This window comes from Arthrobacter tecti (assembly GCF_054511355.1).
Map to the genome: position 1 here is coordinate 1 of NZ_JBTNCT010000002.1, position 458,140 is coordinate 458,140.

The 458,140-nt window shown below is 63.1% G+C and carries 435 protein-coding genes, 8 tRNA genes, 2 other RNA genes, 4 pseudogenes and 2 riboswitches; of the genes and pseudogenes, 196 read left to right on the forward strand and 253 right to left on the reverse strand.

Translation table 11 applies throughout. The features are described from left to right. Positions 1-247: 247 nt before the first annotated feature. A complete protein-coding gene (locus ACX80C_RS02365; RefSeq protein WP_459324631.1) occupies positions 248-1,204 on the forward strand; it encodes an acyl-CoA thioesterase in 957 nt (318 codons plus the stop codon). A 113-nt stretch (positions 1,205-1,317) separates the two neighbouring features. On the opposite strand, the gene ettA is transcribed toward ACX80C_RS02365, so the two are convergent. The 3 genes from ettA to ACX80C_RS02380 all read right to left on the reverse strand — a co-directional run bounded on the left by ettA (position 1,318) and on the right by ACX80C_RS02380 (position 4,169). After that, a complete protein-coding gene (gene ettA, locus ACX80C_RS02370; protein WP_459324632.1) occupies positions 1,318-3,000 on the reverse strand; it encodes an energy-dependent translational throttle protein EttA in 1,683 nt (560 codons plus the stop codon). A gap of 65 nt (positions 3,001-3,065) precedes the next feature. Continuing rightward, positions 3,066-3,587 carry a DUF6993 domain-containing protein gene (locus tag ACX80C_RS02375; protein ID WP_459324633.1) on the reverse strand — a complete coding sequence of 174 codons (522 nt, stop codon included), beginning with the start codon at positions 3,585-3,587 and terminating at the stop codon, positions 3,066-3,068. Positions 3,588-3,611: 24 nt separating this feature from the next. After that, positions 3,612-4,169 carry a single-stranded DNA-binding protein gene (locus tag ACX80C_RS02380; protein ID WP_459324634.1) on the reverse strand — a complete coding sequence of 186 codons (558 nt, stop codon included), beginning with the start codon at positions 4,167-4,169 and terminating at the stop codon, positions 3,612-3,614. Between the two features lie 183 nt (positions 4,170-4,352). On the opposite strand from ACX80C_RS02380, the gene ACX80C_RS02385 reads away from it, so the two are divergent. Beyond that, positions 4,353-4,425, forward strand: a tRNA-Arg gene (locus tag ACX80C_RS02385). Positions 4,426-4,435: 10 nt separating this feature from the next. Here the strand turns inward: ACX80C_RS02385 and ACX80C_RS02390 are convergent. Further along, positions 4,436-4,843, reverse strand: coding sequence for a DUF3224 domain-containing protein (locus ACX80C_RS02390; protein WP_459324635.1), 408 nt, complete (start codon positions 4,841-4,843; stop codon positions 4,436-4,438). 52 nt (positions 4,844-4,895) lie between these two features. Next, positions 4,896-6,440 (reverse strand): polyprenol phosphomannose-dependent alpha 1,6 mannosyltransferase MptB, encoded by a 1,545-nt coding sequence (mptB, locus tag ACX80C_RS02395; protein ID WP_459324636.1) that lies wholly within the window; start codon positions 6,438-6,440, stop codon positions 4,896-4,898. A 310-nt stretch (positions 6,441-6,750) separates the two neighbouring features. Here mptB and ACX80C_RS02400 point away from each other — a divergent pair, with 310 nt between their 5' ends. From ACX80C_RS02400 to def, 5 genes are all read left to right on the forward strand, one after another. Then, a complete protein-coding gene (locus ACX80C_RS02400) occupies positions 6,751-7,155 on the forward strand; it encodes a hypothetical protein (RefSeq protein WP_459324637.1) in 405 nt (134 codons plus the stop codon). 36 nt (positions 7,156-7,191) lie between these two features. Further along, positions 7,192-7,794, forward strand: coding sequence for an oligoribonuclease (orn, locus tag ACX80C_RS02405; RefSeq protein WP_459324638.1), 603 nt, complete (start codon positions 7,192-7,194; stop codon positions 7,792-7,794). Positions 7,795-7,943: 149 nt separating this feature from the next. Then, positions 7,944-8,016: transfer RNA gene (locus ACX80C_RS02410), tRNA-His, on the forward strand. 118 nt (positions 8,017-8,134) lie between these two features. After that, positions 8,135-9,289, forward strand: a complete 1,155-nt coding sequence (locus ACX80C_RS02415; RefSeq protein WP_459324639.1) for an acyl-CoA dehydrogenase family protein — start codon at positions 8,135-8,137, stop codon at positions 9,287-9,289. A gap of 27 nt (positions 9,290-9,316) precedes the next feature. Continuing rightward, entirely contained in the window at positions 9,317-9,886 is a 570-nt protein-coding gene (gene def, locus ACX80C_RS02420) for a peptide deformylase (RefSeq protein WP_459324640.1), read from the forward strand. Here def and ACX80C_RS02425 read toward each other — a convergent pair whose 3' ends face one another. Then, positions 9,887-11,158 carry an MFS transporter gene (locus ACX80C_RS02425; protein WP_459324641.1) on the reverse strand — a complete coding sequence of 424 codons (1,272 nt, stop codon included), beginning with the start codon at positions 11,156-11,158 and terminating at the stop codon, positions 9,887-9,889. It abuts the gene before it with no gap. A gap of 130 nt (positions 11,159-11,288) precedes the next feature. Continuing rightward, an RNA gene (rnpB, locus tag ACX80C_RS02430) (RNase P RNA component class A) lies at positions 11,289-11,670 on the reverse strand. Between the two features lie 79 nt (positions 11,671-11,749). Here rnpB and ACX80C_RS02435 point away from each other — a divergent pair. Continuing rightward, positions 11,750-12,517: a YaaA family protein gene (locus tag ACX80C_RS02435; protein WP_459324642.1), complete on the forward strand. Its 768-nt coding sequence runs from the start codon at positions 11,750-11,752 to the stop codon at positions 12,515-12,517. Positions 12,518-12,551: 34 nt separating this feature from the next. On the opposite strand, the gene ACX80C_RS02440 is transcribed toward ACX80C_RS02435, so the two are convergent. From ACX80C_RS02440 to ACX80C_RS02450, 3 genes are all read right to left on the reverse strand, one after another. After that, entirely contained in the window at positions 12,552-13,505 is a 954-nt protein-coding gene (locus tag ACX80C_RS02440) for a reverse transcriptase-like protein (RefSeq protein ID WP_459324643.1), read from the reverse strand. A 6-nt stretch (positions 13,506-13,511) separates the two neighbouring features. Continuing rightward, positions 13,512-14,252 carry a zinc ribbon domain-containing protein gene (locus tag ACX80C_RS02445; protein ID WP_459324644.1) on the reverse strand — a complete coding sequence of 247 codons (741 nt, stop codon included), beginning with the start codon at positions 14,250-14,252 and terminating at the stop codon, positions 13,512-13,514. An 85-nt stretch (positions 14,253-14,337) separates the two neighbouring features. Beyond that, the gene (locus ACX80C_RS02450; RefSeq protein WP_459324645.1) at positions 14,338-15,255 is read right to left on the reverse strand and encodes a Nif3-like dinuclear metal center hexameric protein; all 918 of its coding nucleotides are present in this window, start codon (positions 15,253-15,255) and stop codon (positions 14,338-14,340) included. A 110-nt stretch (positions 15,256-15,365) separates the two neighbouring features. Between ACX80C_RS02450 and msrA the strand changes: the two genes are divergently transcribed. From msrA to epsC, 3 genes are all read left to right on the forward strand, one after another. Next, positions 15,366-15,890, forward strand: coding sequence for a peptide-methionine (S)-S-oxide reductase MsrA (gene msrA, locus ACX80C_RS02455; RefSeq protein WP_459324646.1), 525 nt, complete (start codon positions 15,366-15,368; stop codon positions 15,888-15,890). Positions 15,891-15,996: 106 nt separating this feature from the next. Further along, on the forward strand, positions 15,997-16,932 hold the full coding sequence (gene cysK, locus ACX80C_RS02460) for a cysteine synthase A (protein WP_459324647.1): 936 nt from the start codon (positions 15,997-15,999) through the stop codon (positions 16,930-16,932). A gap of 25 nt (positions 16,933-16,957) precedes the next feature. Continuing rightward, positions 16,958-17,545: a serine O-acetyltransferase EpsC gene (epsC, locus tag ACX80C_RS02465; protein WP_459324648.1), complete on the forward strand. Its 588-nt coding sequence runs from the start codon at positions 16,958-16,960 to the stop codon at positions 17,543-17,545. A 63-nt stretch (positions 17,546-17,608) separates the two neighbouring features. Here the strand turns inward: epsC and gndA are convergent, their stop codons facing one another. Beyond that, complete coding sequence (gndA, locus tag ACX80C_RS02470; protein WP_459324649.1) at positions 17,609-19,045, reverse strand: NADP-dependent phosphogluconate dehydrogenase; 1,437 nt, start codon at positions 19,043-19,045, stop codon at positions 17,609-17,611. A gap of 235 nt (positions 19,046-19,280) precedes the next feature. On the opposite strand from gndA, the gene ACX80C_RS02475 reads away from it, so the two are divergent. Beyond that, positions 19,281-21,293: an acyltransferase family protein gene (locus ACX80C_RS02475; protein WP_459324650.1), complete on the forward strand. Its 2,013-nt coding sequence runs from the start codon at positions 19,281-19,283 to the stop codon at positions 21,291-21,293. A gap of 54 nt (positions 21,294-21,347) precedes the next feature. On the opposite strand, the gene ACX80C_RS02480 is transcribed toward ACX80C_RS02475, so the two are convergent. The 4 genes from ACX80C_RS02480 to ACX80C_RS02495 form a co-directional block, all read right to left on the reverse strand. Then, positions 21,348-21,423: transfer RNA gene (locus tag ACX80C_RS02480), tRNA-Val, on the reverse strand. A gap of 75 nt (positions 21,424-21,498) precedes the next feature. Continuing rightward, complete coding sequence (locus ACX80C_RS02485; RefSeq protein ID WP_459324651.1) at positions 21,499-22,446, reverse strand: NAD-dependent protein deacetylase; 948 nt, start codon at positions 22,444-22,446, stop codon at positions 21,499-21,501. Further along, complete coding sequence (locus ACX80C_RS02490; protein ID WP_459324652.1) at positions 22,443-22,928, reverse strand: redoxin domain-containing protein; 486 nt, start codon at positions 22,926-22,928, stop codon at positions 22,443-22,445. Before ACX80C_RS02490 ends, ACX80C_RS02485 begins: the two co-directional genes overlap by 4 nt. Next, positions 22,929-23,348: a DUF3052 domain-containing protein gene (locus ACX80C_RS02495; protein ID WP_459324653.1), complete on the reverse strand. Its 420-nt coding sequence runs from the start codon at positions 23,346-23,348 to the stop codon at positions 22,929-22,931. A gap of 392 nt (positions 23,349-23,740) precedes the next feature. Here ACX80C_RS02495 and aceE point away from each other — a divergent pair, with 392 nt between their 5' ends. The 6 genes from aceE (at position 23,741) to fabF (ending at position 31,616) form a co-directional block, all read left to right on the forward strand. Then, the gene (gene aceE, locus ACX80C_RS02500) at positions 23,741-26,482 is read left to right on the forward strand and encodes a pyruvate dehydrogenase (acetyl-transferring), homodimeric type (RefSeq protein WP_459324654.1); all 2,742 of its coding nucleotides are present in this window, start codon (positions 23,741-23,743) and stop codon (positions 26,480-26,482) included. Positions 26,483-26,627: 145 nt separating this feature from the next. Further along, positions 26,628-27,866: a PucR family transcriptional regulator gene (locus ACX80C_RS02505; protein ID WP_459324655.1), complete on the forward strand. Its 1,239-nt coding sequence runs from the start codon at positions 26,628-26,630 to the stop codon at positions 27,864-27,866. A 78-nt stretch (positions 27,867-27,944) separates the two neighbouring features. After that, the gene (locus ACX80C_RS02510; RefSeq protein WP_459324656.1) at positions 27,945-28,910 is read left to right on the forward strand and encodes an ACP S-malonyltransferase; all 966 of its coding nucleotides are present in this window, start codon (positions 27,945-27,947) and stop codon (positions 28,908-28,910) included. Further along, positions 28,907-29,968: a beta-ketoacyl-ACP synthase III gene (locus ACX80C_RS02515; RefSeq protein WP_459324657.1), complete on the forward strand. Its 1,062-nt coding sequence runs from the start codon at positions 28,907-28,909 to the stop codon at positions 29,966-29,968. Before ACX80C_RS02510 ends, ACX80C_RS02515 begins: the two co-directional genes overlap by 4 nt. 79 nt (positions 29,969-30,047) lie before the next feature. After that, positions 30,048-30,293: an acyl carrier protein gene (locus tag ACX80C_RS02520; RefSeq protein WP_167993200.1), complete on the forward strand. Its 246-nt coding sequence runs from the start codon at positions 30,048-30,050 to the stop codon at positions 30,291-30,293. An 87-nt stretch (positions 30,294-30,380) separates the two neighbouring features. Beyond that, the gene (fabF, locus tag ACX80C_RS02525) at positions 30,381-31,616 is read left to right on the forward strand and encodes a beta-ketoacyl-ACP synthase II (RefSeq protein WP_459324658.1); all 1,236 of its coding nucleotides are present in this window, start codon (positions 30,381-30,383) and stop codon (positions 31,614-31,616) included. Positions 31,617-31,709: 93 nt separating this feature from the next. On the opposite strand, the gene ACX80C_RS02530 is transcribed toward fabF, so the two are convergent. The 18 genes from ACX80C_RS02530 to ffh form a co-directional block, all read right to left on the reverse strand. Next, on the reverse strand, positions 31,710-32,213 hold the full coding sequence (locus ACX80C_RS02530; RefSeq protein ID WP_459324659.1) for a DUF3145 domain-containing protein: 504 nt from the start codon (positions 32,211-32,213) through the stop codon (positions 31,710-31,712). A 249-nt stretch (positions 32,214-32,462) separates the two neighbouring features. Beyond that, positions 32,463-33,413 carry a tyrosine recombinase XerC gene (locus ACX80C_RS02535; protein ID WP_459324660.1) on the reverse strand — a complete coding sequence of 317 codons (951 nt, stop codon included), beginning with the start codon at positions 33,411-33,413 and terminating at the stop codon, positions 32,463-32,465. A gap of 148 nt (positions 33,414-33,561) precedes the next feature. Further along, positions 33,562-34,137 (reverse strand): methylated-DNA--[protein]-cysteine S-methyltransferase, encoded by a 576-nt coding sequence (locus ACX80C_RS02540; protein WP_459324661.1) that lies wholly within the window; start codon positions 34,135-34,137, stop codon positions 33,562-33,564. A gap of 57 nt (positions 34,138-34,194) precedes the next feature. After that, on the reverse strand, positions 34,195-35,400 hold the full coding sequence (gene dprA / locus ACX80C_RS02545; protein ID WP_459324662.1) for a DNA-processing protein DprA: 1,206 nt from the start codon (positions 35,398-35,400) through the stop codon (positions 34,195-34,197). Beyond that, a complete protein-coding gene (locus ACX80C_RS02550) occupies positions 35,397-36,938 on the reverse strand; it encodes a YifB family Mg chelatase-like AAA ATPase (protein WP_459324663.1) in 1,542 nt (513 codons plus the stop codon). Before ACX80C_RS02550 ends, dprA begins: the two co-directional genes overlap by 4 nt. Then, entirely contained in the window at positions 36,938-37,294 is a 357-nt protein-coding gene (locus tag ACX80C_RS02555) for a YraN family protein (RefSeq protein WP_459324664.1), read from the reverse strand. Before ACX80C_RS02555 ends, ACX80C_RS02550 begins: the two co-directional genes overlap by 1 nt. Before the next feature lie 128 nt (positions 37,295-37,422). Then, complete coding sequence (locus ACX80C_RS02560; protein WP_167993217.1) at positions 37,423-37,749, reverse strand: DUF2469 domain-containing protein; 327 nt, start codon at positions 37,747-37,749, stop codon at positions 37,423-37,425. Positions 37,750-37,756: 7 nt separating this feature from the next. Next, positions 37,757-38,467, reverse strand: coding sequence for a ribonuclease HII (locus ACX80C_RS02565; protein ID WP_459324665.1), 711 nt, complete (start codon positions 38,465-38,467; stop codon positions 37,757-37,759). After that, entirely contained in the window at positions 38,464-39,279 is an 816-nt protein-coding gene (gene lepB / locus ACX80C_RS02570; RefSeq protein ID WP_459324666.1) for a signal peptidase I, read from the reverse strand. Before lepB (ACX80C_RS02570) ends, ACX80C_RS02565 begins: the two co-directional genes overlap by 4 nt. A 44-nt stretch (positions 39,280-39,323) precedes the next feature. Beyond that, the gene (gene lepB / locus ACX80C_RS02575; protein ID WP_459324667.1) at positions 39,324-40,007 is read right to left on the reverse strand and encodes a signal peptidase I; all 684 of its coding nucleotides are present in this window, start codon (positions 40,005-40,007) and stop codon (positions 39,324-39,326) included. 23 nt (positions 40,008-40,030) lie between these two features. Then, positions 40,031-40,390 carry a 50S ribosomal protein L19 gene (gene rplS / locus ACX80C_RS02580; protein ID WP_459324668.1) on the reverse strand — a complete coding sequence of 120 codons (360 nt, stop codon included), beginning with the start codon at positions 40,388-40,390 and terminating at the stop codon, positions 40,031-40,033. A gap of 202 nt (positions 40,391-40,592) precedes the next feature. Further along, positions 40,593-41,387 carry a tRNA (guanosine(37)-N1)-methyltransferase TrmD gene (trmD, locus tag ACX80C_RS02585; protein ID WP_459324669.1) on the reverse strand — a complete coding sequence of 265 codons (795 nt, stop codon included), beginning with the start codon at positions 41,385-41,387 and terminating at the stop codon, positions 40,593-40,595. Next, positions 41,387-41,944, reverse strand: a complete 558-nt coding sequence (gene rimM, locus ACX80C_RS02590) for a ribosome maturation factor RimM (protein ID WP_459324670.1) — start codon at positions 41,942-41,944, stop codon at positions 41,387-41,389. Before rimM ends, trmD begins: the two co-directional genes overlap by 1 nt. A gap of 96 nt (positions 41,945-42,040) precedes the next feature. Continuing rightward, entirely contained in the window at positions 42,041-42,283 is a 243-nt protein-coding gene (locus ACX80C_RS02595) for an RNA-binding protein (protein ID WP_459324671.1), read from the reverse strand. A gap of 1 nt (position 42,284) precedes the next feature. Further along, positions 42,285-42,689, reverse strand: a complete 405-nt coding sequence (gene rpsP, locus ACX80C_RS02600) for a 30S ribosomal protein S16 (protein WP_167993226.1) — start codon at positions 42,687-42,689, stop codon at positions 42,285-42,287. A 176-nt stretch (positions 42,690-42,865) separates the two neighbouring features. Beyond that, positions 42,866-43,753: a VOC family protein gene (locus ACX80C_RS02605; RefSeq protein WP_459324672.1), complete on the reverse strand. Its 888-nt coding sequence runs from the start codon at positions 43,751-43,753 to the stop codon at positions 42,866-42,868. Between the two features lie 75 nt (positions 43,754-43,828). Further along, complete coding sequence (locus tag ACX80C_RS02610; RefSeq protein ID WP_459324673.1) at positions 43,829-44,533, reverse strand: alpha/beta fold hydrolase; 705 nt, start codon at positions 44,531-44,533, stop codon at positions 43,829-43,831. Between the two features lie 64 nt (positions 44,534-44,597). Further along, the gene (ffh, locus tag ACX80C_RS02615) at positions 44,598-46,181 is read right to left on the reverse strand and encodes a signal recognition particle protein (RefSeq protein ID WP_459325082.1); all 1,584 of its coding nucleotides are present in this window, start codon (positions 46,179-46,181) and stop codon (positions 44,598-44,600) included. A gap of 115 nt (positions 46,182-46,296) precedes the next feature. On the opposite strand from ffh, the gene ACX80C_RS02620 reads away from it, so the two are divergent. Continuing rightward, positions 46,297-47,739: a glucose-6-phosphate dehydrogenase gene (locus ACX80C_RS02620; protein WP_459324674.1), complete on the forward strand. Its 1,443-nt coding sequence runs from the start codon at positions 46,297-46,299 to the stop codon at positions 47,737-47,739. Positions 47,740-47,811: 72 nt separating this feature from the next. Here ACX80C_RS02620 and ACX80C_RS02625 read toward each other — a convergent pair whose 3' ends face one another. After that, on the reverse strand, positions 47,812-48,150 hold the full coding sequence (locus ACX80C_RS02625; protein ID WP_167993233.1) for a P-II family nitrogen regulator: 339 nt from the start codon (positions 48,148-48,150) through the stop codon (positions 47,812-47,814). Next, complete coding sequence (locus ACX80C_RS02630) at positions 48,147-49,454, reverse strand: ammonium transporter (protein WP_459324675.1); 1,308 nt, start codon at positions 49,452-49,454, stop codon at positions 48,147-48,149. The genes ACX80C_RS02625 and ACX80C_RS02630 overlap by 4 nt, the downstream gene beginning before the upstream one ends. A gap of 261 nt (positions 49,455-49,715) precedes the next feature. Between ACX80C_RS02630 and ACX80C_RS02635 the strand changes: the two genes are divergently transcribed. Beyond that, positions 49,716-51,434, forward strand: coding sequence for a hypothetical protein (locus ACX80C_RS02635; protein ID WP_459324676.1), 1,719 nt, complete (start codon positions 49,716-49,718; stop codon positions 51,432-51,434). Between the two features lie 78 nt (positions 51,435-51,512). Here the strand turns inward: ACX80C_RS02635 and ftsY are convergent, their stop codons facing one another. Then, positions 51,513-52,718 (reverse strand): signal recognition particle-docking protein FtsY, encoded by a 1,206-nt coding sequence (gene ftsY / locus ACX80C_RS02640; protein WP_459324677.1) that lies wholly within the window; start codon positions 52,716-52,718, stop codon positions 51,513-51,515. Between the two features lie 96 nt (positions 52,719-52,814). Here ftsY and ACX80C_RS02645 point away from each other — a divergent pair, with 96 nt between their 5' ends. Next, positions 52,815-54,017, forward strand: a complete 1,203-nt coding sequence (locus tag ACX80C_RS02645) for an MFS transporter (protein ID WP_459324679.1) — start codon at positions 52,815-52,817, stop codon at positions 54,015-54,017. On the opposite strand, the gene smc is transcribed toward ACX80C_RS02645, so the two are convergent. Beyond that, positions 54,014-57,580 (reverse strand): chromosome segregation protein SMC, encoded by a 3,567-nt coding sequence (gene smc, locus ACX80C_RS02650; protein ID WP_459324680.1) that lies wholly within the window; start codon positions 57,578-57,580, stop codon positions 54,014-54,016. The two genes, ACX80C_RS02645 and smc, sit on opposite strands and share 4 nt — an antisense overlap. 282 nt (positions 57,581-57,862) lie before the next feature. Here smc and ACX80C_RS02655 point away from each other — a divergent pair, with 282 nt between their 5' ends. From ACX80C_RS02655 to ACX80C_RS02665, 3 genes are read left to right on the forward strand one after another with little or no spacing between them, the layout of a single operon-like run. Beyond that, on the forward strand, positions 57,863-58,885 hold the full coding sequence (locus ACX80C_RS02655; RefSeq protein ID WP_459325083.1) for a 3-oxoacyl-ACP synthase III: 1,023 nt from the start codon (positions 57,863-57,865) through the stop codon (positions 58,883-58,885). Then, positions 58,879-61,461 (forward strand): alpha/beta fold hydrolase, encoded by a 2,583-nt coding sequence (locus ACX80C_RS02660; RefSeq protein ID WP_459324681.1) that lies wholly within the window; start codon positions 58,879-58,881, stop codon positions 61,459-61,461. Before ACX80C_RS02655 ends, ACX80C_RS02660 begins: the two co-directional genes overlap by 7 nt. Then, positions 61,458-62,432, forward strand: a complete 975-nt coding sequence (locus tag ACX80C_RS02665; RefSeq protein WP_459324682.1) for an NAD-dependent epimerase/dehydratase family protein — start codon at positions 61,458-61,460, stop codon at positions 62,430-62,432. Before ACX80C_RS02660 ends, ACX80C_RS02665 begins: the two co-directional genes overlap by 4 nt. A gap of 82 nt (positions 62,433-62,514) precedes the next feature. Here ACX80C_RS02665 and ACX80C_RS02670 read toward each other — a convergent pair whose 3' ends face one another. From ACX80C_RS02670 to ACX80C_RS02695, 6 genes are all read right to left on the reverse strand, one after another. Continuing rightward, positions 62,515-63,462 carry a LysM peptidoglycan-binding domain-containing protein gene (locus tag ACX80C_RS02670; protein WP_459324683.1) on the reverse strand — a complete coding sequence of 316 codons (948 nt, stop codon included), beginning with the start codon at positions 63,460-63,462 and terminating at the stop codon, positions 62,515-62,517. Between the two features lie 3 nt (positions 63,463-63,465). Further along, a riboswitch (cyclic di-AMP (ydaO/yuaA leader) is annotated at positions 63,466-63,626 on the reverse strand. 160 nt (positions 63,627-63,786) lie between these two features. Then, positions 63,787-64,080: a YtxH domain-containing protein gene (locus ACX80C_RS02675; RefSeq protein WP_459324684.1), complete on the reverse strand. Its 294-nt coding sequence runs from the start codon at positions 64,078-64,080 to the stop codon at positions 63,787-63,789. Positions 64,081-64,155: 75 nt separating this feature from the next. Continuing rightward, positions 64,156-65,181 (reverse strand): bifunctional DNA-formamidopyrimidine glycosylase/DNA-(apurinic or apyrimidinic site) lyase, encoded by a 1,026-nt coding sequence (gene mutM / locus ACX80C_RS02680; RefSeq protein ID WP_459324685.1) that lies wholly within the window; start codon positions 65,179-65,181, stop codon positions 64,156-64,158. Between the two features lie 29 nt (positions 65,182-65,210). Continuing rightward, a complete protein-coding gene (gene rnc / locus ACX80C_RS02685; RefSeq protein ID WP_459324686.1) occupies positions 65,211-65,948 on the reverse strand; it encodes a ribonuclease III in 738 nt (245 codons plus the stop codon). A gap of 60 nt (positions 65,949-66,008) precedes the next feature. Next, on the reverse strand, positions 66,009-66,212 hold the full coding sequence (gene rpmF / locus ACX80C_RS02690) for a 50S ribosomal protein L32 (RefSeq protein WP_167993247.1): 204 nt from the start codon (positions 66,210-66,212) through the stop codon (positions 66,009-66,011). 2 nt (positions 66,213-66,214) lie between these two features. Continuing rightward, positions 66,215-66,748, reverse strand: coding sequence for a YceD family protein (locus tag ACX80C_RS02695; RefSeq protein ID WP_459324687.1), 534 nt, complete (start codon positions 66,746-66,748; stop codon positions 66,215-66,217). Positions 66,749-66,981: 233 nt separating this feature from the next. Here ACX80C_RS02695 and ACX80C_RS02700 point away from each other — a divergent pair, with 233 nt between their 5' ends. Genes ACX80C_RS02700 through ACX80C_RS02720 form a run of 5 tightly spaced genes read left to right on the forward strand, consistent with a single transcriptional unit; the run spans position 66,982 to position 70,610 of the window. Continuing rightward, positions 66,982-67,539, forward strand: a complete 558-nt coding sequence (locus ACX80C_RS02700) for a YdcF family protein (RefSeq protein WP_459324688.1) — start codon at positions 66,982-66,984, stop codon at positions 67,537-67,539. A 57-nt stretch (positions 67,540-67,596) separates the two neighbouring features. After that, positions 67,597-67,998, forward strand: coding sequence for a TOBE domain-containing protein (locus ACX80C_RS02705; RefSeq protein WP_459324689.1), 402 nt, complete (start codon positions 67,597-67,599; stop codon positions 67,996-67,998). Position 67,999: 1 nt separating this feature from the next. Beyond that, entirely contained in the window at positions 68,000-68,782 is a 783-nt protein-coding gene (gene modA, locus ACX80C_RS02710; RefSeq protein ID WP_459324690.1) for a molybdate ABC transporter substrate-binding protein, read from the forward strand. Next, positions 68,779-69,576, forward strand: a complete 798-nt coding sequence (locus ACX80C_RS02715) for an ABC transporter permease (RefSeq protein WP_459324691.1) — start codon at positions 68,779-68,781, stop codon at positions 69,574-69,576. The genes modA and ACX80C_RS02715 overlap by 4 nt, the downstream gene beginning before the upstream one ends. Then, positions 69,573-70,610, forward strand: a complete 1,038-nt coding sequence (locus tag ACX80C_RS02720) for a sulfate/molybdate ABC transporter ATP-binding protein (RefSeq protein ID WP_459324692.1) — start codon at positions 69,573-69,575, stop codon at positions 70,608-70,610. The genes ACX80C_RS02715 and ACX80C_RS02720 overlap by 4 nt, the downstream gene beginning before the upstream one ends. A 21-nt stretch (positions 70,611-70,631) precedes the next feature. Here the strand turns inward: ACX80C_RS02720 and ACX80C_RS02725 are convergent, their stop codons facing one another. Continuing rightward, positions 70,632-70,886, reverse strand: a complete 255-nt coding sequence (locus ACX80C_RS02725; protein WP_459324694.1) for a hypothetical protein — start codon at positions 70,884-70,886, stop codon at positions 70,632-70,634. A 58-nt stretch (positions 70,887-70,944) separates the two neighbouring features. Beyond that, positions 70,945-71,421 (reverse strand): pantetheine-phosphate adenylyltransferase, encoded by a 477-nt coding sequence (gene coaD / locus ACX80C_RS02730; protein ID WP_459324695.1) that lies wholly within the window; start codon positions 71,419-71,421, stop codon positions 70,945-70,947. A gap of 108 nt (positions 71,422-71,529) precedes the next feature. Between coaD and ACX80C_RS02735 the strand changes: the two genes are divergently transcribed. The 12 genes from ACX80C_RS02735 to ACX80C_RS02790 all read left to right on the forward strand — a co-directional run bounded on the left by ACX80C_RS02735 (position 71,530) and on the right by ACX80C_RS02790 (position 83,126). Next, complete coding sequence (locus ACX80C_RS02735) at positions 71,530-72,735, forward strand: aminotransferase class I/II-fold pyridoxal phosphate-dependent enzyme (RefSeq protein ID WP_459325084.1); 1,206 nt, start codon at positions 71,530-71,532, stop codon at positions 72,733-72,735. Continuing rightward, entirely contained in the window at positions 72,732-73,508 is a 777-nt protein-coding gene (locus tag ACX80C_RS02740; protein ID WP_459324696.1) for a spermidine synthase, read from the forward strand. The genes ACX80C_RS02735 and ACX80C_RS02740 overlap by 4 nt, the downstream gene beginning before the upstream one ends. Before the next feature lie 118 nt (positions 73,509-73,626). Further along, on the forward strand, positions 73,627-73,932 hold the full coding sequence (locus ACX80C_RS02745) for a DUF1540 domain-containing protein (protein ID WP_459324697.1): 306 nt from the start codon (positions 73,627-73,629) through the stop codon (positions 73,930-73,932). Between the two features lie 113 nt (positions 73,933-74,045). Next, positions 74,046-75,257 (forward strand): glycosyltransferase family protein, encoded by a 1,212-nt coding sequence (locus ACX80C_RS02750; protein WP_459324698.1) that lies wholly within the window; start codon positions 74,046-74,048, stop codon positions 75,255-75,257. Beyond that, on the forward strand, positions 75,244-76,509 hold the full coding sequence (locus tag ACX80C_RS02755) for a glycosyltransferase family 4 protein (protein ID WP_459324699.1): 1,266 nt from the start codon (positions 75,244-75,246) through the stop codon (positions 76,507-76,509). The genes ACX80C_RS02750 and ACX80C_RS02755 overlap by 14 nt, the downstream gene beginning before the upstream one ends. Then, positions 76,506-77,636, forward strand: a complete 1,131-nt coding sequence (locus ACX80C_RS02760; RefSeq protein WP_459324700.1) for a glycosyltransferase family 4 protein — start codon at positions 76,506-76,508, stop codon at positions 77,634-77,636. The genes ACX80C_RS02755 and ACX80C_RS02760 overlap by 4 nt, the downstream gene beginning before the upstream one ends. Next, positions 77,633-79,456, forward strand: a complete 1,824-nt coding sequence (locus ACX80C_RS02765; RefSeq protein WP_459324701.1) for an ABC transporter ATP-binding protein — start codon at positions 77,633-77,635, stop codon at positions 79,454-79,456. Before ACX80C_RS02760 ends, ACX80C_RS02765 begins: the two co-directional genes overlap by 4 nt. 5 nt (positions 79,457-79,461) lie before the next feature. Next, positions 79,462-80,646 carry a phosphotransferase family protein gene (locus tag ACX80C_RS02770; protein WP_459324703.1) on the forward strand — a complete coding sequence of 395 codons (1,185 nt, stop codon included), beginning with the start codon at positions 79,462-79,464 and terminating at the stop codon, positions 80,644-80,646. Continuing rightward, positions 80,646-81,725: a phosphotransferase gene (locus ACX80C_RS02775; protein WP_459325085.1), complete on the forward strand. Its 1,080-nt coding sequence runs from the start codon at positions 80,646-80,648 to the stop codon at positions 81,723-81,725. Before ACX80C_RS02770 ends, ACX80C_RS02775 begins: the two co-directional genes overlap by 1 nt. Before the next feature lie 105 nt (positions 81,726-81,830). Further along, entirely contained in the window at positions 81,831-82,112 is a 282-nt protein-coding gene (locus ACX80C_RS02780) for a hypothetical protein (RefSeq protein ID WP_459324704.1), read from the forward strand. A gap of 274 nt (positions 82,113-82,386) precedes the next feature. Then, complete coding sequence (locus ACX80C_RS02785; RefSeq protein WP_459324705.1) at positions 82,387-82,710, forward strand: FitA-like ribbon-helix-helix domain-containing protein; 324 nt, start codon at positions 82,387-82,389, stop codon at positions 82,708-82,710. Continuing rightward, entirely contained in the window at positions 82,707-83,126 is a 420-nt protein-coding gene (locus ACX80C_RS02790) for a PIN domain-containing protein (protein ID WP_459324706.1), read from the forward strand. The genes ACX80C_RS02785 and ACX80C_RS02790 overlap by 4 nt, the downstream gene beginning before the upstream one ends. Before the next feature lie 98 nt (positions 83,127-83,224). On the opposite strand, the gene ACX80C_RS02795 is transcribed toward ACX80C_RS02790, so the two are convergent. Both ACX80C_RS02795 and rsmD read right to left on the reverse strand, forming a co-directional pair. Then, the gene (locus ACX80C_RS02795) at positions 83,225-84,619 is read right to left on the reverse strand and encodes a UDP-glucose dehydrogenase family protein (RefSeq protein ID WP_459324707.1); all 1,395 of its coding nucleotides are present in this window, start codon (positions 84,617-84,619) and stop codon (positions 83,225-83,227) included. Between the two features lie 148 nt (positions 84,620-84,767). Continuing rightward, a complete protein-coding gene (rsmD, locus tag ACX80C_RS02800; RefSeq protein WP_459324708.1) occupies positions 84,768-85,334 on the reverse strand; it encodes a 16S rRNA (guanine(966)-N(2))-methyltransferase RsmD in 567 nt (188 codons plus the stop codon). A 238-nt stretch (positions 85,335-85,572) separates the two neighbouring features. Here rsmD and ACX80C_RS02805 point away from each other — a divergent pair, with 238 nt between their 5' ends. Together ACX80C_RS02805 and ACX80C_RS02810 are read left to right on the forward strand one after the other, a co-directional pair. Further along, positions 85,573-86,532 (forward strand): hypothetical protein, encoded by a 960-nt coding sequence (locus ACX80C_RS02805; RefSeq protein ID WP_459324709.1) that lies wholly within the window; start codon positions 85,573-85,575, stop codon positions 86,530-86,532. Between the two features lie 9 nt (positions 86,533-86,541). Beyond that, positions 86,542-87,216: a class F sortase gene (locus tag ACX80C_RS02810; RefSeq protein WP_459324710.1), complete on the forward strand. Its 675-nt coding sequence runs from the start codon at positions 86,542-86,544 to the stop codon at positions 87,214-87,216. Between the two features lie 14 nt (positions 87,217-87,230). On the opposite strand, the gene ACX80C_RS02815 is transcribed toward ACX80C_RS02810, so the two are convergent. Beyond that, positions 87,231-87,584 carry a hypothetical protein gene (locus tag ACX80C_RS02815; RefSeq protein WP_459324711.1) on the reverse strand — a complete coding sequence of 118 codons (354 nt, stop codon included), beginning with the start codon at positions 87,582-87,584 and terminating at the stop codon, positions 87,231-87,233. Positions 87,585-87,602: 18 nt separating this feature from the next. Further along, positions 87,603-88,511 (reverse strand): YsnF/AvaK domain-containing protein, encoded by a 909-nt coding sequence (locus ACX80C_RS02820; protein ID WP_459324712.1) that lies wholly within the window; start codon positions 88,509-88,511, stop codon positions 87,603-87,605. A 229-nt stretch (positions 88,512-88,740) separates the two neighbouring features. On the opposite strand from ACX80C_RS02820, the gene ACX80C_RS02825 reads away from it, so the two are divergent. Then, positions 88,741-88,995, forward strand: a complete 255-nt coding sequence (locus ACX80C_RS02825) for a hypothetical protein (protein ID WP_459324713.1) — start codon at positions 88,741-88,743, stop codon at positions 88,993-88,995. 25 nt (positions 88,996-89,020) lie between these two features. Here the strand turns inward: ACX80C_RS02825 and ACX80C_RS02830 are convergent, their stop codons facing one another. Together ACX80C_RS02830 and ACX80C_RS02835 are read right to left on the reverse strand one after the other, a co-directional pair. After that, positions 89,021-89,380 (reverse strand): hypothetical protein, encoded by a 360-nt coding sequence (locus tag ACX80C_RS02830; RefSeq protein ID WP_459324714.1) that lies wholly within the window; start codon positions 89,378-89,380, stop codon positions 89,021-89,023. 10 nt (positions 89,381-89,390) lie between these two features. Then, a complete protein-coding gene (locus tag ACX80C_RS02835) occupies positions 89,391-90,110 on the reverse strand; it encodes a GAF and ANTAR domain-containing protein (RefSeq protein WP_459324715.1) in 720 nt (239 codons plus the stop codon). Between the two features lie 259 nt (positions 90,111-90,369). Here ACX80C_RS02835 and ACX80C_RS02840 point away from each other — a divergent pair, with 259 nt between their 5' ends. The 3 genes from ACX80C_RS02840 to ACX80C_RS02850 all read left to right on the forward strand — a co-directional run bounded on the left by ACX80C_RS02840 (position 90,370) and on the right by ACX80C_RS02850 (position 91,886). Continuing rightward, on the forward strand, positions 90,370-91,107 hold the full coding sequence (locus ACX80C_RS02840) for an ANTAR domain-containing protein (RefSeq protein WP_459324716.1): 738 nt from the start codon (positions 90,370-90,372) through the stop codon (positions 91,105-91,107). Between the two features lie 96 nt (positions 91,108-91,203). Then, positions 91,204-91,533, forward strand: a complete 330-nt coding sequence (locus tag ACX80C_RS02845; RefSeq protein ID WP_459324717.1) for a hypothetical protein — start codon at positions 91,204-91,206, stop codon at positions 91,531-91,533. Next, entirely contained in the window at positions 91,530-91,886 is a 357-nt protein-coding gene (locus tag ACX80C_RS02850) for a GNAT family N-acetyltransferase (protein ID WP_459324718.1), read from the forward strand. Before ACX80C_RS02845 ends, ACX80C_RS02850 begins: the two co-directional genes overlap by 4 nt. Positions 91,887-91,895: 9 nt before the next feature. On the opposite strand, the gene ACX80C_RS02855 is transcribed toward ACX80C_RS02850, so the two are convergent. After that, the gene (locus tag ACX80C_RS02855; RefSeq protein WP_459324719.1) at positions 91,896-94,109 is read right to left on the reverse strand and encodes an ATP-dependent DNA helicase RecG; all 2,214 of its coding nucleotides are present in this window, start codon (positions 94,107-94,109) and stop codon (positions 91,896-91,898) included. A gap of 175 nt (positions 94,110-94,284) precedes the next feature. Here ACX80C_RS02855 and ACX80C_RS02860 point away from each other — a divergent pair, with 175 nt between their 5' ends. Continuing rightward, the gene (locus tag ACX80C_RS02860; RefSeq protein ID WP_459324720.1) at positions 94,285-95,121 is read left to right on the forward strand and encodes an alpha/beta fold hydrolase; all 837 of its coding nucleotides are present in this window, start codon (positions 94,285-94,287) and stop codon (positions 95,119-95,121) included. Positions 95,122-95,149: 28 nt separating this feature from the next. Here the strand turns inward: ACX80C_RS02860 and ACX80C_RS02865 are convergent, their stop codons facing one another. The 4 genes from ACX80C_RS02865 to ACX80C_RS02880 form a co-directional block, all read right to left on the reverse strand. Further along, positions 95,150-95,776, reverse strand: a complete 627-nt coding sequence (locus tag ACX80C_RS02865; protein WP_459324721.1) for a vitamin K epoxide reductase family protein — start codon at positions 95,774-95,776, stop codon at positions 95,150-95,152. A 14-nt stretch (positions 95,777-95,790) separates the two neighbouring features. Continuing rightward, positions 95,791-96,462: a DsbA family protein gene (locus tag ACX80C_RS02870; protein ID WP_459324722.1), complete on the reverse strand. Its 672-nt coding sequence runs from the start codon at positions 96,460-96,462 to the stop codon at positions 95,791-95,793. A gap of 39 nt (positions 96,463-96,501) precedes the next feature. After that, the gene (locus tag ACX80C_RS02875; protein WP_459324723.1) at positions 96,502-97,197 is read right to left on the reverse strand and encodes a cation diffusion facilitator family transporter; all 696 of its coding nucleotides are present in this window, start codon (positions 97,195-97,197) and stop codon (positions 96,502-96,504) included. 67 nt (positions 97,198-97,264) lie between these two features. Further along, positions 97,265-98,056: an ANTAR domain-containing protein gene (locus tag ACX80C_RS02880; protein WP_459324724.1), complete on the reverse strand. Its 792-nt coding sequence runs from the start codon at positions 98,054-98,056 to the stop codon at positions 97,265-97,267. Between the two features lie 189 nt (positions 98,057-98,245). On the opposite strand from ACX80C_RS02880, the gene ACX80C_RS02885 reads away from it, so the two are divergent. Next, positions 98,246-98,710 (forward strand): MarR family winged helix-turn-helix transcriptional regulator, encoded by a 465-nt coding sequence (locus ACX80C_RS02885; protein WP_459324725.1) that lies wholly within the window; start codon positions 98,246-98,248, stop codon positions 98,708-98,710. 1 nt (position 98,711) lies between these two features. Here ACX80C_RS02885 and ACX80C_RS02890 read toward each other — a convergent pair whose 3' ends face one another. Next, positions 98,712-99,911, reverse strand: a complete 1,200-nt coding sequence (locus ACX80C_RS02890; protein ID WP_459324726.1) for an MFS transporter — start codon at positions 99,909-99,911, stop codon at positions 98,712-98,714. Between the two features lie 119 nt (positions 99,912-100,030). Between ACX80C_RS02890 and ACX80C_RS02895 the strand changes: the two genes are divergently transcribed. Together ACX80C_RS02895 and ACX80C_RS02900 are read left to right on the forward strand one after the other, a co-directional pair. After that, entirely contained in the window at positions 100,031-100,393 is a 363-nt protein-coding gene (locus ACX80C_RS02895) for a VOC family protein (protein ID WP_459324727.1), read from the forward strand. Between the two features lie 108 nt (positions 100,394-100,501). Then, positions 100,502-100,987, forward strand: coding sequence for a DUF2975 domain-containing protein (locus ACX80C_RS02900; RefSeq protein WP_459324729.1), 486 nt, complete (start codon positions 100,502-100,504; stop codon positions 100,985-100,987). Between the two features lie 21 nt (positions 100,988-101,008). Here the strand turns inward: ACX80C_RS02900 and ACX80C_RS02905 are convergent, their stop codons facing one another. From ACX80C_RS02905 to thiL, 6 genes are all read right to left on the reverse strand, one after another. Then, entirely contained in the window at positions 101,009-101,350 is a 342-nt protein-coding gene (locus ACX80C_RS02905; RefSeq protein WP_459324730.1) for a DUF7882 family protein, read from the reverse strand. A gap of 120 nt (positions 101,351-101,470) precedes the next feature. Beyond that, positions 101,471-101,893 carry a hypothetical protein gene (locus ACX80C_RS02910; RefSeq protein ID WP_459324731.1) on the reverse strand — a complete coding sequence of 141 codons (423 nt, stop codon included), beginning with the start codon at positions 101,891-101,893 and terminating at the stop codon, positions 101,471-101,473. A gap of 11 nt (positions 101,894-101,904) precedes the next feature. Continuing rightward, on the reverse strand, positions 101,905-102,474 hold the full coding sequence (locus ACX80C_RS02915; RefSeq protein ID WP_459324732.1) for an RNA polymerase sigma factor: 570 nt from the start codon (positions 102,472-102,474) through the stop codon (positions 101,905-101,907). 352 nt (positions 102,475-102,826) lie between these two features. Beyond that, the gene (locus ACX80C_RS02920; RefSeq protein WP_459324733.1) at positions 102,827-104,599 is read right to left on the reverse strand and encodes a hypothetical protein; all 1,773 of its coding nucleotides are present in this window, start codon (positions 104,597-104,599) and stop codon (positions 102,827-102,829) included. Between the two features lie 94 nt (positions 104,600-104,693). Further along, complete coding sequence (locus ACX80C_RS02925) at positions 104,694-105,641, reverse strand: DAK2 domain-containing protein (RefSeq protein ID WP_459324734.1); 948 nt, start codon at positions 105,639-105,641, stop codon at positions 104,694-104,696. A gap of 22 nt (positions 105,642-105,663) precedes the next feature. Beyond that, on the reverse strand, positions 105,664-106,668 hold the full coding sequence (gene thiL / locus ACX80C_RS02930; protein ID WP_459324735.1) for a thiamine-phosphate kinase: 1,005 nt from the start codon (positions 106,666-106,668) through the stop codon (positions 105,664-105,666). A gap of 454 nt (positions 106,669-107,122) precedes the next feature. Between thiL and wecB the strand changes: the two genes are divergently transcribed. Together wecB and ACX80C_RS02940 are read left to right on the forward strand one after the other, a co-directional pair. Further along, positions 107,123-108,232, forward strand: coding sequence for a non-hydrolyzing UDP-N-acetylglucosamine 2-epimerase (gene wecB / locus ACX80C_RS02935; RefSeq protein ID WP_459324736.1), 1,110 nt, complete (start codon positions 107,123-107,125; stop codon positions 108,230-108,232). A 276-nt stretch (positions 108,233-108,508) separates the two neighbouring features. Continuing rightward, on the forward strand, positions 108,509-109,699 hold the full coding sequence (locus tag ACX80C_RS02940) for a hypothetical protein (RefSeq protein WP_459324737.1): 1,191 nt from the start codon (positions 108,509-108,511) through the stop codon (positions 109,697-109,699). Between the two features lie 176 nt (positions 109,700-109,875). Here ACX80C_RS02940 and ACX80C_RS02945 read toward each other — a convergent pair whose 3' ends face one another. The 17 genes from ACX80C_RS02945 to ACX80C_RS03025 form a co-directional block, all read right to left on the reverse strand. Further along, a complete protein-coding gene (locus ACX80C_RS02945; RefSeq protein WP_459324738.1) occupies positions 109,876-112,116 on the reverse strand; it encodes a glycosyltransferase family A protein in 2,241 nt (746 codons plus the stop codon). Next, positions 112,113-112,871, reverse strand: coding sequence for a hypothetical protein (locus tag ACX80C_RS02950; RefSeq protein WP_459324739.1), 759 nt, complete (start codon positions 112,869-112,871; stop codon positions 112,113-112,115). The genes ACX80C_RS02945 and ACX80C_RS02950 overlap by 4 nt, the downstream gene beginning before the upstream one ends. Positions 112,872-112,891: 20 nt before the next feature. Continuing rightward, positions 112,892-114,145, reverse strand: coding sequence for a UDP-N-acetyl-D-mannosamine dehydrogenase (wecC, locus tag ACX80C_RS02955; RefSeq protein ID WP_459324740.1), 1,254 nt, complete (start codon positions 114,143-114,145; stop codon positions 112,892-112,894). A gap of 8 nt (positions 114,146-114,153) precedes the next feature. Further along, on the reverse strand, positions 114,154-116,073 hold the full coding sequence (locus tag ACX80C_RS02960) for a glycosyltransferase family protein (protein WP_459324741.1): 1,920 nt from the start codon (positions 116,071-116,073) through the stop codon (positions 114,154-114,156). Beyond that, the gene (locus tag ACX80C_RS02965; protein ID WP_459324742.1) at positions 116,070-116,957 is read right to left on the reverse strand and encodes an ABC transporter ATP-binding protein; all 888 of its coding nucleotides are present in this window, start codon (positions 116,955-116,957) and stop codon (positions 116,070-116,072) included. The genes ACX80C_RS02960 and ACX80C_RS02965 overlap by 4 nt, the downstream gene beginning before the upstream one ends. Further along, positions 116,944-117,837 (reverse strand): ABC transporter permease, encoded by an 894-nt coding sequence (locus tag ACX80C_RS02970; protein WP_459324743.1) that lies wholly within the window; start codon positions 117,835-117,837, stop codon positions 116,944-116,946. The genes ACX80C_RS02965 and ACX80C_RS02970 overlap by 14 nt, the downstream gene beginning before the upstream one ends. Then, positions 117,837-119,567, reverse strand: coding sequence for a glycosyltransferase family 4 protein (locus ACX80C_RS02975; RefSeq protein ID WP_459324744.1), 1,731 nt, complete (start codon positions 119,565-119,567; stop codon positions 117,837-117,839). The genes ACX80C_RS02970 and ACX80C_RS02975 overlap by 1 nt, the downstream gene beginning before the upstream one ends. Continuing rightward, on the reverse strand, positions 119,564-120,766 hold the full coding sequence (locus ACX80C_RS02980) for a glycosyltransferase family 4 protein (RefSeq protein WP_459324745.1): 1,203 nt from the start codon (positions 120,764-120,766) through the stop codon (positions 119,564-119,566). The genes ACX80C_RS02975 and ACX80C_RS02980 overlap by 4 nt, the downstream gene beginning before the upstream one ends. Positions 120,767-121,120: 354 nt before the next feature. Beyond that, positions 121,121-122,626 carry a glycerophosphodiester phosphodiesterase gene (locus ACX80C_RS02985; protein WP_459324746.1) on the reverse strand — a complete coding sequence of 502 codons (1,506 nt, stop codon included), beginning with the start codon at positions 122,624-122,626 and terminating at the stop codon, positions 121,121-121,123. A 4-nt stretch (positions 122,627-122,630) separates the two neighbouring features. After that, positions 122,631-123,872, reverse strand: coding sequence for a glycosyltransferase family 4 protein (locus ACX80C_RS02990; protein ID WP_459324747.1), 1,242 nt, complete (start codon positions 123,870-123,872; stop codon positions 122,631-122,633). A gap of 31 nt (positions 123,873-123,903) precedes the next feature. Continuing rightward, positions 123,904-127,503 (reverse strand): PKD domain-containing protein, encoded by a 3,600-nt coding sequence (locus tag ACX80C_RS02995; protein WP_459324748.1) that lies wholly within the window; start codon positions 127,501-127,503, stop codon positions 123,904-123,906. Beyond that, on the reverse strand, positions 127,487-128,758 hold the full coding sequence (locus ACX80C_RS03000) for an O-antigen ligase family protein (RefSeq protein ID WP_459325086.1): 1,272 nt from the start codon (positions 128,756-128,758) through the stop codon (positions 127,487-127,489). The genes ACX80C_RS02995 and ACX80C_RS03000 overlap by 17 nt, the downstream gene beginning before the upstream one ends. Then, positions 128,758-130,350 (reverse strand): hypothetical protein, encoded by a 1,593-nt coding sequence (locus ACX80C_RS03005; protein WP_459324750.1) that lies wholly within the window; start codon positions 130,348-130,350, stop codon positions 128,758-128,760. Before ACX80C_RS03005 ends, ACX80C_RS03000 begins: the two co-directional genes overlap by 1 nt. Positions 130,351-130,355: 5 nt before the next feature. Then, a complete protein-coding gene (locus tag ACX80C_RS03010) occupies positions 130,356-131,669 on the reverse strand; it encodes a hypothetical protein (protein ID WP_459324751.1) in 1,314 nt (437 codons plus the stop codon). After that, positions 131,666-132,439, reverse strand: coding sequence for a WecB/TagA/CpsF family glycosyltransferase (locus ACX80C_RS03015; RefSeq protein WP_459324752.1), 774 nt, complete (start codon positions 132,437-132,439; stop codon positions 131,666-131,668). Before ACX80C_RS03015 ends, ACX80C_RS03010 begins: the two co-directional genes overlap by 4 nt. Positions 132,440-132,442: 3 nt before the next feature. Continuing rightward, complete coding sequence (locus ACX80C_RS03020) at positions 132,443-132,904, reverse strand: adenylyltransferase/cytidyltransferase family protein (RefSeq protein WP_459324753.1); 462 nt, start codon at positions 132,902-132,904, stop codon at positions 132,443-132,445. Beyond that, the gene (locus ACX80C_RS03025) at positions 132,904-134,415 is read right to left on the reverse strand and encodes a sugar transferase (RefSeq protein ID WP_459324754.1); all 1,512 of its coding nucleotides are present in this window, start codon (positions 134,413-134,415) and stop codon (positions 132,904-132,906) included. The genes ACX80C_RS03020 and ACX80C_RS03025 overlap by 1 nt, the downstream gene beginning before the upstream one ends. A 606-nt stretch (positions 134,416-135,021) precedes the next feature. Here ACX80C_RS03025 and gmd point away from each other — a divergent pair. Together gmd and ACX80C_RS03035 are read left to right on the forward strand one after the other, a co-directional pair. After that, positions 135,022-136,068, forward strand: coding sequence for a GDP-mannose 4,6-dehydratase (gene gmd, locus ACX80C_RS03030; RefSeq protein WP_459324755.1), 1,047 nt, complete (start codon positions 135,022-135,024; stop codon positions 136,066-136,068). Next, the gene (locus ACX80C_RS03035) at positions 136,052-137,035 is read left to right on the forward strand and encodes a GDP-L-fucose synthase family protein (RefSeq protein WP_459324756.1); all 984 of its coding nucleotides are present in this window, start codon (positions 136,052-136,054) and stop codon (positions 137,033-137,035) included. The genes gmd and ACX80C_RS03035 overlap by 17 nt, the downstream gene beginning before the upstream one ends. A gap of 26 nt (positions 137,036-137,061) precedes the next feature. Here the strand turns inward: ACX80C_RS03035 and ACX80C_RS03040 are convergent, their stop codons facing one another. Continuing rightward, positions 137,062-137,658: a CDP-alcohol phosphatidyltransferase family protein gene (locus ACX80C_RS03040; protein WP_459324757.1), complete on the reverse strand. Its 597-nt coding sequence runs from the start codon at positions 137,656-137,658 to the stop codon at positions 137,062-137,064. 212 nt (positions 137,659-137,870) lie between these two features. Further along, entirely contained in the window at positions 137,871-140,012 is a 2,142-nt protein-coding gene (locus ACX80C_RS03045) for a right-handed parallel beta-helix repeat-containing protein (RefSeq protein ID WP_459324759.1), read from the reverse strand. A 189-nt stretch (positions 140,013-140,201) separates the two neighbouring features. Between ACX80C_RS03045 and ACX80C_RS03050 the strand changes: the two genes are divergently transcribed. The 11 genes and pseudogenes from ACX80C_RS03050 to ACX80C_RS03100 all read left to right on the forward strand — a co-directional run bounded on the left by ACX80C_RS03050 (position 140,202) and on the right by ACX80C_RS03100 (position 148,537). Beyond that, positions 140,202-141,386, forward strand: a complete 1,185-nt coding sequence (locus ACX80C_RS03050; RefSeq protein WP_459324760.1) for a glycosyltransferase family 4 protein — start codon at positions 140,202-140,204, stop codon at positions 141,384-141,386. 193 nt (positions 141,387-141,579) lie between these two features. After that, positions 141,580-144,060, forward strand: a complete 2,481-nt coding sequence (locus ACX80C_RS03055; protein WP_459324761.1) for a family 20 glycosylhydrolase — start codon at positions 141,580-141,582, stop codon at positions 144,058-144,060. A 28-nt stretch (positions 144,061-144,088) separates the two neighbouring features. Further along, on the forward strand, positions 144,089-144,427 hold the full coding sequence (locus tag ACX80C_RS03060) for a hypothetical protein (protein ID WP_459324762.1): 339 nt from the start codon (positions 144,089-144,091) through the stop codon (positions 144,425-144,427). A 58-nt stretch (positions 144,428-144,485) separates the two neighbouring features. After that, entirely contained in the window at positions 144,486-145,583 is a 1,098-nt protein-coding gene (locus tag ACX80C_RS03065) for an alpha/beta fold hydrolase (protein WP_459324763.1), read from the forward strand. Between the two features lie 144 nt (positions 145,584-145,727). After that, positions 145,728-146,090 (forward strand): DsrE family protein, encoded by a 363-nt coding sequence (locus tag ACX80C_RS03070; protein ID WP_459324764.1) that lies wholly within the window; start codon positions 145,728-145,730, stop codon positions 146,088-146,090. 133 nt (positions 146,091-146,223) lie between these two features. Then, the gene (locus ACX80C_RS03075; protein ID WP_459324765.1) at positions 146,224-146,388 is read left to right on the forward strand and encodes a hypothetical protein; all 165 of its coding nucleotides are present in this window, start codon (positions 146,224-146,226) and stop codon (positions 146,386-146,388) included. Positions 146,389-146,825: 437 nt separating this feature from the next. Beyond that, complete coding sequence (locus ACX80C_RS03080; RefSeq protein ID WP_459324766.1) at positions 146,826-147,113, forward strand: hypothetical protein; 288 nt, start codon at positions 146,826-146,828, stop codon at positions 147,111-147,113. Between the two features lie 18 nt (positions 147,114-147,131). After that, positions 147,132-147,371: pseudogene (locus tag ACX80C_RS03085) on the forward strand (hypothetical protein); the annotation flags it as partial. Next, the gene (locus ACX80C_RS03090) at positions 147,368-147,754 is read left to right on the forward strand and encodes a hypothetical protein (protein ID WP_459324767.1); all 387 of its coding nucleotides are present in this window, start codon (positions 147,368-147,370) and stop codon (positions 147,752-147,754) included. The pseudogene ACX80C_RS03085 and the gene ACX80C_RS03090, both read left to right, overlap by 4 nt. 63 nt (positions 147,755-147,817) lie before the next feature. Further along, positions 147,818-148,246 carry a nucleotidyltransferase domain-containing protein gene (locus ACX80C_RS03095; RefSeq protein WP_459324768.1) on the forward strand — a complete coding sequence of 143 codons (429 nt, stop codon included), beginning with the start codon at positions 147,818-147,820 and terminating at the stop codon, positions 148,244-148,246. A 48-nt stretch (positions 148,247-148,294) separates the two neighbouring features. Continuing rightward, positions 148,295-148,537, forward strand: a complete 243-nt coding sequence (locus ACX80C_RS03100; protein ID WP_459324769.1) for a pantoate--beta-alanine ligase — start codon at positions 148,295-148,297, stop codon at positions 148,535-148,537. 36 nt (positions 148,538-148,573) lie between these two features. Here the strand turns inward: ACX80C_RS03100 and ACX80C_RS03105 are convergent, their stop codons facing one another. Next, on the reverse strand, positions 148,574-149,308 hold the full coding sequence (locus ACX80C_RS03105; protein WP_459324770.1) for an alpha/beta hydrolase: 735 nt from the start codon (positions 149,306-149,308) through the stop codon (positions 148,574-148,576). 96 nt (positions 149,309-149,404) lie between these two features. Between ACX80C_RS03105 and ACX80C_RS03110 the strand changes: the two genes are divergently transcribed. Next, the gene (locus tag ACX80C_RS03110; RefSeq protein WP_459324771.1) at positions 149,405-149,884 is read left to right on the forward strand and encodes a GNAT family N-acetyltransferase; all 480 of its coding nucleotides are present in this window, start codon (positions 149,405-149,407) and stop codon (positions 149,882-149,884) included. 98 nt (positions 149,885-149,982) lie between these two features. Beyond that, entirely contained in the window at positions 149,983-150,333 is a 351-nt protein-coding gene (locus ACX80C_RS03115) for an HIT domain-containing protein (protein WP_459324772.1), read from the forward strand. Positions 150,334-150,364: 31 nt separating this feature from the next. On the opposite strand, the gene ACX80C_RS03120 is transcribed toward ACX80C_RS03115, so the two are convergent. The 4 genes from ACX80C_RS03120 to ACX80C_RS03135 all read right to left on the reverse strand — a co-directional run bounded on the left by ACX80C_RS03120 (position 150,365) and on the right by ACX80C_RS03135 (position 153,414). Then, positions 150,365-151,033: a DedA family protein gene (locus tag ACX80C_RS03120; protein WP_459324773.1), complete on the reverse strand. Its 669-nt coding sequence runs from the start codon at positions 151,031-151,033 to the stop codon at positions 150,365-150,367. Continuing rightward, a complete protein-coding gene (locus tag ACX80C_RS03125; RefSeq protein WP_459324774.1) occupies positions 151,030-151,770 on the reverse strand; it encodes a hypothetical protein in 741 nt (246 codons plus the stop codon). Before ACX80C_RS03125 ends, ACX80C_RS03120 begins: the two co-directional genes overlap by 4 nt. Position 151,771: 1 nt before the next feature. After that, positions 151,772-152,815, reverse strand: coding sequence for an LCP family protein (locus tag ACX80C_RS03130; protein ID WP_459324775.1), 1,044 nt, complete (start codon positions 152,813-152,815; stop codon positions 151,772-151,774). Between the two features lie 74 nt (positions 152,816-152,889). Further along, positions 152,890-153,414 carry an ArsR/SmtB family transcription factor gene (locus ACX80C_RS03135; RefSeq protein ID WP_459324776.1) on the reverse strand — a complete coding sequence of 175 codons (525 nt, stop codon included), beginning with the start codon at positions 153,412-153,414 and terminating at the stop codon, positions 152,890-152,892. 75 nt (positions 153,415-153,489) lie between these two features. Between ACX80C_RS03135 and ACX80C_RS03140 the strand changes: the two genes are divergently transcribed. The 5 genes from ACX80C_RS03140 to ACX80C_RS03160 all read left to right on the forward strand — a co-directional run bounded on the left by ACX80C_RS03140 (position 153,490) and on the right by ACX80C_RS03160 (position 158,751). After that, positions 153,490-154,740: an MFS transporter gene (locus ACX80C_RS03140; protein ID WP_459324777.1), complete on the forward strand. Its 1,251-nt coding sequence runs from the start codon at positions 153,490-153,492 to the stop codon at positions 154,738-154,740. A gap of 84 nt (positions 154,741-154,824) precedes the next feature. Then, positions 154,825-155,043, forward strand: a complete 219-nt coding sequence (locus ACX80C_RS03145; protein WP_459324778.1) for a hypothetical protein — start codon at positions 154,825-154,827, stop codon at positions 155,041-155,043. 3 nt (positions 155,044-155,046) lie between these two features. After that, positions 155,047-155,385: an MmcQ/YjbR family DNA-binding protein gene (locus tag ACX80C_RS03150; protein ID WP_459324779.1), complete on the forward strand. Its 339-nt coding sequence runs from the start codon at positions 155,047-155,049 to the stop codon at positions 155,383-155,385. Then, positions 155,382-156,329 carry a PfkB family carbohydrate kinase gene (locus ACX80C_RS03155; protein ID WP_459324780.1) on the forward strand — a complete coding sequence of 316 codons (948 nt, stop codon included), beginning with the start codon at positions 155,382-155,384 and terminating at the stop codon, positions 156,327-156,329. Before ACX80C_RS03150 ends, ACX80C_RS03155 begins: the two co-directional genes overlap by 4 nt. A 67-nt stretch (positions 156,330-156,396) precedes the next feature. Continuing rightward, positions 156,397-158,751, forward strand: a complete 2,355-nt coding sequence (locus ACX80C_RS03160; RefSeq protein ID WP_459324781.1) for a glycoside hydrolase family 65 protein — start codon at positions 156,397-156,399, stop codon at positions 158,749-158,751. Positions 158,752-158,770: 19 nt separating this feature from the next. Here the strand turns inward: ACX80C_RS03160 and ACX80C_RS03165 are convergent, their stop codons facing one another. Further along, positions 158,771-159,109, reverse strand: coding sequence for a type II toxin-antitoxin system PemK/MazF family toxin (locus tag ACX80C_RS03165; RefSeq protein WP_459324782.1), 339 nt, complete (start codon positions 159,107-159,109; stop codon positions 158,771-158,773). After that, positions 159,093-159,290 (reverse strand): hypothetical protein, encoded by a 198-nt coding sequence (locus tag ACX80C_RS03170; RefSeq protein WP_459324784.1) that lies wholly within the window; start codon positions 159,288-159,290, stop codon positions 159,093-159,095. The genes ACX80C_RS03165 and ACX80C_RS03170 overlap by 17 nt, the downstream gene beginning before the upstream one ends. 133 nt (positions 159,291-159,423) lie before the next feature. On the opposite strand from ACX80C_RS03170, the gene ACX80C_RS03175 reads away from it, so the two are divergent. The 4 genes from ACX80C_RS03175 to ACX80C_RS03190 all read left to right on the forward strand — a co-directional run bounded on the left by ACX80C_RS03175 (position 159,424) and on the right by ACX80C_RS03190 (position 162,488). After that, positions 159,424-159,921 (forward strand): DUF3515 domain-containing protein, encoded by a 498-nt coding sequence (locus tag ACX80C_RS03175; RefSeq protein WP_459324785.1) that lies wholly within the window; start codon positions 159,424-159,426, stop codon positions 159,919-159,921. Between the two features lie 121 nt (positions 159,922-160,042). Further along, positions 160,043-160,816 carry a hypothetical protein gene (locus ACX80C_RS03180; RefSeq protein ID WP_167993422.1) on the forward strand — a complete coding sequence of 258 codons (774 nt, stop codon included), beginning with the start codon at positions 160,043-160,045 and terminating at the stop codon, positions 160,814-160,816. 18 nt (positions 160,817-160,834) lie between these two features. Next, positions 160,835-161,512 (forward strand): class F sortase, encoded by a 678-nt coding sequence (locus tag ACX80C_RS03185; protein WP_459324786.1) that lies wholly within the window; start codon positions 160,835-160,837, stop codon positions 161,510-161,512. 46 nt (positions 161,513-161,558) lie between these two features. Further along, positions 161,559-162,488, forward strand: coding sequence for an aldose 1-epimerase family protein (locus tag ACX80C_RS03190; RefSeq protein WP_459324787.1), 930 nt, complete (start codon positions 161,559-161,561; stop codon positions 162,486-162,488). Positions 162,489-162,555: 67 nt separating this feature from the next. Here ACX80C_RS03190 and ACX80C_RS03195 read toward each other — a convergent pair whose 3' ends face one another. The 5 genes and pseudogenes from ACX80C_RS03195 to ACX80C_RS03215 all read right to left on the reverse strand — a co-directional run bounded on the left by ACX80C_RS03195 (position 162,556) and on the right by ACX80C_RS03215 (position 165,919). Further along, positions 162,556-163,359, reverse strand: a complete 804-nt coding sequence (locus ACX80C_RS03195) for an ABC transporter permease subunit (RefSeq protein WP_459324788.1) — start codon at positions 163,357-163,359, stop codon at positions 162,556-162,558. After that, positions 163,349-164,290 carry an ABC transporter ATP-binding protein gene (locus tag ACX80C_RS03200; RefSeq protein ID WP_459324790.1) on the reverse strand — a complete coding sequence of 314 codons (942 nt, stop codon included), beginning with the start codon at positions 164,288-164,290 and terminating at the stop codon, positions 163,349-163,351. The genes ACX80C_RS03195 and ACX80C_RS03200 overlap by 11 nt, the downstream gene beginning before the upstream one ends. Then, the gene (locus ACX80C_RS03205) at positions 164,287-164,739 is read right to left on the reverse strand and encodes a hypothetical protein (RefSeq protein WP_459325087.1); all 453 of its coding nucleotides are present in this window, start codon (positions 164,737-164,739) and stop codon (positions 164,287-164,289) included. The genes ACX80C_RS03200 and ACX80C_RS03205 overlap by 4 nt, the downstream gene beginning before the upstream one ends. 36 nt (positions 164,740-164,775) lie before the next feature. Continuing rightward, positions 164,776-164,943 (reverse strand): annotated as a pseudogene (locus tag ACX80C_RS03210) (helix-turn-helix domain-containing protein); the annotation flags it as partial. Between the two features lie 103 nt (positions 164,944-165,046). Next, positions 165,047-165,919: a class I SAM-dependent methyltransferase gene (locus ACX80C_RS03215; RefSeq protein ID WP_459324792.1), complete on the reverse strand. Its 873-nt coding sequence runs from the start codon at positions 165,917-165,919 to the stop codon at positions 165,047-165,049. A 178-nt stretch (positions 165,920-166,097) separates the two neighbouring features. Between ACX80C_RS03215 and ACX80C_RS03220 the strand changes: the two genes are divergently transcribed. From ACX80C_RS03220 to ACX80C_RS03265, 10 genes are read left to right on the forward strand one after another with little or no spacing between them, the layout of a single operon-like run. Beyond that, positions 166,098-167,165, forward strand: a complete 1,068-nt coding sequence (locus ACX80C_RS03220; protein ID WP_459324793.1) for a LacI family DNA-binding transcriptional regulator — start codon at positions 166,098-166,100, stop codon at positions 167,163-167,165. Beyond that, a complete protein-coding gene (locus tag ACX80C_RS03225) occupies positions 167,162-168,094 on the forward strand; it encodes a carbohydrate ABC transporter permease (protein ID WP_459324794.1) in 933 nt (310 codons plus the stop codon). Before ACX80C_RS03220 ends, ACX80C_RS03225 begins: the two co-directional genes overlap by 4 nt. Positions 168,095-168,098: 4 nt before the next feature. Further along, entirely contained in the window at positions 168,099-168,971 is an 873-nt protein-coding gene (locus ACX80C_RS03230) for a carbohydrate ABC transporter permease (protein ID WP_459324795.1), read from the forward strand. Positions 168,972-169,022: 51 nt separating this feature from the next. Beyond that, on the forward strand, positions 169,023-170,321 hold the full coding sequence (locus ACX80C_RS03235; protein ID WP_459324796.1) for an ABC transporter substrate-binding protein: 1,299 nt from the start codon (positions 169,023-169,025) through the stop codon (positions 170,319-170,321). A 55-nt stretch (positions 170,322-170,376) separates the two neighbouring features. Continuing rightward, positions 170,377-171,540 (forward strand): ADP-ribosylglycohydrolase family protein, encoded by a 1,164-nt coding sequence (locus ACX80C_RS03240; RefSeq protein ID WP_167995943.1) that lies wholly within the window; start codon positions 170,377-170,379, stop codon positions 171,538-171,540. After that, on the forward strand, positions 171,537-172,922 hold the full coding sequence (locus ACX80C_RS03245) for an ADP-ribosylglycohydrolase family protein (protein WP_459324797.1): 1,386 nt from the start codon (positions 171,537-171,539) through the stop codon (positions 172,920-172,922). Before ACX80C_RS03240 ends, ACX80C_RS03245 begins: the two co-directional genes overlap by 4 nt. Continuing rightward, positions 172,919-173,839, forward strand: a complete 921-nt coding sequence (locus ACX80C_RS03250) for a ribokinase (protein WP_459324798.1) — start codon at positions 172,919-172,921, stop codon at positions 173,837-173,839. Before ACX80C_RS03245 ends, ACX80C_RS03250 begins: the two co-directional genes overlap by 4 nt. Next, on the forward strand, positions 173,823-175,823 hold the full coding sequence (locus ACX80C_RS03255; protein ID WP_459324799.1) for a formylglycine-generating enzyme family protein: 2,001 nt from the start codon (positions 173,823-173,825) through the stop codon (positions 175,821-175,823). Before ACX80C_RS03250 ends, ACX80C_RS03255 begins: the two co-directional genes overlap by 17 nt. Further along, the gene (locus tag ACX80C_RS03260) at positions 175,820-177,019 is read left to right on the forward strand and encodes a CaiB/BaiF CoA transferase family protein (RefSeq protein WP_459324800.1); all 1,200 of its coding nucleotides are present in this window, start codon (positions 175,820-175,822) and stop codon (positions 177,017-177,019) included. Before ACX80C_RS03255 ends, ACX80C_RS03260 begins: the two co-directional genes overlap by 4 nt. After that, positions 177,016-177,822: an HpcH/HpaI aldolase/citrate lyase family protein gene (locus ACX80C_RS03265; RefSeq protein ID WP_459324801.1), complete on the forward strand. Its 807-nt coding sequence runs from the start codon at positions 177,016-177,018 to the stop codon at positions 177,820-177,822. Before ACX80C_RS03260 ends, ACX80C_RS03265 begins: the two co-directional genes overlap by 4 nt. 24 nt (positions 177,823-177,846) lie before the next feature. On the opposite strand, the gene ACX80C_RS03270 is transcribed toward ACX80C_RS03265, so the two are convergent. The 8 genes from ACX80C_RS03270 to leuC all read right to left on the reverse strand — a co-directional run bounded on the left by ACX80C_RS03270 (position 177,847) and on the right by leuC (position 186,057). Beyond that, the gene (locus ACX80C_RS03270; RefSeq protein WP_167993446.1) at positions 177,847-178,281 is read right to left on the reverse strand and encodes an SRPBCC family protein; all 435 of its coding nucleotides are present in this window, start codon (positions 178,279-178,281) and stop codon (positions 177,847-177,849) included. Positions 178,282-178,386: 105 nt separating this feature from the next. Beyond that, entirely contained in the window at positions 178,387-179,379 is a 993-nt protein-coding gene (locus tag ACX80C_RS03275; RefSeq protein ID WP_459324802.1) for a LacI family DNA-binding transcriptional regulator, read from the reverse strand. 20 nt (positions 179,380-179,399) lie between these two features. Next, positions 179,400-180,542, reverse strand: a complete 1,143-nt coding sequence (locus ACX80C_RS03280; protein ID WP_459325088.1) for a D-alanine--D-alanine ligase family protein — start codon at positions 180,540-180,542, stop codon at positions 179,400-179,402. Then, entirely contained in the window at positions 180,524-181,555 is a 1,032-nt protein-coding gene (locus tag ACX80C_RS03285; protein ID WP_459324803.1) for an NAD(P)H-dependent glycerol-3-phosphate dehydrogenase, read from the reverse strand. Before ACX80C_RS03285 ends, ACX80C_RS03280 begins: the two co-directional genes overlap by 19 nt. Then, positions 181,552-182,310: a lysophospholipid acyltransferase family protein gene (locus tag ACX80C_RS03290; RefSeq protein ID WP_459324804.1), complete on the reverse strand. Its 759-nt coding sequence runs from the start codon at positions 182,308-182,310 to the stop codon at positions 181,552-181,554. The genes ACX80C_RS03285 and ACX80C_RS03290 overlap by 4 nt, the downstream gene beginning before the upstream one ends. 22 nt (positions 182,311-182,332) lie before the next feature. Then, the gene (murA, locus tag ACX80C_RS03295; protein ID WP_167993451.1) at positions 182,333-183,694 is read right to left on the reverse strand and encodes a UDP-N-acetylglucosamine 1-carboxyvinyltransferase; all 1,362 of its coding nucleotides are present in this window, start codon (positions 183,692-183,694) and stop codon (positions 182,333-182,335) included. 208 nt (positions 183,695-183,902) lie between these two features. Further along, on the reverse strand, positions 183,903-184,502 hold the full coding sequence (leuD, locus tag ACX80C_RS03300) for a 3-isopropylmalate dehydratase small subunit (protein WP_167993452.1): 600 nt from the start codon (positions 184,500-184,502) through the stop codon (positions 183,903-183,905). A gap of 85 nt (positions 184,503-184,587) precedes the next feature. Further along, positions 184,588-186,057: a 3-isopropylmalate dehydratase large subunit gene (gene leuC, locus ACX80C_RS03305; RefSeq protein WP_459324805.1), complete on the reverse strand. Its 1,470-nt coding sequence runs from the start codon at positions 186,055-186,057 to the stop codon at positions 184,588-184,590. A 115-nt stretch (positions 186,058-186,172) separates the two neighbouring features. On the opposite strand from leuC, the gene ACX80C_RS03310 reads away from it, so the two are divergent. Further along, a complete protein-coding gene (locus ACX80C_RS03310; protein WP_459324806.1) occupies positions 186,173-186,892 on the forward strand; it encodes an IclR family transcriptional regulator in 720 nt (239 codons plus the stop codon). A gap of 88 nt (positions 186,893-186,980) precedes the next feature. Beyond that, entirely contained in the window at positions 186,981-187,511 is a 531-nt protein-coding gene (locus tag ACX80C_RS03315; protein ID WP_459324807.1) for a DUF1697 domain-containing protein, read from the forward strand. Here the strand turns inward: ACX80C_RS03315 and ACX80C_RS03320 are convergent, their stop codons facing one another. From ACX80C_RS03320 to ACX80C_RS03360, 9 genes are all read right to left on the reverse strand, one after another. Continuing rightward, positions 187,512-189,164 carry a GTPase gene (locus tag ACX80C_RS03320; protein WP_459324808.1) on the reverse strand — a complete coding sequence of 551 codons (1,653 nt, stop codon included), beginning with the start codon at positions 189,162-189,164 and terminating at the stop codon, positions 187,512-187,514. Further along, positions 189,161-190,993, reverse strand: coding sequence for a dynamin family protein (locus ACX80C_RS03325; protein WP_459324810.1), 1,833 nt, complete (start codon positions 190,991-190,993; stop codon positions 189,161-189,163). Before ACX80C_RS03325 ends, ACX80C_RS03320 begins: the two co-directional genes overlap by 4 nt. 179 nt (positions 190,994-191,172) lie before the next feature. Next, a tRNA-Glu gene (locus ACX80C_RS03330) sits at positions 191,173-191,245 on the reverse strand. Between the two features lie 140 nt (positions 191,246-191,385). Continuing rightward, positions 191,386-191,457: transfer RNA gene (locus tag ACX80C_RS03335), tRNA-Gln, on the reverse strand. Positions 191,458-191,524: 67 nt separating this feature from the next. Continuing rightward, positions 191,525-192,238 carry an HAD family hydrolase gene (locus ACX80C_RS03340; protein ID WP_459325089.1) on the reverse strand — a complete coding sequence of 238 codons (714 nt, stop codon included), beginning with the start codon at positions 192,236-192,238 and terminating at the stop codon, positions 191,525-191,527. A 1-nt stretch (position 192,239) separates the two neighbouring features. Then, complete coding sequence (gene gltX, locus ACX80C_RS03345; protein WP_459324811.1) at positions 192,240-193,754, reverse strand: glutamate--tRNA ligase; 1,515 nt, start codon at positions 193,752-193,754, stop codon at positions 192,240-192,242. A gap of 13 nt (positions 193,755-193,767) precedes the next feature. Next, entirely contained in the window at positions 193,768-194,055 is a 288-nt protein-coding gene (locus ACX80C_RS03350) for a hypothetical protein (RefSeq protein ID WP_459324813.1), read from the reverse strand. 9 nt (positions 194,056-194,064) lie between these two features. After that, positions 194,065-194,838, reverse strand: coding sequence for a fumarylacetoacetate hydrolase family protein (locus ACX80C_RS03355; RefSeq protein WP_459324814.1), 774 nt, complete (start codon positions 194,836-194,838; stop codon positions 194,065-194,067). Positions 194,839-194,945: 107 nt separating this feature from the next. Then, the gene (locus ACX80C_RS03360) at positions 194,946-195,101 is read right to left on the reverse strand and encodes a hypothetical protein (RefSeq protein ID WP_459324815.1); all 156 of its coding nucleotides are present in this window, start codon (positions 195,099-195,101) and stop codon (positions 194,946-194,948) included. Between the two features lie 208 nt (positions 195,102-195,309). Here ACX80C_RS03360 and ACX80C_RS03365 point away from each other — a divergent pair, with 208 nt between their 5' ends. Beyond that, the gene (locus ACX80C_RS03365) at positions 195,310-196,341 is read left to right on the forward strand and encodes a hypothetical protein (RefSeq protein WP_459324816.1); all 1,032 of its coding nucleotides are present in this window, start codon (positions 195,310-195,312) and stop codon (positions 196,339-196,341) included. Positions 196,342-196,432: 91 nt separating this feature from the next. Here the strand turns inward: ACX80C_RS03365 and ACX80C_RS03370 are convergent, their stop codons facing one another. Beyond that, positions 196,433-196,606, reverse strand: coding sequence for a hypothetical protein (locus ACX80C_RS03370; RefSeq protein ID WP_459324817.1), 174 nt, complete (start codon positions 196,604-196,606; stop codon positions 196,433-196,435). A 257-nt stretch (positions 196,607-196,863) separates the two neighbouring features. Here ACX80C_RS03370 and ACX80C_RS03375 point away from each other — a divergent pair, with 257 nt between their 5' ends. Continuing rightward, on the forward strand, positions 196,864-197,907 hold the full coding sequence (locus ACX80C_RS03375; RefSeq protein ID WP_459324819.1) for a hypothetical protein: 1,044 nt from the start codon (positions 196,864-196,866) through the stop codon (positions 197,905-197,907). Positions 197,908-197,918: 11 nt separating this feature from the next. On the opposite strand, the gene ACX80C_RS03380 is transcribed toward ACX80C_RS03375, so the two are convergent. Continuing rightward, the gene (locus ACX80C_RS03380; RefSeq protein ID WP_459324820.1) at positions 197,919-199,475 is read right to left on the reverse strand and encodes a chitinase; all 1,557 of its coding nucleotides are present in this window, start codon (positions 199,473-199,475) and stop codon (positions 197,919-197,921) included. 239 nt (positions 199,476-199,714) lie between these two features. On the opposite strand from ACX80C_RS03380, the gene ACX80C_RS03385 reads away from it, so the two are divergent. From ACX80C_RS03385 to ACX80C_RS03395, 3 genes are all read left to right on the forward strand, one after another. Next, positions 199,715-202,039, forward strand: a complete 2,325-nt coding sequence (locus ACX80C_RS03385) for a glycosyltransferase family 2 protein (RefSeq protein WP_459324821.1) — start codon at positions 199,715-199,717, stop codon at positions 202,037-202,039. Between the two features lie 62 nt (positions 202,040-202,101). Beyond that, entirely contained in the window at positions 202,102-202,503 is a 402-nt protein-coding gene (locus tag ACX80C_RS03390) for a DUF7793 family protein (RefSeq protein ID WP_459324822.1), read from the forward strand. Next, positions 202,493-204,037 carry a putative bifunctional diguanylate cyclase/phosphodiesterase gene (locus ACX80C_RS03395; RefSeq protein ID WP_459324823.1) on the forward strand — a complete coding sequence of 515 codons (1,545 nt, stop codon included), beginning with the start codon at positions 202,493-202,495 and terminating at the stop codon, positions 204,035-204,037. Before ACX80C_RS03390 ends, ACX80C_RS03395 begins: the two co-directional genes overlap by 11 nt. A 63-nt stretch (positions 204,038-204,100) precedes the next feature. On the opposite strand, the gene ACX80C_RS03400 is transcribed toward ACX80C_RS03395, so the two are convergent. Together ACX80C_RS03400 and ACX80C_RS03405 are read right to left on the reverse strand one after the other, a co-directional pair. Beyond that, on the reverse strand, positions 204,101-205,207 hold the full coding sequence (locus ACX80C_RS03400) for a branched-chain amino acid aminotransferase (protein ID WP_459324824.1): 1,107 nt from the start codon (positions 205,205-205,207) through the stop codon (positions 204,101-204,103). A 60-nt stretch (positions 205,208-205,267) separates the two neighbouring features. Continuing rightward, entirely contained in the window at positions 205,268-206,323 is a 1,056-nt protein-coding gene (locus ACX80C_RS03405) for a 3-isopropylmalate dehydrogenase (RefSeq protein ID WP_459324825.1), read from the reverse strand. A gap of 130 nt (positions 206,324-206,453) precedes the next feature. Between ACX80C_RS03405 and ACX80C_RS03410 the strand changes: the two genes are divergently transcribed. From ACX80C_RS03410 to ACX80C_RS03430, 5 genes are all read left to right on the forward strand, one after another. Continuing rightward, positions 206,454-207,638 carry a sensor histidine kinase gene (locus ACX80C_RS03410; RefSeq protein WP_459324826.1) on the forward strand — a complete coding sequence of 395 codons (1,185 nt, stop codon included), beginning with the start codon at positions 206,454-206,456 and terminating at the stop codon, positions 207,636-207,638. Further along, complete coding sequence (locus tag ACX80C_RS03415; RefSeq protein WP_459324827.1) at positions 207,639-208,331, forward strand: response regulator; 693 nt, start codon at positions 207,639-207,641, stop codon at positions 208,329-208,331. Between the two features lie 179 nt (positions 208,332-208,510). Beyond that, positions 208,511-209,287 carry an ABC transporter ATP-binding protein gene (locus ACX80C_RS03420; RefSeq protein ID WP_459324828.1) on the forward strand — a complete coding sequence of 259 codons (777 nt, stop codon included), beginning with the start codon at positions 208,511-208,513 and terminating at the stop codon, positions 209,285-209,287. Positions 209,288-209,289: 2 nt separating this feature from the next. Next, positions 209,290-211,773 carry an ABC transporter permease gene (locus ACX80C_RS03425; protein ID WP_459324829.1) on the forward strand — a complete coding sequence of 828 codons (2,484 nt, stop codon included), beginning with the start codon at positions 209,290-209,292 and terminating at the stop codon, positions 211,771-211,773. Positions 211,774-211,828: 55 nt separating this feature from the next. Then, complete coding sequence (locus ACX80C_RS03430; protein WP_459324830.1) at positions 211,829-212,338, forward strand: hypothetical protein; 510 nt, start codon at positions 211,829-211,831, stop codon at positions 212,336-212,338. Between the two features lie 67 nt (positions 212,339-212,405). Here the strand turns inward: ACX80C_RS03430 and metG are convergent, their stop codons facing one another. Continuing rightward, positions 212,406-213,974 (reverse strand): methionine--tRNA ligase, encoded by a 1,569-nt coding sequence (metG, locus tag ACX80C_RS03435; protein ID WP_459324831.1) that lies wholly within the window; start codon positions 213,972-213,974, stop codon positions 212,406-212,408. Between the two features lie 351 nt (positions 213,975-214,325). Between metG and ACX80C_RS03440 the strand changes: the two genes are divergently transcribed. Beyond that, complete coding sequence (locus ACX80C_RS03440; protein WP_459324832.1) at positions 214,326-215,318, forward strand: AfsR/SARP family transcriptional regulator; 993 nt, start codon at positions 214,326-214,328, stop codon at positions 215,316-215,318. A gap of 8 nt (positions 215,319-215,326) precedes the next feature. Here ACX80C_RS03440 and serA read toward each other — a convergent pair whose 3' ends face one another. The 5 genes from serA to ilvD form a co-directional block, all read right to left on the reverse strand. After that, on the reverse strand, positions 215,327-216,916 hold the full coding sequence (serA, locus tag ACX80C_RS03445; protein ID WP_459324833.1) for a phosphoglycerate dehydrogenase: 1,590 nt from the start codon (positions 216,914-216,916) through the stop codon (positions 215,327-215,329). 182 nt (positions 216,917-217,098) lie between these two features. Beyond that, positions 217,099-218,124, reverse strand: coding sequence for a ketol-acid reductoisomerase (gene ilvC, locus ACX80C_RS03450; RefSeq protein WP_167993518.1), 1,026 nt, complete (start codon positions 218,122-218,124; stop codon positions 217,099-217,101). 115 nt (positions 218,125-218,239) lie between these two features. After that, complete coding sequence (gene ilvN / locus ACX80C_RS03455) at positions 218,240-218,752, reverse strand: acetolactate synthase small subunit (protein WP_167993520.1); 513 nt, start codon at positions 218,750-218,752, stop codon at positions 218,240-218,242. Positions 218,753-218,754: 2 nt separating this feature from the next. Further along, on the reverse strand, positions 218,755-220,650 hold the full coding sequence (locus ACX80C_RS03460; RefSeq protein WP_459324834.1) for an acetolactate synthase large subunit: 1,896 nt from the start codon (positions 220,648-220,650) through the stop codon (positions 218,755-218,757). A gap of 371 nt (positions 220,651-221,021) precedes the next feature. Beyond that, a complete protein-coding gene (gene ilvD / locus ACX80C_RS03465) occupies positions 221,022-222,737 on the reverse strand; it encodes a dihydroxy-acid dehydratase (RefSeq protein ID WP_459324835.1) in 1,716 nt (571 codons plus the stop codon). Positions 222,738-222,977: 240 nt separating this feature from the next. Here ilvD and ACX80C_RS03470 point away from each other — a divergent pair, with 240 nt between their 5' ends. Further along, the gene (locus tag ACX80C_RS03470) at positions 222,978-223,454 is read left to right on the forward strand and encodes a hypothetical protein (protein WP_459324836.1); all 477 of its coding nucleotides are present in this window, start codon (positions 222,978-222,980) and stop codon (positions 223,452-223,454) included. Positions 223,455-223,461: 7 nt separating this feature from the next. Here ACX80C_RS03470 and ACX80C_RS03475 read toward each other — a convergent pair whose 3' ends face one another. Continuing rightward, positions 223,462-224,427 (reverse strand): 2-hydroxyacid dehydrogenase, encoded by a 966-nt coding sequence (locus ACX80C_RS03475; protein ID WP_459324837.1) that lies wholly within the window; start codon positions 224,425-224,427, stop codon positions 223,462-223,464. A gap of 201 nt (positions 224,428-224,628) precedes the next feature. Between ACX80C_RS03475 and ACX80C_RS03480 the strand changes: the two genes are divergently transcribed. The 3 genes from ACX80C_RS03480 to ACX80C_RS03490 all read left to right on the forward strand — a co-directional run bounded on the left by ACX80C_RS03480 (position 224,629) and on the right by ACX80C_RS03490 (position 226,340). Beyond that, complete coding sequence (locus tag ACX80C_RS03480; RefSeq protein ID WP_459324838.1) at positions 224,629-225,012, forward strand: hypothetical protein; 384 nt, start codon at positions 224,629-224,631, stop codon at positions 225,010-225,012. Between the two features lie 3 nt (positions 225,013-225,015). Then, a complete protein-coding gene (locus ACX80C_RS03485; RefSeq protein WP_459324839.1) occupies positions 225,016-226,176 on the forward strand; it encodes a PQQ-dependent sugar dehydrogenase in 1,161 nt (386 codons plus the stop codon). Between the two features lie 91 nt (positions 226,177-226,267). Next, positions 226,268-226,340 (forward strand) — tRNA-Lys (locus ACX80C_RS03490). Positions 226,341-226,434: 94 nt separating this feature from the next. On the opposite strand, the gene ACX80C_RS03495 is transcribed toward ACX80C_RS03490, so the two are convergent. Next, a complete protein-coding gene (locus ACX80C_RS03495; RefSeq protein ID WP_167993532.1) occupies positions 226,435-226,941 on the reverse strand; it encodes a MarR family winged helix-turn-helix transcriptional regulator in 507 nt (168 codons plus the stop codon). Between the two features lie 149 nt (positions 226,942-227,090). Between ACX80C_RS03495 and bcp the strand changes: the two genes are divergently transcribed. From bcp to ACX80C_RS03555, 12 genes are all read left to right on the forward strand, one after another. Then, a complete protein-coding gene (gene bcp, locus ACX80C_RS03500; RefSeq protein ID WP_459324841.1) occupies positions 227,091-227,561 on the forward strand; it encodes a thioredoxin-dependent thiol peroxidase in 471 nt (156 codons plus the stop codon). 103 nt (positions 227,562-227,664) lie between these two features. Next, positions 227,665-227,746: transfer RNA gene (locus ACX80C_RS03505), tRNA-Leu, on the forward strand. A 218-nt stretch (positions 227,747-227,964) separates the two neighbouring features. Beyond that, on the forward strand, positions 227,965-228,660 hold the full coding sequence (locus tag ACX80C_RS03510) for a fasciclin domain-containing protein (RefSeq protein ID WP_459325090.1): 696 nt from the start codon (positions 227,965-227,967) through the stop codon (positions 228,658-228,660). 228 nt (positions 228,661-228,888) lie between these two features. Beyond that, the gene (locus tag ACX80C_RS03515) at positions 228,889-230,628 is read left to right on the forward strand and encodes an ABC transporter substrate-binding protein (protein WP_459324842.1); all 1,740 of its coding nucleotides are present in this window, start codon (positions 228,889-228,891) and stop codon (positions 230,626-230,628) included. Positions 230,629-230,731: 103 nt separating this feature from the next. Continuing rightward, positions 230,732-232,228 (forward strand): malate:quinone oxidoreductase, encoded by a 1,497-nt coding sequence (locus ACX80C_RS03520; protein WP_459324843.1) that lies wholly within the window; start codon positions 230,732-230,734, stop codon positions 232,226-232,228. A 51-nt stretch (positions 232,229-232,279) separates the two neighbouring features. Further along, positions 232,280-235,414, forward strand: coding sequence for an efflux RND transporter permease subunit (locus ACX80C_RS03525; RefSeq protein ID WP_459324845.1), 3,135 nt, complete (start codon positions 232,280-232,282; stop codon positions 235,412-235,414). A 9-nt stretch (positions 235,415-235,423) separates the two neighbouring features. Further along, positions 235,424-236,377, forward strand: coding sequence for a DMT family transporter (locus ACX80C_RS03530; protein ID WP_459324846.1), 954 nt, complete (start codon positions 235,424-235,426; stop codon positions 236,375-236,377). Between the two features lie 36 nt (positions 236,378-236,413). Further along, positions 236,414-237,496: an LLM class flavin-dependent oxidoreductase gene (locus ACX80C_RS03535; RefSeq protein ID WP_459324847.1), complete on the forward strand. Its 1,083-nt coding sequence runs from the start codon at positions 236,414-236,416 to the stop codon at positions 237,494-237,496. After that, a complete protein-coding gene (locus ACX80C_RS03540; protein ID WP_459324848.1) occupies positions 237,489-237,947 on the forward strand; it encodes a MarR family winged helix-turn-helix transcriptional regulator in 459 nt (152 codons plus the stop codon). Before ACX80C_RS03535 ends, ACX80C_RS03540 begins: the two co-directional genes overlap by 8 nt. Continuing rightward, complete coding sequence (locus ACX80C_RS03545) at positions 237,944-238,864, forward strand: oxidoreductase (protein WP_459324849.1); 921 nt, start codon at positions 237,944-237,946, stop codon at positions 238,862-238,864. Before ACX80C_RS03540 ends, ACX80C_RS03545 begins: the two co-directional genes overlap by 4 nt. A 219-nt stretch (positions 238,865-239,083) precedes the next feature. Then, positions 239,084-240,727, forward strand: a complete 1,644-nt coding sequence (locus tag ACX80C_RS03550) for an HNH endonuclease signature motif containing protein (protein ID WP_459324850.1) — start codon at positions 239,084-239,086, stop codon at positions 240,725-240,727. Positions 240,728-240,934: 207 nt separating this feature from the next. After that, positions 240,935-241,126, forward strand: coding sequence for a DUF2795 domain-containing protein (locus tag ACX80C_RS03555; RefSeq protein ID WP_459324851.1), 192 nt, complete (start codon positions 240,935-240,937; stop codon positions 241,124-241,126). Between the two features lie 190 nt (positions 241,127-241,316). Here the strand turns inward: ACX80C_RS03555 and ACX80C_RS03560 are convergent, their stop codons facing one another. Continuing rightward, complete coding sequence (locus ACX80C_RS03560) at positions 241,317-242,099, reverse strand: hypothetical protein (protein WP_459324852.1); 783 nt, start codon at positions 242,097-242,099, stop codon at positions 241,317-241,319. Positions 242,100-242,195: 96 nt separating this feature from the next. Here ACX80C_RS03560 and ACX80C_RS03565 point away from each other — a divergent pair, with 96 nt between their 5' ends. Further along, positions 242,196-243,089: an alpha/beta fold hydrolase gene (locus ACX80C_RS03565; protein ID WP_459324853.1), complete on the forward strand. Its 894-nt coding sequence runs from the start codon at positions 242,196-242,198 to the stop codon at positions 243,087-243,089. Here ACX80C_RS03565 and ACX80C_RS03570 read toward each other — a convergent pair. From ACX80C_RS03570 to ACX80C_RS03595, 6 genes are all read right to left on the reverse strand, one after another. Beyond that, on the reverse strand, positions 243,043-244,191 hold the full coding sequence (locus ACX80C_RS03570) for a cysteine desulfurase family protein (RefSeq protein WP_459324854.1): 1,149 nt from the start codon (positions 244,189-244,191) through the stop codon (positions 243,043-243,045). The two genes, ACX80C_RS03565 and ACX80C_RS03570, sit on opposite strands and share 47 nt — an antisense overlap. Then, a complete protein-coding gene (gene nadC / locus ACX80C_RS03575; RefSeq protein ID WP_459324855.1) occupies positions 244,188-245,087 on the reverse strand; it encodes a carboxylating nicotinate-nucleotide diphosphorylase in 900 nt (299 codons plus the stop codon). Before nadC ends, ACX80C_RS03570 begins: the two co-directional genes overlap by 4 nt. Next, positions 245,084-246,601 (reverse strand): L-aspartate oxidase, encoded by a 1,518-nt coding sequence (gene nadB, locus ACX80C_RS03580; RefSeq protein WP_459324857.1) that lies wholly within the window; start codon positions 246,599-246,601, stop codon positions 245,084-245,086. Before nadB ends, nadC begins: the two co-directional genes overlap by 4 nt. Then, positions 246,598-247,899 carry a quinolinate synthase NadA gene (gene nadA / locus ACX80C_RS03585; protein WP_459324858.1) on the reverse strand — a complete coding sequence of 434 codons (1,302 nt, stop codon included), beginning with the start codon at positions 247,897-247,899 and terminating at the stop codon, positions 246,598-246,600. Before nadA ends, nadB begins: the two co-directional genes overlap by 4 nt. Continuing rightward, positions 247,896-248,654: an NUDIX hydrolase gene (locus ACX80C_RS03590; RefSeq protein ID WP_459324859.1), complete on the reverse strand. Its 759-nt coding sequence runs from the start codon at positions 248,652-248,654 to the stop codon at positions 247,896-247,898. Before ACX80C_RS03590 ends, nadA begins: the two co-directional genes overlap by 4 nt. Positions 248,655-248,755: 101 nt before the next feature. Further along, the gene (locus tag ACX80C_RS03595; protein WP_459324860.1) at positions 248,756-249,097 is read right to left on the reverse strand and encodes an Lrp/AsnC family transcriptional regulator; all 342 of its coding nucleotides are present in this window, start codon (positions 249,095-249,097) and stop codon (positions 248,756-248,758) included. A 410-nt stretch (positions 249,098-249,507) separates the two neighbouring features. Here ACX80C_RS03595 and ACX80C_RS03600 point away from each other — a divergent pair. The 3 genes and pseudogenes from ACX80C_RS03600 to ACX80C_RS03610 all read left to right on the forward strand — a co-directional run. Then, positions 249,508-249,768 (forward strand): annotated as a pseudogene (locus ACX80C_RS03600) (biotin/lipoyl-containing protein); the annotation flags it as partial. Between the two features lie 37 nt (positions 249,769-249,805). Next, positions 249,806-250,606, forward strand: coding sequence for an alpha/beta fold hydrolase (locus ACX80C_RS03605; RefSeq protein WP_459324861.1), 801 nt, complete (start codon positions 249,806-249,808; stop codon positions 250,604-250,606). 137 nt (positions 250,607-250,743) lie between these two features. Next, positions 250,744-251,706, forward strand: coding sequence for a serine/threonine-protein kinase (locus ACX80C_RS03610; protein ID WP_459324862.1), 963 nt, complete (start codon positions 250,744-250,746; stop codon positions 251,704-251,706). An 11-nt stretch (positions 251,707-251,717) separates the two neighbouring features. Here ACX80C_RS03610 and ACX80C_RS03615 read toward each other — a convergent pair whose 3' ends face one another. Both ACX80C_RS03615 and ACX80C_RS03620 read right to left on the reverse strand, forming a co-directional pair. Then, on the reverse strand, positions 251,718-251,885 hold the full coding sequence (locus ACX80C_RS03615) for a hypothetical protein (RefSeq protein WP_459324863.1): 168 nt from the start codon (positions 251,883-251,885) through the stop codon (positions 251,718-251,720). 91 nt (positions 251,886-251,976) lie between these two features. Continuing rightward, a complete protein-coding gene (locus ACX80C_RS03620; protein ID WP_459324864.1) occupies positions 251,977-252,852 on the reverse strand; it encodes a DNA-formamidopyrimidine glycosylase family protein in 876 nt (291 codons plus the stop codon). A gap of 171 nt (positions 252,853-253,023) precedes the next feature. Here ACX80C_RS03620 and ACX80C_RS03625 point away from each other — a divergent pair, with 171 nt between their 5' ends. Continuing rightward, a complete protein-coding gene (locus tag ACX80C_RS03625) occupies positions 253,024-253,692 on the forward strand; it encodes a TetR/AcrR family transcriptional regulator (protein WP_459324865.1) in 669 nt (222 codons plus the stop codon). A 333-nt stretch (positions 253,693-254,025) separates the two neighbouring features. Here the strand turns inward: ACX80C_RS03625 and ACX80C_RS03630 are convergent, their stop codons facing one another. Continuing rightward, entirely contained in the window at positions 254,026-255,369 is a 1,344-nt protein-coding gene (locus tag ACX80C_RS03630) for an MFS transporter (RefSeq protein ID WP_459324866.1), read from the reverse strand. A 177-nt stretch (positions 255,370-255,546) separates the two neighbouring features. Between ACX80C_RS03630 and ACX80C_RS03635 the strand changes: the two genes are divergently transcribed. After that, on the forward strand, positions 255,547-256,239 hold the full coding sequence (locus tag ACX80C_RS03635; RefSeq protein WP_459325091.1) for an IclR family transcriptional regulator: 693 nt from the start codon (positions 255,547-255,549) through the stop codon (positions 256,237-256,239). 106 nt (positions 256,240-256,345) lie between these two features. Here ACX80C_RS03635 and ACX80C_RS03640 read toward each other — a convergent pair whose 3' ends face one another. From ACX80C_RS03640 to ACX80C_RS03655, 4 genes are all read right to left on the reverse strand, one after another. Beyond that, entirely contained in the window at positions 256,346-257,641 is a 1,296-nt protein-coding gene (locus tag ACX80C_RS03640) for an MFS transporter (RefSeq protein ID WP_459324867.1), read from the reverse strand. 70 nt (positions 257,642-257,711) lie between these two features. Beyond that, positions 257,712-260,780 carry an AAA family ATPase gene (locus tag ACX80C_RS03645; RefSeq protein WP_459324868.1) on the reverse strand — a complete coding sequence of 1,023 codons (3,069 nt, stop codon included), beginning with the start codon at positions 260,778-260,780 and terminating at the stop codon, positions 257,712-257,714. Further along, positions 260,777-261,940 (reverse strand): exonuclease SbcCD subunit D, encoded by a 1,164-nt coding sequence (locus tag ACX80C_RS03650; RefSeq protein ID WP_459324869.1) that lies wholly within the window; start codon positions 261,938-261,940, stop codon positions 260,777-260,779. The genes ACX80C_RS03645 and ACX80C_RS03650 overlap by 4 nt, the downstream gene beginning before the upstream one ends. A 136-nt stretch (positions 261,941-262,076) precedes the next feature. Continuing rightward, positions 262,077-263,087, reverse strand: coding sequence for an MIP/aquaporin family protein (locus ACX80C_RS03655; protein ID WP_459324871.1), 1,011 nt, complete (start codon positions 263,085-263,087; stop codon positions 262,077-262,079). A 154-nt stretch (positions 263,088-263,241) separates the two neighbouring features. Between ACX80C_RS03655 and ACX80C_RS03660 the strand changes: the two genes are divergently transcribed. Next, positions 263,242-264,192 (forward strand): ADP-ribosylglycohydrolase family protein, encoded by a 951-nt coding sequence (locus tag ACX80C_RS03660; RefSeq protein WP_459324872.1) that lies wholly within the window; start codon positions 263,242-263,244, stop codon positions 264,190-264,192. Positions 264,193-264,201: 9 nt separating this feature from the next. On the opposite strand, the gene ACX80C_RS03665 is transcribed toward ACX80C_RS03660, so the two are convergent. From ACX80C_RS03665 to ACX80C_RS03680, 4 genes are all read right to left on the reverse strand, one after another. Next, positions 264,202-265,191: a 3'-5' exonuclease gene (locus ACX80C_RS03665; RefSeq protein ID WP_459324873.1), complete on the reverse strand. Its 990-nt coding sequence runs from the start codon at positions 265,189-265,191 to the stop codon at positions 264,202-264,204. A gap of 133 nt (positions 265,192-265,324) precedes the next feature. Beyond that, positions 265,325-266,011 (reverse strand): hypothetical protein, encoded by a 687-nt coding sequence (locus ACX80C_RS03670; RefSeq protein ID WP_459324874.1) that lies wholly within the window; start codon positions 266,009-266,011, stop codon positions 265,325-265,327. After that, positions 266,008-266,928 carry an ABC transporter ATP-binding protein gene (locus ACX80C_RS03675; protein WP_459324875.1) on the reverse strand — a complete coding sequence of 307 codons (921 nt, stop codon included), beginning with the start codon at positions 266,926-266,928 and terminating at the stop codon, positions 266,008-266,010. Before ACX80C_RS03675 ends, ACX80C_RS03670 begins: the two co-directional genes overlap by 4 nt. Beyond that, the gene (locus ACX80C_RS03680) at positions 266,925-267,302 is read right to left on the reverse strand and encodes a GntR family transcriptional regulator (RefSeq protein WP_459325092.1); all 378 of its coding nucleotides are present in this window, start codon (positions 267,300-267,302) and stop codon (positions 266,925-266,927) included. The genes ACX80C_RS03675 and ACX80C_RS03680 overlap by 4 nt, the downstream gene beginning before the upstream one ends. Positions 267,303-267,491: 189 nt before the next feature. Between ACX80C_RS03680 and ACX80C_RS03685 the strand changes: the two are divergent. Continuing rightward, positions 267,492-267,658 (forward strand): annotated as a pseudogene (locus ACX80C_RS03685) (SUMF1/EgtB/PvdO family nonheme iron enzyme); the annotation flags it as partial. Between the two features lie 6 nt (positions 267,659-267,664). Here ACX80C_RS03685 and ACX80C_RS03690 read toward each other — a convergent pair. From ACX80C_RS03690 to clpS, 8 genes are all read right to left on the reverse strand, one after another. After that, the gene (locus ACX80C_RS03690) at positions 267,665-268,315 is read right to left on the reverse strand and encodes a GNAT family N-acetyltransferase (protein ID WP_459324876.1); all 651 of its coding nucleotides are present in this window, start codon (positions 268,313-268,315) and stop codon (positions 267,665-267,667) included. Then, positions 268,312-268,986 (reverse strand): DedA family protein, encoded by a 675-nt coding sequence (locus ACX80C_RS03695; protein WP_459324877.1) that lies wholly within the window; start codon positions 268,984-268,986, stop codon positions 268,312-268,314. Before ACX80C_RS03695 ends, ACX80C_RS03690 begins: the two co-directional genes overlap by 4 nt. 70 nt (positions 268,987-269,056) lie before the next feature. After that, positions 269,057-269,752, reverse strand: a complete 696-nt coding sequence (rdgB, locus tag ACX80C_RS03700; RefSeq protein ID WP_459324879.1) for an RdgB/HAM1 family non-canonical purine NTP pyrophosphatase — start codon at positions 269,750-269,752, stop codon at positions 269,057-269,059. Continuing rightward, complete coding sequence (gene rph, locus ACX80C_RS03705; protein ID WP_459324880.1) at positions 269,667-270,446, reverse strand: ribonuclease PH; 780 nt, start codon at positions 270,444-270,446, stop codon at positions 269,667-269,669. Before rph ends, rdgB begins: the two co-directional genes overlap by 86 nt. Before the next feature lie 66 nt (positions 270,447-270,512). Then, on the reverse strand, positions 270,513-271,304 hold the full coding sequence (locus ACX80C_RS03710) for an MBL fold metallo-hydrolase (protein ID WP_459324881.1): 792 nt from the start codon (positions 271,302-271,304) through the stop codon (positions 270,513-270,515). Continuing rightward, a complete protein-coding gene (gene murI / locus ACX80C_RS03715) occupies positions 271,301-272,239 on the reverse strand; it encodes a glutamate racemase (protein ID WP_459324882.1) in 939 nt (312 codons plus the stop codon). The genes ACX80C_RS03710 and murI overlap by 4 nt, the downstream gene beginning before the upstream one ends. A 68-nt stretch (positions 272,240-272,307) precedes the next feature. Continuing rightward, complete coding sequence (locus ACX80C_RS03720) at positions 272,308-272,868, reverse strand: DUF2017 domain-containing protein (protein WP_459324883.1); 561 nt, start codon at positions 272,866-272,868, stop codon at positions 272,308-272,310. Between the two features lie 11 nt (positions 272,869-272,879). Next, the gene (gene clpS, locus ACX80C_RS03725) at positions 272,880-273,185 is read right to left on the reverse strand and encodes an ATP-dependent Clp protease adapter ClpS (RefSeq protein ID WP_459324884.1); all 306 of its coding nucleotides are present in this window, start codon (positions 273,183-273,185) and stop codon (positions 272,880-272,882) included. An 85-nt stretch (positions 273,186-273,270) separates the two neighbouring features. Here clpS and ACX80C_RS03730 point away from each other — a divergent pair, with 85 nt between their 5' ends. Beyond that, positions 273,271-274,602 (forward strand): nicotinate phosphoribosyltransferase, encoded by a 1,332-nt coding sequence (locus ACX80C_RS03730; RefSeq protein WP_459324886.1) that lies wholly within the window; start codon positions 273,271-273,273, stop codon positions 274,600-274,602. Next, complete coding sequence (locus ACX80C_RS03735; RefSeq protein WP_459324887.1) at positions 274,599-275,222, forward strand: isochorismatase family protein; 624 nt, start codon at positions 274,599-274,601, stop codon at positions 275,220-275,222. The genes ACX80C_RS03730 and ACX80C_RS03735 overlap by 4 nt, the downstream gene beginning before the upstream one ends. Positions 275,223-275,264: 42 nt before the next feature. Here ACX80C_RS03735 and ACX80C_RS03740 read toward each other — a convergent pair whose 3' ends face one another. The 7 genes from ACX80C_RS03740 to ACX80C_RS03770 form a co-directional block, all read right to left on the reverse strand. Further along, positions 275,265-277,052, reverse strand: a complete 1,788-nt coding sequence (locus tag ACX80C_RS03740) for a DEAD/DEAH box helicase (protein WP_459324888.1) — start codon at positions 277,050-277,052, stop codon at positions 275,265-275,267. 10 nt (positions 277,053-277,062) lie between these two features. Further along, positions 277,063-278,505 carry an MFS transporter gene (locus ACX80C_RS03745; protein ID WP_459324889.1) on the reverse strand — a complete coding sequence of 481 codons (1,443 nt, stop codon included), beginning with the start codon at positions 278,503-278,505 and terminating at the stop codon, positions 277,063-277,065. Positions 278,506-278,574: 69 nt separating this feature from the next. Next, complete coding sequence (locus ACX80C_RS03750; protein ID WP_245192279.1) at positions 278,575-278,871, reverse strand: DUF3039 domain-containing protein; 297 nt, start codon at positions 278,869-278,871, stop codon at positions 278,575-278,577. A gap of 43 nt (positions 278,872-278,914) precedes the next feature. Beyond that, the gene (locus ACX80C_RS03755) at positions 278,915-280,486 is read right to left on the reverse strand and encodes a transporter (RefSeq protein ID WP_459324890.1); all 1,572 of its coding nucleotides are present in this window, start codon (positions 280,484-280,486) and stop codon (positions 278,915-278,917) included. Then, positions 280,468-281,274, reverse strand: a complete 807-nt coding sequence (locus ACX80C_RS03760; RefSeq protein ID WP_459324891.1) for an ABC transporter ATP-binding protein — start codon at positions 281,272-281,274, stop codon at positions 280,468-280,470. The genes ACX80C_RS03755 and ACX80C_RS03760 overlap by 19 nt, the downstream gene beginning before the upstream one ends. 69 nt (positions 281,275-281,343) lie before the next feature. After that, positions 281,344-282,330 (reverse strand): co-chaperone YbbN, encoded by a 987-nt coding sequence (locus ACX80C_RS03765; protein WP_459324892.1) that lies wholly within the window; start codon positions 282,328-282,330, stop codon positions 281,344-281,346. Between the two features lie 53 nt (positions 282,331-282,383). Next, the gene (locus tag ACX80C_RS03770) at positions 282,384-284,117 is read right to left on the reverse strand and encodes a hypothetical protein (RefSeq protein ID WP_459324893.1); all 1,734 of its coding nucleotides are present in this window, start codon (positions 284,115-284,117) and stop codon (positions 282,384-282,386) included. Between the two features lie 237 nt (positions 284,118-284,354). On the opposite strand from ACX80C_RS03770, the gene ACX80C_RS03775 reads away from it, so the two are divergent. Further along, positions 284,355-285,674 (forward strand): AI-2E family transporter, encoded by a 1,320-nt coding sequence (locus tag ACX80C_RS03775; protein WP_459324894.1) that lies wholly within the window; start codon positions 284,355-284,357, stop codon positions 285,672-285,674. Positions 285,675-285,737: 63 nt separating this feature from the next. On the opposite strand, the gene ACX80C_RS03780 is transcribed toward ACX80C_RS03775, so the two are convergent. Together ACX80C_RS03780 and ACX80C_RS03785 are read right to left on the reverse strand one after the other, a co-directional pair. Further along, positions 285,738-286,529 (reverse strand): alpha/beta hydrolase, encoded by a 792-nt coding sequence (locus tag ACX80C_RS03780; protein ID WP_459324895.1) that lies wholly within the window; start codon positions 286,527-286,529, stop codon positions 285,738-285,740. A gap of 45 nt (positions 286,530-286,574) precedes the next feature. After that, on the reverse strand, positions 286,575-286,895 hold the full coding sequence (locus tag ACX80C_RS03785) for a hypothetical protein (protein ID WP_459324896.1): 321 nt from the start codon (positions 286,893-286,895) through the stop codon (positions 286,575-286,577). 65 nt (positions 286,896-286,960) lie between these two features. Between ACX80C_RS03785 and nucS the strand changes: the two genes are divergently transcribed. The 3 genes from nucS (at position 286,961) to ACX80C_RS03800 (ending at position 289,391) form a co-directional block, all read left to right on the forward strand. Next, the gene (gene nucS / locus ACX80C_RS03790; RefSeq protein WP_459324897.1) at positions 286,961-287,656 is read left to right on the forward strand and encodes an endonuclease NucS; all 696 of its coding nucleotides are present in this window, start codon (positions 286,961-286,963) and stop codon (positions 287,654-287,656) included. A 57-nt stretch (positions 287,657-287,713) separates the two neighbouring features. Next, complete coding sequence (locus ACX80C_RS03795) at positions 287,714-288,943, forward strand: N-acetylglucosamine-6-phosphate deacetylase (protein ID WP_459324898.1); 1,230 nt, start codon at positions 287,714-287,716, stop codon at positions 288,941-288,943. Between the two features lie 244 nt (positions 288,944-289,187). After that, positions 289,188-289,391: a cold-shock protein gene (locus ACX80C_RS03800; RefSeq protein ID WP_026545871.1), complete on the forward strand. Its 204-nt coding sequence runs from the start codon at positions 289,188-289,190 to the stop codon at positions 289,389-289,391. 94 nt (positions 289,392-289,485) lie between these two features. On the opposite strand, the gene ACX80C_RS03805 is transcribed toward ACX80C_RS03800, so the two are convergent. From ACX80C_RS03805 to ACX80C_RS03865, 13 genes are all read right to left on the reverse strand, one after another. Further along, complete coding sequence (locus tag ACX80C_RS03805; protein ID WP_459324899.1) at positions 289,486-289,917, reverse strand: DUF2550 domain-containing protein; 432 nt, start codon at positions 289,915-289,917, stop codon at positions 289,486-289,488. A gap of 10 nt (positions 289,918-289,927) precedes the next feature. After that, the gene (locus ACX80C_RS03810; protein ID WP_167993620.1) at positions 289,928-290,212 is read right to left on the reverse strand and encodes a F0F1 ATP synthase subunit epsilon; all 285 of its coding nucleotides are present in this window, start codon (positions 290,210-290,212) and stop codon (positions 289,928-289,930) included. 6 nt (positions 290,213-290,218) lie between these two features. Then, a complete protein-coding gene (atpD, locus tag ACX80C_RS03815) occupies positions 290,219-291,682 on the reverse strand; it encodes a F0F1 ATP synthase subunit beta (protein ID WP_167993621.1) in 1,464 nt (487 codons plus the stop codon). Positions 291,683-291,786: 104 nt separating this feature from the next. Further along, the gene (locus ACX80C_RS03820) at positions 291,787-292,680 is read right to left on the reverse strand and encodes a F0F1 ATP synthase subunit gamma (protein WP_459324900.1); all 894 of its coding nucleotides are present in this window, start codon (positions 292,678-292,680) and stop codon (positions 291,787-291,789) included. Between the two features lie 83 nt (positions 292,681-292,763). Beyond that, the gene (atpA, locus tag ACX80C_RS03825) at positions 292,764-294,398 is read right to left on the reverse strand and encodes a F0F1 ATP synthase subunit alpha (RefSeq protein WP_459324901.1); all 1,635 of its coding nucleotides are present in this window, start codon (positions 294,396-294,398) and stop codon (positions 292,764-292,766) included. A gap of 109 nt (positions 294,399-294,507) precedes the next feature. Beyond that, the gene (locus tag ACX80C_RS03830) at positions 294,508-295,323 is read right to left on the reverse strand and encodes a F0F1 ATP synthase subunit delta (protein ID WP_459324902.1); all 816 of its coding nucleotides are present in this window, start codon (positions 295,321-295,323) and stop codon (positions 294,508-294,510) included. Beyond that, positions 295,323-295,874, reverse strand: a complete 552-nt coding sequence (locus ACX80C_RS03835; RefSeq protein WP_459324903.1) for a F0F1 ATP synthase subunit B — start codon at positions 295,872-295,874, stop codon at positions 295,323-295,325. Before ACX80C_RS03835 ends, ACX80C_RS03830 begins: the two co-directional genes overlap by 1 nt. A 48-nt stretch (positions 295,875-295,922) precedes the next feature. Continuing rightward, a complete protein-coding gene (locus ACX80C_RS03840; protein WP_019481292.1) occupies positions 295,923-296,138 on the reverse strand; it encodes an ATP synthase F0 subunit C in 216 nt (71 codons plus the stop codon). Positions 296,139-296,212: 74 nt separating this feature from the next. Further along, the gene (gene atpB, locus ACX80C_RS03845) at positions 296,213-297,037 is read right to left on the reverse strand and encodes a F0F1 ATP synthase subunit A (RefSeq protein WP_459324904.1); all 825 of its coding nucleotides are present in this window, start codon (positions 297,035-297,037) and stop codon (positions 296,213-296,215) included. A gap of 75 nt (positions 297,038-297,112) precedes the next feature. Continuing rightward, positions 297,113-297,448, reverse strand: a complete 336-nt coding sequence (locus ACX80C_RS03850) for a hypothetical protein (protein ID WP_459324906.1) — start codon at positions 297,446-297,448, stop codon at positions 297,113-297,115. Further along, positions 297,441-297,926, reverse strand: coding sequence for a hypothetical protein (locus ACX80C_RS03855; RefSeq protein ID WP_459324907.1), 486 nt, complete (start codon positions 297,924-297,926; stop codon positions 297,441-297,443). The genes ACX80C_RS03850 and ACX80C_RS03855 overlap by 8 nt, the downstream gene beginning before the upstream one ends. A 113-nt stretch (positions 297,927-298,039) precedes the next feature. Continuing rightward, positions 298,040-299,062: an MraY family glycosyltransferase gene (locus ACX80C_RS03860; RefSeq protein ID WP_459324908.1), complete on the reverse strand. Its 1,023-nt coding sequence runs from the start codon at positions 299,060-299,062 to the stop codon at positions 298,040-298,042. Next, the gene (locus ACX80C_RS03865; RefSeq protein ID WP_459324909.1) at positions 299,059-300,921 is read right to left on the reverse strand and encodes a polysaccharide biosynthesis protein; all 1,863 of its coding nucleotides are present in this window, start codon (positions 300,919-300,921) and stop codon (positions 299,059-299,061) included. Before ACX80C_RS03865 ends, ACX80C_RS03860 begins: the two co-directional genes overlap by 4 nt. Positions 300,922-301,111: 190 nt before the next feature. On the opposite strand from ACX80C_RS03865, the gene ACX80C_RS03870 reads away from it, so the two are divergent. From ACX80C_RS03870 to ACX80C_RS03880, 3 genes are read left to right on the forward strand one after another with little or no spacing between them, the layout of a single operon-like run. Further along, on the forward strand, positions 301,112-302,011 hold the full coding sequence (locus ACX80C_RS03870; protein WP_459324910.1) for a glycosyltransferase: 900 nt from the start codon (positions 301,112-301,114) through the stop codon (positions 302,009-302,011). Between the two features lie 5 nt (positions 302,012-302,016). Further along, entirely contained in the window at positions 302,017-302,979 is a 963-nt protein-coding gene (locus tag ACX80C_RS03875) for a glycosyltransferase (protein ID WP_459324911.1), read from the forward strand. Next, positions 302,976-303,911 carry an NAD-dependent epimerase/dehydratase family protein gene (locus tag ACX80C_RS03880; protein ID WP_459324912.1) on the forward strand — a complete coding sequence of 312 codons (936 nt, stop codon included), beginning with the start codon at positions 302,976-302,978 and terminating at the stop codon, positions 303,909-303,911. The genes ACX80C_RS03875 and ACX80C_RS03880 overlap by 4 nt, the downstream gene beginning before the upstream one ends. Here ACX80C_RS03880 and ACX80C_RS03885 read toward each other — a convergent pair. The 9 genes from ACX80C_RS03885 to argS all read right to left on the reverse strand — a co-directional run bounded on the left by ACX80C_RS03885 (position 303,871) and on the right by argS (position 315,979). Continuing rightward, complete coding sequence (locus ACX80C_RS03885) at positions 303,871-304,815, reverse strand: L-threonylcarbamoyladenylate synthase (RefSeq protein WP_459324914.1); 945 nt, start codon at positions 304,813-304,815, stop codon at positions 303,871-303,873. The two genes, ACX80C_RS03880 and ACX80C_RS03885, sit on opposite strands and share 41 nt — an antisense overlap. 7 nt (positions 304,816-304,822) lie before the next feature. Further along, positions 304,823-305,686 carry a peptide chain release factor N(5)-glutamine methyltransferase gene (prmC, locus tag ACX80C_RS03890; protein WP_459324915.1) on the reverse strand — a complete coding sequence of 288 codons (864 nt, stop codon included), beginning with the start codon at positions 305,684-305,686 and terminating at the stop codon, positions 304,823-304,825. A gap of 8 nt (positions 305,687-305,694) precedes the next feature. After that, positions 305,695-306,771 carry a peptide chain release factor 1 gene (gene prfA, locus ACX80C_RS03895; RefSeq protein ID WP_167995954.1) on the reverse strand — a complete coding sequence of 359 codons (1,077 nt, stop codon included), beginning with the start codon at positions 306,769-306,771 and terminating at the stop codon, positions 305,695-305,697. A gap of 176 nt (positions 306,772-306,947) precedes the next feature. Next, on the reverse strand, positions 306,948-309,092 hold the full coding sequence (gene rho, locus ACX80C_RS03900; protein ID WP_459324916.1) for a transcription termination factor Rho: 2,145 nt from the start codon (positions 309,090-309,092) through the stop codon (positions 306,948-306,950). A 323-nt stretch (positions 309,093-309,415) separates the two neighbouring features. Next, entirely contained in the window at positions 309,416-310,390 is a 975-nt protein-coding gene (gene thrB / locus ACX80C_RS03905; protein WP_459324917.1) for a homoserine kinase, read from the reverse strand. Continuing rightward, the gene (gene thrC / locus ACX80C_RS03910; protein WP_459324918.1) at positions 310,383-311,507 is read right to left on the reverse strand and encodes a threonine synthase; all 1,125 of its coding nucleotides are present in this window, start codon (positions 311,505-311,507) and stop codon (positions 310,383-310,385) included. The genes thrB and thrC overlap by 8 nt, the downstream gene beginning before the upstream one ends. Beyond that, a complete protein-coding gene (locus ACX80C_RS03915) occupies positions 311,507-312,859 on the reverse strand; it encodes a homoserine dehydrogenase (protein WP_459324919.1) in 1,353 nt (450 codons plus the stop codon). Before ACX80C_RS03915 ends, thrC begins: the two co-directional genes overlap by 1 nt. Before the next feature lie 5 nt (positions 312,860-312,864). Then, complete coding sequence (lysA, locus tag ACX80C_RS03920; RefSeq protein WP_459324920.1) at positions 312,865-314,328, reverse strand: diaminopimelate decarboxylase; 1,464 nt, start codon at positions 314,326-314,328, stop codon at positions 312,865-312,867. Position 314,329: 1 nt separating this feature from the next. Beyond that, a complete protein-coding gene (argS, locus tag ACX80C_RS03925; RefSeq protein WP_459324922.1) occupies positions 314,330-315,979 on the reverse strand; it encodes an arginine--tRNA ligase in 1,650 nt (549 codons plus the stop codon). A gap of 162 nt (positions 315,980-316,141) precedes the next feature. On the opposite strand from argS, the gene ACX80C_RS03930 reads away from it, so the two are divergent. After that, positions 316,142-316,606, forward strand: coding sequence for an FMN-binding protein (locus ACX80C_RS03930; RefSeq protein WP_459324923.1), 465 nt, complete (start codon positions 316,142-316,144; stop codon positions 316,604-316,606). Between the two features lie 65 nt (positions 316,607-316,671). Here the strand turns inward: ACX80C_RS03930 and ACX80C_RS03935 are convergent, their stop codons facing one another. After that, complete coding sequence (locus ACX80C_RS03935) at positions 316,672-316,854, reverse strand: hypothetical protein (RefSeq protein ID WP_459324924.1); 183 nt, start codon at positions 316,852-316,854, stop codon at positions 316,672-316,674. A 10-nt stretch (positions 316,855-316,864) separates the two neighbouring features. Here ACX80C_RS03935 and ACX80C_RS03940 point away from each other — a divergent pair, with 10 nt between their 5' ends. The 8 genes from ACX80C_RS03940 (at position 316,865) to ACX80C_RS03975 (ending at position 323,335) form a co-directional block, all read left to right on the forward strand. After that, positions 316,865-317,470 carry an FAD:protein FMN transferase gene (locus tag ACX80C_RS03940; protein WP_459324925.1) on the forward strand — a complete coding sequence of 202 codons (606 nt, stop codon included), beginning with the start codon at positions 316,865-316,867 and terminating at the stop codon, positions 317,468-317,470. After that, positions 317,471-318,967: a ferredoxin--NADP reductase gene (locus ACX80C_RS03945; RefSeq protein WP_459324926.1), complete on the forward strand. Its 1,497-nt coding sequence runs from the start codon at positions 317,471-317,473 to the stop codon at positions 318,965-318,967. A 100-nt stretch (positions 318,968-319,067) separates the two neighbouring features. After that, positions 319,068-319,140, forward strand: a tRNA-Arg gene (locus tag ACX80C_RS03950). A 96-nt stretch (positions 319,141-319,236) separates the two neighbouring features. Further along, complete coding sequence (locus ACX80C_RS03955) at positions 319,237-319,968, forward strand: DUF4129 domain-containing protein (protein ID WP_459324927.1); 732 nt, start codon at positions 319,237-319,239, stop codon at positions 319,966-319,968. Next, on the forward strand, positions 319,965-320,465 hold the full coding sequence (locus tag ACX80C_RS03960) for a hypothetical protein (RefSeq protein WP_459324928.1): 501 nt from the start codon (positions 319,965-319,967) through the stop codon (positions 320,463-320,465). Before ACX80C_RS03955 ends, ACX80C_RS03960 begins: the two co-directional genes overlap by 4 nt. Beyond that, complete coding sequence (locus tag ACX80C_RS03965; protein WP_459324929.1) at positions 320,465-321,442, forward strand: AAA family ATPase; 978 nt, start codon at positions 320,465-320,467, stop codon at positions 321,440-321,442. The genes ACX80C_RS03960 and ACX80C_RS03965 overlap by 1 nt, the downstream gene beginning before the upstream one ends. 76 nt (positions 321,443-321,518) lie before the next feature. After that, entirely contained in the window at positions 321,519-322,805 is a 1,287-nt protein-coding gene (locus ACX80C_RS03970; RefSeq protein WP_459324930.1) for a DUF58 domain-containing protein, read from the forward strand. Beyond that, positions 322,802-323,335 carry a hypothetical protein gene (locus tag ACX80C_RS03975; protein ID WP_459324931.1) on the forward strand — a complete coding sequence of 178 codons (534 nt, stop codon included), beginning with the start codon at positions 322,802-322,804 and terminating at the stop codon, positions 323,333-323,335. The genes ACX80C_RS03970 and ACX80C_RS03975 overlap by 4 nt, the downstream gene beginning before the upstream one ends. Here ACX80C_RS03975 and ACX80C_RS03980 read toward each other — a convergent pair. Next, complete coding sequence (locus tag ACX80C_RS03980) at positions 323,313-323,894, reverse strand: DinB family protein (protein ID WP_459324932.1); 582 nt, start codon at positions 323,892-323,894, stop codon at positions 323,313-323,315. The genes ACX80C_RS03975 and ACX80C_RS03980 overlap by 23 nt on opposite strands. 88 nt (positions 323,895-323,982) lie before the next feature. On the opposite strand from ACX80C_RS03980, the gene ACX80C_RS03985 reads away from it, so the two are divergent. Continuing rightward, complete coding sequence (locus ACX80C_RS03985) at positions 323,983-325,008, forward strand: helix-turn-helix transcriptional regulator (protein ID WP_459324933.1); 1,026 nt, start codon at positions 323,983-323,985, stop codon at positions 325,006-325,008. Positions 325,009-325,041: 33 nt separating this feature from the next. Beyond that, positions 325,042-325,725, forward strand: a complete 684-nt coding sequence (locus ACX80C_RS03990; protein ID WP_459324935.1) for a DNA alkylation repair protein — start codon at positions 325,042-325,044, stop codon at positions 325,723-325,725. A gap of 7 nt (positions 325,726-325,732) precedes the next feature. On the opposite strand, the gene ACX80C_RS03995 is transcribed toward ACX80C_RS03990, so the two are convergent. Next, a complete protein-coding gene (locus tag ACX80C_RS03995; protein WP_459324936.1) occupies positions 325,733-326,389 on the reverse strand; it encodes an alpha/beta hydrolase in 657 nt (218 codons plus the stop codon). Between the two features lie 52 nt (positions 326,390-326,441). Here ACX80C_RS03995 and hrpA point away from each other — a divergent pair, with 52 nt between their 5' ends. Next, positions 326,442-330,344 carry an ATP-dependent RNA helicase HrpA gene (gene hrpA, locus ACX80C_RS04000; RefSeq protein WP_459324937.1) on the forward strand — a complete coding sequence of 1,301 codons (3,903 nt, stop codon included), beginning with the start codon at positions 326,442-326,444 and terminating at the stop codon, positions 330,342-330,344. Positions 330,345-330,427: 83 nt separating this feature from the next. Here hrpA and ACX80C_RS04005 read toward each other — a convergent pair whose 3' ends face one another. The 3 genes from ACX80C_RS04005 to ACX80C_RS04015 form a co-directional block, all read right to left on the reverse strand. Beyond that, positions 330,428-330,853, reverse strand: coding sequence for an HIT family protein (locus ACX80C_RS04005; protein ID WP_459324938.1), 426 nt, complete (start codon positions 330,851-330,853; stop codon positions 330,428-330,430). Continuing rightward, the gene (locus tag ACX80C_RS04010) at positions 330,850-331,911 is read right to left on the reverse strand and encodes an NAD(P)-dependent alcohol dehydrogenase (protein WP_459324940.1); all 1,062 of its coding nucleotides are present in this window, start codon (positions 331,909-331,911) and stop codon (positions 330,850-330,852) included. The genes ACX80C_RS04005 and ACX80C_RS04010 overlap by 4 nt, the downstream gene beginning before the upstream one ends. Before the next feature lie 82 nt (positions 331,912-331,993). After that, positions 331,994-332,824 carry a sulfurtransferase gene (locus ACX80C_RS04015; RefSeq protein ID WP_459324941.1) on the reverse strand — a complete coding sequence of 277 codons (831 nt, stop codon included), beginning with the start codon at positions 332,822-332,824 and terminating at the stop codon, positions 331,994-331,996. Between the two features lie 148 nt (positions 332,825-332,972). On the opposite strand from ACX80C_RS04015, the gene ACX80C_RS04020 reads away from it, so the two are divergent. Next, positions 332,973-334,655, forward strand: coding sequence for an alkaline phosphatase D family protein (locus tag ACX80C_RS04020; RefSeq protein ID WP_459324942.1), 1,683 nt, complete (start codon positions 332,973-332,975; stop codon positions 334,653-334,655). A 24-nt stretch (positions 334,656-334,679) separates the two neighbouring features. Here ACX80C_RS04020 and ACX80C_RS04025 read toward each other — a convergent pair whose 3' ends face one another. Beyond that, the gene (locus ACX80C_RS04025; protein WP_459324943.1) at positions 334,680-335,342 is read right to left on the reverse strand and encodes an MBL fold metallo-hydrolase; all 663 of its coding nucleotides are present in this window, start codon (positions 335,340-335,342) and stop codon (positions 334,680-334,682) included. A gap of 97 nt (positions 335,343-335,439) precedes the next feature. Here ACX80C_RS04025 and ACX80C_RS04030 point away from each other — a divergent pair, with 97 nt between their 5' ends. Continuing rightward, positions 335,440-335,871 (forward strand): Fur family transcriptional regulator, encoded by a 432-nt coding sequence (locus tag ACX80C_RS04030; RefSeq protein WP_459324944.1) that lies wholly within the window; start codon positions 335,440-335,442, stop codon positions 335,869-335,871. A 21-nt stretch (positions 335,872-335,892) separates the two neighbouring features. On the opposite strand, the gene ACX80C_RS04035 is transcribed toward ACX80C_RS04030, so the two are convergent. Genes ACX80C_RS04035 through ACX80C_RS04045 form a run of 3 tightly spaced genes read right to left on the reverse strand, consistent with a single transcriptional unit; the run spans position 335,893 to position 338,650 of the window. Next, positions 335,893-336,771, reverse strand: a complete 879-nt coding sequence (locus ACX80C_RS04035; RefSeq protein WP_459324945.1) for a metal ABC transporter permease — start codon at positions 336,769-336,771, stop codon at positions 335,893-335,895. A 2-nt stretch (positions 336,772-336,773) separates the two neighbouring features. Continuing rightward, positions 336,774-337,592, reverse strand: coding sequence for a metal ABC transporter ATP-binding protein (locus ACX80C_RS04040; protein ID WP_459324946.1), 819 nt, complete (start codon positions 337,590-337,592; stop codon positions 336,774-336,776). Positions 337,593-337,636: 44 nt separating this feature from the next. Next, entirely contained in the window at positions 337,637-338,650 is a 1,014-nt protein-coding gene (locus tag ACX80C_RS04045) for a metal ABC transporter solute-binding protein, Zn/Mn family (RefSeq protein WP_459324947.1), read from the reverse strand. A gap of 138 nt (positions 338,651-338,788) precedes the next feature. On the opposite strand from ACX80C_RS04045, the gene ACX80C_RS04050 reads away from it, so the two are divergent. Together ACX80C_RS04050 and ACX80C_RS04055 are read left to right on the forward strand one after the other, a co-directional pair. Beyond that, positions 338,789-339,139: a hypothetical protein gene (locus ACX80C_RS04050; protein ID WP_459324948.1), complete on the forward strand. Its 351-nt coding sequence runs from the start codon at positions 338,789-338,791 to the stop codon at positions 339,137-339,139. Between the two features lie 48 nt (positions 339,140-339,187). Further along, positions 339,188-339,976 carry a nitroreductase family protein gene (locus tag ACX80C_RS04055; RefSeq protein WP_459324949.1) on the forward strand — a complete coding sequence of 263 codons (789 nt, stop codon included), beginning with the start codon at positions 339,188-339,190 and terminating at the stop codon, positions 339,974-339,976. A gap of 61 nt (positions 339,977-340,037) precedes the next feature. On the opposite strand, the gene ACX80C_RS04060 is transcribed toward ACX80C_RS04055, so the two are convergent. The 3 genes from ACX80C_RS04060 to guaB1 form a co-directional block, all read right to left on the reverse strand. Beyond that, positions 340,038-341,129 (reverse strand): hemolysin family protein, encoded by a 1,092-nt coding sequence (locus ACX80C_RS04060; RefSeq protein WP_459324950.1) that lies wholly within the window; start codon positions 341,127-341,129, stop codon positions 340,038-340,040. Further along, entirely contained in the window at positions 341,126-342,475 is a 1,350-nt protein-coding gene (locus ACX80C_RS04065; RefSeq protein ID WP_459324951.1) for a hemolysin family protein, read from the reverse strand. Before ACX80C_RS04065 ends, ACX80C_RS04060 begins: the two co-directional genes overlap by 4 nt. A 415-nt stretch (positions 342,476-342,890) precedes the next feature. Further along, positions 342,891-344,342 (reverse strand): GMP reductase, encoded by a 1,452-nt coding sequence (gene guaB1 / locus ACX80C_RS04070; protein ID WP_459324952.1) that lies wholly within the window; start codon positions 344,340-344,342, stop codon positions 342,891-342,893. Positions 344,343-344,611: 269 nt separating this feature from the next. On the opposite strand from guaB1, the gene ACX80C_RS04075 reads away from it, so the two are divergent. From ACX80C_RS04075 to ACX80C_RS04090, 4 genes are all read left to right on the forward strand, one after another. Beyond that, positions 344,612-348,448, forward strand: a complete 3,837-nt coding sequence (locus ACX80C_RS04075) for a multifunctional oxoglutarate decarboxylase/oxoglutarate dehydrogenase thiamine pyrophosphate-binding subunit/dihydrolipoyllysine-residue succinyltransferase subunit (RefSeq protein ID WP_459324953.1) — start codon at positions 344,612-344,614, stop codon at positions 348,446-348,448. A gap of 98 nt (positions 348,449-348,546) precedes the next feature. Beyond that, complete coding sequence (locus tag ACX80C_RS04080; protein WP_459324954.1) at positions 348,547-349,191, forward strand: GDSL-type esterase/lipase family protein; 645 nt, start codon at positions 348,547-348,549, stop codon at positions 349,189-349,191. Positions 349,192-349,292: 101 nt separating this feature from the next. After that, the gene (locus tag ACX80C_RS04085) at positions 349,293-350,144 is read left to right on the forward strand and encodes a DUF4097 family beta strand repeat-containing protein (RefSeq protein WP_459324955.1); all 852 of its coding nucleotides are present in this window, start codon (positions 349,293-349,295) and stop codon (positions 350,142-350,144) included. Next, positions 350,144-350,764, forward strand: coding sequence for a PadR family transcriptional regulator (locus tag ACX80C_RS04090; RefSeq protein WP_459324956.1), 621 nt, complete (start codon positions 350,144-350,146; stop codon positions 350,762-350,764). Before ACX80C_RS04085 ends, ACX80C_RS04090 begins: the two co-directional genes overlap by 1 nt. A gap of 5 nt (positions 350,765-350,769) precedes the next feature. Here the strand turns inward: ACX80C_RS04090 and ACX80C_RS04095 are convergent, their stop codons facing one another. Further along, entirely contained in the window at positions 350,770-351,741 is a 972-nt protein-coding gene (locus ACX80C_RS04095) for a zinc-binding dehydrogenase (protein ID WP_459324957.1), read from the reverse strand. A gap of 146 nt (positions 351,742-351,887) precedes the next feature. Here ACX80C_RS04095 and ACX80C_RS04100 point away from each other — a divergent pair, with 146 nt between their 5' ends. Further along, positions 351,888-351,962: a 50S ribosomal protein bL37 gene (locus ACX80C_RS04100; protein WP_369299106.1), complete on the forward strand. Its 75-nt coding sequence runs from the start codon at positions 351,888-351,890 to the stop codon at positions 351,960-351,962. Between the two features lie 70 nt (positions 351,963-352,032). Here ACX80C_RS04100 and rsrA read toward each other — a convergent pair whose 3' ends face one another. Next, entirely contained in the window at positions 352,033-352,293 is a 261-nt protein-coding gene (gene rsrA, locus ACX80C_RS04105; RefSeq protein WP_459324958.1) for a mycothiol system anti-sigma-R factor, read from the reverse strand. Continuing rightward, entirely contained in the window at positions 352,290-353,030 is a 741-nt protein-coding gene (locus ACX80C_RS04110; RefSeq protein ID WP_459325094.1) for a sigma-70 family RNA polymerase sigma factor, read from the reverse strand. Before ACX80C_RS04110 ends, rsrA begins: the two co-directional genes overlap by 4 nt. A gap of 298 nt (positions 353,031-353,328) precedes the next feature. Between ACX80C_RS04110 and ACX80C_RS04115 the strand changes: the two genes are divergently transcribed. The 14 genes from ACX80C_RS04115 (at position 353,329) to ACX80C_RS04180 (ending at position 365,481) form a co-directional block, all read left to right on the forward strand. Beyond that, positions 353,329-353,910 carry a DoxX family protein gene (locus tag ACX80C_RS04115; protein WP_459324959.1) on the forward strand — a complete coding sequence of 194 codons (582 nt, stop codon included), beginning with the start codon at positions 353,329-353,331 and terminating at the stop codon, positions 353,908-353,910. 5 nt (positions 353,911-353,915) lie between these two features. After that, entirely contained in the window at positions 353,916-355,247 is a 1,332-nt protein-coding gene (aroA, locus tag ACX80C_RS04120) for a 3-phosphoshikimate 1-carboxyvinyltransferase (protein ID WP_459324960.1), read from the forward strand. Continuing rightward, a complete protein-coding gene (gene rsgA / locus ACX80C_RS04125; RefSeq protein ID WP_459324961.1) occupies positions 355,244-356,365 on the forward strand; it encodes a ribosome small subunit-dependent GTPase A in 1,122 nt (373 codons plus the stop codon). Before aroA ends, rsgA begins: the two co-directional genes overlap by 4 nt. 165 nt (positions 356,366-356,530) lie before the next feature. Next, positions 356,531-356,734 carry a cold-shock protein gene (locus ACX80C_RS04130; protein WP_026545912.1) on the forward strand — a complete coding sequence of 68 codons (204 nt, stop codon included), beginning with the start codon at positions 356,531-356,533 and terminating at the stop codon, positions 356,732-356,734. 181 nt (positions 356,735-356,915) lie between these two features. Further along, positions 356,916-357,722, forward strand: coding sequence for a histidinol-phosphatase (gene hisN, locus ACX80C_RS04135; RefSeq protein WP_459324962.1), 807 nt, complete (start codon positions 356,916-356,918; stop codon positions 357,720-357,722). A 106-nt stretch (positions 357,723-357,828) separates the two neighbouring features. Continuing rightward, positions 357,829-357,944, forward strand: a riboswitch (SAM riboswitch). Between the two features lie 41 nt (positions 357,945-357,985). Further along, positions 357,986-359,344: an aminotransferase class V-fold PLP-dependent enzyme gene (locus ACX80C_RS04140; RefSeq protein WP_459324964.1), complete on the forward strand. Its 1,359-nt coding sequence runs from the start codon at positions 357,986-357,988 to the stop codon at positions 359,342-359,344. A 77-nt stretch (positions 359,345-359,421) separates the two neighbouring features. Next, entirely contained in the window at positions 359,422-360,186 is a 765-nt protein-coding gene (locus ACX80C_RS04145; RefSeq protein ID WP_459324965.1) for a class I SAM-dependent methyltransferase, read from the forward strand. A gap of 46 nt (positions 360,187-360,232) precedes the next feature. Then, the gene (locus ACX80C_RS04150; protein WP_459324966.1) at positions 360,233-361,135 is read left to right on the forward strand and encodes a metal ABC transporter substrate-binding protein; all 903 of its coding nucleotides are present in this window, start codon (positions 360,233-360,235) and stop codon (positions 361,133-361,135) included. Further along, a complete protein-coding gene (locus ACX80C_RS04155) occupies positions 361,132-361,914 on the forward strand; it encodes a metal ABC transporter ATP-binding protein (RefSeq protein WP_459324967.1) in 783 nt (260 codons plus the stop codon). Before ACX80C_RS04150 ends, ACX80C_RS04155 begins: the two co-directional genes overlap by 4 nt. After that, positions 361,915-362,784: a metal ABC transporter permease gene (locus ACX80C_RS04160; RefSeq protein ID WP_459324968.1), complete on the forward strand. Its 870-nt coding sequence runs from the start codon at positions 361,915-361,917 to the stop codon at positions 362,782-362,784. Between the two features lie 5 nt (positions 362,785-362,789). Next, positions 362,790-363,515, forward strand: a complete 726-nt coding sequence (locus tag ACX80C_RS04165; RefSeq protein WP_459324969.1) for a metal-dependent transcriptional regulator — start codon at positions 362,790-362,792, stop codon at positions 363,513-363,515. Continuing rightward, positions 363,512-363,913 (forward strand): fluoride efflux transporter FluC, encoded by a 402-nt coding sequence (locus tag ACX80C_RS04170; protein WP_459324971.1) that lies wholly within the window; start codon positions 363,512-363,514, stop codon positions 363,911-363,913. Before ACX80C_RS04165 ends, ACX80C_RS04170 begins: the two co-directional genes overlap by 4 nt. Continuing rightward, a complete protein-coding gene (locus ACX80C_RS04175) occupies positions 363,910-364,308 on the forward strand; it encodes a fluoride efflux transporter FluC (RefSeq protein ID WP_459324972.1) in 399 nt (132 codons plus the stop codon). Before ACX80C_RS04170 ends, ACX80C_RS04175 begins: the two co-directional genes overlap by 4 nt. Positions 364,309-364,380: 72 nt before the next feature. Beyond that, complete coding sequence (locus ACX80C_RS04180) at positions 364,381-365,481, forward strand: carboxylate-amine ligase (protein WP_459324973.1); 1,101 nt, start codon at positions 364,381-364,383, stop codon at positions 365,479-365,481. 79 nt (positions 365,482-365,560) lie between these two features. Here ACX80C_RS04180 and ACX80C_RS04185 read toward each other — a convergent pair whose 3' ends face one another. The 16 genes from ACX80C_RS04185 to ACX80C_RS04260 all read right to left on the reverse strand — a co-directional run bounded on the left by ACX80C_RS04185 (position 365,561) and on the right by ACX80C_RS04260 (position 378,148). Beyond that, positions 365,561-367,267, reverse strand: coding sequence for a glycoside hydrolase family 13 protein (locus ACX80C_RS04185; RefSeq protein ID WP_459324974.1), 1,707 nt, complete (start codon positions 367,265-367,267; stop codon positions 365,561-365,563). 77 nt (positions 367,268-367,344) lie between these two features. Further along, positions 367,345-367,569, reverse strand: coding sequence for a hypothetical protein (locus tag ACX80C_RS04190; protein WP_459324975.1), 225 nt, complete (start codon positions 367,567-367,569; stop codon positions 367,345-367,347). Positions 367,570-367,761: 192 nt separating this feature from the next. After that, positions 367,762-368,131: a transfer-messenger RNA gene (gene ssrA / locus ACX80C_RS04195) on the reverse strand. 83 nt (positions 368,132-368,214) lie between these two features. After that, positions 368,215-368,586, reverse strand: coding sequence for a hypothetical protein (locus ACX80C_RS04200; protein ID WP_459324976.1), 372 nt, complete (start codon positions 368,584-368,586; stop codon positions 368,215-368,217). Beyond that, on the reverse strand, positions 368,583-369,056 hold the full coding sequence (gene smpB / locus ACX80C_RS04205; protein ID WP_459324977.1) for an SsrA-binding protein SmpB: 474 nt from the start codon (positions 369,054-369,056) through the stop codon (positions 368,583-368,585). The genes ACX80C_RS04200 and smpB overlap by 4 nt, the downstream gene beginning before the upstream one ends. A gap of 92 nt (positions 369,057-369,148) precedes the next feature. Further along, positions 369,149-370,645 carry a peptidoglycan DD-metalloendopeptidase family protein gene (locus ACX80C_RS04210; protein ID WP_459324979.1) on the reverse strand — a complete coding sequence of 499 codons (1,497 nt, stop codon included), beginning with the start codon at positions 370,643-370,645 and terminating at the stop codon, positions 369,149-369,151. A 10-nt stretch (positions 370,646-370,655) separates the two neighbouring features. After that, complete coding sequence (ftsX, locus tag ACX80C_RS04215; RefSeq protein WP_459324980.1) at positions 370,656-371,567, reverse strand: permease-like cell division protein FtsX; 912 nt, start codon at positions 371,565-371,567, stop codon at positions 370,656-370,658. Then, positions 371,564-372,268, reverse strand: coding sequence for a cell division ATP-binding protein FtsE (gene ftsE / locus ACX80C_RS04220; protein WP_459324981.1), 705 nt, complete (start codon positions 372,266-372,268; stop codon positions 371,564-371,566). The genes ftsX and ftsE overlap by 4 nt, the downstream gene beginning before the upstream one ends. 154 nt (positions 372,269-372,422) lie before the next feature. After that, positions 372,423-373,538, reverse strand: a complete 1,116-nt coding sequence (gene prfB / locus ACX80C_RS04225; protein WP_459324982.1) for a peptide chain release factor 2 — start codon at positions 373,536-373,538, stop codon at positions 372,423-372,425. 37 nt (positions 373,539-373,575) lie between these two features. Beyond that, entirely contained in the window at positions 373,576-374,034 is a 459-nt protein-coding gene (locus ACX80C_RS04230) for a pilus assembly protein TadG-related protein (RefSeq protein ID WP_459324984.1), read from the reverse strand. Beyond that, complete coding sequence (locus ACX80C_RS04235) at positions 374,031-374,483, reverse strand: hypothetical protein (protein ID WP_459324985.1); 453 nt, start codon at positions 374,481-374,483, stop codon at positions 374,031-374,033. Before ACX80C_RS04235 ends, ACX80C_RS04230 begins: the two co-directional genes overlap by 4 nt. After that, on the reverse strand, positions 374,464-374,874 hold the full coding sequence (locus tag ACX80C_RS04240) for a TadE/TadG family type IV pilus assembly protein (RefSeq protein WP_459324986.1): 411 nt from the start codon (positions 374,872-374,874) through the stop codon (positions 374,464-374,466). The genes ACX80C_RS04235 and ACX80C_RS04240 overlap by 20 nt, the downstream gene beginning before the upstream one ends. A 3-nt stretch (positions 374,875-374,877) precedes the next feature. Continuing rightward, on the reverse strand, positions 374,878-375,057 hold the full coding sequence (locus ACX80C_RS04245) for a hypothetical protein (RefSeq protein WP_459325095.1): 180 nt from the start codon (positions 375,055-375,057) through the stop codon (positions 374,878-374,880). Positions 375,058-375,138: 81 nt separating this feature from the next. Beyond that, on the reverse strand, positions 375,139-376,071 hold the full coding sequence (locus ACX80C_RS04250) for a type II secretion system F family protein (protein ID WP_459324987.1): 933 nt from the start codon (positions 376,069-376,071) through the stop codon (positions 375,139-375,141). Next, on the reverse strand, positions 376,071-376,928 hold the full coding sequence (locus tag ACX80C_RS04255; protein WP_459324988.1) for a type II secretion system F family protein: 858 nt from the start codon (positions 376,926-376,928) through the stop codon (positions 376,071-376,073). Before ACX80C_RS04255 ends, ACX80C_RS04250 begins: the two co-directional genes overlap by 1 nt. After that, positions 376,925-378,148 (reverse strand): CpaF family protein, encoded by a 1,224-nt coding sequence (locus ACX80C_RS04260; protein WP_459324990.1) that lies wholly within the window; start codon positions 378,146-378,148, stop codon positions 376,925-376,927. Before ACX80C_RS04260 ends, ACX80C_RS04255 begins: the two co-directional genes overlap by 4 nt. Before the next feature lie 250 nt (positions 378,149-378,398). On the opposite strand from ACX80C_RS04260, the gene ACX80C_RS04265 reads away from it, so the two are divergent. Continuing rightward, a complete protein-coding gene (locus ACX80C_RS04265; protein ID WP_459324992.1) occupies positions 378,399-380,255 on the forward strand; it encodes a GH25 family lysozyme in 1,857 nt (618 codons plus the stop codon). 6 nt (positions 380,256-380,261) lie between these two features. Here ACX80C_RS04265 and ACX80C_RS04270 read toward each other — a convergent pair whose 3' ends face one another. The 7 genes from ACX80C_RS04270 to ACX80C_RS04300 are packed head-to-tail and all read right to left on the reverse strand — an operon-like array spanning position 380,262 to position 387,833. Further along, the gene (locus ACX80C_RS04270) at positions 380,262-381,668 is read right to left on the reverse strand and encodes a lipopolysaccharide biosynthesis protein (RefSeq protein WP_459324993.1); all 1,407 of its coding nucleotides are present in this window, start codon (positions 381,666-381,668) and stop codon (positions 380,262-380,264) included. Further along, the gene (locus ACX80C_RS04275; RefSeq protein ID WP_459324994.1) at positions 381,665-382,816 is read right to left on the reverse strand and encodes an aminotransferase class I/II-fold pyridoxal phosphate-dependent enzyme; all 1,152 of its coding nucleotides are present in this window, start codon (positions 382,814-382,816) and stop codon (positions 381,665-381,667) included. The genes ACX80C_RS04270 and ACX80C_RS04275 overlap by 4 nt, the downstream gene beginning before the upstream one ends. 24 nt (positions 382,817-382,840) lie before the next feature. Next, positions 382,841-383,860 carry an SDR family NAD(P)-dependent oxidoreductase gene (locus ACX80C_RS04280; RefSeq protein ID WP_459324995.1) on the reverse strand — a complete coding sequence of 340 codons (1,020 nt, stop codon included), beginning with the start codon at positions 383,858-383,860 and terminating at the stop codon, positions 382,841-382,843. Between the two features lie 2 nt (positions 383,861-383,862). Continuing rightward, positions 383,863-384,921, reverse strand: a complete 1,059-nt coding sequence (locus ACX80C_RS04285) for a sugar phosphate nucleotidyltransferase (RefSeq protein ID WP_459324996.1) — start codon at positions 384,919-384,921, stop codon at positions 383,863-383,865. Further along, complete coding sequence (gene neuC, locus ACX80C_RS04290; RefSeq protein ID WP_459324997.1) at positions 384,911-386,086, reverse strand: UDP-N-acetylglucosamine 2-epimerase; 1,176 nt, start codon at positions 386,084-386,086, stop codon at positions 384,911-384,913. Before neuC ends, ACX80C_RS04285 begins: the two co-directional genes overlap by 11 nt. After that, positions 386,083-387,147, reverse strand: a complete 1,065-nt coding sequence (locus tag ACX80C_RS04295) for an N-acetylneuraminate synthase family protein (protein WP_459324998.1) — start codon at positions 387,145-387,147, stop codon at positions 386,083-386,085. The genes neuC and ACX80C_RS04295 overlap by 4 nt, the downstream gene beginning before the upstream one ends. Further along, positions 387,144-387,833 carry a PglD-related sugar-binding protein gene (locus ACX80C_RS04300; RefSeq protein WP_459324999.1) on the reverse strand — a complete coding sequence of 230 codons (690 nt, stop codon included), beginning with the start codon at positions 387,831-387,833 and terminating at the stop codon, positions 387,144-387,146. Before ACX80C_RS04300 ends, ACX80C_RS04295 begins: the two co-directional genes overlap by 4 nt. 117 nt (positions 387,834-387,950) lie before the next feature. On the opposite strand from ACX80C_RS04300, the gene ACX80C_RS04305 reads away from it, so the two are divergent. From ACX80C_RS04305 to ACX80C_RS04315, 3 genes are read left to right on the forward strand one after another with little or no spacing between them, the layout of a single operon-like run. Then, on the forward strand, positions 387,951-388,952 hold the full coding sequence (locus ACX80C_RS04305; protein ID WP_459325000.1) for a Gfo/Idh/MocA family protein: 1,002 nt from the start codon (positions 387,951-387,953) through the stop codon (positions 388,950-388,952). Positions 388,953-388,983: 31 nt separating this feature from the next. Further along, complete coding sequence (locus ACX80C_RS04310) at positions 388,984-389,754, forward strand: acylneuraminate cytidylyltransferase family protein (protein ID WP_459325001.1); 771 nt, start codon at positions 388,984-388,986, stop codon at positions 389,752-389,754. Then, positions 389,747-390,532 carry an SDR family oxidoreductase gene (locus ACX80C_RS04315; RefSeq protein WP_459325003.1) on the forward strand — a complete coding sequence of 262 codons (786 nt, stop codon included), beginning with the start codon at positions 389,747-389,749 and terminating at the stop codon, positions 390,530-390,532. The genes ACX80C_RS04310 and ACX80C_RS04315 overlap by 8 nt, the downstream gene beginning before the upstream one ends. A 54-nt stretch (positions 390,533-390,586) precedes the next feature. On the opposite strand, the gene ACX80C_RS04320 is transcribed toward ACX80C_RS04315, so the two are convergent. The 5 genes from ACX80C_RS04320 to ACX80C_RS04340 are packed head-to-tail and all read right to left on the reverse strand — an operon-like array spanning position 390,587 to position 394,681. After that, positions 390,587-391,621: an acyltransferase family protein gene (locus ACX80C_RS04320; RefSeq protein WP_459325004.1), complete on the reverse strand. Its 1,035-nt coding sequence runs from the start codon at positions 391,619-391,621 to the stop codon at positions 390,587-390,589. Between the two features lie 13 nt (positions 391,622-391,634). Beyond that, positions 391,635-392,681 carry a hypothetical protein gene (locus ACX80C_RS04325; RefSeq protein WP_459325005.1) on the reverse strand — a complete coding sequence of 349 codons (1,047 nt, stop codon included), beginning with the start codon at positions 392,679-392,681 and terminating at the stop codon, positions 391,635-391,637. Positions 392,682-392,715: 34 nt separating this feature from the next. After that, positions 392,716-393,615: a glycosyltransferase family 2 protein gene (locus tag ACX80C_RS04330; RefSeq protein WP_459325006.1), complete on the reverse strand. Its 900-nt coding sequence runs from the start codon at positions 393,613-393,615 to the stop codon at positions 392,716-392,718. Further along, on the reverse strand, positions 393,615-394,013 hold the full coding sequence (locus tag ACX80C_RS04335) for a DUF2304 family protein (RefSeq protein WP_459325007.1): 399 nt from the start codon (positions 394,011-394,013) through the stop codon (positions 393,615-393,617). The genes ACX80C_RS04330 and ACX80C_RS04335 overlap by 1 nt, the downstream gene beginning before the upstream one ends. 2 nt (positions 394,014-394,015) lie before the next feature. After that, complete coding sequence (locus tag ACX80C_RS04340) at positions 394,016-394,681, reverse strand: glycosyltransferase family 2 protein (protein WP_459325008.1); 666 nt, start codon at positions 394,679-394,681, stop codon at positions 394,016-394,018. A 165-nt stretch (positions 394,682-394,846) separates the two neighbouring features. Between ACX80C_RS04340 and ACX80C_RS04345 the strand changes: the two genes are divergently transcribed. Next, entirely contained in the window at positions 394,847-396,892 is a 2,046-nt protein-coding gene (locus ACX80C_RS04345) for a DUF6541 family protein (protein WP_459325009.1), read from the forward strand. A 130-nt stretch (positions 396,893-397,022) separates the two neighbouring features. Further along, the gene (locus tag ACX80C_RS04350) at positions 397,023-398,225 is read left to right on the forward strand and encodes a hypothetical protein (protein ID WP_459325010.1); all 1,203 of its coding nucleotides are present in this window, start codon (positions 397,023-397,025) and stop codon (positions 398,223-398,225) included. 16 nt (positions 398,226-398,241) lie between these two features. Here the strand turns inward: ACX80C_RS04350 and ACX80C_RS04355 are convergent, their stop codons facing one another. From ACX80C_RS04355 to glf, 5 genes are read right to left on the reverse strand one after another with little or no spacing between them, the layout of a single operon-like run. Beyond that, positions 398,242-400,176, reverse strand: coding sequence for a DUF6541 family protein (locus ACX80C_RS04355; RefSeq protein WP_459325012.1), 1,935 nt, complete (start codon positions 400,174-400,176; stop codon positions 398,242-398,244). Between the two features lie 45 nt (positions 400,177-400,221). Beyond that, entirely contained in the window at positions 400,222-400,971 is a 750-nt protein-coding gene (locus ACX80C_RS04360) for an ABC transporter ATP-binding protein (RefSeq protein WP_459325013.1), read from the reverse strand. Further along, the gene (locus ACX80C_RS04365) at positions 400,972-401,835 is read right to left on the reverse strand and encodes an ABC transporter permease (RefSeq protein WP_459325014.1); all 864 of its coding nucleotides are present in this window, start codon (positions 401,833-401,835) and stop codon (positions 400,972-400,974) included. Beyond that, the gene (locus ACX80C_RS04370; protein WP_459325015.1) at positions 401,832-403,829 is read right to left on the reverse strand and encodes a glycosyltransferase; all 1,998 of its coding nucleotides are present in this window, start codon (positions 403,827-403,829) and stop codon (positions 401,832-401,834) included. The genes ACX80C_RS04365 and ACX80C_RS04370 overlap by 4 nt, the downstream gene beginning before the upstream one ends. Next, the gene (glf, locus tag ACX80C_RS04375; RefSeq protein WP_459325016.1) at positions 403,826-405,013 is read right to left on the reverse strand and encodes a UDP-galactopyranose mutase; all 1,188 of its coding nucleotides are present in this window, start codon (positions 405,011-405,013) and stop codon (positions 403,826-403,828) included. Before glf ends, ACX80C_RS04370 begins: the two co-directional genes overlap by 4 nt. Before the next feature lie 174 nt (positions 405,014-405,187). Here glf and ACX80C_RS04380 point away from each other — a divergent pair, with 174 nt between their 5' ends. After that, positions 405,188-409,105, forward strand: a complete 3,918-nt coding sequence (locus tag ACX80C_RS04380) for an FtsK/SpoIIIE domain-containing protein (RefSeq protein ID WP_459325017.1) — start codon at positions 405,188-405,190, stop codon at positions 409,103-409,105. A gap of 11 nt (positions 409,106-409,116) precedes the next feature. On the opposite strand, the gene ACX80C_RS04385 is transcribed toward ACX80C_RS04380, so the two are convergent. After that, positions 409,117-409,494: a hypothetical protein gene (locus ACX80C_RS04385; protein ID WP_459325018.1), complete on the reverse strand. Its 378-nt coding sequence runs from the start codon at positions 409,492-409,494 to the stop codon at positions 409,117-409,119. A 291-nt stretch (positions 409,495-409,785) separates the two neighbouring features. Between ACX80C_RS04385 and ACX80C_RS04390 the strand changes: the two genes are divergently transcribed. Then, positions 409,786-410,034 (forward strand): WhiB family transcriptional regulator, encoded by a 249-nt coding sequence (locus ACX80C_RS04390; protein ID WP_019483052.1) that lies wholly within the window; start codon positions 409,786-409,788, stop codon positions 410,032-410,034. A gap of 76 nt (positions 410,035-410,110) precedes the next feature. On the opposite strand, the gene ACX80C_RS04395 is transcribed toward ACX80C_RS04390, so the two are convergent. The 4 genes from ACX80C_RS04395 to ACX80C_RS04410 are packed head-to-tail and all read right to left on the reverse strand — an operon-like array spanning position 410,111 to position 418,462. Further along, entirely contained in the window at positions 410,111-411,583 is a 1,473-nt protein-coding gene (locus ACX80C_RS04395) for a sensor histidine kinase (RefSeq protein WP_459325020.1), read from the reverse strand. A 15-nt stretch (positions 411,584-411,598) separates the two neighbouring features. Further along, complete coding sequence (locus ACX80C_RS04400; RefSeq protein ID WP_459325021.1) at positions 411,599-416,440, reverse strand: NAD-glutamate dehydrogenase; 4,842 nt, start codon at positions 416,438-416,440, stop codon at positions 411,599-411,601. A gap of 46 nt (positions 416,441-416,486) precedes the next feature. After that, positions 416,487-417,812 (reverse strand): AAA family ATPase, encoded by a 1,326-nt coding sequence (locus ACX80C_RS04405; protein ID WP_459325022.1) that lies wholly within the window; start codon positions 417,810-417,812, stop codon positions 416,487-416,489. Then, positions 417,809-418,462, reverse strand: a complete 654-nt coding sequence (locus ACX80C_RS04410; protein WP_459325023.1) for a CpaB family protein — start codon at positions 418,460-418,462, stop codon at positions 417,809-417,811. Before ACX80C_RS04410 ends, ACX80C_RS04405 begins: the two co-directional genes overlap by 4 nt. Before the next feature lie 212 nt (positions 418,463-418,674). Here ACX80C_RS04410 and ACX80C_RS04415 point away from each other — a divergent pair, with 212 nt between their 5' ends. Next, positions 418,675-418,902 carry a helix-turn-helix domain-containing protein gene (locus tag ACX80C_RS04415; RefSeq protein ID WP_459325024.1) on the forward strand — a complete coding sequence of 76 codons (228 nt, stop codon included), beginning with the start codon at positions 418,675-418,677 and terminating at the stop codon, positions 418,900-418,902. A 71-nt stretch (positions 418,903-418,973) separates the two neighbouring features. Here ACX80C_RS04415 and ACX80C_RS04420 read toward each other — a convergent pair whose 3' ends face one another. After that, positions 418,974-419,525: a hypothetical protein gene (locus tag ACX80C_RS04420; RefSeq protein WP_459325025.1), complete on the reverse strand. Its 552-nt coding sequence runs from the start codon at positions 419,523-419,525 to the stop codon at positions 418,974-418,976. Between the two features lie 118 nt (positions 419,526-419,643). Between ACX80C_RS04420 and ACX80C_RS04425 the strand changes: the two genes are divergently transcribed. After that, on the forward strand, positions 419,644-420,366 hold the full coding sequence (locus tag ACX80C_RS04425; protein ID WP_459325027.1) for a LysM peptidoglycan-binding domain-containing protein: 723 nt from the start codon (positions 419,644-419,646) through the stop codon (positions 420,364-420,366). 18 nt (positions 420,367-420,384) lie between these two features. Then, positions 420,385-420,930, forward strand: coding sequence for an Rv3235 family protein (locus ACX80C_RS04430; protein WP_459325028.1), 546 nt, complete (start codon positions 420,385-420,387; stop codon positions 420,928-420,930). 35 nt (positions 420,931-420,965) lie between these two features. On the opposite strand, the gene secA is transcribed toward ACX80C_RS04430, so the two are convergent. The 7 genes from secA to mtrA form a co-directional block, all read right to left on the reverse strand. Next, complete coding sequence (gene secA, locus ACX80C_RS04435; RefSeq protein ID WP_459325029.1) at positions 420,966-423,704, reverse strand: preprotein translocase subunit SecA; 2,739 nt, start codon at positions 423,702-423,704, stop codon at positions 420,966-420,968. After that, positions 423,688-425,004 carry a winged helix-turn-helix domain-containing protein gene (locus ACX80C_RS04440; RefSeq protein WP_459325030.1) on the reverse strand — a complete coding sequence of 439 codons (1,317 nt, stop codon included), beginning with the start codon at positions 425,002-425,004 and terminating at the stop codon, positions 423,688-423,690. The genes secA and ACX80C_RS04440 overlap by 17 nt, the downstream gene beginning before the upstream one ends. A 28-nt stretch (positions 425,005-425,032) precedes the next feature. Further along, positions 425,033-425,758, reverse strand: coding sequence for a ribosome hibernation-promoting factor, HPF/YfiA family (gene hpf, locus ACX80C_RS04445; RefSeq protein ID WP_459325031.1), 726 nt, complete (start codon positions 425,756-425,758; stop codon positions 425,033-425,035). A 106-nt stretch (positions 425,759-425,864) separates the two neighbouring features. Then, on the reverse strand, positions 425,865-426,647 hold the full coding sequence (locus ACX80C_RS04450) for a ComF family protein (protein WP_459325033.1): 783 nt from the start codon (positions 426,645-426,647) through the stop codon (positions 425,865-425,867). Positions 426,648-426,901: 254 nt separating this feature from the next. Next, positions 426,902-428,611 carry an LpqB family beta-propeller domain-containing protein gene (locus ACX80C_RS04455; RefSeq protein WP_459325034.1) on the reverse strand — a complete coding sequence of 570 codons (1,710 nt, stop codon included), beginning with the start codon at positions 428,609-428,611 and terminating at the stop codon, positions 426,902-426,904. Next, positions 428,608-430,323 (reverse strand): MtrAB system histidine kinase MtrB, encoded by a 1,716-nt coding sequence (mtrB, locus tag ACX80C_RS04460; RefSeq protein ID WP_459325036.1) that lies wholly within the window; start codon positions 430,321-430,323, stop codon positions 428,608-428,610. The genes ACX80C_RS04455 and mtrB overlap by 4 nt, the downstream gene beginning before the upstream one ends. 13 nt (positions 430,324-430,336) lie before the next feature. Further along, a complete protein-coding gene (gene mtrA / locus ACX80C_RS04465) occupies positions 430,337-431,014 on the reverse strand; it encodes an MtrAB system response regulator MtrA (RefSeq protein ID WP_167993794.1) in 678 nt (225 codons plus the stop codon). Positions 431,015-431,260: 246 nt separating this feature from the next. On the opposite strand from mtrA, the gene ACX80C_RS04470 reads away from it, so the two are divergent. From ACX80C_RS04470 to ACX80C_RS04500, 7 genes are read left to right on the forward strand one after another with little or no spacing between them, the layout of a single operon-like run. After that, a complete protein-coding gene (locus tag ACX80C_RS04470) occupies positions 431,261-432,490 on the forward strand; it encodes a glycerophosphoryl diester phosphodiesterase membrane domain-containing protein (protein WP_459325037.1) in 1,230 nt (409 codons plus the stop codon). A 6-nt stretch (positions 432,491-432,496) separates the two neighbouring features. Further along, complete coding sequence (locus ACX80C_RS04475) at positions 432,497-433,177, forward strand: DUF4129 domain-containing protein (protein ID WP_459325096.1); 681 nt, start codon at positions 432,497-432,499, stop codon at positions 433,175-433,177. Then, the gene (locus ACX80C_RS04480; RefSeq protein WP_459325038.1) at positions 433,159-434,400 is read left to right on the forward strand and encodes a DUF4350 domain-containing protein; all 1,242 of its coding nucleotides are present in this window, start codon (positions 433,159-433,161) and stop codon (positions 434,398-434,400) included. The genes ACX80C_RS04475 and ACX80C_RS04480 overlap by 19 nt, the downstream gene beginning before the upstream one ends. After that, positions 434,397-435,488, forward strand: coding sequence for an AAA family ATPase (locus ACX80C_RS04485; protein WP_459325039.1), 1,092 nt, complete (start codon positions 434,397-434,399; stop codon positions 435,486-435,488). The genes ACX80C_RS04480 and ACX80C_RS04485 overlap by 4 nt, the downstream gene beginning before the upstream one ends. A 17-nt stretch (positions 435,489-435,505) precedes the next feature. After that, entirely contained in the window at positions 435,506-436,798 is a 1,293-nt protein-coding gene (locus ACX80C_RS04490; RefSeq protein WP_459325040.1) for a DUF58 domain-containing protein, read from the forward strand. A gap of 1 nt (position 436,799) precedes the next feature. Next, positions 436,800-437,786, forward strand: coding sequence for a phosphotransferase family protein (locus ACX80C_RS04495; protein WP_459325041.1), 987 nt, complete (start codon positions 436,800-436,802; stop codon positions 437,784-437,786). Then, complete coding sequence (locus tag ACX80C_RS04500; RefSeq protein ID WP_459325042.1) at positions 437,783-438,457, forward strand: DUF4166 domain-containing protein; 675 nt, start codon at positions 437,783-437,785, stop codon at positions 438,455-438,457. Before ACX80C_RS04495 ends, ACX80C_RS04500 begins: the two co-directional genes overlap by 4 nt. Positions 438,458-438,460: 3 nt before the next feature. Here ACX80C_RS04500 and ACX80C_RS04505 read toward each other — a convergent pair whose 3' ends face one another. From ACX80C_RS04505 to ACX80C_RS04520, 4 genes are read right to left on the reverse strand one after another with little or no spacing between them, the layout of a single operon-like run. Continuing rightward, complete coding sequence (locus tag ACX80C_RS04505) at positions 438,461-439,474, reverse strand: uroporphyrinogen decarboxylase/cobalamine-independent methonine synthase family protein (protein WP_459325043.1); 1,014 nt, start codon at positions 439,472-439,474, stop codon at positions 438,461-438,463. Then, positions 439,467-439,829: a chorismate mutase gene (locus ACX80C_RS04510; RefSeq protein WP_459325044.1), complete on the reverse strand. Its 363-nt coding sequence runs from the start codon at positions 439,827-439,829 to the stop codon at positions 439,467-439,469. The genes ACX80C_RS04505 and ACX80C_RS04510 overlap by 8 nt, the downstream gene beginning before the upstream one ends. 55 nt (positions 439,830-439,884) lie before the next feature. Next, positions 439,885-441,021 (reverse strand): tRNA 2-thiouridine(34) synthase MnmA, encoded by a 1,137-nt coding sequence (gene mnmA / locus ACX80C_RS04515; RefSeq protein ID WP_459325045.1) that lies wholly within the window; start codon positions 441,019-441,021, stop codon positions 439,885-439,887. Further along, the gene (locus tag ACX80C_RS04520; protein ID WP_459325046.1) at positions 441,018-442,229 is read right to left on the reverse strand and encodes a cysteine desulfurase family protein; all 1,212 of its coding nucleotides are present in this window, start codon (positions 442,227-442,229) and stop codon (positions 441,018-441,020) included. The genes mnmA and ACX80C_RS04520 overlap by 4 nt, the downstream gene beginning before the upstream one ends. 144 nt (positions 442,230-442,373) lie before the next feature. Here ACX80C_RS04520 and folP point away from each other — a divergent pair, with 144 nt between their 5' ends. Next, a complete protein-coding gene (gene folP / locus ACX80C_RS04525) occupies positions 442,374-443,306 on the forward strand; it encodes a dihydropteroate synthase (RefSeq protein WP_459325047.1) in 933 nt (310 codons plus the stop codon). Continuing rightward, a complete protein-coding gene (locus tag ACX80C_RS04530) occupies positions 443,303-444,061 on the forward strand; it encodes a pyrimidine reductase family protein (protein ID WP_459325048.1) in 759 nt (252 codons plus the stop codon). Before folP ends, ACX80C_RS04530 begins: the two co-directional genes overlap by 4 nt. On the opposite strand, the gene ACX80C_RS04535 is transcribed toward ACX80C_RS04530, so the two are convergent. Next, entirely contained in the window at positions 444,058-444,546 is a 489-nt protein-coding gene (locus ACX80C_RS04535) for a hypothetical protein (RefSeq protein WP_459325049.1), read from the reverse strand. The two genes, ACX80C_RS04530 and ACX80C_RS04535, sit on opposite strands and share 4 nt — an antisense overlap. Between ACX80C_RS04535 and ACX80C_RS04540 the strand changes: the two genes are divergently transcribed. Further along, on the forward strand, positions 444,521-444,841 hold the full coding sequence (locus ACX80C_RS04540) for a hypothetical protein (protein WP_459325050.1): 321 nt from the start codon (positions 444,521-444,523) through the stop codon (positions 444,839-444,841). The two genes, ACX80C_RS04535 and ACX80C_RS04540, sit on opposite strands and share 26 nt — an antisense overlap. A gap of 46 nt (positions 444,842-444,887) precedes the next feature. On the opposite strand, the gene ACX80C_RS04545 is transcribed toward ACX80C_RS04540, so the two are convergent. Further along, the gene (locus tag ACX80C_RS04545; protein ID WP_459325051.1) at positions 444,888-445,766 is read right to left on the reverse strand and encodes a diacylglycerol/lipid kinase family protein; all 879 of its coding nucleotides are present in this window, start codon (positions 445,764-445,766) and stop codon (positions 444,888-444,890) included. An 8-nt stretch (positions 445,767-445,774) separates the two neighbouring features. Then, positions 445,775-446,362, reverse strand: a complete 588-nt coding sequence (locus tag ACX80C_RS04550) for a pentapeptide repeat-containing protein (protein ID WP_459325052.1) — start codon at positions 446,360-446,362, stop codon at positions 445,775-445,777. Positions 446,363-446,584: 222 nt separating this feature from the next. Between ACX80C_RS04550 and ACX80C_RS04555 the strand changes: the two genes are divergently transcribed. From ACX80C_RS04555 to ACX80C_RS04575, 5 genes are all read left to right on the forward strand, one after another. Next, positions 446,585-447,508, forward strand: a complete 924-nt coding sequence (locus ACX80C_RS04555) for a J domain-containing protein (protein ID WP_459325054.1) — start codon at positions 446,585-446,587, stop codon at positions 447,506-447,508. Between the two features lie 9 nt (positions 447,509-447,517). After that, positions 447,518-448,012 carry a tRNA (cytidine(34)-2'-O)-methyltransferase gene (locus ACX80C_RS04560; RefSeq protein WP_459325055.1) on the forward strand — a complete coding sequence of 165 codons (495 nt, stop codon included), beginning with the start codon at positions 447,518-447,520 and terminating at the stop codon, positions 448,010-448,012. Further along, positions 448,009-448,803 carry a class I SAM-dependent methyltransferase gene (locus ACX80C_RS04565; protein ID WP_459325056.1) on the forward strand — a complete coding sequence of 265 codons (795 nt, stop codon included), beginning with the start codon at positions 448,009-448,011 and terminating at the stop codon, positions 448,801-448,803. Before ACX80C_RS04560 ends, ACX80C_RS04565 begins: the two co-directional genes overlap by 4 nt. A gap of 297 nt (positions 448,804-449,100) precedes the next feature. Then, positions 449,101-449,721: an ECF RNA polymerase sigma factor SigK gene (gene sigK / locus ACX80C_RS04570; protein WP_459325057.1), complete on the forward strand. Its 621-nt coding sequence runs from the start codon at positions 449,101-449,103 to the stop codon at positions 449,719-449,721. Between the two features lie 16 nt (positions 449,722-449,737). After that, positions 449,738-450,529, forward strand: a complete 792-nt coding sequence (locus tag ACX80C_RS04575) for an anti-sigma factor (protein ID WP_459325058.1) — start codon at positions 449,738-449,740, stop codon at positions 450,527-450,529. Between the two features lie 75 nt (positions 450,530-450,604). On the opposite strand, the gene ACX80C_RS04580 is transcribed toward ACX80C_RS04575, so the two are convergent. The 4 genes from ACX80C_RS04580 to ACX80C_RS04595 form a co-directional block, all read right to left on the reverse strand. Continuing rightward, positions 450,605-451,363, reverse strand: coding sequence for a PIG-L deacetylase family protein (locus tag ACX80C_RS04580; RefSeq protein WP_459325059.1), 759 nt, complete (start codon positions 451,361-451,363; stop codon positions 450,605-450,607). 2 nt (positions 451,364-451,365) lie between these two features. Next, a complete protein-coding gene (locus tag ACX80C_RS04585) occupies positions 451,366-452,310 on the reverse strand; it encodes an electron transfer flavoprotein subunit alpha/FixB family protein (RefSeq protein WP_459325060.1) in 945 nt (314 codons plus the stop codon). A 43-nt stretch (positions 452,311-452,353) separates the two neighbouring features. Then, the gene (locus ACX80C_RS04590; RefSeq protein ID WP_459325061.1) at positions 452,354-453,178 is read right to left on the reverse strand and encodes an electron transfer flavoprotein subunit beta/FixA family protein; all 825 of its coding nucleotides are present in this window, start codon (positions 453,176-453,178) and stop codon (positions 452,354-452,356) included. 126 nt (positions 453,179-453,304) lie between these two features. Then, entirely contained in the window at positions 453,305-454,855 is a 1,551-nt protein-coding gene (locus ACX80C_RS04595; protein ID WP_459325062.1) for a S1C family serine protease, read from the reverse strand. Between the two features lie 297 nt (positions 454,856-455,152). Between ACX80C_RS04595 and ACX80C_RS04600 the strand changes: the two genes are divergently transcribed. Both ACX80C_RS04600 and ACX80C_RS04605 read left to right on the forward strand, forming a co-directional pair. Next, the gene (locus tag ACX80C_RS04600; RefSeq protein ID WP_459325063.1) at positions 455,153-457,273 is read left to right on the forward strand and encodes a TPM domain-containing protein; all 2,121 of its coding nucleotides are present in this window, start codon (positions 455,153-455,155) and stop codon (positions 457,271-457,273) included. Positions 457,274-457,324: 51 nt separating this feature from the next. Beyond that, on the forward strand, positions 457,325-458,092 hold the full coding sequence (locus tag ACX80C_RS04605) for a PspA/IM30 family protein (RefSeq protein WP_459325064.1): 768 nt from the start codon (positions 457,325-457,327) through the stop codon (positions 458,090-458,092). Positions 458,093-458,140 lie beyond the last annotated feature (48 nt).

Consider the following 458,140-nt stretch of genomic DNA (forward strand, 5'->3'; position numbering starts at 1 on the left):
GTGAAAGCCTGGAACGAGGACCCGCAACCCTACGTGTGGACCAAGACCGCCGATGAGATCCTGGAATCCCTATCACGACTAATGCAACGAACTACCGGCGCAGGACACTAGCGTACGATCGCACACCGCGTCCCGGTTGAGGCGGCGGAGTGCGCAGTCTATTGTCGGTTGTGGCCCTTTACCTCATCGATCGGTGACCTGCGGCCAGTCAGAACAACTGCCCCCGTGCAAGGAGCTACCCACCACAATGTCAGCTGAGCCCGCGCAGGATCCCACTGCCGCCCTCGTGAGCCTGCTCAACCTCGACAGCGCAGCAGGTGCCCAGACGGACGAGGAGATCTTCGTGGCGCCCCCCGTGCGGCAGCCCGGCAAGAGGATCTTTGGCGGCCAGGTGTTGGCACAGGCACTCGTTGCGGCGATCCGAACGGTCGACACGGTGAGATCCGTACATTCCATGCACGGATACTTCCTCAGGGCAGGAGATGCGGCCCTCCCGATCACGTTCGGGGTTCAACGCCTCCGCGACGGGCGATCATTTTCGGCCCGCCGGGTTCACGCCTACCAGAACGGCGTACCAATACTGTCCATGATCGCCTCCTTCCAGCAACCCGACGACGGCGTCACTCATCAGGAGCCCATGCCGGGCAATCTCCCCGAACCGGAGTCCCTGCCCTCAACGGCTGACCTGCTCGGCAGGTTCGATCACCCGGTAGCGAAGGCGTGGGCGTATGACCGGCCATTCGACATCCGCCACATCGATTCACCGCTCTACGTTGAGAACACAGGGGCAAAGGAGCCGGTCAATGCCGTGTGGATGAAGACTTTCGGCCCGATGCCGGAGGATCCGAGCGTTCATCAGGCAGCACTGGCCTATGCAAGCGACTACACGCTGCTGGAATCCATCCTCCGTCCACACGACCTGACCTGGATCCACCCTGGGATGAGCGTGGCCAGCCTGGACCACGCAATGTGGTGGCATCGTCCGGTCAAGGTTGATGAGTGGCTACTGTATGTGCAGGCCTCGCCCAGCGCGTCCGGAGCCCGCGGCCTGGCGACAGGGAAAATCTACAATCGCGGTGGAGAACTCGTGGCCACCGTCGCCCAGGAGGGCATGGTGCGGGTTCCGTCCGACGTCGGAAACCGGGTAAAGGGCGCTGTCCAGAAGAAGCTGATGGATCAAAAGATGCGCCGCTGGAAAGCCTGAGCGAACGGCCTTGGGGTCCAACTGAACGGCCCGGGGGTTCAATCGCGAAGGAGCATGCGCAGGACAGCGCATGCTCCTTCGGTCGTATTGGGTGTGGTTCGCGTGGTGCCGGACTAGTCGCGCGTGAGACGGCGGTGCGTCACCCTGTGGGGTTTCGCGGCATCCGCTCCAAGCCGCTCAACCTTGTTCTCTTCATAGGCTTCGAAGTTGCCCTCGAACCAGTACCAGTTATCCGGGTCTTCATCCGTTCCCTCGTACGAGAGGATGTGGGTGGCCACCCGGTCCAGGAACCAACGATCGTGGGAGACAACAACGGCACAGCCCGGGAACTCGAGCAACGCGTTCTCGAGGCTGGACAACGTTTCGACGTCGAGGTCGTTGGTGGGCTCATCGAGGAGCAACAGATTGCCGCCCTGTTTCAGGGTCAACGCTAGGTTCAGCCGGTTACGCTCTCCGCCGGAGAGAACTCCTGCCTTCTTCTGCTGGTCTGGACCTTTGAACCCGAACGCGGACACATAGGCACGCGAAGGCATCTCGACCTGGCCGACCTGTATGTAGTCGAGGCCGTCGGAAACCACTTCCCACAGCGACTTGTTCGGATCAATCCCTCCGCGCGACTGGTCGACGTAGGAGATCTTGACGGACTCACCGACCTTGAGTTCCCCACCGTCAAGCGGTTCGAGTCCGACGATCGTCTTGAAGAGCGTGGTCTTTCCGACGCCGTTCGGGCCGATGACCCCAACTATGCCGTTACGGGGCAGCGAGAAGGACAGATCATCGATCAGGATGCGGTCGTCATAGCCCTTGCGGAGACCGTGCGCTTCGATCACCTGGCTGCCTAGGCGGGGGCCCGGCGGGATCTGAATCTCTTCGAAGTCAAGCTTCCTGGTGCGCTCAGCTTCGGAGGCCATCTCCTCATAACGCGCGAGGCGGGCCTTGGACTTGGTCTGGCGGCCCTTGGCGTTCGAGCGCACCCACTCGAGTTCCTCGGTGAGCCGCTTGGAAAGCTTCTGGTCCTTCTTGCCCTGAACCTCGAGACGCGCACGCTTCTTCTCAAGGTATGTTGAGTAGTTGCCCTCATACGGGTAGAGGTGTCCGCGATCTACCTCGGCGATCCATTCGGCAACGTGGTCGAGGAAGTAGCGGTCGTGGGTCACGGCAAGGACGGCACCGGGGTACTTCGAGAGGTGCTGCTCAAGCCAAAGCACGCTCTCGGCGTCCAGGTGGTTGGTGGGCTCGTCAAGCAGAAGGAGGTCCGGTTTCTGCAGGAGCAGCTTGCAAAGCGCAACCCTGCGCCGCTCTCCACCGGAGAGGATCGAAACATCGGCGTCCGGCGGCGGGCAGCGAAGGGCGTCCATCGCCTGCTCGAGCTGGGAATCAAGGTCCCATGCGTCAGCGTTGTCAATGGCCTCCTGCAGCTTGCCCATCTCATCCAGCAGCGAGTCATAGTCCGCATCCGGGTTCGCCATCTCCTCGGAGATCTCGTTGAAGCGCTGTATTTTGCCGTAGATCTCGCCGACACCCTCCTGCACGTTCCCGAGTACAGTTTTGTCCTCGTTGAGCGGCGGCTCCTGCAGGAGAATCCCGACCGTATAGCCGGGGCTGAGCCGGGCTTCCCCGTTGGATGGGTTGTCCAGGCCCGCCATGATCTTCAGGATGGTGGATTTACCGGCACCATTGGGACCGACCACACCGATCTTCGCGCCAGGATAGAAGGACATGCTTACGTCGTCGAGGATCACCTTGTCGCCAACGGCCTTTCGGGCCTTGGTCATTGTGTAGATAAATTCCGCCATAGGACAAGGCTAGTGCTTGCAATCCTCAGGGCATATTCGGCGAAGGACGCAGAACAGGACGAAACTTACCGTTGATCGCCGACGAAACAATCGCCGCCGGCCAGCACCGGAAGCTGGGTCACTGACACTTGACCATCACGGACGTGCCCAAACACGCAGACGCTCTCGACAGCCACCGCGCCGGTGATCGCGTCGACCTCAAGCCCGGTGGGCGTGGTGTCCAGGGAGACCTCTACCGACCCTTCCTCGGCACCGGCAGTGATGAATGCCTCACGCACCGCTTCCCTGCCCGGCTCCGGAAGCTCGGCCGCCAGTGCGGCGAGCGTTTCCCCGACCTCCGAAGCGAACGCAGCGGCTGCACCGGATGATTCTTCCTGCTCGGGCTGCGGAACCCCCTCGGCGGGCGAGGGGCTTTGACCAGTCTGAGCATCCTCCCCCGGCGTCAGCTCGTTGCCCACAGCCGGAGCCCCGCACCCACCGAGAGCAACTGCCATGCCAACACAGAAGATAACCAGCCGCACCCGTGCACCGGCCTCTGCACGCCGGCTCACCAGTTCCACAGTGCCCGATGTGTGAGATCCCCGCATACAGCCATTCTGTCATGCGCGGGTCTAGAACGGCACGGAAGCCTTCGCCAACTGGTTCTCGCCGGACGCCGGTTCCTTCTCTGCTTCTCCGTCCACTGCACTGCCTTCCTCAGGCGCACCGGAAGCTCCGTAGTCAGAACCGGATGGGAGTTCGCCAGTTGCATAGTTGAAGTCGGCCGGCAAGGATTCGTCGGCCGACTGGGCGCCGGCGTCAATCCTCTCGGCGCTGGAGCGCCGGAAGCTGGCTGTACCGAAAACGAGGTCGTGTCCGGCCGAATCCGCATCAATCTCAACGGTGGTGCCGCTCTTGCCTTCCTCATTGACCCACGGACGGATCCGCAGCCGTCCGGAGACGATGATGGGGTCTCCTTTCTGCAGGCTGACGCCGGCATTGGTCGCAAGCTGCCGGAACAGGGAGATGGAATACCAATTGGTCTCGCCGTCGGTCCAGGTGTTCGTCTTCTTGTCCAGGAACCGGTTGGTGCTGCCCAACCTGAACTTGGTGATCGGCAGCCCGCTGCTCGCTACGGAGCATTTGGGTTCGGTCCCCACGAATCCACGGATTGTCACATAATTGCTCATTCTTCATCCCTCCAGAGTTCGGTGACCGGCACTGCGGTGCCGACTCCTCAAGTCTCAGCGGGGCGGAGGGCCACGAAAGCGTGCAAGGGAGCTATGTGGGCAACTTCAGCGGAATTTGGCCTCTGTGGAGGAGATGAAGCAGACTAAAAGCCGATAAACTTGTGCGGGTTGATATCCGCGCCCGCCCCCGTAGCTCAATGGATAGAGCAACGGCCTTCTAATCCGTAGGTTGCGCGTTCGAGTCGCGCCGGGGGCACCGATTCTACTCAGGCGAAGGTCACACGCAGCTCAAGATGGTGTTGTCCTGACAGGTCCTGCGAGTACTCTGCCTTTCCCGCTATCTCTTCCAGCTCACCCGTTCCGGATCCCGGAATGATGTGGCCTGAGCTTGCTGCAGCGGTGCCCTCGGCCAGCCCCCAGTGCTGGATTATCACGCTCCCCTGCCTGCCAAGGATGGTGCCGGTGAACACCTCGGAGGCCACATACCCCGCGCCGCGGCTGTTGCCCGCCATCAGTAGCTCGGCGACCGAGACGCCTTCGATGTCTCCGACGAACTCCTTGATGGCACTGACCCGGCTCAGTTCGCTGTCTGCGCCATCAACGGTGTACGGCTGTGGTTCCCATCCCGAGATGTCGAATGATCCCCGGACGACCTGCTCCTGCGCTTCACTCATCCCCCCAGTATTGCTGCATCCGCCAGCGTTCGCATGTTGGCACTGACGCTGGTCAACGGCTCACGCTGAGCTCGGCAGCCTGCGGCGCACCCCGGAACAGCGTCTTTGTTCGCGGGTCCAGGAAAACCAGGTAGGACGCGAACGCCACTCCAACTGCCGCCGCGATTTGCCGCGCCGTATGGAGGCTGAGCTCGATATACGGGAAAATGTCCAACTGATCAGAGATTGCGTAGATCATGAAGAAAGACACCACGAAGTACAGCACCTTCACCTGCCAGTCATCACGAATTCCGGTCACCGCGAACAGCGGAATGAGCCAGACGACGTACCAGGCCTGGATCATCGGGGCCAGTAGTACGACGGCGGCCAGGGCCAGTGCGAGCCGCCGCACCAGTCTGGAGTGGTCACCCGTGAAGATGAACCACGCAACAAGAATCAGGGACGCGACGGTGCCCACCTTGTGGACGACGTCCGCCCAGGACCAGCCGTCGAATCCCAGGGCGTCTCCGGTCAGGGCGAAAACCATCCCGAGGAATCCGACGGGTGCGTACCAGATCCACACGCTTCCTGGCGTGCTGAGTGCTCCAATCCACCCGAAACCGAATCCGTTGATCCAGCCCAGCAGCCCTAAAATGCCCAGCGAAAGCCCCGCGGTCATTCCCCAGTAGAGGAACTTCCTGGGCCAACTGGCTCCGCGTCCGGCCCACATCAAGCCGATGAAAGGCAGGACGATCAGGGTGATCGGCTTGATGCCGATGGAGAGGGTGATGAGGAGGATGCCGGTGATGTGACGTCCCCGGGCAGCTGCGTACAGACCTGCGAGGGCGAGTCCGAGCATGAGCGAATCGTTGTGGACGCTCGCGATGAAGTTGGTCAGGAAGAGTGGGTTCGCGACGGTGAGCCACAGCGCGCGGTTGGGATTGATTCCGTGCAATTCGGCGAGCCGGGGTACGTAGTAGATGCAGAGCACCACGCCGATCAACGCCAGGAGACGGAACAACAGGATCGAAAAATCAGGCTGTCCGCCCGTTGCGCGCACCACCAGCTCTTCGAACCAGAGGAAAATCGGCCCGTATGGCGTTGGGCTTTGCGCCCAGAGATCGTCTGCGCCGATCTGTAAGTAGTTTGAGATCTGTGAGTAGCCGTCCTCATAGGGGTTCAGCCCCGCCACCATCACCTGGCCTTGGGCGATGTAGGCGAACACGTCCCTGCTGAAGAGCGGGAGGGCGAAGCACATCGGCGCACCCCAGGCCAGAGTCGCCTTGAGGATGACCGGCCTGCTCTCGGGTCCCCACCCGGCCAGCCGTTGCCCGAGGCGGAGCCACGAGCGGACCAGCAGCATTCCCCCCAAGGCCAGCAGGACGACGGATAGCACTGCTCCTGCCGGTTCGAATCGAAGCCAGATGATCGGCTCCAGCTGACGTAGTTCACGGGAGGCCAGCGAGAGCCAGCCGACGCCGAAGGACCCGAAGAGCATGAGCATTGAGCCGACGAATCCCTGGATGATCGCAATCCTGGGTCGGCCCACATGGGGTGTTGCCACTGGCGCGGGCACGGCGGCGGTCATGTGCAGTGGGTCCGATCGTCGGTGGAGCATGGGCAAGTAGCTGAATCCTGAGGGAGCAACGTGTTGAAAGGAACGTGGACAACGCACAGGCGAGGTGGGTTGATTTTACCACCGGCGTCCTCCTCGGCTGTCGACCTTTCCTGATAAGGCTGGCCGCCCCGTCTTCGGCGATCAGAACCATTTCAGGCCCTAAACTGGCTCCAGATCCTACGAACGCAGAAGGCGGTTGATGGCATTGGGGCGCCACCGGGCAGAGCCACGGGAACATTCGACAGGACACGCCGCACCTTCCGACTTTCCACTCTGGGGCGCTTTCGCGTGCGTGATCGCTGCGTGCAGCATGGCAGTCTTCGACGTGCCGGTGACCGCGAATGCAATGACCACTGTGGTGCTCGGTCTCGGGTTCCTGCTCGTCTGGTGGCTGGCGTCCACCTCGACGCATAGGTCGGCCGGATCAGGCAGTACACTCTCGAAGAACCCGGGACCTTCTGCGGCGCAGGCGACCAGCACTCCCGCACGCACGGTTCCAACGCCGCCGGCGAACCCCGACCGGCTCGATGGCTACACTCACGACGACGACGAACGCACAGCGGGTGCCGGCAGCCGCTGGATAGACATGTTCGGTCCCCCGGAAACCGGGCAGCTTCCTATCCAGCGTTATGTCGAGGCGAAGGTCCAGGGCGCTTTGGCTCCACCCGCCGATGAAGAAACGGCCCTGCCGCAATGGAGCCATTCGCGAAGCTGAGGAAGCGTGCTTTCACGGAACGGGTACATTTGACGGGTGCCCATATCAAACGAACACATTGTCTGGATTGACTGCGAGATGACGGGTTTGGATCCCGTTGCCGACGCGCTCATTGAAGTGGCGGTGATCGTGACCGACTCTGAGCTGAATGTGCTCGGTGAGGGAGTCGACGTCGTTATCGCACCGCCCGCGGAAGCTATCGAGTCCATGGGTGATTTCGTTCGGGCAATGCACACGTCCTCCGGCCTTATCGAGGAGCTTCCCCACGGCGTCAGCATGGAGGAGGCCCAGGAGCGTGTACTGGAGTACATCACCGCGTGGGTACCGGAGCCACGGCGCGCGCAGCTCGGGGGTAACTCGGTAGGCACCGACAGGGTCTTCCTTGCCCGCGACATGCCGGCCGTCGTCGAACACCTGCATTACCGGGTCATCGATGTTTCAACCATCAAGGAGCTTGCCCGCCGCTGGTACCCGCGCGCCTACTTCCAGGCGCCTGAGAAGAGTGGAAACCACCGGGCCCTCGGCGATATCAAGGATTCCATCCGCGAGTTGCAGTACTACCGCAGCACCGTGTTTGTTCCCAGCCCCGGCCCCGACTCCGAAACGAGCAAGGCTGCGGCGCAGGAGCTGCGGGCCTGAACCACAGCGCCGCACGTTGAGGACGGCCCGATTATTGGGTCGCCGAAATGTGTGTAGAATTGTCTGCGCTGCCTCGTTCAGGCCAGAAAGCATCAGTGCTGTACCAGCCAGGTATATGCGAACTGCTGCGGAGGGTCTAGAGGCGCATGGTGGGTATAGCTCAGTTGGCAGAGCGCCTGGTTGTGGTCCAGGAGGTCGCGGGTTCAAACCCCGTTACTCACCCCGAAATGGTCCGTAGGCTTCGGTGGCCGTCCTGAATGCTCGGGGCGGCCATTGGTCTTTCTTCAGCCAGGACATCGCCGTGGGTAACGGCGAGTCATCAGAAGGGAATCAAGACGGCATGAAACGCACCCTGTTCGAAGAGGACCACGAGCTCTTCCGGGAGGTAGCCCGGGAATTCAACTCCCGCGAAATCGCCCCCCACTATGCCGGGTGGGACCGCGACCACATGATGCCGCGCAGCATGTGGACCGCTGCAGGCGAGCAGGGTCTACTAGGGCTCGCAGTACCGGAGGAATACGGCGGTGCGGGAATGCCTGATTACCGGTTCCGCGCCGTGCTGGACGAAGAGTTCGCCCGCGCCGACCACCTCGCTGCGGGTTTGGCGTTCCATCTGCACGATGACATGGTTCTGCCCCACCTGCTGGCCTACGGATCCGAGGAACTCAAGCAGGAATGGCTTCCCGGCATGGTGACGGGTGAAAAGGTCACCTCGGTTGCCTGGACCGAGCCTGGAGCCGGAAGCGACCTCCGCGGAATCCGCACCAAGGCCGTCCGCGACGGCGACGACTGGCTGATCAGCGGACAGAAGACATTCATCGGGAACGGAATCAGCGCTGACGCCTCCTTCGTACTTGCACGTACTGATGGTTCCGCCGGCCGCGGCAACCACGATTCCTTCTCACTGTTCATGGTCGGAAAGGGGCCGGGATACGAGACCGGGAAACAGATCGACAAGATGGGTCTGAAAGCCTCGGACACCGCTGAACTGTTTTTTGACGGCGTCCGCGTTCCGGGTACCGGTCTGGTGGGCGAGCTGGGTCACGGTCTGCGCTACGTGACTGAACAACTCCCCCAAGGGCGGCTGGCGATCGCTGTTGCCTCCTCCGCAGTGGCCAGAACCATCTACGAAGCCACGGTCCGTTACACCAGTGAGCGCAACGCGTTCGGTGAACGGGTGATCGACTTCCAGAACACCCGCTTTGAGCTCGCGGACATCCTCACAGAAGTAGAAGTCATGGAGACGTACGTCGACCGGGCGATCCTCGCTTTCAACGAAGGTGGATTGGATCCGGCGGGTGCGGCGCGCGTCAAGCTGTGGGCGAGCGAACGGGTGAAGACAATCACCGACCGCTGCCTTCAGCTGCACGGTGGGTACGGCTACGTGCTGGAGTACCCCGTTGCACAGGCGTTCCTCGCCGTCCGGCTGCTATCCATTTTCGGCGGTACGAGCGAGATCATGCGCGAAACCATCGGCCGCTCGATCGCCGGCTGATCCAGCTCCGGAGTAAGGGAAACTTCAATGGCAGTCCATCCGATCACAATCGCCGGCGAACCCGTGTTGCACACCCGGGCCACCGCCGTCGAGCATTTCGATGATGCGCTCCGCACCCTCATCGCCGACATGTACGAAACCATGGACGAAGCACATGGTGTTGGGCTCGCGGCGCCGCAGATCGGCGTGGGGCTACGCATCTTCGTCTACGGCATGGCCAACGACGACGGCGTGCCCCCGCGGGGCGTGCTCGTGAACCCGACGCTGGTCACGTCGAAGATCTCCGGTGCGGAACCGGACGAGGATGAGTCCGAGGGCTGCCTCTCATTCCCCGGCGAGTCTTTCCCGCTTAAACGGGCGGAGTGGGTGAAGATCAATGGTTTCGACGGGGCCGGGGATCCCATCGAGTTCGAGGCCACGGGATGGTTTGCCCGGTGTATGCAACACGAGTTCGACCACCTGAACGGTACGCTCTACGTGGACCGCCTCAACCCGCGCTTCGCGCGGAAGGCAAAGAAGACATCAAAAACGAACGCTTGGGGCCAGCCGGGGCTGACCTGGATGCCGGGCGTCGATCCTGACCCGTTTGGTCACTGATCAGGGGGAACTCGGCACCGGTTCGCGGTGTAGATCCTCGAGCCGCTTGACGGACCGGAGGGAGCCGAACAGGGCTACCAACGGAGCAGCGGTCGCCAGAACCACCCCAACGAGGATTGCGTTTGTAATCCCCAGCAGCTCCGCCAGCACTCCGCCGACGATGCTCGCTACGCCCAGCATCCCCCAACTGACCATGCGGGTGGCGGCGCCAAGCCTGCCCATCATGGCGGGCGGACAGACCCGCTGCCGGAAACTGGTTCCGACGACGATGTTCAAAGCCACAGAAACCCCCATGACGAACATGCCCACCAGTCCGATGATCATGCCGGGGCCTGGAGTCATCACCAGCAGGGATGCGTACCCCAGCACGCCGGGCACCATCGACCATCGCCACACCGGCCCCGAGCCCAACCATTCCGTGAGCCTCTTCGCATTCAGACCGCCAACCGCCCCGCCGATGGACGTTGCCGCCATCAGCAGTCCCAGCCAAATCTCTGATTCGTTCAGCACGCGAATCACCAGCAGGACCATGAGGGAAGCCACCATGCTCCCACCGAGGTTCCACAGTGCCGCGTTGAAGAGGATTGCGCGCAGCGGTGCCGTGCTGAAGGTATAGCGGAGCCCATCCATCATTTCGGCGAAGATGTGGCGCTGTGTGGGCTCGGGGCGCACCTCCTTCAACCGGAGGGAGGAAATGGCGAACAGCGACGCAAACGACGCGGCCACCTGGACAAGGAGGGTGTTCGATGCGCCGAGGACCACGGTCAGCCAGCCAGCTATCCCCCGTCCGGCCGCATCGGCGGAGGCACCGGACGCCGTGATGATGCCGTTCCCTTCCACCAGCTCATCGCCCGTGAGCGCCTGCTGCACCAACGCCTGGTCCGCGAGGCTGAAGAATACCGAGGACAGCCCTGCCACGAAAGCAACCACGAAGAGCTGCACTACCGTGAGCATGCCGAACCAGTAAGCCACCGGCAACGTCGCGAGAGAAAGTATCCGTGCAATAAGGGACCACACAATGACCGGCTTCCGGGGCCAACGATCCACCCATACTCCGATAGGAAGGCCGAGAAGAAGCCACGGCAGGAAGGTCATCCCTGCCAGGGCAGCCACGGCGAAGTCGCTTGCCGCAAGCTCGACTGCCGCGATGATGGGTAACGCTATCGAGGCGACGGCTGTACCCAGCACGCCGACGGTCGCAGAAAGCCACAGGGCACGGAAGTTTGAGTTGCGACGCACCAGCGACTGGCTGGGTGCAGTCGTCTCGCTCATCCCCCTAGCGTAATGGAACGTAATGGTGATGAACGTCGCCTGTGGACGAACGCAAGGGATAGTTCCAAACACTCTTGACTATTCAAGTATCACCGGCCAGTATGCCGGTGCTGACTCTGGACGGCTTTGAGGGATGGGCTGGCCGATACGCCGGGTTCTGTCCTGCCGGCGTCGAACGCCTGCAGTGGCGGCCATCCATCTACGAGCGCCGTTGCCGACGCCCTCCAGCGGCCTACCCGGGCGCTCAGGCGGGCAGCCTTCGAGCGCGCCCTGTCTGGCCTTGCTCCGGGTGGGGTTTACCTAGCCGCGCCGGTCACCCGGCGCGCTGGTGGTCTCTTACACCACCTTTTCACCCTTACCCCGTGCAGCGGACTGCCGGGGCGGTCTGTTCTCTGTGGCACTGTCCTGCGGGTTACCCCGAGTGGGCGTTACCCACCACCCTGCCCTGTGGAGCCCGGACGTTCCTCGGGAGGAGTACCTGGTACTCCCCACGCGGCCGCCTGGCCAACCCATCCGTATCGATTCTACGTGTTCGATGCCGGGTCCCCACGCATTAGCGATACCGCTGCAGGCTCCCGGTAGAGTGATCCGGTGCTTATTCTGCTTCCGCCCTCTGAAGGAAAGTCGGCTGCGGCGAAGGGCCATCCGCTTGTCCTTGCCGGGCTGCCCTTTCCCGAGCTGGCGGAGGCGCGTGCCGAAGTCCTCGATGCTCTCGAGAAGACCAGCGCCCACGAAGATGCCCATGCAATTCTCGGTGTCGGAGCCTCGCTCGCCCATGAAGTACGCCGGAACCTCCTGCTACGGGTTTCACCGGCAGCGCCCGCCCACTCCGTCTACACCGGCGTACTGTATGACGCGCTTGGCTACCGCACCATGACCGCCGTACAGAAGCGCAAGGCAGAGGCCGCCGTCGTCGTTGTTTCAGGGCTGTGGGGGGCGATCGGCTTCGCGGATGCCATCCCGGCGTACCGGCTCTCGATGTCAGTGGACCTACCGGGGATTGGAAAGCTGACGGCATTCTGGCGCAGTCGCCTTGCATCCGTGCTGGATGCCCGTGCAGGGGAATCGCTTGTAGTGGACTGCCGTTCCAGCAGCTACGCCGCGGTCTGGTCGCCGAGCACTGAGCGAACGGTTGCAGTGAACGTCCTGCAGGAGCGCAACGGGAAGCGCACAGTGGTCTCCCACTTCGCAAAACATACCCGTGGGGAGCTCGCCCGCCATCTGCTCACCCGGCGCGGGAAACAGCCTGAGACTCCAGCGCAACTCCTGCGGGCGGCGAGTGAACTCTGGACCTGCGAACTGGAACCGGCAAGCACCCGCAGGGCCGCCCAGCTCAACATCGTTCTCACCGCGGGCTGAGAGCCGCACCTCCGCCAGAACCGGCGGTCAGCCCCTAAGGCTCAGCGACGAGCTCCACCTCGAACCCGTCCGCGTTCTCGAGGTAGGCAGCGTAGTGGTCCCGCCCGCCCGCGTGAGGGTGCTTGTCGGCGAACAGCAGGGACCAGCCGTGGCTGGTTGCCCGGCGCGCAAGGAGGTCAACCTCGGCCCGCGAGCCGGCGTTGAAGGCCAGGTGGTTGATCCCCGCACGACGGCGTTCATGCGGTTCCGGCAGAACGTCCGGGCCCGCTTCGAGCACGAGGTACGCTCCCCTGCCGGCCCAACTGGCGCCGTCGTTCCAGGAGTCCCGCGGGACGAATCCCAAACGCTCGAAAAGCCAACCGAAACTCTTCAGCGCCGAATCGAAGTTCCGGACCCAGATCTCGATGTGATGAAGCGATCCTGTCGGCTGCAGCCGGACATCGGGTTCCGGCTGCGGAACGACGACGGCGGCCTCCACAGTCTTCTGAACCGGCTTCCGCGGGGTCCATTCGACGCCGGAAATACCCGCGTCCATGGCCTCGTTCGAGAGCCGGTCGGCGTCTTTGTTCCGCTCACGCGGGATCCATTCATAGCGCACACGGCGCGGATCCACGGCACGCCGTGCCTTCGAGGCCAGGTTCTGCATGTCGGCGTGCTTGATCTTCCAGCGCCCGCTCATCTGCTCGACCACCAGCTTGGAATCCATCTTCACAAGAATGCGGCAGTTGGGATCCACCTCGTGTGCGAGTTCCAGTCCAGCGACGAGGCCGGAGTACTCCGCGACGTTGTTGGATGCGATGCCCACATACCCTGCCTTCTCGACAAGGATCTTCCCGGACTCCGGATCGCGAACCAATGCACCGTAGCCGGCGTGCCCGGGATTGCCGCGGGATCCGCCGTCGGCTTCCACGATCAGGAAACCGCTCCGCGTTTCCTGTTGCGGTTCTGCCGGGACGCCATCGAACAGCGGAATCTCGCTTTCCTGCACGTCGGTTCAGTTTCCCCACTCAGCGGAGCGCACGAGGATGCACCCTGAATCCGGGCAGAACACGATGTCGTCTTCCGCTGCACGGGAGATGTCCGCGAGGTCACCGGGACTGAGCTGCATGCCCGAACCTTCAGACCTGCCGTGGAACAGGCGTGCCGCGCCCACGCCGCGCTTGGCCAGGGTCTTCTCATAGAGGCCAAGGAGCGCGGTGTCGAAGCTTCCCGCGAGTTCGTCCCGGGTGTGTTGGACATCGGTTCGCTCAGCTTCGATCCGTGCGAGCTCCTCATCGCGCCCGCTTTCCAGTTCCTTCAACTGTGACCTGATGGATTCCGCGTGGGCGGCGGCCACTTCGCGCGCGGTACGGGCTGCCTCAACCCTTTCCATCACTTCGAGTTCGATGTCCTCAAGGTCCGACCGGCGCTTGGTGAGCGATGCCACCTCGCTCTGCAGGGCGGTGAGGTCCTTGGACGTCCCCGTGCCGCTGTTCAGCCGCTGCTCATCGCGCTCCAACCGGGTAACCACGGCCTGCACATCGTCCTCCGCGCGCGTCAGGTCCCGCTCAGCGTCGGCGAGGTTGGTTGCTGCACCAACGGTCTCGGAGTCTGCCGCTGCCACGCTAGAGGCGAGCCGGGCGAGTTCCGGGTTGCCCCGCGCCGTAGCCGCCTGCCGCTGCAGCTGGTTGAGTTTGGAGTCATTCGCCTGCAAGTCAAGAAGCCGCAGTTGTTCCGCCTGGGGTGCTTTTGCCACCGATTGTCCTCCGGGGATTCGAACGAAAATTCCTTCTTCGTCTACCTTATGGCAAGGCGGGGCCAGGCCCGACGGACGTGCTTGATCAGTCGCCGCCGGGGGTCAACACGAAGTCCCAGGGATCCGAGTTCACGGTACTCACCCGAACCTCAACCTCGAAATTCTGGTCGGAGAGCACATTCGCCAGGGCGGCGGCTGCCGGCGTCAACCAGAGCCATTCGCTGCCGAAGTGGGAAACGTCAATGAGGTAAGGACGCCCATTCACCGCTGCTTCCCGGGCCTCGAGGGCAGGATGATGCCGCAGATCGGCCGTGACATAGACATCGGCCTGACTGGCGCGAACCTGGTCGAAAAGGTTGTCCCCGGCGCCTCCGCAGACTGCGACACGCCTAACCAGTCCGTGCCGGTCCCCCGCCACCCGCATGCCTCCGGCAACCGCGGGAAGCAGCCCGAACACCAGTTCCGCGAAGTCCCCGAGCGAGGTCACGTCCGCAAGGTCACCGACCCTGCCTATCCCCTCTTCGGGAAGTCCGTCCGCTGCGCTGGCGAGCGGTTCCACGTTCCGCAGTCCGAAGGCATCGGCCAGTACATCCGACACGCCTCCAACAGCGCTGTCACCGTTGGTGTGTACCGTCACCAGCGCGCAGCCGGCTTCGATAAGACGATGGACTGCCGCACCTTTCGCGTGCGTGGCGGCGACAGTATTCACGGGCTTCAGCAGGAGCGGGTGGTGCGCGACGATCAGGTCCGCCCCAAGCTCAATCGCGTCCTCGATGACGGCTTCGGACGGATCCACGGCAAAGACCACAGTTGAAACCTCGCGGTCAGGAAGTCCGGTGACAAGCCCGACGGCGTCCCATCCTTCGGCCAGCGACTCCGGCCACAATTCCTCGATAGCCAGCAGGATGTCACCGACCGTCGGCTTCGACGTTGACGGCTCGTCCGCGTCCGCGTGGGGCAGCTCGCTTTCCCGGTCGCCGACCTGTTCCTCCTCAGGTTTCATAGCCCTAGTTCTACCAGCTTTCGTCCAACTGACCACCGGTTCCCCACCAACGCGGCCATGCGGCGGACGCCGCGGGGAATCATCCGCCGCCATCATGCATTGTTAACACCATGATGACTTTCGTGCTGGGCGGGGGCTGCTTCTGGTGCCTTGACGCCGTATACCAGAAGACCCGCGGAGTGACCGACGTGGTGTCCGGCTACACGGGCGGGCACCAGCCGGATCCCGACTATGACTCGGTCTGCGCGGGCATCACCGGGCACGCGGAGGTAGTTGCAGTGACGTTCGATGAGACGGTCATTCCGGCCGAGGTGATCCTCGGAATCTTCTTCGTCTCGCATGATCCAACCACGCTGAACCGACAGGGTTACGACGTCGGCACGCAGTACAGGTCTTCAATGTTCTACCAGGACGCACAACAGAAGGAAGTGTTCGAAAGGGCTATTGAACGGAACCAGGAAGACTGGTCAAACCCAATCGTTACCGAAGTGGTCCGCCTGCCGAAGTTCCATGTGGCGGAGGAGTATCACCAGAACTTCTATGCGAAGCACCCGGAGCAGGGCTATTGCCAGGTGATTATCAATCCGAAGCTTGCCAAGGCCCGGAAATATTACGCCGAATGGCTCACTGCATAGCCCGCCCCTGTTGGCGCTGGCTAGGCTGAATCCAGTTTCGCCTGGGTTCGGCGCTCTCGCTAACCAGAATCCTTACCTTCCTCCCGACGCTCCAGACAGGAAAACCATGGCACCGATTTACGACGACGTGACCCAACTGGTAGGCAACACACCGCTGGTACGCCTCAACCGCCTGACCGAAGGACTCGACGCGCAGGTTGCCGTGAAACTTGAGTTCTACAACCCGGCCAACAGCGTCAAGGATCGCATCGGTGTGGCCATCATCGATGCCGCCGAGCAGGCAGGCGCCCTGAAGCCGGGCGGGACGATCGTCGAGGGCACCTCCGGGAACACGGGCATTGCCCTGGCTATGGTCGGCGCGGCGCGCGGCTACAAGGTCATCCTCACGATGCCGGAAACCATGTCGACTGAACGTCGCGTCATGCTGCGGGCCTACGGCGCCGAGATTGTCCTGACTCCCGGATCCGAGGGCATGCGGGGAGCGGTTGACCGAGCCAAGGAGATTGTTGCCACCAACGAGAACTCCATCTGGGCCCGACAGTTCGCCAACGAGGCCAACCCCGCCATCCACCGCGCCACCACGGCCGAGGAAATCTGGAAAGACACTGACGGCGAGGTGGATATCTTCGTCTCGGGCATCGGCACAGGCGGCACCATCACCGGCGTCGGCCAGGTCCTCAAAGAACGCAAGCCCGGTGTGAAAATCATCGCCGTCGAACCGGCCGATTCCCCGATCCTCAACGGCGGCGCACCAGGACCGCACAAGATCCAGGGCCTGGGTGCAAACTTTGTTCCGGAAATCCTCGACACTTCCATCTACGACGAAGTGATTGACGCAAGCGTTGAGGACTCGGTTCGCGTTGCACGCGCCCTCGGTACCCAGGAGGGCATCCTCGGTGGGATCTCCTCCGGCGCCATCGTTTGGGGTGCCCTGGAACTGGCCAAGCGTCCGGAGAACGCCGGCAAGCTGATCGTCGCAGTGGTCTGTGACTTTGGTGAGCGTTACATTTCCACCGTGCTCTTCGACGACATTCGGGGCTAGCCAAACCTGCAACAGAAGGTGGTCTGTGAGCTTTTTAGCGAGACTGCGAGAAGACCTCGAGGCGGCCCGGGCACATGACCCGGCCGCCAGGGGTGATATTGAGAACGGCGTCGTTTACTCGGGGCTGCATGCCATCTGGGTGCACCGTCTGACCCACAGGATGTGGCAGGTTGCCGCACTCCGGTTTCCGGCGCGGGTTCTGTCCCAGGCTGCCCGCTTCCTGACGGGGATCGAAATCCATCCGGCTGCAACGATCGGTCGCCGATTCTTCATTGATCACGGCATGGGAGTGGTTATCGGCGGCACCGCAGAGATCGGTGATGACGTCATGATGTACCAGGGCGTGACGCTCGGCGGCCGCTCGCTTGAGAAGGTGAAGCGCCATCCGACTATCGGAGACCGCGTGACGATCGGCGCCGGAGCGAAGGTTCTCGGGCCCATCACCATCGGTGCGGGAAGTGCTGTGGGAGCGAACGCCGTCGTTGTCAAGGACACGCCACCCGACTCGATCGTGACCGGGATCCCTGCGACCTTCCGCCACCGGGACTCGGCCCGGGAGACCCTGCCTGCCGTTGATCCCGCAGAGTACATCGACCCGGCGCTCTATATCTGAACGTCTTAGACAAATGTGAATGCCCCGGCGAATCCGCCGGGGCATTCACATTTGTGCTGTGGCCTAGTGGGTATCGACCGCTTCGATCTCCGAGCGATCCTCCCCCCACAGAGTGTGGAAAGTCCCTTCAGCGTCGACCCGGTTGTACGTGTGGGCTCCGAAAAGGTCGCGCAGCCCCTGGGTGAGGGCAGCGGGCAGTCGTTTGCGGCGCAGTCCATCGTAGTAGGCCAGCGACGAGGAGAACACAGGAACGGGAATGCCGAGCTGCACGGCGGTCGCAACAACACGGCGCCATGCAGGCACCGCACCGGCAATCGATTCGGCGAACGCCGGCGCAAGGAGCAGGTTCGCCGGCTTCTCCTCGGCCGCGTAGGCCTTCATGATGTCATCCAGCAGTTCCGCGCGGATAATGCACCCGGCCCGCCACAGGGACGCGATCTCATCCAGCTTGAGCTCCCAGCCATACTCGCCCGCAGCAGCGGTGAGCATGTCGATACCCTGTGCATAGCTGACCAGCTTTGATGCATAGAGTGCTAGCCGCACATCCTCTACAAAGTCGTCAGGCAGGTCGACGCTGCTCTCATGACCCTGCAGGATCCCCTGCGCCAATTCCCGTTGCCCGCGCTGCGACGAGAGTCCCCGCGCGAAGACCGACTCGGCAATACCCGAAGTCGGGCTACCGAGTTCCAGCGCCGACACCACCGTCCACCGGCCGGTGCCCTTCTGGCCCGCGGAGTCAACAACGACGTCGACAAACGGCTTGCCGGTCCGCTCATCGGTGTGCGCGAGCACCTCGGCCGTGATCTCGATCAGGAACGATGACAGCGTTCCCGTGTTCCACTCCGTGAAGATCCTGGCCTGCTCGGCCGGTTCGATCCCGGCCGCCGTGCGAAGGACGTCGTACGCTTCACCGATAACCTGCATGTCGGCATACTCGATGCCGTTGTGCACCATCTTGACGAAGTGCCCTGCACCGTCCGTACCGACCCAGCGGCAGCAGGGCTCGCCGTTGTACTTCGCGGAGATCTTCTCAAGCATCGGGCCCAGCGAATCGTAGGACTCCCGCGATCCGCCCGGCATGATCGAAGGACCAAGAAGTGCACCCTCCTCACCACCGGAAACCCCCACGCCCACGAAATGCAGGTCCTTCTTAGCCAGCGCTGCTTCACGCCGGCGTGTGTCCTCATAGTGCGAGTTACCGGCGTCGATCACAATATCGCCGGGTTCCAGCAGCGGCTCAAGCTGATCGATGACGGAATCAACCGGTGCGCCGGCCTTGACCATGATCAGAACACGGCGGGGCTTCTCGAGGGAGTCGACGAGTTCCTGCAGGGTCTCGGTGCGCACGAAGTCACCCTCGCCTCCGTGCTTTTCCAGCAAAGCGTCTGTCTTCTCGACGGAACGGTTGTGCAGGGCGACGGTATAGCCGTTGCGGGCCAGGTTTCTGGCAAGGTTCGCTCCCATGACGGCCAGGCCGGTCACACCGATTTGTGCACTCATCAAGTCTCCATCTGCAGTTCGCCCCGTGGATAGGGGCGCGTGAACTTTATGACGCCCCTATGCGCCTTGGCAGGTTCCACCCTATTACCGGGCTCGCCGTCCATGCCAGACCGTGCCTGCCCAGGCAGGTAATCAGTCGACACAAAGCAAACCGCGAACGGTCCCGACGAATGTGCAACGTCCGTTATCAAATTGATATGTTCGAAAGAATCGAATCGAAGTGAGGAAGTTGTTGATGAACCGTCCGCCCCATGCCGACAATGGGTTCCGTCCGGACATTCAGGGCCTGCGAGCCGTGGCAGTCCTCGCTGTAGTGATCTATCACGCCGGTGTCTGGCTGGTGCCCGGAGGTTACTCCGGCGTCGACGTCTTCTTCGTCATCTCGGGGTTTCTGATCACGTCGCACCTGCTCTCAGTCCTCCGTGACCACGGCACTATCAGGTTCTCCGACTTCTACGCCCGAAGGATTCGCCGCATCTTGCCTGCGGCATTGACGGTCCTGGTGCTGACCGCGCTTGCCTCCGTCATGTTCGTACCGCGGGTAGAGACGCCGGGCACGCTCGAAGACGCCGCCGCAACCGCGCTTTACCTGCCGAACCTGCTCTTCGCAGTTCAGGGGACCGACTACCTCGCGGAAACCTCGCCTTCGCCGTTCCAGCATTACTGGTCACTCGGCATTGAGGAACAGTTCTACCTACTGTGGCCTGCGGTGTTGCTGGGTGCGTACCTCCTGGTCCGCCGGTCGAACAGACGGCTTGCTGCTGTTATCGCTGCGCTTGTTGCCACGTCCTTCGCCAGTGGGCTTATCCTGCTCGAGGTATCCCCGCCATGGGCCTTTTTCTCCCTGCCCAGCAGGGCGTGGGAACTCGGCGTCGGTGCCCTGGCAGCGCTGGTACTGCGCCATGCCGCGGGACGCCTCCCCACCGCCGTCGGGCGCGTACTGATGTGGAGCGGGCTTGCGGGGATGCTGGCGGGATTTGTGCTGCTGACCTCGTCCACCCCTTTTCCCGGCATAGCCGCCCTCCTGCCGACTCTCTCAACCGCTGCCGTGATCCTCGGCGGGTCCGCTGGGGCGCACCCGGGGCTGCTCACCAACCGTCCCATGCAAGCGATGGGCAAGTGGTCTTATTCGCTTTACCTGGTGCACTGGCCGTTGCTCACCATTCCGCAGTTGGCTGTTGGCGTCGAGCACCCACTGCCACTGGCTGGAACTCTTGCGCTCGGCGCCTTGAGTATCCCGCTGGCGGTCCTGCTGCACCACTACGTTGAGGAGCCCTTCCGACGCCGCAGCAGGCCGACCAGGGGACACACCGGCCGCACTTTGCCTGCACTCGCGATGGCGACTGCCGGAGCCCTCGTGATTGCCGGCTCTGCGTACGGCGCGGGCCTCTACATCGACCGGACTCCGGCCACGGCCGCACAACCGGCGGAACGGAAAGCCGGGCTCCCCTACCCGGAAGGCACGCCCTTCGTACCCTCAAACGTGACGCCGGTGCTCGAGCGGGCCGCGACCAGCGCTCCGCCGACCAACGGCGACGGATGCCATGCTCCGGTGAAGCAGACCGAACCGCAAACCCACTGCATCTACGGCGATCCTGACGCCACGCAGGATGTCGTGTTGTTCGGCGACTCCCACGCTGAACAGTGGTTCGCAGGGGTGGACCGCCTGGCACGGGAGAATTCGCTGCGGTTGCGCACGCTCACCAAGGCATCCTGTCCTGCGGTGTCCATCTCGATCGAGCGGCAGGGCTCGCCATACACAGAATGCGACCAGTGGCGGGAGCACACGCTTCAGACCATCCGCGACCTCAAACCCCGACTGGTGGTGCTGGGCAACTATGGGCGGGTAACACCGGTGAGCGATTCGGCGGATCTCCGCGAACAGTGGGAAGAGGGCCTTCGAGCAACCATCAACGCGCTACCGGAGGAGACAGAGGTGGTTGTCATGGCGGACACACCTTTTCACAACTCCGCTCCGGCGTCCTGTCTGTCCAGGAACATCGATGACGCGGCGGCGTGCGACGCGGAACCCGAGGAGGCGCTGAACGCCCCGCGCGCCGCCGTCGAGCGCAAGGTAGCCGAAGAAACGGGTGCGCGCTTCCTCGACATGAACAAGTACCTTTGCGGCGAGCAATGCCCTGCCATCATCGGTGACATCCTTGCCTACCGTGACGCGCATCATCTCTCGGAACCAATGGGCGAAGCGCTGGCGCCGCGGGTTGCCGCTGAACTCGACAAAGAACTTTAGTAAGCAAGAACCCCGCCAGTCCGGCTTTCATGCGCGGATTGGCGGGGTTCTTCGTGGTGGGTCCTACCGGGATCGAACCGATGACATCCACGGTGTAAACGTGGCGCTCTACCAGCTGAGCTAAAGACCCTTGGTGACTTCCGGGGCTGTAACGGCCCCTCATCACGAGGAATTACTCTACCGGAACCCAGCGGCGCAACGCCAATCAGCCCGCGGAGCCGTCAGTCAATGACGGGAGCGCCCGTGCGAGGTATGTCAGGGCTTCCGACACACCCACTTCGAGCTTCAGCGAAGCCAGGTCATCTCCGCGGGTTGTCCCGCGGTTGATGATCACCACGGGCTTACCGTCCTTCTTCGCTTGTCGGACGAAGCGCAAACCGCTCATCACAGCCAGTGACGATCCGGCCACAAGGAGGGCGCCGGCGTCGTTCACCAGCCCATACGAACGCTCCACGCGGTCCTTCGGCACGTTCTCCCCGAAATAGACAAAGTCGGGCTTGAGCATGCCACCGCACACCGGACACGGCGCGACGACGAACCCCGCCGTGTCGTCGACGTCGGCGTCGGCATCTGGCGCGACGTCTCCCGCGTCCCCAGCCAGATCGAGGTACCCCGGATTGAGTGCCTCCAGCAGTGAGGCAATCTCCCGGCGCGTGAACCGGCTGCGGCAATCCAGGCAGATAACCCTGTCGTAGGTCCCATGCAAGTCCACCACGATAGTGGTGCCGGCTACCGAGTGCAGCCGGTCAACGTTCTGGGTGATGAGGCCGGTGAGCAGACCACGCTGCTCCATCAGTGCGATTGCCCTGTGCCCGGCATTGGGGTCCGCACGCCGGAGGTGATGCCAGCCCACATGGTTGCGGGCCCAGTACCGGCGTCGGAGAACATCATCGCCCACGAACTGCTGGTAGGTCATCGGGCTTCGTGGCACGGAGTTCGGTCCCCGGTAGTCCGGAATACCTGAATCCGTGCTCAGGCCCGCACCCGTCAGGACCGCCAGACGACGTCCTTCAAGGAGCGTTATGGCACCCGTAAGGAGCTCGAGTTCACGGTGTGTGAGTGAGCCCTGTTCCGCTGCCTCACCCCTCGCAAAACCGGTCGTCCCGAAGCCGGGCAGTGAAGAAGCGTGCGGGACAGCCGATGACTCGTTCATGGACGGATGATCGTCGGGACCGAAAGGCTGTGGAGGGCACTCAGATAACTATCGAAAGGACGCACGTCACCGAGCGCGGCATCGATCCGCTCGATGACGACCCCGTCGGGATCAAGGAAAAAGGTGGCGCGCCTCGCATAACCCCTAGTGTGGTCGAGCACACCGTAGGTATCGGCTACGGCTCCGTGCGGCCAAAAATCCGCGAGCAGATCGAAGTCATAGCCACGTTCTTCTGCGTAGGCACGCAATGTGTATTTTGAGTCGACAGAGATGGCCAGTAGCCGGACGTTTCTGCCGCGGAACTCCTCTGACTGCGCCTGCAACTCGTCGAGTTCGCCGGTACAGACCCGCGAAAAAGCGAACGGGTAGAACACCAGCGCGGCTGCAGTTCCGCGGAGCGAGGCAAGGCTGACCGGCTCCCCGTGCTGATTGGGAAGCTCGAAGGCGGGAGCCCGCCCGCCGACTGCAGGTAGCTGGTCCACCTACTGTTTGCGGCGGCTGACCAGCCGCGTGGCGGCCCAATCGCGGGAAACACCGGCCGACGAAGTAGCGTGCAGGCCCGCCGTGGGCGCTGCCTCCTGGACTTCAGACGGGGCAACATAGCCGTCGCGTCCCGATTTCGGCGTCAACAGCCACACAACCCCGCCGTCGTCGAGGCAGGTCAACGAGTCGACCAGCGCGTCAACGAGGTCGCCGTCGTCGGTTCGCCACCAGAGCACGACGCCGTCAACAACGTCCTGGTCTTCTTCGGTAAGCAGCTCGGAGCCGATTTCATCCTCCAGATCAGCCCGGAAGTCGAAATCGACGTCTTCGTCATACCCAAGTTCCTGAACAAGGTCGCCATCCTTGAAACCCAGTTTGTCCGCCACGCTACCTGCGGTGGCGGCTTCGGCCTCGCTCACTTTTTTCCTCCCGAAAGACTGTGTTTCGCTCGATGGTGCCTATGACTCGACCTCCACCGTACGTTGATATGCATTATTACCAGCCAACACCCTTAAGCGCTACGCTTCAACCCGCGCTCCGCGCCGACAGGCATGACGACGGCGTCCCGGCCCTCGATTACGCGGCACCAGTAGCGCAATGTCGACGACAACCCGGTCTGCCGGTGTCGTAACCTAACCGCTTGACCGCCCGACCAGCTACGCATGACGCGAGCCACGGGGCTAGAGTGACACAGTGAATCCGTAGATCGGGCAATCGCCGGCGGGGTTCGATGCGCTTCGACGAGCAAATGCCCGAAGCGCAAAGTCGTAGACGTCGCAGACATAATCTGCGGATTGAAAGAGGTTTTGGGATGGCTGCTGATCAGGGGATTGTGGGTTCGGGTTCTGTGGATTCGGATCCGGAGGAGACGGCTGAGTGGGTTGAGTCGTTTGATCAGTTGGTTGATGTGCGGGGGTCGGAGCGGGCTCGTGAGGTGTTGGGCCGGTTGTTGGCTCGTGCTGGTGGCCGGTCGGTGGGGTTGCCGCCGGTGGTGACCACGGATTATGTGAACACGATCCCGGTCGATGAGGAGCCGGAGTTCCCGGGGGATGAGGAGATTGAGCGGAAGTACCGGGCGTGGATGCGGTGGAACGCGGCGGTGATGGTGCATCGGGCGCAGCGTCCGGAGATTGGTGTGGGCGGTCATATTTCCACGTACGCGGGGGCGGCGACCCTGTATGAGGTGGGGTTCAATCATTTCTTCAAGGGGAAGGATCACCCCAGTGGTGGGGATCAGATTTTCTTCCAGGGCCACGCGTCCCCGGGGATGTATGCGCGGGCGTACCTGGAAGGGCGGCTGACCGAGGAGGATCTGGACGGGTTCCGGCAGGAGAAGTCCAAAGAGGGTCACGCGTTGTCTTCGTATCCGCACCCGAGGTTGATGCCGGAGTTTTGGGAGTTCCCTACGGTGTCGATGGGGATCGGGCCGATGAACGCGATCTATCAGGCCCAGTCCAACCGGTACCTGCAGAACCGGGGGATCAAGGACACCAGTGGGCAGCAGGTGTGGGCGTTCCTCGGGGACGGGGAGATGGATGAGCCTGAGTCGCGGGGGTTGTTGCAGTTGGCGGCGAATGAGGGCCTGGATAACCTGAATTTCGTGATCAACTGCAACCTGCAACGCCTGGATGGGCCGGTGCGGGGTAATGGGAAGATCATGCAGGAGTTGGAGGCGTTCTTCCGTGGGGCCGGGTGGAACGTGATCAAGGTGGTCTGGGGCCGGGAATGGGATGAGCTGCTTGAGGCTGATACCAGTGGGGATCTGGTGAAGATCATGAATGAAACCCTGGACGGGGACTATCAGACCTATAAGGCTGAGTCCGGTGGGTTCGTCCGGGATCACTTCTTCGGGAAGAGCCCTGCGACCAAGGACCTCGTCGCTGATATGAGCGATGCCCAGGTGTGGGGTCTCAAGCGCGGTGGACATGATTACCGGAAGGTTTACGCCGCCTATAAGGCTGCCACCGAGTTCACCGGCAAACCCACCGTGATCCTGGCCAAAACGGTCAAGGGCTACGGACTCGGCGCGCACTTCGAAGGCCGCAACGCCACCCACCAAATGAAAAAACTCACCCTCGGCGACCTCAAAGACTTCCGCGACCACCTCCGCATCCCGATCAGCGACGAGCAGATCGAGGGAGACCCTTACAACCCGCCGTACTATCACCCAGGTCCGGACGCTCCGGAGATCAAGTACCTGCATGAGCGCCGTAAGACACTCGGCGGCTACCTCCCGGAGCGCCGCAGCAAGCACGCCGAAGTTGTGCTGCCCGGCGACAAAGCCTACGAAGTCGCCAAACGAGGTTCCGGCAAGCAGCAGGCCGCAACCACCATGGCGTTCGTTCGTCTGCTCAAGGACCTGATGCGCGACAAGGAGTTCGGAAAGCGCATTGTGCCGATCATCCCGGATGAGGCGCGTACCTTTGGCATGGACTCGTTCTTCCCGACGGCGAAGATCTACAACCCCAAGGGCCAGAACTACCTCTCGGTGGACCGCGACCTGGTGCTCGCCTACAAGGAATCGATAGAGGGTCAGATCCTCCATGCCGGTATCAACGAGGCCGGTTCTGTGGCGGCTTTCACGGCTGCAGGCACGGCATACGCCACCCAGGGTGAACCGCTGATCCCGATCTACGTCTTCTACTCCATGTTCGGGTTCCAGCGCACCGGGGACTCCTACTGGGCGGCGGGGGACCAGATGACCCGCGGGTTCATCATCGGTGCAACCGCCGGCCGCACCACCCTCACCGGCGAAGGCCTCCAACACGCCGACGGCCACTCACCGCTGCTTGCCTCGACCAACCCTGCCGTGGTCACCTACGACCCCGCGTACGGTTATGAGATAGGGCACATCATGCGGGACGGGTTGGAACGCATGTACGGTGACGGCAATGCGGTGTCCGGGACCGATCCGAATGTCATGTATTACCTCACGGTTTACAACGAGCCGATCCTCCAGCCCGTTGAACCGGAAAACCTCGACGTGGACGGCCTGCTCAGGGGTATCTACAAGCTCAAGGACGGCCATGCTGCCGACAACGCGCCGAAGTCGCAGATCCTCGCTTCCGGTGTGGCAGTGCCATGGGCTCTCGACGCGCAGCAGATCCTTGCTGACGAGTGGGGTGTTTCCGCGGATGTGTGGTCGGTAACGTCCTGGACCGAACTCCGCCGTGACGCCCTCGCCGCAGAGGAAGACGCCTTCCTCAACCCCGGCTCAGAGCCACGCGTGCCCTTCGTCGCACAGCAACTCGGCGAAGCACCCGGACCAATCGTCGCCGTCACTGACTACATGAAAGCCGTCCCCGACCAGATCAGGCAGTTCCTCCCCCAGGACTTCGCCACCCTCGGCGCCGACGGCTTCGGCTTCTCCGACACCCGCGCCGCAGCACGACGCTACTTCAAAATCGACTCACACTCCGTCGTCGTACGCACCCTCGAACTCCTCGCCAAACAAGACAAAGTCGACCCCGATGCACCACGCCAAGCAATCGAAAAGTACTCACTGCTCGATGTGAATGCGGGCACTACCGGGAACGCGGGCGGCGACTCCTAGCACCGGTTTCCTTCCTGCCGCATGGTGGCCTACCTCGAGGGCGACCATGCGGCAGCGGGCTTTAATACAAGACCCTCAGAACGTGCTTCTTTGTAGCCTTCGTACAAAATAGGGGCCTCGTGCTTCTGGTGAGTATGCTCGGTGCATGGCTTCGTCCTCTGGCCCGCGCGGTACCTCCCTGCCCGCACCTGACTCCGCAACAGTGGACCGGTTGCGGACGCAGATCGGTGCGCTCTCAACCGAAACACTGAAGCAGTTGGACTCAACGCTCCCGTGGTACCGCAACCTCCGTCCGGACGAGCGTTCGGCGCTCGGGTTGGTGGCCCAGAAGGGCATCGCCTCATTCGTCAACTGGTATCAGAAGCCGGTATCACCTGCGTGGGTTCTCAGCGACGTATTCGGAACAGCGCCCACTGAGCTGACGCGCTCCATCAGCCTTCAGAAGGCCCTTCAACTGATACGCGTGGTGGTGCAGGTGGTCGAGGACCAGGTCCCTGACCTCGCCTCAGACGCAGACCAGGGGCCGCTGCGCGAAGCGGTGCTCAGATATTCCCGGGAGGTGGCCTTTGCCGCGGCTGACGTGTACGCACGGGCGGCGGAAACCCGTGGATCCTGGGATACCCGGCTCGAAGCGCTGGTGGTGGATGCCATCCTCCGGGGTGAGAGCTCAGACGCCCTGCGGTCCCGCATCGCGGCGGTCGGTTGGAAGTCGCAGGCACGGATTACCGTCATGGTGGGCAGCTCTCCCGCAGAACCGAATGCCATGTTCCTCAACGAATTGCGCCGCACCACCGGACGCCTTGCAGAGGACACGCTGGTGGGAATCCAGGGCGACCGTCTCATCCTGGTGCTCGGCGGAGTCCAGGACAGGGACAATTCCTACCGCAAACTCAGCGAACTCTTCGGGCCGGGTCCGGTGGTGTATGGGCCGGAGTCGGCCTCACTCGTGGCCGCGAGCAGCTCCGCCCAGGCGGCGTTTGCCGGCCTGACCGCCGCACGCGCCTGGCCTTCCGCCCCGCGCCCCGTGGCAGCGGACGACCTGTGGCCGGAACGCGTAATCTCCGGCGACGACACTGCGCGGAAGGCCCTGCTTCGCAACATCTACCGGCCGCTCGTGAACGCGCAGAATGGCCTGGAAGAGACGCTCTCCGCATATCTCTCGCTTGGTCATTCGCTGGAAGCGACATCGCGAGAATTGTTTGTTCACGCCAACACGGTCCGCTACCGTCTTCGGAGGGTTTGTGACATCACCGGATGGGATCCGCTCCTGCCCCGTGAGGCGTTTGTTCTGCAGACGGCGCTGGTAATCGGACGTCTCGCTCCCCCGCTCAAAGGCGTTGCCGACCGCGCGGGCGTGAGGCTGGACCGCACCGGTTCGTTGTAGACTTCCTACAAAGTGCCTCCGGGAGCTTCGTGCACCGGAACACCCTGCAACAGACATCCTCTTTGGAAAGCTTGATACGTGCTTGCAATTCTCTGCCCAGGACAGGGCTCCCAATCTCCCGGGTTCCTTACCCCCTGGCTCGATCTGCCCGGTGTGCGCGAGCACCTGGAAGCGCTCAGTGACGCTGCGGGACTTGATTTGATCCGGCATGGAACTGTCTCTGACGAGGACACAATCCGGGATACCGCGGTTGCTCAGCCCCTCATCGTTGCCGCCGGCCTGGTCGCATCGAGGGTGCTACTCGGTGACGCCGCGCTCACCGCTTCCACCGTTATTGCCGGCCACTCCGTGGGTGAGCTGACTGCCTCTGCGATCGCCGGAGCACTTACCGAGCAGGACGCCGTCGCGCTGGTAAGGACCCGTGCGCAGGCCATGGCGGCCGCTGCCTCCGTGAAACCCACGGGCATGAGCGCAGTACTGGGCGGGGACCACGACGACGTCGTTGCCACCCTTGAGCGCCACGGTCTCACTCCGGCGAACGCAAACGGAGGTGGTCAGATTGTCGCTGCCGGCACGCTGGACCAGCTCACGGCGCTCGCTGCCGACCCGCCGTCGAAATCCCGGGTTATCCCGCTGAAGGTGGCCGGTGCCTTCCACACGCACCACATGGCTACCGCAGTGGAGGCGCTCGAAGCGCTTCGCCCCTCGTTGTCTCCGGCAACTCCGCTGGCTACATTGCTTTCCAATTACGACGGCGAACCAGTCGCGTCCGGCGAGACCAACCTGGACAGCCTGATTGCGCAGGTTTCGCGTCCGGTCCGCTGGGACCTCTGCATGGCGCGTCTGCAGGCGATGGGTGTGTCCGGGGTACTCGAGCTTCCCCCCGCCGGGACGTTGACCGGGTTGGCGAAGCGGGGTATGCGCGGAACTGCCGGCCTCGCGTTGAAGAGCCCCAAAGATCTTGACGCTGCACGTACTTTCCTTGCAGAGCACTCCCGCACAGCGGGTCCAGTTGCTGCCCCGATCGCAGAAGGAATCGAGTGACCACTCCCACCCTCAAGCAGGCTGCCCTGCGCGAACACACCCGTATTCACGGACTTGGAATTTTTCGTCCGGATGTCATCGTCACAAATGACGACATCTGTCAGTGGATCGATTCCTCGGATGAGTGGATCCGGCAGCGCACCGGCATTGTTACCCGCCACCGTGCGGATAAGGACACTTCCGTTATCGACATGGCCGAAGCGGCCGGCCGTGCCGCTATGGCCGACGCCGGAATTGAGGCATCGCAGCTCGGTGCGGTCCTTGTCTCGACGGTGACGCACCCTTACGCCACGCCGTCTGCCGCCGCACAACTCGCGGACCGGCTGGGCGCTACCCCGGCCCCGGCCTACGACATCTCGGCCGCCTGTGCAGGCTACTGCTACGGCATTGCACAGGCCGACGCCCTGGTGCATGCAGGAACCGCTGAGTACGTCCTTGTGGTCGGCGTCGAGAAGCTCTCGGACTTCATTGACAACTCTGAGCGCACCATATCGTTCCTGCTCGGTGACGGGGCAGGGGCCGTCGTCGTCGGCCCTTCCGACTCAGCGGGGATTGGACCTTCCGTCTGGGGTTCGGATGGAAGCAAGCACGAGTCCATTCGGATGACGCACTCGTTGCTGGACATCAGGGATCTCTCGCTGACGGCCCGCGCGGACGGCGGGCTGACGGCAGACGCCGCAGCAGAAACTGAAACAGCACTTTGGCCGACCATGCGCCAGGACGGTCCCACTGTGTTCCGCTGGGCCGTCTGGGAGATGGCGAAGGTCGCTCAGCAGGCGCTCGATGCAGCAGGTGTCCGTGCCGAGGATCTGGTTGCCTTCCTGCCCCACCAGGCGAACATCCGCATCATCGACGAAATGGTCAAGCAGCTCGGCATGCCGGACCACGTCGCTGTTGCTCGGGACATCGTCGACGCCGGAAACACATCTGCAGCCTCTATCCCACTCGCCATGCACCGCCTGCTCTCCGAAAACCCGTCTCTGAGCGGTGGACTTGCGTTGCAGATCGGCTTTGGAGCCGGTCTTGTGTTCGGCGCGCAGGTAGTTGTCCTCCCGTAATTTCCCCAATGGGGCCGCAACCTGCGGTCCGATCAAACCCATCCGGTCACAGACCGGAACCACAAGAAAAGGAGCCACCATGGCTAGCAACGAAGAAATCCTCGCCGGACTTGCCGAGATCGTCAACGAAGAAACCGGCCTCGCACCGGAGTCCGTCGAGATGGACAAGTCCTTCACCGACGACCTGGACATCGACTCCATCTCCATGATGACCATCGTGGTCAACGCTGAGGAAAAGTTCGGTGTACGCATCCCGGATGAGGAAGTCAAGAACCTCAAGACCGTGGGAGACGCCGTCGGCTTCATCGCCAACGCACAGTCCTGATCCGGGAGCGGCGATGCGCGCAATCTGCCATCGCCGCCCCACCCGATCACCGTTCCACGGAAACAACCACGCATCAGAGAGTGAACCATGGCACGCAAAGTAGTCATCACCGGCCTGGGCGCCACCACACCCATCGGCGGCGACGTTCCCACCATGTGGGAAAACGCCCTGAAGGGTGTCTCAGGGGCACGAACAATCGAAGCCGACTGGGTAGCGGAGTACGAGCTGCCCGTCACCTTCGCTGCACAGGTGTCGACGCCGGCGAGTGAGGTCCTGAGCCGCGTTGAAGCCAAGCGCATGGATCCTTCCACCCAGTTCGCGGTCATCGCGGCACGGGAGGCGTGGCGCGACTCCGGGCTGGAGGAGGTCGACCATGACCGGTTCGCGGTGGCGTTTGCCACCGGAATCGGCGGTGTGTGGACTTTACTCGATGCCTGGGACACTCTTCGCGCGAAAGGTCCTCGCCGGGTCCTTCCGATGACGGTGCCTATGCTGATGCCCAACGGCCCGGCAGCGGCAGTGAGCCTCGACCTTGGCGCACGCGCCGGCGCCCATACTCCCGTTTCAGCGTGTGCTTCCGGAACCGAAGCCCTTCATCAGGGGCTTGAACTTATCCGCTCCGGGAAGGCCGACGTTGTCATGTGCGGCGGCGCCGAAGCAGCCATTCACCCGATGCCGATCGCGGCTTTTGCTTCCATGCAGGCGTTGTCGCGTCGCAATGATGATCCGGAACATGCGTCGCGACCGTACGACATCGACCGGGACGGCTTCGTCATGGGCGAGGGCGCCGGTGCGCTCCTCCTCGAGGCAGAGGAACACGCTCTCGCCCGCGGAGCACGAATCTACGGCGAGCTGGCCGGAACTTCGGTAACCGCGGATGCCTATCACATCACGGCTCCCGACCCCGAGGGGCTCGGGGCTACCCGAGCTTTGAAGGCGGCCATGTTCGATGCACGCGTTCAGGCTTCGGATGTTGTCCACGTGAATGCGCATGCGACATCGACGCCCGTTGGAGATCAACCCGAGTACGTTGCGCTGAAGACCGCCCTGGGAAGCCATGTGGAATCCGTCGCGGTGTCCGCGACCAAGTCGCAGACAGGACACCTCCTTGGTGCTTCTGGCGCTGTGGAGGCCGTTATGACGGTTCTCGCGGTTCACGAGCGGAGGACTCCGGTCACCATCAACCTCGAAAACCAGGACCCGGGGATACCACTGGACGTGGTTACCTCCGCCCGGGACCTGCCCGGCGGTGACATTGTGGCGCTCAGCAACTCGTTCGGGTTCGGAGGGCATAACGCCGTGATCGTGGTCAAGAACGTCTGATCGTCCCGGGGCAGCTTCTGCCCTAACATACTGGAGGCCCGGATACGCGCGTATCCGGGCCTCCTGTATGTTTCGGGTAAGGACTACCGCGCTTTAGCCCACCTGATGCAGCCAGCGGACCGGAGCGCCTTCACCTGCATGACGGAAGGGTTCGAGTTCCTCGTCCCAGGACTCGCCCAGCGCCAGGGACAGTTCGTGATAGACGGCCGCCGGGTCACCGGCCCCGGTCTCATAGGCGTACCGGATGCGGTCTTCTGAAACCATCACGTTGCCGTGGACATCAGTTGTCGCGTGGAAGATTCCCAACTCCGGAGTGTGGGACCAACGCCCGCCATCGGCTCCGGCGCTCTGCTCTTCGGTGACTTCATAGCGCAGGTGCGCCCAGCCGCGCAGGGCGGACGCCAATTTTGCTCCCGACCCCTGAGGGGCAACCCAGGAGAGCTCGGCGCGGAACATTCCGGGCGCGGCAGACTGCGGCGACCACTGGAGATCGACTCGTTGGTCGATCACCGAACCGATGGCCCACTCGATATGAGGGCACAACGCAGAAGGGGCTGAGTGTACGTACAAAACACCGCGAGCCATCACAACAGACATTCCATCCTCCATAGCTGTAGGTACGTCTTCCCCAACGACCTTCGGCTTCCGGTGGAACGGTGCTGCTTCGGTGTCCCGGCAACAATCTCCGGGAGGTGCACTTGCGTGTACAGTCAGTCCGCATGGTTAGTGAACTACGGTTCATTGTGCCGCATGAACCCGAATTGCGCCAGTGTAATTAAGGTTGTGCCCTTATTGTGGCTGGCTTCCAGGACGTTGTTTCTTGACCGGGGCCTACCTTCATCCTGATCAAGCCCTCGGGTGTGCCTGTTCGTAACTTCGTCGGAGGCGATCAACGGATACGTGGGTGTAAAGCTGCGTGGTTGAGAGGCTGCGATGTCCGAGGAGTTCCTGGACGGACCTCAGGTCCGCACCGCCGTCGAGCAGATGTGTTGCTGCCGTGTGACGCAGTGCGTGGGGGCCGCTGGCCCCGGTTCCTTCCACCGTGCGCAGCAGTTTATCCACGATCGAACGTGCCTGGCGTTGATCGAGGCGCCCTCCCCGTGGGCCGAGGAGAAGCGCGGCACCGCTCTCGGAGCGCGCCCATCGAGGCCTTCCCCGTGCCAGCCAGTCGTGGACGGCGTGCGCTGCCGGGACCCCGTAGGGAACAGTGCGCTCCCGGTTCCCTTTCCCGAGGACCTTGAGTGTACGGCGGTCAGTATCGAGATCATCGATGTCAAGTCCCACCAGTTCACCCACGCGGATCCCGGAGCCGTACAACAATTCCAGTACTGCACGGGCGCGCAGGGCAGCCGGCTCCCCGCCCACGGCCGCCGCCTGCGTTGCCGCCAATAGAGGCCCGAGCTGGGACACCGTTAATACATCCGGTAACGCACTTTGTCGTTTTGGCGCCTTCAGGCGAAGGGAAGGGTCCGCCGTGATCAGGTCCTCCCGTGCCGCCCAAGCCAGAAAACTGCGGACGGTAGCTGCGCGGCGTGCAAGTGTAGCTCGGGAGAGGCCTGTCCGGTCCAACGAGCCGAGCCATGCCCTCAGGCAAGAGAGATCGACTTCCTGCAGGGAGGTCAGTCCTTGTCCGGCGGCGAAGGCGGCGAAATGTTCGATATCGCCGCGATAGGCGCGAACAGTGTGGGCAGAGCGATTGCGTTCCTGTGCCAGATAACGGATGAAGCCCTCAGCCTCATGCGTGAACGGTGGAGATTCGGGAGCATCAGGGCCGGCCCCGCTTTCTGTATTCCTCATCACCCGAGCCTGCCTGACGTAACTGTATCTATAGGATCCAACAGCGTGTGTTGTACCCACTGTGGGCCAGTAGCTTGAAGACCTCAAGGAGGCGCACCGCGAGGCATCCTTCCGGCCCTCGGGCAGCGACACTGCGCACTGCCGGTCATCATGCAACGGCGGACATCGCGACGGTCGCCTCCAGCTCCAGGAGCGCGCGCTTCACGGCGACACCCGCCGCGTAGCCCGTGATCGCCCCGCCGGAACCCACGACGCGGTGGCCGGGAATGACGATCGAGAGCGGGTTCGCCCTGACGGCGGCGCCGATCGCCCGTCCCATGTCCTGGTTACCCATGGCAGCGGCAAGGTCCTTATATGTGCGGGTTTCACCGTACGGAATCTCCGAGACAGCGGCCCACACCTCGCGTTGAAAATCGGTTCCACGGTTCAACACGTAGGGGATCCTGTCAGCTATTTGTCCGCTGAAGTACCCTTCGAGCCATTGAGTGGCGACGCGGAATACCTCCGCGGCATTCTCGCTCTCCGGGCAGGCCGCATCCACGCCTCCGGCTTCCGCTCCTCCTCGGTTGTCGGCTTCGCCTGCCAGCGGGTCAAAAGGTGCACCGAGGAGAACGGGAGACGGTTCAGGCGAGTGGTACTCATGATAGACACCGGTCAGGCCTCCCCCGCGGGCCACCAGAACCAGTCCGCCGATCGGGCTATCGATAATCGTGAAGATTGTCATGGTCGCGCATCTCCTTTGTGTGTGAATGGATAGGTGTGCCTGAAATGTGGAAGGGACTCAGTGCCGCGTCTTGCGCCACCCGCCGTCGTCGGCCCGTTCCGCCAGCTTGTCCGCCTCAAGGCGACCAAGGCCCGAGAGGACGCCCGGCAGGCTGAGTCCGGCGACCGACGCGAGCTTGTCCACCGTCGACGATGCCCTGACCGGCAATGCATCCAGGAGCAGGAGGTCCTCCACGGTCATTCCGTCGTGGACGGCTTTGACCGCGGGACGTTCCGGCCCGGAAACCAGCGCCAGGGGGCCGGCAAGTTCAGCGATTTCGGCTGCATCAGTGACGCAAATGGCACTGCCGTCGCGGAGGAGCCGGTGACACCCCGCCGAATTCGCGGATTGGACTGACCCGGGCACGGCTCCGACTGCACGGCCGAGACCAGCGGCATGGTGCGCCGTGTTTAGTGCGCCGGAGCGCCATCGGGCTTCTGCGACCACAGTGACTGCACTCAAGGCTGCGATGAGCCTGTTTCGCTGCAGGAAACGCCAACGGGACGGTGCCGACCCAGGAGGGACCTCAGAGATCAGCAAACCCCTGCGGGCGATTTCCCTCAGAAGCTCCTCGTTGCCAGCCGGATAATAGCGGTCAATGCCGCATGCCAATACACCGAGGGTGGGAAGTGGGTGGTCTTCCCCTGCGGTCATCAGCGCCGAGCGATGGGCCTGCGCGTCAATTCCATAGGCTCCGCCGGAGATCACCGTGTAGCCACGGTTAACCAGCCCGGCAGTCATCTCCCCCGTGACCGTGGAACCGTAACTGGTGCTGTCGCGCGAACCGACGATGGCCACCACCCGCTCGAGCGGAGGGATGGTCGCGGGAGACTCGCCTCGTACCCACAGGCACAGCGGCATTCCGAGCTGAAGGTCGTTGAGTGCGGCCGGCCAAGCCGCCGACTCCGGAGTCAGCAGGGTACCGCCAAAGCGTTTAACCGTCTCCAGATCGCGCAGGGGTACCAGGCTGTCCTTCCTTGAGCCCCACCGGGCAACCGCTCCGGTCAATACGTCGGTGCGCACCTGATGACCGGTGTCAGCGAGAACCTCGAGGAACGCACGGTGCAGGGTGGGCCCGCAGCGGGTGCGGCCGGTTGCGATTCCCAACGCCTCTTCTGGCCCCGCGGCCGCGACCAAGGCCATCCCGATGTTGTCAGAGGGCTCGAACAATCGGGACAGCGCTGCTCGGGCAATCTGTACGTGACTCCAGTCAGCGGCGCTCATGCCGCGTCCTGCTGGGTCCTGAAGACCAGTGCCAGTTCAACGTCGTCACTGCCCGGTATTGATTTCCCGGCGAGGTCCGCAACGCTCCACGCGACGCGCAACACCCGGTCATAGCCACGCTTGGTTATTGCCCCTTGCTCCATGGTCAGATCCAGCGACTTTGTTGCCTTGCGGGACAGGCGAAGTTCATTGTGAAGCAATTTGGCGGGAACCTCTGCGTTGGTATGGAAGCCCCATTGGAACAGCCGGTCCCGCTGCATTTCCCGTGCCCCTGCGACCCTGGCGGCAACCGCGGCACTCGTGTCGGTAGCTGGAGCGCCTGAGAAGTCCTTCAGCGCCACACGGTGCATGGCCAACTGCAGGTCAACCCGGTCAAGGAGTGGCGCCGAAATCCGGCCGAAGTAGAGCCTTCGCTGCTGCGCGGAACACGTGCAGTTCATGCCTTTGCCGCTCGCCAGCCCGCACGGGCACGGATTCGCGGCCAGAACCAGCTGGAATCTTGCCGGATAGGTTGCTGTGCCGGCCGCACGGTGCAACACAAGCTCGCCACTTTCCAACGGCTCCCGCAACGCATCGAGAATTCGACGCTGGTACTCAGGCGCCTCGTCAAGGAAGAGGACGCCCCGGTGTGCACGCGAAGCTGCACCGGGACGCGGAATCCCGCTTCCCCCGCCGATGATGGAGGCGGCGCTGGCTGTGTGATGAGGGCTCTCGAACGGTGGCCTGCGGCGCAGTTCACGACACGCAACGGCGCTGCCGAGTGAATGGATCGCAGTCACCTGCATGGCCTGCTCGTCCGTAAGATTAGGCAGTATGCCCGGGATCCGCTCTGCAAGCATGGTTTTCCCCGCGCCGGGCGGGCCGACCATCATGAGGTGGTGCGCACCGGCTGCGGCGACCTCCACGGCAAGGCGGGCATCTGACTGCCCGGCGACGTCGGACATGTCCTTGGGCACGATCGCCACGTCCCTGGGCTGGGCCATGCGGGAGAGTTCCGTCTGGTCGGGTGTGGGAAGCTCCACTGCGGCAGCGTCCGCCCCGAAAGCCAGTGCCACCTCCGCCAGAGAATCAAAGCCACGGACCACCGCCTGCGGAACGAGGGCGGCTTCGGCAGCGTTATCGCTTGCCACGACGATATTCGGATAGCCAGCCTCGACGGCAGCCATGACGGCCGGCAGGATTCCGTTGATCGCCCGCAGTCGCCCGTCGAGGCCGAGCTCGGATAGAAAGACGGTGCGCCCGCAGTTCCGGACATCTCCAGCGGCGGCCAGCGCTGACATCACGATTGCAAGGTCGAAACCTGACCCGCGCTTCGGCAGCGACGCAGGAATCAGGTTCACGGTGATCTTCCGCCTGGTCAGCGGTAGTCCGGCATTCCGGGCAGCGGCCCGGATCCGTTCCCTGGCTTCCGACAGCGAAGCATCTGGTAGTCCCAACAGAACGAAAGCAGGCAGCGTCTGCCCGATGTCAGACTCGACCTCGACAATGTAACCGTTCAATCCCACCAGCGAGATAGCGTACGTGCGGCCGAGCGGCATCAGCTCACCGCCCGAAGGTGGTCAATCACCGGCGCGTTGACGCCGTCGTCGACAATCGCGACCGCATCCACACGGAACCCTGAGAACCGAAGGTCGTGTGCGCGTGCCCACCGCAAGGCAAGGAGATACAGCCGCTCCAGCTTGCCCGGCGTGATGGCCTCAAGCGGGTGACCGAACTTCTCCGTGGACCTGGTCTTTACTTCGACCACGACCAAGGTGGCGCCGTCTACGGCCACGAGGTCGATCTCGCCTACCGTGCACCGCCAGTTCCGGTCAATGACCCGAAGCCCGGCGTCTTCCAAAAACCGGGCGGCCAGCGCTTCACCGCGCCTGCCCAGCTCATCCTTTGTTCTCATGCGAACACCTCCGGATCCAGCCTGATGCAGGGTGAGTCCGGAGGTGTCGTCTTACGTGCTTATGTGGGTAAAGTCAGCGAAATCGGGCCGCTGTGGAGCAGGAGTCAGGATCTGAAGTGCGCAGGGGATCAGCCGCCCAGCGAGCCGTCCTTCGGAAGGGAGATGTCATCAGTCTTGGCCAACTCCTCAACATTGACGTCCTTGAACGTTATGACCCGAACGGTCTTCACGAACCTGGCGGATCGGTAAACATCCCATACCCACGCATCATTGAGGGTCAGGTCAAAGTAGATTTCGCCGTCCGCCGAGCGCGCCTGCAAATCCACGTGGTTGGCGAGGTAGAAACGCCGCTCTGTTTCCACCACATAGTTGAAGAGACTGACGACGTCGCGGTACTCACGGTAGAGCTGCAACTCCATGTCTGTTTCGTAGTTCTCAAGATCTTCGGCGCTCATTGCTCCATCATCCCCCAATTTCGACGGCGGGCACGCTCATACCTGTACCCGTCCCGAGGCGCCACGTGCGGCGGTGCTCCCGGCTCGGCCCGAGCCCGTCGATGGCTGCCCTGTGGCCCGCGGTTGCATAACCCTTATTGATCTCCCAGCCGTATCCCGGGTAGCTTCGGGAAAATTCGACCATGAGATGGTCGCGCTCCACTTTGGCCAGCACGCTGGCAGCTGCGACGCTGAGACACTGAAGGTCCGCTTTGATCCGCGTGTGAACCGGCGCATCACAGCTAACCTCCCGGGTCTCGACGTCCTCGAACAGGGAGCCCTGGACGGATGGTGCCAACCAGTTGTGGTTTCCGTCGAGAATCACAGCGTCGGGCCGCACCGTCCGGCTGGCCTGCGCCCACGCACGGTTTCCTGCCGCACGCAGCGCTGCCATCAAGCCCATTGCATCAATCTCGCCGGCGGTGGCGTGCCCCACCCCGTATGCGACGGCCCAGCGCTGAATTTTCGGCACCAGTGCCTCACGGTCAGCGGGACTCAGAAGCTTGCTATCCCGCACACCGCGCAAGCCCTTCGCAGTGGTGAGATCGATCACTACCAGTCCAACAGTCACCGGCCCGGCAAGGGCGCCCCGGCCCACCTCGTCGCAGCCGGCCAGAAAGCGATGGCCCTCCGAAAGGAATGACCGCTCGTACCGCAGGGTAGGCGCCTTCCCGGTCACGGCCTGGAGTTCTCCCGGCCGGTGCTTTGGGGAGCTTCGGGGACACCTGCGAACACATCCGGATAATTGCCCAGGAAGCCGAGACGGTCCAGCGGCCAGGCGATAACTGCCGCCTTGCCTTCGATGTCATCCACGTCGATGAATCCTTCCCCCGGCCCGTCCTGGTTCGCCCTGGAATCCGCCGACGCGTTTCGGTGATCCCCCATGACCCAGATTTTGCCTTCGGGCACCGTGACGTCGAACGGGACATCGGAGGGGTTCGCTCCGGGATACAGGTAGGGCTCATTCAGCGGTTCACCGTTGACGGTGATCCGCCCCTCCGAGTCGCAACAAATTACCCGGTCCCCTTCAAGGCCGATCACCCGCTTGACCAGGTGCTGTTGCGACTGATCCGGCAACAATCCGATGAATACCAGTGCGTCCTGAAACCAGTTGGTCGATGTGGTTCCCGGCGCCGGCTCGGGCAACCAGCTCTGGGTATCACGAAAGACGACGACGTCGCCGCGCTCCAGCGCGAACGGCTCGGGGACAAGCTGGTTGACGAAGATTCGGTCGTCAATCTCAAGGGTATTCTCCATGGACCCCGAAGGAATGAAGAACGCACGAAAGAGGAAGGTCTTGATCAGGAAAGAAAGAAGCAGCGCAACGGCCACGATGATGAGGATTTCCCTGGCCCAGCTTCCAAGGCTCCGGTTCTTGGATTCACCCGGAGCTTTGTCCTGGGGCTCACCATCACCCGGAACATCGAATCGCGGCGTGTCCGCAGGGTCTTCGGCGCCGTCGTTCGGTGTTCCCGGGTAGGTCTTTGCCATTCGTGCGAATCCTCTACTGTGCGTTCAGGGGTGGTCCTGCCGGCTTACGGCGCGCCGGCTGGGCGTGGGATAGTTGCTGCGTCGACAGGAGGCCAGACTACGCTGATCGCTCGGCCAATCACCCGTTCCTCGGAAACCAGCCCGCCCCCGGGAGCGCCCAACAAGCTCCGTGAATCGAAAGACTCCGACCGGTGGTCACCCATCAACCACAACTTACCCTCTGGAACGGCTACCTCGAACTTCATCTCACTCGGCGCGTTCATCGGGAAAACGTAAGGCTCCTCAAGTGCGTTCCCGTTGATGGTGACCCTCCCGCTGGAATCGCAGCACGCAACCAGATCCCCACCGACGCCGACGACGCGCTTTACATACACCGTTTCGGTGTCACCGACGCCGAAGAATCGCATGGTATCTGTCAGCGCCTGCTCGAAGCCCCCAGGGCCAAGCGGGGCGAACGAGCCTCTTCCATCGAAGACAACCACGTCTCCGCGTTTGATCTCGCCGAATACATAGTCCGTACGTGAGACCAGCACCCGGTCCCCTGCTCCCAGGAGCGGTTCCATAGAGCCGGAAGGGATATAGAAAATGTCGACCAGCAGCGCCCGCACAGTCACGATGGCCAGGCAGGCGAGGGCAACCGCATAGAACACAAAGCGCCAGCCCGAAGTTCCGGGCCGACGCTTTGTGGGCTGCCTGGTCTTCTTCCGCGGAACGAAGAACTCAGGCATGGTGAAGCTTGTGAATCTGGGGACTACTTGACGGTCTTCGGATCCCGCTTCTCCTTGATCTTCGCAGCCTTGCCGCGGAGATCACGCATGTAGTACAGCTTTGCCCGGCGTACGTCGCCCTTGCTGACAAGCTCGATCTTGTCGATCACCGGGGAGTGAACCGGGAAGGTACGCTCAACGCCGACACCGAAGCTGACCTTGCGAACGGTGAAGGTCTCGCGTACACCATCACCCTGGCGTCCGAGAACGAAACCCTGGAAGACCTGAACACGGGTGTTCTTGCCTTCAATGATGTTGACGTGAACCTTCAGGGTGTCGCCCGCGCGGAAGTCGGGGACATCGCTGCGCAGCGAGGCTGCATCCACACTGTCGAGAATATGCATGTGCATTGCTCCTGGTGAACGCCACAGGTCATCCACGTTGGTCACAACGACAAAGACCTGCAGAACAGGCAGATGCCGTTGAAGATTGAGTACCGAAGCGCCCCTTGGCGGCTTCCGGTGTGCCGTCTGCGTTGGTGACGCTCCCCCTGTGGCAGGCGCGCACCCAGTTGGCACGAGTACCAATTATGCCACAGTGCGGCCGCTACGGCAGAACTGAAGGCCTCTCGCCGATGGGAGCGAGTACTCCGTTGACCACCGCATAACCAGCCTCTGCCAGCACAGCCAGATCTGCGGCGCTGAGTGTCTCCACGTCCAGGCCGCCGAGCAAATCCGGGCGCCGGAGGGCAGTGCGCCGTAACTGTTCGTCCCGCCGGTAGCGCGCGATGTGGGCATGGTTGCCGCTGAGGAGTATCTCCGGCACCTCGAACTCACGCCACGAGGACGGCTTCGTATAGACCGGGTACTCAAGCAGACCGTCCGCGTGGGACTCCTCGATCAGTGACTCGGGATTTCCGACGACGCCGGGAAGCAGCCGCGCGACCGCCTCCACCATCGCGAGCACAGCCACCTCTCCCCCGTTGAGCACGTAGTCGCCGAGACTCACAGGCCGGACGTCGTATGAGTCCGCCGCCCAGTCAAGCACCCGCTCATCGATGCCCTCATAGCGACCGCAGGCGAAGACGAGATGTTCTTTCTCCGCGAGCTCGTGTGCCATTGCCTGGGTGAAGCGTTCCCCCGCGGGAGAGGGAACAATCAACACCGGACGCGATTCGCCGCGTACGACCTCCAACGCCTGGGCCCAGGGCTCGGGCTTCATGACCATCCCGGCACCGCCACCATATGGCGTGTCGTCGACCGTCCGGTGCCGGTCGACCGTGAAGTCACGCAGGTTGTGCACAGTGAGGGAGAGCAGTCCGTCCTGCCGCGCCTTGCCGATCAGCGAGAGCTCCAGGGCTGCAAGGTACTCAGGAAAGATGCTGACGACGTCAATGCGCACTAGCTGTCGCTGACGTCTGGGCGTGGCTCTTCCGCCTGATTTGAACCGGGAAGATTCAGTTCCAGCAGCCCCGCCGGAGGAGTCAGGACCACGAACCCGCCCTCGATATTCACTTCAGGCACAATCTCTGAGACGAATGGCACCAGCACTTCCTCGCCGTCCGGCCGCTCGATGATCAGCAGGTCCTGGACGCTCATGGTGCGCAGGGCACTCACCCGACCGACGACGTCGTTCCCCACCCGGGCCTGGAGGCCGACCAGTTCGTGTTCATACCAGGCGTCGCCGTCGTCGTCGTTGTTCTCCTCGGAATCGATGAAGAGCTGTGCGCCGCGCAGAAGTTCGGCGGCGTTGCGGTCCGGAACCTCCTCGAAGCCGAGGACGAGGATGTCTTTGTTCCAGCGTGCACTGGAGATCGTCAGCGGACCGCTGGAGGCAGGCTCCACGCGAAAAACGGCGCCAGCTTCGAACCGCTCCTCGGGAGCGTCCGTGAACAGCTGAATGGTAACCTCACCGCGAATGCCATGGGGTTTGCCGATACGGGCAACCTGCAGGTCCATCTGGTCTCCGGTTTCGAGTTGGTGTAGGCGGATCGTCAAAAAGTCCGGCCCCAACACTGGCGTGGTGGGGCCGGACTTGGAAGCATGTACTGCTGGTCAGCGGCGGCGGTCGGTGTCCACGACGTCGACCCGCACCGGCTCGCCGTCAGCGAGGGCCGAGATGACAGTGCGCAGCGCGCGTGCTGTCCTTCCCTGCCGGCCGATGACGCGGCCAAGGTCTTCCTGGTGAACCCGGACCTCGAGCGTCTCACCGCGACGGTTGGATTTCGCTGACACCCGGACGTCGTCAGGGCTGTCCACGATTCCGCGAACGAGGTGTTCCAGCGCTTCAGCGAGCAATTTACTCAGCCTCGGAAGCTTCTGCCTCAGGCTCGTCGGCCTTCTTGCTCTTCTTCGTGATGGCCTCGGGCACAATGACAGAACCCTTCTCAGGTGCCGTAAAGGCTTCCTTCGGGGCCTTGGTCTTCAAGGTGCCTTCCTGGCCCTCGATACCCTTGTACTTCTGCCAGTCACCGGTGATCTTGAGGATCGCGGCGACCTGTTCGGTGGGCTGTGCGCCGACTCCGAGCCAGTACTGCGCGCGGTCCGACTTGACCTCGATGAACGAGGGCTCTTCAGTGGGGTGGTACTTGCCGATCTCCTCGATGGCACGCCCGTCGCGCTTGGCGCGGGAGTCCATGACGACAATACGGTAGTACGGTGCGCGCATCTTGCCGAAGCGCTTCAGGCGAATCTTTACGGCCACTTGTGTGGTCACTCCTTGTTGATCAAAAGGGCGAACTCCGGTTTCTGCACCCGTGGGGCGGGCCATACATTTTGGGGTTCTAGAGGACACAATGCACGCAGAGAGAGGGGCTGCGCAGATTGGGTACAGCTATATTGTGCCAGAAGGAACAGCCTGCAGGCGACTCAGGCACGCGTTCACCCTACAGCGACCCGTAGTTTGTTGTTCCAGGGGTCGCTGAACCGCAGCTCAGCGCCGGTGTGGTGGTACCCCACCCCCGCTGCATCCAGCCGCTCCGCGAGGGCGTCTGCCTCGTCAGCCGTCGGAACGTGAAGGAGGACTTCCCCGAGGCCGAGGGTGTCCCGCCGCGGCCCCGCACCGCGACTGTTCCAGACATTCATGGCCATGTGGTGATGGTATCCCCCGGCAGCAACGAACAGCGCCTGGCCGTGCCAGCCCGCTGTCCTTTCGAAACCGAGCGTGGACACGTAGAAGTTCTCCGCGGTCTCAACGTCGCCTACCTGCAGATGGACGTGCCCGACGCCGGCAGGAGCCTCCTCCTGATTCCTCATTGAATCCTCGGTCAGGTTCGCAGTCAGGTACTGCTGAGGCGGCAGCGGCACGTTGTCCATCATGACCGAGCGGTGGCCATTTGAGGTGGTCCAGTTCCAGGTCTCGCGGGGTTTGTCGAAGTACAGCTCGATGCCGTTGCCCTCCGGGTCCGTGAAGTAGAAGGCCTCGCTGACAAGGTGGTCCGCACTGCCCACATAATGGCCTTTCCCGGCCTGTGCCGTCTGCGCCGCAGTTGCGACTGTTGCCGCCAGATCCGCGCGGTCGGCAAACAGAATGGCGGTGTGGAACAGCCCCGCCTCCGTGCGCGCGGGCAGCTTCAAACCACCGGCCGGGACCAGACGGATGAGGGGTGTATTGGGACGGCCCAAGTACAGCCCTTCGGTGGATTCGGCGAGATCAACGAGTCCGAGCGCCGACCGGTAGTAGCCCGCCATCCGGCCCAGATCGCCCACCTTCAGCGTGACGGTTCCCATTGCCGTCTCGGCCGGGAGCAGGTCCTGTACTGAGTTCATGAGTTCCTCCAAGTGCGCGCTGTTACTGGATCTAACTACTTGAAGGTTAAAGCTATTCCCCAGGCAGTACCAGTTTCAGGCCGCTTTTCGGCTGTGGGCGCGAATGAAGTCGGTAATCAGATCCGCACCGGCCGAGGTGTCCTGCGGACGGTGTCCTCCACCAGCCACTGTGTGGCCGGCGCCCGTCTCAGCCAGATACGCCGCCACTTCCTCATAGAGCGGCTCCCACCCACCTGTCAGCACGAGGGTGGGGACGCCGGGAACAATATGCAGGGGCGCCGTCCAGGGCGGTGCCTGCAATCTCAGACGCCGCGCAGCGCGCTTTGCCTCGGCGGTATCAAGGGGCCGGGGCTCGGCGGCGAAGACCAGCCGAACAAACTCGCGGTTGAACTCCTCGTCTGTGAGCTCGCCCGCCCTGTCGAACAAGGGCTGCACCCGCGCCTTGTGCGCAGCTGTGGCCGGTAGTGACTCCGTGAGCGACAGGCACGCAGGCTCAGCCAGAGTCAACGACCGCACTAGCTCGGGTCGCTCGACCGCAACCATCATCGCTGCAACTGACCCCTGCGACGCAGCGACCAAATGGCCGCCGGATCCCAGCGCCTCGGTGACGATTTGCTGATCCTGCGCGAAATCGGTGGGCAGCGGAGCGGCAACCGGATGGAACCCGTGGCGGCGGACAAAGAGGCAGTCGAACTCCAGGGCCATCCCGTGCTGACGGGTCCAGGCGGCGGCACCGAAGTTACCGGCACCGTGCACGAAAACAACGCGTTCACTTTTCATGGCATCAACCTAGGTGCCGCCTCTGACGAAATGCAGAAATCCCCTGGGGGAGATTGGTCCGGTACTACTTGCCGAGGAACTTCTCGAAACCCTTGGGCAGGTTGAGCGAGGCAGGATCGAAGTCATCCTGCTTGCCGAAAGCGGCACCGCTGGGAACCGCCGCCCGCTGCCCGTTCCGCTTGGCTTCCGCAGCGGCAGCCTCCTGCGCTGCCTTTGCGGGATTGCCCGACTTGGGCTTCTTCTTGCCCTTGGCATTCGGCTTGCCCTTACGTGCCCCACCCGAGAATCCCCCGGGTCCGGGCATGCCCGGCATTCCCGGAATGCCACCGCCGGCAGCCATCTTGCGCATCATCTTCTGGGCCTGCCCGAAACGCTCCAGCAAGCCGTTGACCTCTGATACGTGCACACCGGACCCACGGGCAATGCGGGCCCGGCGGGAACCGTTGATGATCTTCGGTGCAACCCGCTCATGGGGTGTCATAGAGCGAACGATCGCCTCCACCCGGTCAATCTCACGCTCATCAAAATTCTCGAGCTGCTGCCGCATGTTCGCCGCACCAGGCATCATCATGAGCATCTTCTTCATGGAGCCCATGTTGCGGATCTGCTGCATCTGCGCGAGGAAGTCATCGAGGGTGAAGTCCTCCTGGTCGGCGAACTTCTTCGCCATCCGTGCGGCTTCATCCTTGTCCCAGGCCTGCTCAGCCTGCTCGATCAGGGTGAGGATGTCTCCCATGTCGAGAATTCGGGATGCCATGCGGTCCGGGTGGAAGACCTCGAAGTCCGTGAGCGCTTCACCGGTCGAGGCGAACATGACAGGCTTGCCCGTTATGGACGCGACGGAGAGCGCCGCTCCGCCGCGGGCATCGCCGTCGAGCTTGGTCAACACCACGCCGGTGAAGTTCACGCCCTCGTTGAAAGCCTGCGCAGTGTTTACTGCGTCCTGGCCGATCATCGCATCGATGACAAAGAGAACTTCGTCCGGAGTTACCGCATCGCGGATGTCGGATGCTTGCTGCATCAGCTCGGCGTCGATGCCCAGACGACCCGCCGTGTCGACGATGACGACGTCGTGCAGTTTGGTCCGTGCCTCGGCAACGCCCCGGCGGGCGACATCAACGGGATCACCTGTGGCAGCCTCAGATTCGGAACTGACACCGGGATGCGGCGCAAAAACCGGTACACCGGCACGCTGACCGTTCACCTGCAGCTGCTTGACCGCGTTGGGACGCTGCAGGTCACACGCGACCAGCAGCGGACTGTGACCCTGACCCTTGAGCCACTTGGCCAACTTTCCAGCCAGCGTGGTTTTGCCCGCACCCTGCAGGCCGGCGAGCATGATCACCGTCGGCGGGTTCTTGGCGAGACGCATCCTGCGGGTCTCCCCGCCCAGGATTCCCACCAGCTCCTCGTTCACGATCTTCACAACCTGCTGGCCTGGGTTCAGCGCCTGGGAAACCTCCAGACCGAGCGCGCGCTCCTTGACCTGCGCGGCGAAAGCGCGCACGACCGGGACAGCAACGTCCGCGTCGAGCAGGGCGCGGCGGATCTCGCGGACCGTGGCGTCGACGTCGGCCTCTGACAGGCGGCCCTTGCCGCGAAGGTTCTTGAAGGTCGCTGTCAGCCGGTCTGAGAGTGAATTGAACACGGTACGTGAACTGCTTTCCTCGAGCTTGCGTGGATTCAACTATCAAGGGTAGCAACTGGGCATCTTCCCCGTGTGCGCGAGACAGGGAGACACCTTCGGTGGCAGGGTGTTAAGGGTGACTACTCATGCGATTGACGAACAGGCCTCGGGACATCAGTTTCAGGGGCAGGCAATCCGCACGCTGCTGATCCTCGGTGCGTCGGGAGACCTCACCGGCCGCCTCCTCCTGCCCGGCCTCGCACGTCTGGTCCGGCATGGCAAGGCAGGCAACCTGGCCCTCGTCGGAGCGGGATCGGATGCCTGGAGCGAAGAACAGTGGCAGGACCGGCTGGAAACCTCCTTTGCTGCCGCTTCCGCCGCTTCCACCCAGAATAACGACGACGACGGCGAACACGCGCTCACCCGCATCCGGGAAGACAGCACGTACCACCAGGTGGATGTGACCGCCCAGGGTGCGCTCGCAGAGCTGATCGCCGGGCTCCAGGGGCCGGTGGCCATTTACTTCGCCCTTCCCCCCGCCGTCAGCGAGAAGGCGTGCGCAACGCTCGAGCCCAAAGACCTGCCGGAGGGTTCGCGGCTGGTGCTGGAGAAACCGTTCGGAACGGACCGGGAATCGGCGCACCGGCTCAATTCCATCCTCGACGGCCTGGTTCCCGAAGATCATGTCCACCGGGTTGACCACTTCCTGGGCAAGGCCACCGTGCTCAACATCCTGGGCCTGCGGTTCGCGAACCGCTTCCTGGAACCGGTCTGGAACAACCTCCACATCGAATCCGTGGACATCGTGTTTGACGAGAAGCTCACGCTCGAAAACCGTGCGCGCTACTACGACGGCGCCGGAGCCCTGCGTGACATGATCCAGAGCCACTTGCTGCAGGTTATGGCGCTGATCGCGATGAACGCGCCGTCGACCCTCCACGAGCGGGACCTCCGCGACCACATCGGGACCGTTCTTCGGGCGAGCTCCGTTGGGCGCGACTACAGGAACACCACCCGGCGCGCCCGGTACACGGCAGGCACCATCGAGAACCGGGATGTGCCCAACTACGTGGATGAGGACGGCGTCGATCCTGCCAGGGGGACCGAAACACTCGCGGAAATCGAAGTCTCCATCAACAACGACCGCTGGGCCGGCGTACCTTTCAGGCTGCGTTCGGGCAAGGCAGTGGGCCGCACCCATAAGGAAGCCGTCATCACTTTCAAACCGGTGAATCACCTGCCTGACGGGTTCACCGGCGTTGATTCGCCCACGAGGTTAAGGATCGGATTCGGTCCCGACACTCTGCAGCTGGACATCGACGTCAACGGCCCCGGTGACGTGTTCTGCCTGGACCGGGCCACCCTGCAGGCCGAACTCAACGCTTCCGAGCTGCTCCCCTACGGCGAAGTCCTGGACGGTGTGCTTTCAGGGGACCCGACGCTGTCCGTCCGCGGGGACACAGCGGAGGACTGCTGGCGCATCGTCGAGCCTGTCCTTGCCGCGTGGCAGGCGGACGAGGTTCCGATGGACGAATATCCCGCCGGCTCGCACGGCCCGTCCTCGTGGCCGGAGCCGTAAGCACCGAGTTTTCGCACAGATATGGCGGGTTGAACAGGGTTCAACCCGCCATGTCTGCACGAACTCTCCGGGTTAGAGCGCGGCTTCCCCGCGTTCACCAGTACGGACACGAACGGCATCCTCGACCGGAAGGACCCATACCTTGCCGTCTCCGGCCTTGCCGGTGTTGGCAGTTGAGACCAGGACATCGACGATGTCGTTGACCCAGGCGTCAGCCACCAGGACCTCCACTCGCGCCTTCTGCAGGAGATCAACTGTGTATTCCGCTCCGCGGTAGACCTCGGTGTGTCCGCGCTGGCGGCCGTAACCACTGGCCTGGCTGACCGTCAGGCCCTGTACCCCGTAGTTCTCGAGGGCTCCCCGGACGTTGTCTAGCTTGTCCGGACGAACAATGGCTGTCACTAGCTTCATGAGTTCACTTTCTGCTGTGCCGTTTCAACGCGTGGTGCCGGTGCAGGCTCGTGGAAGGGATGGAACGGGCCACCGACTCCCAGTCCACCGAACTCATATGCGGTCTCGGCGTGCTCGGAGAGGTCCACGCCGGACACCTCGTTATCGGCAGTGACGCGGAATCCGATGGTCTTGTGGATGGCCAGGCCAATGAGTGCGGTCATGACCGCTGAGAGGGTAACCGCCACCAGGACCGACACCACCTGCGCCAAGAGCTGGCCGAAACCACCGCCGTAGAACAGGCCGCCGCCTACGCCGTCGACGGGCAGGGCGATGAAGCCGATCGCGATCGTGCCGAGCGTGCCCGCCACAAGGTGCACCGCAACGACGTCGAGCGAGTCATCAAAGCCGAGCTTGTACTTGAGTCCGACGGCGAGGGCGCACATTGCGCCCGAGACCAGGCCGAGGCCGACGGCGCCGACCGGGCTTACGCTGGCGCAGGCCGGTGTGATCGCCACGAGTCCGGCGACGATCCCCGAAGCGGCTCCCAACGAGGTGGGACGGCCGTCGCGGAACCGTTCAATCACGAGCCAGCCGACCATCGCTGCGGCCGGAGCGGCCATCGTGTTGATCCAGATGAGTCCTGCTTCCTCCGCGGTGCCGGCAGCACCGCCGTTGAATCCGAACCAGCCGAACCAGAGCAGCGCGGCGCCGAGCATCACCAGCGGGACGTTGTGCGGGCGGTGCGCCGGATCCTTGCCGAAGCCCTGCCGTTTGCCCAGAATGATGGCCAGGACAAGCGCTGCGACGCCCGCGCTGATGTGGACAACGGTTCCACCCGCGAAGTCGATTGCTTCGCCGACTGCAGCGCCGATGGCGCCCTCGGCGCTGAGGAGACCGCCTCCCCAGACCATGAATGCCAGGGGGCAGTAGACAGCGGTGACCCAGATGGGGACGAAGAGCGACCAGGCGCCGAACTTGGCGCGGTCGGCGATCGCGCCGCTGATCAGCGCTACCGTGATGATGGCGAAGGTTGCGCCGTAGCCGGCGCTGATCATGTCCTCGGTACCGATGAGGCCCTCAAGCCCGAATGAGGCGAAGGGATTGCCGAAGAGCTGGGCGACGCCGTCTCCTCCAGTCATCGAGTAGCCCCAGAGCACCCAGACAATGCCCACGAGGCCAACGGCGATGAAGCTCATCATCATCATGTTCAGCGCTGCCTTGGCGCGTGTCATGCCGCCGTAGAAAAATGCCAGTCCGGGTGTCATGAGCAATACCAGGGCGGCGGAAACCATGACCCAGACGTGACCTGCAGTCAGATCCATCTTTTCGTCCTCTCGGAAGTGGCGGGCACTTCCCGCTGGTTCAATACTTTGGCAATCCCGTGTTTCGCCGCCTTGGGAATTGTGTTGCGGGGACGTTACAAGCCGTGCACCGAGGTAAAGAGTGGATGACCGCTTTGTTTCGCTTGTGTTTCGCGGTGGGGGTGGCGGCACGGGCGGGCCGGCGTCGTCGTGTCACTGAATGGAGGGAGCTGGCGGTTAAGCTTGAATGACGCTGAATCTCAGCCAAGCTTTTGGAGAAGAATGCCTCATCCACCCACTGAACCGAACGACACCGCGCGCGCCCGGCGCGTAACGGCGCGCCACCAGGCCCAGGGCCGTCCGGATCCCCGACTGATGATCGGTGCTGCCGCTGCCGCCGCGATGCTCCTTGCCGGGACCCTTGTGGGCGTCACCGTTCTGCCCAACGGCGGACGCCCGGCCACGGTTGAAAGCATTGCCCCTCCTCCACCGCCGGAGCTGACCGGAACTCCTTCGCCGGCGTCCACCGAACCGCTCCCGGCTCCTCCGACCGTGTTCTACCAGCAGGCAGGGCCACCCGCGGGCTCGCCGCTGGAGGCCGTGGAACCGATGAGTGTTTCCGTCAGCGGCGAGCGGACGGGCACAGTCCTTCCGGAAGGACTCATTGGGCTTTCGCTCGAAGCGACCGACCTCGCGGATCCCCGGCTGAACGGTGAGAATACCGAGATGGTGGCGAGCCTGCAGGGACTCGGACAGCCGATGCTCCGCTTCGGAGGCAACGCCGTGGACCGCCGCTTCTTCTGGACTTCCAGTGGAGAGCCGCTCCCTGCCGGACTCAAGGGCGACGAAGCGCATCCAGTGCGTGCTGCAGGACCGGCGGATCTGGAGCGCATCAACACCCTGCTGGTTGCAGCGGATGCCACCATCAGCCTGACCGTGGACCTTGCGCATTTCGATCCCGCCCGCGCAGCAGACATGGCAAAGCACGCCTCGAACATTTTCGGTGACCGTCTGGTGGGCATCACCGTGGGCAATGAGCCCAACGGCTACCCGAAGACCGGCCTGCGTCCGGATGACTGGTGGATCGAGGACTACCTCGAGGAACTGAAACAGTACGCGGAGGCGATGTACGCTGTCGCGCCCAACGTGGCGATCGTTGGACCGGGTACATACGCCGAATCCTGGTGGGAGCCCTTCGCCGAGGCTGACATCCCGCAGGAGAAGATCCTGTCCTTCCACCATTACCCGCTGTCCCAATGCGACGGCGCCGAGGACCCACTGGGCGAGCCAATCATGGAAAACCTGATGGCCCACCCCATCCATGAACGCGCCCAGGACTACCGCATGCGGGCAATGGCACCGGCGAACAACGCGGGCCTGTACACCTGGATCCCGGAGACCGGCATCTCGGCCTGCCCCGGGTCCAACGAGACCACCGAGACGCACGCCTCGGCACTATGGAGCGTCGACTACGCTTTGAGCGCAGCGAAACTGGGCATCCCCCGCCTCAGCTTCCACAGTTCGCTCATCACGTGCGTGGGCGGCCCGCCGATGTCCGCCATCTGCGCGGGCGGCGCCTACCTGGAACCGGACGCCACGTTCAATGAGAGGGCCAATTACTATGGGCTGTCCCTCGTGGCGGAACTGCCTACCGGCTGGTTCCTCGAATCCTCGCAGCAGGGCGGCGGGCTTGCCTACAGCTACGCCGTCAGGCACGAGGACGGCAGCATGAGCGTGATCCTCGTAAACCAGAACAACCCCCAGACCGCTGCTCCTGCTGATGTGAGAATCACCCTGCCCGAGGGTGCACGCACGGGTGTGATGACGCAGATGACAGGGCTGTCCTATGGAGCCGAGAACGAGACAGTCGTGGACGGGTTATTGGCCCCGCCCATCCCGGCTTTGGAACGGCCGTCCATTCCCGGCTTCGTTCCAGGCACCACCGAGGTTGCGCTGCCCGTCACCGCCGGTACGGCAACGGTGTTCACCTTCACCTTCTAGCCCATTTCGGGCCGAGACTGGATGCGCCGGCGGAGCAATCTCCGCCGGCGCATCCAGTCTATTCAGCTCTGGGTCGGACTAATTCAGCAGTGCGTCGACGAATCCTTCGGCCTCAAAGGGTGCGAGGTCGTCAGCACCTTCACCGAGTCCAATGAGTTTCACCGGAACACCGAGTGAACGTTGGATAGCGACGACGATCCCGCCTTTGGCTGTGCCGTCCAGTTTGGTGAGGACGATGCCGGTGATATTGACGACCTCGGCAAATACCCGTGCCTGGTTGAGTCCGTTCTGCCCGGTGGTTGCGTCGAGGACAAGCAAAACCTCGTCCACGGTGCCCTGCTTCTCGATGACCCGCTTTACCTTGCCGAGCTCATCCATCAGACCCACCTTGTTCTGCAGGCGACCGGCGGTGTCGATCATGACGACGTCGACCTCGCCGTCTATGCCTGCCTTCACAGCTTCGTACGCGACCGATGCGGGGTCCGCGCCGTCGATGTCGGACTTCACCGTCGGCACGCCCACGCGCTGTCCCCAGGTGGCCAACTGCTCTGCCGCGGCAGCACGGAACGTGTCCGCCGCACCCAGCAGCACGTCCTTGTCCTCTGCTACCAGAACCCTGGCCAGCTTGCCTACGGTGGTGGTCTTTCCTACCCCGTTGACGCCGACAACCATCACGATTGCGGGACGGTCCGCGTGCCTGTCTGTGGCCAGGGACCGGTCCATGGTGGGATCGACCAGCTTCACGAGTTCCTCGCGGAGCATTTCCTTGACCTCTTCGGGGCTTCGGCTGCCTGCTATCTTCACGCGGGCGCGGAGGGCGTCAACAAGTTCGGTCGTCGGCTCGGTGCCGAGGTCTGCCAGCAGCAGCGTTTCCTCAATCTCGTCCCAGACGTCCTCGTCGATCTGATCGCGCGAGAGAAGGGCGAGCAGTCCCTTGCCGAGTGCGTTGTTGGACTTGACCAGCCGTGCGCGCAGACGCGCGAGCCGGCCCTGGACAGGATCAGGGGTTTCAACCGGGACGGTCTCGACGCCGGTGTCCGCCTCCTCGAGGTCGCGGAGATCGTCCGGAATAACGACGTCGGGGGCAGTGTCGGTCCCGACAGGCCGGTCCAGGGTGTCGGTGCCGGCACCGCGCGAGGTGGCGCCGCCGTCGTCGTCGGCGTCCCGCGTGGTTGTGTAGGTGCCCGGCGGGGTCCGGCGGGACCGCACGAGCAGGGCTGCAAGCGTGCCCAGAACGGCAAGCGCTACGACTACATAAATTACTATCGGGAGGATCTCGTTCACGTTTCCAAGCTTCTCACACCGGGCATTGGCAATCGGAAGCCGCGGGAACTGGGAGAATCGTACTTTGTGGTTGCTTTTCGGAACTTTCCCCGGCGGATGAAACCTGCATCCGGCACAACTGAGCGCTTACGCCTGCCGCGTGAAATCAAGGTACTTATCGCTGCGGCCTTCGTGATTGCGATCGGCTTTGGTCTCGTGTCCCCCGTCCTTCCCCAGTTCGCCCAGAGCTTCGGCGTCGAAGCGACGGCAGCGGCCGTGATCGTCAGTGCCTTCGCATTCACGCGACTGGTTTTCGCACCTGCCGGCGGCAAGCTTGTCGAGCGTCTTGGCGAGCGGCCGGTCTATGTGGCAGGGCTGATCATCGTTGCCCTTTCGACGGCGGCGTGTGCGTTCGCAGCGGACTACTGGCAACTGCTGATCTTCCGGGGGCTCGGGGGTATCGGCTCAACGATGTTCACCATCTCGGCGATGGGGCTGATCATCCGGTTGGCGCCGCCGGGAATGCGCGGCCGGGTTAGCGGTGCGTATGCGTCGGCATTCCTGCTCGGCAGTATCGGTGGACCCTTCATCGGCGGGCTGCTCGCCGGATTCGGCCTGCGGGTGCCGTTCCTCGTGTACGCGGGGGCGCTGCTGGTGGCTGCCGCCGTCGTCTTCTTCCAGCTGAAGGACACCACGCTGGGCGGCCGCACCAAGGGCCCGGCGCAGCCTGTCCTGCCCGTACGCGAGGCGCTACGGGATTCTGCCTATCGGGCGGCGCTGGTTTCCGGTTTCGCGAACGGCTGGGCATCTTTCGGCGTACGGATGGCCCTCGTCCCCTTGTTCGCCGCTGCGGTCCTGGGTGCCGGGCCCGAGGTCGCGGGTATCTCTTTGGCCTTCTTCGCGGGAGGAACCGCCTTGGCGCTGACCTTCTCGGGACGGCTGACCGACACGGTGGGCCGGAAACCGCTGGTGCTTACCGGGCTGGCCGTCAATGGAATCGCGATGGCGTGCCTGGGCCTGACCGGCGACGTCGTCACGTTCCTTGCCGTCTCAGTGGTGGCAGGCATCGGGGCGGGCATCCTGAACCCGGCGCAGCAGGCGGCAGTGGCCGACGTCGTCGGAAATGAGCGAAGCGGCGGGAAGGTGCTGGCTGCCTTCCAGATGAGCACCGATACCGGAACCATCTTCGGTCCCATTCTGGCGGGCATCCTCGTTGACACCCTGTCCTACGGGTGGGCGTTCGGGCTGACGGGCGTGACCGCACTCGCAGCGTTCCTGATGTGGACCCTTGCGCGGGAGACCCTGCACACCAAGTCTTAGGCGTCCACGAGGCGCTGGCTGATCACCGTGGAAACACCGTCGCCGCGCATGGTGACGCCGTACAGGGCGTCCGCAACCTCCATGGTGCGCTTCTGGTGCGTAATGACGATGAGCTGGCTGGACTCGCGCAACTCCTCGAAGATGGTGATGAGCCTGCCCAGGTTGGTGTCGTCCAGTGCGGCTTCAACCTCGTCCATCACGTAGAACGGTGACGGACGCGCCTTGAAGATCGCCACCAGCAGGGCAACCGCCGTGAGCGAACGCTCCCCACCGGACAGCAGCGACAGTCGCTTGATCTTCTTTCCGGCGGGGCGGGCTTCAACTTCGATCCCGGAGGTCAGCATGTCATCCGGGTCGGTGAGCACCAGCCGGCCCTCACCGCCCGGAAAGAGGCGCCCGAAGACCCGCTCGAACTGCTCGGCGGTGTCCCGGTAGGCGGCGGTGAAGACTTGCTCTACCCGTTCATCCACCTCGCGGATGATGTCCAGCAGGTCCTTGCGCGTGGCCTTGAGGTCCTCCAGCTGGGTACTGAGGAACTGGTGCCGTTCCTCAAGCGCCGCGAATTCCTCCAGTGCCAGCGGGTTGACCTTGCCCAGTGCTGAAAGGTCCCTCTCGGCGCGTTTGAGCCGTTTCTCCTGCTCCTCGCGGACGAAAGGTACCCCTTCGCGGACGGGATTGCCGCTCTCGTCCACCGCCACGCGCAATTGCGCCCACTTGTCGCCCGTTTCACCGGCGGAGGGAACGGGCTGATCCGGCCCGTACTCGGCCACAAGGTGATCGGCGGTAAGCCCGAGCTCGTCGATGGAGCGGTTCTCCAGCGTCTCGATCCGCAGCCGCTGCTGCGCCCGGGCCAGCTCGTCACGGTGCACGGAATCCGTCAGTTCGGCAAGCTCTGCGAGGAGCTTCTCATTGTCTGTGCGGACCGTCCCGAGCTCGGCTTCCCACGCCGAACGCACGGCTTCGGCTGCGTCACGGCTCTGCGCGGCACGGTCCACTGAAACGTCGAGGAATGTCAGCGCCTGCCGCACCGCCTGCCCAACCGCCGCCGCCTTCTCGCCCTGTAGACGCCGGATCCGGGCGCGTTCGGCAGCCTGCTCGCGGGCGGTGCGCTCAGTCTGCGCTGCATGCTCAAGCGACGCCGCCCGGTTCGCCGTGGCATTGAGCTGCTCCTCGGCACTTCGCAGCGCGAGGCGGGCCTCCATTTCGGCCTGCCGGGCGTGGGTCGCGGCCAGGGCGAGCATGTCGCGGGTCTGGGTATCGGGCTCACTCTCCGCGGGGGCCTCCTGGGCCTGCGCCAACCGTAGGGTGATCTCTTCCAGCCGCTGCTGCTCGGCGGTGAGGTTTGCCTCGGCGGTTTCGGCGAGGCGGGTCAGCCTGTCCGTCTCCCCCGACGCCGAACGCAATACGGAACCCAGCTGTCCGAGTTTCTCCGCTACGGCCGCCAGCCGCGCATCCGACTCGTGCAGCCGTTCAAGGGCAGCGTCAGCGCGCTCCTGTGCTTCCGCGCGCCGCGCTGTGGCAGCAGAGATTCCGAAGCGCGCGCGCTCATACCGTTCCGTGACCGCCCGAAGCGCTTCCGCTGCCTCGTCGACTGCCGCCTGCACTTCGAGCGTTCCGGGCGCCGCCGCGGTTCCACCACGCACCGTCGCCGCGGTGAACACGTCCCCGCTACGAGTCACGGCGGTCAGCCGCGCATGCCGATTCACCAGCTCCGCTGCCTCGGACAGAGAGCCGACGACGACGACGCCACCCAGCAAGGCGCGCACGGCGCCTTCGAGTCCAGCCTGTGCCGTAACGAGCTCCGCCGCGGAGCGCAGGCCGTCCGGCAGGGCCGCCCGGGGCTCAGCCGTAACTCCTGCAATGAGCAGCTCGACCCGACCGGCGTCGTCGTGCTTCATGAGACGGAGCGCGCCGTCTGCTGCTTCCAGGGAATCGACGGCAACGCCCTCCGCAACCGCTCCCAGCGCCGCGGCAACGGCAGCCTCGTAGCCAGGTTCAACGCTGAGCAGCTCGGCCACGGGTCCAAGTACACCGTGGACATCGCCGGCCAGGAGGGCGCTGGACCCGTCCTTACGCTCAAGGCCCATCCGCAGGGCTTCGATTCTCGCCTGCAGGGCATCGCGCTCCCGTTCGGCGGCCCGCTCCTCGTCGTTCAGGTTTTCCAGCGATTCGAGAACCGCCTCCAGTGCAGCGCTCGCTTCCTCATAGTCGGCGTCGAGGCTTTCCTCACCCTCCTCGGCACCGGCCACCTGAGTCTCGAGCGCCGTGAAATCCGACTGCGCCTGGCGGCGGCGTTCACCCACCTCAACCACGGAGGCGCGCAGCCTGCCCAGTTCCGCCTCCGCTGATTCGACCCGTGATCGGGCGGCACCGACCTGGCCGGAGAGCTTCGCCAGGCCCTCCCGCCGATCGGCAGCAGCACGAAGCAGGGATGCGAGCCGCTTCTCTTCTGCTGCCGCGGCGTCCTCCGCCTCGGCGCGCTGCTCCACTGCGTCTTCGAGTGCCTCCCGCCGGTCGTCGATGTGCTCGGCAAGCTCGGCTGCTTCGGTGCGGACGAGGCCGGCCTGCCGCTCCAGCTCATCGGGATCCCGGCCGCCGTCCGCAGCGGTGTCCACTGAACCCAGCAGCCGGCGTCGTTCATCTGCCAGGCTCCCCAGCGACCGGAACCGTTCGCGCGTGGAGGAGAGCCGGTACCACGCATCCCGCGCGGCGTTCAGCCGCGGTGTGGCAACCGCCGCCAGCCGCTCCAGCTCCGCCTGCCTGGAACGGCCGCTCTCCAGCAGGGCTTCGACCTTGGCGCGCCGCTGCTTCAGGGCGGTTTCATCAGCGACCTCCTGCTCGAAGGAGGCGACCAGCTGGACGAGGTCGTCGGCAAGCAGCCTGGCGCGGGCGTCGCGGGCCTCGAACTGGACCTGCTGGGCACGGCGCGCGATGTCCGCCTGCTTGCCGAGCGGGGTCAGCTGGCGGCGGATCTCGCCGGTGAGGTCGGTCAGGCGGGTGAGGTTGGCCTGCATCGCCTCGAGTTTGCGAACTGTCTTTTCCTTGCGTCGGCGGTGCTTCAGGATGCCGGCGGCTTCCTCGATGAACCCGCGCCGGTCCTCCGGCGTGGCGTGAAGCACCTTGTCCAGTTGACCCTGCCCGACGATCACGTGCATCTCCCGGCCCAGGCCGGAATCGGAGAGCAGCTCCTGGATATCGAGCAGCCGGCAATTATTGCCGTTGATGGCGTACTCGGAACCGCCGGCCCGGAACAGGGTGCGTGAAATGGTGACTTCGGAGTATTCGATCGGCAGGGCGCCGTCGGCGTTGTCAATCGTCAGGGAAACCTGTGCCCTGCCCAGGGGTGCGCGGCCCGAGGTCCCCGCGAAGATGACATCCTCCATCTTCCCGCCGCGCAGCGTCTTGGCGCCCTGCTCCCCCATCACCCAGGCCAGGGCATCCACCACGTTGGATTTGCCGGAACCATTAGGACCGACGACGGCGGTGACGCCCGGCTCAAAGTCGAAGGTCGTGGCAGAGGCAAATGACTTGAAGCCTCGCACGGTCAGACTTTTCAGGTGCACGGGTTACGGTTCTCTTCCAGAAGGGTTCGTTACCTCACAATCTACTGTGTTCAGCGGGAAGTTCAGGGTATTGCAGCTGGCTTTGGGGGCGAGGATTGAGACGCCCAACGTGCCGTTATCTGCTGGAGGAACTAGGCTTTCCTCAGGATCGTTAGTAACCGAAGTGTGCTTACCAATTGCAGATTGGCATCAAACGCCGGCGAAGCGCTATCGGTTCCGGTGCGGTTAACAGCGAACCAGCGGGCAAATCCGCGGGTAACCAGCGGACTAAGGGCAGGAAATTTGACCGGTAATTTCAACTTCCGACACCACAACACCGCCCTGCTCGGCGTGGAAAGTGTTGAGGCTCCGGTCATAGTCACCTCCGCAGAATTCGATCGTCTCCTGGCGCCGGCACTGAAACGTTTGCGGCTTTCCAAGGGCCTGCTGCAGCGTGTGGCGGGAATCACCGAGCGGCGCTGGTGGGCACCGGGCACCGGATTTGAGGACGGAGCCGTCGAGGCGGGTGCCAAGGCGCTTGCCTCCACCGGCATCGAAGCATCGCAAATTGGCCTGCTGATCAATACGTCCGTTTCGCGGAGCAATCTTGAGCCATCGGTCGCCGTGAAGATTCACCACGGTCTCGGCCTGCCGTCATCGGCAATGAATTTCGACGTGACCAATGCGTGCCTCGGATTCGTCAACGGCATGATGCTGGCGGCCAACATGATCGAGGCTGGTCAGATCCAATACGCCATGGTGGTCAACGGCGAGGATTCGCAGGCCACCCAGGAAGCCACGCTCCGCCGGCTGAACGAGACCGTGGGCACTCGTGAGGGTTTCATGCAGGAGTTCGCTACCCTCACCCTTGGCTCAGGTGCCGCCGCGGCAATCGTGGGTCCAGCGGATGCACACCCCGGCTCCCACCGTATGCTTGGCGGCGTGGCCCGGGCCGGAACCCAACACCACGAGCTCTGCGTCGGCGGAATCGACGGCATGTACACGGACGCCCAGGGCCTCCTTGACGGCGGCCTGGAACTCGTGTCGGCTGCGTGGGCGGAGGCCCAGCAGCAGTGGGATTGGGCGGACATGGACCGCTACATCACACATCAGGTGAGCACCACCCACACCAAAGCGATCATCGAGGCCGTAAATCTGGACCCGAAGAAGGTCCCACAGACGTTCCCGCACTGGGGCAACGTTGGCCCCGCTTCCCTTCCGATGACCCTGGCAACCGAATCCCAGACACTGAACCAGGGCGACAGGGTGTTGTGCATGGGCGTTGGATCGGGCCTGAACACCGCAATGCTGGAGATTGCGTGGTAGAATTCCCCGGCGTCGACCCCCGGTGGTCGGCCTACCTCGACGTGCCCTCCACAGCCGGTGTCGACCCCGCGGGCACGGTGAACCGCTGGCACTACCTGGACAACCTGCCGTCCCTCGAGGGGATTCAGCGCGGAACGTTGCTGTGCGTCCACGGCAACCCCACGTGGTCCTATCTCTGGCGTAGCGTCCTTGCGGCCGGCGCCCGGCAGGGTTGGCGGGTTGTCGCGGTGGATCAACTCGAGATGGGTTACTCGGAACGGACCGGACGCCCCCGGAAGCTCGCTGACCGCGTGCAGGATCTCGAGGACTTCACCGCAGCGCTGAGTCTCGACGGGCCCCTGGTGACGCTGGGCCATGACTGGGGCGGGGTGGTCAGCCTCGGTTACGCAAGCCGCAACCGCGGGAACCTCCAGGCCGCGATCCTTACCAACACGGCCATTTCCCAGGATCCGGACTCGCCGATCCCGGCGCCCCTGCGGCTCGCCCTGAACGGCGCCGTGCACCGTCTGGGCACGGCCGGGACTACGGCCTTCCTCGACACCACGCTCGCGCTCGCACGCCCGCGCCTGTCCCCGGATGTCCGTGCTGCGTACCGCGCGCCGTACCTGCGCGCCTCCAGGCGGCAGGGTATTGCACAGTTCGTCGCTGATATCCCTGTGGACGCGAACCACCCGAGCTTCGCCACCCTCACGGGGATTGCGGAGGACATCCGTTCCCTGGATGTACCCGTATTGATGCTCTGGGGTCCCGGCGACCCCATCTTCTCCGACACCTATCTCGAGGACCTCACCCGCCGGCTCCCCCACGCAGACGTACACCGCTTCGAAGGCGCAAGCCACCTCGTCGCCGACGATCGCGACATCGCCACACCGATCTTCAACTGGCTCGAGCGGAAGAACGACGACGACGCCTCGCAGGTCTCAAGCGATACGTTCACTCCGCTCTGGCAACAGGTTCAGGATCGCGCCGGCAGCGAGTCGCTGGCCGTGGCGGACATGGGAGAGGACGGCTCCGTTGCACGTTCGCTGTCCTGGCGGGAGCTCGATGCCCGCATCACCGCACTGGCAGGCGCGCTGCAGGGCATCGGTGTCCGGCCGGGCAGCAGGGTCAGCCTCATGGTTCCGCCCGGTGTTGAGCTGACGGTCCTGATTTATGCCTGCCTGCGGTTGGGCGCCGTCATCGTTGTTGCGGACGCCGGACTGGGAGCGAAGGGTCTCAGCCGCGCGGTGCGCGGCGCTGTGCCGGAGTTCCTGATCGGAATCGACCGGGCACTCATCGCCGCCCGCCTCTTCCGCTGGCCGGGTACCCGCATCAGCGTGGGAGCCCTGTCTACGGTCCGTTCACGCGCTTTGGGCGTGCAGCACAGCCTGGAGGAACTCGCCTCCGCCGACGCGGTGTTCAACGATCCCGGGATCGAACCGGACGCCGACGCCGCCATCCTTTTCACGTCAGGCTCCACCGGCCCCGCCAAGGGCGTTGTCTACACCCACCGCCGGCTCTCGGCGATGCGAGATACGCTCGCCAACACCCTGGACCTGAGGCCCGGAAGCGCCCTGGTCGCTGGCTTCGCGCCTTTCGCACTGCTTGGTCCGGCGCTCGGCGCCTCATCGGTGACGCCCGCCATGGACGTCACCGCTCCCCGGACGCTCTCCGCCCGCGCTCTCGCCGACGCCGTATCCGCGATCGATGCCACCGTGGTGTTCGCATCTCCGGCTGCGCTGCGCAACGTCCTGGCCACGGCTGACGGCATCACTCCGCGGGGCGCCGAGGCACTGGGGAACGTGAAAACCCTGCTCTCGGCCGGAGCGCCCGTGCCCGCAACACTGCTCGAAGGCCTCCGGCCGCTGGTGCCCGAAGCAACCCTGCACACGCCGTACGGCATGACCGAAGCCCTTCCCGTGACCGATATCGACCTCGAGGGTATCCTCGCCGCGACGGACAGTTCGGTAGCCGGAGCGGGCAACGGAGTCTGCGTGGGCACACCCGTGCCGGGCGCGACGGTGGCGATCAGCCCGCTCGAGCGCACCGGTTACGCAAGCGGCAAGCCGACGACGACGGCGGGCGTCACCGGGGAGATCCTCGTGCGTGCCGCGCACGTCAAGGACCGCTACCACCGGCTCTGGATCACCGAGCGTGAGTCCTCGCGCACCTCGGGCTGGCACCGTACCGGGGATGTTGGCCACCTGGACGCCGACGGTCGGCTGTGGGTCGAAGGGCGTCTCGCACACATCATTCCCACGGCGGCAGGGATTTTCACTCCCGTCGGCGCCGAACAGGCTATTGAGCGCACCGAAGAAGTACGGCAGGCGGCAGTCGTCGGTGTGGGGCCGGCCGGCACCCAGGCGGTTGTCGCCGTCGTCGTACCCGCGCCAAAGACGCGCGGGGGGTCCCTGGCGACGGAAAGCCTGTCGGCCGCCGTCCGTCACGCGGGACGCTCAGCGGGTGTGGAGATCGCTGCAGTGCTGACTCTGCCCGAGCTGCCGACGGACGTGCGCCACAACGCGAAAATCGACCGGGCGAAGGTGGCGGCCTGGGCCGGGCAGATGCTCGAGGGACGTCGGAAGCGACGCCCATGACGGTCCTGGTGACCGGTGCGAGCGGAATGCTCGGCGGGGCCGTTGCCAGCCTGCTGCGCAGCCGTGGTGAGTCTGTGCGTACCTTCCAGCGCCGCGCTTCGGGAGTCGCCGGTGCAGAGGACGTGGCCGGTTCGCTGGGTGACCCGCAGGCGGTAAAGCGTGCCGTTGAGGGCGTGGACTCCGTGATCCATTGTGCGGCGAAGGTGTCCTTCAGCGGCGACCCTGCCGAATTTGAACGCGTGAACGTCGCCGGGACCCGCAACCTGCTTGAAGCGGCGCGCTTCGCGGGTGCTGGGCGGTTTGTTTACGTTTCTTCACCGTCGGTGGCGCATCTGGGCCGTTCGATCGTCGGAGCCGGCACCGAACCCGCTGACCCGGCGCGGGCCCGCGGGGATTATGCCCGCACCAAGGCGAAGGCCGAGCAACTGGTCCTGGCGAACGACGACGCCGCCATGCCCGTCACGGCCATTCGCCCCCATATCGTCTGGGGGCCGGGCGACACGCAACTGGTCGAACGCGTGCTGTCCCGGGCGCGGGCCGGCAGGTTGCCGCTGCTGGGCGGCGGGACCGCACTGGTGGACACCACGTATGTGGACAACGCTGCGTCCGCCATCGTCGCCGCGCTGAATCGCATCGAACACGTTCATGGGAGACCGCTTGTGGTCACCAACGGCGAACCCCGGCCGATCGGTGAACTGCTCGCGCGGATGTGCGCTGCGGGCGATGCGCCCGCGCCACGATGGTCCGTTCCGGGGTGGCTCGGCCGTGCGGCGGGCACTGCCGTCGAAACACTGTGGCGGGGTTCGAGCGCGGACGGTGAACCGCCCATGACCCGATTCCTCGCCGAACAACTTTCGACCGCGCACTGGTTCGACCAACGGCAGACCAGGGAGCTGCTGGATTGGACGCCGGCGGTTTCACTGGACGAGGGATTCGCCCGGCTTGCCGCGCACTACGGTGGGCGGGCGTAGGCGGCCGTCCAGCAACGCAAAATCGTTCGGGAACGCAAAAGGAGGACCGGCGAACCGGTCCTCCCTTGTGCTGATGCGTCAGTTAGCCATTGACCCGGATGAAGACCGGACCCGAACCAAGCTGAGCCGGCGCCACTACGGTCTGGTTGCCGTTGAAGCCACCGTGGACGGCCTGACCGTTACCGATGTACACGGCGATGTGGGCTGCGCCCATGCCACCATCCGCGTAGTAGATGAGGTCACCTGGCATCGCCTGGCCGGCGCTTACCGTGCTGCCGAGGGACAGGTAGCCGGCGGGCCAGTCATGGAAGTTGATACCGGCCGCTGCGAGGGCGTTCGATACCAGCCGGGTGCAGTCCTGGATGACACCGATCTGGCCCTGCGCTGCTGCAGCGATGGTTCCAGCAACCGAAGAGGAAGCAGGAGCGGCTGAGTAGGAGGCAACCTCGATGTTGGAGGACGCCGTGGTGATTCCCATGGTGCTGGTCTCGGCCGGGGCCGGGGCCGGGGCGGGAGCCACGGGAGCCGGTGCAACCTGCACCTGCGGGGCGGGTGCAGCCGGAGCAGGCGCCGCAGCAGCGCTGCCCGACAGGCTGATGACCTGACCCGGGTAGATCACCGAGTTCCAGCCGAGCCCGTTGGCCGCGAAGATGGCATCCAGGCTCACGCCGTAGTTCGCTGCGATGGCACCAAGGGTGTCACCGGAACGCACGGTGTGGGTCGGAGCATTCGTGACCGGAGCCGGGGCCGGAGCCGAGACGGTCTGCGCGTTGACCGGCGCGGCAGGAGCAGCGGCCGGAGCGGAGACCTGGACGGCGGCGTCAGCGGACTGAACGGCTCCCGAGGTTGAGCTATAGGTGGTTCCGGCGCTGGCCGGAAGCGCTGCGCCGAACATGATGCCCGATGCTGCTACAACAACAGCCGCAGGACGTCCGACGGTGCCGGCGTGCGTGCTGACTGCCTTCGAGACGATCTGCATCGTGCTGGGCGGGGTGGCGCGGTGGCGCGCAATATGACGGTTTTTGGACAACGAAGGGCCTCTCCCAGTGCCTGCGGAGTTAGCTGTCGGATTCGGATGGGAGCCACCCGGACATGTACTGCGAAGCTGTACGCGTCTTAACCCCTAGGACTTCGAAAAACGAAGCCCGCTATCTGGTTCCCCCGCTCCTGCCGGATGTGTAGCGAACGGACCTTCCGACGGCGACAGGATTAGGCAATCCGCCAGAAGGAAGCCGGGCTTTAGAAACCCGGCGTGGCCTTAACGTTACATTCGTTTGGTTGAATTGTCACGTTTCCATCACAAATCCGCGCCATGGTGCGCTTTTTCGGAGTACTACTGATATATGCCCATCGACTAGATTTTGTACTGGTCGGTAGCATCCTTGGGCTTCTCATCGTCGCCCGAACGGTTACCCGGGCGATGCACTGCATCCTGCGCCTTCTTCAGCGCCTGTTCAGCCTGCGCCTGCACTTCCGGCGCCTTGGCCTTCACTGCCTCGGTTGCCTCTGTGACAGTTTCCTGCACCTTCGGGTTGTTCCAGAACTCCTGCGCCTTCACCTTGATCTGCTCATAGCTCGCACGACCGGCACGCGCGCCCAGCACATAGCCTGCGGCCATTCCTGCTGCAAAAACCAGTTTGTTCTTCATGGCGATACTCCTGACGTGTCGGGATCCTCAGATGTCGAATCTAGTCAGCGTACTTAGTTTTGTCACGTCGGTGTGTCACCAACGGCCGTTACGCGGCCTCGGCTGGCAGCGCGGGCACGTGTAGGAGGACCGGTTCATGAAGGTATCCCTCCGCACGCGGGAGTCGACGCCGGCGTCCGCACAGCGGGGGCATGGCAGGCGTTCCCGCCCATAGGCGTTGAGCGACCGCTCGAAGTAGCCGGAGGCACCGTTGACATTCACATACAACGAGTCGAAGCTCGTCCCACCGGCCTCGAGCGCCCGTTCCATGACGTCGCGGCAGGCGGTGAGGAGCCGGGCAACCTCGGGACGCCGCACGGTATCGGTTGCACGCGCGAAGTGGAGCCTGGCAGCCCACAGCGCTTCGTCGGCATAGATGTTCCCGATGCCCGATATGAGCGACTGGTCGAGGAGCGCCCTCTTCAGGCCCGTCCGGCGGGCGCGCAGCCTGGAGAAGAATTCCTCGAAGGAGAACGCCGGATCAAGCGGATCCCGCGCGATGTGCGAGGCTTCCACGGGTACGAGAGCCTCAGGGGCCTCCCCCAGCCCACCCGGCAAGCCGTCGGCGGTGGGCACCATCCCGGTCACGAAGAGCCCGCCGAAGATCCGCTGGTCAACGAACCGCAGTTCCCCCGGCAGACGGTCAGCACCCTGGGACAGGCGCAGCCGCACCTTGAGGTGCTTCTCGTCCGGCTGATCCTCATCCTCGACCAGCAGCTGTCCGCTCATGCCCAGGTGCGCCATCAGCGCCACCCGTGGTGCGGTGTGGACTATCCCGCCAGCCTCGGGTTCCAGCCGTGCGGCAGGTAAGTACGACGACGGCGCGAGCCGGCTGGCGCCGTCGTCGTGCTTTACGTCCGCCAGGGGCATCCAAAGGAACTTGCCACGACGCACCGTATCGGTGATGGTTGCTCCCACGAGGTTCCCGCGGAAGTCCTCGGCGCCGAGGACATGGCGTCGGATGGACCGGGGGTCAAGGACGTCAACCGCTTCGATGGTGCGGCCGCGTACCCACCGCGCAAGCCCGCGGCGCACCACCTCCACTTCGGGCAGCTCAGGCATGTTCGGGCGCGTCCGGTTCTCAGGGAGCGTTAGCGGGAGTCAGCCGGCTGATCGGTGAGCAGCGGCTGCGGGACTGTCTTGCTGTCATCTGAGCCGCGCAGCAGTTTCCAGGAAGCGGCAGCGGCTTCCTGCTCGGCTTCCTTCTTGGAGCGTCCGCCACCGGAGCCATAAGTGGTTCCGCCGATTACCAGGACAGCCTCGAAACGGCGGTCGTGGTCCGGGCCGAACCCGGTCACCCGGTAATCGATGACACCCATCCGCTCAGCAGCGGCGATCTCCTGGATGCTGGTCTTCCAATCCGTTCCGGCGCCGAGGGCTGCTGCATCCTCGAGGACCGGTCCGATAATACGCATCACCAGGCAACGGGCGGTCTCCATGCCGTTGCTGAGGTAGGTGGCGCCGATGATGGCTTCCATGGTGTCCGCAAGGATGGAGGACTTGTCCCAACCGTTGGTGAGCTTCTCCCCCTGGCCGAGCAGGATGTGCTTGCCGAGACCAATGCCGCGGGCAACTCCCGCCAGCGCCCGCGTGCTGACAACGGCGGAACGCCGCTTCGCCAGCTCGCCTTCGGAAAGGGTTGGATTGTCGCGGTACAGGGCGTCCGTCACCGAGAGGCCCAGAACGGCATCGCCAAGGAACTCAAGGCGTTCGTTGGTGGGGATGCCGCCCTGTTCATACGCGTAGGAGCGGTGCGTCAGGGCAAGACGAAGCGTCCCGGCGTCGATAGTGACGCCGAGACGCTTCAAAAGGTCTTCTGAATTTTCCACGCTAGCGACGCTTACGCGCATCGATGCTGCGGATACCGCCTCGCGGTGCCCTGGCAGCACTTAGACGTCGGCTACCTTACGGCCCTTGTACTCAAGGAACAGCTCGGTGCCTGCGGAGTCGGTAACAACCTTTGCCTGGTGGGAAAGGCTGTAGGTGACGCGACCGTTCTCCACCGTCTTCACCAGCTTCGGGGCAACAGCCTTCCACTGGGACCGGCGTGCACGCGTATTCGAGCGGGACATCTTCCGCTTGGGAACAGCCACGGCTAACTCTCTTCTCTCTCGTCTAACACTGTCTTTGCTTCTGGTTCCGCCGCCTGTGGGTCAGCGGCCGTGCCGGCCAGCCCTGCCAGTGAAGCCCAGCGGGGATCGAGGACTTCGTGCTGGTGACCCGGATCATCCTCCAGCCGCACACCGCATTCGGCGCACAAACCCTGGCAATCCTCCCGGCACACCGGCTGGAACGGCAGCGTTGTCACTACCGCATCCCGCAGCACCGGTTCGAGATTGACTGTGTCATTCTCGACCACGCGCAGCGCGTCCTCCTCTTCATCCTCTGACAACTCCTGGTTGTCGTAGTAGAAGAGTTCCTGCACATCGACGCTACTGCCGTAACGAAGGGGATCCAGGCACCGACCGCATTCGCCCTTAACTTCGACGTCCACGATCCCGGATACCAGGATTCCCTCATGTACAGCTTCGAACCTCAGGTCCAGTTCCATCTCGGAACCTTCCTGAACGCCGATGAGCGCCACACCAAAATCTTTCGGTGCGGGCACATGTTCTTCGACTGTCCGCATGCTTCCCGGGCTGCGCCCGAGGTCCCTGACATTGAAGATCAGAGGCGAACTGAGATCGCTCTTAATTGGAACTCCTGTAGAACATATGACCGACGAATCATCTTAGCCCGAAACAAACGCCCATCCCAAACCGGGTGCGGCGTCGGCGCGCCCTGTTGCCGGTGCACGGCGGAACGAACGCACGCGCTCTGCCCCGTAGTGTGGAGGGCGTGCATTCACGATCAACTCCAGTATTGACCAGGAAAGGCGCCGCCCTCAAGGCCGCCGTTGCCGCCGTCGTCGTACTGGTGTTGTGGCTGCTGAGCTCTTACGCGTTGTTCTACAACCCTCCGCTGCCTAAGTTGCAGCGCGCGGATGCAGTGGTGGTGCTGGGCGGGGCGAGCACTGAGCGGTATCCGGTGGGCCGCGGCCTGGTGGAGGACGGATGGGCACCAGTTCTGGTGCTCTCACATACGGACACCCCCGGCAATGTGGACATGGATCGGGTATGCAACAGCAGAAAGTCCGAACGCATTATCTGCTTCCGGCCCGAACCGCTCACCACCCGCGGTGAAGCGCGCGCTGTTGCCCGCCTTGCGGACGAGCACGGCTGGGACACGGTACTGGTGGTGACCTCGCGGTACCACGTACTGCGCTCCTACCAGCACATCGGCCAGTGCTCCGAGGCACGCCTGATCATGGCGGCCTCGGATCCGGAACTCGGACTATTCGGCTGGCTTCCCCGTTTTGTGGAGGAGGGGGCCGGTCTGGCCGGAGGCGCGCTACGGCCGGTCTGCGCGAACCAGATCTGAGATTATGCGCACGTAACGAACCTACGCAGACGCAAATGCTGCATTATGCTACCTGTTATGACGCAAATACGTGTTCGCGACGCAGCGCAGTTTCTCGGGGTGAGCGCCGATACCGTGCGGCGCTGGATCGATGACGGCACCCTTACCGCCGAGCGTGCCTCCGGTGTCACGGTGGTGGACGGACTCGAGCTGGCGCGGCTTGCCCGCGAACGCGCCATCCTGCCCACCGACCCCTCGGGTGCCGACACCTCCGCACGCAACCGGTTCGTGGGCCTGGTCACCAATGTAATAACGGACAAGGTGATGGCCCAGGTCGAGCTTCAATGCGGACCGCACCGCGTGGTCTCGCTCATGAGCAGCGAAGCGGTGCGTGAGCTTGGCATCACTCCCGGCAACATCGCGGTGGCGGTCATCAAGGCGACAACCGTTATTGTCCAAACCCCCGAAGGGAAGTTCTGAGATGAACCTGCGTATCCGACTGATCACGGGCTCTGCCGCACTGGTTGTCCTTGCCAGCTGCGGTACTCAGTCCGCGAGCGAAAACACCAGCCCGACGACGGCGGAGGGACTGAGCGGCACCGTCACGGTCTTCGCGGCCGCCTCCCTGAAGGACACGTTCACCGCAATCGCTGAAGAGTTCGAGAACCGGAATCCGGACGCCACAGTGCAGCTCAGCTTCGCCGGTTCTTCCGACCTGGTCACGCAGATCACAGCCGGTGCACCTGCCGATGTCTTCGCATCCGCGAACGCGGCGAACATGAACAAGTTGACCGACGCCGGTCTCGTAGCGGGTGAACCCATGGAATTCGCCACCAACACGCTCATGATTGCGGTCCCGGCCGGAAATCCCGCCGGCATCACCGGGCTGGAGGATCTTGCGGACCCTGCGCTTGATGTGGTGGTCTGCGCACCGCAGGTGCCGTGTGGATCTGCCACGGTGACGGTGGAAGAAGCATCCGGTACGGACATCCCGGCGGTCAGCGAGGAGTCCTCGGTTACCGATGTCCTGGGCAAGGTCACCTCCGGGCAGGCGGACGCCGGTTTGGTCTATGTGACAGATGTCGCCGCCGCAGGCGACGCCGTGGAAGGCATCGAATTCGAGGAGTCAGCCGAAGCCGTGAATGTCTACCCGATCTCCGCGGTGGAGGGCGGTGACCAGGAACTTGCTGAAGCGTTCATTGAGCTGGTGACGGGCGCAGAAGGACAGGAGATCCTCACGCAGGCCGGGTTCGCGCAACCGTGACCTTGGGCCATGTCTCCACGGGGGTCCCCCGCTGGGTGCTGGCGCTAGCGGGTGTCGGCGCACTGTTTGTGATCATCCCGCTGCTGGCGATCGTCCTGCGGGTCGACTGGGCTCAGTTCGGTGCGCTGATCACCACGGATTCCTCGCGGGCCGCGCTGCTGCTCAGCCTCCAGACGTCCGCTGCGAGCACACTGGCATGCATTGTGTTCGGGGTGCCGATGGCGTTTGCCCTGGCGAGAACGACCTTCCGCGGCCAACGGGTGCTGCGTGCACTCGTTCTACTCCCGCTGGTCCTCCCGCCGGTCGTGGGAGGCATCGCACTGCTGTACACCTTCGGCAGGCAGGGCCTCCTCGGAGAGTCGATGACCATGCTCGGGGTGGACATCGCATTCTCGACGACCGCCGTCGTACTGGCGCAGACCTTCGTGGCGCTGCCGTTCCTGGTCCTGAGCCTGGAGGGTGCGCTTCGAACTGCCGGCACACGCTATGAGGCCGTCGCCGCGACACTCGGCGCCCGCCCCACCACCGTGCTGCGGCGCGTCAGCCTCCCGCTGGTCCTTCCGGGCATCGTCTCGGGCGCAGTACTGTCCTTCGCCCGCGCCCTCGGCGAATTCGGCGCGACACTCACCTTCGCCGGGAGCCTCCAGGGCGTGACCCGCACCCTGCCCCTGGAAATCTACCTGCAGCGGGAGACCGACGCCGACGCCGCCGTCGCGCTCTCCCTCGTCCTTGTCGCCGTGGCCGTCCTGGTGGTCGGCCTCGCGCACCGCGTACAGGATGGACGTCCGCAATGACGCTTGAGCTTGCAGCACGTGTTCCCGCGCGCAACTTCGACGTCCGGTTCGCTCTCGCCGCCGGCGAAACCGTGGCCGTCATGGGGCCCAACGGGGCGGGGAAATCGACCCTGCTCGGAGTCCTCTCAGGCCTGATCAAGCCCGACGACGGCGCTGCCACCCTGGGCGGCAACGTCCTCTTCTCCAGCCGGGAATGGGTCCCGCCGCACGCGCGCGAAGTGGCGCTCCTTGCCCAGGACGCGCTCTTGTTTCCGCATCTTTCGGTCCTGGAAAACGTAGCGTTCGGCCCCCGCTGCGCCGGGGCATCCCGCGCCGCCGCAAGGGATTCGGCACGGCGCTGGCTGGGCGAGGTGGAGGCCCTCGACCTCGCGGACCGCCGACCGGCAAGCCTGTCCGGCGGCCAGGCGCAGCGCGTGGCCGTTGCGCGTGCGCTCGCCACTGAACCCGATCTCCTGCTGCTCGATGAACCGTTGTCCGCCCTGGACATCTCGGTGGCGCCACAGCTGCGCCGGACCCTCCGCCGCGTTCTCAAGGGGCGCAGCGCGGTGATCGTCACCCACGACATCGTGGACGCCCTCCTGCTCGCGGACCGCGTGGTGGTCATCGACAGCGGACGGATCGTGGAGGATGGGCCCACGCGCACGGTTCTCGAGGAACCGAGGAGCAGCTTCGCGGCGGGACTTGCGGGCCTGAACCTCGTGTCCGGACGAACCAGTGCGGGCGGACTCACGGCACCGGACGGCGTCCACCTGGCAGCATTGACCGAGCCGCCGTTACCGGAGGGAGAAGAGGCGGCAGCGATTTTCAGCCCGCGGGCAGTCGCTGTGCACCGGGACCACCCAACAGGCAGCCCCCGCAACGTGCTTCCGGTGACGATTACCGACCTGGAACAGCACGGCGGCAGGACAACAGTGCGCGCCGGCCATTTGAGCGCCGAGATCACCACTGCCGCCGCGGCGGAACTGGATCTGCTGCCCGGAATGGAGGTCTTCTTCAGTGTGAAGTCGACCGAGGTCAGCCTCTACCTTCGCTGAGAAGTCAGCCGGCAATCAGGCCTACAGCGCTGGAGCCGCTTTGCCCTGCTCGGTGGCATGAGCGACCACGGCCTCGGACATGACGTCGCGGTCATCGAGTTCCTCGTCGAGTTCTTCATGCCGATGCTCGGTCTCGGGGTCCGGTTCGCCGTCCTCGACGTACTCGACCGCGAGCTGGCGGTGAACCTTGCTGTTGAGGACTTCCACCTGGCTGTCCTTGAGCTGGTTCAGATCCTCAGGGAACGGGTCTTCGGGTTTGATTCGGCTCTTACCCACAGCGCGCCCCTAATCCTCGACTGGCATTGAGACTCGATTCTACGACGGTCGCAGGGCGTTAGTCGTCTTTCTCCTTGAGCCGCTTCAATACGGCCTTGGGAACGAACTGCGAGATGTCGCCGCCCAGTGCCGATACTTCCTTCAGCAGGGTCGAGGAGAGATGCGAATAGCTCGCCTCAGCCGGAATGAACACGGTTTCGACGCCGGTGAGCTGGCGGTTCATCGCGGCCATGGGCAGTTCGTAGTCAAAATCCTGGCTGGAGCGCAGTCCCTTGACGATGAGGTTGGCGCCGTGCTCGCGGCAGAACTCCGCAAGCAGTCCGTCGCCCATGGGAATAATTGAGACACCGCGCAGGTAGGTGAGCGTTTCGTTCGCTATGTCCAGGCGGTCCTCGATGGAGAAGCGGTACTTCTTGGCGTAGTTGGTGGAGACGGCAACGATCACCTCGTCGAAGAGGCTGGCCGCGCGCGCGATGATCTCAAGGTGACCATTGTGGATGGGGTCGAAGGATCCAGGGCAGACGGCGCGGCGCATACGTCGAATCTATCGCGTACCCGGCCCAAATACCGGGCTTATGTACCAAACGTGTCTGCCAGGATGCTTTTTGGTGCGCCCGGGGAGGTGTTCGACATACTGGAGGACATGAATGCCCACCTCTCCCCCTGGCAGCGTACTGCGCGCGGTGCTAACCTCCTCTCCGCTGATGGACAACTGGGTACCGTCATCTTCGAGGAGATCACTGCGCTCGCGGCCACGCACGAGGCGATCAACCTCGGCCAGGGCTATCCCGATGAAGATGGACCGGACATCCTCCTCGACCTTGCCTGCACAAACATTGCTTCAGGGATGAACCAGTACGCACCCGGGCGCGGGCTGCCGGTCCTGCGCGAGGCGATAGCTGCCCACCAGGCACGTTTCTACTGCCTCAACGTTGATCCGGACCGTGAGGTGGTTGTGTCCACCGGTGCCACCGAGGCGATTGCGGCGTCCATCCTCGCCCTGGCCGGACCGGGTGATGAGGTGCTCACCTTCGAGCCGTTCTACGATTCCTACGGCGCCATCATCGGGTTGAGCGGCGCCCGGCACACCACAGTCCCGCTGCTGGCGCCGGAGTTCCAGCCGGACCTGGACGCCCTGGAACGGGCAGTGAATGAACGTACCCGGGTGATTGTCGTCAACAACCCGCACAATCCGATGGGTACTGTGTTTTCCCGGGAAGTCCTGGCGCGCATTGTCGAAGTAGCCGAACGGCACGGTGCGATCATCGTCACCGATGAGGTCTATGAACACCTGACGTTCGGCTCGCGACACATCCCTGTTGCGACGCTGCCGGGCGCCTGGGATCGCACCATCACCATTTCCTCCGCCGGCAAGACGTTCTCGGTGACCGGCTGGAAGATCGGCTGGTTGACCGGCCCGGCGCACCTGGTCGAGTCCGTCCGAACAGTGAAATCTTTCCTCAGCTACAGTTCCGGCACACCCTTCCAGGGCGCGGTTGCGGCCGGCCTTGGGCTCGACGATGCGTTCTACCGCGGCATCGCCGCGAACCTGCAGCGCAAGCGCGACCTGCTCAATCCCGGCCTGCAGGCGGCCGGGTTCGAGGTCTACACGCCGCAGGGCACCTACTTCACCGTGGTTGACGCCGCGCCGCTCGGGATCACAGACGCCACCGAGCTGGCCCGCCGCCTGCCCAAACTCGTGGGCGTCGCTGCGATCCCCGTTCCCGTGTTCTGCCACGAGGAAGGTGCCCGGCGAACCCGTTCCCTCCTGCGGTTCGCGTTCTGCAAGAAGGATGACGTGCTCGCCCAAGCCGCCGAACGCCTCTCCACCCTCCGGCAACACTTGTGAGCGTTCCGACGCGTTTCCTCAGGAACGCCGGAGCGCACGCGGAGATTGACCGCGACGCCTTCAACGACGGCGCGTTCATCCTGAGCATCGGAGGGGCGCAGCAGTCCCACGTGGACCTGGCGGATCCCGGGCACGTGTTTTATGAGTACCTGCGGCGGATCGCGAATGTCCTGGACGTCTTCAGACCGGCCTCTGAGCCCATCCGTGTTCTTCATCTCGGCGCTGGAGCTCTGACCCTTCCACGGTATGTGCAGGCGACGCGGCCCGGCTCCGAACAGGTTGCGGTCGAGCGTGAGCGGGAACTCCTCGCTTTCGTGCTCGAGCACCTGCCCCTCCCGGAAGGCACCCGGTGCTCATTGCTGATCGAGGACGCCCGCGACACCCTCGCTTCTGCCGATCCCGGTGCCTTTGACGCCGTCGTCCTCGATGTTTTCTCCGGCGCGGATGGCGCAACTGAGCTGGCCACTCCAGAGTTTTACCGCCTTCTGACCGCCGTCGTCGCTGCGAAGGGTGTAGCGCTGGTCAATGTCGGTGACGATCCTCCGTTCAGGTTTGCCCGCGAACAGGCGCGGATGCTCCAGGAGACCGGGTACGACGTCGCCGCCCTGGGTGAGGCGGGCATGTTCAGCGGGCGGCGCTCGGGCAACATCGTCCTCGCTGCTACAACCCGGTGGCCGCCTGAGTGGATGCCTGCGCTGCTTGCCGCCGGGCCGCATCCGGCGGCAGTGCTGACCGGCGGCGAGTACGCGCATTTTGCCCGCGGAAAAGGCTGATTTACGCGCATATATCATGCGCTATTGAACTGCTGAAAAAGGCTGCGCACAGCAGTACCGTTGAAGGACAAGCGCGGAGGAAAAGCAGTTTCGAGAACACCGTAATGATGGAGGAATCATGACCACGGAAATCACCGAAGTATCCGACTGCACCGTTCACAATTGCGCCTTCAACCACGATGGGTGCACCGCTTACGCAATCACGGTCAGCGGCAGCCCCGAGCACGCTTCCTGCGCCACGTTCATCGACACTTCCGAAACCGGTGGATTGCCCATGGTGCTGGCTCACGTGGGAGCCTGTCAGCGCAACGAGTGCGTTCACAACAGCCACCTGATGTGCCAGAAGCACGATGTGAAGATCGGCTCAGGCTCGGACCTCGCGGATTGCCTCTCCTACGAAGCACGCCAGGGCTCAGCCCTTTAGTACCTCAGTCCATGAGAGCTCTCTCATGAACGGCTCACCAACATCTCATAGCGGGCTGGCTAAATGGGAACCCTGCGGCACACACCACGCTGCGGGGAAAGTTGGGGCCGATCATGGCACGGGAAAAACGCCGCACACTGCGCGTCATTCTGTACTCGCACGATTCGCAGGGCCTGGGCCACACGCGGCGTAACCTCGCTCTGGCCCACGCCCTCACCAACGGCCTCAAGGAGTCCGGCCGCGAAGTCAGCGGGATGCTGGTCACCGGCGTTGCAGGGGCCACCCGGTTTGAGCCGCCCGAGGGTTGGGACTGGGTTGTGGTGCCCGGGATCACCAAGGGCACAAACGGCTACCTCCCGCGAAACCTCGCGATCAAACCGAAGAAACTCATCAAGCTGAGGTCTTCGCTGATCGGGGCGGTACTCGAAGACTTCCGTCCCCACCTGGTTGTCATCGACCGGCATCCGTTCGGTGTGGACCACGAACTCGCCGACGGGCTGGACCGCCTGCGCCGGAAGCGTCCTGGCTGCCGGATTGTCCTCGGCCTCCGCGAAGTTCTCGACCGTCCGGCCACAGCACGCAAGGAATGGGACGCCCTGGACCTCGATCAGGTGCGCAACGACTTCGACGAGTTATGGGTCTACGGTGATCCCGAGGTCCACAACCCGGTGCACACCGGTGAGATCCCGCCCGAACTCACGCATCTCGTGCGGCACACGGGGTACCTATCCGCGGGCCGTCCGGTCCGCCGTCGTACCAGCAGCACCGGCGTTCCCTATGTGGTGACCATGGCCGGCGGAGGCTCGGACGGACTTGACGTCCTGTTGACCGCGGCCCGCGCAGCCGTCCCGGCAGGTCACGAACACCTCATCATCACCGGCCCGCAGATGCCCAAGGCGCACCGCGCGCAGATCGAAGCGGCAGCGCAGCCGGGCACCGAAGTGCTTGGGTCTGTGCGGGACGCCCTGTCGGAAATCCGGGACGCGGCCGCCGTCGTCGCCATGGGCGGTTACAACACCGTGTGCGAGATCATGAGCACCACCACGCCGGCGCTCATTGTCCCGAGGGTGCATCCCCGGAGGGAGCAGCTCATCCGTGCCCGCTCACTTGCGCGGCACCAACTGCTGGACTTCTGCCACCCGGACCAGTTCACCCCGAATGCTCTTTCTACGTGGCTCGATGACGTGGCCGGCACGCAGGTGCAGCGGACCGGCGTGTTGCTCGACGGGCTGGCCGCCGCCTCCAGGTTCGCTGAGGAACTCCTTGCAACACCGGGCGCCATCACGCACAACTCCACGGATTGGCAGCATCATGCAGCCGGCTAGGCCTGCGCGGATCGGGTACGTCCTGAAAATCTACCCCCGCTTCTCGGAGACGTTCATTGTCACCGAGATCCTCGCCCGCGAAGCCGCCGGGGAAGAACTGGAGATCTTTTCCCTGCGCCCGCCGGTGGATCCACGGTTCCACCCCGAGCTTGGACGTGTGCAGGCACCGGTCACCTACGTGACACGTCCGCAGAAGCTTTCCGAGGGTTGGCCCATCATCGCCGCCGCACACCGCGGCATCCCGGACTTCGCCCAGCGCTTCGCCGCGCTCCTGCCGGAAATTGCCGACGCCGAAGCCTCCGAGGTGCACCAGGGCATCGAGCTCGCAACCCGCGTGGTGGAACGTGGCATCACGCACCTGCACGCGCACTTCGGGTCGATCGCCGCACGCACCGCCAGTATCGCCTCGGCCCTGACCGGCGTTCCGTTCTCCTTCACGGCGCACGCCAAGGACATCTACCACGAACTGGTGGACCATCAGGAGCTTGTGCGCCTCCTCAAGGAGGCCCACCACACGGTCACGGTGAGCGACTTCAACCTCCGTTACCTTTCCGAGCTTGCCCCGTCAGCAGCGGAAACCATTCACCGCATTTACAACGGGCTGGAACTGGACCGCTTCCCGTTCGAGGCTCCAACGCCCGTTCATTCACCTTTCCGCGTGGCGGCAGTCGGGCGGCTTGTCGAGAAGAAGGGGTTCGGGCTGCTGATCGAAGCTGTTCGGCTGCTTGTGGAATCGGGGCTTGAAGTGGATCTGCGTATTGCGGGCGGCGGCGAACTCGCCGAAGACCTGGCTGCCCAGATCAGCGCCAACGGTCTGACCGGGCATGTGCGCCTCCTCGGCCCACGCACACAGAGTGAGGTGATTGAGCTCCTGCGCTGGGCAGATACCTTCGCGGCTCCCTGCGTGATCGGCGCGGACGGCAACGCGGACGGACTCCCGACGGTGCTGCTGGAAGCCATGGCAATGGGAGTGCCCTGCATCGGGTCCGACGTCACCGGCATCCCGGAGGTCCTGCTCACGGACGACGACGGCGGCAGCACCGGACAGCTTGTCCGTGCAGGGAGCGTCGGTGACCTGGTGCAGGCGCTGCGCACGGCCGCCTCCCCCGACTTCGACAGGACCGGTACGGCGCACGCCGCACGCCGGCTCATCGAACAGAACTTCGACTCCCGGGTTCAGTCCGCCCACCTGCGGACGCTCCGCGAAGGAGTCTCCCCGGAGGCACCCGAACTCGAGCGGGTGACGCCGTGAAGCGCCTCGCCTACCTGTGCGTGGACCCCGGTGTGCCGGTCTTCGGCAGCAAAGGGGCATCTGTCCATGTACAGGAGATTGTCCGTGCCTGGCGGAGCCGGGGTTACGAGGTGACAATCTACTGCACCCGCAAAGGCAGCGAAGTTCCCGCCGATCTCAGCGACGTCCCGGTAGTCACCGCGCCCGTCACGGGCAAGGGCGCCGAACGTGAGCGTTCGCAGGCCAAGGCCGCCGGCGAGCTTGCTGACCGGATCACCGGCGACGGCGCCGCGGCCGTCTACGAGCGCTACTCCCTCTTCAGCGACGGACTGGCGAGGGTTACTGCCGCGCTGGATGTCCCCGGTTTCCTGGAGGTCAACGCGCCACTGATTGATGAGCAGCGCATTCACCGCACGCTCCACGACGAAGCAGCAGCCCAGGACGCACTCCAGGTTCAGGTGGGAGCAGCGGTACGCACGGTCTGCGTTTCCGACCCGGTGGCGCGCTGGGTTCGTGACCGCGTCGATGTACCGCAGCACGACCGCATCCGCACGGTCGCCAACGGTGTGAACGTCCGCCGCATCCGGCCCGCCGCGGAGGCACCAGGCACACCGGTGGTTGCCTTCGTTGGCACCCTCAAACCCTGGCACGGCGTTGAAACCCTTATTGAGGCGCAGGCTGCGGGATCGGGAGACTGGACAGTGCGGGTGGTTGGTGATGGTCCGCAGGGTGAGGAACTGCGTAACCTTGCGGCGAAGATCGGTGCGGACGTCGAGTTCACGGGCGCCGTTCCGCCCGAGTCAATTCCCGAGGCGCTCGCCGGATGCGCCATCGCCGCCGCGCCCTACCCCCGGACGCAGGACGCCAATGACCAGTACTTCTCCCCGTTGAAGATCTATGAATACTGTGCGGCAGGCTTGCCGGTGGTCGCGTCCCGTGTGGGCCAGGTGCCGCAGATAATCGACGACGGCGTCACCGGGCTCCTGGTTGAGCCCTCGGATCCGCGGGCGCTGGCCGCGGCCATCGACGAACTGGCGGCGGCACCGGTGGCCCGGGCAGCGATGTCCTCAGCGGCACGCGGGATGGCCACCGGGAGCCATAGCTGGGACAGCGTCCTGGAACGCATCGTGGACGGAGTGAAACTATGAGCACCACAGTGTCTCCCCTGCGCCGGACCCTCGGCATCCTGACACCGCACCTTAGTGGTCAGAAGCTGCTCATGGCGGGCGGCGTCGTCGTGCTGTTGTTTGAAGTGGCCTTCCGGGTTCTGGAGCCGTGGCCGGTGAAGTTCGTGGTGGATGCTGTTACCCGTAGCCTCGGGGCGGACTTCGCGGGCACCGGTCCGGTTGCCACGCCGATGCTGCTCCTGGCGTGCGGTGCGGCGCTGGTGTTCTTCACCGGCATGCGCGCGGTCTGCAACTTCTTTGCCACACTGGCCTTTGCCCTGGTGGGCTCCCGCGTGGCGACGAAGCTGCGCGGCAAGGTCTTCGATCACGTGCAGTCGCTGTCCACGCGCTACCACTCGGCGAACCGCAGCGGTGACACGGTGCAACGCCTGGTGGGCGACGTGGGACGGCTCCAGGAGGTCTCCGTGACCGCGGGCATGCCGCTCCTCGCGAACTGCATCACGCTCGTGGCGATGGCCGGCGTCATGTTCTGGCTGGACCCGCTGCTGGCGCTCGTGGTGATCGTTGCCTGTGCCGGGTTCGTCCTGCTCTCCAGGATCAGCACCGGCAAGATCACCATCGCCGCCCGTAAGACCCGCAAGGGTGAGGGTTCGCTGGCGAATACGGCGCAGGAAAGCCTCGGAGCTATTCGCGTGGTCCAGACCTATGGGCTGGAGCGTACCCTCGCCGACAGGTTCGGCAGCAGCAACCAGAAGACCCTCAAGGAAGGCGTGAAGTCCCGTCGTCTCGCCGCCGCGCTGGAACGCCGGACCGATGTGATCGTCGGTGTTGCTACCGCCGTCGTTCTGGCCGGCGGCGGATGGCGTGTTGTCCAGGGCGCAATGACCCCGGGTGATCTGGTGCTGTTCCTCATGTACCTGAAAACGGCCATGAAGCCCCTGCGCGACCTCGCGAAGTACACGGGCAGGATCGCGCGGGCAACGGCGTCGGGTGAACGGGTGGCCGAACTGCTCGAGGAGAAGGTGGACATCACCGACTCCCCCACCGCGATGCCGCTCGGCAAGGTCTGGGGTGAACTCGAGTTCCGGAACGTGTCCGCGTCCTACGGCGATGGACCGCCGGTGCTGTCCGGGCTCAACCTCTCCTTGCAGGAGGGCCGCAACACGGCGATTGTGGGGCCTTCGGGTTCGGGGAAGTCAACGCTCGTCTCGCTGCTGGTGCGCATGATGGATCCGATGGACGGTTCGGTTCGCCTGGACGGGATTGACGTCAAGGACATCACCCTGTCCTCACTTCGCGCGAACGTGAGCCTGGTGCTGCAGGACGCCGTGCTCTTCACGGGAACGCTGCGTGAGAACATCCGGTTCGGGCGCCTCGATGCCTCCGATGAGGACATCGAGAGGGCGGCCCGGCTGGCCCAGGCGCACGGATTCATCTCCGCCTTCCCTGACGGGTACGAAACCGTGGTCGGTGAACGCGGTGGAACACTCTCCGGTGGGCAACGGCAGCGGATCGCGATCGCGCGTGCCCTGCTGCGGGATGCGCCGGTGGTGATTCTCGATGAGGTCACCACGGGTCTCGATCATGATGCGCGTTCTGAGGTGCTCGAAGCCCTCTCCACCCTGACGGCCGGACGCACCACGGTGACCATCACGCATGAAGCGTCCGTGGCGTTGAAAAGCGACCGGCTGGTGTGGCTTCAGGACGGGCGTGTCCTGTTGGACGGCACGCCCGATGAGCTCATGCGCTATCCCCTCTTTGCCCGCTGGGTGGAGCAGCAGCGTAAGTCCCAGGATGAGCAGCCGGAATCGCCTGTCGTCACGGTCGGGAGCGTTCAATGAGTTGCGTGACTACGCCCCTGGATCCCGGTTTGGCGGCTCTCGATCTGTTTTTCGACGCCGATGCCCTCAGTTCCCTCCTTGGCCGTCCGGCGCGCGCGGGTCACCTGCGCTGGAAACGGGGTGTCTCGGCGGTCGCCCGCCTGCACGACGACGACGGCGTGCGCTGGGTCGCCGCGTACAGCACGGACGCGTCGGTGAAGTTGGAGAAAACCTTCCGGCGCGCAGTCGCTCATGGGATACCGCTGGAGCAGCATGAGATTGACGGCGGAGTGCTGGCGAGCGGGCCGATTGCATTGGATCCCCGGTTGTACGGCGCGCTGCGACCGTTTCGCGGGTTCGGCGACTACTTCGCCTCCCCCGCTTTGCGGGTGCTCAAGTACAACCCGTTCCGCCGGCTGGTCTTCGCGGTTGACAGCCCCGACGGTGGCACCCTGGTGGGCAGGGTCAGCGTCGCCGCGCCGTGGACCACGCCGGACATGCTCGCCGGGCTTGCCGCGAACGGTGTCCCGCTGCTGGTTCCGCTTTCAAAACCCGAGCTCGATCCGCAGACGCCGACGGGAAAGCACGTCCACTACCTGCCCTGGTACGGCGAGGGTGACCTCAGCACCGTGCAGCCTGCGCAGGCGGGCGCGGCTTCCTACGCCGCCGGTGAAGCGCTCTCGCTCCTGCACCGGCAGCCTCCCGTACATCAGTCGCACGCGTGGCGGGCTCCGGCCGGCCGCCTGACGTCGCTCGTCCGGGAGAATGCCGCCCTGATGCCCGAGAACGGGGACCGATTGGCACGCGTGCGCAGCGCGTTGGAGCCGCTGCTGCGCCGGCCGGGCCGCGCGGCGATGATTCACGGGGATTTCTCCGCCGATCAGGTGCTCGTGGATGGAAGTGACGTACGGCTGATCGACTTCGAACGGTGTACGTACGGAGCCGCTGCATCGGATTTGGGCAGCTTCGCGGCCATGGAGGCACTGGCGGCGGACTCCCCGGCGGGCGATGACGTGCTGACGCTGCCCCGCACCGCCGCGCTCCTAGACGGCTACAGTGCCGGGCCGGATGCGGTCAACGAATCCGAGGTGCTGGGCTGGACGGTCTTCTTCCTGTTGAACCGGCTGCGTGAGCCGTTCCGCGCCTGCACGCCCGGGTGGAGGCAGCAGATGGATGACCGTCTCGCGATGATCGAAGGGGCTCTCTGGTGATGCACGTTCCGGAACACCTCGCGGACAGGCACGGGACCGAGCTGAACGTGCAGCGGGCATGGCCCCGCGACGGCGGACGGCTGATTTTCGAGGCCGTGGATGCAGGGAACGGCCGGATACGCGCGGGCACCATCGATGCTGCGGGGTTCGCGAGGATTGCCCCCTTCGGTGAGGATCCGGTGCTGCGCGGACTCACACCGGCCGCGATGGAAGGCGATCTGCTGGTGCACCGTTACAAGCGGCGCGCGGTCGTCCGCTCGGAGACGCTTTACACCAAGTTTGTCGCTCCGGGGAAGGCGGCGGCGGTGGCCTCAGCGCACCGCTCGGTGGCTGCAAAACTGGCGGACAGCGGGTTGGCGGTTCCCCGCGTTGTTACCGCCGGTGAGAGCAGCGTTGCCGTCAGCGCGGTCCCGGGCGTGAGCCTGCATGACCTGGGTCAGCGCAGTGGCCTGGACGCAGCCGACCTGTGGGTCAGGGCATGGCAGATCTGGTCCTTGCGCTGGCCCCGGTTCGCAACGACGCCGGGGCTGGACTACGGCTCCATGCCGACGCACGACGCACGGGCGGAAGCGCAGACCGTCAGCCGCTGGGTTGATCAGGCTGTGTCTTTCGACGCGCTGGGGCTACCTGCGGACAGGTTGCGCCGTGTGCAGGCGCGCGTGGCCCGGGCGCTGGCTGACGATACCTCTCCGGCGGTACTGGCGCATCGGGATCTGCACGACAAACAGCTTCTCTTCAACGCCGGCACCTCCTCGATCGGTGTGATCGATTGCGACACCCTTGCCCTGGCCGAACCTGCCCTCGATCTCGCGAACCTGATGGTCCATCTGGACTTCCGGGTTGCGCAGGGTTTGATGACTGCGGAGGCGTCCGCGATCGGGAAGCACTACATCCTGGATGCCGCGGGCGGCATGGGCGTTCCGATGGGACGCTTGCGCGCGTATGCGTCAGCGACGGCCCTCCGGCTGGCCTGCATTTACGCTTTCCGTCCCCCGTACCGGGACGTTGCTGTGGCGTGGTTTGACAGGATTGAGTCCGGTAGGGACTTGGACCGGGAGCCCGACCAGGCTCGAATGTGACCTGTCCCATAGCGCGCGTCACTGCTCCATAACGGTGTTATCCCGATTCGCTAACGGCCCTGCGACACGCGGGAAAAGCTCAGCTAGCTGTTCAATACTGGAGCCATGGGGACGCAACAGTTTGAGGAAACGGTCAAGATAAAAGTGCGGCGCGTTTTGCGCTGGGATTGCGCGCCGGCGCTGCTGGTGCTGCTTGCGGTGGCGATCTTCTGGATCGGCGGCTCTCTCGAGTGGTTCGAGATGCTCAGCGTGCCGCAGAACGCGGTGGGCAGCGTCATCGGGCTCTATCTGATGCTCGCTGCGGTGGCGGGCTCGATCGTGCTGGGCGGCGGCGCCGTCGTTGACCTCGCCCGCAGGCTGAACCGCCGCACCAACCGCGACGAGTGACGGCGCCCGCCTAACGCACTCCGCCGGTCTGCGCTGTGCCGACTACGGTTCCACGCTGCGCCGGTCTGCGCTGTGCCGACTACGGTTCCACGCTGCGCCGCCGGCTTTCCTCCGAAGGCGCCACCGACACCACGCCACTTCTCCTCCCCAAAGGGGTTGATTCGGCTGCACTTTTCAACGTAGCGGAGTAGACCCTTGCTCCAGGATTTCGCCTGCGGTGCACTCATTGCATGCAATGCCTGCATCGCAGGCGAAATTCAGAGAGAAGGAACCCATGCCGAATATCAGTATTCGCGGCATTGACCAGCACACGGCGGATGAGATCAGGCGCATTGCCGCCTCGAACGGACGCTCCATGCAAGCCGAACTGCGCCTGCTCCTCCGTCGGTTCGCGGACTTGCCCTGGGAATCACAGCTGGCTAACTATCCGGCCGCGATGCTTCCGCTGCCTCGCTGGTACACCGACCTGCGGCGTACCTCCGTCGACTTCGTCAGGCTCAGCCCCGCACTTCTTCCGCCGCGCCGCTCCGTCTTCCGAATACTTGACCTGCCGATGCAGAGCGTCGATACCCACCCGCAGCGGGGAGTTGCGGCGTGATGATCATGGACTCGGATGTGCTGCTGGCCCTGGTCCGGACAGATAATACTGCGGTCGAGGAGTGGGTGAAGGAACTTCCCGCCAAGCCTCATACCACCGCATTGGCCCTGGCGGAGGTCTATGCCGCGATCCGCCGGGCACCGGAGACGATCTTCCGTGAAGCCCGCCACCGCGCAATGCGGGCGGCGCTCGACGGCGCGCTCCACCGGCGGGTTCTCCCCTTCGATGAGAAGGCCGCGGCTGAACTCGCCACGCTCGCGATGACGCCTCACCCGGAGGGACACACATACGCGCTCGCGACCCTCATTCCGGCCGCTACCGCGCGCGTTCTCGACATGAAAATCGCCACGGGACGCCCGGAGGATTTCCTGGGTATTGATATCGAGCTGGAGATTCTGAAGCTGACGGGCGCCTGACCCGGACATCGACTCTCCCCAAATGGTCCTTCTGAGGGCGCTGAGCCCCGTCAAAAAGACCATTTGGGGAGAGTCGATGGAGTAAGTGGTGCGGACCCTCAGGCGAGGGGCGAAGCCGGAAGAGGCACGGGCACTGCAACCGGCACCGCAGGGACGGCAACCGGCGCGGCAGCGACGGCTGCGGCTTTGGGCCGCCCGAGCGCGCGGTAGGTCCATCCGGCGTCACGCCAGACCGAGGGTTCCAGACAGTTGCGGCCGTCCACGATGGCCGGGCGCGCAACCAAGCGGGCGAGAGCTGCAGGATCGAGCGTCCGGTACTGTTCCCATTCGGTCAGGACCACCACGGCGTCTGCGTTCTGGACGGCTTCCTCCACGGAGGTGGTGTAGGCCAGCTCCGGGAAGCGCCGGGCAGCGTTCGGGACTGCCTCAGGATCGCACGCGGTGACGGCCGCGCCCTGCAGTTGGAGCTGCGCGGCAACACTGAGTGCGGGTGAATCGCGCACGTCGTCGGAATTTGGCTTGAATGCGAGTCCCAGCACCGCAATGCGCTGGCCGAGCAGAGAACCCCCGCAAACCTCACGGGTTAGGTCCACCATGCGGGAGCGGCGGCGCATGTTGATGGAGTCCACCTCGCGCAGGAAAGTCAGGGCCTGGTCGGCACCGAGTTCGCCGGCGCGTGCCATGAACGCGCGGATGTCCTTGGGCAGGCACCCGCCGCCGAACCCGAGGCCGGCGTTGAGGAACTTCCGGCCGATCCGGACGTCGTGCCCAATGGCATCAGCAAGCAGCGACACATCGGCGCCCGATGCCTCGCACACCTCAGCCATCGCGTTGATGAAGGAGATCTTCGTCGCGAGGAACGCGTTCGCGGACACCTTGACGAGCTCAGCAGTCTCATAGTCCATGACCAGGCGCGGCCGACCGTCGGCGAGCGCCTGCGCATAAACCTCGTCGAGGATCAGCTGGGCGCCATTCGCGGGGTCGGCCAAGCCGTACACCAGCCGGTCGGGCTCAAGTGTGTCCTGCACGGCGAATCCCTCGCGCAGGAATTCCGGGTTCCACACCAGCGAGGCGCCCGGGCAACCCTCGGCGATCCGTTGGGAGAGATCGCGCGCTGTCCCGACAGGGACCGTGGACTTGCCCACCACGATGTCGCCGGGACGCAGATAGGGAAGAAGTGCGTCAACTGCGGCGTAGACGTGGGTGAGGTCCGCTCCGTTTTCGGTGCGCTTCTGCGGTGTACCGACGGCAACAAAGTGCACTGCCGAGCCGGCGGCGTCGGCCATGTCGGTGGAGAAGCGCAGCCTGCCGGTGCCCAGTGACTCGGCGAGGAGTTCGGGGAGACCGGGTTCGAAGAAGGGCGCCTGTCCTTCGTTGAGGCCCGCGATCTTTGCGGGGTCGACGTCGATACCTACGACCTCGTGTCCCAGCTTCGCCATGCAGGCTGCATGGACCGCGCCCAGATACCCGCACCCAATGACAGATAACCGCATGATGAATCCCCTAGCTGCATTCGTTGATGTTCCTGATGTTGCTCTGTGAAACACCGTACGGACGCCGCATGGGGTGCAGATGAACTAGAGATGAGAGTTAGATGAGACGCGGCTGTCCGCTCGGTGCAGGGCGGCGTCCGAGGAGGATCTAGGCGGGCTCGAGGTACCAGAGGCGCGTCTCGCCGTACTTCTTCTCAGCGAAGCGAGCCAGGCCCTCCGGCCAGTCCGGCTCCCCCGAGCGTGCGGAGCGTTCCAGTACGACGACGGCGCCTTCCGCCAGGTGCTGAGCCAGCGCCGCGAGGATGGCCATCAACGGGCCGTCCCCAAGAGGATACGGCGGGTCAAGGAACACCAGGTCCCACAGCGCATCGGCAGGAACCCGGTTCAGATACGATTCGACTTTCGAGCGGTGCACCCGCACGCAGGTCCAGCCGAGTACGGAGTTGATCGCTTCGGCGTTCGTTCGGCAGACCGCGGCTGCGCGGTCTGCGGACTCCACGAGGTCAACAGTGGCCGCTCCCCTGCTCGCGGCTTCGACGCCGAGCGATCCGGAGCCGGCGAACAGATCCAGCACATGCGCGCCGGTGAGGATGTTGTATGCGTCGAGCCGGGAGAACATTGCTTCCTTGACGCGATCGGTGGTGGGCCGGGTGGCCTGCCCCGCCACGCTGGTCAGTGTTGTTCCCCCTGCCGCGCCGGCGATGATTCGACTCATGAGGAGAAATCCTATTCCACCCGCCCGATGAACAGCTGAACTGTAATGATTTTTGCATCGGATGCAGCGGAGCGTCATCGGGTGTCGTTCGCCGAACAAAAGATCCGAAGCCTACTGGTGGAAACGCGTCCGGCGTGTTGCAATAAGTCCAGCCGAAAAGCAGCCGCGACAGCGAATGTGCGTCCGGCCCGCGCCGCTCAAGGGGGACTTGAGGGCTTTTCATGGAAAGACACTACAAATGAATACTCGTTCCTGCCTGCTCACCGTAGGTGTCTCAGCACTACTGGTAACCGGCTCGGCGTTTGCCGCGGCCCCGGCAACAGCAGCACCGAACTCCAGCGAATGTGTGACCGCACAGAGCGCCCTCAGCTTTGAACTTGGTGTAGCCTCCGTTGATTTGACTCTGGCGAACGACCTGCGTGATGCAACGGGAAGGCTGGATATTGTTGGCCCAGAACTCGATGAGGCGTTTCTTCAGGCGGACCTTTCAACCAGCGACGAATTCGCTGCCGTCGAGGTTGCGCATCAGGCAGTCAACGTCGCCATTGCCAATAGCGACGCAGCGAGCCTCCGGTACGACGGAGCTCTCACCACAAACGATGAGGCGTTGACCCGCCTCGCTCAGGCGGAAAAAGCCGTCGCAGACGTGCCCCTTGGCGATGATGCAGCTCTCGCTTTGGCCGTCGCGGAAAGGGACGCGGCGCAACTGGCGGCTAACGCGGCGGTTGAAGCGATTGTGCAGGCGGAGGCGGATATAGAAGAAGCAGCCATTGCTCTGCATGCCGCTTTCGTAGCATCGGAAGAGGCGGATCTCATCTTCGAAACCGCCTCAACGGCGGCGTTCTCCTCTCCGAAGATCCTTGATCTGCAGGCGCAGTATGGTCGCGCAATAACGGATATCGACAGCGCCCTTGCAGCGCTGGGCGCGACCGCTGGGGTGGACACGCGCAAGCTGATTGCCCTCGGCGACGCCGCCATCGCTGCGTGCTCCGGTGCCGTAGTGAAGCCTGCTGTCACGGTTGCGGTACCGCAGCAGCAGCAGCAGCGCGGCCTGAACATCCAGACCGCAGCAGTGTCCGACGCCGGAGCCACGGACCCGGCGAACGTCGCCTTCCTGCTCGGGCTGGCCGGACTCGAGGCAGTAGCTGCGGCCGGCGCCGTCGTCGTAGTTCGCCGTCGCAGCGTAGAACGCGGCTAACCCAAGCGCATGACAGAACCACAGCACGAAGCTGCCCCCGCTTCCCGTCCGCGCTTGCGGTACTGGGGGGCGGGGGCGGCTGTGCTGGCCACGCTGGCGCTGGGGTCGGCACTCATCGGCGGAATCGGGCCGGAAGCACCTCCCGAAACCGCTCCCACCCCCGCGGCAACCAGCGCAACTGCGGCACCTGCACCAACACCGACCACAGCCGAAGCCTCAGAACCGGATGAAGGACCCGAAGCCGCGGCACCGGAGCGGCTGGTTGTCGAGTCCGCGGGGATCGACGTCGCGGTTCTGCCGCTGACGCCCACGCCACAGGACCAAGCGTCGCAGTCCCTGGTTCCGCCGTTCACCCTGGACGGGTATTGGCTGACCAACTACGGGATGCCCGGCAGCGGCTCGAAAGACACCACCTACATCACCGGGCATAGCTGGGAAGACCGCGAAGCACCGTTCAACCACCTCAGCACGGACACCGAGGTGGGAGATGAGGTCATCCTGCACACCGAGTCCGGTGAGCAGCGGTACGAGGTCGACTCCATCACCACCCATGACAAGGACACCCTGAAGGACAGCGACATTTGGGACATCGTGCCCAACCGCCTGGTACTCATCAGCTGCTACACAGAAGACCCCTGGGGCAAGAACGTGGTGGTCACGGCAGTCCCAGCGAACGAGGCCTAACCTTCAACAAAGAGCTACTGGGCGCCCTGCCGTCCGTTCGCGTCATCAAGCAGATACGGCTCCGGATCGCTTGACGCACGCGGGTTGGAGTTCAACCACGAGGCAAAGCCCCGCGGGTTCCTACGCTCCAGTTCCTCCAGGTAGAACCTGCGCTTTTGCGTCAGCTGCTCCAGCTCCTGCTCTGTCTTGGCGCTGATAACTGCGAGGAAGCTCACCCGCCACGCCCTGCACAGCTGTGCTGTGTTGAGCCGGCGCACGCGTTCAGAGAGATCCGTTGCCTCAGCAGGGGCCGTGCGGGCTTCCGGAAGGGATTCCTCCCGAAGCCCGGCGCCCAGCCAGCGAAATGCCTGAAGCAGTAATTTCTTCATGGATGCCATCGACTCCGATCAGAAACCGCGCTGACGGCGCTCGGTTCCTTCTGTCTCGACCTCTTCCTTGTGGACGTCTTCAGAGACGGTCTCTTCATCCGTCACTGTTTCCTTGTCCAGGCGGACCCGTTCCACCGGTACGGCTTCCTTGTCCACTACCGGACGCTCCTCGTGAAGGGTGACCTCGTGCTCCTCTTCACTGATGTCCGGTCCGTCGTAGGCATCGCCGCGGTTGGCATCGGTAATGGGTTCGCGCTCAACACGGACCTCCTCGCGCTGCACCGGGACCGTCTCGGTCACGTTCTCCGTTACAACGTACTTGCGAAGGCGCGCACGTCCGGTTTCGCGGTCTTCGGTTCCCACGTGAAGTCGTTCTTCGGAGCGGGTCATGGCGTCATCGGTGGTGGGACCGGACGTGTCATGGCCGACAGTGCGGTCACCCCGGTCCGCGTCGTATGGGTCGCGATCCCGGTCGCGGTCGCGGCCGCCGACGTCGGCAATTCCCGCACGGGAATCACCCATGTCATCGGAGCCGGTGGTGGTGCCGGCGTACGTCCCGTGGTCGGCAGGCGATCCGTCGTCGTACCCGTTGCCCGTGCCGGTACCCGGCCGGGTCAGGGCGTAGTGACTGTAGAGCTCCTCTTCCTCTGCTTCGCTGAGGTTCTGGTCCGGATCCACCTTGGGCGCATCCTTTACCTGATCCTTGGTGTAGGCAATTCGAACATCCTCGCCATCCATATTTGCGCCCTGAAGCGGGGCAAATGACTCGGATGTACCGAAGAGGCCGGTGCGCACTGTCACCCAACTGGGCTCACCCGTGTGGTCGTCGACGTAGACCTGTCCGGCAGATCCGATCTTGTTGCCGTCCTGGTCAACCACGTTTCCGTTGCCGTCGAGAATCCGGTCAATGTGTTCCTGCGTGATCATGTCGTCTCCTTGAAGTTGATTGGCTCAAGGACTCCCCCGAAATGTCCCGGTGGATCAAGACTAGACACTGTAGACGCCTAATTGGAAGCATGCTTATTAGTTTTTTATGGGCTTGTGAACCGGTACCGGGTGTTGCGAGCCAGCTGCATACCGCTAAACTGGCGAAAGGTTCAGCAGCGAGCCACGAGATCTTTCAACCTTGTGGGAGTGCACCTAAATGGACGCTCATGTGGACTCTGATTTCGAGCCCTACCTCCAATACTTGATCAGCAATGATGTTTACGCAGGCTTCGGCATTGCGCCACCCGCCGATGACACCTTTCCAGTAGACCTCTCCGCAGTGCCGGAGTCTGAACTGGCGCAGATGTCCGATGCCCTCTTCGAGGAACTCGACTCCGAATCACCGAATCTGCGGGCTATGGAGCGCTACGAGGCAATTTGCGACGAGCTGCGGCTTCGAGAGTTGAAATCGGGCGTAGCCTGATTCGCCAGCAGCCTGACGTTCGCCGTCAGGCGTCGTGCTGCTCTCCTGCGCTCCCCTGCGACCGTGAATCGCGTCCGGATTCCGCGTGCCCGTGCCGCTCCTCAGCAATGTCGTCGCAATAGGGCGCGCGGGGCGGCGGAGCCATTTCGTCGATCATTTCGTTGACGGCGTGCGCCAGGATGTCTCTCTGGAGCGGAGGCAACGAATAGGAAGCATGCAGGAAGGCTTCTATTTCATACTCCCCAACGGTTCCGCCGATGCTGAAGTAGTACATCCAGACATCATTGATCGCGAAACGTGAGTGGCGTACTGCTTTGCCGATGAGGCGCCGCTGGGTCTCCTCATTTCCAGCGTCGCTGTTCCCCTGTGGTGATCTGGAATTCATTGTGCGTGCCTTATGCGTGCTTCACCGGGCGATCCGAGATGAGCCGCTCCGCCACTGATCGGAGGGTCACGCGCTGTGTTCGCGATTGACGAATCATCTCTACAGTGGCCGCCTCTTCGTCAAGGTTGAGCCGTTCCATCAGGATTCCCTTGCCCACACTGATGGCATTGCGGCTGCTCAGCGACTCGACCAGTGTGGCGCTCAGCTTGGCTGGAAGCGCCGAGGTTTGCACATGTGAAAGGAGGATTGCCGACGGTTCGGCGAAGCGCACAAGCGTTTGCACCGCGTACTTGTCGAAGGCATCCGCATCCGCCGCGTAAACCTTCAGCGCACCAAGCGGTTCAGCATTGTAAATCAAGGGGACACTCACGACCGACCGTACGGGCTCTGCATAGACCGACGCCGTCCAGCGCGGCCAGCGTGTTTCCGCACCTAGATCGTTGATGATGACCGGCTGCCCGGACGCCCACGCAGTGAGGCACGGGCCTTCGCCGGCTTCGTACTGCAGATTGTCAAGCACACTCACCTGAGAATCCGTGCTGCCTGCGCTGGTTTTTCGCCCACGCGAATCGATGAGGGTTATGCCGGCGCCCAGAGCGCCTAACAGCGTCGCCTTAGCTGCAGCCGCCAGCTGGGTAATTGCCCGGTCTGCGGTCTCCTCAGTCAGCAGAAGATTGCTCACCCGAGCCATGGTGAGCGACAACTCATCGAGCGGGATGTCAGATTTCACGACGTGTCGCTCCCACCTTCCTTTGGATCGGGCCAACCGCAAACGACGGACGCCGACGCAGTCGAACCGATATCTTCAACCCTACTCTCCAATGCCCAGACAATCGACGGATGCCGGCGGCGCGGTAGAGTTAACTCACGGCCGAAATCGGTCGCAACACCAGCTTTTCGATCGTGAGCCTGAGTCTCACCTCGCCTGCGTAGTCACGGCGTCCGGGGTATTCCAGCATATTGCAGGGCGCAACGTGAATTGAGGCCGCATGGCCGATCAAGAGTCCCAGGAGCTTTTACCGGAAGGCCGGCTGGTCGATGCCGTGCTGGACAGCAAGGATGTCCACGACTTCCTCTCCGAGCTCGCCCGCTTCTCGGTCGAGCAGCTCGATGAGGACGGCGAGTTGCTCTGCGGAGTGACACTGCTGCGGCACAATCGGGCGGCAACAATTGCCAGCAGCAATGAGCGTGGCCGGGCTATGGACGAGATTCAGTACAGCTACGACGACGGCCCGTGTTTGCGAGCATCACGCGAACAGAAAGTTATGTATGCCCCGGATCTCACCCACGAGTTGCGTTGGCCGGAGTACGCCGCGGAAATCACCGGCCAGGGCATGCGCTCTATCCTGGCCGTCCCGTTTGACCTGGTTGGAGATGCCAAGGCGGCGTTGAACCTGTACAGCGAATCGCCGGACAGGTTCAGTGCGGAAGCCATCCGGACGGCAAAAGCCCATGCGCTGCGCACGTCCCGGGCACTCAGCCTGGCAGTCAAGGTTGCGGGCGATCGGGAAATTAATCACGATCTTAAAGCGGCGCTGGAATCCCGCACTGTTATTGATGTTGCGGTGGGGATACTGATGGGCCAGAACCGCTGCACCCAGCAGGACGCCTTCAAGCTTCTCCAGGATGCCTCCAGCCACCGCAATATCAAGCTGCGCGAGGTCGCGGCGGCAGTTGTTGCTTCCGCCGGCGGTTCGGCGGAAGTGCAGACTCACTTCGATAGTTAGATCGTCTAAGGAGATTGATCAGCAGGCTGTTCATCTTGTACAGTTGAACTCAGGTTCAGCAGCGAGCCACAGGATATTTTTCTGTGGAGGTCCCTCGTGAACCACAAGCTCAAGGTGCTGGTCCGTCTCGATCTGAGCGATACATCGGCGGTCATGGCTGTTACCGGCTGTCTCACTATTGATAGTGTCCAGGCCCTGCTCCCGATAGTCCGTAGGACACGTTCACTTGCCGGTGGTGTGAGTGTTCGTATTGACCTTCAAGACGCCATGCACATCGACCCCGAGGCGATTGAGGTTCTGCAATCGCACATTCAGGCGCACACAACCACTCAAGATCCTCATGCGGTGTCGATGCATTGCCCCGATGAGTTTCCAGTTTGCCCGCGACTTGTGCAGTCTGATCGCCCTGAACTGGTGGTGGCATGATGAAGTCGAGCCAGCAGTTAAGAACCGCGGTCCGTGACAACGCCCGGCTGAGCCGCTTTGAGCTGTATGTCGATGGCGACCATGCCGGCCACGTGCAGTACGAATCACGCAACGGTCAGGTCTGGCTCCTTCACACGATGATTGACCGGCGGTTCAGGCACGCCCGGTTGGATACCTACCTCGTGGGTAACGTGCTGGAGAACCTGCACAAGCGCCGGCTCTCCATCATGCCGTTCTGCCCTGTCGTCCGGAGCTACCTGGCCGGCCATCGCGAGTTGACGGCGCTGATACCAGCCTCGGAGCGGTCCCGTTTCCGGCTTCTCCCGTCAGCACGGGCGCCACGCGCGTACTAGGAGTCCTACTCACCCCCGCTCGAGGAAGGCTTCCTTCTCCTCGTTGAGGTAAAGATCCAGCGCCTCTTCCAGTTCCGGGTGTTCCGTGAGCGCCGGGTCCGCTTCGATCAGTTGCTGCGCGTCCTTCCGGGCCTTCTCGATCACACTTGCATGCTGGATCACCTTCAGGAAACGCAGGGCGGAGCGGCCACCTGACTGGGAAGCGCCCAGGATGTCGCCCTCCCTCCGCAACTCGAGATCCTTCTGGGAAAGTTCGAATCCGTCCGTAGTGGAGGCAACGGCGTCCAGCCGCTCCCGGCTGGGATGCTCCGGCTCCAGCCCGGTGACCAGGAGGCACGTTCCCGGGTGCCCGCCCCGCCCGATCCTGCCGCGCAACTGGTGCAGCTGCGAAATGCCGAATCGGTCCGCGTCCATGATCACCATCAGCGTTGCATTGGGCACGTCAACACCCACCTCGATCACCGTTGTGGATACCAACAGGCTCACGGCATTCTCATTGAAGCGCGCCATGGTTTCCGATTTCTCGACCGGATCCAGCCGGCCGTGGAGAACGCCCATGCTGATCCCGTCCATTGCGGGAACTTCCGCCAGTGACTCGAAGAGTTCGACGACGGACGTCAGCTGCTGCTTGTTCGCCGGCGGACCCTCGTAGAGCTCGATGGCGTCCGGGCTGTCACTATCCGACTGCGCGTCACCGATCTTCGGACACACCACGTACACCTGCCGCCCGGCATCGATCTCTTCCCGCGCACGCGCCCACACCCGCGAAATCCAGCGCGGATTCTCGGAAAGCCCGACGACGTGGGTGGCGATGGGTGCCCGCCCTGCGGGGAGCTCGGTGAGGGTGGAGACATCGAGGTCACCGAATACCGTCATGGCGACGGTGCGGGGAATAGGCGTGGCCGTCATCACCAGTACGTGCGGTGTAGCGGAGGCCTTGGCTCGGAGCGCATCGCGCTGCTCCACACCGAAGCGGTGCTGTTCATCCACCACGATCAGCCCCAGGTCGAAAAACTGGACGTTCTCGGATAGCAGCGCGTGCGTTCCAATCACAATTCCGGCGTCCCCCGATGCGGCATCAAGCATCGCTTGCCGCCGCTGGGCCGTGGACATGGAACCTGTCAGCAGCACCACCCTGGTTCCGTCCGCGGCACCACCGAGCATGCCGCCCTCCGCGAGCGGCCCAAGGGTGCGGGTGATGGACTGGTAGTGCTGGGCGGCGAGGACTTCGGTGGGCGCCAGCAGCGCGGCCTGACCGCCGGCGTCGATCACCTGCAGCATCGCCCGCAGCGCAACCAGGGTTTTACCGGAGCCCACCTCGCCCTGCAGCAGACGGTTCATCGGGTGCGCCGCGGCGAGATCCCCGGCCAGCTGCTCCCCCACCACCAACTGGCCGTCGGTGAGGGTGAACGGAAGCGCGGCGTCGAACTGCTCCAGTAGCCCGCCGGCGCGGGGTGGACGCGCAGTGGCTTCCTCGGCGAGCGTCTGGACCCGGCGTCGTGCCAGTGCCGTCTGCAGGACCAGTGCCTCCTGGTAGCGGAAGCGGTGCTGTGCGCGGTAGGCGTCCTCCACCTGCCGGGGGCGGTGAATCATCTCGTACGCCTGGGTGATGTTCATGAACTTGTCGCGGCGGGCGATGTCGAAGGGAATGGGATCGTTCAGCTGGGAGTGGACCAGGCTGTCCAGCGCCTTGCCGATGTACTCCTGGATCGAGCCGCTGGCGATCCCCTCGGACGCGGGATAGACGGGAGTTGGCTTGAGGAGTTCAAGGTCCGCTGCGCCGTCGTCGTGCAGGAGAGAGTACCGCGGATTGGTCAGCGTGAGCTGGCCGCGGTAGCTGCCGGTCTTACCGGTGAAGGCCGCGCGGATCCCCGGGGTGAGCTCGCGTTTAGCGGTATACCCGTTGAAAAAGGTGAGGTGCATGGTGCCGAGGCGGCCGGCGTCGTCGTCCGTCACCACCACCTCCAGCAGCATCCCTTTCCGCGTGCGCATACGGCGATCATTGGCGGACTGCACCCGGGCGATGAGGGTGACCTCCTCCCCCAATGGAAGCTCGCTCAGGGGGGTGGGTTCCCGGTGGTCCAGGTAGGCGCGTGGGAAGTGGTTGAGGAGCTGGCCGATGGTGTGGATACCCAGGGCGTTCCCGAGTTCCTTGACGCCCTGCTTCCCAATAACTTCCGGGTCCAGCGGGGTGGCAAGTTCAGCCGGACGTCTGTTCTCCATAACCCTTTCCTGGGGTCGAGTCAGCAAAGCCGCCCGGATGGGCGGACGATTCGAGCTTAGTCGAGGGCACCGACAATCCTCCGAGGCGGTGACTCCGAACCATAGACAGCCTGCTTACTAATACGTACGGCGGGCGGTCACAGAGGCAGTGTACCCACGAAGAAAGGCGAGCGACATGACGGAAGTTACCGCACACCATGGTCTTTTCAAGGACACCAACCTGCACGTTGACGACACCGGCGGTTCGGGCCGTCCCGTTGTCCTGATCCACGGCTGGCCGCTCTCGGGTGAATCCTGGAAGGAGCAGGTCGGCGCACTGCAGGGCGCCGGCTACCGGGTTATCACCTATGACCGCCGCGGGTTCGGCCGCAGCGACAAGCCGATGACCGGCTACACCTATGACACCCTGACCGAGGATTTCCACGCACTCCTGACGGAACTGGACCTGAATGACGTTACGTTGGTCGGGTTCTCCATGGGAGGCGGCGAGGTTGCCCGTTACTTCACCAAGTACGGCGCGGAGCGGCTGCGCAGCGTCGTGTTCGCTTCAGCCGTACCGCCCTTCATGATGCAAACGGATGACAACCCAGAGGGTCCACTGCCCAAATCGGAGGCCGCGAAGATGAGCGCCGAACTGACCAAGGACGAGGACGCGTTCTATGACCAGTTCACAACCGAGTTCTTCTCCGTCGATGGCGAGCTGAAGGTCACCGAGCAGCAGCGGCAGGAGGCGATCACCCTTTGCAAGCAATCAGACAAGAAAGCTGCCCTGGCCTGCATGACCGCCTTCGGGTCAACCGACTTCCGGGAAGATCTCCCGAACGTCAGCGTGCCCGCGCTGATTCTTCATGGCGACGGCGACGGCACGGTTCCGTTCGAAGGGTCCGGCAAGCGCACCCACGCTGCGCTGGCGAACAGCGAGCTGCACGTTATCGCCGGCGCCCCACACGGCTGCAACGTCAGCCATGCCGATGAGTGGAACCGGGCACTGATCGATTTCCTGGCCAAGTAGAGGCTTAGCTGAGGCTTCCTTCCCGTCCTCACCCGGTGAAGACGGGAAGGAAGCTGAAGAACACGGAGGCAGCGGTTCCCACCCAGAGCAGGACCACTATGGCGCATGCCCATTCGGTGAGGAAGCGGACAAGGCCACGCGGCGCGGGTAGGACGCCGCGGTCAAGATTCCGGATGGTGAGCAGGACGAACAGCGGGATCATCGCCGCCCAGACAACCATGCAGTAGATGCACAGGATGTGGATGTCGAAAAGGGCCTGACTCCAGAGCCAGACGACAAACACAAAACCTGCGGTGACCCCTGCCTGCAGACCGAGCCAGTACCAGCGGGCCAGCCGGGCCCCGGCGAGGAGGGCCGCCGTCGTCGTAATGATGACTGCGAAGGCGACTATCCCAATCAGCGGGTTGGGGAAGCCGAAAAGCGAGGCCTGCCAAGTCTGGAACACCCGCCCGCAGGAGACCCACGGGTTGACGTCGCAGCTGGTGACGTAACCGGCGTCCTCGTACACGGCAAGGCGTTCGAGCACCAGGATGGCCGACGCTATCCATCCCACCACGCCGGTTGCAAGGAGGATGATGGCCAGGGTCCGGTCCTGCAGGAAGCCGCTCTGCTCCGTGCTCGAGCCGGATGCGGCGGCCGCCAGGGGTTTGTGCATCGGTGGATTCCTTTTCAGCTCCTGATCGCGGCTTCGATGAGCTGCCGGAATTCCTCCTGGGTGGCAGGCTCGATCAGTTCGCCATCAAGGAAGAAGGTGGGTGTCCCGCTGACGCCCAGACCGGTTCCGTCCATCTTGTCGAGCATAACCCGCGCCTGCGTTGCCGGGTCCGCCACCGCGGAATCGTAGGCATCCATGTCCAGCCCCAGGCTTTCGGCATAGCCGCGGAAGGTGGGGGCCTGGGACTGATCGCTGTGGGACCACTCGGTTTGAGTCTCGAACATCCGCTGATACATAGCTTCAAACTCACCCTGCTGGGCGGCTGCCTCCACGGCCACGGCCGCCGTCATCGAGTTCGGGTGCCCGGGCAGGGGGAAATAGCGGCTCACGAAGCTCACCTGGTCCCCATACTCCGCCCTGAGTTCCTCCACGAAGGGGTAGACGGCGCCGCAGGCCTCGCACTCGAAGTCCAGGAACTCGACCAGCACCGCCTTTTCGTCCTCGGGCGCGGAGAGGCTGTGGCTGTTCTCGCGGAGCACCTGCGCGGATGCGGCGAGGTCCTCCTGTTCGGCCGCGTCGTTCGCGTTTGAGGCCACGAAGAAGCCCACGAGGGCCAATGCGGAGAGAAGAAGGAAGCCGAGGGCAATCTTGTTGGGCAGCGTCATGGCGCGCCGGGTGGATGACATTACCGATCTTTCACTTGCGGACAGGAACACGGGAAGGTATCAGTCGCAGCAGGAGCAGCCGCTGGGATCAGGCGTTGTCTCGGTGTCGTGCTTCGCGAGGGGGTTTGCGCAGCAGGCGTCGCCCTTCCACGCCTCCCGGCCCTCCTTGATAGCCCAACCGGCGATGACCAGTGCGGCGATCGGGTCTGCCCAGGCCCAGCCGAAGAGGCTGTTGAGGAGGAGTCCAGCCAGGAGGACCCCGGAGAGGTAGGAGCAGAGCAGGGTCTGTTTCGAGTCTGCAACCGCCGACTTCGACCCCAGCTCGCGGCCCGCCCGACGTTGGAGGTAGGACAGCAGCGGCATCACGGCAAGGCTCACGGCGGCAAGCACAATGCCGACGGCGGAGTGGTCAGCATCAGCGCCGGTGATCAGTGCCCGCACCGCGTCGAACCCGACAAACAGTGCGAGGCCGAAGAAGGAGAAGGCGATGAAGCGCAGTGCGGTTTTTTCCCTCGTCTCCGGATCCCTGGCGGAGAATTGCCAGGCGACCGCGGCGGCGGAGGTTACCTCGATGACCGAATCCAGCCCGAAAGCAATCAGCGCACTCGAGGAGGCCACAGTTCCGGCAGTGATGGCCACGATCGCTTCGACGATGTTGTAGGTGATGGTCGTGGCGACGAAGATCCGGATGCGCCGGGACAGAACCCCGCGGCGCTCCAGGGTCAGCGGCACGCGGCTGGACGTAAGGGAACTCATCAGCAGCAGCCCTCCTCCCCCGACGCGCTGCAGCACTCGGGAGCCGCTACCGCCAGCTCTGAATCCATCATTCCTCGAAGTGGGTCTCCGGCGCCGTGCCCGAGATCTTCTCCACCATCTCGGCGGCGAGCACGCGCAACTTCACGTTCCGTGTGGTCGAGGCACGCTGAAGAATGGAGAAGGCCTCCTCCTGGCTGCACCGGTTCTGTGCCATGACAATGCCAACGGCCACATCGATCTCGGTACGCGATTCCATGGCGCGTCCGCGATTCTGGGCCTCTTCGCTGTACTGGGCCATGCGCAAGGCCAGCTGCAGCCCTTTCGACGCCTGGCGGGCGTAGCTTTGAGCGTAAGTGACGGCGCCGTCGTCGAACGCGTCCGTCTCATGGGAATAAAGGTTCAGGGCGGCATTGGCACCCGGCCCGATGGTGAATGGCGCGGAAAGGATGGACCGCATGCCGTGCTCGGCAACTGCCTCGGCGTATTCGGGCCAACGTCCGTCGGTGCGGAAGTCGCTCACAACAATGGTGCGCTGCTCCGTCGCCGCAGTCAGGCACGGGCCCTCCTGGTAGGCGTACTGAAGTTCGTCCATAGCTTTTGCCTCAGGACTGTTGCAGGCAACAGTGGCAGCACGACGACGACGGCGGAGCGTGATCCCGCACAGCACGTCCTCGCCCAAGTGGCTGACGCTGCGGGCTGACAGGACGGCGAGCTCGTTCAGGAACTCCTGCATGTCGGAGGTGCCGAGGATGATGTCCTGCAGTTCTTCCAGCAGGGACCGCTCATCCTGCTGAGCGACGTCCGTGGACTCCAGTTCCGCGGTGCCCGGTTCGGTTTCGAAGGATACAGATTCCCCCACAACCTCCGCCTTTCAATGGTGCAAACATCAACTTTCTTCGCATAGGATACTTCACCAAGCGCCCCTGGCATTCCGTGATATGTCCGCTTCGGTTTCCTGGGCGCTCAAGCCGGTGTCGTACCACCGGTTTTCGTTTGTGCGTGCTGCATTTCGTGTCGATCAGCGCGCCTGGGGCTGGAAGGTCATGACATGGATACTACGCACTGGTCCACGAGCCGCTTGCTGAGCACGGCCGCGCGGCTGAATGAGAACCGCGACAATGAGCGGCTCCGCAGCCTGGGAGTCACCCATTCCGGGGTCACCATTCTGAAGGTTCTCGCTTCGATGGAGACCATCAGCCAGGTGGAGCTCGCTGAGGTTGTGAGGGTGCAGGCGCAGACGATCGGCAAGTCGTTGGAGCGGCTGGAAAACCGGGAGCTTGTGCGCAGGTGCAAGAGCGAGATTGACCGGCGTGTGACGTACGTGGCGATCACGGCAGCCGGTCGTGAGGTTCTGGGAGCGGTTCAGCGGGGCGAAGGGGCGCCGGTTGGCGGCGACAGGCTCGCCGAAGAGGAACTGCGCACGGCGCTGATGAATGTCATCAACTCCACCCGTGATGGCCTGCTGGTCAGTGCCATGGCCGCGAACGAGCCGGACCTGGCCGATATCGCCTGAGCTACGCGCCGATCACCCGGTTGCGCCCTGCGAGCCACGCCGCAACGCAGAGGGCGATCATGATCCCCGCCGTGGTCAGCAGCGGCAGCGTCCAGTCCCCGCTGAGGTCGCGCAGCGCGCCGAACAGCACCGGCCCGGCAGCGCCGAGCGCGTAGCCCACTGACTGCGCCATGCCGGAGAGCGCCGCCGCCTGCGGGTAGTTCACCGTGCGGAGGCTGAACAGCGAGAGTGCGATGACGATCAGGAAGCCACACCCCACGGCGCCCGCGAGCACCCAGAGCAGCGTCAGGGCCGGTGCAAGGGCAAGCCCGGCGAAGGTCACGAAGGTGAGCGCGCTGGTGACGACGGCGATGAGCCGCTGGTCCGAGCCACGGTGCAGGAGGGCGCCCGCGCCGAGGCTGGCGAAGACACTGACCAGCAGGAAGACCGAGAGATGCACTCCGGCGGTGGTCGCGGAGACCCCGCGGCTTTGTTCGATGGTGGGCAGCCACGCCATCAGCACGTAGAACGCGATGGACTGCAGGCCCATGAACAGGGTGACCTGCCAGCCGAGTGCGGATTTCCACGGCGATCGGTAGGCGGCATCGGCCTGCCGCTGCGTTGACCTGTTCGCGGCATGCCGTCGCAGCCATGGCAACAGGACCGCCAGGGCGATGAGCGCCAGGCCCGCCCAGATTCCGAGCGCCAGCCGCCATCCCGCCGGCGAGGTTTGCGCCACGGGTACGACGACGGCGGCCCCCAGAGCCGCGAAGGCCGCCTGGGTGGCGGTGTAACTGCCGGTGACCTGGCTGACCCGGTTGGGGAAGTCGCGTTTCACGAGGGAGGGCACGAGGACGTTAAGGAATGCGATGGCCGTGCCGATCAGCGCGGTGCCCACCCAGATGAGGCCTAGTACGGGTAGTGAGCGGAGAATGATGCCCGCGGCAAGGATCAGCAGCGAGAACCACAGCGCGCGGTCGAGGCCAACGCGGGAGGCGAATGCCGGAGCCACCGGGGAGAAGACGGCGAAGGCAATCAGCGGCAGCCCGGTGAGAAATCCGGCGGCGGCGCTGGTGAGTTCCAGGTCGCTGCTGATGTTGTCGAGTACCGGGCCCACGCTGACGAAGGAGACACGCAGGTTGACCGCGATGAGGAGGACGCCGATGAAGGCGAAGCCGAACCTCGCGGTTCGTGTCGATGCGGCCCTGGCTTCCGTATCCATCCCTGCCTTCCGATCAGCGCTCAACAGAGACTATCCCACCGCGATTCGTCACATACGGCCGGGGGAAAATCCGGCGGCGGGAGGTTCCCGCGTGAATTGGGCCGTGGAACGATGGCGTCATGAAGATCACCCGACAGACCACTGTTTTTGATGCGGCGGACATGGACGCCGAGAGCGCATTTTGGGCGGGCCTTCTCGATGGCACGGTGGAGGCTGACGATGATTGGCATTCCATTTGGGTTGATGGGGAGAAGCGGTACGCGGTGCAGTTGGCGCCGGATCATGTTGCGCCGGAGTGGCCTGCGGGCACTCCGCAGCAGCTGCATGTGGACCTTCACGTGGACAATTTCCAGGCGGCCCATGAGAAGGCGATGTCACTGGGCGCGCGTCTGCTGCAGCCTGCGGAGAACCTTGCGGCGCCGGAGGGCTTCCAGGTTTATGCCGATCCCGCAGGTCACCCGTTCTGCCTTTGCTGGGAGTAACTGAGGAACCCCGGAACTGCGGACGAGCGCGTGAGTGGCATGTCTATCACAGTCCGGAGTTCGGGGAGCATGGTTGACAGCCAACGCGGGTAAGCCGATGATCGCATCATGATCAGGGAGCACGTTCCGCGCCTACGCATTGTCATCGGTGCGATCGCTTTTTTGGCCATGCTTGTTCAGATTGTGGTGATTCCTCGGATCGCTGCTAACTATGCAAACGACTACCCCGAGGTCGCGTACCTGGCACCCCCGTACGTCGTGGCGATCGTGATTGCGATCGGATCTTTCGAGGTGGCGTTGCTGGCAGCTTGGCAGTTACTTTCGGCCGCGGAGGCGGGCGACACTTTGACCAGTCGCTCACCGCGGTGGGCCAACGTCGTAGCAGCTTCTCTCCTTTTCATGGCAATGATCTTCGCAGGTGTCTGCGTGCACGCCGGATCCGTCGCATCCGTCGGTGGTCCCGCGATGTTATTTGGACTTCTTGCCTCCCTCGCGGTCGTTCCCGCCGCGTTCGCGCTGAGAAAGAAGACGATGGGGTCCTCGCTAGTGGATGACGTTGTCCCTGGCCGTATTGCGGAATCGGAAGGGAGCTGAATTGTTTGAGGCAGAGAAGAGTCAGCTTTGTTGCTCCGGGTTCTTATCAGTTGTATCGAAATCTCCTGAGGCTGGCAGGATGACGCCGCCTGTGGCGTCAACCGACTTGAGCAGAACCTTCGTCAGTTCCGCATGCGCCTCCGGCACCTCGTCTGCCTCGTATTCGAAGCGGATAGCCTGTGTGGGTGCCAGCCAGACGTTCATGGCGGTAGTTCGCCCTTCGACCTCACCTGCCGATCTGAAGAACAGGCCTTTGCCTGTGCGAAAGGTCATGATGATCACCGCTTGCATGCTCCGCGTCAGGTTGTCCGGCATGTTAAACACGAGATCAGCCTGGTATCCGCCAACTCGGATCGCACCCACAGCAACGTCCTTTCGCTACCTCATCTCCGGCAGTTTCTCACAGACCATCGTCTATCAGACGGTGCGGACCTTCCCGTTCGCTGAAAACGTCCGCACCGTCTAGCTTGTAAGAATCTCCAGTCACATGCCCGGGACGATCCACTCCCCTACTTGCTTCGAAATAGTCGCCCGGCAGTCCTCTACATCGGCTCCAATGTCGGCGCTAACTTCTCCTCGAAATAAGAAGTGCACGGCTGGCACGTCCGGTGAAGCTTGCGGGTCATTGCTTCCTGGAATCGGTTCCCAGCCCCGGGCCTCCATGCATGCAGCGAATTGCTGCACATACTGTGGCTTCGTGAGAAATTCGGCGTTGCTCAGTTCATTCGGATTGATACCAATGGCGACGGAAACCCCTCCCAGAGACAGCGCGACGGTCACCGCTGCGGTCAGGGAGGCACGCTTCACGGTTCTACGGCGAGCAACTTGGCGAAGCACAGCGGCGCGTACGGGCTGAAGTTCCTCTAGTACTTGCCCGTTTGAGGGTGGGCCATAGGTGATAGGCATTGTGTACTCCCTTACAGGTTGGTTTGTTTGGCGGCGCGTAGTTTCCGGCGTGCACGTTCGATGCGTTTACGGGCGGTGGATTGGCTGATGCCCAAGGTGGCGGCGGCATCTTCGTAACTGCGTCCTTCGACTAGACACAGCTCGCACAGTTGGCGTTCGGTTGCCGGCAGTCCTGCGATTTCCTCGCGGACCCAGGTCAGTTCTTCGATTGCCCGTTCTTGCTCGGCTCGTCTATGCCAAGCCAGTGTGCCCGGCGAAGGTTCGGTGAGTTCCGCGGTTTGGGAGCGACGGCGGGCACGGTTGAGGTTATAGGCGGTATTGCGGCAGCACAGAAGCAACCAAGGCAAAACTGTGCGTTCGGCCAGTTGGACCTCTTTGCGCCGACGCCAGAGGACCAGGAAGGTTTCTTGCACGATATCGGGTACCTCATCGCGGGACTCGGCTAAACCCCAGGCATATCGATACACGGTGCCCGAGTGTCTGTCGAACAGTTCGGCAAATGCGGTTTGGTCCCCTCGGGCCAGCCCTTTTACCAGCTCTTCGTCAATCACCACTAATGCTTGCGCCTCACGTGAGCTCACTACGCACCTCCACTTAGTAAGTGTCTCGGTATCGCGGATTGTGACGCCTGACCAGGGGAATCGACCTGAAAATGCCAGCGCCTGTGTCCCGAAGATCGCCCTCACCGGCCCTATTCCGTTTTGACCTGCACTATTTAGAGCGGTGCTCCCTCAAGTCGCATCCCGTCCAACCCGGTCGCCAGAGGTCAGTGGCAGGGAAGGCGAGCCCCGACACGTCTCCGCATAGACCAGCAAGCCCCGGAAGCTACCAGCCGTCACGCAGCTGGTAAGTCAGGAACCCCTCCCCTACCACCTACAATCCATCATTTCTCAGTGCGGAGCGGGTTTGAGGGAGTTCCGGCGGGGATCGACCTCAGAAGGTGAAGGTGAACACGGTAGCCGTTCCCGCGGTGACGGGCAGCGCCACCTTCTCGCTGCCAGGCACAAATCCGGGGATGGATGGCCGCTCCGATGCCGGTATGGGAGGCTCCGCCCGGCCGTCGATCAGCGTTGAGTCTTGGGCGCCGTAGGCCGGCCCGGTCAGTTGGGTCATCACGCCGGTCCGTGCCCCGTCGGGCAGTGTGATTGTCACGTCAGTCTGGGCGGCCGTCTGCGGGTTGTTCTGATTGATCAGGATGACGCTCATGCTTCCGTCTTCGTGTGTGACCGCGTAGCTGTAGGCGAGTCCGCCGCCTTTCTGCGTGGACTCTAGGAACTGCCCGGTGGGAAGTTCCGCTACTAGCGATTGCCCGTACCAGTTTGCTCGTTCCTGGATGACCCCGTTCGGCTGGAGGTAAGCTCCGCCTGCGCAAATGGAAGACATCGGTGGCCCTCCCTGACAGGTGATGAGCGAGCTGTGGAAACTCAATCGGGGTACGCCGAGTTTGGCGGCGCTGAGGGCGTAATCGATGGTCCAGAGAGCGGAGGCGTGCGTCTCGGTGGTCTCGTTGGACCCGGGGCAGGCGGAGATGCCGGTTTCGGGAATCCAGGTGCTGATCCCTGCCGCGACAGCTGGGGCCAAGCCCTTCTGACGGTAGTCCTGGGCGCGTTCGTGAATGGGGTAGGCCATCAGATTTTCCATGATGGGCTCGCCGAGCGGGTCCTGCGTGCCGTCGCACTGAGACAGTGGGTAGTGGTGGAAGGACAGGATCTTTTCCTGCGGCAGGTCAGCCTGGGCGAACGGTGCCCACCAGGATTCCGAATACGTTCCCGGTCCCACGATCGGGACGTTAGGCGCCACCTGGTACATCGCATCCGCGTACTGCTTCAGCTCGATCAGGTAGTCCTCGATCCACCAGTCGTCCGGACGCAAGCCTGTCTTTGGGTAACCATTGGGCTCGTTGCCTACGGTGATGCCCACCAGTCGGTCACCGAAAATCCTTGAAGCGTGCTTTGCCATGTCTGCAGCGCGGGCGGGATCGAAGTGGGCAAGGTCCACGGTCAGGCTGATGGTTGCATCAGCAGCGGTAAGAAGGGTGTTGATCCGGTCCAGGTCTGCTGGGCCGGCTGCGCGCACCGGGTGCGCTTTGTCCCCGGACAGGTTGCCGGGGATCGGCTCACCGGTGGAGGTCCAGAAGAAGCGGCGGTCGACGGCGTTGCCTCCGAAGCGGAGCATCGGTTGACCGAGGCCGCGCAGGCTCGCCACCATCTCCGGGTTGCTGCCGGAAAGCTGAGGGTTCGCCAGATCGGTTGCTTCCAGGGAGAGCCCCACGAGGCCTGCGGGGAGGAGTGTTCCGGTCTTGTCATTGCTGACGGCAACGGTCATCGGTTCCACCGCCACGAGCGGGGACCCTGCAGGTGGGCCGATCTGCTGGTAAAAGACGGTGGGCGCCGGCGGCAGCGGCTCTTCCGTCGGTGAGGGCGTCGGCTTTTTCGGTGATGGCGTCGGCACGGTGGTGGCCGGGGAAGGAGAAGGCGTCCTGGGCGGCTGCGTCGAGGGAGAAGAAGTGGAGGTCTCTGCAGCGTTTGTGCCGGGTGTGCGGTCGTCTGCGAAGACGGAAACGCCGATGAACGTGCCGGCCACGAGCGCAAGTGCCGCGGACCCGCCGATGATCATTCGCCCCCGGCGGCTCCCGGCGCCAGGACGCTGGGCCTGCGGCTTCTGCTCAGGCGGCAAGTTACTGGGTTCAACAGGTGGGTGGGACATTCATCTCCAAGGCATCGGCTGGATTCAGCTGTTCCAGCCTAGCGGCCGCACGGTTGTTATAGAGCGCCGCCATGACGGGACACCAAACACTTCGTTACAGGGAGCCGTCCTGTACTACGACGGTGCCGACCCCGGCCAGTTCGGTCACCGAGACGTGACTGGGCTGGCCGGCTTCTTCAATGAATTTGAGCGCTGACGCTGCTTCGGGAACGTGAACGTGGACGCGCCAGCGGTAGCCTTCCTCGACCTCGGTGACAGCGCTCATGATTACCGAGTCCCCCACTTCGTCCAGGTGGAGGCGGAGGGTCGCGGCGTCGAGGGGGCTGAGGTTGATGGTGCACATCACCTCAACGCCTTCGGCCGGCATGCCGTTGTAGATGTGGGGTGCCTGCACGTCGTAGCCGTGAAGGCCGTCCAGCAGCTCGTCCTGCAGTTCCTCACCGAGCGAGGCGGCGCGGAGTGCGTCCATGATCAGCAGGAAGCCCACTCCCCCGGCGTCGACTACCTGCGCTTCGGTGAGGGCGCCCAGCTGGCTTTCGGTGTGGATAACGGCTTCGAGGGCGGCTTCAACGGCGCCTTGCAGGGTCATGGCGAGGGCGTGGTTGCTGTCATCTCCGTTATGCGCCTGATCAACGGTTGCGGCGCCGAGCGCAGCGGCTTCGAGGACGGAAAGCATAGTGCCGGGGACAGGGTCGCTGAGGGCGGACCAGCTGCGGATCTGCGCGCGGTTCAGTGCGGCCGCAAGTAGCGGGCCGGAGAGACGCTGTGCGCCGTGAAGTGGTTCGGAGATTGCGGCGAGGAATACCGCGAAGAGAGTTCCGGAGTTGCCGCGGGCGTCTTCCATGGCGGCCTGGCCTGCAACCTTCAGGAGGTCTCCGAGGTCATGGGTCTCGAGGTCGTGTACAGCCTGTGCGGCGGCGCGGACGGTGAGGTAAAGGTTTGTGCCCGTATCGCCATCGGCTACGGGAAAAATGTTGATGGCGTTCAGGCGGTCACTGTGGTTACCGAGGGACTCTTCAGCCTTGCTTAACCATCGCTTCATCGCTGTCGCGTTAGCGGTGATTTTAGTCTGCAAAGTGATCCCATCCCACGTTGGCTGGCGACTGCGACCCGATGGTCACTCCATTGGACCCGGCCTCCACCGAGCCTACCGCAGTGAAGCCGGGCAGCGGCATAACGATCGGGTTAACGGTGGCCAGCAAACCGTGATCCTCGCCGCCTCCCAGCACCCACTCCATGGGGTCTACCCCGAGCATCTCGCCAGCGGACCACAGCGGTTCCGCCAGCTTCTTGAGCGCACCAGGATCGAAGTCAATCCGCACGTTGCTGGCGGAAGCAAGCCGTTGCGCGTCTTTGACCAGACCGTCAGAGATGTCCAGCATCGCTGTCGCACCGGCCTCCGCTGCGGCCGGACCAGCTGCCAGCGGCGGCAGCGGACGGCATTGGTTTCGCACAAGGTTCAAGTGTTCTGCTTCAAGCGAACCGTACGCGTGGGAGGACTCGAGCAGCGCGAGTCCAGCGGCCGCACGACCCACGGTTCCTGCGAGTACGACGACGTCGCCGGGTTGGGCTCTCGAGCGCAGCACCGGCGAGCGGCCCTCGAGCGACCCGGTGACGGCGGCGGTCACCGCGATCTGCGCACCGGCGCCGAGGTCTCCCCCGATAACCGAACACCCGGACGCGCCGAGCTGCCGGATGGCGGCGGCCAATCCGTCCGCGAAGTCCTCGACCCACTGCACCTCGGTGCTGCCGGGGAGGGTGAGACTGACGGCAAGCGAGTTTGCCCGCCCACCCATGGCATTGATGTCGCTCAGATTCTGGGCGGCAGCCTTCCACCCAACGTCGAACCCCGTGGTTCGGTAACCATTGGGCCACTGCAGCCGGAAGTCCATGTCCTGTACCTGGGTGTCAATGGACACCACAACCCGCCCGTCCGGGACGGCGAGCACCGCGGCGTCATCACCGGGGCCAACCAGAACGCCTTCCGGCTCGGGAAGACCGGAACGAAGGCGGGGAAAGATGCGCTCGAGCAGGTCAGACTCGCTCAGTTGGGCGACTGTGAGTGGCATGGTTCCACGGTACTGGGCACGGGCGACATCGCGGTGTGCGCTGTGGATAGCGAGCGCTTCGAATCATCAGTCTGCGCACTATAGTGGTACGGAATCTGTTGGTGGCGGGGAAGTATGGAGGTGCGGGGGCTTGGTCGATTACGAGTCGCACCTACCGGCAGCACGGCACATGAAGCCGGGTGCTCCAGGCAGGCGGAGAGCCGCAGCTCCCCCACTTCAAGAACGACGACGGCGGCCGGAAGAGTCCCAGCCTCAGGAGACCGATTTCTCGGCCACGGAGCTCCCGCCAATGCACCCACAATCACCGGTGTACCGTAGAAAACGCGCCGTGGCTCTTGCGCTCACCGTTCTGGTAATAGTCGCAATTCCGGCCCTAATTCTTGCGCTTGTGCTACTGGGCTAAGGTAGAACGGTCAAACTTCCAAGAAGCTAGGGGACACTTGTGCCTGTCATCATGCCTGTTTACGGCACCCGCCCGGAGGCCATCAAGATGGCTCCCATCATTGAAGCGCTCAAAGATTCAGAGCACTTCGACTGCGTAGTTACGGTGACAGGCCAGCACAGGGCCATGCTCGATCAGGTGAACGAGCTGTTCGGAATCTTCCCGGATCACGATCTCAACATCCTTGAGCAGCGCCAGACGCTCAACTCGATAATGACCAAGACCATCGACGGCTTGGACAAGCTGTTCGAATCTTCCAAGCCGGACGCAGTGATTGTTCAGGGCGATACCACCACTTCCACCGCCGCGGCGATTGCTGCTTTTTATCACAGCATTCCCGTGATTCACGTCGAGGCGGGCCTACGCTCCGGAGACCTGTTCTCGCCGTTCCCTGAAGAAGCCAACCGAAAGATCACTTCGCAAATTGCGAGCCTTCACCTCGCGCCCACCCAAACCAGCAAAGCCAACCTGCTCGCAGAGAACGTTCGCGAGTCGGACATTGTTGTCACCGGTAACACGGTCATCGACGCGCTCCTAGCAACGGTCGAGAAGAAGGTTCCGTTCTCTGATGAGCGGCTGGAGGAGCTGGCGGCGTCCGGTAGGCGCGTCCTCCTCGTAACGACGCACCGTCGAGAAAATCAGGGCGACGCGATGCGAGGCGTGGGACGGGCGCTGGCAAGGATTGCCGACGCGGAACCGGAGCTAACGATCGTTCTTCCGGCGCACAAGAACCCTGTAGTGCGAGAAGCCGTGCTTCCGGCGCTTGAGGGAAAGACAAACGTCCTGGTCACCGAACCACTGGCATATGGCGAATTCACCCGTTTGCTTTCACTCGCGCACGTTGTCCTTACGGACTCGGGCGGGGTACAAGAAGAAGCTCCGAGCCTCGGCAAGCCAGTTCTGGTGATGCGCGATAACACGGAACGACCCGAGGCGGTTGTCGCCGGCACTGTGACACTCATTGGGACGGATGAGAATCGCATCGTAATGGAGGTTGATAGACTCCTGAACAATCAGGAGCACTTCGACTCCATGGCGAACGCAGTGAATCCATACGGTGACGGACTCGCTGCCCCAAGGAGTCTTGACGCGCTTGCTAGGTTATTTGGGATCCAAGTCTGAATACGTTGTGCCCTCAGTCACAACGTCACTTCGAACATCCATCACATATGCGGAGAATCGGCAAGTGAATAACTTAGCCGTCATACCAAGTGCTGCGAGATTTTGAAAGACTTTGAGAAAGACTGGAAACGGAGTGAAGCCCGTTCTGAGGGGGAGCGACTGCCGGAGGTGGAGCGGATCCTCACGGAACGTTTCACCTGATCTTTAGAGTCAACTCTTCTTCATCTAGCGATGCCTGGTATCTCATCGATATCGGTGTTCTAGTAGAATTGTGGGATGTCCCCCAATACTAGTCTTCGAAGCAAGATCGCTTTTGAAGATATTACGATCGCTCCTTCACGCGTCGACCTCGACGTCACTTTCAACGACGGGGAGGTCCTGCAAGAGCATCACCTGTGGTTTGACTTCAGTGAGCCTGTAAACCCAACAAATGATAGCGTTGCTCTCGCGCTATCGACCCTGTGCGGGAAGGCGTTCTCAAATGTCAGCATCGATCTCGAGGCGTCGCCTGACGTAGTGGCTGCCGTGCGAGGGTTCACCGGAGCTGAACTCCAGATCTCGGAGAATCCAACGCCTGCGTACCCGAAGAAGCGTTCCGGTCACGTTCTGAACTTCAGCGGGGGATTCGATTCATTGGCTGCCCTATCGCTGATGCCAAGGGAGACACAATTGGTGTCTCTCGACTTTGGCGGGCGATTTTCGCGCGAACGTGAGTTCTTCGAGACATTCGATACTGTGATTGTTTCTACGAATCTCTTGGATACGAAATTGCAACGCAACTCTTGGTCGTTCATGGGGCTCGGAAGTTTACTCTCAACAGGCGTCATACCGGCTGAATACCAAAGCTTCGGAAGTATTCTGGAAGCCGGATCCGACAATATGCGGCGAAACCCGCGGGCCGCGTATGTAGGCACGTTCCCGCCATTCCACGCCGCCAGGTTTACAAACGCCCCTTACGTCATAGGATTGACGGAAATTGGTACGCTGATCGTGCTTTCGCACTACAGACCCGCACGTATTGCAGCCTCTCTAACGTCATTAGCCAGCCCTGGCGAGGAGAAGCTTCACCGGAAGCAGGTTCTTGCTCAAATCGTGTCTGAGCGATTTGGACTGCACATCGCGCTACCTGAAGTCCTCAAACCCTCCCTCCCACACTTCAAGTACGGCGAAGTTTTCGCCCTCGATTTCCTAGCCCTGTACGCAGCAAAGTACGCGAAGGAATCCGTGGTTCGAGAGCTACTATCCGACATCCCAGACGAGGTGTTCCGGATTGCGAAGGAACTCGACTTAACCTTCTATGAGCGGGCCAACACGACCCTCTATCACTCATTTCCGGAACCGCTTCGAGCTGCCCTTTACTCCCGATTGTCGGATGCCAAGGTCATACCGTACACCGAAAAAGATTGGGAAGAATTTAAATCGGTGCGAGCCTTCCTCAGCCGTTACCATCCGAGCCTGGCTAGTTGATCACGTGTCTCTAGCGAATGTGAATATGGATGCTTCGCCGTGTGCGACCGGAAATAAATCAGAACCTCTGGTTATACATTGAATAACGGCACAATGCCTAGCATGAGGCCGCGGCCGTCACTCGAGGGCAATCGTTTGCCCTCGAGCCGGTTGCCGGCAGACCATGATTGCATGAGCTAGAAGTGCATATTCCAATCAGCAAGTGCTTTCATCATGGTCGATGAAGCTTCACTCGCATCTCCTACAGCCGAGCGATAGCTCAGTTCAGCGCGATCAAGTGGACTTCCCTCATCGACGATGCCCCAGATCTCCGTCCCAGAACCCAGATAATCCGAATACTTCGAAGGTAAAAACGGATTCGTCGCCATACGGGAACTTCGCATTACGTCGTTAACGGCTAAAAGATTGAAGCGCTTGGTCAAATTCAGAAACTCAAGATACGGGACATAGCTGTTCGCGACTACCACTCCAACGAGACCGGTCTCGAGAATCTCTGCCCGAAACTCTTCCGGGCGATTCGTGAATACGTGTAATCGAACAGATTTGCGTAGGTTGACAGGTAGTCCAACAAGACCTTCTAGAACGTCCGTAAGGCCGCGATTGTTGTAGAATGCACCGAAGTAGCCGATATTAAAATACTCTTGAGAGAGTGGGTAACTACTCTGAATTGCATCATAACTCCATGCAGGCGGTACCGGATGCGGACGAACCCTAGCTTTTTCTCCAACTTTCTGACGAAGTCCCAGGTCTTCGATCTGAGAAACCATGTAATCTAACTGTGATGTATTCGTGAAGATAATTTCGTCAGCAAATATATAAGTAAGATATTCGCACCAGGAGAAAAGGCTGTTCGTACTGAGTATTTTATAGCCTGCTGAAATTACGGCCTGCTGGTACACTTCAAACAATGCGTCTCGGCCGAGATCACCAGGCCTTCTTGACCCCTCAGCATCAGTACTGAGCGGGTCCGAAAACTCCGCCACCCAATTCACAGCTGGATGGCGAAGCTTATATAGCGCTGCTAGATAATGAGATCCGGCCCATAAAACTCTGCTATAGACGGATTCGTAGCCTCCCGCTTGCGCATTCTTTCGTTCAGCCACGGCGATACCTCGCCGAACAAAGTCCGATATGCGGGACCATCCAGCGAACGATGCTTGCGACTCGATTTCGGTTGCACTAGCAATGTACTTATTAGCAATCAACTCGAGGTTGCTATCGCGCTTGCGGGCGTCATCCATTCGATTATAAATGACATCGACTACCTTGCCTCGTTCAACGACGGCCTTAGAGGCAACTACCGCGCTAGTGTCCGAATATGGTGCGAAACAATAGCTCACTACCAAATCTCTTGCCATTCCCGCGTTGACTATACGCCAAGGAAAGTCGCGAACTCCCGCTTCATCGATCGCCTTTACGACCATACTGCGATCTTCCGGAGAATCAGAAAGGTAATTTCTGACGAAGTTTGCTTGCGACCTTATTAGCGAAGCAATAGAAGTATCGGCCTCCGTGTTCTTCCAAGACCGGTACTTCTCTAGCTCCGCAATTACCTCTAATCTCTGCAAAACGGCGAAATCAAAATCATGCTTCCGCCTAGAGATCGACCCTTGGGTTAGAACACGATAATAGGAACCTCCCGCAGATAAGGTGCCAACAACCGCATTGAGCATATGAGCAGACGCGACCCGTGCCATGTAACATACGTCCTCGCCACTGCGAAGATGCTCGGCGTACCGATGAGCTCGCGCGATAGCGGTCGGTATCAATTTGCACGCGTTGAATCCCAGGAGGCCCGGAGCCTCTGCGAACTTGAATCGCTCGCCATATCGCGAAGATATTTGCAGATTGAGACTGGATTCGGCGTCTTCTTCTCCCTCAGAGGAAACATTTATAATCGGAGCGATAGCAACCGTGTCCGGTCGCGCGCAAGCCAATAGTGAAGACAGGAAAGAAGTGCCGACCCAGTCGTCATCGTCCACGAATGTGACGTAGCTGAACCTGGCTACGCTGAGACCCGCGTTGCGGGCTGCACCCGCTCCCGATTCTACCTGTTGCACTATACGTATCGAGTGACCTGAGTTCAGACCGCGAATCGAATCGATCAGATGTAGGGTTCCGTCGTCAGGTCCGTTCAAAACCACGATGATCTCGTAAAACTCGGCATTAAGATCTTGATGAAGGAGCGATTCCATGCATCTGCTTATCTTCAGCCGTGAGCGGTAAGCGGCCACGATCACACTGATACCGTGTTGCTCGCACCCACGGAGAGAACCAAGTGCCTCCCGGGTCTCGCTGCGGAAAATGTCTGTGCGCAGAGCTTCGATCTCTCCTAGACGCAGCTCATCGTCTGACAACATGTTCGAGCCGAACCCGACACCGCGCTTGTATGTGCTGTTGAGCGAATCGTTTTTCAACTCCGGTCGCTTCCTACGAGTTTGAACGAATGTGAAACACCCTTCCTCCTCCATACACTGAGCGTCAATCTACCCAGCTTAGAAGAGGCGAGCGCGTTGTACTTCTTCTCAAGAGCGGAGTACCGCCGCTGCAGTTCCTCTATTTTCAAGTCACGCTGTGTTTCTACGCTTTTACCGGCGCTGCTTCTGGGAGATACGTACCGGAATGCGGCAAGCGATTCCAGCAGATCCAAATGCTTGCGCCGAAGTAGCGCTACTTCAGCACTCGTCACGAGGCTCTGGCCCCCCAGATGATTCGCCGCAGTCTGGTTTTGAATTAAGACTGCAGCTGACATTCCGCTTTCAAAGCTTCTATAATCTAGAACCTTCTTACTCTCGCACCTCTCGGTAACGACTGCTGCCGCCGACGAGACAACTATGCCTACCACCGCGTGTTGATTCGCTACCGCAACCTCTGGGATAGCTTGAAGTGTCTCGGTGAACGACTGAGAGAGATCCCAAATGATTGACGGCGGCGTTACGCCCGATTCGAAGATCTCCGTAAAAGCTGATACTCCACTCGTTGTTACTACATATACCGGATCGGCCGCCATCCGAGGAAGGTTAGTGTGTTCTTCAATATTTTTTACTAGGAATACATCTCCGATCAAGTAAGATAAAGTCAGCTCTGTAAGCGATTCTGTCGATATAACGACTGCTGGGCAGCTAAATTGAACGGCTGTGTCAAACATGGCATCGCTGCTAATATTCAGCATTCCCGGTCTAGTCTGTTGGCTCATCTTGAGAGAACTCCGCGAGTGTCGATGACTACTCGGCCTTCAAGCGATATAGCCGAAAGATCTTTCGTCGAATCGTGGTCCACGAGAATGAGGACTATTCCCGACTTTTCGATGGCCAGCTTGAGCGGAACCAAATGAAGATTCCCAAACTTACGCAAGCGCTCGGGTAATTCCGAAATGTGAGGCTCAACCACATTGAACCGTCTGTGCGGAAGACGAACGGCAAGTCGTTCCGCGATAGCGACGGCGGGCGATTCTCGCAAGTCATCGATGTTCGCTTTGAATGCGAGACCCAGTATTGCGATTGCTGCGTCGGCGTTTTCGTCGGAGACGGATCTAATGACCTTATCTACGACCCAATCGGGTTTAGCATCATTCACTTCACGCGCAACGCGTATAATCCGAGCATCCTCTGGTACCGCATCAACGATGAACCACGGGTCGACTGCAATACAGTGCCCTCCGACTCCGGGTCCCGGTTGCAAGATGTTCACGCGCGGGTGATGATTTGCTAGAGAAATTAGCTCCCACACGTCAATCCCCAGTTTGTCACTGATGATCGACAATTCGTTGGCAAAAGCTATATTCACATCTCGATAGGAATTCTCGACCAACTTGGCCATTTCCGCAGTGACTGCGTCTGTCAGATGGATTTTTCCTTGACAGAACACTTCATACAACTCTTTGGCCCTGTTTGCAGCCTCTGGGGTGATGCCGCCAACAATTCGATCATTGGTCACGAGTTCAATCATTACTCGGCCAGGAAGTACTCGTTCCGGGCAATGCGCCAAGAGAATCTCAGGACGCCCCTCTTCCCCACGAAGGCTCAAGTCAGGACGTAATTCAATCAAATACTCGGCGAGGTGCTGCGTTGCTCCGGGAGGAGAGGTAGATTCGAGTATGACGAGCTCTCCCCCTTTCAACCGCGGTGCAATTCCTCGCGCTGCGGCATCGATATAGGACAGGTCCGCGCTCTTGTCTTCCTTGAACGGAGTTGGAACTGCCACAATGTATGCTTCCGCGGACGGGGTTTCATTTGACGCAGATAAATTCCCTTGACCGACAGCGCCTGTGACGTGCACGCTCAAATCCGGCTCAACGAATGGCACCTCGCCACGGTTAACTGCTTCCACGGTATTTTGATTGACGTCCACACCGACGACTTTCAACCCATTCGTGGCAAGGATCGCGGCGGTTGGCAGCCCGATATAGCCCAGACCGATGACTGCGACTGTCTCAATGGAATTCACTTTTACCCCTATACGGTGACGTGGTCGTATGGCTTGCCGAAGAACTGAACCTCGGCGGAGGCGAGCAGCTCGTCAGATTCGACATTCCAGGTGTGTCCAGCACCATGTCTGTGCTGGAAGTAATTGAATCGGTCAGCTGAGTACACTGCCCCGCCTTCGGCAGTAACAGCGTTGAGGAAGGCAGTGTCCTCGCCGCGTGAGCGGTCTTCGAACGGATGCTCCATAAAGACGCTCCTAGTTGCCAGCAGAGTCGGTCCCATTACGAACTGTGCGAACCTATGCTCCTTATGCGGGAAACGCAGCAGGGTCGCGTTCCGGTCGGCCAAGTACATGTAGTGGGCTTGCTTCCCCACCACATCCGCCCCGGAGTAATTGAGAGCGTTCAGTTGGTCCTCAAGATAATGCGGAGCGTAGAAGTCATCGTCATCCATCTTGGTTAGCACCTCTCCATTTGAAGCCCGTACGCAGTCGTTCAAGCAGAGACCAAGGCTGATGTCCTTATCCTTCGATAACGAAATGATGTTCTCGACGCCGTATTTTTCCTGCATCGCCATAAGTTCACTATCGGCAAGCTCAAAACCATGCGTCAGCAGTACGAGCTCCTTATCCACTCCCACTTGCGACCCAAAGGTTCTGAAAACGTGCTCCACCTGATGCGGACGGATGGTTGATACCAGTGCTGAAACGCTCCGCTGCCTCAGATCTCGAGCGCGGTCCGGCAGGACAGAACTAACCACCGCCTCCGCTCGATGAGCATACGTGTGCTCCGCCCAGATCTTTCGTTGTGCCTTGTGAAGCACACGATCCCCCAGCTCCGGACTATGGACAATGGCCCGGGTCATGTGCTCGGCGGCTTCCACGGAACTCACCGTTACGAGCTCATCCTCGTTGAAAAAGCTCGACGTCGCTGCACTGGGTGTACTGATCACTGAAGACCCTGCCGCCGTGATCTCGAAGATCCGGCGGGCGCACATGCTCGGAGAGTCGACTACGGAGTTCACGTTCAGGAACACCTTGTAAGCCTTGTAAGCAGTGAGCATCTGCTCGTAGCTGAGAGTTCCAACGACATGCTCTCGAAGTCCCGCAGGAAACTGATATTTCTCTTCACCGCCGAGCTGACGCGAGAAAATCTCCAGTCCCGTATCCATTCGTTGCCCAGCGTCAGCAGCTCCCCTAAGCAAGAAATCCATCTGCTCACGACGCTCAGGATACTTATGGGCGAAATACATGCCCGCAAACGCGATATCTCGCTCCTTCCAGCCATATCGCGGTCGAATCGGATTGTGTATCGCAGGCTGCGCAGCAAACGAAAGTGGGAGAACTCGATTGTGGCCGAGATCCTTCACGTAGGAAGCCACCCTATTCACATCGCTGGTAAATACTGCATCGAACTCTCGAGCAGCAGGCAGAAAGTCCTCGTAGTGCGGCGGATCCTCCTTGTTCCACAGAACCGTTGGAATCGAGTTTTCACGACACCAGGACATCAGGGCAAGGAATTCCGGCTTGGGACCTGACGTGCCGGTGAGTTGATACTTCCACTCCCCGTTGTTTCCTGACCACGCCGACTCCACAAATAAGAAGTCCACAGGAGCTTCTGTGAGCTGTTGACGCCACGTGCTGCGCTTGAGAACTACTGTGTTCCACTCGTAAGTGAAAGCCAGCGCCGAGAAGTCATCGAGGATGACAGCGACAGTGAGATCGTCCCGTCGAGGAGTCCGTTGCACGAGCGTTGCCGGCGCGAACTGTAGAACGCGCTTCTTTCGGCGGCCTGTCCAGCCACCCTGGGCTCCAAGAACGTTCTCTAACCGGACGGAGTTGGCCTCTGCCTGTTGCCTACTCCTGAAACGGCGGAACTGGCGTAAACCGCCTCTTCGCAGGTGCCAGATGCTCTTGCGCGCGGATGATACTAGTTCGAAGCCGTATATCATGCGCTACGCCGTCCCGCTGAACGCTCCAGTATCTGGGTGGCAATCAGGTTTTTTCGCGCTGTACTACGGATCTCAGCCGCAGGAGTGCTGTTTCCCTTCGAAAGGTGTTGGGCGAACACCGCATATGACTTGGTGACTTCCCCCGGGTCTCCGTCCATGAGTAGGTCCCCCTTATCGATCCAGATCACCCGCGAGCACATCTCGCGAATCGTCTCAAGACTGTGGCTGACCAGGAAAACTGTTCCGGCATGTTCCCGCAGCTCGTCCATGCGCCGCTTGCTGCGGTCACGGAACTGCGCGTCACCCGTATTGAGCGCTTCATCAATGAGCAGGATCTCTGGGTTGACGCTCGCGGCAATGGCGAAGCGGAGCCTGGATCCCATGCCGGCCGAGTAGGACTTCATGGGCAGATGAATCGAGCTATCCAATCCGGACAACTCAACGATAGTGTCAAACTTCGCGTCGATTTCTTTACGCGTCATCCCCATGGCGAGGCAACCGAGAACGATGTTGTGATCGCCAGAGAGTTCCGGAACGAGCGCAGCATTCACGCCCAGCATCACCGGAATGCTCGACGCGTAGACCGCTCCAGTTGTTGGAGCACTCTGCCCACTGATGAGGCGCATGAGCGTGCTTTTGCCGGAACCGTTGCGGCCAACAATGCCGACAGATTCACCGCGCTCCACCACGAGTGACATCTCATTCAGCGCCTGCACCGACACCATAGGAGCTTGACCGAGGATGCGCTTCACTAAACGTACGCCGCGCTTGTCTTCCTTGGGCTGTGCCTGAGTGGAGGGCACCCGGTACTTCATACTTACCCGGTCGATAACAACGGTCGCCTTGCGAGGCTGGCGACCCATGACGGTGTCATTCGCGGCCATAGGACTCCTCCGCCTTCCAGAAGTAGACGAAGCCCACAACTACGGCCGCTAGTCCCCAGACCGTTAGCACTGCCCAGGACTGCCATTCGGGGACCGTTGCATACAGGGTGCAGTCGCGCATGATATCGAGGACCACATACAGCGGGTTCAGTTTCACGATCGCCAGTAGGGTCTCGTGCTCAATGAATGAATCAAACGAGAAAAAGACACCGGACCCATACATCCACACCCGCATTGCGAAGTTCAACAGGTGCGTGATGTCATTCACCGTGGAGATCACGCGAGCCAGGATCAGGCCTACACCGAGGTTGAACAGCGTCTGCAGGAGCAGCGCGGGAATGATGAGTAACCACAGCGGCGTCACCGCTTCCGTCGGCGGAAACAGCAGGATCAGCACCAGCATGGAGATGATCACGGGTATTCCGGCCAGCAGTTCACGGAGATTCACCGCAACCGGAAGCGTTGCCCGAGGGAAGTTGAATGCCTGAATAACCGCTCTGTTCCCCTGAATGGAACGAGCGCCGTTGGTGATGGCCCGTGAACTCATCTGAAAAATGAACACACCGATGATGAGGTACCCAATGAAGTTCTCGATTCCCTTTCCGGTACCGAGAAGCAACCCGAAAATGAGAAAGAACGTGAGCCCGTTGAAAACTGGATTCAGCACCAGCCAGGCACTGCCAAGACGATCGCGGCGATTGCCGCTCTGTACCCGCGCCTTGGCATCATAGAAAATGAACTGCCGGTGGTCCCACAGCTGAATCAGGTAGTCCAGGAACCCGGGCCGCGCACCAACACGAATCAGGCCACGCGTATCAATCGGCAGTGATCGTACTTCCGCCGGCTCCGGCAGCGCCGGCATTGAATCGGTTTTAGCCATCAGCCTGCAATACCCAGGTCCTCGTAGGCATCCAATACAGCCGACGCATTGCGCGCCCAGGTACGCTCCTTCAGCACCAGCTGACGTCCCGCGGCGCCCAGGGCGACAGCCGCGGCGGTGACGCGGGCGCCGTCGTCGTCCATCAGTGTCTTCAGTGCGGAAGCGAGCGCTTCAGCGTCCTCAGCTGGAACCACTGTGCCGGTCACGGAATCCTCGACAATCTCGCGCAGCGCCGGGAGGTCGCTCACCACAACTGGACGGGCCGCCGCCATGGCCTCTACCGGTTTCAACGGGGTGACGGACCGCGTGACATCAAGATCCTTCCGCGGCACAACAAATACGTCCAGCGCCTGGTGGTATAGGTGCGCCTGGTCGCGCGGAACGCGTCCGGTGAGCGTGACGCGAGATTCGACTCCCAGCTCACGGAGGAGCTGCTTCAGGCCCGCCGCCGCAACGCCGTCGCCGACGATCAGGCAATGCAGGTGCGGGTGGTCCACAGCCAGGAGGGCGAAGGAACGAATGAGGGTATCCAGCCCCTCGTACTCGACCAGGCTGCTGACGGTGCCAACGAAGACGCCCTCGGTGGGCAGGTTCAGCAGCGCACGGGCAGACCGCGAGTCCATCGGCTCCTCCAGGAAGTCATCACCCACCGCGTTGGGGCACAACAGCACCGGAGCGCGGACACCCTCAGTGTCCAGAATCTGCTGTTTCATCGCCTCACCCAACGTCACTACCAATGCCGCACTGCACACTGCATCGGCTTCACGTTCAGAGAAGAGTGTATAGCGTTCGCTCTGCTTCGCCGTATCCGCGCGCGTTGACGCCCACGTATCGGCCAGCTGGCCGCGCACCTCGTAGACCCACGGGATATCGAGTACCCGCGCCACTTCGCGGACAACGACGGCGTTCACAAAGTGCGTGGTCGCGTGAAGGACGGTGGGCCTCACCTCTTGGGCGAGCCGAAGCAGCTCCTCGGCCTGCTGCTGCAACCGGGCATCGAAACCGCGCATCATGCGCTGCGGGATGAGGCGGTGGTACGTGACGTCGTCGAGCACGTCCGTATCCTCGGCGAACAGTTTCCCCACCTGCACCGGGTAGCCCAGCCGCGTTGCCGCGTGCACGTTCCAGCCGAGCCGCTGCTGCGCCTTCAGGATGGAGTGCGTGCGCTGCGCATAACCGCTGCCCGTGTGTGGAAGGGAGTTGGTGAGAACGTGGAGCACCGTCTCGGGTTTGGGCTTGTAGCCGCTGACCGGTTCAAGCGTGGGCGCCCAACCGCGGAAGACCCGCAGTTCACTCTCAAGTCTCTGCGCTTTGCGGTGCAGGCCCGCGGAGGTGAGTTCGGCAACGGCACCGGTCATGTCGCCGTCATACCAGCGGCGGCGGGCCCTCGTTCCGGGAGCGTTGCCTGCGCGCTCCAGCAGGGCGTCCGCACGGTGGGTGTCATTGGCGGCGAGTGCAACGTCCGCGAGGCGGGCAGCCGTTGGCCCGGTGACGCCGTCGTCGTACGCCTTGTCCAGGATGCTGTCGCGGAGGGTGGCATCGCCGCGGAGGTGCGCAGTCAGCGCCGTCGCGAGCGGTCCACGGGCGAACAGGCCGGCGGCATCCACGGCGCGCTGGACAATGCGGGCGGGAAGCCGCCGGGAAATCTGGAGCAGGAGGAGTACGGGGTCATCGTCGAGGTGCTGAACCGCCGTAGCTGCGGTCAGCTGGATGTTGCGCAGCAGGTTCACCGGTGTGGACCGCCGCCAACAACCTCGGCAAGGAGGTCAATATACGCCTGACCGAGCGCGTAGACATCCGCATTGTTCTTCACCCACAGGCGTCCGTGGCCGTTGACCTGGAGCTGGATGCGGTCATCCGCGAGGAGACGCCACAGCTCGGCCAGCGCTTCCGGGTCCGAGTCCACAACGTGGCCGGCCTCGGCGTCCTCGAGGATTTTGCGGGCTTCGCCGCGGACAATTCCGGTGACGTGGCGGCCGATGGACAGCACCTCGTACGTCTTGGAGGGCACCGTGGTCTCGAAGGACTTCCAGTCATCGCGCAGCGACACTATGCAGCTGTCCGAACGCCCGTAGAAGTCCATGATCTCCGGGCCGTGCACGGGCGCGTGGAACTCCACCGGCGCGTTCAGTTCACTGGCCAGCTCGATCAGTTCGCCGCGCTTCACGCCGTGCCCCACCATGGTCAGGCGCATACGCTCCCCCACGATCGCCGCCGCACGGATAGGCACGTCCAGGCGCTGGCTCTCCCCGTGATTGCCGAGGTAGAGCACCTCCAGCCGATCCTTCTCCAGCGGCGGCGGAGCAAGCTTCTCAAGGCGCTCGATGTCGACGCCGTTGCTCACCGTCGCAACGTTCTTCAGCCCGCGCTCCCTCAGCGTCCGGGCGAAACCATGCGTGACTGTCACCACGAGGTCCGCGCGGTCCTGGATGGCCATGATGGCGCGCTCCGCGAGGCTCTTGGCGCTGCCCTGGACCAGCCGCGCGTCGCGGGCGATGTCCGGCCACGCGTCACGCATGTCCACAACCAGCGGCCGCTTCAGCATGCGGGAGACAACATAGCCGGCACCAAGGATGGGAAGGCTGGGGACGGTGACAACGACGACGTCGGGCTTCGCACCCATTGCCGAGGCGGGAACGCTCATCGCTGCCGAGAAGAGGTGGTTGATCAGCCGGCCGATGCGCGTGTTCTTGTGCCACAGGTACGGGACGCGGCGGATGACCTCACCGAACTCCCCCGTATCGGTGCGGAATGCCCTGCCGGCAATGCGTTTGGGAAGGGTGCGGCGACCGTGGGGTGCATGCGCAATTGGGGTGACAACATCAACGTTCCAGCCTGCTGCTCGGAACGAACGGATGAGCTGAGTCCAGCGACGTTGAGGTGGACTATGCTCCGGCGCATAGGAATGCGTTAGCAATAGGATGCGCACACATTCACCCCCAAAATCCCGATTCAAGTGCTGTGCGAGCAACCCCCAGTGTAGCGTCTCAGCTCCGGTTGCCCTGCAACGACGCGCTTTGGTGACTGTTTGGTTCTTCTGGTCCCTCGCCGGCGAGTATTAGCTATTTGCTTATACACACGCGGGTATTAGCCATGATGCAGGAGATAAAGGTAGAGCACGCCGGCTATGGACAGCGTCCAACTCGCTAAGCTGCCCACGAGGAATTCCTCAGCTTTCGAGCCGGAGCCGCGGTCCTCCGAGATCTCAGGGAACCGAACCAGTCCTTTTGCTGCGGACAGCGACACCTCCTGCACGCGGCTATAAGGCGCTGCGGGTTGCCCCCTACCGGTTCGGATGGATACGTACGCTCCTGAACTCGACAGCTTGCAGACCTGAGTAGTTCTTATTTAGACCCAGGTAGCCTCCCCGATATTCGGTGTCTGAACTGGTTTTCAGGCTTGTCGCGTCTCCGATGCGCTCCATCGATACGCCGGTGGGTGCGACGCCGACGCGTAGGGGAACCCATTCGCCAGCAACCGGCGCGGTGGTGAGGGCCGACGCGATTGCATTGCCTGCGCTGCCTTCTTCGTCAGGTGACGGATCACGGCGAAATAGCTCGAGTTGACCGTTAGCGCGGAGAGAAAGGTGGTAACCGCCGACGGGTCCTGGAACGTTCCCACGATACGGATAGTCGTCCGCTAAGCCGAATACGAAGCCGGCGCTCGCGTAGCGTGTGGGCAGTTCTGTTGGCCAGCGCAGTTCAAGTTCAATGAAGTATTCGTCGAGTTCAACGGGTGAGACGGATCCGAGCATGTAGCCCGAACTTGCCTCGTTGTCGAGAATCACTGATGTGTTCGCAACGTCGAATCGCGGCTGGTAGTCCCAGGCATGGATCCAGGGCAGGTCGCCGGGAGCTCTGATGCCGGTGGCGAACGAGTCGGACATTGCTGGTGGGCTGGTCTCCATGACGTACGGATAGTTGGAGCACATGAGACCTTTGACGCCGAGGCGCCTGACTTTGTCTCTCATCCATCGGGTATGTATTTCCCAGCAGATCACTGGCTTGTCGTAGCTGACGAGCTTCTGGATGTCCTCGTCGGTCGCCCCGTGATAGATGCCCAGTAGGTCGTAGCGAGGTGCGTACTTTTCAAAGGAGCCGTGATCGTCCTCAAGGAAGTAACCCCACGTCCGGTATCCCCTCTCGACTGCCATCTCATATTGGGATGCGGCCGCGGTTTGCTTCCATACGAAGTGTTCTGTCGAGTCGGGGTAGCTGTCCATGAGGTCGAGGAGCGCCGCTGTGTTGCTTCCCTGCTTGTCTTCAATGAAGATCACGTATTTGCTGGCGAACGCGTCCAGTACGTCCTTCAGTAGAGGGATCGGCTGCGGTCTGCAGTTTTGGCCGATCCACTCGGTGGCATCGTTCCACAGTAGTTTTATGCGCGAGTAGTCTTGCTCTGCGATTTCAAGGCTGACGCCGGTCATGCGCTCGGTGTTCTTGTCGTGATGACATACCAGAACCCCGTCTCTGGTGGAGCAGACCGATACCTCGATCGCTTGCGCTCCTGCGAGTATTGCCTGCCTATAGGCTTCCATGGTGTGTTCGGGCCAGTTATCGCCTGACCCGCGGTGAGCGATGGCGAAGCTGTCCTGCGCGATCAGTGCGGAGACTGTGAATATTGCGCCGCCGACAACTGGTGGGGTTGTTGTAGATCCGTCCTTCGTCTCGATGGCAGGTCCAGGCGGTGCGCAGCCGGCAATGAGCAAACTTGCGCCCGACACGGTGAGGAATCGGCGGCGGGAGAGCTGCACTTGTAGCGATCTGTTGACGATCGGTTGATGGGTCATTTCTTCACCTCAGGGAAGGGTTCGTTGCTGAGGTCGCCGGGCGCGGCTCTGCTTGCAGCACTGACTCGTACCATTGGTCCACCAGCGAAGGCAGTCGGTTGCGGGACCATCGCGTTGTGGGCGCGGGGCGTGGAAGCGTGATGGTTCGTTGCAGTTCATTGGCCAGAGTCTGTACGCAGGAGCGGGTTGGAGCAACAGCGTGGCTGGTGGAAATCGCTAATTCGGGGGGTCCTCCCACATTCAGGCAGACCACTGGCAGGCCTGCTGCAGCCGCTTCGGCAACGGCCCAAGGCGCGGAGTCATGCATGGATGGGAAAAGCATTGCGTCCGCTCCTGCCATTTCAGCCAGGACCTTTTCGCGGGCAAGCTGTCCGCGGAGGATCACCCTGTGTTCCAGGCCCAGCCGTCGAACGTGGCGTTGCAACCAGTCCTCATCGGAGCCGCTGCCGATGAAGTGCAGTTCCCAGTTGTCCATTCCGTCCAGGTCCATAGCCGCAAGTGCAAGACGGGTTCCTTTCCAAGACACTAGGCGTCCGACGAAGAGCGCCCTGCGCCGACCGCCGGGAGTACTTACCCCCGGGCATGTGGGAAGGGCGCCGGGACCCAGTGCGGCGTTGGGTTCGACGATTATGGGTGCGCTACCCTCGAAGCGTTTTTTGACGTCGCTGTTCAAGGCGAGTATCAACGCGGCCCGGCTCGCTGTCCGGCGAGTCGTCATCGCTCGCAACGCTGAGGTGCAGGCAGTCCGGATTAATTCGGCGGCCACGCCTTGAGGGCCGAGCCACGGATAAAGCGCGTGTGGGGTTCGCGTGGATCCGCCTACCGGGCCCCAAATGAAGGGAATGCCCGGAATGGCTCCGGCCATGCCGCAGGGCATCCAGTCAGAAGCGAAGGTGACGTGGTGGACTAGGTCGAACTGAAGGTCTTCGGCCAGCTCCCGGGCCTTGGACTTCGCGAGTGCCTGCCACGCGGGGTAGTACCAGTACGTATCAGCATGTCGTCGCTTGAGCGCAAGCAAAACGTCTGGAAGATCCAGATATATGACATGCATGTACCGGCTCAGCGCCGGGTTGGACCGGAGTTCCGCGGCGATTGCACCAGCGAACCGCCGTCTCGTTAGAACCCAGACTTCGTAATTCTGCGCTGCGGCCGCGGAGAACATCCAGCCTGCCCCTGGTTCCGAGCCGTCACCTGGGCCGCACGCGTAGGCGCTGATCAGGACCCGCTTGCGTCCACTGTCAGTCATCCTTACTCCTTTGACTCTTCATGTCCGTGCGTCACTGGGTGGTTGCCGCACGGAAGTTGGAGACGAAGGCAGTTACGGGTGCATTCGTCGCTGACCCTGAAAGTTGGCTGCGGATGCCCACAGAACCTGGGGCCTGCAATCCTGGGGTGGAATCGTTGGCACTGACCTGCCACCCGGTGGGTTCAGCTGAAGCCGCGTTCCACACTTTGGCGCGGGTTGTGGTCGTACTAGTACCAAAGACTTCCACCCGTATGCTGAGAGGTGATCCTGCAACATGGGTGAGGCCGGGAATGAGTGTCTCTGGGGTTAGGTAGACCTCGGTTCCGTTGGGCGCGGACCGAGTAATGGCCAGGTAGAGCCGACCGGACGAGATGTACCGCAGCTTCGCGCGGTATTGGCCTCCTCCGTCGACCGACCGTCCGATGGCGGTGAAGTAGATTCCACCGCCTGTCGCAGGCTTGTCCATCACAACATCGAAGGTGAGATCGGTGTTGGCGGACAGCACGGAGTTAAGCGTGGCCATGGGTGCGTTGCCCGGGTTCAACATGATCCACTGCCCTTGGCCGCCGCTCACAGCGTGACGCACTCCGGATCCGGCGATGGACCAGGCGCCGCCGAGGTCGGCTGTACCGAGGCCTCCAGTTACAGTCCGGTTGAAGTCGTCGCTGGCGAAGACAGTTCCGGGCGGGATGGTTTGGACGACCGTCACGGTTTGCGCGGTCGAATGCTGGGCTCCGCGGTTGTCTGTAACCAACAAGGTCACCGCGTATTCGCCTGAGGAAGCGTAAGTATGCGCTTGCACCTGGTTTGTTGCGGTTGCACCGTCACCGAAGTCCCATTCCCACGCGACCACTGAACCGTCGTCGGTTGAAGATGACGCGTCGAAGGTGCACTCCAACTCCGTACAATCCGCAGTGAACGCCGCTACAGGCGGTTCATTGGGCGTGACTGTGACGGAGACTGCTTGGTTTGACGCCCCCGTGGCTCCTTCGTTGTCGGCGACCGTCAGCGTTGCCTGGTAGGTTCCGGTGACGGCGTAGCTGTGCTGCACAGCCGGACCGTCCGCGGTCGTACCGTCGCCGAAGTTCCAGCTTTGGGCGACAACGGATCCGTCAGGATCGCTGGACTGTGCGCTGTCGAACTGGCAGCTACCCTCTGTGCACTGAACGGTGAATTGAGCGGTCGGAGCGAGGTTTGCTTCCTCCACTGCTACCTTTGTTGTTCTCGTTGCCGAGGCGCCTCGGTCGTCTGTCGTGGTCAGTCGGACATCATAGGTTCCTTCAGCGGTGAAAGTATGGGAAGCAGTTTCTCCTTGTGTTGTTCCGCCGTCGCCGAAGTCCCACGTCCATCCGGTGACCTCGCCGTCAGTATCAGTGGACGCGGATGCGTCGAAGACGCATTCGAGGAGGTCACAGTCGGCGGTGAACTCTGCGGTGGGGAGTTCGTTGCCGATAGCGACGTTGTAGTGGTAGGCGACGTCGCTCGCGGTGAGGCGTCCGGGATAGACGGCTACCTCGTCGATGTTGCCGACCATCGCGGCGCTTGAGGGCTGGTTGGGCCATCCGTTGAGATTGTCCGCACCGATCCGCCAGAACCCGTTGTAAACCTGGGCGGCGTTGACGTTCCGCACCCCTTGGCTGACACCATCGACGAAGAACTCCATGGTGCCCGGTTGGAGAGTCGCCACAAGGTGATGCCATTGGCCGTCGTTGAGGGGGGCCTGGCTTGTAACGATCTGCGCGGACCCGGTCCAAATCCCGAAATTGACTCGCCCATCACCCCGCATGTAAATGTGCCGGTCGTAGCTGCTGCTGGTGTTGTTTTGGCTCTGACCAAAGCCAAAAATTCTACCCCCGTTGCCTGTTGTTGTTTTGATCCACATCTCGCTGCTGAAAGTTTGTGGGTTGCTGGCTGCGACACTTGTTGTGATCTTGCTGGTTGAATTGTTCAACCGCGCCGATGGCGAGCCGGAAAGCGCCCCGGATGTGCCGAGGGAGACGTTGTTGTATGTGCCGGTATTGGGGCCGGCGCTGTCCTGTGCTGTTGATCCGCTGCCCTCGTCGAGCCGCCACTGGTTTGCCGCCCCGTCGGCGCGAACCGTGTCCGGGTAGCTCAGCGCCTGAGACGCGACGGTGATGTAGTTCGTGAAGAACGAAGTCTCCGTCGACTGACCGTCGGTTGCTTCTACCCGATACGCGACCTGGGCGCCGGGTGTCAGCCCGCTGTCTTCGATCGTGATGCTGGGCTGTGCCCAGAACCTTGAACGGATCTCAGCTGAGTAGATCGGCGCTACTTGATTGTGACGGTAAACGGTGTAGGTGAGGTTTTCGTCGTCAGCGTCGAGCGTAGTTTTGAACGTTACTTTCACTGTGCCGGGGCGGCTGCTGGACGCCGAGGGTGTAAGCGGCCTATCTGGCGGTGTCTGCGGACCAGGCCCGAACTTGGCAACGCCTTGCTGGCCGTCGCTGTTCACTGTTGTGAAGTCGCCGCCCACCCAAAGGTGTGTGCCGTCGGTAGCCATGGCAAGCGGACCTACACGGGTGGTACCGGCACCGTTGGTATTCGGGTACCAGCCCTGCACTTCTCCGGTATCCGTGCGTTGTGCCAGCAGCATGCGTGCACGTCCCTCGGGAAAACCGCCCTCTGAACTGCAGCTGTGGGCATGTGACCCCTTGTAGAGCCAACTGCCGACCAGCGCGATGGATTCGGTTGCGCCGAGGCAGGTGTTTCGCCACAACAGGGCACCAGTCGCGATATCAGCGGCGAACGTCCCGTCGAAGCAGCCCCCGCCATCGCCTGCCGCAGCCACATAGATGGCGCTACCATCATTGATGATCTCGCGCGCCCTCGACGTACAGGAGGACGTAGGATTCGGAATGGCCGAGGCAGCAGGAAACGGCATCAGTGCGCCCATGTTGGAGTCCACGAGGCCGATCGCCCATCGGTTGACCCCGCCGAGCTGGCTGAATCCGCCGCCCACGTAGACCTTGCTGCCGTCGGGCGCCACCTCGACTGCCGATATGTCGCCGTTAGCCCAGGGATTCCAGGGCAGCAAGCTGCCGTTGGACGCCGCGACGGCGGCGAGGCGAAGACGCGCTTCGCCGTTAACCTCACCGAACGAACCTCCGAAATAGACGCTTCCCCCGGCTGCGGAGATAGCAGTCACGCGATAGGAAACGTTCGGCCGAAAACTGCCGTCGACCGCCAAGGTATTGGTATTGATTGCCGCCAGTCTGCGGTGGGTGCTGCCACCCATCACCGTGAAGTCACCACCGACGTAGACCCGGCTACCATCTTCAGATGCTTCCAGCGCCCATACCCGTCCATTTGGTCCCGGGTTGAATGACGTCACCAGGGCACCCGTCTCCGCGTTGAAAGCGGCAAGGTAGTTTCGCGCTACTTCCGAGGTGCCAGGTGCCGCACCGGGCGGCCGCACGCTCGTAAATTCACCGCCAACGAAAATCATCCCGTTGGCATAGGCCAGAGTCCTTACTGTGTTGTTGGTTTGCCACATCGGTGTATCAGTGGCCGAGAGGGAGGTTTGCCTCGCTTGCGCCGGCACAGAAAGACCTACGATGATCAGCAGCACTACTGCAGCCACCGTCACTAATTTGTTAAGCAGGTACTTCATGGCTGTGTCCATTTCTATGATCAATCCGCTGAGGCGCTGCGGTGTGGAAGCGGCTGGCCGCGCTGATGCTGACGGCAAGCACAATGAGGAGGGTTAATGAGGAAAGGTCGCTCAGACCGCTTTCGTTGATCGAGGCGATCAGGACGTAAGTGATGAGGAACAGGGACGCTGCTCGAGCCAGGACATCAGGGGTCCGCACGGTATAGATGACTGCTGCCAAGAGTGCCAGTGCAATCAGCGTCACTCCTACAACGCCGGTTTCCCAGTAGGTGCTGATCCAACTGTTGTCGATCGGCACACTGGCGATGTCACCTTCGCCGCGGCGTAACACGATGCGTTTATGACCCAGTCCGTGTCCGAAGAGCCAGACTCCGCTCTCCAGATCCCGGCTAAGGATGAAGTCCCAGACGGATGTCCGCCCGCTGAGCTTGCCGATCATCTCGATGTCCTGCTCACGCATCGCCCAGTCGAGGACCGGGCCCGCGAAAGGCAGTGCTCCGGCAACGGTGGCACCTAAGGAGAGGAGGCCGCGCTTGCCGAGTCTGCTCCGGCTCGAGAGTGCGAAAGCGACGGCGAGGCCCAGTATCAGGGCCAGCGCGGCGGTCCGGGTCCGGCTCAGGAGGATAAGTGCTATTCCAGCAGAGAGAGCAGGTAGCAGGAGCGTGACCGACACTCTTCGATCGGCCCACAATATGACGGCGAGGCCAGCCAGAATTGCCCCCGCCTCACCCACCCGTGGAGGCATCATCGGAAGATAAGCGCCCATCAGACGGCCGCCCGCACCGAAAGGTTCCCCGTCCAGCCAGGCTTGAGAGGGCGATAACACTAATCCCAAAACCACAGTGCCGGCGAGAACGGCGAAGGCGAGCATCCCAGCTCGGATCAGCATGGCGGGACGACCGCGCACCAGGGTCCAGATCATCACTACGAGCAGGAGCGCGAGTGAGAATCGCATGCTGCGCAGGGCACCTTCTATGGGGTTCGCCTGGGCCATCGCGATCAGGACAAGGTACGCACCGTAGGCGCCGAAGAAGAGCAGTGGAACCGGGATGCGCAGGCTGGATCGTGGTGGGATTGCGAGCAGGACAATGAGCGCCCACGTCACTAAGGTGATCCCTTTGAGAGCGGCGCTTGTGTCCACGGTGCTGAGTGGGTCCTCCCTCATCCACGGCTGCACATTCAGAATCAGTACCAGCCAGGTGAGAAAGACAAAGGCCGGTGCAAAGATCGATTCGCGGGCGTGCTGGTGCTGCATCACTTCACCAGCGATCGGGTAGTCCGGGAGGTGCCGGTTTCAGGCTCAGATTGCCTGGACGTCGGTCCGTTCATGGCGTCGTGACGCTGGCTACGCTGCGGCTTGCGGTCGAGCACGCCGTTGCGCCGGCGTTGGTGGAGCCATCGATGAAGTCGTCCGGCCTCCTGCAGAAGGATGACTGCGACCACCGGGAGGCCGGCTGCGCGAAAGAGCTCTACCGCGTCGCTGAGGTGGTGAACGTTGTCCACGCCTTTTCGCACGACGACAACGACGGGACCACTGACGCGCGGCGGCAACGAGAAGGACGGCTCTTTCTTGCTCATCACCGCCCCCGGCGCGAGGATCAAGGCGTCGTAGTTCTCTCGTGGGGAACCTGCCGCGAGCACCAGGTCTGGCTTCTGACCAATATCGGCTGCTATGTTGACGACAGCCGCGCCGTGAAGCTGTGCAAGAGGCACCAACGATGGCCGTCCGGGAAGTTCAGCATGCTGAAGTTGACCGCTTACCGTGGGGCTTAGAGAGACCAATGCGACCGCATTGTTCAGACCGCGCATACCCTCCGCCATCTGTGCGGTCACCATCCCGTAGTTATCCCCGTCGGAGAGCGCGACGAGGATCAGCTTTTGTGAATCGACGTCGTTATCTATTGCCGCGCGCTGCACGGATCTCACCATGAGCTGCATCGGTACTGCGTTCGAGGACTTGTGCTTTTGAACGAACACCGTCGAAATACCTGTGGTTCTTTCCACGTCTGAAGGGTCCGTTACCTTGTCGCTGATCTGCCGCAGCAATGCCGCTCCGGCAAGGCCTGCGATAAGTCCGCCTACGGTTCCCAGCAAGGCAAACTCAATGATCGAGAGCGAAGGAGACGCGTCCTGTGCCGTCGCCGGGCGGAGCAGGCCACCGCCTCCTTCGAAACCTTCTGCTGCCGACTCCAACGCAGCAGCAGCCGCGTTGGCCGTCCCCGCGGCGCGCTCCAATTCCTGTCTCCGGGTGAGCAATACTGAGGCGTAGGAGGTGTTGTCGGTGCCCAGCGCCTCATCGATAGGTTTATCCAGGGCGACGGCTGCCTGCAGGTTGTCTTCGGCCAGACTTCGCGCCTGGTCTGCGAGGCCGAGGAGCTCGGTTCGTCCGCGCTCTGCCCGGTACTGCAGGAAAGCTTCGGCGGTTGCGTTCGCGTTTGCAGCCGCGATATCGGCACTTGCTCCACCCGCCACGACCGCGAAAGAATTATCTGTGGTCGGAGTTGCCTTTGTACTCGCAGCAAGTGCAGCCGCGTCCTCGGCGTCCAGCCCGAGTGCATCGGCGGCCTGCGCCGAGATTGCCGGACTGGAAATGATCCTCGCCTGTGTTTCAGCGGGCAGTTCCAGTCCTAGAGGTCCTGCCTTCTCAACGGCCGGGACCGTCCCTATCTCGGTAGGCAGCGAATAGTTGCCAGTGACAACCTCTGCTCGCGCTGAATAGATGACCGGGTTCGCCGCGCCATAGACCACGCCGGCTCCGAAACCGCAGAGGAATAGGAAGACAATAATTCGCCAACGCGATGCGATGAGGTTTTTCAGGCTCCCCCAGATCGACCAATTTTCAGGCATGTCATTCATCCCCTTCCGGGATGTGCAGGTGTCAAATCACGAGTGGTTTGCGCCGTTCCCAGGTAAGCCGTTGTGTCAGTAGCGGAAGCAATGGTTCTATGGTGTGGGCCGGTTCGGTGATAGGTCACGAGCCAAGTAATGAGGTTGATTCCGGCAGCCAGGGCAAGCGCCCACGCTGCACCATAGACTCCGCCGAGGGCAGCACCGCAGGTCACCGCCACAACCACCTGTGATGAGGTGCCTATCCGGGTCCACATGCTGCGCCGCGCTGCTCCCATTGCGCGCAGAGCTGCGACCGCTCCGGTGCTGAGACCGTTGAATACCTGGACCAGCACTGCAGGCAAGACGAGAACTGCTGCCGTCATCCAGCCTGCGCCGACCAACGCGACTCCCCAGGCATCAGGGCTGAAGAGCACCACCAGCCCCCAGCCTGCGGCTCCGGAGGCGATGATCGCTGAGACCCGGAGTGCCATCCGAGTAAGCGCTCCGCGTCCCTGGACGAGCGCACGCCCGCACTCCGCCACGCTGATGGCACCGAGCCCCTGAACCAGTACGTTAACCGGCCCCAGCAGAACCATGACCAGTTTCAGCTGCCCGACGCCGGCCAGGCCCGCGAATATTCCGATGATAAACATGGTCATTTGCTGCGATCCGTTGATGGCGATGCCTTCGCAGATGTACCTCGGCCACAGACTCCGATTGTGGGCGAGCCATCGAACTGACTGGTGAGGCTTGGGCCACTGTCGGCATTGAAGGATGCCGACAAGACCGGCAACCGTGCCGGCTAGTCCCCACACCAACATGAACGCCGCAACATCGTTTGAGCCGGCCGCGAGAAGGAAGAGGAAACCGGGGATCGTGAGCAGCGCCCAAACGAGGTCATTCGCGAACGCTTTCCTTCCTTCAGCAATGGTGAAGAACATCAAACGAAAGCTGTCTTGAAGCAACAAACCTGGAAGAATCAGACCGAGTACGAGCAGCAGGTCCGCGTGTGGCAACCGGAGGACGAGTGCGGCTCCTATCAGGGCAAACCCGAGCAGGAGCCCTGTTGCCAGTGCAATGCCGCTGCACGCTGACATGGCCCGGTAACCATCGTCACGCCGTCGTGAGTACCGGACGGCGAATGGTTCTGTGCTCAGCGCCCGTGACGCGGCTAGAAACAGGCAGTATGCCGAGAATGCGAGAGCGTAGGCGCCGAAGTCAACAATTCCCACTGACTTGGCAATCATGATTCCTGCGAAGAAGTTAGTGAGGCTGCTCAGTGCCTGATCACCGATACCCCAGCTCAATCGTGTGCGTAGGCCTGTCGTCTGGGTCACGGTCTGACCACCCGTACAGGTCGTCGAACCACAGAGATGATGAACCAGGGAATGTTTCTGAGGTAGCGCCGCCAGAGCCGACGCGGTTCCTTGGCGAGCCGGTAACTCCACTCGAGGCCTGTTCGCTGCATCCAGCGCGGCGCCCTGCCGATCACGCCTGCGTGCATATCGAAGGCACCACCGACACCGATCAGCATTGGCGCTTCGAGACGCGGACGGTAGACACCCATCCAACGTTCCTGCTTCGGTGCGCCGAGCCCCACCCAAACGATGTCCGCACCACTGGCGTTAATCCGATCGACCATGTCTGTATCTTCCTCGGGGGTCAGCGGACGGAACGGAGGAATGAAAGACCCAGCGATCTTGAGGTTCGGCTTGCGTTCACGGAGGCGTTGGAGCAGTGACGCGTTGACCTCATCTGTCCCACCCACGAAGTAGGAGGACCAGCCTCGCTCCGCGGCCAAATCAAGCAGCGCGGGCATCAAATCAGGCCCGCAAACTCTGCTCATTGACCGCGCTCCTGCAACGCGGCCGGCCCAGACCAGTGGAACTCCGTCAGGTACGGTCAGAGTCGAGGAGTTGAAGACCTCACGCAGCCCGGCATCAGCGCTTGCACACAGCACCGCGTTGACATCGCTCACGCACACGTAGCCTGGGCGACGTGCATCGATGCTGGCACCGATGACATTAAGGGCTTCAGGGAAGTCCACCGCGCTGACATGGACGCCAAGTACGTCGATCCTCGTCCGGTTCACGGAGTGCACAGTCATCTTCTACCCCTGAGCCTCTGCCGCCGCGAGCCGGGGTACGGGCGCATCGTGGAATGCCTCCAGCGTTCGCCGAAGGAAGGAACTGGACGTCGTCACGGTGTACGGGAAGTAGACAACACTGACACCGACTTCGGCGAACCGTCTCTCCAGATCCAGTCCGCGTTGTGTGCCGCGCCAGTCATCGCCTTTGAAAAAAACGGTGAAATGAAGGTCTTGCCAAGTGCGCAACTTGTCCAGATGCGTTTCGGCTACAGCGCGGTCAACGATGCGGAGCCCGCGGACAATCTCAAGCCTCTCGGCTAGTGGGACAACAGGCAACCTTCCTTTGGTCTGTTCAAGAACCTCATCCGCAACTACCCCCGCGATGAGGTAGTCACAGTGTTCCCTGGCGTTGCGCAACAGATTGAGGTGCCCGACATGAAAGAGGTCGAAGGCGCCTGCGGCATAGCCGATTCTCGTTCTCATCAGTAGGCTCCCACTGGTTTCAGGAGGACCTTCAGAGTCCTCCACATGATCATGAGGTCACCGGTCACCGACCAGTTCTCCACGTAGTACAGGTCCAAACGCACACTTTCATCCCAGTCAAGGTCGGATCTGCCACTGACCTGCCAAAGACCGGTCAGCCCGGGCTTGATGAATAAACGGCGGTGGATGTGGCCTTCGTACCCGGACACTTCCACGGGCAACGGTGGGCGAGGGCCCACCAGTGACATATCACCGCGCAATACGTTGTACAGCTGGGGCAGCTCGTCCAAGGAATATTTGCGGAGCCACCGTCCGACGCGCGTGATGCGTGGGTCCTCCCGCATCTTAAAGAGGAGCCCATTGGCCTCATTGGAGTTCCGCAGCTGTTCGAGTTCCGCTTCGGCGCTCATCACCATAGAACGGAACTTGAACATGGTGAATCTGGTGCCCTCCCTGCCGATTCTGTCCTGGTGGAAGAACACTGGGCCGTCGCTGTCGTGTCTGATGATTGATGCCAAAAGGAGGAACAGCGGCGATAGCAGCATGAGTGCCACAGAGGATGCCAGCACGTCGATGGACCGTTTGAGCACATGCTTGCCGCCGGTGAATTGTGGCAATTCGACGTGCATGAGCGGCAATCCATCGACCGGGCGCATTTGGATGCGGGGGCCGGCCACGTTGGTCAGTGACGATGCGAGCACCAGTTCGGTGGAGGTGCGCTCCAGGCGCCAACCGAGTTCACGGATGTAGCGTCCGCCCTTGTGCAGGTGACCGGCGACGATGACGGCATCGGCGCAGTACTCTTTCACGGCAGTCTCTACATTGCAGAGCCCCGCCACGGTGGGCACCAACCTTTGCCCGACCTGGACCATTTGAGTGAGTGCCTTTTTCTTTCCCTCAAGCACAGCGCCGACCACCTCGTAGGCGGGCCCGGCTTTTCTCAGTTGGCTGATGACATATTGGACGTCGCTGCGCTTGCCGACAACGAGCACCCGTGAGAGGTAGAAGCCACGCTCCCGCTGGTGTCCCAGCCACCTTCGCCATACCCACCGGCTTCCCACCAGCCCGATGACGCCAGCGGGAAGGGTAATCAGAAGGTATCCGCCCAGGCCCTCGGTTCCGATCACGACGACGACGACGGCGAGCCATCCGAAGGTTGCGGCACTTGCCTGCACTACCCGTTTGTATTCCAGAGCACCGAGACCGAACACACGCGGATCTCTAGTACGGAACAGGCAGAGCATGAGTAACCAAGCAACCAGTACACCGGAAGCTATTCCAATGGCTTGGCTGCCGGTCGACCCGATGACCAGAAGCTGGTCAGCGCTGAGCTGCAAGCTCACCCCACTGCTTACAAGCACCGTTGCCAGGACGATGATGGAGTCGGAGATCCGCAACGAGATCTGGTACCTGCGCCGCCACGGCAATCCGGAAACCGCTTCCGAGGCGGACCTGGAGAAAAGAGAGCCAACGTTGACAATCCTCAATGTCTGCTGTCGAGCGATACTCACAGGTTCACGCCCTTTTCGTTGGATGTTAGGGTGCATGAACTGTGGAAGTAGAAGGGGCCGACGACGGCTGGGGTCGAGCCTTGGTCTCGAAAGGCTCTCTCATCGCCGGCCCCGCTCAGGAGGGAACGTCCAGGTCGTGCGGTCACACCCGGATGTGTCACCGCTGACTGGAGCGTCTCCCATGGAATGCGGCGTTTCGGCTGAACCGTCAACACTCCTTTTGTGATGGGCCAAGGCCCAAGAACTTCGACCACATGTCGTGAGAAAACCTTGAGACTGCGCACGTTTGAGACCCGCTTCTTACTGGCGATTGAATTGTTCTGAGGGCGAGCTTAGGTTCCCCACCAGTGCCGAACGCGAGTAGGAGCTACTCGAAAATTGGGCCGAATGCTATCGAGTATGGCTGGGTCGCCCAGTAGTCACTCACCGATTCGGCGTTGAACTACTCGCTTCTGCAGGGTGACTACTCGAATGAGGCGATTCGCTACTCGCCTTTTCCCGAATGGCCAAAAAAGTAGAGCGCAGACGCTCCCGCTTCGCTAATGTGTGGCTCCTCGGAGTGATTACCTTCAGCACCCCGACCTTCACAACGGAATCTGGGAACTCATGAAAAAGCGCGCTTTCATCACCGGTATCACCGGTCAGGATGGCTCTTATCTCGCGGAACTGCTCGTCTCCAAAGGCTACGAGGTGCACGGGCTTATCCGTCGCGCCTCGACCTTCAACACCTCACGGATCGACCATCTATACGTTGATCCTCATAACAGCGAGGCCCAACTTTTCCTACACTATGGGGATCTCAGCGATGGAGCGCGTCTGGTCACGCTGCTCAACCAGATACGGCCACACGAGGTCTATAATCTCGCGGCGCAGTCGCACGTGCGGGTTTCCTTCGATGAACCGCAGCACACGGCAAATACCACGGGGATCGGGTCCATCCGGATGCTGGAGGCGGTCCGTATGTCCGGGATCGAAACACGGTTTTATCAGGCCTCCTCCTCGGAGATGTTCGGTGCCAGCCCACCACCGCAGGATGAGGACACTCCGTTCTATCCACGCTCCCCCTATGGCGCGTCCAAGGTCTTCAGCTACTGGGTAACCCGCAATTACCGGGAGGCCTACGGCATGTTCGCGGTAAACGGCATCCTCTTCAACCACGAATCCCCCCGCCGCGGCGAAACCTTCGTAACTCGTAAGGTCACCCGAGCTGCTGCGGCCATCAAGGCCGGCCTCCAGGACCACCTGTACATGGGGAATCTCGATGCGGTGAGAGACTGGGGCTACGCCGCGGAGTATGTCGAGGGCATGTGGCGCATGCTTCAGGCGGATGAACCCGATGATTACGTGCTGGCCACCGGTCAGGAATGTTCTGTCCGCGAATTCCTCACAATTGCCTTTGAGCATGTGGGCCTCGACTGGACCGATTATGTGCGCTTCGATGACAGGTATCTGCGTCCCACGGAGGTCGATGCCCTTGTCGGTGACGCGACCAAAGCCAGGGAGAAGCTCGGTTGGAAGGCCACGGTGGACGCTACACAACTTGCCCGGCTAATGGTTGACGCCGACGTTGAGGCGCTGAAGTACGCGGGAAGTTCGTGGATCGACAAGGTAACGTTACCGATCTGGGGGCAGGAATATGCGGCAACCCAATAGCGGCCGTTGGTCCGGGACGCTGGACCGCGCAGCGCCCTTCTATGTAGCAGGACACCGTGGGCTTGCTGGGTCTGCGATCTGGCGGGCACTTGAGCGCACCGGATTCGAGAATTTAATCGGCAGAACATCCAACGAGTTGGATCTCACGCGACGCGACGAGGTTTTTCGGTTCGTTGAAGAACACAGTCCACGCTACGTGGTGTTGGCAGCTGCGAAGGTCGGTGGAATCCTCGCCAACAGCACGTTCCCGGCCGATTTCATCAGCGAGAATCTTCAGATCCAAACAAACGTTCTCGACGCAGCTGCCACTTTCAGGGTGGAACGGCTTCTTTTCCTCGGTTCGTCCTGCATATATCCTAAATTCGCCCCCCAGCCTATTCCGGAGGCTGCTTTGATGACGGGTACGCTGGAGGAAACGAACGACGCATATGCGGTCGCGAAAATCGCCGGCATCACGCATGTGCAAGCGGTCCGCCGCCAAGACGGTTTGGCATGGATCTCAGCCATGCCCACCAACCTGTACGGTCCCAACGACAATTTTTCGCTGAACGGGTCGCACGTCCTGCCCGCCCTGATACGTCGGTTCACCGAGGCAGTAGCTTCCGGCACTCAGTCAGTGACGAATTGGGGCACAGGAAATCCGCGCAGGGAGTTCCTGCACGTGGACGACATGGCGGCAGCCTGCCTGCACCTGCTGGAAAACTACGACGCTGCGGGGCACGTTAACGTGGGCACTGGGCTGGACCTGACGATCCGCGAATTGACCAGCGTTATAGCCGAGGAGGCGGGTTACCACGGCGTAATTGACTGGGATTCTTCCAAACCGGACGGCACCCCACGAAAGGTTCTCGACGTCTCACTCATCAAATCCTTGGGTTGGGAACCGCGGATCAGTCTTCGCGAAGGCATCGCCGAGACCATCTCCTGGTATCGCGAGAAATCAAACGAACTCACCAGCCGCGCCTGACTTACCACGCGGGCAACTCTGGCCGTTCACTCTGAGGGATTCATGGCACGGACTTCACGGAACCACTTAGGCATCGCTACGCACAGGAACAGGACGTTGAGAACGAGCAGCACCGCGTAGAGGCCGAGGAACAGGTCGGTACCCCACAGCACGAACAATAGTGCCAGAATCCCATACTCCGTGGGCAAGACCGCCACGGAGTACAAAATGGAAGATGATCCTTCGCCCGCCAAGCGCATCTGCGTTGACCCACGATTCAGTCTCCGCATCTGATCCGTCAACACGATGGTGAAGAAGAAAGTCACGGCGAGCATCTCATAAGCTACCGGGAGGATCAGCCAGGGGTCGTCCACGTCCGGGCTGCGCCACCAGCCCACCAGGACAGCCAGGTGCAGCGATGCCATTTTCACTGCATCCACCACGTGGTCGAGCCATTCGCCGGCCAGGCTCCCGCCGCCGCGGAGCCTGGCCAACTGTCCGTCCGCCGAATCCAGCGCGTATCCCAGGACTAGCAGGAGCGCTATCAGCATTCCCGATTGCCAGGTGAAGGGACCGACGGCGATGAGAGCAATTCCCGCTGCACTGCACACAGCGCTCACCGCCGTGACACCGTTCGGGGTCATGCGTGCCTTGTACGCCACCGCCGCGAGTAGACGCCCCGCTGGGCGGTTCAAAAAGCGCGCGTAAGCGGAGGCACCCTTCGAAGTCTTTTGCCGTTCCTTTAGTGAACTAACAAGTTCACTGAAGGAACGGGCATCAGCTGCATTCACACGGGACGTCACGGCTGCCTCTCTGGGGGACGTCAAGACCTGGTGTGTGGAATGTACTACGTGTATTAGGAGACGTCTACCGTGGACCAGGAATGGACGCGGAGACGGACTGGGAAATCATCGGCGGTGCTGGAGAGCGACGCGAGAAGCCCGACCCCTCCGGGTACCTGCAATGAAGGTTCATCATCATTGGTGGACAGCATCCAGGCAGCGGGTTCGGAATCTCCCGTGACCCACGCCTTGGCACTGATGCGGGTCGGTGAAGTTCCGCTCACGCTGAGCTTCAGCGTGAGCGGCCGCCCAGCGACTGCCTGTGCGTCCGGGATGAGGGTCTCTTCGGTGAGAAAGTGCTCACGACCAGAGCTGTCAGAGCGCACCAGGGAAAGCCACACGCCCGCCGGACTCATCCGCACTTTGCCCCGATACTCCCCGACCCCCTCGATCGCCCGTCCTGCTAAGGACACGTAGACTCCGCTGCCGGTCGCGTCCTGGTCGAGAGCGAAGCTGACCGTAGTTTCAGCTGAAGCGGCGGACACATCGCGGAGGTGCGCTCCTGGAGCATATCCCGGCCGCTTCATCAGCCAGGACCCTGCGCCGTCCGAGGTGGAGTAATAGCTGTCGCCTCCCTCCATGGTCCAGGCACCGCCGGTGTCGGCCTCGCCGAGTCCGAGTGAGGCGCCGGTGAACTCATCAGCTGCCAGGACCAGCGGCTGTGGCTCAACCGGACCAGGCGTAGGCGCGGGCGGTGTTGGTTCCGGCAGGGTCGGTTCTGGCAAGGTGGGCTCTGGGATCTGTCCAACGCTCAACGCACCGCCGACATCGGAACCGGCCGCCTGCCATTCCCCGAAAGTTAGCTGCTGGTTATCTAGCACAAACCTCTGGCTGTCGACGTCACTGACCCAGTACTCATTGTCACGGAAGGACACGCCCGCTGCAGCTATCGTTCCATCGTAGGATGACGCGCGCACGACACCAGTGGCGGCAGTGTCCGGCGAGCCCGGCTGGCTCATGTCGATCCGGTTTCCGACGACTGCAACGTCTTGAAGGCGGTAGGCGCCCCATGGCCCGTCCCCACGGGGCCGCAACTGAACACTGACGCCATTAAGATTGTCCAGCACTGTGTTGTCCTCGATGCGGACGTTCGAGCTGGTATTGACGTTGATGCCGGCACCGGACATGAGCCCCGTACCGCCGCCTCGCTTCAGCCCGAGACCATTGCCGATAACCGTGTTTCCGGTGATGGTGCCATTGCGGCTGATCTCATATCGGATCCCGTCGGCGCTGTTGCCGGAAATGGTGTTCTCGCTGATGACGACGTCGTCTGCAGCCACATCTGCCCAGATCCCAACGCCCAGATTGTCAGCGAAGGTGTTCCTCACGATTTTCGCGGAGGACCAGGTAAATTTCATGCCGCCAGACTCCCAGTCAGCGACCCAGAAACCGCGGGTGTTATTGTCCGCGATGGTGTTGCCCTCGATGAGGCTGTGCTCGGAGCGCCACTGCCCCAACCCGAGTTGCCCGTTGGCCACGATTTGATTGCCGGCGATCACGGCGTTGTCACCCTGCGCGATCATAATGCCGATGGCGTGGTTGTTGGTCACAGTGGAATTTCGCACCGTCCATTCGGGGCCGCTAACCACGAGCGCTCCCTGCTGCGGAAGGCTGGCAAAGTCGCGAACGGTAACATTCTCAACAGTCACGCCGCTAGCGGTTGAAGAGAGGGCGGTACGTGTATTCGCCATCGTGTAGCGCATGCTGGCGGAAGGTGGCGTTGCCACGTACACGGCGTTGGCGCCGTAATCCGCAAAGTAGGTGCCCTCTTCTACCTTGTCCAGCGAGCCGACCGGTTTGAGGGCTTTTCCGTTGGCCATGACGAATTCGGCCTGATTGCAGAGGTTGCTGCCTTCAGTCTCACATTGGCCGTTCGCGTCATAGGGTGCGGGAAGGACGCCGGTCGTCCGGTAGAGGCTGTTACGCGAGGTCCAGGAGTCCAGGGGGATCGCCCCGCTCAGGACGGTACCTGTTGTCCCGCGGATCGTCTGGTTGTCCTTCGGGGCGATGGTCTCCGGCACAGCAAATGTGCCGGAGGTAAGGCAGACTGTTGCGCCGGGCTGCTGTTCATTGACCTCGTCCGCGATACTAGCGCCGGGTTTCAGCGTTACAGAGCAAGAATTTTCAGCTGCCGAAGCGCTTTGCGGTCCGGCCATTAGGGGAGCTGTTAGGAGCAGCGGCGCTGCCATCACCACGAGGAGGTTTGATGGGCGGCTATGTCGTCGTGACAAGAGGTCTCTCTTTCTTCCAGTTTCTTCTAGCGAGACCATTGCTACAAAACATAAGATAAACCCAGATGCATCTATCCGACCCAGATCACGAATAGATAACGGGAGAACACTGTAGTGCGGATTCTTCTCGTACACAATTCGTACCGGTCGGAGCACCCGAGCGGCGAGGACATGGTTGTCGACCAGGAGCGCCAGCTTCTAAGTGACGCGGGGCACGTAGTCGACACCTATGCCAGGCACAGCGACGACATAGCAAGCATGGGGTTAACGCGTCGTGCGGAGTTGCCGTTCCGTGTGGTCTGGTCCGTCGAGGATGAGCGGGAATTCGGGCGCGTCCTGGACGCCGACCCCCCGGGCGTCATACACCTTCACAACCCGTTCCCGATGATCAGCGCTTCGATCCTTCGAGCGGCACGGCGGAGACGGGTGCCCGTGGTGATGACTTTGCACAACTACCGTCTCGTGTGCGCTGCCGCTACGTTTCTCCGCAATGGCAAACCGTGCGTTGATTGCCTTGGGCATTCCCCGCTACCTGCTGTTCTGCATGGCTGCTACAGGGGCAGCCGGGTGGCTACGGTGCCGCTAGCCACGTCGATCGGGCTGCACAAGACTTTGGGGACCTGGGTTCGCGGCGTCTCGAAATTCATCGTCATGAGCGAGTTCGCCCGCGACACAATGACAACAGGTGGCCTGCCAGCAGACCGCATCGAAATCAAACCACACTTCATTCCGCACCCTGCCACTCTCGAACGCCGAAACGGCGATTACGCCCTGTACTTGGGCCGCTTATCCGAAGAGAAGGGCGCTGATCTGCTGATTAAGGCGTGGGATCCAAGCTTCGGAGAACTACTGGTGGTCGGTGACGGCCCGCAGCGCCAGTCGTTGGAGGCGATGGCGGCCAGTCATGGCGACTCGGTGAGGTTTCTCGGATCACTGCAGCGCGAAGATGCCGTGGGCATGCTCGCTGGGGCGCGCTATCTGGTGAATCCGTCCCGCGTCTTCGAAACGTTCGGGTTAAGCGTCGTTGAAGCATTCGCTCACGGTGTACCGGCGATAGTCCCCAGCCAAGGGGTCTTCCCTGAGCTGGTAAGACCCGGTGAGAACGGGCTGATCTTCGCTTCCGGAGATCCGCTGTCGCTGCGCGAGGCGCTGCAGCGGCTCGGTGATACCGCCGCAGTCCAGCGCATGGGTAGCGCCGCCCGGTCAGACTATCTTGCTCGGTTCACCCCTGAACGCAATCTGGTACGGCTCGAGGAGATCTACACTGACGCCATCGCAACTGCCCCGGCGCACTCTTGATATTGATCTTCACGTCCAAGACCGTGGCGGTGAGCCCGGCTCGGTCCGCCCGAAGTCTGCATCACTCGGCACGGAACGTCGCGAGGGGGTAACAACATTCCCTGCAGGAACGAGCAGCTAGACAACGAATTCGCTCTGACTTATGGTTGCCGGAAGCACGATTGATTCTGACGCAAGGGAGCTGAAAAGAATCATGTTCGGTCACTCACAACGTTCCGCCATTTGTCTCATCCTCACCTCGCTATGCCTGGCCAGCGGGATCACCTTCACACCGGCCGCCGCTCAGCCCACTGAACCACCCACCCCAGCAGAAGCGGCTTCAAAAATCTCTCTGATACCGCGACCGGCCAACGTCTCAACGCTGGCCAAGGATGCTGTGACACTGAATGCGAATTCAGTGATCCGCGCCTTGCCGAACGACCCCGACGCCGTCGAAGCCGCGCATCAACTCGCGGAGAGGTTGCGCGCCGTGACCGGCTTCGAGTTGCCGGTAGGTGCCCGAATCGCGGCCCGCGATGGCTCAACGATCGAGCTTTCAACCCGCGCGGACGGCGAAGAGCCGGAAGGCTACGAACTGACGGTCGAGAGACGCCGGATCAAGATTTCGGCGGGCACAGCCGAGGGCTTGTTCCGCGGTGCCACCACCCTTTGGCAGTTACTGCCACCGGAGATTGAGTCGGACTCGGTGGTTGCTGGCACCGAGTGGTCCGTTCCTGCGGTTCACATCGCTGACGAGCCCCGCTACTCCTATCGCGGCGCGATGCTCGATGTTGCCCGGCGCTTTTACGAAGTTGCAGACGTCAAGCGATTCATCGATCAGATGGCCGAGTACAAGCTCAACGTCCTGCACTTGCACCTGACTGACGACCAAGGCTGGCGGTTCGTCGTCAATGGTCGTCCGGAGCTTACCGAGATCGGGGCGTCGACGCAGAGCGGTTGGGCACCGGGGACCGGCGGTCCTTGGTTCTACACCAAGGACCAATTCAGCGAGATCGTTCACTACGCCGCTGACAGGTTCATCGAAATTGTTCCTGAAGTTGACGGTCCGGGACACTCCACTGCAGCCAAGGCATCGCTGCCGGAGGTCAATTGTGACGGAGAAGCCGTTGCCCCGTACAGCGGCTTCGATATTGGTCTGCCTCCCGTTTGCCTCCAGCCGGAGGGCCGTGAGGAGGTACGCGAATACCTACAGGATGTACTGACTGCAGCGTCGCAGCAAAGCTCAAGCGATATCGTCCATATCGGCGGCGACGAGGTGCCTTCAATAACCACCGAGCAGATGGATTGGTACGTCAGAACCGCCAGCAAGGTGGTCACCGACGAGGGTAAGCGTGTCATGGGCTGGTCTCAGATCGGCGAGGGCACTCTGGCACCGGGAACGCTGCTGCAATGGTGGGCCGACGGCGGAGACCAGGCATCCATCGGGACGGAAAATGAAACCGAGGAAGTCCGTCATCTCCGCGAGGGATTGGCACAGGGCGCCCAAGTCATAGCCTCCCCGGCTGACCGCGCATACCTGGACATGAAGTACGACGCGTCCGTGCCGTACGGGCTCAGCTGGGCAGGGCTGGTGGATTTGCAGAAGGCCTATGAGTGGAATCCAATCAGCGTCACCTCCAGCAGTGACGGGACGGTTCAACTGGTCACCGAGGACCAGGTTGCCGGAGTTGAAGCGGCGCTCTGGGCTGACCGTGCATACTCCGGATCCACGAGCCTCCCGACTTCGCTCGAGCAGTTCATCCCGCCCGCCGTGTATACGGACTTCATGACCTTCCCGCGCATGCCTGCTATCGCCGAGATCGGCTGGTCCCCTGCCGAGGGCAAGTCCTTCGAGGACTTCGAGCGGCGCATTGTCGACCACGGCCTGCGCTGGGACGCGGCCGGCATCGGGTACTACCGGGCACCTGACGTGCCGTGGCATCCGCTGCCGGTAACCATGGACGGAGCACCGGCAGCGGAGCCGGCGAGCTCTCCCGATGCGTCCACTCCGGTACTCCTTACCGTGCCGCTGGCGAACAATACGAGCACGCCGAAGACCGTCCAGGTTGCCGTTCGGAACCTCGGCTTCTGGCGGGCAGAGAGTCCATCGTCGGAGGTTATCCTGCCGCCGAACAGTTCAGAAGAAGTCACTCTGGAGTTGTTCCCGGATGGGGGCACCGGGTGGAGCACAGTCACCGTTGATGTCTCGCATGAAGACCAGCAGATAGCGTCGAGTGCCGTCGACATAGTGTCAGGCGGACAGCACGTCTCCGATTGGAACTGGAGCTCGGAATCCAACGGCTGGGGACCAGTCGAACGCGACGCGAGCAATGGCGAGAACGCGGCTGACGACGGGCGCCGCATGTCAATTCAGGACCGCGAGTACAGCAAGGGCGTAGGAGTGCACGCCAACTCGAGCATCACCCTGGACCTCAACGGGCGGTGCCAGCGTTTCCAGTCCGACGTCGGCATCGATGACGAGGTCAGCAGCGACAGTGTTCGCTTCCGGGTACTTCGCGACGGCGTGGAAGCCTACGCCTCACCTGTTATCACGGGCAGCATGCCGGCGGCGTGGGTGAATCTCGATGTGAGCAGCGTGGACTGGTTGACGTTGGTGGTCGACGACGCCGGTAACGGTAATGCGCAGGATCACGCCAACTGGGCAGGTGCTTGGCTGCGTTGCGACTCGCCCTAGCCGGCGGTCGGGTGCTAGACAGTTTGGTATGGGGAATCGACGCTTGGCGAGCTGCGCCGCCTTACTTCTCTCAGCAGGCCTTCTGAGCGGATGCGCTCCCGAGCAGGGAAGTGTGGCGATCGAGGTCAGATCAATGCACCCGGACGTGGAGAAGTACGCCTACGAGATTCGAGTGGTCGGTCCGGACGGTGACCTGATCTTTTCGGAGGAGCTGGGACCAGGAGAGTCCCTATCCCAGGGAGATATTCCGTTGGGTTGGATAACAATCAGTGCGGTACCTTTCTGCACGGTTGAATCTGAGCTGACCTCGAAACACCCGACGATGAGCCTGGTCGTGGACGGCGACAACTGCACGCTCGGCGACTAGCCGTTGAGCGTCGCTGACAGGCCCCGCTTGTATCCAACCCGAGGTGTACCCTGACACCATGGCTACCGGCGCGACGGGGGCGGTATCTCAGCAGGTGCGGTTTTGCCGATCCTCTGACGGTGTCAGCATTGCCTATGCGGTGCATGGCAACGGCCCGCCGCTGGTTCTCAACAGCTGCTGGCTTTCCCACTTGGAGTTCGACTGGAGTAGCCCGGTGTGGCGGCACTATCTCGACGCCCTCGGATCCTTTGCGACCGTGATTCGCTTCGACGAGCGCGGGTTTGGAATGTCCGACCGCAGTGTCACTGACTTCCGGCTTGAGTTGCGAGTGGCAGATCTCGCGGCCGTCGTCGACCATGCTGGCCTTACCCGCTTCGCGCTGATGGCGATGGCACAAGGTGGGCCGGTAGCCGTGCGTTACGCCGTCGAAAATCCTGGGAGGGTAACCCGGCTCGTCTTCGCCGACACTCACGCAGCGGTGGCGCTGCCGCCATCAAGTGATCAGATGCTACTTGAACAAGCCTTCCAAGCCATGATCGCGGCGGGGTGGGACCGTAAAGAGCCGCTGTTCCGCCGCGTCTTCACCCAGCTCATGATCCCTGGTGCCACTGAAGAACAGATGACTTGGGTGGATGACCTGCAGCAGCGGGCAGCATCGGCGCGCACGGTCCTCAACGCACGTCAGCACCGTCGCACCGACAACGTGCTGAACCTTCTGCCACTGATCGACGCCCCCACTCTGGTGGCCCACTCCCGCGGTGACCGTATGATCGCTTTCGATGAAGGTCGCCGCATCGCGGCGGGCATCGCAGGCGCTCGACTGCTGAGCCTTGGGAGCAACAACCACATCCTGCTTGCGCACGAACCGGCCTGGCGCATCTTCCTTGAAGAGATCACCTCATTCCTTGCTGATGACCTGGAAGCTTACGCTTCTACCCACCTCACCACCGATGACGCGGTTTGGCCGCTGACGGTGCGAGAGGACAGGGTCCTGCTCTTAGCTGCCGAGGGCAAGGACAATCGTGAGATTGCCGGCGAACTGGTGCTCAGTGTCCGCAAGGTGGAACGGCACTTACAGAACGTCTACGCCAAGCTCAATCTCAGCGGATCCGCTGCGCGTACCGCAGCCGTCGCGCGTGCGCTGAAACGTTCCTAAACCTTACGTACGCGTTCGCCGCCAAAGATGCTCGACCCGCTTCCTCAAGATGCGCACACGTACCGATTCCCATCACGCCGTCCATGCGTAGCGTTGAAGACGGTACACACGGAACTCACACCACTAGAACAGTAAGGCGCGATCATGAACAAGGCAGCGATCAGTCTCACCACCGGCCTCGAAGATACCGAAAAGGTGACAGTGGCGTTCCTCGTCGCCGTTGCTGCGGCAGAGGCCGGCAAACCCACGATGATGTTCCTGACGAAGGAAGCAGCCCGCCTTGCGGTCGAAGGTGTGGCCGTGGCAGTCGCCTGCGACGGATGTCCGCCGCTCAATAATCTGATGAGCCGGTACGCGGCCGCTGGCGGAGAAATGATTGTCTGTGGCGTATGTGTGGATGCCAAGCAACTGGACGTTGACTCTTTCATTCCCAACGCCACCAAGGCCGGCACCGTACAGCTGTGGGAATGGATCGGCGAAGATAACGTGACCACATTCAGCTACTGAGACTCATACGGGTCGCCGGGCGGTGGCCTGTCCACTCAGGAGAACTCGTCTTTGCCGACCATAGTGGAAGGATAGCGGCTGATCCTCGCGCTAGTCTGAGAGGACGCTTATTGGGCTACCACCGGGGGAACTCTTGTCAACTGCTGGATTCGGAATCGTCTTTGCCGTCCTCGCGTACATCATTCCGTTGGCTCTGGGGGCCGTACTGCTTTACGGGATCATCCGCCTCGGAGTGAAGCACGGGATGCGCTCGTACTTCGCTGAGGTCAAGCGTCCTCCTCATTCAGGAAGTGATTGAAGCCAGCGTCAGTTTCAGAAGCTGTCTGCGCAAATGTCCACGGATGAGGTCGCTAAGAAGCTGCACATCAGCCCCGCGACCATTATTCATTCAAGGACTTTGGACACCCTGGAGGATTCTGTGGAGGACTACCGACAACCCGATACCCAGACTCAACTGCGCATATGCTGCATCGCGCAGGCGGGCTTTTGACAGAACTGCAGGGTTGTGAAGGGGACTTCTGACATCTCAATTGCAACAGTCGCCTGCACACGGGCCGAGTCGCGCAGTTGACCGTGCCGGCGATTTCCGAAACTGACAGTTGGTCAGAACCGGGCGTGGCCGATGGGTGTTGGTCTTACTGGACGCAGAGTGAGGCGCTTGGACTGGGGTTCTTTTCGTCCACATATCTCTGAGATATGTTGGTATCGTGAAATACTTAATACTGGGGCCTGTTATTGGTCCAGCCCCGCTCGCTGTACGACCTGCATAGCCGGTTTGCGGAGGGGTTATCCCACGTTTACGCCGCGAGTTACGGAAGCATCCACCGCGCGCTGCGGCAGCTGCAGGCGGCAGATGACATTGCCTTGGTCGAAGCGCTCGACGCTTCGCGGAACAAGAAGCAGTACATGGCGACCACGCAGGGTCGGCATACCTGGTCCGAGTGGATGAAGCAACCACTGCCCACGGAGGATTCAGAGGCCACCATGCTGGCCCGCGTGTTCCTGCTCGACCTCCTTGAATAGGCGGCGGCCCGACGCGAGGTCCTGCATGCTTTGCACCGACGTGCCCTGGATGATCTCAAGGAGCTCAGCTCACTCGCCGATGCAATGAACGAACGAGAGGGCGCAGGTCTTGTCCGGCACCAGATGTCCCGATACCCGTCGGCAGCGCTCGACTATGGGCTTCGCACCAGTGAAGCCGCGGTGACCTGGCTCGAAGACTTGATGGCGGAGCTGGCCCCAGAACAGCGAACGGAAAACGGAACGGACGGCAAGAGATGACCACGGCCGGGCTCACCATCACACTTACCTTGCTGGCGGCCCTGGCGGTGATGCAGATTCTTCTCATCGCCGGCCTGCCGTTCGGCAACTACGCCTGGGGCGGCCAGCATCGCGTTCTGCCACCACGACTACGTACTGCATCGATAGTGGCGATCCTGCTCTACGCCGTGTTCGCCGCACTGCTAATGAGTCGCGCTGGAGTCCTCCCCGGCGGGGACACAGTTCCAGTCGTCGTGGCCACGTGGGTGCTGTTCGCCTACTCCGCCCTCAGCATCATCGGCAATCTCGCCTCACGCAGCCACCACGAACGCATCGCACAAACCCCGGTGAGCATCCTGCTCACCATAGGAATTCTCCTCATCGCGCTCGGGCATCCCGGCTAGGTGTCTTGGTGAATGATCCGCATACGGTGCCGTGGTGATGCTCCCGCGGGTAGCATTTCTTTCATGACATCGAGACTGAAAGGTCGCCGGCGAGTTGCCCGTCGGATCATCGATGAAGTTGCTTCTTGGGCAGAACGGGACGACAGAGTGAGAGCGGTTGCTCTCGTGGGGTCTTACGCACGAGGAGCTGAGCGAATAGCCAGCGATGTCGACCTGGTGGTATTGAGTGACACTCCCGAAAGTCTTCAAGACGCGGCATGGTTCGAACAACTTGAGCCTAGGGCGCGTCTTATCCGCTCCGAGGCATGGGGGCCAGTACGCGAACGCAGATTCCGGTTGAAGTCAGGATTGATCGTGGAATTGGGCGTTGCTCCCTCAAGCTGGGCTGACGTTCCCTTGGATGAAGGAACGCGCCGCGTCCTCAGCGACGGGCATCGCGTTTTATACGACACAGGTCTCCTCGGAAGCGCTGCCGCAACCGTTGCCGAGTAAGAACCTGGTCGCCGCACTGTCGCACTGCTTATGTTGTGTGACGATGAAATGTATCCGAAAAAGCTCGGTACCAAAGTGCTGCCGACCGTAGCCATGGACCGCTTCGAGGCGGCATCCCGTCCGGAGCACTTCGCGGACGTAGCTACAGTGATCACCAAGTTGTTCAACATCGTCCACCCGCACCGGTCATACCTCGGCTTCAAGGATTATCAACAGCTACAGGTCGTTCGGCGGGTCACGGAAGACCCCCACCTAGAATCGCCTACACAAGGCCCAAAGTCATGCGGCTGACCATGCAGTCGCCTTCCGAAAATGACAGCCAGCCTTTCATCGGAGCAGCGCCGCGTTCACCCAGTCCACGGCTTGCGTAACGGCTTCGCGGGACTCCGCGGTGTGATCGAGCATGTCGAACTCATGTTGACCCTCGGGCACGTCAATCACTTCCAGACTTGCACTGGCCTCCCGAGCCCTGCTCACGAAATCCTCGACCGTGACTGCAATATGTGGGCGCTCCCGGCCGACCCGCGTCAGGAGGATGGGAAGATTGCCGCTCGCCGACACCGCTTCGGCGGGATTGAACCGGTTGATGTCCAGGTCAGGCACTGGTCCGAGGGGCGCCAATAACGGATAGGTCAGCGCGACGCAGCGGAGCCACTCCGGCGGGTCACGCAGCCAGTCGGCGCTCAGTAGACCTCCACCCGAAAAGAACCACAACGCAACCCGTTCGGGATCAACCCCCGGGAGAGCGCGGGCTTGGCGGACCACCTCAGCGACGTCGTCTGCGGCCGTTGGGTAGTCCGCGATGGAATGAAGTCGGTGATCTACGGTGACGCCCACTGCGCCGCTGGCCGCCGCAAGTGAGCCGTACCCGACATAGACCGGCCAGTCCCGCGGTGTGGGCAACAGGTCCGGTGGAACAGGGCCTCCGTGAACGAACACGATCACCGGCAACAGTTCATCGCTGCTCGCAGCGGGCCGGTAGACGTCCATGGCGCCGACTCGCTCACTCGGGACGCTTGCGTGGGGTACGACGAACAGCTGCAGGAATGCGGGATCGGCCATACGTCATTCAATCAGACGGATACCGTTACAACCTGCATCTCAGATTTTTCCTGTAGCGGCTTGCAGTAACTCCCTGAATACCGCAATGCTCGGTGGGTGAAAGACGACGTGATCCTTCGACCAGCGCGGCCAGAAGACAGCCCGGCGTTAGCCGCTCTGAAGGAAGCGTGGGCTGAGCTGTCCCACCCGGTGACTGAGTCTGAGCGGAACGGGTTCACTGAAGATCTCTCGACGTGGATGAGTTCGCAGGGGCAGGCGCTGATTTGCCGCGTGGCCGAGGTCGATCGCCGGCTTGTCGGCATGGCATGGCTCGTGATCTTCGAGCGGGTCCCCGATATTCATGATCGACATCGTCTGACTGGTGACGTTCAGAGTGTGTTCGTGCACCCGGAACACAGGAAGCAAGGGATCGGCGCCGCCCTGGTCCAATCCCTCGTCGACGCCGCGGACCAGCGAAGTGTGTCACGAGTGACTGTGAGCGCGAACGCCGCTGCCGTCTCGATGTATGAAGCGGCGGGATTTACCGCTACGCCTTTCCTCCTGGAACGCCAGGCAGGTACGCCACGCCACTCATAGATAAACTCCTTTGCAGGAGCGCGACGACTCATCGAACAAGCGGGGAATGTGCAGACGACATCGCGCGCCAGTCAAGCGAGCATCTAGTCTTGGTACTCGTGACTATTCCGCAACGGTATGACGGCTCAGACTTCTACTGCGATGTTGCTATCCCCAATGCGGGCGAGCTTAGCGTTGTGCATAACGACGACCTGGTGCTGGCCTTTCACCACACACGGCCCTTCTGGGAGCACCATGTTGTTCTGGTGCCGAAGCGGCACATCGCCTCCCTAACAACAGCGACTAAAGATGATGCGCCTGACCTGCAGCGCTTGTTCGAGGTAGTTCAAGAAGTTGCGCGGGAAATGGAGCTGACGCAAAGGGCCGCTACAGTGCTGACAAACCTCGGCAGCTATCAAGACTCCAAGCATCTCCACGTGCACGTCTATAGCGGCGCGCGTTGCAGATAAGCGCCGCAACTGCCTACGGGACCCAGCCCACCTAAGCCTCACGCCGACGTCGTACCCGCCGCACAACCAGCCAGATGATAAGGGCCGCGATGGCTCCGTAAAGAACGATGTCGAAGTACTGCGAATACTGGTCCACTAGGTGATATTGCGTGCCGAGGAAGTACCCGAGCCCGATGAGCAGCGCATTCCACACAGCGCTACCGGCCGCGGTGAAGATGCTGAACGTCACCAGCGGCATGTGCTCCGCGCCGGCGGGCAGCGAGATAAGGCTTCGCACGCCGGGAATGAGCCTGCCGAAGAACACCGCAGACCGGCCATGCCTGTGGAACCAGCCGGCCGCACGCTCGAAGTCCTCGCGGTCAACCAGCGGCAGCTTCGACAACGCTCGCACCACGCGCTCCTCCCCCAGCTTCGCGCCGAGGAAATAGAGCACCAGCGCACCTGCATAGCTGCCGATCGTCGCTATGACAAACACCAGCACGGCGTTCATCTCCCCCTGTTGGGAGAGAAATCCGGCCAGCGGAAGAACAACTTCGCTCGGGATCGGCGGGAACACCGTCTCGAGGAGCACCAGGAAACCGACGCCGATCTCCCCCAGCGCGGTCATGACGTCCGAGATCATACCGGTGAGCCCACCCTGGCTTGGCCCGCCACCTGAGGTCTGCGCGACGAGATGTTCCCCACCGAAGGTCAGTCTCATATTTTCGCCCCGCCGCGCAGCTTCGCGTAATAGACCACTCCCAGACCCACGAGGGCCAGGATCACCAGGACACGGGTGACCGGGTGCTCCCCGATCGAGACGGCGTTCGTCTCCACGCTGGCCTCAGCGGCGATCGGGGCAGGGCTGGCCGAGGATGACGACGACGACGCCACCTGGCTCGACGAGGCCGTTGCCGTGGGCAGCACAGCGGGTTCCTCGGACGGCTCTTCGCTGGCGCTGTTTGTGGGCTGATCCGTTGCTTCCTCGGTTGGCTCGGCCAGGTCGATCACCGTGCCGGTTGCCGGATCCCAGCGGAAGTCCGTGTACAGGTAGGTGGCCGGATCTATCAGGTTGCCCGTTCCAGGTTCAATGAGAAAGCCTGTGGACGGTTCAATGAGGTAGCCGGTTATTGAGTCGATTGTAAACCCGGTAGCCGGGTCCACCGATGGCGGCGGCGCCTGCCGCGCAGCCTCATCGGCTGGTGGCGCCGGCTCACCCGAAAATGCCTGCTCCGATGGGCTTGGCGAGGGAGCAGGAGGCTCCTCTGGCGGCGGCGGCGGAGGAGGCGGCGCCGTCGTCGTCGGGCTTGGTTCAGGCGAACTGGGCGTTGGGATTGGCGTGGGCTTTTGGTCGCCGATGATCGGCAGCAGGTCGCCCGCACGGGCCGGTACGACGGCGGTACCCGCCACTCCGGCGCAGATCAGCAATGCCAGCAACCCGGCGAGTAGGCGGCGCACGTCAGCCCTGAGCCTCCTGCTCGGGAAGGATGCTCGACTCCAGGTACTCGCCGAGGGTTCCTTCATCCAGGGCGGTGGCGATTTCCGCGATCGCGGCATCATCTTTCAGCACGATCGACTGCCCGTCAGGGGAGGTTCCCACGCCGAGGTTCGGGAGGGTGAAGAACTCGACATCATCGGTGCGTACGTTGCGCAGGCTGAAGGCAAACGATCCGACGGCGGTGGCGTCGAACTGCTCGTCGACGCTCAGGTATGGGGAGATCTCGCTGACAATGCGGCTGACCTTGGCGGGATTCGTGAGCGTACTGCCGCTCAGAAATTCCGACATGACCGCTTTGATGTACAGCTGCTGATTGCGCACGCGCTGGTAATCGCCGTCCGTGAAGGCGTACCGCTCGCGGACGAACTTCAGTGCGGATTCGCCGTCGAGGTCTATGGGGCCCTGTTCGAAGGACTCGCCGTTGACGCCATCGGACTGGAAGGCGATGGGGTTATCCACCGTCACGCCGCCCAGCGCGTCAGTCAGGCCCTTGAAACCCTCGAAGTCAACGATCATCACGTGGTCGATGGGTGCCTCGAACATGCCCTCGACCGTCTGTACCACCAGCGGCACTCCGCCGAAGGCCATCGCAGCGTTGACCTTGTGCGTGCCGTACCCGGGAATTTCCGTCCAGGTGTCGCGCATGATCGACATGACGTAGATGTTTTCGCGGTCCTTCGGGATGTGCATGAACATCAATGTGTCTGATCGCGAACCTACAGTGGTGTCCCCTGTTTGTGCCCGTGAATCGCTTCCCATGAGAAGGATGTTCATTGCACCTTCGGCTGCTGCAGCGCGCGTTGGCCTGGTCGATTCCTCTGGAAAGGCCGACTCGATGGTAGTGCTTCGATCGTTGAACGTGCTTGCGAGGCTGAAGAGATATCCTGCAACCACCACGGCAGCCGCGACCAGCAGCGCAAGAAGCACCAGAAGGGTATTGCGAACCGGATGCCGCGTTTTGACTGGCCGCTGCGGAGCGTCCTCGTAATAGTCCTGCGTAGTCAAGCTAATGCTCCCCTGCCAAGAATCAGTAACCCTTCATGGTAACGGCGCCAGGTGGGAAACCGCTGGACGCCGCTTCAGTCGGACGAGCGGTGAAGCACGAAGATCCCGCCGTACGCCGGCTGGTCCTTACGCTCCTTGTCCGAGTCCGTGTACTCCCGAAGGATCCGGTGGATGCGCTCGTTCAACTCCTCGGCGTCCTCGTCTGAAAGGTGCAGCATGAACCGTGAAAGCCCGGCGAGCGCATTCGGGCCCGCCTCCTGAAGTTCCTGCTGGAACGCCTCGACCGGTGCGAGTGGACCCTCCGGCCCTGCCTGGTCCAGCGCGGTGTTGAGGGTCCAGGACCGCCCGGTGGACCGGTACGGCTTCTCCAGCGCTCCGCTCTCCCCCGTCCGCACCTCGGCCGGTTCAAGAAACCCCGAGGCAAGCAGTTGGCGTATGTGGTAGAAAACGGTCCCTGGGTCCTGGCCCAGCCGGTCTGCGAGCTGTTTATTGGTGAGCTCGTGGAGTCCGCACAGCCGGATGATGCGCAATCGGAGCGGATGCGCCAGCGCCTTGATCTCGCGGGCGCTGGCCGCTGGGTGCTTCTTCTGCCGGTCCATGACGTCAATCCTACGTTCAATTGAGTTTTTTACAATCGCCTTGAACTTTCTCAATCGATGTGGGACTGTTCACACATGACAAACGACGGCGTAAAGGTCTCCGAGGAAACGCGGACGCCGCTGGGCCCCTCCTACTGGAAGCTATGGACGTCCTCCGGGCTTTCCAATCTGGCGGACGGCGTCTTCAAGATCGCGCTGCCACTGCTCGCCATCCAGTTCACGCAGTCACCCACCCTGATCGCCGGCCTCACCTTCGCAGGAACACTCCCCTGGCTGCTCTTCGCCCTGACGGCTGGCGCTCTTGCTGACCGGCTGGACCGGCGGCTGCTCATGCTCTTCGCCAACATCACACGCGCCATCCTGCCCGCGCTGCTGGTCGGGGTGATCCTGCTGGACCTCGGCTCCATCTGGGCGCTATACGTTGTCGCCCTGCTGGTGGGGGTAGCGGAGACGCTGTATGACACCTCGGCGCAGTCGATGATGCCGCAGGTGGTGCACCGGGACCAGCTCTCCCGCGCAAACGGCCGCCTCTACGCCGTTGAACTCACCACGAACCAGTTCATCGGGCCCCCGCTGGGTGGCCTGCTGGTTGCGGCCGGTGTTGTCGCCGGGTTCATCGTGCCCGGAGCCCTGTGGCTGGCCGCCGTCGGTGCGCTGTTCCTGGTGCGCGGAAGCTTTCGGATTGAGCGCAAGCAGAAGACAACTCTGCGGTATGACATCGCCGAAGGCCTGCGCTTCCTCTGGAACCAGAAAATCCTGCGCACACTCGCAATCATGACGGGTACGTTCAACTTCGCCTCCAACGCCGCGTTCGCAGTTTTTGTCCTCTTTGCGGTAGGACCGACGTCCGCGATGAAGCTCAGCGAGGTGGGCTTCGGGATCCTGCTGACGTCCTCGGCGATCGGCGCGTTCATTGGCTCGTTCCTTGCCGAATGGGCAGAGCGGAAGCTGGGCCGCTCCAAGGCGTTGGCACTGACCATGGTAGGCGGGGCGCTGTTTGTTGGAGCCCCCGCGCTGACCGACAACCCGTACATCCTGGGAGTGGTCTTCTTTGTTGGCGGAGCGCTCATTGTGCTCTGGAACGTCATCACCGTCTCGCTACGGCAGCGCATTGCGCCGAACCGACTGCTGGGCCGGGTAAACAGTGCGTACCGCCTGCTTGCCTGGGGAACCATGCCGCTTGGCGCCGTCGTCGGTGGCCTTTTGGCGCAGTGGCTGGGGATCCAGGTGATGTTCGGGATCATGGGCGTGCTGACTCTCGCCCTGCTCGGCCTGATGCCGATCCTGACTGACAAGGCAATTGACGCGGCCGACGTCGAATCCTGATATCTCCTGCGCGCTCCGCATCAATGTCGCCGCGCTCCTCCCCCGTCCCTGAGCCCGTGGCGGATACCTATGTCTTGCGGGAATGTGAGTGCACTGCACTCGTTGCAGGCGTTGCCTGCAGTGCACTCGAATCCCGGAAAAAGTACGCACCTCCCTGGCACTTCCGGCCACCTTGGCCGCACCCTCCGGCGTGCCGTCCGCCTTGGCCGCACCCTCCGGGGTGCCGTCCGCATCGTCATGAAGCGCACGACGTCGAATCCTGGGCTTTCGCTGGCCCTCACCGGCCGCGCGGTGCAAGAGTAGGGCATGGCCACCGAAGCTGATGCCCGACGGATCTGCCTTTCCCTACCCGGAGTAGTCGAGCGCCCGAGCTGGGGCCAGCCCGCCTGGTTCGCGAAGACCCTTATGGCCCGCATCTGGGAGCCGGACGTCCTGACCGTGAAGACCGCCGAGCGCGATGCCCTCTCAGGCACCGATCCGGAAACCTACTTCTGGACCCCGCATCACGAGAGGTCGCCGCAGCTGGTGCTCATCCGGTTGGAGCGGGTCGACGTTGAGGAACTCGGTGAGCTGCTGGAGGACTCCTTCCTGCTGGCGGGCGGACGGATGGGCGGACGGATGGATGGACGGATGGGCAACGCATGACTGCACCGAAAGTGACCGCGCATTGCAAGGTGGTTGTCGTGGGCCAGATTGCCCGCGATCTGGTCCTGCGGATCGAGCGGATGCCCGAGGACGGCGGCTCGGCTCCCGTACAGGAACGGCAGGAACTCCTGGGCGGTAAAGGCGCCAACCAGGGCGTGGCCTGCCGGCAACTGGGCGCGGACGTATCCCTCGTGGGAGTAGTGGGCAATGACGAGACGGGACACACCGTCCTCGCGCAGGCAGCGGCAGACGGGATGGACGTAGACGGCGTAGTGATCCGGGAAGGGGCACCAACAGCGCTGCTCCTCGACATCGTGCAGCCGGACGGGGTACGGCGGCTCTTCGAAGACGCTGACGCCCGCGTGTTGCTTGATGCCGGCGATGTCCGGGCCACCGAAGACCTCCTGCGCTCGGCCAACGCCATCCTTATCCAGCTGCAGCAGCCCGCCGCGGCGGTAACGGCCGCCCTGAATGCCGCTGACCCGGAGGCATTGGTTGTCACCGACGGCGCCCCGCCGGACAGGCAAACCCGCGAGCGTGTGCTGCGGCGCGCCGTCGTCGTACGCGCCGACGTCGAGGAAGCCGAGGCACTGGTGGGCTGGAAGCCGTCCGATCTGAACGGGACCATCGAAGCCGCCCAAAGCCTCCTGGAGGAAGGCCCGCGGGTGGTCGCCCTGGCTTCGCCTACCGGCGGGAATGTGGTGGCATGGCCCGGCGGGCATGTGGTGCTGCCGTTCCTCGAGGACGAACCGGTTGATCCGACCGGCGCCGGCGATGCCTTTGCTGCAGCGCTCACCGTCGGTCTGCTCCATGGCGAGGACCCGGAAACCGCGGCGTGGTGGGCTGCGGCGGCCGCTGCGAGTGTGGTTCGCAAAGCCGGTGGAAGACCGGCGCTCAATCTGGACGAAATACGGGAAGCGGCCGGCAACGCCAGAAGGCGCTGACCTGTCTGGCGGGATAACGCTTGCGAGCACGCCTCCCGCGGACCCTAAGTACGGTTAGCATTGTTCCGTGCCCAGAAACTCAAGCGATGCCCATCCGTGGCGGGTCCATGAATCGGGTTTTGACTGGAGCGGACCGGGTGTTGCGGAATCGGTGTTCGCTCTCGCGAACGGCTATATCGGCACCCGTGGCACCCTCGATGAGGTGGAGCCGAGCGAGAACCCCGGCACCTATATGTCCGGTGTTTTCGAGTTCCACCCGCTTTCCTACCCCGAGGACGGGTACGGCCATCCGGAACAGGGACAGGCGATCATCGGAGTCGCCGACGGAACGCCCATCCACCTCGAGCTCGACGGCAGCTCCTTCGATCTGCGCGAAACGCCTCCCGAAACCCATGAACGAACCCTGGATCTGCGCGCCGGGACGCTCCACCGGGAGACGGAGTGGTTGACGCCACTTGGTAAGCGCATGCGCCTGATCTCCACGCGGCTGGTCTCGCTCACCCAGCGAAGTGTCACGGCAATCCGCTACGAGCTGGAAGCCGTCGACCAGCCCGTCCGGGCAGTGCTCCGTTCCGAACTAGTGGTCAACCGGACCGCGCGGCAGGTTGATAACCCGGATCCGCGCGTGGGCGAGGCGCTCGATGCCCCCTTCGCGCACAGCTTCCACCGGCCCTACGAAACCGGCGGACTGCTGGTGCACCGTACGAAGGGCAGCGGCATCGGGGTCGCGGCGATGGTGGAGCACAGCGTCGAGATGCCCGACGGCGGCAACGTCTCCACCTCCTGCGGCGAGGATCAGGTAGTCACCACGGTGGTGGCGGAACTGCCGCCGGGTGGACGCGTGTGCTTCACCAAGTACCTCTCCCACGTACGCTCGCCGGAGGACTCCGCGGAGGCACTCGGGGCACAGGCACTGGCCGCGATGAAGGACGCCCGGGAACGCGGTTGGGAAGGTCTCCTCGAGGATCAGTGTGCGTTCCTCGACCGCTTCTGGGATGACGCCGACGTCGAAATTGACGGTGATCCCGAACTGCAGTTGGCAATCCGGTTTGACCTCTTTCACGTCCTACAGGCATCGGCCTCCCTGAGCGTGGCGCCGATCGGCGCGAAGGCCCTCACCGGGCCGGGCTACAGCGGGCACGCCTTCTGGGACGTCGAAGGGTTTGTGCTGCCCACACTGACACTGCTGTACCCCGAGGGCGCGGCGCGGCTGCTGCGCTGGCGGACATCCACCCTGGACACCGCCCGCGAGCGGGCCAAGGTGCTGGGCGTGAAAGGTGCCTCATTCGCGTGGCGGACCATTAACGGGGAGGAAGTCTCCGCGTACTGGCCGGCCAGTACCGCCGCCACCCACCTCAACGCCGGGATCTCCCGCGCCTACACGTCCTATGCCACCGCCACGGGAACTCCGCTCACGGAGGTCGGCGGTGTGGACGTCCTGGTTGAGACCGCGCGGTTGTGGGAATCCACGGCGCACAAGTCCGACGACGGCCGCTACCACCTCCTCGGCGTAACAGGCCCCGACGAATACACCGGCGTAGTGGACGACAACGTGTTCACCAACCTGATGGCCCAACGCAACCTTCGGGCGGCGGCGGATGCCTGCGACGGCTATCCGGACCAGGCCCGGCAATTGTCTGTGCAGCCGGACGAACCCGCGCGGTGGCGGTTGATCGCGGACGCCATGTACGTGCCCTGGGATCCAGTACGGCAGGTGCATCCGGCCAACGAGGGCTTCACCACCTACCGTGAATGGGACTTCGATCCGGACCCGGACGCCTACCCCGTCCAGCAGCACGCCCACTACGCGAAGATCTACCGGCGCCAGGTGGTCAAACAAGCGGACCTCGTCCTGGCGCTGTGGTGGTGCTCGGACGAATTCACCGACGAACAGACCGCCCGCAACCTTGAGTACTACGAGCAGCGGACGGTGCGTGACTCCTCGCTCTCGGCCGCCGTGCAGTCGGTGGTCTGCGCGCGGGTGGGCCACCTGGACCTCGCACTGGCCTACCTCCGTGAGGCCGCGCTGACCGATCTCGCTGACCTGCAGGGCGACACGCACCGGGGTGTCCACCTCGCTTCCTTGGCCGGTGCCTGGCTGGCACTGGTCAGCGGCTTCGGCGGGCTGATCCTGGACGGCGTGGAACTCCGGTTGGCGCCGCGGCTGCCCGCAACACTGAACCGGATAGCGTTCCGCCTGATCTGGTGTGGACGCCGCATCGGCGTCGAAGTAAGCCGCTCGGGCAGCACCGTGCGGTTGCTCGATGAGGATGGCGGCGAAGATGGCAGCCCCGTTCCCGTGTGGATCGACGGCAACCGGCTCGAACTGAGCCCAGGACGCCCCGCGTCTGCTCCGTTGATAACCCCGCAGCCGACGACGGCGCCTCCCCGGCAGCCGCCCGGACGGGAACCGCGGGCCTAACGGCGCGACAAGGGTGCAGTTAGAGATCGAGGATGACGCCGATGGTGTTGCGGACCTGCTGTAGTGATACCGGGCCGACATTTCCTGCGTGCGCTGTGATCCTGCCGACGGCTACCGCTCGCAGATGCTGGCATTGGGCGGCCGACGGAGCCGTGAGTCCGTTGTAATCGTCAGGTTCGATCACAACCTCCGCGCCGCTGCCCCGAATGGTTCGAGTGAGCGGTACAACTTGAACAACGTTGGGACCACCACGCAAGATCCTGGCCGCGGTCACAACAATCGCCGGTCGGGTCATGCCCGCCTCTGAGCCAGATGGCACACCCAGTTCAAGCTGGACTATGTCACCCGGCTTCAGCATCGAGCCAGGCTGTTTCGTCATCGGTCAGCGGTGCGGCGAGGTCATGTCCGATTTCGTCCTGATGGAGCAGTCGGACTGCTCGCGCAACCGTGTTGGCGACAGTCTGGTGTCGCTCGTTAGCGAGTCTGAGCAGCTCGTCATGCGTAGTTCGACTGACCCGAATCGTCGTTGTATCAGACACAACCTCACTTTATCCTGTAGACCAACAGGTCTACAAGGGGTTTCCCCAACTCAAGTTTTCCGGTGGCTTCAAAGCCGCCGAAGCCACCCGAGGTGCACGAATCTTCCCAAGGTTCGCCGGTTACGCTGGACCCATGCCATTTCAACCGCGCGCCTTCCTGCGCGCCGCCGGCCCGGGCGTCCTTCTCATCGCGGCGCTGAGCGCCTGCTCCCCCATCGTCAACGTCAACGCGGCCGGTGACGCCGCAAACCCCGACTGCGCCGAAGTGATGATCGCGCTCCCACCGGACGTTGCAGGCTACGAGCTGAGGGAAACCAACAGCCAGGCAACCGCCGCGTGGGGCGATCCATCGAAGGTTGTTCTGCGCTGCGGCGTCGAGATTCCCGGCCCCACAACCGATGCCTGCGCCTCGGTGAACGACGTTGACTGGATCATCGCGGAGTCGACCGAGAGCGAAATCTGGACCGCCACAACCTACGGCCGGAATCCCGCCGTCGAGGTACTGTTCAACCCCAACGAAGTGGCATCCAGCACCGTCCTGGTCGACCTCGGCGGCCCGGTCTCCCAGATCGAGCAGACCGAAGAGTGCCTGAGCCTCGACGACACCGTGGAGTTGCCCCCGGAAGGCTAGCGCCGCCGTCGTTATCTGAATGAAACCCGAATTATCCCAATCCGCCAGGGAACGTACTCCGAAGTCCCAATATGTGCGCCCAAGAGCTGGGCCTACACATTCCGATGAGGAGGAAACTCTGATGAAGAAGAAAGTAGCTCTTCTAGCCCCCGCCGTAGCCCTCGGGCTCACCACAATGGCGGGAGCGCCGGCCATGGCGGATCACGCGGCCGGTTCCTACTCCACAACCCTGAACCAGGTAAACAACAGTGGAGCATCCGGGACGGCGTGGATTGACGTCAACGGCACCGAAGCGACAGTAACGATCGAGACGTCGGGCCTTGCCGAAACGTTCATGGACAACCCCTACCCGCATGTGCAGCACATTCACATCGGTGCTCAGGGAACCTGCCCCACCATGGCGGATGACGCCAATGGCGACGGCATCGTGAGCACTCCTGAAGGCCAGCCGTCATACGGAATGATCGGCACCACGCTCTCGCTCGAAGGTAGCACCGGCCCTGAAGCCGGAACCGATGTGACAGTTGCTCCTTCCGGAAGTAGCTTCACCTACGAGCGCACGTTCGAGCTGAACCAGGAAACCCAGGATGCCCTGGCCAACGGCACCGGCGTAGTGGTTGTTCACGGTCTGGACCCGGCAAACCAGCCGGCTGCTGCGACCGAAACCATGAGCAGCCTGCCTGGCGCTGAGTCGTTGCCGCTTGCAGCAACGGCACCGGCCCTGTGTGGACCTCTCGACATGCAGCCCGCCGGCGGCGCCGATACCGGTGTGACCGCTGCGGAGCCGGCTGCCGAAGAGTCCAACGGCATGGGTGTCGCCCTGCTCGGCGGCGGCCTCCTGGCTGCAGCCGGTGGCGCGTACGCTGTTCGCCGTCGTATGGTTGCCGACCGCTAAGGAACGGCACCTTCGTTCATGAGTAATTGTGCAAAGGACCGCCGCCTCCGCCTCGCAGCGGGGGCGGCGCTCCTCTTCCTGCCCCTGACGTCCTGCGGAACGCCCGCGGCGGAGGAGCCCGGCACTGCCGGGAGTCCGCCGTCGTCGAGCGCGCCTTCATCCAGTGCGCCCTCCGCGCCTTCCCCGAGCGAGTCCGCCCCCGCCGCGGACGCACCACCCGAGGTGGCGCTGGCCATGGACCCATCCGCTCCGGTGAGCTTCTCCATCCCGTCCCTGGACCGGGAGGCGGAGATCATCGAGACCGGCCTGCGCGAGGACAACACGCTGGAAGTGCCGCCGGATAACGAGGGCGCACCCGCCAGCTGGTACAACGGCTCACCGACACCGGGCGAGACCGGACCTTCAGTACTGCTGGGCCACGTGAATTCGACCGCCGATGAGAGCGGCGTCTTCTACAACCTTGAGGCCATGCAGGCGGGAGACCGGATCACGGTCGACCGGGAAGACGGCTCAACGGCCATCTTCGAGGTGTACAAGAGCGAGGTGTACCCGAAGAACGAATTCCCCACGAAGGCCGTCTACTTCCCGGTCGACGGGGCCGAGCTGCGGCTGATCACGTGTGACGGGTTCACGGCGTCGTCGGGCGAGTTCGAGGACAACCTCGTGGTGTACGCAAAGCTGGTCGAAACGGCCTAGCGTTTCTTTCCGGGTTGGTGCCCGGTCGGAAGTAGAGTGGTGCGCGATGAAAACCACCGATTCCACCCCCGTTTCCGGCACCCAGTACACCCTGCAGCATGGGCCGTACACGGCCTCGATCGCCAGCGTCGGCGCCTCCGTACGTTACCTGCGCCATAATGATCACGACCTCGTGGTCCCCTACGACGCCCATGAGATCCGGCCCTCGTTCCGCGGCGCCGTCCTGGTTCCGTGGCCCAACCGGATTGTCGACGGCAAGTACTCGTTCAACGGCAAGGACTACGAGCTCGCGCTGACCGAGCCGAAGCGCAGCCACGCCCTCCATGGACTGCTCGGGTGGATTGACTGGACACTGGCCGGACAGACCGACGCCTCGGTTCGACTCGAAGCGGTTGTTGTCCCGCAGAAGGGCTACCCGTTCCGACTCGAGGTCGAAGTGCTCTACACGCTCGACGACGACGGCCTCTCCACCACCATCACCGCCGTCAACCCCGGGCCTTCCGCCGCGCCGTACGGTGCATCCGCCCATCCGTACCTAGTGGCAGGCGACGGACTGGTTGACGACTGGACGCTGCAGGTACCGGCGTCGAAAGTCCTGCAGGTGACCGAAGACCGGCTGATCCCGACGACGCTGACCGACGTGGCGTCGTCGTCGGATCTGGACTTCCGGGAGCCTCGGGTGATCGGCTCCACGTTCGCGGACCACGCCTACACGGGCGTCCAGTACGACGACGACGGCGCCGCCACCGTTTCCGTGCGGGCCGCAGACGGGCGCGGGGCGGCAATCACGTTCGACTCGGCCTGCCCATGGGTGCAGATCCACACGGCCGACAAGCCGAACCCGGCCGTTTCCCGGCTTGGCCTGGCCGCTGAACCGATGACGTGCCCGCCGGATGCCTTCAACTCGGGAACGGACCTGACGGTACTGGAGCCGGGCGACACTCACTCGGTGAGCTGGCGGATTCACGCTCTCTAGGCCGCTCGACCGCTGGAGCGCTGACCGGATACGCGGCTTCGAGCGAGGTCCGCGCTGGGGGAATCATTCAGTTGCCGACGTCGCGCCGTCGCAGCCCCGCAACGGCGATGAGGATGAGCGCAGCCGAGCCCAGATACAGCAGGGTGAGCCCTCCGGCGTCGAAACCGTTGCTTAACGGAGCTTCTCCGTAGGCCCAGCGATACGGCGAGAGCGCGTGGAGCCACTGCAGGTCAACACTCTGGTTCCCCAACGCGTTGAACATATAGCCGATGCCCGCAACAGCGGTGCCGGAAAGCAGGGCCACTGTCCTACTGCGAACCAGTGCACCCGCGGCGAGTGAGGCGAGCCCAATGAGCAGCCCCAGACCGCCCAGGGCCGTCACACCGGCGAAGATGGCACTGGTCTGGAGCCCCAGCTCCGAAGGCCCGTTGAGGACGAGGAGGATCACCAGCAGCAACGTGCACAGGATGGCCAGCCGAACGAAGAGTGCCAGAGCTCCCTCGAGTATCACCTGTGTCCTGGTTACCGCATGCGCGAGGGTGAGTTCGAGGGCGCCGCGTTCTTCCTCTCCAGCCACTGCTGCGGTACCCCACCCAATGACGGCGATGCTTAGCAGGACGAAGCCCAGTAGGCCCAACACAGTGGACTGGACATAGCCCGCCCCTGTTGAAAGGTTCTGGAACCCCAACGCCGAGATCATTTCCTCCGGCATGCTCTCAATCATTTGCTGGAGTTGCGCTCCACCACCCATCGTCGGATAGAGGGGCAGATAGAGCAGACAGACTCCCGCTAAACCTGTACCCCAGCCCAGCAGGGCTGGAACCGAGTCTCGTAGGGTGCGGCGAAACAGGGGGAGAATCTCAGTGCGCATGACTGGCTGCTCCTTCCAGGTCGTTTTCGTAGAAGCTCAGGACGGCCCGCTCCAGGTCGGGTTCCTCGATGACGAGGTCCACGATCGTGAGGCGCGCAAGGGCTTTGATGAACTGGTCTGGGGTGCTCTCCAGGGTGCCTTCGACAACCACTCGTGATCCGCTTTCTTCTTCGAGGGTACGAACATTTCCCAGCCCCGCCTCGTACGTGATGCGGCTGCGGTCTTTCTCCAGGTCGTCGGATTGCATGACGAAGCGAACCTTGCGGGCCGCTTCGCTGCGCAAAGCGGAGACGGATCGGGAGTTGACGATGTGACCGTCCTTGAGGATTATGACGAAGTCCGCGGCCTGCTGAATTTCTGAGATCACATGAGAGGAGAGAAAAACGGTCTGGCCTTCGTCTTTAGCGTCCCGGACAAGCGCAAGGAATTCCTGCTGGACCAGCGGATCCAACCCGGACGTTGGTTCGTCCAGCACCAGCAGGTCTGGGCGGTGCATGAACGCCTGGATCAGGCCAAGCTTCTGCCGGTTGCCCTTGGACAAGGTGCGGATCCTGCGGGTTGGGTCAAACCCGAGCCTCTCAGTCAATGCGTCAACCGTTCCGGCCTGTACCCGGCCGGAGAGACGCGCGTAGTGCGTGAGCAGGTCCTTTCCAGTGGCACGTCCATCCAGTCGAAGCTCCCCCGGCAAATAGCCGATCCTGCTCCGCAACCCGGTGCCGCCAACACGTGGATCCTTCCCAAGTACTCGGGCATAACCGCTCGTGGGACGGATAAGGTCCAACAGCAATCGCATGGTTGTGGTCTTTCCGGCTCCGTTGGGCCCAATAACGCCCACTACACTGCCCGTGGGAACGTCGAAAGTGATACCCGCCAGTGCGGTCTTTCCCCGGTACCTCTTGGTCAGTTCATTCGTGCTGATTGCACTGCTCATGACCGTTCCTTCTCCTCGTTTGTCTCCGCTTGCAGTCCCTGCCGGGCCGCGTTGAGCATGGTTTCGTCCCTGTACAGCCCGTAGGTCTGCATTTCCAGGACAGGGAGGGTCATTCGCGCCATGACTTCGGGGGTGAGTTCAGTGGCCCCGAGCTTCCGGGCAACGTGGCCTTCCAGAACCACTGACATCAGCCCTTGCGCTGTCAGAACAACAGACAGCACGTGCGGGTCGCTGCTCGGATTCATCTGACCCGACTTCACACCTTCATCGACCATGGCGCGGGTGGCATCGACGAAGCGATCAAACAGATGCGCACCGGCCTGTCCCCCGTCGGTCAGCATCCTCCCCAGATAGATGAAGAGCGGACGATACGAAACGATCCGTGCCAACGATTCGCGGATACCGTGACCCAGATCCTGCTCATCGAGCAGCTGCGGTTTGGTTTCCATCACCCTTTCCACCAGATAGTCATCGCAGGCCTCCCGCAGCGCCTCCTTTGAACCGAAATGGTGAATTACGAGGCCCGGGGATACACCAGCCTCCGACGCGACAGCCCGAACACTCGTCCGAGCAAACCCGTCCGCGCCAAACCTACGTATCGCGGCATTACGGATCTTTGCCGGGGTATTCAAGTCCTCATTGACTAAACGCATAGTCAATATACTAAACGTTTGTTCAACGCGATACAAGAGTTCAACGCGATACAAGAGTTCAACGCCGTACAAGAGGAGCCCTGGCCGGCTTGTTCAACCCGGCTCAGTGTCGGCTAGCCCCGGCCCCGGGTGCCTCAGACTCGCTCGCCTTCGACAGCGTGAATATGCCATAGCGCATCGCACCTGTTCGGTAGGCAAGGATCAAGCGGGGGATGCTCAGTGCAAAGACGCGGTTGCGTGCACTCAGGGCAAGGCGGCGGGTATCGCGATCGACGATCAGGGCTTTCACAAGGCGTCGGGCACAGATCATCCAGGTGCGCGCAACGCGGTCGCTGACGTCCTCATAGTCGACGACCGCAAATCCCGCGGCCTTGGCCATCGCCTCGTACTCCTCGCGCGTGCCCATCGAGGGCAAGCGCCCCTCGCGGCAGATCGGCTCGAGGAGGTGGCGCACCTTCCAACCGCTTGCACCCGTCTCGGACAGCCACGCGCAGACGACGAAGCGCCCGCCGGGGGCCAGCACACGATGCGCCTCGGCGAAGAACCGCGGTTTGTCGATCATGTGTTCACTCGACTCAATCGCCCAGGCGGCATCGGCCGAGGCGTCCGGAAGACCGTTGGCGAGCCAGTCGCGGAGATGGATGTCCACGTCCAGTACGGGATGCGTGGCGGCGTACTGGGCCTGCTCGGCGGACAGGGTGAAGCCGGTAACGCGGACCCCGCGTGTTACTGCCAACTGCCTGGCGGTCGAGCCATAGCCGCAGCCGACATCGACGCACGCTTCTCCGGACGTAAGCTGCAGCCGGTCGCCTACTGTGTCAGCCAGCGCCTCAACGGCCTCGGCAGGCGTCTCGCGGCCCGTCTCCCATAGCCCGTGATGGACATGATCACCCCACACTTGACGATAAACCGGATCGAGTTCGTCGTAATGGTCAGCGACCGCCGCGGCGTTCTGGGAGACATCGGGGACGATCACGCAATCACACTACAACGCTGATCTGTGCGATCAGATGGTCTCGACTCAATCCGCGGTGGCACGCGGCCGTCAAACACCTAAACACGTTGTGTGAGCCGACTCTCAGTGCTAACCTGTAATCGATTACAGTAATCGATTACAAAACCGTCAGGTTCCCTCAACGACGATCGGACCGCACATGTCAGTTCCCCGCAAGTCCACGGTTGCCCTGGTAGCCCAGCGTGCCGGTGTGTCTGTCGCGTCGGTAAGCCGGGTGCTGAACAACTTGCCGGCATCGGAATCGATCGCAGCAAAAGTCCGCAAGGCGGCCGAAGAACTCGGGTACGTTCCAGATGCCATGGCCCGCTCACTCAAGGTTGGCCGCACAGAGCAGATCGCCCTGGCTGTCGCGGACGTCGGCAACCCGGTTTATGTGACCATGATGCACGCCGTCAGCGAGGTGGTGCGGGAAGCTGGCTTCCGGCTCGTCCTCTCCTCGACTGGCAACGACCCCAACGATGTGGTGGAACTCCTCGACAACCTGGAACGGGGGTATGCCGACGGCGTTATCCTCAGTCCCCTGCGCATCACCGACGAGATCATCGCACGCCTGACCTCCACGAGACTGCCGGTGGTGGTCATCGGATCCCTACCGCAGGGGGTTCTCCTTGACAACGTGCGCGCGGACTCCCGCACCGGCGTCGACATCGCTGTGGCACGCCTGAAAGCTACCGGCCGGAAACACATCGCCTTCGTGAACGGCCCCGTAGATACGGTGCCGGGATCGGCCCGGCTCACAGGTTATCTCGCCGCGATGGAATCGCGAGGGCTGCCAACCACGGCCGACATGCAGGTCGAGGCATCGGACTTCACCTACGCAGCCGGACTGGAAGCGGCGCAGGTGCTCACGGCGCAGGCAACGCCGGACGCCATTCTCTGCGCCAATGACCTTCTCGCCGTTGCCGTCATGAAGGTGATCACTTCCAAAGGGCTGCGTGTGCCGGAGGACGTGGCCATTGTCGGCATGGACAACACCGACCTCGCTGACCACGCCAATCCGTCCATTACGAGTGTGGACCTGGGGTCGGCCGAACGCGCCCGGGAAGCCGCACGGCTGCTACTGGCGCGCATCGAGGATCCATCCCGTCCCTCCGAAACCACCGTGGTGTCCCCGTGGCTCGCGGAGAGGGAGTCAACCGCTGATCCGGCACCGCGCGGACACAATCCCAAGGCCAGGAAGCCGGAGCTTGAGGAAGGTGTGTCATGAGCACAAACATGGCATCGGTTTCAGCCCCACCGGAACGCCCCATCAAGCGCCGCATGACCCGCAAATCGGGTGGCCGCGACGCTTGGATCCTGGTCCTGCCGACCCTCCTGCCCGTGGTGCTGTTCAGCATCTACCCGCTCGCGCAAGGCGTTCTGCTGGGTTTTACCGATGCGCGTGCGGGGCTGAACGTCGAACCGACCTTCAACGGACTTGAGAACTATCAGGAGCTATTCGGATACGACCTCTTCTGGGAATCCTTCCAAATCGGGTTGATCTGGGCGTTTTCCGTCACCATCCTCCAGTTCTTCGCCTCACTTGGCCTGGCGCTGCTACTGAACATGGATCTGCGACTGCGTTGGCTCGCCCGCACTCTTGTCCTCATTCCCTGGGCCATCCCGCCGGTAATCGTTGCCATCATGTGGCGCCTCATGCTGGACCCTTCCTTCGGCCCTGTAAATCAGGCTCTCGGTGCGGTGGGACTCCCGGATAACATCAACTGGCTTGGTGACTTCTCAACGGCACTACCCGCCGTCATCGTGGTGGGCGTATGGTCCGGAATGCCGCAAACCACCATTACCCTTCTGGCCGGGATCCAATCGGTCCAGGCGGAGCTTCATGAGGCCGCAGCGATAGATGGCGCCGGCTCATGGGGCCGTTTCATCCACGTGACCCTGCCAGCCCTGAAACCCATCATCATCGCGATAACCACCCTGGACCTGATCTGGAATTTCAATTCCTTTGCCCTGGTATTCGTGCTGACAGCCGGCGGCCCGGGCGGCCAGACCATGCTTCCCATGCTCTTCGCCTATAACGAGGCGTTCCGCTACGGCGAGTTCGGGCTGGCCTCTGCAATGGGCAACGTCATGGTGGTGGTCATCGCCATCTTCCTGGTGGTCTATTTGCGGGCGCAGACACGGGAACGGAAGTGAAATCATGACCACACAGACTGCCCCCCGAAACGGCCTGAGCCAGAAGCAGCGTCGGATGATCTCGCGTCCCCTGCAATACCTGGTCCTCGCGGGTTACCTGGTGTTCCTCGCCTTCCCGTTGCTATTCCTGCTCAGCACCTCGTTCAAGACCTCGCGTGAGTTGAATTCCCCGGTGCCGCAACTGCTACCAGAGTCACTGGAGTTCACCAACTACGTTTCGGCGATCCAGACGGCCGACCTGCTCACCGCTGGCCGCAACAGCCTGATCGTGGCACTCGCTACGACGGTCATCGTCACGCTGCTTTCTCTTCCTGCGGCCTACGCGCTGGCCCGCTTCAAGACGAAGCTCCGCGGACTTGCGACGGGCTGGATTCTATTGAGCCAGGTCTTCCCCTTCATCCTGATCATCATTCCGCTGTACATCATCCTGCAGCAGATCGGCCTGATCGATTCGCTGGTCGGACTCGTGGTGGTCTACGCGGTATGGTCCCTCCCATTTGCGCTGTGGATGCTCCGTGGGTATGTCGCCGGCATCCCGGTGGATCTTGAGGAGGCAGGCGCTGTTGACGGCGCCTCCCGCCCGCGCATTCTTCGAACCATCGTGCTTCCCCTCCTGGCGCCGGGCCTGGTGGCCACCAGCCTCTTCACGTTCATCTCGTCCTGGAACGAGTTCTTCTTCGCCCTGGTACTCATCCAGGATCCAGACCTCCAAACCCTCCCATTGACACTCGCGCGTTTCATCGGCGCGGAAGGGCAGGTCCAGCTTGGCCAGCTCGCGGCGGCGTCCCTTTTGGCCACGATTCCGAGCCTGGTTTTCTTCGCAATCATCCAGCGGAGGCTGACCTCCGGCCTGCTGAGCGGCGCAGTCAAGGGCTAAGCGCCACCAAAGAACCAACACCACCACAGAAACACCGAATAGGAGAACATCATGAGAAAGACAGTTCCATCCACCCTCGGCGCCGTAGCCGTGGTGGGCCTGCTGTCCGGCTGTGCCTTCGGGGGCGGCTCCACAGAGGGCGGCGGCGATGCACCGGCGGACGGGCCCGTCGCCCTCACCTTCCAAAGCCTGGCATTTCAGGGTCCAACCGTTGAAGCGACGGAGGAAATCGTCGCCTCCTGGAACGAGGCGAACCCCGACATCCAGGTCGAACTCCGACAGGGCAGTTGGGATAACGTCCAGGCGCAGCTTGTCACACAGTTCGAAGGCGGCACCGCTCCGGACATCATCCACTTCGAATCCGCCGGCATGGCCGGCTTCGCCGAGCAGGGTTACCTGGCCGACCTTGAGCCCTACATCGGCGAGGACCTCAGGAGCAGTGTCTCCGAGGACCTGTGGTCCACTGTGACGTCGGAGGAAGCCGGCACTTATGCCGTCCCAACCCTCCTGCAGTCCTACGTGGTCTTCGCGAACAACGACGCCTTCGAGGCCGCGGGTGTTCCCCTTCCCGACGGTGAGACACTGCCGTGGGACGACTTCCAGCAGGTTGCGTCCGACCTCACAGGAGACGGCACGTTCGGCGTTGGGTGGGGACTTCGGCAGCCGACGGCCACCATCATGAACATGGCTCCGATGTTCGGCGGCGAATTCTTCCAGGTCGACGGCGAGAACGTCACCATCGAGGTCGGCGAGGAGGAACTCGCTGCTCCCCAACGTATCCATCAGATGGCCTTCGAGGATGGGTCGATTGACCCGGTGTCCCTGACCCAGAGCGGTTCCGATGTACTTCCCGGCTTTTATGGCGGAACGTACGCCATGTATGTGGGCGGCAACTTCATAGCCCAACAGCTCATCGAATCCGCGCCCGAAGGCTTCAACTGGTCGATTCTTCCCCCACTTGAGGGAACGGTTTCAGCAGAGCAGGTTGCGAACCCCCAGACCATGTCGGTTGCTGCGGAAAGCGAGAGTCCAGAGGCGGCTGCCCAGTTCATCGAGTACTTCGTGGCACAGGAGAACCTCGCCCAACTGGCACAGGGTGACTGGCTGATCCCCGCAACCAGTACCGCACGCGAGCTGGTTGCGGAGCAGACCGACGGCGAGAACGGATGGGCGGCAACCCTTGCCACCGGCGAGCTTCTCACCTCCGCGCCATTCCAGCAGGTGACGAGCTATAACCAGTGGAAGGACCAGTACGCAACACCGATCTTCCAGCAATACTTCGCCGATTCGATCAGTTACGAGGAGTTGCAGACGCAGCTGTCGGAGGGATGGGAATCTGCCGGCGGATGAGGTGACAACTCCACACTTAAACGAATCATCGAATCACTACACGCAGGAGATGGGCATGGATCTGCTGGAAAGCAAGGCTGTGGGAGCGCTGGCTGGTGCCGCCGTGGGCGACGCCCTAGGCGGTGCCGCGGAAGGAAACACTCCGGAGGCCATCCAGGAGCGCTACGGCGGCTACATCACGGGGATTGTTCCGCCGTTCCTCGCCGACTGGCGCAATGCTCGGCCAATCGCGCCCTATCACAAGGGTGACGGCCACATCACCGATGACACCCTGATGACAACGGCACTGGTCGACGTATACGCCACTGTTCGAGATCATCTGGACGCCCACGCCATAGCTGAGCACCTGGTTCCTCTGCTCATCGGGGAGAAGCGGTGGATTCCTGAACTGGAATCCGAGGCGCTGCTTCTCCACCGGGTCTTCCTCGCGGAGAAATGGCTCGTGGCCCGCTTGCATTATGGCCACATCGATCCCCGAGAGGCGGGGGTTGGCAACATCGTCAACTGTGGGGCCACGATGTACGCGGCACCCATTGGGATAGCAAATGCCGGGTCTCCTGAGGCTGCCTATGCTGAGGCGATTGACGCCGCAGGCGCTCACCAATCCAGCTATGGAAGGGAAGCCGCGGGCGTGTTCGCGGCTACTGTGGCGGAGGCAATGCGCCCAGGTTCCACCGCAGACTCGGTGATTGATGTCGCCCTGCAGGTTGCTAAAGATGGGACGCGGGAGGCGATTGCCGCCGTCGTCGACCGTGCCCGCACTGTCGACGGCTGGGAGGACGCGATCCACGCACTCCGCGACGCTGTCCGGCCGTTCGACACGGTCGGTGAGAACTATCGTTCGCCGGCACGGGACGCGAGGATTCCCAGCCGAACCAAGTCGATCGAGGAGTTGCCGGTGGCGCTGGGCATGCTGATCGCCGCGGACGGCGGGTACCGCGAAGCTGTGCTCGGTGCCGTCAACTACGGGAGGGACTCCGATTCGATCGCGGTCATGGCCGGCTCGCTTGCTGGTGCGCTTACCGGACGGGACGGTGTGCCCGCGGAGTGGCGTGAGGCCGTTGCGACGGCGAGCAGGTTCGACATCGAAGCCAGCGGCTTTACGATGGCGGCAGTCGCCAGGGAGATCTGGGGCAAGGACGAGGCTCGGCAGGCAGCGCGCCGGGCTGCGCTCACCGATCTCGGTGTGCAGCAGGAACCGGCTGGAGTGATGCGGTGACCTTCCGCTTGACCTGGACACAGCCAGAGGATCTCGTTCCGCACGGGCTACGGGCGGCTGAAGACGAAGGACGGCACACTTCCCGAATCCGCGAACGCTGGCTGGCTGCGGGTGGCTCCGTGGAGCCGCCAGTATCGGGCGCCTCCGATGCCCCCGCATCCGCCAACCTGCGATCGCTGGCCCGGGATTTGCTTGACGAGTTGGACACCCTGCCCGTGTCTGGGCACCTTTCCGACACGGAGCCGGAGATTCCGGTCCTCGCCAGCCCGGCCGCAGCCGTGAGCACGACGGCGGTGCGCGACCGGGTGCGCGGAGCCTGGCTTGGCCGGGCGGTCGGGTGTCTGCTCGGCAAACCTGTGGAGAAGATTCCCCGCGAGGGCATCCGACGTATTGCGCAGTCCACCGGAAACTGGCCGATCAGCTCCTACTTCACCGCTTGCGGACTGGATCCCGCGGTTGGCGAGCAGTATCCGTGGAACCGGCGGAGCCGGGGCACCAGCCTGCTGGAAAACATTGGCGGAATGCCCGAGGACGATGACCTCAACTTCCCCCTCATCGCCCTCACCATTCTTGAACAACACGGGACCGGTTTCACCACCGACCACGTCGCGAAGGCGTGGCTGGACAACCTTCCAGGCGGCAGGGTCTTCACCGCTGAGCGGATCGCCTACCGGAACCTCCTGGACGGCTACGCTCCGCTGGACGCAGGAGGGCACCGGAACCCGTTCCGGGAATGGATCGGTGCGCAGATCCGCGCGGACGTATACGGCTGGGTTCTGCCCGGACGACCCGAAGAAGCAGCAGAATTGGCGCGGCAGGATGCAATGCTCAGCCATCGCCGTAGCGGAGTCTATGGGGCCATGTTCGTGGCGGCTGCGGCATCAGCCTCGCTCACCGCAGACGGCGTCGACGACGTCCTGGTCGCCGGGCTCTCCGTAGTGCCCCCGCAAAGCCGGTACCGTCACGCCATCGAGGTGGGAGCTGAGCTCGGCAGGAGCGGTCAGGACACCGAAACAGCCCTCGACGCGCTACACAGCGAGTTTGGCCACTTCCACTGGGTCCACTCCCTGAACAATTCGGCACTGCTCGCGTTCGCTCTTACCCGGAGCTCACGCTCCCACACGGAAGGAGACTTCGCCCAGGCAATCACGACCGCTGTCACCGGCGGTTGGGACACGGACTCAACAGCTGCCACTGTTGGGTCGCTCTGTGGAGGCCTGCTCGGCGCGGAGGCGCTGCCCTCCAGCTGGACTAATCCCCTACAGGACAGGCTTGCATCCAGTGTCCCGGGCTTCGATGGAATTTCGTTCGATGAGCTAACTGACAGGACCGTGCGCCTGCAAGAGGAATTCGGCATGAAAAGTGAGGACGGAGCGGAGTGAGCGTCGTCGTCGTAGGAAGCGCCAACCTGGATTTCGTGTACCACGTTGACCGCATTCCCGCACCAGGGGAAACCTTATTGGCAGCGCGTTCAGCGCAGTACCCGGGCGGGAAGGGCAATAACCAGGCGATCGCGGCAGCCAGGGCGGGCGCCCAAACATCCTTCATCGGTTCCCTCGGCAATGACGCCAGCGCGGCAATTCTGAGGCGTGAGCTGAAACTTGCGACCGTCAAGGCTCATCTTCGGACGCAGGACGGCCCTACCGGCACCGCCCTCATCACGCTGGATGGCGCCGGTACCAACACCATCATCGTGAATGCGGGGGCTAACGGTGATTTCGCCGACCTGACGTCGGCTGAACTGGATGCCATTCGGATTGCTGACGTGTTGCTGATGCAACTGGAAATCCCGATGGAGACCGTACTGGACGCTGCACGGGCGGGTCATGAGGCCGGCTGTACCGTGATCCTCAATGCCGCCCCGGTCCGGGAGCTTCCGGCGCAGCTATTGCCGGAACTGGATGTGCTGATCGTCAACGAACATGAGGCACTGATCCTGGCCGGCCTCGCCGACACAACCGGCAGATCCGCCCCAAACCACGCTGCGCTTGAACTCCTGCGGAGTGTGCCGGCCGTCGTTGTAACTCTTGGTGAAAGTGGGCTTTTGGTTGCACGCCGGGGCGCCGAAACCGTGCACTTACCAGCGTTTGCCGCACGCGCCATCGACACCACTGGAGCTGGTGACACCTTCTGCGGTGCTTTTGCGGCAGCTCTTTCCGAGGGAACCGACGTCCTACACGCAGCGCGATTCGCTGCCTGCGCAGCTGCCTTATCCGTGCAAAGGGAAGGCGCCGTGCCTTCCATACCTGACCGAGCAGAGATTGAGAGCCATCTTCATCGCCATGAATCAACTGACTGATCCTGACGAAGCCGCCACCAATTCCTTCGATCCGTTGGTGGCGCGGCCGATTGACCTGCCCACTCAGCTTCCCCTGGGCGGACCAATCGATCCGGCGATCGGCGACATCGCCAAGATCTTCGCGGCTCCGGATGACCCGGCAGAGTGGCCACAGTGGCGGGCCGCGCTGATGCAGTGGCGAGTTGAAGCCCGTGAGCGGCTGCACTATCAGGGAGGTCGTTACGACGACGACCGGTTGCGCTGGGCTGCCCACTGCTACAACGTGGCGTTGGCGTGGTTGTGGGATGAACGGCTCTTCGATCACAGCACTCAGCGGTTCACTGTGCAGTCTTACCTGGAAGGGTGTTCTACATACGGTCGAGTCAACGGCGTTGTGCTCTGGCACGCCTACCCGGTAATCGGGATCGACGACCGAAACCAGTTCGACTTCTACCGCCTTGTTCCCGGCGTGCAGGAAGTCGTCTCCGAGTTCCAAGCTGCAGGTGTGCGGGTATTCATAAACTACAACCCGTGGGACACCGGCACCCGCCGTGCGGACGGCGATGACCCTGCGGAACTGGCTGCGCTCGTTGAGGAGTTGTGGGTCGACGGTGTCTTCCTCGACACCATGAAGGAAGGCGGCACCGAGCTGATCGCCGCACTTGCCGAGAAGGGGCAGGTACTTGAGGGAGAATCGCGGATTCAATTAAGCCGGGTCGAGGACCACCAGCTGAGCTGGGCGCAGTGGTTCGCCGATTCGGCTGCCCCTGGAGTGCTGCGCGCCCACTGGTACGAACAGCGCCACATGATGCACTCGACCCGCCGGTGGAACCGGGACCACAGTGCCGAGCTGCAGACCAGTTTCATGAACGGCACAGGCATGCTGATCTGGGATACCGTCTTTGGCGTCTGGGTTGGATGGAACCAGCGCGATCGGGCCACCTTGCGGGCAATGTCGCGGATTCAGAAGGTTCTTGGCCCGGTGTTTTCGGAGGGCGAGTGGACGCCGCTGATCGATGCAGTTCCGGAAGCCATTGCCGCTGGCGTGTATGTTTCGCGGTTCAAACGCGGGCGGGAGGTGCTCTGGACAGTCATCAACCGGGCGCAGGCGCCTTACTCCGGCCAGGTACTCACCGCGGATGCCTTGGAGGACCGGAGGGTGGTTGATCTGCTCGGCCGGGGTTCCACGGAGACCGGGATCGTGACCATCCCTGCCCGCGGCATCGCGGCACTTTACGCGCACGACGGCGCCGCTCCTGACTGGCTCGACTCCTTTCTCTCGTATGCGGAGACCAACGCAGGCGACCTCACCGCTGACGACGCATTCGAGCAATTACCCCAGCGCCGGGTTGATCCTCCAGCCTCCGGCAACCCGCCGTCGTCGGACGCTGTGGCCCTGTCTGAGGGCATCCACAAGCTCACGGTCGAGTACCGACGGCGCGAGACCGGCCTGTACTTCGACGCACCATATGTGGAGGAATGGAAGCCTCTGCCTCCCCGGCTGCACGACGACCGGCAGGAAACCTTCAGCGTCACCATCGGCCGTGTGGCGGTTGCCGCCACTGAGGTAACGCGTGCGGAATTCGCCCGGTTCGTAGCCGAGACCGGGTATCAGCCCTTACATCAAAACCGCTTCATGGATTGGGATGACCAGCACGACGACGCTCCCGCGACCTATGTTGGGCTCACCGACGCCCGCGCGTACGCACGGTGGGCCGGCGCACGGCTCCCAACCGAGCACGAGTGGCAACTGGCATCCACGGAAAGCAGTTTCGCCCGGCTGAAGCCGTGGGTCTGGAACTGGACCGAAAGCGAGCATACGGACACTGTGACGAGGTTCGTCATCCTCAAGGGCGGCAGCGACTACGCGCCGGAGGGTTCGGACTGGTATTTCGACGGCGGCCGACGGTCGGGGGCATTCTCGGCGAAGTTACTGCTTGCCGGTGCAGGGATGGAACGCAGCCCGTTCATCGGCTTCCGACTTGCCTGGGATGGTCCGCGATGAGCCGTTCCGCTGCCGGACCGCTGACGGACATCCGGGTGCTGGATGTCTCCACTCTGTTCGCCGGTCCGCTGGCGGCAACGTTCCTGGGGGACTTCGGAGCCGACGTCATCAAGGTGGAACATCCCACCAAGCCGGACGCGGCCCGAGGACACGGTCCCGCCAGGGAGGGTGTGAACCTCTGGTGGAAAACGCTGGGACGGAACAAGCGTGCGGTGACGCTGAACCTCGGGACGGACCAGGGTGCTGAGCTACTGCTGAGGCTCGTAGCCGAAGCGGACGTTCTGATCGAGAACTTTCGGCCAGGGACGCTGGAACGGTGGAATCTGGCTCCCGAGCGGCTGCATGAAGTAAATCCTCGTCTGGTCATCGCCCGTGTGACCGCGTTCGGCCAGTTCGGACCGTATGCTGCCCGGCCGGGGTTCGGCTCACTTGCCGAGGCAATGAGCGGTTTCGCGGCCCTGACCGGGGAATCGGACGGACCGCCGACGCTGCCTCCATTCGGACTGGCCGACGGAATCGCCGCCCTTGCCACGAGCTACGCGGTGATGGTGGGGCTTCACAATGCGTCCCGGTCCGGTGAGGGCCAGGTGGTCGATATGGCGATCATCGAGCCGATCCTCATGCTGCTGGGCGGGCAGATCACAGCCTATGACCAATTAGGGCACATCCAACCGCGGGTGGGTAACCGTTCGGTCAACAATGCGCCGCGGAACGTGTACCGCACCGGGGACGGCGAATGGGTTGCCGTTTCCACCAGTTCGCAGTCCATCGCCGAGCGGGTGTTACATCTGGTGGGCCGAAGCGACCTCACCGAACAATCCTGGTTCGGATCAGGCCACACCCGTGCCCAGCATGCGGATGAGCTCGACGACGCCGTCGCCTCCTGGATCGGCCAGCGTCCCACCGCGGTGGTATTGGCCGAGTTTGAACGCGCGCATGCGGCCGTTGCGCCCGTGTATGACGTCCAAGGGGTAATGACCGACCCACAGTATGCCGCGCTCGGGACCGTTCAGCGTGTTGAGGATGATCAGTTGGGTGAGATCAAGATGCAGAACGTTCTCTTCCGGATGAGCGGGACGCCAGGCAGCATCCGGTGGCCTGGCCGCTCTCACGGTCAGGACACCGACGCCGTACTCAAGGAAATCGGCGTTACCGCGGAACAGCTGGCGGCACTGCGGGAACGAGGTGTTGTGTGACTTTGTTGACCGCGCTTTATGTTCCGGGAAACCGTCCCGATCGGTTCGGTAAAGCGGTGGGCGCCGGCGCGGACATGGTCATCCTTGATCTGGAGGACTCTGTGCCTCGGGCAGACAAGACTTCGGCGAGGGCCGCCGTCGTGCGGTGGCTCGAAAGCCGCCATCCAACGGACCGCGACCCTGTGTTCCAGATTCGGATCAATCCTGGTGACGCCGCTGATCTTGAGGCTGTTGCGGACTTGCCTCCAACCGTGGAACTGCGCCTACCCAAGGCCATTCAGCCCGATGACATGGACGCTATTGGTGGGCGAGCAGTCACCGCGTTACTGGAGAATGCGCTCGGCGTGGAGAATGCGTTCGCGATTGCAAGGCACCCGGCGGTGACGCGGGTGGCGCTGGGAGAATCCGATCTCGCGAGCGAGCTGGGAAGCGACAGCGACGCGGTGCTCGATTACGCCCGCCTTCGGTTGGTTTTCGCTGCTAGGGCGGCCGGGATTGAAGCGCCGATGATGTCGGTGTATCCGCGGATACAGGATGCGGAAGGGCTGCTGCGGGACACCGTTCACGGGCTCACGCTCGGATTGGTGGGGCGAGCGGCCGTGCATCCAACGCAGTTGGCTATCATTCGTGAGGCCCACCGTCCTTCCACAGACGAGCTGAGCTGGGCTGAGTCGGTCCAGGTTGCGATGGCGACCGACGGGGTGAGAACCCTGCCGGACGGTTCGATGGTCGATCCGGCGATGATCGGCCGTGCCGAGCAGATCCTAGTACGGCATCGGGCAATCCCGCCGGAGGACTCCTAGCACAATGCCTGCGGGGCTCGAAACCTAAGTCAGCGACTGCAGCTTCTGCTTCAATCCGTTGAGCGCAGGATCCCGCAGGGAGTTGAACGCCGGTTTCAGGAACGGCTGCAAAATCTTTGCCGGTCCCTTCACAGCGAACTCCGCCGTGTACGTCACTTCGCAGCCCGTCCCGTCGGGCTTGACATCGATCGAGTCGAACGCCGTGACGCTCTTGTTCTCGCCACGGAGCTTGATGTGGTTGCCCTCGAGTTCGATAACTTCGTACTCGATCGGGTTCCGCTTGCCCCTGAACTCGGCCTCAGCGTGGTACCGGTGCCCCACTGCGACCGGGCCCTGGGAACGTTTCTCCACCACGGGCGTACCCGGATCCCACTCGCTCGTGTGCTCGAATTGCGAGAGGTAGGCGAAAGCGCGCTCGGGTGACAGATCGGACTTCACTGAACCACTTACGGTAATCATTTAGTCAGCCTACTGATCATCACGCGCGAGCGCACCCATCGACTCTTCAATAGGTGACCGTTTGAGCGCTCAAACGGTCACCTATTGGAGAGTCGATGCGTGCGGTCAGGAAGTCGGGGCTGTTCCCGTGGATCCGCGCACAATGAACTCCGGGCGGAACATGGTGGACGCAGGGCCGTCGTCGTCGGCCACTCCCTGAATCGCAGCGGCGACGATCGCCCGCTCATCCCACCCGAAGGTGCTCAACTGCGGGCTCACGAGCGGCGCAAGTTCGCTGTCGTCGAATCCCAGGATCGACACGTCACCCGGAATGGAAATGCCGAGCGACTGCGCAGCGCTGTAGGCGCCGAACGCAAGGGAATCGCCCAGGCAGAGCAGCGCCGTCGGACGCTGCGGGCGGGTCAGGAGGACCGATGCCGCCTCCGATGCGCCAGCCACCGAAGACCTCGAGGATTCCACCGCCACGCTGAGCCCCATCTCCGCACCGAGCTTCTCAACCAGCAGCTGCGCGGGCCTGCCCGGCGTGGAAGGCAACGACGGCGCCAACAGCCCAATGGAGTGATGCCCGGCCTCCGCGAGATGCCCAAGCGCGGTTCCGATTCCGTACTCGTTGTCGAAGAGCACGCACCTGGCATCCGGCCGCAGTGTGAGCGCGTCACCGATGGAGACCAGGCGGATGCGCTCGGGAACCTCCACCCAGTATTCGGCTGACGGGTCCACCGGAAGCACGATCGCGGCATCCAGCCGCTGTGCAGCCAGCGAGGCGAGGACTTCGCGTTCGCGCGCGGGCGAGGTGTCGACGTCGACAATCGCCGAGAACATGCCGCGCTCGTGCAGCGCCTGGGACAGCATCACCGCGAGTCCCTGCCGCCACAGGTCGCCCAGCGAACCGAGGATCGCAACATTCCCGGTGCGGCCGCCCGCAAGTGCGCGTGCAACCGGGTCAGCTGACCAGCCCAGCTCATCGGCGATGGCGCGAACGCGCGCAACTGTCTTCTCGGAGCCGCGCAGACCGCGCAGGGCGTAGGACGTAGCCGCCTTCGACAGGCCTGCAGCCTGGGCGACGTCGCGGAGGGTGGGCCGCTTGGGCTCCGTCACGGGGAAATCACGAGCCGCACCTAGCGGAGGCCGGTCTTGCGCTCAAGGGCGAGGGCAATCAGCTCATCGATAAGCTCCGTGTAGGTCAGCCCTGACTTCGCCCACATTTGCGGGTACATACTGATCGGGGTGAAGCCGGGCATGGTGTTGATCTCGTTGATGATCAGCTCGCCGGCCGGTGTGTAGAAGAAGTCCACGCGCGAGAGGCCCTCCGTGCCGAGGGCATCGAACGCCCGGGCAGCGAGTTCACGAACCCGCTCGGTCACATCCGGAGGCAGGTCCGCCGGGCAGCTCAGCTCGGCAGCGGACCCGTCCACATACTTGGCCTCGAAGTCATACCACTCATGCTCCCCCGGCTGCACGGCAATCTCGCCCGGGAGGCTGGTACGCGGGTCATTGGTGCCGCGGCCCTGCAGGACTGCCACCTCAATCTCCCGGCCAACAATCCCGGCCTCGACAATGACCTTGGGATCGAACTCGCGCGCAGCCTCCACGGCGGTCTCCAGCTCCGCCGGGGAGGTTGCGCGCGATATACCCATCGAGGAGCCGGCACGCGCAGGCTTCACGAACACCGGGAAGCCGAGCCGCGAGGCCCGCTCCAGGCTTACCGACCGGTCACGAGACCACTCGCGGTCGGTAATCACCTCGTAGGGACCAACACTCAGCCCCGCCGAGGCAAACACCACCTTCATGTAGTGCTTGTCCATGCCGACGGCGGACGCCAGCACACCGGCGCCAACGTACCGCACATCGGCCATCTCCAGCATGCCCTGCAACGTGCCGTCCTCACCGAACGGGCCGTGCAGCAACGGCAAAACCACGTCGACCTCACCCAGGCTCCGCGGCATCCGGTCGGACGAGGTGGCCACGAGTTCCTGGGCCTGGCCCTCGCCTTTAGCGGTTGCCAGCACCACCGACTCGGGTGAGGCGGGCACCTCCGGAAGCACCGAGGAGCGCAGCGACCACTGCGCCGGATCCGAGGAAACCAGCGACCACTGGCCGTTCTTCGCAATACCGACAGGGACGACGTCGTACTTGTTCCTGTCGATCGCGTCCAGGACGCCCGCGGCCGTCACACAGCTGACCGAATGCTCGCTCGAGCGCCCGCCGAACAGCACGAGGACACGGGGCTTGCCAGAAAAAGTCACAGTTCGCCTTCGGATTTCAGTTCGCGGGCCAGCAGGCGCGGGCCGAGGTCGTGTACCGACAGGTTGCCCTGCAGCACGGCAACAACACTAGCGGTGATCGGCATATCGACGCGCAGTTGACGCGCGAGGTCCAACACGGCCTGCGCGGACTTGATGCCCTCGGCGGTCTGGTTCATATGCGCGGTAACTTCATCGAGCGTGAGGCCCTGGCCGAGCAGGCGGCCCGCCGTATGGTTCCGTGACAGCGAGGACGAGCAGGTGGCGATCAGGTCCCCCATACCGGCGAGCCCCGCCATCGTCTCCGCCTCCGCGCCGAGGGCCACGGCGAGGCGGGTGGTCTCGGCGAGCCCGCGCGTGATGACCGAGGCCTTGGTATTGTCACCCATCTGTTTGCCCTCGCAGATGCCCACAGCCAACGCGATCACGTTCTTCACGATCCCACCGATTTCCACGCCAACCACGTCCGTGTTGGTGTAGGGCCGGAAGTACGACGCCGTGCAGGCAGCCGCAATCCATGTAGCCACCTCGGGGTCCGGGCAGGCCACAACGGACGCCGTGGGCTCCTGCCGCGCGATCTCCATGGCGAGGTTCGGACCGGAAACCACGGCGATGCGCTCCGCAGGCAGGCCCAACTCACCGGCGATCACCTGGCTCATGCGGTCATCCGTGCCCACCTCGAGGCCCTTCATGAGGGAAACGACGACGGCGTCAGGCGACATCAGCGGCTTCCACCCACCCAGCTGGGACCGCAGCGACTGGGCGGGAACTGCGATCACCACAAGCTCGACATCCGCCAGCACGGCCGCGACATCCGCAGAGCACGTGATGTTCCCGGGCAAAACCGTATCGGCCAGATACTGGCTGTTGGTGTGCCGGGTGTTGACTTCCTCAGCGATGTCCTCGCGGCGCGCCCACAGCCGTACCTGCGTGCCGTGCCGCTTCCCGGCGTCGGCAAGCACCTTGGCGAACGTGGTCCCCCAACTGCCGGCACCCAGGACGGCGACGACGGCGGGAGGACGACGCGTCACTGAGCCTCACCCTGAGGGGTCTCGAAGTTTCGCCCGGTCCGCTTCTGCTTCTTTGCGGCCGGGTCCCAGCGCTCGGTGGGCGGGGTCTTCCCACGCAGCTCGGCAACCAGCGCCGTCAAATCCTCCATGATGCGTTCCGTTGCCGCATCCAACGTGCTCCGGGTAATCGGGCCACCCTGGAACTCCGAGAGATCCACGGGCTTGCCCACCAGCACGCGGGAGGTCTTGCGCGGGAACAGATAGAGCCGCTTGGCGTAGCGCGGGAAAACCTCGTGCGCTCCCCAGTGGGCGATCGGGACCACAGGCGCGCCGGTCTGGAGGGCCAGGCGGGCGGCGCCGGTCCGGCCCTTCATCGGCCACATGTCCGGGTCCCGCGTCAGCGTCCCTTCCGGGTAGATGATGATCCCGCCGCCCGCCTCGATTACCTCTTTGGCGATATCGAGGGAGCGGTTGGCTCCCGCCGTCGTCCGCTCGACCGGCACCTGCAGGGTGGCACGCAGTGCGGCCCCGACCACGGGAACCTTGAACAGCGACGCCTTGGCGAGGAAGTGCGGGAGTACCTTGTTGTTGTAGAGGAAATGGCCGACCACCACGGGATCGATCTCGGTGACGTGATTTGGGCACACGATGAACCCGGTGCTGCGCGGCAGGTTCTCGGCGCCCTTCCATTCCTTGGACATCATGGCGTTCATGAGCGGCCGAAGAATGGTGGCGAGCACCGCGAACGTCGCACGCGAGGAGAAAGGTTCCTTCATACTGGTTGGCCCACCGCCGCGGCTAGCGGCCGGTCCCGGAGGTGGCGTTCTGTGCGGCGTCGTCAATCTGCGCTACGTCGAAATCCGCGCCAAGGCCCTCGAGCTTGTCCTGGAAGCGCTCGTACCCGCGGTTGATCAGCTCGATGCCGGTCACCCGCGAGGTTCCGTTGGCTGCCAGCGCCGCGATGAGGTGGCTGAAGCCGCCGCGGAGGTCCGGCACATCGATGTCGGTTCCGCGCAGCTGCACCGGGCCGGAAATGACGGCCGAGTGCAGGAAGTTACGCTGCCCGAACCGGCACGGCACGCTGCCGAGGCATTCGCGGTGCACCTGGATGTTGGCGCCCATGCGGACCAGGGCATCGGTGAAGCCGAACCGGTTCTCATACACGGTCTCGTGGACAATCGAAACGCCCTCGGCCTGCGTCAGCGCGACCACGAGCGGCTGCTGCCAGTCAGTCATGAAGCCGGGGTGAACGTCCGTCTCGAGGACGAGCGGCGAGAGCTTGCCGCCCGGGTGGTAGAAGCGGATGCCGTCGTCGTTCACGTCAAACGCGCCGCCGATCTTGCGGTACGTATTCAGAAACGCGGTGAGGTCCAGCTGGCGGGCCCCCTCAACGTAGATGTCCCCCCGTGTGACCAGTGCGGCCGAGGCCCAGGAGGCTGTCTCATTGCGGTCCGAAATGGCCTTGTGGTTGAAGCCGGCAAGTTCCTTGACGCCCTCGATCCGGATGGTGCGGTCAGTCTGGACGGCGATGATGGCGCCCATCTTCTGCAGCACGGCAATGAGGTCCATGATCTCCGGCTCGACGGCGGCGCCCCTCAGCTCGGTGATGCCCTCGGCGCGCGTTGCGGTCAGCAGGACCTGCTCCGTGGCACCCACGCTGGGGTACGGCAGCTCGAGCTTGGCGCCGTGCAGTCCCTTCGGGGCGGAGATGGAGATGCCACCGGGCCGCTTGTCGACGACGGCACCGAAGTTCCGCAACACCTGCAGGTGGTAGTCGATGGGGCGATCGCCGATCTTGCAGCCGCCGAGGTCCGGGATGAACGCTTCGCCGATGCTGTGCATCAAAGGACCGCAGAAAAGGATGGGAATGCGCGAATCCCCTGCGTGCGCGTCGATGTCCTTCGACGCGGCCATCTTGGCGTTCGCGGGGTCCATGGTGAGATCCCCGGTCACCTCATCCTTGGTCACCTCAACGCCGTGCAGCTTCAGCAAGCTGGTGACGACGTCTACGTCCTTGATCTCCGGTACGTTCCGAAGCACCGACGGCGCGTTGCCCAGCAGGGCCGCGACCATTGCTTTCGGCACCAGGTTCTTGGCGCCGCGGACGGTCACCTTGCCTGCGAGAGGGACACCACCACGGATTGTCAGAACGCTACCCATGAACACCTAATTTCCTTCAACGTGTAAGCCCCAACAGCAGATAAGACTCCTGCTAAGCATAGGAGCTACTGTTACCAGACTGAAATACCGGCGGGTCCCAGGATGGGATCGTGTTGCACCATGTTGTGCCCGCCTGGGAGTTCAAACGGCCCGGCTACGCAGAGAATTCCGGATACGTGGGTGATCTTCCTTGCACCCGGAAATTCGGCTAGGTGCGGGCGGGCAGGGTGGTCGGCTTGAAACTCGGCCGCTCCGCTTCAAACGCCGTGATGGATTCCTCGTGGCGCAGGGTCAGCCCGATGTCATCAAGGCCCTCTAAAAGGCGCCAGCGCGTGTAGTCATCGATCTGGAACGGGGCGACGATGGAGCCGCACGTCACCAGGCGGGCTTCAAGGTCCACGGTGATCTCGGTTCCCGGATGGTTCTCGAGTTCCTTCCAGATCAGCTCGATGTCGTCCTGCGCGAGCTGGGCCGCAACCAGGCCCTGCTTACCGGAGTTGCCGCGGAAGATGTCAGCGAACCTGGAGGACAGGACAGCCCGGAAGCCGAAGTCCTTCAAAGCCCAGACTGCGTGCTCGCGGGAAGAGCCGGTGCCGAAGTCCGGTCCGGCAACGAGTACCGATCCACGGTTGAACGGTTCGGTGTTCAGGATGAAGTTCTCATCCTTGCGCCAGGCCGCGAAAAGTGCGTCCTCGAAACCGGTGCGGGTGATCCGCTTCAGGTAGACGGCGGGGATGATTTGGTCAGTATCCACGTTGCTTTGCCGCAGTGGAACGCCGATCCCGGTATGCGTGGTGATCTTTTCCATTTTTGCTCCTCGTTTAGCGATCGAGTCAGCAGAAATGACTAGGTTTGGGCCGACTTCCTAGTCATTTCTGCTGAGTCGATGGGAATTAGGCGGCGTGGCTGGCTGAATCATCGGCGCGCAGTGCAGCGCCGGGTGGTACGGGCTCGAGGTCACTGGGCGAACTCAGGGTGCCGCGCACCGCCGTCGCGGCCGCAACAACGGGCGAGACGAGGTGCGTGCGCCCGCCCTTGCCCTGCCTGCCCTCGAAGTTGCGGTTCGACGTCGATGCACACCGCTCCCCCGGCGCCAGCTGGTCCGGGTTCATGCCCAGGCACATCGAGCAGCCGGCAAAACGCCATTCGGCGCCGAAGTCCTTGAACACCTTGTCAAGCCCCTCGGCCTCGGCTTCGAGCCGGACGCGTGCGGATCCCGGGACCACCATCATGCGGATATTCGGGTCCTTCTGGCGGCCCCGGATGATGTCCGCGGCCAGTCGCAGGTCTTCCACCCGGCTGTTGGTGCAGGAACCGAGGAATACGGTGTCCACCCGGATGTCCTTCATAGGCGTGCCGGCTTCGAGGGCCATGTAGTCGAGGGCACGCTTGCACGCGGCCTTCTCATTCTCGTCCGCGAAATCCTCGGGCGAGGGCACGGACTGGCTGAGCGAGACGCCCTGGCCCGGGTTGGTGCCCCACGTGACAAAGGGCTCGAGTTCACTGGCGTCGAGGAACACCTCCGCGTCGAACACGGCGTCGTCGTCGGTCCGCAGGGTGCGCCAGTTCTCAACGGCGGCATCCCAGTCAGCCCCCTCCGGAGCGTGTGCGCGGCCTTTGAGGTATTCGAACGTGATGTCATCCGGGGCCACCATTCCGGCGCGTGCCCCGGCCTCGATCGACATGTTGCAGATGGTCATGCGTGCATCCATGGACAGGGCGCGGATCGCTGAGCCGCGGTACTCCAGGACGTAGCCCTGGCCGCCGCCGGTGCCGATCTTCGCGATCACGGCGAGGATGATGTCCTTCGACGTCACACCGGGCTTCAACGTGCCCTCGACGTTGATGGCCATGGTCTTGAACGGGTTGAGCGAGAGCGTCTGGGTAGCCATGACGTGCTCAACCTCGGAGGTTCCGATACCCATTGCCAGGGCACCGAACGCGCCGTGGGTGGAGGTGTGGGAGTCACCGCAGACAACCGTGAGGCCGGGCTGGGTGAGGCCGAGCTGCGGACCGATGATGTGCACAATGCCCTGCTGCGCGTCGCCCAGCGAATGCAGCCGGATACCGAATTCCTTGCAGTTCGAACGCAGCGTCTCGATCTGCGTGCGGCTGGTCAGGTCCGCGATCGGCTTGTCAATGTCGATGGTGGGGGTGTTGTGGTCCTCGGTGGCGATTGTCAGGTCAGGACGGCGCACCGGCCGTCCTGCCAGCCGCAGGCCCTCGAAGGCCTGGGGGGACGTGACCTCGTGGACGAGGTGAAGGTCGATGTAGAGCAGGTCCGGCTGCGCCTGGCCACCCACAACCTCACCCTTGCGCACAATATGCGATTCCCAGACTTTTTCTGCGAGCGTCTTGCCCATGGCCGGTTCCTCCGCGTGCCTTTGATCAGATCTTCCATTAACTGAAGCAGCCGCACGGCTTCGTGCGCTACCCGGACTACTTGCGTCTCAGATAATGAGACGGCAATATCAAGTTATGGACAATTCTAGTGGCGTTGGCGTGATTGATAAAGCGGCTCTTGTGCTCGATGCGCTCGAGGCGGGGCCAACAACCCTCGCACAGCTGGTGGTTTCCACCGGCCTCGCCCGCCCAACGGTTCACCGGCTCGCGCTTGCCCTGGTGCACCACCGCCTGGTCAGCCGTGACATCCAGGGACGGTTTGTGCTCGGCAGCCGCCTCGTTGAGCTTGCCTCGGCGGCCGGTGAGGACCGCCTGATCGCCTCCGCCGGGCCCATCCTCCTCCAGCTGCGCGACGCCACCGGCGAAAGCGCCCAGCTCTACCGCCGCCAGGGCGATGCCCGCGTCTGCGTCGCTTCCGCTGAACGCCCCATCGGGTTGCGGGACACCATCCCCGTTGGCACCCAGCTGTCCATGAAGGCCGGTTCCGCTGCCCAGTGCCTGCTGGCCTGGGAAGACCATGACCGGCTGCTCAAGGGTCTGCAGAGTGCCCGATATACGCCCACCGTCCTTGCTGGAGTACGACGGCGGGGCTGGGCTCAGAGCCTCGGCGAACGCGAGGCGGGGGTTGCCTCGGTCTCGGCGCCGGTACGCGGCCCGTCCGGCCGGGTGATCGCCGCCGTCTCAATATCCGGACCGATCGAACGCCTCACCCGCCAACCCGGGCGGATCCACGCCGAAGTGGTGGTGAACGCCGCACTGCAGCTGACCAACGCCGTCGGGAAATCAGCGGAGTAGCCGGGGGAACTTTCGTGCAGCTGTGGCGACATTCCAGCGCCTGAAGTCACCAGAGCTGCACGAAAGTTCCGGGTTTAGAGTGGGCTTCATGAGCGATTACGCGGTGTTCCTCCGGGGCGTGAACGTTGGCGGTGTCACCATCAAGTCGGCGGATCTCAAGCAGACAATGGCTGCGCTGCCCGTCACGAATGTCAAGACCCTCCTGGCCTCCGGCAACGTGGTCTGCAGCAGCGATCTGGCTCCCACCGAGCTGAAATCCGCCGCCGAGCAGGCCCTACGGACGCGCTTCGGCTACGAAGCGTGGGTGGTGGTGCTCGATGCCGATGCGGTATCCCGGATAGTCTCCGAATGCCCCTTCCCGGCTGACGACCCGACCACCCACACCTACCTCACACTCTTCTCGGACCCCGCTGTCCTCGCAGAGCTCGTCAAGTTCGCGGGCACCATCAACGAACCGGTGCACCCCCTGGGGACCGTCGCCGCCGCATGGCAGTCTCCCAAGGGCCAGACCCTCGAAAGTCCCCTGAACGCCTTCACTAACAAGGCCCGCTTCAAAAGCGCAACCACCACGCGCAACATCCGGACCATGCAGAAAGTGCTCGCGGCGCTCGTACGCTGATCAGCGCTTCGCTGCTTCTTCCACGGCACGGGTGAATGCGTTGTAGCGTTCAACTTCGGCCGCCACAGGCGCCACCGCCCCTGCGTCGGAGGCCCCGCTGATCGAGGCGACCAGCCGCCGTCGTACGCGTCTACCCCGCCGCTGCGCGCCGATTCGGGCCAGTGCCGCGCACAGAATGCCCAGGGCGATTCCCGCCGCCACTCCCCCGAGCGCCAGCAGCGTGGGCACCGGGATTCCCTCGACCCGGGGTGAGGGTGGAACCGGGAGCTGCAGGAATCCCAGGCCCGCCAGGACGCCCAGCCAGCCGATTCCGACCACCATCGCGGCCAGGAACAGCCACTGAACCACCCCGGCTACCGGCCACCACCACGCGCGGGATCCGGAGGTGAAGTCGGTCTTCGCTACGGCGTCATCGAGGCTATCGAGGAGTTCCGGCTCGGAGCTCCTCGCGGCATCCCGGATCGCCGTCCGCCAGGGTTCCACCGCACCGTTGGAGCTTTCCTCGCCGAAGTTCCGCAGCGCACGGTCGACCGCTGCGCGCTGTGCAGGGCCGGGTTCCGGCAGCGAGGTCCTGCCGATGAATTGCTGCACATCGCTGCGGCGGAGGTTCAGCTGCCGCAGCGGATCCGCGCGAAGCCGCCCCAGCCACCGGGTGACCGGCCAGCCGGTCTCTGCGTGGGCATCCCGGCGATAGGAGCGCACGACGGCGTCAATCACCGCGTCGGCGCCGGCAGCACCCGCGAGCCGGTCGGCGAGGGCAGTCCGCACCATCTTGGAAGGGGCCTGCAGCTCGGCGCCGGTAAATTCCTGAAGCGAGGCAACGGCTACGTCGGCGTCCGCAGAGAGCCGCCCGGTCGCAGCCTCCTTCTTCCGCACGATCGCGCGGACATCCTCAGCAATTGATTGCAGTCCCTGGCCGGTGACAGCCGACACCGGGTGCACTGTCACGGAGCCCAGCCCCTCAGCGGCGAGGATCTGCCTCAGTGAACCGGTCACCTCATCAAGCTCATCCTCCGCCAGCCGGTCCGCCTGGTTAAGAGCAACGAGCGTCACCGCCCCATGGGTAGCCAGCGGATCCAGAAAGTCGTGATGGAGTGCGGCGTCGGCGTACTTCTGCGGATCGGCGATCCAGAGCAGCACGTCCACCTGGCCTGCCAACCGCTCGACGATCACCCGGTGACCGCGTTCCGTTGAGTCGAAGTCCGGGAGGTCCAGGAGGATGAGCCCGCCGTCGGCATCCGCGCGACTGCCGTTCACGCCGGGAAGGAGGGCTGCGCCGTCGGGCATGACATGACGGTTCTGCACTTCGAGCCAGTCCAGCAGGTCCGAGCTGCCGTCCTCGCCCCAGATCACGGCGAGCGGTTCGGCGGTGGTGGGGCGGCGCGCAGCCACCCGCGCCAGGTCAGTTCCGGTGAGCGCGTTGAGCAGCGACGATTTCCCGCTTCCAGTGGGCCCGAACAGCCCGACGACGGTGTGCCCCGAGGAAAGGGACCGCCGCGTGCTCGCCCTGTCGAGCACCCCGTACAGTTGCTGCAGCTCGTGTGCATCGATGCGTCCAACAGCGAGTTCACGCGCAGTATTCAGCGATTCCAGGCGAGTTGCCAGGCGTGCCTGCCGCTGCGATTCCGACCTCTCCCCCCGATGCCGGCTCACCGCTCACCCTCCCGATTGCAGCCGTCCTCAAGGTTTTGCCCCTGAGGTGGCTCAGAGGCCAGATCTTCGGCCACGGTGCGCCGCTCGGACAGAGTCGCCGCGAGCGCGCGGAGGTCGGCAGGCAGTGGTTCGCCGGAGGCAATTCCGAGGAGGTCGATGAAACGCTCACGCTCCGCCGTCAACAGCTTCTCGCAGCGCTTGTGCAGTTGGTCCCGAGCAGTCCTGGTCAGGCGCCGCACGGCATCCTCACCGAAGATGGCTTCGAGCAGTTTCTGCCCGACGACGGCGGAACCGCCGGCAATCAGCACCTCGCCTCCCGTGAGGCCCGCCGTGGAGGCAAACACCACAATCATGAGCGCAACCGCCACGCCGTTGACCCCGAAAGACAGCATCCGTGCGGCGAACCGCTTGTTTGCTCCCTCGGATCGGACAAGTTCCAACAGGTCCTTCTGCCAGGCCCGGATCTCGCGTGCAACCTTGTCGGTGAAATCCGGTGACATCGGCTCCGCGTCTCCTGCCAGCAGCGCCCGGCCGGCAGCTTCGGCCCGCCAGAGACGGCGGGTCTGATCCGCGGCCTTCGCTGCTTCCTCGACAATGACGGTCTGCAGTCCGCTCTCGATGGCCGTCTCTACGGTGACCGCCCTCGGCGGCTTGCCGCTGAGGTAGCCGCCGATCCGGTCCCGGATCCGTCCCACGCGCGATTCCAGACCGCGCATGAATTCGCCTGTACCCACGAAGTCCTGCCAGCGGGCCAGCACCTCACCGCGTAACAGTGTGCCGTCCTTGGTCGATTCGAGCACTGCCGCGAGGGCGCCGTCGTACGCTTTCCTGGCGGTTTCCCGCAACCGTAACGCGGCCTCTTCCTGATCATCGAGTGCGCCCGCGAGGCCGTCCACCCTGCGCCCGAGTGCCCGCACAGCACCTTCGACCGTCCGACGTGCGATTTCCCTGCGCCCCTCGGCATCAGCGGCAATCGCCTGCAGCCACCGCCGCAGCGGGTCGATCGATTCACCAGGAAGCATTCCGAGCGGGTCCAGCCGCTCCTCCGGGATCACGAAGATCGGCGCGTGGCCGAGTTGCTCGGCCGCCAGCAGCGTATGGAGATCCTCGCGCACCTCCTCCTCGACGCCGTGCGGCACCCGGTCCAGCACGACCGCGAGCAGGATGTCCCGCTGCGCCGCCTCCCGCAGCAACTCCCAGGGAACGGCGTCAGCATAGCGGTTGGCCGTGGTCACGAACAGCCACAGATCCGCAGCGGCGAGCAACTGGGATGCGAGGCGCCGGTTCTCGTCCGCGATCGAGTCAATGTCCGGCGCATCGAGCAGGGCAAGGCCCAGCGGGATCATCGCGTCCGGCTGAAGCCGCAGTTGGGCCGCGCTTCCGGCGTCGTGATACGTGCCCACGCGGGAGGCCGGAACCGGGTCCGCCTCAGGATGAACGACGACGACGCGCTGCCGGGACAGCGTCGGCAGCACGCGGTCGTCAGCGAACCAGTGTCCTTCGGCCGGATGGTGAAGAAGGATGGGCTGTCGCGTGGTGGGCCGGATCGCCCCGGAGCGGGTGAGCGGGTGGCCCACGAGGGCGTTCACCAGTGTTGACTTGCCGGCACCCGTTGAGCCGCCGACCACCGCAAGCAGCGGCGCATCAAGGCTCTGCACGCGGGGCAAGATGTAGTCATCCAACTGCGCCACGGCGGCGGCCGTTTCCCGCCGGGCACCAGCGGAGCCGGGAAATTCAAGTGGAAAAGTGACGCTGTCCAGGATTTCCCGGAGGCGACCGAGCAGGACGGGAAGCCCCGCGGCATCGGATTCCGGCGGCGAGACAGTCATGATCCCATCATGCCAGCTCCCGCCCGGAGTCTGTGGGCCCGCATCGACTCTCCTCAAATGGTGCTTCCAAACCGATTCAACCCGCTGAGAACAACCGTTTGAGGAGAGTCGATGCAACGGGAGAGGTGGGGCGTTAAAAACGTTCCGCCCCAACCGCAATGGTTGAGGCGGAACCGTTGTGACCCCAGCGGGATTCGAACCCGCGTTACCGCCGTGAGAGGGCAGCGTACTAGGCCGCTATACGATGGGGCCAGACTTTGTGTTTGCCGGTTTCCCGCCAAACGAGCTAGATGATTCTTTCACATCCGACGCTGTGCGCCAAACTGAAACCGACCAAATTTATCCGAACCATCTACCTAAACGGTCCGCACAAATTGTGCTGATTTACAGCGCTGGGGTACCAGGACTCGAACCTAGAATGTTGGTACCAGAAACCAGTGTGTTGCCAATTACACCATACCCCAATGGCACTTTTCGGAGGTTTTCCTGTGCTTTGCAGCAGGCCAATCCCGTCCGCGCCGAGATAAAACTTTACCGGATTTCCTGCACGAACTGCAAAACGTGCGCAAGCGAGGTGATGCGCCGCCCCTTGAACCCTTCAACACCGGTGTGTAGCCCACGGTCCAGCCAAATCCCCACGAGCCCGGCCGCATCCGCCCCCTCCGCATCGATGGCGGGATTGTCCCCGACATAGAGCGTTGCGGACGGACTTGTGCCGAGCCTGCGGGCGCCTTCAAGGTAGATCGCCGGATCCGGCTTCGCGACGCCAACCGCGTCAATTCCAACCAGCGCCGCCACACACTCCAGCCCGGCCTTGTCCAGCTTCGCGCGCTGATAGTCATGCACGTTGTTACTGACGGCGCCGTAGGGGATGCCGACCTCGTCCAGCGCGTCCAGGAGGGGGACGACGTCGTCGTACGGTTTGAAATGCAGCGGCAGGATCGCCTCATAGGCGCTGTTCCACCGGTGCGCTGACTCACCCTCCAACGGTTCGGTGACGAAGGACGCCTGGGCATGCCGGGCCCGCCTGACGCGCTGCTCGGTGAACGTGAGTTCTCCAGCGAGGTACTGGTTGTAATAACCATGCGGATCACGGGTGTAGAGCCGCTTGTACTCTGCCCACTCGGCTTCGCTTAGATGCGCGAGGGTTTCCGCACCGACGTGGTGCAGGGTGCGGCCCATCGCGGTTTCGAGGTCCACGAGGGTGTCATCGATATCAAACAGGACGCCCTCGACGGCGTGCATCTCATTCACTGCGAAGCGCCCGGACCCGTGCCAGCGACGAGTCCTTGCCGAGGATCACCATGGATTCAAACAGTGGCGGTGAGATCTTCCGGCCCGAGACAGCGGTCCGGACGGGACCGAAGGCCACGCGGGGCTTCATCCCAAGCTCTTCAACGAGTGCATGACGCAGCGCCGCCTGGATGTTCTCTGCCGTCCACTCCTCCACAGGTTCGAGGGCCTTGAGTGCAGCTTCCAGCACCTCCGCATAGTTTGCGGGCAGGCCCTTTCGGGCGTCCTCGGCAACCGTGATCTCGGCGTCGGACCTGAACAGGAAACCGAGCATCTCCGGCGCCTCGCCAAGCAGCGTGATGCGTTCCTGGATAAGCGGCGCAGCGTCGGTGAGGATCTGCAGTTCGCTGGTGCCGAGCGTCTGCCCAAGCAATCCCGCCGACTGGAGGTACGGAACCAACCGCATCCTGAAATCTTCCGGATCCAGCAGACGCACGTGGGAACCGTTGATCGCCTCAGCCTTCTTCACGTCGAAGCGCGCGGGATTGGCCAGCACATCATGGATGTCGAACTTCTCGACTAGTTCATCGACAGTGAAAATGTCTTCATCCGCACTCAGTGACCAGCCCAGGAGCGAGAGGTAGTTCAGCAGCCCCTCACGGATGAATCCGCGTTCCCGGTGCAGGAAAAGGTTTGACTCGGGATCACGTTTGGACAGCTTCTTGTTGCCCTGTCCCATCACGTACGGTAGGTGCCCGAACAAGGGCATGTATCGGGCCACCCCAATGTCAATCAGCGCGCGGTACAGGGCCACCTGTCTGGGGGTCGAGGAGAGCAGATCCTCGCCGCGCAGCACGTGCGTAATACCCATGAGGGCGTCGTCCACCGGATTCACCAGCGTGTACAGCGGTGCACCGTTTGCCCGCACGACGGCGAAATCCGGAACACTGCCGGCGGCGAAGGTGATCTCCCCGCGGACGAGGTCATTGAAGGTGATGTCCTCATCCGGCATGCGGAGGCGGAGCACGGGCTGACGTCCCTCGGTTGTGTAGGACGCCTTCTGCTCATCGGTGAGGTTGCGATCGAAGTTGTCGTAGCCAAGCTTTACGTCACGGCCTGAGGCACGATGCCGCTCCTCCACCTCATCCGGTGTGGAGTAGGACTCATACAGGTGACCTGCCGCCATCAGCTTGGCGATGAGGTCCTGATAGATCTCGCTGCGCTGGGACTGCCGGTAAGGACCGTGCGGTCCGCCTACCTCGACGCCTTCGTCCCAGTCGATGCCAAGCCATTTCAGCCCATCGAGCAACTGCTGGTAGCTCTCTTCACTGTCCCGGGCGGCGTCAGTGTCCTCGATCCGGAAAACCATGGTTCCGCCGGTGTGCCGGGCATAGGCCCAGTTGAAGAGCGCAGTGCGGATGAGACCAACGTGCGGCACGCCGGTCGGCGACGGGCAGAAGCGCACCCGAACCGGGGTTTCGGCAGTGACGGTGGGGAGATCGGCAAGAGGGAGATCAGCAGTAGTCATGATGGATCCCAGTCTACTGTCCAGCCGTCAGCGCCCATCCGCCGAACGCAACCGCCGCCACGGCCGCGCCCACCACCGTCGTCGTTCGAAGTGAGGTGTGTGGGCGGAAATAACGCAGTCCGAAGGCCGCTATAGCCCCGAACCCCGCAGCCGCCAGCGCGGACACGAGGACCTGCGGTCCATCGAGGATGCGCACGGAACGGGCTGCGACAAACAGTCCCCCACATACCGCTACGGCGACAAGCCAATCACGACGACGACGCCAGCCACGGCGCGATGACAGTAGCCCTGAGCGCATCATCGGGACGAGTCAGCGCCGCGCGGGGTTGGACAGACGCCCGATGCCTTCGATCTCAACCTCGTACCGCTGGCCGTCGCTGATCAGCCCCACGCCGGCCGGCGTACCGGTCAGGATGAGGTCCCCTGGCAAGAGAGTGAAGGCCTGTGAGACGTAAGCTACGAGCTCACGGACGCCCCAGATCATTTGGTCCGTGGAGCCGTCCTGGCGGAGTTCGCCGTCGAGCCAGCCGCGCACCGCGAGATTCTCCGTGTCGAGTTCCGTCTCGATCCATGGGCCGATTGGGCAGGAAGTGTCAAAGCCCTTGGCACGCGCCCATTGGTTGTCCGTCTTCTGAATGTCGCGGGCGGTGAGGTCATTGGCGCAGGTGTAACCGAACACGACGTCATCAACCCGCTCCAGCGGGACGTCCTTGCAGATTCGGCCGATGACCACAGCCAGTTCCGACTCGTAGGAAATCTCCTCAGAGAACGATGGGAGAACAATCGGATCCCCGGGCCCGATCACCGACGTATTCGGTTTGAGGAACATCAACGGTGCCGGCGGGACCTCATTACCCAGTTCCCGTGCGTGCTCTGCGTAATTCCGTCCGATGCCGATGACCTTGCTGCGGGGAATAACGGGGGCAAGCAACCGGACATCCTCCAGCTTGTGCCGTGCGCCCGTGGCCTGGATGCCGCCGTAGAAAGGATCGCCGCTGATGACAGCGAGTTCCTCTTCCCCCTCGGGTCCCTCCACAACACCGAACGTAGGGTCATCATTGAAAACAAACCGGGCTATACGCATTTCCCTAGGCTAATACACGGCCGGCAACCGCAAGCGGAAAACACGAAGGGCCGTCCGGGAAGCGCACCTGCGTTTCCCGGACGGCCCTGATAGTGATGGAGGACTGGCTAGTGTGGCCAGTTATCGATCATGATGCTGTAGGTGGTTCCGCCGCCCTTCGGGGCATACGTGGCCGGAGCCTTGCCGTCCTTCGCGACGGCGGCCGAGCCGCCTCCGACGACGAGCGCAGCGGTGACGAGCAGTACTGCCGACAGTTTCCTCATTACGTGTTCCCCATTTCTCTAGGAGTGCGCAGAGTCACATCGCTGCGGTTGACTCAGTATACGATTCAATACGAAAAAGCAACACCCCTTAGTATCTCTGCTTTTCGCACTGTTTAGCGGGTCGTTTTCCGCATAAACTCGGGGCAGTCGCGCACGCTGCGTGATCATCGCCGGTCGAAGGCGTATCTAGAACGATGGAGGGACCACAGTGGCAGCAGCACGGCGGTCGGGCGATCTGGTGATGCATGAGCTGCGCGCCCGCGAAGCTTGGAGCCAGCGGGATTACAGCGTGGCAAGGAACATCGCAGCAACCGCCGTCGAACTCGCTATTGAGGCCGAGGATCATCATGCCTGGTGGAACATGACCTTCCTGCAGGCCGAATGTTTCCGGGAAGAAGGTCTGCTCGAAGAAGCGCTCGAGATTGGCCGGACCCTCGGGAGTAACAGCCTCACCCTGGGATCAGATGCCCTCCTGGCACGCATCCACACGCTCATCGCGGTTTGCTTGCAGGGGCTCGGACACCTAGACCAGGCCGTCACGGACGCACAAATCGCAGTGGATAGTTCTGCCCGTGTGGATGGGGCGCCGGAACTTCAGATCGATGCCCACCACGCGCTGATTGCGGCGCTGGCGGAAAGCGACCGGCTTGACGACGCCTGGACCACCTGTCTTGGCCTCTCCACCCTCATTACCCCTGGAGTCCACGCCCAGACGGCGGGCAAGGCGTATTGGGCGGTTGGAAACGTCGCATTCATGCGGCACCAGGTCGACGACGGCACCCGCTTCCACCGCCTGGCTGCTGAACAACTCTCACCCAACAACGATCTCGAGCTGTGGGCCCACTTCAACCGAGCTTCGGCCGCCCTGCGCCTCACCGCCGGAGTGGTGGATGCAGAAACACTCGAATGCATCGAGCGTGCGGAGGTCGCAAGCAGCATTGTTGGCGGCACAGAACGCGATCAGCTGCAGCTATCCCTTACGCGGTCACATTGGCTTTTGCTGACGGGTCAGCTGAACGCAGCCATCGAGCGGCTCCGACCGATCTGTGCGGAAGGCTCAGTCCTCTCCAAACAGACCGAGGGAGAAGCGAACCTCCTGCTGGGCCAGGCGCTGGTCGCGCGGGACGAGGAACTGGAAGCCCTTGCACACTTCGAAACCAGTGAACAGTGCTTCGAGCACGCCGGCGCCCACGACCGAGCGGCACATGTGCGCGAAATCGTCGCAGGCATGCGGGTCTGACCTGCGCGGGAAACGCCGTTAAAAGAGCTGACCGTGGAGAACAGGATTTCTGTTCTCCGCGGTCGGCTGATGGTTTACGAAGCCGTACTGGTTAGTCTGGCCAGTCGCCTACACGGGTAGTGGTGTACGTGCGGTCAGGCCAGTCGCCAACTTTGGTTGTAGTGGTGCGGTCCGGCCAGTCGCCAACCTTCGCGGCCTGAGCAGCCGTGCCGCCCCCAACCAGAAGCAGCGCAGTCAGCAACAGTGTTGCGGAGACTCTCTTCATGCTTGTTCCCTTAGTCATCTCGATGGACGCGGAAGGCCGATTGCCTTCAACGTTGCACAGCCCCTTCAGTATATGGAGCGCTCTCAAGTAACCCGGTACGCAAAGTCTCATCTTTTCCGCAGTTTTTACGGCCGTTATGGAATCAGAGCGTCTTTAACCTCATTCTTGTGTTTAACCTCATTCTTGTGTCTTAGGGTGCCCGAAGCTGACAGAATAAGGTCGGGGGCAACCACAAGAGCACCATTGAAGTGAGGGCCATGAGTCAAGTCCAGGAACCCGGCGAGCACGTTTTCCTCGAGCTTCGCGCCCGCGACGCCTGGTCCCAGCGCGACTACCAGTCGGCTCGCCGGATCGCGCGGGAAGCACAGGACGCCGCCGAGGCAGATGGCGATGACAATGCGCGATGGAACATGGCGTTTCTGCAGGCGGAATGCATAAAGAAGGACGGCGCCTTTCAAGAGGCACAGTCTGTGGCAGTGTCTTTACGCGAGGATCCACTCACTCTGCGTTACCCCGACCTCGCCGCTCGAGTTTCCGTATTCTTGGCGGGCACAATGCAGGGGCAGGGCAGCCTGGCCGAGGCAGCTCAGGAAGCCCGGTACGCAGTTACGATGGCGAGCAGGGCCGCCGATTCACCTGAGCTTCGCATTGGAGCCCAGCACGCCCTCATCGCTGCCCTCGCTGAAAGCGACCGGGTTGAGGAGGCCTGGCAGGAATGCCTTCACCTCGCAGACCTCATTACACCCGAGGTCAATTCTCAAACGGCAGGCAAGGCGTACTGGGTAATCGGGAATGTGGCATATCTGCGCCGGGACTCCGCCACCGGCACTGATTACCATCGCCGCGCTGCGGACAACCTGTCGCCGTCGAACGATCTTGATCTCTGGGCACGTTTTAATCGCGCTTCAGCGGCGAAGCGTCTCGCCGGCGGCGTCGTCGAGCCCGAGACGCTCGAATGCATCGAGCGGGCCGAGATGGCGGCGTCGATTGTCGGTGGAAGTGAACGCGACAAGCTTGAACTCTCCCTGACCCGCGCCCATTGGCTGTTCCTTACGGGCCAGTACGATGCCGCCGTCGAACGCCTTCGCCCTATCTGCCAGGCGTCGGAACTGCTCGCCAGCCAGACGGCAGCCGAGGCGTACATGCTGCTGGGGCAGGCTCTGGCCCGCTCAGGCGATTCCCTCGAAGGGTTGTTCCAGCTCGAGAAGAGCCAGGAACTGTTCCGCCAGTCAGGATCGCCGGACCGCGAGGCACACGTAGGGAATCTGATCGAGGATCTTCACCGCTCCGCCAACCTCTAACCGGACCAAACTCACTGAAGTTCTTCGAGCAGGTCCTTCACTTCTTCGCTGGAGAACTTCCGCCACGGCGAGGAGTCCGAAGCCTGCAATGCGGCCTCCGGGCTGTCGCTGCGGTTCCACCACTTCGCCTCGAAGACATGGCCGTCGAACAGTATCCGGTCGCCCTTCTCGTAGACCTTCTCGGCATCCCAACCCGGGTAGGTCTCAGGCGGGGCCGTCACCACGGGAAGGGGCTTCTCCCCCGGCAGCACCGGGCCGATCAGCGTCCAGGGAGTCTCCGCGGCCTGCAAAACCGGGTTGTCCGGAACGTCGCCGGTGGTCCAGTATTTCGCCGCGTACACCTTCCCACGCCACACCACGCGATCCTCGGCAACGTAGGTGGCTTCCTCCGACCAGATGGGATACGGGCTGGTCTCCGGGTCATCAGCGATCGGCTCAGGCGTCGCTTCAGGGGTTGTGGGCACCGAGTTCAGCGTTGCGGCGCGCCCCTCGAACCCCGCACCCAGCAGTTCGGCGAACAGCATGCCGTCCTGCTCAATTCCGCTGCAGCTGTCTGAGACCACTGAGACATCACCGTAGTTGTCGCTGCACGTCGCATCGCGGTTCAGGGACCACATGGACATGCGGCCAACTCCCGTATCCACGGCGAAAGTGTTGAAGGCGGCCGCGGCCTCCAGGTCGAAGACCTCCGCCGGAACGTCGTTCTGTCCGATCATCGGTGTCAGGCCGATCTTCTTCCAGAGGGTCTGCGGACCAAGGCTGGTGCCTGCGCGGTCATAGAGCACGCCAAGCTGGGAGTGGGTGGCACGGGCCGCAGCGATGGACGCATCGAGCTGGGACACGCCGGCTTCCCTGCTTCCGCCATAGTCCATGGTCATGATGTTCACGCCCGCAAGATCCACGCCGCCGTCGAGCATCGCGGTCACTGCATCGGTGCCCCCAACAGTCAGGCCCGACGGCGCAACCGGGAGCGTCAACCACACGTTCAGTGGTTCGCCGTCGGAACGTCGCTCCTCCTGGAGCAGCGCCACGGCCTCAGCCCGGCGCGTGGCGGCTTCGGCGTCGGCCAGGTCCTCGCCCTCGATGTCCAGGTCGATCGTGGTCAGGTCATAACGCTCAACGACGGTCCGGTAGGCAGCGGCCAGCTGCCGGACGTCGGTGCAGGTCCGGGCGAGCTCGTCATTGAGCAGTCCTCCAAATGACACCGCAACCTCACCTCCATCCTGGGTGAGGCGCGCAATCCGGCGATCGAGGTCCAGTTCAGTCTGTGCTTCGTCGAGAGAATAGGCTGCACCCCAGGACGGCGTGCAGCCGTCCTCGGGATCCGCCACGATGAAGGACAGCACAACGCTTCTGCCCTGCTCAGAGGCGGGCTGTTCGAACGGGTAAAGCGGCGTGGCGGTCGCATCGACGTAACCGGCGAACCAGGACCCACCGCCGGCGGCAGCACGGACATCCTCGAAACGGTTCCACCCCACGACGGTGGACACAACCAATGCACCGGTGATGGCAGCGACTATGGAAAGCCGGACCGGCGAAAGCCGGCGGCCGGGAAAACGTTTGGACATGGGTCCCCCAGGTACGAGACCGTTCGAACGGGAACGGTGTGCCGTATCGTAACGCCCCTGATGACCCGGAACAAAATGGTGGTACTATTTCGTCCGTCACACGCTGCAGCGCCGGGCCGTCACCTTGGCGCATTCACGTGCGGCGCGCCGTTCGAGCAGGACCGTCACCTGCCCTGATGCGGCAATCACACACATCAGGGCCATCCGATGGGGAGGTCCTTCGAGCAGGTGGGGGGCGGATGCAACAGAATGTTTCCGTAACTGCTTCCGTGGATACCGTTTCGGCGGAGTCCACCGGAGGAACGCGGCGTCGTCAGTGGGGATCGGAGAAGCGCTCGGAGCCGCTCTCCATAGTGCATCCCCAACCATCGCGCCGAAAGATCGCGCTCGGCCGGTTGGGCATCGCCGTCACCGTGCTCGGGTGGACCGCCTACGTCATTTCCACCGTCCTGCGGGAGCTTTCCGAGAACCCTTCGGGTGACTTCAGGTTCCAGCTTGAAGCGGTGTTCTACCTGGTGGTCGTCACCTTCCTGACCTTCTCCGCCCTCATGTACCTCCTCGCACGGCAGGGCGCGCTCTACCGCTTCCGTGACCACCGCCGGGTGCCGCGCGGCGAACTTGACCGCCACTTCGCGGATTACACCCACGGCATCACCGTGCTGGTGCCCTCCTACGCGGAAGAGCCTGCTGTTGTCCGGGCGACGCTGTGGTCTGCGGCGCTTCAGGAATTCCCCGACCTGCGGGTGACCCTCCTGCTTGACGATCCCCCTCACCCCACGGATCCGCTGATCCGGGCCCGACTGGAGGCCACCCGCGCGCTGGCCGGTGATATCGAGCGTCAGCTGCTGCAACCCGCCATGCGGTTCGAAGCCGCGCTGGCCGGCTTCCGTGAACGCCTCCAGGCAGAGTCAACGCACGACGACGAACTCCCTCGCCTGATCGCGGAGTACGAGGCAGCAGCGGCCTGGCTGGAAACCATGGCCGAGAACGAGGCCGTGGCTGACCACGTCGATGAATTCTTCGTTGACCTGGTGCTGATGGGCCTCGCCCGCGAACTGCGCCTGAGCATTCTTGCCCTCAAAGCTGCGCTTGCGCAGGGATCATCACCGGATCCTGACCGGATGATCGAGCTCTACGTGAGGCTTCAGCGGATCTTCGCGGTGCGGGTGGATACCTTCGAGCGCAAGCTGTACGCGTCACTCTCGCACGAAGCCAACAAGGCGATGAACCTGAATGCGTACATCTCCCTCATGGGAGGCCGGTGGCGCAAGGAAAAGGCAGCCAACGGCGTCGTACTCCGGCCCGCAACCGAGCCGCACGTCGACGACCTCGACATCCCGGACTCAACCTACCTGTTGACGCTCGACGCCGACTCCCTGCTCCTGCGCGATTACTGTCTCCGTCTCGTCCACCTTCTCGAGACACCCGGCAACGAGCGCGTCGCGGTTACCCAGACCCCGTACTCGTCCTTCCGCGGCGCGCCAACGCGGATCGAGCGGGTGGCGGGGGCAACAACCGACATTCAGCACATCCTGCACCAGGGAATGAGCTACTACGGCGCAACCTTCTGGGTGGGCGCCAACGCCGTCATCCGGAAGCGTGCGATCGAGGACATCGTGGAGGTGGAAAACGTCGGCGGCTTCGACATCAAGACCTATATCCAGGACCGGACCGTCATCGAGGACACCGAGTCGAGCGTGGACCTGGGCGCGCACGGCTGGACGCTCGTCAACTACCCCGAGCGGCTCAGCTACAGCGCCACTCCGCCTGACTTCGGCTCGCTCGTGGTCCAACGGCGACGGTGGGCCAACGGTGGGCTGCTGATCGTGCCGAAACTGTGGAACCAGTTACGTGAACGAAGGCACCGGCGCGAACGGATCCTCTTCCGCGAAGTACTGCTGCGCGTCAACTACATGGCCTCCATCGCATGGGCGAGCTTCGGTCTGCTTTTCCTGCTCGCCTACCCCTACGACAGCCGCCTGCTCAGCCCACTGGTGTTTGTCGCCGCACTCCCCTACTTCCTCGCCATGGGCAGCGACCTGCGAGACTGCGGTCACCGCTTCAGCGACATCTTCCGCATCTACGGCTTCAACATCGTGCTCCTGCCCGTGAACCTTGCCGGAGTTCTCAAATCCATCCAGCAGGCGTTCACCGGGGAGAAGATCCCGTTCGTGCGCACGCCGAAGGTGAAGGACCGCACGGCTGCTCCCGCGCTCTACGTGGTGGTTCCATTCCTCATCGTCGCCTTCTCGCTGTTCACTGTCTGGCGCGATGTAGTGAGCGAAAACTGGGTCAACGCCGGTTTTGCGGCCCTGAACGCACTGCTCGCTTTCTACGCCATCCGCGCGTACATCGGCCTGAAGAACTCGCTTGTTGACACGGTGCTGGGCGTCCTGAACTGGCTGTACGTGGAGCCCAGGAAGCCCCGCCAGGAGGAATCACCGGTGGTCCAGAAGGCCCCGGAGGAAGCTGATTGGGAAGCCATTCTCTACCACGGTGACCGGAGACTGAACCGCGACATGCGTGGAAGCAACGACCGCCGTCGTCGTATTTCTGTACGTTAGTTCCGTAGGACCAAACCCCGCGTCATACCCCGGCGCATCAGGAAGGAAGGCGGACGGCCACCATGAATGCAGTCTCGCTGGAACACATTGAAAGTCCGGAAACGCCCCAGGAGCCTGCCGGTAGCGCCACGGCTCCCATCACCCGGCTGATCCTGCCGGAGGGCCAGCATATTTCGGGGGAGCTGGCGGAGGAATTCGCCCAACGTGCGCGCGATGAAGCGGGCACTGGGCTCCGGCCCGTTCTCCTGGTGATCAGCGGCGTCCTCAATTTCAGCAGGGAGGCCAGGGCGGTGTTCAGCAGTTCGAGATCCTCCTCCGCAATCGCCGTCCTGGGAGCCACATCGGTGGATCGTGTCCTGGCCAACTTCCTCCTCGGCGGGGAGCCGCCTCCCTGCCCCACCCGATACTTTTCCGACGAGGAAGCGGCCGTCGCATGGTTACTGGAGCACACGGATGACTCCTGAGGACGGCGACCCGCGGCTGGCGATGCTGGTAGACGGTATCGTCCGACTCTCACGCGGGGATCTCAGCAGCCGGATGGAAACCTCACCCGCGCGGGACGACGTCGACGCCGTCATCACCGGTGTGAACCTGCTCGCCGAAGAACTCGAGCTGGTGTACCGCCAGTTCGAGAAGCGTGTAGAGAACCGTACAGCCATGCTGCACCAGGCGCACCTGGACATGAAGCGGATGGCAATGACGGATTCGCTGACCGGGCTCTCCAACCGGGTGGACCTGGTGGAGAAAATTGACCTCGCTCTCAGCGAGCATAAGCAGGGCGCTGCTCCCCCGGCTTTGCTCCTGCTGGACCTTGACTCGTTCAAGAACGTCAATGACCGCTTCGGACACGACGCCGGCGACGACGTGCTGTGTGAAGTCGCCGAACGGCTGCGGGGCGTGGTGCGGGCCACGGACACAGTTGCGCGACTGGGCGGCGACGAGTTCGCCATCCTGGTCTCCGAAGCCACCATGGAGATTGCGCTGGGAGTCGCCAACCGTACCCTCGACGTCCTCGCCAAGAGCATCGACGTCGAAGAATTCAGCGTGTACTCCCGCGCCAGCATCGGGCTGCGCCTTGCCACCGCGGACCATACCGCCGAATCACTGCTGCACGAGGCCGATACAGCGATGTACGCGGCGAAGAACGAGGGCCGCAGCACAATCAGGACCTTCGAGCCGGTGATGCTCTACGACCGGCAGTTGCGTACCCTGATGGCGGCCGAACTGCGCGACGCAATCGGCTCCGACCAGTTGTGCGTCCATTACCAGCCTGTGGTGAACCTGCAGGACGGCGCCATCAACGGCGTCGAGGTGCTGGTGCGCTGGGAGCATCCCACCAGGGGAATGATCGCACCGGACTCGTTCATACCCCTCGCCGAGGAGATTGGGGCAATTTCCGATCTTGACCGATGGGTCATGGCCACGGCACTGCAGCAGTATGCCATCTGGCGGGCGGCCCTCGCCCTGCCGGAAAACTTCCAGATGCGGGTGAACATCTCGGCCATCGAACTGCGCCAGCTGGACATGGTGGATTTCGTGCGCGGCCTGCTGAAACGGATGGGAGTTCCGCCGGAATCCCTGGTCATCGAGATTACCGAGTCGGCACTGGTCAGCGGAGGCGAAGTTGAGACGTACTCACTCCTCAGCCTCAAACAACTGGGCGTGTGCATCGAGATCGACGACTTCGGCACGGGCTACTCCTCCATCAGTTACCTTCGCCGCCTGCCGGTGGACATGGTGAAGGTGGACCGCTCCATCCTCCGCGAACCGACAACGGGATCCTGGCAACCGGACTTCGTGGCGGCTGTCTTCCAGTTGATCCGCGCAGCCGGGCTGAACGCGGTGTTCGAAGGCATCGAGACCCGCGACCAGGCGGAATTCCTGCGAACGCTGGGCGACGTCAGCGGGCAGGGCTACTTCTTCAGCAAGCCGCTCCCCGAACCTGACATCACCGAACTGCTGCGCGCCGGGGGCTACCTCAGCACCAACCTGTCCTAGCCCCGCACGCAAAAGCCCGGCCTTCCGTTGCGGGAGCGGCCGGGCTTGTGCGTATCCGTTGTGCTAGACCAGACGTGTCAGCCAGCCATGCGGGTCTTCCACCGCACCGGTCTGGATTCCCAGGAGCTGCTCGCGGATGGACATCGTGACCTCACCCGCGGAGGGATCCGGGGCGCTGATGACGTCGTCGCCGTCCTTCAGCTCACCGATGGGGGTGATGACCGCTGCGGTGCCGCAGGCGAAAACCTCGGTGATCTCGCCGCTGCCCACGCCGTCCCGCCACTCATCGAGGGTGATGGTGCGTTCCTGGACGTTCAGCCCGCGGTCCTGTGCCAGCTGGATGATCGAGGAACGGGTGATGCCCTCGAGGATGGTTCCGCTGAGTGAGGGAGTAACCAGCGACCCATCCTTGAACACGAAGAAGACATTCATGCCGCCGAGTTCCTCGACGGCATTGTTGTTGAACTGGTCCAGGAAGAGGACCTGCTTGCAGCCGTGCGCTTCTGCCTCGAGCTGGGCAGCGAGCGACGCCGCGTAGTTGCCGCCGCATTTCGCTGCTCCCGTTCCGCCCCGCCCGGCCCGCGCATAGTTCCGTGAGACCCAGATGGAGACCGGAGCCAGTTCCCCGCCGAAGTAGTTTCCGGCCGGCGAGGCGATGACGCGGTAGGAAACCTCGCGGGCGGGCCGAACGCCGAGGAAGGCTTCCGTGGCGATCATGAAGGGCCGCAGGTAGAGGCTCTCGCCGTCCCGGGTGGGAACCCAACCCTTGTCTGCGGCGACCAGCTGGCGGAGTGACTCAAGGAAGATTTCCTCCGGCAGCTGCGGCAGTGCAAGCCGCGCGGCAGAGCGGTTCAGACGCGCTGCGTTGGCCTCCGGCCGGAAGGTCCAGATCGAATCATCCGCATGACGGTAGGCCTTCATACCCTCGAAGATTTCCTGGCCATAGTGCAGCACTGCAGCTGCCGGATCCATGGCGATGGGGCCGTACGCCTCGAGCCGCGCGTTACCCCAGCCACCCTCACCCGAACCATCAACCGTGAAGTCCACCACTGCGGTGTGGTCCGTGAAGTGGTTACCGAACCCCGGGTTTGCGAGAATCGCTTCGCGCTCCGCCTCCGTTCGAGGGCTGGCGGACGGGTGCTGGGCGAATTCCAGCTGGGTAGCTGTCATGGTTCCTCCACGCTGTCGGACAAAAAGATGTCGCTAGTCAGTTAATGCTTCCTAACCAGCTTAGGACACCGCGGCGGCAATAGCATCGCCAATCTCCGCGGTGGTTCGTGGCGCCGCTGACCGGGCGGCGACGTCGTTCTCTACCGCCTGCTCAATCTTCGCCGCCTGCTCAGCGAAGCCCAGGTGATGCAGGAGGAGCGCCGCGGAGAGGATGGCGGCGGTCGGGTCAGCCTTCTGCTGCCCTGCGATGTCCGGTGCGGAGCCGTGGACCGGCTCGAACATCGACGGCGCCGTACGGTCCATGTTGATGTTGCCCGATGCCGCTAGCCCAATCCCGCCCGTGACAGCCGCCGCGAGGTCCGTGATGATGTCCCCGAACAGATTGTCGGTGACGATCACGTCGAAGCGGGCAGGATCGGTGGCGAGGAAGATCATTGCGGCGTCCACGTGCAGGTAGTCATGGGTCACCTCCGGGAACTCGGCTGCGACGGCCTCGACGGTGCGCTTCCAGAGGTGGCCGGCGTAGACGAGGACGTTGTGCTTGTGCACGAGCGTGAGCTTCTTGCGCGGACGCTCACTGGCGCGCCGGAAGGCATCGCGGACCACCCTTTCCACGCCGTGGGCGGTGTTGATGGAGACCTCGGTCGCGATCTCGTGCGGCGTACCTGTGCGTAGCGACCCTCCGGTGCCGACATACGGCCCTTCGGTTCCCTCACGGACAACGATGAAGTCGATCTCACCGGGATTGCCCAGCGGACTGGCCACCCCCTGGTAGAGCCGGGATGGGCGGAGATTCACATAATGGTCCAGGCTGAAGCGCAACTTGAGCAGCATTTCGCGCTCGATCAGTCCCGAGGGAATCCGGGTGTCCCCGGGAGCCGCTCCGACCGCCCCGAAAAGAATGGCGTCATGGGCGCGCAGGTTCTCCAGCGTTTGGGCGGTAAGGGTCTCCCCTGTTGCCAGCCAGTGCTCCGCGCCCAGCTTGTACTCGGTCAGCTTCAGCTCAGCGTCCGTCGAAGCGGTGGCACTCCGCAACACCTTCACTGCTTCGGTGATCACCTCCGGACCAATGCCGTCGCCGGGAATAACTGCCACGTTGATGCTGGATGAAGTCATATGGATAGGGTAGGCAATCTTTCCGCATGATGGACAACTCCGTCCCACGTGTTGAGACGAGGTGTGGGAACGCGCAACTCCACCCACGGACCGATGTTGAAGCCACGGGTGCGCCCTACAGTTGGAAGCCATGGACACGCATCACCGGATAGCCTCCTGGCTGCGGGAAAGACAGGGCACCGTCGATCTTTCGCTCGCCGTTATCGCTTTTGTGGTGCTCGCGTTGCCCTACGTTCTGCTGTTCAGCCCGGTGGAGTTTGCGATCTCCACGGCCCTGGTGATCCCGCTTGCCTGGAGGCGGAGCAGGACGGTGGCCGCGGCGTCGGTGGTTGCCGCCGTTTCGCTGGGCCAGCTGGCCATCAACCACCCTCCCGTTCCGGCGCAGCTCAGCGTCCTCATCATGGTGTACGCCCTGGCTGCATACGCGCCTCGCTGGGCCGGCCTCGGTGGATTGGGGCTGGCAGCCTTCGGCATGGTTGTTGGCATCACGCAGTTCGGTTTCAACCAGACCCTCACCGGTTTCGCAGACCTGCCGCTGTATGCGCTCTACATGTTCTTTGCCCTTGCGGTGGTGCTGCTGTGCTGGACCTTCGGCGACCTGGCACGGAACCGCCGGCTCACCATCCAGGCGCTCCAGGACCGCGCACGGCGCCTGGAGGTCGAGCGGCAGCAGGAACGGGACCTCGCCGCGGCAGATGAACGCAACCACATCGCACGTGAGATGCACGACATCGTTGCGCACTCCCTGTCCGTCATGATCGCCCAGGCCGACGGCGCACGCTACGCCGGAGCCGCGGATCCCGCCGTCGCGACCTCAACCCTCGGCACCATCGCGGAGACCGGGCGGGCATCGCTGCGTGAGATGCGCCGGCTGCTGGGCGTCCTACGGAACGACGACGACGCCCCCGTCCGTCCCCTGCCCACCCTCGCGGACGTTCCTGAACTGGTCGCAACCGTTCGCCGGGCCGGACTGGACATCTCGGTCGCTTCCGAAGGAACACCGCGCAGGCCGCTTCCCGCCGGCGCCGAACTCACCGCGTACCGGGTGGTGCAGGAATCGCTCACCAACGTGCTCAAACATGCCGGACCGAAGGCCTCCGCATCGGCCCAGCTCGCCTGGACCGCGAGGGGCCTGGAAATCACCGTCGACGACGACGGCCGCGGCGCCGCCTCGGACAGCACCACCGCGGGGGCCGGGCAAGGCATAAAGGGCATGGCCGAGCGCCTGAAACTCTACGATGGAAGCCTGGTGGCCGCGCCCTTGAGCGGCGGCGGTTTCCGGGTCCACGCTGTTATTCCCTATACGGAGGCCTGAATGAGCAGCCCGAACACCCCCGCGCCTATCCGGGTAGGCCTCGTTGACGACCAGCAACTGGTCCGCAGCGGTTTTTCGATGCTCATCAACTCCCAGCCGGATCTGGAAGTCCGGTGCCAGGCCGGAACCGGGTCCGAAGCGGTGGCCATGCTCGCTGCGGCGCCCGCCGACGTCGTACTCATGGATGTCCGGATGCCCGGAATGGACGGGATCGAGGCGACCCGGCGCATTCTTGAACAGGCGCAGGGTGCCGGTCCGCGCATCATCGTGCTCACCACGTTCGACCTCGACGAGTACGCCCTCGCCGCCATCCAGGCCGGTGCCAGCGGTTTCCTGCTTAAGGATGCTCCGCCCGAAGAACTGCTGGAGGCAATCCGGACCGTGCACCGGGGAGACGCCGTCATTGCGCCCTCGACCACCCGCAGGCTGTTGGACCATGTGGCTCCGCTGCTGCGCCAGCCGTCCGCCACCAATGAGGCGGCGACCACCGCAGTCGGAACCTTGACGGCACGCGAGCGCGAGGTGTTCACGCTGATTGCGCAGGGTCGCTCGAACACCGAGATCGCCGGCGACCTGTTTCTCTCGGAGGCGACCGTGAAGACCCATGTGGGGCACATCCTCGCCAAACTCGCGGCGAGGGACCGGGTGCAGGCGGTGGTGATGGCCTACGAGGCCGGCGTCGTTCGCCCCTGACCCGGCCGGACCGCATCGACTCTCCAATAGATGACGCTTGAATCGTTTCTAAAGGTCATCTATTGAAGAGTGGATGAGATTGCAGGCGTCGGATCTCATCCCGCGGTAGGAGAACCGGGCCTTCAAGAACCTCCCGCCGGTCGATCCGCTGGCCAAGGCACTTGCGTAGCGTTGAAGCCATGACATCGCATTCTTCAACGGCCGCAGCGCCATCGGGTCCCACACCAGTTTCTTCAGCGGCGGTCGCTGCCGTCTCCCTGAACAAGTCTTACGGCCGCGGCAACACCACCGTCCAGGCCCTCAGCGACGTCACGGTCAGCTTCCCGGCCGGACGTTTCACCGCCATCATGGGTCCCTCCGGCTCGGGAAAGTCCACGCTCATGCACTGCCTCGCCGGACTGGACACCGCCGACTCCGGAAGCATCTCGATCGGCGGCACCGATATCACGGGACTGCCCGACGCTGATCTGACAAGGCTCCGGCGCGACCGCGTGGGCTTCGTTTTCCAGTCCTTCAATCTCATCCCCACCCTCACGGCGGAGCAGAACATCACGCTGCCCGTTGCGTTGGCCGGCGGATCGGTCGACCGGGAATGGCTGACCCAGATCTGCACCATCCTCGGGCTCACGGACCGCCTCACCCACCGCCCGCACGAACTCTCCGGCGGCCAGCAGCAGCGCGTCGCAGTTGCCCGTGCCCTGCTCACCCGCCCGGATGTCATCTTCGGCGACGAGCCCACCGGCAACCTTGATTCACGCTCCGGCGCCGAGGTGCTGTCCTTGCTGCGCCGCAGCAGCTCCGAGATGGGACAGAGCATCATCATGGTCACCCATGACCCGGTGGCGGCCTCCTACGCAGACGGCGTGATCCTCATGCAGGACGGCCGGCTGGTCGGCGAACTCGACCGCAGCACCCCCGAAGCCATCCTCGCCGCCCTCTCGCAGCTGGGAGCCTGACCGTGTTGACTGTTGCGCTCTCCCAGGTCGCGAGGCACGCCCGCCGGTATATCGCCGTCGGGCTTGCCGTGATGCTCGGCGTCGGTTTCCTCGCCGCCACCCTGATGGTCGGCGGGACGACGACGGCCACCCTCCAGAACAGCATCGGCACCGAATACGCCAACGCAGACCTGGTGGTCTCCTCCGAGAACGGGGGTCCGCTCCCGGCAGACGCTGCCGAACGCGTTGCCTCCATTTCCGGCGTCGACACCGTCCACGCTGATACGCAAGGCGCCGTTGTGCTTGCGGTGTCCGATACAACGAACATCGCCACCCTCGCCACACTCGCACCGGAGGCGCTGGAAACCGTCGTGCTGACGGAGGGGGTGCTGCCGGAGGCTGACGGTGAGATCCTCATCGACTCGGACGCGGCCGGGCAGCTTGGCCTGTCCGCCGGTGACACCGCCACGGCAGCTGCGCTTGGCGCCGGATCGCCCGAGGAGAGCATCGCAGCGGGCGGAACGGAACTCACGGTCGTCGGCATCACCGAACCTTCCGACCACCCGTTTGCCTCCGGAATGATCCAGCTGCACGCAACCGATTCCCAGGTGGCCGCCCTTGCCCCGGACGCCTCCGCCGCGCGGCTGCAGCTCCTCCTCACGGACTCGGCGGACACCGCCGGGGTGGGCGCGGCGATCGTACAAACCCTGAACGACGACGGCGTCCCCGCCACTGCGCTGACCGCTGCCGACCAGACAACCCAGGATGTTGCCGCACTGTCCGGCGGGCAGGACCAGCTGACCATCGTGCTGCTGGCCTTCGCCGTGGTCGCGGTGATCGTGACTGCGCTGGTCATCTCCAACACCTTCTCGGTGCTGGTCGCCCAGCGGACGCGCGAACTGGCGCTGCTGCGCTGCATCGGTGCCGGCCGCGGCCAGATCCGACGTTCAGTACTCCTTGAGGCCGCGATCGTCGGACTCGTTTCCTCGGCCCTGGGAGTGCTGCTCGCCACGGGCGTCATGTGGACGCTCGTCCAGCTTGCCCGCACCGTGCCGGGCAGTGAGTTCGCAACGCTGGCGGTGCCGCCGTCGGCCGTTATCGCGGGAATGGTCGTGGGTGTCCTGATGACTGTCGCCGCAGCTCTGGTGCCCGCGCGGGCGGCAACCGCCGTCGCACCGCTCGCGGCGCTTCGCCCCGTTGACTACGCCGGGATCGGTACCCGTCGCGGGCGGGTCCGGCTGGGGATCGGGGTTGCGCTGGTGGTTGGCGGCGGTCTCCTCCTTGCCGTCGGCGCTATTCAGGCGAACCTGTTGATCGCATTACCGGGCGGCGCGCTGTCCTTCCTCGGGCTGCTCCTGTGCGCCGGATTATTTGTCCCGGCACTCGTCACCTGGGTAGGGCGGCTGGCGAAACCGCTCGGCGTGCCGGGGACCCTGGCCGCCGTCAACGCGGTGCGCAACCCCGCCCGGACCACGGCGACCGCCACCGCGCTCATCGTAGGGGTCACCCTGGTCAGCATGATGATGGCGGGCGCGCAAACCTCCCGCACCGCCTTCGACGATGCTCTGGCCCAGAACTACCCGGTTGACCTGGCCGTCCAGCTCGAAGGTGCAAACCCTGCTGAAGCCGTGTCTTCGCTGCTGGCTATCGACGGGGTCGAGGCGGTAGCTCAACCCACTCCCGTCGCAGTCACGGGCGAAGAAGCGGGATCGCAGACGGTCTACACCCTCTCGGACGAGGACGCGGCTGCAGTACTGCGCTCCGAAACCGCCTACCCACGCGAGGACGCCGTTGTCATGCCCGATGGAACGGACCTGACGCAACTCACGGTCCAGGGTTCCTTCACCGAGCAGACGCTGCCCGTTGCAGTGGCCGAGAGCCGGACGATCGTGCCGCTGATCAGCGAAGCCACGGCGGAGAGCCTGGGAGTCATGGACAATGCCGAGACCCCCGGCAGTATCCTCTGGCTCAAGGTTGACAACTCGCTTGGATCCGGTGAAATCACCTCATTGCGCACCGAGATCGTGGACAGCCTCGGCCTGCCCGAGTACCTCGTTTCCGGAGCAGCGCTGGAGCGGGCGACATTCAACCAGATCATCGATGTGTTGCTCCTCGTCGTCACCGCACTGCTGGCCGTTGCCGTATTGATCGCGCTAATCGGCGTGGCCAATACGCTCTCGCTGTCGGTGCTGGAACGCACCAGGGAATCGGCACTGCTGCGTGCGCTCGGCCTCACCAGGGGCCAGTTGCGGGGGATGCTCGCCGTCGAGGCGGTCCTCATCGCGGGGGTGGCCGCGCTGCTGGGCGTCGCACTCGGAATGCTGTACGGATGGTTGGGCGCGCAGTCGGCACTTGGATTGGTAGCCGCCGTCACGCCGTCGTTCCCCTGGCTGCAATTGCTCGGGGTGCTGGCAGTCGCCGTCGTCGCCGGGCTCGTTGCCTCCGTGATGCCTGCACGGCGGGCCGCACGGCTCTCCCCCGTGCAGGGATTGGCGACGGACGGCTGACCTGCAAGGATAGCAACACGCCCCATCTTAGGTCGTGTTGCTATCAGGAGGATCATTGGCCGGATCGGATCGCGCGGAGAAGCAGCAGTTGCTCAGCTATTTGGAAGATCACCTCCTCGGTGCAACCGGCGGAGTTCGCCTCTTCGAAGCAGCCAGCAAGACGTGGCAGGGCACCGCGCACGGACGCACCCTCGCCCGGTTACGCGACGAGATCGACGGCGAGCGGACCAAGCTGCTGCGTTCCCTGCGAGCGCAGGGCCACCGCCTGAACCCGGCGAAAATGGCGTTCGCCTACCTCAGTGCAGCGGCTGCCCGCCTCAACCCGCTCAACGTTCGCAGGACGGGTGACGGACCGGGCGCGCAGCTTGAGCTGGAAGCCCTGCAGAGTCTGGTGCGCGGCAAGGAAGCTCTCTGGGAAACACTCCTGGTGCTGCTCGACGCCGGCTGGTCCTTCCCCGGCTATGACCGTGAGAGCCTCGGCCACATGGCCCGGCGCGCACGCGAGCAGCAGCAGGAGGTGGCCGCGATCATGACGGCGACGGCGGCCGAACGCTTCCGCCGCTAGCCTCCATCGACTTGGCAGGACACGCCGCCTTAGCCCTGGCTTCAGCGGCGTGTCCTGACAGGTCGATTCAGCTCTGCCCGGGTTCCTCGTACTTCGGGAACACCGGTGACGGTGCCGGGAGGGCGACACCCGGCACAATCGGGGTGCCGAGCGCGCTGAAGCTGCGGGCGCCGTCGTCGTCCGTGGTTCCCTGGCCGAGCGCCGTCAGGAGCTTCGCCGCGCCGTCGGGCATCACCGGCTGGACGAGGATGGAGACGATCCGCAGGATCTCAAGCGTCACGTAGAGCACCGTGTTCATGCGGTCCAGGTCCGTCTTGCGCAACACCCACGGCTGCTGTTCGGCGAAGTAGGCGTTGGTGTCACCCAGCACCGTCCAGATCGCTTCGAGCGCACGCGACAGCTCCTGCTTCTCATACGCCGCCCGGCAGGCAGGCAGGAGCTGGTTCGCGGCGTCAAGGATGCGCTGGTCGGCCTCGGACAACGACGACGGCGCCGGCACCAGCCCGTCGCAATTCTTCGCCACCATGGACAGCGAGCGCTGCGCGAGGTTCCCCAGATTGTTGGCGAGGTCCGAGTTCATCCGCGTGACAATGGCCTCGTGGCTGTAGGAGCCGTCTGCCCCGAAGGGGACTTCGCGCAGCAGGAAGAAGCGGATCTGGTCCCGCCCGTACTGCTCCATCCAGTCCTTGGGTGCGATCACGTTGCCCAGCGACTTGGACATCTTCACGCCCTTGTTGTGCAGGAAGCCGTGGATCATGATGCGCTTGGGCAGCTCGATACCGGCGGACATCAGGAACGCGGGCCAGTAGATGGCGTGGAACCGGGAGATGTCCTTGCCGATTACGTGGACATCCGCCGGCCAGTACTTCCTGAACTGCTCCGACTCCGTATCCGGGTAGCCGACGCCGGTGAGGTAGTTGGTCAGCGCGTCCACCCACACGTACATCACGTGTTTCGGGTTACCGGGGACGGGAACGCCCCAATCGAAGGTGGTGCGGCTGATCGAGAGGTCATCCAGGCCACGCTTGACGAAGCTGATCACCTCGTTGAAGCGGGACTGCGGCGCGCCGAATTCCGGCTGGTCTGCGTAGAGCGCGAGCAACCGGTCCTGGTAGTTGGAGAGGCGGAAGAAGTAGCTTTCCTCTTCGGTCCATGTGACCTCGGTGTCCGTCTCCTTCGAGTAGCGGATGCCGTCCTCGCGGACTTCCGTTTCACCGTCCGTGTAGTACGCCTCATCCCGGACCGAGTACCAGCCGGCGTACTTGTCGAGATAGATATCGCCGTTGGCCTCCATCCGCTTCCAGATGTCCTGCGACGCAGCGTAGTGGTCCTCATCAGTTGTGCGGATGAAGCGGTCGTAAGTGATGGCGAGGTCCTCATGCGCAGCCTTGTAGGCCGCGGCGTTCCGGTCCACCAGCTCCTTCGGAGTTATGCCTTCCTTCTCCGCCGTCTGGGCGATCTTCATCCCGTGTTCGTCCGTTCCGGTAAGGAACATGACGTCATAACCATCGAGCCGCTTGAAGCGTGCGATCGCGTCCGTAGCCACATACTCGTAGGCGTGGCCGATGTGCGGCACTCCGTTGGGGTATGTGATGGCGGTGGTGATGTAGAACGGGGTTTTCTGCGCAGAACTCACCCTAGAAAGTTACCCTGCCGGTGAGGCAAAGTCGCATCATTGCGCTGCGCAGGCGCTATACGGCCACGGGACGGCCACGGGACGGCCGTCAGCCCCGGCATCCAGGGGCTCGGATCCATGGTTTTTCCATGGTCCGAGGCGGATACTTGGTCCCGGTGCTTGAGTGCCCACTCAAGTAGTGAGCGCGACTACTCGCGACCCGGTTCAGTACTACTCGATGTCCTCCTGAGTAGTACTGGCATCGATTCCGGGATGTGGCCGAAATTTTCGAGTAGTGCCTACTCGTGTTTCGTGACGCCCAGCTTCCTATGTTGGAGATTGTCATCCGCACTTGAAGACAGGGTCTCAATCATGTTGCAGCCAGACGTATTTTTCCCCGCCCATTCCGGATTACAAACAGTCCAGACGCCCACTACGGACCGCCTCACTGTGAACATGATCGGAGAACTAAGCGTTCGGCGGGGTGACACAGTGCTCGACGGACACGCCCTTGGCGGACCTAAGCCGCGACAGATCGCGGAGATTCTGCTCCTGAACCTGGGTAACCCGGTATCGAAAGACAAGCTGATTGAACTGCTTTGGGCTGGACACCCGCCGGCAGCCGCACTGCCGACCCTCGTGAGCTATGTGAGCGTTCTGCGCAGCAAGCTCCAGCCAGGAAGTGGTAAAGCCGGGCCGTTGCGCACAACCACCGGCGGCTACTTCATGGATCGAAACGTGATCGATGTAGACCTGTTCCGCTTCAATGAGTTGGTGAGTCTGGCGAGGCAATCATCTGGACAGGATGCGCTCGACATGCTGCACGACGCGTTGTCCATTGCTACAGCACCGCTTCTGGGCGACGAACTCCTTCCGGCATGGGTCGAGGCGGAGCGCGAATTACACGCGGCCCGAGTACTCAAGGCCACGATCTTCGCAGCGGAAACCGCAGCTGCGCTGGGCAACACGGACGAGTCCGTCGAGTTGGCACAGAGGGTACTGAAGTCTGATCCTTTGAACGAAGGCGCCTGGCTATGCCTCATCCTCGGTCTGGAACAGGCGGGTCGCCACGCGGAGGGCCTTCACAGTTACGAGCGTTGCCGCCAGGCGTTGGACCGTGAACTGGGATGTACACCCGGTCCGCGGTTGAAGGCAGCGTATACACGGCTGCTGCAGACCACGGCAGACGGTGAGGGAGAACTTGCCGACGTCCTCGCCGCCCTGTTGACCCTGCATAATCAGCTCAGCCGAACACCCTCAGCTGCAAAAAACGTGCTCGCTGGCACCCCATACGTCAGGCAAGCCCTTCGCGACGCTGGAAACGTGATTCACAAGTTCGTCGCCCGCGCTATGACGGCTGCCTGACGCACTCCCTAATCCTGCAGGTCAACCTCACGTGCAACCGTTGCCCCGATGGCGTCCTTGAGGTTCTCCAGCACGTCCTGCGGCACCGAACTGTCCACGGCGAGCAGCGAAAGGGCCTGGCCACCCTCCTTGTTCCGGGCCACCTGCATCCCTGCGATGTTGATGCCACGCTCCCCCAGCACCTGGCCGAGCATTCCGATTACGCCCGGACGGTCCTGGTAAAGGATGACGAGCAGGTGCTCGCTGATGGGAATCTCGAGATCGTAGCCATTGACGCCCACCAGCTTCTGGATCTGCTTGGGACCGGTCAGTGTTCCGGCAACGGAGATCTGCGAGCCGTCCGAGAGCGCGCCGCGGATGGTCAGCACGTTGCGGTACTCCTCCGACTGCTCAGTGGTCACCAACCGGGTGTTGATGCCGCGCTGTTCCGCGAGCACCGGAGCGTTCACGTAGGAAACCTGCTCGCTGACGACGTCGGTGAAAACGCCCTTCAGTGCGGCCAGCTCCAGCGCCTTCACGTCCAGCGACGCAATTTCGCCGGCTACCTCGACCTCGATCTGGGTGAGGGAATCGTGCGTGAGGGCGGTGAAGATCCGGCCCAGCTTTTCGATCAGCGGGATGCCGGGGCGAACCTCGGGTGCGATGACGCCACCGGCTACGTTCACGGCGTCCGGCACCAGCTCGCCGGCGAGGGCCAGGCGCACCGACTTGGCGACCGAGATGCCAGCCTTCTCCTGTGCTTCGTCGGTGGATGCGCCGAGGTGGGGAGTGACCACCACGTTGTCCAGCTCGAAGAAGGGCAGGTCTGTGCTCGGCTCGGTCACGAACACATCCACGCCGGCTCCGCCAATCTGGCCTTCCTTCAACGCCGTGTACAGCGCATCCTCATCCACCAGCCCGCCGCGGGCGACGTTGACCACGTAGGCGCTGGTCTTCATCTTCTGGAAGGCTGCGGCGCCCAGCATGCCCAGGGTTTCCGGTGTCTTGGGCATGTGGATGGTGATGAAGTCAGCCTCCGCCAGCAGATCATCGAGGGAGACCAGTTGGACGCCCAACTGGGCAGCCCGAGCGGAGGTGACGTAGGGATCATAGGCGAGGATCTCCGTGCCGAATCCCTGCAGGCGTTCTGCGACCAGAGCGCCGATGCGGCCGAGGCCGATGATGCCGATCTTCTTTTCATACAGCTCAATGCCGGAGTACTTGGAGCGCTTCCACTCCCCGCCCTTCAGCGCACCGCTTGCCTGCGGAATGTGCCGGGCCAGGCTGAGGATGTGCCCGACTGTGAGTTCAGCGGCCGAGATGATGTTCGACGTCGGCGCGTTGACCACCATGACCCCTGCGCGGGTTGCCGCCTTGATGTCCACGTTGTCCAGGCCAACCCCGGCCCGTGCGATGACCTTCAGCTTCTTCGCGGCCGCGATGGCTTCAGCGTCCACCTGGGTTGCCGACCGCACGAGGATGGCATCGACGTCGGCAATCGCGTCCAGCAGCTTGGAGCGGTCAGCGCCGTCGGTCTGGCGGATCTCGAAATCGGGACCGAGTGCGTCAACTGTTGCGGGCGAGAGTTCTTCGGCAAGGAGAACTACTGGTTTTTCCACGGGTGATCCTTCTCGGTGCTGTGGCAGGGGCAGGAGATAAGGGCGTTGGGCTTGCATCAAGTCTAATTTGGGGGCAGGAAACACTCACTTTGTTACCCGCCTATTGGCACCAGTGAGACCGATGACACAACAAGAAAGCCGGGTGGACAAACTTCCATCCACCCGGCCGACTCGATCAATGACTAGCGGGCTACTGAGCCCTCGGTGTAGTCATCATTGGTCTTGATCCACGAGAAGAGCTTGCGCAGTTCGCGCCCCGTCGCCTCGATCGGGTGGTCTTCGCCCTGCTTGCGCAGCTTGGCGAACTCCGGACCACCGGCGTCCTGGTCGTCGATGAACCGCTTGGCGAATGCACCGCTCTGGATGTCCGCGAGGACCTCCTTCATGTTCTCCTTGACGCTCGGATCGATGACCCGGGGACCGGAGACGTAGTCGCCGTACTCTGCGGTGTCCGAGACGCTCCAACGCTGCTTGGCGATGCCGCCCTCCACCATGAGGTCCACGATGAGCTTGAGCTCGTGCAGTACCTCGAAGTAAGCAACTTCAGGCTTGTAGCCGGCCTCGGTGAGGGTTTCGAAACCGTACTGGATGAGCTGCGAAGCGCCGCCGCACAGCACAGCCTGCTCGCCGAAGAGGTCAGTCTCGGTTTCCTCGGTGAAGGTGGTCTCGATAACGCCGGCGCGGGTGCCGCCGATAGCCTTCGCATAGGACAGTGCGAGTTCCCGGGCCTTGCCGGATGGGTTCTGCTCAACCGCGATAAGGTCCGGAACGCCGCGACCGGCCTCGAACTCGCGGCGCACAATGTGGCCCGGGCCCTTCGGCGCAACCAGTGCAACGTCTACGTCGGCAGGCGGCTGGATGTAGCCGTAGCGGATGTTGAAGCCGTGGCCGAAAAACAGGGCGTCGCCGCCCTGCAGGTTCGGCGCGATGTCCTCGGCGTACACGTGGCGCTGCACCTGGTCGGGGGTCAGGACCATGATCAGGTCCGCTTCGGCAACGGCCTCGGCAACGCCGAGAACCCGCAGGCCCTCAGCCTCTGCCTTGGCGCGGGACTTGGAGCCTTCCTTGAGGCCAACGCGCACGTCGACGCCGGAATCGCGAAGGCTCAATGCGTGGGCGTGGCCCTGGCTGCCGTACCCGATAACAGCCACGGTGCGGCCCTGGATGATCGAAAGGTCTGCATCGTCGTCGTAAAACAATTCGGTCACTTGTATCTCTCCTGTGATGTGATTTTTGCTTCGCACAAACCCAGCGAAGCGTTCGGGTACTGTTTCGAAATGTACGGGCGCTACTGGCTATGCGCTACCGGTTAGGCACTGCTGGTTATGCGCTTCTAAGCGCCCTGTCGCTCATGGACTTGGCGCCGCGGCTGATCGCCAGCGTTCCGGACTGGACTATCTCGCGGATGCCGAACGGCTCCAGCACTGACAGGAGCGCGGAGAGCTTTTCGGCGGTGCCGGTGGCTTCGATGATGAGTGAGTCGGTGGACACGTCCACTACTGTTGCCCGGAACAAATCTGCTGCCTGGGTTACCTGCAGCCGTGTTGCGGCATCCGCGCGCACCTTGACCAGGATGTGGTCGCGCTGCACGGAAGATTCGGGAACCAGCTCAACAATCTTAATGACGTTGATGAGCTTGTTCAGTTGCTTGGTGACCTGCTCCAGCAGGTCACCCTCGGCTTCGACCACCACGGTGATCCGGGACATGCCGGGGACTTCGGTGGGGCCGACTGCCAGCGAGTTGATGTTGAAGGCGCGCCGTGCAAAGAGGCTGGCAACGCGGGTCAGGACGCCCGGAACGTCCTCGACGAGTACGGAAAGGGTATGACGGGCCATGGTTAGTCCTCCTGCTCCCATTCCGGGGTCATGTTTCGGGCGATCTGGATGAGGTCGTTGCTGACTCCCGAGGGCACCATCGGCCACACCATCGAGTCGCGGCTCACCACGAAGTCGACAACCACGGGGCGGTCATTGATCTCGAGGGCCTGCTGGATGGTGGAATCAATGTCCTCGTCCCGCTCACAGCGCAGGCCGGCGCAGCCGTAGGCGTCAGCGAGCTTGACGAAGTCCGGAACCCGGACCGTGTTGTGTCCGGTGTTCAGGTCCGTGTTCGAGTACCGGCCCTCGTAGAAGAGGGTCTGCCACTGGCGCACCATGCCGAGCGAGGAGTTGTTGATGACGGCGACCTTGATGGGAATGTTGTTGATGACGCAGGTGGCAAGTTCCTGGTTGGTCATCTGGAAGCAGCCGTCGCCGTCGATCGCCCAGACCACGCGGTCCGGGTTTCCGACCTTTGCGCCCATCGCGGCTGGTACCGCGTAGCCCATGGTGCCGAGTCCGCCGGAGTTCAGCCATGCGTGCGGGCGCTCGTACTTGATGAACTGTGCCGCCCACATCTGGTGCTGGCCAACACCTGCCGCGTAGACCGCTTCAGGACCAGTCAGCTCGCCGATGCGCTGGATGACGTTCTGTGGTGCCGAGAGGCCGTCGTCAGGCTGGGTGAAGCCGATCGGGTAGTTCTCGCGCAAGCGGTTCAGCACGGCCCACCAGGCGCTGTAGTCCGGCGCGCCGGCGCTGCCGAACTGCTCGCGCAGCGCTGCGGTGAACTCTGGAATGATCTCCTTCACCGAGCCGACGATAGGTACGTCGGCGGTGCGGTTCTTCGATATTTCGGCTGGGTCGATATCCGCGTGGATGACCTTGGCCCTCGGGGCGAAGCTTGAGAGCACCCCGGTCACGCGATCATCGAAGCGGGCACCGAGCGTGATCAGGAGGTCGGACTGCTGAAGCGCCGTCACGGCAGAGACGCTCCCGTGCATGCCGGGCATGCCGACGTGTTGAGGGTGCGAGTCCGGGAAAACACCCCGGGCCATCAGGGTGGTCACGACCGGCGCCCCCACCAGTTCCGCCAGTTCCAGCAGTTCCGCCGAAGCGTGTGCCTTGACGACACCGCCGCCCACATAGAAGACCGGCCGCTCGGCTGCCAGGATCAGGCGTGCGGCTTCACGCACCTGCTTGGAGTGGCCGCGGACCACTGTCCGGTAACCCGGGAGATCGATTTTCGGTGGCCACGAGAAGGTCATGGCCCCTTGCTGGGCATCCTTGGCGATGTCAACCAGAACCGGCCCGGGCCGTCCGGTGGAAGCGATGTGGAACGCTTCGGCGAGCACCCGCGGAATGTCAGCGGCCTTGGTGACGAGGTAGGAATGCTTGGTGATGGGCATTGTGATGCCCACAATGTCCGCCTCCTGAAAAGCGTCCGAACCGATCACGGCGCTCGAGACCTGTCCGGTGATGGCGACCATCGGCACGGAATCCATGTGCGCGTCCGCAATGGCGGTCACGAGGTTGGTGGCGCCCGGTCCGGAGGTCGCGATGCAGACGCCCGGCCGGCCGGTCACCATGGCGTAGCCCTGTGCCGCGTGCCCGGCGCCCTGCTCGTGGCGCACCAGGATGTGGCGGAGGGTGGTGGAGGCCATCAGCGGATCGTAAGTGGGGAGGATCGCGCCTCCAGGGAGTCCGAAGATGTCATCGACGCCTAGTTCCTCAAGGGAGCGGACAATCGCCTCAGAGCCGGTCATCTGTTGTGGCTGCACCACGCGGTTTGGCCCCAGGACAGGATTGGCCTGCGCTGCCGCAGTGCCTGTTTCCCTGCCCTGCTGCGGGGCCGGTGCCGCCGGAGCGGGCTGTTTGGCTGCCATCAGCGCTGGGCTGATGGGCGATCCCTTGGACATCGTTGAACTTCCTTTTGTATCCAGCGCGGCCATGAGGGCTGCGTTAATGTTCTGCGCTTTTCCGTTCGGTGGGAACAAAAAAACCCCTCAGCCTGGTGGGCTCTGCGAGGGGTTGCGCGTGACGTAGTGTAACCAGTCGGGGCTTTAGGCCACGCGCTTGGTAACTAGGACTACGGATACGAGCTGCATACCTGTAGTTTTCACTCCCCCGCGAAGGGTGTCAACCACGGCAGGTTCTGTCTCACTATATGGACAGCCCTTCCAGTTAGTGGACACTAACTGATATGGCTACGTCGGCGCTCCAACAAACCCGCGAGCACGACGACGACGACTGCTTCCCTACCTGGCCAGCCGCCGTCGTCGTGCGGTTGCTAACCGCAGTACGCGCCCTCGGAAGCCGAATGAACCAGCTTCGCGTACTTCGCCAGAACACCCTTGGTGTAGGTGGCCGGCAGCGGCTGCCAGCCAACCTTGCGGCGCTCCAGCTCCTCGGGATCCACCAGCAGGTCGAAAGACTTGTTCCCAATATCGGCGCGGATGCGGTCGCCGTCCTGCACGAAGGCGATCGGCCCGCCGTCCACGGCTTCGGGGGCGACGTGACCGATACACAGGCCGGTTGTGCCGCCCGAGAACCGTCCGTCGGTGAGCAGCAACACATCCTTGCCCAGCCCGGCACCCTTGATAGCGCCGGTGATGGCGAGCATCTCCCGCATTCCGGGACCGCCCTTGGGTCCCTCATACCGGATAACGACGACGTCGCCCGCCTTCACAACGCCATCGGCAAGCGCCTTCAGCGCTCCCTGCTCGCGCTCAAAGACGCGGGCGGCACCCTCGAAGACGTCGGCATCGAAGCCAGCGCTCTTCACCACGGCACCCTCGGGGGCCAGGGTGCCGTGCAGGATGGTGATACCGCCGGTCTTGTGGATGGGGTTGTCCAGTGCGCGCAGGATCTTGCCGTCCAGGTCCGGCGGGTTGATCGAGGCAAGGTTCTCGGCGAGCGTCTTGCCGGTAACCGTGAGGACGTCGCCGTGGAGGAGTCCGGCGTCGAGGAGGGCACGCATGATGACTGGAACGCCGCCCACCTTGTCGACGTCGGTCATGACATAGCGTCCAAATGGTTTGAGGTCACCCAGGTGCGGAATGCGGTCGCCGATGCGGTTGAAGTCATCGAGGGTGAGGTCCACCTCCGCCTCCCGCGCGATTGCCAGCAGGTGAAGTACCGCGTTGGTTGATCCTCCGAAGGCCATGGTCACAGCGATGGCGTTCTCGAAGGCTTTCTTGGTCATGATGTCGCGGGCGGTGATCCCGAGGCGCAGCAGGTTGACCACTGCTTCGCCGGATTTGCGTGCGAATTCATCCCGGCGACGGTCAGCCGACGGCGGAGCCGCTGATCCGGGAAGCGACATGCCAAGCGCTTCACCGATGCACGCCATGGTGTTGGCGGTGTACATACCGCCGCAGGCACCCTCGCCGGGGCAGATCGCCTTCTCGATGCGTGTGAGGTCCTCTTCGGACATCTTCCCGGCGGCGCACGCACCGACTGCCTCGAAGGCGTCGATCAGCGTCACCTCTTTCTCGGTGCCGTCTTCCAGCTTCACCCAGCCCGGCATGATCGAGCCTGCGTACAGGAAGACACTGGAGAGGTTCAGCCGCGCCGCGGCCATGAGCATGCCCGGGAGGGACTTGTCGCAGCCCGCCAACAGAACTGAGCCGTCAATGCGTTCAGCCTCCATGACGGTCTCCACCGAGTCCGCGATGACCTCGCGTGACACCAGGGAGAAGTGCATGCCCTCATGCCCCATTGAAATGCCGTCGGAAACCGAGATGGTGCCGAACTGCATTGGGAAACCGCCGCCGGCGTGTACACCTTCCTTGGCGCCCTGCGCGAGTCGGTTCAGGGAGAGGTTGCAGGGAGTGATTTCATTCCAGGAACTGGCAACGCCGATTTGCGGTTTGACGAAATCGTCATCACCCATGCCGATTGCGCGAAGCATGCCCCGGGCAGGAGCGCGCTCAATTCCGTCCGTGACCGCACGGCTTCTCGGTTTGATATCGGGTGTGACTTTGGCTTCGCTTTCCACGCTCATGATTCAAAGTCTAGGCCCAGCCCCTACGGCACCCGCCCGTATGACCAGCCTGTTACAACTTGGGAAGCGTGTTCGATAACTCACATCGGTACTGATTCCGTGACACCTGCCGCCTTCCGCCGAAACCCCGTTCCCACTTTCCGGTAGGGTGGTCGGCGCGGACCCCGCTGCGGTCTCCAGTTTCTTGCCGCAGCCCGACCCGCCCTCTTCCGCGGGCAACTTTCCTACCCAGGCAAAAACATGACCCCCCAACTGCCGGACGCGACCGCCCACGAGTCAGGAAGCGATGAGCTCAAGCATGCCCTGCGGGGAATCTTCGATTCACAAATCCTGAACTACGGCGACTACAACCTGATCTTCGCCGTCAATGACCGCCACGAAGGCAGGGACGCCAGCGGCGCCCGGGTTGCGAAGCCGAAGTACTTCGTCATCGGATACCGGTGGCAACCGGCAGAGATCATGGTGGCCCCCGTCAATGGCCACACGTTGACCTCAGGCGGCGTGCCCGTGGAACTGAACATGACCAACCTCTCGCACGCGGTTCAGCTGACCGGCGGTGATTACGAGGTGGGGACGAATACCGGCAGGACGTTCCGATTCGGCGTACGGCCGGAAACGCGGTTCTCGCCCACACCGGAACGGGACTTCCTGCTCGACCAAGCGGATGACCACATCGACTTCGACCTGTTCATGCAGTCCTTCATCGCTATGGCCTGAGCCCTCCTCAACTGACCGGTTCCCCATCCCAGGCACCCCGGACCACGAGGTTGGCCGGTTCATCGCCCGCCGCAAGCGCCTCAAGTTGCCTGCGCAGCAGCCGGACAACCCGGGGCCAGAAAGCTCCCGTGTTTCCACCGTTATGCGGGGTGATGATGGCGTTTCCGGCACCCCACAGCGGATGCCCCTCGGGAATCGGTTCCGGATCGAAGACGTCGAGGGCCGCGTACAGCCGTCCACTGACCACCTCGGCAGTCAAGGCGTCGGAGTCGACCACCGCGCCCCGTGCAACGTTGATCACAAGCGCCCCATCCGGAAGCGCCGCAAGGAGCTCCCTGCCGACGAGGCCGCGTGTTGAATCGCTGAGCGGTGTGATGACGATGAGGACATCGTGGCTTGCCGCGAGATCAATCAGTTCGTCGCTGCCGTGGACGTGACCGCGACCGTCGGTGCGGGCGGTACTTCCGACACGGGTCAGCTCCACTTCAAAGGCGTCCAGTCGTTTGGCAATTTCCTCACCGATGCCTCCGACTCCGAGCAGCAGCACCTTGCGGTCCGCTAAGCCGGGGAAGCGTCCGGGCTTCCACGTCCCAGCAAGCTGGTTCTTCACCGCAACGTCGATGCCCCGAAGCGAGGCGATCGCCAACCCCACGGCCATCTCCGCGGTCGCGGCGGCGTGGACGCCTGCAGCACTTGCGACGGCGACGCCCTCCCCCGCCATCTCCGGCACGCCTTCGTAACCGGTGGTCTGGGTCTGGACGAGCGCCAGGTTTGGCACTGTGCGCAACTGCTCGCTGAGGTCTTCCTTCGACATGTACGGCAACACCACGGCGTCAATCTCGGCCAGTTCGGCGCCCGCGGGCGGACTCCTGAAGTCCCAGCGCACCAACCTGATGCCGTCCGGCGCCGGCTGCAGCGTCTCAAGTAGCTCATCATCGGGCACTGTCACGGTACGAATGGAGGGTGTGGCCATGCATTCAGCCTATCTCCCGATACGCATCGGTCTGACGTTCGTTTCACCGTTCCAGGCGAGCGTTACGCGCGTGCGAGGCTCTGGACAGCCCCGAAAGGAGGTCGTAACGTCGAGAGCAGGAATGCACGTCTCGCACCGGCGAAAACCGCGCGGCGCGGTACGAAGAAAGCGGTAGAGCCGCGGTGCTGATGAGGGGCTGGAATGGACTCGCTGATCTGGGGCCTCGTGATCGCCGGAGCTGCTGTCGCAGTGCTCTGGTACCGCGGCAAAAAGGCCGGATCAACGGAGGCATCTCGATCAGAGAATGCCGCGCAGCGCAGCGATATCGCACAACCCGGCGACAGCGTGCAGACCAACGAAACCAACCGGCCTCCGGAAGCCGTGCCTCCTGCAGCAACGGCGCATGAGGCGGAAACCGACACGCAGGATCACGCGCCACTCGGTCAACCCGCTTCTCTATCAGAACAGCGCTTCATGGCCTGGGAGCTCAGCGATGGGGAACGGGTTGTTCAACCGTCGTCCCGCCGGGAAACAACGGCGACCGAGTCTGTCCGCCCGCCAGCGAACCCGGACCGGAGGAGCTGAGCCGTGCGGCGCCGTCGTCGTTCTCCGTTCCGAAGCGGACGCCGTGCCACGGGCCTGGCAGCAGCGGCGCTGGCATTTGCGATTTCCGGCTGTGATGCGGGCGCTGAACCCGCTCCGGAGTTCAGGGGCTCTGCGCCTGCGTCGCAAAGCACCGCCCCGGCCTCCACACCGTCAACTGCGTCCAGCGAACCGGCAACACCCTCGGCCAGTCCGACGATTCCGAACCTCTCGGTGGTGGGCGAGGTTGTAACGGGGCTCGGGGTGCCCTGGTCCATGGCGGTTTTACCCGACGATTCCGTGATCGTCACCGAACGGGAGACCGCGGAGGTCAAACGGATAGCGGATGGGCAGGTCACAGTACTCGGCGTCATTGGGGATGCGATCGAGGCAGGCGGAGAGGGCGGGCTGCTGGGGGTGGCGATCGGCCCGGACTTCGAAACGGATCCGCGGTTGTACCTGTATTACACGAGCCCGTCCGACAACCGGATTATCAGCGTTCCGTACACCAGTGACCGGCTGGGTGAACCGGAAATCATCCTGACAGGGATTCCAAAAGCCAATGTCCACAACGGCGGCAGGATCAAGTTCGGGCCCGACGGATTCCTGTACGCAGGGACGGGAGACGCTACCGATGCCGCGAGTGCGCAGGATCCCGCAAGTCTTGGCGGCAAGATCCTGCGCATCACCGCCGACGGGGAACCAGCGCCGGACAACCCCTTCGGCAACGCCGTCTACACGCTGGGACACCGCAATGTACAGGGGCTCGCCTGGGATTCCGAGGAAAGACTGTGGGCGAGTGAGTTCGGCCCCGACCAAGACGACGAACTGAACCTCATTACCAGCGGAAGCAACTACGGCTGGCCCGAGGTGACCGGCGCACCCGGGCGTGAGGAATATGTCGATGCGCAGGTGGTGTGGCCATCGCCTGCCACGTCCTCTCCGAGCGGCATCGCGATTGTTGACGACGTCGCCTACATCGGCGGACTTCGGGGCGAGCGGCTGTGGCAGGTACCACTCTTCTCCGGGGTCGCCGGTGAGCCGGTCAGTCACTTCGAGGACCAGTTCGGGAGGTTGAGGGACACAACTATCGGGCCGGACGGAGAGCTGCTGATTGCCACCAATGAGGGCGGCGGTTCGCGTATTGTGCGGGTGGAAATGCAGTAGCTCACATGCCTGCTGCGGATTTCGAGTTTCCCGCGGAGTGCTGGTAGAGTTTAGTGCTGTTGCGGAACGCCGGTAAGGCCGGATTTCGCAGGCACCTCTAGCTCAACTGGCAGAGCAATTGACTCTTAATCAATGGGTTCCGGGTTCGAGTCCCGGGGGGTGCACAGAAGAACAAGAACGCCTGATCCGGCGCCAACACCGGATCAGGCGTTCTTTGTTTAAAGTCCCGAAGATCCTCCTGCCCGCCCTCGGGTCAAGTTACGGGAGGGTGCCCTCTTCGACAAGGGACGACGTCGGCAGACCAGCTTGCGGGGCAGTGGTTCCCGGCACCTCGGCGGTCCAGTTCCACCGCGGCGCGCCGAGATCCCGAATGACCGCCTGCAGGTGGCTCCGCAATTCATCCGAGACGAGTCCGCCACCGGTTATGAGCGTCCGCTCAACGTCTTGGGCCTCGCCCAGGACGCGGCTGCCTTCGGCGGTGATGGACACCAGGTGGCTGCGGCGGTCCAGGTCATTGCGCGTCCTCGATACGTGGCCGCGCGTCTCAAGCCGGGAGAGCGTTTTACCCATGGTCTGGGCCTGCACCCGCACAATCTGCGCGAGGTTCGCCTGGGTCATCCCGCCCTGGCTCTCAAGGACACCGAGCGCAATCACCCCAGCATGGGTGATGCCGATGTTCACCAGGCGTTCGTTCCATGCGTGCTCCACCAACCGAGCGGCCGTCGTCAGCAGTCGGCCTGTAGGCCATTGCTCGAGATCCGGCATAAGCTAACAACTTCCTTCCGCCCCCTGCCACCTCGTGCAGCATCGCGTAGGGCACTTGAACCCATCCCCATATGATAGCTACGGCTTGCAGCTGTTGCTCCTGACAGTTGCGCTGTCGATGCACAAATGAGACCCATAGGAAGGCTCACATGTCAGAACGACTCAAAATCGGGGATCGTGCCCCCGACTTTACGCTTAACTCGGACGAAGGCACCAACGTATCGCTCGGCGATTTCGCGGGAGAGAACGTCGTCGTCTATTTCTACCCCGCTGCAGCGACGCCGGGCTGCACCACGCAAGCCTGCGATTTCCGCGACAGCCTCGCCTCGCTCACCTCAGCCGGCTACAAGGTAGTCGGCATCTCCCCCGACTCCGAGAACAAGCTCCGTTCATTCACCGAGAAGGAATCTCTGACCTTCCCGCTGCTCTCCGATCCGGACCATGCAGTTGCTGAGGCGTGGGGCGCATGGGGCGAGAAAAAGAACTACGGCAAAACCTACGAGGGGCTCATCCGCTCCACAGTCGTAGTGGATGCAAGTGGCAAGGTTGCACTGGCCCAGTACAACGTCAAGGCGACAGGGCACGTCGCGAAGCTTCGCCGGGACCTCGCTCTGGACTAACGGACCGTACGGCGTTCGCCTGAAGAAGCTGGACCGAAGGCGGGCCGAAGCTGCGTACAATGGATGGTGCGTCGCGCCCATTTCCGGCACTGACGCACCACCCGCGCGAGTGGCGAAATTGGTAGACGCGCTGGATTTAGGTTCCAGTGTCTTCGGACGTGGGGGTTCGAGTCCCCCCTTGCGCACATACAGAGGCCCGTAATCATGCGGGCCTCTCTTGCGTTATCAGGCACCCAAACACTGACGTGATTCAGATCACGGGGCACACGAGGACTTTTCTCAGGACAGTACCCATCCACTTTCCGAACACACGCGAATTACCCCTGAGACATCGACACGATGTTCAACCAAAGCAACTGACCATCGCGTTTGCGTGGGGGTCCTAGCAAAAGGAGAAATGGAAATGGAACTGTTCAAGCGCAGGAACCTATCCGTACTCGGTGTCGCAGCTGTAGCCATGTTTGGGCTGGCAGCATGTGGCGGCGGCGATGAGGCAGCAACAGATACCGAGACCACTGAGTCAACCACCACGGAAACCACCGAGGCGATGACTGACGAGCCTACCGAGGAAATGACTGACGAGGGCATGGACCCCGCAGCTTTGGTCGGCCCCGGCTGCGCTGACTACGCAGAAATGGTGCCGGACGGCGCCGGCTCCGTTGACGGCATGGCCCAGGATCCCGTAGCTACGGCGGCGTCGAACAACCCGCTGCTGACTCAGCTCACCGCGGCTGTATCGGCCGAGTTGAACCCTGAGGTCGACCTCGTTGACACCCTGAACACGGCAGAAGCGCTGACCGTTTTCGCTCCGGTTGACGAGGCGTTCGAGGCCCTCGACGAAGCAACTGTCGAAAGCCTGAGCACCGACGCCGACCTTCTCTCGGGCATCCTGACCTACCACGTCGTTGAGGGCCAGCTGGCTCCTGACGAGGTTGCAGGCACCCACACGACCCTCAACGGTGCTGAACTGACCGTCGAGGGCGAAGGTGACTCCATCACCGTCGGCGCTGACAGCGCAGCCGTGATCTGCGGTGGCGTCCAGACCGCCAACGCAACGGTTTACCTGATCGATTCAATCCTGATGCCTCCGAGCGAGTAATCAGCAACGGGTAATCAGTAACAAAGCTCCTGATTCGACTCCTCTAATCTGAATCAGGGAAAACGGCGGGTACCTGTACGAAAGTGCAGGTGCCCGCCTTTCCCATGTCCGCGACGACTTCGCACGGCGCGCCAGAGGGCGAAACATAACCAGCCTGCGTCCAGCCTTCTGTCCTACACTGAATACTCCGTCAAAATCCTGCCCAACTCACGCGCGCCCGAGGAGACCATGCCAACGAGCCCACCCCCCCGCCGTCGTGCGTTCCGGGCGTCTTTTGTGCGCCTGATCGCGGCAGCAGGAGTACTTGGGTTGACGGCCTGCACCTCCGCCACGCCGGTGCCAACACCAACGACGGCGACGGCGCCCGCCTCCAGTGAGGCGCCCGAGGTTGACGGGGATCCCACGCAGGCAACGTTCACGTTCGGCACCGCCGCGAATCCCACCGGCCTCGATCCGGCGCTTGTTGCGGACACGGAGTCGTACCGCATCACCCGCCAGATCCTTGAGGGCCTGGTCGGCATCGATCCGCTGACGTCCGAACCCGCCCCCCTGCTTGCGACATCCTGGGAAGAACGCGATGACGGTCGCGCCTACGCTTTCGAGCTCCGCAACGACGTCGTCTTCCATGACGGCGAACCCTTCAACGCTGAAGCCGTGTGCGCCAACTTCGAACGCTGGCACACCATGCCGGCCGGGACGCGGGAGCTCGACGCCACCATCTCCTTCCAGTCGGTGTTCAAGGCGTTCTCGGACGAGCCCGAAGATTCGGTCTACCAATCCTGCCAGCCGCTTGGTGAGTATGAAGTCCTGATCAGCCTCACTGGCCGGCACACCACCTTCATCCCGGCCCTGGCGCTCCCGGCGTTCGGCATGGCCTCACCGAAGGCGCTGGAGGAGATGGGCGCCAACGAACTCACAGTCGAACGGGACGGCAGGCGGCTCTCCGAGTTTGCCCTCAGCCCGGTGGGGACCGGTCCCTTCCGGTTTGAGAGCTGGTCGGGAGACGAGGTAACGCTCAGTGCGTTCGGGGATTATTGGGGCAATCCAGGGGAGATCCAGACCGTTACGTTCCGTACCATCCCGCACACCGACGCCCGGCTGCGCGCGCTGATCAGCGGCGAGATTGACGGCTATGACCTCGTCACCGTGGACAATGCGGCGGAACTTGCCCGTGAGGGGCAGCAGATCCTGCAACGGGATCCCTACTCGGTGCTGTATCTCGGCATGAACCAGGACTTCCCTGGAGTGGACGACATTCTTTTCCGCCAGGCGGTGGCGCACGCAGTGGACAAGAACGCGTTGATCGAGAGCCTCTTCCTCGAGGGAACGAGCCCGGCGAACCAGTTCATCCCGCCCAAGCTCGGCCTTCCCGTCGAGGACGTTGCCAACTACGAATATGACCCGGAACTTGCCCGGGAACTGCTCGGGGAATCCGGGTACACCGGTGAACCATTGCCGTTCCACTATCCGCGGAATGTCTCCAGGCCGTACCTCTCCTCGCCCGAGAAGGTTTATGCGGAGCTCAGCCGCCAACTCACCGAGGCCGGTTTCAACCTCCAGCCGGTACCCACCGAATGGTCTGAAGGGTACGTGGAGACCGTCCAGAATACGGATGACCGCGCGTTCCATCTGCTCGGCTGGAGCGGCAGTTACCAGGATCCGGACAATTTCGTCGGAGCGCTCTTTGGAAGTTACAGCGAAGAGTTCGCTTACCGCGACAACCAGCTCTTCAGTAAGGTTGCCCGTGCAGTCACGCTGCCTGACGGCGAGGAACGCACTGCGGCCTACCAGGACATCAGCCAGAGCATCGCCGATGATATACCGGCCCTCCCGCTTGCCTTCCCTGTTTCGGCCGCCGTTGTTTCGCCACGGGTCCTGAGCTACCCGGTGAGCCCCGTGATGCACGAAGTGTTCAACAACATCGACCTCGCCGATGTCGAACTGCCAACACCGGACGACGACGTCTGAGTGGGACCAGAATCACGCTCCAGCAGCAGCTCCCCAATTTAGGGAACGCCTCCGGCAGAGGCTACGCTTCTAGGGCTAGCGCCCTTGCTATTGGAGACTCATCTTGACTGCTGACAGCCAGGCGGGTAAGCCCGCGAACCACACTGACGTCGTTCTTATTGGCGGCGGTATCATGAGCGCCACACTGGGCTCATTCCTCAAACAATTACAGCCGGACTGGGGCATCACGCTCTTCGAACGGCTTGACCGCGCAGGGCTGGAAAGTTCCGACCCCTGGAACAACGCCGGTACCGGGCACGCCGCACTGTGCGAGCTCAACTACTCCCCTGCCGGCAGAGACGGCTCAGTTGATCCGGCGAAGGCCGTCTCTATCAACGAACAGTTCCAGATTTCCCGCCAGTTCTGGTCTCACATGGTCTCGAACGGCCATCTGGCCGATCCCGGCAGCTTCATCAACGCGGTTCCGCACATGAGTTTCGTGTGGGGCGAGTCCAACGTGGAGTACCTACGCCGCCGGTATGAAGCCCTCCGCTCACAGCCCCTTTTCAAGACGATCGAGTTCGCCACGGATCACGGCAGCATTGCCGAGTGGACTCCCCTGATCATGAAGGACCGCGAGCCGTCCCAGCCGGTCGCGGCCTCGCGCGTTGCAGGCGGAACCGATGTGGACTTCGGTTCCCTCACCCGCGGGTTGACCAGCTACCTGGGAGAGAACGACGTCGACCTCCGGTACGGCCACGACGTCACCGACCTTTCAAAGACCTCGCAGAACCGCTGGGATGTCACGGTCCGCAACCGCGCAACCGGGCAGCAGCACACCGTCAATACGCGCTTCGTCTTCATCGGCGCGGGTGGAGGCGCCCTGCACCTCCTACAGAAGAGCGGCATTCCGCAAGGACGCGGTTTTGCCGGTTTCCCTGTGTCCGGTCAGTTCCTACGGTGCACCAACCCGGTCACGGTGAACCAGCACAATGCCAAGGTTTACGGACAGGCTTCTGTCGGTGCTCCTCCCATGTCCGTCCCGCATCTCGATACCCGTTACGTCAACGGCGAGCGGTCCCTGTTGTTCGGACCCTATGCCGGCTTCTCCACCAAGTTCCTCAAGCGTGGCTCCCTGCTCGATCTCCCCACGTCCATCCGGCCTTCGAACCTGCTGCCTATGCTGGCGGTCGGCAAGGACAACATTCCGCTCACCAAGTACCTCATCTCAGAGGTCCTGAAGAAGCGTGAGGCAAAGAATGAGTACCTCAATGAGTTCGTCCCCTCGGCCGACGGAAACCGCTGGGAACTGATCACTGCGGGCCAGCGTGTACAGGTCATCAAGAAAGCACCCGGCAAGGGCGGCGTCCTGCAGTTCGGAACAGAGGTCATCACCTCCGCAGACGGCACCGTGGGCGCCCTGCTCGGTGCCTCTCCTGGAGCTTCGACGGCGGCCCCGATCATGATCGAGCTGATTCGTCGCTGTTTCCCCGGACAGCTTGCCGCCTGGGAACCGAGACTGAAGGAAATGATCCCCGGTTACGGTGCAAAGCTTAACGAGAATGAGTCGCTCGCCGAGGACATCCTGTCGATGACGGACGGGGTGCTCGGCCTCAAATAACCGCGGAGCCAACGGTAGTGAATGGCACGTTGCCCGCAGAAGGCAGAACCGATGTTCCGTTTGGCGCAGCTCTCGCTCGGCAACCGCGCCCTGATCGCCCTGATCACCGTCTTTGCTGCGGTGTTCGGGGTGATCACCATGGGATCGCTGAAGCAGGAACTGATTCCTTCGCTGGAGTTTCCGCAGATTACCGTGGTGTCCTCGCTCCCGGGCGCCGGCCCGGAATACCTCGACAAGCAGGTCAGCGAACCGCTTGAGAGCGCGCTGAGCGGCGTCGAAGGACTTGAATCCTCTTCGGCAACCTCACGGAACGGCGTTTCAACGGTCAGCCTGATGTTCGCCTACGGCACGGACCTCGACCGTGCCCGCGGTCAGGTGGACCGCGCAATCTCAACTGTCCGCCCGGTCCTGCCCGAGGACGTGGAACCACAATCATTGGCGGGAAGCGTCAACGATCTCCCGATCGTGTTCATGGCGGTGTCCTCCGATCAGCCGTTGAGCGAACTCGGCGAAGAACTGGCACGGCTCACTGTCCCACGTCTGCAGAAAGTGGAGGGTGTCCGCAGCGCCGAGATCACCGGCAGCGCCGAACAGAACATTTCAGTCCTCCCCCGCGAGGAGGAACTTGCCGCCCAGGGGCTGGTGATCGGCGACATCGTCGACGCACTGGAAAACAACGGCGAACTCTTTCCCGTCGGCAGTCTCGAGGAAGGGGAGCGGTCGCTCACCATCCAGGCCGGCAGCCCCGTTGAGTCCCTCGATGACATTCGCAGCCTCCCGATCCTTGGGGCTGTTGGGTCCCCCGCCGCCGGCGCACCGGATCCGGTAACTATCGGCGAGGTGGCGGAGGTGTCCATCGACGACGACGCCGCCACCTCCGTCACCCGGACCAACGGAGTTGAGACCCTTGCCCTGACGGTGACCAAAGTCCCCTCCGCCGACACCGTGGCCCTTTCCAACACCGTAACGGCGTTGATTCCTGAACTGGAGGCCGAGTTGGGCGACGCCGCCAACATCACCGTCATCTTCGACCAGGCGCCGTTCATTGAACGCTCCATTGCGGACCTCACCACTGAGGGTCTGCTGGGACTGGGATTCGCCGTCGTCGTTATTCTGGTCTTCCTGCTCTCAGCGCGCTCGACGCTGGTCACCGCGCTGTCCATTCCCCTGTCACTGCTGGTGACCTTTATAGGGTTGGCGGCAACCGGGTATTCCCTGAACATCCTGACCCTCGGTGCGCTCACTATCGCGATCGGGCGGGTGGTGGACGATTCGATCGTGGTGATCGAGAACATCAAGCGGCACCTGAGTTACGGCGAGGAGAAGCGTACGGCGATCCTCACCGCCATTCGTGAGGTTGCCGGTGCGATCACTGCATCGACGCTCACCACTGTTGCGGTGTTCGCGCCCATCGCGTTTGTCGGTGACCTTGCCGGCGAGCTGTTCCGGCCGTTCGCGCTGACCGTCACTATCGCGCTTCTGGCTTCGCTGGCAGTGTCACTGACCATTGTTCCGGTACTGGCGTACTGGTTCCTTCCGCGTGCCGTGGGCACTGTGGACGCGTTGGAGCAGCGGCAGCTCGCGGAAGGGAAGGAACAGCGGTCCTGGCTGCAGCGCGGCTACCTGCCCGTGCTCCGGGCAACTCAGCGCCATCCGGTGTGGACAGTTGTTGCGGGCGTGCTGGTCCTGGCCGGGACGGTGGCGCTGGTGCCGAACATGCAGACCAACCTGCTCGGCAACACCGGCCAGAACAGCTTCAGCATTACACAGCGGCAGGAGCCGGGCTCCAGCCTGGATAACACCATCACCGAAGCCGGACGCGTGGAGGAGGTCCTCGCCGACTTCGAGGAGATCCGCGATGTCCAGGTGACGGTGGGTAACGCGTCCGGTTCGCTTGGCGCACGCTTCTCTGCGGGAGCATCCACGGCGCAGTTCACCGTCACAACGGAGGAAGACGCGGACCAGACGCTCCTGCAGAATGAGGTCCGCACAGCACTTGCCGACCTCCACGATGCCGTTGATATCTCACTATCCAGCCAGCAAGGCGGCTTCGGCACCTCGAGCACGGTGGATATCAACATCACGGCTCCCGAACCGGACATCCTTGCGGAGGCCAGTGACGCCGTCGTCGCAGCCATGGAAAACGTTCCGGGCGCACGCGATGTGACAAGCAACCTGGCAGCCGCCCAGCCGCAGATCCAGATCAGCGTAGACCGGGCTGCAGCGGTACAGGCTGGCCTGAGCGAAGGGCAGATCGGCGCACTGCTTGGCGGCAGCATCAGCGCCATCCCGGGCGGAACCGTGCGCCTGGATGCCACGGACTATCCCATCCTGATCGGCGAAGGTACGGAAATCACGAGCCTCGATCAGTTGCGCAGCCTGTCGCTTCCGACCCCCGCCGGCCCCATCCCGCTTACCGAGGTGGCAACCGTCGAGGAGGTGCAGGTCCCGCTGACCATCACCAGTTCCAACGGTGAGCGGACGGCACGGATTTCGGTCACACCGTCCGGGGACAACCTCGGCGCATTGACCTCGGCCGTCACCGAACGGCTGGACGGCGTGGACCTTCCTGCCGGAGCAAACGCGACGCTGGGCGGAGCCGCCGAACAGCAGGCCGAATCATTCGGGCAACTGTTCCTGGCACTGTGGGCCGCCGTCGCGATTGTCTATGTGATCATGGTGGCAACGTTCAAGAGCCTGGTCCAGCCACTGATCCTGCTTGTCTCGGTTCCGTTCGCCGCCACCGGGGCCATAGCCCTGCTGGTGATCACGGGCATCCCCCTCGGATTGCCTTCGCTGATCGGCATGCTGATGCTGGTGGGAATTGTCGTGACCAATGCCATTGTGCTGATCGACCTGATCAACCAGTACCGGCGACCGCACAACGGTGCACCGGGCCTGAGCGTCAACGACGCGATCATCCGAGGCGCCCGGCAGCGCCTCCGTCCCATTTTGATGACGGCGCTCGCAACCGTCTTCGCGCTCACTCCGATGGCGCTGGGGTTGACCGGTGGGGGCGGTTTCATATCGCAGCCGCTCGCCGTCGTCGTCGTCGGTGGGCTGGTGTCCTCCACGCTGCTGACGCTGGTGCTGGTGCCGGTGCTCTACCGGCTGGTCGAAGGCCGGCGAGAAGCCCGAAATCCGATGTCCGATTCCCGCGAGCAGGAGCTGTCACTGCAGGGTTAGAGTCGGGGTATGACTCCCCCAACGAACGCCGGCCTCGTGCTGCGCTTCGTGTTTCTCGCCCTCGCCTGGGGTTGCAGCTTTCTGTTCATCAAGGTCGCGTTGGAGGGACTGTCGCCGGGCCAGGTGGTTCTCGGGCGGTTGCTCGTGGGCGCGCTCACGCTGGGCCTGGTGGTGTGCGTAGGCCGCATCGCCCTGCCACGGGGTTTGCGCGTCTGGGCCCACTTGCTCATCGTTGGACTGTTCCTCTGCGTCATCCCGTTTACGCTGTTCGCGGCGGCCGAGACCACCATTTCGTCGGGCTTGGCCAGCATCTATAACGCAACGACGCCGCTGCTGACCGCGCTGGTGGCCATCCTTGCACTGCCCGGTGAACGGCTGACGCCCAGGGCAGGTGCGGGGCTGGCGCTGGGTTTCCTCGGGGTGCTGGTGGTCGTCGGGCTACCGGGTTCAATGAACGACGACGGCGCCGGGCTCGCCGGGCAACTCATGTGCCTGGGCGCGACTGCCTGTTACGGAATCGGCTTCGTCTGGATCCGCCGGTTCATCAGTCCGCTCGGGCTCCCGGCCGCATCGGTGGCGTTCGGGCAGGTAGGTCTTGGCGCCGTCGTCGTGCTGGTCCTGACTCCCTTCACGGCGCTGCAGCCGGTGTCGCTGAGTGCGCCGGTGGTGCTGGCGGTCCTCGCGCTCGGGGCGCTGAGCACAGGGCTCGCGTACATCTGGAACACGCAGATCGTCGCGGGCTGGGGTGCAACGAGCGCCGCTTCGGTCACGTACCTCACCCCGTTGGTCGGGGTCCTTGCCGGCGTTCTTGTGCTGGGCGAGAGGTTCAACTGGAATCAACCCGTGGGCGGGGCCCTGGTGGTGCTGGGCGTGGTGCTGACAAAGGTATCTTTGCCCGCCTTGGGGCGGGCCCGTAGACGCAGGGAACAAATGCGGAAAGGCAGCGGTTACGGAGTACAGTAGATGCAAATGCATGTACTTCTATCAGGAGGAAATCCCATGCAGATCGGTATCTTCAGCGTCGGCGACGTGACTGCGGATCCCACCAACCGCACAACGCCCAGCGAACACGAGCGCATCAAGGCGATGATGACCATTGCCAAGCATGCCGAGGACGTGGGATTGGATGTCTTCGCGACCGGCGAGCATCACAACCGTCCGTTCGTGCCGAGTTCACCCACTACGATGCTGGGTTACATTGCCGCACAGACCTCCCGGATCATCCTTTCGACTTCAACCACGCTGATCACCACGAATGATCCAGTGAAGATCGCCGAGGACTACGCCATGCTGCAGCATCTTGCGGACGGGCGCGTAGACCTGATTCTTGGCCGCGGAAACACCGCGCCGGTTTATCCCTGGTTCGGCAAGAATTTCCAGGACAGCGTTGACCTTACGGTCGAGAACTACCACCTGCTGCGCAGGCTCTGGGACGAGGACGTGGTGACGTGGGAGGGCAAGCACCGCACTCCCCTGCACAACTTCACATCCACCCCGCGCCCTCTCGACGGCGTGGCACCGTTCGTGTGGCACGGGTCCATCCGGACACCGCAGGTTGCGGAGATTGCCGCCTACTACGGCGACGGCTTCTTCGCGAACAACATCTTCTGGCCGAAGGAGCACTACCAGCAGCTCATCTCGTTGTACCGTGAGCGTTATGCCCACTACGGCCATGGAACGCCCGAGCAGGCCATCGTTGGGCTCGGCGGCCAGTTCTTCATCCGACCGAACTCCCAGGACGCCGTGAACGATTTCCGGCCGTACTTCGACAATGCGCCCGTCTACGGTCACGGCCCATCCCTTGAGGATTTCACGTCGCAAACCCCGCTGACCGTAGGCAGCCCTCAGGAGCTAATCGACAAGACCCTTACGTTCCGGGAATTCTTCGGCGACTACCAGCGGCAGCTCTTCCTGGTGGATCATGCCGGACTTCCGCTGAAGACCGTACTGGAGCAGCTGGACCTGTTCGGCGCCGAGGTGCTGCCGACCCTGCGGAAGGAATTCGCCGAGCGGACGCCTGCCTCGATCCCCGCGGCGCCCACCTTCGAGAACCGTAAGGCCTCGGTGACCGCTGATGCCTGAACCCGGACTTGCGCCGCTGCGACTGACCGCCGACACCTGGGAATCGCTCTTCCGGGCCCAGGTGGCGGTGATGCGCAGGCTGCGGCGGGATCCGTCCTTCCAAAAACTCGCGCTCGGCGAGTACGACGTGCTGTTCAACCTGAGCCGCTGCCCCACCGGCTGGACCCGCCTGAATGAACTGAACAACCACCTCCTGATCAGCCAGCCGAGTCTCAGCCGCATGGTTGAGCGGCTCGAGGCCAAGGGATTGATCCAGCGCAAGCAGGCCCCGGAGGATCAACGGGGCGTGTTGTTGGCCCTGACGGAGACGGGTCGCGATCTGCAGCGGGACATCGGTGCTGCACACGTGCGCTGCATCCATGCGCTCCTGGGCCCGGTGCTCGACGAAGCTGAAATGCAGCAACTCCTCGCGCTGACCACGAAAATTCGACATTCGATGGAGTACAAGTGACATCTTCCAGTACCCCGCACCCGCAACGCCTCGACGGACGAACCGCCGTCGTCACCGGTGCGAACAGCGGGTTAGGACTGCGGACGGCGATCGAGCTGGCACGATGCGGAGCTTCTGTGGTCCTGGCGTGCCGCAGCGAGGAGCGCGGAACCGCGGCGCTGCGCCGGGCGGAGGCAGCCTCGGACGGCGGGAAGCTCGAGCTGAGGCTGCTCGACCTGGCGAGTCTCGAGTCCGTGCGTTCCTTCGCTGCGGACTGGTCCGGCCCGCTGGACCTGCTGGTCAACAATGCGGGCGTCATGGCGACTCCGCTCCGGCGCACCCCGGACGGCTTCGAACAGCAGTTCGGCATCAACCACCTCGGACACTTCGCTTTGACCGGCCTGCTGATGGATGCCCTCCGTCAGTCGCAGGCTCCCCGTGTAGTTACCGTTTCCTCCATTGCGCATAAGCGCGGGCGGATCGATTTCGACGATCTCAATGCGCACTCGCGATACCGCCCCTGGAAGGCTTACAACCAGAGCAAACTCGCCAATCTGCTGTTCACCATGGAACTGGACCGTCGGGTACGCGCAGCAGGCTGGCCGCTCCTGTCGGTTGCGGCTCATCCCGGGTTGTCGTCGACCAACCTCACCGCGGGAATGCGGGGCGCGGGTGTCCTGGACCTGCTGGGCGGCTTCTTTCGGGTTATGGGTCAGTCGGACGAGGCCGGCGCGCAACCCACCATCCTTGCCGCCACCGGGGATCAGGTACACGGAGGCGACTACTACGGCCCCGACGGTCCCGGGGAGACCCGTGGCGGGCCGGCGCTCGTTGCTCCCGCCCCGTCCGTTCTCGATGAGGTGACCGCGGCACGTCTTTGGAGCGTCAGCGAGGAGCTCACGGGCGTTGTGTATGCGGGGCTTCCAGCGGCGAGATAGGGCTACTTCGGCGGCTCACCGTCAGAGCCGGATGATGGACTGGCGTTATGAGTTCATCGGGAGGTTCGGCGCCGGGTTGGTGCTCCATCGTGTGCCCGGTAGAAATGTCACCGGCGGATGATGGACTGGGGTTATGAGTTCATCAGGAGGTTCCGCATCGGATTGGTGGTCGCTTGTGTGCCCGATGAGAATGTCACCGGCGGATGATGGACTGGGGTTATGAGTTCGTCGGGAGGTTCCGCGCCGGGTGCCGGATCAGCAGGCCCTGGGTTCGACGGCGCCGGGCCGGCAGGTGCCGCCTTCGACGGCGCCGGGTCGGCGGGGGTGGGTTGGGACGATTCAGGGACTGTCGGCCCCATCTGGGAGGGCACCGATGTGCCTGCTCCGGCAGGCCCTTGGGGGATGGTCGAACTCCCACCAGCCGGCGCTTTGGAGGAGCTTGGTGATGCGGTGACGACGCTGCAGTCTCTGAACGAGTTGCAGTGTTGGGCTGATGCGCAGAAGGCCCGGCTGGTGGATCGGATCCGGGAACTCTATACCCTCCAAGACCAAGACACCTCCACTTACCATCCATCACGGGCCGACGATGCGAAGGCCGATGAACTTGCCACGTCCCGTGCCGCCGCTGAAATCGGTGCTCTGCTACGGTTACCGGACCGGACAGCCACGGTTCTGGTCGAGCAGTCCCGGATGCTGATCCACCAGTACCAGCACACGCTCACCTCGCTGGAGGCCGGGAAGCTCTCCTGGCGGCACGCGATAACGGTCGCTGAGGAGTGCGGTGGCATCGCCGCTGAAGCAGCTTCGAAGTTCGAGAAGGACCTGGTCGAACGTGCTGAGCAGACCACGGTGGCGAAGGTCTCCCGGTTGGCGCGGGGCCTGCGGGAAGTTCTGCATCCCGAAGCCGCACCGGTCCGCAGGGCGCGGGCGATCACCGAGCGCAGGGTCGTCTTCGAACACGACCTTGACGGGATGGCCTGGCTCAGCGCCTACCTACCGGCAGAGCAGGCGTGCGGGATCTACCAGCGCCTCGACGCCGGAGCCCGCGCTTTACAGGCACCGGATGAGGAACGCACCCTCACCCAACTGCGGGCTGACGTGTTCGCCGATGTCCTCACCCACACCTGTGCCGGGGAACCAACTGCCGGTACCGGGTTCCGCGGCATCAACGCCACCGTGCACCTCACCGTCCCCGTCACCACCCTCCTGGACTACGGACGCACCAGGAATGCTCAAATACCGGGCGGTACCTTCGACGGCGAAGACACCAGCGCAGACACCGGGGACCAGAAAGACTCTGTTACTTTTCACCCCGGTTCACGCGACCCTGTTGGCGGTGACTCTGTTGCGGGTGGCTCCGTTGGCGGTGACTCTGTTGCGGGTGGCTCCGTTGGCGGTGACTCTGTTGCGGGTGGCTCCTTTGCCCGTGCTTCGATTGGGCGTACAGGCGGCTTCCCAGTGTTGGAAGGCTATGGCCCCATCGACGCTGACACCGCCGCGAGGCTGGCCGGGCACGCGCCGTCGTTCATGCGGATCCTGACCCACCCGGAAACGGGGGCAGCACTATCTATCGGGCGGGAAACGTACCGGCCGCCGAAACATTTACAGGACTGGGTGCGGATCCGGGATAAAACCTGCAGGCATCCGGGGTGTAACCGGGCCGCGTCGAGCTGCGAACTTGATCATACGATTCCCTGGCACCAGGGCGGAGGAACCTGCCACGGGAATCTTCAATGTCTATGCAGAAAGCATCACGCCCGGAAATCCGACGGCGGCTGGATGTACAGCCAACCCGCACCCGGCATTATTACCGCAACCTCACCAGCCGGGAAAATCTACACCAGCAAACCACCACCCTTCTGATTGGAGAAGGGGGATGCAGGAGTCGCCACCCCGCGAGTCCGCGCGGTGGGTTCCACGTGCGCACACACCAACCGTCTCCGCTGTGGCGTCAAGCGAATATGGCCGCGGCGCTTCATCAGCGCCTTAGGCCTCTTGAAGCCGACAGAATAGTAAGCATACTGTTGAACTTGTCATCGACAGCGCCCCTGGGGGCCAGAAAGGAAGATCATGGCAGATTCACCCAGCCCCATTGACATTCAGAAAGCCCTCGGCGGGGTTGACTACCCGGCAAGGAAGGACGATCTCATCAGCAACGCCGAACAGTCTGGCGCCGATGATTCAGTGGTGTCAGCGCTCAGGAACCTTCCAGACAAGGAGTACGATTCCCCAGCCGATATAAGCAAGGCCGTCTCCAGCTAGACACGCTTCAGCCAGACATGAGCAAGGCACCCCCAAGTTAGGCCGAGCCATCACGCGAGGTCAGGCGGGGCCATCACGCGAGGTCAGGCGGGGCCATCACGCGAGGTCAGGCGGGGCCATCACGCGAGGTCAGGCGGGGCCATCACGCGAGCGGCGAAGCGCATGCCCAGTCGGAGCCCGGCGAAATGAATCAGCTCGCAACCTGGAGCGAGGTAATCATCCGTCGGATCTGGTCGAAGTCTGTCTGGTCGAAGCGTTTCTGCGCATCCGCGATGGTGGGGAAGGACTCGGTTCCGGACCCCACCTGGGACGGGTCCAGCGCCGTCAGGGCAATGCGATCCCCGAACGAATACAGACCGATGTGTTCCGGACCCTGGACGGTGTTGAGGAGAACGCAGGCCGAATTTTCGGCACCGCCCACCACGTCAGTCACACCGTAGGAGCTGAAGAAGCGGAAGCCCTGGATGATCCGCAGGACGAAGCGTGGTTCAATCGATCCTTCAGCCTCGGCAGCCGAGGGGATGTCAACGGGCTCGCTGGCAAGGACTATGTAGGGGCTCGCGGCCTCCTGCTCACACTCGTCGCGGCGCGGGGTAATGCGCGTATGCAGCTCCGCCAAGGCGTCCCCATCCGCGTTCAGAACCTCGAAGTGCAGCCCCCCTTCTTCGAACCCGTCACCGGGATCCTCGATCGGTTCAACGGTCCAGTCCTCGGGTAGCTCGAAGCTCACCAGACGCTGCTCGTCCGTGAAGGCCACCCAGCCCTCCCCTGGAGCGGGACGTTCGGGCAGCATGGGAAGCGCCTCCGGCGTGGCACTCGTCGATACTGGAGCCGATGCACTCGCGGCGGGTTCCGAAGGCGCCGTGCTCGGCGGACGGTCACCGATAACGAAGTCATTGCAGCCGGACAACACGACCGCAGCCGCCACCATCATGCCCGCGCCCACAATCCGGATCTGCACTGGTTGTGCCATGATCAGCCCCTTTCGCTATGGCCCCGCCTCCAACTCTATGCAGGAATAGGCACCGCGGGGAGGCATCCGCCGCGGGCGCGGCGCAGAATCACCTATATGAAGCAAACCGTCTCCACGCGCCTCGGGCCCGTAGCCGTCCGGATCCGGAAAGGCACGACGCCGGCAGCACCTCCCTGGGTCTTCCTGCACGGAGCATCCGGCTCGTGGCGCACATTCAGCGCATTGCTCGACACCCGCGCGCCGGGCCGGGAGTCAGATATAGTCCTCATCGACCTGCCCGGATGGGGCGATTCTCCCGGCACATTCCCCTTCACGATCGAGGAGCAGGGTGCCGCGGTGAGGACGGTCCTGCGAGCGCTCGGTTACCGGTCATGGTCCATCTTCGGCCACTCGATGGGTGGGGTGCTCGCAATGGAAATCGCCGCGTCTGAGCCTGGCAAGACGCGCGCCGTCGTCGTACTCTCACCAACAGCGCTGACCGCTGCCGCCGCCCTCGGCAATCCCCTCAGGAACCCCACCATGGCGCCGCTGGTGGGCATGTATGCGTTGATGCGATTCCTTGGGGGAACGCGCAAAGCCGCACCGAAGCTACTCGGCTTCGCACGTCGCACCGGCCTACTCCGGCTCGCCCTGGCCCCGTTCTTCGCCCATCCGTCCGGCGTTCGGGCGCAGGTCTTCACCGACCTCGCGCGCGACGCCCGTCCGGCGTCCTTCATTGCCGCGGCCCGCGCGTTAAGACAGTACGACGTCGGCAGGTGGCGTGGGATCTCCTGTCCAACGGTTCTGGTACGCGGCGAGAAGGACATCTTCACCCCGGCAGCAGAACTGCGCGAATTGACGACGCTGATCCCGCACGCGCGGACGGTCGTGCTGGCGGGAGCCGGTCATTTCGCCCATGTCGAGGACCCGAACGCGATAGCGGCTCTTCTGGCAGGACAGGACGCTAGACCCGGTTCCCCAGCCCCTGCACAGTCCGAACCGAGGCAATGACAGCGCGGGCAGCCAGCGCGATCTCGGCGTCAGTAGTCGAAGAAGTCCACGAGAGGCGAAGGGCCGTCTGGGCAACCTCCGGCTCAATTCCAAGGGCGAGCATCACGGCCGATGGCTCGCTTGCGCCCGCCGCGCACGCCGAGCCGCTTGAGGAAACCACGCCCGAACGCTCCAGTTCCAGCAGAACTGCCTCGCCGCTGGTTCCCGGAAAGCAGAACGATGCGATGTTGGGCAACCGGTGCTCGCGGTGGCCGGTGAGGACTGCACCATCCAAGGCGCCCAGCACGGCATTGATCAGATGGTCGCGCCGGGTGGTTGCCGCAGCCGCAGCGGTTTCGCGCTCCTTCTGGGCCAACTGAAGAGCTGTGGCAACAGCCACGGCGCCCGCAACGTTCTCAGTGCCTGACCGCTTGCCCCGCTCCTGTCCCCCGCCGTGAACGAGCGGTTCCAGCGGCAGCCGTGACCGGACGTACAGCACTCCGTTGCCCTTGGGCGCACCGATCTTATGGCCGGAAATGCTCATCGCATCAACACCCAACTGCGCGGTGTCCAGCGGCAGCCAGCCGGCAGCCTGTACGGCATCGGTATGGAGCGGCACTCCGAACTCACGGCACACCGCTGCGAGCGCGGCAACAGGCTGCACCGTGCCCACCTCGTTGTTGGCGTACATGAGCGTGCACAGGGTGGTCTCGGGCGTCAGCGCGTTGCGCAGCACGGCCTCCTCGACCATCCCCTCGGCCGTCACCGGAAGCAAGTCGATGCTGAACCCGTGCAGGCGCGCAAGGTAGTCCAGGGATTCCAGGACCGCCGGATGCTCAATGGCCGAAGCGACAATGTGCCTGCCCCGTGGACGCCCCAACGCGATGCCCTTGATGGCAAGGTTGTCGGCTTCCGTGCCGCCGGAGGTGAAGACGACGTCGTTCGGCCGGCAGTTCAGCTCGTTCGCCACGAGGCGGCGGGAGTAATCGAGCGCCCGGGCAGCTGATTCCCCGACGCTGTGGTGGCTCGACGGATTCCCGTAGTCGCTGGTGAGCAGCGGCCACATCGCCTCGAGAACCTCCCGCCTTACGGGCGCCGTAGCAGCGGCGTCGAGGTAGATCACTGCATACCACCCACTGTGGAGTCGACGCTGATCCTGATGTCCAGTCCCAGATCGAGCGCCTGCACACTGTGGGTCAGCGCCCCGGAGGAGATGATGTCCACACCGGTGCGGGCAATTGCCCCGACGGTCTCAAGCCGGACGTTGCCGCTCGCTTCCACCAGCGCACGCCCCGCTACCTGCCGAACGCCGGTCTCAAGGTCGGGAAGGCTGAAGTTGTCGAGCATGATGGTGTCCACCCCTGCGGCGAGCACCGGTTCGATCTGGTCCAGCCTGTCCACTTCCACCTCAAAGTGGACGGTGTGGGGAAGCCGCGCCCTGGCAGCTTGAAGGGCCTCGGTCAGCCCAAGGACGCCGCCCTGGGTCAGGATCGCAAGGTGGTTGTCCTTGGCCATCACGGCATCGGACAGGCTGAACCGGTGGTTGTGCCCTCCACCGCACCGGACTGCGTAGCGCTCAAGGACCCGCAGGCCCGGCGTCGTCTTTCGGGTATCAACAACGCGGGCGGCCGTACCAGCCACTTCGGCAACGAACTTCCCCGTCAGCGTTGCGATCCCGCTCAGCCGCTGCGCGAGATTGAGGGCCACACGCTCGGCCGTCAGCAGCGATCTCGCAGGCCCGTGCACTGTAGCCAGCACAGCACCGGCGTCGAACGCTTCCCCGTCAGCAACCTGGAACGCGACCTGCAGGCCGGGGTCGGTCAACCGCATGGCGGCCTCGATCACCTGTTCGCCGCAAAAGATTCCGGCCTCGCGGGCAACCACCGCAGCCTCTGCCCGCGCGTCACCCGGGATCAGCGCCTGTGAGGTCACATCACCCCATGGTGCGTCTTCCTGCAGGGCTGCGGCGACGATCCGGTGGACCTCGGCCGCGGACGGGGTGGCCAGTGCAAATCTCACGTGCTGCTCCTGAGCATGGTAGGTCCAACGACGGCGGCACCAGCCGCCGGGAAGTCGCTGCGGTAGTGTGCGCCCCTTGACTCGTTCCGAAGGGCAGCCGCGTGGGTGACCAACCGTGCGCACAGCAGCAGATTGGCGGTTTCCCGGTCCTTGATCGACGATCCGCCAGCCCGCCACTGGGCCAGTTGCTTGGCGGCGACGCGTAAGCCGGACTCGTCGCGCAGCACACAGACGTGCTCGGACATGACCTGCCGTACGTCGTCGCGCCGGGCGGTCTCGCGCCCCACCGACAGGTCAACTTCCTGCGCGTCGAACACCGGCAAGGTTCCAGCCGAACCGGTGATGGCGCCGGCTGCGCGGGACCCGAACACGAGCCCTTCCAGCAAGGAATTGGAGGCAAGCCGGTTGGCGCCGTGCACGCCGGTTCGGGCCACCTCGCCCACCGCATACAGGCCCGGAAGGGAGGTGCGGCCGTGCAGGTCAGTGGCAATTCCGCCCATCCAGTAATGTGCCGCCGGTACAACCGGCAGCATGTCCCGGGACCAGACGAAGCCCGCCGCCGCTGTCACAGCAGTCAGTGTGGGGAAGCGGCGGGACAGGAACTCGGTGCTGAATGCCGTGGCGTCCAGGAATACCCGGCTTTCGCCGGTCTTCGCCAGGTGCAGGGCGATGCTGCGGGAGACCACATCCCTCGGCGCCAGCTCGCCGTCGGGGTGATAGTCGGCCATGAAGCGGTGTCCTGCCGCATCCCTGAGCACCGCACCTTCGCCCCGGACCGCTTCCGAAATCAACGGATGCCCGTCCACGTCCAGGGAGGTCGGGTGGAACTGGAAGAACTCGAGATCCGCCATCACTGCACCGGCACGCCAGGCTGCCGCAACGCCGTCGCCCGTGGCAACGGACGGATTGGTGCTGTGCCGGAACAGCCCGCCGGCACCGCCGGTCGCCAGCACCACGGCGTCGGCTTCCAGCGGTACGGTTTCCCCATTTTCACGAACGACGACGGCGCCCGTCACCTGCCCGCCGTTGATCGTCAGATCCGCGAGGAAAGTATGTTCGAGAATGGTGATCCGCGGATCGGACTCGACGGCCCGGATCAGCGGGTCTGCAATACCTGCACCGGTTGCGTCACCTCCGATGTGAAGGATGCGGGGCGCCGCGTGGGCGGCTTCGTGGCCAACGGCGAGGGCGCCGTCGTCGGTCCTGTCGAAACGGGTTCCGAGGGCAAGCAGCCGGTCGATGATTGTCGCTGAATCCGCGCACAGCACGCGGACTGCTTCCTCATCGCAGTGTCCGGCGCCGGCGGTCAGGGTGTCGGCCACGTGCCGTCCCGTGCTGTCCGTCGACCCCGCACCAGGCAGGACCGCCGCGATTCCGCCCTGCGCATACCAGGTGTTGCTCTCGCGTAACGCGCCCTTGGCCACCAGGGTGACGTCGGTGTTGGGCCGCCGACGCAGTTCCAGGGCGGTGTACAGACCGGCAATACCGCTGCCGATAACCAGGACACGTGTCACGGCTTCGCGGCCAGCATCCGCTCAAGTGCGACCCGCGCGTGCGTCGCGACGGCACTGTCCACGGTGATTCGGTTGCGCACCTCACCTGCCACTAATCCTTCGAGCACCCACGCCAGGTATCCCGGATGGATGCGGTACATCGTCGAGCACGGGCAGATGACCGGGTCCAGGCAAAAGATGGTGTGCTGCGGGAACTCCGCTGCCAGGCGGTTGACCATGTTGATCTCCGTGCCCACGGCAAAGGTGGTGCCGTCCGGCGCCGCGGCGATCGCCTTGCGGATGTAATCCGTGGAGCCTGCCTCATCCGCGGCGTCCACGACGGGCATGGGACACTCGGGGTGCACGATCACCCGCACACCGGGGAACTCCGCCCGCGCCTTCTCGATCTGGTTCACCGTGAAGCGCTTGTGAACCGAGCAGAAGCCGTGCCACAGAATGACCTGTGAATCCAGCAGTTCCTGCTCGCTGCTGCCGCCCAGGACCTTTCGCGGGTTCCACATGGGCATCTGTTCCAGCGGGACACCCATCGCCTTGGCGGTGTTCCGGCCAAGGTGCTGGTCCGGGAAGAAGAGCACGCGCTGTCCCCGCTCAAACGCCCACTCCAGTACGGTTGCCGCATTTGAGGAGGTGCACACAATGCCGCCGTGCTCGCCGCAGAACGCCTTCAGCGCGGCTGAAGAGTTCATGTAGGTGACCGGGATGACCGGCTGGCGGCCGTCGTCGTCGGGCTCGGTCCCGAACAGCTCTTCGAGCTGTTCCCAGCAATCGGTCACCGAGTCGATGTCGGCCATGTCCGCCATGGAGCAACCGGCCGCGAGGTTGGGGAGGATGACGCTCTGGTCGCTGCGGGACAGGATGTCCGCGGTCTCGGCCATGAAGTGGACGCCGCAGAACACAATCGCCTCGGCATCGGGCTTGGTCAGTGCTGCGTTTGCAAGCTGGAAGGAATCGCCCACAAAATCGGCGTGCTTCACAACCTCATCCCGCTGGTAGAAGTGGCCGAGAATCACCAGCCTGTCCCCCAGCGTCTCTTTCGCTGCGACGATGCGGGCGTCGAGCTCCGCTTCCCCGGCGAGCCGATACTCCTCCGGCAGCTCACCCTGACGCGGGGTGCTGGCGGGTGCCGTGTCCTGCATGGACGCGCCGGGACCGTAGTCGGGGACCTGTTCAGGTGTTGCGGGCGCATCAAACTCCCACGGGCCCTTCGCCAGCTCCGGGCTGCAGGTGCTCCCCCACGCCTGCGGGCGCTCGGCGTCCTCACGGGTGATCAGCTGGATTGCGGTGTTGATGCTCGTCATGGGACTCTCCGTAACTGGGACTCGTTCATGCCCGCTGCGGGCTGTTTGGGCTGTTGGTTCGCTCCGTAGAGCGGTGCGGGACCGGTGTAGCGGTACAACCGTGGTGGGCGGTGGCGCGTGCCCTGAAGGTATTCGTCGGTTTCCTGGATATGCGGCGTAGAGCGCAACTGGCGGCGGAAGTTGGCCGGGTCCAGCTGCCTGTCCAGCACCGCTTCGTACACCTCGCGGACCTGGGCGAGAGTGAACCGTTCGCCCAGGAAGTGGTAGGCGATAGACCCGTACTCCATCTTGTTGCGCAGCCGCCACAGGGCGTAGTCCACTATTTCGTTGTGGTCGAATGCGAGAGCCTCCAGCCGATCCGCCCGGAACCACCGCACGTTGGTCGACTCCCGCGTCAGCTCAGCCTCGTCCGGCTGCACCAGCGCCCAGTACACGATGGAGACCAACCGCTGGCCGACAGAACGGTGCAAACCTCCGAAGGCGTAGAGCTGCTCAAGGTATTTCGGAGCGAGGCCCGTGGTATCGAGGAGGTTGCGCGCAGCGGCGTCCTGCAGCGACTCGGAGTGGGCCAGCGGTCCGCCGGGCAGTGCCCACTGCCCAAGGTAGGGCTGGCGGATCCTGCGCACCAGCGGCAGCCACAGAGCGGGGCGCCCGGAGGATTCGCTTGGCCTCAATGCGAAAATCACCGTGGAGATAGCCAACGACGGCGGCTGCTCGCTCCGTTCGGAGACATTGGCTGAATCGGGGGTCACCATCGTTCACCTCCTCCTGGCTTTTGCTTTCGGGACTTATAGTCAATGTGACTGTAAGTCATTGTAGACCCGTTTCCGAGAAGGACCGAATCGACGCACACTCGCTACTCCGGTGACGTCCGCATCAATGGAAGCGTTCGCCCCTCGAAGTGCGTATTCAGGACAATCACCGAGGATGAGCGCAGCACGGTTCGCGTTGCGATGATGGCGTCGATGACGCGCTGCAGATCCGAGTTGGAGCGGGCAGCGACCTTCGCCATCAGGTCGCTCTCGCCCGAGACGGTGTGCAGTTCCTGAATCTCCGGGATTCCCCGGAGCGCCGTCGCAACGGCATCATGCCCTGTGTCCTGGCTGATCGTCAGTGCGCAGTAGGCAGTGACGGGATAGCCCAGCCGGCGTGGATCAATCCGCGGACCCCAGCCTGCAATGACACCTGAGAGCTGCATCCGGTCAAGACGGGCCCTGTACCGTCGCCCGTGCCACGCGAAGCACGCGGGAAGCCTCAAGTACGCCCATCCGGGGCTGATCATTGAACAGTTCAATTATCCGGCGTCGAGTTCATCAGTCATACCGGGTCCTTTTCACTTCAGGAGCGGCAGTCCATGCAGCCGAGCCAAACCTGCCGCTTTGGCATAACCGACATGCCCACCCAGATAGACACCGATTTGCATCCGGGCAGAAGCGGTGACTAAAGTCACACGGGTTGGCCACTGCTGGCCGGGCGGCGGAGATCTGTTCAATGGAGCACAGTTCTTCGCCGCATTTCTTTTGCACTGCATTTGGCGCACGGCCCGAAGGCGCCTGTCGAGCGGGTCACCGGATTCGATGTTCCCTACCGCTCCGGCGACCTTGAGGGCTTGTCAATGAAGGCGACCACGTTGAGCGGAATCAGCCCCTCGTGGAAGTGGAAACCACCAAGTCCGCGGTGGAACTTCCGTCGCCCCAGACCGGAACTGTGGTTAGAGTTCATTCAGGGGCCGGCGACGTCGTCAAGGTGGGCGATCCGCTGATCGTGTTCGAGGTGCCGGATGACACCGCGGGCATTGTCGGCACCGTTCCGAAGGAGCAGGCACACAAGCGCCGTGTGCGCTTGAATGCGATGCTGGACGAGGACTGAGCGTCCAACCGGAGAGCAGAGAAAGTTGAGGGATGTCATGGGACGGCACAGCGACCATCTGGTGGAGGGCACAGACCCGCGGCTGAACGTCGTAATCTCCGCGCCGGCCAAGGAGTCAGCCCTCCCCCCGGTCCTCCTGCTGCACGGGTTCGCCTCGTCGGCGAAGCTGAACTGGGAGGATTCCGGCTGGGTCCGGGCATTGACAGACGCCGGCCGGAAAGTGGTCACCGTGGACCTGCCGGGGCACGGTTCGAGCGCCGCCCCCGAGGAGATGGATGCCTACTCCCCAAGCCGGCTCCGGGCCGATATCCTCCAAATACTCCAGGACGCGCACGTGGTTCCGCTGACAGAGGGCAATCCGGCCTCCGGTGTGGACATCATCGGCTACTCGCTGGGCTCCCGCCTTGCCTGGGAGTTCGGCGCGACTCAGCCCGAACTTGTGCGCCGGATGGTGCTGGGAGGACCCGGCAGCGGCGATCCGCTGGCCGAATTCGACCTCGCTGCCGCCCAGCGCTTCCTGACCGACGGCACGCCGATCGGGGATAAGTCAACCGCCGGGCTCCTCACCATGGCCCGCCTGGTCCCAACGAATGATGTCTTCGCATTGCTGACCATGATCGAAGCAATCAAGCGGGAGCCGTTCGTGCCCTCCGATGCCGTGCCACACATGCCGCTGCTATTCGTCGCCGGTGAGGCCGATGAACGCGCACGGACCCTCCCTGAACTGGCGGAACTGAGCGCTCAGGCGGAGGTCCTCTGGCTGCCCGGCCGAACTCACACCAACGCCGTAACCTCAAGGACGTTCAAGAGCACGGCCATCGAGTTCCTGTCCGCGTAACAATTACCGAACTTTTGGCGCCACGGGTAGGGGAAGGCTTTCTGTGTGCCGCGGGCAAGGTAGAATGTTGAAGGTGATCAGCATGCTTATCACTCGCTTTTCACCCTAAATAACTTCTTTCTTCCCGGAGGTCTCACGTGGATGAACTCCTGGCTGAGCGGTACCAGCCGGTTGAGCTGATCGGTACCGGCGGCGCAGCTTCGGTGTTTCGGGCACTGGACCGGAACCTCGGCCGGGATGTCGCAGTCAAGGTGTTCAACCCCACCACCTCCGATGATGATGACTACCGCCGCCAGCACACAGAGACACTGCTGCTGTCTACGCTGAACCACCCTGGGCTCGTCACGCTGCACGACGCCGGGCTGCAGGACAACGGCGCCGGAAAAACCACGAGCTTCCTCGTCATGGAACTCGTCGACGGCCTGGACCTGCGCAAGCTCCTGAAATCCGGGCCGCTCCCTTCCGACCACGTCGCACAGCTGGGAGCAGACCTCGCCGACGCGCTCGCCTACATCCACACGCAGGGAGTCATCCACCGCGACGTAAAGCCGGCGAACATCCTGATGTACCACTCGGGCGATCAGGACACCCGGTTGTATCCGAAGCTCACGGACTTCGGGATTGCGCGTATGGTAGACGCCACCCAGTCAACCGCCCACGGTGCCACCATCGGGACGGCCAACTACCTGAGCCCGGAGCAGGCCGAAGGTGCCACCGTTGAGCCCCGCACCGACATCTACTCCCTTGGACTGGTTCTCCTCGAATGCCTGACCGGAGTGAAGGCTTTCCCCGGGCCGGTGGTGGAAGCCGCCGTCGCCCGCTTGCTGCGCGACCCCGAGGTACCGGAGTCGCTTGGCCCGGAGTGGAAGGACCTCCTGCAGCGGATGACTTCACGGGATCCACAGGCGCGCCCCGACGCGCACGAGGTCGCCGTCGCCCTGCGCTCCTGGGAGAGCCACAAGGACGACGACGCCGCGCCGCTCACCCTGTCACATTCCGTGCCTGCCGAGGACGAGGCTCACGAGGTCGTCACTGGTGGCGTTACCACCGGGAACGTACACATTCCCGAACCGCCCTCCCGCGCACCGAGCCTCGGGTAACGGCCGCTGCCTCAGTTGGCGTCTTCGTCCGGGTCTTCCTCCGGCTCGAAGCTGCTCGGCTCGTCAGTTGACGTAGCACCTACCCCGTCCTCGGAATTGGGGATGGTTCCTTCGGGCTCAGTGCTCTTGGACTCCTCGCCCTGAGCGTCCTTGTCGTGATCGCGTGGCTCACTGGTCATGACTACCTCCGTGGTTGGAACCGGATGCTTACGCTACTGATCCTATGCCTGCCACCCCCAGGATGGGGTGGAGACTTCCGCTCAGAGGGATTCACTTGAGGAACTTCGACGTTCTTCTGTCTGCGAGTGGCTTACCACCGGTCTGGCAGGTGGGACAGTACTGCAGGGCTGAATCCGCGAAGGACACTTCACACACGGTATCCCCGCACACAGGGCAGGTCTCTCCAGCACGGCCATGGACCTTCATTTCACGTCTTTTCGCGTCCTTGAGCTCTTTCGCAGGCTTTCCGGCAGCCGCTTTGACCGCATTGTCGAGGACTGAATGCATTGCCGTATGAAGATCCGCAAGCTGTTCATCAGTGAGACTTGTCGCCAAAGTGAAAGGCGAAAGCCGGGCCGCGTGCAGAATCTCGTCGCTGTATGCGTTTCCGATTCCGGCGATGAATGACTGATCCCGCAACAGGCCCTTCAGCTGGTTCCGATGGCCCTGAAGCATCGACAGGAACTGCTCCCCGCCGACGTCAAAGGCCTCAGGCCCGAGCCTGCTCACTCCGGGCACCTCGGCAGGATCTTCGACGAGGTACGCAGCCGCCGATTTCCGTGTGCCGGCTTCGGTGATGTCGAAACCGTAACCGTCCGGTTCTGCACACCTCAACCGCAACGCGATGGGCCCCTTCCCGGGGCTCAGTATGGTCCCCGGGATGGCATCAGACCAACGCAACCATCCGGCCCGCGCAAGATGCAACACCAGGTGTACGCCGTCCAGGCTCAGGATGAGGAACTTGCCCCGTCTGCCTACACCGGTGAAGGACATCCCTGCGAGTGCTGCAGGAGTTACCTGCGCCGTCTTGAGGATCGCGAAGGATCCCAGTTGCAGGTCCCGCACAACCGCGGGCGGCCCATCCCCGGGCACAAGCTTGCTACCCAGGAATTCGGCCAGCCCCTGAACTTCAGGCATCTCAGGCATGGCACTACGGTAGCAGCGGCCATTGCTTGCGCGCCGGTAGTAATGCGTGCCCTTCTGCCGGAACCAGCGCGCGGTGGCAACCCAATAACTCCTCTTCGATTACGGTGGATACCGGGCAGACCGCGGCCGGTAAGCCTTCCCGGTATCGCGCAGACTTCAGGAGCACCACGTATGGCCACCGCAACAGGTTCTCAGCGATCGGCAGGCAGACCACTCAACAAGGTCCTGTCACAGGAGTCGATCACCCAGGCGGCCCTCACCCTGATCGAGTCCCGTGGCTATGAGGGCCTGACCATGTCGTCGCTCGCCCGCGCCCTGCAGGTGGCGCCGTCGTCGTTATACAACCATGTCGAGTCCAAGGGTGACGTACTGATCCTGGTCCAGGACCACGTGATGACGCAGGTTGACGTATCCGGGTTCGGAGGCGAGCCGTGGGAAGACGCAGTGCGCCGCTTCGCCCGGTCCTACCGCGACGTCTTCACGCGGCACACGCCGCTGATCCCGGTCATCGCGGTGCTGCCGGTCAGCGGTGCGAAGCAGACCCTCGCCGTGTACGAGGCGGTCACCCGCGGATTCGCGGAGGCTGGCTGGCCTGAGGAGCAGATCGTCCCTGCCATCGTCGCACTGGAGTCCTTCATCTTCGGTTCGGCCTTCGACGCGACCGCTCCCGAGACCATCTTCGAGTCGGGCAAACTTGCCGAAGATTATCCGCGGTTCACTACTGCAGTCGCGGCCCAGGACAAGGGCGTGAGCGGACGCCAGGCGGACGTGGCGTTCGAGGTGGGACTCGATGCGCTTCTTTTCGGGCTGCAGCAGCGCAAGCCGGCCCGGCCCGCCTAGCAAAGTCCCTGAGCGCCGCGGGTCCGCCGGGTGGTTCGAATACTCCGAACGTGCGAAAGGCCAGCTCGGGAGGGTTTGGGGGAAACCTGGCGAGCCGGCCTTTCAAAACCCGGGCCCGTCAGCCCGGTGGCGGGCCCCTCGTACAAGGCCCGTCTTGTTATGAATTCTACGAACTATCTCCGGAATCAACCATGGGGAGAACTACCCATGGCACTATCCATGGTGGCGTGGTGGCTCGCAAGCGCTCAACGGACAGCGAAAAGCCGCCCCACGCCGTCGTCCTCGTCAATGATAGAACGACGACGACGGCGCCGGGCGGCCTTCGGGGTTTGCTTACTTGCCGGTGGACTCCTTGTGTACTTCCGACACACGCAGCGGTGCGCCACGAGTCTCTTTAACCATGCTTACGCCGACGAACGAGATGACGCAGAGACCCATGATGTAGAGAGAAATCGATATCGAGGTACCTGTGCCGTCAAGCAACGCTTCGGAGATCAGGGGCGCGAACGCACCACCGAAGATGGCCCCGAGCGCGTATCCGATGCCGATGCCCGAGTACCGCACGTTCGGCGGGAACATTTCGGCGTACATCGCCGACATAGGCCCATAGGAGAGGCCCAGGCCGATGGTCAGTACGAACAGCGCCACACCGTAGGCCAGAACGCTGCGTGTGTCGATCATCATGAACAGCGGGATCATCCAGAGGAAAACGAGCGCATAGCCAATCTGGAAGGTGCGCACCCGCCCAATCCGATCGGAGAGGATACCGCCGTACATCGTGAAGATAAGCCAACCGAAGGAGGCCAGCAGGGTCGCGAACAATACGGGTCCGCCCGGCATACCCAGTTCCCGCTGTGCGTAGGCGGAGAAGAACGCGATGAGCAAGTAGCCGGCTGCGTTGTTGGCGATGAAGATCGCCGCAGTAAGGAGTACCTGCTTTGTGTTGTGCCGGAAAAGTTCGGCGAGCGGAACTGACGATTCCTGCTTTCGCTCAGCCATTTCCTTAAACACCGGGCTCTCGGCAACGGCCATCCGGATGAAGTAGCCCACCACAATCAGCACCACTGACAGAAGGAACGGGACGCGCCAGCCCCAGGCGAGGAAGTCTTCTGGTGACATGGATGCCCGCAGCATGAACAGAACCAGCGTCGCGAGGATCATCCCGACGGGAACGCCGATTTGAGGGTACGCCCCCCAGAAGCCACGCTTATTGACGGGTGCATGCTCCACCGCCATCAGGGCGGCGCCGCCCCACTCGCCTCCTGCCGAGAATCCCTGCAGGATACGGAGGAGCATCAGAAGGATTGGTGCTGCAACCCCTATTTGTGCATAGGTGGGCAGCAGGCCGATCAGCGCCGTGGATGCACCCATCATCACCAGGGTGAACACCAGCATCGCCTTGCGCCCGATGCGGTCTCCGAGGTGACCGGCGACGACGGCGCCGAGCGGCCGGAAGAAGAAGCTGATGCCGATGGTGGCCCAGGAAACCAACTGGGCGAGGCCGGGGCTGTCTTCGTTCAGCGGCGCAAAGTACAGCTGTGCAAAGATGAGCCCGGCTGCCTGGGCGAAGATGAAGAAGTCATACCATTCTATGGTGGTGCCAACCATGGTGCCGGCAACTACCTTGCGGTCCTCCCGCGACATGCGCTGCCGCGGGGCAGCTGTTGAAGACGTCATTGTTACTCCAAGTGGACGGACTTGAATTACCGACAGAACGTTCGGTAATTGTGGTTTAGATCATACTCCTCAATCGCCTCCCGTGGATGCCTGCCATCCTCGGCGACTCGAAGGATGTTCGATAGTTGAACAATCCGTTCTGATAGTGAATAATACCGTGATGTGACTTCCGACACAATGTCCCAACATTCGCAGACACTGTCGCGTGGATTGCGTGCATTGGAGATCCTCGCCGACTCCCCAAACGCCCTGAGCATTGCCGACGTCGCTGCCGAACTCGGTGTCCATCGATCAATTGCTTATCGAATAGTGCGAACCCTGGAGGACCACTCCCTGGTTGTGCGCGATGGCGCGGGAAGAGTCTCCTCGGGGCCTGGACTCGCCGCTTTAGCGCGGGGGGTTTCTCGGGATCTGCAGGCCGCAGCATTGCCCGAGTTGACTGCGCTGGCGAATGAACTGGGAATGACCGCGTTCATCGCGGTCTGGGATAAGCACGACTGCGTGACGCTCGTGACCGTGGAACCCCGCGACTCCACTGCTGCTGTCGCGCAGCGTCCGGGCAGTAGGCATGCCTTCAGTGCCGGGGCGCCCGGAATCGCTATCCAATCCGCGGTGAGCGAAGAAGAGTGGCAGCGACTGGCGCCCGCGCAACCCTATCGGGAGGAGTCACGGCTCGCCCGGAACACGGGTTTCGCCACAAGCCATGACGAGGTGATCGCCGGACTGTCGTCGGTCGCCGCTCCCGTGCTGCTGCCCGGTCGCCTGCCGGCCGCGGTGGCAGTGGTCTATATCCGTTCGGCGCATCCGCCTGCGGAACTTGGGGCCCGCATCGCCAACAGCGCACGCACGATCGAGAACCAACTCAGCTAGAAACGCGGGGTACCCGTGCGAGCGGAGCGAGTGCGGGGAAGTTTCGACGCGCTAGAAACGCGGGGTACCCGTGCGAGCGGAGCGAGTGCGGGGAAGTTTCGACGCGCTATGCAGCTCGGTGTTTCCGCACCACGACACCTGACAGGATCCCGAGCAGCAACAGGCCGCCGGCCGCCATCCCAGGAACCGCGAAGGCATTCAGTCCACCGCGTTCCGCGAGGGCGCCTGCCACCGAGGCACCCAGGGCCGTGCCTGCGACAATGCCGCTTGCAAGGAGCGTCATCACCGTTCCGACCAGATGCTTAGGTGCCACCAGCGAGCCGATGCTGAAAATAGTGACCATTGTGGGACCAACCGGTATGCCGAGCACGAATAGGACGAGGAGCATGAGCGGGATGCCCTGCGGCAGGAACAGCAACAGCGCCGCAGCGCACATGGCGGCAGCGGACACGATCCAGCGCAATGGGTGGCTGAAGCGCTGTGACCAGTAGGCGACTGAGAGGGCCGCCACTGCAGAACTGATGCCCATGACCGAGTACAGCAGCCCGGCCGAGGAGGCAGCGTCGAAGCTGCCCGCGAAAGCGATCAGCGCTGTTTGGGTCGAACCGAAGAAGGTTCCCATCATCACCATTCCGAGGATGGGCACCGCCACTGCGATTCCGCGCCTTCCGCCGCCCGAACGGAAGCCCGTTAGCCGCGCCTTTGTGCGAGGCCGTCTCCGCAGCGGTATAACAGACTGTTCGGTCGGATGCACGGCGAAGGCTGACACGAACACCACAGTCAACCCTGCCGCGAGTACGAGTGGAAGCCATGGAGCAACGAGGCTTGCCAGCAGACCCACCAGTGCCGGGCCGAGCACGAAGGTCAGTTCATCGGCGGTGCTTTCGTAGGACATGGCCGTGTCCAGGTCAGCCGGTCGATGACCTTCGGTCAAAGACATCCAGCGAACCCTGGCGAGCGGGCCGATCTGCGGGCAGGTGGCGCCCATGGCGAAGGCGGCAAGCAGGGTGGGGATGAGTGCGACGCCCGATCCACCGGCGTAGCCGACGATTACCATACCGCCGATGGCCAGCGTATTGAGTGCAGCCGCGACAAGCAGAACAGGCCGCTGCCCCACCTTGTCGGCGAGGAATCCGAGGGTCGGAGCACCGAGCGCTGAACCAATTCCGACCGCGCCCGCCGCGAAGCCACCTGCGGCGTAGGATCCGCTCACAGCAGTGACCAGGGTGAGCGCGCCCACGGTGAGCATCGCCAACGGCAGCCGGGCAATGAGACCGAGCGGAATGAAGGTCTTGCCGGCTATGGCGGGAAGGCGGCTGAAGCGGCCCTTCTGCACCTCAGGAGATTCAGGGGGTGTGGGACTGTGCGTGCGGCGGGAATCCGCGGCGGATAGCTTGGCCATGTTCTTTCCGGTACTTCAAAGCGCGCATCGTCCCTCCTCCCGATGCGCCGAACCCGGTAACACCCTGATTTTACACCCGCTGCAGTTGATCCACGAAGCGGAGGGTGGACCCGGTCCGGCCCTTCAGCACGTGCAGTTGCGCTGGAATTCTTTGTTTGAGTTCGGGAACATGGCTGACAAGTCCAACTACTCTCCCGCCGTCGCGCAGGTTCTCGAGCGCGTCCATCACCTGTTCCAGCGACTGCTCATCCAGGCTGCCGAATCCTTCATCGACGAAGAGTGTCTCAATGTCCAGGCCCCCGGACTCCTGCTGCACAACGTCGGCCAACCCTAATGCGAGCGCCAGTGACGCCATGAATGACTCACCACCGGACAGGGTGGCGGTGTCGCGGCTCGTCCCTGTCCAGTTGTCGGTGACATGAAGCCCCAGGCCGGACTTCTTGTTGCCCGATTTGGCGTCGCTGTGTACAAGCGCGTACCGGCCGTCCGACATCTGCTGAAGGCGTTCCGTAGCCGCATCTGCAACCTGCTCAAGCCTGGCCGCGAGCACGTAGGTGGCAAGGCTCATCTTGTAGATGTTCTCCCCGTTACCCCGCGCGGTGTCGGCCACCGACTTGGCAAGCTGGTGCGCTCGGCGCAGGGGCTCGAGCCGCTCCTCAAGGGTCTTCGCGCGGTCGGCGTAGGAAGCGAGCTGCACCACCGATTGTTCCAGCAGGCCAACTTCCAGCACCGCCCGTTCCAGCTTGGTTGCCGCGTCCTCTTCGCTCCGGGCAGCCTCCTCGATGTCCTCGACCCGAGGGACAGTACCGCCCTCACGCTCCAGGGCTGCCGCCGAAAGGTTCTCCGGGCGCTGGAGTTCGATCTCAATCCGATGCGCAGTGCTTGCGGCTTCCCTGATTGTCCGCTCTGCCTCAGCTGCCCGGCCCTGCGGCAGCAGCGCCTCCCGCACTGCCTGGTCGCGCTCAAAACCACTGTCCGCCAGGCGGGTCTGCAGCGCGTTCTCCGCCGTCGCAAAGGATTCCCGGGCGTGATCCAGACGGCTGATAGCAGAACAGACCCCTCCGATGCCTTCCTCCACCTTCCGGAGCCCTGCCACACGTTCCTCGACCGACGAGTAGTCTCCACGGACCGCGTCCACCCGCAGGGTCAGTGCGGCAGCCTGCTCCCGCAGGGCCGCAATGAGGGACGATTCGCGCGACTCGCTGCGCACCAGTTCCTGCTGCCGCCCCTCAAGCTCGGCGAGCAGCCTTTCGACTTCGAGCTTCTTCGCGGAGAGAGCCGGAATCCCCGAAGCCAATAGTTCCGTCTCAGCCAATTCCTGTTGGAGCGAGCGGAGGGTTTCCCGGGCGTCCTCCGGATCCAGCGTCCCGACGCGTGCCCTGAGGCCTGCCGCCTCCAGCGCAGCGGCATCACGGGCTTTTGCCGTTTCACGCAGGCGCTGTTCAGCGCGTTCCTGGTCTGCGCGCGCTTGTTCTTCCTCCTCGCGACTCACCAAAGCATGGTCGCCGATGGTCGCGGGTTCCGGATGCTCCTCACCACCGCAAACGGGGCACGGCTCACCTTCCCGCAGCCCGACAGCAAGCTCCGCAGCAGCCTGCTCCAAACGCAGCCGCAATTTCTCGAGCCAGTTTTCCTTTGCCTCGAGGAACAACGCCAGGTGAGTTCTGTGCAGGTCTTCGAGATGCTCCAACGATTGCTCCGCGGTCTCTGCCTCGGAGTGGAGGGCGAGCCTACCGATTACTTCTTCGCACTCGGCGATCAAACGGGCGGCGCGAGCGGAGGCTGTCTCGGCAGCGTGCAAGTCAGCCGTGCCGGCTTCGAGTTTCGCCTCCAGTTCCTTGCGCGTATGAGCGCACCGGTGGGCATCGGAGGCATACTCCTCGACTTTCTGCTCTGCGCTCGCGATTCGCGTATGGAGGCCCGTAAGCTCCCGCTCCTGCGGCTGGGCTGCGAGCGTGGCCGCAAGTTCCTCGCGGATGCGGCCATGCGCCACCTCCAGTCCCTCGAGGCGTTCGTCGCTGAGCAACTCCATGAGCTCAGGTACTTCCCTGTCAGCCGGCCCGTCCCGGCGCAAACTGGTCACCGCCGAGCGCAGGCTCTCCTCCCGGAGCTGCAGTTCCTCCCGGCACTGGTCCCGTGCCTGCAGCGGTCCTTCGAGGACCTGTGCGCGACGATGGTTTTCGAGTGCCTTCTGTAGCTCGGCCGCTATCAAGAGATTCTTCCGGTTGCTTTCCGCCTCCACCTGCAGCCGTTGATAGCCCGTGCGGTTCCGACGATCATCCTCCAGCTGGGAGCGTTTCCCAGCGGCTGCGTCCCGCAGGAATTTCAGGTCCGCGACCCGTTCGCGCCCCCGCTGTACGGCGGACATCAGGCGGTCCTGCAGAATGATCAGGCTGGGCTGCCCTGGCTGATTCTCTGCCGTTCCATCTTCACCGGGTACGTCCTCCCACTCATCATTCTCCAGACCGTGACGCCGTACTTCTTCCATGGCCCTGGCCAGCACAGCATCCAGCTCACTCTCCGCCTTCTCGCGGCGTGCAGCCGCCGACGCCGCATAGTCGGCAATCAGCTGTTCCACCGTGGAGAACCGGTCAGTGGCGAACAACCGCTGCAGGAGTTCAGCGCGCGGAGCCGCGTCGGCCCGAAGGAAGGCTGCGAACTCTCCCTGAGGCAGCATCACCACCCTCGTAAACTGCTCGCGGTTCATGCCGAGGAGGGACTGGAGCTCGGCGCCTGCCTCGTCGTTCCGGGTTGAACGGGTGATCCACTGCCCCTCCACGCGCTCACGCAGGAGGGTTTTTGCCTGCTCGGGCGTAGTCCCGTTTCCACGCTTCGCCGGACGCTGCCACGCGGGGTTACGGGTGACTTCCAGCCGCCGTGAACCGGCCGAGAATTCGCAGACGACCTCCGGCATCAGGTTCTCAGGGGCGTGGTCGCTTCGCAGCCTCTTCGCGGTCTGCCGGGCACCCGGTACCGAACCATAGAGCGCGTAGCAGACGGCGTCGAGCACGCTGGACTTTCCTGCCCCGGTTGGGCCGTTCAAGAGGAACAATCCCTGCTCGGTGAGGGCGTCGAAATCGACGTGCTGCCGCTCGGCGAAGGGGCCGAACGCCTGAATCTCTAGCCGATGAATTCTCATGAACCGCTCTCTGCTGCGCGCATGGTGTCGATCATCTCGGCGAAGAGGGCGGCTTCCTCAGAATCGGCCTTCCGCTGACGAACATGCTCGAGAAATCCGCAACAGACCGCGTTGTCATCAGCCGCCTGCGCAATCCGCTGACTGTAGGTCATCCGTGTGGCTTCATTGCTGGCAGCAGGTTCGAATGCCAGCACAAGGGCACCCGGATAGCGCGCGCGCAACCGTTCCATTGCTTGCCGTGGCCGCTCGGAGTCAGTGAGCGTGATGTGGCACCATGCGGCTTCGGCGTACCGGTATTCGGGCATTTCCAGCAGCTCGAGGATGGACCCTTTCAGGATGGCCAGCCGCTTCGGCGGCTCCCAGGAAACTTCCCGGATGCCGGTCACCCCGCTCCCGTCCAGGTCGATGAGCCAAGCCCCCTTGGTATGACTGGCTTCAGAGAACGAGTAGGGCAGAGGAGATCCCGAGTAGCGAATATGGTCGGCGAGCCGCTGCCTGCCGTGGAGATGCCCGAGCGCCACGTAATCGAACCCGCTGAAAATCTCGAGCGGAACCACCCCGAGGTTGCCCATGCTGAGCTCACGCTCGCTATCCGATCCCACGCCACCGCTGGTGAACGTGTGGGCCATGACCACCGAGTGCACAGTGTGCGTTTCACGCCGCCTGGCCAGATCTTCCCGGACACGGTCCACTGCGGCAGCGGTTACCGCGGTATGAGTGGGAGCTTCGCAACCCAGTGCATCAGCGACCATACGGGGTTCCAGGTAGGGCAGACCGTAGACAGCCACCTCAGCGTCCCCGTCCATCGGAAACAGGGCTGGCCGCGCAATGTCCTCGAGCCGGGTGCGCAGGTGCACTCCGCCACGTTCGATCAGTTTGCCGCCGAAACCAAGCCTGACCGCGGAGTCATGGTTCCCGCTGCTCACCACTACCCGCGCGCCGGCTACCGTAAGCCTTTCCAGGGCTTCATCGAACAGCTCCACTACGTCAACCGCGGGCAGCGCACGATCATAGACATCCCCGGAGACCAGGACAACGTCCACCTCTTCCTCGCGAACCGTCTTCTCCAGTTGATCCACGAAAAGCTGCTGCGCTTCAAGCATGCCGACACCATGGAAGGAGCGGCCCAGATGCCAGTCGGATGTGTGGAGTAACCTCATGTTTCCAAGCTACCGGGCACCTCTGACAGTTTCGGGCGGCAACGCCGGACCGGGCGCCACCGCCGCTGCAACGCCAGCCGTTGCTGCGCTGCCCGAAGCTTGCACCGGGCCTTCTCCCGAGCGTCGCAGCGGCAGGCTAACCCTGGCTGTGGCGGGTTTGGCCGGCGTCGTCGTCGTTGTCGTTTCCGATCGGGTGCGCCGGCTCCTCAGGCGAGGAGTCCTCGAAGAACGTGCGGGCTTCGTCCGTGCCCGGCTCACCGTCGCGCATCGCCGGAGCGTTGTGCCCCTCGTGGTGGGAAGCGGCCGCCGCAACCGCTGAACCGGCCACTGCCGGAGCGGCCGGGCGGGTGTCGGGGGCAACGTCGTGGCGTGAGACGTCGTCGGAGGACTTTTCAGCGCTCACTCGCTGTCCCAATTCAACGCTTCGGTACAGCAGCCCGGCGATGAGCGCACCAAGCAGCGGCGCAACCCAGAAAAGCCACACCTGCTGCAGCGCCCACGGTTCGGCGAACACGGCGGCCGCGAGCGATCGTGCCGGGTTCAACCCGCCATTGTCGAGGGGTGCCAGTGCGGTAAGAAGTACCCCGTAGGAGAGCCCGATCGCGAAAGGGGCGGCGGATCGGCTGGCCAGCCGCCCGGTGGAGCCGAGCACCACCGCCGTCAGCAGGGCAGCGGCAACCACCTCAGCGAGGAGGATGCTCGCAAGGGGGAACTGCGTAGACGAGTTTTCCGCGTAGCCGTTCGCCGCGGTCGAGAACAGCCCGGCGATCTGGATCTCCTGCGGGTGGGTTGTGAAGATCAGCCAGAAGAAGCTTGCCGCCGCGAGTGCGCCAACCGTCTGCGCAACAATTAAAGGCGGGACCGCTCGCCACGGCGTCCTGCCCGCCATGGCAAGGCCAAGCGTCAGGGCCGGGTTGAAGTAGCCTCCGGACAGACGGCCGAACGCTGCAATGACAACAAGGAACGCCAGTCCGAATGCGAAACCCGGACCAAATCCTCCCTGGGGATTGAGCATTGTGACGCCAAGACCCGCCAGAACAATGAAGAATGCCCCGAGCGCCTCGATCAGCGAGGCGGCCAGCAGCCCGGGCTTCGTCTCATCGCGCGCTGCATTGGTGGCATGGGCTTCGGACCTTGCTTCTTGCATCAGATGGAAATCCTTCGGCGTGATGGGATGTGGGCCTGGAGTCAGCTCGCCAACCGGGGAGCAAACTCCCCCAGCGTTCCATCCGATTCTGGAAATTTCCTGAAGGCGCGCTGACGAGCCTGATCCCGCTCTGCCGGTGCCTAGACTGTTCTCCGTGACACAGCCTCCTGAACTCCGCAGCCGAATCACCGGATCGCTCCTCGGCGGGGCGCTCGCTGAAGCCTCCGCCGCGACCTCGGGCCGTTCCTTCGGCGACGCAACACAGCTGACCCTCTATACCGTCGACGGCCTGACCGAGGCCCTTGAGTGGGCTAACGACGGCGTTGCCGCGGACGAGACCGCCTGCCTCTGGCTCGCCTACCTGCGCTGGCTTCGCACCCAGGGTGAGGCGCCGCCGTCGTCCGCTCCGGCCCCTCCTTCCCGGTGGCTCGACCAACAGGAGGTCATGCGGCAACGCCGGAATCCCGACCCCACGAACCTGAGTTCGCTTGGCGGAGGGCAGATGGGAAGCCGCCAGCGCCCGCTGGCATCCGCCGACGACGGCGCCGGTGCGCTTCAGCGGTCCGCTCCCTTCGGCCTGCTTCCCAACGTTCCGGCGGCGATGACCGAGCGCCTGGCCCGGGACGCGGCCGCTATCACCCACGGCCACCGGGATGCGCAGCACTCGTCCGCCGTCCTTGCCGGGCTGGTGCATGAGATCGCGATCCGGGAACAACCGTTACCGGACGCCGTGCAGGCCGCCGCCCCACAGGCCGAAGCACTGGGCGCCGGAAGCCTCGCTACGGATCTGCGAGCGCTGGTGACCGGCATGGGCATGGGCAAAGCACTGGAACCGCCCGGCCAGAACGCTTCACAGACCCTCTGCACCGCCGTTCGGCTTGCGCTGAGGACGGCCGACGACGACGGCGCCGCTTCCTTCAGCGCGCTCCTCACCGCCGCAGCCGCGAGTGGTGAAAGCTCGAGAGTCGCCGCCGCGGTGGCAGGCAACATCGTGGGGGCGGTACATGGCATTGACGCGCTCCCCGAGGGTGCGATCGAAACGTTGGAGGGATCCGGCGTCGTCATGGAAATGGCGAGCAGGCTCGCCGCGTCAATCGGCGCCTGAACCCGCCTGCTACTGGCTGTTCGCAGGCCAGCGTCCGCCGGTCATCTGCAGAAATTCGGCTTCGGAGAGCACTTCGATGTTCTGCCCACGGTTGTGCAGCTCCATTACCCGGCGGGCCTTGCCGGTCACCTTGCCGCTCCGCAAATCCGATGCGACGAAGCCGTTGCCGACCACCAGCACGGTGGTCCTGCGGGTTACGGAACTCGCCGGCGATGCGCCGAGCACAGCGGCCCGCTGCTTCGCCTGGGGCCGCGGGATGCCGAGGTCGCCGGTGAAGACCACCGTTTGGCCGAACAGCGGGTGTGCCGGATCCGCCGCCGGGTTGGGTGGAGGATTCAGTCCCTCCTCCGGCCATCCCGCCCAGCCGCTTCCGGGTCCGCGCTGCAACGCCGTCAGGGTAGCCTTCGAGATTTCCGAGACGCCCGGTTCATAGGCCTCCAGCCGGGACATCCGCAGCCGGTGACCCGTGACCAGCTCCTCAACGGAGGCGGCTTCCGCGCGCCGGGCGATGTCCACCATGATGCCGGCGCATGCGCGGGCATCCTCCACGGCGTCGTGATGATTCACGAGCGGCACCCCCGCAGCCTCGGCCACGTACGGAAGGGAGTAGGAGACGAGGAAGTAGCTGCGTCGCGAAAGCAGGACGGTGCACGCGTAGTCGTAGGCGGGCCCGGGCTGGCCGGATACCTCAAGCGCGGAACGGATGACCCCGAAGTCAAATGCGGCGTTGTGCGCCACCAGCACGTCGTTACCGATGAACGCGCCGATCTCCGGGAAAAGCTCTCCGAAGCGGGGGCGGTTCGCAACCATGTCCGCTGTGATCCCGTGGATAGCAACGTTCCGGGAATCGAAGCGGTCATGGCCCTCGGGCGGCCGCATCAGCCAGTGCGCTTCCTCGACGATCTTCCCGTCGCGGACTTTACTGAGCCCAACGGCGCACGGCGATCCCCGAAATCCGTTTGCCGTCTCGAAGTCGATCGCCGTGAACTCAATTCCCACTTCAGACACGCTAGTCGGTGGAGCGTACCCTCCCGCGGAGGCGGCGCCGTGTGGCGTTCGAAGAGCAGCGTTCCATACCAGCCACGACGACGGCGGCTGGCCAGCCGACTGCTGCACCGGCCGGCTGCTCCCGCTACGGCACCGCCCGGCGGAGGGTGAGAAAGGACCCACCCGCCAGTGCGAGGACGAGGACTGTAAGCCAGCCAGCCACGTTCAGCTGCGTCTGCGAGGCGAGAAACTGTCCCACTTCAGGCCACGCGTTGCGTGTACCCACGATGTACATTCCCGCGACCAGCAGGAGTGCGACGCTGATTCCGGCGACAACCAGCCCGGTGGCCTGCCACCTCTTGTAGATGGTCGCCGACCAGAATCCGATCAGGAAGAGAGCCATCATCGTGGCGAAGTAGAACGCGATCGGCTGATACCAGGGGCCGTCGGCGATCCATTCGATGGCGAAGAAACGCCCGTTCACCCACCATCCGCCGGTCGCCTGCTCAATGAGGCCCATGAGCCAATAGAGCAGCGCAGTGGCCAGTGCTATACCTGCGAACAGGATCATCGTGCCGATGAAGAAGGTGCGCCGGGTGATGCTCAGCCCCTGCGAGAAGGGGAAGGTGAGCGTCAGCGACTGCATGCCCAGCGCAAAGAAGTACCACATGACGGCTTGTGAACCGCCGGAGTACTTGGCGCCCTCGTAGGGAATGAACGACCAGATGGCAACCGAGAGGCCGAAGGAGCCCACCAGGATGATGATCGGAATACCGATGAAGATCCACCGGTTGGTCAGCTGCATACGCATGACCTTGATGACGCGGTTCATTGGGTTACCTCCGAGAAGTGGGCGTCCGCCGTCGTGCTGGGCGCAGTGGAGGCGGCCAGGGTTTTGCGGACGATGAGTTGCTGGAGTGAGACCGGGGCCAGTTCCAACCCCAGGTCGGCGGCAGTCCGGATTTCCTCCTGCGTCAGTGTGCCGAGGGCCGTGACCGACGCAAGAGAAGCGAACCTGTCGGTGTGGACCACCTCCCGTGACCCGAGGAAGTCCGCCACCTTCTCGGCGGAGCCCACGATGGTGAAGGCTGAGCCGCGGATGGCTTCGGCTTCGTCGTTCATGAGGATGCGCCCCCGGTCAATCACAATCACGTGTTCGAGCAGGTTCGCTACCTCGTCGATCAGGTGAGAGGAAAGAATCACTGTGCGGGGATGTTCGGAGTAGTCCTCCACGAGCCGGTCGTAGAAGAGTTGGCGGGCAACCGCGTCCAGGCCGAGGTATGGCTCGTCGAAGAAGGTCAGCTCGGCACGAGAGGCGAGGCCGATGATGACGCCGACAGCGGACAACTGGCCGCGTGAGAGTTTCTTGATGGTGCGCCGCATCGGCAGCTGGAAATCTTCCACAAGCCGGTCCGCAAGCTCCTGGCTCCAGTTCGGGAAAAACAGCGCAGCCGACTTGAACGCGTGGGTCGCATTGAAGGAATCCGGGTACTTTTGCGATTCACGGATGAAGCAGATCCGGCTGAGGACGCGCTCGTTCTCGTAGGGATCCTCACCGAAAACCCGTACCTGCCCTGAGGTGGCAAAACCTTGCGCCGTCAGAATCGACATGAGCGTTGTCTTGCCCGCGCCGTTGCGCCCCAGAAGCCCATAGATACGGTTGGGCTCGAGCGAGAGAGTCACCTCCCGCAGCGCCTCGAATTTCCGGTACCGCTTGGTGACGCCCTGGATGTCGATGATGCTGCTCACGGTGTTCCCCCTTGAATGGCGTGCTCGCCCTGTCGAATCATGTCGGCCAACTCCGCCGGCTCGATTCCGAGCTTTCGCGCCTCGCGGGCGAGCGGTTGTACGTACTGGTCAAAGAACTGCTCGCGTCTGCGCTGCATCAGCACCGCGCGCGCTCCTGTTGAAACAAACATCCCGATTCCTCGTTGCTTGTAGAGAATCCCGTCATCGACGAGCCGGTTGACGCCCTTGGCGGCGGTGGCTGGATTGATGCGGTAGAAGGCGGCAAATTCGTTAGTGGACGGCACCTGGGACTCTTCGGCCAGCGTGCCGTCGATGATGTCGCTCTCGATCCGCTCCGCTATCTGCAGGAAGATCGGACGGCCTTCATCGATCAACACGACGCCCACCGCGGTCTGCGCGGATGCGTACCGCATACTCGCTTAGTGGGTTCATTACTCATGTAACTAACCATATAACCAAGACTGAGGAAGTCAAGCGGAATTTCGTGTCCGGCAGGAACAGCACTGAACAATGGACGCATGCGGCTAATCGACATCCAGACGGCAACTGTGCCCGCAGGCACGGCGGGCACATCGACGCCCACCTACGGCGACCTCACCGCTATCGCATGGACAGCGACCGACGGCGTACGCGCGCCACAGGAGGTTGGCTCAAGTTACCGAACGCCTACGGACTGTTCGACATGCTCGGCAACGTTTGGGAGTGGTGCTGGGACCATGCCGATGCTGCGTGCACTCTACCCGCCGGTGAGCAGCGCCCTCACCGGCTCGAAACCGCTCACCTGAAGGCTCCACTCCGGCCGCGTAAGGAACTCCTCCTCAAGACGGATATGCACCAGTCGGATCACTTCTCGGGGGCGGCCGACGACGTCGGACACGCCGTTCGCGCGGTAGCCGAGACTCTTCGACACTCCCAGCGACGCGCCGTTCCACTCGGCCGCCTCGGACAGCGCGGCCGTCGCGTTCAGGTAATCGAAGGCGAACAGTACGACGGCGGCACGCATTTCCTTGCCGAGCCCCTGACCCTGCACGGCCTGGGTGAGCCAGGAACCGCTGTGGACCGTCCGCAGCAACGCGAAGTCCCGTGCAGAAACGTCCTGCATGCCCACCACCCGGCCCTCGAACTCCACAGCGAAATTCAAAGTCCAGTTCCCGGGCTCCACAGTGCACCGCTGGCGCCACTGGTGCTTGGCTGTCTCGCGTATCAGCTGCTCGCGCGGCGCTTCGGTCCACGGCACACTGAACGGCATGACGGACGGGTCGTGGATTCCGGCCAGTACGGCGTCGACAACCTCGGGCAGCTGTTCGTCACGGACAAGCGCCAGCCGAAGCCGCGGTGTACGAAGCTCCAGATCGAAGAGCGGCCACACATCAGCCAGGCTCATCATGACGACTGGCGCCTACGCCGGACCTTGCGTACCTTGCTCACCACGAAGAAGGCGACCAGCAGCACCACGGCGGCAATCACGAGCTTCTGGAAGATGTCCGCGTACTGCTCCACGAGGTGCCAGTTCTCGCCAAGGTAGTATCCCGAGAGCACAAAAATGGTGTTCCAGATCAGGCTTCCCGCGAGAGTGAGGCCAAGGAACTTCCAGACCGGCATCCGTTCAATGCCGGCCGGGATGGACACCAGGCTGCGGAAGATGGGCACCATTCGACCAAAGAACACGGCCTTGTAACCGTGCCGGTTGAACCAGGCCTCTACACTGTCCACGTCCTCAATGTCCACCAGCGGCACCCTGGCCACAAGCCGGCGCATCCGGTCACGTCCCAGCAGTACACCGAGTAGATAGAGCAGGTACGCGCCGACGACGGATCCCGCAGTTGTCCAGAACAGCGCCTCAGCGAGGGAAAAATCTCCCCGGCTCGCAGTGAAGCCTGCCAGCGGCAGAATCACTTCACTGGGCAGCGGGGGGAAGAGGTTTTCGAGGGCGATAGCGAGTCCTGCGCCCGGTGCCCCGATTGTTTCCATCATGGTGACGGCCCAGTCGGCGACACCCCCGAGTAGGGATTCATTGCCGGTCTGGGTGGGCGCCATGGTGCTCAGTTCTGTTCTCATAACCCGGTTAAGTCTGCCCTATCAGGCATCGCAGTGAAGAAAGCACATCAGGGGACCGCCGTCGATACGCTTAGCGCAGAGCCTCCACGAGGGCGGCCAGCAGTTCCCTGAAAGCCTTCGAGCGATGACTGATCGAGTTCTTTTCGTCAGCTGAAAGTTCGGCGCAGCTGCGGTCCAGCCCCTCGGGCTGAAGAATTGGATCGTACCCAAAGCCACCGTCCCCGCGCGGAGCAGCAAGGAGCGTGCCGCGCAGCTCGCCCCGGGTCACAGTTTCGGCGCCGCCCGGCAGCGCGAGCGCCGCGGCACACACAAACCTCGCCGCCCGCCTATCGGGTGGTACGTCGCTGAGCTGGCCCAGCAGCAGGCGCAGGTTCGCGCCGTCGTCGCCGTGCCTGCCGGACCAGCGGGCAGAGAAGATTCCCGGCGCGCCGCCCAGCACATCGACCGCCAGGCCGGAATCATCCGCCACCGCGGGGATACCCGTGGCATCGGCGACCGCATGGGCCTTCAGGAGCGCGTTCTCCTCGAAGGTCACACCGCTTTCGACGACATCGGGCGCACCGGCCGCGACGGCGTCGATCACCTGGGTGTCGACGTCGAGACCCGGTACCTGGTCGCGCAGCAACGCGCGCAGTTCACGCAGCTTGCCGGCGTTCCGCGTAGCCAGGACGAGCCGCGCCTCAGGCACCGGCGCTCCCGCCGATGGTGTCCCGTTGAATCTGCGCGAGCTGACCGGTGCCAAGCAGTGCAAGGTCAAGCAGGGCATCCAGCTCGGCCCGGTCAAACGGTGCGCCCTCGGCAGTACCCTGCACTTCAACGAAACTTCCGCTCCCGGTCACCACAACGTTCATGTCAGTCTCAGCGCGCACGTCCTCCACATATGGCAGGTCCAGCATGGGCACTCCGTCAATGATCCCGACGCTGACTGCCGCAACGGTGTCCGTCAGCGGCCGGGCGGACTGGGCAATGATGCCGTGCTCCTTCGCGTAACGGATCGCCTCGGCCAGTGCCACGTAGGCGCCGGTAATCGCGGCGGTGCGGGTGCCGCCGTCGGCCTGGAGTACATCGCAGTCCAGCACGATGGTGTTCTCCCCAAGCGCCCTCGTATCGATGATGGAGCGCAGCGACCGGCCGATAAGCCGGGAAATCTCGTGGGTGCGTCCGCCGATCCGGCCTTTCACAGATTCCCGATCCGAGCGTGTATTCGTGGCGCGCGGGAGCATGGCGTACTCGGCCGTCACCCACCCTTTGCCCTCGCCTTTGAGCCAGCGTGGAACACCTGCGGTCAGTGAAGCCGTGCACAGCACCCGGGTATTGCCGAACTCGATCAGGGCTGAGCCCTCGGCCTGGTTGGACCACCCCCTGGTGATGCTGATCGGACGAAGCTGGTCCGGCGCGCGCCCGTCAGCACGGACAGTGGCGCGTGTTGACGCAGGAATCTGTGAGGAAGCGGAAGTCATACGCCAAGTCTGCCAGAGCCGCTTCGGGGCGGGCGACTCCTTAGGCGGCGCTAAGGAGACACCGGGTCAGACTGCGTAGGAGACTCCGGCTACCGCCACCGCGACGTCGCCGGCGTAACTGGTCCGGGCCTCCTCCATGGTTCGCACGGCGTCATTCCAGACCGGCAGGTGGGTGAGCAACAGACGCCGGGACGCTGCAGCGGAAGCTACGTCACCTGCACGCTTGCCGGTGAGGTGCACGCCGCGGATGGCGTCGTCGCGGCCCTCGTGAAACGCGGCTTCGCAGAGGAAGATGCTCGAACCGGCGGCAGCCTCGACCAGACCCTCACACGCGTCCGTGTCGCCGGAGTAGGTCAGGATCCGCTTGCCGCCGGGCGCTTCGGGATCCGACACCTCAACCCGCAGCGCATATGCCTCCTCGACGGGGTGCAGCACGGGGAAAGGAGTAATGGTGAACGGCCCCAGCGTCACGGGCGTACGCGGCGCCCAGGAGTGAAACTCGAAGTCCTCGTGCATGCCCGGCTCGGGGTCCAGGCCATAGGCCGTTGCCATGCGGTCCGCCGTAGCGGCCGGGCCCCAGACCGGAATACGTGGCTGGTTCCATCCTTCCGGGTCCCAATGGACTGCGACATGGAGCCCGCAAAGGTCCATGCAATGGTCGGGATGCAGGTGGGTCAGGAAGATACCGTCAATATCCCTGAGGTCCATGTAGCGCTGCAGGGCACCGAGTGAGCCATTGCCCAGGTCCAGCAGGATCCGCCAGGTCTTGCCGTCTTCCTGCACCGTAATGAGGTAGCAGGAAGCAGGTGACTGCGGGCCGGGAAAGGAGCCGCTGCATCCGACGATGGTCAATTTCATCGCTGGGGTGTCCCGGGACCTGCATCCGCTCGCGCCGAGGAGATCATCTCCGGCGTGATGCGTGCCATGCTGCCTGTCGGGTACTGGGCGGCCACCCGGTCAACGTGCTCAACGCTCAGTACTTCCGGGCCGAGGAAGCGCCGCGCCAGCTCCTCGAACCTCGCGGCGTCGCCGGTTGCAACGAAATGGTGTCGCGGCGGTGTGGAGGCCGTACGCAGCAAATCGTGTGAGACGAGGGCTCGGTATACGTCTTTGGCGGTTTCCTCCGCGCTGGAGACCAGGGTGACGGAATCTCCCATGACGTAGGAAATCACGCCGGTGAGCAGAGGGTAGTGGGTACAGCCGAGAACGAGCGTGTCCACGTCCGCATCACGCAGGGGTGAAAGGTAGCCTGCGGCGGTTGCCAGCAGGTCCGGGCCGGCGGTAATCCCGGCTTCTACGAACTCAACGAATGCCGGGCACGCCGCGGAGACTATCTCCAGATGCGGGGCCGCGGCGAAGGTGTCCTCGTATGCGCGTGAGCCGACGGTTGCGCTGGTCCCGATGACTCCTATGCGACCGGTGCGCGTCGACGCGACCGCTCTCCGGACCGCGGGTTGGATCACCTCGATCACGGGGATGCCGTAGCGCGCCGTGTAGCGTTCGCGTGCATCGCGCAGCACCGCTGCGGATGCGGAGTTGCAGGCAATGACCAACAGTTTGACGCCGGAATCGACCAGCTCATCCATCACCCCGAGCGCGTGGGCACGCACCTGCGCGATGGGAAGCGGCCCGTATGGCCCGTGAGCGGTGTCCCCGACATAGAGAACGGACTCATGCGGCAACTGATCGATCACGGCACGGGCCACGGTCAGACCACCCACGCCGGAATCAAAAATGCCGATCGGCGCCTCCGTAGTCTGGAAGACGGCGTCGTCGGCAGCGGCAGAACTCATGATCCTTTGAGGATAGGACGCGCCGCCCCCATTAGCTAAGCGAGAGGGCGTGTCCTTGGTCACATCACTCATCGATGAGCTGCGCCCAGAAGTGCCTGCATCAGCCCCTCCTGCAACCAGGTCACGAAGTTATAGACCAGCGCAAGATACGATTCAAGGTCCTCCGCGTCCTCCAGATCTGCGATCTCGTGCAGACGCGCCGCATCCTCATCCGTTTCGATCCGGAGCCGGTCCGCCAGGACCAGCCGCACGTCATTGAAGGCGCGGGCAAGCATCTGCGCCTGCTCGGGATTCAGGAGAACCTGGGGGTTCTCCAGCAGCAGGGCGGCTCCCCTCAGCGCGCCGACTTTGTCCTCCCGAAGCGAGCGCTCGGTGAGGCGCCTGAACTCGAGGGCCTCGGCGTCGTCGTTCCGCACCGCATCCGGCAGCAGCCGGCCAACCGCACTGTCTTCAGGCTTGACGGCCTCTGAATCGAGTCCGACCAGGGCCGCCAGCGGGTCCTCGTTCTCGCGGACTTCAGGCTCAAGGAGCTGCACGACGTCGTCGAACAGGCGGCGTAGCAGCCTCAGCTCGCCTGCCTCGAACTCACCCGCGATACCGCGCCGCGTTGCCTTGAATGCCTTTGCCACCTGCTTCTCCCCTATGCGTCCGCTGTCTGGAAAGTGGCCCACAAACCGAATGAATGCATCGCCACGGTGTCCCGCTCCGCCTGTTCGCGCGAGCCGGTGGAAACCACCGATCGGCCCTGCTCATGCACCTCGAGCATCAGCGTGCGGGCCTTCGCTTCGCTGTAACCGAAGTACGTCTGGAAAACGTACGTCACATAGCTCATGAGGTTCACCGGATCATTCCACACAATCACAACCCACGGCACGTCGATACTCGTCAGGTGGTCAACGTCGGTTTCCTCACGCTGGTGGGTTTCGGGAACAACGCCAACACTCATGATCCCCATTGTAGGTCGGCGACTGCCCTTACCTGACGTGAAACCGACGGTACTCATTGGCCGGACGCGGGGCTAGAGTTTTCGTGTGAGCCCCAATAGCACCTGGCAGCATCCCAACTCCGCGCTCTATACCGACCACTACGAGTTGACCATGCTGCAGGCCGCCCTGCATTCGGGGGCCGCACACCGCACCTCGGTGTTCGAGGTCTTCACCCGCCGGCTTCCCGAGGGGCGGCGCTACGGCGTCGTTGCCGGCACCGGCAGGCTGCTTGAGGGGCTGCAGCACTTCCGCTTCGAAACCTCCCAGCTGGATGCCCTGGCAGCCGCGGAGGTGGTCGACGACGCCACACTGGACTGGCTGTCCCGTTTCCGGTTCACCGGCAATATCTGGGGCTACGCAGAGGGCGAGGCGTACTTCCCGCACTCACCGATCCTCATTGTCGAGGGCAGTTTCGCTCAGGCGTGCATCTTGGAGACGTACCTGTTGTCCGTCCTGAACCACGACAGCGCCATCGCCTCCGCCGCTTCGCGAATGACCGGTGCCGCCGGCTCCCGGCCGTGCATTGAGATGGGGTCGCGCCGCACGCAGGAGGAGTCCGCCGTGGCTGCGGCACGGGCCGCGATTATCGGCGGCTTCGCAAGCACGTCCAACCTGGAGGCCGGGCGACGCTATGGCATTTCGACCGTCGGGACCGCCGCCCACTCCTTCACGCTGCTCCACGACTCCGAGCCCGAGGCATTCGCCGCGCAGGTGGCAGCGCTCGGCAAGGGAACCTCGCTGCTGGTGGACACATACGACGTCGAACGCGGCGTCCGCAATGCCGTCGCCGCGGGTGGACCGGACCTCGGCGCAGTCCGGCTGGATTCCGGCGATCTGGTGGAACAGGCGCGATGGGTACGCCGGCTTCTGGATGATCTCGGCAACCACCAGACGCGCATCGTAGTCACCTCGGACCTTGACGAATACGCAATTGGCCTGCTGGCATCGGCGCCGGTGGACTCCTACGGCGTCGGAACGTCCCTGGTGACCGGCTCGGGAGCCCCAACTGCGGGCATGGTCTACAAGCTGGTGAGCCGCACGGACGATCACGGAGCATTCGTTTCAGTAGCCAAGACGGCCACGAACAAGGCTTCCGTGGGCGGGCGGAAGTACGCGCTGCGACGGCTGGACCAGTCCGGGACCGCGGTTGCCGAAGTGATCGGCGTGGGCCGTGCACCGCACGACGACGGCAATGACCGCCCGCTGTTGCAGCAGTTCGTCGCGGAGGGAGAAGTGCTGGATCTCTGGACCGGCCCCGAGGCTGTCCACCGCGCCGCGGAGCGTCACCGGAACTCCATGACGGAACTCCCCGGTTCCGTCATGCGTCTCCAACGTGGAGAACCTGCCATCCCCACCGAGTTCGAGGAGCTTCCATGACCCGCGCGCTGATCATCGTCGACGTGCAGAACGATTTCTGCGAGGGCGGGTCGCTTGCAGTTTCCGGCGGCGCGGAAGTTGCCCAGTCCCTCAGCGACCATATCGACGCCGAAGCCGGCCATTATGACTACATCATCGCCACGCAGGACTGGCACATCGACCCTGGTTCACACTTCTCCGACGAGCCCGACTACGTGGACTCCTGGCCGGTGCACTGTGTCGCTGAGCAGGCCGGTTCACTGTTCCACCCCGACCTCGACACCGAAAGTTTCGACGCGGTGTTCCGGAAGGGGCAGTATGAAGCGGCCTATTCCGGCTTCGAAGGGGTTCTGGCACCCGAGGACCAGGTGCCGACGGGTGAGCAGAAGCTGACGGCGGTGCCGGCAGCCCTGCCGGACGACGCCGTCTCGTTGGATGACTGGCTGCGCGACCGCGAAGTCGACGAGGTGGTCATTGCAGGCCTTGCGGCGGATTACTGCGTCCGGGCCACGGCGCTCGACGCCGTCGGCGCCGGTTACTCAACGTCAGTACTGGTCGACTACACCCGTCCCGTCCATGCTGAACGCCTGGGTGAGGTACTGGTGGAACTGGAAGATGCCGGCGTCGAACTGGTCGATTGACCCGATGCCTCGCCGGTTGACTTCCAGGTAGCTCAGTTGTCCTCAGGTACGGCCAATGAACCAGTCCTGCAGCTTCTTCAACCGCCGCTGCAGCTGTTCCTCGTTGGCCTGGGCAACCGCCGGACCGCCGCACGCCTTCCGCAACTCGGTATGGACAACGCCATGCGGCATGCCGGAGCGCGCCGACCACGCCGCTACGTTCTTCGCGAGTTGTCCGCGCAGTTCAGTGAGTTGCCGGTGGTCGACGACATCAGGCGCTGCGGGTTCCTGAGCCGCGGAGCCTGACTGAGCTGGCCGGCGTCGTGATTGTTGTTCCTGCTGCCGCTGGCGAAGAAGCACGCCCACCTGATCGGCGTCCAGCAGGCCGGGAATTCCGAGAAAGTCCAGTTCCTCCTCGCTTCCCATCGCGCCGCCCGTGCCGAACTCACCACCGTCGAACAGGACGCGGTCGAAGGCCGCCTGCGACTCGAGGGCCTCGAACTTCTGCTTCGTCAGCTCATCGGAGGCCTTCTCCTCCCGGTTGGCCGCCTCCATGAGCGCCTCTTCCGGTGCGAGACCGTCTTCGTTGTTATCCGGCCGGTCCAGTGCATGGTCGCGCTCGACCTCCAATTGGTTGGCCAGCAGCATGAGATTCGGCACGGACGGCAGGAAGACCGACGCCGTTTCTCCGCGCCGCCGTGCGCGAACGAAACGCCCTACCGCCTGCGCGAAGAACAACGGCGTGGCTGTCGACGTCGCGTAGACGCCGACAGCCAGGCGCGGCACGTCAACGCCTTCTGACACCATGCGGACCGCGACCATCCAGCGGGTCTCGGACGCGGAGAAGTCCTCGATTTTCCCCGATGCCTTGGCATCATCGGAAAGGATGACGGTGGGCGATTCCCCGGTAATCTTCTTCAACTGTCCGGCGTAGGCGCGGGCATCCTCGTGGTCGGTGGCGATTACCAGACCGCCCGCGTCCGGAACCGTGCGCCGGACCTCCGTCAACCGGCGGTCCGCTGCCGCGAGTACCGCAGGAATCCACTCGCCGTTCGGATTCAGCGCTGTCCGCCAGGCCTGGGCAGTGATGTCCTTTGTCACCGCCGCTTCCCCGAGGGAGGCCGCCATCTCCTCACCGGCGCTGGTGCGCCAGCGCATCTGGCCGGAGTACGCCATGAAGATGACCGGACGGACCACGTGGTCGCGCAGCGCGTCGCCGTACCCGTACGTGTAGTCGGAGCGGGACCGGCGAATGCCGTCCGCGTCTTCGGCATACTCCACGAAGGGGATCGCCGCTGTGTCGGAACGGAACGGCGTACCGGTCAGCGCCAGACGCCGGGTGGCCGGCTCGAAAGCCTCCCGGATGCCGTCGCCCCAAGACAGCGCGTCGCCGCCGTGGTGGATCTCATCGAGGATTACCAGCGTCTTGGCGGCCTCGGTCTTCGCACGGTGGAGCATCGGTTTGCTCGCGACCTGGGCGTAGGTCACCGCCACGCCGATGAACCCCTGACCGTGACGGCCGTCCGCGTTGCGGAAGTTGGGGTCGATGGATAGACCCACGCGCGCAGCGGCGTCCGACCATTGCCGCTTCAGGTGGTCCGTGGGAGCGACGACGACGATGCGGTTGACGATGCGCCGCTCCACCAGTTCCGTGGCAACGCGCAATGCGAAGGTTGTCTTGCCCGCACCCGGCGTGGCGACGGCCAGGAAGTCCTGCGGAGAATCGGCGAAGTACTTGGCGAGCGCTTCCTCCTGCCATTGACGGAGCTTGGGTGCTGTACCCCACGCAGCGCGCTCTGGATAGGCAGGCGGCAGGGCCGGCGTGGTGCCGAACAGTGCGTTGTTGCTCACTTGTGTGGACTTACACCTTTCGCGGCTCGGCTGCACCTGCTGGGAGGGCAGCCCGGTCACCCTGCGCAGCCCTCAACCCGGCCACTATACCGACAACCGCGAACACACACAGAGCCAGCCAGATTGCAACAAAGACGGGCACCTGCCCGGGGTCCGAAGGGTCCCGGAGCAGTGCGAACAATGCCCCGGCGCCCGCCGTTCCGATCACGCCGCCGAGCTGGTCGGAGAGCTGAAGCGCGGCCGAGTTCCGTCCCTGTTCCTCCGGCTTGGAAAGTTTCAGCACCAGCACCGAAGTGCTGGAGAGAGTGAGGCCCATGGCGAAGCCGGCTGCGCTCCACACAACCACCAATGCCCAGAACGGCACGCCGTCCAACGCCGTCAGCGCCAGAGAGCCGATGCTGATGGACAGCAGGGAGGCTCCGATCACCAGCAGCCATTGCCGGCGGAAGGTGACCCTCGCCTGCACGAACGAGCCCGCACTCCAGCCGATCGCCGCGGCGCTGAGAGTCAGGCCTGCCGTGGAGGCGTCCAACCCATGGGCGGATACCAGCATGAGCGGGATGAATGCCTCGGCGCCGAAGAAGGCCACGGTGAGTAGGCCCCGGGTGGCAATAACGCTCGGCAGCCCGCTTGCAAGGCGCAAGGTACCGTGTGGCAGGAGCCGGGGAAGGCTTACCGCCGCAGCAACCATGCCCGCGATCCCGAGAAGTACGTAAAACCATCCGGAGACCGGATCCGAGAACCCCGATTCTGCAACCCGGGTCAGGCCGAACTGCGCCGCGAACACGCCGCCCGCCAGCAATACGCCCGTCACCGCGCTGCGGCGCGCTGCGGCGTCAAGCGCTCTTCTCGGTCCCGGAGCTTTCAGGCTCGCGGTGCGAGGCCACACCAGCAGAAAGGCTGCGAGAACAACCGGTGCCACGCCCAGGAAGACCCACCGCCAGCTCGCCTCCTCCGCAAGGATGCCCGCAAGGTACGGTCCGATCAGGGAAGGGACCACCCATGCGGCAGCAAGCCAGCCGAAGACCACAGGCTGCATCCGTTGGGGATACGCCTGAGCGATGATCACGTACACGGCAACGATCATGAAACCGCCGCCCAGTCCCGAGACGGCGCGGCCGGAAGTCATCAGCCAGAACACCGGGGCGCTGCCGGAGATCAGCAGCCCGAGGACCATCAGGCCCATGCCGACGGCGAGCGCCGGGCGCGGGCCCCGCCGGTCGCACCACGATCCACCCAACACGCTGCCCAACAGCGAGGCCGTGAGGTACATCGAAAACGCCAGACCGTAACTGGCCACACCGTTCAGTTCCGACGCCACGGACGGCATCGCCGTGACCACCGCCATAGCCTCGAAGGCGGCACACGTGATGATGGCGATGACGCCGACGGTCAATGACCGCAGCGGGGCGGACATTGCTCCGCCGCGCGGTGGAGCGTCCGGTTCAGGCATGGCTTACCCCATCGGCAAGAAAAGCTTCCGCTGGGCTCATGGCTCAGTGGAAGCCGGAAAAAGTTGGTTCTAGGAATCGTCTCCGGAACGCATGGAGTTATAGATTTCCTTGCACTCAGGGCAGACGGGGAACTTCTGTGGATCGCGCCCGGGTGTCCACACCTTCCCACAAAGGGCTATGACCGGCTCGCCGGAGAGCGCAGATTCCATGATCTTTTCCTTGCGCACATAGTGCGCAAACCGCTCCCGGTCGCCCGGCTCGACCTCCTCGCGAAGTTCCTCGCGCTCGATCGTTGCCGTGGAGGTCCCGGAGTCTCCGGGCATTCCGTGCGGGCTGTCGTCAAAAGGATCTGCTGGCGTGCTCATAGGGTCCATCCTACTGCCGGCGGGCAGTCCAAGGCGGTGCAGCTCACTTGTTCACGCTCACGGCCTGGAGCAGTTCAGGACCCCGCCGGTCATACCACTTCCCACCGATCCGGATGCCCAGAATCAACGCAGTTGTACCCAGCAGGAGCCCTGCCGCAAGGGTCAGCCAGCCATACACCGCATGGCCGGAGACGACGTAAGCAATGGTGAGTGCGATCTCGGGGAGCAAAAGCAGAAGCAACACCATCCAGCCCAGCATCTGAATGGTGAACATAGAGAAGCTGGTGCCGGGCGGGGTCTTGAATGCGCTCTCGCCGGGCAGGGGAACGTTGTAGGTGTACCTGGCCGAAATCACGCTGGAAAGCCCCGCGCCGGTCAGGAGCGCGCCCATGCTCAGCCCCAGCATCATCGGCAGGTCCTGCAGCGATCCGTTCAGCCAGAGTGGCACCACCGTGAACACGATGGTCACCGGCAAAGCGAACACGCCGAGCGCAAGCACCCTTCCCGCGCGGTCTGCCTTGCCGCTGACACCCGTCGAAAGGTGAGTCCAGAATGCGGTGTTGTCGTAGGAGATGTCAGCGGAGATCGACCAGGCCAGCAGGAACGCGGTGAGCGGACCCACATAGGTGAGCAGCGTCAGGTCGCCGGACTCGCGGTTGATGAACCACAGGATGATCGGCAGCAGCGGCACGATCACCACAGACGCCGCGTAGCGCGGATCGCGCATCCAGTAGATCAGGGCGCGGGCTGCGACCGCGCCGGTCGGCGTAGCAGGAAAGCGCGCGAACAACCCGAGATTGCCGGCACCCTTTCGCGACACGGAGTTGAAGGCTGGCGTCACCAGTGCATGGCTGAGGCTCTTCTGCCACAGCCAGCCCAGCACGGCGATGGTCAACACCCCGATGACGAACCGTCCGAGCGCCAGTGGCACGTTTCCCGCTGCAATGTCCGCCGGAACTGCCCAGAAAACTCCAAGCGGTGTCCAGGCAAGAACATCCGCCAGTTGCCCGGCGAAGCCCGGGGAGCTTTGGAATCCGGCGGTAATTCCAGCAATGATCGGGCCGAGAAGGATCAGCGGAATGATGGCGACGGTCGAGCTGAGGTCCTTGAACTTGCGCGAAGACGCAAGCGCGGTACCCGCAGTTGTCACCAGCCGCGATCCGACAATGCACAGAAGAACCGCGCCCACGGCGCACACCGCAGCTGCCAGCGCAGCAAGCGGAAAGCGGATCCAGGTGGCGACCAGTGTCAGCGAAGCGATCAGGGTGACCACCCCGGGGATACCGACCACTGCCCCAATGGTCAGCCCGGCAATCAGCTGGCGCATCGGTACCGCGAAGGTCACGAAGCGTGCCGGATCCAGCGTCATGTCGACGCCGGCGGCCACCAGCGGGATCACGAGCCACCCAAGCACGGTGACGGAACCTCCGATGACGACGACGGTGCGCACGAGTTCCTGGTCCGCGGATCCCAGCGCGATCAGGCCCGCGACCACGAGCCCCAGCAATCCGAGACCGTAGAGGCTGCCGAGGATCACCCCGATAAGCTGCCAGGTGCTGCGCTTCAGTGAGTTCCGCAGCAGTGTGAGTTTGAGCCTTATAAGGTGCGCAACCATGCCAACCCCTCCGCGGTGTTCCTGCCGCCGACCAGTTCAACGAAGCGGTCCTCAAGGCTGGCTTCCCCACGGACGGCATCCACTGTTCCGGCGGCGAGCACTGTCCCCGCCGCGATCACTGCAACGTGGTCGCACATGCGCTGCACCAGGTCCATAACGTGGCTTGAAACGATGACGGTTCCGCCGGAGCTGACATAGCTCGACAGGATGTCACGGATGTTCGCGGCAGATACCGGGTCCACCGACTCGAACGGTTCATCCAGCACCAGAAGACGCGGCGCGTGGATGAGCGCGGACGCCAGAGCAATCTTTTTGGTCATGCCTGCCGAGTAATCGACCACCAGGGTGCCGGCGTCGTTGGTCAGGTCGAGCGCACGCAACAGGTCACCCACCCTGGAAGTCACCTCGTCGCGGTCCATTCCGCGCAGCAGTCCCGCATAGGTGACCAGTTGCTCCCCCGTGAGGCGGTCGAAGAGCCGCACCCCGTCCGGCAGGATGCCCATCAGCTTCTTCGCCTTGAGCGGGTTCTGCCAGACGTCGACGCCGTGCACCCACGCCTGCCCGTGTTCGGGACGAAGAAGACCAGTGGCCATTGACAGCGTGGTGGTTTTCCCTGCTCCGTTTGGTCCCACAAGCCCGTAGAAGGAACCTATCGGAACGTCCAGGTCGATGCCGTTGACCGCGATCTTGTCACCGAAGCGTTTTGCGAGGCCACGCAGTGCGAGCGCGGGCCGCCCCGCCACTGTGTCCGGGTCGGACGAATCTGACGCAACAGGTTGGGAAGTCATGATTCCACGCTAGCAACTGAGCCAGCACAGGTTCCTCATCCGAAAGGACTAAAACCCGTCCCCTGATCTTTAGAAAAGTGCCCTCGCGAGCGCGCTGCGCGCCTTCACTACCCGCGGGTCGCTGGGGCCCACGATGTCGAACAACGCCAGAAGGCGAAGACGGGCAGCTTCTCGGTCCTCGCCGGCGGAACGGGCGATGAATCCCGTGAGCCTGCTGAATGCGTCCTCGACGTGCCCTCCCGAGAGGTCGAGGTCCGCGACCGCCAACTGCGCTTCCACCGATTCGGGAGACTCCGCTGCGGCACCACGGAGCGCCGCAGCATCAGCACTTTCGAGGCGCTGCATCAGTTCCACCTGTGCCAGGCCGGCCTTCGCGTCGGAGTCTGACGGCTGTTCGGCCAGCGCCTTACGGTAGGCTGCCGCCGCAGCGGCGTAGTCGCCGGACTCGATGGCGTCGAACGCTTCCTGGTGGAGCGGCGGCAGCGGAGCTTCGGCAGACTCTTCTGATGGAGCATCTCCGTTCCCCGGTTCATCATTGAGTGACCCGGCGACCCCGTTTGCCTGTGCCACCTTCAGCAACTCGTCCACATAGGACCGGATCTGCGCTTCTTCGAGCGGCCCCTCGAAGAGCGGCACCGGCTGGCCTTTCAGCACCGCGACGACGGTCGGGACGCCCTGTGCCTGGAATGCCTGGGCAATTCCGGGCTGGGAATCGAAGTCCACACGGGCGAGCAAGACCGCGCCTGCCTGCTCCACGGCGATAGTTTCGAGGACGGAAATGACCTGTGCGGACTGGTCGCTCCAGGACGCCCCGAGCGCCACAATGACCGGGACCTGGGCCGAAAGCTGGACGAGCTGCGGGAACACCTGCTCGGTGACATCGACAATGTACGGGCTTGAGGGTTCGCCTGCGCCCGAACTGCCGCCAGGGGCTGCGGTGCCGGAATCCTGCGCACCCTTCGACTGCGCGCGGGCCTTGAGCGCGGACAGATCCACAGCGCCGCGCAGATTCATCGACGACGGCGCCGGGCCGCCCGGGGAGTTTGGGATAGTCATGGTTTCACCTTATTACTGGATCATTGCTGGATCAGTCAGTCCGGACCGCGGACTTAGCGCAACTCGGCCGAAAGCAGCTGCTGGGCAGCGCCGATCACGGTGATGCGCTCCTCGCTGTCCGCGGCGGGAACGTACATCATCACGGCTTCGCCGTAGCGGACATCAATCCCCTCCTCGGTGGAGTTCTCCCCGGTAAGGGTCTCGTAGACCGTTCCGTCAAGCGCAATCGAGTCTCCAGGCCCTTCGGGAACGCTGCTATAGGTGTGATTCAGGTAACCGAACACCATGGCACCGCCGTCGCCCGTGGAGATCGCCCGTGTATTCTCCGGCGCTGCCTCATGGGTGAACGTGATTTCAGCGGAGTCATTGCCCGCGTCCGCCACCACATCGGATTGGAAGGAGGTAATGGCGTCCGCGAAGGAGTTCGGCTCGAACGTCTCCGCGTTGTCCCCGTCGGAGTTGGTGAGGTAGTTGGCGATCGCCGAGACGGCGTCCTGGGGAGATACAGCAAGGCTGCCTGCCTCATCGACGGGCAATTCCTCAAGGCCCTCGGGTGATCCCTTGGTGGGGAACGTTGTACCCGGAAGCATCTGGATGGACGAGGTCATCCGGTAGTTGGACCGGGGGTCTTCCTGAACCAGCACCAATGCCTGCGGCACAGGGTTCGATTCGCCCTGGGTCAGTGCCACGACGGTGCGCGGCCATTCGTTTCCGGTCGGGATCATGCTGGTCAGCACGGGTTCTGCGGCAACCGGTGTTGGAGCCGCTACGTCATCGGCCTGTGAGCGCACCGAATAGTTCGCTCCCCGCAGCGTGGCCGCTGCTCCGGCGACGCGGGGTTCGAGCAGGGTGGCATCGGCGGCGGCGTCGGCCTCGGCGACGGTGGTCGCGACGGACTCGAGAATGCGATTCAGCTGACTTTCAAGGACCACCGGGAATTCGGCCGCGTCCCCTGTCTGGGCTTCTTCGGTGGCGTCCGCTGCTTCAGTTGTCTCGGCTGCTTCGGTGGAGGACGGCGCGGGAGTCGTAGTTTCCGCCGCGTGTGCGATGCCACTCCCCGACAGCCCCAGGGCGGCAGCAAAAGCCAGGCTCAGGGGCGCGCGGGCCGGCAGCTTTGCGAACGCGCGCCTGGAGTCGCCGCGGCGGTTCTGCGCTCTGGCGTGCGCTCGCGATCCGACTGTAACCGGCCGCCGTCGTCCTCCCCCGGGCTTGATGAACGCGAGGGCGATGCCCAGCACCAGCAGGAGGGCTCCGATGATCATCAGCGGGACTGCCCAAGGGGTGGCGGTGTTGTTGGGACTCGTAATGGAAATCGCAGTAGGTGCCGGAGCTTCGCCGTCTGCTGCGATGAGAATGGACCACTCCCCCTCGCCAGGGTTCAGCCAGCGGTGCGTGAGGCTGCCCTCGGCCGTCTCCTCACTTGTCCAAAGATCAGCGCCACTTGGATTCGGTACGGTATCTTCGCCGTCGGTGAACTCAGTCAACAGTTCATCTTCACCCACACCGGTCACGGCCAGGTGCGCGGCGCCGCCTACCCAGGCCTCGACGTCGTTAGCCCGGCCCACCGCAAGGGTGAAAGGACCTTCTGATTCAACCGTAATGTCCACTTCGTCGGCGTCCGGCGCCTTGGCACCGGCGTCGATCACTGTTACGGGACCGCTCTGGACATCCTGGGGAACGGAAACCGTCACTGTCTCCGGCGGCGCCCACCAGGTGAGCTGGCCAATGCCCAGCAGGACCAGCAGGGCGCCGATCACCATGACGGGAGCAGCAATTGGGAAGCGCACTAAAGAACCTATCGTTGGGTTGGAAGAACGCCCGACAACGGGCAGAACAACTCGACCCCATGGTAACGAAGATGCCTTGATGGCGCCTGCACGCGGTTTTCCATTCCGGGGCCACATTTCCAACGCGCAACAGGAGGACGAAGTTTCCCCGGTGGTGCAGATGCTCCTGTTAGTGTTTCGCTAGTCATGGAACCGGTGCCGCGCGCACCATTACGCGAGCGAAAGCGGAATCACAGGGTGAGCGAACACAAAGAGGTGCCGATCGGTGAGCCTCTGCCCCGTCCGGCGTCGTCAGTGAACCAGGCGACGGACCCGTCCGAGGCCAGTGTTGCCGCGCCCCGGGTCGAGGTGCGCAAGGGGGGCCTCGGCTTCGCCTTGGCACGTCTTCGCCGCGTTGTTCCGGTCGCCCAACCCCGCCCCAGGTTCGAGTTCCCGCCAGAACGCGACGGCGACGTTCCGGTTGACGAATCGGTAAGTATCAGCGATGACCGGCTGAAATTCGGTGGAGCGCAACCGCGTTCAATGCGCCAGCACCCTATCCACTTCGGCTTCATGGCCAGCGTTGGTGCCGGCCTGGCGCTCCTGGCGTACTTCATGATCACGAACGTCGGGCAACTGCTCGTCTGGATCGGGGCAGCGCTGTTCATCGCGCTCGGCCTGGACCCGATTGTGCGCTGGCTGGAGAAACGCCATGTTCCCCGCCCGGCCGGGATCACCGTCGCGCTGCTGCTGCTCGCCGGCATCATTGCGGCCTTCTTCGCCACCCTTATCCCGACGATCGTCTCCCAGACCACCCAGCTGGTCGAGCGGGCGCCCGGATACGTCCGGGACTTCCTGAACTCCGAGTTCTTCCAGAACGTCGACCAGCAATTCGAGGTGCGTGAACGCGTCACGGAGGAGGTCAACCGGTTCTTTGCGAACTCGGAGGCCGTGGGTGGCATCTTCGGCGGCGTGCTCGGGGTCGGCACGGTCATCCTCAACAGCCTGTTCGGCGTGCTCATCATCCTCGTGCTGACCCTCTACTTCCTTGCTTCCCTGCCGGGAATGAAGAAGTGGGCCTACCGCCTCGCGCCGCGTTCCCGCCGTCCGCGGGTTGAGCGGCTTTCCGAGGAGATAACCCGCAGCGTGGGCAATTACGTCATCGGACAGGCCTGCGTAGCGCTTCTGAACGCGACCTTTGCATTCATCTTCATGACGATCGCGCAGGTTCCGTTCTCGGTATTGCTGGCGTTCGTGGTGGCCATGCTCGCATTCATTCCGCTCGTGGGTGCGCTGATTGCAGCCGTCCTCGTGAGCCTGGTGGCGCTCACCGCCGGATGGCAGACGGCGGTGCTCTTCGCGGTGATGTACCTGGCGTACCTTCAGCTCGAGGCGTACTTCATCTCACCGCGCATCATGCAGAAAGCCGTTGCCGTCCCCGGTGCAGTGGCTGTGATCGCCGTGATTGCAGGCGGTACGCTCCTCGGAGTGCTCGGGGCATTGATAGCCATCCCGACGGCCGCTGCCGTGATGCTGCTCCTGAAGGAAGTCTTCATCGCGCGCCAGGACAGCCAGTAGCTCCTCCGCCGGCGACTGGCAGGCTCCCGAACCTCGCTTCGCTCGGCCCGGGACCCTCGCCCGCTAGTCTTGGGCGCGCGCCGTCGGGCCGTTCCATTCGCTCGGCAGGGTGATGGACTTTCCGAGTACGACGCCGGCAATCTCCTCCAGCACACGGCTCACGTACTTTTCCCCCACCCACAGGTGCTTGGCGCCGTCGACACCGACTACCTCCGCCTGCGGCACGCGTGAAAAGCGCTGCGCCGCTTCTTCGGGTTGCAGGTAGTCATCGTGCTCCGGCACCAGGACGCGCAGCGGCAACCCCGCGGCGGCCCAGGAGTCGAGGTCCGTCTCGTCCGCACGGTGCAGCGGCGGCGAAAGCAGGACCGCCCCCTCAATGTATTCGGCGACCGGTTCCCGCGCTCCATACTTCAGGCATAACTCGGTGCCGAAACTCCAGCCGACCAGCCACACATTGGTCAACCCCTCTTCGACCACCCACCGCACGGCGGCTTCGAGGTCGTGGTGTTCGGCGCCACCGCCGTCGAACTCGCCCTCGCTGCACCCGCGTGGCGAACAGGTACCCCGTGTGTTGAAGCGCAACACTGCGATGTCAGCCAACTCGGGCAGGCGGAAAGATGCCTTGCGATACACATGCGAGTCCATGAACCCGCCAGCGGTCGGTAGCGGATGCAGGGTCACGAGCGTCGCTGTCGGCGTCCTGCCCTCCGGAGCGGCGAATTCGCCGACGAGCCGGTGCCCATCGGCCGTAGTGAGCTCGATGTTCCGGCGTGAGGCAGGGAGAACGGTGCCCGCCCGGATCTGGGTCGGTTCGGCACCGTCGGTGTACTCGTATGCGGGGGCTGCGCTGATCATCGGGAACAGTCTACCCAGCGCAGCGCAGGGCATACCGGCTCATCGTCAGCCGGACCGACGCGTTCGCCAGCAAGTCACATGCCAGTGCCGCCGATCGGCAAGGGCACTTTCGGCACCAAACAGCGAATCTTCCTGCCACGCCACGAGGTGGGCAACCCCGGGCGGAATATCGCGGTGACAGCCCGGGCACAGATAATGCTTCGCCGCGTTGCGTTCAGTGATCCGCCGAACCGACCAGACCCCGTCCGGACCGCTCTCCCGCGTGGGAAGGCCGCCACGTGCGCGTTCCAGGTCCAGTTCGGGCGCCTCACCCCATTTGCGGCGGGGTTGGGCCCGCGACTTCCGGGGCTGGTTGGATCGGGGCATGCCTTTAGTCTGCACCGCGGTGCTCCTGAACCGAAAACGGCTTGCGGGCCGGTAAAGTGCATGGGGTGCGTTTAGTCATTGCCCGCTGTTCCGTCGATTACATCGGACGCCTTCGAGCCCATCTTCCGCTCGCAACCCGGCTCCTGCTGGTGAAGGCGGATGGTTCGGTGCTGGTCCATTCCGACGGCGGCTCCTACAAACCCCTGAACTGGATGAGTCCGCCTGCCACCCTGCGAATCATCGAACCCGTGCCGGAAGACGCTGAGCTCGGAGTGATGCAGACGTGGAACGTCCAGCACGCCAAAAGCGACGATCGACTGGTCATCAGCATCCATGAACTCCTGCACGAGAGCTCTCATGACCTGGGCGTGGACCCCGGCCTGGTCAAGGACGGAGTGGAGGCGGATCTGCAGAGGCTGCTCGCAGAGCAGATCACTCTCCTCGGGGACGGCTACTCGCTGATCCGCCGGGAGTACATGACCGCGATCGGCCCGGTCGATATCCTCGCCAGGGACGGCCGCGGACGAACCGTCGCCATCGAACTCAAACGACGCGGCGACATCGACGGCGTAGAACAGTTGACGCGCTATCTTGAACTGCTCAACCGGGATCCGCTGATGGCACCGGTGAAAGGCGTCTACGCGGCGCAGCAGATCAAGCCGCAGGCGAGGGTTCTGGCCCAGGACCGCGGAATCGACTGCCTCACCCTCGACTATGACGCGATGCGCGGGGTCGACGACGTCGATTCACGCCTCTTCTAACGTCATACCGGGACACGGCACCCTTTGCGCCCGTGCACCGGCACATAGAATCGGGTGATGACAGAAATCGCTGGGGTGGAGGAGTATGTCCGGGCAAGATTGGTGCAGGACAGGACAATAGTCGACGACGGCGTCGTCGCCTTCGTGAACGGCCGTATTACGTACGCCGGTCCTGCTGCGCAATACCGGCCTGCGCCTGGCGCCTCCCCGGTTCCCGATATTTCACCCGAAAGCCTGGTCCTTCCCGGGCTGGTCGACGTTCACTGCCACGGGGCATTCGGTTCGGACTTTTCAGCAGCCTCGTTGGAGGAGTGCCGCTCGGCTGCCGAGTTCCTGCACGCCAGTGGCACCACAACGCTGCTGGCCAGCACAATGACGGCACCGCTGGACGAAATAGAAACCGCCTTCGCCAAGCTGGCCACGCTCGCTGACGATGATGTTATCGCAGGAATCCATGCCGAGGGACCGTTTGTTTCCGAAGCCCGTTGCGGCGCGCAGAATCCGGATTACATTCTCGACCCGAACCCTGCGGATGTGCTGCGGTTGCTCGAGGCCGCACAGGGTCGGCTGAAGACAATGACCTACGCGCCCGAACGACCCGGGGCTGATGAGCTCATCGAACTGCTCACCGGTCACGGAGTCACGCCCTCGCTCGGTCACACCGACTCGGACTCGGCCACGGCTTCATCCTCGCTGAACCTCGCCCATCAGCGGATGGCGTCCGCGAAACTCATTGGTCGGCCAACCGTGACTCACCTGTTCAACGGTATGCCTCCCATTCATCACCGCTCGCCAGGCCCGGCACTGACCTGCCTGCACACCGCGGCGGCAGGAAACGCCGTCGTCGAATTGATCGCTGACAATCACCATCTGGCTCCGGATACTGTCCGGTCAGTATTCGGGCTTGTGGGAGCGGACAACGTCTGTCTGGTCACCGATTCGATGGCCGCAACCGGCCTGCCGGACGGAAAGTATGAGCTCGGCCCCTCCCCCGTCACTGTCAGCGACGGGGTCGTGACGCTGGACAGGACCGGCAGCCTCGCCGGCGGTACAGCCACACTGCTCGATATCGTGCGTAGGACGGTCCAGGCCGGCGTCGAACTGGCCGACGCCGTACAGTCAGCAACCTCGGTGCCCGCCGATATTCTCGGTCTATCCGATGAGCTTGGCGCCCTGCGGAAAGGGCTTCGCGCGGATCTGCTCATCACTACGCCGAAACTCGACCTGCAATCCGTTATGCGACACGGACATTGGATTGAACCGGTTACACAATTGTCGAATGACTAACTATTCGAACTTGTCCTTAACAATCGGTTTATTCCTCTGATTCTCCGTTGACCAGTCCATTGCCCTATGTGATGCTTATTGCAGTCTTTGTGTACGTGTTTTTCATGCTCGCAAGACAAGTTGCGAGCGTGGAGCTCCCCGAATGACAAGGTTCACCTGGCCAGGACGGAATTCCCGCGGAGTAACTCCCGGGCGGCACGCGGTGTGCCGGCCAAGAAATGTTTCATTATGAGGAGAAATATAGATGGCACAGGGAACCGTCAAGTGGTTCAACGCTGAGAAGGGCTTCGGCTTCATCACGCCGGACGACTCTGAGGGCGATGTTTTTGTTCACTACTCCGAGATCCAGACGGGTGGGTTCCGGACGCTGGATGAGAACCAGCGCGTCCAGTTCGAAATCGGGCAGGGCGCCAAGGGCCCACAGGCTACTGGAGTGACTGCACTCTAGTCCGGTTTCTTCAATGCAATAGGCAGGGCCCCCGCTCACGCAGGGGTCCTGCCTATTTCTGTGGCCGAATCAAAGGTTCGGCATCCTCAATACTTCAGCGCCACGTACCGATCCCTATGACGGGGCCGGCTTCGAGCCAGGACGAAAGTCCAGCGTAAACGTCGAACTTCATCGCCAGTAACAGTTCCTCGCCCTCATAGGTGAGCGTGACCACGATCGCCCCAGGCTGAATCCTGGACTTTTCCGCTTCCGTCGGCTGACGCCATCCTTGGAGTTCGATGGAGCTTCTCAGGTAGCGGTGACGGGGTCTCGGACTGAGTGACATCAAGCGCAGCCACTCAAGGTGCATGTCCGTATAACGACAAACCCCCATCCGCCATCCCGCGGGCGGGAGGCAGATGGAGGCGTCAAAGGTTCCGAGTGCGCTGCGTAGCTGATAACGGCGCAGGCAGAATGCACCGATAAGAAGCACGATGAGGGCAAAGAGCACCGCGAGGGTGATGAACGCGATACCGATGCCGTCCATCGCGATACTGCTACTTCGCGTCTGCGGTTACGGCGCCGCCGATCCTGGCATTGTCGGCGACTATCACCACTCGATTGCTGTCGACCGAGAAGAACCCGCCGTCTACACCAACGGTCACACGCTCACCGGATACAGGCTGGATTGCGAGTTCCCCCTCGGCGAGGATGGCAAGCACGGGGGAATGCCCGGGCAGGATTCCGATCTCGCCATCAGCTGTACGGGCCTTGACCATGCTCGCTGCACCGGACCACACGAAGTGGTCCGCTGCCACGATTTCAACTTCGAGCTCAGCCATGGGGCCTTACTTTCCGCTCTGCTCTTGGATGCGCGCCCAGTTGCGCTCGACATCATCGAGACCGCCGATGTTGAAGAACGCCTGCTCGGCAATGTGGTCGAGGTCGCCGTTGCAGATCGCCGTGAAGCCCTCGATAGTGTCCTTGATGCTGACGGTCGAACCCTCAACACCGGTGAACTGCTTTGCGGTGTAGGTGTTCTGCGAAAGGAACTGCTGGATGCGGCGTGCCCGCGAGACAACGATCTTGTCCTCTTCGGACAACTCGTCAACGCCCAGGATCGCGATGATGTCCTGCAGTTCCTTGTTCTTCTGCAGGATCTGCTTCACTCGCACAGCGGTGTTGTAGTGATCGTGGCCGATGTACTGCGGATCGAGGATGCGCGAGGTTGACGTCAGCGGATCAATTGCCGGGTACAGGCCACGTGAAGCGATCTCACGGGAGAGCTCCGTGGTCGCATCAAGGTGCGCGAAGGTGGTTGCCGGAGCCGGGTCGGTGTAGTCGTCAGCAGGCACGTAGATTGCTTGCATCGAAGTGATCGAGTGACCCTTCGTCGAGGTGATGCGCTCCTGAAGCAAGCCCATTTCGTCGGCGAGGTTGGGCTGGTAGCCCACAGCGGAGGGCATGCGGCCAAGCAACGTCGAGACCTCGGACCCTGCCTGGGTGAAGCGGAAGATGTTGTCGATGAACAACAGCACGTCCTGCTTCTGCACATCGCGGAAGTACTCCGCCATCGTAAGTGCAGAGAGGGCGACCCTCAACCGCGTTCCCGGCGGCTCGTCCATCTGGCCGAACACAAGCGCGGTGTCCTTCAGAACGCCGGCTTCCTCCATCTCGACCCAGAGGTCGTTGCCCTCACGGGTACGCTCGCCAACACCGGCGAATACCGAGGTACCACCGAAGTTACGGGCCACACGGGTGATCATTTCCTGGATCAGGACCGTCTTGCCGACGCCGGCGCCACCGAACAGGCCGATCTTTCCACCCTTGATGTAAGGCGTAAGGAGGTCGATGCTCTTGATTCCGGTCTCGAGCATTTCCGTCGAACCCTCAAGCGAGGCGAAGGAGGGAGCCTTGCGGTGGATCGGCCAGCGCTCGGTGATCTCGAGGGCTGATTCCTCTACGTCGAGGGGCTTGCCCAGCACGTTGAAGATGTGTCCTTTCACACCGTCGCCGACAGGCACGGAGATAGCTTCTCCTGTGTCCTGGACGATGGTTCCACGGACCAGGCCGTCGGTCGCCTGCAGGGAGATAGCGCGGACCAGGTTGTCACCCAGGTGCTGCGAGGTCTCGAAAGTGATGGTGTGTGTCTGACCGTTGAGGGTGATCTCAGTGGTCAGCGCGTTGTAGATCGCGGGAATTGCGTCAGCCGGGAACTCAACGTCGACAACCGGGCCGATGACACGGGCAATCCGGCCAGTGGCTCCGGGGGCAACTGAGTCCGTACTGTTCTCAACAGTCTGGGCAGTCATCTCTCTCACTTCATTCGGTAGATGGCGTGGTGCTAATGGTAGTGCGTGGCACGAACCTGTATCGCTGGAGACAGCTTCGTGCCGAGCCGTGGGACCCTGGCCGGTTAGGACGCGTTGAGCGCGTCTGCTCCGGCAACGATCTCGGAAAGCTCCTGCGTGATTTCCGCCTGGCGGGCGGTGTTGCGAAGGCGCGTGTACTTCTTGATGAGCTCGGTGGCATTGTCTCCAGCGGACTTCATGGCCCGTTGCCGCGCTGCGAGCTCACTCGCAGCAGCCTGGAGCAGTGCCGCAAAGATGCGGGACTCGATGTAACGCGGAAGCAAAGCGTCGAGGACCCTCTCAGGCTCGGGCTCGTACTCATACAGCGGCAGCAGATCTGAATCCGTCGCCGCTTCTTCCTCGACAACCTCAAGCGGCAGCAACCGGATGACGGTTGGTTCCTGGGTGACCATGGATCGGAAGCGTGTATACACGACATGGATCTCGTCCACGCCGCCGTCGTCGTAGTCTGTATTGAACTGCTCGAGCAGAACGCGACCAATCTCCCTTGCTGTCTCGAACTCCGGAGCGTCGGTGCCGCCAGTCCAGACCTGTTCGTACGGCCGTCCGCGGAAGTCGAAGTAAGCCTGCGCCTTCCTGCCGACCAGGTAGGGCTTGACCTCCTTGCCCTCTTCACGCAGCAGTTCCATCAGGGACTCGGCCTGCTTGAGCACCGTAGCCGAGTATGAACCGGCCAGACCACGGTCCGAGGTCATGATCAGGACCGCCGCACGGCGGATCTGCTCTGGTTCCGTGGTGAGCGGGTGGTCGATCTCGGACTGCGATGCCACTGCAGAAACGGCTCGGGTGATTGCATTGGCGTAGGGAAGCGAGGACGATACACGTGCGCGCGCCTTACCGATGCGAGAGGTGGCGATCAGCTCCATCGCCTTGAAGATCTTGCGCATCGACGTGGTCGACACGATCTTCTGGCGGTAGACCCGGATCTGGGCTCCCATACTTGTCCTTTCCTTCGTAGTCCCCTAAGGAGCTACTGCTGGGGCTCTGGTGCCCGCACTCGCGCGCGGGCACCGGAAGGCCGTTAGCGCTTCTGCTTGACGATCTTTTCCTGGTCGACAGAGTCCTCAGCGAGGGCGCTGTGCTCCTCGTGGCCTGCAGTGGGACCGTCATGACCCCGGCCGAAGAAGCCTTCCTTGAAATCGACGATGTGCGACTTCAACTCATCGACAGTCGAGTCCTCAAGCTGGTTGGTCTGCGCCAGGGTGGTCAAGACCGAAGACTTGTGACGCAGGTGCTCGAGGAACTCGCCCTCGAACCGGCGGATATCCTCAACCGGAACTTCGTCGAGGTAACCGTTGGTGCCGGCCCAGATGGAGACAACCTGCTCTTCAACCGGGAACGGTGCATACTGCCCCTGCTTCAGCAATTCCATGAGCCGCGCACCGCGGGTGAGCTGCTGACGTGACGCGGCGTCGAGGTCCGATGCGAACATCGCGAACGCCTGCATGTCGCGGTACTGTGCAAGGTCCAGCTTCAACGTACCGGAGACCTTCTTCATGGACTTCACCTGCGCCGCACCACCTACACGGGACACGGAGACACCCACGTCGACGGCGGGGCGCTGGTTGGCATTGAAGAGGTCCGACTGCAGGAAGATCTGACCGTCGGTGATGGAGATGACGTTGGTCGGGATGTAAGCCGAGACGTCATTGGCCTTGGTTTCGATGATCGGCAGGCCGGTCATCGATCCCGCACCGAGTTCATCCGAAAGCTTGGCACAGCGCTCAAGCAAACGGGAGTGCAGGTAGAAGACGTCGCCCGGGTAGGCTTCGCGTCCCGGCGGGCGGCGCAGCAGCAGCGACACGGCACGGTAGGCTTCGGCCTGCTTGGAGAGGTCATCGAAGATGATCAGGACGTGCTTGCCGCCGTACATCCAGTGCTGGCCGATGGCCGAGCCTGCGTACGGAGCCAGGTATTTGAAGCCCGCGGGGTCTGATGCCGGGGACGCCACGATCGTGGTGTACTCGAGCGCGCCCTTTTCCTCCAGGGTCTGGCGGACGGCAGCGATGGTCGAAGCCTTCTGTCCGATTGCGACGTAGACGCAGCGAACCTGCTTCTGGACGTCGCCGGACTCCCAATTGGCCTTCTGGTTGATGATGGTGTCGACTGCGATGGCTGTCTTGCCGGTCTGGCGGTCACCGATGATGAGCTGGCGCTGGCCGCGACCGATCGGGATCATGGCGTCGATAGCCTTCAGGCCCGTCTGCATCGGTTCGTGAACCGACTTGCGCTGGGTAACGCCCGGGGCCTGAAGCTCCAGTGCGCGACGGGACTCGGCCTTGATCTCGCCGAGATCGTCGATCGGCTGTCCCAGCGGGTCAACGACGCGGCCAAGGAAAGCGTCACCGACGGGCACGGAGAGGATTTCACCGGTGCGGTGTACTTCCTGTCCTTCTTCGATGCCCGTGTAGTCGCCGAGGACAACCACGCCGATTTCGCGGGTGTCAAGGTTCTGGGCGAGGCCCAGAGTGCCGTCTTCGAAACGCAGCAACTCGTTCGCCATGACCGAGGGAAGTCCCTCGACCCTGGCGATGCCGTCGCTTGCGGTAGTTACGCGGCCGACTTCGACCCGCTCAGCGTTTCCGGGTTCGTAGGACGCCGCGAACTCGTTCAACGCATTACGGACGTCTTCGGCGTTGATGGTCAATTCGGCCATCTGCAGTCCCTGCTCTCCTGTGTTGTGATCACCGCGTCTTCGGCGGCAACCGGTGTTGTATTCGTCTGTATCGAAGCGTGCGCTTCTTACGAAGCCGTAAGGTACGCGGCTAGACCGTCATCATTCGGCGAAGTTCGGAAAGGCGCGTAACGGCTGTGGAATCCACCACTTCGTCCCCCACCTTCACCCGGACGCCGCCCACCAGGGACGGGTCCACAGTGACGTTGACCTTGAGGTCGCGGCCGTAGAGCCCATTGAGGCCAGATGCCAGGCGCGCGTACTGCTCATCCGACAGCGGACGGGTAACGCTGACGTTGGCAATCCACCTCTCCTGGCGTAGTGCAACAAGTTCCACGAAGCGGTTGACCAGCGCTGACGGCCTCAGCCCACGGGGGGAAAGCACCGCCTGACGGATCAGCAGCCTGGCTTCGTCTCCAGCTGTTGGCACCAGCTTGAGGGCAAGTGCCGACTTGGCGCCGGAATCAGCCTGCGGCTCAGAGAGAGCCCGCTGCAGGTCGTGGTTCGATTCGACAACCCGGATGAAGGAGAAGAGATCATTTTCCAGACCCTCAAGCCCTTCCAGGCCCTGTCCACGGTTCTCTGCAACGGCGATCGCCACAGTTGCGGCAAGAGTTTCCAGCGCGTCCCCGAAGTCACGGGGCTTTCCCCAGCGGCGACCGGCAAGATCCTTAACGATCTCAGCGGCTTCTGGTGAAGTACGCCCGCGGACCAGCTGGTCGACAAGCGCCACCCGGTCCTTGCCCTCGCGGTTTGGATCGGTCAGGGCCCGGCGGAGTCCGGCGTTGCTGTCAAGGGCGTCGAGCACTCCGAACAACTCCTCGGACAGGGTCAGCGTTGCTCCCCTGAGCCGGGACTCGAGTTCATGCCTGGCCTCAACGAGGGACTGGCTTGATACGCCTGCCATTACTTGGACACACCTGCACTCTGGGTAGCGGACTGCGCTTCCAGGTCAGCGAGGAAACGGTCCACGACGCGTGCGGAACGCGCGTCATCGGCGAGTGACTCGCCTACAATCCGGCTGGCCAGTTCAGTGGCAAGCGTTCCGACCTCTGCCCGAAGGGAGACAACCGCTGCCTGCCGCTCGGCTTCGATCTGCGCCTCCGCCTGAGCTGAAATACGGCTCGCTTCCGCGGCCGCCTTCTCCTTCAGCTCAGCCAGAATCTGGGCACCCTCAGCGCGAGCTTCCTCGCGGATGCGGTTGGCTTCGGTCCGGGCATCGACAAGCTGCTGCTTGTACTCTTCCCGGGCAGCATTAGCTTCTGCCTGTGCTGCCTCAGCCTTGGCGATGCCGCCTTCAATGGCTTCAGTCCGTTCAGCAAACGTCTTCTCAAACGCCGGCATGACGAACTTGATAACGATGTACATCAGTACAGCGAAGCCCGCGACCGTTACCAGAATCTCCCAGACGTTGGGAATGAGCGGGTTCGACGCTCCGATGATTACTGCGTTATCCATGTTTCACCCGTCTTTCTACAACTAGTCCCTGAACTGATCCGCGCGGGACTACGCGCCGATTACGAAAGCGAAGACGAGGCCAAGAATGGCGAGAGCTTCGGTGAGCGCCAGTCCGAGGAAGGCGATCGGCTGCAGCACACGCTGGGCCTCAGGCTGACGAGCAACTCCGTTGATGTACGCGGCGAAGACCAGGCCCACACCGATACCACCGCCGATTGCGGAGAGACCGTATCCAACGAGGTTGAGGCTACCCTGTACTTCCATTGTGTTCCTTTCAAGATGCCGCGGTATGCGGCAGGTTGGTTGGGATCATCCCCGGTGGGGAAGACTTGTATTACTTAGTGGGAGTCCGCGTGCAGCGCACCCTCAATGTAGATGGCTGCCAGCAGCGTGAACACGTATGCCTGCAGGACCATGATCAGGGCCTCCAGCATGTACATCGCGACTGCGCCACCGAGCACGAGCACGCCCGTGCCCTGCAGGAGAACGTTTCCGGAAAGAGCCATGAACTCGATTGCAGTGCCGGCCAGCATGACGATGAGGTGTCCAGCGAGCATGGTCGCGAACAAACGGAGGGAGTGAGTCACGGGGCGGACGAGGAAGTTCGAGATGATCTCAATCGGCACGACGATAAAGAGAATCGGCCAGGGAACACCTGATGGGACGACAGCCAACTTGAAGTACCGGAAACCATGCTTCTTCAGTCCGACCGCGATCCACAGAATGTAGAAAATGGCCGCAATCGCGTAGGCGCTGCCGGGGTGGGAAAAGCTAGGCAGCTGAAGAATGGGAACAGCGCCGAAAATGTTGTTCACCAGAATGAAGAAGAAGGCAGTGAATAGCCAGGGCACATACTTCAGGTAGTCCCGGCCTCCGATAATGTCCTTGCCAATGGAGTTGCGGACAAAGCCATAAGCGGATTCCCCAAGGAACTGCACCTTGCCGGGAACTAGCTGACCCTTGCGAGATGCGACATAGAAGAAAGCCCCGATAAGGACCACCGAGATGATGATCATCAGCATCTGCTTACCGAAGCCCGGGTCGAACCAGACGCCGTAGTGGTCGCCCCAGGGCAGAATATCCGGGTGGTGCCCATCCTCAATGGTGGGCGGAACAAAGCCCTCTTCAGTGGTGGTTTGAGCCGGGAGCGCAAGCGCGATCAACGCGTTTCCTCTCTGCAGTGTCCATCGTTGGGCATAGTTGGATCGGGCACAGCGTTACTGCTCCGACGAATGAAATTATTTGGCATCGCTCCGGCTACCTCCCGCTGGGCCGTTGCCGTCCTCCGGCGGAGGGCCGGACTCAGTTTGGCTGGAGCGGGTGAGGTTGTGCTTGTGGGAAAGATAAAATCCGCCCACGGCACCCAAGAGACCCCCGGCGAGCACGAGCCATCGCGTTCCCAGGAGATTGTCCAGTCCCCAGCCTATCAAACTCCAGACGAGGATCCCGCCAATGATATAGCTGAAAACCGCCATCCCGGCGTTGTAGCCGGCGTCGCCGTAGCGGCCACGGGCATCTTCGCCGTCCGGCGCTCCGCCTCTACGGTCGCCTGAGCTTTCCGGTTTTTCACGCACGTCCGTCAACCTCCGTTTCCGAAGCCGACTGATGGTCATACAGCTGGTGACGGGCGCCGGCGAAGACTGCTATTTCCACAATCTGCCAAACGACGACGGTCCCGAGGGCAGCTCCGAAGAACCACGAGCGCTCCAGCCAGCTGGGGGCACCCACGAAGAAGAGCACCGCTGCGAACCCGACGACCTTGATTGCATAGGTCACCGCGAAAAGCCCGAGCGCGCCCGACGGATTGTTTCGCCCTGCGAAGTGGCCGATGAGAAGGCTCACGCCGAAAAACAATGCAACCAGAAGCCAGCCGAAAACTGAGCTCATACCGGCACCGGGACCTACGATGAAGAACGCAACAGCGGCCACCGCCACAAGTGGAACGGCAGTGCCAACAACGCACCGGACCAGGATACGCAGCCAGAGCGATTGTGTTGCTTCCGACTCCGGAATCGCAGACACACCGGCGCGCGAAGCGTCTGGTGTATTCATGCAAGTCCGTCCATCGACAAGGGATAAGCAAAGGGAGGTCCACCAATGCGAGTGATCGGTGTAGTCAAATTCTACAGCAGATAGAAATCAGCCGGATTCGATGGTTGCCTAGCTTAATCAGTTCGACGGGTGGCAGCAATCACTCCGCGTCTGCGTGCAAGGATCTGCGGTGAATAGACGTAGAGAGCCACTACAGCCGCCGCAAATACCGAACACCCTATCGCGAGCGGGCCAGAGGCCGTCGCCAGGACGAAGCCCGCCACACCCACCAGTCCCGAACACACGGTCACCACCAGCGCCGCCTGCACATGGCTCAGACCAACATCCGTCAGGCGCTGGTACACGTGCTCGCGATGCGAGGCGTACCAGCGCTGCCCCGCCCGTACTCGCCTCAGAAAAGTAATGAAGGTGTCAGCCAGGTAGATCAGCACGGGAGCAAACAGGTACTCGAGGTAAACGCCGGCCAACAAACCCGCCACCGCCATTCCAGCAATTGAGGCACCGAGTAGATAACTACCTACGTCACCCAGGAAAACAAAGCCCCGCCCGAGGTTCCACGGTAGAAATCCGGCAAATGCGGCAGCTACCACGAGCCCTGCGACCGTGAGCCAGAACTGGTCCACGAGGACACCCGCGAATGAGTAGAACACTCCAACGAGGACACCGTGCAAACCGGATATACCGTTGATTCCGTCCATGAAATTCGCCGCATTGACATACGCCGCGACAGCCAGCGCGCCGACCGGTATCCACCAGTAGGACTGGCCGATTGTCCAGCTCAAGGCCGCCGTCCCCACTGCCCCGATGCCCAACTGAAGAACTGCGCGCAGGCGGATGGACAACCCCCTGTAGTCCTCGATCCAGCCGAGAACGGCCGCAGACCCAAGTATTGCCAGAACAATTGCCACGATTGAGCGGTCCACCGGAACAAGCCCGGTCAGCAATGAGAGCACAAGTCCGGCGGCGATGCCCAGGGCGACCGTGATGCCGACCCCGCGAATCACCACAGTGTTGTGGGAGGAGCGCTCATTGGGGATATCCAGCACACCCAGCCTGTGCAGCAGAGGCTTCAACGCGATGGGCAGCAGCACGCTGAGCATCAAGGAAGCGCCCACGACGGCCCAGAGCAGCATCATGCGCCCTTTTCCGTCGGAGGGTGCATACCGTCCGAATACTGTTCTATGCCACCCTTGACCTTCCAATCACGCAGGTCCAGCATCCCTGGGTCCAGCGCAGCAACCCGCGTGTGGGAGATCTTCGGGTGGAGCGGCCGGGAATCGTCTTCATCGATTCCCACCAGGTCCTCATGGAGCTTCTCTCCTTTGCGAAGCCCCGTAAATACGATCTCGATGTCCTTCCCGGACATGGCGATCATCCGCTGGGCAACATCGAGGATCTTCACCGGTTCACCCATATCCAGGATGAGCACTTCCCCGCCCCGGCCGATCGCTCCAGCCTGGATCACAAGCTGGCAGGCTTCCGGGATGGTCATGAAGAAGCGCGTAACCTCCGGATCCGTAACTGTGATGGGACCGCCTACCCGTATCTGCTCCGTGAACAGGGGCAGCATCGATCCACGGCTGCCAATGACGTTGCCAAAGCGCACGGAAACGTACTTCCGTCCCACCGACTGTGCATTCCAGGCCGTGAGCTTCTCCGCAACTCGCTTCGAGTGCCCCAGTACGCTCGTAGGGTTGGCAGCCTTATCTGTTGAGATATTGACGAAATTGCTTACGCCTGCAGCCTCCGCCGCGCGCAGCACGTTGAGGGTTCCAAGCACGTTGGTCTTCCATGCCTCTTCCGGATACTGCTCCAGCAGGGAGACATGCTTCAGTGCGGCGGCATGGAAGACCACCTCAGGCTTCCTATCCACAAAGATGTTGCGCAGTGTTTCTGCTTCCCGGATATCGGCGAGCACGGTGTCCCTCCCCGTCAACAATCCGCGACCCGTGAGCGATATCTGCGTCGACTGCAGGCCCGTCTCATCCCGATCAAGCATGATGAGTTCCGCAGGGGCGTACTCGGCGATCTGACGGCACAGCTCAGAGCCGATCGAGCCGCCCGCTCCCGTAACCAGCACCCTGCGCCCAGCGATATATCCCGCCACCTCATCCGCGTGGATGTCCACCGGACGCCTGCCGATAAGGTCCTCGACCGCGACTTCCCGGAAATCCGTCAGCCCATTCTCTCCCCCGCCCGCGAGCATCTCCCTCAGCGGTGGCAATACCAGAACCCGGATGTTGAGTCCCGCGACCAGGTCGGATACGCGACGCACCTGCGCAGCTTCGACATCCGAGAACGCGATCACCAACGCCGTGGCATGCGTTCGATGGGCGATGTCGGGGAGGTCCTCCAGGCGCCCCAACACCGGAACCGTAGCCAGCCTGAGATGCTTCTTCGCGGGATCGTCATCAATCAGACCGACCGGGAAGTACGGAGACTCCCGATCCTGCATCATTCGCGTGACAAGGGATTTCCCGAGAAAACCTGCCCCGTAAATAAGGGTGCGCTGGGCGTCGTCGCCCGGTTTCGCCTTGCTCTCCACGTACATACGTTTCAGATAGCGGGTGGACGCCATGAACATGCAGGCGAACGGGAAAGCGATGATGCCAACACTGCGCGGAATTTCGAGGACGGTCACCAGCGCGACGCTCACCAGCAACAGGATCACCGAAACTATAACGGTCACTATCACCAGGAGTTTGGCCTCATGGAAGCTTCCGAATGCGTACCGCCCGCGGTAGAGCGCGAAACTCATCCCGATGATCAACTGCGCCACGACCGCAACGGCGCAGAACACCACCACGCCGGGAATATTGACCTGGTTTACAAGCAGCTCCAGACGCAGGATAAGGGCCAGGAGAATGGCCACGATCCAGGCAAGCGAATCAAAAGCGTACTGGGACCAGAGCCACAGCGCCGGTTTGTCCGTTTTGGCCGCGGAGTCGTCCCGATTCTCACCTGGAGCGGAACTCTGGTTATCCGTCTGTGTCATGGTTCCTTTGAATGGGGCAGGTAGCGTGGGGTCAGCCGCCACCGACGGCCAACGCGGAAGGTACCCGGGCCGTGTAATAGACTTTCCCTACCCGAGAATACTAGCCCCACTGGTCTGCGCTCTTATTGAGCAGGACAACGTGAATTCAATGCCCAGCCCAGGGCCGCAGATAGTTTACGGAAGGACCGTTTTGCAGGAAACCGTGGCTGTAGCGGCAGTGACCTTCGACAGACCCGGAGACGTGCAGACACTCCTTGAAGCGCTCTCGCACCAGGACCACCCCCTTGTTTCGGTTGCTCTCGTCGACTCCGGGACGCAGGACGTCGCGTCGATCGCTGCCCAGTCGGCGGCGCCTGTGAATTACATCCGTTCAAACAGCAATCTCGGCGGTGCCGGCGGGTTCTCGTTGGCTATCCTGTCCGCGATGGCCAGCGGTGCGGACTGGATCTGGATCATGGATGATGACGCCCACCCGGAAGACACCACCGTGCTGCGCAGTCTCCTGGAATCCGCGCGCATACGGAACCTCGACGTCGTCCTTCCTTTGATCGTGGCGCCGGAGGACTCCTCCCGGCTCTCCTTCCCCTTCCGCGTGCAGGGGCACACAACGCACGATCGGAGCCAGGTTGAGAAACTCGGCTTCCTTCCCGACATCGGGCAGTTCTTCAACGGCGCACTGATCCGTACCGATGTCTTCTTCCGTGTGGGCCTGCCGGACCTGCGTCTCTTCATCCGCGGAGATGAAACAGACTTCATGCTCCGGCTCCGGCGCGCACGGATAGCTTTCGGCACAGTCACCACTGTCGCGCTCAGCCACCCACCGGGGTGGGGCGAACTGAAGCACGTCCTGGGCGACAGGCTCCATGTGCTCGTACCTGAAACGCCCTTCAAACGGTTCTACTACTTTCGAAACCGCGGACACCTCACCAGGCGCTACGGCCGGATACGCTCGTTCGTTGTCGACGCCGTGGGTTATCCGGCGTATTACCTGCGCCGCGGCGATTTACGCGGGTTGGCTTCGTGGGCACGCACCTACGCTGCAGGTGTGCGCGGGCGCAATTTCGGACCGCCCTCGGATTTCGGCTTCTGAGAACCGTGTCGGCCAGCCAGCCGGTGACCGTCGTTGTCGCCACCTTCAACCGCGCCGAGTATCTGCGCCGGCTCCTCGATTCGCTGGACCGCCTCGACCCTGCGCCGGCGGCCGTCGTCGTCGTCGACAATGCGAGTACGGACACCACGAACGATGTGCTTGAAGCGGCCTCCCGGTCGCTGTCCATGCCGCTGACCGTGCACCGGCTGACAACCAATGCGGGCGGATCCGGCGGATTTTCAGCGGGTGTGAACCGCGCCCTCACCGAAGGCGCACAGTGGTTGTGGCTGATGGACGACGACGTCGAGGCCCTCCCCGGCGCCCTCGGCGCCTTCGCGCCGTGGATGCGCGAGTACCGCTGCCTACACGGTCGGCGCTGGGATCACACCGGCGAACCCTTCTTCTGGCAACACCGGTTCAACGCTTTCCTCGGCGTCCATTTCCCGGTGCACGGGAACGTCTTCGCTAAATCGCCGGTGTTCCAGACCAATGTGGGCTGCTTCGAGGGGATGCTCGTCCATGCCGACGTGGTGCGGGCCAATGGGCTGCCCGATCCCCGGTTCTTCATCAACGGTGACGACACCACTTACGGCTGGCTCATTGCACAGCGCGAGCCCGTGGTCTATATCGACAACTTCGTGTTGCGGAAGGCGCGCCCCCAAAAGCAGATCGATCTCGGCGTTCGCCACCTGAATGACTCCAGCAACCTCGCCCGCTACTGCGGGATGCGGAACCGCGGCCATCTCGCGCGGTATCTCAAAGTGAACGGCCGTTTCAACAGATTGGGTTTTGCGCTCGGGACCGGCCTTACGGCGGCCAAGGAAGTGCTTCGCCTGGCAGCTGTGGAACGCACGCTTACCGGACTCGGCTCGCTCTGGAATGGATGGCGCGAATCGCGGCGTATCCTGCATGACCCCGAGTGGGCCCCCATGCCCGCGCTGAACCCATCCCGGGAGGATGCTGAATGAGTTGGTCCGTGATCGGAGGAACCGGATTCGTTGGATCAGCCGTGGTTCGTACTCTCACCGACGCCAGGGTCTCCGCCAACGCTGTGCATGCGCCAAGGCTGCGCTCCGAGGCCAGCACACCAGCCGAGCTTCTTCGGGAAGCCGGGCGTCTGGATGACGTCGTCGCTCGTCTCGCCGATGAACTACGGGGCAGCTCTGTAGTAGTGAATGCCGCGGGGGCAGCGACGCCGCGCAGTATCGAATCGCCCGAACTCACGGGTGCCAACGCACTGCTCCCCGTCCTCGTTGCCCGCGCCTGTGCTGCCGCCGGCGTGCAACGGTTGGTACACCTCAGCAGTGCCGCGGTCCAAGGCCATCGTCCTGTCCTCGACGAGACCACCGAAACCGCACCCTTCTCCCCCTACTCCCGCAGCAAGGCCCTCGGAGAGCAGGCCCTCTGCTTCCTCGAGCGGGGTCCTTTGGGCATCGTCATTGTCCGAGCCACCTCAGTACAGGGTCCGGAACGGCCGACGACGACGGCGCTGGCCCGGCTGGCTGCCTCTCCCCTGGCTTCGGTCGCCTCACCCGGAACGGCGCCCAGCCCGGTCACCTCGGTGGATTCCCTGGCCGGGCTTGTTCGCGCCGCAGGATCACACCCGGGCGCCATGCCGCAGATCGTATTACAACCCTGGGAAGGGATGACGGTTCGGACAGTGCTGGAGGCGGCGGGGGGTACGCCCCTGGTCCTGCCTGCTGGTTTGTGTCGCCTGGTCCTGCGGGCCGGTTACGCGGTTTCCGGGTTGCTTCGCGAAAGGCTGCACGGCTCGATCCGGAGGGTTGAACTTATGTGGTTCGGCCAGGACCAGGTAGCAGGCTGGACCGCGGAGGCCGACATCCGCCTCCCTGGAAGGGTCAGTTCGATCCTTGAGGCGGCCGGAGCGCGTCGGCGGTAGGCTCCTCCTGGTCCGCCGCTTCGGTGTTCACGCCTGATTCGTTTGAGGCGTCGCTCGGGGCGGGCGCAGCGTCGTCCTGAAAATTGGCGCCGGCGCCGATGCCTTCGGCACCTTCTCGCTTCTCGTCGTCGTTGTCCCCGCTGGCCGGCGCGGCGGCGTCGTCCTGATCCTCGGTGGCTTTGTCTGCGCCGTCGTCGTCGTTCCCGCTGGCCGGCGCGGCGGCGTCGTTGTCTTCCGCCTCCTCGCTTCCCGCCAGCGTGATCTCCGGAACCACTTCGCGCAGCTCTTCCAGCGTGATGGTTCCCTGCCGCACCACGACCGGAACAGGGCCTGTCGCGTCCACGATGGTGGAGGATCCCGCGTCTGCGCTCCTCTGGCCATCCTCGAGGTAAACGTCAACTGAGTCACCGAGCTGCTTATACGCATCGGCCGCAGTGATCGCTGCAGGCTGACCGGTCCGGTTCGCCGAGGACACAGCGAGCGGACCGGTCAGGATCAGTAGATCGAGCGCTATGCGGTCATCGGGCATCCGGAGCGCGACTGTGCCGTAAGTATCTCCCAGGTCCCAGGTGAGCGAGGGCTGGGCATGGAAAATGAGGGTGAGGCCGCCCGGCCAGAACGCCTCCGCGAGCCTGCGCGCCTCCACGCTGATGTCCGTCGCCAACCCGTCCATGGTCTGCTGCCGTGGAATGAGGACCGGCGGCGGCATGCTCCGGCCGCGTCCCTTCGATGCGAGCAGTGTGGCGACTGCCTGGGGGGTAAAAGCATCCGCAGCAATTCCATACACGGTATCGGTGGGAATCACGACGCACTGCTTGGCGGCGAGAGCCCGCTGTGCGCGGGCAATTCCCTCACTGCGTTCGGTGGGATCGGAACAATCGAAAGTGGCACTCACGCCAGACATCCTTTCACTACGAACCTTCACTTGGCACATCGGCGCGCACAGCGGAGGTAGCACGGTCACGTCCGGACAGATCCTGATGCGTGCGAACGTCTCTCCACGCGGGATCAGCGCTGAGGATGCGTTTCAGCGATCCCGCCTGTACCTCGGCGTGTTCCATCACGAAGTAGCCGCCCGCGCGCAGGAGACGCGCCGCAGCGGTCGACGCCGCCAGCGGCAGGCGCAGGCCGTCCGCGCTGCCGCCGTACAGCGCCAGTTCCGGATCATGGTCAGCGACCTCCGGGTCGCGCGGAACCGATTCGGTAGGAATGTAAGGCGGATTGGAGACGACGACGTCGAACGTGCCGTTGTACTCGGAGAGCGCTACCGCGAAGTCATCCTGGACAAGAGTGACGCCAAGCGGACCGAGATTCCGTGCAGCCCATGCACATGCGAGTTCGCTCAGTTCGACTGCGAAGACCTCCGCGCCGGAAACCTCTGAGGCGATCGAACCGGCGATTGCACCCGATCCGGCGCCCAGGTCGGCAACCCGAACCGGGTCCATTGCAGACGCTGCATCGATCGCGAGCTGGGCAACAACCTCGGTTTCCGGACGCGGTATGAAGACGCCGGGTCCGACGGCCAATTCGAGTCTACGGAAGTGGGCGACACCGGTGATGTGCTGGAGCGGCACGCGCTGCGCGCGCTCAGCCACCAGATCAGCGAAACCCTCCGGTGCCGCAGCGCCGGTCAGTGCAAGGGCACGAACCCGTCCGGTACTCTCACCGAGCAGGTGCGCGGCAAGGAGTTCGGCGTCAACCCGCGGGCTCGCTACCCCGGCCGCTGCCAGTTCCGACGTAGCCGCTCCCAGAGCATGGGCCAGCGATTCCATCATCGAACCGCTCAGGCGTCGTCACCGATGGCAGCCAGGCGGGTCTGCTCGTCCATCTCAATGGCAGACTGCACTACCGGCTCGAGCTCACCATTCATGACGGCGTCGAGGTTGTAGGCCTTGTAACCGGTGCGGTGATCGGCAACCCTGTTTTCGGGGAAGTTGTAGGTCCGGATGCGCTCGGAACGATCCATGGTGCGCACCTGGGACTTGCGGATGTCCGAGTTCGCGGCGTCGATCTCTTCCTGCTTGGCAGCCAGGATGCGGGAGCGCAGCACGCGCATCGCTGCTTCGCGGTTCTGCAACTGGGACTTCTCGTTCTGCATGGCGACAACGATGCCGGTGGGCAGGTGCGTGATTCTAACGGCGGAGTCCGTGGTATTGACCGATTGTCCGCCCGGCCCCGAGGAGCGGTAGACATCGATCTTGAGGTCGTTCTGGCTGATCTCGACCTCTTCGGGCTCATCGACCTCAGGCAGGACCAGGACGCCCGCAGCGGAGGTATGGATGCGCCCCTGCGACTCAGTGACGGGCACGCGTTGCACACGGTGCACGCCGCCTTCGAACTTGAGCCTGGCGTATACGCCTTCAGCAGGATCGTTCGACGAGCCCTTGATGGCCATCTGAACGTCCTTGTAACCGCCGAGATCGGACTCCGTTGCGGAGATGATCTCGGTCTTCCAACCGCGGGACTCGGCGTATCTTGTGTACATCCGCAGCAGGTCTCCGGCAAACAGCGCGGCCTCGTCGCCGCCTTCGCCGCCCTTGACCTCAATGATGACGTTGCGTGCATCGTTCGGATCGCGCGGGATGAGTAGTCGGCGAAGCCGTTCCTGAGCGGTGGCCAACTGCTCTTCGAGTACCGGTATCTCGGCAGCGAACTCGGGGTCGTCGGCCATTTCCCGCGCAGCTTCGAGATCGTCCTGCAGGCTGTTCCAGCGTGTGTGCGCCTCAACGATGCCACTCAGTTCGGCGTAGCGCCGTCCCAGTTTCCTTGCGAGTCCCTGGTCAGCGTGTACGGCGGGGTCCGACAGCCGAAGCTGAAGGTCGGCATGCTCATCGAGCAGACCCTGAATGGACTCGAACATCGTGGTCACTGCTTTCTTCATCAATCGAACGGGCAGAAATAACGTCGATTCGGCGAAACGATGGTTATTTCTGCACACTCGATGTGGGTGGGAACTCTTAACCGGGAAAGCCGCCCGGATTGTGCCGGCCATCGCACGTGATGGCGGGGCCGGCACAATCCGGGCGGCGAACTCAGCTAATCGTTGTCGCTTTTTGTCCCCAACGTGGTCTTCTGGACCTGCATGAGGAACTCGACGTTGGATTGCGTGTCCCGGATCTTGTTGGTCAGCAGTTCAAGGGCCTGCTGCTGCTCGAGTCCGGAGAGGACGCGGCGCAGCTTCCACATGATCTTGACCTCATCAGCCGAGAGCAGGTTCTCCTCGCGGCGCGTGCCGGATGCGTTGACGTCCACTGCCGGGAAGATGCGCTTGTCTGCAAGGTTGCGGGACAGTCGCAGTTCCATGTTGCCGGTGCCCTTGAACTCCTCGAAGATGACCTCGTCCATCTTCGAACCGGTCTCCACGAGGGCAGTCGCAAGGATGGTCAGGGATCCACCGTTCTCGATGTTGCGTGCAGCACCGAAGAACCGCTTGGGCGGGTAGAGCGCCGCCGAGTCCACACCACCGGACAGAATGCGTCCGGACGCGGGTGCGGCCAGGTTGTAGGCGCGGCCGAGGCGGGTCATCGAGTCGAGAAGAACGACGACGTCCATGCCCATCTCCACCAGGCGCTTGGCGCGCTCGATGGAGAGCTCGGCAACCGTGGTGTGGTCATCGGCAGGGCGGTCGAAGGTGGAGGCAATGACCTCTCCCTTCACCGTGCGCTGCATGTCGGTGACTTCCTCGGGACGTTCGTCGACGAGGACCATCATGAGGTGAACTTCGGGGTTGTTCACGGTGATGGCGTTCGCGATCGCCTGCAGGATCAGGGTCTTGCCGGCCTTCGGCGGTGATACGATCAGGCCGCGCTGGCCCTTTCCGATGGGAGCCACCAGGTCGATGACGCGGGGACCGATCTTCTTGGGATCCGTTTCCAGGCGTAGGCGCTCCGACGGGTACAGCGGAACCAGCTTCGCAAAATCTACGCGGTCCTTCAGTTCCTCCGGAGTCTTGCCGTTCACCGAGGTGAGGCGAACCAGTGCGTTGAACTTCTGGCGCGTGTTGTTCTGGTTCTCACCTTCGCGCGGAGCACGGATGGCACCGACGACGGCGTCACCCTTGCGCAGGCCGTACTTCTTGACCTGGGCCAGCGAAACGTAGACGTCATTCGGGCCGGGCAGGTAGCCGGAGGTGCGCACGAAAGCATAGTTTTCGAGCACGTCCAGAATGCCCGCCACTGGCAGCAGGACATCGTCCTCGGTGACCTCGACGTCGTCGACATCCGGATTCTGGTTACGGTTCCGGCGGCGCTCATTGCGGTCGCGGAAGCGGTTATTGCGATCGTCCTCCCGGTTGTTGCGGCCACGGTTGCGACGGTTACGGCCGCGCTCGTTGCCGTCGTCACGGTTATCGCGGTCATTCCGGTCGTTCCGGTCATTCCGGTTGTCACGGTCGTTCCGGTCATTCCGGTTGTCCCGATCATTCCGGCCGTCGCGGTCGTTCCGGTTGTCCCGATCGTCGTCACGGTTGTTCCGGCGCTCATTGCGGTCGCGGTTACGCTCGCGACGGTCATTGCGCCGATCATTCTGGTCCTCGCCCTGGGTATCGGTGCCCTCGGATGAGTTGTCCCCGTTCTGCTGGGCAGCCTTGCCCTCGTTCGTTTCGCCATCTGCTGCGGCGGTCTCACCCTGAGAATCAGAGTCAGAGCGGCGGCTGCGGCGGTTGTCACGGCTGCGGCGTCCGCGCTCAGGTGCTACGGCCTCACCCGATGCTGCGCCCTCAGGAGCAACGGCATCACCGGAACCCGCTGTGCCCTGCGTAGCTGCGTCGGATGAACCGGTATCCACGGCAGACTGTTCTGTCTTGACAACGCCGTCGCTGCCTGCGCGCCGGTTGCGGTTGCGCGTACGTGCCGGCTTCTCGGCAGGTTCCTGGGCCGACTCCTGGTCGCTCCCGCGGGACGCGCCGTTCTGCGGGGTTACATCATCTTCCTTAGCCGGCTTCTGGGCCGGGGCGGACTTAGGCCGGTCGGCAACTGCCGAGCCTCGCTGATGGTCCGAAATAGCTGCCACGAGATCGCTCTTGCGCATTCGCGACCCCACGGAGATGCCGAGCTGGCCGGCAAGGGCCTGCAGCTGGGCAAGCTTCAGCCCGGCGAGCCCGGAACTTTTGGAAGCTGTTGCGCCGTTGGTCTCGGCGGCTTGGGTATCCACGCCTGTCGGCAGGTCAGTGGTTTGAGTCACGAAGGATCCTTCCCCCTCGTCGGGCGATCCATCTCTGATGTGGATCGCGGTTGGTTTGCTTAGCTTTCATGTCAAAGAGATGGAAGCTAAGGTTTCGGCTGCTGACCGGATGCTCTCCGGTGAGGCCGAGCGTGCTGAAAACCTCGGGATCTCAGTGCGAAGCAGTCACGGAGTGATTCGCTGCCGCATCAGGTCCTGGAGGTACACCTGAGATTGAGCTACTGCTGACATACAGGCAGTTTCACGACGGTCAAAGAACATGACGGCCAGATCAACAGAAGCACATCTGAACACGGTTTCCCCGGAAATGGCTTGGTGGGGTTTTACCGTTGGTGCACCTTCACTTTAGCACCTTCTGTGTCAACGTTCAGCCGTAGAACACGCCAGTCGACACCTTCTTCTGTGGCACCGACAATCCGCTCGATCGCCGCGATCGCCGCCCCAGCCTGTTCCTCGCCTACTGCAAGAGTCATGACGGTGGGGCCGGCTCCCGAGATGACGGAGGCGAACCCGTCCGAGCGCAGAGCGCGCATCAGACCGGCGCTGTGCATCATGGCCTGCGCTCGATAGTCCTGATGAAGCAGGTCGCGGGTCGCATCGAGCAGAAACTGCGGCGCCGAGCCCAACGCGTGCACCAGAAGCGCAGCCCGGCCGGCATTCGCCGATGCGCTGTTGTGCGGAACAGAAGCGGGCAGGAGTGCCCGGGCGGCTTCGGTGGACAGCTCGCTCGATGGAATTGCGACGACAGGTACTACGCCGGGGTGCACCGGCACCGTTGTGCTCTGGAAGGCGCGGCCGGTCTCCCAGGAAACAGCGAGTGATCCCAGGAGCGCCGGCGCAACGTTGTCCGGGTGACCTTCGAGCGTGGAGCAGAGTTGCAGGATTGCGGGCGTCGGCATCCGGGAAGCCTCCGGGAGCAGCGCATTGGCTGCTAGCACCGACGAAACAATCGCCGCAGCCGAAGATCCGAGTCCACGCCCGTGAGGGATCACATTCGTGGTTTCGATCTCAAGACCGGGGCTGGAGAACCCGGCGCGTTCCAGCGTCCGCAGGATGGTTGCGGCCACCAGGTGCCGTTCATCGCGGGGCAACGTCTCAGCGCCCTCCCCGGTGACGCTCACCGTCGTCGTGCCGGAGGTCGTCGTCCTTACACGGACCGAATCATACAGAGTGAGAGCTAGGCCGAGGCTGTCGAATCCCGGTCCGAGATTCGCGCTTGTTGCGGGCACCTCAACCGTGACCTCCTGACCGGTTGCGACCGGCGCCGATGCCAACACAGCGTTCGCTGCGCTAAGCATCGACGGGCTGGTCAGCGTCGGCCAGCCCCAGCGCGGAGGCGACGCTGACGACGTCGAACTCCACCTTGGTAGGTTCAACATCGGTTCCGTCGGCAGCCTTCAGAGCCCACTGCGGATCCTTGAGCCCGTGGCCGGTGACCGTGATGACAATGGTCTTTCCCTCCGGCACTTCGCCTGCGGCGTGCTTCTTGAGCAGACCGGCGACACCGGCCGCAGAGGCCGGCTCAACGAATACTCCCTCGCGTGAGGAGAGCCAACGGTGTGCGTGAAGGATTTCCTCATCAGTGACGGCTTCGATGAGCCCACCTGATTCGTCGCGGGCAGCGATAGCCTGCTCCCAGGACGCCGGGTTGCCGATGCGGATGGCGGTGGCAATGGTGTCGGGCTCGGTGACGGGGTAGCCCTTCACCAGCGGGGACGCACCCTCTGCCTGGAATCCCCACATCACCGGGGTCCTGGTCGCTACCGCCGGCAACTCGCCGGCCGTTGCGGATGTGTAGGGCTGCGAATACTCCTTGTAACCCTTCCAGTATGCGGTGATGTTTCCTGCGTTGCCCACGGGAAGCAGGTGGAAATCGGGGGCATCGCCGAGATAGTCGACCACCTCGAAGGCTGCGGTTTTTTGGCCCTCGATCCGCGCGGGGTTCACAGAGTTCACCAGGAAGACCGGATACGCTTCCGCAAGCTTCCGTGCAACCTCAAGGCAGTTGTCGAAGTTGCCGTGAACCTGCAGGAGCTCAGCCCCGTGCGCGATCGCCTGGCTGAGCTTGCCCATGGCAATCTTTCCGTCCGGCACGAGCACCGCGCACGTCAATCCCGCCTGGGTGGCATAGGCCGCAGCGGACGCCGAGGTATTGCCTGTTGATGCGCACACCACAGCCTTCGCCCCTGCCTCGACAGCAGCAGTGATGGCCATGGTCATTCCGCGGTCCTTGAAGGAGCCCGTGGGATTCATTCCCTCGACCTTCAGGTACACCGAGCAGCCGGTGAGTTCCGACAGCGCCGGGGCAGAAACCAGCGGAGTTCCGCCCTCCCCCAGCGTAATGACCCTGGTTGAGTCCGTTACCGGCAGACGGTCAGCGTATTCGCGGATGACGCCGCGCCATTGGTGAGCCATCAGACTCCCTCTACTCGGAGGACGGAGGTCACCGCGTTGATGACGTCCAGATCCTGGATATGTTTCACGGTTGTGGCGAGAGCTGCTTCGGTGGCCCGGTGCGTGGCAATCCTCAGTTCCGCGCTGGCCTCCCCGCCGGCTTCGGCTGCATGAATGGTTTGGCGCATGGTTTCAATCGAAACCCCATGCTCGGCGAAAAGCTGCGCGATCCTGGCAAGCACACCGGGCTGGTCGGCAACGTCAAGACCGATGTAGTAGCTGGTGCTCACCGTGTCGATACTCAGGGCCGGCACATGGCCGGTGGTGGTCTCGGTCCGGCCCGGTCCGCCGAGAACCATGCGCCGCGCGGCACTGACGACGTCGCCGAGCACTGCCGACGCCGTCGGTGTACCTCCCGCACCCTGCCCATAAAACATGAGCTCCCCGGCGTTTTCCGCTTCAATGAACACCGCGTTGAACGCGCCGCGCACAGCCGCGAGCGGGTGTTCCCGTGGAAGGAGGGTGGGGTGCACACGGACACTGACGCCGTCGTCGCCTGCTTGATCCTTCAGCAGTTCCGCGATTGCCAGCAGCTTGATGACGTACCCGGCGTCCTTTGCCGACGCGATGTCCTCCGCGGTCACCGCGGTGATTCCCTGGCAGTGCACGTTTTCCAGCGCAAACCGGGTGTGGAAGGACAGGGAAGCGAGGATGGCTGCCTTCGCCGCGGCGTCGTGGCCCTCGATGTCAGCGGTGGGATCGGCCTCTGCATAGCCGAGCCGCTGCGCGCCGGCCAGAGCGTCCGCGAACTGAGCGCCCGTGGTGTCCATCTGATCGAGGATGTAGTTGGTGGTGCCATTGACGATGCCAAGCACCCGGGTGATGCGGTCCCCCGAGAGACTGTCGCGAATGGGACGGAGGATCGGGATGGCTCCGGCCACGGCAGCTTCGTAGGACAGCTGCACGTGTGCCGCGTCGGCGCGCTCATACAGGGTTGGCCCGTCCTGGGCCAACAGTGCCTTGTTCCCACTGACCACTGTGGCACCGTGGTCGATGGCGCGCAGGATCAGGGTGCGGGCGGGTTCGATGCCGCCCATAAGCTCGATTACGATATCCGCCCCCTCGACCAGGGACTCGGCGTCAGTGGTGAAGAGCTCCCGCGGCAGCTCCGCATCCCGCGGCGCGTCGATCGAACGGACAGCGATGCCGGTCAGTTCGAGCCCCGCCCCAATACGGGCGGCGAGGTTATCGGCGTCCGTCAGGAGGATGCGTGCAACCTGTGAACCGACGTTTCCGCACCCAAGGAGCGCTACGCGCAGCGTGCTCGAAGGAACGGTGCTGTTGAGGTCGGTCTTGTCCGGGGTGTTCGTCAAATCGATCAGGCTCCTGCTTCAAGAGTTGCTCGGTCGGTGGTGTCCTGCCGCAGTACGTCACGGGACAGGAGATCTTCCTCTGTTTCGCCGCGCACGATAAGGCGGGCGACGCCGTCCTTGACCGCGACTACCGGCGGCCGGGTGAGGTAGTTGTAATTGCTCGCAAGCGACCAGCAGTAGGCACCGGTGCCCGGCACGGCTATCAGGTCACCGCCCAACGTGTCCGTCGGCAGGTACACGCTGCGCACAACGATGTCGCCGCTCTCGCAATGCTTGCCGACCACGCGTGTCAGAACCGGTTCCTGGAATGAAGACCTGGACGCCAGTACCGCCGAATAATCAGCGTCATACAGCACCGGCCGCGCGTTGTCGCTCATCCCGCCGTCAACCGAGACATACCTGCGGGGGTAGGTGCCGCCGTCGGTATCCACCTGCACCGTCTTGGTGGTTCCCGCCCGGTAAAGCGTGAACGTTGTCGGCCCAACAATGGCCCGTCCCGGTTCGATCGAGATGCGGGGCACCCGGAGTCCGTGTTCGGCGCAGGCGCTGCGTACGACGTCGGCCATCGCCTGTGCGATTTCAGTGGGAGGTCGCGGGGTGTCGGCCTCGGTGTAGGCGATGCCGTAGCCGCCGCCCAGATCGAGCTCGTGCAGTTCGACACCGTGGCGATCCCGGACCTCCGCCAGGAAGCCCAGCAGCCGCCGGGCGGCGAGCTCGAATCCGGCGGGCTCGAAGATCTGCGAGCCGATGTGGCTATGCACGCCGAGCAGCCGGATGCACGGGTGGCCCAGGGCGGCTGCAACGGCTTGGGCTGCGGGTGACTCCCGGTCCGACGACGACGGTGCGAGGGACAGCCCGAATTTCTGGTCTTCATGCGCTGTGGCAATGAACTCGTGCGTGTGCGCGTGCACGCCCGGCGTGAGGCGCAGCATGACATCCGCCGTTGCACCCCGGGCCTCGGCGAGTGCCCCGACGCGCGCCAGCTCGTCCAGGCTGTCGACGACGATGCGCCCGACTTCAAGGTCCAGCGCACGGTTGATTTCGGCGTCGGACTTGTTATTGCCGTGCAGCGCAAGCTGCCGTCCGTGGAGACCTGCGCGCATTGCGACTGCCAGCTCTCCACCCGATGCGGTGTCTAGGCGCAGGCCTTCCTCGGACACCCAGTGCGCAATCTCGCTGCAGAGGAACGACTTGCCCGCGTAGTAGACGTCGACTCCGCCGCACAGGTCTTTGAACGCGGTGTCGAAGGCGCTACGGAAGCTTCGGGCGCGGGCACGGAAATCGTCTTCGGACACAACGAACAGCGGCGTTCCGAACTGTTCAGCGAGCTCGGTAACCGGAATCCCGGCGACGGTCAGGACACCCGAGGCGGAACGGGCGACGTCCTGTGCCCACAGGACAGGGTTGAGCCGGTTGGCGTCCTTGGGCAGTGCGAGCCACTCCGGAGCGAGCGGTGAAGGAGAAGCCACGTTACATCCGCTCCGGAGCGGAAACTCCAAGGAGTCCGAGCCCGTTGGCAAGAACCTGCTTGGTTGCGTTGTTGAGCCACAGACGGGTGCGATGCACATCCTCGACGGGAGCATCACCGATGGGCGCGATCCGGCATGCGTCATACCAGCGGTGGTAGGTTCCTGCGATCACTTCAAGGTGGCGGGCCACACGATGCGGCTCGCGGAACGTCACGGCCTGAGCGACGACGCCGGGGAACTGACCGAGGGCGGCCAGCAGTTCACCTTCGGTGGCGTGGGACAAAGCGGCGGCATCGAACGCACTGGTATCCACACCGGCCGATTCCGCGTTGCGTTGAACGGCGTGGGTGCGCGCGTGAGCGTACTGCACGTAGAACACGGGATTCTCGTTGCTGCGCTTCGTGAGCAGGTCAAGATCGATATCGATGTTGGAGTCTGCTGAGAACCGCGCGAGGGTGTAGCGTGCCGCGTCCACTCCGACGGCGTCAACCAGGTCTTCGAGCGTCACCACGGTTCCGTTGCGCTTCGACATGCGAACGGGCTGTCCGTCCTTCATCAGGTTAACCATTTGACCGATCAGGACCTCGACGGTGTCCGGGTTATCGCCGAGCGCCGCAGCGGCCGCTTTCAGACGGGCGACGTAACCGTGGTGGTCCGCACCGAGCATGATGATATTCAGGTCAAAGCCGCGTTGCCGCTTATTCACGAAATACCCGATGTCACCGGCAATGTACGCGGGTTTGCCGTCCGACTTGATGACCACGCGATCCTTGTCATCGCCGAACTCAGTGGACTTCAGCCACCAGGCGCCACCCTCGAAGAAGAGGTTCCCGGAAGCCTTGAGCTGCTCCAGGAGTCCGCCGACGAAGTTGTCTGCGAACAAAGAGTGCTCATGAAAGTAGACGTCGAAATCCACGCCGAAGTTATGAAGGGAGTTCTTGATGTCACCGAACATCAGGTCGACACCCACAGCCCGGAACTGCTCGAGGGCGTCCTCGGCAGGCTGCTCGAGGATGCCGGGGGCGCTTTGCAGAACCCGGTCCCTGATGTCGACGATGTAGGCCCCTCCGTAACCGTCCTCCGGCGCCGCGTCGCCTTTGGCGCTCGCATAGAGCGACCGGGCAAACCGGTCAATCTGCGCCCCGTGGTCGTTGAAGTAGTACTCACGCGTCACCTCAGCGCCCTGGGACTGGAACATCCTCGCAAGCGCGTCTCCCACGGCCGCCCAGCGGGTTCCGCCAAGATGGATAGGACCTGTGGGGTTCGCAGAAACGAATTCCAGGTTGATCTTCGTTCCGGCAAGCGCGTCCGAGTTGCCGTAAGCACTTCCTGCCTCGACGATTGTCCGTGCCAGTTCACCGGCAGCGCCCGCCTCAAGCCGGATGTTCAAGAACCCGGGACCGGCGATGTCGACCGATGCAACGCCGTCGAGCCCTCCAAGCCGCCCTTTGAGGATCTCGGCGAAGGCCCGCGGGTTCATCCCCGCCTTTTTGGACAACTGCAGGGCAATGTTGGTGGCCCAGTCCCCATGCTCGCGGCTCTTGGGCCGCTCGACTCGAACAACGCCTGGCAACTCCACAGTGATTTCGCCGGCAGCGACGGCGTCTTTAAGGCATGAGGAGATTGCTGAGGAGAGTTCTTCGGGAGTCACCTGTCCAGCATAACGGCGCGGGTCTCTTCCGCCGGATTCTGTGACGGACGCCCAACCCGTTTGCTTATCCACCCGTCCGCGGACCGGACCGAACCGAATTGAACGCACTAGCGTTATGTATTTGATACTGCGCTATCCCCATTGACCTTCTTAGGAGACTCCGTGAGTAATGCCGTGCCGAAGCCGTTTTCCCGCTGGGCCCTGACGTCCCTCGCTGCAGCTTCCCTGCTCGGCTCTGCCGGATGCGCGGCGACGCCCACCCCTGCACCGGGCGCCGAGGGCGGCTCCGGAGAAACCTCCTCACCGGCCACGGACGGCGCGGAAGCAGCCGCGTTTGCAGACGGCACCTACACGGCAACCGGCTCCTACCAGACGCCAGGCGGCGAAGAATCGATCGAGGTAACGGTCACTCTGGAATCCGGCGCTGTCGCCGACGTTTCGACCGAGCCCATGCCAAGCAATCCCACCACCGAGCAGTACCAGGGGAAGTTCAGCAGCGGTATCAAGGACGAGATCGTCGGGACACCCATCGACGAACTCAACGTGAGCAAAGTCTCCGGTTCCTCCCTGACCAGCGGAGGGTTCAAGGAAGCCATCGATCAGATCAAGGGTGAAGCCGCACAGTGAGCCCTGCAGCGCTTCGGCACAGCGTGAACTTCGAAGCGATCGGCACCACCTGGCAGATCGATACCTTATCTGAGCTGACCGCTGGGGCGCGCGCCGCCGTCGTCGGACTCGTTGAAGAGTACGACGCCGTGTACTCGCGTTTCCGGGCAGACTCGCGAATCGCGGGCCTCGCCGACGGCGGGACGGTGGAGCTCCCGCCCCCACGGCGCCCACCTCGGTTCGCTGTACCGGACCCTGTATCGGCTCACCGACGGGGCGATGTCTCCCCTGGTCGGCGTATCGCTGGAACAGCTGGGGTACGACGCCGACTATTCCTTCACCCCGGCCGGCAGCCCCTGTGCCGCACCGGTATGGGACGAACGCTTCGACTGGACCGGCAACGTCATCAAGGCACAGGCGCCGGTCATCCTTGACGTCGGTGCCGCGGGCAAAGGGCAACTTGTGGATCTGGTGTCGCAGACGCTGAAGGAATTCGGTTACGCGGAGCACACGGTCGACGCCGGTGGGGACACGATTCATCACGGGTCACCTATAACGGTTGCGCTTGAGCACCCGTACAACACCGGCTCAGCGATCGGCGTCGTCCCGCTGGCCGATCGGGCGCTCTGTGCGTCTGCCTCCAACCGGAGGCGCTGGAGCGACGGCCTTCACCACGTGCTGGATGCAACAACCGGCCGATGCGTGGATAAAGTGGTGGCAACGTGGGTTTTGGCGGGCGACGCACTGCACGCAGATGCGCTGGCCACGGCCCTCTTCCTTGTCCCACCCGAGATCCTCCTGACGGAGTTCGACTTCGAATACGTCAGGGTGCACTCGGACGGGCGCGCGCAATTCTCGTCATCCCTGGCAGGAGCACTGTTCTAGATGTTCAGTCGACTCGATTCGCTTCTCGGGCGGATCACCATGTACCGCCTGGTCCTCGTCCTGCTCCTGATCCTTACCGTTTACGCGTTCGGACTGTCGGCACTCGACCTCCTGGCCTTCACGCCGACCGAACTGGGGGCGACACTCGCGGCAGCGCTCATCGCATCGTGGGGCGGCACCCGGGTCATGGCGTTGATGCTCAGGACCCGGCCGCATACCGAGTCCTCCCTCATCACCGGTCTGCTGCTGTTCTTTGTGATGTTTCCCTCCGATACCCCTACGGGGGTCGGCGGAATCGCTCTCGCGGGACTGATCGCGGCGGCCTCGAAGTACCTCATGGCATTCCGCGGCCGGCACATTTTCAACCCGGCCGCGTTCGGCGCCGTCGCCGTCACCCTGCTTGGATTGAGCGCCGCCGCCTGGTGGGCCGCCAACCCGGCCATGCTGCCGCTGGTACTGATTTTCACCCTGTTGCTGCTTTACCGCACACGGAAACTGTCCATGGGTGCGGTGTTCGTGATCGTCGCCGTCGGAATCCTGATTGTGCGGCTCATGGCCGGTGGTACGTCGCCGACCGAAGCCCTGCAGCTCGTGTTCGCCTCGTATCCCGTGCTCTTTCTCCTGGGGTTCATGCTCACCGAGCCGCTCACGTTGCCCCCGCGGCGGTGGCAGCAACTGCTGATCGCGGGCATAGTCGCCGTCGTTCTCGCCCTACAGATCAGTATCGGCCCGGTCTTCCTCGGCCCGGAATTCGCCCTGCTGATCGGCAACGCCATCGCCTTCGCGATGGGGCAAAGACGCCGGATTCGGTTACGTTACACAGGCTCACGCTGGCTCACCCCGACCAGTACAGAGGTCCAGTTCACGCCGGAGCAACCGGTCCGGTTCCGCCCCGGACAGTACATGGAACTGACTCTGCCGCACGCGCGTCCCGACCGGCGCGGCCTGCGCCGCATCTTCAGCATCAGTTCCACGCCCGACGACAGCACTGTCCGCTTCGGTCTGCGCCTCTCCGATCCACCGAGCACCTTCAAAAACGCGCTCCTGCAGCTGAAGCCCGGGGCGCCTGTCGATGCAACAACCGTGGCCGGCGACTTCGTCCTTCCTGACGATCCATCGGTGCCGCTGCTGCTCTTCGCCGGTGGTATCGGCGTCACTCCGTTCCTCAGCCAGCTGCGAGCCCGCCTACCCTCGTCCGACCGCGACATCGTGCTTGTCTACGTCGTCAGCAGCGCCAACGAGCTCGCCTATGCTGACGAACTGGCCGATGCACAGGTCCTCCTCTTCTGTCCGGATGATCCGGGCGAACTTCCCGCCGCCTGGACCCGTGGAGGAGGCAGCTTTCCCACCGCGGAGGAGCTGCGCTCCCTGATTCCGGATCTGCCGAAGCGCCGGGTGTACCTGTCGGGTTCGCCGGCGACTCTCTCGCGCGCCAAACCGCTCATCCGGGAGGCAGGCGGAAGGTCGGTTCAGACCGACGCTTTCCTCGGGTATTAATCGCCCCTGAGCAGGTACGGAACAGCGTTTCGTTCAGCCAAGATTCACCTGCTAAGCTCAATGAGTCCCTTCCGGCAACTGGTCTCACCAGACCTGCCGTGCCCTCGTAGCTCAGGGGATAGAGCGTCTGCCTCCGGAGCAGAAGGTCGTAGGTTCGAATCCTATCGAGGGCACTTTTACTCCACCTCCCATCTGCCGAATTCGGTGACCTCCGCCACACAGGCCTAGAATGATGCCACCAGTCGCGCACCGTGGGGAGGCTTGATTCAATGCGCACGTTTCGTGCCATAATCGCTGATCCGCTGCTGGTTTTTGGAGTACTCACGGTCCTCCTCATAGTCGTTGCTGCGGGATTCGTGGGCCCGCTCACCGCACTGTCTCCAGCCCTTGACCTGGATGGCGGGCAGCTACTGCCCAGTGCCGAGCCGAGTCCCACCGCCACCGAGGCTGTACCGGACGAATCTACCCCGGCCCCTGAGTCCTCAGGGAACAACCTGGCATTCCTCGTCTTCGCGCTTATCCTGCTCGCCATTGCCTTCTTCCTGATTCGGTTCCTGCTCTCGCTCAGGGGTGAGAGGTATCGGACCGAAGACCAGCCCGAATACCTTGATGAGCACTCCTCTCCCGAAGCCCGCGAAAGTGCCCGGCGCGCCGTCGTCGTCGGGCTCGAAAGTGCCGAGGACGCGCTGTCCGGGCCGTCGGCGTCACGCGATGCGGTGATCGCCTGCTGGCTGGCCCTTGAAGGCGCGACGTCGGCTGCCGGAGCTCCACGCAAAGGCCAGGAAACCACGTCCGAGTACACAGCGCACGTCCTGGCGAGGTTCCGGGCACCGACCGACGACGTAATTTTCCTGCAGCGCCTCTATCACCGGGCGAGGTTCGGCGACCACTCAACCACCGTTATCAGCGAAGCCGAGCTTGAACAGGCTCGCAGCGCCCTGATGAGCATCACAGCCGCCGTCGGAAGCGCAGTTCCCAAGAACGGTTCGGCCCGCACATGACGGCTGGGCAATGGCGGGTTACCGCACTCCTGACCGTGCTTGCCGCCGGATTCGCGATCTTCCTCTCGCTGGACTTCGGGCACGCGGCGGTGCTGGTGACAGCGGCGTTCGTCGGCGGTGTGGTCAATGGGATGCTCGACAACCTCGATGCGGACCGGCTGCCGGCTCTGAGCACGCCGCCGCGGTCAAAAGGGCTGGCCGATGTGCAGGCCCTTGAGTTCTCGCTATCGGGCGCGCGCGCCGGTGTCGGAGTCCGGGCAGTAAACCAGCTGGCTGACATTGCCTCCGCTGCGTTCGACGCCCGCGGGATTGAACACCGCACCGTAAAAGGACCGCTGGGCACCGTTCTTGGCAGCCACCATCTGAACGACTCTGCGACGCCCGTGGACACCCGGACGTTCGACGCCGGCATGGATCAGCTGGAGCAGATCCTCCGACAAGATCCGCAGCAGGTGCCTGGCCACCGCCCGGCACCCCAACCAGAAAAGGATCATTGATGAGCCAGAGCCTTACTCCCGAGGACGCAGCCACACGATGCGGCGACGTCCTGAGAGAAGTCGGGACGGTGGTCGTCGGCATGGACACCACCCTCAAGCTGGCGCTCGGCGCGGTGCTCGCCGGCGGCCATGTGCTATTCGAGGACCTGCCCGGACTTGGCAAGACGCTGGCCGCAAAGACCATGGCACAGGCCCTGGGGCTGGACTTTCGCCGCCTGCAATGCACACCTGACCTGCTGCCGTCGGATGTGACCGGCTCATCGATCTTCGATCCGGCCGCGCGCAGCTTCAACTTCCTTCCCGGTCCCGTGTTCACCAATCTGCTGCTAGCCGATGAGATCAACCGCACCTCCCCCAAGACGCAGTCCGCGCTCCTGGAAGCAATGGCTGAGGCGCAGGTTTCTGTCGAAGGACGCACCCTCACGCTCGAACAGCCCTTCCATATTTTCGCCACGGCCAACCCCATCGAGTTCGAAGGCACGTACCCTCTGCCGGAAGCACAGCTGGACCGCTTCCTGATCCGGGTCGATGTGGGTTACCCGGAAGCGCAGGCCGAACACGACATCATTCAACGCCGTCTGAACCGGGGCTCGGAGGTCGCCTCTGTACGCACGGTAGTGCAGGCCACCGAACTGCTGGCGATGAGGGAGACCGCAAACGGCATTGCGGTGGATCCTGACGTCATCGACTACGCGGTACGCCTCACGTCCGCAACGCGCGCACACGACGCCGTCGACGTCGGGGCCTCCCCTCGCGGATCCCAGGCTCTGGTATTGCTCGGGCGGGCACTCGCGCTGATGGATGGCCGAACCTTTGTGCTTCCCGAAGACATCAAGCTCGCGGCCAAACCGGTCCTGGCGCATCGCCTCACCCTGACGCCGGGCTCGTGGGCACGCCGCGTGCGCGCCGAGGATATCGTCGCCGAAGTGGTGAATCGGATTGCCACGCCAACCACCGCATCTGCCCGTGAACGGTAATCGAGGGTTTCGTCCCGGCGGTCAATGGAGCCTCGCAGCGATCACTCCGATGACCTGCCTCGCAGTAGGACTTTTCATGGGCAGGCCCGATGTCGCAGTCCTCGGGCTGCCGCTGGCTGTCGCGGCATCCTCGGGTTGGGCAGCTCTTCTTCGTAGCGGTGGCCGCAGACCTTCACAGAATGAGGGTCAACCCGCGACGTTTCGGATTGAGGAGGCCCGGACCGATTCCGACGGCGGCCGGCGCACTTTCCATGTTGTCTCCGACGGCCCTCCCGGCGCCGCGCTGATCGAGGCAGTCGCTCCGGGACGCCCTGCGGTCTCGGCCCTCATCCCGGTTGGCGGGCCGTATGCTGTCTCCGTGCCGGTGCCGAGATCCGGGCGGGCGCGAGTGCTGTCTGTGGGCGCCGCCGTCGTCAGCCTCGACGGCATCATGCGTCAATCGCCCACGGAGCTCGACCCGGTACACCTCACCGTCCTTCCCCGTGTGACTGAAACCCGCCTGCTCCCGCTCCCGTTCCGCCTGCGCGGACACACGGGCGAGCACACCTCGCGCAACAGCGGCGATGGCGGCGAGCTCCGCAGCATCGATGCCTTTCGACCTGGGGACCAGCTGCGTCGCATCGACTGGCGTGCAACCGCCAGGCAGTCCGCGGACCAGGATCGTCTGTTCGTGCGCAGGACCTACGCGCACTCGGAAGCGGGCGTCCACCTGCTTCTCGACACAGCCTTTGATTATCCGTCCCATGTGCGAGCCTGGTTCCCAGTACGCAGCGTGCCGGTGGCAGGTGAGGGGTCGCTTCACCTCTCCCGGGAAGCAGCAACCCGCCTTGCCGCTTCCTATCTTTCTGTGGGCGACAAGGTGGGTCTCAACGAACTGTCGGGGAGGCACTGGCCGCTGCGCGCAGCCGGTGGGCGCCGGCAACTGGAGATCATCCGGACGCACCTGGCGCTCATGGCCGCCAGTCCCCGAAGGGACCGCGCGTCCAGGGAAGCCGGCGTACCAGCGGGATCACTGGTCTACGTCTTCAGCCCGTTCACCGATGAGGAGCCGGCCAGACTGATGCGTGCGTGGCAGGCCGCCGGGCACCGGGTCATCGGGGTAGACACCTTTCCTGTGCTCGAAGGCACCGCCGCGTCGCCGTCGGGCCGCCGGGCGGTAAAGCTGGTGCTCCTGCAGCGGCGGCAGGTGCTCAATGGGCTGGCCGCGGACGGCGTACCGGTCTTCGGTTACCGGGGAGAGAGAATGCAGCCGGAGGCCGAAACGCTCGATACACTGCCCGGTCAGCTTCCGCTAGATGTCGGTCTCGCAACTCTCCGCGGCCCAGCGCGTCCGGGAGCACGCGCAGTGGGCGGACGCGCATGAGCGGCGGCCTGAACCAGGACATTATTGCCGGACCGGTCCGGGATCTGGACATCGGTCCTTCACTGTCCGCTTCCTGGCTGCGTGGTGGAACATTCGCGGTTGCAGCTCTCCTCGGGCTACCCCTGTGGGACAACACGCCGCTTGTGGTGATTCCCCTGGCGCTCTTCGCGGCGTCCGTGCTTGTCCCGATGGTGTTGCTGCCGCTGACTTCCCTGTTGCTCCTGGTGGGAAGTTACGCCGCGCTGGTGCCCCCTGGCTCCTGGGCGGTCTTCCCTTACGCAGCCGGAATCCACCTGCTGTTCGTGATGTTTGCTTTCCTGTTGGGCATTCCACGCCGAACGGACGTTAGCACCGCTGTTCTTCGACGCGTCCTCCTGCGGGTGGGCAGGATCCAGTTGCTGGTCCAGCCGACCGCCGCCGTCGCCCTGTTTGTGCAGGACTCCGGCACCCAGCCGGCGCTGGTGGCAGTGGCTTGCGCCGGGTTTGCGGCATGGGCGTTCTGGCTTGTCAGGATCCTGCGGCGGAAGTGACCTCCCCGGCGAACCTGTGGCCCCACAGATCCCTCAACAGCGCCACCTCGGAGAGATGGTGGATCATTTCCCGATTGATGTGCTGCACTAGGGCACCCATCGACGCCTCTGCGAATGGCCCCTCAGCGGGACCCACCGGTTGTGACATCTCCTCGAGCGAAAGGCCCGACACAGCCCGCGACCAGTCCGCATACATGACGTCCAGTTGCTCCAGCGCGTCCGCGGCGGTGACCGGATAATGAAAGCTCTCGTACGTGACCGGTGCCCCACCGAAGTGGGAGGCCAGGCGTTGGCCGAGCACGCCGACGAAGATGTGGCCGAACCGCCAGGCGATAGTGGTCACCGGTGCGGGTACCGGCTCGGGAATAGCGAACTCGATGACGTAGTCTCCCCCGCCAACCTGCAGCGGTGCCGAGCCCATACCGCGAGGGCGTACGCTCCAGCTTCCAGGCACCGGCTCCCAGAAATACTCCTCATCAGTCAACCCGTCCAGCCGCGGCCGCGCCTGATTCTCCCAGTGCCACTGAAGTTGGTCGGTTAATTCTTTGCAGATGTCCATAGCATCTTCCCTTTCATCCCGTAGCTGGCTCGTAGCCTAAACCGCATTGCGGACAGTTAATGTCCGCATAAGTCGGTACGGTGATTCCATGTTGGAAACCTCTGCCCGCCTGCTACAACTGCTTTCCCTGTTACAGCTTCGCCGCGAATGGACCGGTGCGGCGCTGGCTGACCGTATGTCGGTGACCGAGCGGACAGTCCGGCGGGACATCGGCAAGCTGCGCACGCTGGGCTATCCCATTTCCGCCTCACCGGGCATCGCCGGCGGGTATCAGCTTGGCGCCGGTGCGCAACTGCCGCCGCTGCTCCTCGATGATGACGAAGCGCTCGCCGTCGCCATCGGGCTCAGCGCCGTCACAGCGAGTCCCGTTTCCGGGCTGGGAGAGGCTTCAGTTCGCGCACTCACCAAACTGGAGCAGGTGCTCCCGGGCAGGCTTCGCCCCAAGTTCGCAGGGCTACGCACGGCAGTGACCCGCATGGCGGCAGCAAGCACTCCGGTAAATCCGGAAGTACTCACCGCGCTCTCCTCCGCAATCACCGAGCGCCGCGTGGTGGTTTTCCGGTACGCCAGACACGACGGCGAGTCCTCCCGCCGTGTTGTGGAACCTGTACGGCTGGTGGACACCGGGCGACGGTGGTATCTGGTCGCCTGGGATACCGGCAGACAGGACTGGCGCACCTTCCGGGTGGACCGCTGCCAGAGCGTACCCTCGCCCCGTGAACGGTTCCCGCAGCGCCCGCTTCCCGCCAAGGATCTGGCCGCGTACGTGCAGAAGTCAATCACGCGTTCGCCGTACCGGCACGACGTCGTCGTGCGGATCTCCGCGCCGCTCACCGAGGTGGGCCCAATGATCCCGCCCAACGTGGCGGAGTTGGAGGACAGCGGCGGCAGCACGGTCATGCGCTTCGGCGCAGACTCACTGGACTGGCCGCTGATGCATGTCGTGGCGCTTGGGTTCGAGTTCCAGATCCTTGAGCCCCAGGAGCTGAAGGAACATGCCGTCTCAGCAGCAGGCCGGCTGACCAGGGCCGCGGAATCAGTCGACGACGGCGGCTATCGCCTCAATCCCCGGCTGGCTGATGATCGTAGCCAGGAGGGTGCGCGTCCGTCATAGGCTGAGACCCGGTACGAGAAAAAGGAGGTTGAGATGGCAGCGACAACACTGACAGATACGACGGTCGCCGAGGCTCAGGCCGAACTGGCTGAGCTTGAGGACCCAAAGGCACGCGCGGTGAACGAGAAACACGGCGACGACCATGGGGTGAATCTTGGAAAGTTGCGTGCGATCGCAAAGCGGCTGAAGACCCAGCACGAGCTCGCACGCCAGCTTTGGGCAACGGAGGACACAGCGTCGAGGTTGCTCGCAATCCTGATCTGCCGTCCGAAGTCCTTCGAACGAAACGAGTTGGACTCAATGTTGCGAGCTTCGCGCACACCCAAGGTGCACGACTGGCTCGTGGGGTATGTGGTGAAGAAGAGCAGGTACTCGGAGGACCTGCGCCTGGCCTGGTTCAACGACCCTGATCCGGTGGTTGCCAGCGCCGGCTGGGCGCTTACATCGGAGCGGGTTACGAAAGTGCCCGAAGGCCTGCACCTCTCAGGACTGCTGGACATCATTGAAACCGAACTGAGGGACGCACCCGACCGCCTGCAGTGGGCAATGAACATGTGCCTGGCCCACATCGGCATCACGCATGTGGAGCACCGCGCGCGTGCTCTTGAGATCGGCGAGCGCCTGGAGGTGCTCAAGGACTATCCGACTCCCCCGGGCTGCACCTCACCGTTCGCGCCCGACTGGATCAACGAAATTGTGCGTCGGCAGCAGGCATAGAAGCGGCTTACTCTGGAGCGAATCGGGCGACGGCGCGTTCCACCTCCTTGGTTATTCCGCTCCCGCCGTGCCCGTCCTGGTCGACGACCACAAGTTCAGCCGCCGGCCATGCCTCGGCCAGGTTCCACGCGGTGGAAAGTGGCGAACTGACGTCCAGTCTCCCGTGGATGAGCACAGCAGGAGTGCCGGCGATGCGATCCATCCGGTCGAGCAAATCATCACCGCCGAATCCTGCATTGCGCCAGTAGTGAGTGACGAGCGTTGCGAACAGTAACCTAAACTCCGGCGTTTGATGCTGGAGGTGCGGCGTCGCCTTGGGGTCCAGTGACATGTGGACGTCCTCCCAGGTGCACCAGGCGAGGGCCGCTGCTTCCCGCACGCCGGGGTCCTGCTGCGTGAGCAGTCGGTAGTAGGCGTCCACCAACCGCTCGCCTGGCTCGGCGCGGGCGGAGTCTGCGAATCGGTCCCACTCGCGTGGGAAGACCCGGCCCATGTCCTCGGTGATCCATGCCACCTCAGCCGATGACGTCGTCGTCACTGCCGCGAGGATCATCTCGGAGAGCGCCGGCTTACCAGTTGGGTTCCCTGACGCTTCCCAAAAGACCTCATTACCGTCCCCAACGGGGAGCATTCCTGATTCAAAGGGTTCCACGGGACCAGGCATCCATCCAGCCTACGCGGATGCCGGGCGCATCAGAGTAAACTTGGAAGCAATCATGTCTCTGACGATCACCTATCCCGCCCAGCTACCGGTCTCGGAACGGCGGGCCGACATCATGGCCGCCATCGCGGCCAACCAGGTCACCATCATTGCCGGCGAAACCGGCTCGGGTAAAACAACACAGATTCCCAAGATGTGCCTGGAACTCGGACTCGCGAAGACCGGGATGATCGGCCATACCCAGCCGAGGCGCCTTGCCGCACGGACTGTGGCCGAACGCATCGCCGAGGAGCTCGGCGTCTTGCTCGGCGAAGAGGTGGGTTACCAGGTTCGGTTCACGGGCGAGGTTGGCCGAAGGACGCGCATCAAACTGATGACGGACGGCATCCTGCTTGCGGAGATCCAGCATGACAAGCTTCTGAAGAAGTACAGCACGATCATCATCGACGAGGCCCACGAGCGCAGTCTCAACATCGACTTCATCCTCGGTTACCTCAAGCGCATCCTGCCCAAACGGCCGGACCTGAAGCTCATCATCACGTCGGCGACGATTGACCCGGAGCGGTTCGCCAATCACTTCGCGGCCGACGAAGCGGTTGAGGCCCAGCAGCGGGCGCCCATTATCGAAGTGTCCGGCCGCACGTATCCCGTCGAGATCCGGTATCGGCCGCTAAGTCAGCCCGCCGGGAGCTCAGAATCCGACTCGGATGACGAATTGGAAGAAGACCGGGACCCGCTCGATGCCGTCTGCGACGCCGTCGACGAACTGGCGCATGAAGCACCCGGTGACATCCTCGTCTTTTTCTCGGGCGAGCGCGAGATCCGTGACGCCGCCGACGCCCTGCGTGCCCGCGTGCAGACCAACCCGCGACTGCGCGGAACCGAGATCCTGCCCTTGTTCGCCCGGCTCTCCCTGCAGGAACAGCACCGGGTGTTCAACCCGGGCGGCTCCGGACGGCGGATCGTCCTGGCTACCAACGTTGCGGAAACCTCGTTGACCGTCCCCGGTATCAAGTACGTTATCGACACGGGCACCGCACGCATCTCGCGCTATTCCCACCGCACCAAGGTGCAGCGCCTGCCGATCGAGCGGGTCTCGCAGGCATCTGCGAATCAGCGGTCCGGCCGTTGCGGGCGCGTCTCCGACGGCATCGCGATCCGCCTCTACTCGGAAGAGGATTTCGAGTCCCGGCGTCCCTTCACAGACCCGGAAATCCTCCGCACCAACCTGGCCGCCGTCATCCTGCAAATGACGGCCATGGGGGTCACCCGCGGCCCCAAGGATGTAGCCGCCTTCCCGTTCGTCGAGCCGCCGGATTCGAAAGCAATCAACGACGGCGTCACCCTCCTTCGCGAACTCGGTGCGCTGAGCGCGGATGGCGCTATATCCGCCGTCGGCCGCCAACTTGCCCAACTGCCGGTGGATCCGCGCCTCGGGCGCATGATCGTGGAGGCAGGACGACGCGGGTGCGCCAAGGAAGTCATGGTCCTCGCTGCGGCACTGACCATCCAGGACCCGCGGGAGCGCCCGCAGCCGGACCAGGCCGCGAAGCTGCAGACCGCGACCGAGAAGCACCGGCGGTTCCTCGACGAAAACTCGGACTTCACGGGTTACCTGAACCTTTGGCGCTACCTTCAGGACCAGCAGAAGGAACTGTCCTCCACCCAGTTCCGAAAGCTGTGCCGCAACGAGTTCATCAACTATCTCCGCGTGCGCGAGTGGCAGGACCTGTTCACCCAGCTACGGCAGCTCGCCAAGCCGCTGGGAATCACCATTCCGCCGGGAGCGGTTGATCCGGTGGCGCACCACGACGCCATTCACATCAGCCTCCTCTCGGGACTCTTGAGCCACATCGGCCTCTACGACCAGCGCAAACGGGAGTACGCCGGCGCACGTGGTACCCGATTCGCGATCTTCCCGGGCAGTGCCCTCTTCAAGAAAAGTCCCGACTGGGTGATGGCCGCCGAGCTCGTGGAGACGTCCCGGCTATGGGCCCGCGTCGCATCGAAGTTCGACCCGCTGTGGGCCGAAGAGGTAGCGCCGGATCTGGTGAAGCGCAGCTACAGCGAACCTCACTGGTCCCGCAAGATGGGCTCCGTGATGGCCTACGAAAAGGTCACGCTGTATGGCGTGCCCATAGTGCCGCAGCGCCGTATCAACTACGGACGCATCGATAAGGAACTGGCGCGGGAGCTGTTCATCCGGAACGCGTTGGTGGAGGGCGACTGGCGCACGCACCACAAGTTCTTCTCCCGCAACAAGGCGCGCATCGCCGAGATTGAGGAGATGGAGAACCGGATGCGCCGTCGGGACCTGATGGTTGACGACGAAACCCTTTTCGCGTTCTATGACGCGCGGGTGGGCCCGGATGTGGTCTCGGAACGGCACTTCGACAAGTGGTGGAAAAGCGCGCGGCAGGACAATCCGAACCTGCTGGACATTTCGGACCAGGAGTTACTCAGCCGCGACGCAGACCTGGATGAGGGCGCCTTTCCCAAGACCTGGCACCAGCAGGGGTTCGAACTGCCGCTGGCCTATGAGTTCTCTCCGAATGTGCCCGGCGCATCGGACGGTGTAACCGTTCAGGTTCCCGTCCTGTTCCTCAACCAGCTCAAACCGGGGCCGTTCCAGTGGCAGATACCCGGACTCCGGGTGGAGCTTGTCACCGCCCTGATCAAGTCCCTGCCAAAGCAGATCCGCAAGAACTTCATCCCCGCACCCGATGTAGCGCGCAATGCCGTCGACGCCCTCCATAAGGATTTCGATTCCGCACAGGATGAGCTCGAACCGTCGCTGGAACTCGCGCTGCGCAGGCTCAAGGGACACATCATCCCGCCGGGATCGTGGAACCGCGACATGCTCCCGCCCCACCTGCAGATGACATTCCAGATCGTTGACGGCGCTGGCCGGATCCTCGACGAAGGCAAGGACCTGCAGGCTCTCCAGGAGTCGCTTGCACCACAGACCCGGCGCGCCATTGCAGAGTCGCTCGGTGCGACGCCGGGCACAGTCGGATCGAAGCAGCCGAGCGCACGCCGCAAGGAGCGGGCGCCGTCGTCGTCCGTTCAGGAAACGGACCCCGGCATCAAGGAAGTCAGCGGCGCAACGGAATGGACGTTCGGGAAGATTCCCCGTGATGTCTCGCGAATCGTTGGCGGACACCGGGTCACCGGCTACCCCGCGCTCGTCGATGAGAAGGACAGCGTCGGGCTCAAGGTCTACCCCAACCCGGCTGAACAGGCAGCCTCGATGCGCGCCGGTGTGATCCGGCTACTCGCCCTGCGGGTGCCGAGCCCTGCCCGGTATGTGCTCGAGCATCTGAGCAACGCCGAGAAGCTGACCTTCACGCAGAACCCGCATGGAAGCGTCGCCGCCTTGATCGAGGACTGCTCGATCGCCGCGATCGACAAGCTGACACCTGACGCACTCCCATCCTCCCGGGAAGAGTTCGATGCCCTGTACGAAAGTGTGCGCGCGGAACTGATCGATACCGTCTTCACCGTCACGGCCACAGTCGAGAAGATCCTGGCAAGCGCCCGGCGGATTGAGAAGCGGTTCAAGGGGTCCACGAGCCTGGCTCTGATCACCGCACTGAACGACATCAAGAGCCAGCTGGAGCAGCTCGTTTATCCGGGTTTCGTCGCGTCGACGGGTTACGCGCAGCTGATTCACCTTCCCCGCTACCTTGCCGGGATTGAGCGGCGGCTGGAAAAGCTGGACACGAGCGTCCAGCGCGACAGCGTCAGCACCGCCGTGATCCAGCGGCTGGAGGATGAGTACGACGACGCCGTGGCCGCCGTCGCGCCGCACGGCCGGATGGTGCCGCCAGGCCTGCGGCGCGTCCGCTGGATGCTGGAAGAGCTGCGGATCAGTCTCTTCGCGCAGGAACTGGGTACGGCCTTCTCGGTGTCCGAGAAGCGGATACGTGCAGCGCTCGGAGAAGCCCTCGCGGCCTAGAACCTAAGGAACTTTCGTGCAGCGATGGCGGCTTAGAGGCGGCTGAGGTCACCAGAGCTGCACGAAAGTTCCCCTGGAAAGTGTCAGTCAGGAACGTGCTCTGAGTACCCCGCTTTGCGCAGGGCGGACCGGAGGCGTTCGGCATTCCCGTCGAGCTTCGCTGGATCCGGGTTGTGGTCGACGTTGTGCACGTCGAAGTCGGCGGGACTCTGGGTCGGCCAGATATGGACGTGGACGTGGGGAATTTCGTACCCCTCCATGAGCACCCCGATCCGCTTGGCGTTGAACTCGGCTTCCTGGACCTTCGCGATTTTCTGGGCCACGTTCATCAGCTTGCCGAGCAGCTCGGACTCGACGTCGACCCAGTGCGCAACTTCCTGCCGGGGTACAACCATGAGGTGCCCGTCGGTGATGGGCTCGATGGTCAGGAAGGCGACCACTTCCTTGTCCTTCCAGACAAAGCGGCCCGGGATCTCGCCGTCGATGATCTTCGTGAACAGGGTGCTCATGCTTCCTCCTTCAGGGAGCTCACGTCCAGGACGAAACGGTACTTGACGTCGCCGGCCACCATCCGGTCATAGGCGACGTTGAGCTGGTCGCCCGTCACGATTTCAATGTCGGATACCACGCCGTGTTCGCCGCAGAAGTCCAGCATTTCCTGTGTTTCCTCAATTCCGCCGATGAGCGAACCGGCGTAGGCCAGGCGCTTGCGGATGAGCAGTCCCGGATTGACGGCGGGCATGGGGTCCGCAGGCAATCCCAACTGAAACAGCGCACCGTCGAGCCTCAGCGTCCGGAAGAGCGGATTCAGGTCATGGGGCGCTGCCACCGTGTCGATGATGACGTCAAGTGTGCCGGCAGCGGCGGCCATGGCGTCCGGGTCCTTCGAGATCACCACGTTGTCTGCACCCAGGCCGCGCGCGGCGTCGACCTTGCCCGGAGATGTGGTGAACACCGTCACCTCGGCGCCCATGGCCTTGGCGATCTTGACCGCCATGTGGCCCAGGCCGCCGAGCCCGACGACACCGACGGCGTCACCCTTCTCCACCTCGAAGTGGTTCAACGGCGAAAACGTGGTGATGCCGGCACAGAGCAGGGGCGCGGCCGCAGCAGGATCCATGCCCTCCGGAATGGACAGGACGTACCCCTCGTTCACCACGATCGAGGTGGCGTAGCCGCCCTGGGTGATCTCGCCGTCGTGCCTGCGGTCCGGCGTACCGTAGGTACCCGTCATTCCGTTCAGACAGTACTGCTCAAGCCCTTCTGCGCAGCTCTCGCAGTCACGGCAGGAGTCGACCATGCAGCCGACCCCAACCCTGTCTCCCACCGCGAAGCCCGTGACGGAGTCCCCTACCCGGGTGACCCTGCCAACGATCTCGTGACCGGGCACCAGGGGGTACCGCGTGGATCCCCACTCGCTGCGCGCAGCGTGGACGTCCGAATGGCACAGGCCGCAGAACTCGATGGCGATCTCGACGTCGTCGTGCTCCGGCGAGCGGCGCTCAATAGTGGTGAGCCCCAATCCGCTCGAAGGCGACGTGGCGGCGTAGGCGTGCACAGAAGTCATCTGCCGGTCCTCTCCTGACTGGAGTTCAGATCTGTTCCGGCATTTACTCTCTCACAACACTCATCGATGCGCTCCGGAGGCCTCAGGGACCGGTGGCGACAGGGAGATCTGCGCGTCCGCACCACTGGGACCAGGACCCGGGAAACAGCGCAGCAGAGAAACCCGCAATATCGAGTGCCGCAATCTCATGCGCGGCCGTGATACCGGAACCGCAGTACACCGCAACCTCGGCGGTGTCGCTCACGCCGAGCGCCGCGAACCTGCTGCGCAATTCCGCGGACGGCAGGAACGTTTTCTGCGGTGTCAGGTTGTCCATGGTCGGAGCGCTGAGGGCACCTGGGATGTGGCCCGCCAACGGGTCAATGGGTTCGGCCTCGCCGCGGAACCGTTCCGACGCGCGCGCATCCAGCAGGACACCGTGCGCCGGGAACCCGGCGACATCGTCCAGCTCCAGGACAGGCATTTTGCCGTGATGCAGCGTCACATCGCCAAGGCAGTGGTGTTCAACGCCCCGCTCGGTTTCGAACCCTGCAGCCTTCCAGCCCGCGAGTCCGCCGTCGAGCAGGTGCACCGTGGTCATGCCTGCGTCGCGCAGCAGCCACCAGAGTCGTGCGGCAGCAAGATTGCCGTTGTCGTCGTAGGCAACCACGACGTCGCCGTCGTTGATGCCCCACTGACGTGCCGCTTCCTCGAGCATTACCGGGTCCGGAAGCGGATGCCTGCCTCCTGCCGCGGTTGGGGTCGAGCAAAGCTGGGATTCCATGTCTACGTAGACGGCCCCGGGAATGTGAGCTGATCGATAATGTTCTTGACCGTGGGGGTCGCCCAACGCCCAGCGAACATCCAGCAGGACAATCTGCTGGCCGGAGGTCATCCGGTTTCGCAGCGCCTGCACGTCCATCAGAGTCTCCATGAAGATCTCCTTATGAATGTGTGACCGGTGACACACCGGTCAGGGTGTGAATCAAGTTCACCACAGGGGAACCGGACACTCCAATCCGCCCTGCAGTACGGACCGGATTGCGGTGGCCCTCCGTCGGCGTACGCGGTACAAAGGGGTAATGACAGCTTCACTGGTGCTCGGCCCGCTGCTCCGGTACGTCGATGAGGATTCGGCCAGCGTCTGGGTGGAAACCAGCGCCGCCTGCCGGGTGGTTCTCCGCGCGCGGGACCGCCACTGGGAAGCCCGGACCTTCGCCGTCCACGGCCACCACTACGCACTCATTGAAGCGTCCGGTCTCGAACCGGGGTCAGCCACTCCCTACAGCGTGGAGGTTGACGGCGAGCGCAGCTGGCCGGAAGCGGGCTCCGCCCTCCCGGACCCGGTCATCCGTACGCTCACGCCTGAGCGCGCCTTGCGCATGGCTTTTGGTTCCTGCCGCACGAGCGTTCCCCACGATGCGGACGGCAATGGCCGCCACGGGATCGATTCGATGCGCGCCTATGCGCTGCACAGGGCCAACAACGACGACGACGGCGACTGGCCGGATCTCGTCGCTTTTCTGGGCGACCAGGTGTATGCCGATGCCACGAGCAGTCAGATGCAGGAGTTCATTCGTGCGCGGCGTTCCCTCGACGAACCGCCAGGGGAAGAACTGAAGGACTACGAGGAGTACGCGCACCTGTACAAGCTCGCCTGGTCCGACGAGGCCAACCGCTGGCTGCTCTCCACCCTGCCGAGCGCAATGATCTTCGACGACCACGACATCCGGGACGACTGGAACGCTTCGACGAACTGGCGCGACGAGATGCACGCGACCTCCTGGTGGCACGGCCGGATCGTGTCCGGCCTGGCGTCCTATTGGGTCTACCAGCACCTCGGCAACCTCTCACCCGCCGCGCGCGCCGAGGATGAACTCTGGAAGCAGGTCTGCGCGCACATCGGGCCGGATGAACTCGATCTGACCGAAGCAATCGACGCCTTCGCCGAACGGGCTGATAAGGAACCGGACAGCTACCGCTGGAGCTACTGCCGCGACATCGGCGATGTGCGGCTGATCACCGTCGACTCCCGGGCCGCCCGCGTCCTCGAATCCGGCAAACGCTCCCTGCTCGATGACAAGGAACTCGCGTGGCTGGATGAACACATGCAGGGCGGCTTCCGGCACCTGGTGATCGCAACTTCGCTGCCATTCCTCCTCCCGCGCGGCCTGCACCACATCGAATCCTGGAATGAGGCGCTGGCCGAGGGCGCCTGGGGCAAGCGGGGTGCGCAGATCGGGGAACGTATCCGCCGCGCCGTGGACCTTGAGCACTGGGGTGCCTTCCAACGCAGCTTCCGCGCCGTCGCCGACTTCGCCGTCGAGGTCGCAGACGGTAAGCGCGGCGCACCCCCGCAGACCGTGATGTTCCTCTCCGGCGACGTCCACTTCTCCTACATCGCCGAGGTGGAACGGGATTCGGGAAGCCGGATCATCCAGGCGGTGTGCTCACCGATCCGTAACCCACTCCCGCGCATCATGCGCTTTATGACGGCCATCATGTCATACGGTGTGGCCAGCCCCGTCGGCTCCCTCGTTGCCCGCTCCGTGCGGGTTCCAAAACCGCCGTTCCGCTGGAAGGGCGTCAGGGGCCCGTGGTTCGACAACAATCTCGCGGGCCTCGAAGACACGGCCGATGGAATGAGGCTCTGGTGGACAACCGGTGTCCTCGACGGCGCCGATGTGGAACGGCCGGGCTTGAAGCAGGTTGCGACCTACACCGTTCAGCCGCGCCTGCGCACCGAATCCGTTAGAACCGACTAGCTTCCAGCCTCCGCCGGCTCCGGATTAGCCGAGCGTGACGCTCTCGCGCGTCTCGAGGTGGCTGAACGCTGTTCCGTAGTGCTTCCCCAACCGCGAGACGTGGCCTTCGACCATGGCCAGCCCGGTCTCGTTGAGCAGCGCATCGTGGATCTGGTGTGCCCGCGGCGCGCGAACCGACGTCACGAAGTCGATCACCTCTGCCGTCTTGGACCACGGCGCGTGAACAGGCACCAGCAGGGTTCCGACGGTCACGCCGTGGGGAACGATGAACGAATCTCCGGGATGATACAGCTCGTCGTTGATGAGGTACCCGATGTTTTTCACGATCGGCAGGTGCGGATGGATGAGGGCGTGCTGTCCGCCGAAAGTGTGCACCTCGAACCCGGCGATGGTGTAGTTCTTCTCGGGCTCGACCGTATGGACGCGCGCGGCGCCGTCGTTATCCAGAATGTCCCTCAGCCGGGCCGCGACTCCCGCCGGAGCGTGGACTTCAAGCCGCGGGTTCGCACGCACGGCAGCGGAAATCCGTTCCTCGTCGAAGTGGTCTGCGTGTTCGTGGGTGATCAGGATGGCGGTGGCGCCTGCAACGGCCTCCTCAACCTCCGAGAAAGTGCCCGGATCGATGACAAGCGCCGAGCCGTCCTGCTCGAGCCGGACACATGCGTGGGTGAACTTGGTCAGCAGCATGGGGCCAGACTATCGCCGTCCGGGCGGGAAGTCTCGGGGGTACGCCGGTGCTACCCTTGACGCGGTTGGGTCGAGCACAGGAGGTGACCAGCCAAGCATGCCAGCGGAAACAGGACAGCCGGTCCGTAAGGGTTCGGAGCAGCGCGTAACGAAGCAACGCCGGGCGGTCAGCGCCACACTCGACGAACTGGACGACTTCGTGAGCACCCAGGAGCTGTACCGGAAGCTGCACGAGCGCGGCGAATCAGTCTCCCTCGCCACCGCCTACCGCATCCTCCAGTCAATGGCCGACGACGGCCTCGTGGACGTGCTGCGCAACGGCGAGGGTGAAGCGGTGTACCGGCGCTGCGCCGTGGAGCACCATCACCACCATTTGCTGTGCCGGAACTGCGGGCGCGCCGTTGAGATCGAGGCTCCCGCCGTTGAACAGTGGGCGGCCCGCGTTGCACGCGAACACGGCTACACAGAAGTGGCGCACACCGTCGAGATCTACGGGCTCTGCCCCGAGTGCACCTCGAGGAAAGCCTAGGAATAAACCGGCTGGAACGTCCTAAGCGTGCTGCGCTGCGCGTGGGGTGACCGATGAACGCCTGGACCGCTGCCACGCGATAAGCCTGCAGACCAGGTAGATCAGGAATGAGATGGTGGTCACGTAGGGGCTGATCGGGATTCGCCCGCCAAGAGCGAGCAGAATTCCGCCCACCACTGAAGTACACGCGAATACCACGCTGAGCAGAACCACGAGGCGCGGCGAGGAAGTCACCTTCAGCGCCGCCGCAGCCGGGGTGATGAGCAGGGCAAGCACCAGCAATGCGCCCACTACCTGAATGGACAGCGCAACGGCAACGCCGAGCAGGAACATGAACACCAACGACAGGCCGCGCACAGGTACACCGCGGGCTTCGGCAAGCTCGGCATCCACGCTCGCGAAGGTCAGCGGCCGCCAGATGGCCGCGAGCGCAACCATAACGACGACGGCGCAGCCGGCCAGCAGGGTCAACTGGACCTGGTCCACGGAAACGATCTGCCCGGTCAATAGTCCGAACTTGTTCGCCGCCCGCCCCTGGTACAGGGCGAGGAACAGGATGCCGAGTCCCAGGCCGAAGGGCATGATGACGCCGATGATCGAGTTGCGGTCCCGGGCACGGATACCCATCAGCCCGAGCAGCAGGGCTGCGATCACGGAGCCCACCAGCGAGCCGAAAACCACGTTGGCACCGATCAGCAGGGCGAACGCGGCTCCGGCGAAGGAAAGCTCTGCGATTCCGTGCACCGCGAACGCCAGGTCGCGCATCATGACGAAGGTGCCGATGAGTCCGCCGAGCAGGCCAAGTACGGCCCCGGCCCAGATGGAATTCTGGACCAGCGGCAACAGTTCGCCGTAGTTGTCGAACGTGAAGATCGCGCGGAATATCTCTTCGAAGCTCACTGCTACCCCACCTCAACGTGGTGGTGGGTGGTGGCGTCCGGGAGCCCCACCACCACAATGCGTCCGTTGTTGCGGATCACGTCCACCCTGCTGTCGTAAAGGTCCGAAAGAACCTCACTGGTCATGACGTCCTCCGGCCTGCCAACGCGGAAACGCCCGCCTGCGAGGTAGAGCACCCGGTCAACGTAGTCGATGATCGGGTTGATCTCGTGGGTGACAAAAACCACCGCCGTGTTGTGCTCACGGCACTGTGCGTTGATGAGCCTGCTGACTGCCTGCTGGTGATGCAGATCAAGGGACAGCAGCGGCTCATCGCACAGGAGGACTTTAGGGTCCGTAGCCAGTGCCTGTGCGGCCCTGAGCCGCTGCTGTTCACCACCGGAGAGCCTTCCGACCGGCGCGTCAGCGTACGACGACGCCCCCACCTTCTCAAGAAGTGCATCGACTGTGCGACGGTACCGGGCACCTCCACGGCGGAGCCCCCAACGGTGTCCGTCTACCCCGAGCCCCACGAGATCGCGCGCCCGAAGCGGAGTCTCCGGCGCAAAGGATTTCTGTTGCGGAATGTACCCGAAGTCGCGGCTCCCACGATGCAGGGGCTGCCCCTGGATGGTCGCTGTACCCGAATCAAGGTCCTGTAGGCCCAACAGCACCTTGAGCAGGCTGGTCTTCCCTGAGCCGTTCGGTCCCAGCACAGCGAGGAACTCGCCGGGATGAAGGTCAAGGTCCAGGTCGTGCCACAGCGTCCGGGAACCGAACGCAAGTGAAGCCGACCGCAGGCTGACCACCGGATGGGCGGCAGCGCCGTCGTCGTCGGCCACCTGGCCTCCTAGGTGCAGGGAATGAGTGTCTGCAGCCAATTCTGTCAGGACTTCAGCGCATCGGCGATGCTGTCGAGATTGGCACTCATCCAGGAGAGATAGTCCCCGCCCTCGGGCAGCGTTTCGGTGAAGTTCACCACCGGAACCGAGGCAGACTCCGCCACGTCCCGGACTGCCTGGGTCTGTGGGCCCTCGGTCTGTTCGTTGTAAGCAAGGAACGCAACCGATCCGCCCTCAACGAGCTCCTGCATCTCGTTCAACGCGGCAACAGGGACATCGGCGCCCTCTTCGATGGCTTCGGTGTAATCGGCGGGCGTGAGGTTCTCAAGGCCCGCGGCCTCCAGGAGGTAAACGGGCACCGGTTCGGTAATCGCAACGGACTTGCCCTCCGCGTCGGCGTGCAGGCTCTCCGCGCGCTCCTGCAGTGCCGTGACTTCGTCGACGAAAGTCGCCGCATTGTCCTCGTAGGTGGCGGCATTGTCCGGATCCAGCGCTGCGAGCTTTTCACCCACAACGCCCGCGAGGTCAGCCATCGCGTCCAGCTTGTACCAGACGTGCTCATTGAAGGAACCGTGGGCGTGCCCGTGGGCGTCCTCGGCGTGCGCTTCTTCCTCGGCGTGCGCTTCCTCTTCAGAGTGTTCGCCCTCTTCGGCGTGCGCTTCTTCTTCGGGTGCAACCCCGGAGATCTCGACGGCACTCACGATGTATTCGTGGTCCATCTCGACGTCATCCGCGAGCAGGTGGAGGAACGGGTCATAACCCCCGCCGTTCTCCACCAACAGGTCCGCCTTTGACACGGCCAGCTTGTCCTGCACCGTCGCCTCATAGGAGTGCGGGTCCTGGCTGAGGCTGTTGACGATCGCGGTGACCTCAACCTCTCCCCCGCCTACAGCCTCGACGATTCCACCGTAGACGTTAGTGGAGGTGACTACCTGGATGGTGCCGTCGTCGGCAGCGTTCGCGGACCCGCTGCCGCCCTGGCCGCAACCGGCGATAGCCAATGGAAGAAGTGCACCGGCGGCAAGCGCCGTCGTCGTACGCGCGGAAATACTGCGCATTGTTTCCCTCGATCTACTCAAGTGTGAGGTAGGAGTGTTGATGAACAGCCTCCAGTCTAAACTAAACGCGAATCATTCGCATTTCTTCGGGAAAAGTACGACGGCGGCGGCCGCCTCTAGCGATGCAAGAATGGTTCAGTGTCCGCAGCGATGACCCTTCCCGAACTGGTATTCGCTCTCGCAGCCGGTGCCTACGCCATCAATGCCGCCTTCGGAGCCTCGGTACGCCTCCGCTGGCTGGACTCAACGCGATTCCGCTGGGTACACCACGGGCTCTACATCACTACTTTCCTGCTCACAGTCGCCGCCGTCAGCTCAGTGCTGTGGAGCAGCAGCCGGGCCGGCTGGTACCTGCTGCCCGCCGTCGTACCGCTCGCCGTGCTTCCGTACGCCGGTTCGGCGCGCAAGTATCCCCGGCGGCACATCGCCGTCGCGCTTAGCGCCCTGCCGTTCTTCATCCTCGGCCTGGCTGTGGCATTCTCGGTCTGACAGCTCACAGCCCGCGGCCCATCGCCGACCGATCCGAAGGACACTGAAGTGGAATTCCTTGATGTTGTGTTCAACCGCAAGACGACGAACGGACCGTTCCTGCCTGACCCGGTGAGGGTGGAACACCAAAAACTCCTGATGCAGGTTGCCGGCGCGGCACCGTCGCAGCTGAACAGCCAGCCGTGGCGGTTCGTGGTGGTGGAGGACCGCAGCACCGTCGAACAGATCGCGGCAATCAGCGGCGAGAGCATGACCCAGGTAATGGCCGAGGGCACGTTCTTTGAGCGCTACAAGCGCTATTTCCGGTTCAGCGAAGCCGAGATGGACGTTCGGCGCGACGGCATGCTGTTTGACCAGCTGCCCGCCCTCCTGCGTCCGTTCACCAGGAAGGTCTTCACGCCTTCCGGGCAAACCCTCATGAACAAGCTTCGCGTTCCCCAGACGCTCGGTGAGGAGAACCGGAAGCTCGTTGCCGGCTCACCGCTGCTGATCGGGGTGATGCTGGACCGTGGGGAATACCGGCCGGGCGAGCTGTCCGGCTTCTATTCGGTATTCAGCATGGGCGCGGCGATGGAAAATCTCTGGCTGACCACCGTCGAACTCGGCATGGGCATCCAGTTCGTCTCCTTCCCCATGGAGGTTCCGGAGAACTGGAAGAGGGTCGAGCAGATTCTCGGCGTCCCGGAGGAGCTCGAACTGATGGCCGTCTACCGCCTCGGTTATCTCCCCGAGAAGCAACGGCGGCCGGCCATCGACTGGTCCAGCGGCCAGCGCAAGCGCCCCTCCCAGTACGTATTCAGGGACACCTGCGCCACACCCCAGGAGGGTTGGGACTGAAGCGGACGACGACGGCGGGGCCACCTTTGGTGCCCCGCCGTTGCCTGTTGCCCTGCGAACCTTAGGCGGACCGGAAGTCAGTGCCCGCCTGGAGCGATTCCCCGGTGCGCCGATATCCCTGACTCTGCGTGGCATCACGGATTTCGCCGATCAGCTGCTCGATGACGTCTTCCAGGAAAAGGACGCCCCGGGCCTGCCCGTCTCCGGTCATCACACGGGCCAGGTGGGACCCTGTGCGCTGCATGATCGCCAGGGCGTCTTCGATTTCGTCGTCGACGCCGAGGTTGGCGAGGGTGCGGACCTTATTCTCCGTGATCGGCCGCGAATACGCCTCCTCCGGCATGGACATGACGTCCTTGAGGTGCATATAGCCGGTGAGGTTGTTGTGCTCATCAATCAGCACGAAGCGTGAGAACCCGGTGCGACCAACCGCCTTCTCGAACTCCTCCGGCGTGGAATCGGTGCTCATCGTGACCAGCTCGTCCAGCGGCACCATGACCGTCCCGGCGGTCTGACCCGAGAATTCAAGGGCACCGCTAATCAACCCCGAATCGTCATCCACCAGCCCATGGCGGGTTGACTCCTGGACGATGGACTGCACTTCCTCGAGGGTGAAGGAAGAGGTGACCTCATCCTTCGGCTCGATGCGCATGGCGCGCAGGATGTGGTTCGCTGTCCAGTTCAGGCTTGAGATCACGGGGTGCACAACCTTCGCCACCATGACCAGCGGAGGCGCAAGGACCAGGGCAGCCTTGTCGGCCACAGATACCGAAATGTTCTTCGGGACCATCTCGCCGAATGTGACGTGAAGGAAGGTCACCAGAGCGAGGGCGATGGCAAACGCGACACCATCGGCGAGCCCACCCGGCAGGCCAGCCGCTTCGAGCGGTACCACGAGGAGGTGATGGATTGCCGGTTCGGCAACCTGCAGGATCAGCAGTGAGCACACCGTGATGCCCAACTGGGCACAGGCAAGCATGAGAGAGACGTGCTCCATCGCCCACAGCGTGGTGCGCGCCCGCTTCGAGCCTTCTTCAGCCAACGGTTCAATCTGACTTCGGCGTGCACTCATCACAGCGAATTCCGCACCCACGAAGAACGCATTGCCGATCAGCAGGATGACCAGCCAGAGAATTCCCACCCAGTCGCTCATCGTGCACCTCCAACGGCCGGAGCGCCGTTCTCGGACTCGTCCGCGTCCTGGGCAACAACCGGAATGAAACTGATGCGATCGATCCGCCGCCCGTCCATCCGTTCCACCTCGAGGATGCCGCCGGTCACCTCAACCCGGTCGCCAACCTCGGCGATGCGGCCGAGAACGGCCATGATGAAGCCGCCGACTGTCTCATAGCCCGCTTCATCCGGCACCGAGAGGTGAGGGATCTGTTCGCTGACCTCGTCCGGACGCATGATGCCCGGAAAGAACCAGTTTCCGGCAGCGCTTTGCAGCACACCGGGCTTGAGCTTGTCGTGCTCGTCGGCGACCTCGCCGACAATCTCCTCGACCAGGTCTTCCAACGTGGCCACCCCTGCCGTCCCGCCGTACTCATCGAGCACGACGGCCAGTTGCAGGTTGGCCTCGCGAAGCTCACTCAGGAGCGAGTCCAGGTGGACTGTCTCGGGCACGCGCAGGACGTCGGTCATGATGGTTCCGGCCGGCAGTTCCGCACGGCGGGACCGCGGTACGGCAACGGCCTTCTTGACATGAACCACGCCGCGGATGTCATCGGGGGAGTCGCCGATGAGCGGAAACCGCGAGTAGCCGGTCTTCCGCGCGAGGTCGACGACGTCCGCTACTGTCTGCTCCGAGTCGATGGTTTCCATTCGAATGCGAGGAGTCATGACGTCCGCGGCGGTGCGCTCGGAGAAGCTGAAGGTCCGGGACAGGAAGTTCGCTGTGCCCTTGTCCAGGGTGCCCATTTCAGCCGAGCGGCGCACCAATGAGGACAGTTCCGACGGCGTACGCGCACCTGATATTTCCTCTTTCGCTTCGAGACCGAACAGGTGCAGCACGCGGTTCGAGAAACCGTTGAGGAGGATGATCGCGGGCTTGAAGATAGCGGTGAAGACAAGTTGCGGCCGCGCGAGTGCGCTGCCGATCTTGAAGGGCAACGCAATCGCCATGTTCTTGGGCACCAGTTCGCCCATGAGCATCGAGAGCAGTGTTGCCAGCACCATCGCGAGGATCAGGGAAATTGACCCCCGGATTCCTTCAGGCACCCCAAGCGCGCCGAGCGGCCCCTCAAGCAGCCGGCCGACTGAAGGTTCCATGACATAACCGGTCAACAGTGTGGTCAGAGTGATGCCCAGCTGGCAGCTGGAAAGCTGTGTGGACAGCGACTTCAAGCAGCGGAGCAGGGGCTCGGCGCGTTTGTCGCCGTCGTCTACGGCTCGCTGAACATAGGTCTGGTCCAGTGCGACCAATGAGAATTCGACGGCAACGAAGAAGCCGGTGCCCAGAATGAGCAGCAGCCCGGCGATGAGAAGGAACCATTCCATCAGCGGCTCACCACCCGGACGGGGATCGTCGGGAGAGGAGCCGAAGAACCGGCGTCAGCCGGTGGGGGTTTCGGAGGTTCCGCAGGTTGGGACGGTTCTCCGGACTGTGAAGGATCGCCAGACTGCGAAGCCGGCGACCCGCACTCGGAAGGTCCTGTGGTGCCGTCCGCATTCGTGTCGCACGAGGAGACTGAAGCATCGGCGGCCGAATGTGCCGGAGCGGGCTGGTGACGATGGGCATGTGTACGGGGTTTGCCGGCACTGGATGGCTGCGCTGCACATCGTGGTGATGCTGCTTCTCGCTGCGTGCGCACCATGGGCCGGCCCCTAGAGGAACTGTCCATAAGACTTCCAGTTTACAACAGCGGCCCCTGCTCCCGTGTTGGTCGGAAGCAGGGGCCGGCTGGGACTATCTTTACCAGCTTTGCGGAAGGGGGCGGCCTTCCTCATAGCCTGCGGCGGACTGGACACCGACAATGGCGCGCTCGCGGAATTCGTCCAGCGAGCGTGCTCCCGCGTAGGTCATTGAACTGCGTACACCCGCCGTGATCATGTCCAGCAGGTCCTCCACACCGGGCCGGGCAGGGTCAAGGAACATGGTCGAGGTGGAGATGCCTTCCTCGAAAAGGCCCTTGCGTGCGCGGGCGAAGACGTCATCCCGCTGGGTTCGGTTCTGCACGGCGCGCGCGGAGGCCATGCCGAAGCTCTCCTTGTACTGGCGTCCCAAGCTGTCCGTCTGGAGGTCTCCAGGGCTCTCATAAGTCCCTGCGAACCAGGAACCGATCATCACCTGGCTGGCGCCGGCGGCAAGCGCGAGCGCGACGTCGCGGGGATAGCGGACCCCGCCGTCGGCCCACACATGTGCGCCCAGCTCCCGGGCAGCCTGCGCGCACTCGTACACGGCGGAAAATTGCGGCCGCCCGACCGCCGTCATCATCCGCGTGGTGCACATGGCACCGGGGCCGACGCCCACCTTGATGATCGATGCTCCGGCCTCCACGAGATCCCGCACACCGTCTGCGCTGACCACGTTTCCTGCCACGATCGGCACGGACGGGTCCAGCGACGCCACAGCCTTGAGCGCGTCCAGCATTTTGCGCTGGTGGCCGTGGGCTGTGTCCACGACAAGCACGTCCACGCCGGCCTCGAGCAATTCCGCGGCCTTGGCCGCGACATCGCCGTTGATTCCCACCGCTGCCGCAACGCGCAGCCGCCCGTTGCCGTCGACAGCCGGTGCGTAGATAGTGGACCGCAGAGCCCCCTTGCGGGTGATCACACCGGCGAGTTGCCCATCACGGGCGACGGCGGCGAGTGAGACGCCGGCGGCGTCGAGTTCCTCAAACGCCTCCTGCAGCGCTACATCCCGATTCTCGGAGAACCGCGCGGCGTCCAGGGTGAGCGGCCTGGTCCGCATGACGGACTCGAGGGAGGCGAAGCGGTCAACGCCGTCGCAATCGGAGGCCCGAACCACACCGACGCAGCGACCTGCTTCATCCACCACCATCACCGCACCGTGGGCACGCTTGTTGATCAGGTGCAGTGCGTCGATAACGGTGTTACCAGGCTCCAGCTTCAGCGGCGTTTCGAAGATGAGGTCCCGCTGCTTGACCCACTGGGTGACCTCGCGGATGACGTGGGTTGGGATGTCCTGCGGCAGTACCGCCAACCCGCCCCGGCGGGCAATGGTCTCCACCATCCGGCGCCCGGTGACTGCCGTCATATTGGCGACCACAAGCGGGATGGTGGTTCCGGTTCCGTCAGCGGTTGCCAGGTCCACGTCGAATCTGGAAATGACTTCTGACGAGGACGGAACGAGGAAAACATCCGAGTAGGTCAGGTCGGTTGAGGGCGTGTTGATGAAACGCACGGCGTGCTCCTGCAGTCGGTTACTCAGGCGAGTCTATGTCCAATCCAGTGCACTCTCTGAATCGCTTACGCCCCACTAAGACGTGACCTGCACAACAGTGCGACAGCGCCTCGTAGTAACCCCGAAGAGATTGGCTTGTTGCCTGAAACTGTCATTAGACTGATGTCCGGGTCAACAGAGTCGGGCGAGTGCGGATGCGTGTGCCGACTTCCGACCGTTTGTAGACCCTTTTGGGCCAAGGGCAACTCATGGAAGAGGGCGTATAACAAGTGCCAGAACAACCCAACCACCGTCTACCGGAAGACTTCGGCGGAAATGAATGGCTTGTGGATGAGCTGTATGAGCAATTCCAACAGGACCGAAACTCGGTAGACAAAAAGTGGTGGAGCCTGTTCGAATCCTTTGAAGCCGGCAACAGCGGCTCAGAGAACGGTCGGCATGCGGCGCCCCGTTCCAACGCAGCACCGGGTGATGAAAGTAAACCGACCACCCGCGAGCTTCCCGTCGTGAAGACCGAGAAGGACGCGCCAAAGGCATCGGGCGAATCCCCCGCTGCGACCCAGCAATCCGGCACTCCCCCGGTACCAAAGGAAGCCGCAGCCGGCAAGGAGAACGGAGCATCGAAGCCCGCGGCGGACGCAAAGCAGCAGGCCAAGGCGGAACCGAAGGCCGAGAAGGCGCCAATCCCCGCCCAGCTTCCCAAGTCAGACCTCAACCCCGAAATGGATGAGGATACGGTTAACATCCTTCGAGGACCGGCGAAGGCAATCGCTACCAACATGGATGCAAGCCTCACAGTGCCGACGGCCACGAGCGTCCGCGCCGTGCCCGCAAAACTGCTCATCGACAACCGTGTGGTGATCAACAACCACCTTGAGCGTGCGCGTGGCGGCAAAGTGTCCTTCACCCACCTCATCGGCTACGCCATCATCCGTGCCCTGGCCCAGTTTCCGTCGCAGAACGTCTACTACGACGTCGTTGACGGCAAACCGGCGGCAGTCCAGCCCGCACACGTGAACTTCGGCCTGGCGATTGACATGCCCAGGCCGGACGGTACGCGCCTTCTGGTCGTCCCGAATATCAAGAAGGCTGAGACACTCAATTTTTCAGAGTTCTGGCATGCCTATGAAGACCTCGTCAAGCGCGCCCGCGCAGGAAAACTGGGAGCCGACGACTACGCCGGAACCACGGTCTCGCTGACCAACCCGGGCGGCATCGGCACCGTCCACTCTGTGCCCAGGCTCTCAAAAGGCCAGGCCTGCATCATCGGCGCAGGCGCACTCGAATACCCGGCTGCGTTCCAGGGCGCCAGCGACAAGACACTGGCCCAGCACGCCATCAGCAAGACCATCACGCTTACCTCCACCTATGACCACCGTGTCATCCAGGGCGCCGGCAGCGGTGAATTCCTTCGTATCGTCCACCAGTTGCTGCTCGGTGCGCAGAACTTCTACGACGAAATCTTCGAAGCCCTGCGCATCCCGTACGAGCCGGTCCGGTGGAGCGCCGACATCCAGGTTGATCCCATGGACGAGATCAACAAGGTCGCGCGCATCCAGCAACTCATCCATGCCTACCGCGTGCGCGGGCACCTCATGGCGGACACCAACCCCCTGGAATACGTCCAGCGGAAGCACGCCGACCTCGACGTCCGCACCCACGGCCTGACCCTCTGGGATCTGGACCGGGAGTGGCCCACCGGTGGCTTCGGCGGCAAGCCCACCCTGAAGTTCCGCACCATCCTCGGCGTACTGCGTGATGCGTACTGCCGGACAACGGGCATTGAGTACATGCACATCCAGGATCCGGAGGAACGCCAATGGTTCCAGGACGAGCTGGAGCATCCCTACTCGAAGCCCAGCCGCGAGGAACAGCTGCGCGTCCTGCACCGCCTCAACGCGGCAGAAGCGTTTGAGACCTTCCTGCAGACCAAGTTCGTTGGCCAGAAACGGTTCTCGCTGGAGGGTGGCGAGTCGCTGATTCCGCTGCTCGACGCAATCATTTCAGACGCCGCAGATGACGGCCTCGATGAGGTCGCTATCGGCATGGCCCACCGCGGCCGCCTGAACGTGCTCACCAACATTGCAGGCAAGACCTATGCCCAGGTATTCCGTGAATTTGAAGGCACACAGGACCCTCGCTCCGTCCAGGGCTCCGGTGACGTCAAGTACCACCTGGGAACCGAGGGCACCTACACCTCGGACAGCGGCAACGAAACAAAGGTCTACCTGGCAGCGAATCCCTCGCACCTGGAGGCAGTGGATTCCGTGCTGGAAGGTATTGTCCGCGCCAAGCAGGACCGCCTCGACCAGGGCGACACCTTCCCGGTTCTTCCCATCCTCGTGCACGGCGACGCCGCGTTCGCGGGCCAGGGTGTGGTCGCGGAAACCCTCAACCTTTCCCAACTCCGTGGATACCGCACAGGCGGAACAATCCACATCATCGTGAACAACCAGGTTGGTTTCACCACTTCTCCCACGTCCTCGCGCTCCTCCGTGTACTCCACGGACGTCGCCAAGATGGTGCAGGCTCCGATCTTCCATGTGAACGGAGATGATCCGGAGGCCGTGGTTCGCGTGGCGCAGCTCGCCTACCAGTTCCGCCAGCGGTTCAACAAGGACGTAGTCATCGACATGGTCTGCTACCGTCGGCGCGGCCACAACGAGGGCGATGATCCTTCGATGACCCAGCCGATGATGTACAACCTCATCGAGGCGAAGCGTTCCGTGCGCAAGCTGTACACCGAGGCCCTGATCGGCCGCGGCGATATCAGCCAGGAAGAGGCGGAGCAGGCGCTGCGCGATTACCAGGAGCGCCTCGAACGCGTCTTCGCGGAGACGCACGCCGCGCAGACCTCCCCCATTCCGGTCGTCACAAAGGACGCTGCGGCGATTTCCGACATCGAACGGCCCATCGCGCAGCAAAGTGACAACGGCGTGGGCGTCCCCGCAAGCACAGCCATCACAGCTGAAACCCTTGCCCATATAGGCAAGGCGCATGTGGACTTCCCTGAGGGATTCACCGTCCACCCGAAGCTGAAAGCGCTGCTGGAGAAGCGGGAACAGATGTCCCGCGAAGGCGGTATCGATTGGGGCTTCGGAGAAGTCGCTGCATTCGGAGCCCTGCTCATGGAGGGTGTGCCGGTCCGCCTGGCCGGACAGGATTCCCGGCGCGGCACCTTCGTGCAGCGGCACGCAGTGTTCCATGACCGCGCCAACGGCGAGGAATGGCTCCCGCTGGGTGACCTTGCCGAGAGCCAGGCCAAGTTCTGGATCTACGATTCCCTTCTGTCCGAGTACGCAGCAATGGGCTTCGAATACGGCTACTCCGTTGAGCGTCCCGATGCACTCGTGATCTGGGAGGCGCAGTTCGGCGACTTCGTCAACGGCGCGCAAACCATCATCGACGAGTTCATCAGCTCCGCCGAGCAGAAGTGGGGGCAGCGCAGCTCGCTGGTGCTGATGCTTCCTCACGGCTACGAGGGCCAGGGACCAGACCACTCATCCGCCCGTATCGAGCGTTTCCTGCAGATGTGTGCAGAGGACAACATGATCGTGGCTAACCCCACCACTGCGGCCTCACATTTCCATCTCCTGCGTCGGCAGGCCTACAGCCGGCCGAGAAAGCCTCTCATCATCTTCACTCCGAAGCAGCTGCTGCGCCTCAAGGCAGCCGCAAGCAGCGTGGAAGATTTCACCCAGGGTGGCTTCAAGACGGTCATCGGCGACACCGCCGGGTTGAATGCACAGGACGTAACGCGCGTTCTGCTCGTTTCCGGCCGGCTCTACTATGATCTGGCCGCGGCCCGCCAGAAAGCGGACGACACCTCGACTGCGATCATCCGGGTGGAGCAGCTGGCACCGCTTCCAGCAGAAGAAATCAAGTCCGCCATCTCCGCCTATCCCAACGCAGACGTGGTGTGGGCACAGGATGAGCCGGCGAACCAGGGTCCCTGGCCGTTCATCGGCCTCAACCTTCCGCAGCACCTCGACCGCCCGGTGCAGCTGGTATCGCGCCCCGCATCAGCGTCCACAGCTACAGGTTCCGCGAAACACCACGCCGTGGAGCAGGAGCTGCTGATCAAGAGGGCATTCGACCGCGGGTAGTCGCTGGACGCGTGAACGTAGAATGGGCGGGGTCTGTTGGGACCCTGCCCATTCCCGTTATACGCTGACAGGCGCCGGAGGTCTGTACGGCCCGGCGCATGAAGAAGACGTTCGAAAAGGTACGAGCAAACGCGAGGGGAAAAGTGGAACAGCGCAGAATCAGGCTGGCCGCCGTTGGAGATGAGCTGCTCGCGGGTCTGGGCGATCCTCGTGCGCTCGGCTGGCTGGGCAGGGTTCTCGCCAGGACGTCCGCGGACAACACAGTTGTCGAGGCCTTCAGCCTTGCGGCTCCCCGCGAGGGAACCGAAGCACTTGCTGCCCGCTGGCTGGATGAGTCCGGCAGACGCTTCGCTGAAGACTCCGAGAACCGTCTCGTCATTGCGCTTTCCGACCGTGACCTGGATCTGGAAGTGTCCACGGCACGCAGCCGGCTCAACCTTGCCAACATCCTCGACGGAGCAGCGCAGATGAGCATCAAGGTCTTGGTGGTCGGACCTCCGCCCGGCCTGGATGCCGAACGCAACCGCCGGCTCGCCGATCTCTCGGCAGCCTTTGCCGACGTCACAACCCGCCGCAAGCACGTCTATGTCGATACGTTCACCCCGCTGCAGTCGCACGAGCAGTGGCGTTCCGACCTCGCCGCGAACGGCGGCGCTCCGGGCCAGGCGGGTTATGGCCTGATGGCCTGGCTGGTGCTGCATCGCGGCTGGTTCCAGTGGCTGGAGATTCCGGCACCCGCCTGATCCCGGGCGTTATCCGGATCACCCCTTGCAGGAACGCAAAACGCGATATATCGTGTTTTGCAGGACGCGATATATCGCGACATACCTACGAAGGGCACATCATGGAACAGCAACAATGGCAGGTAAGCTCCCCGCAGATCCTGGAGCTCGACGATGTCCGGTCAATCAAGGCCGGGATCATCGCCGGCCGTGTGGATATTCTGGTCCACGACGAACCGGTCACCCGCATTGAGGTGTCCGAAGTGCAAGGCGATCCCATCGACCTGATTCTGAACGACGGCGTGCTTGAGCTCGTCCACACGCCTGGTGCGGCGCGCAGCGGATGGCTGGGATTCACCGGGCAGATTGTCACTGGCAGGACTAAGGAGGCCGCCGTCATCAGTATCGCGGTTCCCGAAGGAACGGCCGTGGCACTGCGCACGGTGAGCGGGGACGGACTGGCCTGTGGCACGCGGGAAACAACACTGGACACTGTCTCCGGCTCGATCATGGCCGATGACACCACCGGGACCCTGCGGGTCAGCACCGTCAGCGGCGAAGCGATCGTCCGGCACCATAGTGGCCATCTCGTCGCCAAAACCGTCTCCGGGGAGGTGACTGCCTCCGGTTACTGCGAGAGTGTCCGCACCAACAGCGTCAGCGGCGGAATCACGCTGGACCTGCTCGGTGAACCGGGTGACCTGATGGCGAAATCCGTGTCCGGTGACCTCACGGTGCGCCTTTCCAGTGAGGTGGGCGTTGACGTATCCGCGACGTCAATTTCGGGAAGCCTGACGGTGAACGATCAAAAGTTCACAGCCCGAGGCAAACATACGCATCGGGAAGCCGGGTCCACAGGGTCCGTCCTGACGGTGCGGGCAAGCTCCGTCTCCGGCGATATCGCGATCTTTCATCACCGTCCCGACTACCTCGCCGGAAACGGCTCCGTCGAGGCGCAGGACGGGGGGCTCTAGTGCCTGCAGTCTTCGCGCACGGTGCGTTGCGCCTCTATCTGCTGGCCCTGCTCGAGGATGGCCCGAAGCACGGGTACGAGATTATCAGGGCGCTGGAGGACCGCTTTGGCGGAACCTACTCCCCCAGTGCAGGCACCATCTACCCGCGCTTGTCGAAGCTGCAGGCTGAAGGACTCGTGTCAACCGAGTCCGAAGGCCGGCGCACCACATATTCCATCACCGCGCACGGGCTTGCGGAGTTGACGGAGCGCAGAGGCGACCTGGCAGACATCGAGGAAGACATCTCAGCCTCAGTGCGTCGTCTGGCTGATGGCCTGCGGGAGGAAATCCGCGCCAACATGCGCGGCCTGAGGGCAGACGTCGCCGCTTCAGCCGAGGCCGCACGACGGTCGGCGCGGCAGGCACGGCAGAGCCAACCACCCTCCAGCGATTCCGGGAATCGTCGGGTCCTCAAGGATCTGGAACAACTCGTCAGCGAGTTCCGCGACGATGTCCGCAGGGATCTGCGACACCACGCGGAGGCGCAGGGCGGAATCAACGACGCCGTCGCCGACACTGTGCGCACGGTACTCCGCCAGGCGCAGTCATCGATCCGGGTCTCTCTGTCCGGTCTGCAGTAAGAACTTCAGTCGGCGTGGTCGAACACGATCTTCCCGAACACTTCTTCGCGGATCATCCGCTCAAAGCCTGTGTGTGCCTCCACGAGGGGATAGACGGAATCCACCTCCGGACGCACGCCCGTGACAGCCAGGAACTGCGCGAGGCGCTGCAGCTCATCCCTTGTGCCCATGGTGGACCCGAGAACCTTCAACTGGAGAAAGAACACCCGGTTGAGATCCGCGGACGGCGCGGGCCCGCTGGTGGCTCCGCAGGCAACCACGGCGCCACCTGGTTTGAGTGCCTTGAGGGAGTGCGACCAGGTGGCTTCCCCGACTGAGTCGAAGACAACATCCACGCGCTCCGGGAGGCGGGCACCGGCGTCGAACGCGTCTGCAGCTCCCAGCGCGCGTGCCTGCTCCTGCTTGCGCGCACTTCGGCTGGTTGCCCATACCCGGAAGCCAGCCGCGCTGCCGAGCGCGATCAGCGCAGTGGCCACGCCTCCACCTGCCCCCTGCACCAGGATCGTGGAACCCGGTGCAGCCGGTGACGTCGTGAAGAGCATCCGGTAGGCGGTGAGCCACGACGTCGGAAGGCAAGCGGCCTCGGAGAAGCTGAGCTCAGGCGGTTTAGGAACGAGGTTCCGGGCCGGCACCCAGACGTAATCCGCCATCGTGCCCGGATAGCGCTCCGACAGGAGCGAACGGCGTGGATCCAGGGTTTCGTCGTCCCGCCAGCCGGGCGAGGAAATCACGCCGTGCACGAGGACCTCATTGCCGTCGTCGTCGATCCCGGCCGCATCGCAGCCCAAGACCATCGGCAGTTTCTCCTTCCCCAGTCCTACTCCGCGCAGCGACCAAAGGTCGTGATGATTCAGCGACGAAGCCAGCACCCGGACCCGGCGGAAATCCTCCGGGACCTCCGGCTCGGGAAGCTCACCGACCCTCAGCCCGGTCAGTGGCGACTCGGGGGAGATCGACTCGGCGTACACTGCGCGCATTGGTGCTCCTTCGCTTCGGGCAATCCTGATGGTTCCGCTGCCATCCTATGCACCGTGCGCATCCTCATCGGCTCATCCGGCGTTTAGGTCGCGGCCGCCCGCATGTGCGAGACTTGACTGCAGTCCAGCTAGGTAAGGAGGCAGCCATGAGCAAGCGTGCACGCAAGCGCCGTGATCGCAAGCGCGGCGGCGCTAACCACGGTAAGCGCCCCAACACCTGACATCACGGTCAAGAACAGAAGAACCCCCGTCCGAAGACGGGGGTTTTTCCATGTCTGACGTGCCTCGCGGTCAGTGGTCCACAGTCTTGATTTGGCTGATCCGGTCCAGAATGCTGGCCTTCAGCGTGGCGGGCGCAACTTCAGTGCAGGACCGCTTGACCACGGAGCGGATAAGGCACTCCAGATCGTGTTCCTGTGCGCACTCCGGGCAATCTTCGAGGTGGTCCTTGATTTCCACCAGGTCCGCATGCGACAAGGCGCCGTCGAGGTACTCGTAGAGCCGCTCGATCCGTGAGTCATCGCAGTTGCCAAGGCTATGGCAGTCGCTCATTTTCCGCTCTCCTGGGTAGTTCCGCCCTTGCCGGCGGAAGCGCGTGCCGGAACATTCATACCGCGCTCGTGCGCGTACTCCGATAGAAGCTCGCGCAGGAGCTTCCGGCCACGGTGCAACCGCGACATGACCGTCCCGATCGGGGTGTTCATGATGTCCGAGATTTCCTTGTACGCGAAGCCCTCCACGTCAGAGAAGTACACAGCCAGGCGGAACTCCTCGGGGATAGCCTGCAGGGCCTGCTTCACGTCGGAGTCCGGCAGGTGGTCGAGCGCCTCAACTTCCGCCGACCGCAACCCGCTTGAGGTGTGTTCGGCCGCCTTTGCCAGCTGCCAGTCCTCAATGGTGTCGGAATGGGACTGCAGGGGCTCGCGCTGCCGCTTGCGGTACAGGTTGATGTATGTGTTGGTGAGGATCCGGTACAGCCATGCTTTCAGGTTGGTTCCCGGTTTGTACTGGTGGAAAGCGGAGAATGCCTTGGTGTAGGCCTCCTGCACCAGGTCCTCGGCGTCAGCAGGATTACGGGCCATCCGCATTGCCGCCGAGTAGAGCTGATCCACGTACTGCATGGCGTCCCGCTCAAACCTCGCTGTCCTTTCGGACTCGGATTCCTTGGACACGTCCAGATGCTCATCTTCGGTTGGGCTGGGCCCGGCCGCGGCTGTGGTATTCATTGCTGCAAAGTCTACGCGTCCGCGAACCTGACGAACCGGCTTCGCGAGCGTTGGGGTGCTCACGCGCAGTTGGCCGACGTTGTCCCTCGTCGATGTTGCAGTACCCAAGATGCTCCTCACCTACGTTGCCGGGCATCGCCCGTCATACACTAGCCATAACGGTGTGCCCTCACGGGATATTCCATGCCCCGCGCCGGCCGGATCGCTGACCGGCGCCTGCTCGATACCTTGCGGGTGCCGACGCCGGATCGCCACGGCGGGCGCAAAAGTGTAAAACTAGACACATTCATCCAGGTTTGTGACTGACTTTGTTCGCATACATAGATCCGGCGCCCTTTGGTGCCGGAAGCCAGGAGGCATTGTGACCCTTGTTCGCGTACTAGCCCGCCCATTGCTTGCCAGCAGCTTCGTCCTCACGGGCGTCGACCGGCTCCGGAACACTGACTCCACCGCTGTCGCCCTCCGCCCTACGCTGGACCGGATCAACAAGATGGTGCCGTCCGCGGCCTCCGCAACAAACAATGAGAAGCGCGTTGCCCAGGTACTTGGCGCAGCTCACCTCGGCGCAGCCGTGATGCTCGGGATCGGCCGTTTTTCGCGGCTCTCAGCGCTGGTGCTCGTCGGAACTTCCGCCCTCAACACGGCCGTGGAGTTCAACAACGCAGACTCGTCCACCCCCGAGTCGCGCAAGGTGCGCCGCAACCAGCTGATCAAGAACCTGTCCCTGATCGGCGCCGTGCTGCTGGCCGCCGTGGACACCAACGGCCGCCCGAGCTGGGCCTGGCGCGCCGAGCATTTCGCAGAGGACGCCCGCCGCAATGCGCTGGTCCTCGGGCATGACACCCGAAAGACCGCGCGCTCGCTGGCGCGGGACACGGAGAAGCGCCTGAAGAAGGCGGAAAAAGCCGTGCGCAAGACTGCCTCCGACGTGGCCGGCCACTAGCCAGTATGAGCGCACCGTCCACAACCCCGTCGACGCAGTTCTGGCCGGCTCCGCATCCCGGCGGTCCGGTGGACGCAACGGTTGAAGTACCGGGCTCGAAGTCACTGACCAACCGTTACCTCATCCTTGCCGCGCTTGCCGACGGGCCGTGCAGGCTGCGCTCCCCGCTACATTCGCGGGATTCCGCCCTGATGGTACGTGCGCTGCGTTCCCTGGGCGCGGTTATTGAGGAGATCGACGGCGAGGGGCCGTTCGGAGCCGACCTGCAGATAACTCCGATCCCCACGGATGCCTCGGGGGATGCAACGGTTGATTGCGGGCTCGCTGGAACCGTGATGCGTTTCGTCCCACCCGTGGCCGCGCTGCGGACCGGGACCACGGCATTCGACGGCGACCAACATGCCCGCCGCCGTCCCATGGGCGCTGTGATCAACGCGCTGCGTGGCCTGGGCGTTGAAGTGCACGATGACGACGGCGCCCTCCCCTTCGCGGTCGCCGGCTACGGCGAAGTAAAGGGCGGCAGGCTGGTCATCGACGCCAGCGCCTCGTCACAGTTCGTCTCCGCGCTGCTCCTGGTCGGCGCACGGTTCACCGAAGGGCTGCACCTCGAGCACGTTGGAAAACCCGTTCCCAGCCTGGACCACATCGCGATGACCGTTGCGGTCCTGCGGGAAGTCGGCGTCATCGTAGACGATTCCGTGCCCAACCACTGGCGGATTGAACCGGGGACGATCAACGCGTTCGACGTCCGGATCGAGCCGGATCTGTCCAACGCCGGTCCCTTCCTGGCGGCAGCCCTTGCAACCGGCGGAACAGTAAGAATGCCGCACTGGCCGGCCACCACCACCCAGGTGGGCGAAAAGTGGCGGAGCATCCTCCCCCAACTGGGTGCCGACGTCGTACTCACTGAAGATTCCACACTCATTGTCCGCGGCACAGGGCGTATAACGGGCGCCGAACTGGCGGACACCAGTGAGCTGGCCCCCACCGTCGCGGCAATCTGTGCACTGGCTCAAACGCCGTCTGTGCTGACCGGCATTGCCCACCTCCGCGGCCATGAGACAGACCGGCTGGCCGCGCTCGTTGCGGAGATCTGCCGGCTGGGCGGTGACGCCGAAGAGACAGTGGACGGCCTGATCATTCGCCCCGCTGAGCTCCACGGCGGGACATTCCACAGCTACGAGGATCACCGCATGGCCACCGCGGGAGCGATCATCGGGCTCGCAGTACCGGGCGTGGAGGTCGAGAATATTGCCACGACCGCGAAGACCATGCCGCAGTTCCCCGAGCTCTGGCAGGCGCTCACCGCGACGGCTGACTCGAGCGGTTCGCGGTGACGCCAGCGGGGTCAAGGCGCGGGCTCTCATCCTGGGATGAATCGGACGTCCGCATCAGACCCAACAAAAAGGGGTCGCGTCCCCGCACCAAGGAGCGACCAGCGCACGAAGACGCCGTCACAGGTCGAATCATCACTGTGGACCGAGGCCGCTACACCGCCGTCGTGGATGAAGACACGCCCACCGAGCGCACAGTAATCGCTGCCCGTGCGCGCGAGTTGCGGCGCTCCCCCGTTGTCGCAGGGGACCTCGTTGCACTGGTGGGCGACGTGACCGGCGAGCCCGATACTCTCGCGCGGCTCGTCCGTATCCATGACCGCGCGACGCTCCTGCGACGCAGCGCCGACGACACCGACCCCGTTGAGCGCGCCGTGGTCGCGAACGCGGACCAACTGGTGATCGTGGTGGCCGCCGCCAATCCGGACCCGCGCACCGGGTTCATCGACCGCGCGCTGGTTGCAGCCTACGACGCCGGCATCCACCCGCTGCTCTGCGTCACCAAGGCGGACCTGTTGGATCCGGCTGAGCTGCTGGCCAATTACGAGCATCTCGACCTGACGATCATCACGAGTCGAACCGCTGCAACGGACGACGCCGTGGAGTCCGTGTCCGACAGCGGCACCTCGGCGCTCCTGGCCTCCGGAGCTATCGAGCAGCTCAGGATCCTCCTCGACGGCAAAGTAAGTGTGCTCCTCGGGCACTCGGGCGTGGGAAAGTCCACTCTCGTGAACGCGCTGACCGGCGCGAATCGGGCTACCGGCGGCGTCAACGCGGTGACCGGCCGCGGTCGGCACACGTCGTCGTCGGCGTTTGCACTGAAAGCGGCCGACGCCGCTGAGGGCACCTGGATCATTGACACCCCTGGAATACGCTCGTTCGGACTCGCACATGTGCAGCCGGACCGCATCCTCGCCGCTTTTCCCGACCTCGAGCCCGGGACCCAGGACTGCGAACGTGGCTGCCGCCACGACGAGGCAGCGGTGAACTGTGGACTGGACGACTGGGTCGCGGGCGGATACGCGGGCGAGTCCGGTCCGGTCCGCCTTGCATCCCTCAGGCGGCTGCTTGGAGCCGGTACGGAACCGGCGCGGGACACGAAGGAACTGGGTACACACTAAGGTGCCTGTTTTTCCTGCTAGACTGAACGAAGTTGTTGTGTTGCGCACTAATTTTTAAGCCTTGATTTCTCTCCGGAGTTCGAAAGCTTTCTTGACAGGCGAAAGAACACCGCGACAGGAACCCCGAAGTACGGGGGGATCCTCACACTCAAGGAATAGAAAAAAATGGCTACAGGTACAGTCAAGTGGTTTAACGCTGAAAAGGGCTTTGGATTCATTGCTCCTGACGACGGCGGCGCTGACGTTTTCGCACACTTCTCCGCGATCAACTCGGGCGGCTTCCGCTCACTCGAAGAGAACCAGAAGGTCAGCTTCGAGACCACCCAGGGCCCCAAGGGTCCGCAGGCTGAGAACATCTCCGTTCTTTAAGAGATCCGTTCTCTAAGAGATCCGTTCTTTAGTCTTTAGCAGTATTTCAGAAGGGCACCGGCCGTTTGGTCCGGTGCCCTTCTGGCGTTAACCGCTTGTCCCATTGTCCGCCGTCGCCACACGATTACCGATGGCACTCCGCTCCCGGATGGCGCCCGTCCCACACGATAGGTTGAGAAGTATGAACCTCCAGAGCTACAACGATGACCTGCGCCTTGCCCACGTGATGGCGGACTCGGTGGATGACCAGACCATGTCCCGATTCAAGGCCCAGGATCTGTCGGTGGAGACAAAACCGGACTTCACGCCGGTCACTGACGCCGACAAGTCTGCCGAGGAAGCGATCCGCGGGCAGCTCTCGCGCGCCCGTCCGCGCGATGCAGTGCTCGGGGAGGAGTTCGGAAGCAGCGGTGCGGGCTCGCGGCGCTGGATCATCGACCCCATCGACGGCACCAAGAACTTCGTGCGCGGCGTTCCGGTATGGGCAACGCTCATTGCCCTCGTCGATGAAGGCCGCCCCGTGGTCGGCGTCGTCAGTGCGCCGGCCCTTGGCAAGCGCTGGTGGGCGGCAACCGGCACGGGTGCGTTCATGGGGAAGTCGCTCGCTGCGGCCACCCGGCTGCGGGTGTCCAATGTGTCGCGGCTGGAAGACGCATCCCTGTCCTACTCGAATCTTTCCGGCTGGCGGGAACGTGGCAACTTTGATGAGTTCGTGTCGCTCACCGATTCGGTCTGGCGCACACGCGCCTACGGCGACTTCTGGTCCTACTGCCTCGTCGCCGAGGGTGCGGTGGATATCGCGTGCGAACCGGAATTGAACCTGTACGACATGGCCGCGCTCGTGCCGATCGTCACGGAGGCTGGAGGCCGCTTCACCTCTCTTGAAGGCTCGGACGGTCCGTTCGGCGGCAATGCGCTGGCAACGAACAGCACGCTGCACAATGAGGTCCTGAAGAAACTCAACCCCGCCCTCGACGACCTTCTGTAGGCCTCCTGCGCCGGATAGCGCCGTATCAGGCGCAACGGATTCGCCGTCTGTAACCCTGTAACAATGCTGCAGGACTGCTCCACCCTGCCCTATGCTGAAACACATTGGTCACGAGTGCCAGCGTAAAACCCCGGTTTGCTGGCCGGCAACCCTCCTTCCGCGGTGGGGTGCCCCGGGTGACGACCAGGCCGCACCAGAAAAATGATGCGGCAAGCGCGGAACCCCTGAACGGCGGTTCCCTGAGACCACTGTGGGGTTACTCCATGAGCAACGCAATCCTTGACCAGACAACCCTGGTGTCCGCCAGCCCCCTCGCTCCGGTGCTTGGCGGGGAGCTGCCGGCTCCGCTGATCGACGGCACCACCGTGCGCTACGTGAACCTGGACTACGCGGCGTCGGCGCCGGCGCTCCAGGAGGTCAGCGACTACGTCCAGAGCGTGCTGCCTTACTACGCGAGCGTCCATCGGGGTGCGGGCTACGCTTCACAGATATCTACATCGCTATATGAGAACGCCCGCAGGATTGTCCGGGAATTCGTGGGCGGACGCACTGATGACGCCGTCATCTTCACGCGGAACACCACAGATTCCCTGAACCTGCTCGCCGGATGCGTGCCGGGCGAGGGCGAAGTCCTCTACCTCGACCTCGAGCACCACGCCAACCTTCTCCCCTGGCTTCAGCGGCCGCACCGCAGCGTCACAGCCGCCGGCACCGTGGATGCCACCATCGCAGCGCTCGAGCGGGAACTCGCCGCCGGCGGGATCAACCTGCTCGCGGTGACGGGGGCTTCCAACGTTACCGGTGAGGTTCTTCCCATCGGGCGGCTCGCTGAGATCGCCCACGCTCATGGCGCGAGGATCGTCGTGGACGCGGCACAGCTCGCTCCGCACCGGCGGTTGGATGTGTCCGGGGATTCGATCGACTACGTCGCCTTCTCCGGCCACAAGCTCTATGCGCCCTACGGTGCGGGTGTGCTGGTCGGCAGGCCGGACTGGCTCGACGCCGGAACCCCGCATCTGGCCGGCGGCGGAGCCGTAAAGACGGTCAGGGTGGACTCCGTGTCATGGGCAACCGGTCCTGCCCGTCATGAGGGCGGCTCGCCGAACGTTTTGGGGGCTGCTGCGCTCGCCCACGCAACGCAGGTGATCTCAGGGCTCAGCGAAGCGGACTGGCAGCGCCATGAGGGTGAACTCCGCGCCGCGCTCATCGATGGCTTGTCGGATCTACCGGAGGTTACCGTGCACCGCATCTTCTCGGAGGAGACCGACGCCATCGGTGTGGTCAACTTCTCCGTGAACGGTTACGACGCGGGTCTGGTTGCCGCTTACCTGTCCGCTGAACACGGGATCGGCCTCCGCGACGGCAAGTTCTGCGCCCATCCGCTGCTCAAGCGCCTCGGCCTGCCTTCGGGGTCGCTGCGGGCGAGTTTCGGGCTGGGATCGCGGCAGGACGACGTCGAACGGCTCCTCGGCGGATTGCGTGCCCTGATCTCCAACGGGCTTGGGACCGACTACGTGGTCGATCAGGGCCGCTGGGTCCCTGCCGTGGAGACCCGCAACTTCCCCGAGTGGGCTCCGCATACGCCCGGTACCGCCGGCGCGGCCCCGTGCACCACGGACTAGGCACATAGCGGTCACCGCGGCGCAGTCCGGTGCTTTAATTATTGGGTCCCACACCCGCACGCGAGGAGCTCACCACTATGGTTCCTGGAGGTCCGCGCCTCGCCGCGCACCGCCGTCGTGCACTTGCTCGTGGGTATCTGCAGGACGGCGAGCGCTATGACCGGGTGCGTCCGGGCTACCCGGGAGATTGCGTCGACTGGCTTGTTCCGGCCTCAGCGGTTCGGGCAGCTGACATCGGCGCTGGAACGGGCAAATTCACCGAAGAGCTCGTGCGTCGCTGCGGCGAGGTTGTGGCGGTGGACCCGTCGGCAGACATGCTGGCGGTGCTATCGCGCAGCCTGCCGGAAGTGCGCACTGTTGAGGGTACCGCCGAGTCCACCGGGTTGCCTGCCTCAAGTGCCGATGTGGTGACCATCGCCCAGGCGTGGCACTGGTGCGATCCGGCGGAGACCGTTGAAGAAGCTGCCCGGATCCTCACCCCGAAAGGTGTGCTTGCCCTGGTCTGGAACCAACTGGACGTTTCAGTGCCGTGGGTGCACCGGCTTTCCCGCATCATGCACGCCGGTGATGTCTTCCGTCCCAGCTACCGGCCGCTGCTCGGCGCGCGCTTCACGGCGCCCGAGTCGAGGGTCTTCGCGTGGACCCAACTGTTATCAGCGTCGGACGTCGTTGAGCTTGCGCGCTCACGAAGTTACTACCAGAACGCTTCCGTTTCCACCCGGGCCAGGGTCGACGAGAACCTGCGTTGGTACCTCCACGAACACCTCGGCCACCCGCGGAACGTGACCCTCGAGCTGCCGTACCTGACGTACGCGTGGAGGGCGACGCACTCTTCGTCCTAGACGGCCACAGCTGGCGCCGGAACGCGCTTAGCGGTATGTTTTAGGCATGCCGAAATTTCGTCTTACGGTACTCCTTATCGTGATGACACTCGTGGTCGCCTCATGCGGGTCCCCCACTGTGCAGCGCGCAAGCGGGGAGGAAGATCCCCGCCCTATGGTGCTTACCACTTTTTCGGTGCTGGCAGACCTCACGCGCACTGTGGCGGGCAACCACATCCGCGTCGATTCCATTACCAAGGTGGGTACGGAAATCCACGGATACGAACCTACGCCGTCAGACCTGATCAATGCCCAGGACGCAGACCTCATCCTCGACAACGGATTCGGTCTGGAGCGTTGGTTCGAGCGGTTCGTCCTGTCTGTGGATGCACCCCATGTGGTGCTTTCCGACGGCGTCGAGCCTGTCGACATCCGGTCCGGGGACTACAGCGGGCTGCCAAATCCGCACGCCTGGATGTCCCCCAAAGCTGCACAGGTGTACGTGGACAACATCGTCCGTGCCCTCTCCGACCTTGATCCGGCGCATTCAGCAGAGTTCGCTGCGAACGGGCAGGCACTGAAGGAGGAACTCGAGAGCTTGCTTGATCACCTGCGCACCTCCCTGGCCGACAGCGGAGCCCTGGTGACCTGCGAGGGTGCATTTTCGTATCTAGCGCGGGATGCCGGACTTGCTGAAGCATTCATCTGGCCCGTCAACTCCGACAATGAGGGGACTCCTCGGCAGATCAAGGACGTCATCACCTTCGTCGAGGAACACAATGTGCCCACCGTCTTTTGTGAATCCACCGTGAACCCTTCAGCACAGCAACAGGTCGCCAACGCAACCGGGGCAGAACTGGCCGGCCCGCTGTACGTCGATTCGCTCTCTGGACCGGATGGCCCGGTGCCGACTTTTCTCGACCTGCTGCGCTACGACATCAACCTCATCATCGAAGGACTGACGCGATGACCACACGTACCTCCTCTCCCCCGGCTGCTGCGATCAGCGTGCGGCAACTGAACGTCCATTACGACGGCGTGGTGGCACTCGACGCGGTCGACTTCACCCTGGAGCGCGGCCAGGTCTGTGGGCTCATCGGTGTCAACGGCTCCGGTAAATCGACGCTCTTCAAGTCGCTGATGGGGCTCGTTGTCCCACAACGTGGCACCGTGTCGCTCTTCGGTCGCGCACATGCCGCCGCGAGGAAGGAGAAGCTGGTTGCCTACGTTCCGCAGTCCGAGGACGTGGACTGGAATTTTCCCGTCTCGGTGGGCGACGTCGTCATGATGGGACGCTACGCCCACATGGGGCCCGTCCGGCGGGCCTCCCGTGCAGATCGGTCCGCAGTGGACCACGCCCTGGACAGAGTCGGCCTGACGGAGCTGCGCCACCGCCAGATCGGAGAGTTATCCGGGGGGCAAAAGAAGCGCGCCTTCGTGGCGCGCGGCATCGCCCAGGACGCACAGCTCCTGTTGCTCGACGAACCCTTCGCCGGTGTGGACAAAGCCAGCGAGGCCACCCTGGTGACCCTGTTGCGGGAATTGAAGGAAGAGGGCCGCACCGTACTGGTATCAACGCACGACCTCGCTGGAATCCCACAGCTGTGTGACCGCGCGATCCTCCTGCACCACAGCATCCTTGCCGAAGGGGTGCCTGCCGACGTCCTGACCCATGAGAACCTTGCTCTGGCATTCGGGACTGCGGGAAGTGCCGCTGTCGCACCCTCTCCTGAGCGGCGAGGAGCATAAATGGACCCCGTCTCCTTTCTCCTGGAGCCCCTCCAGTACGGCTTCCTTACCCGAGCGCTGGTTGTCACGCTGGCGGCGGCCATCGTTGCGTCGGTCCTGTCCTGTTGGCTGATCCTGATGGGGTGGTCGCTGATGGGCGACGCCGTATCCCACGCGGTACTGCCGGGCGTAGCCCTCGCCTACATCGTCGGAGTTCCGTTCTCGCTGGGAGCTTTCGTGTTCGGTGCAGGTGCCGTCGCGTTGATCGGTGCGGTCAAGTCCACCACCAAGCTGAAGTCCGACACGGTGATCGGCGTAGTCTTCACCGCACTGTTTGCCGTAGGGCTGGCGATCGTTTCGCGCACGCCGTCGCAAGTTGACCTCATGCACATCCTGTTCGGGAACGTGCTCGGTGTGACGGACGGCGAGCTCTGGCAAGTACTCATCCTCGGTGCGCTGACCCTTGCGATTGTGCTGTTCAAACGCCGTGACCTCACCCTCTTCGCGTTCGACCGCACTCACGCGCACGTCATCGGTCTCAACACCCGGCTGCTCAGTGCGCTGCTGCTCGGCCTGTTGGCCCTCAGTGTGGTCGTCGGGTTGCAGGCCGTCGGTATTATTCTCGTTGTGGCGATGCTCATTACTCCTGGTGCCACGGCATTCCTCCTCACCCGGAGCTTCGACAGGATGCTGCTGCTTGCTGCGACAATCACGGCTGCGGCCTCCGTGGGTGGGATTTATGCAAGCTACTACCTGGACATTTCTCCAGGTGCCGCCGTGGTGCTCGCCCAGGCCCTGGTCTTCGCAGTGGTCTATCTGGTCGCGCCGAGAACCGGGCTGGCTGCCCAATTCGCCCGACGACGGCGGCCTGCCACCAGCCAGGAGGCGTAACCGACATGGCACCCAAGGCAAGCGCTCTCGGCATCGACTCCACTAGCGTCCAGGACTACGTGAAAACCATCTATGCCCTCTCGGAGTGGCATGATGCGCCCGTGACATCATCAAGGCTGGCTGCCAGGCTGGGGGTCGCAAACTCCTCGGTCTCGGAGATGATCAGGAAACTCGACGACCTCGGCCTGGTGCGCCACGAGCCCTACCGTCCGGTCGAACTCACCGCCGGGGGCCACCGCCTTGCGCTGGCGATGGTTCGGCGGCACCGCCTCCTGGAAACGTTCCTGGTCCGCGAGCTCGGCTATCGTTGGGACGAAGTACACGATGAAGCGGAACTGCTGGAGCACACTGTCTCCGACACCTTCATTGACCGGCTCGACGCAAAACTGGGCTGCCCTGCCGCGGATCCGCACGGCGATCCGATTCCCACTGCGGATGGATCCATCACACTGCCGGATGCTCTTCCGCTGAACCGGCTCGACGACGGCCATTCCGGCCGGGTGGCGAGGATCAGCGACGAGAACCCCAGTCTGCTCAGATTCCTGGCAAGCGAGCAGATCGGTATCGGATCCCCCGTCACCGTGCTGCAGCGCAAACCGTTCGGCGGATCGCTGCAGGCGCGGGTCGACATCGGCCACAGTACCCGTGAACTGGACCTGGGCGACGAACTGACCGGCGCCATCTGGATCGAGTCCGTGGGCAAGCACGCAGGTTGCAGCCTGGTTCCATGAGCAGGCCTCTGCCGAGGCGTTCGGGTCTGACCTCGTGGAGAACCTGGACCGCCGTCGCCGTCGGCGCGTTCATCGGAACCGAGATGCGCTACCTGTTGGTGCTGCTCGTGCCGGAGCCGGCCGGTACCTTCCCGTGGAACACGCTCAGCATCAACGTACTGGGTAGCCTCCTGCTCGGGTGGCTGACCGGACTCTGGGGAACCAGATCAGGGCCACCGCGTTGGCTCCAGGCCGGCCTCGGCCCCGGCCTCCTGGGCTCCTTCACCACCTTCTCCGCGGTGGCGCTCGTCAGTGTGCTCGAGACTGAACTGCTCGTTCCCTACCTGGGGCTCTCCTTGCTCCTCGGCCTCGCTGCGGCCGCCGCCGGCGTGATCCTGGGGCAGCGGAGCGGCGCATGATCACCGCGCTGCTCGTCGGACTGGCGGGAACGGCCGGCGCGCTCCTTCGGTACGGAACCGACGCCGGAACCGAGGCATACCGCGCACGACGACGACAGCCACCGCAGCGCGATGTTCCGTTTCCTGCCGGCACACTCATTGTCAACGCTGTTGGTTCCCTGATCATCGGCCTGTGCTGGGGCATGCTCCGCGAAGCACGGCTGGAGATTGACCAGTACAACATCCTTGCCGTGGGATTCGCCGGCGGCCTGACCACCTTCAGCACACTCAGTGTCGCGGCTGTCACCCTATGGCGAGACGGACGGGTGGGTGCCGCCGTCGTCCATGTGACTGGAAACCTTGTCTTGGGGCTAAGCGCCGCAGGGCTGGGACTGAGGCTGGTTGGCGCTCTGTGACGAGCCGTTCCCGTCACGACCGCGGTCCTGCCTACACTGGGAGCGATCCGAACGGCCACGGAAAGGCACCACATGACCACGCTGGGAATTGAAGAAGAGTACCTCCTGCTCGACCCCGTCTCAGGCCTGCCCGTCTTCAATGCCACCGAGGTCCAGGAATTGCTCGAATCCGGAGACACAGTCACTGGAGAGGACATCCAGCGGGAGCTGCTCAGCTGCCAGATCGAGACAGCGACCCCGGTCTGCGAAACGCTCACCGAGGCCGAGGAATCACTGCTGAACTTCCGCCGCCAGCTCTCGGCTGCAGCCCGTAAAGCCGGAGTCCGCGCTTCCGGCACAGCGACCGCCCCGCGCATCGAGGAAGGCTACCCCCAACTCACCGACAAGCAGCGCTACCACGAGCTCAAATCAAGCGCCCGGGGCATCGTCGCGGACCAATTCGTCAACGGGCTTCACGTGCACGTCGGGATTCCTGACAAGGAAACCGGCGTCCAGGCACTCAACCGCATCCGCATCTGGCTGCCCATCATCACGGCACTAAGTACAAACTCCCCGTACTGGCTGGACCGCGACAGCGGGTTCGCCAGCTGGAGGACCGTTCATTACCGCCGCTGGCCGGTTCAGGGCTGCCCGCCGATCTTCGCGGACACCGAGGATTACGAGCGGCGGATCCAGCGCCTGGTGGACACCGGCGTCATTATCGACCGGGGCGTACTCACCTGGGTTGCGCGCCTCTCGGACCACTACCCCACCCTGGAGGTCCGGACCGCGGATGCCCAGCTTGAGGCACAGGACTCCGTGCTGCTTGCCGGGCTGATTCGCGGACTCGTGAGCACCGCCGTGCAGGAAGCGTTGGACTGCGTACCGTATCCGGATCCTGACCCGGAACTGCTCGACGCCGCGCAGTGGCAGGCGGCGCGCCAGGGGCTGGGCGACGTCGTCGTCAATCCGCTGACCGGCAAGCTGGTGCCGGCAAGGGAGCAGGTAGATCGCCTGCTTGAGCACATCGGTCCGGCGCTCGACGACGCGGGGGACACGCATTGGATCCAGAGCGGGCTGAAAACCGCCTGGGAGCGCGGGACGGGCGCTGAGCGCCAGCGGCGGGCGATGCAACAGAGCGGCATGACCGGGCTGATCGACCTGTACACGGAAACACTGATCGCCGAGCGATAGCCCCAACGACTTCGCAGGACACGCCGCGATGCACTCTTGAATGCGGCGTGTCCTGCGTAGTGGATTGGAACCGTGACCTTCAGGCGACCCGCAGGATCCGCACTTCCCAGGGACGGAGTTCCGCGCCGTCCGGGCTTTCATAGTTCCCGAGCACCAGTGGGCCGGTCGGCAAATCAGCCGGCAGGGCCAGCGGGTCCCCGGAGACGTTGCCCACGGTCAGCAGGGTGGAGCCGTTGTAGCTGCGGGTGAAGGCATAGAGTGTCGGGTGGTCCGCCGCGAGCATCGAGAAGTCTCCGAGGCGCACGGTTTCGTCTTTGTGCCGTAGCTCGATGAGCTGCTGATAGAACCTGAAGACTGACTTTTTTGATGTGCGGTCAGCTGCAGCGTTGAGGCTCGCATAGTTCGGGTTGACGTCGATCCACGGAGTTCCGGTGGTGAAACCCGCCTGCTTCCCTGCCGTCCACTGGACCGGAGTGCGCGCGTTGTCCCGGCTCATGATGCGAAGGTTGCGCAGCACCTCCTCGGGATCGTGCCCCAGCGCTGTCGTGGCCTCATAGAAGTGATTAACCGATTCCACATCGCGGAAGTCGCTCACGGCTTCGAACGGCGCATTCGTCATGCCGATTTCTTCACCCTGGTAGATGTAAGGTGTGCCGCGGTGCAGGTGCAGGATGCCCGCCCAGAGCGTAGCGGATTCGTAGCGGTACTTCGCGTCGTCGCCGAACCGCGAAACCAGCCGCGGCTGATCGTGATTGTTGAGATAGAGGCTGTTCCACCCCGTGTCAGCCAAGCCCTTCTGCCACCGGTTCCAGGACGTCTTGAGGTCCCGGAGGTCCAGTCCCTTGTAGTCCCATTTGCCGCCCGGACCGTAGTCGAGGCCCACGTGCTCGAATTGGAAGACCATGTCCACTTCCCGCCGCGTGGGATCGGTGAATAGCTTCGCCTCGTCGATCGTCACACCCGGCATCTCGCCCACTGTGATGAGCTCAGCGTCGCGGCCCTCGAACACCTCGCGGTGCATTTCCCGGAGATACTCGTGGATCCGCGGACCGGAAATGTAATGAGGGGAACCGTCGCCCCACAGCTTCCCAGCGGGTACCGGACCATCCGGCAGCGCGGGATCCTTTGAGATGAAGTTGATGACATCCATGCGAAAGCCGTCCACTCCGCGGTCCAGCCACCAGGTCATCATCTCGTAGACGGCGGCTCGTACATCGCGGTTTTCCCAGTTCAGATCGGGTTGCTCCGGCGCAAAGAGGTGCAGGTAATACTGGCCGGTCGCTGGGTGTTGGGTCCAGCTTGGGCCGCTGAAGGCGGAGCCCCAGTTGGTGGGCTCTGCACCTTTCTCCCCCGGGCTGAAGCCCTCACGGGCCTCGCGCCACCAGTACCAGTCCCGCTTCGGGCTGTTCACCGACGAGGAAGAATCAATAAACCAAGGGTGCTCGCTGGATGTGTGGTTGACCACGAGATCCATGACCAGCTTCATGTCACGGCTGTGAACGCCCTCGAGCAGCTCGTCGAACCGCTCAAGAGTGCCGAACGTGGGATCGATTTGCCGGTAGTCACTGATGTCGTACCCGTTGTCGTGCTGCGGCGAGGAGTAGATCGGCGAGAGCCACAGGACGTCCACACCAAGATCGGCGAGGTGGTCGAGCTTCGCGATGATGCCCCCGAGGTCGCCGATTCCGTCGCCGTTGGAATCGGCGAAGCTGCGCGGATAGATCTGGTAGACGACGGCGCCGGTCCACCAGGCTGGCTCGGTTGCGGAAGTGTTGGGGGTGCTCACTTTGTCGGTCCTCTCATCCCCCGGATATTACCCAACGCCGCGCGATCAGGTGGACCCGCAGGAGCGGGGCCCGCTGACTACCGTCCTTCGTTGCGCCTGGTCAACCCGACAATCAGGCACACGAGGCCCACCGCCAGGGGTAGAAGCGTATAGAGGGTGTGCGTGCCGCCAATGTAGCTCATGATGAAGATGTAGATGAAAGTGCCCACAACGAGGACGAGCCCAACAGCCATCAGTGCCCGGCCGCGGTGCGGAGGCGGTATGGGCGGCAGCCACGAGGGACGATCATTCATCCAGCTCACGTGCTAAGCCTACCGGCAGGGTCCCGTGGCGGAGCGGAGCGAGGTCATGGGGGGCCGGGAGGCGCTACCGGCAGGGTCCCGTGGCGGAGCGGAGCGAGGTCATGGGGGGCCGGGAGGCGCTACCGGCTTCGGTCCCATGCCCGAGCGGCACTTAAATGCCAGCACCCCTGACCATTGGCCAAGGGTGCTGATTCGTGGAGATGGCGGGAATTGAACCCGCGTCCGATGCAGTGTAGTCAGGGCTTCTCCGGGCGCAGTTTGCGTCGGATTTTCTCGGCCCCAGCCATCATGCAAACAAGTGGCTGATCCGGGCCCAGTTGCATAAAAGTCCCCCTGGTTCCTGCAACGAAAACCAAGAGCAGTGGCCCTCTAAATGACGCCAGGATCCGGGTCGAGAGCATACCCGGGCTGACGGACTAGCTCGGCTGCTTAGGCAGCGAGAGCGAAGTCAGTGCGCTTTTGTTCGGCACTTATTGTTTTACAGAGAGCGTTTACGAGATAACTCTGTATCCTCGGCCCGCTTCCCCTGTCGCGACTAACATCGTCGAAACCTGTCATCCCCGTATTGAGTTATCAATCCCGGATTGCTCCGGGCTACTTAGTCTAACGCACCTCGACCAGGAATCATTCCCGAGAAGCGCCTTGCTAGAAGTTGAAACCCAGGATCACGATCTGTGCCTGCCACAGCATCAGAACCACGAAGGATACGGCGACGAAGGCCAGTCCAAGGGCCGCCAGGGCCGTAGTCGCAGCCTGTTTCCGCCGGAAGCTCCACCCGAAAAGAATGATGTTCATGAGCACCAGCAGTGGGGACACCCACACCAGGACCTGCGCCAGGTAGACGTAGATCAGGAAGAAGAACGGAATGAGTGCGAGGATCCCGGCAGGCACAATGGCGAACAGGATAAGCAGGTCAATGAGTGCCGCTACGGTAACCCACCACGGGCGCTTATATTTGAGTTCTGATTCTTCTTCGGTCTCGTCCGAGTCCTGGGCTTCCCAGAAGACATCGCTCATGCGCCGAGATTCCTTTCGCGCATTGCACGCTGCGCTTCGCGGTTGTCCTGATGCTCGCGCAGGGTCTGGCGTTTGTCGTATTCACGCTTGCCTCGGGCAATGCCGATTTCCACTTTCGCGCGGCCGTTGAGGAAGTACAGCTGCAACGGAACGATCGTGAACCCGCTTTCGCGGATCTTGTGCGAAATCCTTGTAAGCTCCTCGCGGTGAAGGAGCAGCTTACGACGACGGCGCGCGGCATGATTTGTCCAGCTGCCCTGCGAATACTCGGGGATGTGGATACCCTCAAGCCACAGTTCGTCGTTGTAGAAGATGGCGTAGCCGTCCACCAACGATGCCCGCCCGGCCCGCAGCGATTTCACCTCGGTGCCTTGCAATGCAATGCCGGCCTCGTAGGTGTCCAGCACCAGATAGTCGTGCCGGGCCTTCCGATTGGTGGCCACTACCTGACGGCCACTTTCCTTGGGCACGGTTCAACTCCTTCAGTAGCGCTGGTCCTTGCGGTCGCGACGGACCGCGACCGGACGTAAACAATTCGCATACCAGTCTACGCTCGAAGCGGCTAGAGAACGCCCATCGGATCGACCAAGCTGCCGTTGAGCACTGTTTCGAAGTGCAGGTGGCAGCCTGTGGAGTTGCCCGTGGTTCCGGTGTAGCCGATGAGTTGACCGGCGCTCACGTTCTGTCCCGGAGCAACGAGGTAACTGGACAGGTGGTAGAAGTTCGTCGCCAGCGCATTTCCGCCGATCACGCCGTGGTTCAGCACAATACGGTTACCCGCACCCGGCAACGCGTTTGAATCGGCGAACCATACTTCGCCCGCAGCTGGAGCGTATAGCGGCGTACCGCAGGCAACGCCATAGTCAATACCAGTGTGTGTGTAGCCACCGGTACCGTTGAAGTCGATCGTGCCGAGAGGCGTCGGACGCCAACCATATCCGGAGGTGATGGGGCCATTGACAGGCGCCTGTAGTCCGAACGCTGAGGGACTGGACGTCTGCGGCGGCTCGATCACCGGTGCTACAGGTGCGGGGACAACGGGTGCCGGCGCTGGCCTGCTAGCCGCGGCCGCAGCTTCAGCGGCCCGGCGGTTTGCCTCGGCGGCTTCCGCTGCACGCCGCGCGTTCTCGATGCGTGCACGCTCTTCAGCTTCCGCCTTCAGCCGCGCTTCTTCCCGTTTACGGGCCTCTTCGATGAGGCGCCGCTGCCGTTCTGCAATATCGTCAACGACCTGCTGGTGTGCTTCCTCGACCTGCGCGAGCTTCGCTTCAATGACGGGCTTCTGCTTCTGCAGCTTGTCCGAGAGCGCGGAAGTGTCGGAGATCAGCTTGTCGACCTTGGCCTTCTCAGCTGCTGCTTCGTCCCGCGCTGCCTGTTCGGCGGCAAGGGCGGCGTCGGCCTTCGCCTTCAGATCGCGGATCTCTTCCTCAACAGCTACCAACCGTGCCTGGGAGTTCACGTTCGTCGCATTCTGCTGGGCGAGCCGTTCCAGCGCGGCGTTCTGGCTGCGCAGGGCCTGGTCGACCAGCTCCATGGACGCGAAACTGTCTCCGCCGTCGCTGCCAAGCATGAGCGACAGGCTGGTGGGTACGCCCCCACTCTTGTAAGCCTGGGTGGCAATCTGGCCGATAACCTCACGGGTCTTGGCCATCTCGGCTTCGTCCTGCTTCAGCTGCTCCGTGATCTTGTTCTTGGTTTCCTCCGCCAGCTGGACGCGCTGAGCAAGTGCGTTCACTTCGGCGGTCGCCGCTTCAACGCGGCCCTGCGCGTCAGCCAGCGCCTGCTGCGCTCCGGGGAGTTGGCCCTGGAACACCTTGAGCTGCGCGATGGTCTCGGTGATGTCGGCGTCGAGATACTCGATCGACTGCTGGACCTCGGCGATCTCCTGCTCAAGCGCGTTCTTCCGGTCATCGAGCTCATCCGCGAACACGGGGCTCAGCGTCAGTGTGAGGGCAGCTACGGTGGCAAGTGATACTCCAGTGATGGCCTTTACGACGCCGGGGCGACCGAGTGGCCGGACGTATCCTGCAGTCAGGGTGCGCGCGCTTTCTCTTCTCACGGTTACCACCCTAAACCTTCAAGTAACGTCTGAGGGTTAGGAGCGAAGATGCGCCCGCCAACAGTGCTGCAAGGAGGAAGAGTGCAGGCACGACGAGCAGCAGCTCCTGCGTCGAGATGAAACCCATCTGCGGATACTCGCGGGAAAGCCATTCCCCGCCGTAGCGCAGGACCGCCCAGAGAGTGCCCGAGGCGATCGCGGCACCAAGAATGGCAGCGATAACTCCTTCGAGCACAAAGGGCAACTGAATAATCGCCTTGCTCGCGCCGACCAGTCGCATGATGCCGGTTTCACGCCGTCGGCTGAAGGCAGAGAGTCGGATTGTGGTGGCAACCAGCAGGATCGCACCCACGCTCATGACGACGGCGATGCCTAGCGCCACGAGCGATGCGATGTTGATATACCCGAAGATCTCCTCGAGGAATTCGCGCTGGTCGCTGACAATGTCGACCCCGGGCTCTGAAGAGAAAGCCTCACTGATCACTTCGTACTTCTCAGGATCCACCAGGCCCACCCTGAAAGACTCGGGAAGCTGCTCGGCGGTTACTGCCTCGACGATCGGCGAGTTGGCGAGCTGCTCCCGAAAGTGCACCAGCGCCTGTTCCTGCGATTCGTACTCCACTGTCTTGACGTAGGCGCTGAGTTCAGGCGATTTGAGCTTGGCTTCAATGGCGCTGCGCTGCTCATCGGTGACCGGCCCGGCCGCACAGCTTTCCGCCGTCGAGTTCTCTACGCAGAGGAACACGGCTACCTGGACGCGGTCGTACCAATAGCCTTTCATCTGGTCGATTTGAAGCTGCAGCAGGCCCGCGGCGCCAACGAAGGTGAGCGAGATGAACGTGACCAGCACAACGGATACAACCATCACGAGGTTCCGCCGCATCCCTGAAGCGATCTCCCCAAGGACGAATGCGAACCTCACTTGGCTGCCGCCGTCGTCGTTCCGATGTAGATGCCCTGGGCGTCGTCACGGACCACTGTGCCGTCGCGTAGTTCGACTACGCGCTTGCGCATGGTGTTGACGATGTCGTCATCGTGGGTGGCCATGACAACGGTGGTGCCGTTCTGGTTGATCTTGTCCAGGACCTTCATGATGCCCATGGACGTGGTGGGATCGAGGTTTCCGGTGGGCTCGTCAGCGAGCAGGATGCCGGGCTTGTTCACGATCGCGCGTGCAATGGCCACGCGCTGTTGCTCCCCACCGGAAAGTTCATGGGGCATGCGGTTGTTCTTGCCTTCAAGGCCGACAGTTTTCAGTACTTCGGGCACTGTTTCGCGGATGACGGCGCGGCTCTTCCCGATGACCTGCATGGCGAATGCGACGTTGGCGAAGACGGATTTGTTCGGCAGCAGGCGGAAGTCCTGGAAGACAACGCCGATTCCTCGACGCAGCTTCGGCACGCGCCAGCTCGGGATGTTCGCCACATTCTGTCCGGCGACGTACACGGCGCCGCGGGTGGCGCGGTCTTCCTTGAGCACCAGGCGAATGAACGTCGATTTTCCGGATCCGGATGCGCCGACCAAAAAGACAAACTCGCCACGATCAACATCAAGGCTGACGCCGTCGAGGGCGGGCTTGGACTTTTGATCGTAGATTTTGGTGACTTGCTCGAATCTGATCATGACTACTTTGCGCCCACGTGTTGCTGCCAGTGCGCGGGCTCTTAGGTGGGGGAAGGAAGCACCGGCTCCTTGACTATAGGCAGCCGATCGGCGTATTGATGGGCAGGTTCCCGGTGTGTCGCGGAACCGTAACGCCGGTTTGGGGACTCCCGGATCAGTTCTCGCTGTTGCGGGTATTGGCGCGCCAGCGGATGCCGGCGTCGATGAAGTCGTCGATCTCGCCGTCGAATACCGCTGACGGATTGCCTACCTCGTGTTCGGTGCGCAGGTCCTTGACCATCTGGTACGGATTCAGGACATAGGAGCGCATCTGGTCTCCCCAGGAGGCCTTCACATCCCCGGCGAGCGCCTTCTTTTCCGCGTCTTCCTGCTCCTTCTTGAGCAGCAGCAGACGTGACTGCAGCACGCGCAGGGCCGCCGCGCGGTTCTGAATCTGGGACTTCTCGTTCTGCATGGACACGACGATCCCGGTCGGGATGTGGGTCAGCCGTACTGCTGAGTCGGTGGTGTTGACCGACTGACCACCCGGGCCTGAGGACCGGAAGACGTCCACGCGGATTTCGTTGTCTGGGATTTCGATTGAGTCGGTCTGTTCAATGAGGGGAATGACTTCGACGGCGGCGAAGGATGTCTGGCGCCGTCCCTGATTATCGAAGGGGCTGATGCGCACGAGGCGGTGTGTGCCGGCTTCAACCGATAGCGTCCCGAAAGCGTAGGGGGCCTTGACCTCGAAGGTTGCGGATTTCAGGCCGGCTTCTTCCGCGTAGGAGGTGTCAAGGACCTGCGTTGGGTACCCCCTGCGTTCGGCCCAACGCAGGTACATGCGCAGGAGCATTTCGGCGAAGTCCGCGGCGTCCACTCCCCCGGCGCCGGACCGGATGCTCACTACGGCTTCGCGTTCGTCCCACTCGCCGGCCAGGAGTGTGACTACCTCGAGCTCGTCGAGCGCTTTGCTGAGTGAGGTTAGTTCCTTGACCGACTCGGTACGGGAGTCTTCATCGTCTTCGTCCTGGGCTAGCTCCACGAGCACTTCGAGATCATCGATGCGGGCGGTGAGTCTCTCGAGGCGCTCGAGCGCGGACTGTTTGTGGGAGAGCCTGGAGGTGATCTGCTGTGCTGCGGCGGGGTCATCCCACAGGTTGGGGACACCGGCTTGCTCGCTGAGTTCGGCGATTTCGGCGCGGATCCCTTCGACGTCCGACACTGCTTCAATGGACTCGTATTTGGCTCGGAGGGCGCGGATCTCTGCGGAAAAATCAATGTCTGCCATGGTGTTTCAAGCCTACGTCATGGTGTGGCGGTCACAGCTATCGCCTCAGATCCGCGCGGGCGTCGGCCGTCGCGACAATGGGGATGCCTGCGGGCACGAGAAAATTCACAATCGGCGGGTGTACGACGGCGGTGAGCACCACCCGCGCGGTGCGCGGGTCCGGTGCCCCGGTTGCCGGGTCCAGCGCGAGCTCGTTGAAGCGGGAACCCGCCCCTGAACGCTCGAGGTATCCTGACGCCGCGCGGGCCACGGACTCGGAGTCAAGTGTTGGGGCAGGCTCGCCAACGCCGGACTCGATATTGGCGACTCCGAAGGTATCGGCGGCCGTGAGTACTGCACCGTCGGCGACGGACAGCAGCTTCTTGTGCTCGATGTATACGGCGGAAATGGCCGTGACCACAGCGACGACCAGCAGAGAGAGCAGGATGTAACCGATGATGAGGATTGAGATCTGTCCGGATTCGGGATCCCCTGATTCCCTCTGTACTCCGCTCATCCGAAGCGCTCGACGAGCTGCGTCGCACTGGAATCGACCGTGGCGGCCGCGGTGTTGAGTCCCGGCATGGTGGGAATCAGCGGCAACGGAACGCTGAGAACCACGTCTACTCTCACACTGGAACCGGGCTCAAGGCACGGGCCGCCGCAGACGATCTTTATGGACACGGACTCCGCTTCGAACCCGAAATCGGTCACTGCAAGCAGCGCCGCCTGCTCCGCGCGGGCGTGAGCTTCTTCCGTGGTCTCGGAGTCCACGAATACTTTGGCCGCCTGATCGGCCGCACCTACGACGGCGAACGCCCCGCCCTGCAATTGGCCCACCGTAAGGATCAGGTAGACGACGGGTACAAGGAGAAGCAGGCCGAGGAATGTGAACTCGAGGACGGCGCTGCCGTCGTCGTCGCTTTGCGCAGCCTGCTGGAGGCGGTCACGAAGGAAGCGCAGCACGCCCGGTCACCTCCATTGTTCCTGACGGACCGATCAGGCCGATGACGGGGATCGGTGCGCGGACGGTGACCTGCAGAACTGGAACGCCACCCTGGTTCACCTGTGTGACTGACACGTCCTGTGCGTATTCGCTGTTGATGGTCCCCGATATCAGGGAGCTCGTGCGAGCCGCTGCGTCCGACGGCGTACGATCCGCCAGCGTCCCGTAACGCGCACCGGAAGAGGCGGCGTCGATGAGCGTGTTGCGCACATGAAGGACGAGCGTGAGTTGCAGGATTGCGATGAAAATGACGGTCAGGAGTCCTCCGACAAGTGCGAAATCGACCGTGGCGGCACCGTATTCGTTCTGGCGCTGCGCACCAATTCGTATACGACGCCAAGCGTTCCTCACCGGCTAAGGGCTGACGCGGTCGATGGCCTCGTTGAACAGGCCTTCGAGGGCGGGCGAGGCGATGGCCAGGAGAGCGGCCACCAGAACGGCTGACATGAGGGTGATCATGACCCAACCGGGAACGTCTCCTCGTTCACGATTGTCGGATGAGCCCACCGTGAGGTGAGCGCAAAGGAGGGCCATGGCGGCGATGGCGCATGAGGTGAGGCGGTTACGCATGCTGTTTTCCTTGCTATCGGTTGGTGGGTGGGTTGGAAGTGGGAGCTAAAGTCCGAGCTCGATCAGTGCGATACCGGGATAGACAGCGAAGAGGACCGAAAGGGGGAGCACACCGAAAACGACCGGAACCATCATCGCAATCTCCTTGCGGCCAGCGGACTCCATGAGTTCCCTCTTCGAGAGGTCGCGCACGTCCTGAGCCTGCGCCCGGAGTACATCCGCGAGCGGCGTACCGCGTTCAACTGCAACGCTGATTCCGTCGACGAAGCGCACAAGCGGGGCAAGCTGAGTGCGGTTTGAGAAGTTCTGCAGTGCCAGCATCAGGGGCGCGCCTGCGCGCGTCTCGGCAAGTACTCGAGAGAACTCCTTGGCAAGTTCACCATGACCGGTCCGGCAGATGCGTTCGAGTGCCCCGCTGGCACTCTCTCCAGCACTGACAGCGAGCGCCATAAGCTCGGCCAGGCTGGGGAACTCGGCGAGTATCCTGCCTTCACGCTTCCGGATCTGCGCGCTCAATACGTAGTCCCGCAGCAGGTACCCGCCCGCCGAGGTCCCGATGATGATGAGGACAGCGAGGAGCGGATTGAAGTTCCCGGAGACCGCAAGCATGACTATCACGGTTGTCGAAGCGGCGAGCCCCGCGCTGGCCCAGATGATCTGTTCTGCACGGAAGTCCAGAACCGATTGACTTCGTCCGGCCTGATCGAGACGCTTGGCGAGCACGGAAGACGCGGGACTGAATCTGTTGAGCCAGTTAACTGCATCGCGAGCGACCGGTCGGACAATTCGTTCCAGCGGCCCGAACGGGGTCACTGTCTGCGAGCTCAGCAGCCTGGAGCTGACGTCCACCGACTTCAGTTGCGGTGCGATGCGCTCGGCGAATCGCGGCCGGCGCATCGCCGGGAGACGAACAAACATGAGCCAAAGTCCGGATCCAAGACACGCACCGGTCAGAGCGGCAATTGCGAGGGCACTCATCAGCGCAGCACCCGCTCGTCTTCGGGAAGGGATCCGACGCGGAGCATGACCCAGTAGCAAAGGACCGAAATTACGAGGCCGCCACCGAGTACGACGGCGCCGGCAGCCGTGCTGTAGGCCTCCACTGCTTCCGGCCTGGTGGATAAGAGGGCAAGCACAACCCATGGAGCCGTGATCGCCAGGCGCGCCGCGTTCACGGTCCAGGATTGACGTGCTTCAAGTTCACTTCTGGTGCGGGCGCTGTCCCGGAGGAATTCGGCAAGGGTGCCGAGGAGCCGCCCGAGGTCCGTACCGCCGACTTCGCGGGTGAGTCGCAGAGCTTCGACGATCCTGTCGGCGACCGGATCCGCCAAACGGTCCTTGAGATTATTGAGCGCGTGGTCGAACTGGCCACCCGAACGGTAATCAGCCGCGAAGTCGTTGAAGGCCGGACGCAGTTCCACCGGGCCTTTTGTCCCCAACTGCATTAGTGCTTCCGGTAGCGACAGCCCGGCGCGGATAGCGGACCGGAGGTGGTCGACGACGTCGGGCCACAACTCCCGCAACGACGCGGTGCGCCGGCGTGCACGCCATCGGACGATCATCAGGGGCGCAACACCGCCGAAGATTGCAAAGCAGGCAGCAATGGGCGGCGTCCCCGTAAAAACGAAGGCCGCGAGGAAGACGAATACCGCGGAGACCACGCTCGCGGCGGCAAGGCCTCCGGCGGTGACCTTCTCAACGCCTGCGCGCAGGAGAAGTTCGTTCACCCGACCGATGCGGCGTTTCCCTTTCGGCGCTTTCGGCGGCACAGCCCACGTGGACCACCAGATGAGGAAAAGCCCGGCGCCAAGACAAGCACCCCATGCCGCGGTCATGACGGACCCAGCAGATTCGCAACGCTATAGCCTGCAGTTGCAAACTTCTCCTCGGCAGGCATATCGGAGGCCGTAACGCGCAGTTCGCCATCGATGCGTTTGAAGACAGTCGATGTTTCGATGACTCCGTTTTCCACCCGCCGGCCAAGCGCAACGACTTCCGCTACCTGACGCTTGCCGGCGCGGTCACGCGTGCAGTGGACTACAAGGTCGATGCAGGAGGCCACAGTCGGGACCACGAACGCGCTCGAGATGTTTTCACCTGCCAGCAGAGGGAGCGTGCAGATCTTGGTGACGGCGTCGTGAGCACTATTGGCGTGAACGCTACACATTCCGGGAAGGCCGCTATTAAGTGCAATGAGCATGTCCAGGCTCTCTGCTTCGCGGACCTCGCCCACAATGAGGCGGTCGGGTCGCATCCGGAGGGCTTCCTTGACGAGCCGCCTGAGCGGTATCTCACCATGGCCCTCAAGGTTGGGTTGCCGGCATTGAAGGCCTACAACGTCCCGAAGCGGAAGTTGCAGTTCGAAGATTTCCTCGACAGTCACGACGCGTTCGCGGCTGCCTATGCTGGCACCTAGGCAGTTCAACATGGTCGTCTTGCCGGCCTGTGTAGCACCGGAAACCAGAATATTCAGGCCGCTTGCCACCGCAGCGCCAAGAAAGCGCGCAGACTGCGGTGACAGGGACCCCAACTCGACCAGATGTTCCAGCCGGGTAGCGCGCGAAATGAACTTCCTGATGTTGACGGCCCAATGCCGGCGGGTGACATCCGGGATAACAACGTGAAGACGCGAGCCGTCAGGTAGGGAGGCATCGACGAACGGCGAAGATAGATCCAAACGACGTCCGGAAGACTTGAGCATCTTCTCGACTAGGTCCCGCACCTGCTGCTCGGTCAGCCTCAACGAGGTGAGTTCCGATTCTCCGGCCCTCGCGACGTAGATTTCCGACGGTGAATTGATCCAGATTTCTTCTATCGTTGGATCATCGAGGAGCGGTTGCAACGAACCGTAACCGGCTACGGCGTCGAACACGTAGCGCCGCGCCTGCTCAAGGTGGCCAAGAGGTGGCAGTGAACCGATGATCGAGCGTTCGTCGTAGTCGTTGACGGCAGCCTCGACCAAGCGCCGTACTTCTGCACTCTGGTGGGTTGGGTCTATCCCCTGTCGACGGATAAGTTCTCGGACTTCATCCTCAACAATGCGCACTGCATCCATAGTTTTCCCCAAGGATTCGGCTGGCGGGCAGGAGACCCGAGCCGGAGACTGTCAGACTGATATTGCTTGTTCGCTGCCTAAAAGCGTAGGCGAGAACCGGGCATCGACCTAGCCGGGTTAACGGACCTGTGGACAAGTCCTCGCCTACCAGTCACTTCTGTCCCTCTAGTCACATCAGTAACACACCGGTACCCTTACTTGGGACAACGCCCCGCCTTGCTGGGGATTGCTCTTATTTGGAGATTCTCTCGTGATAGCTTCTCGCGCCTCGAAAACCGTCGCTCTTTCATCCCTCGTAGCCCTCACCCTACTTTCCGGCATGACACCGGCGGTGGGAGCCGAGCTCACAACGCAGGAAACCGCCCCTCCGGCGCAATCGCCCAGCGTTCCGAGCCAAACACCACCTGCTCAGCCCTCCGCGACTGAACCCACGGCTCCAGCGGTCGAAACAGAACCGGCACCTACCGGACTGCCCGTGGTACCGAGTGCGCCTGCCGATCCCGCGCCTGAGTCGACCACGTCGGGCGAAACCGCGCCGCCGCCGTCGTCGTCGGTTCCCGCCGCACCCACCGCCCAGAAAGAACCCGCCCCTGAGGACTACGCCAACAACCCGGAACTGCTCGCCGAGCTGATCGGCCGGAACGGCGCGGAGATGGGACAGGGACTCGAGAGGATCGCGGTTACCGGAGATCCACAACAGGCGCCCCCTGCTGAGTCGCTGATGTCGGAGGGCTCGGCGGCTACGTTGGATGCTGCGCCCCAGGCAGCGGCGGCCCCCGCTGCTACCAATTACTGGCAGCCCTCCACCGGCGTGGTGGGCGTCGATGTCAGCAGCCATCAGGGTCAATATGTGAACTGGAACGGAGCCTGGAACTACGGGTCGAGGTTCGCGTACGTCAAAGCCACGGAGGCGCTGAGCTACGAGAATCCCCATTTCGGCACGCAATATACGCAGTCCGGGAATCGCGGCATGATCCGCGGCGCCTACCACTTTGCTATCCCGAATGTCTCCAGCGGAGCGGCACAGGCAAACTACTTCGTAGCCAACGGCGGCGGCTGGTCAGCCGATGGCAAGACGCTGCCGCCGTTGCTCGACGTTGAGTACAACCCCTACCCGTCACTGGGTAACACCTGTTACAACATGAACGCGTCGCAGATGGTGAACTGGATCCGCGACTTCTCAAATCGCATGGTTACCCTCACCGGGCGCAAGCCGATGATCTACACCACCACCGACTGGTGGAGCCGGTGCACTGGGAACAGCAGCGCTTTCGCCGACCATCCCCTGCATGTCGCGTCCTACAACAACTCCGGAGCCGGCACCCTGCCCCGTAGCTGGAGCTACTACAGCGTCTGGCAGTACACCAGTTCCGGACCGATCATAGGTGACTGGAACCAGTGGAACGGCTCGTTGACGTCCCTGCAGGCATTCGCCCGCGGGTCGGGTGCAACCGGCTCATCAGGAGCCATTCATCAGGCGTGGCTCCGGTCCGGAGGCGCGAACGGGCCTCTTGGAGCAGCCAGATCCTCCAGTGACATCTGTGGCCTTCACGGCGGCGGATGCTATCGGTCCTATGCCGGCGGAAACATCTACTGGACAGCGGCAACCGGCGCTCACGCGGTCACCGGCGCCTACTGGAAAGCCTGGGGAGAAGCCGGCTGGCAAATGAAAATCGGCTACCCCACAGCCGGCGTCCGCTGCGGGCTCCACAACGGCGGATGCTACCAATCCTTCACCGGCGGCAACGTCTACTACCACCCCTCCGGCGGAGCACACGCAGTCACCGGCGCCTACTGGAAGGCCTGGGAAGAAGCCGGCTGGCAAATGGGAACCCTTGGGTATCCCTCCGATAGGGTGCGCTGTGGCTTGCACGGGGGCGGTTGCTACCAGGAGTTCGCCGGAGGGCATATCTACAACACGAGCGCCACCGGAGCGAACGCTGTTACGCAGCCCTACCGAGAGGCGTGGCGATTGACCGGCTGGCAGATGGGACGCCTTGGCTATCCCATGCAGCCCGCTGTTGCCTCACAGGGATACCGGAGTGTCGAGTTCGAAGGTGGTTGGCTGCGGTGGACAGCCACCGGCGTACAGGTGCGCTACAAGTAACATCCCTCAGACGCGCATACTCCCCCGCCGCCATAGAACGGCTCCTGCGATGCCCGAAAAAAGAGCAACTGCGGCGCAGGTGAACACGCCGGTTAGAAAGTCGGTTGGAAGGAAAACGAGGACAACAACGTAGGCAATAGCCGTGACTGAGCAGAGTACGTACAGTCTTACGGGCCAACCGCCGTGTGCCCTCTTCCTCACGAGGAAGAAGTACACCAGTCCGAGCACCAAAAAGGCTGCAGCGTTTGCCAGTGCCACAGCCACTAAATTTCCGTTCAGCGCCGGGACTACCGCGAGCGCAATCCCAATCAGCAGTACCGCAGGCGTGACAATGGCAAGAATCCCCGTGCGCCTGTCAGAGAACAGCAGGGTTGTGGCGTTCAGGTAGAGGACGTACCCCAGGGCGGTCAATGGCATGATCTGCGCCACCGGAATGAGGTCCTCCCTGCCATCCGCGAGAATGTGCGTCATCACGTTGGCACTCCCCGATGCCAGTACAACGATCCCGAGGGCGGCGAGACTTGCCGTCGACATTGTCTGATGCATCCGGCGCGGCCGTTCCTCCTTTGAAGCAGACATGATGCGCGGCACCCATACGTTGTTAAGTGCTCCCAGCAGGGTGATAGTGCCCAGGATGAAAACCTGGACCTTGCCGTAGTCACCGGATGTCGCAGTACCGCTGAGGAATGCGAGGAGGAAAACCGCGCCCTGAGTCAGTAACATCAGGGCTCCCGTGTGCGGCAGGACCGGAAGCCCTATGGCGAGCGCCTCCCTCACGGCACCCGGGGTCGCTGAAGGCGAAGCGGGCGGAGCAATAAGCAAGGATAAGCAAGCGGTTACCACAACGGCCAGGGCGAAACCTGCCAGATACAGCCAGGCAACCGGTTCGATCAACCAGATCGCCAGTAGTCCCGTGACGTGTGCCCCCACGGAGGCGCCGATGCTGAGTCCCACGAAAGCAACCGGTCGCTCCTGCGCCCGGAGAATTGCCTGGGCAGCGAGAACCGAAGCGAGGACGCCCATGGTCACCAGGGCAATTGTGAAGGTCGCCTGGCCGCTTCCCGCGATTACCGACTGGTACAACCAGAACCCCAGGGCCGTAGCCAGGCCCAGAGCCAAGCCAGCGATACCGAGGAACCCGCTGATGGCGCGAGCACGCAGCGGCCCGTCCTTGTCATCGAACCAGGCCCGGGTGATGGCAAGGGGCAACCCCGCAGCAGCTAGCACCACACCCACCTGAATCACCGATACGGAGATGATCAGTTCTCCCCATTCCCTGTCGCTGTCCATAATCCGGACGGCGAAGGGCTGCACGAAAACAATGCCGAGACCCTGGAGTAATGCTCCGACGAGGTAGAAGGCCGAGTTCCGGTGGCTTCCGCTCTCCACCACCGACCCGGCAGGTTTGCTCACCGAGTCTGTAACCACGCCAGGACCCGCTCGATCACCCGTTGCTGATCGGCGTCGCTGAGGTCTGTGGAACATGGCAAGGAAAGTCCTCGGGTGAATAACTCCTCGCCCACGGCACCTCCGAGGACCTGCTCCTTCGCCAAGGGCGGCTGCATGTGCAGCGGCCGCCACAGAGGACGGGATTCGATGTCCGCTGCACCCAGGAAATCCTGGAGGTTGTCTCGTGTTTCCGTGCCGGGCTCCGCCGAGGGAACCAGGATGGAGTACAACCAGTAGGTTGACTCCTCACCGGGCATACCGGGTGGACACGTTATCGGCGTCCCGGCGAAAGCGTCGTTGTAGCGGGCGGCGATGGACCTCTTCCGGGCAACAAACTCGTCCATCCGGCTCAACTGCGCAACGCCCAGCGCCGCAGCAATATTGGTCAGCCGGTAGTTGTAGCCGATCTCATTGTGGAGATATCCGCGTTCCGGCATCCGGGCCTGGGTGGACAGGTGCTTGGCACGCCGCGCGAGCTCCTCGTCGTCGGTAGTGAACATGCCGCCGCCGCCAGTGGTCATGATTTTGTTTCCGTTGAAAGAGAACGCTGCCATGTGCCCCACCGTGCCAACGTGGCGCCCAGCCAGCGGACCATCGGACCAGGTCGCGCCGAGCGCCTCCGCAGCGTCCTCGATCAGGACTGCACCGAATTCGTCCGCGATTTCCCGCGCACCCCGTGCGTCCGCGGGTTGACCAAGGATGTGAACCAGTTCGATAACCTTCGGCAGTTTCTGCCCTGTTGATCGACGACGCTGGAGTTCTGTTCGCAGAATGTCCAGGTCCATTCCCCATGAGTCCGGCTTCGAGTCGACCAGGAGAAGATCAGCGAACTGATAAGAGGCAGCATTGGAAGATGCCATGAAGGTGAAATCGGATACAGCTACCAGATCGCCCGGCTCCACGTCCGCAAGGCGCATTCCAAGATGCAGCGCAGCGGTGCCGGAGGAGCACGCCACCGCATACGGGGCTCCCACATACTCTGCGAACCGGCGTTCGAACTCGGCAACATACTCTCCTACTGACGAAACGAAGCCGCTGCGCATGGCGTCCGCGACCAGGTCAGCTTCTGTCTGTCCGATATTCGGAATGGCAAGGGGAACTCGGGTTGACACGTTTGCGCCTTTCACTAGGGCCGGTCAGCGTGCGTAGCGTGCGGCGGCTTTGGCGGTGATTCCGCGAGCATGAATCCATTCGGCGCTCCGCCGAAGACCCTCTTCAAGACCTGTTTGCGGGGCCCAGCCGAGTTCCTCCAAAGCCTGGGAAGGGTCAGAAAGCAGCCGCATCACCTCGCTCGCCTCCGGGCGAACCCTCACATCTTCGGTCACGATCTCTGCCTCGGAGCCGGTCACCTGACGGGCAAGGTCGACCAGCTCGCCGATACTCACGTCGTAGCCGGTCCCGAGCTGGATAACCTGTCCTTCCAGTGGGATATCGGCCGTCGCCGCCCGATAGAAGCCATCTGCAGTATCCGCAACGAAGGTGAAGTCCCGGCGCGGAGTGAGCGATCCCAACTGAATCTGTTCGGCACCTGCGAGCATCTGCTGAAGGATCGTAGGGATTACCGCGCGAGCGGACTGTCTCGGGCCATAGGTATTAAAGGGACGCAGAACCACAACAGGGGTTTCGAAGGAACTCGCCCACGCTTCGCAGAGCTTGTCCGCAGCGATTTTTGTGGCGCTGTACGGGGACTGACCGCGTAGTTCGTTCTGCACAGTGATGGGGACTGTGCTCGGAGTTCCGTAAACCTCGCTCGTGGAGGTATTCACCAGACGGGGAACGTTGTGGCGACGGACCGCTTCGAGAACATTCAGCGTCCCTGTCACGTTGGTTTCCACATATGAGCGAGGCGCTTGATAAGAGTATGGGATTGCTATGAGTGCGGCTAGATGGAGCACAACCTCGGATCCCGCAACAAGGTCAGAGACGAACTCGGAATCCCGTACGTCGCCGAGTACAAGATCGACGGAGTCGCGCTCTTCCTCGCTGAGGTCATCCAGCCACCCGTAGGACCCATTCGAGTTGTAGATGCACAGCGCGCGAACGTTGGCGCCCTCGGCGATCAGCCGCTGCGTAACGTGGCTACCGATGAAGCCATCGGCGCCGGTGACAACGACAGTCTTGCCTCGGAGGTTATGGGCGCTCTCTTTTTCCAACATGGTCATTGTCCTTTCGCTGCTGCCAGATCTTTGGGTGTGCCTACATCGATCCAGTCGGACAGCATGGGCCAGGCGGAAACCCCTTTGCCCTCGCGGATGCACGCGTCCATAAGATCCGGCATTGAATACGGCTCCCGAAAGGGAACCATAGCAAGTGTCTCCGGCGACACCGCATAGATTCCCGAGCTGATCTCGAACTCGATGTTTGGTTTCTCGACCACCCCGGTAACCGAACGGTCCGAACTGATCTCGAGTACTCCGAATGGCACTTGATGGTTATACGGCCTCGCCGCCACGGTGAGCGCCGCGCCATGGCGGTTGTGGAACCGCAGGAAGTCGGCTGCCGAGTAATGCACCATCAGGTCCGCGTTCGTGACAATGACCGGTTCGGAGATGTCCGGTGCTTCCCTGTGCAAGAGACCAAGCGCACCAGCCGTATTGAGCGGGCGCTCCGGGTCTTCGTGAATGTAGGAGATCCGGCAGCCCAACTGCTCACCGTCACCGATGTGGTCAATGATCTTCTGCGCGAGGTAGGCCACACTGATGTATACGCGAGTGATGCCCGACTCGACCAACCCGAGAATCACCCACTCGATGATGGTGCGGTCCGCAACCTTCATAAGGGGTTTGGGGGTTTCCTTGGTGAGGCTGCCCAATCTGGTTCCTTTGCCGCCCGCCATGATGAGCGCAACATTAGGCAGCTTGGGTTTGCCCACGATGTCAGTCAACGTTTGAAGGCCGACCAGAACCCCGTCATCGTCGACGACCGGAACCTCGCTGATGCGGATGCTCCGCATCAGATCGATGACGGCCGCACGTGAGGTTGACGGATTAACCACTTTGGGATTGGCGTTGACGAAGTCAACGACGTTGCTTTCCAAGCCTGCTCCAGCCAGCAGTGCCCTTCGAACGTCTCCGTCCGTCACGATTCCGAGCAGGTGCCGGCTCTCATCGACCACGAGGGCAACGGAGGACGCACCCCGGTCGATGGCCAGCAGGGCCTCGCGAACAGTCGCGGTGCGTTCCACACAGGCATTCTCGAGTGAACGGTCATTGCTCATCCTGAACTCCTCCGACACAAGCATCGACGAAAACTTTGGACATAGGCTCATCAAGCGAATCAGTGATGACCTGAACGATTCTTCCGGCGGCTCGCCCATCGCCATATGGGTTCGCTGCATCGGCCGCACGGGAACTGAAGTCAGCTCCGAGGGCCGTACTGATCGCCGTCTCCAGGTCCGCGGTGTTCTCGGCAGACCAGATAACATTACTGCCGCGCTCCCGCCCCTTTTGCCGATCGCCGACGTCGACGGCGGGAAGCTCGAACGATGCCGCTTCAATGATGCCGCTCGAGGAATTTCCGACCATCAAATCCGCAGTCGCCATGACTCTGGGATATGTCCGGCCAAGGCTGGCACGGATTACGAGGTTGGGGACTTTCCGCAGCTGCAGTTCAGCGAGGACGTCCAGGATTTCCTCACGACCGGCGTCGAAACCCGGATTCGTCAGAATGAGCGTGCCGGCCATTCTGAGGCTGCTCTCGAATACCCGTCGCGCAAGCACGCCCGGCGACTCCGCAGAACCGGCTGTTACCGGGTGGTACGTTCCGACGATAAGTGGACGACGCAGTGGAACGTGAAACTCTTCCTCGAATTCCGAATCGGTCAAAGGAGTCGCCTCGAGGAACCGGTCCAGGCCCGGAGCCCCGGTATGGTGAATACGCCCGGGGTCCTCTCCCAATTGCTCGACCCTTCGGGAGGCCCCGACGGTGCTGACACAGTGCTGGTCCGCCAATTTGGTCAACGCATGCCGCACCCGCTCGTCGAGAGCTCCTTCAGTGACTTCGCCGCCATGGAGGTGAATCACCCGTATACCCATGAGAAGCGCGGGCGGGACCGCGTAGAGCAATTCCCACCGATCACCGAGCACCACCAGCGCATCAGGCTCAATGGACCCGACGAGCTCAAGAAAATTCAGGGAAAGCGCAGCGCCGAGCCGAGCCTGGCCAGCCGGAGTGCTGTCCTGAAGAAAGAGCCCCAAATCATGGTGTGTGTGGGCATCCCGACGTAATCCTGCATCCAGCAGGACCTCGCGGCTTGTCCCGCCCTCGAAGCCCACGGCCGTGGCAATGTGCAGTTCGACGTCGGCACTCTCCTCAAGGCCAACAAGAACAGGACCGAGTGGGAACAGATCTGCCCTCGTACCTACGAACGCCAGAACCTTCACGGAGCTTTTCCGACCGATCCGGGCGCCACCGGAAATCCCGCGGGAAGATCGCGGACTGCGACGGCGCCGACTACCTGGGCAGACGGCTTCATCCCTCCTTCGGGGCGCAGGACTGCCACATCTTCCTCCGTGATCACGGCACCCTGGGGGATGGAGCGGACGGTGTGGTAACTCCGCCTTACAAGATGGGCGTTGTCCTCTTCGCTGGGCATACGGCGCTTCCGTCCATCTCCGAGGCTTTCCTTGGCCGCGCGAACATCAGACACATAGTCCGCGAATTGGGCGGCTTCCAGACTGGCTCGGTGGTCGGGCCCGTTTCGCTCCCGGTCCGTGGTGATGTGTTTCTCCAGTAGCGTCGCGCCCAGTGCCGTTGCCGCGATCGCCGTCACTGCACCGGGGGTGTGATCGGACCAGCCGATCTCAGTGCGAAACTCACGCCGCATTGCTGGAATAGCCAGGAGGTTCGCCTCGCCTAGTGGCGCGGGGTACGCCGATACGCAGTGCAGAAGGACAGTTGCAGGGGCATTGGCTGTCGCCTCGAGGGCTTCGTGAATTTCATCCACGCTCCCCATACCGGTGGAAACGATCAGGGGGATGCCGAGTTCTGCGATTGTTCGCAGGAATGGCACATTTGTCAGCTCACCGGAGCCTATTTTCAGCCCCGGGACACCGATGCGCGCGAGCATCTCAGCGCTTGCAACATCGAATGGTGTGGAGAGGAACGTAATTGCCCGCTCGTCGCAGTGCTGTTTCAGTTCTTCCCAGGCAGCATCCGGAAGCGTCAGCCTCGTGAGCATCTCGGACTGTGACTCGGAGAATCCTGCCTTCTTCTGGTAAGGCGTGGTGGCCGCGCCGGCTGTGACGAGAGCAGCCGGGCGAAACGTCTGAAACTTCACGGCATTTGCGCCGGTGTCCGCAGCAATGTCAATCAATTGATGTGCTATCGCCACGTCACCGTCATGGTTGACGCCGGCCTCCGCGATGATAAAGACGTCCTCATTCAGGCCCAGGGAGTGGTGTCCGAACTTGATGGATTCGGCGTGGCCGGTCTGGTTGCTCATTCGGTGATGCCTTTCATGGACGTTATGGGGGCGGCGGGAACGCCAACATAGGTTGTCGAACCCAGAAGGTCCTTTGTCGCCACCGTGCCGGCGCCCAGGATGGCGTCATCCGCCACCGATATGCGCGGCAGCACCCGCGCACCGGAACCCACAAATACCCTATGGGCGATCGAGGCTTCTCCCAAAAGCATCGCGCCGGGCGCGAGATGACATGAGTTACCGGTCACAGCGTCATGCTCAACAACCGCCGAGGTGTTAACGATCGTCGCCGCTCCCACGGTGGCGCCGGGCCCTACGTGCGCGTGTTCCAGGATCTGGGTCAACGGGGCCAAGTCGGCTGTGGGATCAACGGTGGCACTGCGGGCGACCAGCGGTCCGAGGTTTTCCGGAGGTAGCGCGCTCAAGAGCAACTCGGCGAGCCGCCAGCGGACCTGGTTTGCACCGATTCCGACGCAGACGGGAAGGTTACGGTTGAGCGCGAACTCAATGGCGTCGTCGTCGTTCGAGAAAGACTTCTGAGCAGGTTTCCATGAATTCGCACCATGACCGACTACACCGGCTACCGTCTCGCCCCGCCCCCTAATGACGGAGAGGAGGCTGCGTGCGTGGCCACCGGCCCCGAATATGACCCATTCCCGGGTACCAGGAGAGCGCAGGCCACTGTTCTCCGACGCCTGTAAGTCCATTTAGATACGCTGAGCCTCGACACTAGAGTTGGTGAGCATGATTTACGAATTCTATCCGGCGCCCGGACGGTGAATGTGCAGCAACAACGTGAGACCGTATCGGTTCGAGGCCGTGGCGTGCGTGCACTGGTCAGGGGGACGGGGTCGATCGGCGCACGGCATCTGCGCGTGCTCGAATCCATGGGGGTGGACGAGCTCTATGCCTGGCCCGTCCGGAAGGGCACAGGTTCTACGGAACGCGCGGATATTCCGTCACGCACGGTGTTCGTGGATACCTATCCGAGCGCTCCGCTGGACCTCATCATCATCGCGACCGATACAGTGCGGCATGTCGATGATGCCCTTGGAGCCGTCGAACAGAATCCCCGCTCCGTTCTGCTGGAAAAGCCCGTGGCGCCAACCGTTCAGCAGTGCCTGCCTCTCATCGGCCACCCCCGCGCCTCCATTGTCTCGGTGAGCGCACCCCTTCGATTTCATGACGGCTACGTCGAACTGGCGCAACTGCTGGATCTCGAAGGCACACCGACCTCGGCGCAGATAGTGTCGCAGTCCTGGCTTCCCTCCTGGCGCCCAGGCAGGGACTACAGGGAAAGCTACTCGGCGCGGTCCGATGAGGGCGGCGCCCTGCGCGACCTTGTGCACGACATCGATTATCCGCTTGCGCTCCTTGGCGCACCCGATACCGTCGTAGCCCGGCTTGGACACGGGGTGCTGGGGATTGAGGCCGAGGAGTCCGCGGACCTGCTCTGGCACAGTTCCGGGAAAGAACAACCTCCTGCAGTAACGGTGAGGCTTGACTACGTATCTCCTGTGAAGAAGCGTGAGATCCGCATCGCTACCGCGCACGGTGCCCTGTCGTGGAACGTTGTCACCAACTCCGTGATTGTTGAGCGCCCGGGCAGCACTCCTGAGCGCAGCGTTCACCCAGGTGACAGTGACGTAGACAAAGTACTAGCCCGTCAAAGCGGAACCCTCCTGCAGCGGGCGGGAGTAGTCGTTGACGGGTTGCGACATGAATACAATGCCGCGTCGCTTCAGGCAGGAGTGCTCGCTGTTGCCGTGTGTGATGCAGCCCGGCTGTCGGACAGGACGCGCAGGGGCGAAACGGTAGTGTTGTAGCCGGATTCCATCGCTCAACCCAAGGCGCCTCATGACCCTACGTACCGATCCCAAAATCCTCGCCGTCATCCCTGCCCGGGGCGGCTCAAAAGGTCTACCGGGAAAGAACGTGCGTCCTCTGCTGGGCAAACCGCTGATCGCCCACAGCATCGCCTTGGCGGAGCAGCTCGGAGCGTCCGTTCGTTGCATCGTGTCTACGGATGATCCAGGCATCGCGGAGATCGCGCGCCGGCATGGTGCTTCCGTTCCGTTCCTCAGACCTGCCCATCTCGCAACCGACACGGCTCCGATGAGCGGGGTCCTGAGACATGCGCTGGCGGAGATGGAGAACAGCACCGGTGAAAACTTCGATGTCGTGCTCCTTCTGGATCCAACGAGCCCTACCCGGACGGCGGAGGATATTCTCGCCGCAGTCAATAAGTTGACTGCCAGTGACGGAATCGACGGCGTTGTCGCCGTATCGGAACCGTTTTTTAATCCCACGTGGGTGGGCGTGCGCCCCACGGCCGACGGGACGCTCGAACGCTACTTCGATGCAGGACGTGGTGTGGTTCGCCGCCAGGATGTGGACCGCTACCTGCGCATCAATGGAAGCTTCTACGCGTGGCTGTCCCCGTTTGTGCGCAGGCTGAAGTCCAGCTGGTTCGACGAGGGAACCCACACCTACTTCGAAATTCCCGAAGCCCACGCCTTTTCCATCGATGACGAGTCCGAGTTCCGGCTCGTTGAAGCCGTAGTGCGGGCCGGGCTGGCACCTCTTCCCGGATTTGCCGGCAACAATGAGGAGGTCGGCCGTGCTTGAGCTTTTTTCCCTTCAGGGCCGCCGCGCATTGGTGACCGGTGGTACCGGCCCCCTGGGCCGGGTGCTCTGCGACACTCTCGCTGGGCTGGGGGCGGACGTCGTTGTTTCAGATCTTGACCAGGCCCTCTGCGATCAGTTCGCCACCGAGCTGGCCCGGAAGCATGGGATAGTTGCAGTCGGAATGGCAGCCAACCTGCTTGACGACGACGGCGCGTCCCACCTCGCGCGGGCAGCCACAGGCCCCCTCGATGTGCTGATTAACAATGCGGCGTTCACCGGAACGGCGAACATCCCCGGTTACGCTGTTCCGTTCGAGGAACAGACGGACGAAGCATTCATGCTAGCGACGAAGCTTAACCTGCAGGTGCCATTCACGCTTACCCGGATGCTCGCGCCGCAACTGCGTGAATCCGGTCACGGATCCGTGATCAACGTGTCCTCAATCTACGGACTTGTGGGTCCGAACATGGGGCTCTATGAGGGCACCCGGATGGGTAACCCTGCAGCGTACGGTGCGACCAAAGGCGGTGTCGTGCAGCTGACCCGTTACCTATCAACGGTGTTGGCGCCTGAGATCCGGGTCAACGCCTTCGCGCCCGGCGGCATAGCTCGAGGGCAGGCGGAGGAATTTACCGAGCGTTACGAGAAGCTCACCCCCTTGCGCAGAATGGCTACAGAGGATGACTTCCGCGGCGTAGTGATGTGGCTGGCGTCCAGCGCTTCCCGGTATGTGACAGGGCAGACCATTCCGGTGGACGGAGGATGGTCGGCGTGGTGAGTGCCATATGTGCGGGCCGCCGAAACAACCGTAATCAACCGCTCGATCGACTGCTTACACCAGCGACGCAGCGGGCAACTGCGCTGTCCGCCTGCGGAACCGGCCACGGAACTTCCTGCTGATTGGGCGTTCCAGAAGGTAATACGAGATGGACGCAACGAACAACGCCGCGCCCCACCCGACGATCGACTCAAGCGGCTGCGGCAGCTCCTGCACTGCAGGAGCGCGGAACACCGGGTAATGCCAGACATACAGTCCGTAGGAGATTTTGGCCGTGTACCCGGCAAACGGGTTGGCTGCCCACGTACCCCGTTGAACCACCGCCCAGCAAACAGCTACAGCGGTGGCGCACTGCAGCGCGACCATGCCAACGGTGAAGTAGGACCACCCGGGCGGCCAGAATCCCGAAGCGTAGGCCAGCAGGAAGGCCCAGGAAGCAATCACAATGGGGCGGTTGGGCTTCCACTCGCCGCGATGGTGGAACCACATCGCCACGAGGCAGCCGATCAGAAGAGCGTCTATCCTTCCCGGTCCGTTGTAGACCCAGCGGAGGGATTCCTCCAAGCTGGTCCAGTACGAGAATCGCCAGATCCAGATGCTCAGGACCAGCGCGATCGCACCGCAGGCCCATATGCGCCAGCGGCCCCGGACCAGCAGCAAGGTCAGGGGTGCAAGGAGAATGAACTGCTCCTGCGCTGCAAGCGACCAGGTGTGTGTCAAAGGATGGATGTCGAACTCCATCGCGGCAGCGAAATTCGAAAGGTAGAACAGGACAAGCACGGCACCCAGGACTGACATTCCCATTGCAAGGCCGACGAGGGTCACCGCGATGAGTGCCGGGTAGAGGCGGATTGCGCGTCGGGCGTAGAACGACTTGATGTCGATACTTCCGGACCTGCGCCACTCTTCCATCAGGGTGACCGTAACCAGGAACCCCGAGAGCGTGAAGAACAGATTGACGGACACCAGACCGCCGTCGTCAAGAAACCACTCCCAATTCGAGTGGCCGACCATGAGCAGCAAGATGGCTATTACCCTGAACCCATCGATGCCCTGGCGGAACCCCAGGACGAAGCGTGCTTGTTCCAAATTTGGGAGTACTTCAGTTGGCGTTTTGACGAATCGCTCCCGAAGGCAGCAGTTCCTCGCTCACCAGGCGGGGAAGCGGGGAAGGCAAGTGTTTCAACGGGTGTCGCAACCAGTGCCAGGGTGAGAGTCCCACCTCCGTAACGTGCGCACCATCCGGGCGCTTCTTCAGTCCCAGTACCGCCCTGGCCTTGTCGAACGGACCGCTCAACCAGTACTCAAGAAACGGTCCCGCAGAGGGCCGATTCCAGCCGAGCAATTCGATCAGTTCCTCCGGCGAACGCATGTCCGTCAAGCCGAGTTCGTCTCCAGCGATGGCACGAAGCACCGATTGATCCGCCTCCGCGGAATGAAATTCAGGCCACAAACGCTCCATGACCTTCCCAGGGTCCACATCAAGATTGTGCCCCAACTGGAATTCGGGTCCATATAGTTCCACTTCGGCACCGGCAACTGAGGCGTACATGATGGATGTGGAGAGCCGGTTACTGACCACCCGGTTGGAAGACGCAACCAGTGAAAGAATCCGGCCCAGGAAACGTGGGTCCCGGCGATCGCCTGCTGATACCACTGTGTGGCCGTGCTTCGTCCATACCCCGGACACGGAAGGGTCATCGAGGTCATCAACGTGAAGGCACACTGTACTTGGGCCCTCCCGTTGTAGCACTTCCTCGGCATACCCCGCATGATTCCCGGATACCTTGAGCAGTGCTGTTCCGTGCATCGGAAACACCAGTGTGCCCTGCCGATCAAGCGGCAGGGTGTGGCTCGCACGTGCCATCTCCAGCAGGTACAGAAACGGCGCTCCGATCGCGTGAAGCTGCTGGGAGCCGTCCGAAAAGAGGTTCTCCGGATCCGTCGGAGAGAACGCACGGGACCGGCTCGTCCAGGAAAGGCGCCGGCGCCGCGGCCCCTTGTCAGCGAAGTCGCCGAACTGCGCGATGATGGGTGAGGTGACCGTCCATCCGTGCTGGATAAGACCCGAGATGTGCCTCAGCCGCGGCATTGAACAGTAAGCGGCGAGGACGCTGGAATGGCCGTAGTAGTGGTTCTGAATATCCAAGAGAGCTGCGCCTTAATTCCGTACTGGAACCCGATTAGGGCCTGACCGCATGCCGTGCAAGCTTCCCCAGTCCGCCCCACGTGCGCGTTGAGGCGACCTTCGGCAGCAGCGTCAGCGCGTTCAGACGCGAGGTGAGGTGGACACGAGCGGATGCGGCTGCCTTCTTCCACCCCAGCCTCTGGAAATCTTCAACGCAGGCGTCGAAGAACCGGCGTTCTTCGTCGAAGCGGCGGCCATCCAGCGCGCGTACGGAAGAATCGCTCTGCCTGTGGCGTCGGTACTGGAAACAGGCGGTCTCCGTTACGAGCAGCTTGCCTCCCGACATCAGTACGTCAAGAGCGAGCGCGAGGTCCTGGACGACGTCGTACTCAGGACGGAATGAATGGCTCTTGAGCGCCTTCGCGCTCCACGCGATGGAAGGGAAGTACAACCAGTTGCCGGAGAGCAGGCTGCTCGCCGCCCGCTCCCCCGACAACACCGCCCGCTCACTGGCACCCACAGCACGCCCCCGCATAATCGTCTTCACACGATCTGATAACGGGGAGTAGACACGCCCATTCTCATCAATAATCTCTACCCCCGGCTGCACAATTGCGATCTCAGGGCTCGATGCGAATGCCGCCCTAATGGTGGACAGGTAATTGGGCAACATCAGGTCATCAGCCCCCATGATGACCGCAATGTCGTGCTCCACAAGGCTGACGCACTTACGGTAGTTGCCGTTCGCCCCGAGATTGGTTTCGTTACGGTGGTACGCCACACGCTGATCCGACGAGGTGAGGCTCTCGAAATAGGCAGGCAGGGTATCGTCCGGGTACCCGTCGTCGACGATGGTCAGCTTGAAATCGGTGTCATCCTGACTAAGGATGCTTTGGATCGCAGCCTTCATCATGGGAACGTCCCCGTAGTAGGGGAACATTACGTCGATCGTCACTAAGATCCTGCCTTCTTCTCGTTGTGCGGGCGAACGTGCGCGGTTGGATTGGATGGTGATTCCCAAGGCCGCTCCGCCTCGTCGAGCGCGATGCGGCGGGAAAGCTTGGTCAGTGATATTTCCGTCTGACGGAAACGCTGATAGGTGGTTGCAACGAAGACGAGGAAACTGACCACAAGACCGTAGAGCACCAGATCCGTGCCACGGCCGATGCCGAACCATCCGGCGACCACCGACAGCAGCTCCGGGAAGAATATCGAGAGCACTGCTGCAAGCGTGAAAAGTATAAGCATGATGCGGCGGACAGCAAGGTGCCGCGCATTTGACCCCCCGCGCATCAGTACCAGCGAAACGACGACGACGGCCACTATGAGCAGGGCCTGAATGAGAATAAGCATTACTACCTCAAGAACAGTTCTGCGAGGATGTTCACCGAGTTGAGCAGCGACTGTCCTTTGGCTTTGGAGTAATCGGTGTAGATGATTTCCACGGGGTGCTCCACCCATCGGGGGTTCAGAACGGCAAGCTGGTGAATCAGCTCCGAAGCGTGCGCCATGCGATTCTGGGTGAGTTCGATTTGCGTAGCGACATCCCGCCCGATGGCTCGAAGCCCATTGTGTGCGTCCGTCAGATCCAGCCCGGTTGACAGTTTGGATTGAAGCGCCGCTGTCTTCAGGACAAGTTTCTTCAGCGGTGCGATCTTGGTTCTGCTGTCGAGGAACCGCGAGCCAAGCACAATGTCGGCCTCTCCGGAGCGCAGGCGCTGGACCATCGCGAATGCATCGTCGACGCGATGCTGACCGTCGGCGTCGAAGGTGACAATCGAGTCCGTTGCCGGATCCTGCAGAGCGAACTCAATACCTGTCTGTAAGGCCGCACCCTGCCCGAGGTTAATGGGATGCTGCACTACGACAGCACCGGCCTCGCGAGCGATTTTTTGCGACCCGTCCGAACTACCGTCGTCGATGCAGACGACGTTAGGAAAGGTCGGAAGGAGTCCGCTGATCACATCGCCGACAACGGTGCATTCGTTATACATCGGAATGACAACCCAGGTTCGACTCACCGCAACAGTATTTCACAGACAAATCGAAGAGCATTCGCCCGCTCATCCGACCGTGTGCCGCGGTTCGAGTAGGCTGGGATGCTGGTATGTCCGAGATCGTGAGCTCGAGTCGCTTGCGGACGACGATGCTCTCGCCCCACCCGAACATACGAGGAGCACCCCCTCTTGACCTGGCTGCAAGCCCTTCCAGCTCTGTTCATAGCCATCGGAGTCTTCCTCATCCCGGGAGCGATCCTCGGCCGGGCAGTTGGCCTTCGAGGCCTGATTCTTTGGGCCGTGGCAGCACCCGCCACAGTTTCCGTTGCCAGCATCACCGCGATTGCTGCCGGGGCTCTCGGTGTGCGTTGGTCAGTAGGGCTTGTTGGGCTTTCCGTGATAGTTCTGGCGCTGCTATGTCTGCTTCTGCGTTTCGCTGTCGGTGTCGCCGGAACGCACATCGACGGCCGGTCAACCTCGCCGATTCGCTCCGTGCGATCCCCCGAGCTTCCCCTACCAATCGGCGTGGTTCGAGCGCTGAGCTACGTGGCGGCGGTTGTGGCTCCGACTGTGATCATCACCTGGCGGTTCATGGCAACGATCGGCAGCCCGGCTAACATCTCGCAAAGCTACGACAACGTCTATCACCTCAATGCAGTTCGTCACATACTGGAAACGGGTTCGGCTTCATCGTTGTCGCTGGGCAGCCTGACAGAGGCTGGTGAAGGCTTTTACCCAGCAGGGTGGCATGACATGATTTCACTCATAGTCTTAGCGACAAGTACCTCTATTCCAGTCGCGGTCTCCCTGGGAAACATAGTTATAGGTGCCGTTGTCTGGCCGCTTGCGTGCATGTACATGGTTAGCAGGATTACAGGTATGTCCTCCATCACGATCCTCCTTACGGGCGTGCTGGCCGGCGGATTCGCCGCTTTCCCATACCTGATGATCGATTTCGGCGTCCTTTACCCCAATCTGCTATCCATTGCCCTTCTTCCCGTCGCCTTGGGTATCATGATCAGTTTCCTTGGTGTTGGTGTCATTACAGCCGGACTGGCGCACTCTGTGGTCCTGTTCCTTCTCGTGTTTCCCGGACTCGCTCTCGCCCATCCAAGTACCGCGATTGCGATGATCGCCTTTGGTGCTCCAATCGTGCTCGGTTGGGTGGCTTACCGGACGGTGCAGTGGCGCCGCAGGACGGTGGCCAACCGCCGCATGGGCCTGATCTTCGCGTTCGCCGGTTTGTATCTGGGCATAGGTCTCGTTGCGTGGAATCTCGCACGCCTCGATCCCAGCGTCTCCCTCTGGGATCCACGACAGACCGGCTCGCAAGCGGTAGGCGAGGTACTCATGAGCGCTCCTCAAGGAGCCGAGGCGTCGCTCGCCCTGTTTGCGCTGACCATCTTGGGATTGGCGATTCTGTCGATGCGGCCTGCCCGACTGTGGATAGTAGGAATGTTCGCGGTGGGATTGGGGCTTTATGTGATCGCCTCAGCGACAGGCGAGGGAGAATTCAGGCACTTTTGGACCGGCGTTTGGTACAACGACGCCAATCGACTGGCGGCCCTCCTCCCTGTCGTGACCTTACCCGTTGCAGTTATTGGTGGAGAATGGGCCCTCCGCCGTTTGGCAGGCATCATTCGAACCAGCGGATTGCCCTCCGCTATGGCCAGAAGGGTATCGACACCCGAGTCCAGAGTTCATTACACCTTGCCGGCAATGGGACTTCTGGCCGGAATTGTCCTGATTGGCGTGTCAGCTCAACTCATGGGCGTTCCCAGACAACAAGCCGAAGCGGCCCCAGGTTATCGGTACACCGAATCGTCGGACCTGCTGTCCGTAGACGAGCTCGCGATTTTCGACGCTGTGGAGGAACACGTCCCGGAAGACGCCCGGGTCTTCGGCAATCCGTGGACCGGGGCTTCGCTCGTGTATGCCTTCACCGGTCGCCAGACGGTCGCTCCGCACATCACAGGGCAGCGCACGGAGGATGAGAATACTCTGCTGGAGCAGTTGGACGAAGCCGGTGCCGAACCTGGCGTGTGCTCAGCAGTTCGAAACACGAATACGTACTTCGCGCTCGATTTCGGAACGCGGGAAGTAGGAAGCCGGTACCACCCGAGCACAGCGATGGACAACGCCGAGTCCGCTCCGGGCCTGGAACTTGTTGCAAGAGTGGGGAATGCCGCACTGTACGCCGTCGTTGCGTGTGGACCGCAGGGAGAAGCATCCTGACTGGGCAGTGGTTACGCCGATCCACTCGACTTCTCCGGTTGCGGCCCGGCTATAATTTTGCGGAGCTGTGCAGGTCCGTATTCACAGCCTTACCCGACGTTACGGCGTCCAAGCATCTGGAGGAGCCTACGTGAGACATCGCCGTGCAACGGTCGGGGTGATTTCTTCTATCTCAAGCGCGCTCATTTTCCTGGCATGGCAGATCGCTCAGGGACCAGGACCCATCTGGGCGGATACCGTCCAGTATCTGAGGATCGCGTTTGCAGCTCAAGGCATGCCCGCGGACGAAGCCTGGATGAGCGCGTATAGCCATTGGTGCGAGCATCCGTCCGTTCCGCATAACACTCCTCAGGATGTATGCACGCGCGAGGTCTACAACGGAGAGCAGCCGATCATCGGCGTCTCCGACCGGAACCCGCAGTATCAAGCGATTTTCTCACCGCGTCTGGGATATCCACTTCTGTCAATACCTCTCATGAACCTGCTGGGCGTACACGTCGGGCTTTGGATTATTCCGCTGGTGCTGACCGTCCTGTCAGGCATGGTTCTGTTTCTGGTCTGCCGCTCGCTGAACCTCGGAGTACTGGCAGCCAGCACAGCGCAGGCGCTTTTTTACGTACTTCCGGTGGGATATCACGGTGTTGCCTTGCTGACCGAAGGGCCAGCAATGTTCTTCACCCTGGTCATACTGCTTGGCGCAGTGCTACTGGCCAAAGGCCAGCTGAGAAACGGTGCTCTGGTAACCACCCTCGGATTCGTGACACTGTTCTTCTTCAAATACTCGGCGGTGCTCATCACCTCCGTGAGTTTCCTTGGAATCGTAATCCTGTTACTGCTGGTGCCGCGTTTCAGAAAGATACGCGGACTACGGCTCCTGGCCCTTCTGATGACCGCCTACGCCGCAGCCTCGTTTGCGCTGACCCACGCACTGAATTGGCCTGGAATGTCGGAAAGCCTTCAGGACACTTTTACGAAGCACTTCGAACTTCCGCCTGTACCTAATCCGATCGAGAGGCTCCTGCTCCTGAACGCCGACTACTTGAGGATTCTGGTGAATGACATTCACCGGGATGCGGCGGGCGCTGTGCTCGTCGTCCTGGCACTCGGTGCATACGCAGCCTTTGCGCGTACTCCCCAGTCCTGGCTGCCGTTGGGCGTGTCACTGGTCGGTATCGGTACCATTCTCGCGCATCCGGTGGCGAGTCAGGCTGAACGCTTGGGTTCGCCATTCTGGGTCGGGATAGCAGTTGGCATAGCGATCGTGGTCGAACGGCTCACAGCGAACACGGCAAATAAGGTTGCCGAAGAACAAAACCTCATCCCAGTGAACTGATCAGGGCAAGTTCGCCCTAACAGCCCATAATCTCGTAGACACCGGCCCCATCAGCGCTTGTTACGAGCCGTACGCTCTCTGGGCCTAGCCCTCTGACGGTCAGACCCTTCATGTCTTTCCGGTGAACGATATCCGCGAGATAACGTCCGTCGTCGTCATAGACGTGCGTAATACCCATTTCGTTGATGATCCGGCAGACCCTGGGATCTGATTCAAGCTGGTAGAAGTTGCGCCCCAGGTATCGTGCCTCCTGACTCCAACTGCCAGCCATGGTTGGGAAGACCGCATCCACATCGCTGAGCGCGTACGCCAGGGCTGCTCCGGAAGTCGGATCGCCGAGAAGTAGGGCGTCTTCCGGAAGCGTTCCTTCAAGGCTTAGGAGCATCTCGAGCTCAGCGTCGGAAGCCAGTCCATCCGCCCATTCCCGATGCTCCCAGTAGTCAGCGGCTATGCGGTCTTCCCGGACATCCGACCTCATGGACTCACTGAAGATGAACACGAGGAACACAGAGAGCACGGCCAAGCCGAAAGAGATTCCTTGTGTCAGGCGGTGGGATACCTTTCCTCGAAACTTCCGGCCAGCGGCCCTGGCGAGGGAAGAAACACCGACGTGGATCGCGTACGCGCCAAGCACTGATGCGAATATGGGCACCAGGCCGCCAAGTCGTACCGGATCGGAGTACCAAAGACCGACCAGCGGGCTAAGGAACGAAGATTCACCTGCGGCAATGACATAGAGTGCAACGCTGATCGCGTAGCTTGCGACGACCCAGCGGCTTTCCCGTCGGGCAAATGCTAGCAGCCCGCCGACGATCACCAACAGCCCGCCGATCCAGAAGGGCTCCGTGTTTCCATGACCCAGCGGAGCGAGCATTGTGTCGAAAATCGCAGCACCGAAAGCGTCAGTGCCGGGACCAACAGGAGTTGTCCGGAAATTGAACACAGCGCGAACCGCGGGAACAGCATGTATTGCCCAAATGGTCAGCGCCAAGACGCCGAGGGGGACGAGCAGTGCCACGCTGACGCGCAACAACCTGCGCTGCTGGATGGCGGTCCGTATGAACGGCACGTACTTGCTCAGCAAGAAGGGCAGCACCAGAAATGCCAGCGCGACGGCCGCGGTGGGATGGCACAGAACGGCGCCGGCGCCCGCAATGAGCAGCGCAATCCAGGAACCCAGGCGAGCTCGACGGTCTGAGCGGCCCAGAAGCTGGACAACCAAGCCGATGAGAACGGGAGTGATCGCGGTTCCCATCGCAGCCGGCCACACAGTGCCGTAGGAGATCATCCTTGCAGGGAAGGCGACGAAACCTGAAGCGAGTATTGGGGCGATGAACCCGATCCATGCAAGCTGGGGGAAGCAGACGCGCGCCAGGTAGGCGACAGCAAGGGGCCAGATAAGACCCGCCATCATCAGGGCCGCAACGTTGATGCTAAGACTGATGGGTAAGTCGGTAACCGCCAGGCTAACCAGATCGTGCCAGGCCGCGGGATAGAACCTGGATATACGTTCATCAGACGCGATTCCGCCCACCGTGAGACTGGAGCCATCTCCACTTTCAAGAATCCAGCGGATTGTGCTGAGGTGGTGTACGGCATCCCACGTTAGTGCCGGGAAGTGCGGTTCGCCCATACCCAGTCGCAGCGGTGGAATACTGATGAAGGCTGCGGTCACCAAACCGCCCGTCGTCGCAATCCACGAGAACCGCTGGGTGCGTGGCACCGTTTGGACGGGGGCTTTTCTGCAAAGCGCCCATGCAGCGAGCGCAATCAGGCTAGTGGCAACACAATAGGTCGCGACTCCCCAGGGGATGCCCACCAAGCCACCAATGACCGCGATCACGCCGCCGATTCCCAGGGATATTGCAGGCGCTACGGCCAGCAGGGTTACACCTCTAAGTTGGGCAAACGCTCCAACTAGAAGCCCTGGGACGAAGAAAACTCCGGCCATGATAAAAACTACAGGCAGGGTCTCCCACCAACTCATCCGGCCAACTCACCCATCCGAAGACGGGCCATGATCATTTCGCAACCATTTGACAGCAGCCTCCACCTGACCGTCGAGCACTATCTGACCGTGCTCCAACACGACACCTCTCTTGCAAACTTTCGACACCAGATCGAGATCGTGACTGACAACCATCAGCGTCTTGCCTGCCTCCGCCAGGTCCTTAATCTTAGCAATGCACTTTTTCTGGAACGGCTCGTCCCCTACTGCAAGAATTTCGTCGACCAGAAAAACTTCAGGGTCCGTATGAACCGCAACCGAGAACGCCAGGCGGAGGTACATCCCTGAGGAATAGAACTTGACCTCAGTATCAATGAACTGACCGATCTCAGAGAATTCAACGATTGAGTCGAACCGATCGTTGATCTCCTCTTCAGTCATCCCCAGTATGGCCCCATTAAGGTAGACATTGTCCCGGCCGCTGAGATCCGGATGGAAACCTGCGCCTACTTCGATCAAGCCGGCAACGCGCCCCCTGGTTCGTACAGATCCCGTGTCCGGGAGCATGACACCTGAAATGTGCTTCAGTAGGGTCGACTTGCCTGAACCGTTCAGGCCAAGCAGCGCAACCGTTTCACCCTGATTGACCACGAGGTCAATACAATTCAGCGCGTGAAACTTCTCGGAGAGGTCCCCCTTGCGGCCTTTAACGAGCCACACGAACGCTTCCTTGATTGACCGCGTATGGCGGAGAACAAACTGCTTGGACAGGTTCTGCACTTCTATAGCGATTGCCACTCACAACTCCTGAGCGAAGCGCCCCTCGAGGCGGCGGAAGGTGAACTGACCAAGCAGGATGACCGCAAGCGCCGTAAGGACTCCGATGGGAGTCCAGACAGCGAATAGATTCGGTGGGGAAAGCACAGCCGGGTCCGTAATCGCCGACGTCGTCGGCTTCCAGAAGGCAAAATGGAATAACTCCACAGCAATGGTGAGCGGGTTGATCTGATACAGGGTCAGGAAAGTTGAGCCGAGGGTGTCCCGCACCATCGTCCAGGAATAGAGGACCGGCGACGCCCAGGTGGCGATCATAAGCAGCATGTCGACAAAGTTCTCGGAGTCCCTGAAGTACACATTGGCAGCACCGAAGAACAAACCCAGGCCCGTCGCCAGCAGAGCAACAATTCCGAACCCCGCCACTGCTGCAACCAATTCCAGGATTCCCGGCGTCCAGCCAGTGAAAAGGCAAGCGATCAGCAGGACAACCAGCTGCGGCACGAAGTGGACCGCAGATACCCAGACCGATGCAACGGGGAAAAGCTCCCGCGGCAGGTATATTTTCTTGATCAAGCCGCCGTTGCCGACGATCGATCGTGAAGCGTTTCCCAGTGCCTCCGTGAAGAAGTTGATCAGGATGATTCCGGAGAACAAGTAGATCGGGTAGTTCTCGGTGTTGTCATTCATGCCCAGGAAAACACCAAGTGCGAACCAGAAGACGATGAACTGCACGCCCGGCTTCACATACGACCACAGGAGACCAAGGACTGAACCCCTATAGCGGACCTTCAGTTCCTTCGCCACCAGAAGCTTCAGCAGGAAACGGGAACGGACAACGTCCCGTAGCCCCCTACCCAGGCCGGGGGTAACTAGCTCGCTGCTCAATCTTGCTGACTCTTGTCCGAGTGGGCTTCGAAGGTCTTCTTCCAGGCCTCGAAGGAAGTTATCTCAGCCAGAGCCGAGCGGTACTGCTCCCGTAGACGTGGCCAGTCCTTCAGGATTTCAGCGTTCAGCCGGGCGGACTCGGCGAGGAGCGCGCGCAACTTCTTTGGGTCCCGCTGGTACCAGGATGCGCCCGTTCCTTCAGCGTTCGAGACCACAGCGCTGTCGTACTGCGACATCCGCCACCATTTATTGTCCTGATGCGCTACCACAGCCTGCGGCCGTTCCTTCGCTGAGGACGGTACGGATTGGCTCAGCTGCCGCGCGACAGTCTTCGCTGCCCAGGGTGCCAGCTTCAGGTAGGACGGCGCCCTGAATCCCTGACCCCTTCTCGGCGGCTTGGCCATCCTGGGTGTGGGGAACGCGTCCGGGTCGCTCTTGAACTGCGAGTCCGGGTACTCGCTGGCCATCGCCCGAATCTCCACCAGTCGAGTCGGGAGTATTTCGTGCAGTTGTCCAGGGCCCCTCAACACGTCTCGGAGTGCCATGACCCGACCCATCGCTGTGTAGTACTGCATGGAGATCAAGTGCTTGATATCCAGATAGCCTGTTTCACGGACTACACGCCCACCCCGCTCATATGGGCTGTGGAGCAGGGCCGCGATCATCCGGTTCCGTGTGTGGAAGTACGCCTGCCAACCTACAAGGTCGTCCTTGTCGATCCACGAGACGTGCCAAACTGCCGACCCGGGCATGGATACCGTGGCATACCCTGAGGCCTTTGCCCGTAGCCCATATTCGGCATCGTCCCATTTGATGAAGACAGGCAGTGAAAGCCCGATATCCCGGATGACAGCAGTTGGAATCAAAGACATCCACCAGCCGTTGTAATCGACGTCAACCCTTCGATGCAGCCACGGAGTCTGTCGAAGGTTCGACCGCACGAAGTCATGTCCCAAGGTCTGCTCGGCGATCGGTTGGTCGGGCTGGAACCGCCACGGATTGACGGTCTCGCCGAAGGTATGGAGAACGGTTCGGTTGTAAAGGTCGAACATATGCCCACCGACAATGGTCGGGGTCTTGCACCGGTCGGCAAAGGTGAGCAGCCGGGCAATACTTTCGGGCTCGATCACGACGTCGTCATCCAGCAGCAACGCATAGTCACTGCCGTTCTCGACCGCTTCATACATGCCGCGGGCAAACCCGCCGGATCCACCGAGGTTCGCTTGATCGATGATCCTCAGCTTGCCGTTCAGGGCTGCTTTCACCTCAGCGAATCCTGGTTCGTCAGCAACTTTCTGCGTTCCCTGATCGACCACCAGTATTTCTTGGAGGTTCTTCAAGCTCTCGGGATGTTCGGCCAGAATCCGTAGGTTGTTAAGGCAGAAGTCAGGCTTGTTCAGGGTTGTTATCTCAAGCGTGATGGACCCGGTTGGGCGGTCCTGCGACGAAGCCTGCCATTCGGCCGATTCCAGGACAAAGCTCTCCGACCCTGCGACCAGATCAAACCAGTACCATCCGCCGTCGCCGAAGGGTTTCAGCGAGAGGTCAAAAGTGGTGGTATCCCTGCCGGTTACGCGCTTGGTTTCAACGTGCTGGAGGGACCCACGGGCGTTCGATTTGTAGACGCTGATGCTGCCTGGACCGGCTGTGGTGACAGCGAGGCGGATATTTTCTACGAAGGTCCAGCGACGCCAATAGCTGGCCGGGAAGGCATTGAAGTAGCTGCCGAAGGAGACTCTTTCACCGCTTCGGACGAGGGTGGAGTGCCGGGACTGAAAATCTTCCGCATGGATCTCCTTCGCATTATTGAAGCTCCCGTGGGATGCACGATCGGAAGAGGCGCTGCCGTCCATGGTGTTCAGTTGGACACCCAACGCATTGCCAGTGTCCAGGTAGAGCGGAGCTGTGTCGAGATTGTCTTCGCTGGGCAGGATTATTCGCTGCAGCGTTTCGAAGCGCACCTGGTGCTCTTTCGTGGTTGCTGTAGTGCTCATACGTCTACTCCTCCGCTCTCCAGCCGGGTCCCGTTGTCGAAGTAGGGCTTGATCTTGTTATCGAACATGGAAAGGGCCGATCCGATGGCCATGTGCATGTCGAGGTACTTATAGGTACCGAGGCGACCGCCGAACAGAACCATGTCCTCCCCCTTTGCAAGATCGCGGTACGCCATCAGCTTGGTGCGATCCTCCTCGGTATTCACCGGGTAGTAGGGTTCGTCGCCCTTTTCGGCGAAGCGCGAGAATTCACGCATAATCACCGTGGCGTCCTTCGTGTAGTCACGCTCCGGGTGGAAGTGGCGGAACTCATGGATACGGGTATATGGGACATCTTCGTCCGGGTAGTTCATGACCGAACATCCCTGGAAATCCTCTACCGGGAGAACCTCCTCCTCAAGATCGATGGTGCGCCAGGAAAGGTCGCCCTCCACATAGTCGAAATAGCGATCCACGGGCCCCGTATACACAACGGGCACCTGACCAAGAGTGGTGTTGCGCGAGTAGGGGTGCCCGTCGTCGAAGAAATCGGTGTTGAGCTCGACGGTGATGTTCGGGTGATCCGCCATGCGCTCAATCCAGGCGGTGTAGCCGTCTACCGGAAGTCCTTCGTACTTGTCGTTGAAGTAGCGGTTGTCATACGTGTAGCGGACGGGCAATCGCGAAATGATTTCCGCCGGCAGGTTCTTCGGGTCGGTCTGCCACTGCTTGCCGGTGTAGTACTTGATGAATGCCTCATATAGAGGACGCCCGATGAGCTGGATGCCCTTGTCATTAAGGTTCTCCGGGTTGGTACCAGCCAATTCCCCGGCCTGCTCCTGGATGAGGGCCCGTGCTTCCGCAGGACCCATTGATGAGCGGAAGAACTGATTAATCGTGCCGAGGTTGATCGGCATCGGGTACACCTCACCGCGGTGGCTGGTGTAGACCTTGTGCTGGTAACTGGTGAACTCAGTGAAACGATTGACGTAGTCCCACACGCGTTCATTGGAGGTGTGGAAGAGGTGAGCACCGTAACGGTGCACCTCAATGCCTGTTTGCTTCTCGTTCTCGCTGTAGGCATTGCCACCGATGTGCCTTCTGCGGTCGAGGACTGCGACCTTCAAGTCCAGCTCTGTTGCGGCCTTTTCGGCGATCGTTAGGCCGAAGAAGCCGGATCCGACGACGACGAGGTCAACGTTCACTAATTCTCCTGAGGTTGTTCCACTGGACAGATCGCCCGCGCCACAAGGTTACCCGACTCGAATCCATTCCCTGCTATCAGTCAAGGCTCAGGTACAGGCGATAGGAGCCGGCGGATATCCACAGATCCTGCTCGGGACCCACCCGCGCCCGTTTCGGCTTCTAGGCTCAAAGACATGGATTTGCACGCCACTCTCGCCGCGGGCCCTGGGGCCGTCCTGCCCTCGGGCGAACCAACGGAGGAAATCGTCGTCAACACGGCCGTCCTTTCCACCGGTGAGCTGCTCCGCGCCGAATTGGCGGGCCGCACAGGCGTCGAGCACTTCCAAGTGGCAGGCGAGCCGGTGGAATCGTGTGTCCCCGGCGTACCGCCGCTCACCCATGGCGCGGTGATCGTGGCTTCACGGAGATCACACAACGGGGAGTCCAGCCCGGCAAGCGTCGGCAACCTGATGTTTGTGGTGCGTTCCGGTCCTGACGCCGGCAAACTGGTGCCGCTCGCGAGGGGAACCTACAGGATCGGTCGCAGCGCGCCGGAGATCACCATCCATGATCCGGAGCTGTCGCGCACTCACGCCGTCCTCACCGTGACCAATGACGCCATCACGCTTGCAGACAAGCATTCCGCCAACGGAATCTGGGTGGACGGCAGCCGTGTTGAAAGTGCGCTCGTCACCACAGACTCCGTGATCCGTCTTGGTGCGAGCCAGTGCGCTCTGACTCTCACCGATGAACCGCCTGCCGCCGTCGAGCCGGTCGACCTGGCCGAGCCGTCCGAGGTGCCGGCGCCGGCACCCCCCGAACGGAACCGCATGCTTCTGGTTACCGCCTTACTCCCCCTTGTTCTTGGCGTTGTGCTGGCGGTCACAACCGGCATGTGGTTCTTCCTGGCATTCAGCGCGTTGTCGGCGGTGACGGGTTTGATCCCCCTCGTCAGTGGACGCAGGAAACGTGCCGCGTTCAGCGCGGCAGTTGCGGCAGCGGTCCTGACAGACAGCGAACGACGACGGCGCGCAGCCTGTGATGTCGCTGATCTCGCCTTATCAGCGCTCCAGTCGCGGCTCCAGCCCCTCGGACCCGCGCCCACCGGCGCCCTGCACCGTGGACGATATGTGAGGATCGGTATCGCCGACCAGCCAGCCAACATTGCGGTGAAACCCAGGCCGGCAGGATGGGAGCCACCTGTCGGTGAAGCGGTACCGCTGGTAATCCCGTTGTCCGCTGCAACAGAACGCGGTGGGGAGGAACCGCTGAACCTGACCGTTTCAGGACCACCGGAAGTGTTGCGCAACGCCGCGCACCTGCTTCTGCTTCAGCTCTGCGTACTTGAAGCGGCAGGCAGCATTATCTGCTTCGGTGGTTCCGACGACCTTCCTTCTTCGGCGCGCTTCCTCCCACAGGTTTCGCTGGTGACCGACCGTGAACGGCTCGACCAACTCCTGAGCACGGGCAGACTCTCCACCCTCCTGCTCTTCGGAACGAGCGCGGGAGCCATTGTCCGTCTTCCGGGAATCAGGGTGTACCGGTTCTGTGCTCCTTCTGTGCCTGCGACAGGTGGCGGGTGGACCGTTGACTATCTGCAGCTGGAGCCTGCGCTTGTTTCCCCGTCGGGCAAAGTCCGCTTCGAACCGGATCTCGTCCAGGCAGATACGTTCGATCACCTTGCCCGTGCGCTTGGAAACGCTGCTCGCGCGGGCCTCGAAGATGCATCCTCCGTTACTATCCCGGACGAAGTGGCGTTGGCGGACCTCCTGGCGTGGGAGAGCGCGTCGGTAGCACGCCGATGGCGCGCGCCATCGAAGGGATCCACGTTGGCCGCGATCGTCGGATCCTGCGGCGACGGCCCGTTGATGCTGGACCTCGTGACGGATGGCCCGCACCTCCTCGTCGCCGGAACCACCGGCTCAGGCAAATCCGAGTTCCTTCGCACCATGGTGCTCAGCCTGTGTCTCACCCACGCACCGTCTGACCTCAGTTTCCTCTTCATCGACTTCAAGGGCGGTTCAGGGCTTGGTGTTCTGGCGGACCTGCCCCATGTGACAGGAATGCTGACAGATCTGTCCCCTGCCGCCGTTTCCCGTTCGCTCATTTCCCTGAAAGCAGAGGTAAAGCGTAGGGAGTACTTGTTCGCGGCCTGCGGGGCGACGGACTATCTTGAGTATCGTGCCGTTCCCGGTCACGGTCCCCTCCCGCGGCTTGCCATTGTGATCGACGAATTCCGCATGCTCAGCGAGGAGGTCCCCGGGTCGGTTCAGGAGTTGATGCGGATCGCGACGCTTGGGCGATCACTCGGACTCCATCTCATCCTCGCCACCCAACGACCCCAGGGTGCGGTCACCTCGGACATCCGAGCCAACGTGACCGCCAGCATCGCGCTTCGGATGCAGTCACCCATGGAGTCGCAGGACGTGCTGGAATCGACCGTCGCCTCCACCATTCCGGTCAGGCTACGCGGCCGCGGTTATGCGCGAGTTGGCGGGCAGAAGCCGGTCGAGTTTCAAACGGCAACGACGGCGGGTGGCTCCTCAGCGCGTCCACCAGCCATTACATCGCTCGCCGCCCATCTGGGAGAGGCATCGAGTCCCGATGTTGGAACTTTACCCGGGAGGGACGCTGCAACCGGGTTGGACGCCCTCATCGCTTCGGTGCGGACGGCTGCCGTTGAGTTTGTCGCTCCAGCGGTACGGGTTCCCGTCTGCCCTGCTCTGCCGGAGAACCTGCCTCCGGACGCCGGCATGTCACCCGGATCGCCCTGTCTCGGTCTGCTGGACGTTCCCGAAAGGCAGGAGCAGTACAGCCTCAGCTGGATACCCGAACAGGACTCGCACCTTGCTTTTATCGGTCAACCGGCCGGTGGCCTCAGCGCTGCACTCTGTGCTGCGGGAGGGCAGCTACTTCAGCATCTACCCGACACCCACCTCTACGTACTCGACGGCGACGGCAGTCTGCGATCGTTAGCCCAAGTTCCTCAAACAGGCGCCTACGTTACGGCGTCGGACGCGAAACGGGCGGCCCGCGTCCTGCGACGTATTGCCACTCTGGTCGAACACCGTCTTAGTTCGGGAAGCGAAGCCGCCGCCAGCGCATCACCTGCCGTTGCGGTCCTGATTTCGGGGTGGGGCCGGTGGGCCGGATCATTCCGTTCCGGAAGATTCGCCTGGGCCGAAGAAGCGTTGCAGGACATTGCACGCGACGGGCAGACCGCAGGAGTCACGCTACTGATTGGGGGTGAGAGGGAGCTGATTTCCAGCCGATTCTTTTCCCTCCTGCCCAACCGGTTGTACTTCCCCACGGGCATGAACCCTGAATCATTGCTCAGTTGGCCGAAGATGCCGGCAGTGGACCCTGTGGTGGGCCGCGCGTACGTCCAGGGACGGATCGGGGCGGCGGACGGCGCCGTGGCTCAGCTCGTACTGACGATCCCTGAAATTCCCGTCCGGCAGCCCGCAAAGGCTCCTTTTATCGTCGCAGCGCTCCCTGCAGCAGTCACTGCGTCGGAATTGAAACTCCCGCCCATATCGGATCGCGAAGACCCAATCCCTGTTGGGGTGGGCGGTGACGACCTCGCCACCGTCTGCCTGACGCTCAGGGAACGGTCGGTTGCGTTGCTGGTTGGACCTCCCGGCTCGGGACGCTCCCATACGTTGGAGCTGATGGCCCAGCTGGCACCGCCGCGTTTGGTTTGTCTTCGGCCCGATTCAGGGGAGGATCCAGTGGCGTTTTGGCGGACTGCTGCCGAACAGGGAGTACCGGACAGGGCCCTTTTACTTGTAGACGACGCCGATAATCTCCCTCGTGAGAGCCACCAACACCTGGCACATCTCGTGAATTGCGGCGCGCGCATCGTGCTGGCCTCGATGCCGTCGTTATCTGCAGTTTCGAGCATTCCGCTCACTGCTGCGGTGCGCGGCAATCCGCTTGGCCTGGTCTTGGGTGCGCGGTCACCTGCCGACGGCGACGTATTCGGCATCCGGCTCGATGCCGGCGGCGGAACCCAGCCAGGTCGGGCATTCCTCATCGACGCGCGCGGAGCACAGGAAATCCAGGTCGCACAGCTGGCAGCGGACCGCCGGGAACCGAATACACTGCCGTGAAGAGACGCCCGTTACAGGGCGGGGGCCCCTTCCCCGGTGCGGCTGGTGAAGGCGATCACGTCGCGCGTGAATAGTTGATGGAGCACAAGGACGGCAGGAATTAACAGAAGGAGACCAAGCCAGATAATGCCTGCGGTCAATGTTGGAATGGCAACGACCATGACGAAGAACTGAAACACCAGGGCGGCGGACCTCGTCCATCGGTACCCGCGATAAAGGAAGTGCCCCACAACTAACAGCCAGACGGCGAACAGTACGAGCAGCACCACCATGAACACCGCCCCGCCCAGGGATGCGGGCGCGCTCGTCAGCAATCCGTACACGAACCAGCCAGCTACGGCGAAGAGCGCAACGGCTTCGGAAACCAGGATGACTGCGATGATTGCCACACCCGGCGGCCGTCCGGAAGGCGGGGATTGGGGCTGTCCAGGGGGTCTTGACACAGTGGCACCCTACCGGACATAGTCGTTGACAGCTACGACCGCTTTGCCTGATGTCAACTGTGTGACGCATCCCTCACGCTTTGAGGCAATTACCCTACGGTTACCTCTTGTTTGCGCACATGTAACGTGACAGCCTTGATGAAGGAAAATGCGGGGGCCGTAGTGGCCCCCTTTACTATGACACCACTCGTGAATGTTTTCACAAAGGTTGCGAGTTGTAAGGAGAAAGTGATCAGCATGGATTGGCGTAGCCGCGCTGCCTGCCTCGACAAGGACCCGGAGCTGTTCTTCCCGGTGGGCAACACAGGACCTGCCCTGCTTCAGATCGAGGAAGCCAAGAGTGTCTGTCGGCGCTGTCAGGTGGTGGATACCTGCCTGCAGTGGGCTATCGAATCCGGCCAGGATGCCGGCGTTTGGGGAGGACTGAGCGAGGACGAGCGACGTGCACTCAAACGTCGCGCAGCTCGCGCCCGTAGGGCTTCCTGACACACCACTCATAACGAAAGGGAGCGCATCGTCGATGCGCTCCCTTTCGTTTGGCATTTCCGGTCCAGCAACGAAACTACCGCGTGTCCTCGCGAATCCCCATCTCGATGCTGACTACGGTTCCTCCCCCTTCACGGTGAGTCCACTCGATCGAGCCGCCCAACTCGCTCATCACGAGGGTCCGCACAATCTGGAGGCCCAGCCCCTCCCTGTATCCTTCAGTCGGCAACCCCGCGCCGTCGTCCTTCACAGTCACGGTGAGCAGCTCACCGTCGTCGCCCTCGCTGCGGTCGGCGGTCAACCACACCGTCCCGGTTTTGTCCGCCAGTCCGTGCTCGACGGCGTTTGTCACCAACTCGTTGATGACAAGAGCCAGGGGGGTGGCGAAGTCGCTGGGTAATTCCCCGAACTCGCCCGAGCGTTCAGTACGGACAGCCTGGTTGGGCGAAGCAACTTCGGCGGACAACCGGAACTGGCGGGCAATCAGCTCATCGAAATCCACGTTCTGGGATAGGCCCTGGGACAGTGTTTCGTGCACGAGTGCGATGGTTGCCACCCGCCGCATAGCTTGCTCGAGTCCTTGCTTGGCCTCGTCACTGACCATGCGTCGCGACTGCATGCGTAGCAGTGCTGCGACGGTCTGCAGGTTGTTCTTGACCCGGTGATGAATTTCGCGGATGGTGGCGTCCTTGGATACCAGCTCCATTTCCCGCCGCCTCAGCTCCGAGACATCACGGCACAGCACGAGAGCGCCGAATCGCTCCTTTTCGTCGCGAAGCGGGATGGCCCGCAGCGAGAGACTCACACCCCGGGACTCGATCTCGGTTCGCCAGGGCATCTTGCCGGTCAGCACAAGCGGCAGCGTTTCATCGACTACGCGCTGATCCTTCAGCAGCGAGGTCACGATCTCGGCGAGGGGGCGGCCTTCCAGCGTTTCGACATCCCCGAGCCTGCGGAAAGCTGATACCCCGTTCGGGCTCGCATACTGGACTACGCCGTCTTTATCGAGCCGTATCAGCCCGTCGCCCACACGGGGCGCGCCCCGCCTGGAGCCGGTAGGCGTAGCGAAGTCAGGCCACAACCCCAGCGTGCCCATCCGCAGCAGGTCGTAGGCACACTGGCGATAGGTGAGCTCCAGACGGGAAGGCATCCTCGAGCTTGAAAGGTCCATGTGCGAGGTGACGACGGCAAGGGTTCGTCCGTTGCGCACCATCGGGACAGCTTCCACGCGCATGGCCATCTCGGTGGTCCAGTTGGTCTCTCCGGACCGCTCGATCGCCTGCGACTCCCACGCCTTGTCGACGAGGGGTTGAAGATCGGCGCGGATACGCTCACCCACGAAATCACTGTGGAAAACGGTATGCGAGGTTGACGGGCGGACATGCGCGAGGGCGACGTAACCGCCGTCGTGCAGTGGGAACCACAGCGCAAGGTCCGCAAATGCGAGGTCGGCGACCATCTGCCAGTCCCCCACCAGAAGGTGAAGCCATTCGGCGTCTCCGGGAGCGAAACCCGCGTGGTCGCGGATTGGGTCCGTGAAGATTGCCACCTGTTGCGCCCCTCTCTACTGCCGGACGATCGAACGCAGCAGACGCAACGCTACCGATAGGGATGCCATGTCGTCACGCTCCAGCTGGTTTACCTCGGCGAACATCTTCTTCGCGCGGTCAAGGTGTTCAGCGTTGAGCTTCTCCCACTCCTGAAGCCTGCTCGACGCGTCCGCTGAATCCAAATGTGACGAACTGTTCATCACCGACACGGTCATCTCGGAAACGGTCGAATACAGGTCATCCCGGAGTGCTGCCCGGGCCAGGGCCTGCCAGCGGTCCTCCCTCGGCAGCGACGTGATGCGTTCGAGCAGGTTGTCGATATTGAAGCGATCGTAGATCGCGTAGTAGACCTCTGCAATCCGTTCCACAGGCTCATCGACGCGGCGTGAGATGAGCGCTACGTCCAGAAGCCCGAAGGACTCGAACTGTTCGGCCCAATGCTGCGCTATATTGTCGGGCAGTCCCCACTCTTCAGCTTGCGCGAACCAACTCCGGACCCGTTCCAGATCCCCGCCACGGACGTAATTGACCAGCTTGGTGCGCAACGGATCGATCAGCGGCTTGAACGCAGCGATGTCCTCCTCCACGGTGGTTCCCTGTCCGACGTGGTTCACGAACCATCTCACTGCGCGGTCGAGCAGTCTGCGAATGTCGAGGTGAACGGTTGCCCAGCGCTCGGTGGGGAAGCTCGCAGGCAGTTCGGTAAGCGCCTCCACGATCCGTTGCAGATCATAGATCTCGCGGAGCGCTACAAAGGCCCGCGCGACAATCGACTCGGAGACTGAAGTCTCCTCCATCACCCGGAACACGAAAGTGATTCCGCCCATGTTGATCATGTCGTTGGCCACTACTGTGGAGATGATCTCCCGCCGCAGCGGATGAGTGTCGAGTTCACTGTCGAATCGATCCACGACCTGGCTGGGGAAGTATTCCCGCAAGGTGTCCTTGAACCAAGGATCGTCAGCGAGATCGCTCTGGGTCAGGGCCTTCGTGAGCTCGATCTTCGCGTATGCGGCAAGCACGGAAAGCTCGGGGGATGTAAGCCCCTGGCCCTTCTCTACCCGCGCACGCAGTTCCTGTGTGGTGGGAAGTGCCTCAAGTTCACGGTTGAGATCAGCCTTCGTTTCGAGCCAGTCTATCAACCGCTCGAAACTCGGGCTCCACTCCAGCACACGCTGCCTGTCGTTCAGCAGCAACACGTTCTGGTCGATGTTGTCCTGCAGCACAAGATCGGCAACTTCATCCGTCATCGAGTGAAGGAACTCTGCCCGTTCTTCCGCCACCAGATGTCCCGTTCGCACCATCCGGTCAACGAAAATCTTGATATTCACCTCGTGGTCGGAGCAGTCTACGCCCGCCGAGTTGTCAATCGCGTCCGTGTTCAGGATGACACCGTTCAGCGCCGCTTCGATACGGCCGCGTTGGGTCATGCCAAGGTTTCCGCCTTCGCCCACAACGCGTGCCCTCAGTTGATCGCCATTTACCCTGATCGTGTCGTTGGCCTTGTCTCCGACCTCCGTGTGCGTTTCCGTGGACGCCTTGACATAGGTTCCAATTCCACCGTTATAGAGAAGATCTACAGGGGCGGTGAGAATCGCCCGTAGCAACTCGGGCGGACTCATGCTCGTGGTTGACTCATCCAGCCCAAGCGAATCGCGAACCTGCGCCGAGATGGGCACCGATTTCACGTGGCGGGGATAGATGCCGCCGCCCTCGCTGATCAGCTCGGCGTTGTAGTCTTCCCAACTCGACCGGGGAAGTTCGAAGAGCCGCTTGCGCTCAGCGAACGACGACGGCGCGTCCGGGTTGGGATCCAGGAAGATATGGCGGTGGTCGAAGGCAGCGACCAGTCGGATGTGCTCAGACAGGAGCATGCCATTGCCGAACACGTCTCCGCTCATGTCACCCACGCCAGCGACCGTGAAATCCTCGGTCTGCGTGTCGTGGCCGAACTCGCTGAAGTGGCGCTTGACCGATTCCCAGGCACCCCGGGCGGTGATGCCCATCGCCTTGTGGTCATAGCCGACCGACCCGCCGGAAGCGAAAGCATCGCCCAACCAGAAGCCGTACTCGGCGGAAAGTTCGTTGGCGATGTCGGAGAATGAAGCAGTGCCCTTGTCCGCAGCCACGACCAGGTAGCTGTCGTCGGCGTCGTGCCGGACAACGCGCGGCGGCGGGACCACCTGCTCTCCATCATCTGTGGTTACGAGATTGTCCGTGATGTCGAGCAGGGCGCGGATGAACGTCCGGTAGCTTGACTGGCCTTCCGCCATCCATACTGCCCGGTCCTGCGCCGGGTTCGGCAATTGCTTTGCGAAGAATCCGCCCTTAGCGCCAGTGGGGACGATGACGGCGTTCTTGACAGTTTGCGCCTTCACCAGCCCGAGCACCTCGGTACGAAAATCCTCCCGGCGGTCGGACCAGCGCAACCCCCCACGGGCCACTTCGCCGAAGCGGAGATGGACGCCCTCGACCTGAGGCGAATACACCCAGATCTCGAACTTCGGCCGAGGGTGCGGCGCTCCCTCGATAGCGGAGGTGTTCAGCTTGAAGCTGACATGGCGCTTGTCCTGGAAGTAGTTGGTGCGCAGTGTAGCTTCGATCAGGTTCGCGAAGGTCCTCAGGACACGGTCAGCGTCCAGGGTGGGCACCTGCTCGAGACCGGCCTCGAGCTTTTCCCGCACGCGGGCGGTCGCGGCCTCGCGTTCCTCATTTTCCAGATCAGGGTCGAACCGCGCTTCGAAGAGAGCTACCAGGCTCCGGGTCACATCCGGGTTGGCCAGCAGCGTGTCACTGATGAAGCCATAGGAGTTGATGTTTCCCATCTGCCGCATGTACTTCGCATAGCTTCGCAGGATGATGACCTGACGCCACCGCAGATCCTCCCTCAGAACCAGTCGGTCGAAGGAATCGGATTCGCTGACGTTCGCTACCGCGGCCGCAAACGCATCCTCCAGCAGCTCCCCCGTCCCCTTAGGGTCGATACCAGTCGGGTACTTCAGACCGAGGTCATAAAGAAAGAACTCCCGGCCGTCGGATCGCTCGATCTCGAATGGGCGTTCATCGAGAACTTCGAGTCCCAGGTTGTGGAGGAACGGAAGGATCTGGCTAAGGCTCTTCGGCTCGGTGAGGTACAGCTTTAACCGGGCATCTTCCTCCAGATGCTCTCCGGCACCGGTCGGAACGTAAACGTGCATGACCGGCCCGGGCGTATCGGTACGGTCATAGATGGAAAAGCGTTCGATGTCCTCGAGCGCGTCCTCGACCTCATAATCCACTCTGTAGGCGGCCGGGAATGCTTCCGCCCAAAGCTCCGCGAATCGTTCGGCTTCCCGACGGCTGAAGCGGCTTCTTGCCACTTCGTCGATACCCTCGGACCAGGACCGGGCGGCGCCGACGAGGCGCTTCTCCAGATCCGCCACCTCGACATGGGCAACCTCGGCGCCCTTCGGGAGCCGGATCCGGAAGAACAGCCGGGCGAGCGCTGACTCGCTCATACGCGCTTCATAATCAATGGACTCTGCGTTGAACGTACGCCGTAGCTCTTCCTCTATACGGAGGCGAACGCTGGTGGTGTAGCGGTCCCGTGGGAGGTAGACGAGTGCCGACATGAAGCGGCCATAGGTGTCCGGGCGGAGGAACAACCTGGTGCGCCGTCGCTCCTGCAGGCGCAGGATGCCAAGCGCAGTAGCTACCAGATCGTCGATATCTATCTGGAAGAGTTCGTCGCGCGGATACGTCTCAAGAATGGACAACAAGTCCTTGCCGGAGTGCGAGTCCGAGGGGAATCCACAACGGCGCAGCACCTCGTTCACCTTGTCACGCACTATTGGGACATTTCGAACAGACCCGGTGTACGCGCTCGTCGCAAACAGGCCGATGAACCGGCGCTCACCGCACACGTTGCCCTGGCTGTCGAACTGCTTGATCCCGATGTAGTCGAGATAGGCCGCCCGGTGGACTGTGGACCGTGAGTTTGCCTTAGTGATCACGAGGGCCTGCTTCTCGCGTGCTTTCGCCCGTCCCGCCTGCGTCAGGTGCTGCACGTGGCGGCCGTCGATGGAGTGTCGCAACAGGCCGAGGCCGCTCTCCCCGCGCACCCGCAGTACGTCTTCCCCGTTCTCGGCCACGAGGTCATATTCCTTATAGCCGAGGAAGGTGAAGTTACCGTTATCGAGCCACGCCAGCAGCTCTCGTGCCTGAGCCAGGTCCGGGACCTCAGCAGCACTTGGCACTGATTCGAGCGTGCCCGAAATCTCGCGCACCTTGCTGCGCATCGCAGCCCAATCCTCGACAGCGGCTCGGACGTCAGAGAGGACACGCTGAAGCCCCTCGCTGATCGCCGTCTTGCGGGCTTGATCTGCGATGCGGCCGATCTCCACTGCAATCCAGGACTCGACATGCGCGGTGAGATCACTGTGCGCACCGACCTCCGAAAGGTTCGGTAGTGCTGCGGTATCTCCACTGGAGATGCCCGCAGATGAGGGAACCCGCCGCAGTCGTTCCAATTCATGGGACTGCCGGTGGCGCACGGCCACGAAGGTGGGATGGACCACCAAGCGGATAGCTGCCTGTTGCCTCACCAGCTCGGCTGTTACCGAATCCACCAGGAACGGCATGTCGTCAGTGACGATCATGACGATGCTTGCGTCATCCTGGTCGAAGATATCGACCCTTGCCTCGCCGGTCGGCCGGATCGCGGCCGTCGAGCGGTGCTTCAGCGCCCTGTCGGCGAGGGCATCCGGCGAGTAGGCGCCGGCGTCGTCCTCAGCGAGGTGCTGGTAATAGTGCTGGATGAACTCGGTGAGTGAAGTGTCAGAGCTGGACTGTTCCGTGGTGCTGGATCCAGACGACATGAACCGCCTCCGTAACGAGATGAAAGGCCGCCCCTTTGCGACCCCCTTACTGTGAGAGCCTAACGCCGTTGCCGGAAAACTTCATTTCGTTGTGGGGTGCTCCAGTGGAGCCCCTCCGCCGTTGTTCAACCGGCGCATTGACCAGCCCTGCAATACTCTGTCGCAACGGCGACGCAGGCGCTGCCTCGCAGAGGGTCGAACCCGCCAGCAGCGCGGCATCCGCGGCGTCAAAATCGGCGGGTAGAAAGGCGGAAATCGCGGATGCCGGCCCAAAGCGTTCCCAGGCCTCCCGCAGCTGGCGTTCCGGGGAGCGCCCCACGGAAGCGGCACGAACCTTGTTGAAGATCACGCGCGGTACCACCGTCGGTACCGCCTCTGCGAGTTCGGTGAGACCGCGGACAAGACGGGGAACGCCAATGGAATCGGCGGCCCCCACCGCGTATACCTCGTCGGCGAGTTCGAGACAGCGCAGCGTTGCACCGTTACGCCGGGGCGCCAGCGTGTCAAAGCTCAACTCCTCGTCCGCTTCCAGCCCGAAACCACAGTCGACGACGACGGCGTCCGCACTTGAGCGGGCCACTGCGATGATCCGGCTGAGGGCGGAGGGCCGGACTTCAGCCCAACGGTCCGGCCGCGTGATTCCGGTGAGGACGTTCAGTGCGTTTCCCCCGATGAGCACCTCAGAGCAGACCCGCGTCAGCATGGCGGAGTCCAACGATCCCTGATCAGCGAACCGGCATGCTTGGGCGATGGCCGCGGACTCGTCCAGGAGCCCAAGGGAGGCAGCGATACTCGCGCCATACGTATCCGCATCGATCAGAAGTACACGTAAGCCTGTTGCCGCGAGTTCGGCGGCAAGGTTCACTGCGACGGTCGTGCGCCCGGGCGCGCCGGTAGGGCCCCAGACTGCGATTACCCGCCCATCGCCGTCGGGCTCGGGATCCGCTGTGGGCGTAGGGGTCCGCGGCGCCAAGGAATCCGCCGTTTCGGCGAAGGAACTGCTGGTGCCTGCGCCCCTGTGCAGATCCAGATCTGCGACGGCCAAGGAAACCTGTTCAGCCAGAACGGCGGGTTCCACGTTGGTTCCTGCCTGCCTGATGTTCAACGCACGCAGACGCTCCTGTGCATCATTGTCATCGGCGAGCGCCACTACGGCCACATCAGCCGCGCGCAGGCGGTCCAGGAGCGAAGCCGTGAGCTCACCCGCGTCAAAAGCGATGATCGCTGCGCGCGCGATGCCTGTCTGGCACGCCGCAATCATTTCGGTGAATTCCTCGCAGCGGCGGACAACGGTAACCGGTCCCCGCAGCTGTTCCAGACCGGTGACGCACTCGCCTGCTGACCGCCCGACCGTAACTACCGGGATACTCATCGCGCTCCCGCGTTCACGACGACAGCAATTCTCGCTTCATTGGACAGGGCGTCAAGAAGGGCCGGCAGTGTCTTGTCATCGACCAGAACGAAGATGCGCACGGATTGACTCGCCCCCAGGGCGGAATCGTCTTCCGTGTAGTCGAAGATTTCCGCTCCCTCGAGCAGCAATTTCGGCTCGCCGTAGTCATCTCCCTCGCCACGCGGTGAAACCCACACGTCCACACGGTCACCGGTTGCCGTTCCGGAGGGCAACGGGTCCTCGATTGTCAGTCCGACGGGCTTTCGATCGAGTTCATCCGCAGCCGCAATTCCCGACGCCGGCAACAGTTCTCCCGCGCGGATCAGGCGCTGCGCCACCGCGTTATCCGGAATCCCTTCGCTCACCAATCGATATAGACCCTGGACATCACCCAACCGAACCGGCACAACGTCGAAGTCCTCCACCGTAAGTTCAGCACCGACGGCGAGGTCATCGCGGGCTGCATAAACATCGGTAGTGCTGTCCACGCTCTCCACCAGGGCAATAACGCCGGCGATCGAAACGCAGACCAGCAGCAGGCCAATCAGCAGCCGGGGGTCCTTCCAGGACGGCTTACGGAGGCGAACCGGCGCGTTGACTGCCGATGGACTTTCGGTTCTGAGACTCACTGATACTCCCCTGTTTCACGTTGGCGCGGAACACATGCGCCGGGCAACAAGACATGGGTTGCCGAAGCAATTCTCTTGTACCTTGCCAGCAAATGGAAACGAACTGCGTCCAACAACATGAAACTGTGGATAACCGGCGTTGGGGCGCCTTCAGTGATGGCAAGATAGACGCAACAGGTTTCTTGCGTCGGGCGAAGGGAAAGGCGGCTTTCGTGGCAGAGAAACGATTCATGACGTTGGCCGATGTGGGAGAAGTGCTCAACATCTCCTCGTCGCAAACCTATGCGTTGGTGCGCTCCGGTGAGTTACCAGCCATTCAGGTGGGTGGCCGCGGTCAATGGCGGGTGGAGACGCAGGTCCTCGAGGACTACATCGCGCGCGCTTACCAGAAAACGGCAGCGAGCCTGAAGGAAGGCATCCACGCCGAGCAGGACGTCTGACGGGTCTATCTCGATCAGGGCGGCGCATCACAGATGCGCCGCCCTGATCCGATAATCCTCGCCGTTAGATGCTAGCTGCGGGAGGACACAGCTGCTATCCCGGTGAACGGGACCCCATATACTGCGCCGACACTGCCTGAGCGTCGCTGCTCCCCAGGCAGTACGGCTGCAATCTCCATAAAGTCCTTGCCTACCCGGTCGATTGTGCCCTCGATGCGGGCACCGGCGTCGGAGCGATGCACCACTACATGGCTCCGGTCTCGGGCAAGGGTTCGCAGGGCTGAAGCCAGACCCAGCGCGGACCGCACCCTCGAAGTATCACCGAGCACTTTCCGCCCCAGTCCCTCAACGAGCTGAACTGCCACTAGAGGGATAACGACGTCGCCGGTCGCCTTACTGAGCACTACCCACTCGGACCCTACATGGGTCAATTCGCCGTCGAACAGTTCGCCCCCTGAGACCCTGATTCTCAGGATCAACCCGAGTTGCCCCCGCAAGCGGTCTATCAGCAGTATGCCCGACTGCTCGAGCCGGACGCGGTCGGCAATCTCTGACTCCTCCGCCAGCCGTTCAGACGCAGCAAATTGAACCTCAAGGTCATCGAACAACGCTCTCCATCGCACTGGGCAACCCTATGGGTCGTCCACATGCGGGTCAAGAGTGGACAACTAACTCCATTGAGTGTAAACAGGTGATGTCAAACGGTTTAAACAACATCAAATGGCATCAAATGAGGTCCAAATGGTTCAGAAGACGGATATAGCGATGGCGTTGGGCGTACTCCTGCTCGGTGCTGGACTCTACTTCATCGGGGGCTCGCTGGCAGCTTTTCTACATCGGAGCACCAATGAGCCGGGCGTGGAGAGTCTGGTGGGTCTTGCGGTGAGCATTCTGGGCCAGCTGGTGCTGGTCTGGTGGGCGCTCACATTCTGCATTGCCCTGATTGCGGAAATCCTGTCGCGGCGCGGCCTGCATCCGGCAGCAACACGTACAGGATCATTCTCACCCGTGTTCATGCGGAGTCTGGCGTGCGCGGTGCTCGGATTCAGCTTATTCGCTGTACCCGCGGCACATGCAGATGCGCCGGCTCCGGCCAGCGTGGCGGTTGCCCAGGAGGCTCAGCAGGCCGCAGAGGCTGCGGCCCCCAGTCCACTTTGGGCTGCTGCAGGAGAGACACATGTTCCGGAGCCTCTTTGGCAGCCGACAGCACCTCCCGCAGACGGGGGCCTTCTGGTGAAGGCTGATCGCACTGCCGGACCGAGTTCAGCGAATACAGCTGAGGTCATCGTGCAACCGGGCGATTCGCTGTGGTCAATAGCTGCGAAGCATCTCGGTCCAACGGCCTCCGAAGCTGAAGTAGCCAAAGCCTGGCCGCAGTGGTTCGCGGCCAACAAGCAGGTAATCGGCGAGCAACCCGACCTTCTCCTACCCGGCCAGGTTCTCTACGCACCAACTGGATCCTAAGTAAAGCGAGGAATTCACATGAGTATGATCGCCCATCTGAGCCCGGCCGCTGCCTATGGGGCTCTGGCGTCTGCCAGCGGTGCACCCAGGCCGGTTCTGCCGAGGTCTGCGCACACCGGACCTCGCGACGACGCCTCGGTCGTGGTCCCATTGACTCGGCCTTCCGAACCCGCCCCTAGCCCAGAGCCTGAGATCCCTGAGGAACTCGAAGCAGTTGCACGCAAAGTTGCACGTGGAGCTCTTGAGGTGCTGGGTGGCACGAGGCCACTGCAGCAGATGGCTCGGCTGCTGGATGCCCGAAGCTACGAGCGCCTTCAGTTGCGGGCGAACCTGGTGCGCAGCGTTGAGCAATCGAACGACCAGATCGGGAAGGGATCTTCCAGCGCAAACACGGTGCGCCTTCACCGCAACGTCATGATCCGTACTGTCCGAATCTGTGCCATCTCCGAGACCATATTCGAAGCCTCTGTGGTTGCGGCCGAGCAGCGCAGGGCCCGCGCCATCGCCCTACGCATTGAACGGTGGCGCGGGCAATGGCGGGTGACCGAGATGCAGATAGGCTGACGCCGTCTCAACGGCAGAAACGGCGTCAGTATTGACTATTTGCGGCGACGCTTGGCTGATGCCCGTTGCGCGGCCCTGGTTTCCTTACCCGTGTCTGGAGTGGATTCATTACGACGGCGTTCCACCCTCGTCTCAACCTCGCCTTCCGCATTCGGAGCACTGAAATTCAGGCTGGCAGGGCGCTCCGGCGCTTCAAGTCCTGCCGCTTTGATCGTCGGCGTATCTACCAGACCGCGCCCGTCAGCTACTCCCGGAAGGCCTGTCTGCTGGGCCGGCGTCACCTCAACCTCGAGATTGAAGATATAGCCAATGCTTTCCTCGCGGATAGCTTCCATCATGGCCTGGAACAGCACGAACCCTTCGCGCTGGTACTCCACCAGTGGATCGCGTTGGGCCATGGCGCGGAGACCGATGCCCTCCTTCAGGTAGTCCATCTCATAGAGGTGTTCCTGCCACTTCCGTCCGATGACCGAGAGCACAACCCGGCGCTCCAGCTCACGCACCGACTTCTCGCCGAGCGCAGCTTCCCGCTGCTGGTATGCGAGCTTCGCGTCAGAAAGGATCTCGGCATGGAGGAAGTCCCTCGTGACCTTTGATTTCCCGCCGGCTTCCTCAACCACTTCATCGATGGTCAGGCTGATGGGATACAGGGTTTTGAGGTTGGTCCAAAGCTGTTCGTAGTCCCAGTCATCGCCGTGTCCCTGCACCGTCGCCTCGTCAACCATCGCCGTCACGACATCCTCAAGGAAGTGCGCAACCTTCTCATGCAGGTCATCGCCCTCGAGGATTCTCCGCCGATCACTGTAGATAGCCTCCCGTTGACGGTTGAGGACATCGTCGTACTTCAGGACATTCTTCCGCTGTTCGGCGTTACGGCCCTCAACCTGCCCTTGGGCGTTCTCGATCGCCTTCGAAACCATTTTCGACTCAAGAGCCACATCATCCGGCATGGTCGAGCTGTGCATAATGCGCTCGGCCGCACCTGAATTGAACAGCCGCATCAAATCATCGGTCAGTGAAAGATAGAAGCGCGACGCCCCAGGGTCACCCTGGCGACCTGAACGGCCCCTCAATTGGTTATCGATCCGCCTGGATTCGTGGCGCTCGGTACCCAATACGTAGAGGCCGCCGAGCTCGCGCACCTCGTCCTGCTCGGTCTGTACGGACTCTTTCGCTGCAGCGAGTGCTTTCGGCCATTCGGCCTCGTACTCGTCCGGGTTTTCGGCGGGGTGGAGGCCCTTCTTTTCCATGGCAGTCACCGCGTTGAACTCCGCGTTACCGCCGAGCATGATGTCGGTGCCGCGACCTGCCATGTTGGTTGCGACCGTGACCGCGCCCTTTCGACCTGCCTGAGCGACGATCGCCGCTTCCCGGGCATGGTTCTTGGCGTTCAGCACCTCGTGCCGGATGCCGGCCTTCGCCAACTGCTTGGAAAGGTACTCGCTTTTTTCCACCGAGGTGGTGCCCACGAGCACAGGCTGACCAAGTTCGTGGCGTTCCGCGATGTCCTTGACGACCGCCTCGAACTTGGCGATCTCGTTCTTGTAGATCAGGTCCGAGCGATCCTCACGGACCATCGGCATGTTGGTCGGGATGGGAACGACGCCGAGTTTATAGGTACCCATGAATTCCGCAGCTTCTGTTTCTGCGGTACCTGTCATGCCGGACAACTTCTCATACAGGCGGAAGTAATTCTGCAGGGTCACTGTGGCGAGCGTCTGGTTCTCGGCCTTGATCTCGACGCCTTCCTTCGCCTCGATCGCCTGGTGCATGCCTTCGTTATAACGCCGGCCGGCGAGGATACGGCCTGTGTGCTCGTCGACAATCATGACTTCGCCGTTGAGGACCACGTAGTCCTTGTCGCGCTTGAACAGTTCCTTTGCCTTGATGGCGTTGTTGAGGAATCCGATCAGGGGTGTGTTCGCCGACTCGTACAGGTTCTGTATACCGAGGTAATCCTCAACCTTCTCGATTCCACCCTCCAGCACGCCGACCGTGCGCTTTTTCTCGTCAACCTCATAGTCGGTCTCCCGCGTCAGCCGCGTAACCACCTTGGAGAATTCGGTGTACCAACGGTTGACGTCACCGGATGCCTGACCCGAGATGATGAGGGGTGTGCGGGCTTCGTCGATGAGGATGGAGTCGACCTCGTCAACGATCGCGAAGTTATGCCCGCGCTGTACCAGCTCGGTTGCGCTCCAGGCCATGTTGTCGCGCAGGTAATCGAACCCAAATTCGTTATTGGTTCCATAGGTGATGTCTGAGGCGTACTGTTCACGGCGCGTTGCCGGGTCCTGCTTCGAGAGGATGCACCCACAGCTCATGCCCAGGAAACGGAATACCCGGCCCATGAGGTCGGACTGGTACTCGGCAAGGTAATCGTTGGTAGTAACGACGTGGACGCCTTTACCCGTCAGCGCGTTGAGGTAGGCGGGCGCTGTGGCGACAAGGGTCTTGCCCTCACCGGTCTTCATCTCAGCGATGTTGCCGAGGTGAAGGGCGGCTCCACCCATGAGTTGGACATCGAAGTGCCGAAGCCCAAGAGTTCGGCTCGATGCTTCCCTTACGGCGGCGAATGCCTCCGGCAGCAGCGCCTCCAGCGTTTCACCGTCCTGATAACGCTGTTTGAGCTTCTCTGTTTCTCCCCGCAGCTCCTCGTCGCTGAGGCCGCGGAACTCGTCCTCCAGGACGTTGATCGCGTCAGCGTAATTGCGGAGTTGTTTCAGTGTCTTCTTATCGCCGGTACGTAGGACTCGTTCAAGAAGTGATGGCACTGGTTTTTGCTCCCAATCTAGGTACGCCGCTTTCTGGCGAGTTCAGTCTACGCGAGAGACGTACTGTCCCCCGATTTAGTTCCCAACCGTGCTCGCCGGCCATCAAGGCTCCCAGCTCCGCAGAGAGATCGCCACGCTCTTCCACGACAATCTGGCTGAGCCCCAACCACTGCGCCATCAGCATCAGTTCCTCCACCAGTTCGACGCCGGTATCCGCCGGCTTCGACGGCTCGCCGTGCGCAGCCCGCACCAGGAGCCGGCCGGAGGGACGGTCCGCCTTCAGGTCCACTCGCGCGACCATTTGATCGCGCAGCAGGAAGGGCAGTACGTAGTACCCGAATTGCCGCTTCTGAGCCGGCGTATAGATTTCGATGCGGTAGTGAAAGTCGAAGAGGGCCAAGAGCCGTCGCCGTTCGAAAACCATGGAATCGAAAGGGCTCAGAAGCGCACGACCGACGGCTGACCGCGGAAGAATGGACCCGGCGAATCGGTACGCCGGCTGGGACCAGCCCTGCACACTGACCGGAACCAGTGTGCCGCGCTGCACCAAAGTATGGATCGCGGCCGTTGTCGGCTTGATCGGTGTCCGGAAATAGTCGGCTATGCAACGCACCATCCCGATGCCCAGCGCTTTCGCTGCACGTTCGGCAAGGTGGAGATAGGCCTCCTCGGCGGGCACATCCACCTGGGTATGGACCAGATCCGGCATGACTTTCCCGGTGAGGGTGTAACGTCGCTCAAACTGTGGTGTCCTTCCCGCCGATGTCACCAGCCCGTGCTGGAACAGGTCCTCCAGCACCCGTTTGACCGAGGACCAATTCCAGCCCCATTGGTCCGAGGTTCTATCCTCGACATGGCCGATTCGGTCCTGTACCTGCGCAGCTGTGAGCGGCCGGGATTTTCCCAGCAGTTCCAGAATGCGCGAGCTCAGCGACTCCCTTAGTTCCTCCGGAAGGGAGGAAGCGCCGGCCCACTTTCGGCTCTGGACGGTCAGCAGATAGGGGAACAGTGCCGGTCGGATGAAACTCGCCTCGTGCGCCCAGTATTCGGCGAGCCGACGCGGCGACTGCCCGGCCATACGGTCCAGCAACGCGCGGTCATATGCGCCGGCCCGTGCGAAGACCGGGAGGTAATGGCTACGGGCCAATACGTTGACGGAGTCAATCTGCAGGAGCTGGATCCGCTCAAGGATACGGCCCACCTCCCGCGTCCCCGCGGAATCGGTGGGCCGTACTCTTGACAGTCCCTGTGCCTCCAAGGCGATCCGGCGTGCCTGTGGGAGAGTCAGGGTGGAGGTCATTGCTCGATCATAGATGCCGCTTCGGAAATCAAGCCGTAGCCGATTCGCGCGACCGGTAGGCGACGAGCTCCTCGTGCGGGTCTTCCTGGCCGTCTGCGCACTTCGAGTCGAGGGTGATGACGCCATAGGTCCAACCCTGACGCCTGTAGACCACCGATGGGGCTCCTGTCAGCGAATCCACGAAAAGGTAGAAATCGTGTCCCACAAGTTCCATGTTGTCGACGGCGTCATCCAGGCTCATCGGCGTTCCCGAGAAGACTTTCCTGCGAATCAGTACCGGCGAATCCCCGGCCGGTACATCGTCCGCTATCTCATAGCCGGACTGTTCCGCCGAGTTAGCGCCGTCGCTGCCTGTGTGGTTCGACGATTCGGCATAGATGGGCTTACTGGTGCTGGCGGGTTCCAACCCGGCCGTCGCTTCACGCACCGCAACCGGTGTGTGCCTGCCGTGGTGCACCTTGCGCCGGTCCCGCGCGCGGCGAAGCCTTTCCAGCAGTTTGCTGTAGGCAAGATCGAACGCCGCGAATTTGTCTGCGGCTGATGCTTCGGCACGGATAACCGGGCCCCGTCCCATCACCGTAAGCTCAACGGTGAGCGCACTGTCCGCCTGACGCGCATTTGGCTCCTTGGTTACCTTCGCGTCAAGCCTTTGGACCTTGTCCCCCAGCTGTTCGATTTTGTCGATCTTCTCTTCCGCATACTCGCGGAAACGGTCCGAAACGGCCAGGTTTCTCCCGTTGATCATGAATTCCATTAGTGCCCTCCAAAATCGCTTAGGTGACACAACAGCGGCCGAGGATGTTCTCCTTCCAGCCGCTGTCGACGGGTAACTGTCTTCGTTGCGATACCCATACTTCACGTTAGTTCACGCGATGTTTGAATTCACCCCTACCGGCGGGTTTTTTTCGGTGGGTTGACTGGGAGTCCGCTGTCAGGTCTCTGTTAGCTGTCGGTTCTTCCGTGTCGCGTCCACGGCGACCGCGAGGGGCGGGAGTTGCCGCGATAACGACGGCGCCCGCCACCTTGGCGCCAAGTCCGCGAAGTACCCTGGTGGTTTCCGCCAGCGTGGAGCCGGTGGTCAGTACATCGTCAACGATCAGGCATACACGCCCACGGAGAACCTGCTCATAGGCGGGAACAGGCTCCATGCTCCCGGCAACATTTGAACGCCGCCCGCGCCTCCCAAGGCCCTTCTGACCTGACTTCGCAACGGTTGAGATTGCACTCGCAGCGGGGGTACGCACGTTGCGGACCGCCGCGACCAGCACCGCACCGGCTGGTAGCTCGCCACGTCTCGCCAAACCGCCCAGCAGCAGGGCGAGTGGGTCGTAGCCTCGGCGCCTGAACGAAGCACCCTTGCCGGGTACCGGGACAAGAACGACGTCGGCGGCATGGGCGCAGAGTGACACGCCGGCTTCGTGCAGGGCTCCTGCGAGCGCGGCCTGCAGCCACCGCAGCAGATCCGTATGCCCATGATTCTTGTATGCCAGCAACACAGCCGCGAGCGACTTCTCGTAACGGCCGGAGGCGATGACGGGCAGGGGCAGGAAGCCTGTACCGTCCGCTTGTGGCTGGGAACCCCTGACCTCCGAGGCGGGCAGACCGTCGGCGCTCCCCTCCGCCCGGAATGGCCGGACAGTCATACGCCGAAACGTCTCGGTGCAGTTCATACACAGGGAACTGTCCGGACGTTCGCACACGACGCACTCGGTAGGAAAGAGAAGCGACCAGAACTCTCCGAACGCTGCTCCAGTCCTCACCGACCAGGGACGGAGCCGAAGATCGTCGAGGCTCCTAGCGAGGCGGTTCCAGTGCACCCTCTTCACCTTGCCGGATTGAAGCGTGCACTGTGAAGAAACTAAGCGCTATGTGGATAAACTCACGAACTTCGAGGAACCTAACCGGGGAAGGCAGGGTCACGCGCCGGCACGTCCTGGTTGTTCCACGTGCTGCCTACCAGCTGCCAAATACTCCCAGCGCTCTGTGCGAAAAGAGCCGTCGTCCCGCTTCCGGCGCTGATGTGTTCAATCGGGAGCGACGTTTCGCTTTGTGGTGGCTGAAAGTCGGTTGACTCCCCTGCAAACGGGATGAGCGTCGCGACGACCGGATCTTCATCAGACGTCTGCGCGACGAGAACTGAGGTTTCCGACACCCACTTTGCCGCGTTGACCGGTCCGGACGCGTCGAGGGAGATTGGCTCGCTGAGGCTCTGGGGCACGCCCTCTTCCGTTCGGCTGACACCGGAGAGAAGAACCTGGCTCTGACCGGACTGCTGGGTCACAATCAGGGCCCTAGCACCGTCTCGTGAGATACGGATTTCACTGATGGTCCGATCTCCGAGCCACGGGGTAAGAACCTGCACTGCGTCGCCATCGTTGCCACCCGGTGAGATGGCGCGCACATAGGAGGACTCGTTGTTGGTCCCTGCAGTCCAGAGCCAGCCGAGGGGGTCAAAGCTCGGCGCAGTCAGGTTCGATCCGGTCAGCACCGTTCTCACAGCCTCCCCTTCGCCGGTCGCGAACAACTGTGTTCTGGCGGCGTTGAGGAACGCGAAACTTCTGGTGCTGCCGTAGGACATGGCGGGATCGATCGGCTCTAGCATGGCGATGGAAGCCACGTCCTCGACCGGCCTCAGCGCCCCGCCTTCGAGATAGACCAGCTCGTTTTGGGAGATGGCGACCTGCTGACTTCCCACGGCCTGGTCTCGAATCGTATTCAGGTTCGCGTCGGAATCCGCGAGAGGCAGAGTGCCAGATCTCAGTTCGACCGAATTAACCGTATCGAGCGCAGTCAGCGTCACCTCGAGTTGCTGCTCCATCTGCTGGCGCTGAAGGTCATCTGTGCTGTCCAGAATCTCTTGAGTCAAATCAACGGTAGCGGTACCCGATTCGATGGGAACCGATTCGACCGCCAGCGCCGCGTTCTCCGGGAACGCGCTGATAACGGCGCCCTGCAGATACGGCGCGGGACCATTGATGAGTGCTTGCGCGATGTTCGAAGCAATCCCCTGACGGTTGACGAACCAGCGAACGTCCGGCACCCAGAACTCGCTGGTGCTGCTGTAGAAATACAGCTCGTGCGACTGCAGCAGATTTACCGCATCCGCGGTTGAGATCATGATCCCGTTCGGAATTTCCGCGACACGCCACTCACCCTCCACCCGCTCCATCCGAACGGAGAGGGACTCAGTGCTTCCGGCGGGCACATTGCGGCGTATTCCGGCTGCGTCGATGTAGCCGGCTACCTCGACCTGTAGCTGCAACTGTCCGTCTGTAGGCGTGGGACTGACAATGGGGTCAGAGCGGTAGATAGTGATCTCCTCCTCCGGCTCCCAGGTCTGCGCAAGCGCCGGCGTGAGGTATTCCCTGGCGACGCTGAAATTATCTGACACACCAACTCCTGCGAAAAGGAACCCCTCGAGCACTTCTGCCGCGTTGGAACCTTCCCTGGGCGGAGGAGGATTATTCACGAATCCCCCGTTGTTCTCCGCCTCGGCGGTCGCCTCGATGGTACCGACGGGACCAGCCGTGGGGATCGATGAGCACGCGGTAAGGATTCCCAGCAGAGCCAGAACGATGAGAAAGCGCGAGTTGCGCAGAGGCTTCATGAACGATCTCCCCCTGCTGCGCCATGCAAAGTCGGCAGGGCGTCCGGCGTCGCCTGATTTGATTCAACTGGTCCAGGTGGAAGCGCTGCCTGTCGGGGAGGAAGCGGCAGGGGCGAGACTTTGAGCACTGCGTCTCGCCGTTTCGGCAGGGTCAGCCGGAAGCAGGATCCCTCCCCGGGCGACCCCCAGGCCTGCAGCCAGGCTCCGTGCAGGCGGGCGTCCTCTGTTGCAATCGACAGGCCCAGGCCGCTACCGCCGGTTGTTCGAGCGCGCGCAGGGTCTGCGCGCCAGAACCGGTCGAATACCCGTGCCGCATCCAGCGGGGACATTCCGATGCCATGGTCCCGTACGGCAACGGCGACCGCATCCGGGTTGGAAGCGATGTAGATGTTGATGGGCTTGCCTTCGCCGTGTTCGAGCGCATTCATCACGAGATTACGCAGGATACGGTCTATCCGGCGCGGGTCCGCATCCACCACGCACTTGGTTTCGCTGGAGATCACAGTGATCTCCGACTTGTGGCTGTCTGCCAGGGGCTGCGCGCCGTCGATGACGTGCTCCACCAATTGGAAGATATCGGTGGGCTCCGCATCAAGCACCGCAGCCCCGGCGTCGAACCTTGAGATTTCCAGTAGGTCCGCGAGGAGCGCCTGGAAGCGCTCAACCTGGTTGTAAAGGATCTCCGCTGAGCGCCGGTTCACGGGATCGAAGTCACGGCGCGCTTCATGCAGGACTTCGGCCGCCATCCGCACCGTTGTGAGCGGCGTCCTTAGCTCGTGCGACACGTCGGAAACGAACCGCTGCTGCATCTGCGAGAGCTGTGCGAGCTGCGTGATCTGGTCTTGGAGGCTCGCCGCCATATGATTGAAGGAGGCGCCAAGCCGTGCTACCTCGTCCTCTCCCTGCGTCTCCATGCGTTCCTGCAGCTGGCCGGCAGCAAGTTTCTCCGATACCAGCGCCGCATGGCTGACCGGTCCCACCAGACTTCGGGTGACCAGCCAGACAATCGCGCCTATTGTCAGCAGCAGCAACGTTCCACCGATCCAGATGACACCGTGTATGTAGTCGAGTGTCGCTTGCATCGAAGAAAGATCGTAGAGAAGGTACAGCGCATACTCTGTCTGCTCAGGTGGGAGGGTCACCTGCGTGCCGAAGGCGATTCCCGGCACGTTAAGTTCGGTTCCGCTTGCCGAGGTTGGCAAGCTGGTAGGAGACCAATACTGTGCATCGCCTGTCCTGACCGCCTGGATCAGCTGGTCGGGAATCGCCGCTGACTCTGTGAGGTCGTTACTTCCGAACGGGGAAATGATGAAGTCGCTCGTTTGTTGTTCCGGCACGTCAGCCAGGATGAACTGACGGGGCGCGTCGGCGCCCCCGCCTTCCAGGCTCGGCAGGGTATCCCGTACGAGCTGGCCGGTATCTTCCTGACCAGTCACTGAAGTCTGAGCGAAAATCTGCTTCACTTCGCTCAGACCCTCGCTCGCCTCGGCCTTGAATTGATCCAGGCGTTCCTGGTAGAGACCGTTGGCAATCTGGCTGGAGAGGAAGGCACCGACAGCAACCAGCGCGACGGCGGTGAGCACCAGTGTGGACGTCACGGTCCGGAACAGCAGCGATCGTCGCCACCGACGCGCTACCCGCCCCGTGGCGGATCGGAACCCCCGCCACCCCCGGACCCCGGCATCTACCGCGGCACCGAAGGACTGGCTCACACGCCGCTTCAAATTACGCTTGTCCTGCCTTATATCCAACGCCTCGAACCGTGAGCACAATTTCCGGGGCCTCAGGATCGCGTTCGATCTTGGACCTCAGCCGCTGCACATGGACATTAACGAGCCGGGTGTCCGCAGCGTGCCGGTATCCCCAAACCTGCTCCAGCAGAAGTTCACGCGTGAACACCTGCCACGGTTTGCGGGCAAGCGCGACGAGTAGGTCGAACTCCAGCGGCGTCAGCGAAATACGCTCGCCTGCCCGGGTCACCGAGTGCCCCGCGACGTCGATACTGACCTCGCCGATTCGCAGCGTTTCCGGCGCTTTCTGATCACCCGGCCGAAGGCGTGCACGCACGCGGGCGACCAGTTCCGCCGGTTTGAACGGCTTGGGCACGTAGTCATCAGCACCGGATTCAAGTCCTCGGACTACATCCGAGGTGTCTGACTTCGCGGTAAGCATGACGATCGGAAGGTCCGATTCGTTGCGGATCTGCCGGCACACTTCGATGCCGTCCACACCGGGCAGCATCAAATCCAACAGCACAAGATCGGGCTTGGAACTGCGGAAGATCTCCAACGCCTGCGCGCCGTCGGCGCAGAACACCGGGTCGAACCCATCGTTGCGCAGTACGATACCGATCATCTCGGCCAGTGCTTCGTCGTCGTCTATGACCAGAATGCGTGCCTTCATGACTCCATGTTCTCCCATTGCCCCAACCAATGTCGCATTGGCGCGCGCTGGCGCACCAAGCACATCCGCCGTTCCGCTGCGCTCCTGTCATCCTAGAGGACGATTACTGGCCGCTCCGGGTCAGGAACAATTGGCCCTTCAGAACAGGAAAGACACTAAACGTCGGCGCCGGTAACTATAGTTCTAGATGAGCCGGGCGCAGTCGCAAATAAGGCACCGGCAGCAAATGTATGTAAGGGGATCATCATGAGCGGGAACTTCCCGGGAGGAAAACCGGAAGACCGGCCATGGCAGCCGCCCTCCGGACCGCCACAGCAAGGGCAGAACCAACCGCCCCAACCACAGTGGGGCCAAAACCAGCCCTGGCCCTCTGAGCAGCCCGTCAATCCGGGTGCCCAGGGGTGGCCGCCTTACCCGCCCGGCAGGGGTCCGGGGTATCAGGCCCCACCGAAACCAGGGATCATTCCGCTGCGTCCGCTCGGACTCGGCGAAATTCTCGACGGCGCTTTCCAGGCCTGCCGGCGCAACGCTCTTGCAACCTTCGGCTCCGCCATCCTCTTCCAGGTGATCGTCGGCATCATCACCGTCCTCCTGACTTTCGGACTGACCGGATCGATCGCGACGCTGGACCCGTTCACTGCTTCGACAGAGCAGACCGTGGGCCTGATTGCGTCATTCCTGTCTGTCGGCTCGGTCCTGATTCTCCTGACATCAGTAGGCGTACTGATCCTCCAGGGAGTACTGATCATCCCTATCGCAAGGGCCGTTCTGAACGAACGCACTGGTTTCAAAGCGCTGTGGAAACTCGCCGGGCGGCGCATCCTTCCGCTGCTGGGGCTGGGAGCCATACTGTTCCTGATCTGGGCCGTCTCGATCACCATCCTCGTCGTTATTTTTGTTGGCCTCGCACTGGCCATGGAGCAAGGTTCCATCGCAATCATCATCATTGGAACTCTGGCCGCCATCGCGGTCGCCGCCTGGCTCAACGTCAAGTGGGTCATGGCGCCGGCGGCGCTGATGCTGGAGAACGTAGGGCCAATCGCCGCCCTTCGCAGATCCTGGACCCTCACCACCGGAAACTGGTGGCGCACGTTCGGCATCCTTATCCTCACCGCGATCATCGTTTCCGTCATCACTCAGATCGTCACCATGCCGATCTCGCTCATCGGCGTCGGATTTGGGTCCTTCACCACCGATCCCGCCTCCTTTGAGACCGGAATGTTCCAGTCGCTTCCCATGCTGCTGATCCTGCAGTCGATCACGGCCGTCTTCACGGCCGTCGGATTTGCCTTCCAGGCCGGAGTGACTGCACTGCTTTACGTGGATCTCAGGATCCGGAGGGAAGGCTTCGATATCGTCCTCCTCCGGGAGAACGAAGCGCGCGCAACCGGCGTGTCACACCCAATCCCGGGCCAGGCCGCCGGGCAATTCGGGCATCCGGGGTCCGCAGGCCCGCCCTCCAGGACCGGGCCCTGAGTGCAAATGCAGACAAACGTTATCGGCTGGCCGGTATCGGCGAGTGTTCCGGTCCAGCCTGACGACGAGGAGGCCCGGCAACTTCTGCAGGAAGAGTTATCGAAACCGGTCTACCAGGAAGCCGAGCCCTCGCTGCTTGAGCGAATCTGGACTGAGATCCTCAATTGGCTTGGCGATGTGCTGGGCCAGATCAGGGGTGTGGACGCCGGATTAGGGACCATCCTGCTTGCCGTCGGCGCCGCCGTCGTCATTGTGGTTGCCGTCCTTCTCATCCGGCCACGACTGAATGCCCGGCGGAAGCGCTCCGGGCCGGCGGTGTTCGAGCGTGCCTCCACGCTCTCTGCCGACGCGCACCGTACCCTCGCTGACGAAGCCGCGGCCCAAGGTGAATGGGACGAGGCCCTCACGGAAAGGTTCCGCGCCATCACGCGCTCCGCGGAGGAGCGGCTTGTCCTCGATGACCAGCCAGGCCGCACCGCCGGCGAAGTCGCCGAACAGCTGAAGGGCGCGTTCAGTGCGTTCGAGACGGGCATCTCCTGGTTGGCCTTACGCTTCAATGAAGTGCACTACGGCGCCCGGCCCGCGACCCCGACCGATTACGAGCGGTCAGTCGCACTGGACCGGGACCTGACCGGATCCCAGCCCCAGTCCGCCCGCGCAACGGCTCAATGGGCGGCACCACTATGAGCGGAACGACGACGGCACCACATGCTCCGGCAGGACGGCCGCGCGATGCGGAGGTGATCGGCGACGGGGGAAGCGTGCGCCGCACCGTTACGAATCATCTGTCGCGGGCGCGTCCGTGGCTCATCCTGGGTGCGCTGCTCGTCATCTCGGTGATCATCGGCGCACTAGTTGCGACGTCGAACGACGGCACCCCGCTCTCGCCCGGTAACCCTGCACCGCAGGGCGCCCAAGCCACCGCCGAAGTGTTGAAGCGCAGCGGTATCGAGGTGATTCCGGCGACAACGTTGGAGCAGGCTCAGGATGCCCTTGACGGGCCAGGCGATACCCTCCTGCTTCATGACCCCAACGGATGGCTGGGGTCCGACCAGTTGGCCGACCTTGCCGCAGGGCTGGCAGACAGGGTAGTCCTGGTCGAGCCGAGCTTACCCATCCTGCAGGAGCTCGCTCCCGGCATCCGGTCCGCAGGGGTGGTTCCGGAGACGGTTACCGAGCCGCTCGCCGCTGAATGTGCCAACACTGACGCTCAAGCGGCGGAAAGCATCAGCCCGGGCGGCCGCACTTATCGCGGAGACATCACTTGCTTCCCCATTCCACCCGGTGGCGACGCCGAAGCAGGCGGCACCTTCGCTGCAACGGCCGGCGGTGAGGTGCTCGTCATCGGGAACGGCGCTGTCCTGAGCAACGAACTCGCCGATGAACACGGGAACGCGGCGTTATCCCTCAGAACACTCGGAAGTACTCCGACACTCGTCTGGTACCAGCCCACCGCCGAGGATGTGCCGGCCGCTGCCGGACCAGTTAATCCGCTGAGCCTCTTGCCCGCGTTCGTGAACCCGTTGATGTTCTGGCTCCTGGTGACGGCGTTGCTGGCTATCCTCTGGCGCGGCCGCCGGCTCGGACCGCTGGTGACCGAGCCGCTGCCCGTCGTCGTACGTTCGGCGGAAACCGCCGCCGGACGGGCCCGGCTCTACCAGGACGCGAACGCCGTCGAGCACGCCGCCGACACACTGCGCGCCGGCACCCTTAACCGCCTGGCCGCGATATTGCGGGTCCCGCAGTCCGGATCCCGATTCGAAGTGGTTGCCGCAGCGGCCCGAAAGTCTGGGCGCGACCATCAGGATGTCGACCGAATTCTTAACACCTTTACGCCACGCTCCGACGCGCAACTGGTGCGCTGGAGTCAGGAACTGGAAGACCTCGAACAGGAGATTCGACGCGCATGAATCAACAACACCCGTATCAGCCGGCGCCCCCGACCCACCGGCCCGGGGAAGCTCCGGCCAACAGGAACGCCCCGGACTGGACCGCAGCGGACAGTGACACCCGGGACGCAGCCGCACCAGGCGCCGGGAGCCGCGCGACGGAGTCCGCGAGGGAGGCCCTGGTTGCTGTCCGGGACGAGGTGGCGAAGGCCGTGGTCGGGCAGGACGCCGCGGTGACAGGTCTTCTGATTGCCCTGCTGGCCAAGGGGCACGTCCTGCTCGAAGGTGTGCCCGGCGTAGCGAAGACCCTTCTGGTGCGCAGCCTCTCTGCTGCTCTCAGTCTGGATACCAAGCGGGTGCAATTCACTCCGGACTTGATGCCCGGTGATATCACGGGCTCATTGATCTTCGAGTCGCGGACTGCGGAGTTCACCTTCCGCGAGGGGCCGGTCTTCACCAACATCATGCTCGCTGACGAAATCAACCGGACGCCGCCGAAAACGCAGGCAGCACTTCTCGAAGCCATGGAAGAGCGTCAGGTCTCGGTCGACGGCGTAAGCCGTGCACTGCCGGATCCGTTCATCGTGGCCGCTACGCAGAACCCGGTGGAGTATGAGGGGACCTATCCACTGCCGGAAGCACAACTGGACCGGTTCCTGCTCAAGCTCACCCTCCCTCTGCCGGAACGTGACGACGAGATCGAGGTGATCCGCCGTCACAGTGCCGGCTTCGATCCGCGGAACCTGTCCGGTGCCGGTGTCCGGGCGGTCGCGGGAGAGTCGGATCTGGCGAAGGCCCGACAGGCGGTACAGAGAGTGAGCATTGCGCCCGAGGTGATCGGCTACATCGTGGATGTAGTTCGCGCTACCCGGTCGGCGCCGTCGTTCCAGTTGGGGGTCTCCCCACGTGGGGCAACGGCCCTGCTGAACACCTCGCGTGCATGGGCGTGGCTCGCCGGACGCGACTTCGTCACGCCCGACGACGTGAAGGCCCTCACGCTCCCCGCCCTGCGACACAGGGTGGCGCTGCGTCCGGAAGCCCAGATGGACGGTGTCAGCGTGGATAGCGTGCTCGGCAGCATCCTCGCCACAGTGCCGGTGCCCCGGTAACCCGTGGGCGCTTCGGAATGAGCATTACATCCCGTCTGGTCCTGTGTGCACTGCTCGGTGTGCTGCCGGTTGTTCTCTACCCCGGCCCGGCCTCCATCGCCGTGTGGCTCGCCTTGCTTGTGCTCGCGTGCGCTGTCGACCTGCTCCTGGCTGCCTCGCCGCGCCGCGTGGGCGTTGAACGCACGCTGCCTGAGTCGGTGCGGTTGACGGAGAGCGCTTTCAGCACGCTCACCGTACGGAATCACTCGGGGCGGGCGCTCCGCGGCTGGATCCGCGAGGGCTGGCAGCCGTCGGCAGGGGCTGTGAATCCGGTCCAACGGGTCTCCGTGCCACCGGGGGAAGGGCGGCGTGTGAAGGTACAGCTCGTTCCCCAGCGCCGCGGTGATCTGGCTGTTCACCATGTGACAGTGCGCAGTGTCGGCCCGCTCGGACTTGCTGCGCGCCAACTTACGATCAAGACACCGGGCGGCCTTCGGGTGTTGCCGCCCTTCCACTCCAAGCGCCTACTGCCTTCCAAGCTTCGCCGGCTTCGTGAACTGGATGGCCGGGCAGCGGTGCAGATTCGCGGAGCCGGCACCGAATTCGACTCCCTCCGGGACTACGTTCGCGGCGATGACGTACGCTCGATCGACTGGCGCGCGACTGCGCGACGGCGCGACACCGTTGTGCGGACGTGGCGCCCGGAACGGGACCGGCGGGTGGTGATCGTGCTGGACACCTCACGGACCTCCGCAGCACGGATCGAGGATGAGCCACGGCTCGACACGGGCATCGAGGCGTCCCTCCTGCTCGCGGTGCTCGCGCAGCGTGGCGGTGACCGCGTGGATTTCCTCGCGTTCGACCGCAGGCCCCGTGCGCGCGTTGAGTCCGCCGCGAAGGGGAATCTGCTTGCCTCGCTGGTCACTGCCATGGCACCGCTCGATTCGGAACTGATCGAGGCCGATTTCTCCCAAATCCCTGCACAGATTCGGTCCATTTCTGCCCACCGCTCGCTGGTTGTGCTGCTCACTGCCCTTGATTCCGGAGCGGTGGAGGAAGGACTCCTTCCGATGCTGCCGTCCCTGACCTCGCAGCACGTCGTCGTTGTGGCTTCGGTCCGCGACCCGCACCTCGACGAACTGCGACGCGAGCGAACGACGGCGGCTGAAACTTTCCGCGCGGCAGCGGCCGAGCGGGCGCTCCTCGACCGTGCTGCCATCAAGGCCCGCCTGCACCAGTTGGGCGCGGAGGTGGTCGATGAACCGCCGCACGAGCTTCCATCCAAACTCGCCGACCTGTATATCCGTCTCAAGGCAACAGGGCGGCTCTAGCATGGGAACGCACCCCGAGGTGTTCGACTACACCCGGACGGCCCGGCGGCGCGAGTGGAGCACGCTCCCTGAATCGGTACGGTCCCGCATTGAGGTTCGGTTGGGTAGCCCGGTTGGCCGCACTATGCCGGCAGGCGGTGGCTTCACTCCCGGCTTCGCCGCGATCGTAGAGTCCGCCGAGCGCAGCTTGTTCGTCAAGGCGGCGCCGTCGTCGGACAAGTTCATCCACGACGCGTATGTGCGGGAGCAGGCAGTGCTCGAACTCCTTCCGCCGCACCTGCCTGTCCCACACCTCCGGGCGGCCTTCACAGCAGATGACGACGACGCCGAGTGGCAGGTTCTCTGCTTCGAGACCATTCACGGCTACATGCCGGGAACGCCCTGGACGGAAGCCGACCTGGGTTCGATCCACGAAAGCCTCGTGACGATTCAGGACGCGTTGGCCGGGCTACCGCGCGGTGTGACCGGCGGCCCGATGTCAGCTGGGCTCAGCGACGATCCGGAGGTCAGTTCGATCTTCCATCGTTTGGGCGCCAGCGGTGAGCTGCCCGCCTTTCTTACGCCGTGGACGGCCGGACGGTTGAACGAGCTGCAAGCGTTGTGCAACCGCAGCGCCGATGCCTTGAGAGGCGATGCCATCCTGCACAACGATCTGAGGGCCGACAACGTCATCATCCAGCGCAGCGACAAGCGTGCTTTCGTCTGTGACTGGAACTTCCTCGCTCGCGGACCGGCGTGGGCGGACTGGGTGGGTCTGCTCCTTTATGCTCGCCACGGCGGCATCGATCCTCGTCCGTGGCTGCGGGATTCGCCCTTGTCAGCGGCAGCGGATCCCGACGACGTCGACAGTTGGCTTGCGGTCCTCGCCGCCTACATGACCCATTACGGGATGCAGCCTGATCTCCCAAGCAGTCCGATGCTCCGTGCGCATGGACGCTTCACTGCCCGCATCATCCTGGACTGGATTGCTGAAAGGAGATGGCCATGACATTGTCCATCTACCAGCTCGCGCTCGGAGAAGAATTCAGCCGGCTGCAGCCCCAGTTGCAGGACTACTTCAGTTTCCACCAGCGCAGCGGGGCCCATGCCATCTGCAGCGGCACGTTCGACGTTGCAGGCAGCCCATCGAGGATCATGCGGCCCCTTTTCGCGTTGGCAGCCCGGGAGAACACGTTCTTCCCGGAGTACGAGGGAAACGTGCAGTTCAGGGTGCGGAACTGGGCCCACATGGATCCGTTCGGCCGCCCCTCCCTCACAGCCCGCCGGGATTTCCACTTCAAGGCAGCGCACCGCGTCTTCGAGGACACCACATCCTGGACAGGCGACGTACTTGTCGATTACCTCGGAGTCCACCGGCGGATGGCTACGGCGTTGACGTGCCAGGTGACCACCACCGGCCGGATGCGCATGGTCTCCTGGAACACCCGCCTGTTCGCCGGTCCGCTGAGACTGCCGATCCCGGAATTTGTCGGCGCCAAGGCGTATGTGGAGCAATGGTGGGACGCCGCCGAGAACTGTTTCCGCATCTCCTCCAACGTTCTGCACCGGCAGCTGGGCCCGGTGCTCGTGTACGCGGGCAGATTTACCTATGAAACATCTCCCTATAATGGCGACCTCCCCGCCGAAGAGGCGCCGGCACGTTGGGAGCGTCGGGTGTAGCGTTCAGGCGTCGGCAATCGCCTGGTTCAGGGCATCGGCGCTTGAGTGCAGATGCCGCAGCATTCGGCGCGCGTTGTCCGGCCCATACTCGGAGAGTCTTTCGGCGGGCAGCAACCTAACGGCACCCAGGTTCGAGAGCGGAAGCCCGATACCCCGCCAGGGGCGCAGCAGCGCCTCCGCCGTGTCCTGAATCTTCACCGGCCGCTGCACCGGCACGGGAAGAGCTGCCCAGAAACGCCGGCCGCCCTCAACGAGTTCAGCGATCGCTTCCCAGTCCTGACCGGTTGCGCCGGCTACCGGCACCGCAAAGCCGACCTGCGGCGTCCGCGTCAGAATCTGCAGCGCTTCGGTCTCACGGAGAGAAAGTACGACGACGGCGGCACCGGCTTTCTGGGCGGCTTCAGCAACCGCTGTCCAGGCTTCGATGACCTCGTGCTGGGGTATGGCACGAAGGGTGCGGTAGCCGCTTGCCGTGGGGATGGCGCCGCCGAGCACGTCAATAATCTCGGGCTCATCCAACTGCACGGTCAATTCCGCGGCCGGGTTCGCCGCTGTGGTACGTCGTATTAGGGAGACGACGCCGTCCACCAGGGCATCACGGATGTCTCTGCGGGCCCCATGGTCAATCAGTGCCCGCTCGCCGTTATGGAGGTACAGGTTAGCGGCCATGGAGAGCGGGCCACGGCAGGAAACCTTGAACCCTGCAGCAGGGTCCGCTTCCGCGCCGACCAGGTCCGCGAGAACGTTCAGGTCTGTGGACAGGGCTGAAGCCGCACGGCGGAGGTCCTGTCCCGGCCGGTCGACCAGGCGCCAGCCGTGCGGCTGCAGGTCGACGGGAAGCTCGCTCAGCAGCGCGGCCGTCCGGCCAACCTCGTCACTGCCGACTCCCCGCTGCGGCAACGAGGGAAGGAACGGCAGGTTCGGACTCCCGAGCTCTCCACGAATGATGCGGATCGCTTCGGCCGGATCCTGGCCCGGCCAGTCGCCGGCCGCGGTCACTGTTACGGCATCAGGCATCGCGAGATGAGTGGTTCTCTGAGATGTCCTGGTGGTGCCTGATGACCTCGGAGATGATGAAGTTCAGGAACTTCTCCGCGAACGCGGGGTCAAGGTGTGCTTCCTCGGCGAGCGCACGCAACCTGGTTATCTGCGCAGCCTCGCGTGCCGAATCTGCGGGAGGCAGTTGGTGGTCAGCCTTCAGGTGCCCAACACGCTGGGTGGCCTTGAACCGTTCGGCGAGCAGGTACACCAGGGTTGCGTCGATGTTGTCAATGCTGCCGCGGACCGCGAGCAACTCCTCCATGACTGCTGGATCGACCTCGCCGGCAAGGGAACTCGCGGCGGGGTCGAAGTCCCGGGTGTCTTCTGTCATGTTTCCAGTTAAGCAGAAACCCGAACACGGAAGCGCATTGTGTCCGGGAAGGGCGTCAGCGGGCTGCGAGGTCCGGCCGCTCAAGCGAGCGGGCCGAGTCCAGGGTAGCTTGGCCCAGCACGCGCGTGCCCTGGTAGATCACAACGGTCTGGCCCGGGGCGACGCCACGCATCGGTTCAATAAGGCGGACAGTCAGGCTCTGGCGGCCGTCGTCGTCGTGCTTCACCCAGGCCCTCGCATCGACGGGGTCTCCGTGCGCCCGCACCTGGGCCATGCACTCGAACTCCTCGCCGGTTTCGACGGCGGGAATCGGCTCTCCGGCCCAGGAGACCTTGATTCCGCGCAGTTCGTCGACGGCGAGCATCCGTTCGGGGCCGACCACCACAGTGTTCTCCTTGGGCCGGATCTCCAGCACGAACCGGGGCTTGCCGTCCGGGGCGGGACGTCCCAGCTTGAGACCCTTGCGTTGGCCGACGGTGAAGGCGTTGGCGCCCGGATGCGTGCCGATTCTCTCGCCGTCCACATCGACGATGTCGCCCTCGGTCAGGTCAATACGCTCCTCGAGCCAGCCGCGGGTGTCGCCGTCGGGAATGAAGCAGATGTCGTGGCTGTCCGGCTTGTTGGCAACCGAGAGTCCACGCCGTTCGGCTTCCGCGCGGACCTCTGCCTTGGAGGGCGTCTCAGCGAGCGGAAACATGGAGTGCCTGAGCTGTTCGTGGGTCAGGACGCCCAGTACATAGGACTGGTCCTTGGCCCAGTCCGCCGCGCGGTGCAGTTCCCGGCTGCCGTCGGCGTTCTCGATGACCTTCGCGTAGTGCCCGGTGCAGACGGCGTCGAAACCGAGCGCGAGCGCCTTTTCCAGCAGGGCCGCGAACTTGATGCGTTCGTTGCAGCGCATGCAGGGGTTGGGGGTCCGCCCGGCAGCGTACTCGGCGATGAAGTCATCCACGACGTCTTCCTTGAACCGCTCCGAGAAGTCCCAGACGTAGTACGGGATGCCGAGGATGTCGCAGGCCCGCCAGGCATCACGGCTGTCTTCGATGGTGCAGCATCCGCGACTGCCGGTTCGCAGGGTGCCGGGCATACGGGACAGCGCCAGGTGGACGCCGACGACGTCGTGACCCGCCTCAACCGCACGGGCGGCGGCGACGGCCGAGTCCACTCCGCCGCTCATTGCTGCGAGTACTCTCATGCGTGAAAACCTGTTCCTGCTGTCTGGATGGATGATGCGTGGCCGGACATCCCGGCTTTCCGGGCGCGCTCGTACGCTTCGGGAAGCGCTGCCACCAACGCGTCAACGTCGGCGGGCCCGGATGTATGCCCGAGGGTGAACCGTTGTGCCCCGCGCGCCTCGGCTTCGCTCAGGCCCATCGCGAGCAGAACGTGTGATGGCCGGGGCACCCCCGCGGTGCAGGCCGACCCGGTGGAGGACTCCACGCCGGCGGCGTCGAGAAGGAAGAGCAGCGAATCGCCCTCGCAGCCCGGGAATGTGAAATGAGCATTGCCGGGCAGTCTCGCATTACGTGGACCACGCAGCACTGCTTCGGGGACTGCGCGTTCGACGTCGGCGATCAGCTGGTCCCGCAGAGCACCGATCCGGGCGGACTCGGCTGGAAGGTGAGCGACGACGTCGTCGGCGGCTGCCGCAAACGCCGCAATACCGGCGGTGTCCAGCGTGCCCGAACGGATATCGCGCTCCTGCCCCCCGCCGTGCTGGACGGGCGTCAGCTTTACGGCTCGACCGACCAGTAGCGCACCTACGCCGACCGGCCCGCCGATCTTGTGACCGCTGACGGCCATGGTGGCCAGACCGGATTCGGTGAAGGACACCGGAATCGATCCGAAAGCCTGCACCGCGTCGGAATGGACGGGAATGCCGTGTTCTGCTGCTGCGGCGGCGATCTCGGGAATCGGCTGGAGCGCCCCCACCTCGTTGTTGGCCCACATGACGGTGACGAGGGCAATGTTCCCGGCTCCCGCACCGAGTTCGCGGCGCAGGGCGTCCACCCGCACTACCCCGTCCCCGTCCACCGGGAGCCAGGTCACCTCGGCTCCCTCGTGCCGCTGCAGCCATTCGACTGTGTCCTGGACGGCGTGGTGCTCCATGGCGCTGCACAGGATGCGCGTGCGCTTGGGATCCTCGCTGCGCCGCGCCCAATAGAGGCCCTTCACCGCCAGGTTGTCCGCTTCAGTGCCGCCCGAGGTGAAAATGACCTCCGACGGATGCGCACCGGCAGCCCTCGCCAGCGTCTCCCGTGCATCTTCCACGACCCTGCGGGCGCGACGGCCCGAGCCGTGCAGCGAAGACGGGTTGCCGCTGCGGCTTAGTTCTGTGGTGAGTGCGGCGAGCGCGGGCGCCGAGAGGGGCGTGGTCGCCGCGTGATCGAGATACACGGGCACCGGTCAATTCTATCCTCGGGCACTGTTTAAGCCGAACCCGCCCATCGAGTTGGCATGACGCGCCCTTTATGCCGACGCGTAACGGGCGTGTCCTGCCGTTTCGTTGGCACTGGGACCGTCAGCAACGACTGGTAGAAAGGAGCTGTGGCTGACAATTCCCTGTGCGCCGGACCTCCGGCCCCTGTTCCCGAACTCCTGCACCCCAAGCATGTCTTCGGCACGCGTACCCTGGATTTCAGCCGCCGGATCGCGCTGATGGCCATCATCAACCGCACTCCGGATTCCTTTTACGACGGCGGCCGCACCTTCGGCCTTGAGGCGGCTGTTGCCGCGTCGCAACAGGCAGTCAACGACGGCGCCGACTGGGTTGATATCGGCGGCGCGCCTTTCGCGCCGGGGCCGGCCATACCGGCTGCCGAGGAAGCAGCCCGCATTGTTCCGGTCATCGAGGAGGTCCGTAACTTCTCCGACGTCGTTATCTCTGCTGACACCTTCCTGCCGGAGGTGGCGGAACAGGCCATCAAAGCCGGTGCCAACGTCATCAACGACACCACGGGCCTGAGGAACCCCGATCTCGCGGCGGTGATTGCCCAGACCGGTGCACACGTGGTGATCACGCACAGCCTCGCCGAACCGCGTCAGGTTCTCGGGCGGCCGACGTACGGCGACGTGGTTACGGAGGTCGTCGAGTTCCTGCTCCGGCAGGTGGAACGCGCTGTGAGCCTCGGCATCGGTGAGGACCGGATCCTGGTGGATCCCGGCCACGACCTCAACAAGAACACCCTTCATTCGCTCGAGATCACACGACGCTTCAACGAGATCGCAGGTTTGGGTTATCCCGCGCTGGCGGCGGTCTCGAACAAGGACTTCATCGGTGAGACCCTGAACCTGCCCAAGCACGAACGGGTGGACGGATCCCTTGCCGCGGCGGTGATGTGCGCGATGGGCGGAGCCAGGATTCTCCGCATGCACAACGTCGCGGCCTCCCGCTCCGCGATCAACGTCGTCGAAGCAGTAATGGGGTGGCGCGAACCGGCTTATCTCTTGCACAACATGGGGGAGGCCAACCAGCCGTGATCAACCAGCTCAGCCCCTCCCCCGCGAAGGACCTCTCCGATGAGCACATCCTCGACCTCTATTCGTACCCGGAGACCCGCCCGTGGGTCCGTTTCAATTTCATCGCCAGCCTGGACGGGTCCGCTTCGTACCAGGGTGTTTCAGCACCCTTGGGTAACGACGGCGACCGCAGGCTTTTTGGGCTGATTCGCCGGCTGTGCGACGTAATCGTGGTTGGAGCCGGAACGGTCCGCGCCGAAGGTTACGCCGGCGAGCTGGTCAACGAGAAGGATTCGCAGTGGCGCCAGGAACACGGATACTCCCTCCACCCGGCACTGGCGGTGATCTCGGGGACGCTGGACCTCGATCCGACGGGCGAACTGTTCGAGCGTTCGCCGGTCCGGCCGATCATCTTCACCGCTGCCGCCGCGCCGAACGAACGGCTCGAGGCGCTGCGTGAGGTTGCCGACGTCGTTGTTTGCGGTGAAAAGGCCGTCGATGCCCACCGTTCCACCGAGTGGCTCCAGGAGCGAGGGCTGGGGCGCATCCTGTGTGAAGGCGGGCCGGGAGTTTTCGGGAGTTTCATCGCCCAGGACCAGGTGGACGAGCTGTGCCTGTCAGTCAGCCCGCTCCTCACCGCCGGCCAGGGTTCGGCGCTGGCCTCACACGGGGATCACACACCACTGCGCCGCTTCACCCTCGCTTCGCTTCTGGAAGCTGACTCGGCGCTGTACGGCCGCTGGATCCATGCATCAGCCGAACCAGGGGACGCCTAACCCGGTGGAACCACCGAGATCCGACCGCGGATGTCGGCCACGGCCGCCGTCAGTTCGTCATTCGTAGGACACGAAACGGTGAACGCGAGCCCGGTACCCGTGGCGTGGAAGAGCCGGAGCGAGACGGCGCTGGCGGGCGCCTCCCCCGTTGCCTCCTGAACGTAGGTGAGGAACTCGATCGACGCCGTCAATTCACCGGGCGTCTGGCCCCACAACCAGCTCGTCGGAACCAGGTATTCGGGCAGGATGCTGGGGTCCATGAAGCGGAAGAGCGCTTCGGTGGACGCACGGTCATTCCCCTCGACCACCAGGGGCGCCTGGGCCGCCGTATAGCGCAACGACGCCGTACACCCGGCTTCGCTCACGTAGACGGACTCACCGTTGACCAACAATTTCTCCTGACTCCATCCGCCTGCACGCGAGACACCATCGGAAAACGCCACCATGTCGGCTTCCTCGATGTACCCGCCGCGTTCGAACGTCATGTCCTCGCCGACGATCTTCGCGCGCGGAATCGGCGGGAGCACGGTGGAGTTCGCCGCCCCAGACGACGGCCCTGCCCCAGAGGACGGCTCCGCCCCGGCTGACGACGCCGCGTCACTCGGCACGGGCGCGCCGGGTTCGATCGGCACCTCAATCCGGCATCCCGCCAAGAGCGTTGCAACCGCGAACAGGACCGCGCAGCGGAGCAGCGGTCTGGACGGCCTTACCAACACTGGTGCGTACTTCCTGTTCTCTCGCTTGGGATCGGGATCCTCCCTATTCCCGCAACCACTCTAGCCACTGTCCCGTTCACGGACCCATGGGGAGCGGTCCCCATGAGCCGCTACGTGAATACCTTCAGCGCTGCGGGTACCACAGTGATGTCAACCGGCGCTCGGCCCACCGGCTCACCATCGGCAAAGAGCGTGATACCTGGGACGTCAAGTGACACGCTGGAGACAGTCTGCAGGTGCACGGTTTTGAGGCCCACATGGCGGCCCGAGAAGATTAGCGGGAACAGCGTCAGCAACTTCAGCCTCGGCATGGGATCGACAGTCAGCAGGTCCAGGCGCCCGTCGTCGTACCGTGCGCCAGGGGTGATGAGCATGCCCCCTCCGACCGAGCGCATATTCGAAATGCACACCAAAATCGCTTCGATGTCCGTTTCCCGTCCGTCTACCGACAACCCGTAAGTCGGCGGCCGGAAGAAAGGCAGCTCACGAAGCAGCGCGAGCACGTACTTCACCCGGCCGCGCGGCCATGACCAACGGTTTGCCCTCGCGTTCACGACAGCGTCCAGTCCCGCGGAACAGACTGCGGCGAACCAGACATCCGGATGCCCCACCGAGGTAATCCGGCCGAGGTCGATACTGCGGGGTTCCATCCCGAGGACACGCACCAGGGAGGCGGCCGCGGCCGGCGGCTTGCCGACCGGAAGCCCCAGTGAACGCGCGATGTCGTTCCCCGTACCTGCGGGAACAATGGCTAGAGGTACTGCGGTGCCTGCGATAGCGTTGATACCGATATGAACCATGCCGTCGCCGCCCACCACAACAAGTGCTTCGGGTTTTCCGGCAAGCGCTGATGCAAGCCGCGCTCGGAGACCTACCGGATCGTCCACCTGCACGAGGTCGACTTCGTGCCCTACTTCCCGCAACGCGCGCACAACCTCAGGCGACGCACGCGCGCCCGCCCCGCTACCCGCCCGCGGGTTGACTGCCACAACGAGCCTCACCGGATAACCGCACCATATGCCTCGGCGACGCTCAGCGCCTGGCCTGCATCAATGACGGCGCCGTACACGTTGAAAGTCTCGGCGTCGATTCCGTCCAGTGTGCTGCCCCGCAGATCCGCGTCGCGCAAGCGTGCCCCGTTCCAGACGACGCTGGACAACCGGCAGTCCCGCAGCTGCACGCGCCGCAGGTCGGCCCCCGTGAAATCCGCTTCCGTGAGGTTCACTTCCGAAAATGCCCCGCCCTGAAGGTCGGCGTTCTGTAGTGATACGAAGGACCAATTGCCGCCCTGGACCCGGATGGGCTTCAACGAGGAACGGACAAAAATGCTTCCGGTGACCTTGCAGCCCTCAAACGCGGCGTCGAACAAATTGCAGTTCTCAAAACGGCAATTGTCGAACGCGCTGTTCGCGTGGGTGGACACGTTGAATTTCACATTACGGAATACGCAGCCGCTGAAGATTGTCCCTTCACTGCGCAGCTCGGTGAAGTCGCAGTCCACAAAGTGAACCCCGCTGTAATCTTCCCGCTCAAGCTGCCTTCCGTACCAGTCCAGTTCGCCCTGCATGCCCTCGTTGATCGCCATGACCCTGATGCTAGCGTCACGCACCGACATCCAATTCGTACCCACGCCCCGCGGGGCCCTCGGCCGGTGAGCGCTCACCGCCCTCCCTCCCCTCGCTGACGCTCGGCGCGGGGCCCTCGGCCGGTGAGCTGACCATTTGCCGGAGTTGAGCGCACCGTTTACAGTCAAGCGCGGAAGTCCTCTCAACTCTTGGACCGCCTCCCAGACCGACGAAAGGCCTCCATGGCAGCTCCGGAACCCACGCTATACAGTGTGCTCGGGCTGACCAGGGGCGCCACCGCGAAGCAGATCAAGGACGCCTACCGCAGAGCGGCTCGCTCCTTCCACCCCGATTCCGGTGGGAGCGCCGAACTCTTCCACGATGTGGCCGTGGCGTATGAGACGCTCATCGACCCGGATCGGCGTCGTCGTTATGACCGGTCGCTCGGCCGTATCGATCCCCTCCCCGATGCCGGAACCACACCACCCCGGAGAAAGCAGGCCAGGCCTGAACCGGTCAGGGATGAGTTCGCCCAAGCGCCTCGCTACGAACCGTCCTACGGAAGCGCGAACGACAGCCTGCCCCTGACGGTTGCCAGCCAGCAGGTACATGGGCTTGCCCGTCAGCCGGGCGTCCTGAAGAAGTTCCGTTCCGGTTCAGCGTCACGGTACGACGGCGAACGTGCCACTGCCCGACTCATCGAAAGCACACTGCTGCAGGGATTCCCGGCCGCCCGGCTGGTGAACGGTCTGTCCTTCGGTGGCGGGATCGAAGCGGGCCACGCGGTCCTCGCCGGGTACCGCATCGCGGTCATCGATTCGCTGATCGCTCCGCCGGGGAACTATTCGTGGGATGGCCGCCAGCTCAGGCATCGCGGACGCCGCGCCGGCCACGTACGGATCACCGATACAGTGCGTCAGATCCAGGAGATGTTTCCTGAGTGCAATGTGCGCGGGTGGCTGGTGCTTCATGGACGCCAGAACAATCCGTTCGAGCCGATCATCGACTACCCGCCGTCGCTGGACCGGTCCGGGCTCGCGATGGTCCACGTTTCCAATCCCGGAACCCTCCTGCGGGAAGTCAAACGATTCCTCTCAGAGGGTCCACAGGCAAGCACCGTGCAGGTTCCCGTTCTTGCCCGGCTGCTCAGCGCGGCCGGGCGCTAGGATTGCACAGTGCTCCGCATCCTCTTCCACACCCCTGAAATTCCGGGAAACACCGGCAACGCCATCCGGCTGGCCGCGGTTACCGGTGCGGAACTACACCTGGTCGAGCCCCTGGGTTTCGATCTGGACGACACGAAGCTCCGCCGGGCCGGCCTCGATTACCATGACCTCGCCGTCCTAACCGTTCACCCCGACCTCGAAACGGCCCTCGCGAAGCTGCAGCCGGAACGTCTCTTCGCCTATACCGCTGAAGGCGAGAGAACCTACTCGGATATCCAGTACCGTCCGAGCGACGTGCTGCTGTTCGGTCCTGAATCCGTGGGGCTTCCGGCGTCGGTCAAGGATCACCCCGCAGTGACAGCGCGGGTACGCCTACCCATGCTGCCGTCCCGGCGCTCCTTGAATCTCGCCAATTCGGCGTCGATCGTCGTCTACGAGGCGTGGCGCCAACTGGGATTCGACGGCGCGCTCATCAAGCAGTCCAGCACGGAGGAAATCTCGTGAAGAACGTTGGTTCACTGTTCGACGACGGCGCCGAGCACTTCGAGCGCCTGGCACCGGCGCTGTGGAATCCGATGGGCAACGCCGTTGTCGCCGCAGCGGACATCCACACCGGCGAAAGAGTCCTCGACGCGTGTTGTGGAAGCGGCGCCAGCACCATTCCGGCGGCGCAACTGGTTGGCCCCGAAGGGCACGTCGACGCCGTTGACCTGTCTGCCGGGCTCCTTGGACTCGCTTCGTCGAAAGCCTCAGCACTGAGCTTGGAATCCGTCACTTTCACGGAGGCCGACGTATCCACCTGGACAGGACAAGCCCCGTATGACGCCGTTCTGTGCTGCTACGGTCTCTTCTTCCTCTCCGACATGGTGGCCGGAACCCGGAACCTGGCCGAGCAGCTACGCAGTGGTGGTCGCCTCGCCGTCAGCACGTGGCAGGAAGGCGCACACGAGCCCTTTGCGGCTCTCCTCAAAGAGGCTGCTTACGCCGAGCAGCCGCAATTGGCAGAAGCTCCAGCGCCCAAACCGACACGCCAACTGGAGCAGATCGCTTCCTCGGTGAAGCTCACCGAATTCCTCGATGCCAGCGGATTCGCCTCAGTTGAAGTCCACAGTGCTCCCCAGGAAATCCCGCTCGATGCCGACCTTGCGTGGTCCCTGGTTCTGGGCAGTGGGTACCGTTTTCTATTGCCGGAAGACCCCGACGGCCGCGAACGGGTCCGCGAACGCTTCATCGATTCCCTGGGCGGGCACATAACGCTCAACGCAAATTCGCTCATCGCCGTAGCGACACGCTAAGCATCTTCGGCATCCCGCCCATCCCCTGCAGCAACGGCTCCGAATTATAGGTGTCATCAGTCATCAGTGTTCGTCTGCAATGCCGGCCACTGGTACTCAGCGCTTGAGGCGGAGGACCGTTTGGTTCAACCGCCATCGGCTAGGGAACGGCGGTATCGAATGGACGGGGGGCAGGGCGGTGGAGTAATGCTGACTCGCACTTTGGAACCACGTGTCCTCAGCAGTCATGTCCTGGGTATGCGCTTTCGGGACACACATGTACTGGATAGTCATCACGGAGCTTTATGCTTGAAGCCTATGGATACGCCACGTGTGAGCCGGATAAGCCCCGCGAGACTGGACGCCCAGCAGACTGCCGGTGACCCAGCCGGGTCTTCTGCAGCGCTCGCCGAACTGCTCGGACGGATCGCACGCCAGGACCGCAACGCATTTGCGGAGTTCTACACACAGACTTCGCGCCGGGTCTACGGGCTCGCAAGGCGGGTCCTGATCGATCCCGAACTGAGCGAGGACACCACGCAGGAGGTGTACCTGCAGGTCTGGAACATGGCGGACCGTTTCAACCCTGAGGCCGGGAGTCCGATGGCCTGGCTGATGACCCTGGCTCACCGCAGGGCTGTGGACAAAGTCCGGTCGGAACAGAGCTCGACCGAACGCGAAGCACGCTATGGTGCCGCCATGCAGGTCAAGGACCATGACGACGTCGTGGACACTGTCACGCAGCGCCTCGAGGCTGAGGCAGTCGTCGAGTGTCTCGAGACGCTGACGGAAACCCAGCAGGAATCCGTACGGCTGGCATATTACGGTGGCCTGACCTACCGCGAGGTCGCCGAAAAGCTGGGAGTAGCAGTACCAACTATCAAATCGAGAATCAGGGATGGCCTGATTCGACTGAAAACCTGTTTGGGGGTGAACTGAGATGCAGGACAAGGATATGAACAAGCAGTTTGCAGATGATCTTCGGCAGGACCTGGCCAACGGCCTGGCCCTTGAGTGGGCTGAGATGTATGCCCTGGATGCTGTGAGCGAAGAGGAGCGCACCACACTCGAGGACTACGTCTCAGGATCCACTCCCGAGGAACGCGAGTCGTTCAACGAACGAGTTCGGGCCGCGCAAGAGACAATAGCGAAGGCTTATGCCGTTGACGAGGCTGAACCGCCCGCTGATCTGCTTGGACGCATCATGAGCAGCCTCCCGGAAGACCGGCAGGCTCAACCTGTTCACAGTACTCCGCCTGTCCCGGCAGACGACCTCTCCGCCCGACGGGAAGCGCGTCGCAAGCCCTCATCGGCGGGGCGCTGGCTCGTGGCAGCGGCGGCCGCCGTCGTCGTAGCCGTCGGTGGTGTGACCGTTGCCCAGAATCTGCAGCCTTCGTCCGTCCAGGAGGAAGTGATGCAGGCGGCGGACGTGCAGCGGAACCAGGTCCCGATCGAGGGTGGTGGAACCGCCGAACTCGCGTTCTCCACGTCCGAGGATGCCGCCGTGGTGACCCTCGACGGCGTTCCGGCCCCTCCCGCAGGCAAGGTCTATCAGATGTGGCGGCTGCCCGCGGACGGCGCTCCTCCGGAGTCCCTTGGCACCATGACGGCCGAGGAAGTCACTCACAAAGAAGTGCCTGTAGAAGGAATTAACGCCTACAGCGGCCTCGCAATCACCGTCGAACCGGAGGGTGGTTCGGAAGCACCAACCCTACCGATGGTTGTGCAGATTCCGTTCAACGCCTGACCTGCGCCGCCCTGAGAGCTAAGGAGCTGTTGGAGAGAGCCGTCCTCGCGGTCCTCTCCAACAGCTGCAATCGCTCTAGAAACCCGCGATAGTTGCGTCCGTATTGACCGGAACTACCTGGAAGACCTCGGCGCTCCGGCCTTGCGTGAGCCCACCGCGCTCCGCATTTGCGTTCAGGAACCCACGGACCGCCTGGTCCATCCGGTCGATGTCCGGATGCTGGCTGGCGTGGAATTGGAGTGCACGCATCTTGTCCTCTACATGGTCAGTGACGTCAACAAAGTGATTCTCCAGCTGCGTAGGTCCACCGAAGAACCACAGCCAGGGAACTCGATAAGCGTCAACCCCTTTGGCGGCCAGCTCCGGAAACGCGTACTGGTTCTCCACAGCGGGGTAGATGGCACGGGTCACTGCCTCCCCACACACCAAATGATCCGGATGGCTTTTCTGGATCCGCTCCCAGTTTCGCTCGGGGTGCATCGAGAGAACAATCTGCGGGCGTTCACACCGGATCAGTTCGACGACGCTGGCCACCAGTTCCTCGCTAGGCTCCAGATAGCCGTCCCGGTGTCCGAGGAAATGGACCGTCTCCACGCCAACCAGTCCGGCAGCAGAGCGTTGTTCCTGGCGGCGTCGTTCCACGATGTCCGGCCGGTGCTCGTCCGAGAAACCTCCTGCGTCACCGTCGGTCATGATGCAGTACTGGACATCGACGCCGGATGCCGTCCACTTCGCGACGGTTCCCGCCGCGCCGAAATCGATGTCATCGGGGTGCGCCACGAAACAGAGCACGCGCCGTACGTCGCCGAAGTTCGGGCCTGGAAGGGCTGTCACTCCTAGCCCCTGCGCTTCCGGATTTCTTCCGTAGCCTGCGGGAGCACCGTCGACAGGTCCCCCACAATGCCGAAGTCCGCTATTTCGAATACGGGGGCGTCCGCGTCCTTATTCACCGCAACGATCACCTTCGCCGTCTGCATACCCGATTTCTGCTGGATGGCACCGGAAATACCCGCAGAGATGTACAGCCGCGGGGAGACGGTCTTGCCGGTTTGCCCAACCTGCGCTGCATGCTCAATCCAGCCGGCGTCCGTTGCCGCCCGGGATGCGCCCACAGCACCGCCCAGTACATCGGCGAGATCCTCGATCGGTCCGAAGTTCCCATCAACCCCGCGCCCACCGGCCACCACTACCTGAGCTTCATCAAGTGTGGGGCGACCACTGGCGGCCTTCTCGGTCCGGCTGGTGACACGAGCTGCCGCTGGGACATCGATGTCGACTGTGTGCGTTTCGGGAACACAGCCTTCCAGGGCCGGCTGCACGTCCACACTGTTGGCCTTCACCGTGACGATGGGTGTTCCGGTGGTGACTGCGGCCTGCACTGTGTATGAACCCGCGAACACGGACTTCGTGACCCGGAAATCTTCGCTGACGGCCACTGCATCCGTGATGACGCCCGAGGAGAGCCGAATCCCCGTCCGCGCTGCAATCTCCTTGGCCTCGAACGTGTTTCCGAGGAGGATGGCGGCACTCTGGGTGGCCGAAGCCGCGGCCGACAGGAAAGCAGCTTTACCGGCAACCAGCAGTTCATCGAGTCCCGGCGCGGAGGGCTGGTACACACTGCCCACCCCGAACGCTCCGAGTTCTTCGACCACCGCGGGCGAAAGTTCGCCGATGACCGCGGCCGCGGGTGTGCCGAGGATACGTGCGAGAGTCAGCAACTCACGATCCGTTTTGTGCAGCGAGGCACCTGGATTATCGATATAGACAAGGACTGTTGCCATGGCAGGCTCCTTCAGGAAGTTGGTGATCGCTTGGAAGCTGCGGCTAGAGCAGCTTCTGCTCGACCAGGAAGTCGACCAGACGGCGGCCTGCATCTCCCTCGTCGGTGATGATGGTTCCCTGCGTCCGGGGAGGTCTCGGCTGTGCGTCCTCGACCCGCGTCCAGGACCCCTCCAGTCCCACCAGCGATGCGTCCAAGCCGATGTCGGCAAGGGATAGTGTGCTGACGGATTTCTTCTTCGCGGCCATGATTGCCTTGAAATTGGGGTAGCGCGGTTCGTTGATCTGATCGGTTACCGACACCAGGGCGGGGAGGCTGCATTCCACTGTCTCGGCGTAGTTGTCACTTTCGCGCCGAGCGGTGAGCCGCCAGGCGCCGTCGTCGTCGCTTATCTCCAGGCTCGAGGCGAAGGTGACCTGGGGAAGCTCCAGCAGCTCTGCGAGCTGCGCCGGGACCAGCGAGGTCTCGCCATCAGTGGAGGCCATGCCGGTGAGAACGATATCGACATCTTTGAGGTGGCGGACGACGGCGGCGAGCGCGCGCGAGGTGCCGGAGGCGTCGGAGCCGGCCAGGGCGTCATCGCTGAGGTGGACGCCGTCATGCGCGCCTATCTGCAGCGCCTTCTTGACAGCGTTCACGGCTGCGGCAGGTCCCATGGTGATAGCAGTAACCCGGTGGCCGGCGGCGTCGCCACCGTGCGCCTCGACGATCTGGAGCGCCGCTTCGAGTGCATACTCGTCCAGCTCGGAAAGAATGCTTTCGGAGCGGTCGGTGGTGTGGTCACTTCCTTGCAGATGACGGTCGAACTGCGTGTCCGGCACGTGCTTCACCAGTACCGCGATCTTGAGCGCGGCTTTCGTCTCGTCCATTGCTGCCTTTCCATGCGGCTACTAGCTGCCGCACACAAGCTAACCACAAGGGGAAGGTGAATACCGCAGCTATATGACGAAGAAGCAGCCCGCCACAAGGACGGGCTGCTTCTCTCGAACTTCCGGTCAGGCTGGTGAACTGCCGACAGTCACATCGAGGGTCAGCGTTTCACCGCCGCGCACCAGTTCAACCTGCGTTGCTTCCCCCTCGGCAAGCATGCGTACCGCGGCGGTAAGGGCCTGCGGATCCTCGATCGGCAGTTCGCCTACCTTGGTGATGACGTCGCCCTCCTGCAGTCCTGCGATTTGGGCCGGGCTGTCCGGTTCCACTGACTGCACTTCGGCCCCGACGGAGAAGGTGCTCGCGCCCTCGGCGTTGCCTGAGGCAGCAGGCCCCACACTGACTCCGAGGAAGCCATGCGTGGCCTCGCCGTTCGCGATGATTTCCTCGGCAACGCGTTGCGCGTAGTTGATCGGGACGGAGAATCCGACGCCGATGTTACCTGCGCTCTCCCCTGATCCTGCGGAGGCGATCGCGACATTCACGCCGATGATCTGCCCCTGGGAGTCAACGAGCGCCCCACCGGAATTACCCTGATTGATTGCGGCGTCCGTCTGGATGACATTGAGGTAGATAGAGCCCTGGGTTCCCTGCTGCGGGGCCTCGGAGCCATCCGGCGGCAGGAAGTTGAAACCGTCTCCGGGAGCCTGTTCGGGCTCATCGGCCTGCTGTTCGGGCACAGCCGAAGACTGCACGCTGATGGTTCGGTTGAGCGTGGAGATGATTCCGTCCGTTACCGTGCCGCTGAGACCCAGTGGCGCACCAATAGCGATAGCAACGTCACCGACATTCAGCTCGGAGGAATCCGCGAGGGTTGCGGGTTGCAGGTCCGGCGCGTCGATTTTGATCACGGCCAGGTCGGAGAGCGGATCCGTACCGACCACCTCCGCTTGGAACACGCGGCCGTCGTTGGTCCTCACTTCGACCGCCGGGTCAGCCACCTGCCCGCCGAGGGTCACTACGTGGGTGTTGGTAAGGATATGACCCTCAGTGTCGAGAATGATTCCTGAACCGGAACCACCGGACTGCCCACCGCTCACTGAGATTGTGACCACGCTAGGCGAAGCCTTCGCGGCCGCGCCGGTGATCTCATTGACGCTCCCGGTGTCGTTGACAACAACGGACTGCGGCTGCGCTGTGCCGGTGTTCCCGGCACCATTACCTGTGTCCAGCAGCGCGTCGGTCCCAGCCACCACTCCCCCACCCAATAGGCCGGCGACCAACATTCCGGTAACGAAGGTTCCGGCGCCAACCCGCTTCTTCTCCCGTCGCTTGTAGATGGGGGTCTCGGGCTGGGAGTAGGCGTCATACCCGAACGAAGCGCCATAAGGCTGCTGCTCCGCGGGCGTTGCGTGGGCAGTCGGGTACTCCTGAGTTTCGTGCTGTTCTGGCGTACCCCACTGCTGCGCGTGGACGCCGTCGCTGGCATCGGTTGTCTGCGCTGGTGCTCCCTCTCCGGGGCGGTCCGCAGGTGAGCCTTCAGTGGACGATCCTGCTCCAGCATGTTCGGCGGCCTGCCGTTCTTCTTCAGCTCGTTCCTCGGCCGCGCGCTGCGTCGGCGGGTTCTGTGGGCGGGGAGGAAGCGGTCCGTTATAGCCGGCGTTGTTCTCGGTCATCGGTTGTCCTTTCACTGATGCTCCCTGAAACTATGCCAAGCCAAACTGGAGTCTCGGCCAACGTTCCCTGTATGCCTGCTGTGAACAAGCCGAACGCCGGAGCACGTCCATTCATTGTGTCCCATTCACCCGCCCCGTAAAACGCGAACCGGTTTCGCTGGAGGCATACCCGATTCGGTGGACGGCCTACTGGGAGGGCCATAGAATCGCAGTGAGGCGAAGCGGGGGATGCAGCCTGGATGCACCGTGCTTCGCCGGTTCCCGGAGCGCCCGGCGGACACTCCTGAAGGGTCGTGAATGAAGTCGAGCACCACACGTATCTCATCCGCTGCGGGTCTCGGGGCCCTTCTCATGATGAGTCCGCTGGCGGTGCCGGCTGCGTATGCAGTCGATCCCGTGGACTTCAACTCCGACACCGTCATTGATCAGGCAGACGTCCTCAACGACAGCGAGCAGCAGCAGGTTGAGCAGGCCATCGCCGAGTTGGAGAGCCAGCACGGTTACACGCTGCACGTCGTGTATGTGGACTCATTCACAAATCCTTCCGACGGTGAAGCGTGGGCGCAGCAGGCCGCCGTGACCAGCGACTTAGGGCCACGCGACGCGATCATGGTAGTCGGATTCGAGCAGGAGCAGGCAGGGCTGATCGGGTCCGATTCAACGCCCATAGGCGAACGTGACGAAGAGATTTATGGGTCGGTGATCGCCCCCGAGATTCAGGCGGGTAACTGGGACGGTGCGGCCATCGCCGCAACCACCGGAATTGCAGAAGTGCTCGACGGCGGTACCGTCGGATCAGCGGGCAACACGAACGACGACGGAGGCTCAGTGGGCTCGATTCTCTTCATAGGTGCATTACTGGTACTCGCCGGAGTGGGCGGTTACTTCTACCTCCGTTCCAAGACCCGGAAGCAGAACAACAACCAGCAACTGCAACAGCGGCCCGCCGAGATGGACTTCGGTCCCGGGCGTGATGCCAACGGAGAGGTACTCGACCCCCTCGCATCCGTAAGTGTCGAGGACCTGCGAAAGCGGGCAGGAAGCCTTTTGATCGCTGCCGACGACGCCATCAAGTCCAGCGAACAGGAACTCGGATTCGCCCAGGCCCAGTACGGCGACGACTCGGTGAAGCCCTTCGCCGAAGACATCGCAGCCGCAAAAGCCCACATGAGCGAATCCTTCAAGCTCCAGCAGCAACTCGACGACCACATCCCCGACACCGAAGAGGATCAACGCAAGTGGCTCGGCGACATCATTCGCCGGTGCGAGTCAGTGAATGCGAGCCTCCAGGAACACAAGACCGATTTCGATGCCCTCCGTAAACTCGAACGCAACGCCCCGCAAGCTCTCCGAGACGCCCAAAACGCGGCCAGCGACGTCAGTGCGCGCGTAGCGGCCGCCGAGGCCGCGTTGAGGCAACTGCAGGACCGCTACGCTCCTTCAGCAATCGCCCAGGTGGAGGACAACGTCGACCAGGCTCGTGACCGGCTGCAGTTCGTCGACAACGCAGCGTCCAAGGCCCAGGAGCACCTCTCTGAAGGCAACACCAGCGCCGCCGTCGTCGCCGTCCGGGCTACCGAGGAAGGCGTGCATCAGACAAAGGTCCTGCTGGAAGCGATCGATCGCCGCGCCGCGGAGCTCTCCGATGCCGAGCGCGAAATGGAACAGGCGGTCTCCGATACCGCGCAGGATCTCGCCCAGGCCCAGGCAATGGTTTCCGCAGGATCCAACCCGGAGCTTGCAGGACCGGCGGCAGGAACCGCCGCTGCACTCGACGGCGTGAAACGGGAGATCGCGTCCGGAAAGATCGACCCCGTTGCTCTACTGCAGCGAGTCGAGTCCGCGCACAACCAGCTCGACGCGGCGCTGGGCGGCGTACGGGACCAGGCTGACCAGACCCGTCGTGCACGCGAAAGCCTGCAGCACACCATCATGGCGGCCCAATCACGGATTTCAGGAACCGCTGACTACATCCGTGCCCGCCGCGGCGGCGTGGGCAGCGAGGCAAGGACCCGGCTGGCCGAAGCGGAACGAAACCTCGACTACGCACTCCAGATCCAAACCGATGATCCCGTCACTGCGCTCTCCCACGCGCAACAGGCACTGGCACTCGCCGAGCAGGCCGGCCAGATTGCTCAGCAGGACGTGGAGGGATTTGGGGGCCGCATGGGCGGCTTCGGTGGCGGCGGCATGTTCGGCGGCGGAGGAAACGGGATGGGCGGGGCGCTGCTCGGCGGCATCCTGATCGGGTCCATCCTCAACGGTGGAGGCCACGGCGGCGGATTCTTCGGCGGAGGCGGAGGGGACTTTGGCGGAGGCGGCGCCGACGGCGGGATGTTCGGCGGCGGCGGCTTCGGAGGGTTCGACGCCGGCGGAGGCGGCTTCGGCGACTTCGGCGGTGGTTTCGGTGATTTCTAGGTAAACACCTTGCAGGGCAGTGAAGTACTCAGGCAGATCGAAAGGTAACCCATGGTAAAGCAATCAATTTTCGGACGTATGGCAACTCTTGCGAAGGCGAATATCAACGCTCTCCTGGACCAGGCGGAAGACCCGCAGAAGATGCTGGACCAAATGGTTCGTGATTACGCCAACAGCATCGCCGAAGCGGAGAGCGCGGTGGCCCAGACCATCGGGAACCTGCGGATGCTGCAGGAGGATTACAACGAAGACCGCGAAAACGCGCGCAACTGGGGCAACAAGGCGCTCGCGGCGTCCAAGAAGGCGGACGAATACCGTGCTTCCGGAGATTCTACTGACGCGGAGAAGTTCGACAACCTGGCCAAGGTTGCCATCCAGCGGCAGATCACCTCGGAGAATGAGGCCAAGGGCGCCGAACCGACCATCGCTTCGCAGACTGAGATCGTCGAGAAGCTCAAGACCGGCCTGAACCAGATGAAGGGTAAGCTCAACGAGCTCACCAGCAAGCGGGACGAGCTCATTGCCCGTTCGCGCACAGCAGCCGCACAGCAGCAGGTACACGACGCCATGAAGAGCATCGACTTCATGGACCCCACCAGCGAGGTTGGCCGCTTCGAGGAGAAGATCAGGCGCGAAGAGGCCCGCGTGCTCGGCCAGAACGAACTGGCGAATTCGAGCCTCGACGCTCAGTTCGAAAGCCTCGAGGACCTGGGTGAGCAGACAGAGATCGAGGCACGCCTTGCAGCCCTGAAGTCGGGTAGTTCCGACAGCGGCACACCTTCCGCCATTGAACAGGGCGAGGAAACGCCGAAGTACTGACAATTTCTCCAAGGACGACGGCGGCTCCCGGCGGGCCGTCGTCGTCCT

Excerpts from the sequence above, each read along its gene's own strand:
- murI (WP_459324882.1), bottom strand. The coding sequence starts at position 272,239 with ATGAGTTCTGCCGCTGCCGACGACGCCGTCTTCCAGACTACGGAGGCG.
- ACX80C_RS02720 (WP_459324692.1), top strand. The coding sequence starts at position 69,573 with ATGACGCTTGAGCTTGCAGCACGTGTTCCCGCGCGCAACTTCGACGTC.
- ACX80C_RS03360 (WP_459324815.1), bottom strand. The coding sequence starts at position 195,101 with ATGAGGAAACTGTCGGCAGTACTGCTCGTCACCGCTGCGCTCGTCGTC.
- ACX80C_RS04020 (WP_459324942.1), top strand. The coding sequence starts at position 332,973 with ATGACAGCTTCACTGGTGCTCGGCCCGCTGCTCCGGTACGTCGATGAG.
- ACX80C_RS03965 (WP_459324929.1), top strand. The coding sequence starts at position 320,465 with ATGAGCCAGAGCCTTACTCCCGAGGACGCAGCCACACGATGCGGCGAC.
- ACX80C_RS03235 (WP_459324796.1), top strand. The coding sequence starts at position 169,023 with ATGAGAAAGACAGTTCCATCCACCCTCGGCGCCGTAGCCGTGGTGGGC.
- ACX80C_RS04535 (WP_459325049.1), bottom strand. The coding sequence starts at position 444,546 with ATGACGTTCGAACGCGGCGGGTACATCGAGGAAGCCGACATGGTGGCG.
- ACX80C_RS03630 (WP_459324866.1), bottom strand. The coding sequence starts at position 255,369 with ATGACGTCTTCAACAGCTGCCCCGCGGCAGCGCATGTCGCGGGAGGAC.
- ACX80C_RS03550 (WP_459324850.1), top strand. The coding sequence starts at position 239,084 with ATGAGTTCGTCGGGAGGTTCCGCGCCGGGTGCCGGATCAGCAGGCCCT.
- ACX80C_RS04280 (WP_459324995.1), bottom strand. The coding sequence starts at position 383,860 with ATGTTGGAAAAAGAGAGCGCCCATAACCTCCGAGGCAAGACTGTCGTT.
- ACX80C_RS04390 (WP_019483052.1), top strand. The coding sequence starts at position 409,786 with ATGGATTGGCGTAGCCGCGCTGCCTGCCTCGACAAGGACCCGGAGCTG.
- coaD (WP_459324695.1), bottom strand. The coding sequence starts at position 71,421 with ATGCGCCGCGCCGTCTGCCCTGGATCCTTCGACCCCATCCACAATGGT.
- ACX80C_RS03655 (WP_459324871.1), bottom strand. The coding sequence starts at position 263,087 with ATGCAAGAAGCAAGGTCCGAAGCCCATGCCACCAATGCAGCGCGCGAT.
- ACX80C_RS03340 (WP_459325089.1), bottom strand. The coding sequence starts at position 192,238 with ATGCACGCCGTCGAGGGCGTCCTGTTTGATATCGATGACACCCTCGTG.
- rph (WP_459324880.1), bottom strand. The coding sequence starts at position 270,446 with ATGACTTCCGCTTCCTCACAGATTCCTGCGTCAACACGCGCCACTGTC.
- ACX80C_RS02375 (WP_459324633.1), bottom strand. The coding sequence starts at position 3,587 with ATGCGGGGATCTCACACATCGGGCACTGTGGAACTGGTGAGCCGGCGT.
- ACX80C_RS03120 (WP_459324773.1), bottom strand. The coding sequence starts at position 151,033 with ATGAGACTGACCTTCGGTGGGGAACATCTCGTCGCGCAGACCTCAGGT.
- ACX80C_RS02970 (WP_459324743.1), bottom strand. The coding sequence starts at position 117,837 with ATGGCTAAAACCGATTCAATGCCGGCGCTGCCGGAGCCGGCGGAAGTA.
- ACX80C_RS02450 (WP_459324645.1), bottom strand. The coding sequence starts at position 15,255 with ATGAAACCTGAGGAGGAACAGGTCGGCGACCGGGAAAGCGAGCTGCCC.
- ACX80C_RS02940 (WP_459324737.1), top strand. The coding sequence starts at position 108,509 with ATGTCCCCCAATACTAGTCTTCGAAGCAAGATCGCTTTTGAAGATATT.
- ACX80C_RS02965 (WP_459324742.1), bottom strand. The coding sequence starts at position 116,957 with ATGGCCGCGAATGACACCGTCATGGGTCGCCAGCCTCGCAAGGCGACC.
- wecB (WP_459324736.1), top strand. The coding sequence starts at position 107,123 with ATGCCTGTTTACGGCACCCGCCCGGAGGCCATCAAGATGGCTCCCATC.
- ACX80C_RS04380 (WP_459325017.1), top strand. The coding sequence starts at position 405,188 with ATGGATTTGCACGCCACTCTCGCCGCGGGCCCTGGGGCCGTCCTGCCC.
- ACX80C_RS02920 (WP_459324733.1), bottom strand. The coding sequence starts at position 104,599 with ATGTCCCACCCACCTGTTGAACCCAGTAACTTGCCGCCTGAGCAGAAG.
- ACX80C_RS02705 (WP_459324689.1), top strand. The coding sequence starts at position 67,597 with ATGACGCAAATACGTGTTCGCGACGCAGCGCAGTTTCTCGGGGTGAGC.
- ACX80C_RS03020 (WP_459324753.1), bottom strand. The coding sequence starts at position 132,904 with ATGAGAACGAGAATCGGCTATGCCGCAGGCGCCTTCGACCTCTTTCAT.
- ACX80C_RS02890 (WP_459324726.1), bottom strand. The coding sequence starts at position 99,911 with ATGGATACGGAAGCCAGGGCCGCATCGACACGAACCGCGAGGTTCGGC.
- ACX80C_RS03155 (WP_459324780.1), top strand. The coding sequence starts at position 155,382 with ATGACTGCACCGAAAGTGACCGCGCATTGCAAGGTGGTTGTCGTGGGC.
- ACX80C_RS02530 (WP_459324659.1), bottom strand. The coding sequence starts at position 32,213 with ATGTCTGTTGTGATGGCTCGCGGTGTTTTGTACGTACACTCAGCCCCT.
- ACX80C_RS03940 (WP_459324925.1), top strand. The coding sequence starts at position 316,865 with ATGTCTCCCCTGGTCGGCGTATCGCTGGAACAGCTGGGGTACGACGCC.
- ACX80C_RS04490 (WP_459325040.1), top strand. The coding sequence starts at position 435,506 with ATGAGCATTACATCCCGTCTGGTCCTGTGTGCACTGCTCGGTGTGCTG.
- msrA (WP_459324646.1), top strand. The coding sequence starts at position 15,366 with ATGATGACTTTCGTGCTGGGCGGGGGCTGCTTCTGGTGCCTTGACGCC.
- ACX80C_RS04300 (WP_459324999.1), bottom strand. The coding sequence starts at position 387,833 with ATGGACTTACAGGCGTCGGAGAACAGTGGCCTGCGCTCTCCTGGTACC.
- ACX80C_RS02765 (WP_459324701.1), top strand. The coding sequence starts at position 77,633 with ATGAGCACCACAGTGTCTCCCCTGCGCCGGACCCTCGGCATCCTGACA.
- ACX80C_RS03310 (WP_459324806.1), top strand. The coding sequence starts at position 186,173 with ATGGACAATTCTAGTGGCGTTGGCGTGATTGATAAAGCGGCTCTTGTG.
- ACX80C_RS04060 (WP_459324950.1), bottom strand. The coding sequence starts at position 341,129 with ATGAGCGACTGGGTGGGAATTCTCTGGCTGGTCATCCTGCTGATCGGC.
- ACX80C_RS04140 (WP_459324964.1), top strand. The coding sequence starts at position 357,986 with ATGAGCAACGCAATCCTTGACCAGACAACCCTGGTGTCCGCCAGCCCC.
- ACX80C_RS03755 (WP_459324890.1), bottom strand. The coding sequence starts at position 280,486 with ATGGTTGCGCACCTTATAAGGCTCAAACTCACACTGCTGCGGAACTCA.
- ACX80C_RS03650 (WP_459324869.1), bottom strand. The coding sequence starts at position 261,940 with ATGAGGTTACTCCACACATCCGACTGGCATCTGGGCCGCTCCTTCCAT.
- mutM (WP_459324685.1), bottom strand. The coding sequence starts at position 65,181 with ATGCCTGAGCTGCCCGAAGTGGAGGTGGTGCGCCGCGGGCTTGCGCGG.
- ACX80C_RS03405 (WP_459324825.1), bottom strand. The coding sequence starts at position 206,323 with ATGACTTCATCCAGCATCAACGTGGCAGTTATTCCCGGCGACGGCATT.
- ACX80C_RS03230 (WP_459324795.1), top strand. The coding sequence starts at position 168,099 with ATGACCACACAGACTGCCCCCCGAAACGGCCTGAGCCAGAAGCAGCGT.
- ACX80C_RS04425 (WP_459325027.1), top strand. The coding sequence starts at position 419,644 with ATGGTTCAGAAGACGGATATAGCGATGGCGTTGGGCGTACTCCTGCTC.
- prmC (WP_459324915.1), bottom strand. The coding sequence starts at position 305,686 with ATGATGGAATCGCTGGCCCATGCTCTGGGAGCGGCTACGTCGGAACTG.
- ACX80C_RS02400 (WP_459324637.1), top strand. The coding sequence starts at position 6,751 with ATGGCAGTCTTCGACGTGCCGGTGACCGCGAATGCAATGACCACTGTG.
- ACX80C_RS04065 (WP_459324951.1), bottom strand. The coding sequence starts at position 342,475 with ATGGAATGGTTCCTTCTCATCGCCGGGCTGCTGCTCATTCTGGGCACC.
- ACX80C_RS02750 (WP_459324698.1), top strand. The coding sequence starts at position 74,046 with ATGGCACGGGAAAAACGCCGCACACTGCGCGTCATTCTGTACTCGCAC.
- ACX80C_RS03355 (WP_459324814.1), bottom strand. The coding sequence starts at position 194,838 with ATGCGTATAGCCCGGTTTGTTTTCAATGATGACCCTACGTTCGGTGTT.
- ACX80C_RS03060 (WP_459324762.1), top strand. The coding sequence starts at position 144,089 with ATGGGGAATCGACGCTTGGCGAGCTGCGCCGCCTTACTTCTCTCAGCA.
- ACX80C_RS03830 (WP_459324902.1), bottom strand. The coding sequence starts at position 295,323 with ATGGCAGGCGTATCAAGCCAGTCCCTCGTTGAGGCCAGGCATGAACTC.
- ACX80C_RS02855 (WP_459324719.1), bottom strand. The coding sequence starts at position 94,109 with ATGGAGAACAGACGTCCGGCTGAACTTGCCACCCCGCTGGACCCGGAA.
- ACX80C_RS03440 (WP_459324832.1), top strand. The coding sequence starts at position 214,326 with ATGTTGCAGCCAGACGTATTTTTCCCCGCCCATTCCGGATTACAAACA.
- dprA (WP_459324662.1), bottom strand. The coding sequence starts at position 35,400 with ATGAGCGCCGCTGACTGGAGTCACGTACAGATTGCCCGAGCAGCGCTG.
- ACX80C_RS02985 (WP_459324746.1), bottom strand. The coding sequence starts at position 122,626 with ATGACCCATCAACCGATCGTCAACAGATCGCTACAAGTGCAGCTCTCC.
- gmd (WP_459324755.1), top strand. The coding sequence starts at position 135,022 with ATGAAAAAGCGCGCTTTCATCACCGGTATCACCGGTCAGGATGGCTCT.
- ACX80C_RS03260 (WP_459324800.1), top strand. The coding sequence starts at position 175,820 with ATGAGCCGTTCCGCTGCCGGACCGCTGACGGACATCCGGGTGCTGGAT.
- ACX80C_RS04430 (WP_459325028.1), top strand. The coding sequence starts at position 420,385 with ATGAGTATGATCGCCCATCTGAGCCCGGCCGCTGCCTATGGGGCTCTG.
- hpf (WP_459325031.1), bottom strand. The coding sequence starts at position 425,758 with ATGGAATTCATGATCAACGGGAGAAACCTGGCCGTTTCGGACCGTTTC.
- ACX80C_RS03470 (WP_459324836.1), top strand. The coding sequence starts at position 222,978 with ATGACCCCCCAACTGCCGGACGCGACCGCCCACGAGTCAGGAAGCGAT.
- ACX80C_RS04230 (WP_459324984.1), bottom strand. The coding sequence starts at position 374,034 with ATGAGCGGAGTACAGAGGGAATCAGGGGATCCCGAATCCGGACAGATC.
- ACX80C_RS04025 (WP_459324943.1), bottom strand. The coding sequence starts at position 335,342 with ATGCTGCTGACCAAGTTCACCCACGCATGTGTCCGGCTCGAGCAGGAC.
- ACX80C_RS02560 (WP_167993217.1), bottom strand. The coding sequence starts at position 37,749 with ATGAGCGCCGAAGATCTTGAGAACTACGAAACAGACATGGAGTTGCAG.
- ilvD (WP_459324835.1), bottom strand. The coding sequence starts at position 222,737 with ATGAGCGTGGAAAGCGAAGCCAAAGTCACACCCGATATCAAACCGAGA.
- ACX80C_RS04555 (WP_459325054.1), top strand. The coding sequence starts at position 446,585 with ATGGCAGCTCCGGAACCCACGCTATACAGTGTGCTCGGGCTGACCAGG.
- ACX80C_RS03565 (WP_459324853.1), top strand. The coding sequence starts at position 242,196 with ATGAAGCAAACCGTCTCCACGCGCCTCGGGCCCGTAGCCGTCCGGATC.
- ACX80C_RS02990 (WP_459324747.1), bottom strand. The coding sequence starts at position 123,872 with ATGACTGACAGTGGACGCAAGCGGGTCCTGATCAGCGCCTACGCGTGC.
- ACX80C_RS02895 (WP_459324727.1), top strand. The coding sequence starts at position 100,031 with ATGAAGATCACCCGACAGACCACTGTTTTTGATGCGGCGGACATGGAC.
- ACX80C_RS03885 (WP_459324914.1), bottom strand. The coding sequence starts at position 304,815 with ATGTCTGGCGTGAGTGCCACTTTCGATTGTTCCGATCCCACCGAACGC.
- ACX80C_RS02535 (WP_459324660.1), bottom strand. The coding sequence starts at position 33,413 with ATGAGGAATACAGAAAGCGGGGCCGGCCCTGATGCTCCCGAATCTCCA.
- leuD (WP_167993452.1), bottom strand. The coding sequence starts at position 184,502 with ATGGAAAAGATCACCACGCATACCGGGATCGGCGTTCCACTGCGGCAA.
- ACX80C_RS03990 (WP_459324935.1), top strand. The coding sequence starts at position 325,042 with ATGGCAGCGACAACACTGACAGATACGACGGTCGCCGAGGCTCAGGCC.
- rimM (WP_459324670.1), bottom strand. The coding sequence starts at position 41,944 with ATGGACCTGCAGGTTGCCCGTATCGGCAAACCCCATGGCATTCGCGGT.
- ACX80C_RS04260 (WP_459324990.1), bottom strand. The coding sequence starts at position 378,148 with ATGGATGCAGTGCGCATTGTTGAGGATGAAGTCCGAGAACTTATCCGT.
- ACX80C_RS03045 (WP_459324759.1), bottom strand. The coding sequence starts at position 140,012 with ATGGCCGGACCGCAAAGCGCTTCGGCAGCTGAAAATTCTTGCTCTGTA.
- ACX80C_RS03970 (WP_459324930.1), top strand. The coding sequence starts at position 321,519 with ATGGGCAGGCCCGATGTCGCAGTCCTCGGGCTGCCGCTGGCTGTCGCG.
- ACX80C_RS04045 (WP_459324947.1), bottom strand. The coding sequence starts at position 338,650 with ATGCGCAGTATTTCCGCGCGTACGACGACGGCGCTTGCCGCCGGTGCA.
- ACX80C_RS03810 (WP_167993620.1), bottom strand. The coding sequence starts at position 290,212 with ATGGCTGAGCTCGAAGTTGAAATCGTGGCAGCGGACCACTTCGTGTGG.
- clpS (WP_459324884.1), bottom strand. The coding sequence starts at position 273,185 with ATGAGTGTTGGCGTTGTTCCCGAAACCCACCAGCGTGAGGAAACCGAC.
- ACX80C_RS02635 (WP_459324676.1), top strand. The coding sequence starts at position 49,716 with ATGCCTCATCCACCCACTGAACCGAACGACACCGCGCGCGCCCGGCGC.
- ACX80C_RS02815 (WP_459324711.1), bottom strand. The coding sequence starts at position 87,584 with ATGAAGAAATTACTGCTTCAGGCATTTCGCTGGCTGGGCGCCGGGCTT.
- ACX80C_RS03820 (WP_459324900.1), bottom strand. The coding sequence starts at position 292,680 with ATGGGAGCCCAGATCCGGGTCTACCGCCAGAAGATCGTGTCGACCACG.
- ACX80C_RS03555 (WP_459324851.1), top strand. The coding sequence starts at position 240,935 with ATGGCAGATTCACCCAGCCCCATTGACATTCAGAAAGCCCTCGGCGGG.
- ACX80C_RS03855 (WP_459324907.1), bottom strand. The coding sequence starts at position 297,926 with ATGAATACACCAGACGCTTCGCGCGCCGGTGTGTCTGCGATTCCGGAG.
- ACX80C_RS03735 (WP_459324887.1), top strand. The coding sequence starts at position 274,599 with ATGACCCGCGCGCTGATCATCGTCGACGTGCAGAACGATTTCTGCGAG.
- ACX80C_RS02830 (WP_459324714.1), bottom strand. The coding sequence starts at position 89,380 with ATGAATTCCAGATCACCACAGGGGAACAGCGACGCTGGAAATGAGGAG.
- ACX80C_RS03035 (WP_459324756.1), top strand. The coding sequence starts at position 136,052 with ATGCGGCAACCCAATAGCGGCCGTTGGTCCGGGACGCTGGACCGCGCA.
- ACX80C_RS03535 (WP_459324847.1), top strand. The coding sequence starts at position 236,414 with ATGCAGATCGGTATCTTCAGCGTCGGCGACGTGACTGCGGATCCCACC.
- ACX80C_RS04250 (WP_459324987.1), bottom strand. The coding sequence starts at position 376,071 with ATGAGTGCCCTCGCAATTGCCGCTCTGACCGGTGCGTGTCTTGGATCC.
- ACX80C_RS03765 (WP_459324892.1), bottom strand. The coding sequence starts at position 282,330 with ATGACTATCCCAAACTCCCCGGGCGGCCCGGCGCCGTCGTCGATGAAT.
- mnmA (WP_459325045.1), bottom strand. The coding sequence starts at position 441,021 with ATGAGAGTACTCGCAGCAATGAGCGGCGGAGTGGACTCGGCCGTCGCC.
- ACX80C_RS03835 (WP_459324903.1), bottom strand. The coding sequence starts at position 295,874 with ATGGATAACGCAGTAATCATCGGAGCGTCGAACCCGCTCATTCCCAAC.
- ACX80C_RS03985 (WP_459324933.1), top strand. The coding sequence starts at position 323,983 with ATGTTGGAAACCTCTGCCCGCCTGCTACAACTGCTTTCCCTGTTACAG.
- aceE (WP_459324654.1), top strand. The coding sequence starts at position 23,741 with ATGGCTGCTGATCAGGGGATTGTGGGTTCGGGTTCTGTGGATTCGGAT.
- ACX80C_RS04575 (WP_459325058.1), top strand. The coding sequence starts at position 449,738 with ATGAACAAGCAGTTTGCAGATGATCTTCGGCAGGACCTGGCCAACGGC.
- ACX80C_RS04180 (WP_459324973.1), top strand. The coding sequence starts at position 364,381 with ATGACCACGCTGGGAATTGAAGAAGAGTACCTCCTGCTCGACCCCGTC.
- ACX80C_RS03140 (WP_459324777.1), top strand. The coding sequence starts at position 153,490 with ATGACAAACGACGGCGTAAAGGTCTCCGAGGAAACGCGGACGCCGCTG.
- murA (WP_167993451.1), bottom strand. The coding sequence starts at position 183,694 with ATGGGTAGCGTTCTGACAATCCGTGGTGGTGTCCCTCTCGCAGGCAAG.
- ACX80C_RS02540 (WP_459324661.1), bottom strand. The coding sequence starts at position 34,137 with ATGACAATCTTCACGATTATCGATAGCCCGATCGGCGGACTGGTTCTG.
- nadA (WP_459324858.1), bottom strand. The coding sequence starts at position 247,899 with ATGACGAGCATCAACACCGCAATCCAGCTGATCACCCGTGAGGACGCC.
- ACX80C_RS03315 (WP_459324807.1), top strand. The coding sequence starts at position 186,981 with ATGAGCGATTACGCGGTGTTCCTCCGGGGCGTGAACGTTGGCGGTGTC.
- ACX80C_RS03980 (WP_459324932.1), bottom strand. The coding sequence starts at position 323,894 with ATGGACATCTGCAAAGAATTAACCGACCAACTTCAGTGGCACTGGGAG.
- ACX80C_RS03750 (WP_245192279.1), bottom strand. The coding sequence starts at position 278,871 with ATGAGCACGCCAGCAGATCCTTTTGACGACAGCCCGCACGGAATGCCC.
- rplS (WP_459324668.1), bottom strand. The coding sequence starts at position 40,390 with ATGCATATTCTCGACAGTGTGGATGCAGCCTCGCTGCGCAGCGATGTC.
- ACX80C_RS02850 (WP_459324718.1), top strand. The coding sequence starts at position 91,530 with ATGATGAAGTCGAGCCAGCAGTTAAGAACCGCGGTCCGTGACAACGCC.
- ACX80C_RS03460 (WP_459324834.1), bottom strand. The coding sequence starts at position 220,650 with ATGTCCAAGGGATCGCCCATCAGCCCAGCGCTGATGGCAGCCAAACAG.
- ACX80C_RS03695 (WP_459324877.1), bottom strand. The coding sequence starts at position 268,986 with ATGAGAACAGAACTGAGCACCATGGCGCCCACCCAGACCGGCAATGAA.
- ACX80C_RS04495 (WP_459325041.1), top strand. The coding sequence starts at position 436,800 with ATGGGAACGCACCCCGAGGTGTTCGACTACACCCGGACGGCCCGGCGG.
- rsmD (WP_459324708.1), bottom strand. The coding sequence starts at position 85,334 with ATGAGTCGAATCATCGCCGGCGCGGCAGGGGGAACAACACTGACCAGC.
- ACX80C_RS03540 (WP_459324848.1), top strand. The coding sequence starts at position 237,489 with ATGCCTGAACCCGGACTTGCGCCGCTGCGACTGACCGCCGACACCTGG.
- ACX80C_RS03325 (WP_459324810.1), bottom strand. The coding sequence starts at position 190,993 with ATGACTGTCTCGCCGCCGGAATCCGATGCCGCGGGGCTTCCCGTCCTG.
- ACX80C_RS03190 (WP_459324787.1), top strand. The coding sequence starts at position 161,559 with ATGAAAACCACCGATTCCACCCCCGTTTCCGGCACCCAGTACACCCTG.
- ACX80C_RS03760 (WP_459324891.1), bottom strand. The coding sequence starts at position 281,274 with ATGACTTCCCAACCTGTTGCGTCAGATTCGTCCGACCCGGACACAGTG.
- prfA (WP_167995954.1), bottom strand. The coding sequence starts at position 306,771 with ATGTTCGAGTCCATTCAGGGTCTGCTCGATGAGCATGCCGACCTTCAG.
- ACX80C_RS03945 (WP_459324926.1), top strand. The coding sequence starts at position 317,471 with ATGTTCAGTCGACTCGATTCGCTTCTCGGGCGGATCACCATGTACCGC.
- ACX80C_RS03065 (WP_459324763.1), top strand. The coding sequence starts at position 144,486 with ATGGCTACCGGCGCGACGGGGGCGGTATCTCAGCAGGTGCGGTTTTGC.
- ACX80C_RS03225 (WP_459324794.1), top strand. The coding sequence starts at position 167,162 with ATGAGCACAAACATGGCATCGGTTTCAGCCCCACCGGAACGCCCCATC.
- ACX80C_RS02910 (WP_459324731.1), bottom strand. The coding sequence starts at position 101,893 with ATGCCTATCACCTATGGCCCACCCTCAAACGGGCAAGTACTAGAGGAA.
- gltX (WP_459324811.1), bottom strand. The coding sequence starts at position 193,754 with ATGACTACTGCTGATCTCCCTCTTGCCGATCTCCCCACCGTCACTGCC.
- ACX80C_RS04155 (WP_459324967.1), top strand. The coding sequence starts at position 361,132 with ATGACCACACGTACCTCCTCTCCCCCGGCTGCTGCGATCAGCGTGCGG.
- ACX80C_RS03955 (WP_459324927.1), top strand. The coding sequence starts at position 319,237 with ATGCGCACGTTTCGTGCCATAATCGCTGATCCGCTGCTGGTTTTTGGA.
- ACX80C_RS03975 (WP_459324931.1), top strand. The coding sequence starts at position 322,802 with ATGAGCGGCGGCCTGAACCAGGACATTATTGCCGGACCGGTCCGGGAT.
- ACX80C_RS02960 (WP_459324741.1), bottom strand. The coding sequence starts at position 116,073 with ATGATATACGGCTTCGAACTAGTATCATCCGCGCGCAAGAGCATCTGG.
- ACX80C_RS03475 (WP_459324837.1), bottom strand. The coding sequence starts at position 224,427 with ATGGCCACACCCTCCATTCGTACCGTGACAGTGCCCGATGATGAGCTA.
- ACX80C_RS02605 (WP_459324672.1), bottom strand. The coding sequence starts at position 43,753 with ATGAACTCAGTACAGGACCTGCTCCCGGCCGAGACGGCAATGGGAACC.
- ACX80C_RS03240 (WP_167995943.1), top strand. The coding sequence starts at position 170,377 with ATGGATCTGCTGGAAAGCAAGGCTGTGGGAGCGCTGGCTGGTGCCGCC.
- ACX80C_RS03290 (WP_459324804.1), bottom strand. The coding sequence starts at position 182,310 with ATGAAGGAACCTTTCTCCTCGCGTGCGACGTTCGCGGTGCTCGCCACC.
- ACX80C_RS04285 (WP_459324996.1), bottom strand. The coding sequence starts at position 384,921 with ATGAGCAATGACCGTTCACTCGAGAATGCCTGTGTGGAACGCACCGCG.
- ACX80C_RS03865 (WP_459324909.1), bottom strand. The coding sequence starts at position 300,921 with ATGACACAGACGGATAACCAGAGTTCCGCTCCAGGTGAGAATCGGGAC.
- thrB (WP_459324917.1), bottom strand. The coding sequence starts at position 310,390 with ATGCTTAGCGCAGCGAACGCTGTGTTGGCATCGGCGCCGGTCGCAACC.
- ACX80C_RS04600 (WP_459325063.1), top strand. The coding sequence starts at position 455,153 with ATGAAGTCGAGCACCACACGTATCTCATCCGCTGCGGGTCTCGGGGCC.
- ACX80C_RS03800 (WP_026545871.1), top strand. The coding sequence starts at position 289,188 with ATGGCACAGGGAACCGTCAAGTGGTTCAACGCTGAGAAGGGCTTCGGC.
- ACX80C_RS03380 (WP_459324820.1), bottom strand. The coding sequence starts at position 199,475 with ATGTCCAAACGTTTTCCCGGCCGCCGGCTTTCGCCGGTCCGGCTTTCC.
- ACX80C_RS03710 (WP_459324881.1), bottom strand. The coding sequence starts at position 271,304 with ATGAAATTGACCATCGTCGGATGCAGCGGCTCCTTTCCCGGCCCGCAG.
- ACX80C_RS04585 (WP_459325060.1), bottom strand. The coding sequence starts at position 452,310 with ATGGCAACAGTCCTTGTCTATATCGATAATCCAGGTGCCTCGCTGCAC.
- ACX80C_RS02675 (WP_459324684.1), bottom strand. The coding sequence starts at position 64,080 with ATGAAGAACAAACTGGTTTTTGCAGCAGGAATGGCCGCAGGCTATGTG.
- rsrA (WP_459324958.1), bottom strand. The coding sequence starts at position 352,293 with ATGAGCGACTGCCATAGCCTTGGCAACTGCGATGACTCACGGATCGAG.
- ACX80C_RS03860 (WP_459324908.1), bottom strand. The coding sequence starts at position 299,062 with ATGATGCTGCTCTGGGCCGTCGTGGGCGCTTCCTTGATGCTCAGCGTG.
- ACX80C_RS03480 (WP_459324838.1), top strand. The coding sequence starts at position 224,629 with ATGGACTCGCTGATCTGGGGCCTCGTGATCGCCGGAGCTGCTGTCGCA.
- ACX80C_RS04540 (WP_459325050.1), top strand. The coding sequence starts at position 444,521 with ATGTACCCGCCGCGTTCGAACGTCATGTCCTCGCCGACGATCTTCGCG.
- ACX80C_RS03040 (WP_459324757.1), bottom strand. The coding sequence starts at position 137,658 with ATGACCCCGAACGGTGTCACGGCGGTGAGCGCTGTGTGCAGTGCAGCG.
- ACX80C_RS03620 (WP_459324864.1), bottom strand. The coding sequence starts at position 252,852 with ATGCCTGAGATGCCTGAAGTTCAGGGGCTGGCCGAATTCCTGGGTAGC.
- ACX80C_RS03195 (WP_459324788.1), bottom strand. The coding sequence starts at position 163,359 with ATGCGCACTGAGATTCTCCCCCTGTTTCGCCGCACCCTACGAGACTCG.
- ACX80C_RS03785 (WP_459324896.1), bottom strand. The coding sequence starts at position 286,895 with ATGCCCCGATCCAACCAGCCCCGGAAGTCGCGGGCCCAACCCCGCCGC.
- ACX80C_RS03385 (WP_459324821.1), top strand. The coding sequence starts at position 199,715 with ATGCAACAGAATGTTTCCGTAACTGCTTCCGTGGATACCGTTTCGGCG.
- ACX80C_RS04130 (WP_026545912.1), top strand. The coding sequence starts at position 356,531 with ATGGCTACAGGTACAGTCAAGTGGTTTAACGCTGAAAAGGGCTTTGGA.
- bcp (WP_459324841.1), top strand. The coding sequence starts at position 227,091 with ATGTCAGAACGACTCAAAATCGGGGATCGTGCCCCCGACTTTACGCTT.
- ACX80C_RS03400 (WP_459324824.1), bottom strand. The coding sequence starts at position 205,207 with ATGACAGCTACCCAGCTGGAATTCGCCCAGCACCCGTCCGCCAGCCCT.
- ACX80C_RS04510 (WP_459325044.1), bottom strand. The coding sequence starts at position 439,829 with ATGACAGAAGACACCCGGGACTTCGACCCCGCCGCGAGTTCCCTTGCC.
- ACX80C_RS02875 (WP_459324723.1), bottom strand. The coding sequence starts at position 97,197 with ATGAGTTCCCTTACGTCCAGCCGCGTGCCGCTGACCCTGGAGCGCCGC.
- ACX80C_RS04005 (WP_459324938.1), bottom strand. The coding sequence starts at position 330,853 with ATGAGCACCCTGTTCACGAAGATCATCGACGGCGAGATCCCGGGCCGC.
- ACX80C_RS04480 (WP_459325038.1), top strand. The coding sequence starts at position 433,159 with ATGGGCGGCACCACTATGAGCGGAACGACGACGGCACCACATGCTCCG.
- ACX80C_RS04400 (WP_459325021.1), bottom strand. The coding sequence starts at position 416,440 with ATGTCGTCTGGATCCAGCACCACGGAACAGTCCAGCTCTGACACTTCA.
- ACX80C_RS03420 (WP_459324828.1), top strand. The coding sequence starts at position 208,511 with ATGACATCGCATTCTTCAACGGCCGCAGCGCCATCGGGTCCCACACCA.
- ACX80C_RS02425 (WP_459324641.1), bottom strand. The coding sequence starts at position 11,158 with ATGAGCGAGACGACTGCACCCAGCCAGTCGCTGGTGCGTCGCAACTCA.
- ACX80C_RS03590 (WP_459324859.1), bottom strand. The coding sequence starts at position 248,654 with ATGGTGACCCCCGATTCAGCCAATGTCTCCGAACGGAGCGAGCAGCCG.
- atpD (WP_167993621.1), bottom strand. The coding sequence starts at position 291,682 with ATGACTGCCCAGACTGTTGAGAACAGTACGGACTCAGTTGCCCCCGGA.
- ACX80C_RS02555 (WP_459324664.1), bottom strand. The coding sequence starts at position 37,294 with ATGAGAACAAAGGATGAGCTGGGCAGGCGCGGTGAAGCGCTGGCCGCC.
- ACX80C_RS04255 (WP_459324988.1), bottom strand. The coding sequence starts at position 376,928 with ATGACCGCGGCATGGGGTGCTTGTCTTGGCGCCGGGCTTTTCCTCATC.
- ACX80C_RS04500 (WP_459325042.1), top strand. The coding sequence starts at position 437,783 with ATGACATTGTCCATCTACCAGCTCGCGCTCGGAGAAGAATTCAGCCGG.
- ACX80C_RS04010 (WP_459324940.1), bottom strand. The coding sequence starts at position 331,911 with ATGACTTCTGTGCACGCCTACGCCGCCACGTCGCCTTCGAGCGGATTG.
- ACX80C_RS02870 (WP_459324722.1), bottom strand. The coding sequence starts at position 96,462 with ATGTCATCCACCCGGCGCGCCATGACGCTGCCCAACAAGATTGCCCTC.
- ACX80C_RS03055 (WP_459324761.1), top strand. The coding sequence starts at position 141,580 with ATGTTCGGTCACTCACAACGTTCCGCCATTTGTCTCATCCTCACCTCG.
- hisN (WP_459324962.1), top strand. The coding sequence starts at position 356,916 with ATGAACCTCCAGAGCTACAACGATGACCTGCGCCTTGCCCACGTGATG.
- ACX80C_RS02865 (WP_459324721.1), bottom strand. The coding sequence starts at position 95,776 with ATGCACAAACCCCTGGCGGCCGCCGCATCCGGCTCGAGCACGGAGCAG.
- ACX80C_RS04310 (WP_459325001.1), top strand. The coding sequence starts at position 388,984 with ATGACCCTACGTACCGATCCCAAAATCCTCGCCGTCATCCCTGCCCGG.
- ACX80C_RS02665 (WP_459324682.1), top strand. The coding sequence starts at position 61,458 with ATGACGGTCCTGGTGACCGGTGCGAGCGGAATGCTCGGCGGGGCCGTT.
- ACX80C_RS04200 (WP_459324976.1), bottom strand. The coding sequence starts at position 368,586 with ATGAGCGATGTCTTCTGGGAAGCCCAGGACTCGGACGAGACCGAAGAA.
- ACX80C_RS02630 (WP_459324675.1), bottom strand. The coding sequence starts at position 49,454 with ATGGATCTGACTGCAGGTCACGTCTGGGTCATGGTTTCCGCCGCCCTG.
- thrC (WP_459324918.1), bottom strand. The coding sequence starts at position 311,507 with ATGGCTCACCAATGGCGCGGCGTCATCCGCGAATACGCTGACCGTCTG.
- ACX80C_RS03005 (WP_459324750.1), bottom strand. The coding sequence starts at position 130,350 with ATGCCTGAAAATTGGTCGATCTGGGGGAGCCTGAAAAACCTCATCGCA.
- modA (WP_459324690.1), top strand. The coding sequence starts at position 68,000 with ATGAACCTGCGTATCCGACTGATCACGGGCTCTGCCGCACTGGTTGTC.
- ACX80C_RS03525 (WP_459324845.1), top strand. The coding sequence starts at position 232,280 with ATGTTCCGTTTGGCGCAGCTCTCGCTCGGCAACCGCGCCCTGATCGCC.
- ACX80C_RS02925 (WP_459324734.1), bottom strand. The coding sequence starts at position 105,641 with ATGAAGCGATGGTTAAGCAAGGCTGAAGAGTCCCTCGGTAACCACAGT.
- ACX80C_RS02505 (WP_459324655.1), top strand. The coding sequence starts at position 26,628 with ATGGCTTCGTCCTCTGGCCCGCGCGGTACCTCCCTGCCCGCACCTGAC.
- sigK (WP_459325057.1), top strand. The coding sequence starts at position 449,101 with ATGGATACGCCACGTGTGAGCCGGATAAGCCCCGCGAGACTGGACGCC.
- ACX80C_RS03395 (WP_459324823.1), top strand. The coding sequence starts at position 202,493 with ATGACTCCTGAGGACGGCGACCCGCGGCTGGCGATGCTGGTAGACGGT.
- ACX80C_RS03960 (WP_459324928.1), top strand. The coding sequence starts at position 319,965 with ATGACGGCTGGGCAATGGCGGGTTACCGCACTCCTGACCGTGCTTGCC.
- ACX80C_RS04335 (WP_459325007.1), bottom strand. The coding sequence starts at position 394,013 with ATGCTTATTCTCATTCAGGCCCTGCTCATAGTGGCCGTCGTCGTCGTT.
- mtrA (WP_167993794.1), bottom strand. The coding sequence starts at position 431,014 with ATGAAGGCACGCATTCTGGTCATAGACGACGACGAAGCACTGGCCGAG.
- ACX80C_RS03595 (WP_459324860.1), bottom strand. The coding sequence starts at position 249,097 with ATGCAGCTCTCAGGTGTCATTGCAGGCTGGGGTCCGCGGATTGATCCA.
- ACX80C_RS03840 (WP_019481292.1), bottom strand. The coding sequence starts at position 296,138 with ATGGAAGTACAGGGTAGCCTCAACCTCGTTGGATACGGTCTCTCCGCA.
- ACX80C_RS02820 (WP_459324712.1), bottom strand. The coding sequence starts at position 88,511 with ATGATCACGCAGGAACACATTGACCGGATTCTCGACGGCAACGGAAAC.
- ACX80C_RS02775 (WP_459325085.1), top strand. The coding sequence starts at position 80,646 with ATGCACGTTCCGGAACACCTCGCGGACAGGCACGGGACCGAGCTGAAC.
- ACX80C_RS04485 (WP_459325039.1), top strand. The coding sequence starts at position 434,397 with ATGAATCAACAACACCCGTATCAGCCGGCGCCCCCGACCCACCGGCCC.
- ACX80C_RS02785 (WP_459324705.1), top strand. The coding sequence starts at position 82,387 with ATGCCGAATATCAGTATTCGCGGCATTGACCAGCACACGGCGGATGAG.
- mptB (WP_459324636.1), bottom strand. The coding sequence starts at position 6,440 with ATGCTCCACCGACGATCGGACCCACTGCACATGACCGCCGCCGTGCCC.
- ACX80C_RS03200 (WP_459324790.1), bottom strand. The coding sequence starts at position 164,290 with ATGAGCAGTGCAATCAGCACGAATGAACTGACCAAGAGGTACCGGGGA.
- ACX80C_RS02950 (WP_459324739.1), bottom strand. The coding sequence starts at position 112,871 with ATGCTGAATATTAGCAGCGATGCCATGTTTGACACAGCCGTTCAATTT.
- ACX80C_RS02365 (WP_459324631.1), top strand. The coding sequence starts at position 248 with ATGTCAGCTGAGCCCGCGCAGGATCCCACTGCCGCCCTCGTGAGCCTG.
- ACX80C_RS03640 (WP_459324867.1), bottom strand. The coding sequence starts at position 257,641 with ATGGCCAAGCTATCCGCCGCGGATTCCCGCCGCACGCACAGTCCCACA.
- ACX80C_RS04145 (WP_459324965.1), top strand. The coding sequence starts at position 359,422 with ATGGTTCCTGGAGGTCCGCGCCTCGCCGCGCACCGCCGTCGTGCACTT.
- ACX80C_RS03995 (WP_459324936.1), bottom strand. The coding sequence starts at position 326,389 with ATGCCTGGTCCCGTGGAACCCTTTGAATCAGGAATGCTCCCCGTTGGG.
- ACX80C_RS03375 (WP_459324819.1), top strand. The coding sequence starts at position 196,864 with ATGAGTCAAGTCCAGGAACCCGGCGAGCACGTTTTCCTCGAGCTTCGC.
- ACX80C_RS04355 (WP_459325012.1), bottom strand. The coding sequence starts at position 400,176 with ATGGCCGGAGTTTTCTTCGTCCCAGGGCTTCTAGTTGGAGCGTTTGCC.
- ACX80C_RS03390 (WP_459324822.1), top strand. The coding sequence starts at position 202,102 with ATGAATGCAGTCTCGCTGGAACACATTGAAAGTCCGGAAACGCCCCAG.
- ACX80C_RS04160 (WP_459324968.1), top strand. The coding sequence starts at position 361,915 with ATGGACCCCGTCTCCTTTCTCCTGGAGCCCCTCCAGTACGGCTTCCTT.
- ACX80C_RS02995 (WP_459324748.1), bottom strand. The coding sequence starts at position 127,503 with ATGAAGTACCTGCTTAACAAATTAGTGACGGTGGCTGCAGTAGTGCTG.
- ACX80C_RS02625 (WP_167993233.1), bottom strand. The coding sequence starts at position 48,150 with ATGAAGCTAGTGACAGCCATTGTTCGTCCGGACAAGCTAGACAACGTC.
- aroA (WP_459324960.1), top strand. The coding sequence starts at position 353,916 with ATGAGCGCACCGTCCACAACCCCGTCGACGCAGTTCTGGCCGGCTCCG.
- ACX80C_RS04455 (WP_459325034.1), bottom strand. The coding sequence starts at position 428,611 with ATGAAGCCTCTGCGCAACTCGCGCTTTCTCATCGTTCTGGCTCTGCTG.
- ACX80C_RS04450 (WP_459325033.1), bottom strand. The coding sequence starts at position 426,647 with ATGACTGTCCGGCCATTCCGGGCGGAGGGGAGCGCCGACGGTCTGCCC.
- ACX80C_RS04165 (WP_459324969.1), top strand. The coding sequence starts at position 362,790 with ATGGCACCCAAGGCAAGCGCTCTCGGCATCGACTCCACTAGCGTCCAG.
- ACX80C_RS02840 (WP_459324716.1), top strand. The coding sequence starts at position 90,370 with ATGGCCGATCAAGAGTCCCAGGAGCTTTTACCGGAAGGCCGGCTGGTC.
- ACX80C_RS02485 (WP_459324651.1), bottom strand. The coding sequence starts at position 22,446 with ATGAACGAGTCATCGGCTGTCCCGCACGCTTCTTCACTGCCCGGCTTC.
- ACX80C_RS03150 (WP_459324779.1), top strand. The coding sequence starts at position 155,047 with ATGGCCACCGAAGCTGATGCCCGACGGATCTGCCTTTCCCTACCCGGA.
- ACX80C_RS03090 (WP_459324767.1), top strand. The coding sequence starts at position 147,368 with ATGACCACGGCCGGGCTCACCATCACACTTACCTTGCTGGCGGCCCTG.
- ACX80C_RS02735 (WP_459325084.1), top strand. The coding sequence starts at position 71,530 with ATGAATGCCCACCTCTCCCCCTGGCAGCGTACTGCGCGCGGTGCTAAC.
- ACX80C_RS02645 (WP_459324679.1), top strand. The coding sequence starts at position 52,815 with ATGAAACCTGCATCCGGCACAACTGAGCGCTTACGCCTGCCGCGTGAA.
- ACX80C_RS04470 (WP_459325037.1), top strand. The coding sequence starts at position 431,261 with ATGAGCGGGAACTTCCCGGGAGGAAAACCGGAAGACCGGCCATGGCAG.
- fabF (WP_459324658.1), top strand. The coding sequence starts at position 30,381 with ATGGCACGCAAAGTAGTCATCACCGGCCTGGGCGCCACCACACCCATC.
- ACX80C_RS03745 (WP_459324889.1), bottom strand. The coding sequence starts at position 278,505 with ATGCCTGAACCGGACGCTCCACCGCGCGGCGGAGCAATGTCCGCCCCG.
- ACX80C_RS03370 (WP_459324817.1), bottom strand. The coding sequence starts at position 196,606 with ATGAAGAGAGTCTCCGCAACACTGTTGCTGACTGCGCTGCTTCTGGTT.
- ACX80C_RS03410 (WP_459324826.1), top strand. The coding sequence starts at position 206,454 with ATGGACACGCATCACCGGATAGCCTCCTGGCTGCGGGAAAGACAGGGC.
- rdgB (WP_459324879.1), bottom strand. The coding sequence starts at position 269,752 with ATGCCCTGCTTGACCTTGCACTGCTTGGCACCGGTCAGCTCGCGCAGA.
- thiL (WP_459324735.1), bottom strand. The coding sequence starts at position 106,668 with ATGCCACTCACAGTCGCCCAACTGAGCGAGTCTGACCTGCTCGAGCGC.
- ilvN (WP_167993520.1), bottom strand. The coding sequence starts at position 218,752 with ATGGCCCGTCATACCCTTTCCGTACTCGTCGAGGACGTTCCGGGCGTC.
- gndA (WP_459324649.1), bottom strand. The coding sequence starts at position 19,045 with ATGAGTGCACAAATCGGTGTGACCGGCCTGGCCGTCATGGGAGCGAAC.
- ACX80C_RS04085 (WP_459324955.1), top strand. The coding sequence starts at position 349,293 with ATGGAACAGCAACAATGGCAGGTAAGCTCCCCGCAGATCCTGGAGCTC.
- ACX80C_RS04095 (WP_459324957.1), bottom strand. The coding sequence starts at position 351,741 with ATGCGCGCAGTGTACGCCGAGTCGATCTCCCCCGAGTCGCCACTGACC.
- ACX80C_RS03530 (WP_459324846.1), top strand. The coding sequence starts at position 235,424 with ATGACTCCCCCAACGAACGCCGGCCTCGTGCTGCGCTTCGTGTTTCTC.
- ACX80C_RS03690 (WP_459324876.1), bottom strand. The coding sequence starts at position 268,315 with ATGATGAGCCTGGCTGATGTGTGGCCGCTCTTCGATCTGGAGCTTCGT.
- ACX80C_RS03180 (WP_167993422.1), top strand. The coding sequence starts at position 160,043 with ATGAAGAAGAAAGTAGCTCTTCTAGCCCCCGCCGTAGCCCTCGGGCTC.
- ACX80C_RS03515 (WP_459324842.1), top strand. The coding sequence starts at position 228,889 with ATGCCAACGAGCCCACCCCCCCGCCGTCGTGCGTTCCGGGCGTCTTTT.
- hrpA (WP_459324937.1), top strand. The coding sequence starts at position 326,442 with ATGTCTCTGACGATCACCTATCCCGCCCAGCTACCGGTCTCGGAACGG.
- ACX80C_RS03185 (WP_459324786.1), top strand. The coding sequence starts at position 160,835 with ATGAGTAATTGTGCAAAGGACCGCCGCCTCCGCCTCGCAGCGGGGGCG.
- ACX80C_RS02520 (WP_167993200.1), top strand. The coding sequence starts at position 30,048 with ATGGCTAGCAACGAAGAAATCCTCGCCGGACTTGCCGAGATCGTCAAC.
- leuC (WP_459324805.1), bottom strand. The coding sequence starts at position 186,057 with ATGGGCAAGACGCTCGCAGAAAAAGTCTGGGAATCGCATATTGTGCGC.
- ACX80C_RS04080 (WP_459324954.1), top strand. The coding sequence starts at position 348,547 with ATGAAGAAGACGTTCGAAAAGGTACGAGCAAACGCGAGGGGAAAAGTG.
- lepB (WP_459324666.1), bottom strand. The coding sequence starts at position 39,279 with ATGGCAAAGACCTACCCGGGAACACCGAACGACGGCGCCGAAGACCCT.
- ACX80C_RS03255 (WP_459324799.1), top strand. The coding sequence starts at position 173,823 with ATGAATCAACTGACTGATCCTGACGAAGCCGCCACCAATTCCTTCGAT.
- ACX80C_RS02780 (WP_459324704.1), top strand. The coding sequence starts at position 81,831 with ATGGGGACGCAACAGTTTGAGGAAACGGTCAAGATAAAAGTGCGGCGC.
- ACX80C_RS03135 (WP_459324776.1), bottom strand. The coding sequence starts at position 153,414 with ATGGACCGGCAGAAGAAGCACCCAGCGGCCAGCGCCCGCGAGATCAAG.
- ACX80C_RS03560 (WP_459324852.1), bottom strand. The coding sequence starts at position 242,099 with ATGGCACAACCAGTGCAGATCCGGATTGTGGGCGCGGGCATGATGGTG.
- ACX80C_RS03615 (WP_459324863.1), bottom strand. The coding sequence starts at position 251,885 with ATGACCAGTGAGCCACGCGATCACGACAAGGACGCTCAGGGCGAGGAG.
- ACX80C_RS03105 (WP_459324770.1), bottom strand. The coding sequence starts at position 149,308 with ATGGCCGATCCCGCATTCCTGCAGCTGTTCGTCGTACCCCACGCAAGC.
- ACX80C_RS04170 (WP_459324971.1), top strand. The coding sequence starts at position 363,512 with ATGAGCAGGCCTCTGCCGAGGCGTTCGGGTCTGACCTCGTGGAGAACC.
- ACX80C_RS04475 (WP_459325096.1), top strand. The coding sequence starts at position 432,497 with ATGCAGACAAACGTTATCGGCTGGCCGGTATCGGCGAGTGTTCCGGTC.
- atpA (WP_459324901.1), bottom strand. The coding sequence starts at position 294,398 with ATGGCCGAATTGACCATCAACGCCGAAGACGTCCGTAATGCGTTGAAC.
- lepB (WP_459324667.1), bottom strand. The coding sequence starts at position 40,007 with ATGCCTGAGTTCTTCGTTCCGCGGAAGAAGACCAGGCAGCCCACAAAG.
- ACX80C_RS02475 (WP_459324650.1), top strand. The coding sequence starts at position 19,281 with ATGAACCGTCCGCCCCATGCCGACAATGGGTTCCGTCCGGACATTCAG.
- ACX80C_RS03780 (WP_459324895.1), bottom strand. The coding sequence starts at position 286,529 with ATGATCAGCGCAGCCCCCGCATACGAGTACACCGACGGTGCCGAACCG.
- ACX80C_RS02885 (WP_459324725.1), top strand. The coding sequence starts at position 98,246 with ATGGATACTACGCACTGGTCCACGAGCCGCTTGCTGAGCACGGCCGCG.
- ACX80C_RS04505 (WP_459325043.1), bottom strand. The coding sequence starts at position 439,474 with ATGCCTGATGCCGTAACAGTGACCGCGGCCGGCGACTGGCCGGGCCAG.
- ACX80C_RS04175 (WP_459324972.1), top strand. The coding sequence starts at position 363,910 with ATGATCACCGCGCTGCTCGTCGGACTGGCGGGAACGGCCGGCGCGCTC.
- ACX80C_RS03645 (WP_459324868.1), bottom strand. The coding sequence starts at position 260,780 with ATGAGAATTCATCGGCTAGAGATTCAGGCGTTCGGCCCCTTCGCCGAG.
- ACX80C_RS03880 (WP_459324912.1), top strand. The coding sequence starts at position 302,976 with ATGAGTTGGTCCGTGATCGGAGGAACCGGATTCGTTGGATCAGCCGTG.
- ACX80C_RS02860 (WP_459324720.1), top strand. The coding sequence starts at position 94,285 with ATGACGGAAGTTACCGCACACCATGGTCTTTTCAAGGACACCAACCTG.
- ACX80C_RS02695 (WP_459324687.1), bottom strand. The coding sequence starts at position 66,748 with ATGCGGACAGTCGAAGAACATGTGCCCGCACCGAAAGATTTTGGTGTG.
- ACX80C_RS02745 (WP_459324697.1), top strand. The coding sequence starts at position 73,627 with ATGACCACGGAAATCACCGAAGTATCCGACTGCACCGTTCACAATTGC.
- ACX80C_RS03350 (WP_459324813.1), bottom strand. The coding sequence starts at position 194,055 with ATGATGCGCTCAGGGCTACTGTCATCGCGCCGTGGCTGGCGTCGTCGT.
- ACX80C_RS02805 (WP_459324709.1), top strand. The coding sequence starts at position 85,573 with ATGAATACTCGTTCCTGCCTGCTCACCGTAGGTGTCTCAGCACTACTG.
- ACX80C_RS04605 (WP_459325064.1), top strand. The coding sequence starts at position 457,325 with ATGGTAAAGCAATCAATTTTCGGACGTATGGCAACTCTTGCGAAGGCG.
- ACX80C_RS03205 (WP_459325087.1), bottom strand. The coding sequence starts at position 164,739 with ATGGAAACCAAACCGCAGCTGCTCGATGAGCAGGATCTGGGTCACGGT.
- ACX80C_RS02610 (WP_459324673.1), bottom strand. The coding sequence starts at position 44,533 with ATGAAAAGTGAACGCGTTGTTTTCGTGCACGGTGCCGGTAACTTCGGT.
- ACX80C_RS04370 (WP_459325015.1), bottom strand. The coding sequence starts at position 403,829 with ATGAGCACTACAGCAACCACGAAAGAGCACCAGGTGCGCTTCGAAACG.
- ACX80C_RS04150 (WP_459324966.1), top strand. The coding sequence starts at position 360,233 with ATGCCGAAATTTCGTCTTACGGTACTCCTTATCGTGATGACACTCGTG.
- ACX80C_RS04595 (WP_459325062.1), bottom strand. The coding sequence starts at position 454,855 with ATGACCGAGAACAACGCCGGCTATAACGGACCGCTTCCTCCCCGCCCA.
- ACX80C_RS02795 (WP_459324707.1), bottom strand. The coding sequence starts at position 84,619 with ATGCGGTTATCTGTCATTGGGTGCGGGTATCTGGGCGCGGTCCATGCA.
- ACX80C_RS03220 (WP_459324793.1), top strand. The coding sequence starts at position 166,098 with ATGTCAGTTCCCCGCAAGTCCACGGTTGCCCTGGTAGCCCAGCGTGCC.
- ACX80C_RS02390 (WP_459324635.1), bottom strand. The coding sequence starts at position 4,843 with ATGAGTGAAGCGCAGGAGCAGGTCGTCCGGGGATCATTCGACATCTCG.
- ACX80C_RS04550 (WP_459325052.1), bottom strand. The coding sequence starts at position 446,362 with ATGGCGATCAACGAGGGCATGCAGGGCGAACTGGACTGGTACGGAAGG.
- ACX80C_RS03175 (WP_459324785.1), top strand. The coding sequence starts at position 159,424 with ATGCCATTTCAACCGCGCGCCTTCCTGCGCGCCGCCGGCCCGGGCGTC.
- ACX80C_RS03415 (WP_459324827.1), top strand. The coding sequence starts at position 207,639 with ATGAGCAGCCCGAACACCCCCGCGCCTATCCGGGTAGGCCTCGTTGAC.
- ACX80C_RS03510 (WP_459325090.1), top strand. The coding sequence starts at position 227,965 with ATGGAACTGTTCAAGCGCAGGAACCTATCCGTACTCGGTGTCGCAGCT.
- ACX80C_RS03805 (WP_459324899.1), bottom strand. The coding sequence starts at position 289,917 with ATGGACGGCATCGGTATCGCGTTCATCACCCTCGCGGTGCTCTTTGCC.
- ACX80C_RS02900 (WP_459324729.1), top strand. The coding sequence starts at position 100,502 with ATGATCAGGGAGCACGTTCCGCGCCTACGCATTGTCATCGGTGCGATC.
- ACX80C_RS03015 (WP_459324752.1), bottom strand. The coding sequence starts at position 132,439 with ATGACTGTGCACTCCGTGAACCGGACGAGGATCGACGTACTTGGCGTC.
- ACX80C_RS03165 (WP_459324782.1), bottom strand. The coding sequence starts at position 159,109 with ATGCTGAAGCCGGGTGACATAGTCCAGCTTGAACTGGGTGTGCCATCT.
- ACX80C_RS02810 (WP_459324710.1), top strand. The coding sequence starts at position 86,542 with ATGACAGAACCACAGCACGAAGCTGCCCCCGCTTCCCGTCCGCGCTTG.
- ACX80C_RS03495 (WP_167993532.1), bottom strand. The coding sequence starts at position 226,941 with ATGCCGGATCTCGAGCAATGGCCTACAGGCCGACTGCTGACGACGGCC.
- ACX80C_RS04030 (WP_459324944.1), top strand. The coding sequence starts at position 335,440 with ATGCCAGCGGAAACAGGACAGCCGGTCCGTAAGGGTTCGGAGCAGCGC.
- ACX80C_RS03625 (WP_459324865.1), top strand. The coding sequence starts at position 253,024 with ATGGCCACCGCAACAGGTTCTCAGCGATCGGCAGGCAGACCACTCAAC.
- ettA (WP_459324632.1), bottom strand. The coding sequence starts at position 3,000 with ATGGCGGAATTTATCTACACAATGACCAAGGCCCGAAAGGCCGTTGGC.
- ACX80C_RS02755 (WP_459324699.1), top strand. The coding sequence starts at position 75,244 with ATGCAGCCGGCTAGGCCTGCGCGGATCGGGTACGTCCTGAAAATCTAC.
- ACX80C_RS02380 (WP_459324634.1), bottom strand. The coding sequence starts at position 4,169 with ATGAGCAATTATGTGACAATCCGTGGATTCGTGGGGACCGAACCCAAA.
- ftsE (WP_459324981.1), bottom strand. The coding sequence starts at position 372,268 with ATGATCAGATTCGAGCAAGTCACCAAAATCTACGATCAAAAGTCCAAG.
- ACX80C_RS04440 (WP_459325030.1), bottom strand. The coding sequence starts at position 425,004 with ATGACCTCCACCCTGACTCTCCCACAGGCACGCCGGATCGCCTTGGAG.
- ACX80C_RS04405 (WP_459325022.1), bottom strand. The coding sequence starts at position 417,812 with ATGAGTATCCCGGTAGTTACGGTCGGGCGGTCAGCAGGCGAGTGCGTC.
- ACX80C_RS04295 (WP_459324998.1), bottom strand. The coding sequence starts at position 387,147 with ATGAGCAACCAGACCGGCCACGCCGAATCCATCAAGTTCGGACACCAC.
- ACX80C_RS04015 (WP_459324941.1), bottom strand. The coding sequence starts at position 332,824 with ATGGAGACTCTGATGGACGTGCAGGCGCTGCGAAACCGGATGACCTCC.
- cysK (WP_459324647.1), top strand. The coding sequence starts at position 15,997 with ATGGCACCGATTTACGACGACGTGACCCAACTGGTAGGCAACACACCG.
- ACX80C_RS04590 (WP_459325061.1), bottom strand. The coding sequence starts at position 453,178 with ATGGACGAGACGAAAGCCGCGCTCAAGATCGCGGTACTGGTGAAGCAC.
- ACX80C_RS03795 (WP_459324898.1), top strand. The coding sequence starts at position 287,714 with ATGACAGAAATCGCTGGGGTGGAGGAGTATGTCCGGGCAAGATTGGTG.
- def (WP_459324640.1), top strand. The coding sequence starts at position 9,317 with ATGGCAGTCCATCCGATCACAATCGCCGGCGAACCCGTGTTGCACACC.
- ACX80C_RS02415 (WP_459324639.1), top strand. The coding sequence starts at position 8,135 with ATGAAACGCACCCTGTTCGAAGAGGACCACGAGCTCTTCCGGGAGGTA.
- ACX80C_RS03635 (WP_459325091.1), top strand. The coding sequence starts at position 255,547 with ATGTCCCAACATTCGCAGACACTGTCGCGTGGATTGCGTGCATTGGAG.
- prfB (WP_459324982.1), bottom strand. The coding sequence starts at position 373,538 with ATGGCAGACATTGATTTTTCCGCAGAGATCCGCGCCCTCCGAGCCAAA.
- ACX80C_RS03670 (WP_459324874.1), bottom strand. The coding sequence starts at position 266,011 with ATGAACCGCGTCATCAAGGTCATGCGTATGCAGCTGACCAACCGGTGG.
- ACX80C_RS03070 (WP_459324764.1), top strand. The coding sequence starts at position 145,728 with ATGAACAAGGCAGCGATCAGTCTCACCACCGGCCTCGAAGATACCGAA.
- ACX80C_RS04245 (WP_459325095.1), bottom strand. The coding sequence starts at position 375,057 with ATGGCCCTCCTTTGCGCTCACCTCACGGTGGGCTCATCCGACAATCGT.
- ACX80C_RS03000 (WP_459325086.1), bottom strand. The coding sequence starts at position 128,758 with ATGCAGCACCAGCACGCCCGCGAATCGATCTTTGCACCGGCCTTTGTC.
- ACX80C_RS03095 (WP_459324768.1), top strand. The coding sequence starts at position 147,818 with ATGACATCGAGACTGAAAGGTCGCCGGCGAGTTGCCCGTCGGATCATC.
- ACX80C_RS03100 (WP_459324769.1), top strand. The coding sequence starts at position 148,295 with ATGTATCCGAAAAAGCTCGGTACCAAAGTGCTGCCGACCGTAGCCATG.
- ACX80C_RS02550 (WP_459324663.1), bottom strand. The coding sequence starts at position 36,938 with ATGCCGCTCGGCCGCACGTACGCTATCTCGCTGGTGGGATTGAACGGT.
- ACX80C_RS03270 (WP_167993446.1), bottom strand. The coding sequence starts at position 178,281 with ATGATTACCGTAAGTGGTTCAGTGAAGTCCGATCTGTCACCCGAGCGC.
- ACX80C_RS03605 (WP_459324861.1), top strand. The coding sequence starts at position 249,806 with ATGGGACGGCACAGCGACCATCTGGTGGAGGGCACAGACCCGCGGCTG.